The organism is Serratia sp. NGAS9, assembly GCF_009905295.1.
GTDB classification, from domain to species: Bacteria; Pseudomonadota; Gammaproteobacteria; order Enterobacterales; family Enterobacteriaceae; genus Serratia; species Serratia bockelmannii.
This window is the reverse complement of record NZ_CP047605.1, coordinates 4110796-4569323: the sequence shown is the minus strand read 5'-3', so window position 1 is coordinate 4569323 and position 458528 is coordinate 4110796. Positions and strand designations below refer to the sequence as shown.

The window sequence follows — 458528 nt, the reverse complement described above, 5'->3', positions numbered from 1 at the left end:
GGATTCTGTTGGCGATTGTCATCGCCGTGGTCATCGCCGTCTTCAGCGCGCTGCGCGGCAACGAGCACCGTGCGATCGACGGCAATCCGGCGAGGGTGCCGGCACCGGCGGGCCAGCAGCAGAGCATCGACCGGCTCACGCAGCAGCAAACGGTGGTGAGCTACCTGCAGCAGCATCAGCGGCTGCCGGACTATTACGTCACCAAGAAGCAGGCGCGCGAGCAGGGCTGGGATCCGCGTTCAGGCAACCTCTGTGCAGTATTGCCGGGCAAGGCGATTGGCGGCGATCGATTCTCTAACCGTGAAGGGCAACTGCCGAGCGCCGGCGGCCGGGTCTGGCGCGAAGCGGACATCAATTACCAGTGTGGCCGGCGCGGCGCCGATCGCCTGTTGTATTCGAGCGACGGTCTGATCTTCGTCACGCGCGACCATTACAAAAACTTCATTCGTGTGGAGTGAGTTTGATGGCAAAAGTAGAGTTTGATTTTGAGCAGATCCAGGACGTGCCAACCTTCTACCGCGATTTCGCGCACAAGTTTGCGCTGGACGAGGGGTTTGGCGCCAACCTCGACGCGCTGTGGGACGTGGTGACCGGCGATATCGGTCTGCCGGTGGAAATCGAGTTCACCCACCTCAATGCCCGCAGCAAGCGTCGTTTCGGCGCAATCATTCTGCTGTTTGAAGAAGCGGAAGAAGAGCTGGAAGGCAGCCTGCGCTTCAATATCCGCGAAAGCAGCGGCGAACCGGCGCATCACCGGGGATGAAACGGGTTCATCCCGGGACGGCGGCGGCGCTTAGTCAGCCGCTTCGGCCAGCTCGCGCAGGTATTGGAAGATCTGGCGGTAAGCCTTAGGCGGCTTGTTGGCGGCCTTCTCTTTCTGCGCGTTGCGCACCAGTGAACGCAGCTGTTGACGATCGGCTGCTGGATACAGATCAAGGATCGACGGAATGACGTCATCGCCTTCTTCCACCAGGCGGTCGCGCAGCGCTTCCAGCTTATGGAACAGCGAAACCTGCTGGTTGTGGCGGTTTTTCAGCTTGTCGAGCGCGGTCTGAATCGGCTCGATATCGCGGGCGCGCAGCATCTTGCCGATCAGCTGCAGCTGACGGCGACGGCCCTCTTTCTTGATCTTCTGCGCCAGCTCGATGGCGGCGCGCAAATCTTCATCCAACGGAATGCGATCCAGCGCGTTTTTGCCCAGATCGACCATTTCGGCCCCCAGGTCTTTCAGCGCTTCGGCATCACGTTTAATTTCACTTTTACTGACCCAGATAATCTCGTCATCGTCCTCGTTTTCATTCTCCGGGACATCGTCGAGCCAGTCTTCAGGCTGTTTGTTCATGGTAGGCTCCGTTAAAAAGAGGCTAATCCTAACAGGTTGCCGGCTTTATGCGAAATTCAACGCGGTTCCTGTTAGACTCAACGGCAGAAATCTCAGGATTTTTGCGCGCCGCTCCGCGTGCACAACTACGCCGCTCCGGCACTTTTCTCAACGATTTTCTGATTAATTATGGCAGATTGATGAAAGTAGTCACTCAAGTTGCAGAACAGCGCAAGGCGCTGGAACAGGCCGTTTCTCAGGCGCTGGAGCTGGCCCGCGCCGGTTCCGACGCGGCGGAAGTGGCGGTCACTAAATCGACCGGCATCAGCGTCAGCACTCGCTTCGGCGAGGTGGAAAACGTCGAGTTCAACAGCGATGGCGCGCTGGGCATCACCGTGTATCACCGCCAACGCAAAGGCAGCGCCTCTTCCACCGATCTCAGCCCGGATGCCATCGCCCGCACCGTACAGGCGGCGCTGGACATCGCGCGCTACACCTCTGAAGATCCCTGCGCCGGCCCGGCGGAGAAAGATCTGCTGGCGTTCGAGGCGCCGGATCTCGATCTGTTCCACCCGACCGAGCTGGACGCCGAGCGCGGCATCGAGCTGGCGGCGCGCGCCGAGCAGGCTTCGCTGGCGGCGGACAAACGCATTACCAATACCGAAGGCGGCAGCTTCAACAGCCACTACGGCATCAAGGTGTTCGGCAACAGCCACGGCATGCTGCAAAGCTACTGTTCCAGCCGCCACTCGCTGTCCAGCTGCGTCATTGCGGAGCAGGACGGCGATATGGAGCGGGATTACGCTTACACCATCGGCCGTGCGATGGGCGATCTGCACAGCCCCGAGTGGGTGGGGCAGGAGTGCGCCCGCCGCACGCTGGCACGTCTTGCGCCGCGCAAACTGTCGACCATGAAGGCGCCGGTGCTGTTCGCCTCCGAAGTGGCCACCGGGCTTTTCGGCCATCTGGTGGGCGCCATCAGTGGCAGCAGCGTCTACCGTAAATCCACTTTCCTGCTGGACTCGCTCGGCAAACAGATCCTGCCGGAATGGTTGACCGTCGAGGAGCATCCGCACCTGCTGAAAGGGCTGGCGTCAACGCCGTTCGACAGCGAGGGCGTACGCACCCAGCGGCGCGATATCATCAAGGACGGCGTGCTGCAGACCTGGTTGATGACCAGCTACTCGGCGCGCAAGCTGGGCCTGCACAGCACCGGCCATGCCGGCGGCATCCATAACTGGCGCATTGCCGGGCAGGGCGCGGACTTCGCCGGCATGTTGAAACAGCTTGGCACCGGCCTGGTGGTCACCGAGTTGATGGGCCAGGGCGTCAGCGGCGTCACCGGCGATTACTCGCGCGGCGCCGCCGGTTTCTGGGTGGAAAATGGCGAGATCCAGTACCCGGTCAGCGAGATCACCATTGCCGGCAACCTGAAAGACATGCTGCGCAACATCGTCAGCGTCGGCAGCGATATTGAAACCCGCAGCAATATCCAGTGCGGTTCGGTGCTGCTGCCGGAAATGAAGATCGCCGGTCAGTGATCCTCTGCGCGGCCGGCGCCCGCCGGTCGCGCGTTATCCCGTCTCAACCTTGCTTACAAATCTCCGGTTTCGGTTTTGCCCGGCCTTGCCTATGGTAACGGTGGGTTAATTAAAACAATAACTGGAAGGTGAGCAAACATGCAGAATACCCTGAAAGCGCTGGCGGCGTTGACGCTGCTGGCAGCCAGTTCGCTGGCGGTCGCTGCCGATCTGGGCGACGATATGGACACCCTGGCGGAAAACTATAAAACGGTGCTGAATACCGATTCCGCCGCTACCCTCACACAGAGCCTGCAAAACATGCGCGCCGCCGCGCAGGATGCCAAACAGGGCACTCCGCCGAAGCTGGAAGACAAAGCCGCCGACAGCCCGGAGATGAAAGATTTCCGCAGCGGGTTGGATACCCTGATCGGCCAGATCGATCAGGCGCTGGCCCTGGCCAATCAGGGCAAAGTCGCCGAAGCGAAGCAGCTGGCGCAGGGCTTCAAGCAAACCCGCGACGCCAACCACAAGAAATTCCGCTAATCCGTCAACCGTCGCGCCCGTCTTCCGTCAAATAGGAGGAGGGCGCCTGCCCGAGCACGCGGCGAAACATGGTTGAAAACGCCGCGCTGCTGTCATATCCCATTTCCATCGCCACCTGCGTTACGCTGCGCCCTTCGGCCAGCAGCGCCAACGCCAGTACCACGCAGGCGCGCTGGCGCCATTGCGAAAACGGCAGGCCGGTCTGCGCGCGAAAGAAGCGGCTGAAGGTGCGAATGCTCATGTACAGACGAGGCGCCCACCGCTGCGCGGAGTCGTGGGCGTCGGGGTGCTGCAAAAAGGCGCGGCACAGCTCGCCTAACCGAGGATCGGCGGGCAGCGGGATGTGCAACGGCAAGGGCTGCAGCCTGGCCAGCTCATGCAGCAGCAGTGTTGCCAGCGCTCCGTCGCGCCCCTCTTGTTCATACTCCAGCGGCATATCCACCGCCGCCATCAACAGCTGGCGCATCAGCGGAGTGACGCTGACCACCTGGCATACCTGCGGCCGTTCGGCGGGCAACGCGCCGGGTTCGAGGTATAGGCTGCGGGTGGTGACGCCGACCATCCTCACCGCGTGCGGCATCTGCGGCGGTAGCCATACCGCGTGCTGCGGCGGGACGACCCAATTGCCTTGCTGCGTGAAAACGTGCATGACGCCGGTGGCGCCGTACAGCAACTGCGCGCGCCGGTGGCTGTGCATCGGCAGCAGGTGTCCCGGCGGATAATCGGTGCCGATGGCGATCACCGCGCGCGTTACGTGGTCGATGTCATCAATGCGGACGTTGCGCATGTGTTTCCTTTGGCGGGCAGATTGGCCGAAACGCAATGATAGTTGGCCTTTCATATAAAGCAAGCCAGCGGCCGCCGCCCTACTATCGGGGCAGAAAAATAATGCTTGTTCGCGGTGCCGTTATTTTATCGGCCATAAAGCCCGTGCAAGTTTTCACACCGGGGTGGGACGAAGGTTTTCGTTCTCGCAATACAAGAAGTTAATAAGGAATAAAGCGTCATTTTATTCCAACACCTGAAGCAATAGTTCTTAGCGCTGTTCAATGACTATAAGGTGATATTTCATGTATAAGTTCGGTGTGGTTGGCGGCGGAGCCGCCGGGATCGCTTTTGCGTATAACTTTATAAAAAATAAGTCGGTTAATCATTGCAAAAGGCCGCTTTCCCTGACGGTGTTCGACAAGCAGGGCTTCAAGGGCGGAATGGCATACAGCAGCGATTTTGACAGCCATATATTAAATATGACGCCGGAAAATATGTCGGCGGATATTTTCGACGACACGCACTTCGTTGATTGGATCGCCATGCATTTCCCGCAGTTTTGCCAGGATCGTTATCCGCCGCGCTGGCTGTATCGGGAATATCTCGATTTTATTCGCGACATGACGATTTATATGGCGGCGGACAGTAACGTCGCGCTGAATTTCGTGACCGCCGAAGTAAATGCCATCGCGCCGCTCGAAGCCGGCTACCGGCTGACCACCACCTGTGGCAGCGCCGAACAGATGAATGCGCTGGTGCTGTGTTCGGGGCACAACCCGCCGGAATGTCTCTATCCGGTGGATGGCGTGATCGCTTATCAGGCCCACCAGGATCTGCCGCCGATCAACCCTTATTCGAGCATCGGCGTGATCGGCTGCAGCCTGACGGCGATTGACGCCATCGTTGAGCTGATGGAGCGCCTGGGGGCGACCGACATCTGTGCCCTGTCGCGCTCGGGCCTGTTCCCCAGCGTGCAGCCGGCGCTGATGCGTCCGCCGCCGGAAGCGTTTGTTGAGGCGCTGCGGCGCTTTGTCGCCGGCCGCGATTTTATTGACGCGCATCAGCTGGTACATGCGATCAATGCCGCGCTGGCGCGCCACTATCCGGGGCCGGAGCGGCTGACGGTGCTCTCGGCGCTGGGGGAAAGGCGCGATTGCTATCGCGATCTGGCAGACAGTCTCGATCGCGCGCGTTTTGCCCGGGAGCATATCTGCAGCTATCTGGCGGCGATCCACCCGGCGGTGTGCGCCGCCTGGGTCAAGATGGATGCCAACAACCGGCAGGTCTTCATGCGCTTTTACAACTCCTCCTGGATGCGCAATCGACATGCCATGCCGCTAAAGAACGCCAGCAAGATCGTGGCGGCGCTGGAGAGCCAACGCTTGCGTGCCTGCGGCGGCCTGGTGGATATCAGTAAGGGGGCGGACGGGTTTATCCTTCGTTGTCATGAGACGCGGGTGCATGCGCAGTATCTGTTCAACTGCACCACGCCTTCTTATCAACTGCCGCCCAACCGCCTGAGCCATCAGCTGCTGCAAGACGGGCTGGTGCAAGAGAACCTGTTCGGCGGCGTGAAGTGCAACCCGCACACGCTGAAAATCGCCGACCGACGCGGCCGTGAGCAGCATCTCTACTCGCTTGGCGCGCCCGCCAAGGGCGATCTGTTTTACACCTCGGCGATGGAATCCATCACGCGGGATATCAGCAAGATCGTGTTCAACAACCCTATTTTCAATGCAAAGAAGGCTGAAGTATGAAAAACGTAGCGCTCTTTGTCGGCAACGACATTTTCTCCTGGCTGGTGTGTCAGGATTTGATCGCCGCCCTGAGGGACGAGTGTACTTTTACGGTGTATTTTCCCCTGGCGAAAAGCGCCGGGCGCACGCAGGAGCCGGCGGTTCGCCGCCTGGGGCTGTATGAGCGCGAGGTGCTGAATGATTTCGTGTTCCCGTTCGTTGGCCGCAACGCCGCCGCCTGTGAGGGCGCCTATCAGCCGCCGGCTCTGTTCCTGGCCGCCGCCGGGGTCAAAGCGCATCGCGTTCTCGACATCAATGACGCCGCGTTTATCAGCAGCCTGGGCCATATGGACGGGGTGATCTCTTTACGCTGTTATCAGAAATTTTCCGCCGACTATGTGCGCGCCTTCAGCCGACGCGGCAAGCTGCTGTGGAACCTGCATCCGGGAGATTTGCCACGCTATCGCGGGGTGATGACGCTGTTCCGCGCGATGATGAACGGTGACAGGGACTGTGCGGTAACGCTGCATGAAATGGATGAGCACTGGGACGCCGGCCCGGTGATCGCCCGTCTGCCCGCCGAGCTGCGCCACGATCTGTCGTTCCTGGAAAACATGATGTTGCTGGGCGTACAAAGCGGCACCTTTTTGGCGCGCCAGCTGATGCGGGCGGAGCACAGCGAAGCGATAACGGCGGAAAAGCAGGGCGATTCGCGCTACTGGGGTTTCCCGGATGCGCAGACGCTGGCGCAGGCGGAACAGGCGGGCATTGAGCTGGTGGACCATGACGCCGTGCGTGAGCAGTATCTGGGGCTGTTCGTCGGCGATCGCTTCCACCCGCTGGCGGGGCAGTTCTGCGCCGGGTTCGACGACTTCGTGCGGGCGCACGGCCATGATTGAAACGTTGATTGTACTGGGGGCCGGTTTTCTGACCGGCATCACCACCATTCTGTTCGGCTTCGGCGGCGGCTTTGTAGTGGTGCCTTTCGTCTATCACTTGATCTCTGTGTCGGGCGAGCAGCCCGGCCAGGCGATGCATATCGCGGTGGCAACCTCGACGGCGGTGATGATCCTCAACGCGAGTTACGCGACGCTGACCAACTGGCGCAGCGGCAACCTGCTGCGCGAAACCATCGTGCCGCTGATCTTTTTCATCGGCATCGGCGCTGCGCTGGGCGCGTTCGCCTCCTCACTGCTGGCGGACGGCGTGATCCGCGGGCTGTTTGTGATCTATATGGCGGTGACCATCGCCGACTGTCTGTTCCGCCGGGGTTTTCTGGTCAAACCGGCGCGCGCCGACCTGTCCCCCGCCACGTTGTGGGGCGGCGGCCCGCTGATAGGCGGTATCGCCACGCTGCTGGGGGTGGGCGGCAGCGTTATGACGGTGCCACTGCTGCGCCGCCACGGCTACGACATGAAATATTGCGTCAGCGCCGCCAATCCATTGTCGATCCCGGTGGCGGTGATCGGGGCGCTGATGTATATCGTGTTGGGGTGGCACGAGATGAGCGGGCCGCAGTATCTGGGCTACGTCAATCTGAACATTCTGGGGTTGTTGGTGGTGGCGGGGATTGCGGGGATCGTGTTTGCCAGGCGCTGTTTGCCGAAGGTGAGCGATGCGCTGCATGCCAAAATCTACGTGCTGCTGCTGATCGCCGTGTTGATCGCTATCTGCGTCTGAGACAGAAAGGGCGGCCGGATGCCGCCCTGAAAACCGCTTAACGGTGGTATTCGCCCGCCGCTTCCGGCTGGTACAACAACTCCAGCACTTCAATCCGCGCTTCTTCACCGTTCGGCAATTGCCAGGAGATCTGCTTGCCGACGTGCATGCCAAGCAGCGCTGCGCCCAGCGGCGCCATCACCGACAGCTGATCGTGGCTGTCTTTCAGCGATGCCGGGTAAACCAGCGTGCGCACGTGCTCTTCATCGGTGTGCAGATCGCGAAAACGCACGCGGCTGTTCATGGTCACCACGTTGGCCGGCATTTTCTCCGGCGGCAGGATTTCCGCGCGATCCAATTCGTCGTTCAGCGCGGCGGCGACGTCGGTATTGGCAAAGGCCGGTTGTTCCAATAGCGCATCCAGGCGTTCCGCATCCAGCTCATTAATAGTAATGATGGGTTTGGTCATTCCACTCTCCAGTCAAATCAAAGGGCGCCAGTCTGTGCGCCCATAAATTCGGAAAAACAACACAAAGCAACACCCCCGCGCCAGAGGAGCGGGGGTGTGGGTAATGTCGATTTGTCCTAGTGATAGTAGGCGGTTGGGGCAAGAAAAGAAAGAGATCCCGATCACGAAGGCTTTTATCGTCAATCGAGGCAAAAAAAACCGTTAGCCGGGTTATGTAATTGTTATCTCATTCACTTTTTCGCCGCAGCGCCGTTTTGCGAAATGGATCTCCGCGCGTCATTCGATTTCCACTTCGAACTGGAAAAAACCGGTCTACACAGAAAATCCTACCGGGAGTAGGGTAAAGACATCACAGAAAGCGGGTTATTCAGGTGATGCGCTTTACGGCTTACTGATTAATGTGGGATCTAGGGGTACTGAAAAGTGAATGATGGATCTGCTTCGATAAAAGAAATTGAACAATCCGATGTCAGCGAAGCCGAGGCGATCACCGCTCGGGTGTTGGCGGATATTACCGCGATGCTGAATGCTGAAAATATTTATACCAATGCGGTGCAGCAACAGATGCTGGAATCGCATATTCGTGCCATGGTGCTGCGTTCAATAACCGGCGAGCCGTTGCCGGAGGTAGATAAATCATTGTTCGACGAAATCTCCGCCGAATCCATGCAAATGGCGGAGCGCGTGATGGATCAGTTTGACACATTGCCTATCGAAGAAGCCTATTTATTGTCAGTGCACTTCGAAGTGGCGAAAGATAATAACGCATAGCGGTTAATGCATCGATTTAAATCAGGAGAATATAACATGGGTCAAATTACCGTAGTGATCGGCGATCGTTTGGGCAAAGGGCAAAAAGTCGGCCAGGGTGTTGAAAACGCAGGCGGAAAAGCGGTGGTTATCCCCGGCGTGGCGGCGGACATGAAGCTGGGCGACGTCATGAAAGCGGAAAACGCGCAGCTGGGCATCTCTTTTTGCGGTAGCGGTGGCGCCGGCGCGATTACCGCGCAAACCAAATACGGCTACAAAGCCAAATACGGCATGCGTTCGGTGGAAGAGGGCGTGACGGCAATTAATGAAGGCTGCAACGTGCTGGGTTTCGGCTTTATGGATAAAGAAGAGCTGGGCCAGAAACTGGTGGAAGCCTACATCAAAAAACATGGCAACCCATAATGAAAGAGCAATATACCACATCGGTAAAGGTGGAGGGTAAAGGCGACAGCAAAGCGAAAGCTTTTGCTTCCGCCTTGGCTAATGTGCAGGGCGCGGTATTAAAGTCCACCAACAATATTCTGCTGCGCATCGAGCCGCAGGACGTCAGCGTAGTGAAAGCGGAAGAGAAAATAACTAAAGAGAAATTTCTTTTCTTCTTTTTGCCACGTGAAAGAAAGAGCTATGCCGTTTCTCTGGAAATAACCGTGAACGTAACCATTATCAATACCGAGAAGGTTGTCTTCGTCACGAAATAAAAACGTTAGCATAAATGAAAGGGTATACTGATGTTTTTAATCATCTTATTTAAATCGATTATTATCGGTGGGCTGGTGGGGGTCGGCGTAGGGGCCGGCGCCGCACGCATGTTCCACGCGCCGACAACACAGGGCATGGGGGCGTTTCGCACCCTGGGCGAGCTGAACTCCTGCGAGGGCGATCCGGCTTCCCACTTCTCATTCGGTCTGGGCTTCTTCTTCAACGCCTGGGCGTCTTCCGTGGCGGCGGGCTCCTTCACGCAGGACGTCGATCACCGCATCATCCCGCACTGGGGCGCGGCGGCCCTGATGGTCAAGAACCGCAATCTGGCGCAAACGCTGCACGATCCGAAAAAAATGGCCATCGCCTGCGGCATCATCGGCATGCTGGTGGTGGCCTTCCTCAATACCACCGCTTCCGCCGTGCCTGCCGCGCTGCAGGTTACCGCCATCAAGGTGCTGGTGCCGGCGGCCAACCTGCTGGTGAACACCGTGATGCCGGTGATCTTCTGGCTGGCGGCGATCGACGCCGGGCGCCGTTCCGGCTTCTGGGGCACCATTTTCGGCGGCCTGGCGCAGCTGATCATGGGCAACGCCGTACCGGGCCTGGTGCTGGGCATTCTGATCGGCAAAGGCGTGGAAGAGAGCGGCTGGAACAAAATCACCAAGATCATGATGGCGGTGATCGTGCTGCTGTTCGTGCTGAGCGGCTTCTTCCGCGGCTTCGACATGAAAGTTCTCGAGTCCTTCAGCCTCGGCGTGCCGGGCTGGCTGGACGCCATTCACAATACCCTGAGCGGTAAATAAGGAGCGGGATGATGGAAGAACAAACCCAAAAAGGCTTCTGGTACGCCGACTGGTCATTCCCGATTTTTGTTGGCCTGCTGTCCTCCGGCGTGTTCGCCGGGACGCACATGTACTACCTGTACGGCATCGGCGCCTTTAACGAAGTGGCGTTCGTTTCCATGCTGCGGGCGGGGATGGATACCGGCGTGTATGGCGCGGTGGCGGCGTTCGGCGCCAGCTTCCTGTTCGCGCGCATCATCGAAGGCTCGCTGGTGGGCATCCTGGACATCGGCGGCGCGATCCAGACCGGCGTCGGGCTGGGCGTACCGGCGCTGCTTTTGGGGGCCGGCATCGTGTTCCCGGTCGCCAACTTCGCCGCTTCGCTGGCCACCGGCCTGATCATCGGCCTGGCGATCGGTTACGTGATCATTCTGGCGCGTAAATTCACCATCAATCAGAGCAACTCCACCTACGGGGCGGACGTGATGATGGGGGCGGGCAACTCCTCGGGCCGCTTCCTCGGGCCGTTGATCATCCTGTCGGCGATGACCGCCTCGATCCCGATCGGCATCGGTTCGCTGCTCGGCGCGCTGCTGTTCTATATCTGGGGTAAACCGATCACCGGCGGAGCGATCCTCGGCGCGATGATCCTGGGGGCGATCTTCCCGGTAGCCATTTCTTAAGAGGCCTGCGCCAGGCGCCGCCCGATGCTGCGGCGGCGCCCGGGCTAACAGGAGCAATGCGGTATGTATGACTTAGTAATCAGAGGCGCCAGACTGGCGGACGATACGCTGATCGATCTGGCGGTGAAAGACGGCAAAATAGCCTCGGTGGGGCGGTTGGCGGCGGACGTCAGCGCCGTTCGCCAACTGGATCTGGCGGGCAACTGCCGCCTGAGCGCCGGTTGGATCGATGCGCACGTGCACTGCTATCCCGACTCGCCGATTTACCATGACGAGCCGGATCGGGTCGGCGTCGCCAGCGGCGTCACCAGCGTGGTCGATGCCGGCAGCACCGGCGCCGACGATATCGACGCCTTTTATCAGCTGACGCGCAGCGCCAAAACCAACGTTTTCGCCTTCCTCAACATCTCGCGCATCGGCCTGCTGCGGCAGAACGAGCTGGCGGAGTTGACGGACATCGATAAGCGCGAGGCCGGCCAGGCCATCGCCAACCATCCCGGCTTTATTATCGGCATCAAGGCGCGCATGAGCAGCAGCGTGGTGGGCAAGAACGGCACCCGGCCGCTGGTGTTGGCCAAAGAGATCCAGCAGGAAAATCGCCAACTGCCGCTGATGGTGCATATCGGCAACAACCCGCCGAATCTGGACGAGATCGCCGATCTGCTGACCCGTGGCGACATCATCACCCACTGCTACAACGGTAAACCGAACCGCATTCTGACGCCGGCGGGCACGCTGCGCGAGTCTATCCAGCGCGCGCTGCGGCGTGGCGTGTTGCTCGACGTGGGGCACGGCACCGCCAGCTTCAGCTTCGAGGTGGCGCGCCAGGCGATCACGCTGGGTATTTTGCCGCACACCATCAGCTCCGATATTTACTGCCGCAACCGCATGAACGGGCCGGTGCATAGCCTGGCGACGGTGATGTCCAAATTCTTCAGCGTCGGCCTGACGCTGCCGCAGGTGATCGCCTGCGTGACGGAGAACGCCGCGTCGGCGCTGCAGCTGAGCGGCAAAGGGCGGCTGGAGCCGGGCTATGACGCCGATTTCACGCTGTTTGAGCTGCGCCGCGAACCGCAGGTCTTCGCTGACGCCGAAGGGCAAACCTCCGAGGGCGAACGGCTGCTGGTGCCGCTGGCTGCGGTGGTGGCCGGGGAAATCCTATTAACCGAACAAGGGGAGGCAAGCCATGTCTTCGATTTATGAAAAATACGGTTTGAAGCAGGTGATCAACACCTCCGGCCGCATGACCATTCTCGGCGTTTCTACGCCGCGCCAGGACGTGATCGACGCCGTTGATTACGGCCTGAACCACTATTTCGAAATCAAGGATCTGGTCAACAAGACCGGCGCCTACATCGCCGATCTGCTCAACGTGGAAGATGCGGTGATCGTCTCCTGCGCCTCGGCGGGCATCGCTCAGTCGGTGGCGGCGGTGATCGTTAAAGATAACGCCAATCTGCTGGTGAACCTGCACTCGATGCCGGTGACCGTGCCGCGCGAGATCGTGCTGCCGCGCGGCCACAACGTCAACTTCGGCGCGCCGGTGGACACCATGGTGGCGCTGGGCGGCGGCAAGGTGGTGGAGGCGGGGTACGCCAACGAATGTTCGCCGGAGCAGATTGAAGCCTGCATCACGCCGCAGACTGCGGCGATCCTGTACGTCAAATCGCACCACTGCGTGCAGAAAAGCATTTTGTCCGTCGAACAGGCGGCGGTGGTGGCACGCAAGCATAATCTGCCGCTGATCGTCGACGCCGCGGCGGAAGAAGATCTGATGTGTTACTACCAGATGGGGGCCGATCTGGTGATCTACAGCGGCGCCAAAGCCATCGAGGGGCCGACCAGCGGTCTGGTTGTCGGCAAGAAACAGTACGTCGAGTGGGTGAAGTTGCAATCCGGCGGCATAGGCCGGGCGATGAAGGTCGGTAAAGAGGGCATCCTCGGCCTGACGCAGGCGATTGAAAGCTATCTGACGCTTGAGAAAACCACCGGGCAACAGATGGTGGAGCGGATGACGCCATTCCTCAACAGCCTCAACACCCTGCCCGGCGTCAGCGCCAAGACCGTCTGGGACAGCGCCGGCCGCGATATCGCCCGCGCCGAGATCGCCTTTGACGAAGCGGTGTTGGGACGGTCGACCTATGACATCGTCCAGGCGCTGAAAACCGGCGACATCGCCATCTACTTCCGCGGCTATAAGGCCAACGAGGGTAAGATTGAGGTCGACGTGCGCAGCGTCGACGAGCAACAGCTGATGACCGTCTTTAGCTGTATCAAAAACCTGTTTACGGAGAAACAAGCATGAAGCTGCAGCCTAACTACTATCGCGACCGCGTCTGCCTGAACGTGCTGGCCGGCTCCAAAGCCAACGCGCAGGATATCTACGCCGCGGCGGAAGGCCATGTGCTGGTGGGCGTGCTCTCCAAGAACTACCCGGACGTCGACAGCGCGGTGACCGACATGCTGCGCTATGCTCGCCTGATCGAAAACGCGCTGTCGGTCGGCCTGGGCGCTGGCGATCCGAAGCAGTCGGCGATGGTCAGCCTGATCGCTCAGCAGGTGCAGCCGCAGCACGTTAACCAGGTGTTTACCGGCGTCGGCGCTAGCCGCGCGCTGCTGGGCCAGAACGACAGCGTGGTCAACGGCCTGGTGTCGCCGACCGGCCGCGTCGGTTGGGTGAAGATCTCTACCGGCCCATTGAGCGCCGCGGCGCCGGACGGCATCGTGCCGGTGGAAACCGCCATCGCCTTGCTGAAGGACATGGGCGGCAGCTCCATCAAGTATTTCCCGATGGGCGGCCTGAAGTGCAAGGACGAATACCAGTACGTCGCCAAGGCCTGCGCCGAGCATGACTTTATGCTGGAGCCGACCGGCGGCATCGATCTGGAGAACTTTGAGCCGATCGTCGAGATCGCGCTGGCGGCCGGCGTGAAACGCGTGATCCCGCATATCTACAGCTCGATCATCGACGCCGCCAGCGGCGACACGCGTCCGCAGGACGTGAAAACCCTGCTGGCGATGACCAAAAAGCTGGTGGGCTGAACGCACAATGGGATGAGGTAAACGCTGGGAGGCGAAGGTTTTCCCGTGACGCGGCATGCCGCGCCGTTACCTATACAGAGGACTACTATGCGAAACTGGCAGGCTCCAACCCGACGCACCGCGTTGTTCCTGGCGCTGCTGGCCGTGACCGGCCCGGCGCTGCATGCTGAGGATGCAATGAACTCCACGTCATCTCATTTTGCCTATATCGGCACCTACAATCCCAACGGCGAAGGCGTTTACCGAGTGCGGGTCGATCCGGCCAGCGGCGCGCTGAGCCAGGTTACGCTGGTCAGCAACGTGCCGAATCCGGCGCAGCTGACGTTGGGCGCTGATGGCAAGACGCTGTATGTCGCCAGCGAAGTGGCCGATTTCAACGGCGGTAAGCACGGCGGCATCACCGCCTACCGGATCAATCCGGCCGACGGCGGCCTGACGCAGCTCAACCAGGTGGATTCGCAGGGGGCAGGGCCGGTGTATCTTACCTCGACGCCGGACGGCCGCCATCTGCTGGTGGCGAACTACGTCAGCGGCAGCGTGGCGGCTTTCCCGATCGAAGCGGACGGCCGCCTGGGCACCGCCAGCTCGGTGCAGCAACAACAGGGCCCGGCGGGTGCTGCCAAACCGGCGGCGGCGGTGAACGGCAGCTTCGCCATCAGCGATCACAACGGCCCGCATGCCCATATGATCGCCAGCGATCCAAGCGGCAAGTTTGTGTTCTCTACCGATCTGGGATTGGATCGCATCTACCAATGGCGCTTTGACGCCGCGAGCGGCCGGCTGACGCCGAACGATCCACCGTGGATCGCTGCCTCGTCCGCCGGCGCCGGCCCGCGTCACTTTGTGTTTCATCCGGATGGCGACACCGTGCTGCTGGTGAACGAAGAGGCTTCGACGTTGACCAGCTACCGTTTTGATCGCCAAAAAGGTACTCTGAAACAACTGCATGCAGTTTCCGCGCTGCCCGCCGACTATCAGGGTACCAGCTTCGCTTCGGGGCTGGCGCTCAGCAAGAACGGCGACACGTTGTACGTCGCCAACCGGCTGCATAACAGCATTGCCCAGTTCAGCGTGGGCGCCGGCGGCGAGTTGAAACCGGTGGCGGAAACCTGGACCCGCGGCGATTACCCGCGTTCGCTGGCGCTGAGCTTGGATGGCCGCTATCTGTATGCGTTGAACCAGCGCAGCGATAACGTCACTCGCTTCAGCGTCAACCCGACGGACGGCAAGCTCAGCTTTGTGGGCGGCTATCTGCCGATCGGCAGCCCCTCGCAAATGGCGTTTCTGCCGCCGGCGAAGTAACCCGTGGCCCGCCCGGTTCGCCGGGTGGGCCGCCTGATTGACGGATACAGAATGGTGCGATTTCCTTACCCGCGTTTGGCTTACTTGTTCGATGCTTTGCAAACCGAGACTTTGCCGCAGGATGAGCTGGCGAAGCGTTTCGCCGTGTCCACCCGCACGGTGCGGGCGGATATCACCGCGCTGAACGAGATCCTGGACAAGTACGGCGCGCGTTTCGTGCATAGCCGTGGGGCCGGCTATCGCCTGCAGGTCGATAACGCCGCGCTGTTCAGCGCCCTGCAGCATCAGGAGCGCCGCAAGCATGCTACCCCGCGCAGCGCGCAAGAGCGGGTGCATTATCTGCTGGTGCGTTTTTTGACCTCAGCCTTCTCCCTTAAACTGGAAGATCTGGCCGACGAATGGTTCGTCAGCCGCGGTACGTTGCAAAACGACATGGCTGAGGTGAGGGAACGTCTGGCGCACTATCAATTGACGATCGAAACCAAACCGCGCTACGGCATGAAGCTGTTCGGCGCCGAGATGGCGATCCGCGCCTGCCTCACCGATCTGCTGTTCCAGCTGCAGCTGGCCGATGCCGAGAACCCGCTGCTCAACAACGAGATCCTGCTGCAGCCGCAGGTAGCGGCGTTCGCCGGATTGCTGCATCCGCTGTTGTCGCAATATGCCATTCGCCTGACCGATGAGGGCGAACAGTACCTGATTTTCTACTGCGCGGTGGCGCTGCGGCGCATCAACGACGGCTATCCGCTGCCGGACTTCGAGGTGGAGGACGGCGACGACGCGGTGCGCCAGGTGTCGACCCGCCTGGCGGCGGAGCTGCGTGCGGCCTCCGGCAAAGAGATCTCGATGGCCGAAGAGGCCTATCTGCGGGTCAACATCGCCGCGCGCCGCGTGCAGGACGTGCAACCGACCGAGATCAATGCCGACGATGAAGAAGCGTTGGTGGACTACATCCTGTCCTACATCAACGCACACTATAACTACAACCTGCAGGGCGACGAGCAGCTGCGGGCCGACCTGCTCACCCATATCAAGACCATGATTACGCGGGTGAAATACCAGATCAATATCCCCAATCCGCTGTTGGCCAATATCAAGCAGCACTATCCGATGGCTTACGACGTGACGCTGGCGGCGGTCTCCAGCTGGGGCAAATACACCCCCTATACCCTGAGTGAGAACGAGATAGGCTATCTGGTGTTACATATTGGCGTGGGGCTGGAGCGGCATTACAACATCGGTTATGAACGCCACCCGCAGGTGATGCTGGTGTGCGATACCGGCAACTCAACGGTGCGGATGATCCAGGCGCAGATTGCGCGCAAGTACCCGCAGCTGGTGATGACGCGCATCGTCTCGCTGCGCGATTACGAGATGCTTGCGCACATCGACGAAGACTTCGTGATTTCCAACGCCCGCATCGGCGAAAAGAACAAGCCGGTGGTGGTAATGTCGCCGTTCCCGACCGATTATCAGCTGGAGCAACTGGGCAAGCTGGTGCTGGTGGATCGCACCAAACCGTACATGCTGGAGAAGTTTTTCGACGCCGAGCATTTCATGGTGCTCAACGAGCCGCTGACGCAGGCGGAGCTGTTCAGCCGGGTGTGCGGCCAGCTGGAGCAGGAAGGGTACGTCGGCGCGGACTTTTATCCGTCGCTGGTCGAACGTGAGGCGATCGTCTCCACGCTGCTGGGTGAAGGCATCGCGCTGCCGCACTCGCTGGGGCTGCTGGCGAAAAAGACCGTGGTAGTGACGCTGCTGGCGCCGCAGGGGGTCGCCTGGGGGGAAGGTGAGATCGCGCACGTGATTTTCCTGCTGGCGATCAGCAAGAGCGACTATGAAGAGGCGATGGCGATCTACGAGCTGTTCGTCACCTTCGTGCGTGAACGCTCAATGAGCCGCCTGCTGGGCAGCGACAGCTTCGACAGCTTCAAAGCGGTGGCGCTGGACTGCCTGAGCCGGAGTTGAGGGGCTAATCCGCTTCCGGCAGGAACAGGGCCGGGGGCAGATTGAAACGCTTGGCCAGCGCCATAATGTGCGGAATGGTCAGCGATCTTTTGCCGTTCAGGATTTGGTTAACCAACGACTTTTTACCGATCTCATGTTCAAAATCACTTTGGCTGAGTTGGTGCTGTTCCATCAATACGCGAAGCGCGGCCACCCCCTGCGGGAGTTGGGCGATACGCTGGTTGAATGCAGTAAATTCGGCACTGTTGTCTTCATATTCGGCGATTTTTTTTGCCAACATGTCAATCAGCGGATGGTGTTCATCGTTTTCCAGCAGATATTCCACCAATTCGAGCGCTTCTCGGTAGTCTTGCTGAGCGTGGCTGCCCTGCAATAAGGGTACGGCGCGCAGTAGCGCATCGGCCGCCTTAATGGCATCTGTAATCATGACGAACTCCTTCGATAGTGCTGCATCAGCTTGTCGTATTCGGCGTGGCTAACGATATGCTTTATGAAGACTTTCTGTGTCTCGAAGCTGGCAAAGAACAAGATCCGTAGGTGGTTGCCGCCGACGTCAATGACCCACCATTTCTCTTTGTATTTCATACGATCGAGCGAAGGAAAAAGCGCTTTTAACTCGTCCGGCGTGCGGAACTCGCCCCGTCGCAACGCTTTATAAATGGCCTCGAGAGCAGTGGCTTCATTGGGATATTGCTTCGTTGCGTTATTGAACGGTTCCCTGGAAATGATATGCATCGTTCCTTCGATTCCTACCCGGTGAACATTATAGCGACTGTCGGTGAAGTTCACAAATTGTAAACTTTTCGTTGTCCCGCCAGCAAAGCGTGGGGAAACTCCCGCCAGTTGTCTGTTTTTGCGTTACACACTATTGCGATTACCGCGGTGGGGGTAAATCCATGACGTGAATTTACAGGCGGTTACGGCTGATTCTGGAAGCGGATTCGCAAAGTGAGAAACGGGAGGGCTACGTTATGGGTGGGGCGGAGGCAACACATGCGCCGAGGCGACGCATGGGGAGAGTCTCAGCGACTAATCTTCATCAAACCCGGAGTTGAACAGCTCGACCACCGCCGTCAGCGCGTTGACTTCGTCGGGGCCGGTCGCTTCGACTTCGATATGCCGGCCCTGGGCGGAGTCCAGCATCAGCAGCGCGATGACGCTGCTGGCTTCAGCCTCGGTGCCGCTTTCGTTGCGCAGCATCACTTCGGCGTCGAAGCTTTGCACCAACTCGAACAGTTTCATCGCCGGGCGTGCGTGCATGCCCAGCTTGTTTTTGATTTCAACCGTCTGTTTGACCGTCATTGTTTACGCTTTTCCAGCGTGCGGTGGCGCGACTGCACGTTCTTGCCGCGCGAGCGGAAGTAATCGGCCAGCTGTTCCGCCACGTACACCGAGCGGTGTTTACCGCCGGTACAGCCGATGGCGACCGTCAGGTAGCTGCGGTTGTTGGTTTCCAGCATCGGCAGCCATTGTTCCAGGTAGCTGCGGGTCTGGTAGATGAAGTTGTGCACTTCGGTATGGCGATCGAGGAACGACGCCACCGGCTTGTCCAGACCGGTCATCGGCCGCAGCTTCGGATCCCAGTGCGGGTTCGGCAGGAAGCGCACGTCGAACACGTAGTCGGCGTCGATCGGAATACCGTGCTTGAAGCCGAAGGATTCGAACACCATCGTCAGTTCGCGCTCGCGCTTGCCGAGCAGGCGGGTGCGCAGCATTTCGGCCAGTTCGTGCACCGACATTTCCGAGGTGTCGATAATCAGGTCGGCCCGGGAGCGCAGCGGTTCGAGGAGATCGCTCTCTTCGTCAATGGCGCTTTCTAGCGACAGGTTTTTGCTGGAGAGCGGGTGCAGGCGGCGGGTGTCGCTGTAACGGCGGATCAGCGTGTTGCGATCGGCGTCGAGGAACAGCAGCTGCGGCGAGAAGCTGTCCGGCAGTTGAGTCATCGCGTATTCGAACACTTCCGGCGATTCCGGCATGTTGCGCACGTCGATGCTGACCGCCGCGGAGATATTGCGTTCCGCCAGCGTATTGGCGAGCTGCGGCAGCAGAACCACCGGCAGGTTGTCAACGCAGTAAAAACCCATGTCTTCCAGCGCCCGCAAGGCGACGGATTTTCCGGAACCGGAACGGCCGCTGACAATCATCAGCACCATGTGGCAACTCCCCTGGCATCGCGGCGGCGTTCATCGCCACCGGTGTAAACTTTGTTATTCCGGCCGAGGCCGGATCCATCATCGTGAAACAGTAACGTTATCCGGGCTGGAAGTCACGCCGACCGGGTATCACTCGGTGATGATTTGGTAAAGTTCTTCGTCGCTTTGCGCGGCGCGCAGGCGGCGGCATACGGTTTTGTCGGCCAGGCGTTTGGCGACCAGCGACAGGGTATGCAAATGGGTTTTGCACTGATCGGCAGGCACCAGCAGCGCGAACAGCAGGTCGACCGGCTGGTTGTCGATAGCGTCGAAAGCGATGGGTTGGTCGAGACGGATAAACACGCCAACGGCCCGCAGTGTGTCCTCTTCCAGTTTGCCGTGGGGAATGGCGATACCGTTGCCGATACCGGTGCTGCCCATGCGTTCCCGGGTGAGAACCGCGTCAAACACCACCTGCGAAGGCAGATTGAGCTGTTTGGCGGCCAGTTCGCTGATAATTTCCAAAGCCCGCTTCTTGCTGGTGCAGTGTACCGAGCTTTTGGTGCACTCGATGTTTAACACCGAGCTTAATTGCATATATTCGTTGTTCATCTCATCTTCACTTAAAACCGCGCCGCCGGGCGCACCCGGCAAGGCGGTTTTTCGTCGGTTTTAACCCTGATTACCGTTCGGCGCGTCACCCATGCGGGTCACGCGCCGAAGGGCGAGGCTGCGACGGAGGCAACCTCACGGAATGGGTTAGGGTGTCAGTGTTGCTTCAATTTGTCTTTATGTTTGTTCAATTGACGTGCCAATTTATCGATCAGCGTATCAATTGCGGCATACATATTCTCGTCTTCCGAGGTGGCGTGCAACTCGCCTCCATTCACGTGCACCGTTGCTTCCGCAATTTGCTGCACTTTTTCCACACTTAATACAACATACACCTGATTGATGCGATCAAAATACTGTTCGAGTTTGGCGAACTTGTTGTTCACGAACTCGCGCAACGGATCGGTGATTTCGATGTGGTGTCCGGTAATGTTGAGCTGCATAGTGTCTTCCTTCTCAATAGAGGTCAAACCAACTGTTTACGCTGGTTCGACGGCGGGATGGACAAAGACTCTCGGTACTTGGCGACGGTGCGCCGGGCCACGATGATCCCCTGATCGGCGAGCAGGGTGGCCAGCTTGCTGTCGCTGAGTGGTTTGGCGGGGTTTTCCGCCGCAATCAATTTCTTCACCAACGCGCGGATCGCCGTCGAGGAGGCTTCACCGCCGCTGTCGGTATTCACGTGGCTGGAGAAGAAATATTTCAATTCGAAAATGCCGCGCGGGCTGTGCAGAAACTTCTGCGTGGTAACGCGCGAGATCGTCGATTCATGCATCTCCACAGCCTGGGCGATATCCGCCAGCACCATGGGTTTCATAAACTCTTCGCCTTGCTCGAAGAACGCCTGCTGCTGGCTGACGATGCAGCGGGTGACCTTCAGCAGCGTTTCGTTGCGGCTCTCCAGGCTTTTAATCAACCACTTGGCTTCCTGCAGGTTGCTGCGGATAAACTGGCCGTCGGCTTCGCTGCGGGCGCTGTTGCCCAGCGCGGCGTACTGCTGATTGATCTTCAAACGCGGCACGCTGTCGCCGTTGAGCTCGACCGTCCATTTGTTCTGCGTCTTGCGCACCAGCACGTCCGGGATCACGTATTCCGATTCGCCGGTATTGATCGACTGCCCCGGGCGCGGGTCGAGCGACTGAATCAGCAGCATCGCTTCTTTCAGTGTATCTTCTTTTAGCCGGGTTGATCGCATCAGGCTGCGAAAGTCGTGGTTGGCCAACAGATCCAGATGCTCGCTGATGATCAGCCGCGCTTCGGCCAGATAAGGCGTATCTTTGGCGTATTGGGAGAGCTGCACCAGCAGGCAATCGCGCAGATCGCGCGCGGCGACGCCGATCGGATCAAAACGCTGCACGCGCTTCAGCACCGCCTCGACTTCCTCGAGGGTCACGTTCTCGTCGCCCAGGCTTTCCAGAATGTCTTCCAGCGGGACGGTGAGATAGCCGGTGTCATCCACCGCGTCGACGATGGAAGTGGCGATGGCGGCGTCGGTATCGGAGAACGGCGTCAGATCCACCTGCCACATCAGATAATCCTGCAGCGTTTGGGTGGTTTCGCCCTGATAGACCGGCAGCTCGTCGTCGCTGTAGTCGGTGCCGGTGCCGGACGGTGTGCCGGCGGTGTAGATCTCATCCCAGGTGGCGTCCAGCGGCAGCTCTTCCGGCATGTCTTTCTGTTCCAGCGCCTCGCGGGTATCGAGCCCCTCGGTCTCCTGGGTTTCTTTGGCGTCGATTTCGTCGTGCAGATCGGTCTGTTCAAGCAGCGGATTGCTCTCCAGCGCCAGCTGGATCTCTTGCTGAAGCTCAAGCGTGGACAACTGCAGCAGGCGGATCGCCTGCTGGAGCTGAGGTGTCATGGCCAGCTGTTGGCTGAGCCTGAGTTGCAAACCTTGCTTCATAGTTTTCTGTCTACTTCCGTTAACGGTGTCGCCCCACAGGGCGCGCCGGCGCTTAGAGGCGGAACTCTTCGCCCAGATAAACGCGTTTAACCTGCTCGTCGGCCAGAATAGCATCCGGCGTGCCGTGGGCAATCAGTTTGCCCTGGCTGACGATGTAGGCGCGTTCACACACGTCCAGCGTCTCGCGCACGTTGTGGTCGGTGATCAGCACGCCCAGGCCGCTGTCACGCAGGTGCTCGATGATTTTCTTGATATCGATAACGGAAATCGGATCCACCCCGGCAAAGGGTTCGTCCAGCAGAATGAATTTCGGGTTGGCCGCCAGCGCGCGGGCGATTTCGACGCGGCGGCGTTCGCCGCCGGACAGCGCCTGGCCGAGGCTGTCGCGCAGATGGGAGATATGGAACTCTTCCATCAGCTCTTTGGCGCGGTCTTCGCGCTGTTCGCTGGTGAGATCGGGACGGATCTCCAGCACCGCCATCAGGTTGTCGTACACGCTCAGGCGGCGGAAGATCGACGCTTCCTGCGGCAGATAGCCGATGCCGCGGCGCGCGCGGGCGTGCAGCGGCAGCAGGCTGATGTCTTCTTCGTCGATCACGATGCGCCCGGCGTCGCGCGGCACGATGCCGACCACCATGTAGAAGGTGGTGGTTTTACCGGCGCCGTTCGGCCCGAGCAGGCCGACGATCTCGCCGGATTTCACTTTCAGGCTGACGTCTTCGACAACTTTACGGCCCTTGTAGGCTTTCGCCAGGTTTTCTGCGATGAGTGTTGCCATAAGTGATTAGTTACTCTTTTTTTGCCCGTTTTTGTCTTGCAACTGCGACGGTACCAGAACCGTTGTCACGCGTTTGCCCTTGTCGCTAAACGCCTGCATTTGCTGCTGTTGCACCAGATAGGTGATGCGATCGCCTTTCACGTTGCTGTCGAGCTGCTCCAGATAGGCGTTGCCCGTCAGGGTCACCAGCTGGGTCGCCACGTCGTAGCGCACTTTTTGCGCGTGGCCTTTGACCGGCTTGCCGCTGTCCTGCATCTGGTAGAAGGTTACCGGGTTGCCGAACGCTTCAATATAGGTCTTATTCTGATCTCCGCCCGGGCGGGTGACGACCACCTTGTCGGCGCGAATATCGATGGTGCCCTGTTTGATCACCACGTTGTCAGTGAAGGTGCTGACGTTGCTTTGCATGTCCAACGACTGCTTGAGCGAGTCGATGCTGACCGGCTGGCTGGAGTCGGATTTCAGCGCCAGAGCGGGGGCGCTGGCGGCCAAAACTAAGCTGCCGAGCAACAGGTTACGGAGTTGGTTTTTGGTTCTGAATTTCATAGTTGGTCTTAACCTTATCAATCAGCTCAGCGGTTTTGGTCCGCAGGTTCCCACGCATTTTCATGCCGTTAGAGGTAAAATTGGTCCCGTAAAGCGTGACTTCGTCATCGGAGGTGACGTCCTGGGTGACCAGGTTTACCTGAGCGTTGTCCGTCTTAATTTTTTCCAGCTGCGAGGTGGTGGTCAGGCTGTTAACCTCGACGTGACCATACAGATACAGCATCCGGTCTTTAGTCAGTTTGGCGCGATCGGCGCGAACTGACCAGGTGGCCACCGCATTCTCATCGAACAGCGTCATCACCGGCTGGGTGAACCAGCTCAGCTCGCCGGCGGTGTAATACTTCGCGTCTTCCGCCACCAGTTTATAATTCAGCTTGCCGGCTGGGTTGTACACCACGGTGACCGTGTGCTGGCTCTGGTAAGTCGGATCCTGATCGTTGACCGGGCCCGGGGCCGTGTCGTCGCTGAAGTCCGTCATGTTCCAGCCGATCAGCGCCAGAACGATCACCGTCAACAGGATGGTGATCCACAGTTTGGTTTTACTCATATCGACAGCCCTTTGGCGTCCTCCAGCTTATTTTGAGCCAAAAGAATGATGTCGCACAGTTCGCGTACCGCACCGCGGCCGCCGGCAATGCGGGTGACGTAGTGGGCGCGCGGCGTCAGCAGCGGGTGGGCGTCCGCCACCGCGACCGCCAGGCCGACCTGCGCCATCACCGGCCAGTCGATCAGGTCATCGCCGATATAGGCGACCTGATCCGCCGTTAACGACAGTTTATCCAACAGTTCACGGAAGGCCAAAAGCTTATCGGATTGCCCCTGATACAGATGGGTGATACCGAGCGTTTGCGCACGGTCTTCCAGCAGCTTGGCGGAGCGTCCGGTAATGATCGCCACCTCGATGTCCGAGGTTTTCAAGCAGCGGATGCCGTAGCCGTCGCGCACGTTGAACGCCTTCAGTTCTTCACCGTTGTTGCCCATGAAGATCAGGCCGTCCGACAGCACGCCGTCAACGTCGCAAATCAACAGGCGGATGTTACCGGCACGCGCCATAACCTCTTGTTCTACCGGCCCGTAGCAGGTTTCTACCATACCCATTCCGTTCTATTCCTTAATTAAACGACGCCGGCGCGCAGCATGTCATGCATATGTACCACACCCAGCAGTTGGTCGCCATCGGCAACCAGCAGCGCGGTGATGTGGCGTTGTTGCATCAGGTTCAATGCATCGACCGCCAGGATGTTGGGGCGCACCCGCACGCCGCCCGGCGTCATGACATCGGCGATCTTCGCCTCGTGCAGGTTGATGCCCATGTCGAACACCCGGCGCAGGTCGCCGTCGGTGAAGATGCCGGCGATTTTCATCAGATCGTCGCAGACAACCGTCAGGCCCAGATTTTTGCGGGTGATTTCCAGCAGCGCGTCGCGCAATGAAGCGTCGGCGCTGACGTGGGGCATTTCGTCGCCGCTGTGCATGATATCGCTAACCCGCAGCAGCAGTTTGCGGCCGAGTGCGCCGCCCGGATGCGACAGCGCGAAATCTTCCGGCGTGAAACCGCGGGCCTTCAGCAGCGCGACGGCCAGCGCATCGCCCATCACCAGCGTGGCGGTGGTGCTGGTGGTCGGCGCCAGCCCCAGCGGGCAGGCCTCCTGCGGCACCTTGATGCACAGGTGGATATCCGCCGCCTTGCCCATCGAGCTTTCCGGATTGTTGGTCATACAGATGAGGGTGATCTGTTGGCGTTTCAACACCGGGATCAGCGCCAGGATCTCGCTGGACTCGCCGGAGTTGGAGATGGCGAGCACGATGTCCTGCGGGGTGACCATGCCCAAATCGCCATGGCTGGCTTCCGCCGGGTGAACGAAGAATGAGGGGGTGCCGGTGCTGGCGAAGGTCGCGGCGATCTTGCAGCCGATATGGCCGGATTTGCCCATGCCCATCACCACCACTTTGCCGCCGCAGGCGGCGATCGTTTCGCAGGCGCGAGTGAAGTCTGCGTTGATGTAGCTGTCGAGCTGAGCCAGCCCTTCACGCTCTATCTGAAGCACTTCTTTGCCGGCCTGTTGAAAATCGAAGCCCGGTTGCAACTCAATGTTCGACATACTCATTCCCGTCGGTTTAGCCGAAAGTACTGAAAGGGTTAAAGAACAGCACCGCAAGATACGCAATAAAGCCGCATAATAACAGCGCGCCCGCCAGGTGGCCGATGCGATGTTTGCGGCCGATGCACAGCACGCTCAGCAGCACGCTGGCCGCCAGCATCACCCAGTAATCGCGCTGGAAGGCGGCGGCATCCACGCTGCCCGGCGACAGCAGGGCGGGTACGCCCAGCACGATCACCGTGTTGAAAATATTGGAGCCGATGATATTCCCAATCGCCATATCATCCTCGCCCTTCAGCGCCCCGGCGATGGAGGTGGCCAGTTCGGGCAGGCTGGTGCCGATGGCGATAATGGTCAAACCAACCACCAGTTCGCTTAGGCCGAAATAGTGTGCAATCACCGTCGCATTATCGACCACCATTCTGGAAGAGAGCGGCAGAATGATAAACGCCAGCACCAGCCACAGCACCGCCACGGTATTGCTGCTGTCCTGCGGCAGTTCGGCGATCTGCTCCATAGTCAGGCTGTCGCTTCCCTCGCGCTGCGCCAGCCGCGCGATTTTCAGCATCAACAAGATGAAGCCGGCGGCGGCGGTCAGCAGCAGCACGCCGTCCAGCCTGCTCAGGGTACCGTCCATCAACACGAAACCGCACAATACTGTGACCGCTAACATCAGCGGCAGTTCGCGCCGCAGTATCTCGGAGCGCGCGGCCAGCGGGTGAATCAGCGCCGCCACCCCCAGGATCAATAAGATGTTGGTGATGTTGGACCCTAATACGTTGCCAACGGCCATATCTATCTGTCCGTTCAACGCGGCGGTGGTGGACACGATCAGCTCCGGCAGCGACGTGCCGATGCCGACGATAGTCATGCCGATGATCAACGGCGGTACGCCGAGCGAGCGGGAAATCACGGCAGCACCATAAACTAAGCGGTCTGCACCATACACCAGTAGAAATAAACCAACGATTAATAATGCTATCGCGAGAAACATGCAGGGTCCTTTGTCGGGTATTATCCCGGTTCGTTGGTTAAAGCCGTCAATGCGGCGGTATTGCTTGCCCTCCGTTGCGCGCGTTTGAGCCGCAGCAACGGTTTTTCCCGGCTAATTGTTGAACAGTTTCGTTTTTTTTCGTTATGGCGCCAATTTTGACCGGGTGGCGCGGAAAAGTAAAACCAATGGCACCATTGGTTGCGAAATGGCAGTAAGTTTTTGTAAAGATGAGACGGATTGCGCCCATTGCTTTAACATCACGGGTAGATTCAGCAAAAGATGAGTCGTAAAGGGTCCATTAACATGCTCCAAAAGGCAGATAATTTGGTCGAAGTGCGCGACATGAGCTTCTCGCGCGGCGACCGACGGATATTTGAAGACATCAACCTGACGGTGCCTCGCGGTAAGGTCACGGCGATCATGGGGCCATCGGGCATCGGCAAAACCACGCTGCTGCGCCTGATAGGCGGCCAGCTGGCGCCGGACAGCGGGGAGATTTGGTTCGACGGCGACAACATTCCCGCGTTGTCCCGCCGTCAGTTATACGACGCGCGCAAAAAGATGAGCATGCTGTTCCAGTCGGGCGCGCTGTTTACCGATTTGACCGTATTCGAAAACGTGGCTTACCCGCTGCGCGAGCACAGTAACCTGCCGGAGCCTTTGTTGCGCAGCACGGTGCTGATGAAGCTGGAGGCCGTGGGGCTGCGCGGCGCGGCTCAGCTGATGCCCAATGAGCTTTCCGGCGGTATGGCGCGCCGGGCGGCGTTGGCGCGAGCGATCGCGCTGGACCCGGAAATGATCATGTTCGACGAACCTTTCGTTGGCCAGGATCCGATCACCATGGGGGTGCTGGTCAAGCTGATCGACGAGCTGAACCATGCGCTGGGCATTACCTGCATCGTGGTGTCGCACGACGTACCGGAGGTGCTGAGCATCGCTGACTACGCTTACATCGTGGCCGATCACCGGGTGATCGCTGAAGGCACCACGCAGCAATTGCAGAACAATCCTGATGCGCGCGTGCGCCAGTTCCTGGATGGTATAGCGGATGGGCCGGTGCCGTTCCGCTATCCGGCCGGGGATTATCAGGCCGAACTGCTAGGCTTAGGGAGTAAATAAGCTCATGTTATTAAGAGCGTTAGCGTCGTTGGGGCGCAGTGGCATCAACACCAGCGCCAGCTTCGGCCGCGCCGGGTTGATGCTGTTCAACGCGTTGATTGGCCGGCCGGAACCCGGCAAGCAGTGGCCGCTGTTGTTGAAACAGCTCTACAGCGTCGGCGTGCAGTCGCTGCTGATCATCATGGTTTCCGGGCTGTTTATCGGCATGGTGCTGGGCCTGCAGGGCTATATCGTGCTCACCACCTACAGCGCCGAGGCCAGCCTCGGCATGATGGTGGCGCTGTCGCTGCTGCGCGAACTGGGGCCGGTGGTCACGGCGCTGCTGTTCGCCGGCCGCGCCGGTTCCGCGCTCACGGCGGAAATCGGCCTGATGAAGGCGACGGAGCAGATCTCCAGCCTGGAAATGATGGCGGTCGATCCGCTGCGGCGCATCGTGGCGCCGCGCTTCTGGGCGGGGCTGATCAGCATGCCGCTGTTGACCCTCATTTTCGTGGCGATCGGCATTTGGGGCGGCTCGGTGGTCGGCGTGGACTGGAAAGGCATCGACAGCGGCTTCTTCTGGTCGGCGATGCAGGGCGCCGTAGAGTGGAAAAAAGATCTGCTCAACTGCCTGATCAAGAGTGTGGTATTCGCCATTACCGTAACCTGGATTGCCATTTTCAACGGGTACGACGCCGTGCCTACCTCTGAAGGGATTAGCCGGGCGACGACGCGTACCGTGGTGCATTCGTCACTGGCGGTGTTGGGATTGGATTTCGTGCTGACAGCACTGATGTTTGGGAATTGATTCGATGCAAACGAAGAAGAGTGAAATCTGGGTTGGGGCATTTATGCTGATCGCGCTGTGCGCCATCGTGTTTATCTGCCTGCAGGTGGCGAACCTTAAATCGATCGGCAGCGAGCCGACCTACCGCATTTACGCAACGTTCGACAACATCGGCGGCCTGAAACCGCGTTCGCCGGTGAAGATTGGCGGCGTGGTGATCGGCCGCGTGGCTGACATCGAACTCGATTCGAAAACCTACACGCCGCGCGTGGCGCTGGATATCCAGAAAAAGTACGACCAAATCCCAGATACCAGCTCGCTGGCGATCCGCACCTCCGGCCTGCTGGGCGAGCAATACCTGGCGCTTAACGTGGGCTTTGAAGATCCTGATATGGGCACCACCATCCTGAAAGACGGGGGTACCATTCAGGACACCAAATCAGCCATGGTTCTGGAAGACCTGATCGGCCAGTTCCTGTATAAAAGCGGCGGTCAGGACAGCGCCAAATCGGGAGACGCGGCCGCTGAGCCGGCTGCCGGCGCCGCACCGCAACCCGCTGTTCCAAATCATTAAGAGAGGATACCTGCATGTTTAAACGTTTACTGATGGTGGCTCTGCTGGTGGTTGCACCGCTGGCGAGCGCAGCCGACCAAACCAATCCTTACAGCATGATGCAAGACGCGGCGCAGAAGACTTTCAGCCGTTTGAAGAACGAACAGCCGAAGATCAAGCAGGACCCGAACTACCTGCGTGCCATCGTGCATCAGGAACTGATGCCGTTCGTGCAGGTGAAATACGCCGGCGCGCTGGTGCTGGGGCGTTACTACAAAGAGGCAACGCCTGCGCAGCGCGAAGCTTACTTCACCGCCTTCCAGGCTTACCTGGAGCAGGCTTACGGCCAGGCGCTGGCGATGTATCACGGCCAGACTTACCAGATCGCGCCTGAACAACCGCTGGGCAATGCCGACATCGTGGCTATTCGCGTCACCATCATCGACAACGGCGGCCGTCCGCCGGTGCGTCTGGATTTCCAATGGCGCAAGAACAGCAAAACCGGCTACTGGCAGGCGTATGACATGATCGCCGAAGGCGTCAGCATGATCACCACCAAGCAGAACGAGTGGGCGTCTACGCTGCGTACTCAGGGCATCGACGGCCTGACCAAACAGCTGCAGGCCGCCGCCGCGCAGCCTATCACGCTGGACAAGAAAAACTGATGTCGGCAGCGCTCAGCTTCGAATCAGAGCAGCAGACGCTGATCCTGCGCGGTGAACTGGATCGGGAAACGCTGCAGCCGCTGTGGCGGCAGCGCGACGCGCTGATGGCGGATAAAACCGCGATCGACGTGGCGCAACTGCAGCGCGTGGACTCCGCCGGGCTGGCGCTGTTGCTGCATCTGCAGGAAGAGCAGCGCCAACGCGGCGTAGCGCTGAAAATTTTCGGCGCCACCGAGCGCCTGAAAACGCTGATCGCGCTCTACAACCTGCAGGCGATAATGCCTGTCGATACCGTCGGTTAGCGGCGTTTTACGCCGCCATTGCGTGGTAAAACGATACAAAGCCCCTGTTATGCAGGGGCTTTTTCTTTAGTTTAAGAAAACATCGTATTCCACTAAGATACTAGGCTGTTTATGATCCTTTAGCGGCAGAACTGGATACTATGGAAACCAACGAGATTAAAGACGTGCTGATGCAGGCATTGGCACTGGATGAAGCACATGTGACGGGCGACGGCAGCCATTTTCAAGCGATCGTGGTCGGTGAACTGTTCGCCGGCATGAGCCGCGTCAAAAAACAGCAGACGGTTTACGCACCGCTGATGGAATACATTGCTGACAACCGCATTCATGCCTTGTCTATCAAGGCGTACACCCCTGAAGAGTGGCAGCGAGACCGCAAACTCAACGGATTTTAAGGCTGTTTGCCCTGCTGGGCGGGCAGCTTCAGATTAGATAACAGAGAGTAGTCAGATGGATAAATTTCGTGTGCAGGGTCGGACCCGCCTGAGCGGTGAAGTGTCTATTTCCGGGGCCAAAAACGCCGCCCTGCCGATCCTGTTCGCCGCCCTGTTGGCGGAAGAGCCGGTCGAGCTGCAGAATGTCCCGAAGCTGAAGGACATCGACACCACCATTAAACTACTCAACCAGTTGGGTACCAAGATTGAGCGTAACGGTTCGGTCTTCGTGGACGCCAGCGGTGTGAACGAGTTCTGCGCCCCTTACGATCTGGTGAAAACCATGCGCGCTTCCATCTGGGCGCTGGGGCCGCTGGTGGCGCGCTTCGGCCGCGGTCAGGTTTCCCTGCCGGGGGGCTGCGCGATCGGCGCGCGTCCGGTCGATCTGCACATCACCGGCCTGGAGCAACTGGGTGCCGAGATCAAGCTGGAAGAAGGCTACGTTAAGGCGTCCGTCGAGGGCCGTCTGAAGGGCGCGCACATCGTCATGGATAAGGTGAGCGTGGGCGCGACCGTAACCATCATGAGCGCCGCGACTCTGGCGACCGGCACCACCGTTATCGAGAACGCCGCACGTGAGCCGGAAATTGTCGATACCGCCAACTTCCTCAATACGCTGGGCGCGAAGATCAGCGGCGCCGGTAGCGACAAGATCACCATCGAAGGCGTCGAGCGTCTGGGCGGCGGCGTGTATCGCGTGCTGCCTGACCGCATCGAGACCGGGACCTTCCTGATCGCCGCCGCGGTTTCCGGTGGCAAAGTGATGTGCCGCAACACCCGCCCGGATACGCTGGATGCGGTGCTGGCCAAGCTGCGCGAAGCCGGTGCCGATATCGAAGTGGGTGAAGACTGGATCAGCCTGGACATGCACGGTAAACGCCCGAAAGCGGTCACCGTGCGCACCGCGCCGCACCCGGGCTTCCCGACCGACATGCAGGCCCAGTTCAGCCTGTTGAACCTGGTGGCGGAAGGCACCGGCGTTATCACCGAGACCATCTTCGAAAACCGCTTCATGCACGTGCCGGAATTGATCCGCATGGGCGCACACGCGGAAATCGAGAGCAATACCGTGATCTGCCATGGCGTTGAGCAGCTGTCCGGTGCTCAGGTGATGGCGACCGATCTGCGCGCTTCCGCTAGCCTGGTGATCGCCGGCTGTATCGCCGACGGCGTGACCGTCGTCGATCGCATCTATCACATCGATCGCGGCTATGAGCGTATTGAAGACAAGCTGCGCGCGCTGGGTGCGAACATCGAGCGTGTGAAAGGCGAGTAAGGCATTAGCGCCGGCGCGGCTGCGTCGGCAGGATGAAAATCAAAGGGCCGGCTATCAATGCCGGCCCTTTTTTAATTGCTGTCTTCCGGGAATTCACCCACCGTCATTTTCAGCGTAATGCGTTTGCCGTCGCGCAGCACGATGACCGGTATCTCGGTGCCCGGTCTGATCTCCGCTACCTGATCCATGGTTTCCAGCACGGACACCGCCGGTTTGTTATCCACGTTGATGATGATGTCGTTGATCTGGAAACCGGCGCTGCTCGCCGGGCCGTTCGGCGTAATTTCGGTCACGATGATGCCCTGCAGGCGATCGATGCCGGAATTGGAGGAGCGCAGCGGAATGATCTCTTTGCCCTGAATGCCGAAATAGCCACGGATCACGCGGCCGTCGCGGATCAGCTTGTCCATGATTTTGGTGGCCAGCTCGATCGGAATGGCAAAACCGAGACCCTCCGGCGTTTCGCCGTCGGTGATTTTGTCATAGGTCAGGGTATTGATGCCGATCAGCTCACCCAGCGAGTTGACCAGCGCGCCGCCGGAGTTGCCGCGGTTGATTGAGGCGTCGGTCTGCAGGAACGTCTGGCGGCCGGTGGTGCTCATACTGATGCGCCCGGTAGCGCTGAGAATGCCCTGAGTCACGGTTTGCCCCAGGTTATACGGGTTGCCGATTGCCAGCACCACGTCGCCGACGTGGGCAACGCGATTTTTATTGGTCGGGATCACCGGTAAATTGCCGGGATCGATCTTCAGCACCGCCAAATCGGTCAGGCCGTCGGAGCCGACCAACAGTGCTTCGTAGCGGCGGCCATCCTGCAACACCACGGTGATCTGCTGAGCGTCTTTGATCACGTGGCGGTTGGTGATGATATAGCCGCGTTCGTTCATGATCACGCCGGAACCGAGCGACAGCACATTGGCGGCGCCGTTCAGGTTGCGGTTGTAGATGTTCACCACGGCGGGGGCGGCGCGGCGCACCGCCTTGTTGTAGCTCACCGGCGTTTCGTCGCTGGTATTCTCGGTTTTCTCTGCAAACAGGCCGTTGGAAGAGCGCAGCATGGGCAGAGCGACCAACAGCAGGCCGGCAACGATGAGACCGATAACGACAGAACGCAAGAGCTTAGCAAACATGGAGTTTTCGTGGTGTGGTGAACGATGTTCGGAGGATAGCATGAGTTAACCGGGCGCAGTATGTCACCGAGCCCGGTTTTTGCACAAATTAACGCAGTAGCAGATAAATGGTTTCGTTACCGCGCACGATATTGAGCGCCATCACCGGTGGCTTGGCCTCCAGCACTTTGCGCAGCGTAGTGATGTTGTCCACGCGCTGACGGTTGACGCCGATGATCACGTCGCCTTTCTGCAGGCCGATCTGCGCCGCCGTTGACCCTTTATCCACGTTCTCCACCTTCACACCCTTGTCACCGCTCGGCAACGCGCCGTTACTGAGGGAGACGCCCTGCAGCGCCGGCGACAGCGTTTCGGCATTGGTCGAGGCGCTCTCGCTGTTGTCCAGCGTGACCGAGACTTCCTGCGGTTTGCCATCGCGCAGCAGGCCCACCTTGAGGGTTTTGCCCGGCGCGGTGGTGCCCACCTTGGCGCGCAGTTCGGCGAAGCTGCTCACCGGTTTACCGTCGACGGAGACCAGGATATCCCCAGCCTTGATGCCCGCCTTGGCGGCGGCGGATTTCGGCAGCACTTCGCTGACGAAGGCGCCGCGCTGCGCGTCGGTGTTAAAGGCTTTGGCCATATCCGGGGTCATTTCGCTGCCCTTGATGCCCAGCAGGCCGCGTTTCACTTCGCCGAATTCAATCAGCTGCTGGCTCAGGTTCTGCGCCATATTGCTCGGAATGGCGAAGCCGATGCCGACGTTGCCGCCGCTCGGCGCCAAAATGGCGGTATTGATGCCGATCAGCTCGCCATTCAGATTAACCAGCGCGCCGCCGGAGTTACCGCGGTTGATGGAGGCGTCGGTCTGAATGAAGTTTTCCAGCCCTTCCAGATTCAGGCCGGAACGCCCCAGCGCCGAGATAATGCCGGAGGTGGCGGTTTGGCCCAGGCCGAACGGGTTGCCGACCGCGACGGCAAAGTCGCCGACGCGCAGCTGATCGGAGTCGGCCATCTTGATGGCGGTCAGATTCTTGGTGTCACTGAGCTGCAGCAGGGCGATGTCGGATTGCTCATCTCGGCCAACCAGCTTGGCGTCCAGCTCGCGCCCGTCGTTCAACTGCACGCGAATTTTATCGGCGTTGTTGATGACGTGGTTGTTGGTCAGCACGTAGCCTTTGGCGGCGTCGATGATCACGCCGGAACCCAGCCCCTCAAACGGGCGGGAGCTCTGCTGTTGGCCGGGGAAGTTAGGGCCGAAGAAGCGTCTGAACTCTTCCGGCAGCTGTTGACGCTGCACCTGAGTGCCGGCGACATGCACGCTCACTACGGCCGGCAAGACTTTTTCCAGCATCGGCGCCAGGCTCGGCAGCGGCTGCCCCTGAACGGCGACGGGCAGGGCCGCGTTGGCCACCGGTACGGAGCTGAGCGTCAGGCCGAGGCTCATTGCCAATGCACTAAGAATTAACGACTTTTTCTTCATTGATTATAACTCTCTCAATACCTGCCGATGAAAATTTGATGATAAGGCAATCACCTTGTCATAGTGAAGGGTAAGACCGTGAATTTGCGTGCAAAGTTCAGTAAAGGTAATGCGAGGGAAGGTCAAGACGGTAAACGCGAGGAAGCCCGCGGGTGGCCCCGCGGGCGAAGGGGATCAGTCGCGGCGCGCGCTTTGCCCGCGCAGCAGGCCGGAGGCACCTTCCGAATAGTCGCGCGGCATTTCCACCGGCGCTTGATCGTTGTCTGCTTCCGCTTCGGTCAGGCGATAGCGGAACGGATTTTCCTGCATCGGCAGATCCGGCAGCAGGTTGTTCGAGCTTTTCGCCATGTGCTGGTACAGCTGACGATAATCGCGCGCCATGTTGTCCAGCAGCTCGGCGCTGCGGGCAAAGTGGCCGACCAGCTCCTGACGGTACTCTTCCAGCTCGGTTTTGCTCTTGTCCAGCTCGTTCTGCAGGACTTGTTGTTGACGTAATTTACGGTTGCCAAAACGCATCGCCACCGCACCAATCACGATACCGACGACCAAACCAATCAGCGCATACTCCCAGGTCATGATGACTCCTATTTTGACTTCGTTGTTCCGCAGGGATTTTTCACTTAATAATATCCACTATAACCGTTAACCTTGTCCGAGTGGAATCCTGATGCGCTTCCACCTAATTTTTACAGGGTTTTCAGCGGTGCCCGCAGCGGGCATTTGTGGCGATAACGGTGCGAATCGGCATCAACTTGCCGCCAACGTTGGCTAAATAATTTCTAAGCGTTCTTAGGGAACATCGAACAGATGCAGGCACTATCACCGTTATCTCGCTACCAGCAGGCGCTGGATGCGGGTGAATATCAGGCCGATGAGGTTCAACGCCGGGCCGTGACTCAACTGGATCGCATTTATCAGGCTCTGCTGCAAAAGCCGGCGGCGAGCGCGCCTGCCGGCGGGCTGCGCGGCAAGCTCAGCCGCTTGCTGGGCAAGGGCGGCGACACGGCGCCACAGCGCCCGGTGCAGGGGCTGTATATGTGGGGCGGCGTCGGGCGCGGCAAAACCTGGTTGATGGATATGTTCTTCCACAGTTTGCCGGGCGATCGCAAAATGCGTCTGCACTTTCACCGCTTCATGCTGCGGGTGCATGAAGAGCTGACCGAGTTGCAGGGGCGGGAAAACCCGCTGGAAATCGTCGCCGACGGCTTTAAGGCCGAGACCGACGTGCTGTGCTTCGACGAATTCTTCGTGTCCGACATCACCGACGCCATGCTGCTGGCCACGCTGCTGCAGGCGCTGTTCGCGCGCGGCATCACGCTGGTGGCCACGTCGAACATCCCGCCGGACGATCTGTACCGCAACGGTCTGCAGCGGGCGCGTTTCCTACCGGCCATCGATCTGATCAACGAGTACTGCGACGTGATGAACGTCGACGCCGGCATCGACTATCGTCTGCGTACCCTGACCCAGGCGCACCTCTACCTGACGCCGCTGAGCGACCAGACGCGCGAGACGCTGGATCGGATGTTCGTCAAGCTGGCGGGCAAGGCGGGGGAGGACGCGCCGGTGCTGCAGATCAACCATCGGCCGCTGCAGGCGATCCGTTCGGTGGACGGCGTGCTGGCGGTGGATTTCCACACGTTGTGCGAAGAGGCGCGCAGCCAACTAGACTACATCGCGCTGTCGCGGCTGTATCACAGCGTGATCCTGTATAATGTGCAGGTGATGGGGCCGCTGAAAGAGAATACCGCGCGCCGTTTCCTGGCGTTGGTGGACGAATTCTACGAACGGCACATCAAGCTGGTGATCGGCGCCGAAGCGTCGATGTTCGAGATCTATCAGGGGGTGCAGCTGAAATTTGAATTCCAGCGCTGCCTGTCGCGCCTGCAGGAAATGCAGAGCGAAGAGTACCTCAAACTGCCGCATCTGCCCTGAGTCTGCCGGGCTTGCCGCCGCCATATCGCCGGTTGTCCGCCGCCGGCGATAAATTTATTTTCCATTCAAAAACCGTTCGATCTTTGTGAGCGACTTCTCTATAATCTTGCGACCCCACGTTACAACAAAGTTTTTTTTCCCAAAAACTTTATAGTGCCGGCAATGGCTATTCGAAGGGGTAGGTTTGCTGGACTTGTATGGTCGTGTGAGCCTCAACTGTTTTCGAGCGTTTGGGTGTTCACCAACGTGTAACTAATTATTGGGTAAGCTTTCTAATGAAAACTTTTACAGCTAAACCAGAAACCGTAAAACGCGACTGGTACGTTGTTGATGCAGATGGTAAAACTTTAGGCCGTCTCGCTACTGAACTGGCTCGTCGCCTGCGCGGCAAGCATAAAGCGGAATACACCCCGCACGTGGATACCGGTGATTACATCATCGTTCTGAACGCTGACAAAGTTGCTGTAACCGGCAACAAGCGTACAGACAAAGTGTACTACCACCACACCGGCCACATCGGTGGTATCAAGCAAGCGACCTTTGAAGAGATGATTGCCCGCCGTCCTGAGCGCGTGATTGAAATCGCGGTTAAAGGCATGCTGCCAAAGGGCCCGCTGGGTCGTGCTATGTTCCGTAAACTGAAAGTTTACGCGGGCACCGAGCACAATCACGCGGCACAGCAACCGCAAGTTCTGGACATTTAATCGGGATTAATGGCAATGGCTGAAAATCAATACTACGGCACTGGTCGCCGCAAAAGCTCCGCCGCTCGCGTCTTCATCAAGCCGGGCAACGGTAACATCGTTATCAACCAGCGCAGCCTGGAACAGTACTTCGGTCGCGAAACTGCCCGCATGGTAGTTCGTCAGCCGCTGGAACTGGTCGACATGGTTGGCAAACTGGATCTGTACATCACCGTTAAAGGTGGTGGTATCTCCGGTCAAGCTGGCGCTATCCGTCACGGTATCACCCGTGCACTGATGGAGTACGATGAGACTCTGCGTTCTGAACTGCGTAAAGCTGGCTTCGTCACCCGTGACGCTCGTCAGGTTGAACGTAAGAAAGTCGGTCTGCGTAAAGCACGTCGTCGTCCGCAGTTCTCCAAGCGTTAATTTTCGCTGCTTCGGCAGTGCGATTTACGCAAAAAACCCGGTGCTTCACCGGGTTTTTTTATGCCTGAAATCCGCCGTCCCCGACTAAAATCTGTGGCATATCAGACAATTCAACATGAATTCGCCGCACTGCCCCCACAAAACAAGCAAAATCTGGTAAACTATCACCCACTTTTGCGCCTGTTCGCCGTGCAGTTGACCTCCTGGGCCGGTTTTTTATGGGTTCGGGTCGCGCTGCGTGCTGCCGGCCTGCGGCAAGATTATTCAGGATAGCAGCCTGTCAGTTGGCTATTCGCAGTATTTTCTAGATAACTTGGAGGTTTTCATGGCTGTCGCTGCCAACAAACGTTCGGTAATGACGCTGTTCTCTGGCCCGACCGACATTTTTAGCCATCAAGTACGTATCGTACTGGCGGAGAAAGGTGTCAGCGTCGAGATCGAGCAGGTCGAAATGGATAACCTGCCGCAAGATCTGATTGACCTCAACCCTTACCAGACGGTGCCTACGCTGGTCGATCGCGAACTGACCCTGTATGAATCCCGCATCATCATGGAATATCTGGATGAGCGCTTCCCGCACCCGCCGCTGATGCCGGTTTACCCGGTTGCCCGTGGTGAGAGCCGTCTGATGATGCTGCGCATCGAGAAGAACTGGTACTCGCTGATGGACAAGATCGAGAAGAGCAGCGGTCAGGAAGCGGAATCCGCCCGTCGTCAGCTGCGTGAAGAGCTGTTGGCGATCGCGCCTATCTTCGGCCAGACGCCGTATTTCATGAGCGAAGAGTTCAGCCTGGTGGATTGCTACCTGGCACCGCTGTTGTGGCGTCTGCCGCAGCTGGGCATCGAATTGAGCGGCGCCGGCTCTAAAGAGCTGAAAGGCTACATGACCCGCGTCTTCGAACGCGATGCTTTCCTGGCTTCCCTGACCGAAGCCGAGCGTGAAATGCGCCTGCAAACCCGGGGCTAAGCGCGATGGACATGTCTCAGATGACGCCGCGTCGCCCGTATCTGCTGCGGGCGTTCTACGACTGGCTGCTGGATAACCAGCTGACGCCGCACCTGGTGGTCGACGTGACTCGCCCGGATGTTCAGGTGCCGATGGAGTTCGCGCGTGATGGCCAGATCGTGTTGAATATCGCGCCGCGCGCGGTAGGCAACCTGGCGTTGGGCAACGAAGACGTGCAGTTTAACGCACGTTTCGGCGGCGTGCCGCGTCAGGTTTCGGTGCCGATGGCAGCCGTACTGGCGATTTATGCGCGTGAAAACGGCGCCGGCACGATGTTCGAACCGGAAGCCGCCTACGACGAGAGCGAAGGCGTGTTCGAAGGTCTGGACAATGAGACGATCCCGTCGGAAACCCTGATGTCAGTGATCGACGGCGATCGCCCGGATACCGCGGAAGATGACGGCCCGGACGACGAACCGCCGCAGCCGCCGCGCGGTGGCCGCCCGGCGCTGCGTGTGGTGAAATAAGCCCGCGTGAACAAACGAAAAAGCACCCCGTGGGGTGCTTTTTTTTGCCCGGACGAAGCGGATCAGCCTTTCAAGGCGGCAATGCAGGCATCGCGCGGCGCGCTGAGATCGCCTACGCGCACGGTGGACAGCGCGTGGGCTGCACGCTCACGGAAGCTGGTGATGGCGGTGTCGCCTTGCACTTCCGGTGGCGCGGTGCAGATGTCATTGAGCGGCAGATCGTTGCCTTTGTTGAGCGCCTGCAATACCGCTGCCGGGTTGTAGATCAGGGCCGCGGAGAGGGCAGATTTAATGCCGGCGGTAAATCCGGCATTGCCGCCGCCGGCCAGCTTGGGCGCCAGAGCAATCCAGTTGTCGTCCCCCAACCGGATGCTGTTTTCCACGGCGCTGAACTGCCCGGCCTTGCCCAACTGCGCCACGACCGGCCGCGCGCCGCGCGCTTCGATATTGTAACCGACCTCCTGCGAATCCAGCGCCAGGGCTGAGGCGCTGAAACTGACGGCCAGCAGCGCGCCGGCCAACAGGGAAATGGAGCATTTCATGTTCGCTATCCTTATCTCGGTGTCAGGCGCAGCCGCGCCCTGCAATGGTGCTAACTCAATACTATAGCGCGTTGAGGCAGTGAGGAGAGGGGCGGTTGTTACAAAGCGTGGCCGGTTAAAACAAAGGCCCGGCAACGTGCCGGGCCTTTGGCGGTACGGAAGGTTTACACTTCCAGGTAGTTCATGATGCCATCAGCCGCTTTGCGGCCTTCGGCGATCGCCGTCACCACCAGGTCGGAGCCGCGGACCGCGTCGCCACCGGCGAAGATTTTCGGGTTGCTGGTCTGGAATGCGTTGTCGCTGCCTTCCGGCGCCACGATGCGGCCCTGTTTATCGAGCTGCACGTCGTGCGCCGCCAGCCAGTCCATACGGTGTGGGCGGAAGCCGAACGCCATCACCACCGCGTCGGCGTCGATAACGTGTTCGGAACCCGGTACCTGCTCCGCCGCCTGACGGCCGTTGGCATCCGGTGCGCCCAGCTGAGTGCGCACCATTTTCACCCCGGCCACGCGGCCGGCGCTGTTCAGTTCGATGCTCAGCGGCTGCAGGTTGAACTGGAAGTCCACCCCTTCTTCCCGCGCGTTCTTCACTTCGCGCTTGGAGCCCGGCATGTTGGCCTCGTCGCGGCGGTAGGCGCAGACGACCTGCGTCGCGCCCTGACGCACCGAGGTACGCACACAGTCCATGGCGGTATCGCCGCCGCCCAGCACCACTACCCGCTTGCCTTCCATGCTGACGTAAGGCTCGTGCTGCTCGGTTTCATAGCCCATCAGTTGCTTGGTGTTGGCGATCAGGAACGGCAGCGCGTCGTACACGCCCTGCGCTTCCTCATTCTCCAGGCTGCCGCGCATCGACTGATAGGTACCGACGCCGAGGAACACCGCATCGTACTCGCTCAGCAAGGTCTCCATGCTGATGTCTTTGCCCACTTCGGTGTTCAGCTGGAACTCGATGCCCATCTCGCTGAAGATGCCGCGGCGTTTGACCATCACTTCCTTTTCCAGCTTGAAGGCCGGGATACCGAAGGTCAGCAGGCCGCCGATCTCAGGATGACGGTCATACACCACCGCTTTGACGCCGTTGCGGGTCAGCACGTCGGCGCAGGCCAGCCCGGCAGGGCCGGCACCGACGATCGCCACGCGCTTGCCGGTCGGCTGCACGTGCGACATGTCCGGCTTCCAGCCCATTTCGATGGCCTTATCGCTGATGTAGCGCTCGATATTGCCGATGGTGACCGCGCCGAACTCGTCGTTCAGGGTGCAGGAGCCTTCGCACAGGCGATCCTGCGGGCATACGCGGCCGCACACTTCCGGCAGGCTGTTGGTCTGATGCGCCAGGTCCGCCGCTTCCATGATGCGGCCTTCGTTGGCCAGTTTCAGCCAGTTCGGGATGTAGTTGTGCACCGGGCACTTCCACTCGCAATACGGGTTGCCGCAGGACAGACAGCGGTCCGCCTGGGCCTTGGCCTGGGTTTCCGAAAACGGTTCGTAGATCTCGACGAACTCGATTTTGCGGATCTTCAGCGGTTTCTTTGGCGGATCAACACGCTGCAGGTCGATAAATTGATAAACGTTCTGGCTCATTAATGACCTACCTCTTACTGCGCCTGCACCCGCAGCTCGGCTGCGGAGCGGCTACGGTGACCCAACAGCGCTTTGACATCGCTAGACTTCGGTTTGACCAGGGCGAACTTTGGCGCCCACTCCGGCCAGTTGGCCAGGATCTCTTCCGCGCGCGAAGAGCCGGTCGCCTGCACGTGTTCGGTGATCAGGCCGCGCAGGTGCTCCTCATGGATCGCCAGCTGATCGACATCCAGCACTTCCACCAGCTCCGGGTTTACGCGCTTGCGGAACTCGCCGTCTTCGTCTAGCACGTAGGCGAAGCCGCCGGTCATGCCGGCACCGAAGTTGATGCCGGTTTTACCCAGCACGCAGACGATGCCGCCGGTCATGTATTCGCAGCCGTTGTCACCGATGCCTTCCACCACGGTGATGGCGCCGGAGTTGCGCACCGCGAAGCGTTCGCCCGCGCGGCCGGCAGCGAACAGCTTGCCGCCGGTGGCGCCGTACAGGCAGGTGTTGCCGACGATACTGGCTTCATGGCTGCGGAAGGCGGAGCCGATCGGCGGACGCACTGCGATGCTGCCGCCGGCCATGCCTTTGCCGACATAGTCGTTGGCATCGCCGGTCAGGGTCAGCTCGACGCCGCCGGCGTTCCAAACGCCGAAGCTCTGCCCGGCGGTGCCGGAGAAGTGCGCCTTAATAGGATCGGCCGCCATGCCCTGATCGCCGTGCACGTCGGCGATCGCGCCGGACAGCATGGCGCCCACGGAGCGGTCGGTGTTGCGAATGTCGAAGTAGAAGGTTTTACCCTGCTTCGCTTCGATGTACGGCTGCGCCTGCGCCAGCAGCTCTTTGTTCAGCAGGCCCTTGTCGAACGCCGGGTTGCTGCTTTCGGTGCAGTACACCGCTTTGCCCGGATGCGGCGTGGCGGTTTTCAGCAGCGGCGACAGATCCAGCTTGTTCTGCTTGGCGGAGATGCCGTCCAGCTCGGTCAGGAACTCGGTGCGGCCGATCAGATCCACCAGTTGGCTCACGCCCAGTTGGGCCATGATCTCGCGGGTTTCACGCGCGATAAACTGGAAGTAATTCGTCACGCGTTCTGGCAGGCCGTGGTAGTGATCGCGGCGCAGCTTGTCGTCCTGAGTCGCGACGCCGGTCGCGCAGTTGTTGAGGTGGCAGATGCGCAGGTATTTGCAGCCCAGCGCCACCATCGGCCCGGTGCCGAAGCCGAAGCTTTCCGCGCCCAGGATCGCCGCTTTGACGATGTCCACGCCGGTTTTCAGGCCGCCGTCCACCTGCAGGCGGATCTTGTGGCGCAGGCCGTTGGCCACCAGCGCCTGCTGGGTTTCCACCAGGCCCAGTTCCCACGGACAGCCGGCATATTTCACCGAGGACAGCGGGCTGGCGCCGGTGCCGCCGTCGTAACCGGCGATGGTGATGAGATCGGCATAGGCTTTCGCCACGCCGGTGGCGATGGTGCCCACGCCCGGCTCGGACACCAGTTTCACCGAGATCACCGCCTTCGGGTTGACCTGCTTCAGGTCGAAGATCAGCTGCGCCAGATCTTCGATCGAGTAGATGTCGTGGTGCGGCGGCGGGGAGATCAGCGTCACGCCCGGCACTGAATAGCGCAATCTGGCGATGTACGGAGTGACTTTGTCGCCCGGTAGCTGGCCGCCTTCGCCCGGCTTGGCGCCTTGCGCGACCTTAATTTGGATCACGTCGGCGTTCACCAGGTAGGCCGGCGTCACGCCGAAGCGGCCGGAGGCCACCTGTTTGATGCGCGACACCTTGTTGGTGCGGTAGCGCGCCGGATCTTCGCCGCCTTCGCCAGAGTTGGAGAAGCCGCCGAGACCGTTCATGGCGATCGCCAGCGACTCGTGCGCTTCCGGGCTCAGTGCGCCGATCGACATCGCCGCGGTGTCGAAGCGTTTGAACAGCGACTCCGCCGGTTCGACCTGATCGACCGGGATCGGTTCACCTTTCGGCGTGATGGCCAGCAGATCGCGCAGCATGGCGATCGGTCGCTCGTTCACCAGCTTGGCGTAGGCCTGGTAGTCGCTGTACTCGCCGCTGTGCACCGCTTTTTGCAGTGAGTTCACCACGTCCGGGTTGTAGGCGTGGTATTCGCCGCCGTGTACGAACTTCAGCAGGCCGCCTTGCTCCAGCGGTTTGCGTTTCAGCCAGGCGCGCTTGGAGAGGTTCTGCAGATCCTGCTGGAAGTCGCTGAAGCTGGCACCGCCGATGCGGCTGACCACGCCCTGGAAGCACAGATCCGCCAGATCGCGGTGCAGGCCGACCGCTTCGAACAGCTTGGAGCAGCGGTAAGAGGCGATGGTCGAGATGCCCATCTTGGACATGATCTTGTACAGGCCTTTGTTGATGCCGTTGCGGTAGTTCAGCATCACGTCGCGGTATTTCTTGTCGATCGCCTGGCTGTCCACCAGCTTGGCCAGGGTTTCATAGGCCAGGTACGGGTAGATGGCGGTCGCGCCGAAGCCGAGCAGCACGGCGAAGTGGTGCGGATCGCGGGCGCTGGCGGTTTCAACGATCAGGTTGGCGTCGCAGCGCAGGCTCTTCTCCACCAGGCGGGTTTGCACGGCGCCCACGGCCATCGGAGCCGGTACCGGCAGGCGGCCGGGCGCGATGGCGCGGTCGGACAGCACCAACAGCACTGCGCCTTCGCGCACCTTGCGTTCCGCTTCGTCGCACAGGGCGCGAATGGTCTGCTCCAGATCCTGCTGCTGCGGATCGAAGGTCAGATCGAGCGTCTCGGCGCGATAGTATTCGCCTTCCAGCGTGGTGAGCTGTTTGAAATCGGAGTACAGCAGGATCGGCGATTTGAAGCTCAGGCGGTGCGCCTGGCCTTCGGCTTCGCAGAACACGTTCATTTCACGGCCGATGCTGGTGGCCAGCGACATGACGTGCGCTTCGCGCAGCGGATCGATCGGCGGGTTGGTGACCTGCGCGAACTGCTGGCGGAAGTAGTCGTAAACGATGCGCGGCCGGCTGGAGAGCACGGCGAACGGGGTATCGTCGCCCATCGAACCGGTGGCTTCCTGGCCAATCTCGCCCAGCACGCGGATCACCTGATCCAGCTCTTCGCTGCTGTAGCCGAACTGTTTCTGGTAGGTTTCGAGCTGCGCGTCGTCGAGCTCGCGGCTGCCGACCTGATCGTCCGGCAGATCTTCGAACGGCACCAGGCGTTTGACGTTTTTCTCCATCCACTCTTTATACGGGTGGCGGCTTTTCAGATCGTTGTCGGTTTCCGCTGAGTGCAGGATACGGCCGCTGCGGGTGTCGATCACCATCAGCTCGCCGGGGCCGACGCGGCCTTTTTCCACCACTTCATCCGGCTGGTAATCCCAGATGCCGACTTCGGAGGCGCAGGTGATCAGCTTGTCTTTGGTGATCACGTAGCGCGCCGGGCGCAGGCCGTTGCGATCGAGGTTACAGGCGGCGTAGCGGCCGTCGGACATCACGATGCCGGCCGGGCCGTCCCACGGCTCCATGTGCATCGAGTTGAAGTCGAAGAAGGCGCGCAGATCGCCGTCCATGTCCGGGTTGTTTTGCCAGGCCGGCGGCACCAGCAGGCGCATGGCGCGGATGAGATCCATCCCGCCCGCCAGCAGCAGCTCCAGCATGTTGTCCAGCGAACTGGAGTCGGAGCCGGTTTCGTTGACGAACGGCGCGGCGGCCTGCAGATCCGGGATCAGTGGCGTTTGGAATTTGTAGGTACGGGCACGCGCCCATTGGCGGTTGCCGGTGATGGTATTGATTTCGCCGTTGTGCGCCAGGTAGCGGAACGGCTGCGCCAGCGGCCAGCGCGGCACGGTGTTGGTGGAGAAGCGCTGGTGGAACAGGCAAATGGCCGACTCCAGGCGCAGGTCCGCCAGATCGAGATAGAAGCGCGGCAGATCCGCAGGCATGCACAAGCCTTTATAGATCGTCACCAGGTTGGAGAAGCTGCAGACGTAGAAGCTGTTGTCCTGCACGCGTTTCTCGATGCGGCGACGCGCCACGAACAGGCGGCGCTCCATATCGCGCGGGCGCCAGCCGGCCGGGGCATTAACGAAGATTTGCTCGATGCGCGGCAGGGAGGAGAGGGCGATTTCACCCAGCACGTCCGGGTTAGTCGGCACTTCACGCCAGCCGACGATCGACAGCGTTTCGTTTTGCAGCTCTTCTTCCACGATGCGGCGGCTGAGGCGCGCTTCCTCTTCATTCTGGCTGAGGAACATCATGCCGACGGCGTAGTTCTTGGCCAAACGCCAGCCGCGCTCTTCCGCCACCATGCGGAAGAAGCGATCGGGTTTTTGCAGCAACAGGCCGCAGCCGTCGCCGGTCTTGCCGTCGGCCAGGATCGCGCCGCGGTGCTGCATGCGGGCCAGCGCGTGAATGGCGGTGCGCACCACCTTGTGGCTAGGTTCGCCTTCTATGTGGGCGATCAGGCCGAAACCACAGTTGTCCCTCTCTTGGGATTTATCGTACAACATATCGTGAACCTCCCCAGGCTCTGCGTGACTCTCACAACCTACTGCGAGGGGGCTTCCCAATTTCAGGCAGAAGTCCAATCAGCAAGTTAACCCCGCCAATCTGCTTTTCCGCCCTCCATCAATGGCCTCTCGTGACGGTCTCACAAGTGGTATAGGACTTGTTTTAAGAGGGAGTCTTCAATTACTGCATAAATATGACGAGACGTTTGCCCGTCCAGAAAGCTTCCAGCGGACTTCCAACTTAGCGAGAAAGAATTCGCAGGTCAAATGTGGGCTTAAGATAGATTCTTATCGAATTAATGATGTTTATTTATTTGATAAATAAGTAATTTAATGCATTTTTGCACTGTCGTGGGGCAACACCGATCCCCGCAGAAGTGTGAGCTGTCTCACTATAGTGCAACCCCTTAATCTCTGCACCATGCTAGTGCGGGGGTTAATGCCAGAATTTTATTCTATAAGATATTGCTTGGCTGATGTTTATGACTATTTTTCACCGTGTTGTCATATTGCCGTTAACGGTTGCGTGACGATTAGAATAATTCATCAGAATTATAGTGAATTGATTTGCGTTTATGATGAATAGTTATGCCTGGTGGCGCCTTGCGGGGAAAGCGTTGATCTCTGTCATCGCGGGAAAAGCCGTTTCTTATTAGCATCGCGGCTTTGAACACAGAGAATCACCAAGATTATGCAGTTGCCGCAATTAGTCAATATGTTTGGCGCAGATCTCCAGCACCGCTATGGCGAAAAGATCCATAAACTCACGCTGCACGGCGGATTCAGCTGCCCTAACCGCGACGGCACGTTGGGGCGCGGCGGCTGTACGTTCTGCAATGTCGCCTCGTTCGCCGATGAAGCGATGCAGCGCCAGAGCATCGACGAACAGCTGGCGCAGCAGGCCGCGCGGGTCGATCGGGCGCGGCGCTATCTGGCCTATTTCCAGGCCTATACCAGCACCTATGCGCAGATCGAACGGCTGGCGTCGATGTATCGGCAGGCGTTGGCGCAGAGCGCCATGGTCGGCCTGTGCGTCGGCACCCGGCCGGACTGCGTGCCGCCCGCCGCGCTGGATCTGCTGGCGGGATACCGCGAGCAAGGCTATGAAGTGTGGCTGGAGCTGGGGCTGCAGACGGCGCACGATAAAACGCTGAAGCGCATCAATCGCGGCCATGATTTTCGCTGTTATCAGCAGACGGCGCGGCTGGCCCGGCAGCGCGGGCTGAAGGTGTGCTGCCATCTGATCGTCGGGCTGCCGGGAGAAACTCAGCGCGATCATCTGCTCACGCTGCAGCGGGTGGTGGAGACTGGCGTGGATGGCATCAAACTGCATCCGCTGCACGTCGTGACCGGCAGTACCCTGGCACGAGCGTGGCGCGCCGGGCGCTTGTCCGAACTGGCGTTGGAGGACTACGCCGTCAGCGCCGGGGAGATGATCCGCCACACGCCGGGCGAGGTGGTGTATCACCGTCTTTCCGCCAGCGCCCGTCGGCCGACGCTGCTGGCGCCGCTGTGGTGCGAAAACCGCTGGAGTGGCATGCAGGCGGTCGGTGCTTATCTGCAACAGCGCGGTGGGCAGGGCAGCGCGCTGGATGAAAAGTGGCGCTACCGCCCTGGAATGCCGTTCTGAAGTGCAATCTTTGCCACACTTCGGCGTTTGCCGCCTTATCTCACCGCGGTTTTACGGTATGATTCAAAAGATTGTGTCTGATGGGAGCCGCTATGAAGCAAATCCGGGTGTTGGCCCAGTACTACGTTGATTTAATGGTGAAACTGGGGTTGGTACGCTTCTCGCTGCTGCTGGCCTCGGCGCTGGTGGTGTTGGCGATGGTGGTGCAGATGGCGGTGACCATGCTGCTGCGCGGCGAAGTGGAAAGCATCGACGTGGTGCGTTCGATCTTCTTCGGCCTGTTGATCACCCCGTGGGCGGTCTATTTTCTCTCGGTGGTGGTGGAACAGTTGGAAGAGTCGCGCCAACGGCTGGCGCGGCTGGTGGACAAGCTCGAAGAGATGCGCCACCGCGATCTGGAGCTCAATCAGCAGCTCAAAGACAATATCAGCCAGCTGAATCAGGAGATTGCCGACCGTATCAAGGCGGAAGAAGAGCGCCTGCAGGTGATGGAAAAGCTGACCGAAGAGATGGAACAGCGCGAGCTGGCGCAGATTGAGCTGGGCCAGCAATCGGCGCTGTTGCGTTCCTTCCTCGATGCCTCGCCGGATCTGGTCTACTACCGCAACGAAGACAAAGAGTTCTCCGGCTGCAACCGCGCGATGGAGCTGCTGACCGGCAAAAGCGAGAAGCAGCTGATCGGCCTGACGCCGTTCGACGTCTACGGCCAGGAAATCGCCGAAAAGGTCATTGAGACCGACGAGAAGGTGTTCCGCCACAACGTCTCGCTGACCTACGAACAGTGGCTGGTGTATCCCGACGGCCGCAAAGCCTGTTTCGAGCTGCGCAAGGTCCCGTTTTACGACCGGGTGGGCAAACGCCACGGGCTGATGGGCTTCGGCCGCGATATTACCGAGCGTAAGCGCTACCAGGACGCGCTGGAGAACGCCAGCAGGGAGAAGACCACCTTTATCTCCACCATCAGCCACGAGCTGCGTACGCCGCTTAACGGCATCGTCGGCCTGAGCCGCATCCTGCTCGATACCGAGCTGAATGACGAGCAACTGAAATACCTGAAGACCATCCACGTCAGCGCCATCACCCTCGGCAATATCTTCAACGACATTATCGAAATGGATAAGCTCGAGCGGCGCAAGGTGCAGCTCGACAACCAGCCGGTGGACTTCACCGGTTTCCTGGCAGATCTGGAGAACCTCTCCGGCCTGCTGGCGCAGCCGAAAGGGCTGCAGTTCATCATGGATCCGCAGACGCCGCTGCCGCAGCAGATCGTGACCGACGGCACGCGCCTGCGGCAGATCTTGTGGAACCTGATCGGCAACGCGGTGAAATTTACCCAACAGGGGAAAATCGTGGTGCGCGTGCGGCGCGAGGCGCAGGAGAAGTTGGTGTTCGAGGTGGAAGATTCGGGCATGGGCATCCCGCAGGACGAGCAGGACAAGATCTTCGCCATGTATTACCAGGTGAAAGATCAGCGCGGCGGCCGTCCGGCCACCGGCACCGGTATCGGGCTGGCGGTCTCCAAGCGGTTGGCGCAGAGCATGGGGGGTGACATCACCGTGCGCAGCGAACAGGGGCACGGTTCTTGCTTCACTCTGACCATCCAGGCGCCGGCGGTGCAGGAAGCCGTCAGCGAGGTATCGGAGGAAGAGGAGCTGCCGTTGCCGGCGCTGCACATCCTGCTGGTGGAGGATATCGAACTGAACGTGATCGTGGCGCGATCGGTGCTGGAGAAATTGGGCAACAGCGTCGATGTGGCGATGAACGGCCACGATGCGCTGGCGATGTTCGACCCGGACGAGTTCGATCTGGTACTGCTGGACATCCAACTGCCGGACATGACCGGGCTGGATATCGCCCGGGCGCTGCGCGAACGCTATGCCGGGCAGGCGCTGCCGCCGCTGGTGGCTTTGACCGCCAACGTGCTGAAAGACAAAAAAGAGTATCTCGAGGCGGGCATGGACGATGTGCTGAGCAAGCCGTTGTCGGTGCCGGCGCTGACCCAGGTCATCAAACACTATTGGGATCATCAACCTTCTCACACTTCAAAGAAAACGGAGCACAAGGCGATGCAGATTAATGAGTCGTTACTCGATACCGCGATGCTGGAACAGTACATGGATCTGGTTGGCCCGCAGCTGATCCACCAAAGCCTGGAGATGTTCGAACAGATGATGCCGGGCTACCTGGCGGTGCTGGACTCCAACATGACGGCGCGCGATCAGAAAGGCATCACCGAGGAAGGGCACAAGATCAAGGGCGCCGCCGGTTCGGTCGGTCTGCGCCATCTGCAGCAGCTGGCGCAGCAGATTCAAACGCCGACGCTGCCGGCCTGGTGGGATAACGTGCAGGATTGGGTGGATGAGTTGAAGCAAGAGTGGCGCAACGATGTGCAGGTACTGCGGGCTTGGGTTGAGAACGCTGAAAAAAAATGACCCCGACCTAAGCCGGGGTGCGCGAATATTGCGCCAACACCAGGGAAATTGTGAACCTGCGTATTGGTTTCAGTGTTCTGGTCGAGCAGGTTGTTGCGAATTCCTAAACATCATACAGCCAACAACATAGCAAATGTAAGCGCTCTTGTTAGAAGATTCATTAAAATGTGTGATGTAGATTAGTGTTTGTCAACTCAGAGCACGAACCAGTTGACAGCAGCGACAGGAGTAAGAGTGATGAAAAAGGTGGGTGTAGTCCTCAGCGGCAGCGGCGTTTATGACGGTACGGAGATCCATGAAGCGGTGCTGACGCTGCTGGCGTTGGACCGTGCCGGCGCCCAGGCGGTGTGCTTTGCGCCTGATAAACCACAATGCCATGTTATTAATCACTTATCGGGTGAGGAGATGACGGAGTCGCGCAATGTCCTGATTGAATCGGCGCGCATTGCCCGCGGGGCAGTGCAGCCGCTGGCGCTGGCGGAAGCCGCCCAGTTGGATGCGCTGATCGTGCCCGGTGGCTTTGGCGCCGCTAAGAATCTCAGCAATTTCGCCGAAGCCGGCGCGGAATGTTGGGTCGATGAAGATTTGGCGCGTCTGACGCGCGAGATGCATAAGGCCAACAAACCAATTGGCCTGATGTGCATCGCGCCGGCGCTGTTGCCGAAACTGCTGGATCAACAAGCGCGGCTCACCATTGGCAACGATCCGGACCTGGGGGACGTGATTGACGCCATGGGCGGCGAGCCGGTGATTTGTCCGGTGGACGACATCGTGGTGGACAGCGAGCACAAGATCGTGACTACGCCAGCCTATATGCTGGCGCCGTCGATCGCGCAGGCGGCCCTCGGCATCGATAAGCTGGTGGCGCGGGTGCTGGAACTGGCTGAATGAGAAAATCGCTCGGCGGATGGCGGCGGCTGCGCCCGTGGTATTGGCTGAAGCGCGGCGTCATCGCGATTATCGGCCTGTGGGTGTTGGGCATTGTGCTCTTTGCCTTCCTGCCGGTGCCGTTTTCCGCCGTGATGGTGGAGAGGCAAGTCAGCGCCTGGCTGAGCGGCGACTTCGGCTACGTCGCCCATTCGGACTGGGTGTCGATGGACGATATCTCGCCGCAAATGGCGCTGGCGGTGATGGCGGCGGAGGATCAGAAGTTTCCAGACCATTGGGGCTTCGATGTGGCGGCCATTGAAAAGGCGCTCAGCCACAACGAGAAGCGCCCGACGCGCATCCGCGGCGCGTCCACGCTGTCGCAGCAGACCGCTAAAAACCTGTTTCTGTGGGATGGCCGCAGCTGGCTGCGCAAAGGGCTGGAGGCCGGGTTGACGTCGGGCATCGAGCTGGTGTGGACCAAGCGACGTATTCTGACGGTGTATCTGAACATCGTCGAGTTCGGCGACGGGGTGTTCGGCGTGGAAGAGGCTTCACAGCGCTTTTTCCATAAGCCGGCCAAACGTCTGAGCGCGGCCGAAGCGGCGCTGCTGGCGGCGGTATTGCCGAATCCGCATCGCTTCAGGGCCGATGCGCCGTCCGGCTATGTGGTGCAGCGTCAACAATGGATTATGCGCCAAATGCGGCAACTGGGCGGGGAAGCGTTTTTACGCGAGAACAAGCTGGATTAAACGGGCGGGAGCGGCACGGTGCCGCTCCCGCCAAGCGGTTTATTTCACATAGGTAAAGGCGGTCGTGACGTGCTTCACGCCGCTGACCTGGCTGGCAATCTGCGCCGCTGACTGCCCTTCCTGCTGCGTGACCAGGCCCAGCAAGAACACTTCGCCGTTTTCGGTAGTAACCTTCACGTTGGACGATTTCACCGTATCGCTGGTGAGCAGCTGCGAACGCACCTTGGTGGTGATCCAGGTGTCGGAGGACGCGGTGCTCAGGCTGACCGGCGTGCCCTGACGGATCTCGTTATACACTTCGGTCGTGCCTTCCACGCCCATGGCGATCTGCTTGGCGCGCGCGGTGAGATCGGCGTTAGGCGACTGGCCGGTCAACAGCACCTTGCCCTGATAGGCGGTGGCGACCACCCGGGCATCTTTCTTCAACTGCTGGTCTTTGCTCAGGGCGCTTTCGACCCTGGCTTCCAGCGTGCCGTCATCCACCTGGGTCCCGACGCTGCGCGGGTCGGTGGCGGTTTTGGTCGCGACGGCCGCACTGCCGACGACGACGCCGGCGATACAGCCTTGCAACAGCAGGGCGCTGGACAGCACTGCAAATGTGGCTTTTAGCTTCATCTCAGTTCCTTAATCGTCCTGGTGGGGGAATAACGTATTGTCTATCAGGTCGCACAGGCAGTTTACGGTCAGCATATGCATTTCCTGAATGCGCGAGCTGCGGTGCGACGGGATGCGGATCTCGACATCCTGCTGGCCGAGCAACCCTGCCAGTTCGCCACCGTCGTAGCCGGTGAGCGCGACGATGGTCATATCGCGCGTCACGGCCGCCTCGACCGCTTTCACAATATCACGGCTGTTGCCGCGGGTGGAAATCGCCAGCAGCACGTCACCGGTGTGCCCAAGTGCGCGCACCTGCTTGGCGTACACTTCGTCGTGCAACCGATCGTTGCTGATCGCCGTCAGCACCACGTTGTCGGCGTTGAGGGCGATGGCTGGCAGGCTGGGGCGCTCGGTTTCAAAACGGTTGATCATGCTGGCGGCGAAGTGCTGCGCGTTGGCCGCCGAGGTGCCGTTGCCGCAGCACAGGATTTTGTTGCCGTTGAGTAAGGATTGAACCAGCGTCATCGCAGCGCGGGAAATGGCGTCCGGCAGTGCTTCCGCCGCCGCGATCTGGGTTTGGATGCTTTCGGTAAAACAGACTTTAATTCTATCCAGCACGTTGTATTAATCCACTAAGTCAAAGGGCCGGTCTGCGCCGCAAAACCCCAATTAATCCGCATTGAAGGCGTTGGGTATCCATTCTAACTGGCTACCGGTAATGGCCAAAACATCAAAACGGCAAGATGATGTGTCAAAACTGGCTCCGCGCCCCGCCAGCCAGACGGCGGCGGCGTGCAGCAACCGCTGTTGTTTGCGAAAGGTGACGCTGGCGGCCGCGCCGCCGAAGGCGTCGTTGCGGCGGTAGCGCACTTCGACGAATACCCAGGTAGTGCCGTCGCGCATGATGAGGTCGAGCTCACCGCCGCGCACCGCGACGTTGGCGGCGCAGAAGGTGAGCCCGGCGTGTTCCAGGTGACGGCGGGCCAGTAACTCGTAGCCTGCCCCGGAGGCGCGTGGGTTCAAGAGACCGGAACGACCGTACCCTGACGGTATTGCAGCCAAGGCAGCTTGCGGTTGATCACGCAGTTCGGCGATGCGCTCAGCGTACCGGTGGTGCCGGAAACCTGGAAACCCGGCAGCTGGCGCATTTCAGCAAAGTGGTTGGCCAATGTCCAGGCATCCATCCCCATTGCATACAGGCGCACCAGCGAGTAATCGTTGCGGAAGCGCGCGCTGGCCTGCTGCAGCAGCTGAGGGTTTGAGCCGGCCAGCAGCGGGATATCGCTGAACTGCAGGCCTTCCATTTCCAGACGGAAGTCCGGGCCGGCGCCGGCCTGGTAGCTGCGCGAGCTGGCGTACATCGCCGGTTTGCCGCGCGAGCTGGTGGCCATGTCGATCATCGGTTTGATCAGCGTAAGTTGGGACTGGGTAGCGACGATATACACCGCGTCGACGCTGCCGCCGGTGGCGGCGGGCACGTCGCTCGGCGGCGCAGGAATGGTCAGCCCGGCGATGGTGACGCTCTGCGGCGCCGGGGCGCTCGACATCGGCGTGCCGGTCATGCGGATGCCGCCGCTGTTCACCATCTGGCGCAGCTCGCCGGCAGAGCCGATGTCCTGACGCAGCACGGTTTGCCCGCCTTGCTTCTGCCATTCCTGGTTAAAGGCCTTGGCGACGCGATCGCCGAAGGCGCCGCGCGGCACCAGCAGCAGCGGTTGACGCTTCTGCTGTTCCCAGATGTGGCGGGCGGCGTCGCGCGCTTCATCTTCCGGCGACAGGGCGAAGTAACAGATGTTCAGGTTGTCCTTCGGCGTTTCCGGCTGGTTGAGCGCCAGCACGTTCAGCGTGGTGGTGCTGGCGGACAGCTGATCGACGTTCTCTTTGAGCAGCGGCCCGACCACCAGAGTAGCGCCATCCTGCTGCGCCTGGCTCAGCAAGGCGGCCAGCGGCTGGCTGGTGGTGTCGTACACTTTGACCTGCGCATTAGCGGCCTGCAGCGGCGTTATCGGCGCGCTGGACGGTGCAGCGGGTTGCGCGGCGGTCACGGCCGGCTGGCTCTCTTGCGCCGAAGGGCTGACGGCGCCGTTGGCGTTGATGTCACCCGCTGCGGCCTGATCGGCCGGCGCCGTTTGGGCCGGTGCGCTGGCAGGTTGCGCGGCTTGAGGTTGCGGCGCCGGCATGGAACCGCCGTTTTTCGCCGCTTCGAAGCCTTGCTGGATGGCGTCGGCGAACACTTTCGCCTGGCCGTTCAACGGCAGCAGCAGGGCGATTTTCGAGGTGGAGGCCTGGGTGAAGTTCAGCACCTGGTTCAGGCGAGCCGGCAGCGTTTTGGCTGCCGGGTTCTTCGGATAACGGTTCTGCCAATCTTTGATGCCGGCCTTCAGCAGATCGGGATCCTGCTTGTTGTCCTGATAGACGCGCAGCAGATCCAGCCAGCCTTGCAGCACGTTCTCGTCGGCGTTGATCACCAGGCTGTTCATCTCCTGCGGCGTCAGCTGCAGCAGGGCCTGCCAGGTTTGATCCAGATTGTCCTGGTGCGGTTTGCCGGTCAGCAACGGCTCCTGAGCGATATAGGCGCGGATCAATGGCAGCGACGCTTTGCCTTGATTGGCGGCGATCTGCGCCTGGTAGTAGCGCACCTTCTGATTCGGCGACAGCGCACCGCTGTCCAGGTGGCCCAGCGTGCTGCGGGCGCTGACGTAGCTCTTGTTGGCGATCTGCAGTTCGGCGGTCAGCAACTGGCGCTCAGTCTGCTGTGCGCCGCTGAGGTTTTTCGGCAGCTGATTCAACTGGTCGCCGGCCTGCGGCAGTTTTCCTTCGCGCAGCAAGGCGCGAATAGCAAGTAATTGCCAGTCAGCCTTGTTATCATCGCTGCTTTGCTGCAACTGCTGCAGGTAGTAATCGGAGCTGGCGCTCGCTTCGTCCTGTATATTGGCGGGCGGCGTTTGCGGGGCCCGACTTGGACAGCCTGCCAGGAAAAGGGCGGCCGCGATGACTGCGGTAAGTCGGACAGGCTTGGAACGCCCTGCTTTGGTACGAACGAATGTTGAGGAAAGCATACTGTATCCAGTGATGTTTTTTTCAAGATGCTCAATATTAAATCGGCAACCCGGATGAAACAATGAATCAACACCAACAATCAGTCATTTCTGCATCAACGCTGTATGTGGTGCCTACCCCCATCGGCAATCTGGGCGATATCACTCACCGTGCGTTAGAGGTACTGAAAAGCGTTGATCTGATCGCGGCGGAAGACACGCGCCATACCGGATTGCTGCTGCAACACTTTGCGATCAACGCGCGTCTGTTCGCGCTGCATGACCACAACGAACAGCAAAAGGCCGATCAGCTGCTGGCGAAACTGCAGGAAGGCCAGAGCATCGCGCTGGTGTCCGACGCCGGCACGCCGCTGATCAACGATCCCGGTTATCACCTGGTGCGCCGCTGCCGCGAGGCCGGCATTCGCGTGGTGCCGCTGCCGGGCGCCTGCGCCGCCACCACCGCGCTGTGCGCTGCGGGTGTCGCTTCCGACCGCTTCTGCTACGAAGGCTTCCTGCCGGCGAAAACCAAGGGGCGCAAGGATACGCTGATGGCGCTGGCGGAGGAACCGCGCACGCTGATTTTCTACGAATCCACTCACCGTCTGCTGGAAAGTCTGCAGGACATGGTCACCGTTTGGGGCCCGCAGCGTTATGTCGTGCTGGCGCGCGAGCTGACCAAAACCTGGGAATCTATCCACGGCGCGCCGGTGGGCGAGCTGCTGGCGTGGGTGCAGGAAGATGAAGTGCGCCGCCGCGGTGAGATGGTGCTGATCGTCGAAGGCCACAAAGCGCAGGAGGATGCGTTGCCGCTCGAGGCGCTGCGCACGCTGGCGCTGCTGCAAAAAGAGCTGCCGTTGAAAAAGGCGGCGGCGCTGGCGGCGGAAATCCACGGCGTGAAGAAAAATGCGTTGTATAAGCACGCGCTGGAGCAACAACAGCCGTAAAGCGGTTGACCTGCCGCCGCCGCAACGCTACTATCCGCGCCGGAGTTGACCAGACAGTCGCCGCTTCATTGCCGTCCTCTTCGGGGAGACAGATGGAGGGGAGGAAAGTCCGGGCTCCATAGGGCAGGGTGCCAGGTAACGCCTGGGAGGCGCAAGCCTACGACTAGTGCAACAGAGAGCAAACCGCCGATGGCCCGCGCAAGCGGGATCAGGTAAGGGTGAAAGGGTGCGGTAAGAGCGCACCGCGCGGCTGGCAACAGTTCGTGGCACGGTAAACTCCACCCGGAGCAAGGCCAAATAGGGGTTCACATGGTACGGCCCGTACTGAACCCGGGTAGGCTGCTTGAGCCAGTGAGCGATTGCTGGCCTAGAGGAATGACTGTCCACGACAGAACCCGGCTTACCGGTCAACTCCCTCGACAAAAGAAAACCCCGCGCAACTGGCGTTGCGCGGGGTTTTTCGTTTTCCGGCCGGCCTTACACCGGCAGGTCAATCAACAGCGCGCGCAGCGGCGTCTCGGCGCGGATCGTCAGGCGGTTCTCCTCGCGCACGAAGGCACCGTCGCCGCAGGTCAGGCGCTGTTCCTCGTGGCGCTCGCCGGTGGCGGCGATGGTACCGTGTATCGACTGCAGATAAGCGCGCGGCCCATTAATCGTCAGCGTGTGTTCTTCGCCCGGCTGCAGATCGAGATGATGGATCCAGACCTGCTGGCGCAGCTGCAGGCTGCCCTGCGCGCCGTCAGGCGAGGCCAGCAGCAGGTTGCCTGCCGCCGGCAGCGTCAGACGCTGCACCCGCTCGTTGTTGCGTTCCGGGCAGGCATCCAGCCACAGCTGCAGACGAGTCAGTGGCGTATCGCTGCTGACGTTCTGTTCGCTGTAGCTCAGGCTTGGCTGGGTGGCCAACAGCAGCGCTTCGCCGGCTTTGGCGCGTGCGGTGTTGCCGTCGCTGTCGCGGTATTCCGCCTCGCCTTGCAGGATCAGGTTCAGGATATCGACGCTGGGATAGGTGCGCGGCTGGAACGACGCGCCCGGCGCCAGCACCTCCTGATTCAGCACGCGCAGCGACGCGTAGCCCATAAGTTTGGGATCGAAGTAATGACCAAAGGAAAAGGTGTAGCGAGCCTGCAGCCAACCAAAGTCAGCTTGCCCGCATTGTTGTGCTGTTCTGCATGTAATCATGGCAATCGGCTCTCTAAATTCATTATCCAAATGGTAAGCATCTGGACGTCGGATTGTTAGCCAGTTAATCTGGTCGGCATATTCAAATTTCCTGACAGAGGGATGCGATGGCCAGAGATCGGGCGCTCACGCTTGAGGCACTAAGGGTGATGGATGCAATCGACCGGCGCGGCAGTTTCGCCGCGGCCGCCGACGAATTGGGCCGGGTGCCGTCGGCACTCAGCTACACCATGCAAAAATTGGAAGAAGAATTGGACGTGGTGCTGTTCGACCGTTCGGGCCACCGCACCAAGTTCACCAACGTGGGGCGCATGTTGCTGGAACGCGGGCGGGTGCTGCTGGAAGCGGCCGACAAGCTGACCACCGACGCCGAGGCGCTGGCGCGCGGTTGGGAAACTCACCTGACCATCGTCAGCGAAGCGCTGTCGCCGCCGAGCCTGCTGTTCCCGCTGGTGGACAAGCTGGCGCTGAAGGCCAACACCCAGGTGTCGATTTTCACCGAGGTGCTGGCGGGCGCCTGGGAGCGGCTGGAGCAGGGGCGCGCCGACATCGTGATCGCGCCGGACATGCATTTTCGCGCGTCGTCCGAGATCAACACCCGCAAACTGTATAAGGTGATGAGCGTTTATGTCGCCGCGCCGGATCATCCTATCCACCTGGAGCCGGAGCCGCTTTCCGAAGTGACCCGCGTGAAATACCGCGGCATCGCGGTGGCGGATACCGCTCGTGAGCGCCCGGTGTTGACCGTACAGCTGCTGGATAAGCAGCAGCGTCTGACGGTGAGCACCATTGAAGATAAACGTCTGGCGCTGCTGGCCGGGTTGGGGGTGGCGACCATGCCGTATCCGATGGTGGAGAAAGATATCGAGGCCGGGCGGCTGCGCGTGGTGGGGCCGGAATACAGCCGCGAAGCCGATATCATCATGGCCTGGCGGCGCGACAGCATGGGGGAGGCGAAAGCCTGGTTCCTGCGCGAAATTCCGCGCCTGTTCGCGCAGCGTTAAGTCGGTTGGATGACATCCCCTTGCCGGGCGGCAAGGGGATTTTTTTCGCCTTAACCGAAGCGCTGGTCGCGGCCGTGCGGCTCGTCCAGATCCTGCGCCGGCCCGATGGAAATGATGCCGTGCGGGTTGATGGTGGCGTGGCTGCGGTAGTAGTGGTTGCGAATGTGCGGCAGGCTGACCGTCTCGTCGATGCCCGGCATCTGGTAGATGTCGCGCAGGAAGCCGTACAGGTTGAGGTAGTCGCTGATGCGGTGTTTATCGCACTTGAAGTGGGTGACGTACACCGGATCGAAACGCACCAGCGTGGTCCACAGACGCAGGTCGGCTTCGGTCAGCCGATCGCCGGTCAGGTAGCGATGCTGCCCCAGGATCTGCTCCAGGCGCTCCAGCGCGTTGAATACCCCGTTGACCGCTTCGTCATAGGCTTCCTGGCTGGTGGCAAAACCGGCTTTGTACACGCCGTTGTTCACTTGATCGTAAATCCAACCGTTCAGCTCATCGATCTTGCCGCGCAGCGCGGTCGGGTAGTAGTCGCCTGCCCGAGCGCCGACGCCGTCAAATGCGCTGTTGAACATGCGGATGATGTCGGCGGATTCGTTGCTGACGATGGTTTGCTGCTGTTTATCCCACAGCACCGGCACGGTCACGCGTCCGCTGTAGTGCGGATCGGCCCGCAGGTAGATCTGGTACAGGAAGTCGGCGTGATACAGCGGATCGCCGGTGGTTTCCGGAAAATCCTGGCCGAAGGTCCAGCCGTTTTCCAGCATCAGCGGGTGCACCACCGAGACCGGAATGATCTGCTCCAGCCCTTTCAGTTTGCGCATCAGCAGCGTGCGATGCGCCCAAGGGCAGGCGAGAGAAACATAAAGGTGATAACGGCCCGCTTCGGCCTGGAAGCCGCCCACGCCGTGTTCGCCCGGCTGACCGTCGGCGGTCACCCAATTGCGAAACTGAGCGGTTGAACGTTTGAAACGGCCGCCGGTAGATTTGGTGTCATACCAGATGTCTTGCCAAACGCCATCGACGAGTTGTCCCATGGGAATCTCCTTGGTGTCCGAGTTAAAAAACGACAGAGCCCGGCATGCCGGGCCCTGAATGACAGTTTAGATTACCATTTCTTGTTCAGAAGACGGTCGATGCTGAAGCCGCCCGGGCCTGCGACCGCCAACACGATGAAGCCGCCGGCAATGGTCAGGTTTTTCATGAACATCAGCTGGTTTACGCCTTCCGCAAAGTCAGTGTGGAACAGCAGCGCGGTCAGGATGGTGAAACCGGCAGTGAACAGCGCCACGGTGCGGGTCAGGAAACCGAACAGGATCGCCAGACCGCCGCCAAATTCCAGCAGGATGGTCAGCGGCAGCAAGAAGCCAGGCACGCCCATCGATTGCATGTACTGTTGGGTACCGGCATATGCGTCACCCATTTTGCCGTAGCCTGCCACGATAAACAGGATTGGCATCAGAATACGAGCAACCAACAAACCTGTATCTTCTAATTTTTTCATCATCTACTCCAAAGTGTTTTTGTGCGCCTGTTCGGCGGTAGTCATATCAACGGGCGGCGTAGCGGGTCTCTGACCCTGTCCGCTCCGTATCGTATTGATGGAGTGAATGTTAAGCGGGAAGTGCTCAGGTTGTTAGCAAGTAAAACTGTCGTAATTTTTCAAAAAATCTGAATCTTTAGCGTGCTAATAAAATGCCGCCGATCAGCAGGTTGCCCGGCCCCGGGGTTGGACGCGTTGTATCAAGGGAGAAAATGCGGGCAGAGCAACAGGAGGTTTGAAGGAAAGACTAAGCGACTTACTTGGCGGAAAACGTCTTTTTAAACAGACGGATAGCGCTCCATGCGCCGAAAGCGCGACGCGACCAGCGGATCATCTTGCTGGGATGGCGGATGCCGTACAGCGCCATGACGCTGGAACCGAGCACCAGATAGCGGCGCAGGCCAAACACCGTTTGCCAGCCGCGGTCGATGCGTTCGGTCTTTTCCAGCCACAGAGACTTGTGTTCGGCCAGATCCAGACGCTGTTGCTGGATCTGCCGAATCAGCCTCTCTTTTTTCCATTCCAGATAGCGGCGGCGGCTCATGGCTCGCGCTCCAGTTCGGCGCGGTCGAGTTCCAGCTGTTTGCGCGTGGCACCGAGCAGCGTGGTGCGACGGGCCTTGACCAGCGTCCAGATGGTGCCGACCACGGCGAGGAACAGCAGCACGCCGGTTGTCGCGCCCAGCGCCACCAGCCGGTAGACCGGATCGATGGCCCAGAAGATCAGGATCAGCAGGCTCATCAAACCGAAGGCGGTGAACAGCAGCGTCATGCCGGCCATGATCAGCAGCTGAATGAGGTTGGCTTTCTCCTCTTCCAGCTCGACCACTGCCAGCCGGACGCGGGTTTCCACCATGCCGACCAGGATCGTGATGATGCGCTGACCGATATCCAGGACCCCTTTAGCGGGGCCCTGCGCGCGCACTTGCGGTTGTTCAGCCATGATTAACGACGCGCGAGCAGCACGCCCAACACGACGCCGACCGCCGCGCCGATACCGATGCCGGTCCACGGGTTGTCGCGCACGTAGTCGTCGGCCTGGCCGGCGATCTGCTTGGTTTGCGAAGCCAGCTTGTCACCGGCGTCGCTCAGGCGAGCGCGGGTCTCTTTCAGCGCGCCTTCCGCTTTCGAGCGCAGCTTCTCCAGCTCGGCTTTCGGCTTGTCGGTGGAGGAGTTCAGCACTTCCTCCAGCGTATCGGCTAAGGACTTCAGTTCAGCGCGTAAGTTTTCTGCATTTGAATCATGTGCCATGTGATTATTCCTTAACGTTTATTTCGACAGACTTTTAACATAGCGGATTTTTTCGCCGGAGCAAAGGGGTGATGGCCAGCAGATAACACCAGACATCAATTTCATATGCTTAAGAAATCCCGTGTGATGGGGCTCTCATCGATAAATCCGCTGGTGTGAAAAAATTATTCCGCCTGGGCGTGTTTCAACTCAGCTTGCGCTTCCGCCAGCTTTTGCTGCTTCTTGGCGACCTTGTCCAGCTTGCCGGTTTGCTGCGTTTCTTTCAGTTCCTGCCGGCGCTCGTCGACCTTGCGCTGTTTCTCTGCGATGTTTTTTTGGCGTTCGGCTTGCAGGCCGGCTTCGGTGCAGTGAGTCTGCACTTCGCTCAGCGCTTTTTTTAGCCCGTCCACGCGGTGGGTGTTACCGTGCTGGGTGGCGTAGTCGATTTGCTGTTGGATGTTTTGCGCTTTGGCGGCACAACCGCCCTCAGCGGCCGCAGCGAGGGCCGGCAGCGTGCAGAGAGGCAACAGCAGTAACAGGGAGTGGCGTAATTTCATCTTTCAGTTCCTTTTCATGGGGTACCTGAACAGGCACCCGCTTTCCTGGCTGCCGAAGGCGGCAGCGCGAGAGGAGGGCGTTCATCGCCGGCTGAAGTTATCCTTCAGCATAGTCATGAAACCGGCGTGCCCCCAAAGAATCAGCCGTGACTCAGTGCTGACTGATTAATTCTTGAGCTAATCGGTGCGAATGAAAATGAAGATAATGGCAGTGAAAGGAAACCCCTTCATCTGAAGGGGGATTATCCCAGATTGAGTGGGGAACGCGCAAATTCGCGCACCCAATGCGATGGCACGGGGGATTCGCTCAACGCGATGTGGTAACCGGGCGGCAGGATGGTTTGCAGCGCTTCGCGCGCCAGCAACTGCTGCTCCGGCGAATCCAGACGGATGACCAGGCCATCACCTTCCGGCGTGATGCTTTTGATGCGGATGCCGCGCTCATCCAGGCGCTGGTAGACGTAAAAGCCGTCGGGCAGCGACAGCCCTTGCTGGTTGGCGCGAATGCGCAGCTCGCTCTCGGTGCGCACCATACAGGGCACCAGCAGCGTCGCCAACGCCAGTAGGGCGAGCGCGATCATCAAGACGTATTGCCAGCGCGGGCGCTTTGCTGTCACGCCCCTTTCCCCGGGTTCTGGCCGCTGGCGCGTTTCTTGCGCCACAGCACGATCAGTGAGCCGACCAGCCCAACCACCAGCAATACCAGCGGCAACATCATCAGGCAGAACATCAGCTGATCTTCATACTTGCGGAACACCGGGGTTTTCCCGAGGGCGAAGCCCAGCGTCGTCAGGATCAAGACCCACAGCAGGCCGCTCATCCAGTTGAAGAACTGGAAGCGCGCGTTGTTCAGGCCGGACAGACCGGCGATGGTGGGCAGCAGGGTGCGCACGAAGGCCAGGAAGCGGCCGACCAGCAGGGCGGAAAGGCCGTGGCGGTGGAACAGGTTGTGGGCGCGCTGATGGTAGTGAGCCGGCAGATGCGAAAGCCAGCCTTGCACCGTTCGCGTATTGCCGAGCCACCGGCCCTGTATATAGCTGACCCAGCAGCCCAGGCTGGCGGCGACGGTCAGGATAACGATGGTCAATGGGAAGCCCATGGTGCCTTTGGCGATCAGCACGCCGACCAGGATCAGCAGGCTGTCGCCCGGCAGGAAAGCGGCCGGTAGCAGCCCGTTTTCCAAAAACAGGATCATGAACAGCAGGATGTAGAGGGTCCACACCAGCGAAGGGTTCGCCAGCGTCTCAAAATCCTGCTGCCATAAGGCATGTATCAGTTCTTTAATGATATCCATCCGGTGTTCCTAAAACGTCATTGTTTATTTTTATCTCAGCGGTGGAACGGGCGTGGGCTGAAAACGCGCGGCGATCCTGAATGCTGATAACGATGAAACGGCGTTGCTTTAAGGTTTCTAAGCGGTGCGACACCGGTCATAGGTGGTAAGTCAGCGTGCCACGGTACTGCATGTTACTTTCTTTCCAGCCGGCCTGCCGACTCTGTTGCCTGGAGGCATCCAGCATCCCGTCGACCTGGGCAAGCCGGTTGGGAGCCGGCGTGTCCTGGCGGGGGAAGCGAATTCGGTAGCCTGGCTCTGCGGCCAGGGTATAGACCGGCACCGGCAGGGAGGAGGCGAGCAGCGAGCCGGAGAAAGAGTGCGCTCTGGGCAGCAGCAGCGGCAACTTGCCGGGGGCTTTGCGGCGCGCTTCGGCCGGCGCCCGATACACCTGATCATAGGGGGAAAGCGCCGGCTCCGCCAACAGCGGCAGGCTGCTCAGCGCGCTGGGGGTGGGCTTGGGTGACGCCACGCATAGCTGTGGGCCGGAGACCGAACCGGTCCAGCAGAAAACAGCAATCAGCATGGCAAACAACCAGCGCATTTATTCGCGTCCCGCCCCCGCAGCAATGGGTAAAAAAGTGGGCTAACTCTACCAAAATAGCACGATTGGCAACAGGGAAATCTACGTTGCCGACGGTGAAATAGTACACGGCAAACGGCGGTTCCGGCATCGATTCAGCGGATTTTACATTACCTGACATAAGCCGACGGTTTTTGACCGCCGTGGCTATTTCGGCTCGTGGCCCACGCCATCCAGATGCACCACCGGATTCTCGGCGAACAGGTAGCGATCGGCGTTGTATTCGAAGTCGTCGCTGGTGGCGTTGAACAGCATCTGCTTGGTGTTTTCCAGGTGCTGCCACATCGCCAGTTTGGCGGCGTAAGGATCTTTGCGCATCAGCGCCTTGAGGATCTGATCGTGATCGTCGCACCAGCTGGCGATCGAACGTTCGTCGATATGCTCGTGCAGTTTCTTCCAGTAAGGGTTGTTGACCCGCTGCACCCACATTTTTTCCACGATGGTGGCCATGGCGGTGTTCTGGGTGGCCAGCGCCACCTGCACGTGGAACTTCAGATCCCACTGCGAGTCGCGGAAACGATCCTCTTTGCGGGCATGCTCCTGGATCTCCATCAGTTGCACGATATCCTGCTTGGTCACCTGGGTGGCGGCAAATTCGGCGATGTTGCTTTCTATCAGTTGGCGCGCCTGCAGCAGTTCAAACGGGCCGGCGGTGGCGAACTCGATGCTGTCGCCCGGCACCACCAGGTGTTTTTGCTGGTTGGACACCACGTGGATCCCGGATCCCTTGCGCACGTCCACATAGCCTTCGACTTCCAGCATGATGATCGCCTCGCGCACCACGGTGCGGCTGACATTCATCTCTTCGGCGATGTATCGCTCGGCCGGCAGCTTGTCGCCTACCAGATAACGGCCGCTTTCGATGCGTTGCTTCAGCTCGGCGGCCAGTTGCTGATACAGGCGTCTGGTTTCAGTGAATTCCATAGTGAATGCTCTATACGGTGCGGTGGGAAGGGGCGCGTGGCCATCGGATTTGTTATACCACTTATTCGGCACCGCTGCCAGAGGAGCAAGGGGCCCGGCGCAGCGGCCGGGCGGGGGATCAGCTGCGCGCCGGGGTGGGCTGCAGCGCGGCGGGTTGCGGTTCGGCGGCCGGGCGGTTTTGCAACACCGTCCAGATGACGATGGCGCCGAGAATGTCGAAGACCGACAGCGCGGCGAACAGTGGGCTGAAGCCGAGGGTGTCCGCCAGGGCGCCGACCACCAGGGCGAACAGCGTGCTGGCGGTCCAGGCCGCCATGCCGGTCAGCCCGTTGGCGGTCGCCACCTCATTGCGGCCGAACACGTCGGAAGAGAGGGTGATCAACGCGCCGGACAGTGCCTGATGGGCGAAGCCCCCGACGCACAGCAGCGCGATAGCCGCGTAAGGGCTGGTGAACAGGCCGATCATGCCGGGGCCGATCATCAACACCGCCCCCATCGTCACCACCAGCTTGCGTGAGACGATCAGGTTGACCTTGAAATACTTCTGGAACAGCGGTGGCAGATAACCGCCGACGATGCAGCCGAGATCGGCAAACAGCATCGGCATCCAGGCGAACATGGCGATCTCTTTCAGGTTAAAGCCGTAGGCCTTGAACATGAACAGCGGGATCCAGGCGTTGAAGGTGCCCCACGCCGGCTCCGCGAGAAAGCGCGGCAACGCGATGCCCCAGAACTGGCGATTGCGCACGATCTGCCAGGCGGACATCTTTTTGGCGTTAGAGGTCTGGTGCTGCGCTTCCTGGCCTTCGAGGATGTAACGGCGTTCTTCCTGGCTCAGTTTCTTCTGATCTTTCGGGTGTTTGTAGAACAGCAGCCAGCAGATGGCCCAGATCAGGCTCAGCACGCCGGTGATAATGAACGCCATCTCCCAGCTGTGCGCGACGATGGCCCATACCACCAGCGGCGGGGCGATCATTCCGCCGATCGACGAGCCCACGTTGAAATAGCCGACGGCGATCGAACGCTCTTTGGCCGGAAACCATTCGCTGCTGGCCTTCAGCCCGGCGGGGATCATTGCCGCTTCCGCCATGCCGACCGCGCCGCGCGCCAACGCCAGCCCGCCCCAACTGTTGGCCAGTGCGGTACCCATGCAGAACAGCGCCCACAGAATGGCGAACATGGCGTAGCCGACCTTGGTGCCCAGCACGTCCAGCACGTAGCCCGCCACCGGTTGCATCACGGTGTAGCACGCGGAGTAGGCGGCGACGATATAGGAATACTGTTGGGTGGTGATGTGCAGCGTATCTTCCAGCGTCGGCGCCGCCACGGCAATGGCGTTGCGGGTCAGGTAACCCAGCACGGTGCCGATGGTCACCAGTCCGATCATGTACCAGCGTAACCCTTTAATTTTACGCATCCGAAGTGTCTCCCCGTTTGAAGGTGTGGCCGTCGATGCGGCTGGCGAGACAATAACCTGTCATACAGGTTTAAAAGTTGAGTGATATCACAAAAGGAATTATTCGCCTGAGCAATACTGTGGTCGGTGAAATAGGGCATTTTTGCCGGTAAATTGAGCGAAAAAGGGCGTAGAGAGAGGATGAACGGCAGACCTCGGGAAAAATCTGCTGGACGCTAGTGAAAATTGGTGTGATAACTTTTGTGATTCGAACCCCGTGCCGCACGGCAAGTAAGGAGCCCGAGATGGCGACGTTTTTGAGCGAAGATTTCCTGCTGGACAGCGAATTTGCCCGGCGCTTGTATCACGATTACGCGGCGCAGCAGCCGATTTTTGATTATCACTGTCATTTGCCGCCGCAGCAGATCGCGGAGAATACCCGCTTCAGCAACCTGTACGATATCTGGCTGCGGGGCGATCACTACAAATGGCGGGCGATGCGCACCAACGGCGTGGCGGAGCGGTTGTGCACCGGCGATGCGGGCGATCGCGAGAAATTCGACGCCTGGGCCGCCACGGTGCCGCACACCATCGGCAACCCTCTCTATCACTGGACGCATCTGGAGCTGCGCCGGCCGTTCGGCATCACGGATACGCTGTTGTCGCCGGCCACGGCGGATGAAATCTGGCAGCGCGGCAATGCGCTGCTGGCGCAGGATGAGTTTCGCGCACGTGGCATCATGCAGCAAATGAACGTGAAAATGGTCGGCACCACCGACGATCCGATCGACGATCTGCGCCATCATCGGGCGATCGCCGAGGATCATAGCTTCGATATCAAGGTGCTGCCGAGCTGGCGGCCGGACAAAGCTTTCACTATCGATGCGCCCGGCTTCAACGACTATCTGCGGCAGCTGGAGGCGGCGGCGGACACCGCCATCGGCCGCTTCAGCGCGCTGTGCGACGCCCTGTACAAGCGCATGGATCACTTCGCCGCTCACGGTTGCAAAGTGGCCGATCATGCGCTGGACGTGGTGGTGTTCGGCGAGGCCGATGAAGCGGCGCTGGATGCGATCCTGCTGCGTCGCCTGAACGGCGAGCTGCCGACGCCGGAACAGAGCGCCCAGTTCAAAAGCGCGGTGCTGCTGTTTTTGGCCGGCGAATACCGGCGCCGAGGCTGGGTGCAGCAGTATCACATCGGCGCGCTGCGCAATAACAACAGCCGCATGTTGGCCGCCGTCGGGCCGGATATCGGCTTCGACTCGATCAACGACCGGCCGCTGGCGGAACCGCTGTCGCGGCTGCTGGATGCTCAGGCGCGGCAGGGCGGTCTGCCAAAAACCATTCTCTATTGCCTCAATCCGCGCGATAACGAAGTGATCGGCACCATGATCGGCAATTTTCAGGGGGAAGGCACGCCGGGCAAGATGCAGTTCGGCTCCGGTTGGTGGTTCAACGATCAGAAGGACGGCATGCAGCGCCAAATGACGCAGCTGGCCCAGCTCGGGTTGCTGAGCCGCTTCGTCGGCATGCTGACCGACAGTCGCAGCTTCCTGTCGTATACGCGGCATGAATACTTCCGCCGCATCCTTTGCCAGATGATCGGCCGCTGGGTGGCGGACGGCGAAGCGCCGGCGGATATCGCGCTGCTGGGCGAGATGGTGAAAAACATCTGCTTCGACAACGCCAAAAACTATTTCGCCATCGAACTGGCGTAGCCGTTATCCGGGACTGGTTTATGCAAAGTACGATAAAGATTCACGAGCAGGATAACGTGGCGGTGGCGCTGCGCGATCTGGCCGCCGGAGAAATGCTTGAGTTGGGCGGGGAGCGTATTCAGCTGGCGCAGCCGGTGGCGCGCGGGCACAAGTTTGCGCTCGGCCCGATCGCCGAGGGCGAAGACATCATCAAATACGGCCAGCCGATCGGCCATGCGCTCGCGGCCATTGCGCCTGGGGAGCACATTCATTCGCAAAACGCCAAAACCAACCTGAGCGATCTGGACAGCTACCGTTACCAGCCGCAGTTCCCAACATTGCCGCCGCAGGCGGCGGATCGCGAGGTGCAGCTGTACCGCCGGGCCGGCGGCGACGTGGGGATCCGCAACGAGCTGTGGATCGTGCCGACCGTCGGCTGCGTCAACGGCATCGCCCGTCAGATCCAACAGCGCTTTTTGCAGCAAACGCAGGCGGAGGGGATCGACGGCGTGCACCTGTTCAGCCATCCGTTCGGCTGCTCGCAGCTGGGGCAGGATCATGCCAACACCCGCATCATGCTGCAAAATCTGGCGCGCCATCCCAATGCCGGCGCGGTGCTGGTGATCGGGTTGGGCTGCGAGAACAATCAGGTGGATGCCTTTCGCGCCACGTTGGGGATAGAGGACGAGCGGCGGCTGCGCTTTATGGTGTGCCAACAACAGGACGACGAGGTGGAATCCGGGCTGGCGCTGTTGCACGAGCTGTACCGGGAGATGCGCTACGATCGCCGCGAGCCGGGCCGCCTGAGCGAGTTGAAGTTCGGTCTGGAGTGCGGCGGTTCGGACGGATTGTCGGGTATCACCGCCAACCCGCTGCTGGGGCGGTTCTCCGACTATGTGATAGCCAACGGCGGCACCACGGTGCTGACCGAAGTGCCGGAGATGTTCGGTGCCGAGCGCATTCTGATGAGCCGCTGCCGCGATGGGGAGACCTTCGAAAAAACCGTCGATATGATCAACGATTTCAAACGCTATTTCATCGCCCATCAGCAGCCTATTTATGAGAATCCGTCGCCGGGCAACAAGGCCGGTGGCATCACCACGCTGGAGGAGAAGTCGCTTGGCTGCACCCAAAAGGCGGGGTTAAGCCAGGTGGTAGACGTGCTGAAATACGGCGAGCGGCTGCGTGTGCCGGGGCTGAATCTGCTCAGCGCACCGGGCAACGATGCGGTGGCGACCAGCGCGCTGGCCGGTGCCGGCTGCCATATGGTGCTGTTCAGCACCGGGCGCGGCACGCCGTACGGCGGCTTTGTGCCGACGGTGAAGCTGGCCACCAACAGCGAGCTGGCGGCGAAGAAACCGCATTGGATCGATTTCGACGCCGGCGGCCTGATCCACGGCGTGGCGATGGAGACCTTGCTCGGCTGCTTCGTCGATCTGATCGTCGAGATCGCCAACGGCCGCCCGGCGCGCAATGAAGCCAACGATTTCCGCGAGCTGGCGATCTTTAAGAGCGGGGTGACGCTGTAAAGCTGACAAAAAAGGCGCTCGAGGGAGCGCCTTTTTATGAAGCAACGCGCGATTAACGCACCTTCAGCGGGTCCTCGTTCGCCAGCCGTTGATCTTCCGCCTGGCAGGCCGCGGCGGTGAACAGCACGTCGGTGGAGGAGTTGAGGGCGGTTTCCGCCGAATCCTGCAGCACGCCGATAATAAAGCCGACCGCCACCACCTGCATCGCCACGTCGTTCGGAATGCCGAACATGTTGCACGCCAGCGGGATCAGCAACAGCGAGCCGCCGGCCACGCCGGAGGCGCCACAGGCGCACAGGGCGGCCACCACGCTCAGCAGCAGAGCGGTCGGGACGTCCACCGCGATGCCCAGCGTGTTCACCGCCGCCAGCGTCAGCACGGTGATGGTGATCGCCGCGCCAGCCATGTTGATGGTGGCGCCCAGCGGGATGGAAACCGAGTAGGTGTCCTCATTCAGGTTCAGCTTCTTGCACAGCTCCATGTTCACCGGAATGTTGGCGGCTGAGCTGCGGGTGAAGAAGGCGGTCACGCCGCTCTCGCGCAGGCAGGCGAACACCAGCGGATACGGATTGCGGCGGATCTTCCAGTAAACGATCAGCGGGTTGAGCACCAGTGCCACCAGCAGCATACAGCCGAGCAGCACCATCAGCAACTGGGCGTAGCCCCACAGCACACCGAAGCCGGTTTCCGCCAGCGTGGAAGCCACCAGGCCGAAGATGCCAAGCGGCGCACAGCGGATCACTGCGCGCACCACCAGCGTGACCGCATGGGACATGTCGTTGATCAGCCCCTTAGTGGTTTCGGAAGCGTGGCGCAGCGCCAGCCCCAGCCCGACGGCCCACGCCAGAATACCGATGTAGTTGGCGTTAATCAGCGCATGGAACGGGTTGGCCACCACACTCATCAACAGACCCTTCATCACCTCCACAATGCCGCCCGGCGGGGTAATGTCCGTCGCGCCGGTGGTCAGCGCCAGCGTAGAAGGGAAGATAAAGCTGACGACGACCGCCACCAGCGCGGCGGCAAAGGTGCCCAGCAGGTAGAGGAACAGGATCGGGCGAATGTTGGTCTTCTGCCCCTGTTTATGGTTGGCGATCGAGGCCATCACCAGTATCAGCACCAGCAGTGGCGCCACCGCTTTCAGCGCGCCGACGAACAGGGAACCGAGCAGGCCGACGGCCGCAGCGGCCGCCGGCGAAACCAGCGCCACCAGAATGCCGGCCACCAGGCCGACCATGATTTGTTTGACCAGGCTACCCTGCGTGATCCTTTGTAATAGTTTTTGCATAGTGCTTTCTTCCTGATGTTATCTGGCCGCCACGGCGGGAACGACGTCGGGCAGCTTTATATGATTCTGTAACTAAGTGTGTTTGCCGAATTAGTATTCAGCAATCGAATGAGGTTGGAAAGAGGCGAGGGTGAAATTCTGAGCGCGGATCAACACTTGATAACATACTGGTTACATTTGTGTGATCGCAATAACGTTTGGCGTTTTGGGGGAATTGCCAAACAATCGCGGGGCGACTAGCGCCCCGGATAACAGATTATGGTTATTTCTTCGCCAGGCGATCGTTGCGGTGATTGACCCAGGCGTTGATCAGCAAAGTGAGCGTCAGGATGCCCGCCACCACGCCGAGCGAGATGCCGATCGGGATGTGGAAGAAGTCGATAATCAGCATCTTGATACCGATAAACACCAGGATCACCGACAGGCCGTATTTCAGCATCGAGAAACGTTCCGCCACGTTGGCCAGCAGGAAGTACATGGCGCGCAGGCCCATGATGGCGAACAGGTTAGAGGTCAGCACGATGAATGGGTCAGTGGTCACGGCGAAGATCGCCGGAATGCTGTCCACCGCGAAAATCACGTCGCTCAGTTCCACCAGGATCAGCACCAGCACCAGCGGGGTGGCGAACAGGATGCCGTTGCGGCGCACGAAGAAACGCTCGCCTTCCAGGCTGTCGGTCATGCGCAGGCGGCTGCGCAGCCATTTCACCAGCGGCTTGTCGCCGATCGCCGAATCATCTTCCTTCGCCAGCGCCATCTTGATACCGGTGAACAGCAGGAAAGCGCCGAACAGATACAGCAGCCACTGGAACTGGCTGACCAGCCAGCTGCCGGCGAAGATCATGATGGTGCGTAGCACGATCGCGCCCAGCACGCCGTAGATCAGCACCCGCCGTTGCAGGTTGGCCGGCACGGCGAAGTAGCTGAACAGCATCAGCCAGACGAACACGTTATCCACCGCCAGCGCTTTTTCGATCAGGTAGCCGGTCAGGAAGGCCAGCGCCTGGGTATCGGCGACGGCGCGCCCGGCGGTTTCATTCAGGTAGTACCAGAAACCGAAGTTGAACAGCAGGGAGAGGCTGACCCACACCAGCGACCAGCTGGCGGCCTGCTTCAGGGTCATGGTGTGCGCGCCTTTACGGCCCTGCAACAGGAGATCGATTGCGAGCATCACGACTATGACGGCGGCGAAGCTGCCCCATAACCACGGTGTGCCAACGGAATTCATCATCAGAGGTATCCTTCAAAAACAAAAACGGCCAACGTCGGAAGACGCCAGCCGCTCTATGAACGCTGCAAGCAAACCTCGCCTTCCGGCAAGGTCTCACTTACAACGTTGATGAAGGTGATTACACCTTTGACATCAGGTTGCCCGGTAACCGGATGCTTGCGCATCGTAATGACGATTGACCGGCAATGAAGTTACTCCCCTTTGCAGAGCAGAAAGTAATGCAAAATGTGTCGGCGGTCAACGTGAATCGCGTTAGCCGGCCATCGCTTTTTGCGCGCCGAGGCTGACGACGAATCCCTGCAGCAGCAGGCGGCTGAACGGCGTGTCGCTAACCTGTTGTTGTTGCTGGTGGTAGCGCGCTTGCTGCTCGGGATGCAGCTCGCCGAGCCACTGCAGATACTGGCTCATCACCGCGCCGTTGAATTCCGGGTGGAACTGGGTGGTCAGGGCATGATCGCCATAGCGCAGGATCTGGTGCGCATCCTGCTGCGAACGCGCCAGCGTCTGCGCGCCGGCGGGCGGCGTCAGCACGCTCTGCGAGTGGATCAGGTTGGCTTTGAAGCGCGGCGGCAGCAGGGCGAGCCGCCGGTCTTCGGCCGCGGCGGGCAGCAGTTCGATCTCCAGCGTGCCGACCTCCATGCCCTGCGGGTGGTAGCCCACTTCGCCGCCGAGCGCGTAGGCCAACAGCTGGTGGCCGTAGCAGACGCCGAACAGCGGCAGTTTGATCGCCATCGCCTGGCGCAGCCACTCGGCCGCCGCCTCGCTCCACGGCAGCCGTTCGGTCACCATCGCCGGCGAGCCGGTGATGACCACGCCGCAATAGGCGGCCGGCGGCAACGGCCGCTCGCCGGCGGGCAGATGCACGATGTGCGCGCGTTCGGCGTCGATGTTGCCCTGTTGCAGAAACATGCCTTCAAAGTTGGCCAATTCCTGACGAATGGCCTGCGGCGCGTCGCCGGTTTGCATCACGAGCAGCGGTTTCATCTCATTCTCCGTCGGCGGGGAAGACGATGCCGGTCTGGCGGCGGATGTCGGTCAGCAGGCGGGCGACGATCAGCGAATTCTCCAGCCCTGGATGTTCCACCTGACGCTTCTCAACCAACTCGGCGAAGGCCAGCGCCTCATACAGCATGGTGTTGATGTGCTGCGGCTGGCTCAGATCCTGGCGGTTGCCACCGCGCGGCGTCAGCGCCACGCCCTGGCACTCGGAAATCTTGTCGATAATCAGCGTGCCTTCCTCCCCCTGGATCTCGCTGGGGATCGCCGAGTCGCTGACCTTGGAATGGGAAAGCGTGACGTCGAAATCGCCGTAGTTCAGGCAGACGGTGCCGTGGGCGTCCACGCCGGTATCGAGCAGCGTGGCGCTGGCGAGCACCGACTGCGGCGCGCCGAACAGCGCCACCGCGCTGGCCAGGCAGTAGTAGCCGATGTCCATGATGGAGCCGTTGGAGAACTGTGGATTAAACGTGTTGGGGTTCTCGCCGGCCAGGTAGCGCGGGTAGCGCGAAGAGTATTGGCAGTAGTTGATGAAGGCTTTGCGCAGCCGGCCGATTTTCGGCAATGCCTGTTGCAGCGCCAGAAAATTCGGCAGATAGGCGCTTTTGAACGCCTCGAACAGCACCACCTGATTTTCCCGCGCGCAGGCTACCAGCTGTTCCGCTTCGCGCTGGTTGGAGGCCAGCGGTTTTTCGCAGATCACGTGCTTTTTATGGCGCAGGAACAGCAGCGATTGCGGGCAGTGCAGGGAATTGGGGCTGGCGATATACACCGCGTCTATGGCGTCGGACTGGGCCATCGCCTCGAGAGAGTCGAAAAACTGCGTGACCTGATAGTTGGCGCCAAACGCCTGCGCCTGTTCCAGCGAGCGTGAATACACGGCGCTCAACTTGAGTTTGCCGCTTTCATGGGCGGCATCGATAAAACGTTCCGTAATCCAGTTGGTGCCGACGACGGCAAAGCGAATCATGGCGAGCTCCGGTCCAGGCTTAAAACCGCAGATTATCACGCCCTCACTCGCTATGCATACAGCTCGCCGAACAGCGAAAGGTGCGTCAGATACAGCCGGGTATCGAATTCCAACTGGTGGTAATCCGGCTCCATATGGCAACACAGGCTGTAGAACGCCTTGTTGTGATCTTTCTCTTTCAGGTGCGCCAGCTCATGCACCACGATCATGCGCAGGAACGGTTCGGGCGCGACCTTGAATACCGTCGCCACGCGGATTTCCGCCTTGGCCTTCAGCTTGCCGCCCTGCACGCGCGAGATAGCGGTATGCAGGCCGAGCGCGTGCTTCATGACGTGGATCTTGCTGTCGTAGGCCACCTTGCTCAGCGGCTGGGCGTTGCGCAGATACTGGTTTTTCAGATCGACGGTAAACTGATACAGCGATTTGTCGGTCGTGCAGTCGTGCACCTGCGGATAGCGCTGCAGCAGCACGTCCCCCAGCCGATTCTGATGGATCAGTTGTTGCACCTGGCTTTGCAGATGCGTTGGGTAGCCTTGCAGGTAGGTCAATTCAGACATTCTTGTTCCGTATCAACGGCCATTCAGCCGGTCATTCTATGCTGTTTTTTCGCTCAAATCCTGACATACGCAATTTATCCGAAAAAACATTTTACTGACGGGCGTTTTTAGGGGATAAACAGCCCAAATTTTATCAGTCAGGAGGGGCAATGAGCCAACTCGATCTGGGAACACAGCAACTTGAGCTGGAGCGTTATCCCCAACAGGAAGAATCCACCCAGCTGCAGGCGTGGGAAGCGGCGGACGAATATCTGCTGCAACAGCTTGAAAACGTAGATATCGGTGGCCGCCCGGTGCTGATTTTCAACGATAACTTCGGCACCCTGGCCTGTGCGCTGCACGCGCATCGTCCTTACAGCGTCAGCGACTCGTACATGAGCCAGCTGGCGACGCGTCACAACCTCAAGCTCAACGGTCTGGATCCTGAGCAGGTCACGCTGTTGGACAGCCTCGCCGAGCTGCCGGCGGCGCCGGCGGTGGTGCTGATTCGCGTGCCGAAAGCGCTGGCGCTGCTGGAACAGCAGCTGCGCGCGCTGCGCCACGTCGTGACCGAAGACACGCTGATCGTTGCCGGTGCCAAAGCGCGCGACGTGCACACCTCGACGATGCAGCTGTTTGAAAAAGTGCTGGGTCCAACGCGCACCAGCCTGGCGTGGAAGAAGGCGCGCCTGATCTTCTGCCAGGCGGCGGACATCGTCCCGCCGGCGGCGGCGGAAACCACCAACTGGACGCTGGACGGCACCGATTGGCTGATCCACAACCACGCCAACGTCTTCTCGCGCGGCAGCCTGGATATCGGCGCGCGCCTGTTCCTGGAGCATCTGCCGCGCGGCCTGAACGGCCATATCGTCGATCTGGGCTGCGGCAACGGCGTGATTGGCCTGACGGCGCTGGCGCAAAACCCGGAAGCGCAGGTGACCTTCGTCGATGAATCTTACATGGCGGTGGCCTCCAGCGAGCTAAATGTGGAGCACAATCTGCCACAAGAGCTGGATCGCTGTCAGTTTGAGGTGAACAACGCGCTGGCGGGCATCGAGCGTGAAAGCGTGCAGGCGGTGCTGTGCAACCCACCGTTCCACCAGCAACACGCCATTACCGATCACACCGCCTGGCAGATGTTCTGCGACGCCAAGCGCTGCCTGCAGGTGGGTGGCGAATTGCGCATCGTCGGCAACCGTCACCTCGACTACCATCAGAAACTCAAGCGCCTGTTCGGCAACTGCACGCTGGTGGCCTCGAACAAGAAGTTCGTGATCCTGAAAGCGGTGAAATCCGGTGCGCGTCGCTGAGCGTGAATAACCAGGGGCGTCGGGCGCCCCTCAGTCTGTAGACAAAGGGGAAAAAGCGTGGTTTTTCCCCTTTTGTGGTTATCAGCCGAAAATCAATAAATTGATTTTCCTTGTTTTCTTTTCGCTGGTCTCTGCCAACCCGGCATGGGGATGAGGTTTGTCATCAATATCAGGGGCGCCGGGCGCCCCTTTTTTACAGTGACATCGCCAGCCGCGTGCCCTGATCGATCGCACGGCGGGCGTCCAGCTCGGCAGCCACGTCGGCGCCGCCGATCAGGTGCACGATTTTCCCCATCGCCAGCAGCGGCTGCTGCAGCTCGCGGCGCGGTTCCTGCCCGGCGCAGACGATCACCGTGTCCACCGGCAGGCAACTTTCCTGCTCGGCGCGGGTGATGTGCAGCCCTTCATCGTCGATCAGCCGATAGCTGACGCTATTGAGCATCTTCACGCCGCGCATCGCCAGGCTGGCGCGGTGGATCCAACCGGTGGTTTTCCCCAGGCCTTCGCCTACCTTGCTGGTTTTACGTTGCAACAGGTAGATCTGCCGCGCGGCGCGTGGCGCCTGAGGGCCTTGCGCTGCAAGCCCGCCGCGTTGCTCAAGGCGACCATCGATGCCCCATTCGCGGTTGAATTCCGTCTGATCCAGGCTGCTGGACATGCCGTGCTGGCTAAGGTACTCGGCGGTGTCGAAGCCGATGCCGCCGGCGCCGATGATCGCCACCCGCTGGCCGACCGGTTTTTTATCGCGCAGCACGTCCAGATAGCTCAGAACCTTGGCGTGCCCGATGCCGGGGATGTCCGGGGTGCGCGGCACGATGCCGCAGGCGAGGATCACTTCGTCGAATTCGCTTAAATCCGCCGCCTCGACCTTGACGCCCAACCTGACCGTCACTTCGCGCAGCGCCAACTGGCGGCGGAAGTAACGCAGGGTTTCATGGAATTCTTCCTTGCCGGGGATTTGTTTGGCGATGTTGAACTGGCCGCCGATCTGCTCGGCGGCGTCGAACAGCGTCACCTGATGGCCACGGCTGGCGGCGGTGGTGGCAAACGCCAGCCCGGCGGGGCCGGCGCCGATCACCGCCAGCTTTTTCGGTTTCTCCGCCATCGTCAGCGGCATTTCGGTTTCGCGGCAGGCGCGCGGGTTGACCAGGCAGGAGGTCAGCTTGCCTTCAAATATCTGGTCGAGGCAGGCCTGGTTGCAGCCGATGCAGGTATTGATCTCGTCGGCGCGCCCCTCGGCGGCTTTCTGCACAAAGGCGGCGTCGGCAAGGAACGGGCGCGCCATCGACACCATGTCGGCACAGCCGTCCGCCAGCACCTGCTCGGCCACCGCCGGATCGTTGATGCGGTTGGTGGTGATCAGCGGGATGCTGACCTTGCCCATCAGCTTGCGGGTTACCCAGCTGAATCCGGCGCGCGGCACCATGGTGGCGATGGTCGGGATGCGCGCTTCGTGCCAGCCGATGCCGGTATTGATGATCGTGGCGCCCGCCTGTTCGACCGCCAGCGCCAGCTGTTCGATCTCCTGCCAGCTGGAGCCGTCCTCCACCAGATCGAGCATCGACAGCCGGTAGATCAGAATGAATGCCGGGCCCACGGCCTGGCGCACCGCCCTGACGGTCTCGACGGCGAACCGCATGCGGTTGGTGAAGCTGCCGCCCCATTGGTCGTCGCGCTGATTGGTGCGAGTCGTCAAGAATTGGTTGATCAGGTAGCCTTCGGATCCCATCACCTCAACGCCGTCATAGCCGGCCTGCTGCGCCAGCGCCGCGCAGCGGGCGAAGTCGGCGATAGTCTGTTCAATGTCTGCCGTGCTGAGCGCGCTCGGCGTAAACGGGTTGATTGGCGCCTGCAGCGCGGAAGGGGCCACCAGCTTGGGTTGATAGCTGTAGCGGCCGGTGTGCAGGATCTGCAGCGCAATTTTGCCGCCCGCCCGGTGGACGGCCTCGGTTACCGGGCGGTGGTGAGGCAATTGCGCCTCGCTGTTGAGGATCGAACCGCCGCGAAACACCACGCCCTGTTCGTTCGGGGCAATGCCGCCGGTGACGATCAGCGCCACGCCGGCGGCGGCGCGCTCGGCATAGAACGCGGCCAGGCGCTGCGGGCCGTCGGGCAGCTCTTCCAGGCCGGTATGCATCGATCCCATCAGCACCCGGTTTTTCAGGGTGGTGAAGCCGAGATCCAGCGGCGCCAGCAGGTGAGGGTAATTGCTCATTGCACTCTCCATCGGGTGAAATCGGGGCCCGTTGTTATAATTATGTGAACACAAGTGGTCGGATGAGATAAATCTAGCCGTTGTCATGCCGCTTGGGAATCTGCGTTGCGCCGAATGTGATAGACGTCATGAATCTCAGACTCTGTTTGCATAACGAACAAAAGATCGGTTAACCTTTGCGCGTTGTAAATTCCTTCTCTCTGCGGAGCCATAACCGAAAATGAACACCCACACCTGTTGATATCTGGTCCCACGCTGTGCGCTCTTGCGCCCTGTGGGGATGTTTTGATCTCATTCAGGAGTGCTTATGGCTCATTTTGCGCAGTCCCCTTATTTCGTTTTACATCAACTGACCTGCCAATTTGCTGACGGCGAAACGCTGTTCGGCCCGCTGGATCTTGCTTTCGACCGGCAGCGCTGCGGCCTGGTGGGGCGCAACGGCGTCGGCAAAACCCAGCTGCTGCGCCTGATCGCCGGGCTGGATCAACCGGGCAACGGGCACATCGAATCTCATGCCGCAGTAGCTTACGTTGCACAGCAACCGGAGATCGCGCCGCACACCACGCTGGCCCAGCTGTTGGGCTATGGTGAGGTGTTCGCCGCGCTGGCGCGTCTCGAGCAGGGGCGGCCGCTGGCGGACGATATCGATCGTCTGGAAGGGCGCTGGGATCTCCACGATCGCCTGCAAAACGCCTTTGCCGCTGCCGGGCTGCCGGCCTTCGATCCGTTGCGATCCGCCAGTTCGCTGAGCGGCGGCGAGCGGATGCGCGCGGCCCTGTGCGGCGCCTTGCTGGGCGAGGCGGATTTTCTGCTGCTGGATGAACCGACCAACCACCTCGACAGCGCCGGGCGCGCCTGGCTGTATCAACAGCTGGATCAGTGGCGGGGCGGGTTGCTGATCGCCAGCCATGACCGGCAGCTGCTGGCGCGCATGGAGCGCATCGTCGAACTGACGCCCGGCGCGCTGCGCAGCTACGGCGGCAACTATGATGACTACCGGCGCCAGCGCGATACGGAGCAGCAGGCGGCGCGCGCCGATCTGGAGCATGCGCGCGAGGAGCGCCGCCGCACCCGCGCCCGCCAACAGAAAGAGCACGACATGAGCCAGCGGCGCTCGGCGCAAACGCTGCGCGTCGTCGATACGCTGAATATCGCCTCTTTCGAACGGGTGGCCTACAAGTCGGCGGCGAAGGAGAGCCTCGGCACGCTGCGCAAACAGCATCAGGATCGGCGCGACAGCCTCGATGCGGCAGTGCGCGAAGCCTATCAGCGGGTAGAAGAGGAACAGCCGGTGTTGCTGGCGCTGCCCGGCAGTGAAGTGAACGCAAACAAGCAGGTGCTGGTGCTCGAGCGGCTGCAGCTGCCGTTCGTCAGCGCGCCGCCGCTGGATTTGCGGATCGACGGTCCGATGCGCGTGGCGTTGACCGGCCCCAATGGCTGCGGCAAATCCACCTTGCTGAAGACCGTTCTCGGTCAGTTGGTGGCGCTTTCCGGCCATTGTCATTGCCCGCTGTCGACGGCCTACCTCGATCAAACCCTGTCGCAGCTCGATCCGGGCCTGTCAGTAATGGAACATCTGGGGCTGCAGGATTCGCCGTTGGCGGAAGGGGCGTTGCGCACCCGGCTGGCGCAGCTGCAGCTTGGCGCGGATCGCATCGCGTTGCCGCTGGGCTCGCTGAGCGGCGGAGAACGGCTGAAGGCGGCGCTGGCCTGTGCGCTCTGGCGGCGACAACCGGCGCAGCTGCTGTTGCTCGACGAGCCGACCAACCACCTGGATCTGGCGTCGTCGCTGGCGATCGAAACCGCGCTGGCGGATTTCCCCGGCGCGATGCTGGTGGTGTCGCACGACGAAGACTTCCTGCAGGCGCTGCGACCGACGCACCGCCTGTACCGACAGGCGGACGGCTGGCGGTTTCAGGCCTGGTGAGGCAGGCGGGCGGCGCGCTGACTTAGTGCGGGTCGTTGATGCACGCCAGCAGTTGGGTGAAGGCGGCGGCCATTTGCTCTTCCGGCACGCAGGCAAAGCCCATCAGCAGGCCGCGCCGGCGGTTGGGCAGCATGTAGTAGCGCGACAGCGGCCTCACCAGCACCCCTTGCGCGCCGGCGGCGGCGGCGATCGCCACGTCGTCGGCCTCGTCCGGCAGGTTGAGGATCAGGTGCAATCCGGCGTTGCTGTTGAACTCGCTGAGCGCCTGTTTGCCGAGGTGCTGTTCGATCAATCCGGTCAGGAAGGCGCGCCGCCGGGCGTACAGCAGCCGCATGCGACGGATATGCGCCGTGTAGTGCCCCGCCTGAATAAACTCCGCCAGCGCGCTCTGGATCAGCAGGTGCCCGCCGCGGTACAGCTCGGCGTGGGCGGTTTTCAGCGCCTGCACCAGCGGCGGCGGCAACACCACATAGCCGAGACGCAGCGCCGGGTAGAGCGTTTTGCTGAAGGTGCCGATGTAGATCACCGGCGCATCGGCTTCCAGCCCCTGCAGCGCCGGGATCGGTTGGCCGGAAAAGCGGAATTCGCTGTCGTAATCGTCCTCGACGATCCAGCCGCCGGCGTTCCGCGCCAGCGCCAGCAGCCGTTGGCGGCGCGCCAGGCTCATCACCGAGCCGAGCGGATATTGGTGCGACGGGGTGACGAAAATCAGGCGGGGCGGCGTCGTTGGCTGCTCCGGCGGCACCAGCCCGGCCTCGTCCACCGCCAGCGGGCAGATGTTCAGCGCATTGATGCGCAGGATATTGCGGATCCCCCAATAGCCCGGCTCTTCGATCCAGGCGTCATCCCCCGGATTGCACAACATGCGCGTCACCAGATCGATCGCCTGATGGATGCCTTCAGTGATCAGGATCTGTTCCGGCGAGCAGCGCACCGAGCGCGCCACCCGTAAATACTCCACCAACGCATGCTGCAGCTCCGGGCTGCCGCCCTGATTGCTGTAGGTCAGCCGCTGCGGTGTCGGGCGGCGGCTGAGGCGCGCCTGGATCTTGCTGAACAGCTGATGAGGAAAGGCGTTGACGTCGGGGACGCCGGGAATGAACGCCCCCCACTGTTTGGGGCTGGCGCTGGCGTGGTGCAGCAGCGTGGCGCCGCGCTCCGACAGTTCGACGCGCCGCGGTTGCCCGCTGCCGTCCGCCGGAGCGCCGCCGGTGGACAGGCAGCTGTCCGGCACCGTGTCGGCGACGAAGGTGCCGCTGCCGGCGCGCGCCGACACGTAGCCCTCCGCCAGCAGTTGTTCATAAACGGTTAACACGGTGTTGCGTGACAGGCTGAGCTCCTGCGCCAGATCGCGCGAGGCGGGCAGGCGGCTGGAGGGCGGCAGGCTGCCATCGAGAATGCTGGTGCGGATCGCGTTGTAAAGCCGCTTGTGCAGCTTGTCATCGGGCTGTTCGCCGAGGCGCTGCAGCAACAGATCACCACTCAATGAGCGCAATTGGATCCCTCAATTATTCGTAACTGGCACTCGATTATAGGGCCACATCCTGTGTAAATAAACGGCATTGTTTCACGAATGTGAACGAAACGTGTAACTGGCACCGACCGGAGAGAACAGCATGAAAAACGCAGAATTGAACCAACGCCGTCAGGACGCCACCCCGCGCGGAGTGGGCGTGATGTGTGGTTTTTACGCCGAGCGCGCAGAGAACGCCACGCTGTGGGATGTGGAAGGCAAAGAAGTGATCGACTTTGCTTCGGGGATCGCCGTGCTGAACACCGGGCATCGCCACCCGAAAGTGATCGCCGCAATTGAAAAGCAGCTGCAGGCCTTCACCCACACCGCCTATCAGATCGTCCCTTACGAAAGCTATGTCTCGTTGGCGGAGCGCATCAACCAACGCGCGCCGATCGCCGGTCCGTGTAAAACCGCTTTCTTCACCACCGGCGCGGAAGCGGTGGAAAACGCGGTGAAGATTGCCCGCGCTTACACCGGCCGTCCGGGCTTGATCACCTTCGGCGGCGGCTTCCACGGCCGCACCTATATGACCATGGCGCTGACCGGCAAAGTGGCGCCTTACAAACTGGGCTTTGGCCCATTCCCCGGCTCGGTGTTCCACGGCCAGTACCCGAACGCGCTGTACGGCGTGACCACCGAAGACGCGATGAACAGCCTGGATCGCCTGTTTAAAGCGGATATCGATCCCAAGCAGGTGGCGGCCATTGTGCTGGAGCCGGTGCAGGGCGAGGGCGGTTTCAACGTGGCGCCGGCCGATTTCATGCAGGCGCTGCGCGCGCTGTGCGACCAGCACGGCATCCTGCTGATCGCCGACGAAGTGCAGACCGGCTTCGCCCGTACCGGCAAGCTGTTCGCCATGGAGCACTACAGCGTTAAGCCCGATTTGATCACCATGGCGAAAAGCCTGGCGGGCGGCATGCCGCTGTCGGCGGTGGCGGGCCGCGCCGAGGTGATGGACGCGCCGGCGCCGGGCGGGCTGGGCGGCACCTATGCCGGTAACCCGCTGGCGGTGGCCGCCGCGCACGCGGTGCTGGACGTGATCGAAGAAGAGCAGCTGTGCCAGCGCGCTCAGCGCTTGGGGCAGCACCTGGTGGAAGTGTTGCAGCAGGCGCGCAAAACCAGCCCGGCGATCGCCGATGTGCGCGCGCAGGGATCGATGGTGGCGGTGGAGTTCAACGATCCGGCTACCGGCAAGCCTTCGGCGGAGATCACCCGTCAGGTGCAGCAGAAGGCGATGGAGGAAGGGCTGCTGCTGCTGAGCTGCGGTGTGAACGGCAACGTGATCCGCTTCCTCTACCCGCTGACCATTCCGGACGATCAGTTCACCAAGGCGATGGGCATCCTGTCCCGCGCGCTGGCCCACTAAGGAGCGAACGGCATGAAATTGAACAATCCCGAGCTGTTGCGCAGCCAGTGTCTGATCAACGGCGAATGGTGCGATGCCCTGAGCGGCAAGCGCGAAGCGGTGATCAACCCGGCCACCGGCGCCGAGCTGGCCAGCATTCCGCTGGTCAGCGAAGAGGAAACCCAGCAGGCGATCGCGGCGGCGCAGCGGGCGCAAAACGAGTGGAAACAGCTGACCGCCAAGCAGCGTTCCGCGCTGCTGTTGGCCTGGGCCGACAAGGTGTTGGCCGCGCAGGAAGATCTGGCGCAGCTGATGACCGCCGAGCAGGGCAAATCGCTGGCGGAAGCGCGCGGCGAAGTGGCGTACGCCGCGTCGTTCATCACCTGGTTCGCCGAAGAGGCCAAGCGGGTGGACGGCGCGGTATTGCAGGCGCCGCAGGCTTCGCAGCGCCTGGTGGTGGTGAAGCAGCCGATCGGCGTGTGCGCGGCCATCACCCCGTGGAATTTCCCGGCGGCGATGATCACCCGCAAGGTGGCGCCGGCGCTGGCGGCGGGCTGCGCCATCATCGTCAAACCGGCCGAGCAAACGCCGCTGACCGCGCTGGCGCTGGCCAAGCTGGCACAGGACGCCGGCATTCCCGCCGGCGTGTTGCAGGTGGTGACCGGCGAAGCGGCGCAGGTGGGCAAGGTGCTGTGCGACAGCCCGGTGGTGCGCAAGCTGAGCTTTACCGGCTCGACCGAGGTCGGCCGCATCCTGATGGCGCAGTGCGCGCCGAGCATCAAGAAACTGTCGCTGGAGCTGGGCGGCAATGCGCCGGTCATCGTGTTTGACGACGCCAATCTGGACGCGGCGGTGGCGGGCATCATGGCCTCCAAATTCCGCAACAGCGGCCAGACCTGCGTGTGCGCCAACCGTATCTACGTGCAGGACGGCATCTACGAGCGGCTGGCGGAGAAGCTGGTGGCGGCAGTCGAGCAGCTGAAAGTGGGAGACGGCAGCCAGGAAGGCACCACCCAGGGGCCGCTGATCGACAGCGATGCGGTAGCGAAGGTGCAGAGCCATATCGACGACGCGCTGATCAAAGGGGCACAGATCGCCACCGGCGGCCAGCCGCACGCGCTCGGCGGCACCTTCTTCCAGCCGACGGTGGTGACCGGCGTGACGCAGAAGATGCGCTTCGCCAAAGAAGAAACCTTCGGGCCGGTGGCGCCGCTGTTCCGCTTCCATGACGAGGCGGAAGCCATCGCCATGGCCAACGACACCGAATTCGGCCTGGCCGCCTACCTGTTCACGCAGAACGCCGCGCGCCAGTGGCGCGTGCCGGAAGCGCTGGAGTACGGCATGGTCGGCATCAACACCGGGCTGATTTCCAACGAAGTGGCGCCGTTCGGCGGCGTGAAACAGTCAGGGCTCGGGCGTGAAGGATCGCGCTACGGGATAGAAGAATATCTGGAGCTGAAATACCTGTGTATCGATGTGAGCTGTTGAGCGTCAGGACGTTAACCCATCCCGGCGGCCAGCGTCGCCGGGCGATAAAGGATGATGCATGTCTGATAATATCTCTGTTTCTCCGGCGCTTGCCGCCGGGGTGCGAGCACCTGCACCCGCCAAATCGTTAAGTTTCCTCGAAGGGGTGGCGATGATCGTCGGCACCAACATCGGCGCCGGGGTGCTCTCCATCGCCTACGCCTCCAGCAAGGCCGGCTTTCTGCCGCTGCTGTTCTGGCTGGTGCTGGTGGGGAGCCTGACCACCATCACCATGCTGTACGTTGCCGAATCTACGTTGCGCACCCGCGCGCATCTGCAGCTGAGCGGACTGGCGAAGCGCTACGTCGGCGGCCTGGGCGCCTGGCTGATGTTCGCTTCGGTGTGCGTCAACAGCGTTGGGGCGCTCACCGCCTATATGACCGGCAGCGGCAAGCTGCTGCAATCGCTGTTCGGTATCTCGCCGGCGCTGGGCAGCCTGCTGTTCTTCGTGCCCGCCGCCGGCGTGCTGTACCTCGGTTTGAAAGCGATCGGCCGCGGCGAGAAGTTCATCAGCATCGGCATGGTGGTGATGTTGACCGCGCTGGTGGCGGCAACGCTGCTGAAAGACACCACGCAGATGCGCAACCTGCTGGACGGTGACTGGCGCTATATGGTGCCGGTGTTCAACGTGGTGGTGTTCTGCTTCTCGGCGCAGTACATCGTGCCGGAAATGGCGCGCGGCTTCGCCGACAAGCCGGAGCAGTTGCCGAAGGCGATCATCGTCGGCATGGTGGTGACCTTCATTTTGCTGGCGGCGGTGCCGATGTCGGTGATCGCGCTCAGCGGGCTGGATGACATCTCCGACGTGGCCACCATTTCCTGGGGCCAGGCGCTGGGGCAGTGGGCGTTCTTCTCCGCCAACATCTTCGCGCTGTGCGCGATGCTGACCTCGTACTGGGGATTGGGCGGCAGCTTCCTGACCAATATTTTCGACAAGTTCCGGCTGGGCAACGACGAGCTGCCGCTGCGCCGCTTCGGCGTGCTGCTGGTGGTGGTGGTGCCGCCGTTCGTGCTGGCCTACAGCGGGCTGGTGTCGTTCGTCAACGCGCTCTACTTCGCCGGGGTGTTCAGCGGGGTGATCCTGTCGATCATGCCGATGTTGATCCTGCGCGGCGCGCGCAAACATGGCGACCAGACCCCGCGCTGGCAGTGCAACTGGATCACGCACCCGCTGCTGCAGGTCAGCATTGTGTTGCTGTATCTGGCCAGTGCGGTGTACGCCATCGCTTCATTGTTAGGCTATCTGCCCTCTGGATGGTGATTTGCCTTCCCTCAAGCAGTGATGTTGTTTCTCGGCATTGAGAACGGCGGCGTCGTGGCCGCCGATTTTTTTCTCAGGCGCGCCGTTTTTCCGACAACGCCAGCCAGGCCTGCACCGACGGGCGCTGCCACTGCTTGTGCGCATAGTGGCGCACGCGCTCCGGCACCGGATCGCCGTGCATCACCAGCCGGTTGAGCATCAGCGCCAGATCGGTGTCGGCGATGCACCACTCCCTGAACAGATTATCCTGCCCGTGGCTCAGCAGCTTTTCCACGGCGGCGATCAGCTTGCGCGCGGCCTCTTGCGCGGCTTCGGACAGCGGCGGGAACTTGCCGTTGTTGAACACCACCTCGGTCGAACGCTCGGCGCGGATCGGCAGCAGATCGCTGCGCAGCCAGGCCTGGATCTCGCGCGCTTTGGCACGCAGCTTCACGTCGCGCGGGTACACGGCGTGGGCCGGGTGGATGTCTTCCAGGTATTCGGCAATCGCCGAAGACTCCGAGAGCTGGAACTCGCCGATCGCCAGCGTCGGCACCCGGCGGGTGAGCGACAGCGCCGCGTAGGCCGCCTCTTTGTTCTCTTCCTTCGCCAGATCCACCGGCTTCACGGTGAACGGAATGCCTTTTTCCGTCAGCACGACAAAGGCGGACATGGCGTACGGGCTGAAAAATTCACTGTCGGTATAAAGCTCGGTGATCGGTTGAGACATCGGCGGTTCCTCGGGGTTAAAGGGGGAACATTCATCATTGTCGAGGGGAGGCTAAAAATCAATCTGTTAGCTAAAAGTTCTTGGGCGGCGCGGTTTACGGCGCCGTGAGTTCCTTCAGGATGATGTGATATATTTGTTGCCAACAAGTGAATTGAGCCGTATCGGGTAACATGAAGACGCAGTGGATTGAACGGGTAAAAGTGGGAGTTGCGCGCCTGTGGCCGCACCCGCTGGCGGTGGGCAAGCGAGAGATGCTGATTTCCAGCGTCGGCGCCGGTTTGGGGCTGATGCTCGCCGGTTGGATCAGCCACTTTATTTTGGGCGAGGTGAACCTGTGGTTTATCGCGCCGATGGGCGCTTCGGCGGTTCTGCTGTTCGGCGTGCCCAACAGCCCGCTGGCGCAGCCCTGGTCGATCGTCGGCGGCAATGCGCTGGCGGCAACGGTGGGTGTCAGCGCTGGTCTGCTGATCCCCGATCCGGGCCTGGCTTGCGGCGCGGCGGCGGCGGTGGCCATCGGCCTGATGTTCAAGCTGCGTTGCCTGCATCCACCCGGCGGCGCGGTGGCGCTGACCGCCATCCTCGGCGGCCCCGGCATTCACCAGATGGGCTATGACTTCGTACTGTATCCGGTGCTGCTGAACTCGGTGCTGCTGGCGGCGCTGGCCATTCTGTTCAATAACCTGGCCGGGCGACGCTACCCGCATGCGCTGGCGCCGGCGGAGGCCAAACCGGCCAATCTGCCGATCGATGCCGTTTCCATCACCCGCGCCGATCTGCACGAGGCGCTGATGGAGGGGGATCTGTTCGATATCGACGAGGACGATCTGCAGGAGATCCTGCTGCGCGCCGAGCAGTTGGCGCATCAGCGGCAAAGCAAGATCGCCTGATCAGCCCAGCGTTTTATCGGATGGCGGAAGGCGCGTAACCAAAACGCTTTTGAAAGCGTTCGCTAAAACGCGCTCTGGATTTGTAACCGCAGGCCTCTGCAATGCGGGTAATATCCCATCGGGTGGTTTGAAGCAACATCATGGCGTGATGCATACGGACGTCTATCAGCAAGTCTTCGAAGCGCGTCTGTTCGGCGGCAAGGCGCCGCCGCAACGTTGCCGGGCTCATCGCTAACGTTTTTCCCGCTGTTTCTGCCGTCCAGTTTTGTTCCGGAGCCTCAAAAATCAAGGTGCGCAGGCGCTGTGATGGGCTATCCAATGGCAAATGCGTAAAAACATGTCCCCGTTCGGCCAGCGCGGTCAAAAAGTCCAGAAGGCGGTATTGCAGGCGAATATCACTGATTTCCTGTTTTTCCACGCTTTCAATCACGTGATAAAACGTCGCCGACAGGTCTTCGTCCAGAGGCAGCGTTTTCCACGCGTCATCTTTCGGGGGAATAGGGGGTGAAGCCTGCCGGGTTCGGTGAAAGACATCCAGCAGTTCTGCCGACAGCGTCAGGAGTATCGAGCGAAAAGGCCGATCGATATCGCCCGGCGTTTTGACTAAATCTGCGCGGGTGTTGGGGGGGACCAGGAGCAGTTCGCCGGGGGTCTCCAGAGACAAATGTTGTGAAGCCGATGTGATACCGAGTTGGCCCGCCACGATCAGCAAGACCGTCGCTTCATGGAAGACGAACTGCGGCGTGTGTAGCTGACGTTTCAATGTCGGCTGGCACACCCCGCACAAGCGGCGCCTCAACACCGGAGCCCCCGACGGAGAGTGCCAGTGCAAAAGTTTCGCGCCCGGCTCGCGTCTGGTTCGCACTGATCCGAAGGAACCGGTCCGGCTCATATTCGACTCCTTTATGCGATTATTTCGCCGTTGATGCTACGTTAGGGTTCAGGCTGTAAAGGCCTGTCAGGCTCGCCTGGGCTAACACCGGCGCTTCCGCCAGGGCAGCATTCACATTAGCCCCTGTCCAAGGCCCTTGTACATCCAAACCGGGGGTAGCAAGCGCATAAACCGTGAAAATATAATGATGAACTAACGTATCGTTCCACGGTGGGCATGGGCCATCGTAACCGTAGTATTCCCCCTTCATCTGCTCGTCGGCGGCAAACCAACCGGTATAGTCATTGATGCCGTGGCGATAGGCCGAAGGGGCGTTTGGCCCGGCTTTGCCACGCGGCGTTACGCCGTCCGATTGAGAGCCCGCCGCAATTTCCACGGTACTGGCCGGAATATCCAGCAGCAGCCAGTGAAAGAAATCAACGCGCGGCAACGATGCGGGCACAACCCGACCCTCTTGATTCACATCATCACCACGGCTTGGCACGTCGGGATCATGGCAGACGATCACGAAAGACTGCGTGCCTGCAGGCACTTCACTCCAGGCCAGATGGGGGTTGCGATTTCTCGATAAAGCGACATGGTTAGCGGCATCGGGGATAGCGAAGGCGAACTCACCGGGAATGAACTCTCCTTCTTTAAAGCTTTGGCTGGTCAGTTTCATAAATGCCAATCTCCTGTTCTATTGAGCGGTATCTGCGGGTATGTGATGTCCCCATTATAAGTTTTTCAAAATAAAGTAAGGCGACAAATCCAATCAAAATAGAACCAATTACGCTCATTGTGATTGTATTTGATGGCCTTATGTCGATGGGCGACCGATACGATTGCTGTGCCGATGAGAGTGCCACGGCGAAAACGCTGGATGAGGAAGGGGGTTGGTTAATATTGGTGGGGAAGAGACTGCTGCGCGCCGAGCCGTTGACGCATCAGCGGCAACGCAAGGTGCCTGATCAGCCCAGCGTTTTGCGGTAAAACACCACCCGCTCCGTTTCGGCAAAGCCCAGCGCCGCATGCAGGCGTTGGGAATCAAGATTAGCGATGTCGGTATCCGACGCCAGCTCGCTGCACCCCTGTTGCTTCGCCCACTCCTGCACCTGCGCGATCAGGCGCGCGGCCCAGCCCTGGCGGCGGGCGCGTTCGGCGGTATAAATCCCTTCCAAAAACGCCACCGGCGACGATTCGCAGCCGTTGACGTAATCGTAGCGCAGCGCGATCTCGGCAAAGCCAACGAAAGCGCCGTCCAGCCCCCGCGCCATAAACGCGGTGTGGTGCGGCGAAGCCAATATCTCGCGCATTTCCGCGCGGTGCTCTTCCAACGGGCAGGTGGGCCACAGCGCCGAGCGCAGAGCCAGCCAGGCATCAAGGTTGTCGTGGTCGCAGTTGACGATCATGCAGGGGCCTTATCTGATGACAGAGAAGTGATGGGGAATAATATCACGTTGCATCGTCAGTGAGCGGCCGGATATGCCGGCACGTGTGATTGGCGTATCCTGGATTTATTGCCACAGAGGGCGACCACACCGTCAACGTCATCGAAAGACGGGGATCGTGCCTGATGCCGTCCGTCGCTCGCCGGCCTCTTTAAGTCTGCGCCCCAGTTCGGCGATGCGGCGTTCACCGGCTTCCAACGCGGATGCTGAGGTATGTACCGAATAGGCGCCGAGGTGCAGCGGATGCGGGTGAGGCACGGCTGAGCCGAGAACGAATACGGCATCTTCATTGCCGGATGCTTCAAGTGCAATGGGCATTTCCCCCGGTTCGAAGACCACCATTTCGCCCGCGTCGACAGGAACGCCGGTGCTGAGACGGCCTTTGGCCAGCGCGAGCCAGCCGACAGAATGATGCGCTGGCGGCCGGTAAGTCCAGCGTTCGCCTGGTTTGAGGGTGACGAGCAAGTAATTGATGCCTTTCGGCGCGGGCACCGGGCTTTGCACGCCTTCATGGTTGCCAATGATGACATGCGCCGGCCCGATTTGGCGCATGTTCTGGGCTTCGATATAACGGCTTTCCTGTTCACCGTTCTCCAGTTCGGCGGGCAAGGCCAACCAGAGCTGGAATCCCTGGATGTGCGGCGCATCCGTGGCGGACAATTCCTTGCCGTGCCACATGCCGCCGCCCGCACGCGCCCATTCCACCGCGCCATAGCCGAGCGTACCGACAGCGCCGCCGGCAGGATCTTCGTAGTGAAAAGCGCCTTCGAGCGGTACGGTCACGGTGGCTATGCCTGAATGCGGATGCAGCGGCATGTTGGCCAGCATTGCCATGGTGCGCTGATCCGCCTCGAACAGATCGAGGAATACGAAAGGTTTAATCACCTGGCCCAGGTCGGAAGGGCTCATCAGCCGGGTTATCGGGCCGTGGCCTTGGCCTCGGGTGCGTTGTGTAATACGCCGCGGGTTGGGCGCGGGTGGTGAGGTCAACGTGGTGTTCATGATTGAATCTCCAGTTTATACATCCGGCGCAAACGAATTTCGGGGTACGCGGCACAGGCATACGATTGAGCGGTATTGCATCGCCGGTGGCCAGCCCAAAAACGGGACTGGCCGCGAGCCTGTTATCGCTGTTCCGAACAGGCCCCGATTAAGCGGTCAGGCCGTCAATCTGAGCTGCAGCAGCATCGATGGCGACAGTGCGGTTTTCCGGGCTGAGTGCCAGTCCCTCTGCTCGAATGAAGGTGATGTCCGTAATGCCAAGGAAGCCGAAGAAACTGCGCAGATAGGTTTCCTGATGGTCCAGGAAGGCCAGTGGCGTGCCTTCGCCGTACAGGCCACCGCGGGTGGAAGCGACGATAACGCGTTTCCCCTTGGCGAGGCCTTCAGCGCCGTTTTCCGTATAGCGGAAAGTTCTGCCTGGTACTGCAAGTCGGTCAAGCCAGGCGCGCAGCTGAGTCGGCAACGTAAAGTTATACATAGGTGCACCGACGATAATGCCATCGGCGGCAAGGAAGTCGTCGACGAGTTTGGCGTTGCGGGCAACGGCCTGTTTGACGTGCTCGTCTTGCGGCTCCACGCCCTGGAGAGCCAAAAATTCGGCGCTCGAAAGGTGGTTAATCGGGTCGGCGGCGAGATCGGTGTGGATGATCCTGGCATCCGGCTCAGCAGCAGAAAGGTGTTTGACGATCGCCGCCGTGAGCTGGCGGCTTACCGACTGTTCGTTGAGAATGCTGGAATCGATATGAAGCAGTGTCATGGTGAAATCCTTAGGTATAAAATGGTAACCAGGGATAACAATATAACCATGCCCTAAAATGGCAGACAATAAGGCACATTAGGAGAACCCGGTATCATGAATGTGACTGATCAACCTCGAGATTTAAGACATGCCGACTGCCAAAAGATCAGTCAGGTATTGGCGCGCGTTGGTGAGAAGTGGAGTGTCCTGATCATTATGTTCTTGGCGAACGGGCCACGCCGATTCACTGAAATAAAGCGTACAATCAATGGAATATCTCAGCGGATGCTGACGTTGTGCCTGCGCAATATGGAACGAGATGGGTTGGTCAAGCGGACAGTTATTGCCGTCATGCCGCCGCATGTCGAATATGAATTGACGCCGCTCGGGTGCTCATTAACGGTGCCGGTCATCGCGCTGGGAACCTGGGCGAATGAACATATTGCCGATATTGATGCGGCCAGAACAGCATTCGATGCACAAAATAGCGAGGCCGGTCATGATGCTAATTCACGGTAGAGGCGGCAGAGGGGCATGAGATTTTTGCCCTGTTTCTGAAGTTATGGGGGCTTTAGTTTTATGGCAGTGATTATACAACGCAGTGCCGCAGAAAACGCCAAGGGGCTACGCTGTTGACGTAACCCCTTGAAAATTTGGTGGCCCCTGTTGGGTTTGAACCAACGACCAAGCGATTATGAGTCGCCTGCTCTAACCACTGAGCTAAGGGGCCAAGCCGCGAGATTATAGGGAATCATTAAGCGGCGGTCTACTGTTACCCGCCCGTATGTTGCTTTTCTGCACAGTTCTAGCCTGTTGTAATTGCTGGCGGATTTTGCGATAACCGCAGTAAATCCCTGCAATGGACTCACGACACTCATGGAACTTCTGGCGCCCAATCTGCGGGTGGTGTTTTGTGGCATCAACCCCGGCCTTTCTTCCGCCCATCAGGGCTACCCTTTCGCCAACGGCAGCAACCGCTTCTGGAAGGTGATCCATCAGGCCGGCTTTACCGAGAGCCAGCTGGCGCCGGAGCAGTGGCAGCAGTTGAAGGATAACGGCTGCGGCATTACCGCGCTGGTGGCGCGCCCGACGGTGGCGGCCAGCGAGCTGTCGCGCGACGAGTTGCGCAGCGGCGGCGAGGCGCTGCAAGAGAAGATCCTGCGCTACCAGCCGCGCGCGTTGGCGATTTTGGGCAAGCAGGCGTTCACCACCGCCTTCGGGGTGAAAAACGCGCCCTGGGGCAAGCAGACGATGGTGCTGGGGCAAACCGAGGTGTGGGTATTGCCCAACCCCAGCGGATTGAACCGCGCCACGCTGGAGCAGCTGACCGCCAGCTATCGCGAGCTGTTCCTGGCGCTGCAATGACATATGGGAGTTGCGATGACATCGATGATGAAAGGTTGTGTGATGGCGCTGTTATTGGTGACCGGCACTGCACAGGCGGGGCATTCGCCACAGGAGGCGCGCAACAAGCAGAACGTGCTGGAGTTTTATCGGCAGGGGCTGAACAACAAGGATTTTGCGGCGGCGCGGCCGTTTTTGGGCGAGCAGTACAAGCAGCATAACCCCAACGCTAAAGACGGCGTGGCGGGCTTTCGTCAATTTGTCGAGCTGCTGAAAACGCGTTACCCCAATTCGCACAGTGAGGTGAAACAGGCGTTTGTCGACGGCGACTTCGTGATTTTGCATGTGGAAGTCAGCGGGCGCGAGGCCGGCAAGACCGCGGCGATCGTCGATATCTTCCGTCTCGACAGCGCCGGGAAGATCGTCGAGCATTGGGATGTAACGCAGCCGGTGCCGGAGAAGACCGCCAGCGGCAACAGCATGTTCTGAGGCATAAAAAAACCCCGGCAAGCCGGGGTTTTTGCTTTTGGTGCGGCAGCCGGACTTAATCGTCCAGGAAGCTGCGCAGCACTTCGGAACGGCTCGGGTGACGCAGCTTGCGCAGCGCCTTGGCTTCGATCTGACGAATACGCTCACGGGTAACGTCAAACTGCTTGCCTACCTCTTCCAGCGTGTGGTCGGTGTTCATGTCGATACCGAAACGCATGCGCAGCACTTTCGCTTCGCGCGCGGTCAGGCCGGCCAGCACATCGTGGGTAGCGGAACGCAGGCTCTCTGAGGTCGCGGAATCCAGCGGCAGCTCGAGGGTGGTATCCTCGATGAAGTCGCCCAGATGCGAATCTTCGTCGTCGCCGATCGGCGTTTCCATCGAGATTGGCTCTTTGGCGATCTTCAGCACCTTGCGGATCTTGTCTTCCGGCATCAGCATGCGCTCGGCCAGCTCTTCCGGCGTCGGCTCGCGGCCCATCTCTTGCAGCATCTGGCGCGAAATACGGTTGAGCTTGTTGATGGTCTCAATCATATGCACCGGAATACGGATGGTGCGCGCCTGATCGGCGATGGAGCGGGTGATAGCCTGACGGATCCACCAGGTGGCGTACGTCGAGAACTTGTAGCCGCGGCGATATTCGAACTTGTCTACCGCTTTCATCAGGCCGATGTTGCCTTCCTGGATCAGATCCAGGAACTGCAGGCCGCGGTTGGTGTATTTCTTGGCGATGGAAATAACCAGACGCAGGTTGGCCTCAACCATCTCTTTCTTCGCGCGGCGGGCTTTCGCTTCACCGATCGACATGCGACGGTTGATGTCTTTGACCTGCTCGATGGTCAGGCCGGTTTCTTCTTCGATCTGACGCAGTTTCTGCAGGCTGCGCTGCACGTCTTCGGCAACGTCTTTCAGCTTTTCCGACCATGGCTTGGCCATCGCCACTGCGGCTTCGAACCAGGAATCGCTGGTTTCGTTGCCGGCGAACAGGGTGACGAAGTTTTTCTTCGGCATTTTGCACTGTTCAACGCACAGCTTCATGATGATGCGTTCCTGGGTGCGAACGCGGTCCATCATAGTGCGCATGCTGTTGACCAGGAAGTCGAACTGTTTCGGCACCAGGCGGAACTGCTTGAACACTTCAGACAGCTTCAGGATCTCGTCCGCTGCGCTGGCGTGGCTGCGGCCGTTCTTTTTGATCACCAGACGCGTCGCTTCATACTGATCGCGCAGCTCGGCGAACTTCTGACGCGCCAGCTCAGGATCGATGCTGTTGTCGTCTTCGGTGTCGTCGTCTTCGGCGTCCTCATCTTCTTCGTCGTCGTCTTGCTCTTCGCTCGACAGTTCAGAACCGATGTGGGTCGCGGTAGGGGCGATGTCCTCTTCCGCGTTAGGATCGACGAAGCCGGTGATCAGATCGGACAGGCGCGCTTCGCCCGCTTCGACGCGATCGTACTGCTCAAGCAGGTAGGTGATGGCTTCCGGGTATTCGGCAACCGAGCACTGCACCTGGTTGATGCCGTCTTCGATGCGCTTGGCGATGTCGATTTCGCCTTCGCGCGTCAGCAGTTCGACGGTACCCATTTCGCGCATGTACATGCGCACCGGGTCGGTGGTGCGGCCGATTTCGGATTCCACGCTGGACAGAACCTGTGCGGCGGCTTCTTCCGCATCTTCGTCCGTGCTGTTCGAGTTTTCGGCGAGCAGCAGGTCATCGGCGTCCGGTGCTTCTTCCATCACCTGGATGCCCATGTCGTTAATCATCTGGATGATGTCTTCGATCTGATCGGAGTCGACGATATCTTCCGGCAGATGGTCATTGACCTCAGCATAGGTCAGATAGCCTTGCTCCTTACCACGGGTGACAAGTAGCTTCAGCTGTGACTGCGGGTTTTGCTCCATAAGACGGTATCCACACTTCAGAGTATTTAGGTTGGTGTCGGTCGGCGAAACCGCCAACAATAGCATTTGGGGCGTTTTCGTTATCGCCGCGGCCCACTATGGCGGCACTGTGCAGGGCTCTGCCCTCGCAATTATCGGCACTTAAGCCGTTTGGTATTCAGTTTTTCTTCGCTAAAACCTGGTTGAGAGAACGGACTTCCTCACGTTCCTCCGGGCTCAGGCCGCGCGTTCTGGCCTGGGCGATCAGCGTTTCCAGCCGTTGCTCGAGCACCGAGTCGTACAGGCTGGCCAACGTATCCAAAAAGGTCTGTTCGACCATGTCCTCAACGATCATATGGTTCCATGTCGCCAAGGTTTCAAGCTGCTGGCTGAATTTGTTGTCGCGATACAGCTCCAGCAATTGCCCGGTCGTCAGGCCCGGCTGCGCCAAACAGGTCTGCACCAGTTCGACGAACAGCGGCAATCCCGCCTGTTTGGTCTGCTCCAACCCTTCCAGCGAAGGGATAAGTGTAGCCAACTGCGGATTTTGCACCAGTAACCCTATCAGTATACGCATGGTTGTGCGTTTTAGCTGGGGCGCCTGATAAGGATTCGCATTTTCCGCCTGCTTGGGCATCAGCTTGTCGAGCTGGCTGTCGTCCAGCAGCCCCAGCTTGTTGCCGAGCTCCTGACGCAGGTACAAGCGCAACGTTTCGCCCGGCACCTGAGTAATCAGCGGCAGCGCCAGCGTGCTCAGCTTGGCGCGCCCGTCCGGGCTGCTCAAATCCACCTGCGGCAGCAGGCTTTCGAACAGGAAAGTGGACAGCGGCTGCGCCTGCTCCATTCGCTGTTCGAAGGCTTCTTTGCCTTCTTTGCGCACCAGGGTGTCCGGGTCTTCACCGTCGGGCAAAAACATGAACCGCAGCTGGCGCCCATCGTTCAGGTACGGCAGCGCGGTTTCCAGCGCCCGCCAAGCCGCTTCGCGGCCGGCGCGGTCGCCGTCGTAGCAGCAAACGACGTTGTCGGTAGCGCGGAACAGCAGCTGAATGTGTTCAGCCGTCGTCGAGGTCCCGAGCGAGGCGACGGCATAATCGATGCCGAATTGCGCCAACGCCACCACGTCCATATACCCTTCCACCACCAGCAGCCGCTGGAGGGTAGGGTGGTTCTGCTGTGCTTCATACAGGCCGTACAGCTGGCGGCCCTTATGGAAAACTTCGGTTTCCGGCGAGTTCAGGTACTTCGGCATACCGTCGCCCAGCACGCGGCCGCCGAAGGCGATCACGCGCCCGCGCTTGTCGCGGATGGGGAACATCACCCGTTCGCGGAAGCGGTCGTACGAACGCCCCTGATCGTTAGTCACCAGCATGCCGGCATCGTTCAATGCGCGGCGCGAGTCGGCATCGCGGCCGAAACGCTTCAGGGCGTTGTCCCATCCCGCCGGCGCGAAGCCGATGGCGAAATGGCGAATAACGTCGTCACTTAATCCGCGCTGCTGCAAATAGCTGCGCGCCGGTGCCCCGGAGGACTGCTGCAGTGACTGTTGATAGAACGCGCTGAGCTGCTCCATCAGTTGGTACAGGCTCTGGCGCTGATGGCGTTCGATCTGGGTCGGCCCGGTGCCCGCTTCGTAAGGCACTTCCAGCCCGTGCATGGTCGCCAGCTCTTCGATGGTTTCGACAAACTCGAGTCGGTCGTAATTCATCAAAAAGTCGACGGCGTTGCCGTGCGCACCACACCCAAAACAGTGATAAAACTGCTTTTCGCCATTAACGGTAAAGGAAGGCGTCTTTTCGTGGTGGAACGGACAGCACGCGTGGTAGTTCTTGCCTTGCTTCTTGAGCTTCACGCGGGCGTCGATCAAATCGACGATGTCGGTGCGAGCCAGCAAGTCATTGATAAATACGCGCGGAATTCGTCCAGCCATAAGCCCTTACTTCATTAGCCTATAAACGAGAACAAGCCGCGCATTCCTTTCGGAAAGCACGGCCTTCGTATGCAACTACTCGGTCTGCGCGATTTTGAAAATCAGAAATTCACGCGGTGGGGTTGCCCCCGAAGAATTAATACAGACGAGTGCGGCGTGCGTTTTCGCGAGCCAGTTTCTTCGCGTGACGTTTCACAGCAGAAGCTTTAGCGCGTTTACGTTCGGTAGTTGGTTTTTCATAAAACTCACGACGACGAACTTCAGCTAAAACACCCGCTTTTTCGCAAGAGCGTTTGAAACGACGCAGAGCAACGTCAAATGGCTCGTTTTCACGTACTTTAATTACCGGCATGTGCCTCTCACCTCAATAAAATTCGGTTTGCTGCTGGCCAAGCGCCAGCCTTTTCAAAATGGTGCGGAATTTTACTCCAATGGATGCTGCTTTGTAAAGCATCACAGCAAATTGAAACCCGCGTCGCTCTGCCGCAACGTGCGCAATTTTGCACCGGGCGCTGATTATAGACTAATCAGAAAAAAATGCTCGTATTTAATCGCTCGGGCATTTTCTGGATGAATCATCGACATAGGCGCAAGCCGGTGACAAGATGCGCCGCATCGGCGGTAAATGCGGCGGAATGTGGTAGACTGGCGGCCGCACGTGAATGATGGGAAATGTAATGCGAGTACTGGGTATAGAAACGTCCTGCGATGAAACCGGAATTGCAGTGTATGACGATCAAACCGGTTTGTTGGCCAACCAATTATACAGCCAGGTGAAGCTGCACGCCGACTACGGCGGCGTGGTGCCGGAACTGGCCTCCCGCGATCACGTGCGCAAAACCGTGCCGCTGATTCAGGCGGCGCTGAAAGAGGCCAACCTGACTCCGGCCGATATCGACGGCGTGGCTTATACCGCCGGGCCGGGCCTGGTAGGCGCGCTGCTGGTCGGCGCTACCGTCGGGCGTGCGCTGGCGTTCGCCTGGAACGTGCCGGCGGTGCCGGTACACCACATGGAAGGCCACTTGCTGGCGCCGATGCTGGAAGATAACCCGCCGGCGTTCCCGTTCGTCGCGCTGCTGGTCTCCGGTGGCCACACTCAGCTGATCAGCGTCACCGGCATCGGTGAGTATGCACTGCTGGGCGAGTCGATCGACGATGCCGCCGGCGAAGCGTTCGACAAAACCGCCAAGCTGCTCGGCCTGGATTATCCCGGCGGGCCGATGCTGTCGAAGATGGCGCAGCAGGGCACGGCGGGGCGTTTCACCTTCCCGCGGCCGATGACCGATCGTCCGGGGCTGGACTTCAGCTTCTCCGGGCTGAAAACCTTCGCCGCCAACACCATTCGCTCCAACGGCAACGACGATCAGACGCGTGCCGACATCGCCCGCGCCTTCGAGGATGCGGTGGTGGACACGCTGGCAATCAAGTGCAAACGCGCGCTGGAGCAGACCGGTTTCAAACGCCTGGTGATGGCCGGCGGCGTGAGCGCCAACCGCACATTGCGCGCCAAGCTGGCGGAGATGATGCATAAACGCGGCGGTGAGGTGTTCTATGCCCGCCCGGAGTTTTGCACCGACAACGGCGCGATGATCGCCTATGCCGGCATGGTGCGGCTGAAGAGCGGCGCCAACCCGGAGCTGAGCGTTTCGGTGCGGCCGCGCTGGCCGCTGGCGGAACTGCCTGCGGTATAAAGCAAAGGGCCGGATAATCCGGCCCTTCTGTTATTCGTCTTTCGGCTGGTCGCCGTTATCCTCATCCGCCTGGTTTTTCTTCTTGCGGAACTTGCCCCAAATCTTGCCTTCCTGGCCGCGCCACAGGCGCTGGATATTGTCGTGATGCCGCATCAGGATCAGGCAGGAGAGCATCGCTACCGGGAAGGTGAACTGCGGTTTGAACCACCAGACGTAGAACGGGGCGATCAGCGCGCTGACGATGGCGCCGAGCGAAGAGTAGCCGCTGAGCAGCACCGTCAACAGCCAGGTGCCGGTCATCAGGCCGGTCAGATCCCAGCCAATAGGCGCGATGGCGCCAAACGCCGTCGCCACGCCTTTACCGCCGCGGAAGTGGAAGAACACCGGGTAGATGTGCCCCAGACAGGCGGCGATCGCCGTCAGGCCCAGGTACAGCGGCGGCACATCGAGTTTGTAGGCCAGCCAGACCGGCAACATCCCTTTCAGAATATCGAACACCAGCACCGCCGCCGCCGCCAGCCGGCCGCCGATGCGCAGGACGTTGGTCGCCCCGGGATTTCCTGAGCCATGCTCACGCGGGTCCGGCAGCCTGGCGATCCGGCAAACCAGGATCGCGCTCGAAATCGAGCCGCACAGATACGCGAAGATAATCATGCCAAGCGCGGTAGCACTCATAACGCGGTTCCGTTTAATAATGGTCGTTTTACTCGCAACATCTATGGATAATACGCACATTCCGCTGGAAGTGGTATCCGGCAAGGCCAAAAACAGAGAATGACGTGATGGATATCGTATTTATTGAAGAGCTTACCGTAATTACCACCATTGGCGTTTATGAGTGGGAACAGGGCATTCGTCAGAAGCTGGTGTTCGATATCGAAATGGGCTGGGATAACCGGCCGGCCGCCGCCAGCGACGACGTAACTGACTGTCTGAGCTATGCCGACGTCAGCGATGCCGTGATCCAACACGTGGAGTCGAACCGCTTCGCCCTGGTGGAACGCGTGGCGGAGGAAATATCTGAAATTTTGCTTCAGCGCTTCAATTCCCCGTGGGTCCGTATTAAGGTCAGCAAACCGGGCGCTGTAGCACATGCCAATCGGGTCGGCGTGATCATTGAGCGCGGCACTCGTCCCGCATGATTTTATGTCATCTGCTTGCAACGAAAGACCGTTAAGCTGGTCTTAATCCTGAGAATTGTTTTAGCGGCATTGTCTTTAAGCACTGCCGCTTTTTTATGTGATAGCCGTTATTTTATAGGGTGAGCGAAGCACATGGCTGACATGCATTCACTGTTTATTGCGTTTGTTCTTGGGGTTGTCGAGGGGTTAACCGAATTTCTGCCGGTGTCTTCCACCGGGCATATGATTATCGTTGGCGAGTGGCTGGGCTTTACCGGCGACAAAGCCAAAACCTTTGAAGTCATCATCCAGCTGGGGTCGATCCTGGCCGTCGTCGTGATGTTCTGGCGCCGGCTGTTCGGCCTGATCGGCATCCATTTCGGCGGAAAGCCGGTGGAGCACGAGGGCAAAACCAGCGGTCAGCTGAAGTTGGGGCACATCCTGCTGGCGATGATCCCGGCGGTGGTGCTGGGCCTGGCCTTCCATGATTTCATCAAGTCGCTGTTCGCGCCGAAAAACGTGATGTACGCGTTGGTGGTCGGCGGCCTGCTGTTGCTGGCGGCGGAATGGCTGAAGCCGAAGAAACCGAGCGCGGAAGGGCTGGATGACATCACCTACCGCCAGGCGTTCATGATCGGCTGCTTCCAGTGCCTGGCGCTGTGGCCAGGCTTCTCCCGTTCGGGTTCCACCATCGCCGGCGGCATGCTGGTGGGCGTGAACCGCTATGCGGCGTCCGAGTTTTCCTTCATTTTGGCGGTGCCGATGATGATTGGCGCCAGCGGCCTGGATCTGTACAAGAGCCTGCACTTCCTGACCTGGGGCGATCTGCCGATGTTCGCCGTCGGTTTCGTTACTGCCTTCGTGGTGGCGCTGATTGCGATCAAGACCTTCCTGTCGCTGATCAAACGCATCTCGTTCGTGCCGTTCGCCATCTACCGCTTTATCGTGGCGGCCGTGGTTTACATGGTGTTCCTGTAAACCCGATACCAAGAAAAAACCCCGCTCTGCGGGGTTTTTTTATGCCTGATCGTTGAGGATAGTTTGGGTGAGCTTCCACTCGGCCAGCGCCTGCTGGCGGCGGCGTTTGAGCTCGTCGCGGATCGCGGTGCCCTGCAGCCCGCTGGCTACCACCTCTTTAATCGATACCGCGTTCGCCACCTGATACGCCTGGCGCAGATAGTCGCCCTGCGGATAGGGATTCTTCTCAACGCCGGTGCGTCCGCGCGCGTCCGCTTCGCTGGTCAGGATCATCTGCTCCAGCCTCTGGGGCTTGCGCCAGACGTCGATGGCGTCGAACAGCTTCAATAGGGTCTCCGGCCGCAGCTTGTTCACGGTGTGGATCAGATCATGGTACTCGGCCACCAGCTTGCTCAGATCGCGCACCGGGTTAGGCACCCGCAGCCGCTGGCACAGCGCCTCGACCAGCTGTACGCCCGCCGGGCCGTGGCCGTGGTGATGCGGCCAGAACTCTTTTGGCGTCAACCCTTTGCCGAGGTCATGGCACAGGGTGGCGAAGCGCACGTCCACCTCCGGCGTGAGGCGGGCGGCAATCGCCAGCGCCATCAGCGTGTGCACGCCGGTGTCGATCTCCGGGTGCCACTTGGCGGGGGCCGGCACGCCGAACAGCGCGTCGATTTCCGGGAACAGCACCGCCAGCGCATCGCAATCGCGCAGCACCTGAAAATAGACCTGCGGGCTCTGGCTTTGCAGCGCCTTTTCGGTTTCCTTCCAGACGCGTTCGGCGGTCAGCGCAGCCAGTTCACCGCCGTGCGCCATTTGGCGCATCAGGGCCAGCGTTTCGTCGGCGATGCGAAAACCCAGGTGGGCGAAGCGGGCATTGAAACGCGCCACGCGCAGTACTCGCAGCGGATCTTCGCCGAACGCGTCGGAAACGTGGCGCAGCACGCGCGCCTGCAGATCGGCCACGCCGCCGTAAGGGTCAATCAGCTCCCCTTCGGCGGAACGGGCGATGGCGTTGATGGTCAGATCGCGCCGCAGCAGATCTTCCTCCAGCGTGACGTCCGGCGCGGCATAGCAGGTAAAACCGGTGTACCCTTGGCCGGATTTGCGCTCGGTGCGCGCCAGCGCGTATTCCTCATGAGAATCGGGGTTGAGGAACACCGGGAAATCTTTGCCGACCTGTTGGTAACCCAATGCCAGCAGCTCTGCCGGCGTGGCGCCCACTACCACCCAATCATGATCGACCACCGGAATATTGAGCAGGCTGTCGCGAACGGCGCCGCCGACCAGATAAATCTGCACTGTTGACTCCTGAATATCGTGTAAGGCTCTGTCTATCAGATTACATGAATTGACCGCGGGATGTCGGCACCAATGAAAAGGGCGCCCGCAGGCGCCCATACTCAAACTGAACGATACTGAGATCAGTTCATCCAGCGATTGTTGTTCTTGCGGCGCGGGATCAGGTGCGGCAACAGCAGACCCAACAGCAAACCGACGCCGGCAACGCCGCCGCCGTACATGAACCACTGCAGAATAATGGTGCGCTGTTTATCGTCGAGCTGCAGGTTAACGGCGTTGACCTTCTTCTGCGCCACCACCAGCTGGTTTTTCAGATCCTGGTTTTCCTTCTGCAGGCTGCTGATGGTGCTGTCGCTGCCCGCGACTTTTTCCTGCATTTCCGAGGTGCGCTGGTTCCAGGTGTTATCGATGTTGGCCAGTTTGTCGGTCAGGGTTTTCACCTGCTGTTCCAGCTCGGGCACGCGGGTGCGCAGGCTTGGCGTCTGGCTGAGCTGATCGAGCGGGATCCAGGTGGTGCGGCCTTTGGGATCGCGGATCTGGCCGTAATTGGTGCTGTCGTTGACGCTCAGCAGGGTCACTTCTTCACCGGCGTTCAGAGTGCCGACAATACGGTACTGATTACCTGGGCCGCTATGGACATAAGTGCTTAACTCATCGGAGATATAGCGTTTATCTTCGGCATGTGCGGCCCAAGTGATGCTGAAGCTCAGCGCGGCAAGGAAAATCAGGCGTAATTTCTGCATTAGTTCATCGTTTCTGGGTGAATTTATGGAACGATAGTAGAGGGTTCAGTCTGACGACGCAACGCCAAAACCGGAATGAGAACTATCTTACTGTGGCTGATTCTGTGAGTTGCGCAGCGTTTTATAACGTAACAGGTTTTTTCTACAGTTAGCAGGGTTAAGGCGCCGGGAATCGCGGTAAGATAACGGCAACTGTGCGTCAGTGGGCAGCATACGGCGGGCCGAGCGCGCCGAGCTGAAACCGACGTGAATGCGTAACTTATTGGTGTTAAAGAATTATGACCGTTGAAATTGAACTGAAATTCATCGCCGCGCCGCAAGCGGTGGCCGCACTGCCACACTGGCTCGCCGCCTGGCCGCATCAGCATTCCGCGCCGCAAAAACTGACCAACATTTACTTCGAAACGGCCGACAATTTCCTGCGCCGTCACGACATGGGGCTGCGCATTCGCGGTTTCGACGATCGCTATGAGATGACCATCAAAACCGCAGGTAAAGTGGTGGCCGGCCTGCACCAGCGCCCGGAATACAATGTCGCCATCGCCGAACCGCAGCTGGCGCTGGCGCAGTTTCCTGCCGACATCTGGCCGCAGGATTGCGATATCGCGGCGCTGCAGCAGGCGTTGCAACCGCTGTTCCGTACCGATTTTGTGCGTGAGAAGTGGGTGGTTACTTACGGCCAAAGTGAGATAGAGATTGGCCTGGATCAGGGTGAGGTGCGCGCCGGTGATCTCAGCGAAGCCCTGAGCGAGATAGAACTGGAGTTGCTGAAAGGCAACACCGCCGATCTGCTGGCATTGGCCGGTGAGCTGGCGGCGCACGATGGGCTGCGTCAGGGCAGCCTGAGCAAGGCGGCGCGCGGTTACCACCTGGCGCAGGGCAATCCGCCGCGCGAGGTGCGCTCGCTGCAGGTGCTGAAGCCGGCGGCGAAGGCGACCGTGGAGCAGGGGATGATCGCCGCCTTCGAACTGGCGCTGAACCACTGGCAGTACCATGAAGAGCTGTGGCTGCGCGGCGACGCGCAGGCGCGCGGGGCGGTCATCGAAGCGGTCGGCACGATCCGCCAGGCGCTGGTGATCTTCGGCGGCCTGGTGCCGCGCAAGGCCAGCGCCGATCTGCGCGCCCGTCTGACCGAACTCGAACCATTGTTGGCGGATAAAGCCGCGCAACCAGAGACCCTGTGCTACAGCACAGCTTACCTGCAATGTAAGTTGGCGCTCACATCTTGGCTGGTGAGCGGCGCCTGGAGGCCGTTTATCGATGCCAAAGGGCAGACCAAGCTGGACGGTTCTTTCAAACGCTTTAGCGACATCATGCTGGGGCGCAGCGGCGCGGAGCTGAAAGAAGCCTTCAGCCGTACGCTGAACGAAGATGAATATCAGGAACAATTGCCGCGCCTGACGCGTCAGATTTCGGCGCTGATCCTGCTGTCGGGCGCTTACCCCGACGAGCAGACCGGGCCTTATATCGACGCCTGGCGCGAGTTGCAGGCGGCGCTGAGCGAGCGCCGCCAGGGCTGGTATGAAGCCAGCCGCAAACAGGCCTTATCGCATGCGCCATTCTGGTTAAACGGCGCGCTTCGTTAATCCAGTCGGCCCGCCAGCCGTGGGCCGCAGAACGGGTCATACACTATGTCGCCACTTTCAGCCGCGTTACAGGCTCAGGCACAGCAGGTTGTGCAGCGTTTTCAGGAAGTTCACGGCGCGGACAGCGCCTTTAGCGAGCAGGAGCAGTGGGTGCTGGCGTCGAGCGACTTCGTCAGCGACGCGCTGCTCGCCCAGCCGGCCTGGCTCGCGACGCTGCGCGAGCAGCCGCCGGCGCCCGGCGAGTGGCAACACTATGCCGCCTGGCTGCAGGACGAGCTGGAAGAGGTGCGTGACGAAGCGCAGTTGATGCGCACGCTGCGCCTGTTTCGCCGCGAGACGCTGGTGCGTATCGCCTGGGCGCAGGCGCAGGGGCTGTGTTCGACCGAAGAAACGCTGCTGCAGCTGAGCGGGCTGGCGGAGACGCTGATCGTCAGCGCCCGCGACTGGCTGTACCAAACCTGCTGCCGCGAGTGGGGCACGCCGTGCAACGCCGCCGGCGAACCGCAGCCGCTGCTGATCCTCGGCATGGGCAAGCTGGGCGGCGGCGAGCTGAATTTCTCGTCGGACATCGATCTGATCTTCGCCTACCCGGAAAACGGCCAGACCCAGGGCGGAAGGCGCGAGTTGGACAATGCCCAGTTCTTCACCCGCCTCGGCCAGCGGCTGATCAAGGCGCTGGATCAACAGACCATCGACGGCTTCGTCTATCGCGTCGACATGCGGCTGCGACCGTTCGGCGACAGCGGCCCGTTGGTGATGAGCTTCGCGGCGCTGGAAGATTATTATCAGGAGCAGGGGCGCGACTGGGAGCGCTATGCGATGGTGAAGGCGCGCCTGATGGGCGGGGCGGAAGACGCCTACAGCCAGGAGCTGCGCAAAACCTTGCGGCCGTTCGTGTTCCGCCGCTATATCGATTTCAGCGTCATCCAGTCGCTGCGCAACATGAAGGGCATGATCGCCCGTGAAGTACGGCGGCGCGGTCTGAAGGACAACATCAAGCTGGGCGCCGGCGGCATTCGCGAAATCGAATTCATCACCCAGGTATTCCAGCTGATCCGCGGCGGCCGCGAGCCGGCGCTGCAGGGGCGTTCGCTGCTGCCGACGCTGCAGGCGGTGGGTGAGCTGGGGCTGCTGGAGGCCGAGCAGGTGCGGGCGCTGAGCGCCGCCTACCTGTTCCTGCGGCGGTTGGAGAACTTGCTGCAGGCGATCGGCGATCAGCAAACCCAGACGCTGCCGCAGGAGGCACTCGATCAGGCGCGGTTGGCCTACGGCATGGGATTGGCGGATTGGCCGGCGCTGATGGCGGCGCTGGACGCGCACATGCAGGCGGTGCGCGCGGTGTTCGACGACCTGATCGGCGACGATAGCCCGGATGTCGGCGAAGATCCCGATTACCAGCACTACCACAGCCTGTGGCAGGACGCGCTGGAGGAGAACGAGCTGGCGCCGCTGACGCCGCACCTCGATGAAGAGGGGCGCCGACAGATGCTGCGCACCATCGCCGATTTTCGTCACGACGTCGACAAGCGCACCATCGGCCCGCGCGGCCGCGACGTGCTCGATCAGCTGATGCCGCGCCTGCTGGCGGAGGTGTGCCCGCGCCAGGACGCGCCGACCGCGCTGGTGCGGCTGGCGCAGCTGCTGCTGAGCATCGTCACCCGCACCACCTACCTCGAGCTGCTGGTGGAGTATCACGCGGCGCTTAGCCATCTGATCCGCCTGTGCGCCGCGTCGCCGATGGTCGCCAACCAGCTGTCGCGTTACCCGCTGTTGCTGGACGAGCTGCTGGATCCGGCCACGCTGTATCAGCCGGTAGCGCTGGACGCCTACCGCAGCGAGCTGCGCCAGTATCTGCTGCGGGTGCCGGAAGACGACGAAGAGCAAAAGCTGGAGGCGCTGCGTCAGTTCAAACAGGCGCAGCAGCTGCGCATCGCCGCGGCGGATATCGCCGGCGCGCTGCCGGTGATGAAAGTCAGCGATCACCTGACTTATCTGGCGGAGGCGATCATCGACGCGGTGGTGCAACAGGCCTGGAGCGACATGGTGGCGCGCTACGGCCAGCCGACCCATCTGCAGGAACGCGAAGGGCGCGGCTTTGCGGTGATCGGCTACGGCAAGCTGGGCGGCTGGGAGCTGGGGTACAGTTCCGACCTCGATCTGGTGTTCTTGTTGGATTGCCCGCCGGAAGTGATGACCGACGGCGATCGCTGCATCGACGGCCGTCAGTTCTACCTGCGGCTGGCGCAGCGGGTGATGCATCTGTTCAGCACCCGCACCTCCTCCGGCATTCTGTATGAAGTTGACGCGCGTCTGCGGCCTTCCGGTGCGGCGGGGATGCTGGTCAGCACCGTCGAAGCGTTCGCCGACTACCAGCAAAACGAAGCCTGGACCTGGGAGCATCAGGCCCTGGTGCGTGCGCGCATCGTGCATGGCGATCCGGCGCTGCATCAGCAGTTTGACGCAATCCGGCGCGAGATCCTGTGCAAAACGCGCGATGCGCAGACCCTGAAGCGCGAAGTGCGCGAGATGCGCGAAAAGATGCGCAACCATCTCGGCAGCAAGCAGCGCGATCTGTTTGATATCAAAACCGATGAGGGCGGCATAACCGACATCGAATTTATCGCCCAATATCTGGTCTTACGCTATGCGCCGGGTGAACCGCGCCTGACGCGTTGGTCGGACAACGTGCGCATCTTCGAGCTGATGGCCAATTACGACATCATGCCGGAAGAGGAAGCGCGCGCGCTGACCCAGGCCTATGTCACCATGCGCGACGAGATCCACCACCTGGCGCTGCAGGAACATTCCGGCAAGGTCGGCAGCGGGCTGTTTGCCGCCGAGCGCGAACAGGTACGCGCCAGCTGGGCCAAATGGCTGGATTAATACCTTTTTGCGGGTATTCCGGCGGTCTGTGGTAATATCTGCGCCACTAAAATTTTGTTCTTTTTTGGAGTTATCGGATGAAAGTTACGCTGCCTGATTTTCGCCGCGCCGGTGTGCTGGTGGTCGGTGACGTCATGTTGGATCGCTATTGGTATGGGCCGACCAGCCGCATTTCACCGGAAGCCCCGGTGCCGGTGGTCAAGGTCGATACCATCGAAGAGCGTCCCGGCGGCGCGGCTAACGTGGCGATGAACATCGCTTCGCTGGGCGCCACTTCCCGTCTGGTGGGCCTGACCGGCATCGACGATGCGGCGCGGGCGCTGAGCGCCAAGCTGAATGAAGTCAACGTGCGCTGCGACTTCGTCTCGGTGCCGACCCATCCGACCATCACCAAGCTACGCGTGCTGTCCCGCAACCAGCAACTGATCCGTCTCGACTTCGAAGAAGGCTTCTCCAACGTTGATCCACAGCCGATGCTGGAGCGTATTCAGCAGGCGCTGCCGCAGATCGGCGCGCTGGTGCTGTCCGATTACGCCAAGGGCGCGCTCAGCCAGGTGCAGGGCATGATCCAACTGGCGCGCGCCGCCAAGGTGCCGGTGCTGATCGATCCGAAAGGATCTGATTTCGAGCGCTATCGCGGCGCGACGCTGCTGACGCCGAACCTGTCCGAGTTCGAAGCGGTGGTGGGCCACTGCAAGGATGAAGCGGAACTGGTGGAACGCGGTATGAAGCTGGTGGCGGATTTCGAGCTGTCGGCGCTGCTGGTTACCCGTTCAGAACACGGCATGACGCTGTTGCAGCCGGGCGTTGAACCGCTGCACTTGCCGACCCAGGCACAGGAAGTGTTTGATGTGACCGGCGCCGGCGACACCGTGATCGGCGTGCTGGCCGCCTCGCTGGCCGCCGGTAACTCGCTGGAAGAGTCCTGTTTCCTGGCCAACGCCGCCGCCGGCGTGGTGGTGGGCAAGCTCGGTACCTCCACCGTGTCGCCGATCGAGCTGGAAAACGCGGTGCGCGGCCGCGCCGAGACCGGTTTTGGCGTGATGACCGAAGCGCAGTTGAAGCATGCCGTCGCGCAGGCGCGTCAGCGCGGCGAAAAAGTGGTGATGACCAACGGCATCTTCGACATTTTGCATGCCGGCCACGTCTCTTATCTGGCCAACGCCCGCAAGCTGGGCGATCGCCTGATCGTGGCGGTGAACAGCGATGCGTCGACCAAGCGCCTGAAAGGGGAAACACGCCCGGTCAACGCGCTGGAGAACCGCATGATTGTACTGGGCGCGCTGGAAGCGGTGGATTGGGTAGTGCCGTTCGAAGAGGACACGCCGCAGCGCTTGATCGCCGACATTCTGCCGGATCTGCTGGTGAAAGGCGGCGATTACAAACCGGAAGAGATTGCCGGCAGTGCGGAAGTGTGGGCCAACGGCGGCGATGTCAAAGTGTTGAACTTTGAAGACGGCCTGTCGACCACCAACATCATCAAAGCGATTAAAGACGGGCGCGGCTAACGCCGGGTAATCTAAAGAACAAGGGCGCGCGGTTCATACAGGTGCGCGCCCTTCGCGGGAATTATTCGTCTTCCTGCTTGGCTGCCGGCGCCGCGCTCAGTTTGCTTTCCAGCTCGGCCATGCGCTGTTCCAACAGCGCCAGCTTCTCGCGGGTGCGCAACAGCACCTGAGTCTGCACGTCGAACTCTTCGCGGTTAACCAAATCCAGGCGGGTCAACTGCGATTGCAGGACCTGACGGATTTTTTTCTCAACGTCTTCCCCGAATTCACGAACGCCTTTAGGCATGGACTCATGAACCTGGCGTGCGATTTGTTCGATTTTTTTCGGGTCAATCATGGCGTATCCCTTTCAGAGTTTAATAGCTGCCGCTTAGTGTAATGCGAGTTGCCCGCCGGATAAACACCATTAAGCGCATTCGCCGCGCGTGGCCGAATTGTGCTTTTGCCAATTGCCCTGTCTATCCATTAGCGTTATAGTCATCTTGCTTATTCTCAGGGCGGGGTGAAAGTCCCCACCGGCGGTAAATCACCTTCTACGGTGAAAGCCCGCGAGCGCTCAGCCAGCCTGTAAAGGCCGGTTAGAGGTCAGCAGATCCGGTGTAATTCCGGGGCCGACGGTTATAGTCCGGATGGGAGAGAGTAACGGTATCTGCCGGGCATGCGCCCGCTTGCGTTATTTTTTTAGCTATTGTTAGCTACTCCTCAAGATCGCCCTGGTTCTGGTAATCCATAATTTTTAATGAGGTTTTTTACCATGAATCAGACGCTACTTTCAGACTTCGGCACGCCGACAGAACGCGTTGAACGCGCGATTGACGCACTGCGCAACGGGCGCGGCGTAATGGTGCTCGATGATGAAAATCGTGAAAACGAAGGTGACATGATCTTCGCCGCGGAAACCATGACCGTTGAGCAGATGGCGCTGACCATCCGCCACGGCAGCGGTATCGTGTGCCTGTGCATCACCGAAGAACGCCGTCAGCAGCTTGAGCTGCCGATGATGGTGACCAACAACTCCAGCCAGTTCCAGACCGCCTTCACCGTGACCATCGAAGCGGCGCAGGGCGTGACCACCGGGGTTTCCGCTTCCGATCGCCTGACCACCATCCGCGCGGCGGTGGCAGACAGCGCCAAGCCGAGCGACCTGAACCGTCCGGGCCACGTGTTCCCGCTGCGTGCGCAGCCGGGCGGCGTGCTGAGCCGTCGCGGCCACACCGAAGCAACCATCGATCTGGTCTCCATGGCCGGTTTCAAACCTGCCGGCGTACTGTGTGAACTGACCAATGACGACGGCAGCATGGCGCATGCGCCGGAAGTGATTACCTTCGCCAAACAGCACGACATGGTAGTGCTGACCATCGAAGATCTGGTGGCCTACCGCCAGGCGCACGAGAAAAAAGCCAGCTGATAGCCGGCCGCTTTCAACGATAAAAAAGCCGCGTAACGCGGCTTTTTTTGTGGCTACCGCTTTGACAGGCGTTCGCCGATGCGGCTGGCGTAATTCATCACGTGGAAGGTGTAGTTCTCCTCAACCGTACCCTGGAACAGATGCGCCCAGGGGCCGATGGCGTAGATGCCGAGATCTTCCCCGCCGTGCGTCTCGCTTTTCAGCGGCACCAGTGCCGGCTGAATAAAGTCGGGCGCGGTGGTTTGCTCCATGGTCAATGCCGGGCGCTCGGTCAGCGGGATCGCGCCGCCGGGGCCGTTGGCGAAACCGAGGGTGGTGTAGGGCTTGCCGTCGCTGCCCAGCCGAGGTTTATCGTCGACGCCGACGGAAATGCCGAGGATAGGATTGCCGCGCTTGGCATAGCCGGCGATGGTCAGCGTGTGGCTGTGATCGCCGGTCACGATCACCAGCGTTTCGTCCAGGTTGACCTTGCCGACGATGGTTTTCACCGCCTCGTTCAGGGCGACCGCGTCGCTCAGCGTGCGGTAGGCGTTGCCGTTATGGCTGCCGTGATCGACGCGCCCGCCTTCTACCAGCAACAGATAGCCTTCGGGATTCCTGGCCAGAATATCGATGGCCTTGCCGGTCATCTCTGCCAGTGAAGGTTCTCCCGCCGCGTCTTGCCGTCGATCGTGCTCGAAGTTCATGTGTGATGGCTCGAACAGGGCCAACAGGTGGTCGACCTTACCCGACTCGATTTTATCGAACTGTGCCTGATTCCATACGTATTGCCCACGCTCGCCGTAGCGCTGCAGCCAGGCCTGCGTCAGGTCGCGGCCATCCTTTCTGGCGCCTGTTTTGCTGGGATATTCCGGATCGCTCACGCTGTCGGGCAGGAAGTTGGCGCGCCCACCGCCCATCGCTACGTTCAGGCCATTGCCGTATTTCATTTCCACCAGCTGGCGCGCGATGTCGCGGCAGCCTGCGGCCAGGGCGTCCGCCGGCATTTTGGCGTCAGACTCCCAGTCGCGGTTGGCGATATGGGCATAGGTGGCGCCCGGCGTGGCGTGGGTAATGGTCGCGGTTGTCACGGCGCCGGTGGCCATGCCGAGCGTTGCGGCCATCTCCCAGAGCGTGGTGACGGCCTTGGTTTGCTGATCCTCGCAATTGTTGAGGGTGGCCGTATGGTTGAGGCCCATCAGATCGTTGATGGTTTTGACGCCGGTGGTCATTGCCACCGCGCTGGGCGCGGAGTCGGTGATTTGGGCGTCGGCGGAATAGGTTTTGGCCGCCGCCAAATAGGGGAAGGCTTCCCAGGCCAGCACGTTGGACTCGCCATCCACGCCGCGCTGCTGCCCTTCAAAAATGCGGGCGGCGGTCACGGTGGAAAATCCCATGCCGTCACCGACCACCAGAATGACGTTTTTGGCGCGGTTGGTGTTTGGCGTCTGCTTCAGCCGCTGTTGCAGCTGGGCTTGCGCCTGAAGGAAGTAAGGGTCTTCGCGCTGCGTCAGCGGCGCGTTGTCCACCGCGCCGGTGGCGACTGCCCCCGTGGCGAACAAGGTCATGGAAAGCGCCAGGCGGGTTGCCAGTGTGAGTCTGAACATGAATTCCTCCTTGGTGAGACGTGATTCCCGTAGCGCCGACGGGCTGCCAACACCCTGTCGACTGAAGGAGGAGTGTATAGATCGCGTTAACAAAGAGTACATAAATTGTTCACAAATTAGATCTGTGTGGCAGTAATGCCATGGTATTCACGTTGATTATTAATTATTTGAAAAATATGCATTTTTTAACTTTTTGTTTGCCAGTCTATTTTTCCGGCTTTTATTTCAAATTTATTGAATATCTTCATCACGGTTATCCGGCTGTGTTGCTGCGTCAAAGCGCGTAATGTAGCGGCATAGCACAATTTGAACTGAGGATCCCCCTATGAACACCTCTCGTATGCCGGCACTGTTTCTTGGCCACGGTAGCCCTATGAACGTGCTGGAAGACAACCGTTACACCCGGGCATGGCGTGCGTTGGGTGAGTCATTGCCGCGGCCGAAGGCGATCGTGGCGGTTTCTGCGCATTGGTATACCCGTGGCACTGCGGTCACTGCGATGGAAAAACCCAAAACCATTCACGACTTCGGCGGGTTCCCGCAGGCGCTGTTTGATACCCGTTATCCTGCGCCGGGCTCTCCCGCGCTGGCCACGCAGCTGCAGCACATTCTGGCGCCGGTGCCGGTAACGGCGGATCTCGGCGAGTGGGGGTTGGATCACGGCACCTGGGGCGTATTGATCAAGATGTATCCCAATGCCGATATCCCGGTGGTGCAGCTCAGCGTCGACGGCACGCAGCCGGCGGCTTACCACTATGAGCTGGGCCGCAAACTCGCGGCGCTGCGGGATGAGGGCGTGATGATCGTCGCCAGCGGCAACGTGGTGCACAACCTGCGCATGGTGAAATGGCAGGGCGATACCAGCGCCTACCCGTGGGCGGAATCGTTCAATAACTTTGTCCGGGATAACCTGCGCTATCGGGGCGACAACCACCCGCTGGTGGATTTCATGCGCCATGAGGGCGCGGCGTTGTCAAACCCGACGCCGGAACACTATCTGCCGTTGCTGTACGTGCTCGGCGGCTGGGATGGAAAAGAAGCCATCAGCGTGCCGATCGACGGTATCGAAATGGGGGCGCTGAGCATGCTGTCGGTGCAGGTGGGGTAAATAAAAAACGCCAGTCAGAGACTGGCGTTTTGTCTTCAGCGGGGTGATCAGCCGAGGATGGTGTGCGGATAGAAGCGCGACAGATCCTGCGTGATCAGCTCGCGATCTTCGCGCAGGCCGATGCCGCAGGGTTGATCGTTCACCAGCCAGCTGCCGATCAGCGTGTAGCTGTCTTCGAACTTTGGCAGCGGATGGAACTGCTGCACGATCATGCCCTCTTCGCCGTATGGCCCATCGACGCGCGCCACTTCCTGACCGTTTTCGACGATCTGGATATTGGCGCCTTCGCGTGAGAACAGCGGTTTGGTGACGTAATGATCCATCGGCGGATGATCGTCTTGCGCGAAATAAGCCGGCAACAGGTTAGGGTGGTTAGGGAACATTTCCCACAGCAGCGGCAGCAGCGCCTTGTTGGAGATGATGCTCTTCCAGGCCGGCTCCAGCCAACGCACGCCGGCGTCTTCCAGCTTGGTGGAGAACATCTCGCGCAGCATGAATTCCCACGGGTAGAGCTTGAACAGGTTGCCGATCACCTGATCCTGCAGATCGGTAAACTGGCCTTTCTCGCCAAGACCAATCTCTTCCATGAACAGGAACTCGGTCGGCAGACCGGCTTCCTGCGCGCAGTCCTGCAGATATTGCACCGTGCCGCGATCTTCTTCGCTGTCCTGGCAGCAGGCCAGGTGCAACAGGCCGAAGCCGTGATGCGCTTTCAGCTCGGCGAAACGCTCGATCAGCTTCTCCTGCAGGCTGTTGTACTGATCCGATTCCGGATCCAGCTTGCCGGCGTTGATCTGGTCTTCCAGCCACAGCCACTGGAAGAAGGCCGCCTCATACAGCGAGGTTGGCGTATCGGCGTTGTTCTCCAGCAGCTTCGGCGGGTTGACGCCGTCGTAGGCCAGATCGAGACGCGAATACAGCGACGGCTGGTTGGTGCGCCAGGAACTGCGCACGAACTCCCAGGTGTGTTTCGGAATGCAGAACTTGGCCATCAGCTCATCGCTGCCGACCACCTTTTCCACCACCTGCAGGCACATCTGGTGCAGCTCGGCGGTGGCGTTTTCGATCTCTTCAATCTGCGCCAGCGTGAACTGGTAATAGGCGTCTTCACACCAGTACGGCTCGCCGTACATGGTGTGGAAACGGAAACCGAACTCGGTCGCTTTTTCACGCCAGTCCGGGCGCTCGGTAATAGCAATACGTTTCATGCATCAACCGCCCATGCTGCGAGAGCCGGAGTTGGAAGTGGCGCTGCTGCGCTGCATGCTGGTCTGCTTGGCCACGGTCTCGCCGAAACCGCCGCGGGTCACGGTGTTGGTGACCGCAGGCTTCGGCGCCATGGCGGTTTTCGGCACCGTCATGGTGCGGCCGCCGGCGGTGGCCGGGCCGTAGCTCTTGCCGCTGGCGTCGACAAACTTGCCGTTCGCCGGGCTGGCGGCGTTCTTGGAGGTGAACAGCGGCTGTTGCGCGAAGCCGGAACCGCCCATCAGGCGGCCCATCATGTAGCCCGCCATCAGCGGCATCCAGAAGCTGCCGCTGCTTTGCGATTCCGCCGCCATGCCGGCCTGTGCCGGCGCCTGGGTGCACTGCGCTTCGCCGAACTCGGCGACGCAGTCTTCGCGGGTGGCGTATTTCGGCGCGGTTTTCGCCGCTTCTTGCAGGGCGTTGTTGTAGGAGGTGGTGCACTGCTCGCTCATCGAAGGATTGGCGCGCGAACAGTCATCGGCATTCTGATACAGGGAGACCGTTTCATCGCTCTTCTCGCAGCCGGCCAGCATAAAGACGGCGCTGATCGCCAAGGCCACGGGCGCGACACGGTAGCTGCGCCAGGATTTGCGGAACGTCTCTTGGTTGATGTTTTTTGTCCGTTTCATCGTTATCAATCCCATCATGCGGGCTGTTTTCGCCCTTTCCCAGTAGTGGCGCTAAGGATAGGGGAAACATGGTCAAAATTAAAGCTGAAACGCCCGTAGAATCCACTCTTTACGCAGTTATACGTTGGGGTGTGCGCCAGTTCGCTTTCGCGGCGAAAAAACGCGCGTTGGCGTTTCATCATGAAACGTTATCGCTATGATGATGTTCCATAATGGAACAAAAATCGCGAAGCTCGCCAGGCGGGTGGCAGGCGCTCATAGTCGAAGCACAACAACAAGCCGGCGGCGAAGTCGGCGCGTCATCACCTGATATCTGAACGTTACCATCGCCAACTCCCTACAAGGATCCGGTTATGTTGAGAATCATCCAGTCACCAGGTAAATACATTCAGGGCGCCAATGCGCTAGCCGTCGTCGGCGAATACGCCAAATCCCTCGCCGATCATTACCTGGTGATCGCCGACGACTTCGTGATGCAGCTGGCGGGCGACACCCTAATGGGCAGCCTGCAGCAGCACGGCGTGAAACATCACGCGGCCCGCTTCAACGGCGAGTGCTGCCGCAAAGAGATAGACCGGCTCGGCCGCGAGCTGCAGGCCCACGGTTGCCGCGGAGTGATCGGCGTCGGCGGTGGTAAGACGCTCGACACCGCCAAGGCCGTCGCCCACTACCAACAGCTGCCGGTGGTGCTCATTCCCACCATTGCTTCCACCGATGCGCCGACCAGCGCGCTGTCGGTTCTCTACACCGAACAGGGCGAATTCGCCGAATACCTGATCTACCCGCGCAACCCAGATATGGTGGTGATGGACAGTTCCATCATCGCCAACGCGCCGGTGCGCCTGCTGGTGGCCGGCATGGGCGACGCGCTTTCCACCTATTTCGAGGCGCAGGCCTGCTTCGACGCTCAGGCCACCAGCATGGCCGGCGGCAAATCGACGCTGGCGGCGCTCAGTCTGGCGCGGCTGTGCTATGACACGCTGCTGGCCGAAGGGGTGAAGGCCAAGCTGGCGGTCGAGGCCGGCGTGGTAACGGAAGCGGTGGAGCGCATTATTGAGGCCAATACGTATTTGAGCGGCATCGGCTTCGAGAGTAGCGGGCTGGCGGCGGCGCACGCCATTCACAACGGTTTCACCGTGCTGGAAGAGTGCCACCACCTGTATCACGGCGAAAAAGTGGCGTTCGGCACCTTGGCGCAGCTGGTATTGCAGAACAGCCCGATGGCGCAGATTGAAACCGTGTTGGCGTTTTGCCATGACATCGGCCTGCCGATCACGCTGGCGCAGATGGGCGTCACCGGCGACGCGACGGCGAAGATGATGGCGGTGGCCGAGGCCAGTTGCGCCGCCGGCGAAACCATTCACAACATGCCGTTCAAGGTCACCCCTGCGGGCGTGCAGGCGGCGATCCTGACGGCGGACAGGCTGGGCACCGCCTGGCTGCAGCGTCATTGATACCGTTGGGGCGCGGTGCGCCGCGCCCCTGGGCTTACAGAGGAAATCATCGTGAAAAAACTGATTAATCAGGTCGAGTCGGTGTTGGAAGAGCAGTTGCAGGGGCTGGCGGAGGCCCATCCCGAGTTGCTGGTGCACGCGGATCCGGTGTTCGTGACCCGCGCCGACGCGCCGGTGGCGGGCAAGGTGGCGATCCTGTCCGGCGGCGGTAGCGGCCACGAGCCGATGCACTGCGGTTTCGTCGGCGAAGGGATGCTCGACGGCGCCTGTCCGGGCGAGATTTTCACCTCGCCGACGCCGGATAAAATGTACGAGTGCGGTCAGGCGATCGACGGCGGCGCCGGCGTGTTGCTGCTGATTAAGAACTACACCGGAGACGTGCTCAACTTCGAAACTGCCACCGAACTGCTGCACGACAGCGGCGTCGCGGTGGCGACGGTGCTGGTGGATGACGACGTGGCGGTCAAAGACAGCCTGTTCACTGCTGGGCGACGCGGGGTGGCCAACACCGTGCTGATGGAGAAACTGCTGGGCGCCGCCGCAGCGCGCGGCGACGATCTGGACAGCGTGGTGACGCTGGGGCATCGCATCAACAACCACGGGCATTCGATTGGCATTGCGCTGGGTGCCTGTACCGTCCCCGCCGCCGGCAAACCGTCGTTCACCCTGGCGGAGAACGAGATGGAGTTCGGCGTCGGCATTCACGGCGAGCCGGGCATTGCGCGCCGCCCGTTCACCACGCTCAACGCGGCGGTGGACGACATGTTCCATACGTTGATCGACCACGGCCACTATCAGCGCACGATCCGCGTCTGGGATCGTCAGCAGGGCGAGTGGCGCGACGAGATGCAGACCAAGCAGCCGCTGACGCGCGGCGATCGGGTGATCGCGCTGGTCAATAACCTGGGTGCCACGCCGCTGTCCGAGCTGTATGGCGTCTACCATCGATTGGCGGAGCGTTGCGCCGAGGCGGGCATCATTATCGAACGCAACCTGGTGGGTTCTTATTGCACCTCGCTTGATATGCAGGGCGTGTCCATCACGTTGTTGAACGTGGACGACGAGCTGTTGTCCTTGTGGGATGCGCCGGTGAAAACGCCTGCGCTGCGTTGGGGTTGCTGAGGAGGAATTATGGCGTTGACCAAACAACAGGTCGTCGATTGGCTGATGCGTTGCGGCGAAGTATTCAACCGGGAGCGCGATTTTCTCACCCAACTGGACACCGAGATCGGCGATGCCGACCACGGTCTGAACATGAATCGCGGTTTCAATAAGGTGGTAGAAAAGCTGCCGTCGGTGGCGGACAAGGATATCGGCTTTATCCTGAAAAACACCGGTATGACGCTGCTGTCGAGCGTGGGCGGCGCCAGCGGTCCGCTGTTCGGCACCTTCTTCATCCGCGCGGCGCAGGCAGCGAACGCCAAGCAAAGCCTGGATCTGGTGGAGCTGCATCAGGTGATGCAGGAAGGGGTGGAAGGCGTGGTGATGCGCGGTAAGGCGGAGCCGGGCGACAAGACCATGTGCGACGTCTGGTGGCCGGTGGTGGAAAGCCTCGGCCAGTCCGCGCAGCAGAACCTGAGCGTGGCGGAGGCGCTGCAGCGTGCCGCCGACAGCGCCGAGCGGGCGGTGGAGAGCACCATTACCATGCAGGCGCGTAAAGGGCGGGCCAGTTACCTGGGCGAGCGTAGCATCGGCCACCAGGATCCCGGCGCCACTTCGGTGATGTTGATGATGAAAACGCTGGCCGAGGTCGCCGGCAGTTAGCAGGAGGCGAGATGATTAATATCGTGGTGGTTTCGCACAGCGCGTTGCTGGCGCGCGGCGTTGAGCAGTTGGCGCGGCAGATGATGCGCGGTGACGGCTGCAAACTGGCGCTGGCGGCGGGCGTGGATGACGAGCAGCACCCGATCGGTACCGACGCGGTCAAAGTGATGGAGGCGATCGAAGCGGTCGCCGGCGGCGACGGCGTTCTGGTGCTGATGGATCTGGGCAGCGCGCTGCTCAGTGCCGAAACCGCGCTCGATCTGCTGGACCCGGACCTGGCCGCCAAAGTGCGGCTGTGCGCGGCGCCGCTGGTTGAAGGCACCTTGGCGGCGGTGGTGGCCGCCAACTCCGGTGCTTCGCTGGAACAGGTGGTGGCGGAGGCGCAGGGGGCGCTGCAGGCCAAGCAGGCACAGCTGGGTGAGGCTTCACCGACGGCGAAAAGCGTGGCCTTGCCGCTGGCGCAGGGCAAAAGCGTAACCTGGACGGTGCAGAACCCGCACGGGCTGCATGCGCGCCCGGCGGCGCGGCTGGTCGAGACGCTGGCGCCGTTCAAGGCCGAGCTGGTGCTGGAGAAGCAGGGGCAGTGCGTCGATCCGCGCAGCCTCAATCAGCTGGCGCTGCTGCAGGTTCGTCACGGCGACACCGTTCGCCTGATTGCCGACGGTGCGCAGGCGGACGAGGCGCTGGCGGCGTTCAAAGCGCTGGCGGAACAACATTTCGGCGAGACGGTCTCCGAGCGGCAGCAGCCTTCGCTGCACGGTATCCCGGTGGCGGAAAGCGTCACCAGCGGACCCGTGTTCCAGGCCCACAGCTTCTGGCCGCCAACCGTCGATCGACGGATTGGTGCGGACGAGGTGTTGGGCGAACAGCAACGCCTGCGGGAGGCGCTACAGCACACGCTGAGCGATCTGAACCGGCTGGCGGAGCGTACCGGCACGCTGATCGGCAAGCCGCAGGCGGCGATCTTCGGCGCCCACAGCATGCTGCTGGACGATCCGGATCTGCAGCAGGCGGCTTACACCCGCATCGCGCAGCAGCTGTGCTGCGCCGAGCAGGCCTGGCGGCAGGTGCTGGGGGCGATCGCCGAAGAGTACCGTGAGCTGGATGACGACTACATGCGGGCGCGCGAATTGGACGTGCGCGACATGCTGCGCCGCACGCTGTGCCATCTGCAGGGGCTGCCGCTGCCGGCCATGGCGCTCGCAGAACCGTCAATCTTGGTGATGGACGAGCTGATGCCCTCGGAGGTGGTGATGCTCGACAGGCGGCTGGTGCTCGGCATCTGCCTGAGCGGCGGCAATGCCCTGTCGCACAGCGCCATTCTGGCGAAGGCAATGGGCATTCCGATGGTGGTCGGCATGCAGGATTGCCTGAGCAAAACCCGCAGCGGGCAGAAGGCGATGCTGGACGCCGCGCGCGGGGTATTGCAGCTCAGCCACTAGGCACGCAGCTTGAACTGGCGGATGTCGATCCCGTGCTGTTTGATCTTCCGCCACAGCGTGGTGCGGCCGATGCCCAGCAGCTGCGCCATCTCCGTCACCTGGCCACGGCTGACGGTCGCCGCGCGCAGGATCGCCTGGCGTTCCATGTCCGTCAGCGTCAACAGCGGTGCGCCGGGCTGCGGATCGCTTTCCAGCAGCGACGGCTGGCCGAGCAGGTGCGCCGGCAGATCCGCCAACTGGATGTGGTGGCCGTGGCAAATCATTGCCGCGCGCTCCACCACCCCTTTCAGTTCCAAATCGTTGCCCGGCCACAGATAAAGCGCCAACTGGGCCATCACCTCGTCATCGACCCGGAAGCGACACTGAAAATGCAGCTCCAGCGTGCGCAGATGGTGTTTGACCAGCAGCGGGATATCGCTCAGCCGCTGGCGCAGCGGCGGGATCAGGATTTCGAACGCCTGCAGGCTGTAAAACAGCTGGCGGCGGAAGCGGTTTTGCTGCACCAGCAGCGGCAGATCGGCGGCGCTGCCGGCGATCACACGCACATCGACCGGGATCACCCGGCTGGAATTGAGGCGGATCACCACGCCGGTTTTCAACACCTGCAGTAGCGCCGACTGCATCTCCGCCGGCAGGTATTCGATCTGTTCGAGGTACAGCGTGCCGCCGTTGGCCAATTCGAATTTACTGAGCTGGCCCGCCTCTTCTTCGCTGGCGTCGCTGCCCAGCAGCTCTCGCAGCCCCTGCGCCTGCGTCAGCAGTTGGCAGTTAAGGGCGATATACGGCCCGGCGGCGCGTTCGCCGGCGTTGTGGATAGCCTGGCTGAGCAGCTCTTTGCCGACGCCTTCTTCCCCTCGCAACAGGATCGGATGCTGGCCTTTGGCCGCCTGCTGCCCGTAACGGATCAGTCGCCGCATTTCCAGCGAGGCGGAAGGCATCTGTTCGAAGCTGTGGCTGACGCGCCCCAGCTGGCTGCTGACATACTGGCGCAGCCGTTCGAGCGGGTGCAGCAGGGCGATGAAACTGCAGCGATCGCCGTCGAAAATCGGCTTGAGCGTCAGCAATGCGGCGATAAATTGTCGCTGACTTTCGAAGGTGACTTCGACGTGTTGCAGCGGTTGGCGATCGGCGATGGCGCGCTTGAGCAGCGCGGGCAGCGTCAACAGTTGCGTCAGCGGCTTGCCCTGGCTCTGCTGTTCGTCCAGCTTCAGCAGGCCGGCGGCGCGCTGGTTGATGTATTGCAGGTAGCCGCGGTGATCCCAGGCCATGACGCCGTCGTCCACGCCGTCCAGCAGGCCGTAAAGCTGATTCAGATGGCGGTTGGATTCCGCCAGCAGGCCGTCGGCGTTCAGCGAGTTACCGATTTCGCGGGCGATGGCCAGCGTCAGCGACAGATCGCCGGCGGCGCAATCGGGCAGCAGGCAACCCAGGGCGATCGAGCCGCGTTGGCGGCCGCTGTTGTCGTAGACCGGCGTGGCGCAGAACGACCAGCCGTGCAGCGCCTGGCGCACATGCTCTTCACCGCTCACCCGTACCGGGTGGCCTTCCGCCGCCGCCAGCGCCGGTGCATTGGTGCCGATCTGTCCCTCGGCCCAGTAAGCGCCGGGGGCGAATCCCAGTTGCTGCAAATGCTCCCAGGTTTGGGCGTCGCCGCAATGCCACAGCGTGCAGCCGCTCTCGTCGAGGATCAGCAACAGACAACGTCGCGGCTCCATGTATTCGCAGGCGTCTTCCAGCGCCGCCTGGCCAAGCGTCAGCAGATCGTTCTTGCGGCGGCAAATCGATTCGAAGGTGGCGCCCTGAGCGCGGTGCGGTGCCTGCCAAACGTCTGGCTGCATCAGGCTGCGGCAGCGTAGCCAGGAGGCGTAAACGGCTTGTGTCGGGCGCAGCGGCGGCGGCAGTTCACCGTCGTTAATCAGCCGCTGCCAGCGTGAATCGTTGTCCATCGAACCTCATCCAGACTGCGAAAACGAGAGTGAAGATGATACCACCTGGTGTAGCGGCGGCTGTGAGGCGGTGGGCAGAAGCGGGGACATCGGGGCAAAAAAAACGGGGCGCGGCGCAGGCCGGACCCCGTGTTTATCAACGTGCGCGCATCAGTTACGGAATGGGTTGCCGCTGTGGCGAGCCGGTTGGCTGGTGGTAACGGCCGGCGCGGATACGCGAGTGGCCGCCGGTGCCGGCGCCGCGGTTTGTTGCATCGGCGCATTGTCCTGATAACCGTCCGCATAGGCGTCCTGCGCGCGGTTTTGCGGTGCGACGGCGTCAGGCGCGGTCGACACCGGTTTGCCCAACGCGCCATTCAGCAGCAGCAGATCGTTCTGGTTCAGCGTGCCGAGCGCCGACTTGATGTTCAGCTGGTTGATCAGATAGGTATAACGCGCGTCGGACAGTTGACGTTTGGCGTTATACAGGGTGGTGGTGGCGTCCAGCACATCGACGATGGTGCGGGTACCGACCTGATAACCGGCTTCCATCGCGTCCAGGGAGCTCTGCGCGGAGATCACCGCCTGTTTGTAGGCGTTGATGCTGCTGATCGAGGCGTTAACGTTGTTGAACGACGAACGCACGGTCTGCACCACGCTGCGGTGGGAGCTTTCCAACTGCTCACTGGCGCCGACGAAGCCGTACTGCGCTTGTTTGACCTGCGAGTTGGTCGCGCCGCCGCTGTATAGCGGCAGGTTGAAGCTGATGCCGACCTTATTTTGGCCCGCATCGGAGTCGCTGTAGCGTGCGGCATTCGCGCCGCCGGTGTTGGAGCCGTTGTATTTGGTATTGCTGATGCCGGTCGACGCGCTGACGTCAATCGTCGGCATATAGCCAGTTTGGGCTGCGCGGATTTGCTCACGCGCCAGATCCTGGCTCAGACGGGCGGACAGCAGGCTCAGGTTGCGCGCTTCCGCTTCTTTCAGCAGGTTGTTCACCGCTTCCGGGCGCTGGGTACTGAAGCGATCGGTATTCAACGAGGCCAGCTCCGGGTAGAAGGCCCCGGTCACCTGGCGCAGCGTTTCCAGCGCGTTATCCAGATCGTTGCGGGCGGAGACTTCGGCCGCCAGCACGGTGTCATAGTTCGAACGGGCGTTCTGCACGTCGGTGATCGCCACCAGGCCCACGTTGAAGCGTTGGGTGGTTTGATCCAGCGTGCGGTAGACCGCGTCTTTCTGCGCCTGGGTATAGGACAGCGTGTCGATCGCTTTCAGCACGTTGAAGTAAGCGGTGGCGGTGTTGAGAATCAGCGACTGCTCTGCGGTCTGGAAGGTGACGTCGGAGATGCCGGCGGTCTTTTCCTGCAGCGTCAGCTGGCGCCATTTCGACATGTCGAAGAGGGTTTGCGTCAATGCCAGCGAACCGCTGGTCACGTTGCTGTTAACGCCATTGCTGTCACGATAACCGTTGGTGTAATCGTAACCTGCGGTTAAACCGAGCTGCGGCAACAGCGGGCTGCGCGCTTCATTGATCTTTTCGAATGCGGCGTCGCGGTCAGCAGCACTTTTGCGCAGATCCGGGTTACTTTCCCTGGCCTGTTTGTAGACCTGCAGCAGGTTCTCTGCCTGGCTCATTGCACTGAAGCCGCCCAGGCTCAGTCCGATAAGAAGGGGGAGCAGTTTCTTCATTTGCATTCCTTGTTGTGCAGCAATATTGCTATGTTAGCGCTGACGATAGACGAAATAGTTGCCGATTCTAGCAGAGTCTGCGGTACGCATCAGGTGGCTGAATGTGCCATCTCACGTAACTTTTACCTTTCAGACCGCCCATTTACCTTGGCGTACTGCCCCGGTCGACTGCAGCTGATATTATGGCTGACAATCCGGATTGTTTCCCGCTATTACCTGCGAGCGCACAAACGTGCCGCATCCGGCGGCGAGAAACAGCCTAACATAAAGCCGCGGCGGAGAGTCCCGCTGTTTCTGTCATCAAAACCGTTTATTTTATCGGCATACTCAAGCAGGAGAATTCGCGCATGAACCGTTCGCAGCCGTCGCCCGTTACTTTCGATAAAAAAGATGTAGAAATTATTGCACGCGAGACGCTGTACCGTGGTTTTTTTTCACTCAATTTATACCGGTTTCGCCATCGGTTGTTCAATGGCGAAATGAGCCCTGAAATCACGCGTGAAATTTTCGAGCGCGGCCATGCGGCGGTGCTGCTGCCCTATGATCCGGTGCGCGATGAAGTGGTGCTGATTGAACAACTGCGCATCGCCGCGGTCGATACCCGTAATTCGCCCTGGCTGCTGGAAATGGTGGCGGGTATGATCGAAACCGGCGAAAGCGTCGAAGACGTGTGCCGCCGCGAAGCGCAGGAAGAGGCCGGCGTGGTGGTCGGGCGCTGTAAGCCGGTGCTGAGCTACCTGGCCAGCCCCGGCGGTACCAGCGAACGTTTGTCGATCATGGTCGGCGAAGTGGACGCCCGCACCGCCGAGGGCATCCACGGTCTGGCGGAAGAGCATGAAGATATCCGCGTCCACGTGGTCAGCCGCGAGCAGGCTTACCGCTGGGTAGAGGAGGGCGCGATCGATAACGCCGCATCAGTGATTGCATTGCAATGGCTGGCGTTGCACCATGAATCGTTGAGAAAAGAGTGGGCCAACTAATGAAACAGCGCTATACCCCTGATTTCCCCGAAATGATGAGATTGTGCGAAACCAACTTCGCGCAATTGCGCCGCTTGCTGCCGCGCAACGATGAAGCGGGCGAAACGGTGACTTATCAGGTGAACGGCGCCGGCTATCGTTTGACCATCGTTGAGTCCACGCGTTACACGTCGCTGGTGGAGATCGAGCAGATCTTTCCGGCGGTCAGCTACTGGAGCCTGCCCGCGATGACGGTGCGGTTGTACCATGACGCCATGGTTGCGGAAGTGTGTTCCAGTCAGCAGATCTACCGCTTTAAAGCGCGTTATGATTATCCTAATAAAAAGTTGCATCAACGCGACGAAAAGCATCAAATTAACCAGTTTCTTGCTGATTGGCTGCGCTACTGTTTGGCGCATGGAGCGATGGCGGTTCCGGTTTGTTAGACAGACTGAAATAACAAAGGACACCATTTGGAAAGCCTGTTTAAACTGCCCGTGGCGAGTGGGGCCGCGGTCAGGATTCTACAAATAACAGATACCCACCTTTTTGCCGGCGAACACGAGACGTTGCTCGGCATCAATACCTATCGCAGCTATCACGCGGTGCTGGACGCCATCCAGGCGCAGCGCCGCGACGTTGATTTGATCGTCGCCACGGGAGATTTGGCGCAGGATCATTCGCAAGAGGCGTACCGCCACTTCGCCGCCGGCATCGCGCAATTGCCGGCCCCCTGCGTGTGGCTGCCGGGTAACCACGATTTCCAACCGGCGATGGTCGACGCGTTGGCCGCCGCCGGCATTGCCCCTTCCAAACAGGTGTTGCTGGGCGACGACTGGCAGGTGCTGATGCTGGACAGCCAGGTGTTCGGCGTGCCGCACGGCGAATTGAGCGAGTATCAGCTCGAGTGGATGGAGCGCTGCCTGCAGGCTCACCCCGAGCGCTATACGCTGTTGCTGCTGCACCATCATCCGCTGCCGTCCGGTTGCACCTGGCTCGATCAGCACAGCCTGCGCAACCCGCATATGCTGGGCGCGATCCTGCTGCGTTATCCGAAAGTGAATACCGTAGTGTGCGGGCACATTCATCAGGATCTGGATCTGGAATGGCAGGGCCGGCGCCTGTTGGCGACGCCGTCCACCTGCGTGCAATTCAAGCCGCACTGCACTAACTTTACCATCGACGACGTCTCGCCCGGCTGGCGTTACCTCGATCTGCTGCCGGACGGCCGCGTCGAGACGCAGGTGTTCCGCCTGGAAAACGACGATTTCCGCCCCGATATGGACTCGGATGGATACTGATGCCTTCGACGCTGCTCTACCTGCACGGTTTCAATAGTTCGCCGCAGTCGGCCAAGGCGGTGGCCTTCAAGGCCTGGCTGGCCGAGCACCATCCCGACATCGAGATGCTGGTGCCGCAGCTGCCGGCCTTTCCGGCGGAGGCCGCCGAGATGCTGGAAAATATGGTGCTGGAACGCGCCGGGCAAACGCTCGGGCTGGTCGGCTCATCGCTGGGCGGCTATTATGCCACCTGGCTGTCGCAGTGTTTTTCCCTGCCGGCGGTGGTGGTCAACCCGGCGGTCAAGCCGTTTGAGCTGCTGGTGGACTATCTCGGCGCCAACGAGAACCCCTACACCGGCCAGCAATATGTGTTAGAGTCTCGGCACGTTTACGATCTGAAAGTGATGCAGATCGATCCCTTGGAGTCGCCGGATTTAATCTGGCTGCTGCAGCAAACGGGCGATGAAATTCTCGATTACGGCCAGGCAGTGGCGTATTACACCGCGTGTCGGCAAACGGTGGAGTCGGGTGGAAACCACGCCTTCGTCGGTTTCGAGCACTACTTCCCCCAGATTGTGGATTTTTTAGGGCTAAACGCGGTCTGACGGACCGTTCCGGCACCTCCCTTTAACCACGAAAAAATAATCAACGATGACTCAATCCAGCTATAACGCTGATGCCATTGAAGTACTCAGCGGTCTAGAACCAGTGCGCCGTCGTCCCGGCATGTATACCGACACGACGCGCCCAAACCACCTCGGCCAAGAGGTGATCGATAACAGCGTCGACGAAGCGTTGGCCGGTCACGCCAAGCGTATCGACGTGATCCTGCACGCCGATCAGTCGCTGGAAGTGATCGACGACGGCCGTGGCATGCCGGTGGACATCCACCCGGAAGAGGGCGTGCCGGCGGTTGAGTTGATCCTGTGCCGGCTGCACGCCGGCGGTAAATTCTCGAATAAAAACTACCAGTTCTCCGGCGGCCTGCACGGCGTTGGGATCTCGGTGGTCAACGCCCTGTCGAAGCGAGTAGAAGTCAACGTGCGCCGCGACGGCAACGTTTACGGTATCGCCTTCGAAAACGGCGACAAAGTGCAAGATCTGACGGTGACTGGCACCTGCGGCAAACGCAACACCGGCACCAGCGTGCACTTCTGGCCGGACGAACAGTTTTTCGACAGCCCGCGTTTCTCGGTATCGCGCCTGACTCACCTGCTGAAAGCCAAAGCGGTGCTGTGCCCCGGCGTCGAGATCTATTTCATCGACAAGGTGAACAACACCGAGCAGCGCTGGTGCTACCAGGACGGCCTGACCGATTACCTGATGGAAGCGGTTAACGGCCTGATCACCCTGCCGGAAGCGCCGTTCGTTGGCAATTTCGCCGGTGATACCGAAGCGGTGGACTGGGCGCTGCTGTGGCTGCCGGAAGGCGGCGAGCTGCTGACCGAAAGCTACGTCAACCTGATCCCGACCATGCAGGGCGGCACCCACGTCAACGGCCTGCGTCAGGGGTTGCTGGACGCGATGCGCGAGTTCTGCGAATTCCGCAACATCCTGCCGCGCGGCGTGAAGCTGTCGGCGGAGGATATCTGGGATCGCTGTGCCTACGTGTTGTCGGTGAAGATGCAGGATCCGCAGTTCGCCGGGCAGACCAAAGAACGTCTCTCTTCGCGTCAGTGCGCGGCCTTCGTTTCCGGCGTGGTGAAAGACGCCTTCAGCCTGTGGCTGAACCAGAACGTTCAGGCGGCGGAACAGCTGGCCGAGCTGGCGATTTCCAGCGCCCAGCGCCGCCTGCGCGCGGCCAAGAAAGTGGTGCGCAAGAAGCTGACCAGCGGGCCGGCGCTGCCGGGCAAGCTGGCGGACTGCACCTCGCAGGATCTGGCCATGACCGAACTGTTCCTGGTGGAAGGGGACTCGGCGGGCGGATCGGCCAAGCAGGCGCGCGATCGCGAATATCAGGCGATCATGCCGCTGAAGGGCAAGATCCTGAATACCTGGGAAGTGTCCTCGGACGAAGTGCTGGCCTCGCAGGAAGTGCACGACATTTCCGTGGCGATCGGCATCGATCCGGACAGCGAAGATCTCAGCCAACTGCGCTACGGCAAAATCTGCATCCTGGCGGATGCGGACTCCGACGGCCTGCACATCGCCACGCTGCTGTGCGCGCTGTTCGTGCGCCACTTCCGTTCGCTGGTGAAAGGCGGCCACGTTTATGTCGCCATGCCGCCGCTGTACCGCATCGATCTCGGTAAAGAAGTGTTCTACGCGCTGGATGAAGAAGAGAAGGCCGGCGTGCTGGAACAGCTGAAGCGCAAGAAGGGCAAGCCGAACGTCCAGCGCTTTAAAGGGCTGGGTGAGATGAACCCGCTGCAGCTGCGCGAAACCACCCTCGATCCGAATACCCGCCGGCTGGTGCAACTGACGGTAGCGGAAGATGATGTCGATCAGACGCTGGCGGTGATGGACATGCTGTTGGCCAAGAAGCGTTCGGAAGATCGCCGTAACTGGCTGCAAGACAAGGGCGACATGGCCGAATTGGCGGTCTGAGCCTGACCCTGGCCCGGTGAACGCCGGGCCTGCTTTCCCGCAGGGCGTTCATGCGGCGCCCGATAACCTGGGCCGAAATGCATGAAGATCACGCTCGAAGAATTGCTGGCGTTCACCTCGGTGGTCGACAGCGGTTCCATCACCTCCGCTGCCGATCGGCTCGGCCAGACGACATCCGGCATCAGCCGCGCGCTCAGCCGCCTGGAGAACAAGCTCGATACCACCCTGATGCGCCGCACTACGCGTCGCCTGGAGCTGACCGAAGAGGGGGAAAGCTTCCTGAGCCATGCGCGTACGATCATCAACTCGGTGGAAAATGCCGAAGAACAAATGGCGGTGCGTCGGCAGATGCCGGCCGGGCGGTTGCGGATAAATGCGGCTGCGCCTTTTATGGAGCACGTCATCGTGCCGCTGGTAGCGGGGTTCAGGGAACGTTATCCGCAAATTTCGCTCGAGCTGAACACCGACAACCTGGTTATCGATCTGCTGGAAAAACGCACGGATATTGCCATTCGCATCGGTGCGTTGCGCGATTCGACCATTCATGCGCGCGCGCTGGGCGCCAGCCGGTTGCGCATCCTCGCCAGCCCGGCTTATCTGCAGCAGCACGGCACGCCGCAGAGCGTGGAGGCGTTGCATCGGCATTGTCTGCTCGGTTTTACCCAGCCGGAATCACTGAACCAGTGGCCGTTGCGCTATCGCCAGGCGCCGCATTTCACCATCACGCCAACGATCTCGGCGTCCAGCGGTGAAACGCTGCGGCAATTGGCGCTGCGGGGCGAGGGGATCGTACAGCTGGCAGACTTTATGACCCGTCGCGATCGGGAAGCCGGCAAGTTGGTGACGTTGCTGGAGCAGGAGACGCTGGACGTGCGCCAGCCGATTAATGCGGTGTATTACCGCAATACGCAATTGGCGGCGCGCATCACCTGTTTTCTTGACTACGTCAGCGCGCACATCGACGCGCAGACGTTATAAGGCGGGGCTTACAGGGCGTTTTCCAGGATGTAGATCTCGGTGTCCAGCACGCTGTCTTTGAGGGTGTCGCGGTGTTTGAGCATGTGTTCAATGGCCAGATGTTTTTCCAGATGCGCCATGCTTTCCCATTTCTCCAGCATGAACACCGAATCCGGCGACCGCTTCTGCCACGGCGCCTGGGTATTGCTGTCGACCATCGGCGTGTATTCGCCGCAGCCGTCTTCCGCCAGCACCAGCGGCACTAGTTTTTCAATGGCTTGCAGTACGGTGGCGCGGTGGCCGGGTTTCACTTTGATTTCTGCGATTACGGTGATCATGCTTACCTCGTTGATGAGAATGTTCTGCGTCAGTTAAGCAAAAATTTTCGCCAGATGCTCGCGATAACGCGTGATGTCGTCCGCGATATTCGGCTCTTTGATCACATTGTTGCAGATGAAGGTCGGCAGCGCTTCCATCCCCAGGAACTGGTTGGCCTTGTGGAAGTGCAGGTAAACGCCGTCGACGCCGACGCCGTGGAAGAACTGATCGGGATCGGTGAAGGCCTCCAGCGGGGCGTTCCAGGTCAGGCTCAGCAGGTATTTCTTGCCCTGGATCAGGCCGCCGGAGCCATATTTTTTGCTTTCGTCAGAACGAGAGCGGCCGTCGTTGGCATACAGGCTACCGTGGCCGGCGGTGAACACTTCATCGATGTATTTTTTCAGGATCCAGGGTTCGCCCATCCACCAGCCCGGCATCTGATAGATGACCGCGTCGGCCCACAGGTATTTCTGTACTTCGGCTTCGATGTCATAGCCGTCGTCGACCACGGTGACCTGCACATCGTGCTGCAGATCGCGCAGGAAGCTTTCCGCCACGTCGCTCAGGGTTTGGTTGAGTTCGCCGTTGGAATGGCCGAATTGTTTTTTAGCGTTGATAATCAGGATATTGCTCATCTTTCGCGGCTCCCGTCAGAGTTAAGATATGGCATGCCTCCCGCCGAAAAGGCGGAAACCATCTCGCTGGTGACGAGTGTAATCGTTAGTCAGGCAAGTAAAAATGCGATCCGGCGCACAACAGTGTTGACTGCCAGTCAATAAAGAAGCCGCCAGGTAGCGAAATTTTGCATAAACCGCATCGAGGAATTGGCCGTCGCCGGCGATCCTTGCGCCAACTGTGACAGCTACCCCGCAGATGGGTTACTATCGCGGGCAGAATCGACAAGCGATGCCTTTTGTCGTCCAAGGGATTGCCAAGCCACGGTCTGAGGATAATTGAGTAATGAGTGATCTGACTCATGACGGTGTAGAGCGTTTACCGCTGCACACATTCACTGAAAACGCCTATCTGAACTATTCCATGTACGTCATCATGGATCGGGCGTTGCCGTACATTGGCGACGGTTTGAAGCCGGTACAACGCCGTATCATCTACGCCATGTCTGAGCTGGGGCTGAACAACAGCGCCAAATTCAAGAAATCCGCCCGTACCGTGGGCGACGTGCTGGGTAAATACCACCCGCACGGCGACAGCGCGTGTTATGAAGCCATGGTGCTGATGGCGCAGCCGTTCTCGTATCGCTATCCGCTGGTGGACGGCCAGGGGAACTGGGGCGCGCCGGACGATCCCAAGTCGTTCGCGGCGATGCGCTATACCGAATCGCGCCTGTCCAAATACGCCGAAGTCTTGCTGGCCGAACTGGGCCAGGGCACGGTCGACTGGATCCCGAACTTTGACGGCACGCTGCAAGAGCCGAAGATGCTGCCGGCGCGTCTGCCAAACATCCTGCTGAACGGCACCACCGGCATCGCGGTCGGCATGGCGACCGACATTCCGCCGCACAACGTGCGTGAAGTCGCCGCGGCGGCGGTGGCGCTGCTCGACAAACCGGGCGCCTCGCTCGATGATCTGCTCGAGTTCGTGCAGGGGCCGGACTTCCCGACCGAAGCCGAGATCATCACTCCGCGCGATGAGATCCGCAAAATTTACCAGAGTGGCCGCGGCTCGGTGCGCATGCGCGCCGTGTGGAAGAAAGAGGATGGCAGCGCGGTGATCACCGCCTTGCCGCATCAGGTTTCCGGCGCCAAGGTGCTGGAGCAGATCGCCAGCCAGATGCGCGCCAAGAAGCTGCCGATGGTCGAGGATCTGCGCGATGAATCCGACCACGAAAACCCGACGCGTCTGGTGATCGTGCCGCGTTCCAACCGCATCGATCTGGAGCAGGTGATGAATCACCTGTTCGCTACCACCGATCTGGAACGCAGCTACCGCATCAACATGAACATGATCGGTCTGGACAACCGCCCGCAGGTGAAAGGGCTGGTGGAGATCCTCACCGAATGGCTGGCCTACCGTCGCGATACGGTGCGCCGCCGCCTGAACTACCGCCTCGAGAAAGTGCTCAAGCGTCTGCATATCCTCGAAGGTTTGCTGGTGGCGTTCCTCAACATCGACGAGGTGATCCACATCATCCGCAGCGAGGATGAGCCGAAGCCGGTGCTGATGCAGCGTTTCGGCATCTCCGATACCCAGGCGGAAGCGATCCTCGAGCTGAAACTGCGTCACCTGGCCAAACTGGAAGAGGTCAAGATCCGCGGTGAGCAGGATGAGTTGGCGAAAGAGCGCGATCAGCTGCAGGCGCTGCTGGCGTCCGAGCGCAAGCTGAATACGCTGATCAAGAAAGAGATCCAGGCCGATGCGCAAACCTATGGCGACGATCGCCGTTCACCGCTGACCGAGCGTGCGGAAGCCAAGGCGATGAGCGAGCATGACTTCGTGCCGTCCGAGCCGGTGACCATTGTGCTGTCGGAAATGGGCTGGGTGCGCAGCGCCAAGGGCCACGATATCGATCCTGCCGGGTTGAGCTACAAGGCCGGCGACAGTTTCCGTGGTGCGGCACGCGGCAAGAGCAACCAGCCGGTGGTGTTCATCGATTCTACCGGGCGCAGCTATGCGCTCGATCCGATGACGCTGCCGTCGGCACGCGGGCAGGGCGAGCCGTTGACCGGCAAGCTGACACCGCCGCCGGGCGCCACCATTGAGCAGGTGCTGATGGCGGCCGACGATCAGAAGCTGCTGATGGCGTCCGACGCCGGTTACGGCTTCGTCTGTACTTTCAACGATCTGGTGGCGCGCAACCGCGCCGGCAAGGTGATGATCACGCTGCCGGACAACGCCAGAGCGCTGCCGCCGATGGAAATTCACGGCGCAGACGATATGCTGCTGTCGATCACCGCCGCCGGGCGCATGCTGATGTTCCCGGTCGCCGATCTGCCGCAGCTGTCGAAGGGCAAGGGCAACAAGATCGTCTCCATTCCGGCGGCGCAGGCCGCAGCCGGTGAAGACAAGCTGGCCTGGCTGTTCGTGCTGCCGCCGCAGGCGTCCGTCACGTTGCACGTTGGCAAACGCAAGCTGACGCTGCGCCCGGAAGATCTGCAGAAGTTCCGCGCGGAGCGCGGCCGCAAGGGGACCCAGCTGCCGCGCGGCCTGCAGCGCATCGATCGCGTCGAAGTGGATGCGCCGGTGCGGGCGTCGGGCGGCGACAGCGAAGAGTAAGCGTTGGCGCTAGCGTTAACGGGCGGTCGCAGCGTGCTGTGGCCGCCTTATTTATTTTTGCTGGCGTTTATTTTCCAAATAGTTAACATTTCTGCGCATAAAATTATTGTGCGTACTGCCGCCTGGCAGGAAAATAGCGAGAAATGCGGGCGACATGGGCGTGCTTATCGCCCGGCCGGCAAATAATGAGTAAAGGAATCTGCGCAGCGAAGTAAACTGCGTTGGCAGTGTGCTAATGAGGTTGTTATGTTATTGATTTTGCGTGCCGTTCTCGCCACTCTCTTCTGTATTCTGGTGTGTATTTTCGGTTCTATTTATTGCTTGTTCAGCCCGCGCAACCCCCGCCATGTGGCGACCTTCGGCCATCTTTTCGGCCGCCTGTCGACGCTGTTCGGCATCAAGGTTGAAACCCGCGTGCCGGCCGATGCGGCCAACAACGGCAAGTGCATCTATATCGCCAACCACCAAAATAACTACGACATGGTGACGGCTTCTAATATTGTGCAGCCGCGCACCGTGACCGTCGGTAAAAAAAGTCTGGTATGGATCCCGTTTTTCGGCCCGCTGTATTGGCTGACCGGTAATCTGCTGATAGATCGTGATAATCGCGCCAAGGCGCACGGCACCATCGCCCAGGTGGCGGAGCAGTTCAAAAAGAAAGACATTTCTATCTGGATGTTCCCGGAAGGAACCCGCAGCCGTGGCCGTGGGCTGATGCCGTTTAAAACCGGCGCGTTCCACGCGGCCATCGCCGCCGGCGTGCCGATTGTACCGATCTGTGTATCCACCACCAGCGGTAATATAAATCTTAATCGCTGGAATAACGGGCATGTGATCGTCGAGATGTTGGCGCCGGTGGATACCAGCAAATACGGCAAAGAAAACGTGCGCGAGCTGGCGGCCCATTGCCGCGAGCTGATGGAGGCGAAAATCGCCGAATTGGACGCTGAAGTCGCCCAGCGCAACGCCGCCAAAAAATAAGAGTCTACCGGCTTCAAAGAATAAGGTTTTAATTGGCGTTCAGCGCCGTTAACGCCTGAACGCCTGCTAATCTTGATTGGCGGGCGTTTGGGTTTTGCACACGGTTTAGTTATTGCTTTTCATGGAGAAGATATGTCACTCAGTCGACGTCAGTTTTTACAGGCATCGGGCCTGGCGCTGTGCGCGGGCGCCGTGCCGCTGAGGGCTGAAGCGAGCGGAACGCAGACCCCGTTACCCATTCCCCCGCTGCTGGAGTCTCGCCGCGGTCAGCCGCTGTTCCTGACCTTGCAGCGCGCCCACTGGGCGTTTATGGATAACCGCAAAGCGGCGGTGTGGGGCATCAACGGCATGTACCTGGGGCCGACGGTGCGGGTTTACAGCGGTGACGACGTCAAACTGATTTACAGCAACCGTCTGCAGGAGCCGGTGGCGATGACCATCAGCGGTCTGCAGGTGCCGGGCACCCTGATGGGCGGCGCGCCGCGCATGATGTCACCCAACGTTGACTGGTCGCCGGTGCTGCCCATCCGTCAGGCGGCGGCTACCTGCTGGTACCACGCCAACACCCCAAACCGTATGGCGCCGCACGTTTACAACGGGTTGGCCGGGCTGTGGCTGGTGGAGGATGCCGTCAGCAAAGCGCTGCCGCTGCCCAACCACTATGGCGTCGACGATTTCCCGTTGATCATTCAAGACAAACGCTTCGATAACTTCGGCACGCCACAATACGACGCGCCGTCGCAGGGCGGCTTCGTCGGCGATACGCTGTTGGTTAACGGCGTGCAAAACCCGTATGTCGACGTATCGCGCGGCTGGGTGCGTTTGCGCCTTCTAAATGCCTCCAACGCGCGGCGTTATACCCTGCAGCTCAGCGACGGGCGGCCGTTCAACGTGATCGCCAGCGATCAGGGCTTCTTGCCTGCGCCGGTCGCGGTGCAACAGCTTTCGCTGGCGCCGGGCGAACGCCGGGAAGTGCTGATCGACATGTCGAAGGGCGAGGAGGTGACCATCACCGCCGGTGAAGCGGCGGGCATCATGGATCGCCTGCGCGGCCTGTTCGAGCCGTCGAGCATTCTGGTGTCCACCCAGGTGCTGACGCTGCGCCCGACCGGCCTGCTGCCGCTGGTGACCGACAACCTGCCGATGCGCCTGCTGGCGGATCAGCTGTTGGACGGCAGCGCCAGTCGCACCCGCGATTTCCGCCTGGGCGACGGCGGCGCCGGCATCAACGGCGCGATTTGGGACATGAACCGCATCGACGTACAGGCACAGCAAGGCACCTGGGAACGTTGGAACATTCACGCGGATACGCCGCAGTCGTTCCATATTCAGGGCGTGCAGTTCCTGATCAAACGCGTCAACGGCGCGCAGCCGATGGCGGAAGATCGCGGCTGGAAGGACACCGTCTGGGTCGATGGCGACGTCGAGCTGTTGGTGTATTTCAACCAACCTACCTCCGAACACTTCCCGTTCCTGTATTACAGCCAGACGCTGGAGATGGCCGATCGCGGCACCGCCGGCCAGCTGATGGTACAGCCGACAATGTAACCCGCTCTGCGGGCCGCTTAGGGCGCCCGCAGCATCTCCAGGAAGGCCTGCACCACCGGCGTGACGCTGTCTGCGCGGTAAACCGCGTACAGATCCGCCGGCGGCGCCTGTTGCAGCGAGCAAAAGCGTACGCCGGGCCACGGAATGCGGCCGTAGCTGTCCGGCAGCAGCGTAATGCCGCAGCCTTCCGCCACCAGCGCCAGCAGGGTTTGCGGCTCGTTAACCTGATAAGCGACGTCCGGCAAAAATCCCTGCTGCAGGCACAGATTGTGCAGATACAGCCCCAGGCTGGCCTCATGCGGCGGCAGCACGATGAAGCTATCGTTCTGCAGCGCCGCCAGCGGAATGTTTTCCTGCTGCGTCAGCGGATGATCAAGCGGCAGCACGACGGCGATGCTTTCGCTTGCCAACCGTTGGCAGGTCAACCCCGGCAGCGTCTGTTGCTGTGCCTCTCGCCAGACCCCGATGTCGATATGCCGCTTTTGCAGCGCGATGATTTGCTGGCTGGGCGTCAGCTCGTTCAACGACCAGGTGACGCCGGCGCTCCGCTCGCTGAATCGCCGCAGCGCCGCGATCAGGCCGCCCCAGGCCGAGGTGCCGACCATACCGACCACCATATGGCCGCCTTCGCCACGCCCCATCTGTTGCACCTGATGCAGCGCGCTGTCGGCCTGATCCAGCAGTCGCTCGACGTTGCGCAGCAGCGTGCGGCCAGCCGGCGTCAGCGTCATGGAGCGGGTGGTGCGTTTGAACAGCACCACCCCGAGTTGGCTTTCCAGATCCTTGATGTGCTTGCTGAGCGGCGGCTGTGACATATTCAGCCGTCGCGCCGCTTGGGTGAAGTTCATCTCTTCCGCCACCACGCGGAAATAGTGCAGCAGGCGGAAGTTAATCCGGCCGGGATCGGGCAGGGCTTGGGGCGGGTTCATCCGGGGTAAGGCCTCCTGTGACGCAGCTCAACTTATAGGTAAATGGAATAAATCGGCCGCCAAGAATGTATTGGTCTCGGCCGCGCCTCGCTCTCTACTATGGGGATTATTATCCCCCGCTGAAAGAGAGAATACGATGTTTAATCAAGAAGATGCTTTTACCTGCGCCGATGTCGTCCGCACCCGTTTGCCGGGCTTCCAGCCGAAAGCGGCCTTGATTCTCGGCTCCGGGCTCGGCGCTTTGGCGGAGGTGATGACCGAAACCGTCACCCTCGACTACGCGGAGCTGCCGGGTTTCCCGGTGAGCGGCGTCGCCGGCCACGCTGGGCAACTGGTCGCCGGCAAGCTGGAGGGCGTGCCGGTCCTGTGCATGAAAGGGCGTGGTCATTTCTATGAAGGACGCGGCATGCAGGTGATGACCACCGCAGTGCGCACCTTCAAACTGCTGGGCTGCGAATTCCTGCTGGCGACCAACGCCGCCGGTTCGCTGCGCCGCTCGGTGGCGCCGGGCAGCCTGGTGGCCATTACCGATCACATCAACTTCATGCCGGAATCGCCGCTGGTCGGCGCCAACGACGAGCGCTTCGGGCCGCGCTTCTTCAGCCTGGCGAACGCCTACGATCGCGATCTGCGCGCCCAACTGGCGGCGGTGGCCGAAAGCGCGGGCATCCCGCTGGCGGAAGGGGTATTCGCCGCCTACACCGGGCCGAATTTCGAAACGCCGGCGGAGATCCGCATGATGCAGACCCTGGGCTGCGACGTGGTGGGCATGTCGATCGTGCCGGAAGTCCTGACGGCGCGCCACTGCGGTCTCAAGGTGTTGGTGGTGTCCGCGATGACCAACTACGCCGAAGGGTTGTCGGACACGCCGCTCTCCCATGAACAAACGCTCAGCTGCGCGGCGCTGGCGGCGGACGATTTCATGCGCCTTATCCGCGAGCTGTTCAAAACGCTGTAAGACCGCAAGCAAACCGGCGGCGGGCTGCAGGGGGCCTGCTGCACCAATCATCGTTGAAAGCATAATAACAAGGTGATGGCGATGGCGATAAAAACACGATTAAAAGTCATGATTTTCCTGCAGTTCTTTATTTGGGGCGCCTGGCTGGTGACGCTGGGCTCCTACATGATCAACACGCTGCATTTCAGCGGTATGCAGGTGGGAATGGTTTACAGCGCCAAGGGTATCGCCGCGCTGATCATGCCGGGGCTAGCGGGCATCATCGCCGATCGATGGATGAAGGCCAACTACCTGTATGCGCTTTGCCACCTGTTCGGGGCGCTGGCGCTGTACTGCGCCGCGCAGGTCGAGCAACCGATGCTGATGTTCTGGGTGATGCTGTTCAACGCCATGGTTTATATGCCGACCATCGCGCTCTCCAACGCCATTTCCTATTTTTGCCTGGAGAAGCACGGCTTTGACACGGTGAAGGACTTTCCGCCGGTGCGGGTGTACGGCACGGTGGGATTCATTCTGGCAATGTGGCTGGTCGGTTTCAGCCAAATCTAGCTCAGCAATCTGCAGCTGTATCTGGCTTCTGCGGCGTCGCTGCTGCTGTCCGCCTATTCGCTGACGCTGCCGCGCTGCCCGACCAACCGCGCGGCCGAGTCGAAGAGCTGGGTGAGCGTGCTGGGGCTAGATGCGCTGGTGTTGTTCCGCCAGCGGCGCATGGCGCTGTTTTTCCTGTTCGCCATGTTGCTTGGCGCGGCGCTGCAGATAACCAATACTTTCGGTAACCCGTTTCTGCACGATCTGTCGCTCAATCCGCTGTATCAGGACAGCCTCAGCGTCAGGTATCCAGCAGTGCTGCTGTCGCTGTCGCAGATCTCCGAAGTGTTCTTTATCCTTACCATTCCCTTCTTCCTGCGCCGTTACGGCATCAAGCAGGTGATGCTGATCAGCATGGCGGCCTGGACGCTGCGTTTCCTGTTTCTGGCTTACGGCACGCCGGTCGGCTTTGGTTTCGTGCTGCTGCTGTTGTCGATGATCGTCTACGGCTGCGCCTTCGACTTCTTTAATATCTCCGGCGCCATCTTCGTCGAGAAGGAGGCCGACCACCGCATCCGCGCCAGTGCGCAGGGGCTGTTCATGACCATGGTCAATGGTCTGGGCGCCTATGTGGGTGCGCTCGCCAGCGGCGAAGTGGTGGATTTCTTCAGCCATGACGGCGTGAAAGACTGGCAGAGCATCTGGCTGGTGTTTGCGTTGTATACGCTGGTGTTGGGGATTGTGTTCGCGTTGAGCTTCAACTACCGCCACTCGCCGCAGGAGAGTGCGGCGGCGGCGCAGCAAGGCTGAGGGCGCCGAGTGACGGCGCCTTGAAACGTCAGGCCTGCGAGAAGCGCTGTTGCAGTTGGTGCCGGTCCGGCGGATTGGCGGCGCCGAGGCTGGCCACCACGCAGGCGGCGACCCGGTTGGCCAGATCGACCGCCCGCGGCAGCGGCCAGCCGGCGGACAGCCCCGCCAGCAAACCGGCGCAGTGGGCATCGCCCGCGCCGATGGTATCGACCACGTCCACCGGATAGGCGAGAACGTGCAGCGGCGGCGTGCGGCCGTCGCAGATCCAGGCGCCGTCGCGATCTAGGCGGCAGATCAGCGTCAGGTTACGGGCGGCGGCATAGCGCTGCGCGGCATCCACGGCGTCGCCCGCGCCGCACAGCGCGGCCACTTCGTCGCGGTTGAGCGTCAGCAGGGTGTGGCTGTCGCTGAGCATGGCGAAGAAATCTTCGCTGAGTTGGGCGATGCGCGGGCCGGGATCGATCAGACGCGGTTGGTCGAACGGCATGCGCGTCAGCCACTCGCGCAGCGCTTCGCCGTTTTCGCCCGCCAGCTCATAGCCGCTGGCGTAGATCAGGGTGTGTTCCGTCAGCGGCAGCGTGGCCAGCTGCGCTTTATTCCATTGGCTTTCGCAACCGGAAACCGTGATGAAGGTGCGTTCGCCGTTCGGCTCCACCAGCGCCAGGCACCAGCCGTTGTCCATCTGGCCGTGGCGCAACAGCACCTCCAGCCCCAGTTCGCCCATGGCGGCTTCGACAGCCGCGCCCCATTCGCCGTTGCCAACCGGCATGCCGTTGATCACCGGCACTTCAAGGCGCGTCAGCGCGCGCGCCACGTTGAACGCGCAACCGCCGATTTGCCGCGCCTGCGGCTGGGCTTCGATATCTTCGCCGCTGGTCGGCAGGCGGGGCAGCGTCATCACCAGATCGCCGACCGCGCCCCCAATCACCAGGACAGGTGTTACAGCTTCCCACTCACTCATTGATGTTCTCTGCGTTGGGTCAGGTACAGACCGTAAGCGATCAGACTCACCGCAAACGACACAAACAGCCCCAGGCTGGAATCGGCAAACAAGCCTTTGGCCAGCGGGCCGTCGATAAAACCAGTTTTAGTGACCAGCAGGCCGCACAGGGCGCCGAGGAACCAGCAAAACAGCGGGGCTTTGCGCACGCCGCGGTTCTGGCCATGCAGGCCGTACAAAGCGTTGCCATCATACCCGTGGCGACGGCGCAGGCACAGGTAATCGAGCAGGAAAATCGCCTCCCAGGCCGCCAGGAACACCCCGCAGAACACCAGGAAGGAGATGAACGGCCCCATAAAGTCGCCGGAGATGAACAGCACATACAGGGCGATGCCCAGCACCACGACCGCGTCGATCGATACCGCCAACCACTGTTTGACCTGCACGCCGATGGTCAGCAGGTTAAGGCTGGCTGAATACAGGCTGAGCACCGCGATGGTGACGATGCCGGCGGTGGCGGCCAGCAGATAAGGGATCGCCATCCAGGCGGGCAGCACCGAGCCAATCAGCGCGATGGGGTTGGCGGCGCTGGCCAGATCGGGCAGCTGCACGGAAAGCAGAATACCGGCCAGCATCAGCAGCATTAGCGGCAAACAGGCGCCGCCCATTACCGCGGCGAAAATGCTTTTGCTCGACGAGCTCGGGCTTTGATAGCGGCTGTAATCGGCGCCGGCGATTGCCCAGCTGATGCCAGTGCCGGCGGCGATCACCGATACCGCCGGCAGGAAGCCGGTCAACCAACTGCCGGAAGGCAGCGCCAACACCTGGCTCCACTCGGTGTTGAACAGGATATAGAGCACTACGATCAGCGTCATGGTGCCGAAGATGCGGCTGAACCAGCTTTGCATCCAGACCACGGTATTTTGCCCCAGCAGGCTGACGACGACAGTGAGCCCGCCGAACAGCAGCAGGCTGAGCGCGGTCAGCAGGTGACTGCTCCCCAGTCCGAAGGCCTCGAACAGCGCCGCCAGCGTCAGGGTGCCGGTGATCACGTTGACCGCTTCCCAGCCCATCAGATTGATCCAACTGAACAGGGTGGGCGCCACGTTGCCCTTCAGCCCGAAAATCACTCGCGACAGCGTCAGCGTAGAGGTGCGCCCGCGCTTGCCGGCGAAGCTGGTGAGGCCGACCAGCACGAAGCTGGCGACGCCGACCAGCGCGGCGAGCACCGATTGCAGAAAAGATAAGCCGAAGCCGACGATGATGGCGCCGTACACTACGCCGAGGATGCCGATATTGGCCGCCGACCAGATCCAAAACAGCTCGATGGGCTTGCCGGTCTGCTCCGCGTCCGGCACCCGGTCGATACCGGTGCTTTCTACCTTCCATGCTTCATTGCGATTGATATCGGTCATAGCAAATGATCCCTGTTGCGCAGGGCCGCGAGGGCCGCCGCAGTTGACTGAAAATCGATTCCGTTGGCGCGGTTGAGGCCGGCTATCCCGTGGTCGGGGGACGACGCCGATTCCGCGCAGTGTGTAGCGGCTGAGACCGCCAGGTCTGTCAAAATGAGGGCGGTATCCGCCTTATCGGGTGAGGCACGTCGGCCGCACGGCGCCAATGAGTGTAGCCAAAGAGTGGGTCTGCAGCGGGGGTTGGCGAAGCGGGTACGTTTCTATTTGCCGACATCAGTCCGGTTCGCTCACGCGATAGGATCCTGTGACGCGGCTATGAGCCGTGAGCAAGCTATCCATTAGCTCCGTTGCTTATTATCGGCCGTTTGTGCTGGCAGTATATGCCCGCTGCCGGCCATCAAGGGTATCCTTTAGGGCTGGCAGCGGGTTTTTTATTGTTTTTAAAGTGGGTCCCTGGTGTTGGTGCTATTGATGTATCAACATCAATAAGCACAGATTACGCGCGATCTAGATCCAATGAAAGTCCATTAGGCAAAAATTGTGATGCCACTCTGAAAACATTAGCGATATTTTAGTTAAGGTGAGGGGCTTATCGCCGGACAGGCGATAGGATAAAAATGAAATTCAGACAAATGGCATAAGCAGGAGGGCGGGCGAATGACGGATTTTATGGCCTGGCTGCGTGGCCATCTGGCGCAGGGGGCGGTAGCGCCGCGTTATATTCAGCTGGCGACGGCGATAGAAACTGCAATCAGGCAGCAGGTGTTGGCGGCGGAGGCGTTTTTGCCGCCGGAACGGCAGATGGCGGAAGGCCTGGCGCTGTCGCGCGTCACCGTCAGCAAGGCGATGAAGCTGCTGGAGGAGAAGGGGCTGATTTCGCGGCTGCAGGGCGTTGGTACCCGCGTGGCGATGCACATTGGTTATTCCCTCGATAAGGACAGCGGTTTCACCGCTCAGGCGCTGCGCCACGGCAGCCGCGTCAGCAATCGATGGCTGCTGCGCACCCGGGTCGGCGCGCCGGCCAAGGCCGCGGCGGCGCTGGGGCTGGCGGAGGGAGACGAGGTGATTAAACTGCGGCGGTTGCGCTTGCTGAACGGCAGCCCGGTCTCGCTGGAAACTACCTATATACCGCCGCGCTTCCTGCCAGAACCGGGGCAGCTGGAACATTCGCTGTATGCGCTATGGCAATCGCGCGGCATCGTGCCTGAAGATAAACACTTTCTGTTGAAGGCGGTATCCTGCAGCGACGAGGTCGCCGAACTGCTCAACGTACCGTGCGGTGCGCCGTTGTTGCACATCATCCAGACCAGCCGCAACGCCCGGGGCGAGGCATTGGAGTACAGTGATATCTTGTGCCGCAGCGATGTTTATGAATTCGAGGTGAATGGTTAGCGAAATAACCATGCTCTTTTTGTCACTAGTGCGTATAATCGCCGCCCGGCGATTAATTAACCTGTAAAAAGAGCGGCAGAATGAGCACCACCAGCCTGATCCAACCCGATCGTGAACTGTTTTCCTATAAGCCTTATTGGGCGGAATGTTATGGCACCGCGCCGTTTTTACCGATGTCGCGAGCCGAGATGGATCAACTGGGCTGGGACAGCTGCGACGTGATCATCATCAGCGGCGACGCCTATGTCGACCACCCGAGCTTCGGCATGGCGATCATCGGCCGTATGCTGGAAGCGCAGGGCTTCCGCGTCGGCATCATCGCGCAGCCGGACTGGAGCAACAAAGAAGACTTCATGCGGTTGGGGAAACCGAACCTGTTCTTCGGCATCACCGCCGGCAACATGGACTCGATGATCAACCGCTATACCGCCGATCGCAAACTGCGCCACGACGACGCTTACACCGCCGGCAACGTCGGCGGCAAACGCCCCGATCGCGCCACCCTGGTCTACAGCCAGCGCTGCAAAGAAGCCTATAAAGACGTGCCGATCGTGTTGGGCGGCATCGAAGCCAGCCTGCGCCGCATCGCCCACTACGATTATTGGTCGGATACCGTGCGCCGTTCGGTGCTGGTGGACTCCAAAGCCGACATGCTGATCTACGGCAACGGCGAACGTCCGCTGGTTGAAGTGGCGCACCGTCTGGCCGCCGGCGAGAAAATCGGCGATATCCACGATATTCGCAATACCGCGGTGATGCGCAAAGAAGCGCTGCCGGGCTGGAGCGGCGTGGATTCCACCCGCCTCGATAAGCCGGGCCGCATCGAACCTATCCCGAACCCGTACGGCGAGGATCTGCCGTGCGCCGACGGCGCCAAACCGAAAGAGCCGGAAGCCAAGCCTGTCACGGTGCGCGCCGCCAAGCCGAAGCCGTGGGAGAAGACCTACGTGCTGCTGCCGTCCTTTGAGAAAGTGAAGGGCGACAAGGTGCTGTATGCGCACACCTCGCGCATTTTGCACCATGAAACCAACCCAGGCTGCGCCCGCGCGCTGATGCAGAAACACGGTGACCGCTACGTGTGGATCAACCCGCCGGCGATCCCGCTGACCACGCCGGAGATGGACAGCGTCTTTGCCCTGCCTTATCAGCGTGTGCCGCACCCGTCTTACGGCCAGGATCGCATTCCGGCCTATGACATGATCCGTTTCTCGGTGAACATCATGCGCGGTTGCTACGGCGGCTGTTCGTTCTGTTCGATCACCGAGCATGAAGGGCGCATCATCCAGAGCCGTTCGGAAGATTCGATCGTTCGCGAAATCGAAGAGATCCGCGACAAGGTGCCGGGCTTTACCGGCGTGATCTCCGATCTGGGCGGCCCGACCGCCAACATGTACATGCTGCGCTGCACTAACCCACGCGCCGAGCAGACCTGCCGCCGCGCCTCGTGCGTGTATCCGGAGATCTGCACTTATATGGACACTAACCACGAGCCGACCATCAAGCTTTACCGCCGCGCGCGTTCGCTGGAGGGCATCAAGAAGATCCTGATCGCCTCCGGGGTACGTTACGATCTGGCGGTGGAAGATCCGCGCTATATCAAGGAACTGGCGACCCACCACGTCGGCGGCTACCTGAAGATCGCGCCGGAGCACACCGAAGAAGGCCCGCTGTCGAAAATGATGAAACCGGGCATGGGCAGCTACGATCGCTTCAAACAGCTGTTTGATCACTATTCGAAGCAGGCGGGCAAAGAGCAGTACCTGATCCCGTACTTCATCTCGTCGCACCCGGGCACCCGCGATGAAGACATGGTGAACCTGGCGCTGTGGCTGAAGAAGAACCGTTTCCGCCTCGACCAGGTGCAGAACTTCTATCCTTCGCCGATGGCCAACTCCACCACCATGTATTACAGCGGCAAAAACCCGCTGAGCAAGGTGGGGTACAAGAGCGAAGACGTGGTGGTGCCGCGCGGCGAGCGCCAGCGTCGCCTGCATAAGGCGCTGCTGCGTTACCACGATCCGGCCAACTGGGCGCTGATCCGCACCGCGCTGGAAGAGATGGGGCTGAAGCACCTGATCGGCAGCCGCCGCGAGTGTCTGGTGCCGGCGCCGAGCATCGACGAGCAGCGCGAGGCGAAACGGCTGCAGCGCCACACCCGGCCGGCGCTGACCAAACATACCGATATTAATCGGCAGCGCACGCCGTCCAACCGGCCGCCGCGCAAGCCGATTCGCAAGGCCAAGCCGTAACGACCACGCCGCGTGCGCAAACAAAAAGGAGAACCCCCGGGTTCTCCTTTTTACTTTAGCTAATTACAACCGTTCGTAAGCGGCTTCCACTTTCATCAAATGGCGCGGCGCCTGCGGTGCGGGATGGTATTTGCGCACGTGCCAGTTAAAGGCTTCTGGCGACAGGTTGTTGATCATCGCGATCGCCTGCTGGCGATTACTGGAGAAGGTGCGCAGCAGCGCGCCGGTGCCGTTGACGTAGGCGATGATGGTGGCGTAGCGCAGCGTGACGGGATTGGCGATCCCTTTAAGCTGTTGTTTTTGCAAGGTGGCCAGATAGGCGGCGCCGAGATCGATATTGGTGTCGGGATCCCGCAGGTCATCGTCGTCCGGGCAGCCGCGTTTGCCTTTGTAGCGGTAGGCATCGCAGCCGGCGGTATCGGCTTTCAGCTGCATCAGGCCGATCGCATTGGATCTGCTCACTGCGGAAGGGTTGAAGCCGGACTCCACCTGGATCATGGCGGTGATCAGCTTGGCGTCCACGCCGTATTCGCTGGCGGCGTCTTTGATGGCGCTATCGAAGGCGTGGCGATCGTAGCTGACGCGCTGTTTCTTGCCGGCGCAACCCGCCAGCACCAGCATGATGCAAAGCATGCCCAGCCGTGACCCGTGTGAGAAAGAGAATTTCATGGTGCTCCGTGCTTGTCTGTTTTTTAACGGCGTTAACCGGTGGCCGGAGCCTCCGGCGTCGTCATCATAACGTCAGGCGGCGCAAAGGAGCAATGTGTGGGAAGGAAAAGCCCCCTCCGGCGGGAGAGGGCTTGAGCGTGGGTTTACAGGGTATCCGGATCCGGCCCCAGGCGGTTGCCGACGTCCAGCTTGGCGATCTCGCCCAGTTCGTCCTTATCGAGTTTGAAATCAAATACCTCGAAGTTTTCGCGAATGCGCGACGGCGTGACGGATTTCGGGATCACGATAAGACCGCTGTCCAGGTGCCAGCGCACCACGATTTGCGCCGGGGTTTTCTCGTATTTCTCGGCCAGGGCCTTGATCAGCGGCTGGTCGAATACCCCTTCACCGCCCTGCGCCAGCGGGCTCCAGGATTCGGTGGCGATATGGTGCGTAGCGTTCCAGGCGCGCAGTTGGCGCTGTTGCAGCAGCGGGTGCAGCTCGATCTGGTTGACGACCGGCGCCACGTTGGTTTCATCCAACAGACGCTGCAGGTGCGGCGTATGGAAGTTGCATACGCCGATGCTTTTCACCAGGCCTTGTTCGCGCAGTTTGATCAGCTCGCGCCAGGCGGAGACGTATTGATCCTGCTGTGGGCGCGGCCAGTGGATCAGATACAGATCCACATAGTCCAGCTTGAGCTTTTCCAGACTGGTTTCCAGCGCCGCCAGCGGATCGCCCTGATCGTCGTTCCACAGCTTGGTGGTGATGAACAGGTCGCTGCGCGGCAGCGCGCTGGACTGCAGCGCGGCGCCGACGCCTTCCTCGTTCTTGTAGATCGCGGCGGTGTCGATGGAGCGGTAACCGATCTCCAGCGCTTTGCTGACCGCGCGGGTGGTCTCTTCAATACTCGCCTGCCAAACGCCGAGACCCAACTGCGGCATCAGATTACCATCGTGGAGTTTGATGATGGGTTGTTGCGTTGTCATGCGCATCTCCTTGTGTACGGATTGCGGCGCCTGCGGCACCGAAACGGCTATAGATAAATTCTAGTTGGCAAAATGGGCGGTTGCCGGGTTTGCCAGCCTAATTTCAGCGGTGGCGGGAGGGCGATTCTCTCCCCGCTCTCCCTGCGAATGAGCGGTAAGACGAATGGTGCGAAACGATCGGCGGCGCGCTGAGGCGCCCGACGGCGCCCGGCGATCGGCCGGGCGCCGGATGCGGCGAAAAATGGCTGACGGAGACTAAAGCCTAGCAAAAAATCGCCGTTTTGCGATTAACGCGCCGCTTCATAAATGCGGCGGCTGACGTCCAGGGTGATGTCCTGATGCTCGCCCAGGGCGGTCATGCCGTGCTGATGCAGCTTGTCGAGCAGCGCCGGAATGCTGCTGCCGTCGAGCTGATAATCCGCCATGCGGGTCGGTACACCCATCTGTTCGAAGAAGGCGCGGGTGGCGGCGATGGCGCCGTCGATGCGGCTGTCTTCGCTGCCTTCGCGCAGGTCCCAGATGCGGTCAGCGTACTGCAGCAGTTTTTCGCGCTTCTGCGCTTTCTTCTCGTGCAGCAGCGCCGGCAGCACGATGGCCAGCGTTTGTGCGTGGTCGAGATCGTGCATGGCGGTCAGTTCATGGCCCAGCATGTGGGTCGCCCAGTCCTGCGGCACCCCGGCGCCGATCAGGCCGTTCAGCGCCATGGTAGCGCTCCACATCACGTTGGCGCGCACCGCATAGTTTTCCGGCTCGGCCAGCGCGCGCGGGCCGTCTTCCAGCAGGGTCAGCAGCAGGCCTTCGGCGAAGCGATCCTGCACCTTGGCGTCGACCGGGTAGGTCAGATACTGCTCCAGGGTGTGTACGAAGGCGTCGACCACGCCGTTGGCTACCTGGCGCGGCGGCAGCGAGTAGGTCACGACCGGATCCAGCACGGCAAAGCGCGGCTGCACCAGCGGCGAGAAGAAGTGCTGTTTGTCGCCGCTGCTCTTCCGGGTGATCACCGCGCCGCTGTTGGACTCGGAACCGGTGGCCGGCAGCGTCAGCACGCAGCCCATCGGCACCGCGTCAGTGATGTGGCTGCCGACGGTCTGCAGAATATGCCAGGCATCGCTGTCGGCCGTATAACGGGCCGCGGCGGCGATGAACTTGGTGCCGTCAACCACCGAACCGCCGCCGACCGCCAGCAGGAAATCGATGTTTTCCGCTTTCACCACCTCGACCGCTTTCATCAGGGTTTCGTAGGTCGGGTTCGGCTCGATGCCGGAGAACTCACGCACGTCACGGCCGGCCAGCGCGCTGTACACCTGATCCAGCACGCCGTTTTTCTTCACGCTGCCGCCACCGTAGGTGATCAGGATGCGTGCGTCCGCTGGGATCTGGCCGGCCACGTCGGCAATTTGGTCCTTGCCGAACAGGATTTTGGTTGGGGTATGCAGAATGAAGTTTTGCATGGTTGATTTCTCTCTTTCTGTCAGGCGGGCGCCAACGCGGCGCAAAGGTGTCTGGCCCGTATTGTCAGGAACCTGGCGGCAACGCACAATGCACATTCCTGTTTGGTTCTTGCCTATTTCTACAACTGCCTGTAGAAATGGAGAGCTTTAAATTATGATTTATGCCGAATCGTTCTGACTGTAAGAGGGTGTTTCCGTGACTGAAATCGATGCGCTGCGCAGCCGCATGGCACGCCAGGCGATGGCTATCGCCACCGGCAACGGCTATACGCCGTCACCGGTGCCGCGGGTGAAGATCCTGTATGTCGATCGCCACTGCCCGCGTCAACCGGTAATGTACGAACCGGGGATCGTCATCATCTTTCAGGGGCACAAGGTCGGCTATTGCGGCAACAAGGTGTTCCAATACGATCCGCGCAACTACCTGCTGATGACGGTGCCGCTGCCGTTCGAGTGCGAAACCTTCGCCAGCCCGGAGTTGCCGCTGGTGGGGTTGGCGGTCAATATCGATACCCAAATGCTGCAGGATTTGCTGATCGACATCGGCGACGACGACTACCTGATGCAGCCGCGGGCGGAGAGCAACGGGGTAAATCTGGCCGAGCTGACGGAAGCGCTGCTGTGTGCCACTGAACGCCTGCTGGACGTGATGGCCAAGCCGCTCGACGCCCGGGTGCTGGGGCCGCAGATCGTGCGCGAGATCCTCTACTATGTGCTGCGCGGCACCTGCGGTGCGTCGCTGCAGGAGCTGGTTAATCGACATACCCACTTCAGCCAGATCGCCAAGGCGCTGCGGCGCATAGAAAATCAGTATGCCGACAATCTCAACGTCGAGCAGTTGGCCAGCGAGGTCAACATGAGCGTGTCGGCGTTTCACCATAACTTCAAGGCGGTGACCAACACCTCTCCGCTGCAGTACGTGAAATCGTACCGGCTGCATAAGGCGCGCCTGTTGATGGTGCATGACGGTCTGAAGGCCAGCACGGCGGCGATCCGCGTCGGTTACGAGAGCGCGTCGCAGTTCAGTCGTGAATTCAAACGGCTGTTCGGCATGACGCCGAGCGATGAAGTCGCCCGGCTGCGCGATGCCAATCCGCTGCTGCTGGAGGGCTGAGCCGCGTTTACGGGGTCAGAACGATCTTGCCGAACGGCCCGCGATCGAGATGATCCAACGCCTGCGGCAGCTGGTCGAAGCGGTATACCTGATCGATCACCGGCTGCAGGTTGACGGCGTCCACGGCGCGCACCAGATCTTCCAGCGCGCGGCGATGGCCGACGCCGATGCCCTGGATCTGCGCCGATTTCAGCAGCAGCAGGCCGGCGGGCGCGGAAATCTCGGCGCCCGCCAGCACGCCGATCACCGAGATGCGGCCGCCCACCGCCACGGCGCGTACGGAGTTGCCGAGATTCGGGCCGCCGACGGTGTCGATCACATGGTCGATGCCGCGATCCTGCGTCAGCGCATAAACCGCCTCCACCCAATCGCCGTTCAGCCGGTTGATGCCGTGACTGGCGCCCAGTGCCCGGGCGCGCGCCAGCTTTTCATCGCTGCCGGAGGTCACGTACACCTCGGCGCCGTGCGCTTTGGCGATCTGCAGCGCGAACAGCGCCACGCCACCGGTGCCTTGCACCAGCACCGTCTCGCCGGCATGCAGTTTGCCTTGCTCTACCAGCGCGAACCAGGCGGTCAGCCCGGCGCACGGCAGGGTGCTGGCCTGCGCGTCGTCCAGCGACGTCGGCGCCGCCACCAGCCAGTCTTCATGCAAAATCACGTATTCCGCCAGTACGCCCTGATAGAAGCCGCCAAGGGTGTGGTAAGGCACCTGGCGCGCATCGCCGTACGGTTTTTGCCGGCCGTCGAGCCAGCCGGGGCTGAAGGTAGAGATGACCCGGGCGCCGGGTTGGAACCGGCTGACGCCGGGCCCGACGGCGTTGACCTCGCCGGCCATGTCAGAGGCGGGGGTGAACGACTGCGGCAGCGTCAGCCCCATGCCGCTTTCAATCATCATTTTGTCGCGGTAGTTGAGCGCTACCGCCTTCACTTTCACTCTGATTTCGTGTGGCCCCGGCTGCGGGATCGCGTCGGTGGTCAGCTGCAGGTGTTCACGCCCCAGGGCGTCCATCGTCCAGCGTTGCATCGTGTCGGTCATGATGTTCTCCAAAGTCAGCGATTAACGACCTGTCGATAATATCGTTGATAGAGGTTCGCCAGTGGCGATAAGATTTCCGCAGATTGTTTCTTTCAGAGCGACAAATCATGAGCGATCGATTGAGCGGCATTTCGGTATTCGTCACCGCCGTGGAGGCGGGCAGTTTTGCGTTGGCGGCCAGTCGGTTGCACCTGTCGCGTTCGGCGGTAGGGAAAACCATCGCCCGGCTGGAACAGCGGCTGGGCGTGCGGCTGTTTCATCGCACCACCCGCAGCCAGAGCCTGACCGACGACGGTGCGTTGTTCTATGAGCGCTGCCTGCGGGCGCTGGAGGAGATCCGCAGCGCGGAAACGTTGCTGGAGTCGGGCAAGCGGCAGGTCAGCGGCCGGCTGCGGGTGTCGATGCCGGTGCTGTTTGGCCGCATGTGTATTGCGCCGTTGCTGACCGATCTGACGCGTGAGCACCCTGGCCTGGAGCTGGAGCTGTCGTTCAGCGATCGGGTGGTGGATCTGATTGAGGACGGTTTCGATATGGCGATCCGTAACGGCACGCTGGCCAACAGCAGCGGGCTGGTGGCGCGTCGTATCGGCGATCACCGCATGACGCTGTGCGCCTCGCCGGCGTATCTGCAGCGATGCGGCGAACCGCACAGCATTGAGCAACTGGCCCAGCATGAGGCGGTGACCTATATGCGCGCCGGCGCGCGGCGCAGCTGGCGGGTGCTGGACGAGAACGGCAAACCGCAGGACGTGATGCCGAATAACCGGTTGCAGATGGACGATTTGCAGGCGATTGCGGATGCAGCGACGGCGGGTTTCGGCATCGCCTGGCTGCCGTGCTGGCTGGTGCGTGAGCAGCTGTTGAGCGGGGCGCTGGTGCGCTTACTGCGCGATCGGCCCGGCGCCGCCTTTGATGCGCATGCGGTATGGCCACACACGCCCCACCTGCCGCTGAAGGTGCGGCTGGCGGTGGATACGCTGGTGAGCAAGTTGCCCGCCAGTCTGGCGTTGGTCGAGAAGGCGCTGTAGTGCGCCTGGATCAGGAGGAGGAGGCGCGCTTTTTACGCCAGATCACCAGCATGGCGCCCAGCAGGCCGACGAACAGCAGCAACAGCGGCAGCAGCATCAGGCCGGTCATCACCTGGCTTTCGTAGCGTTTCACCAGAGGGATTTGGCTGAACGCGTAGCCGAGGCCGACCAGCGCGCAGACCCAGATCGCCGCACTCAGCCAGTTGAACACCTGGAAGCGCGAACTGTTGAGCCCGGAAATGCCGGCCATGGTCGGCAGCAGCGTGCGCACGAAGCCGAGGAAACGGCCGATCAGCAGCGCCGTCAGCCCGTGGCGATTGAACAGGTTATGAGCGCGCTGGTGATATTGCGCCGGCAATTGCAGCAGCCAGCCTTTCACCAGGCCGGTGTGGCCCAGCCAGCGGCCCTGGATATAGCTCAGCCAACAGCCGAGGCCGGCGGCGGCGGTCAGAATCAACAGGGTGGGGGCAAAGCCCATCACGCCTTTGGCGATCAGCGCACCCGACAGCAGCAGCAGGCTGTCGCCGGGGAGGAAGGAGGCGGGCAGCAGTCCGTTTTCCAAAAACAGGGTGGTGAAAAGCACGGCATAAACCACCCAAATCACGCTAGGATCGGCGAGGGCGATAAAGTCCTGCTGCCAAAGCGCATGAATAATCTCTCGTAATACATCCATTTTATGTCCTGTTGCATGCCGGTTGCGCCCGGGGTCACGTTCTCCAGGATGCGGCGGTTACCGTATCTGACAGTTATCCGGTTAGTGTACCGCTAATAGCTTAAGCCGACATTAAACGAGACGAAGAAAATTACCGGAATCCGCCTTAGCGCACGCCGTTGAGGCGATCGAAACCGGCCGCTAGATCGGCGATCAGGTCTTCGACGTTCTCCAGGCCGATGTGTATGCGCACCAGCGTGCCGGAGAAATCGACGCCGCCCGCCGGCCGGATGGCTTCCAGCTCTTCCGGCTGGTTGGCCAGGATCAGCGACTCGAAGCCGCCCCAGGAGTAGGCCATGCTGAAGTGGCTGAAGTTGTCCAGGTAAGCGGCCAGCTGGGTATCATCCAGCCGCTCTTTCAGCACGAAAGAGAACAGCCCGTTGCAGCCGCTGAAGTCGCGGCGGTAGAACTCGTGGCCCTTGCAGCTGGGCAGGGCTGGGTGATTGACCGTCGCCACCTCCGGCCGTTCGGCCAGCCAGTTGGCGACCTCAATGCTGCTGCGCTCGTGCTGCTTCAGGCGCACGCTCAGGGTACGCAGGCCGCGGCTCGCCATGTAGGCGGTGTCGGCATCCACCATCTGCCCCATCAGATAGGAGTACTCGCGCAGTTGCTCCCAACAGCGCGCGTTGGCGACGGCGGTGCCGAGCATGTAATCGGAATGGCCGATCAGGTATTTGGTGCCGGCCTGAATGGAGATATCGATGTCGAAATCCAGCGCCTTGAACAGCACGCCCGCCGCCCAGGTGTTGTCGATCATGATCACCACCTCCGGCGCCACGGCACGAATGGCCTGCACCATGGCCGGGATATCCTGCACTTCCAGAGTGATGGAGCCGGGGGATTCCAGGAACACCACGCGGGTATTGGGTTGGATCAACGTGGCGATATCGGCGCCGATCAACGGATCGAAATAGGTGGTGCTGACGTTCATGCGACCGAGGATGTGAGTGCAGAAATCCTGGGTCGGTTCGTACGCCGAACCGGTGACCAGCAGGTGATCGCCGGCGCCGACGAACGACAGGATCGCATTGGCCACCGCCGCCGCGCCGCAGGGGTACAGCACGCAGCCGGCGCCGCCCTCCAGCTCGACCATCGCATCCTGCAGGGCGAAGTGGGTCAGCGTGCCGCGTCGGCCGTAAAACAGCTCGCCGTGGGCGCGTTGCGCGGTGGCGTGCTTTTTGGCGGCGACGGAGTCGAAGACCAAGGAAGAGGCGCGTTGCGTAACGGGATTGACGGAGCCCTGGGTGTAGCGTTTGCCGCGGCCGGCGCCGATCAGCGTGGTTTCGATGTGTTTTGACGTCATGGTACCTGGCTCACCTCTGGTTGCTCTGCACGTGCCCGTTTACGATAGCCCTTACGTTAGCATGAGTTGATATAGCCATCCAGACGTTTTAACTTCTGGATATAGAAACGGCTATAATTGGCTGTCAGCGGCGCATTTCTCGCCTCATCCTTCTGCCGAGCGGCGAGAGAGAAGCCCATTCATCGGTCGAGACGTCGTTCGGCAGGGTGGTCTTGTTGCACCGTTGTGGGAGAAAAGTAACGAAATAACCCCATAAAAGGAGCGTTTGGCGGTGAACGGGCGCGGATTGGCGCTTTGCCGCGGGGCTGGCTAAAATTTTCGCGTTTATTTGGTAAATAATAATGAGAACTACTATCAATCCCCGGTTGGTTTGATATGATCGCACGCTGAATTATTCCTTAATTTTGATCGGTAATGGGTGGAGGCACAGCGTGAAAACGGCTGGCAAGAATTTAAATCAAGGATCGTTCGGCCAGGGCCGGGCGCAGTGGGGCAAGGCCTTTGGCCGCAGCCTGATGGCTTCTATGGTGCTGGTTGTGGGGCTGGCCGGCAGCGCGCAGGCAGCGCCGGCGGCCAATCCGGCCGTTACCGAAAGCGTTGCGCCGACCACCGCGCCTGCACCTGCAGCCGCTGCGCCGGAAAGCATCACGCCGGTGAACCCGGCACCGACGATCCAGCCACCGGAAACCCGCGGCATGGACCTGTCCATTTGGGGCATGTACCAGCACGCCGACGCGGTGGTGAAAGCGGTGATGATCGGCCTGGTGCTGGCGTCTATCGTGACCTGGACCATTTTGTTCGCTAAAGGCAGTGAACTGCTGCGCGCCAAGCGCCGTCTGCGTCGCGAGCAGTTGGCACTGGCCGAAGCGCGCTCGCTGGATGAAGCTTCCGAGCTGGCGCAAAACTTCTCCCCGGAGAGCGTCAGTGCGGTACTGCTGAACGATGCGCAAAATGAGCTGGAGCTGTCTGCGGAATCCAACGACAACAACGGCATCAAAGAACGCACCGGTTTCCGTCTCGAGCGCCGCGTGGCGGCCTACAGCCGTAACATGGGCCGCGGCAACGGCTTCCTCGCCACCATTGGTGCCATCTCGCCGTTCGTCGGCCTGTTCGGTACCGTCTGGGGCATCATGAACAGCTTTATCGGCATCGCCCATTCGCAGACCACCAACCTGGCGGTCGTGGCGCCGGGCATCGCAGAGGCGCTGCTGGCGACTGCGATGGGCCTGGTAGCGGCGATCCCTGCGGTCGTTATCTACAACATCTTCGCCCGCGTCATCAGCGGCCATCGCGCCCAGGTAGGCGACGTGGCGGCGCAGGTCTTGCTGCTGCAGGGCCGCGATCTGGATCTGGCCGCAACGGCGGAAGCCAAGCGCTCACAGCACGCACACCAACTGCGGGCGGGGTGAGTCATGGCGATGCGCTTAAATGAAGATCTGGACGACAGCGGCGAACTGCATGAAATCAACGTGACGCCGTTTATCGACGTCATGTTGGTGCTGTTGATCATCTTTATGGTGGCCGCGCCGCTGGCAACGGTAGATATCCGCGTCGATCTGCCGGCCTCCTCCGCCAAACCGCAGCCGCGGCCGGAGAAACCGGTGTTCCTGTCGGTGAAGGCCGACAAGCAGCTCTACGTTGGCGATCAGCCGGTGAATGCCGATCAGCTGACTTCGGTGCTGGATCAACGCACTCAGGCGAACAAAGAAACCACCATCTTCTTCCAGGCGGACAAGAGCGTGGACTATGAAACGCTGATGAGCGTGATGGACACCCTGCGTAAAGCCGGTTACCTGAAAGTGGGGCTGGTGGGCATGGAAGGTGCCGCCAAGTAGCGGCAGCACAACGATAAAGGGCGCTCAGGCGCCCTTTTTTATTGATACTGAGATATCACTCCCCGGCTAACAACGCCCGGGAACCGGCATGGCGCCAGTGGATACGGCCCGGCAGATAAAGCGCATGCTGTTCCAGCGGCCGCTCGTCGATGAGCGCGGTCACCTGGTCGAAGCTATGCTGCGCCAGCGCCCGGCAGTCTTGCGCGACCGTATCTATCTTCAGCGTCATGCAATCGAACAGGTAGTGATCGTCGAAGCTGCACAGGTGGATATCGCTCTCCATCAGCTGATGCTGCGTCAGATAACGCAACACCCCTTCCAGCAGGCCACAGGCGGCGGTGAACAGCGCTTTGGGCGGACGCCCCAGCTGTGCGCACAGCTGAGCGAACATCTCGTAACCCGAACTGGGGTGGTAGCTGCCGTTGATGATCCATTCCGGTTTGCACGTGATGCCGGCGCGCTCCAGGCCAAGCTGGAAGCCGGCGAGGCGATCGCGGGTCGGCGAAATGCGCGGCTGCCCGCCGAGAAAATAGATCTCATCCGGATGTTGGCGCGCGACCTTTTCCACCAGGTCGGCGGTCGCATTAACCGAGTCGGTGATCACCAGCGGCAGTTCGGAGCCGGCGATCAGGCGGTCCATCTGCACCACCGGTAGCCCGGCGTTGATCTTCTGGTATTCGGCATCGTTCAACTGGCTGGAGGCGACGATCAAGCCGTCCACCTGCCGCTGTACCAGACTGTTCACCGCCATCATCTCCTGCGCCGGGTTTTCATCGGTGCAGGCGATCAGCAGCTGCAGACCGGCTTCGCGGCACAGCGTTTCCAGCTCGCGCGAAATCACCGCAAAGCCGTAGTTGGTCATCTCCGGCACCACCAGCCCCAGCGTGTGGCTGCGGTTGGAGCGCAAAGAGCGGGCGTGGATGCTGGGCTGATAATGGTGTTCGTGCGCCAGCGCCAGAACGCGGTCGCGGGTGTCGTCGGACACCCGATATTCCTTGCTGCGGCCGTTCAGCACCAGGCTGGCGGTCGATTTCGACACCCCGGCCAGCGTGGCGATGTCACTGATGGTAATGCGTTTATTTTTTTTCACTGACGCCATCTGAAGTCATCGGAGGATGCGTCATTCTAGCATGCATGGCGTCAGCGGCCAGTATTCCAACGCCAGCGGCGCGCTTCCGGACAGCCGCAGTTGCGGCTCGCTGGCCGGGAAGTAGCGCGCGCTCATCACCGCCTCGCCGCGGTTGATGAAGATCTCCACGCTGGAACGATCGAACAGCAACTGCAGATGCGTGACCGGGCCGCGCCAGTAACGGTGCTCCGGCTGGCCGTCGGCCAGGGAAGCGCGCGTCAGCTGCAGCCTTTCGCCGTCCCAGTTCAGCGTCATTGCCTCGCCAAACGCGGCGCTGAACGCGCCCTGCGGCGTTAGCTGCAGCTCCGCAGTCCCCAGCGCATAGGCGGGGGCATCATCGGCACGGCCTTGCCAGCCTGCTCGCTCGCCGCGCAGCTGTTGCAGCTCGCGCGCCGGGCGCTGGTGGAGGCGGCCATGCCGCAGCGACAGCTCGCGCGGGCAGGTCATGGTGTGGATCCAGCCGTAACGGCGCGTCGGATGGGCTTCTTCATCTTGCTCGGGCACGCCCATCCAGCCGAACAGCAGGCGGCGGCCATCTTCCGCCAGCGTCGTCTGCGGTGCATAGAACTCGAAGCCGGCGTCCAGCTCGCGAAATTCGCCGTGGCTGAAGGCCGGCTGCAGGTAATCCAGCTTGCCGAGCAGATAGCCGGCCTGATAACGGTTGAGATAGCGTTCCGGCTGCGGCGCCAGCCCCTGCGGGCAGCAGATCAACACGTCGGCGTCGTCCAGCGAGAACAGGTCTGGGCACTCCCACATGTAGCCGAATTCACCCAGGTCGTGCAGGCCGGAACCGGCGATCTCGCCCAGCGGTTGCCAGGCGCGCAGATCGCTGGAACGAAGCAGCAGCACCTTGCCGCGATCCTGCAAGTCACGCGCGCCGAGCACCATGTACCACGCATTCTGATGACGCCACACTTTGGGATCGCGTACGTGCCCGCTGTAGCCGTCCGGCAGCGGCAGCACCGGCCCGAGCTTGCGGTATTCGCCCCGATCGCTTTCCTGAGCCAGGCATTGATAGGCAGTGCGTGAGCCGTCGGGGAATTTCACATTGCCGGTGTAGATCAGCGTGATTTTATCTTCCGCCACCACCGCCGAGCCGGAATAACAGCCGTGGCTGTCGTAACAGGCACCTGGTGCCAGGGCGAGCGGCTGATGCGCCCAACGCAGCAAGTCGGTCGACTGCCAGTGTCCCCAGCACTTGTTGCGATGATCGCAGCCCAGCGGATTCCACTGATAGAACAGGTGATAAACGCCGTTGTGCTGGATGAAGCCGTTGGGATCGTTCAGCAGGCCAACGCTGGGCGCCAGATGCCAGGCCGGGCGGTGCGGATCGCGCAGCGCGCGTGGCTGGCCGTTCATGACCGCCTGCATCGCCTGTTTGATTAAGCTGAGTTCTTCCATCATTGCGCGTCCGTTTTATATTTCAACAGGAGGGAGAGTATGAAGGCGGTGCCAAACGCGATCGCCAGGCCGATGATATAGCTGACCAGCGAACTGGCCTGCACAATCGCCATGCCAGGGATCGCCGTCAGCCCGACCGCGTTCATACCGACGTGATTGGCCACCACCCAGGCGCCGCCGAGCGCGCCGCCCGCCAGCGCTGCCAGGAAGGGTTTCACGAAGCGCAGGTTGATACCAAACAGCGCCGCCTCGGTGATGCCGAGCATGGCGGAAAAGGCGGAAGGCACCGCGATGGCTTTGATTTTGGCGTCGCGGGTTTTGAAATACACCGCCAGGCAGGCGCCGCCCTGAGCGATGTTGGCCATCGACCAGATCGGCAGCAGGAAGTTGACGCCGATAGTGGGGTTGCCGAGCAGCCCGGCCTCTACCGCGTGGAAACTGTGGTGAATACCGGTGATGACGATAGCGGAATAGAGGCCGCCGAACAGCAGCCCGGCGAACCACCCCGCATGGGCAATCAGCGTGCTGAGCACGAAGGAGATGCCGTCACCCAGCGCGCGGCCGGCGGGGCCGATAAACAGCAGGGCGACAAAGCCTGAGATGACCACCGTCAGGAACGGCGTCAGGATCAGATCGAGCGCGTTGGGGATCACTTTACGCAGCCGTTTCTCCAGCAGGCTCATGAACCACACCGTCAGCAGCACCGGGAATACGGTGCCCTGATAGCCGATCATGGCGATGTCCAGCCCGAAGAAGTTCATGGTGTGGAACCCTCCGGCGACGCCCCAGGCGTTGGTCAGCGCCGGATGCGTCAAAATGCCGCCGAGTGTGGCGCCCAGGTAGGGATTGCCGCCGAATTCGCGTGCGGCGGTGAAGCCGATCAGAATCGGCAGGATAATGAACGCCGCCGAGCTGAACATATCCAGCATGATGAACAGCGCGCTGTTGGCATCGGCCCAGCCGTAGGTTTTCACCATGCCGAGCAACCCCATCAACAGGCCGGAAGCGACGATCGCCGGGATGATTGGCACGAAGATGTTCGACAGCAGGCGGGCGATGCGCTGCAGCGGGTTGAGCTTTTTCGCCGCGATATCGGCGGCTTCGGCCTTGCTGGATTCGCTGACGCCCGCTGCCTTGATGAATTCCGCATGCACCTTGTTGACCAGCCCGGTGCCGAAGATTACCTGGATTTGACCGGCGTTGCTGAAGCAGCCTTTGACGCCGTCCAGTTTGCCGATGGCCTCTTTGTCCACCTTGCTGTCGTCCACCAGCACCAGACGCAGGCGCGTGGCGCAGTGGGCGGCGCTGGCGATGTTCTCTTTACCGCCGAGCAGCGGCAACAGCGCGTTGGCGGTTGCGGTAATGTCCATGTTGTCCCCTTGCTAAATAAAAATGCCGCCGCGCAGTTTGCGACGCAGCGTCGTGAATCGATGTCAGAAGAAATACTTGAATCTGGCGCGCATGCCGTAACGTTGATCGTTGTCGCCGTTGGCGATCTTGTTGTCGGCGTTGGCTTCCAGCAGCGACACATAGGCGCCTAAATACAGATTGAAATTCTTCATATTCATAATGTTAGGTATCTGATACGACGCGTGAACGGTATGGATGTCGTAGTTGCCCGGTTCGCTGAGCGGGTTGTGGATATCGGCGGCGATCCCGGCGGTATTGAACTCTTTGATATTGTTATGGGCATAGATATAACCCAGTTCGAAGCGCCGCCACAGCACGTTCACGCCGGCGGTGAAGTCTTGCTCGCCTGAGGCATCCAGATAGGCGGTGCTCAGGTTGGCCACCACGCCGTTATCCGGGTTGGCGGCGCTGTTGTTCCAGCTCATCGTCATGCCGTAACCGTTGCGCTTGGACTGATCGACGAAGCGGCCCTGGCTGTCCTGATACCCGTAGGCGTTATTTACCACGTTGCTTTCCATTGCCGCCGCGATGCTGAAGGCGTCTTTTTTCCAGGCGATCACCGGGCGCAAATAGGCGACGTTTTTCTTATTGTCCAGGGCGTTGCCGTGATAGCGGCTGTCCTGGAACAGCGAAGTGCCGTCCTCCACCAGCGTGTTCAGCTCGAAATAGACATCACCGGCGTATTTGCTCAACATCAGGTTGCCGCCGCTGCTGCTGCGGCCGCGGCCTTCTTTCATCATGTAGATATAGCCGAAGCCGTCGGCGTACAGATCGTTGGCGGTATTGCCGGAGTATTGAATGAAAGTGTCCTGATTCAGCGGGAACATGTCGTAGGCTTCGAAGCGGCCGATTTTGGTTTGCCAGTTCTTTTCATTGCCGAAGAAGAAGGCGGCGTCATCCAGGTTCATTTTGCCGCTCATGTCTGCCAGCGGTTGCACGCTGAAGCCGGAGAAGTTGCCGTCCGGATTGCGGCGGTAGCCGTCCAGCCCGACCAGAATGCGGCCGTTGATATCCCAGCGTTCTTTGTTGCCAGGCTTCCAGTCTTTGTGGTCGCTGCCTTTCAGCGACGTCAGCTGGCCGCTGCGGCTGGCGCCGTCCAGATTGAACTCCACGTCGCCGTACAGTTTCAGATCATTGAATCCATTCAGTTTCAGTGCGCTGATCGGGGCAATTGGCGTTTGCGGCGCGGCGGTATGCTGCGCAATCTGCGCGGTTTGCCGTTCCGTGTTGGCGGTGCGCTGCTCCAGCTGTTGCGCCCGGCGTTCCGCCGCCGTCGCGCGGGTTTCAGCCTGTGCGGCGCGCCGTTCCGCCTGCGCCAGGCGCTGTTCCAGCGCGTTGAGGCGCGCCTCGATGCTGCCGCTGCCCGAGGCCGCTGCATTGGAAGCAGAGAGGAAAAGCCCTGTTGTTATCGCCAAATAGCTGAGTTTTTTCATCATCGTCTATCATCCGGGTAAGGGTTGTTATTATTTTTTGCTAAATTGCTAAACCGGTTTTTCATGGCGAAAGATAACGATCAAGAAGCGGGCTGGCAATCAAGTTTGCTAACCCGATTCAGCTATTGTGATCGAGTGCGCAAATCGTGGGGAGTAAAAGACCACGGCGCCCAGGGGATCGCCGTGGATGCAGGGGATCAGCGCAGAAAAGCGGTGAGCTCTTCGGCGCGGGGCAGGGCGGTCATGGCGCCTTTGGCGGTGGTGGCCAGTGCGCCGCAGGCCTGAGCCTGGGCGATAACCGCCGGCCACTGCGTTTCCTGCGGCAATTCGTGAAGGCGTGCCAGCGCCGCTAACAGACCGGCGACAAACGCGTCGCCGGCGCCGGTGGTATCGACCGGCACGATCGACGGCGCGCGGAAATGGCGCAGGCGATGCCCATCGTGTACGCAGACGCCGTCGCCGCCCAGCGTCACCAGCAGCAGGCGTGTCGGGTAGGTTTGCATCATCCAGCGGATGCCGTTCTCTACATCGTCAAGGTGGCTGATGAAAGCCAGCTCTTCGCGCGACAGTTTCACCACGTCCGCCAGCAACAGCGCCTTTTGCAGGCAGGGGCGCAGCGCTTCCGGCTGGCGCCAGACCTCTTCGCGGATGTTGGGATCGAAACTGACCCGGCCACCGGCCGCCCGAATGCGTTCCATCGCCGCAAAGGCCGCGCTGCGGCTGGGTTCTTGCGAAAGCGCGATGGAGCAGAGGTGCAGCCATTCGCCCCGTTGGAAAGCCGGCAGATCGTCGGGCTGCAAAAACAGATCGGCGCTGGGCTGCACCATAAACGTGAATGAGCGCTCACCCTGCAGATCGAGATCCACCACCACCGTGGAAGTGTGGTGGTCGGGATCCGGTCGCATATGACCGATATCCACCCCTTCATCGCTCAGTACCTGCTGCAGAAAGGCGCCGAAGCCGTCTTGCCCCACACGCCCGATAAAAGCGCTGTCGCCACCGAGCCGGGCGATACCCACCGCCACGTTCGCCGGCGCGCCGCCGGGGCATTTGAGATAACCGTTGGCATTTTCCGGCACCAGGTCGATCACGGCGTCGCCCAGTACCCATACGCGATTCATCATGCTTAATCCCTATTTTTGTCGTTGTCAGATGGTTAGCTAAAATAGAAGAACCGATTTAGCAAGGCAATGAAATAATCCTCAGAGCCGCTTGGGCAGTGAGGAAGATCAATCTTTCTGCTGGGCTTGGGGGGAGGGAATCTGCCCCGCGAACCAGCGCGGGGCGAGATAGCAGGGCATTTAGCCCAGCTTCGGATAGACGCCGGGACCGATTGGCAAGCCTAGCGCATACCAGACCAGCAGCAGCAAAATCCACACGCTGAAGAACACCAAAGGATAGGGCAGGATCAGCACGTAATAGGTGCCGAGCTGCGCGTCTTTGCGGTAGCGCTGCAGGAAGCCGAGGAACAGCGGCAGGAACGGCGACATCGGCGCCAGAGGCAGCACCGCAGAGTCGGCGATGCGAAAGATCATCTGGGCGAACGCCGGGTGGAAACCGAGCAGCATAAACATCGGCACGAAGATCGGCGCTAAAATTGACCAGATCGCCGAGCCGCTGGCGATGAACATGCACAGGAAGGCGGAGAGGAACATCAGGCCGAGAAATGCGGGTGCGCCACTCATGCCGGCGGCTTCCAGCATATCGGTCAGGCCGACGGCCATAAACTTGCCCATGTTGCTCCAGTTAAAGAACGCCACGAACTGCGACAGCGGAAATACCATCACGATAAAACCCGCCATGCTTTTCATCGGATCGAGCAAGTGATGGGGAATATCGTCCGGCCGACGGATCTGTTTGGTGACTACGCCATAGGTAATGGCGACGGTGAAGAAAAACAGGATGATGATCGGCACGATACCCTTGATGAACGGGGAAGGGATCACCGAACCGGTGTTTGGGTCACGCAGCGGCGCGGCCTCCGGCACCACCAGAGCAGCGATGATGGCGATAAACACCAGCGCGGCGATACCGCTCATCATCAGCCCCCGGTTTTGCAGCGGGGTCAGCGCTGCGATTTTATCTTCGGCGCTGCCTTGCCACTTCGGCAGCCGGGGCTCGATAAATTTGTCGGTGAGCAGCGCGCCTGCGATGGTCAGCACGACCACTGAGGTGGCCATAAAGTACCAGTTGTCGATCACGCTGACGTGAACCGCGGCATCCACCGCTTTGGTGGCTTCGGTGCTGATGCCGGAAAGCAATACGTCGGTGGTGACGATCAACAGGTTGGCGGTAAAGCCGGAGGCGACGCCGGCGATCGCCGCCAGCAGTCCGGCTATCGGGTGGCGGCCCACCGCCACGAACATCAGTGCGCCAAGGGGCGGCATCACCACCAGCGCGGCGTCCGACGATATATGACTGAAGAAGGCGATAAACAGCACCATATAACTGGCGTAGCGGGCGCTGACGCGCGAGGCCATTTTGTACATCAGCGCCTGCAGCAGGCCGACCTTTTCCGCCAGGCCGGCGCCTATCACCAGCGCCAAAATAGCCCCCAGCGGCGCAAAGCTGCTGAAGTTATGGATGATGTTGGGAAATATCCACTGCATGCCCGCCACGCTCATCAGATTATTCACCTTGATGAGCTCGCCGGTGGCCGGATTTTTCACCGCCACGTCGAGCCAGGAAAATAGCGCGGTGGCCAGCATAAGCACCAGGATCAAATAGACGAACAGTAAAAACGGATTAGGGATCTTATTGCCGATGCGTTCCACCCAGTAAAAAACGCGTCCGGGGCTTTTATTGATTGGCGTTGTGGCCTCACTCATGATTTTACCCTCTGTGTTTGCTCTGTTGTGTGATTGTTATTATTTGATTTATTTATAATTATTCTTAGTGATCCGGTGAACCGGGCCCTGTCTGTTCATGCTATTTCAATGGGGAGGGTTTTACCCCCTGTGGGATAGGGCATCGATACGGCTGTTCGGCGCGTTGGTGCTCAAACTCGCTGCGGCAGCTCGCCAGCAGGGCGCTGTCGCTCAGCAGATCGATGGCGGTCGCCGCCATCACCTTGCCGGCCAGGCACATGCCCTTATGGGCGATAGCGGTGCGGCCCTGCGCCACCAGTTGCCAGGTGTGCAGAGGAGTGCCGAGTGCGAAACAGGGGCTAAAGCATTGGGCGGTTGGCGCCACCCAGCTCACGTCGCCAACGTCGGTAGAACCGTACAGCAGGTCGTCGGACTCCACATAAGGAGCGACCTCGTCCATCAGCACCTTATCTCCCAGCAGTTGTACCCACTCGCGCCCGGCTGCGCCACCGGTGCGGGCTATGTTGAGTTTGGCGTTGCGCAGATCGTCGCGGCTCAGCGTCTGGCGGATTTCCTCGGCGAAGCGGCGTTCGGCGTCGCTGTACTCGGGCAGACCGAAATCACACAGGTTTTGATACATCGCGCGTTCAAGACTGCGGTTCGGCACATAGTTGGAGCAGGCCTTGTCGAAGCGCACGTCCATCTGAGTGTCAGTCATCAGCGCTGCGCCCTTGGCGATGTTAATCACCCGTTGGTAAATGTCCTGCGCCTGGTCGAGCTGCGGCGCGCGGATCAGGTACAACACCTCGGCGTCGGCCTGCACCACGTTGGGGGAGCTGCCGCCGGTGTGGGTGACCGCGTAGTGCAGCCGCGCTTCCTGCACGATATGTTCGCGCAGGAAGTTGGCGCCGGTATTCATCAGCGTCACCGCGTCCAGCGCGCTGCGCCCCAGGTGTGGCGAGTTGGCGGCATGGGCGGCGACGCCCTTAAAGTGAAACGCCGCCTGAATGTTGGCCAGCGTGCTGGTGTTGAACATGCCGCTGAAGCCTTCCGGGTGCCAGGTGAGGGCGGCGTCGACGTCGTCGAACAGGCCTTCGCGGACCATAAAGGTTTTGCCGGAGCCGCCTTCTTCGCCTGGGCAACCGTAGAAGCGCAGGGTGCCGGTCAGCCGGTTCTGCTGCATCCACGCCTTGGCAGCGAAGGCGCCCGCCAGCGCGGCGGTGCCCAGCAGGTTGTGGCCGCAGCCATGGCCGTTGCCGTTTTCCACCAGCGGCTGCGGCGTGGCGCAACCGGACCGTTGGCTCAGCCCGGCCAGCGCGTCGTACTCGCCCAGCAGCGCAATGACCGGGTGGCCGCTGCCGTAGCTGGCGATAAACGCCGTCTCGATGTCGCCCACGCCGCGTTCGACCGAGAAGCCTTCCTGTTCCAGCGCATCGGCCAGCAACGTGGCGGAATAGGTCTCGTTGAAGCGCGTTTCCGGGTGATCCCAAATCGCGTCGCTCAGCGTGCTGAAGCGGGGTTGACGTTGGTCAATGTAGTCGTCGATAAATGCCTGCAGTTCTGAGTTGCTCATGCTCCGCTCCCGAATGTCGGCAGGTTCAGCGCCAGCGACGCCAGCGTTTTCACCGCCACCGCCATCACCTGTTCGTTGAAGTCGAATTTCTCGTTATGGTGCCCGGCGCTCAGCTCGGTACCGAAAATGACGTATGAGGCCTGGCCGCCGCGGGATTTCACCCGTTCCATCATGTAGGTGGCGTCTTCTGAACCTGCCGCCTGTTCGCGGCGATCGACCACCGAGGTCAGCTCGGTTATCTGCTGCGCCTGGCGGCGGATGTAATCCACCCACGGTTGGGTCGGTTTGCTGCTCTGCGCCGCGCCCATCAGCGCGATGTCGCAGGCGACGCCGTGCATTTTGGCGGCGCCTTCGATGGCGTTCAGGGCCTGCTGATAGACGAACGTGTTGATCTCATTGGTGGCGCCGCGCGTCTCCACCTTCATAAACGCCCGATCGGCGATCACGTTGCGGCCGGTGCCGGCCTGCAGCACGCCGACATTGATGCGTGAGCTGCCTTCGCTGTGGCGCGGGATGGCGTAAAGCCCTAGCGCAGCCTGCGCCGCTGCCAGCAGTGCGTTGCGACCGTCTTCCGGCTTGGCGCCGGCGTGGGAGGCGACGCCGCGGAAGGTAACGTCCAGCTTGCTGGTGGCCATAAAGCTGTCGCTGCCACATACCAGCTCACCGGCCGGCACGCCGGTGCCGATATGCACCGCGGTGAAGAAATCGACGTCGTCCACCACGCCGGCCTCCACCATCGATTTTGCGCCGCGTGTGCCTTCCTCCGCCGGCTGGAAGATCAATTTGACGGTGCCGCTAAGTTGGGACTCCAGGCTTTTGAACACGTGCGCCAGCCCCAGGCCGATGGTGGTATGGCCGTCATGACCGCATGCATGCATCATGCCGCTGTTGCAAGAGGCGAAGCCTTCACGGAACGGCAGGTGTTCGGGTTCCAGCAATTCGTTGAGATCGAGGGCGTCCATATCCACGCGGTAGGCGATAGTCGGGCCGGGGCGGCCGGTATCGAGCGTTGCGACGATGCCGGCGAAGCCGCCGGAAAAATGCGGCAACCATTTTTCCAACGCGCCCTGATTGCGGGCGCGCAGTTCCTGCGCCTCCAGCTCATCGGACGAGGGCAGTCCCATGCGCGCCTCGGCCTTGATGACCTCGCGGCCTAGCTGCAGGCGGTAACCCAGCCGATCGAGTTCTTCCGCCACCAGGGTGGCGGTGCGGAACTCAAACCAGCCGGATTCGGCATAGCGGTGGAAGTCGCGGCGCCAGGCCTGCAATTGCGGGTACAGATCGGCCACCAACATCGAAAGCGAATTAGTCATAGTGATATCTCATAAGTTATCGCGCGCTGGATCGCTCCAGGCAGCAGTTATGCTCTGAACTGAAATCAGACGGTGATGCTCTTGCAAATAAAAAGGTGTATTTGGTTACTAACTGCCGTGAATGGCGCTTATTGGCGCAGAAAATGCGCTTAATTAAGCGAAATAAGAATTTGGTTATTTATTATGTTTTTTCCGAATGTACACAATGGAATCTGGCTAAATAAGATGCCAATATCTTGCTATTGATAAATAACGGTTATCGCCTTTCGCCTATGCCAGCCTCGATAAAATTGCACCAATTACGTGCATTTGTGGACGTTAGCCGCCAGGGCAGCATCCGCGCCGCTAGCCGTACCTCACGCCTTTCCCAGCCTGCACTGACCAAAGCCATTCAGGAGCTGGAAGAGGTGCTGGGCGCCAAGTTGTTTATTCGCCGTAGCCAGGGTGTGGTATTGACCGACTGTGGCGATAACTTTTTCCAGCATGCCAGCCTGATCCTTGAGGAGCTGCGGGTGGCGCAGGAAGATATCCAGCAGCGGCTGGGGTTGGCGGGCGGCACGGTGAATATCGGCGTTGGTGGCAGCATTGCGCGTACTGTGATGCCGCAGGTGGTCACTCAGTTTCATCGTGAGTATCCCAACGTGAAGGTGCGCATCGTCGAGGGGCAGCTGGTGTCGATGATCCCTGAACTGCGTCAGGGCGAGCTGGATTTTACCGTCAATACCTATTACCCCAGCAGCCTCGACAACGAGTTGCAGTACGAACGGCTGATGGAAAAAGAGTATCGGGTGGTGGTGCGCAAAGGGCATCCGATGGAGGGGGCAACCTCGCTGAAACAGCTGCAGCACTGCGACTGGACCATGCCGACGCCGAAAGGCAGTTATTACCGGCTATTGCACGATCTGTTCGGGGACTTGGGCATGGCGCCGTCGATCAGCGTAACCTGTGAGACCTTTATGGCCTGTACCAGCCTGGTGGCGCAGAGCGATTTTGTTAGCATTCTGTCGGTGGACGTGATTTCGGATCCGATTCTGGGCAAGCATTTGGTGCCGCTTGAGCTGGAAGAGAGTCTGCCGAAAGCGACGTTTTATCTTATCCAACGCAAGGACACCACCCTGACGCCGATGGGCGCGCACTTGGCGCGCCTGTTTCGTCTTTACTGTCGGTGATACCGAAGCCCCATCGGGGGCCCGGGTATCAGAAGGCGATCGACCCCTGCACGAAGAAGGTGCGCGGTTCACCGACGTACTTGCCGAAGTTATTGTCGTTGGAGCGGGTAAAGTAGCGCTGATCGAACAGGTTTTTCACCCCGGCGCCCAGCGTCAGGTTCGACAGCTGCGGCCCGAAGTTATATTCCCCGCGCATATTCCACACCATGTAACCGGCGATGTTGCCGAACTGGCCATCGGCGCTTTCCTGCGTGATGTACTCCGGCCCGGTGCCCGGCGAATGCTGTTTCGACTGCGCATAACCGTCCAGATTCCATACCCAGCTGCCGGTGGCGTAACGCGTGCCGACGGTATAGACCTGGCGCGAGTAGAACGGCAGATCTTTACCGGCGAAGTCGCCCTTGTCGGTGCTGGCTTTGGTGTAGGTATAGCTGGTGTAGACGCTGGCGCCGTCGAGCGCCCGATTCAGCTCGCTGAGATCGTAGCTGAGCGCCAGCTCGATGCCTTTGTGCTTGGTGGCGCCCATGTTGGTCCAGCCCACGTCGTTGCTGATGTACTGCAGCTGGTTATCGAAGTCGATGTAGAACAGCGTGGCCTCGGCCTTGACCACGGTGTCGTCGTAGCGGGTGCCGAACTCATAGGTGCGCGCTTTTTCCGCCGTCAGCCCCGGCGCCGGCTGGTTGCCGTTGCCGCCTTTGGTCAGTTGGAAATACTGCATGCTGCCGAACGAGGTGTTGGCGTTGGCGAACAGTTTCCAGGCGTCGGACAGGTGGTACATCACGTTCAATGACGGCAGCGGCTCGCTGTAGCTTTTCTCGCGGCTGATGTTGTTGAATGAATCGTCCACGTGGGTGCGAATGCTTTCATAACGCAGGCCCGGCGTGACCGTCCAGTTGCCGACGTTAATGGTGTCGTCGATATAGAACGCGTTGGCTGCGGTACCGCCGGAGGTATGCTGGTAATAGTCCGGGGTATCCGGCGTCGAGCCGATATTGGCCGGATTATACCAGGCGGAACGCGATGCTTTTTCGTCCATGGTTTCATTCAGATAGCGGTAACCGAGGGTGATCTCGTGGGCCATATTCCAGACGCGAAACAGCTGCGAATAGCTTGGTTCGATCGCCCAGGTTGAATAGTGGCGCGGATAGGAGACCATGCGCCGCTGGCCCGCGTTTTTGCCGGTGCCTTCCGATTCGATGTTGCTGCCGCGGTAGCTGTCGGTGAAGTAGGTCAACACTTCGAACTGCTTGTCGTCTTCCTGATGTTTGTATTTGAACGACATATCCTTGCGGCGGCCTTCGAACTGATCCCACGGCCGCGTGGACTGGAACGGGTTCTGCGCGTATTGCGCGCTGCTCAGCCCGCCCGGCATGCCGGCTTTGGCGTCGTAGTAGTGGAAATTGGCCAGCAGTTCGTCGCGATCGGTGAACGCATAACGCGTTTTCAGCATGAAATCGTCGATGTCGGTGTTGTCGTTGTTGTCGCGGTAGCCCTGGCCGTGCAGGCCGGAATAGAGCAGCTCGGCGCCGAGGCCGTTCTCTGCGGTGCCGCCCACGGAGGCGCTGGTCAGGGTCTTCAAGCCGCCGTGGCTGGCGCCCTGGGTTTGTACGCTGGCGGTGCCGCCAAACGTTTTGGGAATGTCGCGGGTAACGAAGTTGATCACGCCGCCGACGTTTTGCGGCCCGTAGCGCACCGCACCGCCGCCGCGCACCACGTCCACCGATTGCAGGTTACCGATCGATAGCGGCGCCATCGACAGCTGCGGCTGGCCGTAAGGCGCAACCGCCAGCGGGACGCCATCCATCAGAATGGTGGAGCGCGGAGAAAGACGCGATGTCAGGCCGCGCACGCCGACGTTGAGCGAAATATCGCTGCCGCCGGTGCCGTTGCTGTCGCGCACCTGCACGCCGGGTATGCCGCGCAGGCTATCGGCGATGGTTTGGTCGCCTTGTTCGTGCATCTGCTGCTGGGTGACGATGGAACGCGCGCCCGGATGGTTGAGCAGCACCGAACTGGTATCAGGGTTGTCCAGCCAGTTGCCGACGACGGTCACGGTGTCGGTATCGTTCTGAGATGAGTTATCAGTAGCAAGGACAGGGAATGCGACGGCGATGGAAGTCGTCAGCAGGGAAAGCCGAAAAAGAGGTGACATAATAATGCCTTAAGAGTTTCAGACCCGGATGTGTTTTTTTAGAAAAGACAATCTTAATGATAATTATTGGCAAGTAAATAGAATTGTTACGGGATAGTTAAGTGGGTAACTAAATAATGAATGCGGGAAACAGGACCCGACTGGCGGGCCCTGCGGGAGGTTATTGTGGCGTAAGCCAGAAGACGCCGCTGTAATCCAGCGCGGTGAATTTCTGGTGCACCATTTCGATATCCGCTTGCGGATCAATATCTTTAAACAGCGCCGGGTGCAGGAATTTGGCGATCGCTTCAACCGCGATAAAGTTGAGCGGTGTGTCGTAAAATTGATGATAAATCGCCATCACGCGTTTTTCTTTCACCGCTTTCAGCACGTTAATACCGGTACGATCCAGCAGATGCGCCAGTTTCTTTTGGCTGGTGGCCATATCGGTGGTGTAACCCAGCGGTACCGCCAGCGTGCCGCGATGGCCACGGCTCCAGTCGGCGCCGGTCAGCAGATAGAAATCCGGGTTGCTGCTGATCACCTGCTCGACGTTCACTTCTCCGCCCATGTCTGAAAACAGCTTGCTGCCGATATTGTTGCCGCCGGCGGTATCGATGAACTGGCCGAAGCTGCCTTTGCCGAAGGTGTTGCAGCACTGTTCGCCTTTGATGCCGGCGCTGCGCTCGATGAAGACGCTGGGGCGCTGCTCCGGTTTCAGCGTGGCGACCCGCTGGCGCACCAGTTCGAGGCGTTGCTGATAGAGGCGGATAAAAGCATCGGCGTTGGGCTGCTCGTCAAACACTTTTCCCAACAGCGCCATGCTGGCGACGGTGTTGGTCAGCGGCTGCTGGCGAAAATCGATGATCAGCACTGGGATGCCGACTTTTTCCAGCTGGGTCAGCACGCCGCTGTCTTTCAATTTGCTCAGCAGGCCGATGTCGAAAATGATCAGATCCGGTTGGCGCACTACCGCGCTTTCCACGCTGAAATCACTGGTGTAGGGGTTGTCGAAGGTGGGGATCTGCATGACCTGCGGGAATTTTTTCGCGTAGGCCTCCACCAGATCCGGCGCTTTGACCTTCAGCGAGTTGTCCCAGGCGATGATGTTTTTCAGCGGCTCCTGCGGATGCAGAATATTCAGCGCCAGCAGCGCGCGGGCATCGGCCAGGATAACGCGTTTGGCCGGTTGCGGCAGGGTGACCTGGCGGCCGGCAACATCGGTGACGACGATCGGCGCGGCTTGAGCGGCGCCGGCCAACAGCAACACACAGGCGGCCAACCAGCGGCCGGCTTTGGCGATAAGAACAGCGGGCATGAAGATCCTTGGGTAATCGGCGAAGAACGAGAACGCAATGATAAGCGATATCCTTTCGCTTTTTGAACTCCCTTGATGCCGATAGATCATCCCAGGCCCATCAGCGGGTCGCTGACGCTGTGCTCACCGTCCTCCAGCCGCCCCGCCAGACGGCGCAGCCAGCCCTCGGCGCTTTGCAGCGTAATATCGTACCAACCGCCGCTGGCGCGGGCGTCAAACGTTTGCTGGTGGCTGCCGCCCGCAGGCAGCGTGATGGGCCACGGGCCTTGCTGCGTGTAAGGGCAGCGTTCGAGGGTGACCGTTATCGCTTCGGGGGCCGGGTTATTCAACTGCAGCTGCAGGCTGCGGCCCGTTGGGCGCAAACGCACTTCCGGCTGCGGCCGGCTCAGGGCGCCGCGCAGCTCGCGATGAAAGCCGTTGGGGCCGAGCAGCCATAGATGGTACTCATTGTCCGCCTGCCAGTCGTCGCTGACCGCCTTGCCGGCCTCGACGGTATAGCGGCGCGGGATTTGCGTCAGGTCTCGCCGGTCGTAGACGTGAAATACCGCTCCCTGCTCGCCGGTATTGAACAGGTTCAACGTCACGCGGCGCTGCTCGGTCGCGACGGTGGCCTCGACGTGCAGCTGGTAGGGCAGTGCGCGGGAAGGGCGCGCCAGGCGGCGTTGGTGCGGCAAACGCTGGTGGGCGGGCGATGGCAGCGGCACCTGCGGCAGCTGTTCCTGGCGCTGGCGCAGGCCATCGGCGGCGTGGCGGCTGGTGGCGGGCAGGCTTGGCAGCGCTTCGCCGTTAGGGTCGACAAAATTGAACGCTGAGGTGAGATCGCCACACACCGCGCGGCGCCAGGCGCTGATGTTGGGTTCATGCACCTGAAAGCGCTTTTCCAGGAATTGCAGCACCGAGGTGTGATCGAAGACCTGCGAATTGACCCAGCCGCCGCGGCTCCAGGGCGATAGCACCAGCATCGGCACCCGCGGGCCGGGGCCGTAGATGCGGCCGTCCGGCGGCGGCTGATCCTGCGAGCCGGGCGGCGCCACGTGCTGGAAGATCTCGGTATCGAACGGCACCGTCGATTTACCGGCGAAGCTGCCGTCTTCGCGCAGCGACGGCGCGGAAGGCGAAGGCATATGATCGAAAAAGCCGTCGTTTTCGTCGTAGTTGACCAGCAGGACGGTTTTGCTCCACACCTTCGGGTTATCGGTCAGCGCGTTGAGGATCTCTTGCGTGAACCAGCTGCCCTGCACCGGGCTGGAGGGATCGGGATGTTCCGAATAGGCCGCCGGCGCGATGATCCAACTGACCTGCGGCAGTTTGCCCTGCTGCACGTCGGCACGGAATCCGGCCAGCATGGCGTCCAGATCGTTGCCGTCGGCGGCCGGCAGGGTGTTGCCGTTGCCCTTGTACAGCGGCGCGGTCGCGTTGAGCTCGTCGCGATAAGGTACGAAGGCGTTGAAGCCTTTCGGCGGCCGCGCCGGGTTGCCCACCTGAATGCTGGCGGCGCGGTATTGGCGGAAGCCCGCCAGCGGGTTGTCGGTAAAGTTGTCCGGCAGGAATTGGTACACCTTCCAGCTGACGCCGCTCGCCTCCAGCCGTTCCGGATAGGTTGTCCACTGGTAGCCGATCTCCGCCGGGCCGGGGCTGTCCCACTCGTTGACCACCACCGCCACGTCGGCGGCGGACGGGCCGTTGGTGCCGGTCCAGTGGAACAGCCGGTTGGTGTTGGTGCCGGCGTGGATAGCGCAGTGATAGGCGTCGCACAGGGTAAAGGCGTTGGCCAGTGCGAACTGGAACGGCAGCTCCTGCTGGCGGTAGTAGCCCATCGAGGCCGGCGTTTTGTAGGTGGGCCAGGCGCTCATGCGGCCGTGATCCCAGGCGGCTTGCTCATCCACCCACGAGTGCGGCGTGCCAGTGACGCGCTGTGCGTTGCCGCGTTTGCTGTCCAGATGGTAGGGCAGCACCAGCCGCTCGGCGCCCTGCTGCTGCCAGACGAGGCGATCGCCGGGCAATGGGATGGTAAAGCGATCGCTGAAGCCGCGTACACCCGGCAGGGTGCCGAAGTAGTGGTCGAAAGAGCGATTCTCCTGCATCAGGATCACCACGTGTTCGACGTCGCGCAGGGTGCCGGTGCGGTTATTGGCGGGAATGGCCAGCGCTTTGCGAATCGAGGCGGGCAACAGCGTGAAAGCCGATCCAATGGCGGCGGCCCGCAGTAGGTCTCTGCGAGAAAGGTCAGGCATGCGTCGTTAATCTCCGTCAGTGTGCTTTGAAGATAGCCGCTGATGACGATAATGGCGAAAAATAACAGGGAGATGAAAGCGAGGAAACAATGCTCCCTGGCGGGAGCATTGGGGGGTAACGCTTACTGCCTGATCAGGCGGCCGAGCGCTGGCGCTGTTTCGAAATCGCTGCGGAAGGGGTTGATGTCCAGGCCGCCACGGCGGGTGTAGCGCGCGAACACGCTGAGTTTTTCCGGGCGGCAGCTCTGCTTGATGTCGTTGAAAATGCGCTCGACGCACTGCTCGTGGAATTCGTTGTGCTGGCGGAAGGAGATCAGGTAGCGCAGCAGGCTTTCGCGATCGATTTTGCGGCCTTCATAGCGGATCACCACGCTGCCCCAGTCCGGCTGGTTGGTGACCAGGCAGTTGGATTTCAGCAGATTGGAAGACAGCGTCTCCGACACCGGTTCCCCTTGATCGGCCGCGCCGCTCAGGTATTCCGGTTTGAAGGCGAAGTCGTCGACCGCGATATCCAGATCGTCGATGTTGATGCCCGGCAGGCGATCGATCTGCGCCGGATAACCTTCCAAACCCGGATAGAGCTTGACGGTGACCTGGCCATTGGCCGCCTGCGACAGATCCTTCTGCATGGCGGCGCTCACCTGTTCCACGCTGTCGAAGCGCGTTTGGTTGAAGCTGTTGAGATACAGCTTGAACGATTTGGATTCGATCAGGTTGGAAGAAGAGTGCGGGAAGGTAAATTCGCCGATGCCCACCACCGGTTTGCCCTTGCCGTTGAGCCACGACAACTCGAAGGCGGTCCACAGATCGAAGCCGCTGAATGGCAGCTGCTGCTCGTCCACGCCGATCAGATCGCGGCCGCGCGCGCGCGGCAGGGCTTCGAGCAATGCGGGAGCATATTGATCCGGATAATCGGAGTTCGCGCCAAGATGGGTGATCTTATCTTGCTTTTGGATATGCATATTCATTGCCCTTTGCTTGTTCGGTATTGATGTAGCGGTTAAACAGACTGCGGGTGGCGTAGATCGGCCCGACGCCCAGCAGGGCGTAAACCACCTTGATCAGGAACTGCGACAGGATCATGGTTTTGATGATGTCCCAGCTCAGCACGTTGTAGAACGCCAGCGTACAGAACACCACGCTGTCGATGGCCGACGCCACTACGGTACTGGTGATCACGCGCACAAACAGGTAGCGGGAGTTGGTCAACTCTTTGATTTTGCAGAGCAGGTAGGAGTTGACGTTCTCGGAGATCAGATAGGCCGCCGACGAGGCCACCAGCACCGCCATGATGCTGTGCACGATACCGTTGTAGGTCTCGCTGTACTCCCACTGCGGAATACTCGGCACCAGCGTTGTTACCCAGACCCCCAGGACGAAGGTCAGGTTGGCGATAAACGAGATGATGATGGTGCGCCGAGCCAGCCGCAACCCATAGAATTCGTTAAGTATGTCCACCAGAATGAACGTGAGCGGGTAGATGAAGATCGCCGGCGGCGTGATGAGATTCAGCACCGGGATTTGGATCGGCTTGACGCCGCACAGCGTTGAGAAAATATAAATCACGCTGAGCGCCACGGTAATAATCAGGTAGGCGTACCAGGAGCGTTCGTGGCGATCGCTGAGCTCGTAGGCGGTTTTTTGTTGGTTATCGCCATAGAGTTTGCGGTATAGCGCCTGCAGCTCGTGCCGGCTCAGATCTTCTGATATTTCGCTGTCGGCCAGCTCATTCAGCCCCATGGTAATGGTTTTGCCGGTGGCCAATACCATGACATTGGCCGCGATGGTGCCATGCCGGGTGAAGCCCAACAGCTTGAACTTCTGATTCGGTTCCATTTATAACCTTTCTCCAACGATGTAACCCAGGAATTGCACGGTGTCCTGAGGGCGTTTGTCCATGCTTTCGCTGTCTTTGTCGTCAACCACAAAGAAGCCGCGTTTTCCCGAGTGATACAGCAAAGGTGAATCGCAAATCAGTACCGGCGGCCTTTTGATGATGATGACCTCGCCGGGAATAAATGACCCTTTAATTTCGGTCTCTATTTTCATTGCCAACATGTTCGACTCATCGCCGAAGAAATAAGTCAGAGGAAACTCGGTGACCAGCTGCCCGATCTTGCGCTGCGAGACGGCCAGATAGCGCGACTGGGGGATCACCGGAATGGCGGAAGGGTTCTTGTTGCCTTCGGTGGACAGCGTTTCGTTGAGCAGCTCCAGTTTTTCCAGATCGTAGTCTTCGATCTCTTCACAGGAGACACCGAAGAAGTCGGAGATCCGATTCACGGTGGATTGCTGAACGTTGTTCACTCTTCCGTCAAGAATTTTGTAGAGGGTAGTGCGCGTCAGGCCGCTGCGATTGGAAAAGGAAGCCTTGGTTTCACCGCGGGTACGCATCAGATATTCAATATTTTTAATGATGTTGATTTTGCGCTGTGCGTTGGTGGTTTTCATTGGCTGTCCTTACAAACATTACGCAGGCTTCACTATATCTTACGCATTGGCGTTGTCCAGATAAAAAGGCGCAGACGAGCGGGTAACGAACTGATTATTAGCGGTAATTATTGTTTACCGTCAGCCGTTTAGCGCAGTGATGTCAGCGGGGGTAGCCTGCTTCCTCTGCGAGAAAGATAAAGCCGTGCAAATCAATTGATTAGGTTTTACTTATAGAAAAGTGAACACAAAAGCCGGTTTTATGTTTACTTTTATGTTGACCAAAGCCGATTTCATGGGCTACTGTTCATGCAAGCTGAAATTTTTCTTTACGATCAAAATACGGAAGCCGACAGTTTTTATAATAAAAAGCTCAGAGGGGGCATTGCCACACTCTGAGCATAAATGGATAGCTTGCTACCGACACCAGGGACCCTAAACACCACGGCCGTTTGTCTGCGCGATCGGCTCCATCTTTTGCATTGAATCCCCTTTTCGAGCGTCAAACACTCCCCCGATACCGGAGGAGTGCATTACCGCGTGCGCGAAAATCAGAGAGACTTCTGCGAGGCCAGCGGTTTTTGCGCCCGACTGAAGGCCAGTTTAAGCACCCAATACAGCAGGCTGGCCGCTACCAGGGAATTGATGGTCGGTACGCCCCATTCGGTCGCCAGGCCAACGGCGCCGCCGGCGATGCTGGCGACGATCGCCGCCCAGCCGATGGTTGGCGTTTCGTTCGGCAACTGGCCCATGCGGCGGCTCTCGTCCAGGATCTTGCGGTGGCTGCGCAGCAGGTAATAGTCCACCAACATGATGCCGATAATCGGCGGGAAGACCACGCCAAGCACCGTCAGGAAGTCGACGAAGCGGTCGAGAATGCCCAGCACCGACAGCGTAGTGCCCAGAATCCCGATCACCAACGTGGTGTAGGTGTACTTCAGCTTTTTGCCGGTGATGCCTTCCACCGCGTTGACGATGCCCAGCGAAGAGGAATACAGGTTGAGATCGTTGACGCGCAGGGTGGAGAACACCACTACCAGCAAACCGGCGCCGCCGGCCGCTTGTGACATGATGGTGACTACATCCGCGGTGCCCAGGGTTTTGGCGATCAGGATCGCCAGGCCGTTTACCACGAACTCGCCGGCGATGATGGTGAAGAGCGTGACGCCGAGCACGTGCTTGCCGTTTTTGGAGTAACGGGTCAGATCGGGGGTCATCAGGCTGGCCACGATGGCGCCGCCGACGACGATGGTGATGCCGGCGCTGATGGTCAGCGGTTCACCCGGCGGCGCCAGCTGGATGATCTCCTGCAGGTTATGCCCGGAAAGCGCGGTCACTGAAATAAAGGCCACCAGCATGATGAACATCGGCACCGCGATACGTGCGGCGATGCGCAGCGCCTTGAAACCGAATGCCACCAGGATAGTCAACAGCGTGCCCGAGAGCCCGGCGGCCAAGCCAAAGCCCAGCTTATTGCCGAGCGCGAAGTCGAGCGACTTGGCGAAAATGGCGTTCTGAATGCCGAACCATCCCAGCAGGCTGACGGCCACCACCACGCCGATCAGCACCGAGCCCAGACGGCCGAAGCCGCACCAGCGCGCCAGCAGGCTGCCGGAAATGCCTTCACGCATGCCCGCCAGCCCCAGGCCGTAGGTCACCACGCCGAAGATCAGGCTGCCGACGAAAATGGCGGTGAAAGCGTCAATCAGCGTCATGGAGTTGCCGAGTACGGCGCCGAGCATGAACTGGTCCAGCGCGGTCAACATGCCCATATGCACGATGGCCACGCTTAAAAACGAGACTCTTTTATCCTGCGGCACCCGGGTGAGCGGATAATCTTCGATCTTTATCACGGTGAGATCTTCCTTGCGGTTCAAATAAACTGAATGCCTTTGGTTATCAGGCGATCGGGAATGTAGTTATCCAGATTGGCGTATTTGCAGTATTCCTCAAATTGTTGCTGAGTATGCACGTTGGCCTTCTGGTAAATGTTATAAATGCGGTTTTCGATGGTCTTATTGCTGACGTTATAGATTTTTGCGATCTCTTTTACCGTAAATCGTTGCAGCATAAGAAAAATGACATCGAGTTCGGCACGGGTGAACAGCTCGTTATTGACTTCGGTGGTCAACACGCTGGGTTTTTGCTGATTGATGTATTTCAGCGGTGACAGGCTGTTCATCGGCTTGGCGTTCCAGATCACGCCAATCACCTGTTTGTCATCGTTGTACACCGGTAGCTTTTCGCTGATAAACGGCGTCAGGCTGTCTTTGCCGTACCAGTAGTGGGTTTCTATGACCGTGACCCGATCGCGCGCTGCTTCGGTCATCTTGTCATGCTCGATAAAGTCGGCGGCGGAGTCGGCCCAGTCGGCGGGGAATTCGTGGTCATATTTGCCGGCGACGTCGAAATTCAGCGGCGTATTGGTATAGAGATAAGCGGCACGGTTCATATAGAGGTGGCGGGACAGCTGGTCTTTGATGCCCCAGGGCTCGCTCAGGTGCTCCATCATGGTGATGAGGCCCTTAAAATAAGATTCATTATTTTTATGCGATGAATCCATACCTACCTCTGCGCCGCTCAGGCCGCGTTACAGGCTTTTAGCCAGGTAATGGCGGGTGTGGCGATGCGCGTAGTCGCCCAGCTCGCCGTAGACCCGGTAGCCCAGTTTTTCGTAGAAGCCTCGGGCCTGGAAATCGAAAGTATCGACATAGGCCATATGGCAACCGCGCTTGCGGGCTTCTTCTTCGGCCAGTTGCATCAGCTGGCGGCCGTAACCGCTTTTGCGACATTGATCGCCGACCCACAGATACTGCACTTCCAGGCCGCCCCACCAGGTGCGTGCGACCAGGCCACCGACGATCTGCTGGTTGTCGTCAGTGACGGTCAGGAACAGTGGGTGAATGTCTACGGGCTGGGTTTTATGGTTGTGAGCCCAGAGGCTGTCGATAACGAACTCTTCATCCTGCGGGTTGGGTTTGTCGGTGATATTAATATTCATTTTTAATATAATTCCCTGATTTAATTATTCAAAACTGAACTAGGCGCTTTCGCCCTAACCGCTTCTAATATCACTTTCATTAATGTATTTCAAGGGTGGTTTTCACCCTTTTCCGCCAGGTGAGAGGCCGCTTATAGTAGGTGCCACAGGGAGAAGAAAATAGTGAAACAGGCGGTATTAAAACGCTGAAATGCCCTGCTAACACCATCTTTTCCTACTTGCGCCTCACCAGGGCCCCACCGGGAAAACTGCAGTACTGTATGGCTCCACCGGATAGAGCAAGCTCACTTGCCGACGGGGGAGCCACTTTGTTTTTTGACGCCCCCACCCGCGCCCGTCATTCGCTGTCTCAGATAGTAAACACTCTTCTTATCAGAAGATATGCGCCGCAGATGAAAATATGGCCGATAGCTTCTGATCCGCTGATTTAGTCCTCTGCAATGACGCTGCCCAGCGCCGGCTCGATGGCCGCGCCCAGCATGGCGCCGTGTCCCAGGGCAGGCCATTCGCGATAGCCGACGGTGAGACCGTCGAGCTGTGCCAGGTGTTCGGCCAATAAACGCGTTGCGTCCGCCGGCAGAGCGGGGCTCTTCACGCCGGGCGGGGCAGCGCGATCGCGTTCTGCCAGGCCAACCCACAGTTGCAACCTGGCCGCCGGCGCCGCGCGCCGTTCTGTCATCTGCTGTGCTTCTTGCAGGATCATGCCGTCGCCCCACCACAGCGAGGGTTCCACGGCGATGTAGCGCTGAAAGGCGGTGGGATGGGTGAACAACGTATGCAGAACGAAGAGCCCGCCGTAGGAGTGCCCCCACAGCGTTTGCCGCTGAGGATCGACCGCCAGTTTGGCGGCGATCGCCGGTTTGATCTGGGTCTCAATCAATTGCAGGAACGCATCCGCGCCCCCGACGGCCCGCGGCGGTTTCTTCATGCCTGCCGGCAGAGGGAGCGTATAGTCGTAGGTGCGGCCGGCGGCATCGATGCGCAGATCGTTGTCATAGCCGATCATCACCAGCACCGGTGGCCGCTTCGTTGCTGCCAATTTGGCCAGTAAGGCGGCGTTCAACTCCATCAGCACCGCATTGCCGTCGAGGAAATAAACCGTTGGATAGCCGTCTGGCACAGGCGCCTGACGCGGTTGGGCGATGCGAACACGATAATGCCGTTGGCCATCGGCGGAGGTGAATCGCAGATCGCTGAAGCGGTAATCCGCAGTATCGCTATCGGCTACGGTAGTGCCGATCTTGCGTTCCAAATCGGGCCTGGCCATCACGGAGCCCGGCAGCCAAAGGCCGATGGCGAGCGCCAGAAGCGCGGAGATAAAATGCCGGTTGGACAATAACATGCGGATCAACATCCTCGAAAAAGGCCGATAGTAGCATCCGTTCGCGCCCGGTAAAAACCTACCTTTAGGGCGGGCATTCCGGTCGCGAAGCGCTGCCAGCCGTTGCTTTGCCAGGTTAATAGCAACTCATTGTTATTATTGGTAAGTCAGGAATAAGAGGGATTACAATTAATTAGAAATGGTTATGGTTTTTATGGAGGGGGAAATGGTGAAGGTAGGTAAAAACACACGGTTATCAACGATTTTTAGCGAAAAAAGCCCTATAAAATAGGGCAAAGACACACAACAACACCAGGGAAACTTTCCTGTATCTTATATTATAGCTTCCTATACATATAGAACATTTTATTATAAATATGTAAGTGATTCTTATTAATCATTTAATACCATTGTTTTTCAAATGGTTATGTGATCTGACTGGCGTATTGCACTTGGGTCGGGTGTGGGCTGCCAGGGATAGGCAGCAGAGATTTTGCTGTAACGGTGGCATGAACAGGCGAGGTCATCGGCCCGATATCCCTCAGGGCAATACCGGCCCGCGGGCTGCAAAAAGGCCGGCCGGTATTTATCCTCAGGCGCAGCCGATCTTCACTGTGGGATGTGGGACCAGGTGAAAATCAGTGCTGTTGCAACGTCAACATCTCGCCAAGCAAAACATCGGTTGGCGGCAGAATATCCGTATCCAGCCCGGCGGATGGGGTAAAGGTCAATTCGCCGAAAATGATCTGGCCTTTGGAGATGTAGAAATCAACGCGAACAAACTCGAAGGGCGCGGACAAGCGTGAGGCGTACTCAAACAGCTCATCGTAGCCTTCTGGCTTCACGAAGGCGTCTATTTCTTCCTGGCTCAAGGCCAGGCAGTCATCGCTGTAGCACAGAAACTTGAAATCTTTGTCAAAGAAGTAATACTTCGGCGACCCGGTTTCTCTGCCGACACACAGCAACGTGCAGTAAGGTACACCGCGGAAACAATAGATTTTATAGTCTTCAGGTCCGTGACCATTGGCCGATTCGATATATTTCTCCCCAATGATCTTTTTTTGTATCCCTTTGTAGTTGAGCTCTACATAAGTTTTCCAATAATCGTCTTTCATCCAAGCGTCGATCAATTTTTTTGCGCTCTTGATATTCAGCAATTTTTTATTCTGGCAAATCAGGTTATACCCGGAACCGTGATTCCCTTTGATCACAAACTTATCCGGCAATGCGTCCCACGGAATATCGTTTACTGAATCACAGGCAAAGTACAATTCATTAAGGATCTCTTCGCACCCTTGATCTTTGATGTACTGTCTTACCGCATATTTATCTGCACACTGCTTCACCAACGCATTGTGACTATAGCCATTCAATTTCAGGTGATTGATCTTTTCATTCCAGGTGGACGGCGCCTGCAAGTTTAACGGTTTGCCAAATGCTTTTTTGTAGAGCAATCTGGCCTTGAATTCGGGGGCCAATACGGCCAGCTGCTTCGTAATAAATTTAATGACTTGTCTTTTCATATACGTAATTCCATCAAAGCGTAGTGACAATGATTAAGTCGTTCTTGTATTTAAAACGCGGGTGGTGCGCTTTCACTGCGCCATTGAATGGCTGTCGGCGTTGTTCCCAGATCAAATGGCTTGTGGTCTAACGCCCGATTAAGAATGCGAGCCGACCGCCACGCCATCAGGCTCAACTGCGGATCGGCAATGCCGTGATTGTGCATACTGGCGTTCATGGCGAATAAGCAGTTCTCCGCCGGGCCTTCCCACTCAAAGGTAAAGTCTGGGGCGATGCGGTATTCGCCCTCCGCAGTGGTTAGTAAGCGGTGGGCCAAAGGTTCAAGGAACTCTGGCGTGGCCGATTGATAACCGGTGGCAAAGATCACCACGTCCGCCTTGAAGGTTTCTTCGCCGTGATCGAGATGATGACGCGTTTCGAGTTGGTAGGCGTTATCCAGCGTGTGTTTCACGGCCGTCAGCGAACGGCTGGGCAGCAGGCGCACCCATAATTTCTCGCGCAGGACGTCGAAGCGGTGGTACATGGCGCGATAAATCGCTAGCAGCGACTCACTGGTGATGCCGTCTGAGGTCATTTTCTGTTCGGCCAGCATATGCCGTTTGGCCGCGCTATCCAGTGAGTAAAAGCTCTCGACGTAATCGGGCGTGAAGTATTCGTTGGCAAAGGCCGCTTCATCGAGCGCATTATAGTTGTTGCGGCGCGATATCCAGTCGAGCTGCTCCGGTTGCCCCCATTCCCCTTTAAAAATATTGAGGAACAGGTCTGCGCCGCTCTGGCCGCCACCGACGATCGCCACGCGTTTGCCGGTCAGATCGGGGTTGCGCAGCATCATTTCGCTGGCGTGGAAACAGCGATCGCTTTGCGTTGTCACGCAATCAGGCAGCTTTATTTTCTTGCCAATACCGATACTTACGTGCCTGGCGTGGAAGACCTTATTCGAGGTTGTCACCACGAACTGGCGCTGCCGATCGTCAAATTCGACCCGCTGAACGTCTTGATTGAATGCCAATGATCCCATCCCGGCGGCGGCCCAGGTGAGGTAATCGGCGAACTCTTCGCGCGATGCGGTGCGCTGCTCCGTCGTCAGGAAACGATAAAATTTTCTGTTTTTTACCAGATAGTTGAGAAAGCTGTAGCGATTGGTTGGGGCAACCGCGCTCACTAAATCTTTTAAAAAGTTGGTCTGCATACTGCAGTCCGCCAGGATCATCCCTGGGTGCCAGGAGAAATGAGGTTTGCGTTCAAGGAATTGTCCCGTAAATCCCTCTATTTCACTTCCTAAGGCTGCCAGGCTAAGATTCGACGGGCCAAGGCCAATACCGATGATATCCAAATGCTGATTCATTAATAAGCTCCAGTATAATGAGAATAATACCCAGAAATACGGCCGCAGATAGGGTGGCTTATAGCAACCAGGCTGCCTTTTTCTTATAAGTAAGCTTCACGAATTAAATGTAATTAAACGGTGTGCTGGCCAAAAATACCGCACTTTTAAATGCCCGTTTAGAATTCGGTAGCGCATTAGGTAAAGGCTACGGGTGTATTTCTTTCCATGAAAATTCCTATGAAGGTTTTGCGCGTGTATTTAATGAATATTCCTAAGTAAAAATCCGATCTCTCCCTGATTCATCAAGCCATGAAAACGGCCACCAGGGAGGATGCCCACCGTATGAGTTCTTATCTGCTTTTCTGGTGTCTATGCCATTGCATTGCCGGGATCGGTGTATTCGTTGCTTAGAATAGCCTTAAAATAGGCACGGGGAAGGTGAAATAACGTGATATTAGAGGCAGGATGCTTTTTGCAAAGATGAAATCGGAAGTGAAATTATGAAATCTGCGCGTTGTGATTTAGTTTTTATCATTAAATTCAATGTGTTATTTTGTTTTTTGCGGCAGGGTATCACACTCTTTCACTAAGGTGATACGCACACTTCTGTACCTTTATCTCTTCTTGTTGCCCCCCGAACGGCAATATTTTACCCCGAGTTGCATCACCCTATGGGCGCGGATGGTTCGCGTTAACTACCGGTGTTAGGGTTCGTTTAATTAATGCCGGGCAAAGGCTGGCCGGAGAGGACGCTTGCTCGAGGCGAGTGTGAAAAACCTGGCCACGCTGGCGCAACGGTTGAATCCGATCCGGCAATCTGCCTTGTCATCATCATTGACCATTCTTACCGACAATAAAAATCTTTTGGTCAGCTCGAGGCATTTTTGCCCCCTGGACTGAATGGCTACCGTTGCGCCACAAGCGTGAAGACCTGCCAGGTTGATCAATCACGGGAGCTTCAAATTGCTGAGATAGTCATACTGGGCTTTCGAAATGTCCAGTTCCCCATCGCTGAAAAAAACTTTTATAAACATATCGCCCTGGCCGACGATATCTACACGCTCGTAGGTTCCCGTTACAAAACGGCGCACGATGGCCTGAATGGTCTCGGCATAGTTAGCAGGAACTGCATTATTATCCGTGACTTTTTGTTCAAATGTAATAGGGTACTCTGCTTGAGGATCGGGGCTGTATTGTGCGCGTTTGGCTGCGCTTTCAAACTTGAAATCATTAAAGGCATTGTGGGTAGAGTTAAACATATCGGCAAGGTTTTTGATATGCGCCGCCATCTGATTCACGACCATGGTTTTATTGGTCACGAAGCGTTTACCCAAATAAGTACCTGTCACTACAGCGAGCTGGGCGGCATTTCGGCCTAAAATGCTGCCAACGCCAGAACCGGCTCCCGTCCATAATCCCGCGATCAAAACCAGACCGGCCCCGCCTACGGTACTCGATGCGATATTCTCAAAATGCTGAACACGGGCTCCCATTTGCCATGAGGTTCCGGGAAAAGAGACATTAATTCGGTTATCCAGGTGATTAATTCTTCCGCCTGGTCGTTGTCCTGACTCAATAGTATTGGCTGTCAACCGGCGGTTGTTTTCATCTTTGAGTTCACCCAGCGTAAACGCGATCTGGCCGGTCTCCGTTTTTGTTAATCGAAAGACTTCTTCTGGTGACAGAGACCTGACGAGGATCAGCGCCTCATTTAAAATCTCGCGGGTCAAAAAGTTGGCCGACACCCGATTATTCGATTCGTGTTGCGATGTCAGAGCTAAAATTTCATGTGACTTAGGAAATGCCATAATGCCCCCGTCATTACGATATGCACCGTAATGTGATTAGCTTTCTTTATTTTGCTTAATATCCCAGCCCATCTGCACCGAAGCCCCTTTATTACCTTGCTTCGCTTGCTCCCAGTATTCCATCGACACTTTACCGGCCTGAAAAGAGTACTCAATGCCTAGCGTGGAACCGTGCTCGACACCGATGAAGTCGGTATGAGTCACCAATACATCTTCCAGGGTAATGCGGGTATATTCCACTTCCTGCCCACCGGCTTTGCAAAGAGACAACTGCACCTTGGCGAGATGTTTACCGGCCGAGCAGTATTTCAATAAGGCAGGTGTTGCTTTATCTATCAGAGCCTGTACGGTCAGATCGCGAAAGTTCACTTTACCCGCACCGCCGCCGCCGCCAACGGCCATATTGCCAGGCTGTCGCGCGCCCCAGTTAAAGGAAAAGACATCGATCCATTGCTTGTGATTCGCATTTTTCGATTCACCATTAATGCCTTCAACTTTTAAAAACATATCCATTGCCATGATTTTATCACCCGATCATTAACGTATTGTTAGGTGCCAGAATGCGCTTAGCTCTCTTTATTCTGCTTGATATCCCAACCAGATTTGCTTTCCGCGCCTTTAGTGCCGCTGCTGCCTTGTTCCCAGTAACTCATGGTGACTTTTGACGCCTGGAAGGCGTAATCAACCACGATCGCATCATTTTGGCCTACACCGTTAAAATCAGTTTGCGTCACCAGAACGTCTTCGAGAACGATTTTGGAATACTCCACCTGGTTGCCGCCCGCTTTGCATACGGAAAGCTCGATTTTCGCGACATGTTTTCCACTGGAACAATATTTGAGAATAGCGGGCGTAGATTTGTCGATAAGGGCTTGAATACGGAGGTCTTGATAATTCACTTTTCCGGAGCCACCCCCGCCGCCAACAGCCATATTTCCTGGCTGTGAAGCGCCCCAGTTAAACGAAAGTACGTCGGTCCATCCTTTATGATTGCTGTCTTGGGACTCGCCCGTCATTCCTTCAACTTTCATATACATATCAATGGCCATTGTCGCCGGATCCTCCATTATTTCGTGTTGGCAGCGGAATAGGTTAAAAATGCCTTATCAATGGGTAAAATTCAGCATAGCCCCATATGAATGAATTGACAGTAATGTCGTTTTTATTCGGAATGTTCCTAGTTTTTGTGCAATATATTATTATTTAACAATGGGATGCGGTTATATGTTCGTAACTGTCTCCCATCACCGTTCGACAATAAAACACTCAATAAACACGGAATATGAGCGCGTTCGTTTGACGTTCGGGTAGTTGGGGATTAGGGGCGCTCTTTCGAGAGAGTCCACCTGTAATGCGAAGTTACACCCCATCGGATGAAGCGATGGGGAATCCGTACCCCAGAAAGCGAAAAACCCGCCATAGGCGGGTTCTTCTGAATAGGGCGACCGGACTCGGACAACCGGCGCTGGCGCCGTGTTGAACAACGCTTTAGCGCTGGCCCGCAGGGTGAGGTCTCAGACCGAATAATCGAACGCAGTTCGATGGAGAGTCCGTACTCCAGAAAGCGAAAAACCCGCCATAGGCGGGTTCTTCTGAATAGGGCGACCGGACTCGGACAACCGGCGCTGGCGCCGTGTTGAACAGCGCTTTAGCGCTGGCCCGCAGGGTGAGGTCTCAGACCGAATAATCGAACGCAGTTCGATGGAGAGTCCGTACTCCAGAAAGCGAAAAACCCGCCATAGGCGGGTTCTTCTGAATAGGGCGACCGGACTCGGACAACCGGCGCTGGCGCCGTGTTGAACAGCGCTTCAGCGCTGGCCCGCAGGGTGAGGTCTTCAGACCGAATAATCGAACGCAGTTCGATGGAGAGTCCGTACTCCAGAAAGCGAAAAACCCGCCATAGGCGGGTTCTTCTGAATATGGTGCCCGGACTCGGAATCGAACCAAGGACACGGGGATTTTCAATCCCCTGCTCTACCGACTGAGCTATCCGGGCAACGGGGCGCATTAAACCGTATTGGCCGGATGGCGTCAATCGCTTTCTGTCACAAAGCCGATCGGTTGCTCTATTTTCAGGCAGATAACCAAAAAGGGAGTGGCGCAGGGAGCCAACGCTACTCAATAAATATGCATATAAAACGTGTATTTATACCACTTTAAAATGCGTGATTTCTTGTTTTTAAATTAAATAACAATTAGTTATGCTTGGTTCAATAGGCGTTCAATCAAGACGATTCTTGCTTGAACCCCGCAACGAATCATGCAATCATTGCGCAAATTTTAGCACTCTCCGTTCCCTGACGGTGTTCCCGCTTCTTATAAGCCAGAGGGTTATTGGCATGACTGGTTTTGTTGCTCAAGCGCTGCTGCGCACCAGACATCTGACGCCGTCACCGTTCCGTCGTTGTTTCCTCCGCACGTCCTCCGCCCGAATACGCCTGCCGGCCATGCGGTAAGGCCGCCTGATGCTCGCTGTTAGGCATGCGTAAAGCCAGCGCTTCTGCCCTGATTTTACTGATGCCTGTCGGATGCTGCCAAGACCAGTTCCCCCGATAGCCGCCTGATGATCCCCCGATCATGAGCCGGTCACGCACGCCGCTTATGCTGCCGTGCCCGGGTATCGCTTTTACCGGGATAACCGCGTTATCTCATTACCGTGCCGGTGGCACACCCTCATCCTTCACCGTTTGAGAGTCAGCATGATGAAAGAATTGAAAATCGCGACCAGCGCCAGCCTGGTCGCCACCATTGAGACGCTGCGCCAGATCGTGCGCGTAGAGCAGACGGACTACACTGACGTGGCGGCGGTGGTGGTGTCGGTCGCCGACGTGGACGCCGGCATTCTGGCGCGCTTGCAGGCGACGGGGTTCGATATTCCGACCTTCGTGGCGGTGGAAGGGGACGAGCATCTTTCCCCGGATTATCTGCCGTTTGTCAGCGGGGTCTTCGCGCTGCTGGCCGGCGCCAGCAAGCCATTCTACATGGCGCAGCTGGAGGCCGCCGCCGACGCCTACGAGCAGGCGCTGCTGCCGCCGTTCTTCAAAACGCTGAAGACCTACGTCGAGATGGAAAACTCGACCTTTGCGTGCCCGGGGCATCAGGGCGGAGAGTTCTTCCGCAAACACCCGGCCGGTCGGCAGTTCTTCGATTTCTACGGTGAAACCCTGTTCCGTTCCGATATGTGCAACGCCGACGTCAAGCTGGGCGATCTGCTGATCCACGAAGGATCGGCCAAGGATGCGCAAAAGCACGCGGCGCGGGTGTTCAACGCCGATAAAACCTACTTCGTGCTCAACGGCACCTCGGCGGCCAACAAGGTGGTGACCAACGCGCTGCTGACCCGTGGCGATCTGGTGCTGTTCGATCGCAACAACCACAAATCCAACCACCACGGGGCGCTGATCCAGGCTGGGGCCACGCCGGTCTATCTGGAAACCGCCCGCAACCCGTTCGGCTTTATCGGCGGTATCGATGCGCACTGCTTCGATGAACGCTACCTGCGCGAGCAGATCCGCGAAGTGGCGCCGGAGAAAGCCGCAGCGGCACGGCCGTTCCGGCTGGCGATCATTCAGCTCGGTACCTACGACGGCACGATTTACAACGCTCGCCAGGTGATCGACACCATCGGCCACCTGTGCGATTACATCCTGTTCGACTCCGCCTGGGTGGGCTACGAAGGCTTTATTCCGATGCTGAAAGAGTGCTCGCCGCTGCTGCTGGAGCTGGACGAGCACGATCCGGGCATTTTTGTCACCCAGTCGGTGCATAAACAGCAGGCGGGGTTCTCGCAGACCTCGCAGATCCACAAGAAAGACGACCATATCAAAGGGCAGAAGCGCCACTGCAACCATAAGCATCTGAACAATGCGTTCATGCTGCATGCGTCGACCAGCCCGTTCTATCCGCTGTTCGCCGCGCTGGACGTCAACGCCAAGATGCATGCCGGCGCCGCCGGACGTCGCATGTGGATGGACTGCGTCAAGCTGGGCATCGAGACGCGTAAACAGCTGCTCACGCGCTGCTCGCAGCTGAAGCCGTTTATTCCGCTGCAGGTGGCGGGCAAGGACTGGCAGGATTACGATACCGATCTGATTGCCAACGACGCGCGTTTCTTCACCTTCGTACCGGGGGAAACGTGGCACGGCTTCGAAGGCTATGCCCAGGATCAGTATCTGGTGGATCCGTGCAAGTTGCTGCTGACCACGCCGGGGATTGACGCCGCGACTGGCCAATACACCGAGTTCGGCGTGCCGGCCACCATTCTGGCCAACTTCCTGCGCGAGAACGGCATCGTGCCGGAGAAGTGCGATCTCAACTCGATCCTGTTCCTGCTGACTCCGGCGGAAAACCCGGCCAAGATGGAACAGCTGGTGGAGATGCTGGCGCAGTTCGAGCGCTATGTTGCAGAAGACGCGCCGCTGAGCGTGGTGCTGCCAACGGTGTACCGCAAGAACGAGCAGCGCTATCGTGGCTACAGCATTCGCCGGCTGTGCCAGGAGATGCACGATCTGTACGTCAGCTTCGACGTCAAGCAGCTGCAAAAAGAGATGTTCCGCCAGGATCATTTCCCGCCGGTGGTGATGAACCCGCAGGACGCCAACGTGGAGTTTATCCGCGACAACGTCGAGCTGGTGCCGATCGGCCAGGCGGAAGGGCGCATCGCGGCGGAGGGGGCCTTGCCGTACCCGCCGGGCGTGCTGTGCGTGGTGCCGGGCGAAGTGTGGGGCGGCGCGGTGCAGCGCTATTTCCTGGCGTTGGAAGAGGGCATCAACCGCCTGCCGGGCTTCTCGCCGGAGCTGCAGGGAGTCTACATCGAGAAAAAAGATCACGGCTGGAAGCGCATCTTCGGCTATATGATCAAGCCATAGAAAAAGGGCCGGTTCGCACCGGCCCTTCTCATTTATCCACGCGGGAAGCGTTACTTTCTGCGGTAGCTCTTCTGCGCGGTATTTACTTTCACCAGATAGCGGCGCGACTCGGCGGCCGGGTGCTTGGTGGTCAGCGTTTGGTACACGTCGCCCGGCTGCATGCCGTTGATGATGCCCACCGCACGCGTTCTGTCGCTGGAGAACACCCGCAGCACGCTGCCTGCGCCGCCGTTGTAAGCGGTGATCACCGCATAGCGGCGCGAGGTCGGGTTCTGAATGCCGCCCAGGTAGTTGTTCTGCAGGATCGCCAGATAGGCGGTGCCGGTGTCGATGTTGTTCTCCGGATCGAACAGGTAGCTGCGGCTCGGGGTGCCCCATTTGCCGCGCATCTGGAACACATCCTTACCGGCGGTGTGCTGCACCACCTGCATCAGGCCCAGCGCGTCCGAACCGCTCACCGCATACGGGTTGAAGCTCGATTCGGTCTGCATGATAGCCAGGATCAGCGACTCGTCCACGCCGTATTTTTCCGACGCCTTGCGCACCATCGGCAGGTATTTATGCGCACGTTTGTCCAGGTGGTTCGGCACCAGTTGGATGGTGACCGAGTAGATCACGTGCAGGCCGGAGGTGCGTTTTTGCAGCTTGGTCTGCAGCAGGTAATCGGCGAAGTGCGCCGCGCGCCATTCCCAGCGGATCGGCGCGCCCTTGTTATCCAGCACCTGGCCGTACAGGAACGGCTCTTTGCTGATCTGGATATCGTTGGCGTCGGAATAGAGGTCGATCGAACCCGGATCGTCACCCATCAGCAGCGTGCTGATGATCGCCTGGCGCAGGTGCGCAGCCGGATCGGTGGTGGCGATGGTCTCGATGGTAATGGCGCCGGTGTCGAAGTTGATGTGGCTGCGGGTTTGGTATTGGTCGGTATATTTAACGTAGTCTTTCGGCCCGGCGATCAGAACTTCATTCAGACCCCAGATGTTCTCGATGTTGTGGGCAAATTGGCCCATCAGAATGTCGAAGCCGTTGGTATCTTTGATCCAGGCTTCGTTGATTTCTTCACTTTTTTTGCCGGAACAGGAGATCAGCAAAGGCGCTATTACGAGCAAAGCTAAAATTTTCTTCATCTTAAAGCCGTTTGGAAGAAGTATAAGAGGATTGAAGCGGGCCAGCGCCTGGCCCCAACAGCATTATTCGCTCGGCGGCGTATAGCCTTCGATGTGTACGTCGTGCCCTTCGAACAGGAACTTGATCATTTCCTCTTCCAGCAGCTTGCGGTCATCCACGTTCATCATGTTCAGCTTCTTCTCGTTGATCAGCATGGTCTGCTTCTTCATCCACTCGCCCCAGGCTTCCTTGGAGATCTCGTTGTAGATGCGCTTGCCGACGTCGCCGGGATAAAGCTGGAAGTCCTGGCCTTCGGCGTCGCGCTGCAGGAAAGTACAAAAAATGGTGCGGCTCATGCTAATTCCTCATCGATGGCGCTATCGCCATATAAGTTTTGTTGGATCGGGGGCTGCTTCGCCAGCTGTTGCAACAGGCGATCTACCGGCGCTGCCAGCCCGACCGACGGCGGCTGCGCTAAGTTATACCAGAGACCCGCGCCCTCATCCATGCCGCTGCCCGCCGCGTCGAGCGACAGCCACATCGGCACAATATCGAGATGGAAATGGCTGAACGTGTGGCGAAACGCGGTCAGCTGTTCCAGGCGCTTGCCTTTCAGACCGCGCTGCTGCAGCCAGAGTTCCAAATCCACGCGCGCGCTGAACTGCGGGAAGCAGAACAGGCCGCCCCACAGGCCCACCGCCGGGCGCTGTTCCAGCCACACTCGGTTGCCGTGCTGCAGCAATAAGAAGTAGGCGGTTTTTTCCGGCAGGGTCTGCTTGGGTTTCTTGCCGGGGTAGTTGGCCCAGCTGTGATTGGCGTAAGACAGGCAGCCGACGTTGAGCGGGCAGAGTTCACACTTGGGCTTGGAGCGGGTGCAGACCATGGCGCCCAGATCCATCATCGCCTGGTTGAACTGGCCGACGCCCTGGGCCGGGGTGACTTCTTCGCTGATTTTCCACAGCCGGTTTTCGACCTCTTTCTTGCCCGGCCAGCCTTCCACCGCGTAGCAGCGGGCCAGCACGCGCTTCACGTTGCCGTCGAGGATCGGATAGTGTTGGCCCAGCGCCAACGACAGCACCGCGCCGGCGGTAGAGCGGCCAACGCCCGGCAAATCGGCGATTTCTGCGAAGGTTGTCGGGAACTCGCCGCCGTGCTGTGAGACAATGGTCTGCGCCGCCTTGTGCAGGTTACGGGCGCGGGCGTAATAGCCGAGACCGGTCCACAGATGCAGCACTTCGTCCAGCGGGGCCTCCGCCAGCGCGCGCACGTTAGGAAAACGGGCCATAAAGCGCTGAAAATAAGGAATGACGGTGGCAACCTGGGTCTGTTGCAACATCACCTCGGAGAGCCATACTTGATAGGCGGTTTTCTCCAGCTGCCATGGCAGGGTCTTGCGGCCGTAGCGCTGGTACCAGTCAAGCACCACCTGTGCGAATTGTTGTGCTTGCATCATGAGCAGCGTCGTTATCCGGCAGAAAATGAAGCGAGATTGCAGCATAGAGTCATGGTGCTGTAAACCGGAACTTTCCGACGCCGTACGGCGGGTACAGAAGATGAACACTTGCTAAACCAATGTATCTTTGCATAATGCGCGTTTCCCTAATTGGCAGCCAAACAGACAGAAAGCACTATGATTAATGACGTCATCTCCCCGGAATTTGATGAGAACGGCCGCGCGATGCGCCGTATCCGCAGTTTTGTCCGCCGCCAGGGGCGGCTGACCAAAGGCCAGCAGCACGCGCTGGAGAACTATTGGCCGGTGATGGGCGTGGAGTATCAGACTGACGCTGTCGATCTCGCTGCGCTGTTTGGCCGCGAAGCGCCGACGGTGCTGGAGATCGGTTTTGGCATGGGTGCCTCGCTGGTGACCATGGCGGGCAACAACCCGCAGCAGAACTTTTTAGGGATCGAAGTGCACTCGCCGGGCGTGGGTGCCTGCCTGGCCGACGCCCACGAGGCGAAGTTGAGCAACCTGCGCGTGATGTGCCACGATGCGGTTGAAGTGCTGGAAAACATGATCCCGGACGGCTCGCTGGACATGGTGCAGCTGTTCTTCCCCGATCCGTGGCACAAGGCGCGCCACAACAAGCGCCGCATCGTGCAAACGCCGTTTGTCGAACTGGTGCTGCGCAAGCTGAAGACCGGCGGGGTCTTCCACATGGCCACCGATTGGCAACCTTATGCGGAACATATGTTAGAGGTTATGAACGGGGTCGCAGGCTACCGTAATCTTTCCAGCGATAATGATTATGTGCCGCGTCCGGATTCGCGCCCACTGACGAAATTTGAATTACGCGGCCAGCGCCTGGGACATGGCGTTTGGGACTTGATGTTTGAGAGGAAAGAATAATGGCTAAGAACCGCAGTCGTCGTTTACGTAAAAAGTTGCACATTGAAGAATTTCAGGAGCTGGGTTTCTCCGTAGCCTGGCGCTTCGCCGAAGGCACGTCGGTGGAAGATATCGACAGCACGCTCGATACCTTCATCGATGAAGTGATCGAGCCGAACGGTCTGGCGTTTGACGGCAGCGGCTACCTGCAGTGGGAAGGTCTGATCTGCCTGCAGAAGATCGGCCACTGCACCGACGAGCATCGCGAACTGGTGAAAAACTGGCTGGAAGCGCGCAAACTGACCGACGTGAAGGTCAGCGATCTGTTCGATATCTGGTGGGATTGATCGCGTTTGCCCGATGAGCGCGGCTTCGCGCCGCTTATTTCCCCCTAAATAATTGGATTTGCATCACGGCGGCAAGAGTGTGAGTCCCCAGGAGCTTACTTCAGTAAGTGACTGGGGTGAGCGCTCGCAGCCAACACAGATGCGGATTCAAGTATGACGGGGATGGATTTAAGGTGCCTTAACGGCGCCTTTGTTTTGCCCGGAGTGTGACCGAGGTGGTAACAACATTGGATAACGCGTTGCTGGAGGAGATCCTGCAACAGGTGCGCCCGTTGATTGGCCAGGGGAAAGTGGCCGACTACATCCCGGCGTTGGCGGAAGTGCCCGCCGATCGGCTGGCGATCGCCGTCTGCACGGTGGACGGCGAACTGTTCCAGGCCGGCGACGCCGCGGAGCGCTTCTCCATCCAGTCGATTTCCAAAGTACTGAGCCTGACGCTGGCGCTGACGCGCTATCAGGAGCCTGAGATCTGGCGGCGCGTCGGCAAAGAGCCTTCTGGCCTGCCGTTCAACTCGCTGCTGCAGCTGGAGATGGAGCAGGGCAAACCGCGCAATCCGTTTATCAACCCCGGCGCGCTGGTGGTGTGCGACATGCTGCAAACCCGGCTCAGCGCCCCCAAACAGCGCATGCTGGAGGTGGTGCGTCAGTTGGCCGGTGAAGACGACCTGGCCTATGACCTGCGGGTGGCGCGCTCCGAGTTCGAACACTCCGATCGCAATGCGGCCATCGCCTATCTGATGAAGTCGTTCGGCAACTTCGAGAACGATGTGATTACCGTGCTGCAAACCTATTTCCACTACTGCGCGCTGCGCATGAGCTGCGTGGAACTGGCGCGCAGCTTCGTCTATCTGGCCAATCACGGCCGCGATCTCAGCGGCGAGGCGGTGATCAGCCCGCTGCAGGCCCGGCAGATCAACGCCCTGATGATGACCAGCGGCATGTACGACGGCGCCGGCGAATTCGCCTATCGGGTGGGGATGCCGGGCAAGTCCGGCGTGGGCGGCGGCATCGTGGCCATCGTGCCGGACGAACTGTCGATCGTCGTTTGGTCGCCGGAACTGGATGCTTCCGGCAACTCGCTGGCGGGAACTGCGGCGCTGGAACTGTTGTCTCAACGTATCGGTCGTTCGATTTTTTAATCCCAATCTGGATGGGAGTCAGGAGAAGCTATGTTGAAGAAAACCGGGTTAGCCTTACTGCTGCTGGCGGCGACTGCCGCACAGGCCCACGCCGAGTACCAATGCAGCGTTAAACCCCAGGATGATGTGATCATCAGCCCGCAGAGCGTGCAGGTGAAAGGCGCCAGCGGCGACCTGCAAATTTCGCCGGATGGCGACGTGATCCGCAACGGCCAGGCGCTGAGCCTGAGCGACAGCCAGCGGCAGAAAGCCTTCAGTTACCAGAGCGCCTTGCGCAAGCAGCTGCCGTGGATCGACGACGGCGCGCAGAAGCACCTGGAGAAAGCCCGCTCGGCGCTGGATAAGGTGATCGTCAAAGAGCTGGGCAGCAACAGCAACGTGCGCAACCGGCTGACCACCCTGAACGGCCAGCTGAAACAGCAGATGAACCGCATCATCGAACACCGCAGCGACGGCCTGACCTTCCACCACCAGGCGATTGACCAGGTGGAGCAGGACGGCCGCAACATCGTGCAGCAGAGCATGGGCGGGGTGCTGCAGGACAGCCTGAACGAAATGGGCGTCAAACAGGCCGCCAACAGCGGCGGCAACCCGCTGCAGGCGATCATGGGCAACCTGGGCGGCTTGCAGAAGGCGATCCAGAACGAATGGAACAACCAGGAGCAGGACTTCCAGAACTTCGGTCATGACGTGTGCAACCGCGTCACCGCACTGGAAACCCAGCGCAAGGATTTGCTGAAGGCGTTGAAGTAACGGATAGGCATAGCCGCCGTGCGTTCTTTGACCTCACGACGGCTATCTGAGAAACTGGCTAAACTATAATCAATCGGCAAAAGGATTTTGCATTGATGCCAGTGATATTCCGTTATAAAGGCTATAGGTTCTTTTTTTATTCAAATGAGGGTGACCCGCTTGAGCCGCCGCATGTTCATATCAGAGACGCTGAGGCTGAAGCGAAATTTTGGTTGGTTCCTGGCGTGCAGTTGGCGCGTAATGATGGCTTTAACGCCAGAACGCTAAAAGAGTTGGCTGGTCTGGTTGATACCTATCAGGCATTGTTTTTGGAGGCTTGGCATGAGTATTTCGGCTAAACGCGTCAGCTTTGACGATACGACGATGTGGGTCGAACTAAGTGACGCCAGAATTATTGGCGTGCCGCTGGCCTGGTTTCCCCGTTTGTTGAACGCGACGGAAGAACAGCGGGCGGGGTATGAGCTCAGCGCTCGCGGCATCCATTGGGACGCGTTGGACGAGGATGTTTCCGTTGAGGGATTGCTGAAGGGGCGTGGCGACGTGACGCACCGCCCTCATAATGCCGCCTGAACATGAAAAAAAGCGCTGATCATTCAGCGCTTTTTTTTTATTCGTCGTCCGCCAGGAACAGTTCCAGCAGCGAGTTGAGGAACAGTTTGCCCTTCTCGGTAATTTGCCAATGCTCCGCGGTTTCTTCCAGATAGCCTTTGGCCAGCGCTTCGTCCAGCTGCGGGCGAATGACGCTTTCCGCCAGCCCGGTGTAGTTGACGAAGTCGGCGCGCGGCGCGGCTTCCAGCAGGCGGAAGCGGTTCATGAAGAACTCGAACGGCCGATCCGCCGCCGCCACCTCATGCTGCTTGTCCATGTAGTCGCCGCGCATAAAGCCGCGCGGGTGCTTGGTCTTGGCGGTGCGCAGGATGCGCCCGTCGCTGAAGGTCACCTTGCCGTGCGCGCCGCAGCCGATCCCCAGGTAGTCGCCGAAGCGCCAGTAGTTGAGGTTGTGCTGGCATTGGAAGCCCGGCTTGGCGTAGGCCGAGGTTTCATACTGTTGATAGCCGGCGGCGCTCAGCAGCTGGTGGCCGCGTTCGAAGATGTCCCACAGCGCGTCGTCGTCCGGCAAAACCGGCGGGCGCGAGCTGAACAGGGTGTTCGGCTCGATGGTCAGCTGATACCACGACAGGTGCGGCGGATTGAGGGCGATAGCCTGGCGCAAATCGTCCAGCGCCTCTTCCAGCGACTGATCCGGCAGGCCGTGCATCAGATCGAGGTTGAAGCTGCGCAGGCCGAGGCCGGTCGCCAGCGTCGCCGCGCGTCTGGCCTCTTCCGGGCCGTGGATGCGCCCCAGGCGGTTCAGCTTCTCGGCGCTGAAGCTTTGCACCCCGATGGAGATGCGGTTGACGCCGGCGCGCTGGTAGCCGCTGAAGCGATCGGCCTCCACGGTGCCGGGGTTAGCCTCCATGGTGATTTCGGCGTCGTCGGCGACGCGAATGCGCACCCGCACGCCGTCCAGCAAGGCCTGCATCGCCTCGGCGCTCAGCAGGCTAGGGGTGCCGCCGCCGATAAAGATAGTGCTGATTTCCCGGCCGCCGGCCAGCGGCAGGTCGGCATCCAGATCCGCCAACAGATGATCGACGTACTCCTGATGCGGTACGTCACCCTTCAGCGCATGGGAGTTGAAGTCGCAGTACGGGCATTTCTGCACGCACCACGGGATGTGGATGTAGAGACTCAGCGGGGGCAGTTTAAGCATTGCGCATGGCTTCCAACATCAACTTCAGCGCCTTGCCGCGGTGCGAAATCGCCCGTTTCTCGTCGCGGCCCAGCTCGGCGGCGGTGCGGCTCAGTTCCGGCACGTAGAAGACCGGATCGTAACCGAAGCCGCCTTCGCCGGCGGCCTGTTCGGTGATTTCGCCGGCCCAACTGCCGTGGAACACCAGCGGCGTCGGATCTTGCGCATGGCGCAGATAGACCAGCACGCAGTGGAATTGCGCGCCGCGCCGGCCCGGCGCCACGTCTTTCATCGCCGCCAGCAGCTTGTCGAGGTTCTGCCGATCGTCGGCGTCTTCACCGGCGTAGCGTGCGGAGTAGATGCCCGGCGCGCCGCCCAGCGCGTCGACCGCCAGACCGGAGTCGTCGGCGATCGCCGGCAGGCCGGTGACCTGTGCCGCATGGCGCGCTTTCAGAATGGCGTTTTCGATAAACGTCAGGCCGGTCTCTTCGGCGGATTCCACGCCCAGATCGGTTTGCGCGACCACGTCCAGGCCGAAATCGGCCAACAGGTCGGCAAGTTCGCGCACTTTGCCCGGGTTACCGGTGGCAAGAACGACTTTTTGCATAATGACTACCTTGAAAATTATTCGATGAGCGCCGCGACCACGGCGGGGATCTGTTGCGGATTCACGATGCGTAACTGTTTATGCCGCCCCAGTTCGCCTTTCTCGATGGTGACGTTGCTTTTCGCCACTTTGAACTGCTTGGCGATAAACTTGATCAAATGGGCGTTGGCTTGGCCGTCGACCGGCGGGGCGGTGATGGCGACTTTTAGTTCGTCGCCATGCAAGCCGATAATTTGGTCGCGGCTGGCTTTCGGCTGAATATATAGCCTGATCGCCAGCCCGTCCAGCACCGGAGTGATGGCACTCACAGCAGGAACCAGATCTCGCCGAACAGATCCATGCCCAGGTAGTTGATCAGATAGAGGATCAGGATCACCACCATGGCGGAAAAGTCGATACCGCCCATCGCCGGAATGATGCGACGGATCGGCGCCATCAACGGTTCGGTCAGCTGGTACATCACGTAGTCGATCGGGCTGCGGCCCTGGCTTACCCAGCTCATCAGCGCACGAATGATCATCACCCAGAAGATCAGGTAGCCGGCGGACTTGACCAGCGAGATCAGGCCGAACAGCAGGTTATACGGGCTGAGCGATATCGCGCCGCCCTGGATCAGTAGCAGCAGCGGGTACTTGATGGTCATCAACAGGAACGCCAGCAGCAGAGAAGCGCTGTCGATAGGCCCCAGCGATGGGATGATGCGGCGCAGCGGGCCGACCACCGGTTGGGTGATCTTCACCACAAACTGCGAGAACGGGTTATAAAAATCGGTGCGCGTCCATTGCATCCAAATGCGCAGCAACAGCACCATCACGTACAGATCAATAACGGTCTTGACCAGGAAAGTCAGCGTTAGCATGAAGTGGTCCTTCTCCTTAACTCATGGTTATTTAAAATAATTTTTCCATTTCTTGCGCACGAGAAACGGCGGCCTGCATCGCTTGCGCCACGGTTTCCGGCAGTTGGCGTTCGTTGAACACCCGCAGCGCTTCGGCGGTGGTGCCGCCTTTGGAAGTCACCTGCTCGCGCAGCGTGCCCAGCGGCGTATCCGGGTTGGCTTCCACCAAGGCGGCAGCACCGGAAGCGGCCTGCTGCACCAGATCGCGCGCGGTCTGGCTGTCGAAGCCCATGCGTTCGGCCTCTTTTTGCATCGCTTCCATAAACAGGAAGAAATAAGCCGGGGCGCTGCCCGCGGCGGCGATCACGCCGTTGATGCCATTTTCGTCATCTACCCAGCAAACTTTACCGACCGACGCCATTAAATCGCCGGTGTAGTCGCGATCCTGTTGGCTGACCTGCGCCGGCGCGTACAGCCCGCTCATGCCCTTGCCGACCAGCGACGGGGTGTTGGGCATGATGCGCACGATGTCCAGTTGGTCGCCGAGCAGCTGATAGAAACGGCTGACCTGAATACCGGCGGCGATCGACAGCACCAGTTTGCCGCCGAAATCGACCTGTTCGCGCAGCGGCTGACACACGTCGGCCATCATCTGCGGTTTGACCGCCAGCACCACCACCTCGGCTTCACGCGCGCAGGCGACGTTGTCGCCGCTGCTGACGATGCCGTAGTCCGCCGCCAGCGCGTCACGGTTTTTCGCCGAAGGGGCGCAGACGCTGATGGATTTGGCCGGATAGCCGCCCGCCACCAGGCCGGCGATGATTGCACGCGCCATGTTGCCGGCGCCGATAAAGGTAATCTTGCGATGTTGCATCAAATCCCTCGTCTGTTTGTCAGGCCTGCGAGTAGTCGCGGGCGCCAAAAATTGCGGTGCCGATGCGCACCAGGGTGCTGCCTGCGGCAATCGCTGCCGCCATATCGTCCGTCATGCCCATCGACAGCGTATCGGCCTGCGGATAACGCTGGCGCAGGGCGAGAAAGGCGTCGTTCATCTGGTTGAATACCGCCAACTGCCGCTGGTAATCCGCTTCCGGCGCCGGGATGGCCATCAGGCCGCGCAGCGTCAGGTTCGGCAGCGCAGCGATCGCCTCGGCCAGCGCCGGCAGTTCGCTTAATGCAATGCCGGATTTGCTCTGTTCATCGCTGATGTTGATTTGAATCAGCACGTTGAGCGGCGGCATGTCGGCCGGGCGCTGATCGCTCAGGCGCTGGGCGATGCGCAGCCGATCCACGGTATGACACCAGGCGAAATGTTCTGCCACCAGCCGACTCTTATTGGATTGCAGCGGGCCGATAAAGTGCCACACCAACTCACCGCCCTGAGGCGACTCGGCGAAATGCCGGATCTTGTCTACCCCTTCCTGCACGTAGTTCTCGCCGAAGGCGCGCTGGCCGGCGGCGATGGCTTCTTCGATCGCCGCCACAGGTTTGGTTTTGCTGACTGCAAGCAGAGCAACTTCTTCTGGCGCCCGCGCGCAGTTTTGCGCGGCGGCCGCGATGCGGTTTCTGACATCCTGCAGGTTCTGTTGGATAGTGCTCATTATTGACCCGGGAGAGTGATATGGATATCGATGAATTCGTGGCCCTTAGTGTAAAGCATAATGCTTCCGATCTGCACCTTTGTGCCGGTCATCCGCCGATGTTGCGCATCGACGGTGAACTGCAGCCGCTGGCGGCGGCGCCAACGCTGACGGCGCAAGGCGCGCAGGCCCTCTGCGATGGATTGCTGAATGCGCAGCAGCGCGAGAGCCTGCGGCGGCTGGGGCAGGTCGATCTGGCGCTGCACAGGCCGAGTGGAGAGCGGCTGCGTGCCAACGTTTTTCAGCAAAGCGCGGGGATGTCTCTCGCGTTGCGGCGCATCGCCGGGCAGTCGCCCTCGCTTGCCGAGCTGGCAGCGCCGGCCATCGTGCCGGCGCTGCTGCGGCGCGACGATGGGCTTCTCCTGGTCACCGGCGCCACCGGCAGCGGCAAGTCCACCACGCTGGCGGCGATGATCGACGAGATCAACCGGCACCAGCAGCGGCACATTTTGACGCTGGAGGATCCGATTGAATTCCTGCACCGCAGCCGGCGATCGCTGATCCAGCAGCGGGAGATCGGCCGCGACAGCCACAGCTTTGATGCGGCGTTGCGCGCCGCGCTGCGCGAAGATCCTGATGTGATCCTGCTGGGCGAGCTGCGCGATACCACCACCATCCGGCTGGCGCTCACCGCGGCGGAGACCGGCCACCTGGTGCTGGCGACGCTGCACACCCGCAGCGCGTCGCAGGCAGTGGAACGGTTAGTGGACGTGTTTCCGGCGGAAGAAAAACCCTATGTGCGCGCCCAGCTGGCCGGCAGTCTGCAGGCGGTGATCGCGCAAAAGCTGATGAGGCGGCCCGGCGGCGGACGCGTGGCGATCTTCGAAGTGCTGACGGCGACGGCGGCGGTCAGCAACCTGATCCGCGAAGGGAAAACGCATCAGTTGGCGAGCGTGTTGCAAACCGGCGCACAGTCCGGCATGCAAACCTTTGAGCAAGGTTTGCAGCAGCGGATTGACGCCGGTGTGTTGGGGGACTGTGCGGGGGAGGGAACGGGTGTTTAGCCCAGCTGCCGTTCGAACCAGCTCTCGAGGATCACTACCGCGGAGGCGGAATCCACGCTGCCTTTATCAAGGGCGCGGAAGCCGCCGCGGTCGAACAGGTTGGCGCGCGCTTCCACGGTGCTCAGGCGCTCGTCATGCAGATCGATCTGGATGCCGAAGCGGCCGTGCAGGCGGTTGGCGAACTTGCGCGCCTGGGCGGTAACGGGCTGTTCGGTGCCGTCCATGTTCAGCGGCAGGCCGACCACCACCAAATCCGGCTGCCACTCCTTCAGCAGTTTTTCAATTTTCAGCCAGTCCGGCGAGCCGTCCTGCGCTTTGAAGGCCGGCAGGGCGCGGGCGCTGCCGGTCAACTCCTGGCCGATGGCCGCGCCAATGCTTTTGGTGCCGAAGTCGAAGGCGATAATGGTGCGGTTGCTCATCAGGCGTGTCCTGCGTGGTTGGCGATGCTGCGAATGTCGATACCCAATAGGTTCCCCGCCTCGCGCCAGCGGCTGGCGATCGGCGTGCGGAACAAAATGTCGGTGTTGGCTTCGATGGTCAGCCAGGCGTTTTCCAATACTTCCTGCTCCAACTGGCCCTTTTCCCAGCCCGCATAACCCAGCGCCACCAGCACGTCGTCCGGTTGCTCTGGCGTGCCGAGCGTTTCCAGCACGTCTTTCGAGGTGGTGATCATGGTGTTGGGCGAAATTTGAATGCTGGCGCCGAAGCCGTGGCGCGGCGTATGCAGGATAAACCCGCGATCGTCCGCCAGGGGGCCGCCGGCGAACACCGGCTTGTCCAGGCTGATGGCCGGATCGCGCGCAGGCGGCATGATCTTCAGCTTGCTCAGCACCGTGGCTACCGTGAACTGCTCCACCGGTTTATTGATCACCAAACCCATGGCGCCTTCTTCATTGTGCTCGCAAATGTAAATCACCGAGCGCTTGAAGCGAGGATCCTGCAGCGTTGGCATGGCGATCAGAAAATGGTGCTGTAAATTCATGGCGTTAGTATAAGGTAATCAATGGGTGAGAAAATAAACAGCCGCCAGTATGCGGCTATACCCGCCGCCTTTCAAGCCGCTGCCGGAAAGGCGGGCTTTGGCGGGCGCGATACAGGATAGCGGGCGGCATGCCGCCCGCATGACGCATTACTTCGCCGCCAGGCGCTTTTCAATCGCGTCCATCAGCATGCCGGTAATCGAAATCGGGAATGCCGCCTCGATCTCGCGCGCGCAGGTTGGGCTGGTCACGTTGATTTCGGTCAGGCGATCGCCGATCACGTCCAGGCCGACGAAGATCAGCCCTTTCTCTTTCAGCGTCGGGGCGACGGTACGGGCGATTTTCCAGTCGCTCTCGCTCAGTGGACGCGCTTCGCCGCGGCCGCCGGCCGCCAGGTTGCCGCGGGTCTCGCCCTGCGCCGGAATGCGCGCCAGGCAGTAAGGCACCGGCTCGCCGTCCACCACCAGGATGCGCTTGTCGCCGTCCTTGATCGCCGGCAGGAAGTTCTGCGCCATGCAGAAACGGCTGCCGTGTTCGGTCAGGGTTTCGATGATCACCGACAGGTTAGGATCGTCCTGCTTCACGCGGAAGATAGACGCGCCGCCCATGCCGTCCAGCGGTTTCAGGATGATGTCGCCGTGCTGTTGGTGGAATTTGCGGATGTGTGCGGCGCTGCGGCTGACCAGCGTATCCGGCGTCAGCTCAGGGAACCAGGCGGTGAACAGCTTCTCATTGCAGTCGCGCAGGCTTTGCGGCTTGTTGACCACCAGCGTGCCTTTGACTTCGGCGCGTTCCAGAATGTAGGTCGCGTAGATGTATTCGGTATCGAACGGCGGATCCTTGCGCATCAGGATCACGTCCAGATCGTGCAGCGCCAGATCCTGCTCGGCGCCGAAGCTGAACCAGCTCTCCTTGTCTTCCTTCACGCTCAGCAGGCGGGTACGGGCGCGCCCGTCGCCGGCGTGCAGATAGAGATCGTTCATCTCCATGTAGTGCAATTCGTAACCGCGGCGCTGCGCTTCGAGCAGCATGGCGAAGCTGGTGTCTTTCTTGATGTTGATGGAATCGATAGGATCCATCACGATGCCGAGCTTAATCATCTTTTCTCCTTTAACCCAGGTCGCCGAAGCGGACCTGCAGAGCGGTAATGGCGGTGAGCGCTGTGGTTTCGGTACGCAGAACGCGTGGTCCCAGCAGAATATCAGTAAATCCGTGGTCGGTGGTCATGGCGATTTCGTCGGCGGACAAACCGCCTTCCGGGCCGATCAGCAGGCGGACGCGGTCTACCGGCTGCGGCAGCGTGTTGATGCTGTGGCTGGCGCGCGGATGCAGGTTGAGCTTCAGGCTGCCGTCCTGCTCGGCGCACCAGGCCTCCAGCGACATCGCCTCGCGGATTTCGGGAATGCGGTTGCGGCCGCACTGCTCGCAGGCGGCGATGGCGATCTTTTGCCATTGTTGGATTTTCTTCGCCAGACGCTCGCCGTCCAACTTGACGCCGCAGCGCTCGGAAAACAGCGGGGTGATGACGTTGACGCCCAGCTCGATGGATTTCTGGATGGTGAACTCCATCTTCTCGCCGCGCGAGATCACCTGGCCCAGATGCAGGTTGAGCGGCGATTCGATGTCCTCCACGCGGCCGTCGCCGAGGCGCACCAGCACGCTCTTTTTGTCCACCCGGACTATCTCGGCGTCGAACACCTGGTTACTGCCGTCGAACAGCTGCAGCGCCTGGCCGGCGCTCATGCGCAGCACGCGCCCGACGTGGTTGGCGGCGTCCTCGCTGAGGGCGATCTCCGCCCGATCGGTTAACGGCTGCGGATGGTAAATGCGGGGTATGCGCATGGGTAGTCTGATCCTGACGAAACGGCGCCGCGGGTTGGCGGCGCCATGAAAGATAAAGGCTATAGTAGGTTAGCTTTTCCGCTGCTGACAAGCCTGTTGAATATAGGGGTTGTGGTTGCCCTGCACCTTGGCGATACGTGCTTCACGCTGACATTCCCATTGGCTCACCGGATATTGCCGGTTCCACACCTCGAACAACTGGGTTTGCTGGCGTGACAGCCGCAGCTGGTAGCGATCGCGCATGTAGAAGTAGGTGCGGGCAATGGCGCCGCGGGCGCGGGCGGGCGGCTCCGCCTGTTTATTCTTGAAGTCCACCTTCATTGGGCATTGCCCGTACTGGCCTGCGCCGCCGTTCCATTGGCTGTACATGAAGTTGTTGCGGTCGCCGTTCACTTCGCCGATCGCCGGCTGCAGGTTGTGCAGATCGGTTTCTATCTGGCGATAGGTGGCGTCCTTGTTGCAATTTTTGCGCCCGCCGTCCTGCCAGCACTGCAGCTGGTGACCGAACTGCCAGGCCGGCACTACGTGTTCCCATTCGATGCGCTGTGCGCGCTGGACGTTTTTACGCACCTGATAGCCGCAGCCGGCGAGATCCGGGATACCCTTCTTGCCTTGCCAGTCGATGCGGCAGCCGCAGTAAAAGCTGCCCGGCGCATCCTGATTAATCTTGGCCGCCGCCGCTTTGGCCTGAGAGAAGTTATTGATGCCGTGCGCCTGTACGGCGCCTGCGGCGAAAACCGCCATAAACAAAATTCTGCGAAGCATATTCCAAAACAGCTCAAAATTGGAAAAGCAGGCAGGGTAACGGAACTTGCCGGCAGTGGCAAATGGCGATATTTGCTTGTTTTAACGTATAAATCGTTTAACTAAAGGTTCTCGCTAGCAAGAAATTTCAGTTTTTCGCCGCACCGGCGGCAGCGGTATTCGCTTTCGCCGCGCAGCACGCGGTTATGGCGGCGAATGGTGAGCTGGTGCTGCCCGCAGCCGCAGCGGTAGGGGAAGGTTTTGCTTTGCACCGAGGCGGTTTCGAAACGGTGAGTGCGGCTGGCGGGGGTCAGTAGCACGCTTTCCATCATCCAGCGCCATTCGCGGCCGTGCGGCGCCACACGGCCGAATTGGCGAAACACCAGCAGGTGCGCCAACTCATGCGGCACCACCTCATCGATAAACGGCTGTTGGTTTTCCAGCAGCAGCACCGGGTTCAGACGGATTTCCCAGCTTTGCAGCCAGGCGGTGCCCGCGCTGGTGCCGCGTTGCTGATAGACGATGCTGGGTTCGGGGAACTCGACGGCAAAATGCTGGCGTGCCAACTGCAGCTTTTCTCGCAGGCAGCGCATCACCGCTTGTTGCAGCGCGATGGGGATTCTTGGTTTGTTCATTGCGGCTAGCTTAAGCAATGGCACGGCGGCTGACAATATGCTCCGACGCAAATCCGCATCCGCGTTTTTTCGCCACATTGATAAAGCGATCGCCGTCGATGGATTGTAATCAATGTGTTAACTGCGGGATAATAAAGCGTGCATGATGAGCCTGTACCCGCAGTTCTCACCGAGCAAGGTTGAAACGCCGCCTGTGGTAATCCCTTACGCAAAGAGCGGTTATTTTGCGATTTGGCGCAATAACTGACTGATTAAAAATACGTAAGGTGGAGGCAGTTTTTTGACAAGGCGCCGCCTCGCGCGCCACAAGTGTGAATTTAACGCAGCTGATGTTGCAAGTGAGAGATCAATGTCGAATAAACCGTTCCACTATCAAGATCCGTTCCCGCTGAAGAAAGACGATACCGAATATTATCTGCTGAGCCGCGACCACGTTTCCGTGAGCGAGTTTGAAGGCCAGGAAATACTGAAAGTTGCCCCTGAAGCGTTAACCCTGCTTGCCCAGCATGCGTTCCACGACGCCTCGTTCATGCTGCGCCCGGCGCATCAACAGCAGGTGGCCGATATCCTCGACGATCCGGACGCCAGCGAAAACGACAAGTACGTTGCGCTGCAATTTCTGCGTAACTCAGAAATCGCCGCCAAGGGTATTTTACCGACCTGCCAGGATACCGGCACGGCGATCATCGTCGGCAAAAAGGGCCAGCGCGTCTGGACCGGCGGCGGCGATGAAGAAGCGCTGTCGCGCGGGGTGTACAACACCTACATCGAAGAGAACCTGCGCTATTCGCAGAACGCCGCGCTGGATATGTACAAAGAGGTCAATACCGGCAGCAACCTGCCGGCGCAGATAGATCTCTACAGCGTGGACGGCGAAGAATACAAATTCCTGTGCATCGCCAAGGGCGGTGGTTCTGCCAACAAAACCTATCTGTATCAGGAAACCAAGGCGCTGCTGTCGCCGGGCAAGCTGAAAAACTACCTGGTCGACAAGATGCGCACGCTGGGCACTGCGGCCTGCCCGCCGTACCACGTGGCGTTCGTCATCGGCGGCACCTCGGCGGAAGCGACGCTGAAAACCGTCAAACTGGCCTCGACCAAGTATTACGATGGCCTGCCGACCGAAGGCAACGAGCATGGTCAGGCGTTCCGCGATCTGGAACTCGAAGCGGAACTGCTGCAAGAAGCGCAGAACCTGGGGCTGGGCGCGCAGTTCGGCGGCAAATACTTCGCGCACGATATCCGCGTGGTGCGCCTGCCGCGCCACGGCGCGTCCTGCCCGGTCGGCATGGGCGTTTCCTGCTCGGCAGACCGCAACATCAAAGGCAAGATTAACCGCGACGGCATCTGGCTGGAAAAACTGGAGCACAATCCGGGTAAATTCATTCCTCAGGAGCTGCGCCAGGCCGGGGAAGGCGAGGCGATCAAAGTCGATCTCAACCGTCCAATGGCCGAGATCCTCAAACAGCTGTCGCAGTACCCGGTTTCCACCCGCCTGTCGCTGAGCGGCACCATCATCGTCGGCCGCGATATCGCGCACGCCAAGCTGAAAGAGCGCCTGGATCGCGGTGAAGGCTTGCCGCAGTACGTCAAGGATCACCCGATCTACTACGCCGGCCCGGCCAAAACGCCGGAAGGCTACGCGTCCGGTTCCTTGGGGCCAACCACCGCTGGGCGTATGGACTCCTACGTCGATCTGCTGCAATCCCACGGCGGCAGCATGATCATGCTGGCGAAAGGCAACCGCAGCCAGCAGGTGACGGATGCCTGCCACAAGCACGGCGGCTTTTACCTCGGCAGCATCGGCGGCCCGGCGGCGGTGCTGGCGCAGCAGAGCATCAAGAGCCTGGAGTGCGTGGAGTACCCTGAGCTGGGCATGGAAGCGATCTGGAAAATCGAAGTGGAAGATTTCCCGGCGTTTATCCTGGTGGATGACAAAGGCAATGACTTCTTCCAGAAGATTCAGGCCGGTCAGTGCTCCAGCTGCCTGAAATAATCGCTGCCCCCTTCGCCGCCCGCGGGCGGTGAAGGGGAGTGTGTAAAGTCCTGTAGCTTGCTGGACGTCGAGTTTTAACCTGTATACCCTACGCGGGTAGCACTAAAATTCGACTAATGGAATATCGGCAACAGAAGGTTCGGCAAGCACATGGGAACGCAGGAAAGTCACATCAAGGAATTGCTGGTCTGGATTGAAGATAACCTGACCAATCCGCTATCGTTGGATATCGTTTCTGCCAAGTCAGGCTACACGAAATGGTACCTGCAGCGCATGTTCAAAAAGCAGACCGGATTATCGTTAGCCTCGTATATCCGCGCTCGCCGCCTCTACCTCGCCGCCTTCGCCTTGCGTTTCACGCAGAAGAGCATCCTCGATATTTCGGTTGAATATCAATTCGATAATCAGCAGACATTCTCGCGCTGTTTCAAAAAGCACTTCGCCGAATCGCCCAGCGTGTATCGCCATGCCCGCAAGCAGGACTTCAGCAATCTGGTGCGTTCGCTGGCGGCCAGCCAGCCCGGCGATATTCAGGTCGAACGCGTCAGCATCGCCAGAGGGCAATATGCCTTTCACGGCAAACATTACGCGTACCATCTGGATATCGAGAAGCTGGACAAGTCGCACCTGCCGCAGCGCAGCGCGCTGCGAGGGCAGTTCTATACTTTGCTGGGTGAGCGCCCGGCACAAACCTATTCGTTTACCCAGCTGGTGCCGGACGGCGAGCGGGTCAGGGTCGATTATACCCTGGGCGTGACGACGGACTACCCGCTGCGCGAAGGCGTGGCGCTGGAGCCGCTGCCGGAGATCCACGGCGAGTTTTGCCGTTTTCGCTATTCCGGCAAGCCGGTGGCGCTCAACGACCACATCATTAAAATTTACACGCAGGTGCTACCCGAAATGGGGCTGGCCCGCGGTGACGGGCCGGACATGACGGTGTTCAGCTATTCGCTGAGCGGGAAAGAGGAGCTGTACCTGGAGCTGCAGCATCTGGTGCCGGTGGTGCCGTTGCACTGATCCCGTCGGCGGCCGGCCGCCGGTTTTTCTGCTGCACGATCGCCGCCATCACTGCCAGGGCGATCTCCGCCGGCGTTTTGCTGCCCAGCGGCAGGCCGATCGGCGCATGAATGCGTTCCAACTCCTGCGGCGTGAATTCGGCAATCTGCTGCAACCGCTGGCGCCGCCGCGCGCTGTTTCTGAGCGAGCCCATGGCGCCGATGTAAAACGCCGGAGTGTGGATCGCTTCCATCAGCGTCAGGTCATCCATACGCGGATCGTGGGTCAGCGCCACGACGGCGGTATTGGCGTGGCAACCGCCGTCCTCAATGAACTTGGCCGGAAACTGGCGCAGCAGCGTCACGCCCGGTTTCAGCTCGGCGGCGAAGTTATCCAGCGCCTCCGGGCGGCTCTCGCACACCAGCACCTCAAACCCCAGCGCCACGGCGAAGTCGGCGCAGTACAGCGCCACGCTGGACAACCCGGCGATCAGCAGGCGTGGCGCGGCCGCGATGTGCAGGGTGATCTGCTCGAGCCGGCGTTCGACCTGGGTGGCGCTGGTGAAGTGGCTCTGCTCAAGGCTGTGGCAGGCGTGGGGCAGCGTCAGGCGTTTGATCAACGCGTGATGCCCTTCCAGCGCGTCGGCGATGCGTTGCAGATAAGCGACGCTGGCTTCTCCCGCCGGCAGATACTCGATCAGCACGTCCAGCACGCCGCCGCAGGGCAGCGCCACGTTGGGCGTCATGCCGCCTTCGCCATAACGGATCACCTGGCTGGCCGCCTGATACTCCCCGGCGGCTACGCGCCGTAGAAAGTCCTCCTCCACGCACCCGCCTGACAATGAACCGCTGTAGCGGCCGTCTCGGGTCGCGGCCATCAACGCGCCCGGCGACCGCGGCGAAGAGCCGTAGGTACTGAGCACGGTGCATAACCAGACCGGCTGTTGCTGCAGCCAGCTTATCGCCTGGCTGACCACGGTGACATCAAGATGTTGCATAGGTGAATTTACTCGCTGGCCGGGAGTTGCGATGGAAGATCAATATCCTGCACGACGCCGGGGTGCTCAAGCGGCAGCAGGTGCACTGCCGCGCCTTGCAGCAGTTCACGCGCGCCATTATCGCCGCGCAGTTGGCAAAGCGGTTTGCGCAATCGGGCGGAAAAGCCGACCGGGTGACCGGGCTGTTGCGCATAGCAGGGGCGCACGATCGCGTGTTGCCGTAAGGCATCCGCCACCTGTCGGAAAACGTCGGCGCCGACGAACGGCATATCGGCCAGGTGGATCAGCCAGCCCTGCCAGTGCGGCGTGGCCGCAACGCCCGCGGCGATCGAGTCGCCGAGGCCCCCGCTGGCGAGCAGGGTGACCGGCACTTGCTTGGCGGCGCAGGCTGCCAGCACCGGCAGATTATCCGGCCGGGTTACCACCTGTACCGGCAGGCCGGAAGCCAGCGCCTGGCGCAGAGTGTGTTCGAACAGCGATCGCTGCTCGCCCGCTGCATCGGCGAATCCGGCGTTCAATTTGTTGCCCTGGCCGCCGGCCTGGATAAAGCGCTCCCCGCGTCCGGCGGCGGTAATGACAATGCCCGTGGTCATGCTTGAAGTCCGCGTTTGCGCAAATTATTTATTAGCCTACAAACTACCTGTGTTTTGCAAATGTTTTTTTGTTGAAAACAGCCTGTTAATCATCACATAATTTTAGTTATAAGCATATGCTTATGACGTCTACGGCAAGGTCGTCAGCGTTTGCGCAACAACACCGCGAACAAAAACCAATTACAAGAAAGACGTGAAGGACTTATTTATGAGCAATTTCAACCCGTCGCGGCGCCGCTTTATCAAAAGCGCCGTGATTGCGGGGGTGTCTGTGTATCTCGCACCCCTGTACAGCCACGCCTACGCCGCGCTGTTCGAGCAAAAAATCCTCCAGTCGCCCAACTGGGATCCGCAGACCAAACGCGTCCGTTTCCGCATCGATGGCCGCGCCAAGGTCATGGGGCAGAAGGTGTTCGCGCGCGATATCCGCGCGGTGGACATGCCGCACTGGCCGCAGAAACAGGCGCACGCCTTCATTCTGCGCGTCACCAAAGCCGACCGGCTGTTCGAAGGGGTCGATCTGTCGCTGTTGGGGGACGACCTGCAGCCGGATCGCCTGGTGACGGCGGAAGATCTGGCGCGCGATGGCCTGGCTTTCCCGGCGTTCTACGGTGACGACATGCTGCTGCCGAGCGGCAAAACCCCGGCCTACCTCGGCCAGGCGGTGGCGATCCTGATCTATCACGACTTCGCCCGATTCCGCTTTGCCAAGGACAAGCTGAAATTCCGTGAAGAGACCATCAAATTCGGCGCGGTCACCGGCCCGCTGGAGCGCGATCCCTGGGGCAGCTTCCGCTATGTGCGGGTGGGGGGCGATCAACCGTTCGACGACGATCGCTTCTCCAGCCTGAAGGACACGCCAATCTTCCCGGTATCGATGAAAAAGCACCTGCCGGTGTGGCCGGAAGGGCGCGAGGGCGGCAAGCTGGATCAGGAAGGCATGCGCTATGCGGGCCAGATCGCCGACGAGATGGCCAACCCGCCGGCCGACTGGCTGGTGATGTCACGCCGCTACACCACGCAGTCGATCGATACCTCGGCGCTGGAGCCGGACAACGCCAACGGCTGGTTCGACGCGCAGACGCAAACCCTGCATCTGGTGGTGCCGACCCAGTCGCCGCAGGAAGTGGCCGACGAGATGCCGCGCATGCTGGCCAAGCGCAACCCGCCGGTGAAACAGCTGATCCTGCACCCGTGCTACACCGTGGGCTACGGCTCGAAAGATCACTACAACTTCCCCTATTACGGCGCAGTGGCGGCGATGTACGGCGACGGCCACCCGGTGCGCCTGGCCAATGACCGCTTCGAGCAGTTCCAGACGGCGCTGAAGCGCCACGCGTTCGACATGAACTATCGCATCGCGGTGAATCGCCAGACCGGCGTTATGCAGTCGTTCCTCGGTGACATGACGGCGGACGGCGGCGGCCGCAGCAACTTTACCCCTTCGGTGGTGATGGTTGGCGCGACCGCCGCCCAGTCGATTTACTACTTCCCGAAAAGCGATCTGTCGTCGGTCGGGCTGGCCTCACGCGCCATCGACGCCGGTTCGGCGCGCGGTTACGGCACGCTGCAGAGCATGGCCGCCACCGAGATGATGGTGGATGAGCTGGCCGCCGAGCTGAAGATCGACCCGATCGAGTTCCGCCTGCGCAACGTGCTGAAATCCGGCATGAAAAACACCCAAGGGGCGATCCCGGCCGGTGCGATCCGCGCCGATGAAGTGCTGGTGAAGGCGGCGAAGCATGAGATGTGGCTCAAGCGCGCCGAACGCAAGGCCGAGTTTGAGAGCCGCTATCCCGGCAAGCGCTATGGCGTTGGCTTCGGCTGCGTGCAGAAAGACTTCGGCACCGGGGCGGAAACCTCGTTCGCCCGGGTGGAGCTGAGCGAAGACGGGCGCATCACCCTGCATCACAGCGGCGCGGAGATGGGCACCGGCATGTCGACCTCGCAGTCGGTACTGTGCGCGCAGTGGCTGGGCAAACCGGCCGACGAAGCGCACTTCTCGGTCACCGACTGGTCGGTACTGCCGATGGTCACCAGCGGCGATCCTTACCTGATGTCGCAAGAAGAGCAGGACAAGCTGCAAACCAACCCCAACTGGACGCCGAGCTACTGTTCGCCGTCGAGCGCCAGCAATTCGGCCTATTACTTCTCGCACAGCACCCGCGAAGCGGCGCGCCTGATCTTCGATCACGGCCTGTGGCCGGCGGCGATGGCCCTGTGGCAGGCCGGTATCGGCGGCGGCCAGGCGGCGCCGCTGGTGGTGCGGCGCGAAGATGCGCGTTGGGTCGAAGGCGGCCTGACGGCGGCGGGCATGTCGGTGCTGAGCCTCGAGCTGCTGGCCAAGACGGCTTATCAGATGGGCGGCGTCACCGGCGCTGCGGTGCACGTGTTCAACCGCTGGCAGTGGGCGGAGGCCGATTTCACGTTGAACGGCAAAAGCGAGCGCCTGCCGGTCGACGGTATGGCGCTGCGCAACGCCGGCGGCGAATTCAAACCGCTGGCGCGCGGGCAGGTCTATTATCCGCCGACCCAGCGCAACAATGCGGCGGTGACCTACTACAGCGCCGTTGGCACGCTGGCGGAAGTGGCGGTGGATATCGCCACCGGCCAGGTGGAATTGCTGAATCACCACTCGATCATGGAGTGTGGCAACCTGATCGTGCCGGAACTGGTTTCCGGCCAACTGCAGGGCGGGCTGGCGATGGGCATCGGCCATGCGCTGCACGAATATTTACCGCTGTACGAAGACGGCCCGGGCAACGGTACCTGGAACTTCAACCGTTACCACCTGCCGCGCGCCAGTGATGTGGCGGTGTGGAAGCAGAGCGGCGACATCCTGCCGGCGCTGTCGGAAACCGATCCGCCGAAAGGCATGGCGGAGGTGGTGATGATCCCGATCGTGGCCGCGCTGGTCAACGCCATCGCCGACGCCACCGGCCACCGTTTCCGTGATTTGCCCGTTCGTGCAGAAAATATTCGTGAGGTATTACAATGAGCATTAAAACCCAGCCGATTTCCCTGACCATCAACGAGAAACAGTACGGCCCGATCGAGGTGCCGGAAGGCTTGATGATGATCGATTTCCTGCACGAGTATCTCGATTTGACCGGTTCGCGCCTCGGCTGCGGGCAGGGCATTTGCCATGCCTGCGTGGCGATCGTCGATCATCCGAGCGGCACCAGCGAAGAGGTGCGCACCTGCATCACCGGCGCGCATTTCTTCAACGGCAAGAAAGTGCGTACCGTCGAAGGCCATGCCAAGGTGGACGAACAGGGCGAGGTGGTTGAGCTGTCGCCGATCCAGCAGGCGTTTCTGGAGCACTACAGCTTCCAGTGCGGCTACTGCACGCCGGGCTTCGTCAACGCCGCCACCATTTTCGTGGAAAAGCTCAAGCGTGAGCCGATCGCCCGCGAACAGCTGGAAAACGCCATCGAGCAGGCGCTGGACAGCCACATCTGCCGCTGCACCGGCTACGTACGCTACTACGAAGCGGTGCGCGACGTGGTGCTGAAAACGCCGGGCCTGCTGAAGGAGACGGCGCAATGAAAAAACGTCTCGCAGTGTTGATTGTGCTGGTGGCGATCGTAGTGATTGCGCTGCTGTGGTGGCGGGAAAACCGCCGTTACGACGGCCCGGTGCAGCAGGTGACCGCCAGCGCCGAACAGATCGCGCGCGGCCGCTATCTGGCGCAGGCCGCCGACTGCGCCGCCTGCCATACCGCCAGCGGCGGGGCGCCGTTGGCCGGCGGCTATCCGCTGGACACGCCGTTCGGCACGATTTACGGCAGCAACCTGACGCCATCGGGCGACCACGGCATCGGGCGCTGGAGCAAGGACGACTTCTTCCTGGCGTTGACGCAGGGCGTGGCGCCGGGCGGACGGCACCTGTACCCGGCGATGCCTTACACCTCGTACAAGGGCATGTCGCGTCAGGACGCCGATGACATCTACGCTTACCTGATGACGCGCCCGGCGGTGGACGTGGCCATTCCGGCCAACGAGATGCCGTTCCCGTTCAACCAGCGCATGGCGCTGATCGGCTGGAACCTGCTGTTCCGCAGCCAGGATCCGCTGCCGGCCAGCTCGCAGGGCAGCTCGTCGCAATGGCAGCGCGGCCGCTATCTGGCCGACGTGCTGGGCCACTGTGGCGAATGCCACACGCCGCGCGGCGCGCTGGGGCAGATGGATCTCGGCAAGCCGATGCAGGGCGGCGATCTCGGCCGCTTCATGGCGCCGGACATTACGCCGCACGGCCTGGCGCAGCGCGGCTGGACACCGCAGGACGTCAGCCGCTTCCTTGGCACCGGCCTCGCGCCGCAGGGTTCGGCCTTCAGTGAGATGCATATGGTGGTGGATCTCAGCACCCGTCATTTGACGCCAGAAGACCATCAGGCGCTGGCGCTGTATCTGATGGGCGAGCAGCCGCCAGCGGCGGTGCCGGTGAAAATGGGGCAGGGCAGCGATGCCGGGCGCATGACCTATTTGGATCAGTGCGCCGGCTGTCATGCGCGCGAAGGCGAAGGCAAACCGCACGTCGCACCGGCGATGCGCGATAACGCCACGCTGCGCCAGGCGGACGGCAAGAACCTGATCGTGTCGGTGCTGGACGGCCTGCCGGCCCAGCAGTTCCCGAACGGTGAAAGCATGCAGAGCATGCCGGGCTTCGGCGAGCGTCTGAGCGATGCCGACGTGGCGGAACTGGTAAATTACCTGCGGGTGACCTGGGGCGGTTTGCCGGCGGACGTCACCGCCGAGCAGGTGAAAGCGCTGCGCAAGTAAGCGGCGTTCAGACGAAAAAAATGGCCCGCATCTGCGGGCCATTTTATTGTATGCAAAAACCCCCAGCTAGGCTGGGGGTTCCGTAAAGCTTTCAGCTTTGAGCCAGTTATAAAGACCCCTTTTGATTTGTTAAAACAGTTTGCGGTCTGGCAACTGCGAACGTTCAACAAGAAATCAAAAGGGGGTCCCTATGAGGGACGAAAAGAGCTTAGCGCACACGCGCTGGAACTGTAAATATCACATAGTATTTGCGCCGAAGTACCGAAGACAGGTGTTCTACGGGGAAAAGCGCAGAGCAATTGGCAGTATCTTAAGAAAGCTTTGTGAATGGAAAAGCGTGAATATTCTGGAGGCGGAATGTTGTGTGGATCACATCCATATGCTTCTGGAAATTCCCCCCAAGATGAGTGTATCGGGGTTTATGGGGTATCTGAAGGGCAAGAGCAGCCTGATGCTTTATGAGCAGTTTGGGGATTTGAAGTTCAAATACCGTAACAGGGAGTTTTGGTGTCGAGGGTATTACGTTGATACGGTGGGTAAAAATACAGCCAAGATACAAGAATACATAAAGCACCAACTGGAAGAGGATAAGATGGGTGAGCAGTTGTCGATCCCCTATCCAGGTAGCCCGTTTACGGGTCGTAAGTAACCGATAGAAGCAAATGTCAGATCGCGATGCGCCTGTTAGGGCGCAGCTGGCAAGAGAGCCTTATAGGCGCATATGAAAAACCTCCGGCTATGCCGGAGGATATTTATTGCGCGGTCACGGGATTCAACGGCTGGTGACGCCGTCGACGCGTTGGCTGCGCTGTTTGATGGCGTAACCGACGGCCAGGATCGCCACCCATACCGGGATCAGCAGCACCGAGATTTGAATGCCTGGCGTCAGGTACATGATCACCAGGATGCCGGCCATGAACAGCAGGCACAGGTAGTTGCTGAACGGGTACCAGAACGCTTTGAACTTCGGCACCACGCCTTCGCGGTTTTTGGCGGCGCGGAACTTCAGGTGCGCCAGGCTGATCATCGCCCAGTTGATCACCAGCGCCGACACCACCAACGCCATCAGCAGTTCGAAGGCACGGCCCGGGATCAGGTAGTTAATCAGCACGCACAGCGCGGTGGCGAGGGCGGAGATGCCGATGGCCACCACCGGCACGCCGCGGCCGTCGACCTTCAGCAGGCTTTTCGGGCCGTTGCCCTGCTGCGCCAAGCCGTACAGCATGCGGCTGTTGCAGTAGACGCAGCTGTTGTACACCGACAGCGCGGCGGTGAGCACCACGACGTTCAGCACGGTCGCCACCAGGTTGCTGTTCAGCGCGTGGAAGATCAGCACGAACGGGCTGCCGCCTTCGACCACTTTGCCCCACGGGTACAGCGACAGCAGAATGGCCAGCGAACCGATATAGAAGATCAGGATGCGGTAGATCACCTGATTGGTGGCTTTCGGAATGCTCTTTTGCGGGTTGTCGGCTTCGGCGGCGGTGATGCCAACCAGTTCGAGGCCGCCGAAGGAGAACATGATCACCGCCATCGCCATCACCAGGCCCATGACGCCGTTCGGGAAGAACCCGCCCTGCGCCCACAGGTTGGTGACGGTGGCTTCCGGGCCGCCCATGCCGCTGAACAGCAGGTAGGCGCCGAACACGATCATGCCGATAATCGCCACCACCTTGATGATGGCGAACCAGAACTCCATCTCGCCGTAAACTTTAACGTTGGCGAGGTTGATGGCGTTGATCGCCAGGAAGAATACCGCGGCGGAGACCCAGGTCGGGATCTCCGGCCACCAGTACTGCACGTAGATGCCGACCGCGGTCAGCTCCGCCATCGCCACCAGGACATACAGCACCCAGTAGTTCCAGCCGGAGGCGAAGCCGGCGAAGTTGCCCCAGTATTTGTAGGCGAAGTGGCTGAAGGAACCGGCGACCGGCTCTTCCACCACCATTTCCCCCAGCTGGCGCATGATCAGAAACGCGATGAAGCCGCCGATGGCGTAGCCGAGAAGCACTGACGGGCCGGCCATTTTTATTGTTTGAGCGATACCGAGAAATAACCCGGTACCGATTGCGCCACCTAAGGCGATGAGCTGAATATGGCGGTTTTTCAGGCCGCGTTTCAGCTGGTCACCCTGCTGTTGACCATCCATCAATCTAACCCTCTGTCGTTGTGAATGCCCACCTGCCTGTAAAGCAGTGGTTACGATGTGTGTTTTGTTTTATTTACGGCGTTATAGCTATTAATTCCACGGCGCCGCTACCGTTTGGCAGAGAATAATGTTATGCGCGTCGGTTTGCACCTGCTTTGTCGTGTGAGTGATTAAGATTGCAGCAGTTTAGGAAACAAAATGCGGGTTGTGTGACGGCGGGGGGGATTCAGTGCATGAAATAAGCAACAAATCACATAATGCGCAAAAATAACGTAGAACTGAACGGTGGGGTGCGTTCAAATAATGAACGAACCGCCGTTGCGCTGCTCGCCAAATAGCCATTCATTAAAGCGTCATAACCATGCAATAAAACTCGGGCAAAAAGTTTGCACTCTGCCTTGCGTAAGGTTTGGTAAAAGTTAAATCCCAAACCCATCGCGTAAATGGTAATACCATCACGGCGTTACCGGTTTGCAGCGGGGTTTTCAGCGGGGTGTTAAAATGTGCGGGTAACCTGATTTCGATCAAGGCCCGTATGGACAGGAGGTGAATACTTTGTTACTTTACCGTCACGTTTTTGAAATTGGTATTACCAATTGACTCCGCGCCATTCGCAGAGAAGAATTCACTCATGGCCTACAGCAAAATCCGCCAACCCAAGTTGTCAGATGTTATCGAGCAACAGCTCGAATACCTGATCCTCGAGGGGACACTGCGCCCAGGCGAAAAACTGCCTCCGGAGCGCGAGCTGGCGAAACAATTTGATGTCTCCCGTCCTTCTCTGAGAGAGGCCATTCAGCGCCTTGAAGCGAAAGGGCTGCTCCTGCGCCGTCAGGGCGGCGGCACCTTCGTGCAAACTAATCTGTGGCAGAGCTTCAGCGATCCGCTGGCCGAGCTGCTGGCCGACCATCCCGAATCACAGTTCGATCTGCTGGAAACCCGTCACGCGCTGGAAGGCATTGCCGCCTATTACGCGGCGCTGCGCGGCACCGATGAAGATCTGGCGCGCATCCGCGATTGCCACATCGTGATTCAACAGGCTCAAGACAGCGGCGATCTCGACGCCGAGGCCGATGCGGTCATGCAGTATCAAATCGCCGTGACTGAAGCCGCTCACAACGTTGTGTTACTTCACCTGCTACGCTGCATGGGGCCGATGCTGGAACAGAACGTGCGTCAGAACTTTGAATTGCTCTACTCGCGCCGTGAGATGTTGGCAAAAGTGAGCAGCCACCGCGCCGGAATTTTTGAGGCGATTGTGGCACGCGAGCCGGAAAAGGCCCGTGAAGCCTCGCATCGCCACTTGGCGTTTATCGAGGAAATCTTGCTGGATCTCAGCCGGGAGCATACTCGGCGCGAGAGATCGCTACGGCGTCTCCAGCAACGCAAGGATTAAGAGCTGTCCTCTTCAGGGTACACCAGCCTGCGGGGGTTAAGTTCGAGGTACTTAGTTAAGTACTTAAGCGGCAACTAAACTGATGGGCCTGTCTTCGTGTGTTTTTGCACAGAGCACAGGAAGACAGGCTCCAAACAAACCATTAGACAGATAAGGAATACCACCATGTCAGAACGTTTAAACAATGACGTGGATCCGATCGAAACCCGCGACTGGCTGCAGGCGATCGAATCGGTCATCCGTGAAGAGGGTGTTGAGCGAGCTCAGTTTCTGATTGATCAGGTATTGGGAGAAGCCCGCAAAGGCGGCGTTAACGTTGCGGCCGGTGCTGCAGCGCACAACTACGTCAACACCATCGCGGTAGAAGACGAACCGGCCTACCCAGGCAACCTGGATCTGGAACGCCGCATTCGCTCTGCGATCCGTTGGAACGCGATCATGACCGTTCTGCGCGCATCCAAAAAAGACCTGGAGCTGGGCGGCCACATGGCTTCCTTCCAGTCTTCCGCGACCTTCTATGAAGTCTGCTTTAACCACTTCTTCCGCGCACGCAACGAGAAAGACGGCGGCGACCTGGTGTACTTCCAGGGCCACATCTCTCCGGGCGTTTACGCGCGTGCCTTCCTTGAAGGCCGCCTGACCGAAGAACAGATGAACAACTTCCGTCAGGAAGTGCACGGCAACGGCCTGTCCTCTTACCCGCATCCTAAGCTGATGCCGGAATTCTGGCAGTTCCCGACCGTTTCCATGGGCCTGGGCCCAATCAGCGCCATCTATCAGGCGAAGTTCCTGAAATACCTGGAACACCGTGGCCTGAAAGACACCTCTGAGCAGACCGTTTACGCCTTCCTGGGCGACGGTGAAATGGATGAGCCGGAATCCAAAGGCGCCATCACCATCGCGACTCGCGAGAAGCTGGACAACCTGGTGTTCGTCATCAACTGCAACCTGCAGCGCCTGGACGGCCCGGTCACCGGTAACGGCAAGATCATCAACGAACTGGAAGGCATCTTCTCCGGCGCAGGCTGGCAGGTGCTGAAAGTGATCTGGGGCGGCCGTTGGGACGAGCTGCTGCGCAAAGACACCAGCGGTAAACTGGTTCAGCTGATGAACGAGACCCTGGACGGCGACTACCAGACCTTCAAATCCAAAGACGGCGCTTACGTGCGCGAGCACTTCTTCGGCCGTTACCCGGAAACCGCGGCGCTGGTCAAAGACATGACCGACGACGAAATCTGGGCGCTGAACCGTGGTGGTCACGATCCGAAGAAAATCTTCGCTGCACTGAAAAAAGCGCAGGACACCAAAGGCAAACCGACCGTTATCCTGGCCCACACCATCAAAGGTTACGGCATGGGTGAAACCGCGGAAGGTAAAAACATCGCTCACCAGGTGAAGAAAATGAACATGGAAGGGGTTCACCACTTCCGCGATCGTTTCAATGTGCCGGTTGCCGATGCTGACATCGAAAAACTGCCGTACATCACCTTCGAGAAAGAGTCCGAAGAGTACAAATACCTGCACGAACGTCGCCAGGCGCTGAAAGGCTACGTGCCAACCCGTCTGCCGGAGTTCACCCAGAAGCTGGAAATGCCGGCGCTGGAAGATTTCAGCTCGCTGCTGGAAGAGCAGAACAAAGAGATCTCCACCACTATCGCCTTCGTGCGTGCCCTGAACGTGATGCTGAAGAACAAGTCGATCAAAGATCGCCTGGTGCCAATCATCGCCGACGAAGCGCGTACTTTCGGTATGGAAGGTCTGTTCCGTCAGATCGGTATCTACAGCCCGAACGGCCAGCAGTACACCCCGCAGGACCGTGAGCAGGTTGCTTACTACAAAGAAGACGAGAAAGGTCAAATCCTGCAGGAAGGCATCAACGAACTGGGCGCAGCCTCTTCCTGGCTGGCCGCAGCGACTTCCTACAGCACCAACGATCTGCCGATGATTCCGTTCTACATCTACTACTCGATGTTCGGTTTCCAACGTATCGGCGACCTGTGCTGGGCAGCGGGCGACCAACAGGCGCGTGGCTTCCTGATCGGCGGGACCTCGGGCCGTACTACCCTGAACGGCGAAGGTCTGCAGCACGAAGATGGCCACAGCCACATTCAGTCTCTGACCATCCCTAACTGCATCTCTTACGATCCGGCTTACGCGTACGAAGTGGCGGTGATCATGCACGACGGTCTGGTGCGCATGTATGGCGACAACCCAGAAAACGTGTACTACTACCTGACCACGCTGAACGAAAACTACCACATGCCTGCGATGCCGCAGGGTGCGGAAGAAGGTATCCGCAAGGGTATCTACAAGCTGGAAACGCTGGAAGGCAGCAAAGGCAAGGTACAGCTGCTGGGCTCCGGCGCTATCCTGCGCCACGTGCGCGAAGCTGCGCAGATCCTGGCGAAGGACTACGGCGTGGGTTCCGACACCTACAGCGTGACCTCGTTCACCGAACTGGCGCGCGATGGCCAGGATTGCGAGCGTTGGAACATGCTGCACCCAACCGAAACGCCACGCGTGCCTTACATCGCTCAGGTGATGAGCGACGCGCCAGCGGTAGCGTCTACCGACTACATGAAACTGTTCGCTGAACAGGTTCGTACTTATGTGCCGGCCAGCGATTATCGCGTACTGGGCACCGACGGCTTCGGTCGTTCGGACAGCCGCGAAAACCTGCGTCACCACTTCGAAGTCGATGCATCTTACGTGGTGGTTGCTGCTCTGGGTGAACTGGCTAAACGCGGTGAGATTGAAGCTTCTGTGGTTGCTGATGCAATCAAGAAATTCGATATCAACCCGGAAAAAGTTAACCCGCGTCTGGCCTAAGAGGTACTGAATAATGTCTATCGAAATCAACGTACCGGACATCGGTGCAGATGAAGTCGAAATCACCGAGATTCTGGTGAAGGTCGGCGATAAAGTTGAAGCGGAACAATCGCTGATCACCGTGGAAGGCGACAAGGCTTCCATGGAAGTGCCATCCCCTCAGGCGGGCGTGGTGAAAGAGATTAAAGTGGCGGTCGGCGATAAAACCGAAACCGGCAAACTGATCATGATCTTCGAAGCGGCAGGCGCAGCGGAAGCTGCACCGGCGGCGAAAGCGGAAGAAAAACCGGCAGCAGCAGCTGCCCCGGCTGCCGCTGCGGCCAAAGACGTTGCTGTGCCGGACATCGGCGCCGACGAAGTCGAAGTGACCGAGATCCTGGTGAAAGTGGGCGACAAGGTGGAAGCCGAGCAGTCCCTGATCACTGTGGAAGGCGACAAGGCTTCCATGGAAGTCCCTGCGCCGTTCGCGGGCACCGTGAAAGAGATCAAGATCGCGACCGGCGACAAAGTGAAAACCGGTTCCCTGATCATGGTGTTCGAAGTGGCTGGCGCCGCTTCCGCTGCCGCCCCGGCTGCGGCTGAAGCACCGGCTGCCGCTGCAGCGCCTGCGGCCTCTGCGGCCAAAGACGTCGCCGTGCCGGATATCGGCGGTGACGAAGTCGAAGTGACCGAGGTGATGGTCAAGGTGGGCGACAAGGTTGCCGCCGAGCAGTCTCTGATCACCGTGGAAGGCGACAAGGCCTCCATGGAAGTGCCTGCACCGTTCGCGGGTACCGTGAAAGAGATCAAGATCGCGACCGGCGACAAAGTGAAAACCGGCTCCCTGATCATGGTGTTCGAAGTGGAAGGCGCAGCGCCTGCCGCTGCCGCCGCTCCAGCCGCTAAAGCGGACGCTGCGCCGGCGCCGGCCGCCGCTAAAGCCGCCGCGCCGGCTGCGAAAGCTGACGACAAAGGCGAGTTCGCCGAGAACGCGGCCTACGTGCACGCGACCCCGGTCATTCGTCGTCTGGCGCGTGAATTCGGCGTTAACCTGGCGAAAGTGAAAGGCACCGGTCGTAAAGGCCGCATCCTGCGCGAAGACGTTCAGGCTTACGTGAAAGACGCGGTGAAACGCGCTGAAGCGGCCCCGGCTGCTGCCGGCGGCGGTCTGCCAGGCATGCTGCCATGGCCGAAAGTGGACTTCAGCAAGTTCGGCGAGATCGAAGAAGTCGAAATGGGCCGCATCCAGAAGATCTCTGGCGCGAACCTGAGCCGCAACTGGGTGATGATCCCGCACGTGACTCACTTCGACAAAACCGACATCACCGATCTGGAAGCGTTCCGCAAGCAGCAGAACGAAGAAGCGGCCAAGCGCAAGCTGGACGTGAAGTTCACGCCTGTCGTGTTCATCATGAAAGCCGTTGCTGCCGCTCTGGAGCAGATGCCGCGCTTCAACAGCTCGCTGTCCGAAGATGGCCAGAAGCTGACGCTGAAGAAATACATCAACATCGGCGTGGCGGTAGATACCCCGAACGGCCTGGTGGTTCCGGTGTTCAAGGACGTGAACAAGAAGAGCATCACCGAGCTGTCTCGCGAACTGATGGCCATCTCCAAGAAAGCGCGCGACGGCAAGCTGACCGCGGGCGAGATGCAGGGCGGCTGCTTCACCATCTCCAGCCTGGGCGGCATCGGGACGACTCACTTCGCGCCGATCGTCAACGCGCCGGAAGTGGCTATCCTGGGCGTCTCCAAGTCTGCGATGGAGCCGGTCTGGAACGGTAAAGAGTTCATGCCGCGCCTGATGATGCCGATGTCGCTGTCCTTCGACCACCGCGTTATCGACGGTGCCGATGGTGCGCGCTTCATCACCATCATCAACAACATGTTGTCCGACATTCGCCGTCTGGTGATGTAATGCAAAAGGGGCGCAGCATGCTGCGCCCCTGATGATTCTGTAGCAGTTTTGTCGGATTTTGCACAACTCGACAAAATTGTTGAGACACGGGTCACTCGAACACGCTTTGCAGATTATTAACAATTCTGTAAACTGCTCGCGGTGTAAGCGTCCCGGTGGATGAAGGGCGTTATGAGATCGATTAGCAATAAAAATGACGTCTGACCCGCCGGACAATCAATTAAGAGGTCATGATGAGTACTGAAATTAAAACTCAGGTCGTGGTACTTGGGGCGGGCCCGGCAGGTTACTCTGCAGCCTTTCGTTGCGCTGACTTAGGTCTTGAAACCGTTCTGGTTGAACGTTATTCCACTCTGGGCGGGGTTTGCCTGAACGTGGGATGTATCCCTTCCAAAGCACTGCTGCACGTTGCCAAAGTGATCGAAGAAGCCAAAGCGCTGGCCGAACACGGCATCGTTTTCGGCGAGCCGAAAACCGACATCGACAAAGTGCGCGTCTGGAAAGAAAAAGTCATCACTCAGCTGACCGGCGGTCTGGCTGGCATGGCGAAAGGCCGTAAAGTGAAAGTGGTCAACGGCCTGGGCAAGTTCACCGGCGCTAACACCCTGGTTGTGGAAGGCGAAAACGGCCCAACCACCATCAACTTCGACAACGCCATCATCGCTGCAGGTTCTCGTCCGATCCAATTGCCATTCATTCCTCATGAAGATCCACGCGTGTGGGATTCCACCGATGCGCTGGAGCTGAAAACCGTCCCAGAGCGTCTGCTGGTTATGGGCGGCGGCATCATCGGCCTGGAAATGGGCACCGTATACCATGCACTGGGTTCACAGATCGACGTCGTTGAAATGTTCGATCAGGTTATCCCGGCGGCAGATAAAGACGTGGTGAAAGTCTTCACCAAGCGTATCAGCAAGCAGTTCAACCTGATGCTGGAAACCAAAGTGACCGCGGTAGAAGCCAAAGAAGACGGCATCTACGTCACGATGGAAGGTAAAAAAGCGCCAGCAGAACCACAGCGTTACGACGCGGTGCTGGTGGCGATCGGCCGCGTGCCGAACGGCAAACTGCTGGATGCTGGCAAAGCCGGTGTTGAAGTTGACGAGCGTGGCTTCATCAACGTCGACAAACAGCTGCGTACCAACGTGCCGCACATCTTCGCTATCGGCGACATCGTCGGTCAGCCGATGCTGGCGCACAAAGGCGTGCACGAAGGCCACGTTGCCGCAGAAGTTATCGCCGGCATGAAGCACTACTTCGATCCGAAAGTGATCCCATCCATCGCTTACACCGAGCCGGAAGTGGCATGGGTGGGTCTGACCGAGAAAGAAGCGAAAGAGAAAGGCATCAGCTACGAAACCTCCACCTTCCCGTGGGCGGCTTCCGGCCGTGCGATCGCTTCCGACTGTGCAGACGGCATGACCAAACTGATCTTCGACAAAGAAACTCACCGCATCATCGGTGGCGCGATTGTCGGCACCAACGGCGGTGAACTGCTGGGTGAAATCGGTCTGGCTATCGAGATGGGCTGCGACGCGGAAGACATCGCGCTGACCATCCACGCTCACCCGACCCTGCACGAATCCGTGGGCCTGGCGGCGGAAATCTACGAAGGCAGCATCACCGACCTGCCTAACCCGAAAGCCAAGAAGAAGTAATTCTGCTGGTTTGACCGGTAAACAAGCGGCTCCTGAGAAGGGGCCGTTTTTTTTTTGCTCAGATGCACCAAGCGGTATTTTTGTGGCCGCTGCGCCAAATTCCGATCCTTATGCTTATATCCATTTTAATTATGTGGATATAATGCTCTGCTAGTCCGGCAGCCGATTACGCTGCGCTCAACGATTCAGCAAAGATTTAATGTTGCTTTTATGTGAACGAATTAACAACCGTTTCAAATCCTGATATGCTGGCTGAGCGGAACCGGGCACTGTACCTTACAGTCCAGGACATCGACAGCAGTGCCCCGTCAGGATAGATGGCATCAATATCGCCGTGCGCTCTACCCATCAGTCTTTCATGCTGTAACGCTGTTTGACCGTGCTTGTTTGCCCCAATCACCGTTTCGGGGCCTCTACGGGCCGATCGCCTAGCCACAGAGTGAAACCCCAAGGGTATAAACCCGGTTTGCATATACGCCAGGCACAATAAATGACAATGAGAGCGAGGAGAACGTCGTGCTAGAAGAATACCGTAAGCACGTAGCCGAGCGTGCTGCTGAGGGCATCGCCCCTAAGCCGCTAGACGCCACCCAAATGGCCGCGCTGGTCGAACTACTGAAGAATCCGCCAAAAGGCGAAGAAGAATTCCTGTTAGACCTGCTGATTAACCGTGTTCCACCGGGCGTCGACGAAGCCGCCTACGTTAAAGCAGGTTTCCTGGCGGCCATCGCCAAAGGCGAAGCGACATCCCCCCTGGTTACCCCCGAGAAAGCCATTGAACTGTTAGGCACCATGCAGGGCGGTTATAACATTCATCCGCTGATCGATGCCCTGGACAACGAAAAGCTGGCGCCTATCGCCGCCAAAGCGCTGTCCCACACGCTGCTGATGTTCGACAACTTCTACGACGTGGAAGATAAGGCCAAGGCCGGTAACCCGCACGCCAAGCAGATCATGCAGTCCTGGGCCGATGCCGAATGGTACCTGTCGCGCCCTGAGCTGGCGGAAAAGATCACCGTCACCGTGTTCAAAGTGACCGGCGAAACCAATACCGATGACCTGTCCCCGGCGCCGGACGCCTGGTCGCGCCCGGACATCCCGCTGCACGCGCTGGCGATGCTGAAAAACGAACGTGAAGGTATCGTGCCGGATCAGCCGGGCAGCGTCGGCCCGATCAAACAGATCGAGCTGCTGAACAAGAAAGGCTTCCCGCTGGCCTACGTCGGCGACGTGGTCGGCACCGGTTCCTCCCGTAAATCCGCCACCAACTCGGTGCTGTGGTTCATGGGCGACGACATCCCGCATGTGCCGAACAAACGCGGCGGCGGCGTGGTGCTGGGCGGCAAGATTGCGCCTATCTTCTTCAACACCATGGAAGATGCCGGCGCCTTGCCGATCGAAGTGGACGTGTCCGAGCTGAACATGGGCGACGTGATCGACGTTTACCCGTACAAAGGTGAAATGCGCAACCACGAAACCGGCGCGCTGATCGCCAACTTCGAGCTGAAAACCGACGTGCTGCTGGATGAAGTGCGCGCCGGCGGCCGTATCCCGCTGATCATCGGCCGCGGCCTGACCACCAAGGCGCGCGAAGCGCTCGGCCTGCCGCACAGCGACGTGTTCCGCATCGCCAAACCGGTTGCCGCGAGCAGCAAAGGCTTCTCGCTGGCGCAGAAAATGGTCGGCCGCGCCTGCGGCGTCGCCGGTATTCGCCCTGGCGAATACTGCGAACCGAAGATGACCTCCGTCGGTTCTCAGGACACCACCGGCCCGATGACCCGTGATGAGCTGAAAGACCTGGCCTGCCTCGGCTTCTCCGCCGACCTGGTCATGCAGTCGTTCTGCCACACCGCTGCGTACCCGAAACCGGTCGACGTGACCACGCACCACACGCTGCCTGACTTCATCATGAACCGCGGCGGCGTCTCGCTGCGTCCGGGCGACGGCGTGATCCACTCCTGGCTGAACCGCATGCTGCTGCCTGACACCGTCGGCACCGGCGGCGATTCCCACACCCGCTTCCCGATCGGCATCTCCTTCCCGGCCGGTTCCGGCCTGGTGGCGTTTGCCGCTGCGACCGGCGTGATGCCGCTGGATATGCCTGAATCGGTGCTGGTGCGCTTCAAAGGCAAAATGCAGCCGGGCATCACCCTGCGCGATCTGGTGCACGCCATCCCTTACTACGCGATCCAGCAGGGTCTGCTGACCGTCGAGAAGAAGGGCAAGAAAAACATCTTCTCCGGCCGCATTCTGGAGATCGAAGGCCTGCCGGATCTGAAGGTCGAGCAGGCGTTTGAGCTAACCGATGCGTCCGCCGAACGCTCCGCCGCCGGTTGTACCATCAAGCTGGACAAGGCGCCGATTGAAGAGTACCTGAACTCCAACATCGTGCTGCTGAAGTGGATGATCTCCGAAGGCTACGGCGATCGCCGTACGCTGGAGCGCCGTATTCAGGGCATGGAAAAATGGCTGGCGGATCCGCAACTGCTGGAAGGCGATGCGGATGCGGAATACGCAGCGGTGATCGACATCGATCTGAACGAGATCAAAGAGCCGATCCTGTGCGCGCCGAACGATCCTGACGATGCACGCCTGCTGTCCGACGTGGCCAACAGCAAAATCGATGAAGTGTTCATCGGTTCTTGCATGACCAACATCGGCCACTTCCGCGCGGCCGGCAAGCTGCTGGATCAGCACAAGGGCCAGCTGCCGACCCGTCTGTGGGTGGCGCCGCCAACCAAGATGGATGCGGCTCAGCTGACCGAAGAAGGCTACTACAGCGTCTTCGGCAAGAGCGGTGCGCGTATCGAGATCCCGGGCTGCTCGCTGTGCATGGGCAACCAGGCGCGCGTGGCGGACGGCGCGACGGTGGTCTCCACCTCGACCCGTAACTTCCCGAACCGTCTGGGCACCGGTGCCAACGTCTATCTGGCGTCTGCCGAACTGGCCGCGGTAGCGTCCCTGTTGGGCCGCCTGCCGACGCCGGACGAGTACCAGACCTATATGGCGCAGGTCGACAAGACGGCGGCGGATACCTACCGCTACCTGAACTTTGACCAGCTGGGGCAGTACACCGAAAAAGCCGACGGCGTGATCTTCCAAACCGCCGTGTAAGCCGCTATATTGCGCAACTGTTTAACGGGAGGCCTTGGCCTCCCGTTTTATTTTGCTCAGTTGCCAACTTTGCGAGCGCTCACTGAGTTAGTCCGCCATTTATGTTTACACTAAGAAAAAGGGCTCAGGAGGGCATGCTATGGATTACGAATTTCTGCGTGACGTCACCGGTCAGGTGATCGTCAGATTTTCGATGGGGCATGAAGCGATTGGCCACTGGATCAACGAAGAAGTTAAAGGCGATTTCAACCTGCTGGACCGGATTGAAGCCGGTGCGGCCGAGGTCAAAGGCAGCGAGCGTCAATGGCAGCTGGAAGGCCATGAATATACGCTGCTGATGGATGGTGAAGAAGTGATGATCCGTGCCAATCAGCTGGAGTTCGAGGGCGATGAAATGGAAGAGGGGATGAACTACTACGACGAAGAAAGCCTCTCATTCTGCGGCGTTGAGGACTTCCTGCTGGTGTTGAAGGCCTATCGTTCTTTCATGCTGAAGTACTAAGCATCAGGGCGCGGCGTACCGCGCCCTTTCCATCACAGATGCGGAATATTGCGGCCGTAATAGATTTCCTGCATCTCTTTCCATAACAGATCGGTGATCTGCTTGCGTTCGGCTGCGCTCAACGCCTCCGGCTCCGCGTTAAACAGGTAGTGCTTCAGATCGAAATCTTTCAGCAACATCTTGGTATGGAAGATATTTTCCTGGTAAACGTTCACGTCCATCATGTGGTACAGCGCCTTGATGTCTTCCGACATAAAGTTCTGGATCGAATTAATCTCATGATCGATGTAATGTTTCACGCCGTTCACGTCGCGGGTAAAACCGCGCACGCGATAGTCCATGGTGACGATGTCGGATTCCAGCTGGTGAATTAAGTAGTTCAGTGCCTTGAGGGGCGAAATGACGCCGCAGGTCGAGACCTCGATATCGGCGCGGAAGGTGCATAGCCCGCCTTCCGGATGGCTTTCCGGGTAGGTATGTACGCAGATATGGCTTTTGTCCAGATGCGCGACGACCGTATTCGGCAACGGGCCTGGGTGTTCCGACGTATCGACGTCTTTCGGATCGATGGGCTCTTCGCTGACCAGGATGGTGACGCTGGCGCCCTGCGGCTCGTAGTCCTGACGCGCGATGTTCAGAATATTGGCGCCGATGATCGAGCAGGTCTCGCTTAGGATCTCGGTCAGCCGGTTGGCGTTATATTGTTCGTCTATGTAGGCGATATAGCCGTCGCGATCGTCCGCGGTTTTGGCATAACAAATATCGTAAATACAAAAACTCAGGCTCTTGGTCAGGTTGTTGAAGCCGTGCAGTTTTAGCTTATGCAATTTAGGCCACCTCCTTTATCTTCTCGCTTAACGTGTTACGTTCAGGGCATTGAGCAAATATTGCGGCAGGGCAAAGCTGCCGACGTGAATTGCCGGGTTGTAATAACGGCAGTGTAGGCCGCTTTGGTTAAAGCGCTGTTGCAGGGTAGGCAGATCGCGCTGGCGCAGTGCCGGGTTCTGGCTCGCCCAGGCAAAGGTCATGATGCCGCCGTAATAGGTCGGGATCGCCGCCTGATAGAAGCTGACGTCGGTAAAGTAGCGGCTCAGTTTGGCGTGGCTGTTGATTGCCTCGTCCTGTTGCAGGAAGCAGACGCCGTTCTGCGCAACGAAAATGCCGCCCTCATTCAGGCAGCGGGCGCAGCCTTCATAAAACGCTGAGGTGAACAGGCTTTCGCCGGGGCCGATCGGATCGGTGCAGTCGGAGATGATCACATCGAACGTTTCGTCGGTTTGATTCACGAAGTTGACGCCGTCGTCGATCACCAACTTGAAGCGCGGATCGTCATAGGCGCCGGCGCTGTGGTTGGGCAGGTATTGGCGGCAGAACTCGACGACACCGGCGTCGATCTCGACCATGGTGATCTGCTCCACGCCAGGATGCCGGCTGACTTCGCGCAGCATGCCGCCGTCGCCGCCGCCGATGATCAGCACTTTCTTCGCCTGGCCATGCGCCAGCAGCGGCACGTGGGTCAGCATTTCGTGATAGATGAACTCGTCACGCTCGGTGGTTTGCACCACGCCGTCGAGCGCCATCACGCGCCCCAGGACCGGGTTCTCGAAGATCACCAGATCCTGATGATCGGTCTTCTCGCGGTACAGCACCTTCTCTACCGAGAAATACTGGCCGAAGCCCGTATGCAGCGTTTCGTACCAAATTTCTTTCTGGGTCATGTGCGGGAAACTCCGTAATAACAGCCATGAAAAATCGGCGCAACATCATAGCTAACTCTGTCTGGCGATGCACGGTTGAATTTCAGACAGAGAGAGCGAAAGGCGGGTGGGGGAGAGGGGCGGAATTAGTTGGCGTAGGCCAGCAGGCTCAAAGAGTCGCGCGCCAGCGATTTGCACTTCTTAGGCGTTGGAATGGCGATGCCGCTGAGATCGCGATAGCTGTCTTCGCCCAGCGCCTTCATGTTAAAGCTGTTGTAGTTGCTCAAATCCCAGCGGTTTTGTTGCGCGAAATAGACAATGGCGCGTTTGATTTGCGCATTTGGCAAATCGTTGTAGCCGCAATCATTTTTCAAATAAATAAATACCGCCGTCAGATCGGCCAGATCTTCCGCCTCGGATTCATTCAGCGCCAGACTGGCGTTGGAGAAGCCCAGCATCGCCAGCAACAGCATCGATAACGTTGTTTTTTTCATCATGAAATAGGCCTGTTTGTCGTCTGCTGACGTTACCACACTTGCCTGTAAAGGCACCAAATTTTATTGCTGCCGGGCCGGCGTCGCGCGTGCCGGTCATACTCTCTTGATTGTGAGGCATAGCTTAAAATACCGCCAGGAAAGGCTTGACCTTCCGCCTGGGGGAAGGTTTAGGCTGACGGCATTGAGTTATGTCACTGAGAAAAGGGAGTCAGCGATGTTACGCCGTGATTTTATTAAATTAACCGCTGCGCTGGGCGCGGCGAGCGCATTGCCGTTATGGAGCCGGGCCGCCTGGGCGGCCGATCGGCCGGCCTTGCCGGTACCGCCGCTGTTGATGCCGGACGCGCAGGGAAAGATTGCGCTGGCGCTGCAGGCGGGTGAAACCCGCTGGTTGCCCGGTGCCGCCACCAAAACCTGGGGATTCAACGGCGCGCTGCTCGGGCCGGCGGTGAAGCTGCAGCGTGGCCAGCCGGTGACGGTCGATATCAAAAACAGCCTGGCGGAGGCCAGTACCGTCCACTGGCACGGGCTGGAAATTCCCGGCGACGTCGATGGCGGCCCGCAGGCGCTGATCCACCCCGGCGCGACGCGCACGGTGAATTTCACCGTCGAACAACCGGCCGCTACCTGCTGGTTCCACCCGCACACGCACGGTAAAACCGGCAGCCAGGTGATGATGGGGCTGGCGGGGTTGGTGCTGCTGGAAGACGATGAAAGCGCCAAACTGCCGCTGCCGAAAACCTGGGGGCAGGATGATATTCCGGTGATCCTGCAGGATAAGCGGCTGGGCAAAGACGCGCAGATCGAATACCGCCTGGACGTGATGAGCGCGGCGGTGGGCTGGTTTGGCGATCGCATGTTCACCAACGGCGCGCAGTATCCGCAACATCTGGCGCCGCGCGGCTGGCTGCGTCTGCGTTTTCTCAACGGTTGCAACGCCCGCTCGTTGAATCTGGCGGCCAGTGACAACCGTCCGCTGTATGTTATCGCCAGCGACGGCGGTTTCCTGGCTGAGCCGGTGAAGCTGACCGAGCTGCCGATGCTGATGGGCGAACGCTTTGAAGTGCTGGTGGATGCCTCCGACGGGAAAGCGTTCGATATCGTGACGCTGCCGGTGAAACAGATGGGCATGACGCTGGCTCCGTTCGATCAGCCGCTGCCGGTGTTGCGCATTCAGCCGTCGTTGGCACAGGGTATCAAAACCATGCCGGACAGCCTGGTGAAGCTGCCGACATTGCCTGCCACCACTGGTATCCAGGAGCGTTGGCTGCAGCTGATGATGGATCCGCAGCTGGATATGCTCGGCATGCAGGCGCTGATGGATCGTTATGGTCACCAGGCGATGGCTGGCATGAGCATGAATCATGGCGCGACGGGCGCTGGAGACATGAAAGGCATGGAGAAGGGCGGCATGCAGGGCATGGACCACGGCAACATGAAGGGCATGGATCATGGCAAGATGGCCGGGATGGATCACGGCGGCGCGCAGAGCAAAGCCAAACCGTTCGATTTCAGCCACGGCAACATGATCAACGGCAAGGTCTTCGACATGAACAAACCGATGTTTGCCGCCAAACGGGGCCAGTATGAAAAATGGACCATTTCCGGTGAGGGCGACATGATGCTGCACCCGTTCCACATTCACGGCACCCAGTTCCGTATCCTGTCGGAAAACGGCAAACCGCCGGCGGCGCATCGCAGCGGCTGGAAGGACACGGTGCGCGTCGAAGGTTGGCGCAGCGAAGTGCTGGTGCGTTTCGATCATCCGGCAAGCAGCGAACATGCGTATATGGCCCACTGCCACCTGTTGGAGCATGAAGATACCGGCATGATGATGGGCTTTACCGTCGACGACTGAGCGCGGTTCATCGCTCAGGTGGCGGTGCGCTCGCGTCGCCACCGGCGAAAGGCTATGCTAAACTCTGCGCCTTTCTTCCGGCAACTGACCTGAATACTATGAAACACACTGTAGACGTAATGATTTCCGAGCAGGAAGTTAAGACCCGTATCGCCGAACTTGGCCACCAGATCACCGAACATTACCGCGACAGCGGCAGCGACATGGTACTGGTCGGGCTGCTGCGCGGCTCCTTCATGTTCATGGCCGATCTCTGCCGCGCGATCGACGTGCCGCACGAAGTCGACTTTATGACCGCCTCCAGCTACGGCAGCGGTATGTCCACCACCCGCGACGTGAAGATCCTCAAGGATCTGGACGAAGACATTCGCGGCAAAGACGTGCTGATCGTGGAAGACATCATCGATTCCGGCAACACGCTGAACAAAGTGCGCGAGATTTTGGCGCTGCGCGGGCCGAAATCGCTGGCGATTTGTACCTTGCTGGACAAACCTGAGCGCCGTGAAGTGCAGGTGCCGGTCGAATATGTCGGCTTCTCGATCCCGGATGAGTTCGTGGTGGGGTATGGCATCGACTACGCTCAGCGCTACCGTCACCTGCCGTACGTCGGCAAAGTGGTGCTGCTGGACGAGTAATTGGATGTGGGGCGCGGCAAGCCGCGCCCGCGGCGGGGTTATACGCCTTTATCCTGCTTCAGTTTGGCTATCGCTTTGCGGTAGCCCATCTCCAGGCTCTCGCGGCTGGTCGCCAGCACTTCCATATCGCGCAGACGGCCGTCCTGAATGCCGTACACCCAACCGTGGATCATCACCTTCTGGCCGCGCTTCCAGGCGGACTGCATGATGGTGGAGTGGCCCAGGTTGTACACTTGCTCAATGACGTTGATCTCGCACAGCATGTCGAAACGCTGTTCCGGCGGCAGCTCGCCCAGCAACGAGCTGTGCTTGTACCACAGATCGCGAATGTGCAGCAGCCAGTTGTCGATCAATCCCAGTTCCGGGTTTTCCACCGCCGCCTGCACGCCGCCGCAGCCCAGGTGGCCGCAGATGATGATGTGTTCGACTTCCAGCACATCTACCGCATACTGCACCACCGACAGGCAGTTAAGATCGGTGTGGATCACGAGGTTCGCCACGTTGCGATGGACGAACAGTTCACCCGGCTCGAGGCCGGTCAGGCGTTCTGCGGGAACGCGGCTGTCAGAGCAACCAATCCATAAGAAGCGGGGCTTTTGCGCCTGGGCTAAACGTTCAAAAAATTCCGGGTCTTCCTGACTGATATTGGCCGACCAGGCCTGGTTGTTGGCGATAAGCTCTTCGATTTCTTTCATGAAGGTGATTGACCCGTAACGAACAGATTGCGTTGGAGTAATATAGGGTAAGCGTCACAATTTGGAAATCGGAACAGTGGTGCAACCTCATTTACCGCACGGATTCGACGCAGTGAAAACGCCGTCGATGCTAGGATTATTGTTAGTGTTTCAAGCCTCGCAAACAGGGGCGCGGCGGCATACTCATCGTCATAAGGTACTATTTTAAATATGAATTATGCACTGGAATTAGCGCAGCTGACCAAGACTTACGCCGGTGGCGTCAAGGCGCTGCGCGGCATCGACCTGAGCGTCGAGGCGGGGGATTTTTATGCTCTACTGGGGCCAAACGGCGCCGGAAAGTCCACCACCATCGGCATCATCAGCTCGCTGGTGAACAAAACCGCCGGCAGCGTGCGGGTGTTCGGTTATGACATCGATAAAGACATCGTCAACGCCAAGCGCCAGCTCGGCCTGGTGCCGCAGGAGTTCAACTTCAACCCGTTCGAGACCGTGTTGCAGATCGTGGTGAACCAGGCGGGTTACTACGGCGTCACGCGGCGTGAAGCGATGGCGCGCGCCGAGAAATACCTCAATCAGCTGGATCTGTGGGGCAAGCGCAACGAGCGCGCCCGTATGCTGTCCGGCGGCATGAAGCGCCGCCTGATGATCGCCCGCGCGTTGATGCACCAACCGAAGCTGCTGATCCTCGATGAGCCGACCGCCGGGGTGGATATCGAACTGCGTCGCTCGATGTGGGGCTTCCTGAAAGAGCTGAACGCCCAAGGCACCACCATCATCCTCACCACCCACTATCTGGAAGAGGCGGAAATGCTGTGCCGCAACATCGGCATCATCCAGAACGGGGAACTGGTGGAAAACACCTCGATGAAAGGGCTGCTGGCCAAGCTGAAGTCGGAAACTTTCATCCTCGATCTGGCGGCGAAGAGCCCGCTGCCTAAGCTGGACGGTTACCACAGCCGCCTGACGGATACCTCGACGCTGGAAGTGGAGGTGATGCGCGAGCAGGGGCTGAACGGCCTGTTCGCCCAGTTGAGCGCGCAGGGCGTGCAGGTGCTGAGCATGCGCAACAAGGCGAACCGCCTGGAAGAGCTGTTTGTCACCCTGGTTAACGGCAATGGAGAAAAAGCATGACGCGTTTGTATTGGGTGGCCTTACAAAGCATCTGGGCCAAAGAGGTGAACCGCTTCGCGCGCATCTGGATCCAGACCCTGGTGCCGCCGGTGATCACCATGACGCTGTACTTCATCATATTCGGTAACCTGATCGGTTCGCGCATCGGTGATATGCACGGCTTCAGCTACATGCAGTTCATCGTGCCCGGCCTTATCATGATGGCAGTGATCACCAACTCCTACGCCAACGTCGCCTCGTCGTTCTTCAGCGCCAAGTTTCAGCGCAACATTGAGGAACTGCTGGTGGCGCCGGTGCCGACCCACGTGGTGATCGCCGGCTATGTCGGCGGCGGCGTGGCGCGCGGTATCTGCGTCGGCGTGCTGGTGACCATCATCTCGCTGTTCTTCGTGCCGCTGCAGGTGCACGCCTGGTGGGTGATTGCGCTGACGCTGTTGCTGACGGCGATCCTGTTCTCGCTGGCGGGGCTGATCAACGCGGTGTTTGCCACCACTTTCGATGATATCAGCCTGATCCCGACCTTCGTGCTGACGCCGCTGACTTACCTGGGCGGGGTGTTCTACTCGCTGTCGCTGCTGCCGCCATTCTGGCAGGCGGTGTCCAAGCTGAACCCCATCGTTTATATGATCAGCGGCTTCCGCTACGGTTTCCTCGGCATCAACGATGTGCCGCTGGCGTTCACCATGGCGGTGCTGGTGGCGTTTATCGCGGTGTTTTACCTGCTGTCCTGGTACCTGATCGAGCGCGGCCGCGGCCTGCGCAGCTGATCGTATCGCGCCCTCGCTTTCCCGGCGGGGGCGCTTTTCTTGATTTGGCGCAGGCGGCGCGTAAATCAATAGAATTGCTCAAATAACCGCTAGTTCCCCGCTGTTCAAATCGTGCTATGCTGGCGCTCCACATTTCCTCCACTTTTGTCATTACGCACTCGTAAGCAGAACATCATCATGCGGTCTCAATACACGTTAACGGCTGGGTTGCTCGGCATTCTGATGTCGTTGGTTTCCCCTGTGAGCCTGGCTAGTTTGCTGTCGGAAGACAGCGCGGTTAAATCTGAATACATGGAAGCGCAGCGCGATAGCGAAGTCTATGCGTTGGTGGGCGAGCATGTGATCCCGGTAGGGGAAGTGAAGCGCGGGCAGCTGATCCAAGTCTTCCCGGCGGATGCGGAATACTACGAATTCAAATTCGGGCACGGTACCGGCTTTATCGATAAAGACGACGTGCGTGAATTGAAGAAGTCGCGCAAGGTGCAAGACGATTTGGGCGAGCTGAACAAACCGCTGATCAACCAGAATCTGATCACACAAAAAACGATAGACGTATACACCGCAGCGGACAAGGACAGCGAGGTCTTGGGCACGCTGGAAGGCAACCTGCGCTATCCTATCATCGGCAAGCTGAAGGATCGCCTGAACAACACCTGGTACGAGGTCAACATCGGCGAGCGGCTGGGGTTCATTAATGAGTTGGACTGCGAGATCGATAACGGCATACCGGTGCTGACTTACCACCACCTGCTGAAAAACGAAGAGAACAAACGCTTCCGCCACACCTCGACCACCACCTCAGACGTGGCGTTCAGCAACCAAATGACCTATCTGAAGCAGGCGGGCTACGACACCATTTCGCTGTATCAGCTGGAAGCCTACCTGAAAAATCAGATCAACCTGCCGGGCAAGGCGATCGTGCTGACCTTCGACGACGGGCTGAAGTCGGTTTATCGCTACGCTTACCCGGTGCTGAAGGATTACGGTTTCCGCGCCACGGCGTTCATCATCTCTTCGCGCATCAAACGCCACCCGCAGAAATGGAACCCGGACTCGCTGCAGTTTATGAGTGTTTCGGAGCTCAAGCAGATTCAGGACGTGTTCGACGTGCAGTCGCATACCCATTTTCTGCACCGCACCGACGGCAACCGCCAGCCGATTTTGCTGAGCCGTTCGTTGCACAATATCGAGTTCGATTTTGAGCGCTCGCGCCGCGCGCTGTCGCAGTTCAACCCGCACGTGCTGTATGTGTCCTACCCGTTCGGCGGCTATAACCAACGGGCGATTCAGGCGGCGCAGGACGCCGGGTTCCATCTGGCGGTGACCACGGTGCAGGGCAAGGTGAAGCCGGGGGATAACCCCTATACGCTGAAGCGGCTGTATATTCTGCGCACCGACTCGATCCAGACCATGGCGGATCGGATAGCCAACAAGCCGGGTACGGTGGTGGTGCAGTAGGGAAGAACGGGCGCGTAAGGCGCCCGTTTTATTGTCAGGCGACCTGAACCGGCACGGCTTTCGCCTTGCGCTGCAGGTTGTTGTCACCTTCGAAATAGGCGACTTTCGGGTGGTGCTGGCGGGCGTCGGCGTCGGTCATTTGCACATAGGAGCAGATGATCAGTTTGTCGCCCACGCAGGCGCAGCGCGCAGCGGCGCCGTTGACCGAAATGATGCGCGAACCGCGCTCGGCGGCAATGGCGTAGGTGGAGAAGCGCTGGCCGTTATCCACGTTGTAAATATCGATCGCTTCATATTCCAGAATGCCGGCGGCTTCCAGAAAATCCTGGTCGATGGCGCAGGATCCTTCATAGTGCAAGTCAGCCTGAGTGACTTTGACGCGATGCAGCTTGCCTTGCAGCATAGTACGTATCATAGCTTTACCTAACTGAATATCGGCCTTCACAGGCGCTGGGGTTGAACATCTCTCCTGCATCCCTGCAATCTCTATCGTCACCGATCACTCCCTCCATTGTCTACCAATGCTAAGGGCTTAAGGGTGACGACAGTATAAAAAACGGCTTACAGCGTCAGGTCAACCTGCTGGTTGTCGATAAGACGCGCCTTGCCCAGCCAGGCGGCCATCAGCACCACCGCCCGCTGGCTATCTACCGTCAGCGGCTGCAGGCTGTCGGCATCGCGAATAAACAGCTCATCCGGCGTAAAGCCGGCGGCGCGCAGCTGCTCGGCGGTCTGCTCCAACAGCGTTTCAACATGGCGTTCGCCATTGGCCAACTGCTGCGCCAGCGCGTTCATGATCTTGCTCAGCTGCGGCGCGATCTTGCGCTCTTCGGCGGTCAGGTAACCGTTACGCGAGCTGAGGGCCAGGCCGTCTTTGGCGCGCACGGTCGGCACGCCGACGATATCGATGTCGTAACCCATGTCCGCCACCATTTTGCGGATCAGCGCCAGCTGTTGGTAATCCTTCTCGCCGAAGCAGGCCAAATCAGGCTGCACCAGGTTGAACAGCTTGCTGACGATGGTGGAAACGCCGCGGAAGTGGCCCGGCCGGCTTGCGCCTTCCAGGATGGTGGAGATGCCGGGCACGTCGACGTAGGTCTGCTGCTCCAGCCCCTGCGGATAGACCGCAGCCGGGGCCGGCGCGAACACCAGATCGACGCCGCGGCGGGTCAGCTTCTCGCTGTCTTCCTGCAGCGTGCGCGGGTAGCGCGCCAGATCGTCCGGCCGATCGAACTGCATCGGGTTGACGAAGATGCTCACCACCACCACGTCGGCGCGGGCACGCGCTTCATCGACCAGCGTCATGTGGCCGTCGTGCAGGTTGCCCATGGTCGGCACCAGCGCGATGCGTTTGCCTTCCTGGCGCCAGCGGCGGATCTGCTGACGCAGCATCGGCAGGGTTTCGATAATAATCATTGGGTGACTCCTGGAACCATCGCTTAGTTAAAAGAGTGTTCAACCGCCGGGTAGAGGCCTTGCTCCACTTCCTGAATGTAGTGCTGCACCGCCGTGCGGATATCGCCGCTCTGCGCCAGGAAGTTCTTGGCGAACTTCGGCGTGTGGCCGCCGGTAATGCCGAAGGCGTCGTGCATCACCAGGATCTGGCCGTCGGTGCCGCTGCCGGCGCCGATGCCGATGACCGGAATGGACAACGCTTCGGTGATCTGGCGCGCCAGCTCGGTCGGCACGCATTCCAGCACCAGCAGCTGAATGCCGGCCAGTTCCAGATTCTGCGCGTCCTGCAGCAGCTGTTTGGCGGCCAGTTCGTCGCGCCCTTGCACCTTATAGCCACCGAACACGTTGACCGACTGCGGCGTCAGGCCCAAGTGGCCGCACACCGGCACGGCGCGCTCGGCGAGCATTTTCACCGTGTCGCACAGCCAGCTGCCACCTTCCAGTTTCACCATGTTGGCGCCGGCGCGCATCAGCTCGGCGGCGTTGGCGAAGGTCTGTTCCGGGGTGGCGTAACTCATGAACGGCAGATCGGCCAGCAGCAGGCAGGCCGGCGCGCCGCGGCGCACGGCGCGCGTGTGGTAGGCCACGTCGGCGACGGTGACCGGCAGCGTGGAGTCGTGGCCCTGCAGCGTCATGCCCAGCGAATCGCCCACCAACAGGACTTTGATGCCTTGCTCTTCAAACAGTTTGGCAAAGCTGGCATCGTAGGCGGTAAGGGTAGCAAACTTGCGCTGCTCCTGTTTCCACTGGCGCAAATGGGTCACGGTGGTGGGTTTCATCACAACGTCTCCTGAAACGGGCCGTGCGGCTTACGCAGGCCCAGGCTGCAAAAAAGTGCTGCCATTCTACTGTAACCCGATCGGGGTGGGTAGCGCGGATCGCCATGCTTAAGCGGTTCTTAAGAACCTTGTGGTGCAATGGCGCCAAGACTCAAAAGGGATACTCATGCGAATTCTGTTGATCGAAGATGACAAACTGATCGGTGACGGCATCAAGGCCGGGCTGACCAAACTCGGCTTCAATCTGGACTGGTTCACCGACGGCGCCGTCGGCAAAAATACGCTGGACAGTGCGCCGTACGACGCGGTGATCCTCGATCTCAGCCTGCCGGGCCTCGACGGCCTGGATCTGCTGCGCCAGTGGCGCCAGGCGGGGCAGGACGTGCCGGTCCTGATCCTCACCGCCCGCGATGCGCTGGAGCAGCGGGTTAGCGGGCTGCAAAGCGGTGCCGACGATTACCTGTGCAAGCCGTTCGCGCTGGCCGAAGTGGCGGCGCGCCTGCAGGCGCTGATCCGCCGTCGCCACGGCCAACTGATGCCACAGCTGACGCACGGCAACGTGGTGTTCGACAGCGCCACCCGCAGCGTGAGCTGCAACGGCGAGCCGGTGACGCTGACGCCGCGCGAATTGGCGGTACTGGAGCTGTTTCTGCACAACAAGGGGCGGGTGCTGGCGCGGCCGTTGATCCAGGAGAAGCTGTACAACTGGGATGACGAGGTGAGCAGCAACGCGGTGGAGGTACATATTCACCACCTGCGGCGCAAGCTGGGCAACGGCTTCATCCGTACCATCCACGGCGTGGGTTACACGCTGGGGGATGCGCCGTGAAGCGTCTCAGCCTGCGGCTGCGCCTGATCCTGATCTTCAGCCTGCTGGCGCTGCTGACCTGGAGCACCGCCAGCGTGGTGGCCTGGGTGATGTCGCGCAACACCATCAACGAAGTGTTCGATACCCAACAGATGCTGTTCGCCAAGCGGCTGGCGACCGCCAACCTCGGCGATCTGCTGGCCGATGAAAGCGCGCGCAGCCTGCCGAAAACCAAGAAGCTGGTGCACCACGGCAAGCGCGGCGAGCAGGACGACGACGCGCTGGCGTTCGCCATCTTCGATCGCCAAGGCAAGATGCTGCTCAACGACGGCGAGAACGGCGCTGATTTCCTGTTTGATGGGGAGCGTGAAGGTTTTACCGACGGTGAGCGCAAAGGCGATGACGACAGCTGGCGCCTGGTATGGTTGACCAGCCCGGACGGGCGCTACCGCATTGTCGTGGGGCAGGAGTGGGATTACCGGCGCGATATGGCGCTGGGCATGGTGACGGGCCAATTGGTGCCCTGGCTGGCGACGCTGCCGGTGCTGATGCTGCTGATCGCGCTGATGGTGGGGCGCGAGCTGCGGCCGCTGCGTGCGGTGGCCGCCGGTTTGCGTCGGCGTGCACCCGATGACGCCACGCCGCTGGATGCGCGCCAGGTGCCGACCGAGGTGCGCCCGCTGGTGGATGCGCTCAATGCGCTGTTCGCTCGCATCAACGCTTTGCTGGTGCGGGAGCGACGCTTCACCTCCGATGCCGCGCACGAATTGCGCAGCCCATTGGCGGCATTGCGGGTGCAGACCGAAGTGGTGCAGTTGGCGGGGGATGATGCGCCGATGCGCGAGCACGCGCTGGACAATCTGACGGTCGGCATCGATCGCGCGACCCGGCTGGTGGATCAGCTGCTGACGCTGTCGCGGCTGGATTCGCTGTCGGATCTGGCCGAGCTGGCGCCTATCGACTGGAACGATCTGGTGACGATGACCCTGGCGGAACAGGATCGGCAAGCCCATGCGGCGGGCGTGACGCTGCGCTATGAACATCGGGGAACGCCACCGCCGCGTCAGGGGGAAACCTTGCTGTTGTCGCTGCTATTGCGCAACTTGCTGGACAACGCAGTGCGCTATACCCCGCAGGGCGGCGTCGTCACCGTGACGCTGAGCGAACGTTCGCTGACGGTAGAGGACGACGGTCCGGGGGTGACCGCGGAGCATCTGGCGCGGCTCGGAGAACGTTTCTATCGCCCGCCGGGACAGGAACAAACCGGCAGCGGGCTGGGGTTATCGATCGTGCAGCGTATTGCCGGCTTGCATGGTTTACAGATCAGTTTCGCCAATCGCTCGGCGGGGGGATTCGTTGCGCGGTTGGCACTGTAGGTGAGTCAGGATTTCGGTTTTGGCTGATGCCATAGCGCCATGCCGTTTTCCGGCACGCGCTTGAGGCAGCTGGCGAGCGGTTCGCCATCGGGGAAAATCAGATCGGGGGCGATTTCCGCCAGCGGGTAGAGCATGAACTCGCGCTCTTTCAGGCCGTAATGCGGTACGGTCAGGCGATCGGTATGGATCACCTTGTCGCCGTAAAGCATGATGTCTAAATCGAGCGTGCGCGGCCCCCAGCGTTCATCCTTGCGCACGCGCCCCTGATTGCGTTCTATCGCCTGGGTATGGTCGAGCAGCTGTTCGGGCGGCAACAGGGTATCCAGCGCCACCACCGCGTTGAGAAAGTCCGGCTGGTTTTGCGGCCCCAGCGGCTTGGTGCGGTAAAACGAAGAACAGGTGACCAGCCTGGTGCGCGGGAGATGCTCCAGCGCCTCCAGCGCGGCGTTAACCTGTTGCAGCGGCTGCGCCAGGTTGCTGCCCAGCGCGATATAAACGCGGATCATTATGCCCCTTCTTTACGCGGTGCCCGGCGACGAGGACGGCGTTGACGCGCGCGGCGCGGCGCCGGATCGTCACCCAGGGTGCTCAGCATGGCTTTCTGCCGCGCCGGCGTGGCGTCTTGGAACTCACCCCACCACTCGGCCAGACGCAGCATATCCTGATTGTCTTCCACTTCCGCACGCAGCGCCAGCAAATCATAGGCGGCGCGGAATTTCGGATGTTCCATCAGTTTGTGCGCGCGTTTGCCCTGACGGCGGGACAGGCGCAGCTGCAGCTGCCAGATATCGCGCACCAGCGTGGTGATGCGTTTCGGGATCGCCAGCGAGCGGCACTGCTCGTCGAGTACGTCGTTCATCGCCAGCGCGAAGGCGTCGTAGTACGCCAGGCCGCTTTCCTGCGCCAGCTTCTGCGCGTGCTCCAGCAGCGGGTACCACAGCATGGCGGCAAACAGGAAGGCTGGGTTGACGCGCATGTCGTTCTGCAGACGGTGATCGGTGTTCTTCAGCACCTGCGCCAGAATGCGCTCCATCGGCGTATCGTGGTTCGGCGTGAAGTTGCGGGCGATCAGCGGGAACAGCGGTTGGAACAGCTGGTATTCGCACAGCTTCAGGTAGGTCTGGAAACCGTAACCCGCCTGCAGCAGCTTGAGGGATTCTTCGAACAGGCGCGCCGGCGGGATCTCGTGCAGCAGCGAGGCCAGGCGCGGGATCGGCTCGGCGGTCTCTTCGCTGATGCGCATATCCAGCTTGGCGGCGAAGCGCACCGCGCGCAGCATGCGCACCGGATCTTCGCGGTAGCGGGTTTCTGGATCGCCAATCAGGCGGATCACGCCTTGCTTCAGATCGTTCAGGCCGCCGACGTAATCGCGCAGGGTGAAATCCGCCACGCCGTAGTACAGGCTGTTGATGGTGAAATCACGGCGCTGGGCGTCCTCCTCGATCGAACCGAAGATGTTGTCGCGCAGCAGCATGCCGTTTTGCGCCTGCTGAGACGAGTTCTTGTCGGATTCCTGATTCTGTTCGTGGTGACCGCGGAAGGTGGCCACTTCGATGATCTCCGGCCCGAACATCACGTGCGCCAAGCGGAAACGGCGGCCGACCAGGCGGCAGTTGCGGAACAGCTTGCGCACTTGCTCCGGCGTGGCGTTGGTGGTGATGTCGAAGTCTTTCGGCTTTTTGCCGAGCAACAGATCGCGCACCCCGCCGCCGACCAGATAGGCCTCGTAGCCGGACTTGTTCAGGCGATAAAGCACTTTCAGCGCATTTTCGCTGATGTCTTTACGGGAGATCGAGTGCTGTTCGCGCGGGATCACGGTCATCGAGTCGTTGCTCTCGGCGATAGGAAAAGGCGGACGCTTGCGCGGCGTTGAGCGGCGGGCAGGGGCGTTGCTGCCGTTATCGGCGGCGCGCGGCTGCGGCGCAGGGCGGCTTGGCGCCGCGGCACGCTCTTCGCGGACTACGTTTTTATCGCCGGCCGCCGCGTCGTCGCGGGGCAGCTTGTCATCGCGGGTCAGTACCTTACGACAGAAGTTGGCTACTCGGGTAAAAATGGTACACCTCGATAGTGACTGATAAAAATGGAGCTAACAAAAAATAGCGGCTAATCATAGCTCACCATGGCTCCTTTGAGAATGCCGGCGTGTTTTCATCCAGAGGGATAGCCTCCTGACGCGGCACGTTTTCCAACCGCCAGTGTTCGATCGCCCAGCTCAATAATAATGGCAGGTCAAGATCTTGCCAGCTTTCCGGCAGCGGTTGGCGCAGAAATTTCAGCGCGGCGATCAGCACCGGCCGCGGATCGCCAGCGGGCAATGCCGGCGCATGGTTTTGCTTCGACAGCTTGATGCCGTTGGCACCCAGCGCCAGCGGCAGATGCACATAAGTGGGCACCGGCGCCTGCAGCTGGCGGTAAAGGGCAATTTGACGCACCGTCGGTTCGATCAGATCGGCGCCGCGGACAATCTCGGTCACGCCCTGAAAATGGTCGTCGATCACCACCGCCAGATTGTAAGCGAACAGCCCGTCGCGGCGGCGAATGATAAAGTCTTCCCCCGCCAGCGCCGGATCGGCGTGCAATTCTCCCTGCAGGCGATCGTGGAACCGGTAAACGGGGGCGGTCTGACGCAAGCGGATGGCGGCACCCTGCGGGCCGAGCTGCAAATCGCGGCAGTGGCCGTCGTACAATCCGCCGATGTGCTGGATGCGGCTGCGGGTGCAGGTGCAGTAATAGCTGAGCCCCTGGCGCTGCAACAGATCCAGCGCGGCGCGATAGGCGTCGTGACGTTGGGATTGATAGATAACCTGGCCGTCCCAGTGGAGACCATTATGTTCCAGCGCGGACAGGATGCGAGCGGCGGCGCCGGGGACTTCGCGCGGCGGGTCGATATCTTCGATGCGAACCAGCCACTGCCCGCGTTGGGCGCGAGCCTGAAGGTAGCTTCCCAGAGCGGCAATCAGCGAACCGAAATGCAGATCCCCGGAAGGCGATGGGGCAAAGCGCCCCACATAATGACTTTCTTGCATATCAGAGGGGAGAGGTTCCCTTTTCTCTGTGCGGCGCACGCAGGTGCGCACGCCGCAGCGGTAACAACGGTATTAGCCGGCCATCTGCTTTTCGCGGATCTCAGCCAGTGTCTTGCAGTCGATGCACAGATCGGCGGTCGGACGCGCTTCGAGGCGACGAATGCCGATCTCCACGCCACAAGATTCGCAGTAGCCGAAATCATCGTCTTCCACTTTCTTCAGCGTTTTCTCGATCTTTTTGATCAGTTTGCGTTCACGGTCACGGTTACGCAGTTCAAGGCTGAACTCTTCTTCCTGGGTAGCGCGGTCGGCCGGATCAGGGAAGTTGGCTGCCTCTTCTTGCATATGCGATACAGTACGGTCCACTTCGTCCCTGAGCTGGTTGCGCCACGCTTCAAGAATGCGCTTGAAATGCGACAACTGGGCGTCGTTCATGTACTCTTCGCCCGGCTTCTCTTGGTACGGCTCCACCCCAGCGATGGCGAGAATGCTCAAGGACGAGGTTTTACGGTTTTGCCCTTCTTGCATGTTGCTTCTCCTACATACACACGCACTATCGAATCCCCAATGCGGGGGAAAAACAGGCCGCTATAAATAACAGAAGGAAGGTAGGTTGGCAATTATTCCTGTCGCCCGCTTGACAATCGTGTGAAGGAGGGCGTATTTGGCGATCGTGCTGGCCGGTTGTCTATTTATAGGGACCCGACTGCGCTAATCGATAAAAAACGGCAGCTTATCGCAGAGATAAATACCGTCAGGTGATAATTTTGCCCCATAGCAAACCACTTCCACTCCCAACTGCCGGACCTGTGCTAACAGCGCCGCATAGCGCTCATCTATATGATGTGCCGGTGCGACCTGCTCAATACCGCTGTGTAACACGGCAAAGAACAACACCGCCCGTTGCCCGCTTTCAACCACGCTGAGCAACTCACGCAGGTGCTTTTGCCCTCTGAGCGTTACCGCATCAGGAAAGTAACCACGTTGTTGTTGCAGTAATGTGACTGACTTAACTTCAATATAGCAGTTAACCCGATTTTCTGCCTGTAATAACAAATCGATACGGCTGTTTTCACCGCCGTATTTCACTTCGCCACTAATTTTACTGTAACCGGATAATTCATTGATTAAATTGTGTTCAATCGCCTCGCGCACCAGCGCGTTGGCGCGCAGGGTGTTGACGCAGATCCAGTGTCCCTGTTGGGTATGGGTCAGCTCCCAGCTGTGGGCGTATTTACGTTTGGGGTTGTCCGAGGTGGAGTACCAAACGGTATCGCCGGGCGTGGCGCAGCCGGTCATGGCGCCGGTATTGGCGCAGTGCAGCGTAAAGGTTTCCCCTTCCGGGGTGATCACGTCCGCCAGAAAGCGCTTGTAACGTTTGATCAGCGTGGCGGAACGCAGCGGTGGAGAGAAAATCATGCGGATGCCTGCTTGGCCAGCGGCCACTGTTCGAGGTGTTGATAGCGGGTGCGGCCGTTTTCGAACACCGACTCATATAAGGAAAAGGCGTCGGCGCTGAACGCCCAGCCCGGCGTCGCCGGCGGGATGGCCACCGGCTGGGTGGCGGCGCGCAACAGCGTGATGTGCGGATGGAACGGCAGCGCGCTTTGGTGGCAGCCGCTGCGGGCGGCCTGCGAACGCAGCAGCTCGGCCAGCTGCAGCAGCCCGCGCGGTGCGCGGCGGGTGCCGAGCCAGACCACGCCGGGGCGCGGCCAATGGCCGAGATCGTCGAGCCGCATGCTGAAGCCGGGTTGAACGATGCGGCCGGCCAGTTTGCGCAGCGCCAGCTCTTTCTGCGCGGTGACCTCGCCAAGAAACGCCAGCGTCAGGTGCAAATTGGCCGCCGCCACCGGTCGGCCGGCCTCCGGCGCAAACGCCTCGGCGCGCCAGCGGATCACCTGCTGTTGCAGGGCATCAGGCAAAGACAGGGCGAAAAACAGGCGGCGCGAATTGGACATGGGGGCTCGGTAAATAATGACAAATCCGTCAGGAACAGACTTGAATGCGGTTTGCAACGGTCTCGCGCGAAGCGGGGCGCATGGATGAGCTCCGTACTATAGCTAACGACGCCGCAGTTTGAAAGGCTAAGGGGGCAAAGCTAATGCTACACTGTACGCCGTTTAACGTTAACCACCACGGAGAGTTCAGTGTCTTCATTGCCCGTCAGCGCGGTGCTTGATGAGTTGCTGGCTGCGCTGCAGTCCGCTCCTCAGGTGCTGTTGCACGCCCCGACCGGCGCCGGTAAATCCACCTGGTTGCCGCTGCAGATCCTGGCTAAGGCCGGATTGCCGGGGCGCATTATCATGCTGGAGCCGCGGCGGCTGGCAGCGAAAAATGTCGCTTACCGCCTGGCACAGCAACTTGGGGAGGAGCCCGGCCAGACCGTGGGCTACCGCATGCGCGCCGAAAGTAAAAGCGGGCCGCAGACCCGGCTGGAAGTGGTGACGGAAGGCATTCTCACCCGCATGCTGCAGCAGGATGCCGAGCTGCAGGGCGTGTCGCTGGTGATCCTCGATGAATTTCACGAACGCAGTCTGCAGGCCGATTTGGCGCTGGCGCTGCTGCTCGACGTGCAGCAAGGGCTACGCGACGATCTGAAACTGCTGATCATGTCGGCCACGCTGGATAACGTCCGTATGACGCAGCTGTTGCCGCAGGCACCGGTGGTGGTGTCAGAGGGACGCAGCTTTCCGGTTGAACGTTTATATCAGCCGTTGGCCAGCCATCAGCGGCTGGAGGATGGCGTAGCGGCGGCGGTGAAGCGTCTGCTGGCCGAACAGCCGGGGTCTTTGCTGTTGTTCCTGCCGGGCGTAGCGGAGATCAATCGGGTGCTGGAGCGATTGACCGGCGAGGTGGCGAGCGATACCGATCTTTGCCCGCTGTATGGTGCCCTGCCTTTGGCGCAACAGCAAAAAGCGATTCAGCCGGCGGCGCCTGGCCGCCGCAAGGTGGTGCTGGCGACCAACATCGCCGAAACCAGCCTGACGATCGAGGGTATCCGGCTGGTGGTGGACAGCGGCCTGGAGCGCGTGGCGCGTTACGACGTACGCAACGGTTTGACGCGGCTGGCGACGCAGCGCATCAGTCAGGCCTCGATGGTGCAGCGTGCCGGGCGCGCCGGGCGCCTGGAGCCGGGCCTTTGCTGGCATCTGTTCGCCAAAGAACAGGCGGAGCGCGCGGCGGAACATGCCGAACCGGAAATTTTACAGAGCGATCTCACCGGCTTCTGGCTCGAATTGCTGCAATGGGGGTGCCATGATCCGGCGCAGCTGACCTGGCTTGATGCGCCTCCGACGACGGCATTGGCAGCGGCCAGGGCACTGTTGCACCGGCTGGGAGCCACGGATGACGGCGGCAAACTTACCGCGCCGGGGCGCCAGATGGCCGCGTTGGGGTGCGAGCCGCGGCTGGCGGCGATGCTGGTCGCCGGGGCGGCACTGAGCGCCGACGGCCTGGCGACGGCGGCGTTGCTGGCGGCATTGCTGGAAGAACCGCCGCGCGGCGGGCAGATGGATATCGGCTACTGGCTGAGCCGCCTGCAACCGAACTGGCGGCAGCGCGCCGCGCAGTTGACCAAACGCCTGCCGCAACGTGCGGGGCAAGTCGACGTCGATCTGGCGCCGCGCCTGTTGGCGCAGGCGTTTACCGATCGCATCGCCCAGCGCCGTGGCCAGGACGGCCGCTACCTGCTGGCCAACGGCCTGGGCGCGGCGATGAACCAGGACGAGACGCTGTCGCGCGCCCCCTGGCTTATCGTTCCCAGCCTGTTGCAGGGCCACAACAGCCCCGATGCGCGTATCCTGCTGGCGCTGCCGGTGGACATCGAAGCCCTGGCGGCGCAGCTGCCGGCGATCGTCACGCAGCGCACGGCGGTGGAATGGGATGAAGAGAAGGGCACGCTGCGCGCCTGGAAGCGCCAGCAGATCGGTCGTCTGACGCTGCGCGCTCAGCCGCTGGCCAAACCGGCGGACGAAGAGCTGCAGCAGGCGCTGCTCGACTGGGTGCGCGCACAGGGGTTGGCGGTGCTCAACTGGGAGGGGGCCGCTGAACAATTGCGGGTGCGCCTGCAGTGCGCGCAAGCCTGGCTGCCGGAGGCGGAGTGGCCGGCAATGGATGAAGAGCCGCTGCTGGCGGCGCTGGAGCAGTGGCTGTTGCCGTCGCTGAACGGCGTGCGCGATCTGCGCGGATTGAAGCAGGTCAACATCGCCGAGGCGCTGTCCCGTCTGCTGGACTGGCAGCAAAAGCAGCGGCTGGATAATGCGCTACCCACTCATTACACTGTGCCGACCGGCAGCCGCTTACCGATCCGTTATGAGGCGGGTAAACCGCCGGCGCTGGCGGTGCGTTTGCAGGAGGTGTTCGGCGAGCAGCGCAGCCCGATGTTGGCGGAGGGTCGCATCCCGGTGGTGCTTGAGTTACTCTCACCGGCGCACCGGCCGTTGCAAATCACCGGCGATCTGGCTGCCTTCTGGCAAGGCGCCTATCGCGAGGTGCAAAAAGAGATGAAGGGCCGCTACCCTAAACACGTTTGGCCGGACGATCCGGCCACGGCGGTACCGACGCGCCGAACGAAGAAATATCAGTAGGTCGCGATCATTTAAGGTTTGGAATTCAGATGTTTCTTCTGGTCAGCGCTGCGGCGTAGGCACAGATTAAGCGACTAATCATGGCCGGCAGTGTCGGCAAGCTCGGAGAACAACAGCCATGGCTGGGGATGACCGCGAGCCCATCGGGCGCAAAGGAAAACAACCAAAAAGCACCGCGTCGCGCAAGCCGCCGCGCCGTCGCCGAGACGACGATTATGACGATTACGAAGAAGACGAGTATGACGATGATGAGTATGAAGAGGAGGAGGAACGCATGCCGCGTAAGGTAAAAGCGACTCCACCGCGTAAAAAACGCCGTTGGCTCGGCCTGTTTATCAAACTGATCCTGGTGATCGCCGTTCTGTTGGCAATCTATGGCGTCTACCTGGACTCGCAGATCCGCAGCCGCATCGACGGTAAAGTCTGGCAGCTGCCGGCGGCGGTGTACGGCCGCATGGTCAACCTGGAACCGGGTATGCCGTACAGCAAGAAGGAGATGGTCAACCTGCTGGAAGGCATGCAGTATCGCCAGGTCAGCCGCATGACGCGCCCGGGCGAGTTTACCGTGCAGGCCAACAGCATCGAAATGCTGCGCCGCCCGTTCGACTTCCCGGATGGTAAAGAAGGGCAGATCCGCGCCCGTCTCGACTTCCAGAACAACCGCCTGGCGAAGATCGAAAATCTGGACAGCGGCCGCAGCTTCGGCTTCTTCCGCCTCGATCCGCGTCTTATCACCATGCTGCAGTCGCCTAACGGTGAACAGCGCCTGTTCGTGCCGCGTTCCGGTTTCCCGGATCTGTTGGTAGACACGCTGATCGCCACGGAAGACCGCCATTTCTATGAGCATGACGGCATCAGCCCGTACTCCATCGGCCGCGCGGTGCTGGCCAACCTGACCGCCGGTCGTGCGGTGCAGGGCGGCAGTACCCTGACGCAGCAGCTGGTGAAGAACCTGTTCCTGACCAACGAACGTTCGCTGTGGCGTAAGGCCAACGAAGCCTATATGGCGCTGTTGGTGGATTACCGTTACAGCAAAGACCGCATCCTGGAGCTGTATCTGAACGAGGTGTACCTCGGCCAGAGCGGCAGCGACCAGATCCGCGGTTTCCCGTTGGCCAGCCTGTATTACTTCGGCCGTCCGGTGGACGAGCTGAGCCTCGATCAGCAGGCGTTGCTGGTCGGCATGGTCAAGGGCGCGTCGCTGTATAACCCGTGGCGCAACCCGAAACTGGCGCTGGAACGCCGCAACCTGGTGCTCAAACTGCTGCAGAACCAGGGCGTGATCGACGGCGAGCTGTATGACATGCTGAGCGCGCGTCCGCTGGGCGTGCAGCCGAAAGGCGGCGTCATTACGCCACAGCCGGCGTTTATGCAGATGGTGCGTCAGGAACTGCAAACCAAGCTGGGCGATAAGGTCAATGACCTATCCGGCGTGAAGATCTTCACCACGCTGGATCCGGTGTCGCAAGACGCGGCGGAAAAAGCGGTCGAAGACGGCATCCCGGCGCTGCGCGCTGCGCGTCACCTGCAGGATCTGGAAGCGGCGATGGTGATCGTCGATCGCTTCAGCGGTGAAGTACGCGCCATGGTCGGCGGCGCCAACCCGCAGTTCGCCGGCTTCAACCGCGCCATGCAGGCGCGCCGTCTGGTAGGCTCGCTGGCCAAGCCGCCGACGTACCTGACCGCGCTGTCCGAACCGGATAAATACCGCCTCAACACCTGGCTGGCGGATGCGCCGCTGTCGCTGAAACAGCCGAACGGCGCCGTCTGGCAGCCGAACAACTATGACCGTAAATTCCGCGGTCAGGTGATGCTGGTGGATGCGTTGGCCAACTCGCTGAACGTGCCGACGGTGAACCTCGGCCTGTCGGTCGGGCTGGATCAGATCAGCGCCACGCTGCAACGCCTGGGGATCCCGAAAGCGGAGATCAATCCGGTGCCTTCGATGCTGCTGGGGGCGATCGGCCTGACGCCGATGGAAGTCGCGCAGGAGTACCAGACCATCGCCAGCGGCGGTAACCGTGCGCCGCTGTCGGCGGTGCGTTCGGTGATCGCCGAAGACGGCACGGTGCTGTACCAGAGCTTCCCGCAGGCGGAACGCATGGTGCCGGCGCAGGCCGCTTACCTGACGCTGTACGCGATGCAGCAGGGCGTGGCGCGCGGGACCTCCCGCTCGCTGTCGGTGAAGTTCCCGAACTACAACCTGGCGGCGAAAACCGGTACCACCAACGATCTGCGCGACAGCTGGTTCGCTGGCATCGACGGCAAGGAAGTGGCGATCGCCTGGGTGGGGCGCGACAACAACGGCCCGGCCAAGCTGACCGGCGCCAACGGCGCGTTGACCCTCTATCGCCGCTATCTGGAAAACCAGACGCCGCTGCCGCTGATGCTGCAGCCGCCGGAAGGCATAAACCAGATGAGCATCGACTCTGCCGGCAACTTTATCTGCGGCGGCGGCAGCTGGCGCACCATCCCGGTCTGGACCGACAATCCGCAGGGATTGTGCCAGGCCAGCCAGGCGGCGGTGCAGCAACAGCAGCAACCGGCGGCGGGTGAGCAAAAAGATGGCGATGGCGTCGCCGGCTGGATCAAGGATATGTTCGGTCAGTAATCGCTACCGGGGCGTCGGCCCCGGTGAAAATTTTTCTTTGTTATTAGGCCCGTAACCTTGGTTGCGGGCTTTTTTGTTTTTCCGCTCGTTTTATTTCCCTGTTAACTACATGGCTAAGCGCCTAATCCTTAACCTATTTACCCTATGAATTCGGCTTGCAGTTTAATTTGGCTTCTGCATAAAATGCGACGCTTATAATAATTATTATCGTTTACATTCGTCATTTAATAATTCATCAGAGAAATAAATCATGCCGACCAAGCGTCTTTCATCATCCGCGGCCAAGCAGGGCCGTCTCCCCGTCAGCGCGTTAGCGATCACCGTCGCTGCGGCGTTAGGCACGCTGGCGATGCCGGCTTTTTCCGCCGACGCCAAGCCGGCCGCCAAGGAAGACACGATTACCGTTGTGGGCGGCAGCAATTCCGCCCAGCAGGAAAGCGCCTGGGGGCCGGTCGGCACCTATGTCGCCAAACGTAGCGCCACCGGCACCAAAACCGATACGCCGATCGAAAAGAACCCGCAGTCCGTTTCCGTGGTGACGCGTGAAGAGATGGACATGCGCCAGCCGGATACGGTGAAAAGTGCTCTGGCCTATGCGCCGGGCGTATTCGCCAGCCGCGGCAGCTCCACGACCTATGACGCGGTGGCAATCCGCGGCTTCCCGGCTACCAACACCACCCAGTATCTGGATGGCCTGCGGTTGCTGGGCGACAACTACAGCGAAGCGTCCATCGATCCTTATTTCCTCGAACGCGCCGAGCTGCTGCGCGGCCCGGTCTCGGTGCTGTACGGTAAAAGCAACCCGGGCGGTTTGGTCTCGATGGTCAGCAAGCGGCCAACCACCGAGCCGCTGCGCGAAATCCAGTTCAAAATGGGTACCGATAACCTGTTCCAGACCGGTTTCGATTTCAGCGACGCGCTGGACGATCAGGGCATCTATTCCTATCGCCTGACCGGCCTGGCGAAAGACAGCGATACGCAGCAGAACATGAGCAAAGAGAAGCGCTATGCGATCGCGCCGTCCTTTAGCTGGCGCCCGGATGACAAAACCAACTTCACGCTGCTGGCCAACATTCAAAACGATCCCTATACCGGTTATTACGGCTGGTTGCCGAAGCAGGGCACGCTGATCCCATTGCCGGACGGCAGCAAACTGCCGACCGATTTCAACGAAGGCGAAGCCAGCAACTATATGGCGCGCAAGCAGCGGATGATCGGGTACAGTTTCGAACACGCCTTCAACGATACCTGGGCGGTGCGCCAGAACCTGCGTTATATGCAGGTGGACACCGATATGAAGAGCATCTACGGATTCGGCTTATCATCACCGACGACGATCAATCGCGCTTACGTTCAGTCGAAAGAGCACCTGAACAATTTTGCGGTTGATACTCAGGCGCAGGCGAAGGTGAAAACCGGCGATATCGACCATACGCTGTTGTTTGGCGTAGATTATTCGCGTATGCGCAACGATATCAATTCCGACTATGGTTCCACAGACGGCCTGAGCATGACCCAGCCGCAGTATGGCAATGATGTGGTCAATATCAACTTCCCATACAAGTACTTGAACCGTCAGGAGCAAACCGGCCTGTATCTGCAGGAGCAAGGGGAGTGGAACCAGTGGCTGTTGACGCTGGGCGGGCGCTATGACTGGGCGAAAACGTCGGCCAATAACCGCGTTCTCGGGTACACCAACGAACGCTCCGATGGGCAATTTACTTGGCGCGGCGGATTGAATTACCTGTTCGACAACGGCGTGACGCCGTATTTCAGCTACAGCGAGTCGTTTGAACCGACCCTGGATACGTCAATCAATGGCCAGACCTTTAAGCCCTCGATCGGCAAGCAGTATGAAGCCGGCGTGAAATACGTGCCGAAGGATCGCCCAATCGTGCTGACCGGCGCGCTGTATCAGCTGACCAAGAACAACAACCTGACGCCGGATCCGGATAACGCGCAGTTCAGCGTGCAGAGCGGCGAGATCCGCTCACGCGGCGTGGAGCTGGAAGCCAAGGCGGCGTTGAATGCCAACGTCAACCTGATCGCCTCCTATACCTACACCGATGCGAAATACACCAAGGACAACACCTATCAGGGCAAACCGACCGTCGAAGTGCCGAAACACATGGCGTCGCTGTGGGCGGATTATACCTTCCACGAAACGGCGGTGAGCGGTTTGACGCTGGGTTCCGGTGTGCGTTACGTCGGCTCCAGCTCGAGCTTCAACAGCGATAACACCACCTTCAAGGTGCCGGACTACACGCTGGTGGACGCCACCATTAAATACGATCTGGCGCGCTTTGGCCTGCCGGGCTCGTCCGTGGGCGTCAACATCAACAACCTGTTCGACAAGACCTACGTGTCGAGCTGCTACCGCGACTACGCCTGCTACTGGGGCGCAGAACGCCAGGTGGTCGCCACCGCAACCTTCCGTTTCTAACCGGATAGCCGGGGCGGCGCCGCGTCGCCCCGGACAAAGCAGGATCTATGCAGGACAAACTTCTTAATCCCGGCGCGGCCTTCGCGCTGGATAACGCCAGCTTCGCCGTCCCCGGCCGGGTGCTGCTGCAACCGCTGTCGCTCAGTTTTCCCCAGGGCAAAGTCTGCGGCCTGATCGGCCATAACGGTTCCGGTAAATCCACCCTGTTGAAACTGCTCGGGCGGCACCATGCGCCCAGCGGCGGCCAGGTCTTGCTCAATCGGCAGCCGTTGGCGCAGTGGGACAGCAAATCCTTCGCCCGCCAGGTGGCCTACCTGCCGCAGCAGTTGCCGGCGGCGGAAGGCATGACGGTGCGCGAGCTGGTGGCCGTCGGCCGTTATCCGTGGCATGGCGCGCTGGGGCGTTTTGGCGCCAACGATCGCCAGTTGGTTGAAGAGGCCATTTCACTGGTGGGGCTGAAGCCGTTCGCCAACCGGCTGGTGGACAGCCTGTCCGGCGGCGAGCGCCAACGCGCCTGGCTGGCGATGATGGTGGCGCAAGACAGCCGCTGCCTGTTGCTCGACGAACCGACGTCGGCGCTGGATATCGCGCATCAGGTTGAGGTGCTGGCGCTGATCCAGCGCCTGAGCCGCGAACGCGATCTCACGGTGATCGCCGTATTGCACGACATCAACATGGCGGCGCGCTACTGCGACCATTTGGTGGCGCTGCGCGGCGGTGAAATGATTGCCCAGGGCGGCCCGCTGGAACTGATGCAGGGGCCGGTGCTGGAGCAAATTTACGGTATTCCTATGGGCACGTTGCCGCACCCGAGCGGCGGCGCGCCGGTGAGTTTTGTCTACTGATGTCCTCTGCATTCACTTCTTCTCACGATCCGCTGCGCCGCCGCCTGTTGATGGCGCTGGCGCTGTCGCCGCTGTTGGGATCGTTGCCCGGGCGAGCGGCGGAGGCGCCGCCGGATATCGCGCGCGTTGCGGCGCTGGAATGGCTGCCGATCGAGCTGCTGTTGGCATTGGGCGTGACGCCGCTGGCGGTGGCCGATGTCCATAACTACAACCTGTGGGTGGCGGAGCCGAAGCTGCCGGCGACGGTGGTCGACGTCGGCCAGCGCACCGAACCGAATCTCGAACTGCTGCAGCAGCTCCAGCCTTCGCTGGTGTTGCTGTCGCAGGGCTATGGCCCGACGCCGCGAAAAATCCAACCCATCGCGCCAACCATGAGCTTCGGCTTCAACGATGGCAGCGGCAAACCGCTGACCGTCGCCCGCCAGTCGCTGCTGGCGCTGGGGCAACGATTAGGCATAGAAAGCCGGGCGATAAACCACCTGGCGCAGTTCGACCGCTTTATGCAGGACGCCCGTCAGCGCCTGCAAAGCTACACCCGCCAACCGTTGCTGCTGTTTTCCCTGATAGACACGCGCCATGCGTTGATCATCGGCCAGAAAAGCCTGTTCCAGGAAGCGATGGACCAACTGGGCATCCGCAATGCCTGGCAGGAGCCAACCGACTTTTGGGGCACGGCGGTGGTGGGGATTGAACGGTTGGCCACGGTGCGTAACGCCCGAGTCATCTATCTCGATCACGGCAATCAGGCGATGATGGACAAGGTCAGCGCGACGCCGCTGTGGCAGTCATTGCCCTTCGTGCGGCAAAACCAGCTGCGGCAGGTGCCGGCGGTGTGGTTCTACGGTGCTACGCTGTCGACGATGCGGTTTTGCCGCCTGTTGGCACAGGCTCAGGAGAGTGCGGCATGAATGCTGGCATCCGGAAATTACCGCTGACGCTGATCCTGCTGTTGCTGGCGGCGGCAGGTGGCCTGACGATATACAACCTGACGCAGCAGCTGCCGCCGGCGCAATGGGCACGGGCGATCAGCGCGCCGGACATCGACGACGTGCGGCAAATGCTGTTCCATTACAGCCTGCTGCCTCGGTTGACGGTGTCGCTGTTGGCCGGCGCCGGCCTGGGGTTGGTCGGCGTGCTGTTCCAGCAGGTGTTGCGCAATCCGTTGGCGGAACCGTCGACGCTCGGCGTGGCCGCCGGTGCGCAGCTCGGCCTGACCATCGCCACGCTGTGGGTGCTGCCGGGGGGCGAATTTACCCGCCAGCTGGCCGCTATGGTGGGTGCGATTGTGGTGGGCGGGCTGGTGTTCGGCGTCGCCTGGGGCAAGCGGATGTCGCCGGTGACGCTGATTCTGGCCGGGCTGGTGTTGGGACTGTACTGCGGCGCGGTCAACAGCTTGTTGGCGCTGTTTCATTACGATCAGCTGCAGGGCATGTTCCTGTGGGGCACCGGCGCGCTGAACCAACAGGATTGGAGCGCCGTACAGTTCCTCCTGCCGCGTTTGCTGGTGGCAGGCCTGCTGGCGGCGCTGTTGCTGCGCCCGCTGACGCTGCTGGGGCTGGACGACGGCGTGGCGCGCAACCTGGGGTTGGGGCTATCGATGGCGCGCTTCTGCGCCTTGGGGCTGGCCATCATTTTCAGCGCCATGTTGGTGAGCGCGGTGGGCGTTATCGGCTTTATCGGCCTGTTTGCGCCGCTGATGGCGAAGATGCTGGGCGCTCGCCGCCTGGCGCATCGCATGATGTTGGCGCCGTTGCTGGGGGCGTTGCTGCTGTGGCTGACCGATCAGGTGATGCTCGGGGTGACGCAGGTGTGGCGTGAGATCCCGACCGGCGCGGCCACTGCGCTGTTTGGCGCACCGCTGCTGCTGTGGCTGTTGCCGCGTTTGCGCAGCGCCACCACGCCGCCGCCGATGAACCTTGGCGACAAGGTGCCTGCCGAGCGCGGGAATCTGCCCGGCTGGATCCTGCTGGGTGGCCTCGTATTGCTGATCGGTCTGACGCTGGCGCTGATGCTGGGCAAAAATGCCGGCGGTTGGCACTGGAGCCTGGGTGCGGAGCTGGATTCCCTGCTGCCGTGGCGCTGGCCGCGGGTGCTGTCGGCGCTGGCGGCGGGCATGATGCTGGCGGTCGCCGGCACGTTGATCCAGAAATTGACCGGCAACCCGATGGCCAGCCCGGAAGTGTTGGGGATCAGCTCCGGCGCCGCTTTTGGCGTCGTGATGATGCTGTTTATGGTGCCGGGCGACGCCTTCGTTTGGCTGCTGCCCGCCGGCAGTTTGGGAGCGGCCGCTACGCTGCTGATCATCATGATCGCCGCAGGCCGCGGCGGTTTCTCGACGGAACGCATGCTGCTCGCCGGTATCGCGCTCAGCACCGCCTTTACTACCGTCATCTTCCTGCTGTTGGCCAGCGGCGATCCGCGTATGGGGGGCTTGCTGACCTGGCTCTCCGGTTCGACCTATTCGGTGGAGCCGGCGCAGGCGCTGCGTACCGCTCTGGTGGCCGCCGGCCTGATGGTATTGGCGCCGCTGTGCCGCCGTTGGTTGACCATCCTGCCGCTCGGCGGCGCCACCGCCCGCTCGGTGGGCATTGCGCTGACGCCGGCGCGGTTGACCATTTTGTTGCTGGCTGCCACCCTGACCGCCATGGCGACCCTGACCGTCGGGCCGCTGAGCTTTGTCGGGCTGATGGCGCCGCATATGGCGCGTATGCTGGGCTTCCGCCGCGCGCTGCCGCAGATGGTGATCGCCGCGCTGCTGGGCGGCTTGCTGATGGTGTTTGCCGACTGGTGCGGGCGTATGCTGCTGTTCCCGTATCAGATCCCCGCCGGGTTATTGGCGACCTTTATCGGTGCGCCGTACTTCGTTTATCTGTTGCGTAAGCAGACGTCGTAAGCTTCAGCCCTACTTTGCTTTCTCCGCCATCAAAGGCCCAGCGTTGCTGGGCCTTTTTTCAACGCCTTGCAAGGCGTTGCGTGCCGCTGCGCAAGAAAGACATTTAACGTGAAAAGGAACGCGGGAAGAGAGGGGGAGGTGAATATACTGCGGGCGGGTGCTCTGGATCTTTGTCTCTGGAGCCTGCGTGAAAGATACAAAGAGAAAAGCCCCGAGTCGATATCCATCAACCCGAGGCCTACTCTAACGCACGACAACGTTAAGTTAGCCTCTTACCCGCCGCGAGGCAAGGAGAAGAAGGCATGATGCCGAACAAACGGAGCCTGTTAAAATTGGTGGTTATTTGTGCCACGGTAATATCACTGGCATGGATAACCCGCAGCACGCTGTGTGAGCTGCGTATCCGATCGGGCACTACGGAGGTTGCGGCCATTTTGGCTTACGAATCCGAACGGTAAGGCAACCCGGCGGCGGGGGCTTTGCCTCCGCTGGCCGGCAGTCGATGCGTTGATCCAGGAGCACCCATCTGCTCAAAAAAAACGGCGAGCCCAGGCTCGCCGTTTTCATGTTGATGTCGGGGCTTATTTCAGGCCGGCGGCATCGCGCAGCAGTGCGGCTTTGTCGGTCGCTTCCCACGGGAAGTGCTCGCGGCCGAAGTGGCCGTAGGCGGCAGTTTCGCGGTAGATCGGCTGCAGCAGATCCATCATCTGGATCAGGCCGTATGGGCGCAGATCGAAGAATTCGCGCACCAGCAGCGTCAGCTGTTCGGTTGGCACTTTCTCGGTACCGAAGGTTTCCACCATGATGGAGGTCGGTTCCGCTACGCCGATAGCGTAAGACACCTGAATCTCGCAGCGATCGGCCAGGCCGGCGGCAACGATGTTTTTCGCCACGTAGCGCGCCGCGTAAGCCGCGGAACGGTCAACCTTGGACGGATCCTTACCGGAGAAGGCGCCGCCGCCGTGGCGAGCCATGCCGCCGTAGGTGTCGACGATGATCTTACGGCCGGTCAGGCCGCAGTCGCCCATCGGGCCGCCGATAACGAAACGGCCGGTCGGGTTGATGTGGTATTTGGTGCCCGCCGTCAGCCATTCCGCCGGCAGTACCGGCTTGATGATCTCTTCCATCACCGCTTCTTGCAGATCTTTCAGCGAGATGTCTTCTGAGTGCTGGGTGGACAGCACCACGGCGTCGATGCCGACGATTTTGCCGTCGTCGTACTGGAAGGTCACCTGGCTCTTCGCATCCGGGCGCAGCCACGGCAGGGTGCCGTTTTTGCGCACTTCGGACTGGCGCTGCACCAGACGGTGCGCGTAGGTGACCGGTGCAGGCATCAGCACGTCGGTTTCGTTGGTGGCGTAGCCAAACATCAAGCCCTGATCGCCAGCGCCCTGCTCGAGAGGATCGGTGCGGTCAACGCCCTGATTGATGTCCGGGGATTGTTTGCCGATGGCGCTCAAGACTGCACAGGAATTGGCGTCAAAGCCCATGTCCGAATGAACGTAGCCGATCTCGCGCACGGTCTTGCGGGTAATCTCTTCGATATCGACCCAGGCACTGGTGGTGATTTCACCGCCGACCAGCACCATACCGGTTTTCACGTAAGTTTCGCAGGCGACGCGCGCTTTCGGATCTTGTTCCAGGATGGCGTCGAGGACGGCATCGGAGATCTGGTCGGCGATTTTATCTGGATGTCCTTCGGAGACGGATTCGGACGTGAAGAGGTGTTTAGCCATTGTGTTCTTTACCTTGCATAAGACGGGTTAGAAATTACTGCACAGCGCTGGAGATCCGGCATCGAAGCGAAGGGTCTTCCGCTGATGGCGCGAGATGCATCCTGCAACGCCCCTCAGGCAAAGCCGTTAAGCAGTTTATCAGTTAACCAGTATAGATGGATTAACATCTGGACGTCTATTTTAGGTCAGGGTTTAGCCAGATTGCCAGTAATTTTTTGCGCTTTCGCTCTTTTGCGCAAACGGGTTGGCGCCATTTTCATCGCTTGAAACAGTTTTCGGCGAATTTTCATTTTGCTTTTTCACCTGCTTACCGGTATAAACTGCGCGCGCGGTTCATTTGCTGCACAGTACGGCGGTCTGGCGTGGGGGAAGGTGCGATAAACTTCCGCTTTGCATTCGCCAGCGTTGCGCTATTATCCGTCGCGGGCGTTCGCCGCTTCATCGAACGGTCACGTTCTTACACTATATTTAGAGGCTGGGTCGTTCACTCCGAACGGCGCGCGTGGAGGTGGTTGGATTAATGATCCGTTGTCTACCGGTTGTTGGTTCTCAACAGCAGTGCCGTTCTGGCGCACATTCTTCTGCTATTTCCCGTCTTGTCTCTCTGTCACTTACCAGGTGCGATAAACACTTGGCCGCTACTCAGGATTCTCGGGCCGGCTAACGGTCGTCTGAAGAACTGAACAAGGGTAGCCTGCAGCCTTCCTGTGGGATGTTTCTTGGCCCGATTCACGAGGTTTGAACAGGGTGTCTTACAATTATATGAGTGATAAACCGATCGCTGACCGCGAACGGCAGTTCTCTTCGCTGCCGCCGGCGCGGCTTGTTGGGTTGTTCTCGCGGGTTGTAGCTGCGATAGTGGCTGACGGTTTCGTCAGTAGGGAATGTGAGGCGAACCATGTCTGATGATCTGTTGATTCACCGTCCGCCGGTTGCGGGCGAGTCTTTATCTTTGCGCTCCATGCAGGAGGTTGCCATGAATGATCGGAATGCCAGCAAGATGCTGCGTACTTATAACGTCGCCTACTGGGGCAACAATTACTATGACGTCAACGAGCTGGGCCATATCAGCGTGTGCCCGGATCCGGATGTCCCGCAGGCGCGCGTCGATCTGGCAGAACTGGTGAAAACGCGCCAGCAAGACGGCCAACGTCTGCCGGCGCTGTTCTGCTTCCCGCAGATCCTTCAGCATCGCCTGCGCTCTATCAACGCCGCGTTCAAACGCGCGCGTGAATCCTTCGGCTACCAGGGCGGTTATTTCCTGGTGTATCCGATCAAGGTGAACCAACACCGCCGCGTGATTGAATCGCTGGTGAACTCCGGCGAACCGCTGGGGCTGGAAGCCGGCTCCAAGGCCGAACTGATGGCGGTGCTGGCGCATGCCGGCATGACCCGCTCGGTGATCGTCTGTAATGGTTATAAAGATCGTGAATATATTCGTCTGGCGCTGATCGGGGAAAAGCTGGGGCACAAGGTGTACCTGGTGATCGAGAAGATGTCCGAGATCAACCTGGTGCTGGAAGAGGCCGAGCGGCTGAACGTCATACCGCGCCTGGGCGTGCGTGCGCGTCTGGCATCGCAAGGCTCCGGCAAATGGCAGTCGAGCGGCGGCGAAAAATCCAAGTTTGGTCTGGCGGCGGTGCAGGTGCTGAAGCTGGTGGAGACCCTGCGTGAAGCGGGCCGCCTCGACAGCCTGCAGCTGCTGCACTTCCATTTGGGTTCGCAGCTGGCCAATATTCGCGACATCGCCACCGGCGTGCGCGAATCGGCGCGCTTCTACGTTGAGCTGCACAAGTTGGGCGTCAACATTCAGTGCTTCGACGTGGGCGGCGGCTTGGGCGTCGACTACGAAGGCACCCGTTCGCAGTCCGATTGCTCGGTCAACTACGGCCTGAACGAATATGCCAACAACGTGATTTGGGGCATCGGCGACGCCTGTAACGAACACGGCCTGCCGCACCCGACGGTGATCACCGAGTCCGGTCGCGCCGTGACCGCGCACCACACGGTGCTGGTCTCCAACGTGATTGGCGTCGAGCGCAACGAGTTCAGCGAACCGCAGCCGCCGGAAGCCGACGCGCCGCGCGCGCTGGAAAGCATGTGGGAAACCTGGCTGGAAATGAACGAGCCGGAGAACCGCCGCTCGCTGCGCGAATGGCTGCACGACAGCCAGATGGATCTGCACGACGTGCATACCCAATACGCGCACGGCATGCTGGACCTGACCAAGCGCGCCTGGGCCGAGCAGCTGTATCTGAACATCTGCAACAAGATCCAGCAGCAGCTCGATCCGAGCAACCGCGCGCACCGTCCTATCATCGACGAACTGCAAGAGCGCATGGCGGACAAGTTCTACGTCAACTTCTCGCTGTTCCAGTCGATGCCGGATGCCTGGGGCATCGACCAGCTGTTCCCGGTGCTGCCGCTGGAAGGGCTGGATAAGCCGCCGGAAGGCCGTGCGGTGCTGCTCGACATCACCTGCGACTCCGACGGCACCATCGATCATTACGTCGACGGCGACGGCGTGGCGACCACCATGCCGATGCCGCCATACGATCCGGAGAACCCGCCGGCGTTGGGCTTCTTCATGGTCGGCGCGTACCAGGAGATCCTTGGCAACATGCACAACCTGTTCGGCGACACCGCCTCGGTTGACGTGTACGTGTTCCCGGACGGCAGCGTCGAGACCGAGCTGTCCGACGAGGGCGATACCGTGGCGGACATGCTGGAGTATGTGCAGCTCGATCCGAGCGCGCTGCTGTCCAAGTTCCGCGATCAGGTCAAAGAAACCGATCTGGACAGCGAGCTGCAGGCGCAGTTCCTGGAAGAGTTTGAGGCCGGTCTGTACGGTTATACGTATCTGGAAGACGAGTAACCGCCCTCTTCAGGGGGGCGCTGTTGACCCCCTTGAAGCATGAACAAAATGCGGCCATAATCTGCCGTATCGGTAGCACCGAAACAAACATCGAACAAATCCCTTTCTCGTCGGGCTAACGACGCGGGAGGGATTTTTTTTTGTCACGGCCCGGCGTCTGCGCCCGGCAACTTGTTGAACTACGAGGGTTTACTATGAGCACCTTAGGCCATCAGTCCGATAATTCATTAGTGTCCAACGCCTTTGGTTTCCTGCGCTTTCCGCTGAACTTCATGCCTTACGACAGCGATGCAGAGTGGGTCATCACCGGCATTCCGTTTGACATGGCGACCTCCGGTCGCGCCGGCGGCCGCCATGGCCCGGCGGCCATCCGTCAGGTGTCCACCAACCTGGCCTGGGAAGGCAACCGTTGGCCGTGGAGCTTCGATCTGCGCGATCGCCTGAACGTGGTTGACTGCGGCGACATCGTGTTCAACTTCGGCGATGCGCAGGACATGAGCGACAAGCTGCAGGCGCACGCGGAGAAACTGCTGAAAGCCGGTAAGCGCATGCTCTCGTTCGGCGGCGACCACTTTGTCACCCTGCCGCTGCTGCGCGCGCACGCCAAGCATTTCGGCAAGCTGGCGCTGGTGCACTTCGACGCCCATACCGATACCTACGCCAACGGCAGCAAGTTCGACCACGGCACCATGTTCTACCATGCGCCGAATGAAGGCCTGATCGATCCGCACCACTCGGTGCAGATCGGTATTCGCACCGAGTTCGATCACGACAACGGCTTTACCGTGCTGGACGCCGCGCAGGTGAACGATCGCAGCGTGGACGACCTGCTGACCCAGATCAAGGGCATCGTCGGCGATATGCCGGTGTATCTGACCTTCGACATCGACTGCCTGGATCCGGCGTTTGCACCGGGCACCGGCACACCGGTGATCGGCGGCCTGACCTCCGATCGCGCGCTGAAACTGGTGCGCGGCATGCAGTCGCTAAACATCGTCGGCATGGACGTGGTGGAAGTGGCGCCGGCTTATGACCAGTCCGAGATCACTGCGCTGGCCGCGGCGACCCTGGGTCTGGAGATGCTGTACCTGCAGGCGGCCAAGAAACACGCCTGACGCTTGGCCACGCCTCGCTGAAAAAGCGGCTCCCATCGTATGGGGCCGCTTTTTTTATTTCATTTGTCTGTCGCCATCCGCACTGCGATTTTCAGCCTGTTGCAACGCCTTTGCGCAATCCTGCGCAGAAATGAAACTGAGTCAGTAAAAAGGAACCGGGATAACGGGGAGGATGAATATACTGCGCGCGGGTGCTCTGGATCTTTGTATCTAGAGCCTGCGTGAAAGGTACAAAGAGAAAAGCCCCGAGTCGATATTCATCAACCCGAGGCCTACTCTAACGCCAGCAACGTTAAGTTAGCCTCTTACCCGCCGCGAGGCAAGGAGAAGAAGGCATGATGCCGAACAAACGGAGCCTGTTAAAACTGGTGGTTATTTGTGCCACGGTAATATCACTGGTATGGATAACCCGCAGCACGCTGTGCGAGCTGCGGATCCGATCGGGCAACACGGAGGTTGCGGCCATTTTGGCTTACGAATCCGAACGGTAAGGCAACCCGGCGACGGGGGGTGTCCCCCGTCTGCTGGTTGTTGGCGTCCAGATCCATGAGCACCCTCTCAAGGCCATTGGCTTTCTCTGCCGCAACGGTGCGGGAACAGGCTATGCCCGTTTCACCTGGCGCGCCAGCAACATGCGGCTAAACAGCGCGCCGCCCGCCAGCAGCGTCAGCAGCTGTGAGGCAATCAGTACCGCAAAGCCCGAGGACACCTTGCCCTGGCTGGCCATCACCATGCCCATCGCCATCGGCACAAACGCCGAGAACAGATTGCCGATGCCGTTGATCAGCCCATAGGCGCTGCCTCCGGCCGCGCATAATGCTGCAGCAGAGTGGGGATTGCCGCGCCCTGTGCGCCCCAACAGGCGTTGGCCGCCAGCAGGAAGAAGGCGATCCAGCCAAGTTGATGGCTGTTCATTACGCCATAGATGCACAGTGCGGTCGCCGCGCCGCCAAAGACGAAGATCAGTGGCGCCTGATAGGGGCGGATACGATCGAGCAGCACGCCGCCGAGGTATTTTGAGGCGATGCTGACGATGAAAGGCAGTGCGGCCATCCATCCCATCTGCTTGATGGAGAATCCTTTTTCATCAGTCAGGTAAGCCGGCAGCCAGGCGCTGGATCCCCACAGGTAGCTGAGCGTGGCGATCTCGATCAGCAGGATCCAACCGAGCATCGGTGTGCGCCAGGCCAGCGCGAAGGTGTGCCAGACGCGGCTCAACACCGGCTGAGGATCGGCGGGGCGTGAAGATGAGGGTAAGGCGAGCGGATGAACGAACAGCCGCACCAGCGCCAGGCCCAACAGCAGGTTGAGCAGTGCCAGCAGGTGAAACGACATCGCCCACCCGAAGTGCGCCATCAGAAAACTCACCAGCGGAAAGCCGATCACCAGCCCCAACGAGACGCCCAGCGCGCTGACCGCGTTGGGTTTGCCACGCTCGTCGGCGGCGAAATGATCGCTGATGTACATGGTCTTGAGCGAGAACAGCGGCCCTTCGCTGACGCCAAGCAGCGCGCGCACCGCGCACAGCAACAGCAGCGATCCCGCCAGCGGCGACGCGGCGGTGAGCAGCGCCCACATCACGACGCTCAGCGTCAGCGCGCGGCGGTAACCCATCAGCGTTTCCAGAAACGGCGTCAGCAACATGGCGGACAGGCCGTAACCGAGTAAAAACACCGTCATCAGCGTGCCCTGATGGGCGCGGTCACCGCCGAGTTGAAAGTGTTGCAGGAAGTCGGGATTGACCAACATCACGGCGATATTAACCCGATCCGCATAGGCGATAACGATCAGAAACAGCAGGGCGATCACCCCAAACCAGCGTTGACGTTGTTGCACGGCGCGTTCCTCAGTGCGAGCGGTTGACGAATTCAGGCAGCAGTAAACTCGCCCGCGGAGGCCATTACGCGCAAACGCGGGGGACGAGGCTGATTAATGTAAATTAATTGTTATTAAATTGAGTGTAAAAGACAGTGAGAAAACACTTTTACGCGCAATGCGCCGCCGGGATCAACGCATTTTTTGCCATAAATTAGCGGAAGAGCGCACAACTGACATAGGTTTTTCATATCGGTGCATGATTTCGTGATCCCTCCCGCATTTGTCATTTTTAAACAACCTTTCATTAACATTTGCCGTTCCGCTCGCTTGACGAAAGTTTCGCCAGACTTATAGTGGCTGTATTAAATAAGAAACTGAGTTTCATATATGAAACAATCAGATAGAGGATAAAAGCAATGAGCTGGAAGAATGTGTGCGAAGTGTCTCAGGTGAAAGAAGATTTTCCTTTCTCCGGCAAAGTGGAAGGAAAAGAGATCGGGGTGTACCTGCTCGACGGTAACTACTACGCGCTGGAAGACGTCTGCCCGCATGCTTATGCCTTGCTCAGCCAGGGGTTTGTAGACGACGGCAAGGTTGAGTGCCCGCTGCACGAAGCGCTGTTTGACGTGCGCACCGGCCAGTGCCTGCGCGAGCCAGGCGGCCGCGATCTGCAAACCTATCCCACCCGGGTGGTCGACAACCAAATCCAGATCACCTTTATCGCGGAGGAGTAATCATGCAGCACATCACCGATTTCAATCCCTGGCTGCCGGACACCCAACAGGTGACGCCGGCCCGCGAAGGCGGCAACGGCCAAATCCATCAGCCGGGCCAGTTCCGCAATGTCATCTGGCAAAACCGCGCCCGGGTGCCGGACGGTTTCGAAACCGCGCTGGTGGCGGCGCTGGAAACGATCTTCGATCAGGGGGCGGAAGAGCTGGAGCAGATCGTCAGCGCGTTGAATCAGCGCCGCCTGTTCGATCGCAGCGGCCAACCGTGGAATGAGGCGACGTTCCGCGAATTCCTTCACGTTAACGGTTTCTGAGCCACATCCGGGAGAAGACAATGACAGCAAACACAACATCCTCCGAACAGAGCCTGCAGGACTATCTTGACCAGGGATTGCGCGGCATGTGGTATCCGGTGCTGGCCAGTTGGGAAGTGGGCAACAACCCGGTCGGCATCACCCGTCTCGAGCAGCAAATCGTGGTGTGGCGCGACGGTGAAGGCCAGATCCACGCGTTGGAAGATCGCTGCCCGCACCGCGGCGCGCGGCTTTCCATGGGGTGGAACCTCGGCGATCGTATCGCCTGCTGGTATCACGGGGTGGAAGTCGGCGGAGACGGGACGGTGAAAGACGTGCCGGCGGTGGATCGCTGCCCGCTGGTGGGGCAAAAATGCCTGCGGTCTTACCCGGCCAAAGAAGCCTACGGCGCAGTGTTTCTCTATTTCGGCGTGACGGCGGATGAAGCGCCGGCGGAGCTGACTTTCCCGCAAGAGCTGGCGGACGAAGCGTCGTACAGTAATTTTCTGTGTACCGCCAGCTGGGACTGCAACTACCAGTACGCATTGGAAAACGTGATGGATCCGATGCACGGCACCTACCTGCACTCTTCCTCACACTCGATGGCGGAAGGCGATCGCAAGGCGGATATGGGGCTGGAGCCGACCGACAGCGGGTTTATCTTCAAAAAGAACGGACAGATCGGGGTTAACTTCGACTGGGTGGAATTCGGCAGCAGCGGCGCGTATTGGATGCGCCTGTCGATCCCGTACAAGAAGCGCTTTGGGCCGGGTGGTCACTTCTGGATCATCGGCATGGTGGTGCCGGAAGATAAGGATCACTGCCGGGTGTTCTTCTGGCGCATCCGTAAGGTCAAAGACTGGCAGCGCGACATGTGGCGCTTCATGTACCGTAATCGCCTGGAATCGTTGCATTGGGACGTGCTCGAGCAGGATCGCATCGTGCTCGAGAACATGGCGCCTAACGCCCGCGGCCGCGAATACCTGTACCAGCACGACGTCGGTCTTTCTCGCCTGCGCCGCCTGATGCAGAAAGAGGCGCAGAAACAGCTGGCGACGCTGCGCGAGCGGGAGGCGGCGCAGTGAACGGCTTGCTGGACGGCAAGCGCATCGTGGTCACCGGTGCGGCGCGCGGCCTGGGCTACAGCTTTGCCGCCGCCATCGCCGCAGCAGGCGCGCAGGTGGTGATGTGCGACATCTTGGCGGATGAGCTGGCGGCGAGCGGCGCCGCGCTGCGCGAGCAGGGCGCTCGGGTGGAAACGCAGACGATCGATCTGGCCTCACCGGATTCGATCCGCTTGGCGTTCGAGAAGATCGCCGCTGGCGGCGGGATCGACGGTCTGGTGAACAACGCGGCGCTGGCGACCGGCGTCGGCGGTAAAACCATGATGGAATACGATATCGATCTGTGGGATCGCGTGATGCAAGTCAACGTGCGCGGCACCTGGCTGGTGAGCCAGGCGGCGGTGCCGCTGCTGGCGCGCAATCCGCACGCCAAGATCGTCAACGTGGCGTCGGACACCGCGCTGTGGGGCGCGCCGCGCCTGATGGCCTATGTCGCCAGTAAAGGCGCGGTGATCGCGATGACCCGATCGATGGCGCGCGAGCTGGGCCCGCAGGGTATCTGCGTCAACGCCATCGCGCCGGGCCTGACGCGAGTGGAAGCCACTGAGTATGTGCCCGCCGAGCGCCATCAGCTGTACGAGCAGGGGCGCGCGCTGGCCGGGGCGCAGCACCCGGACGATGTGAACGGTACGGTACTTTATCTGCTGTCGTCGCTGGCGGATTTCGTCACCGGCCAACTGCTGCCGGTCAACGGCGGCTTCGTATTCAACTGACGGCCCGCAGGGCAGGCGCACAGCGCAGGAGCGAGAGATGGCGGACGAGCAAGCATGTAAGTATCTGATCCCGGGACTGGATCGCGGGTTGCAGTTGCTGCTGGCGTTTGGCGAGCAGCATAAGGAAATGACTTTTGCCGAGTTGCATCGCCTGGTCGATATGCCGAAGGCCACCGCCTACCGCGTGGTGCAGACGCTCGAGCACCTGGGCTTTCTGGAGCGCAATCCGCGCACCAATACCTTCGCACTGGGCATCAAGGTGCTGCGTCTCGGTTTTGAATACATCGCGTCGCTGGACGTCGCGCAGGCCGGCCAGCCGGTGATCGAGCAGTTGCGCGATCGCAGCCAGTGCAGCAGCCATCTGGCGATCCGCGACGGGCGCGACGTGATCTATATCGCCCGCGTCAGCGCCGCCGGTTCACAGATCAATCAGGTCAGCGTCGGCACCCGCTTGCCGGTGCACCAAACCTCGCTCGGCCGCATGTTGTTGACCAGCGCCACCCGCAGCGAGTTCGAACAACTCTATCCGGACGCGCAGCTGCCGGGCAACGCGCCGGGCACCCCGGCGGATCGCGAAACGCTGTGGCAGATGGTGCAGCAAGACAAGGCGCGCGGCTATGTGATCGGCGAATCGTTCTTCCGCCACGGCATCTCCTCGATCGTCTACCCGATCTTCAACCGCGAGCAGCGGGTCGAGGCGGTGGTCAGCATCATGGTGCCGTCCGATGAGATCCCGAAAGCGGATCGCGAGCGGCTGCGCATGGAAGTGCGCGACGCGGCGGAGAAAATTTCTGGCTTCCTCGGCGCGCCGCCGCAGGCCAACGTCGGCTAACCGACAGGACCGACTCTTTCACTCAGGCAGGGATAAGGCCCACAGTAAACAGGGGCCGGGGTTCACTCATGCCTGAAAACCGTATGCAGCGAGAACGTGAGGCTGAACAATGAGCGTAATCGGAATCGAAAAACTGGAATTTGGCGTCGAAAATCTGCCAACCTGCGAAAAATTCATGCAAGACTTCGGCCTGCAGCCCGCCACGCAACATTGGGGCGAACCGCAGCGCGAATTCACCACCCTGAGCGGGGCGCAGGTTGTCCTGTACCCGTTGCAAAGCGCGGCGCTGCCTGCGGCGTTTGAAGGCGGTTCTACCCTGCGCCGCATGACCTGGGGCGTGGGCTCACCCGCCGATCTGGCGCGCCTGCAGCCGCGTTTGGCGTTGATGCCCGGCTTCCGTCAGGTGGGAGAAGAGCTGGAATGCCTCGATCCCAACGGCATGACGCTGCGCTTCGTCGTCAGCCGCCAGCAGGCGGTTGAGGTGCCGGTCACGCCGATCAACCAATGGGGCGACGTGCGCCGCATCGATCAACCCAGCCCGGTCTATTCGCAGGCGCAACCGATCAATATTGGCCACGTAGTGTTCTTCGTTGAAGATCTGGCGGCGACCGAGCGTTTCTATCGCGAGCTGTTGGATTTCCAGGTTTCCGATCGCTATATCGATCGCGCCGTCTTCCTGCGCACCCAGGCGCGCGGCGGCCACCATAATCTGTTCCTGCTGAAGCTGCCTAACCGCCCACGCGGCCTGAACCATGTGGCGTTCACCGTGCGCGATATCCACGAAGTGATTGGCGGCGGCATCGCCATGAACAAAGAGCAGTGGAGCACCTTTATCGGCCCCGGCCGCCACCCGATCTCCTCGGCCTATTTCTGGTACGTCAACAGCCCGACCGGCGGCGCGTTCGAGTATTACACCAACGACGATTATCTGACGGAAAACTGGCAGCCGCGCGAGCTGGAGCATTCGCTGGTCTCCTTCACCGAATGGGCGGTAGAGGGCGGCATCGATCACGATACGCGCCGCCAGCATAAAAAGGCGCAAGCGTTATGAACCGGCCAGAACAGACGGGCATCGTCATCGTCGGCGGCGGCCAGGCCGGCGGCTGGGCGGCCAAGACGCTGCGCGACCGCGGTTACAGCGGCCGGCTGACGGTGGTCAGCGACGAGCCCTACGATTTTTACGAGCGGCCGCCGCTGTCGAAAGCGGCGCTGCTGGATGCCGCGGCTCCCCTCAGTCGGCTGTTCAGCGAACAGGCGGTGGCGGAGCTGAATATCGACTGGCGTCGCCCGCTGCGCGCCGAGTCCATCGACGCTGAACAGCAAATCGTCACGCTCAGCGACGGGCAACGGCTGCAGTTCGAGCAGCTGCTGATCGCTACCGGCGGGCGGCCGCGTGTGCCGGGCGCCGCCTGGGCGCAGCATCCGCGCGTGATGACGCTGCGTTCCTGGGACGATGCGGCCCGGTTGCGGCAGGGCCTGCAAGGTTGCCGCCGTCTGGCGATCGTCGGCGGCGGTTGGATCGGGCTGGAGATCGCCGCTTCTGCGCGCCGTCTCGGCGCCGAGGTGACGGTGTTTGAACGCCAGCCCGCGCTATGCATGCGCAGCGTCGGCGCCGATGTCTCGCAGGCGTTGCTCGAACTGCATCGCCGGCAGGGCGTTACGGTGTTGTGTGGCTGCGGCGAGATCTCGCTGGAAGATCGCGACGGCGCCGCCTGGATCGGCAGCGAAGTCAGCGATCCGCAGGCCTTCGATCTGGTGGTGGTGGGGATCGGCGTCGAGCTGAATCTCGAACTGGCGCGCAGCGCCGGGCTGGCGATCGAGTCCGGCATCGTGGTCGACGGCCAAGGGCGTACCAGCCATCCGGCGATCTTCGCCGCCGGCGACGTGGCGCGCCACCCGACGCTTGGCCTGTGCCTGCAGTCCTGGGCCTACGCGCAAAATCAGGCCATCAGCACCGCCTGCGCGATGCTCGACGCCTTTGCCGCTCCGTATGACGACGTGGCCTGGCTGTGGTCGGATCAATATGACGTCAATATCCAGATCCTCGGCGTGCCGAGCGGCGGCGTGCACCATGTGGTGCGCCGCACGCCGCAGTCGCATGTGTTCTTCACGCTGAACGCCGATCGGCAGCTGGTGCAGATGGTGGCGTTCAACGACGCGCGCACCATCAAGCTCGGCAAGCGCTGGTTGGCGAGCGGCCGGGTGCTGGATCCGCAGCAGCTGGCGGATGCGGAGTTTTCTTTGATGGCGTTGAAATAACGCCCGAACCTCGGGAGCGTTTTATGACTACGCAAGACATTGACGCCCGCGCTGGACGGGCGGGGGAAGCCGTTGCCGAAAATCCGCAGCAACGGGTGCGCTGGTCGGTGCCGATCGCGCTGTTCGCCTGCGTGCTGCTGGCGTTTTTCGACAAGATCAGCATCGCGGCGCTGTTTTCCGACGCCGAGTTTCAGCAGGCGTTAGGGATCGGCTTTGACCCGGCGCGGCTGGGCTTGCTGATGAGCGCGTTTCTGTTCTCCTACGGCATCTCCTCGATGCTGCTCAGCGGCATCGGCGATCGGCTTAACCCGGTAAAAGTATTGATTGGCATGATGGTGGTGTGGGGCGTGCTGATGGTATTGATGGGGCTGGTGCGTTCCTATCACGCCATGATGACGCTGCGCATTCTGCTCGGCATCGCCGAAGGGCCGCTGCTGCCGATGGCCTACGCCATTATTCGTCAGGCCTTTCCGCCGCAGCTGCAGGCGCGCGCCACCATGCTGTGGCTGCTCGGCACGCCGCTCGGGGCCGCGCTCGGCTTCCCGGTCACCCTGTACATCCTCAATACCTTCGACTGGCAGACCACCTTCTTCTTTATGGCGTTTCTGACGCTGCCGGTGATGTTGCTGGTGCTGTTCGGCATGCGCCACCTGAACGTCTCGCGCCCGGCGGCGGCGGCCAAGCCGGCGGTGTCCGAACGCAAACAGCACCGCCGCGAGCTGCTGCGCAGCCCGCATTTCTGGATGATTTGCCTGTTCAATATCGCCTTCCTGACCTACCTGTGGGGCATGAACGGCTGGTTGCCGAGCTACCTGATCAAGGGCAAAGGCATTCATCTGGAGCATGCCGGTTACCTCTCTTCGCTGCCGTTCATCGCCATGCTGCTCGGCGAAGTGCTGGGCGCCTGGCTGTCGGACAAGCTGGATCGGCGCGCGCTGGCCTGCTTCCTGTCGCTGTGCGGCGCGGGCCTCGGCCTGGCGGTGGTGCTGCACCTGCAGGGCACCTACAGCGTGATTGCGGCCATGGCCTTCAGCACCTTTATGTGGGGCGCCGGCGCGCCGAATATTTTCGCGCTGTTGGCGAAGGCGACCAGCAGCAAGGTCAGCGCCACCGCCGGCGGCATTTTCAACGGACTGGGCAATTTTGCCGGCGCGCTGGCGCCGGTGCTGATGGGGGCGTTGATCGCCGCCACCGGCAATATGGATAACGGCCTGCTGTTCCTGGTGGTGATGGCGTTCGTCGGCTGCCTCATTCTGCTGCCGTTGCTGAGAAAGTACTGAATTAACAATTGCTAAGCCCAATGGATTTCATGCTGTGGCTAGGCGGCAAGTTCGTGAGTCTCCAGGAGCTTACTGCGGTAAGTGACTGGTGTGAACGAATGCAGCCAACAACGCCACAGCGTGAAAGACGAAGGGGATAACCATTTGATTCAACAGAGGAGTGACAACATGTCTCAGGTTGAGAACAAAGCCGGCGTCAAGCCGCAGGATCTGTCGATGGAAAACTGGGTAGAGTCGCGCATCGCCCGTTTCGAGGGCCGCAAATACGACTGGAACGCGCTGAAATTCCAGGCCGACTTTGACCCGAAATACCGCCGCGCGCAGATGCGCTATATCGGCACCGGCGCCACCGGCGTGGCCAGCGACGCCAACACCATTCCGGCGGGCAACTTCACCTTCTCCACCATGGTGCTGCCGTCGAAGTGCGAGGGCCCACTGCACCTGCACGACGACGTGGAAGAAGTGTTCTTCATGCTGAAAGGCAGCATCACGCTGATGATTCAGGATGGCGAAGAGTATTACGAAACCAGGCTGAAAGAGCGCGATCTGATCTCGGTGCCGGCGGGCGTGTACCGCGGCCTGTTCAACCACGGCGAGGAAGAGGCGCTGATGTGCGTGATGCTCGGCACCGCCAAGCCGGAGATCCCGACCTATCCGGCGGATCACCCGCTGTCCAAAGTGAAGCGCAACTGATGAACGGCCTGGCGCAACGCCAACGGGCGCGCTGCGGGGCGTACACCCTGAGCTGGCGCGAGGCCGGGCAGGGGCGGCCGGTGGTGTTGCTGCACGGCATCAGCTCCGGATCCGCCTCGTGGATAAAGCAGTTTAACGACAGCGGCCTGACGGACGGTCATCGTCTGTTGGCGTGGGACGCGCCGGGCTACGGCGGCAGCCTGCCGTTGGCGGATCCGCAGGCTGACGCCGCCGGTTATGCGGCGGCGTTGGCGGCGCTGATTGATGAACTGCAGCTGGCGCAGCCGCTGATCGTTGGCCATTCGCTGGGAGCGCTGATCGGCAGCGCCTACGCCGCCGGCTATCCGGACGGACTATGTGGGCTGGTGTTGGCGGATCCGGCGCAGGGCTATGCCACGGCGCCGGAGGAAAAACGCCGGCAGGTGTACGGCCAGCGCCAACAGATGATAGAGACGCTGGGGCCGGTGGGCTACGGCGAGCAGCGGGCGGCGGCCTTGCTGCATGAAGAGGCGGATCCGCAGGACATCGCCTGGGTGCGCAACGGCATGCAGCAGCTCGATCCCGACGGTTTTCTGAGTGCCGCCTGGATGCTGGCTAACGACGACATCGGCCGCTATCTGGCGCGCTATCGCGGCCCGCTGGAAGTGTGGTGCGGTGAACAGGATCGCATTACGCCGCCGGAGAAGGCGGCCGAGCTGGCGCGTGAGCAAGACGCGACGCTGCGTCTGATTGCCGCCGCCGGTCACGCCAGCTACCTCGATGCGCCGGCGTGTTTCAACCGCTATCTGCGGGATTTTACGGGAGCAATCCAACGATGAATTTTCAGCTTGAGGATCGGGTGGCGGTGGTGACCGGCGGCTCGTCGGGCATCGGTTTCGAAACTCTGAAGCTGCTGCTGGCCGAAGGGGCGAAGGTGGCGTTCTGCGGCCGCGATCCAGACAAACTGGCCGGCGCGGAGGCCAGCCTGCGCGCGGACTTCCCGCAGGCGGAGATCCTGGCGCTGCGCTGCGACGTGCTGGATGCGCAGCAGGTGGCGCAGTTCGCCGCTCAGGTGACGGCGCGTTTCGGCGGCGTGGATCTGCTGATCAACAACGCCGGTCAGGGCTTCGTCGCCCATTTTGACCAGACGCCGCGCGAGGCCTGGCTGCATGAGGCCGAGCTGAAGCTGTTCGGCGTGATCAATCCGGTGCAGGCGTTCTTACCGGCGCTGGAACGATCGGCGATCGCGTCTATCACCTGTGTGAACTCGCTGCTGGCGCTGCAGCCGGAAGAACACATGATCGCCACCTCGGCGGCGCGTGCCGCGCTGCTCAACATGACGCTGACGCTATCGAAAGAGCTGGTGGACAAAGGTATTCGCGTTAACTCGATCTTGCTGGGGATGGTGGAGTCGGGTCAGTGGCGCCGCCGTTTCGAAGAGCGCAGCGATAAAGATCAAAGTTGGGAGCAGTGGACGGCGGCGATCGCCGAACGGCGCGGCATCCCGATGAAGCGCCTGGGCAAGCCGCAGGAGCCGGCGCAGGCGCTGCTGTTCCTCGCTTCGCCGCTGGCTTCTTTTACCACCGGCGCGGCGCTGGACGTTTCCGGCGGCTTTAACCGCCATGTGTAGCAGGGGCCGAAAAAGATGAAGAAGATCATGATGATTGGCTACGGCGCGATGGCGAAGGAAGTGATCGCCCGTTTGCCGGAAGGCGTGGAGGTCGGTTGGATCCTGGCGCGCGCAGCTCATCATGCGGCGATCGCCGAGGCTTTTGGCGGGCGGGTGCAGGCGCTGGCCCATCCTGGGCAGTGTTCGCAGCAGCCGGATCTGGTGCTGGAGTGCGCCAGCCAGCAGGCGGTGGCGGAGTTTGGCGAAGCGGTGCTGCAGCGCGGCTGGCCGCTGGCGCTGATCTCGACCGGCGCGCTGGCGGACGCCGCATTGCAACAGCGGCTGCAGCAGGTTTGCCGCCGCCATCACGGGCAGCTGATCGTGCTGTCCGGCGCGGTGGCGGGGATGGACGGGCTGGCGTCGGCGCGCGAAGGCGGGCTGGAGAGCGTGACCTATCAGGCCAGTAAAAGCCCGGCCAGCTGGCGCGGCAGCCCGGCGGAACAGTTGATCGATCTCGATGCGGTGAGTGAAGCGCAGGTGTTTTTTGAAGGTTCGGCGCGTGAAGCGGCGCGTTTGTTCCCGGCTAATGCCAACGTGGCGGCCACCATTGCGCTCAACGGCCTGGGGATGGACGCCACCCGGGTACGCCTGCAGGTCGATCCCGCCACCCGACGCAATACCCATCGCCTGCAGGTGTGCGGCGATTTTGGCGAGTTTCACATCGAGCTGAGCGGCACCCCGCTGGCGAGCAATCCCAAAACATCAACCCTGGCGGCGCTGAGCGCGGTACAAGCCTGCCGCCGTCTGGTGGACGGCGGTTTTATTGCCTGAACGGCAGGAGCGGAGCATGGAACGATTGAATATTTTTGTCGCCGGACGCTGGCGCGAAGGGCGTGGCGAAGAGATGGCTTCGGTATTCCCGGCCGACGGCAGCGTCAACGCGCGGCTGCGTGCCGCTAACGTCGAGGACGTGAATGAGGCAGTGGAGGCAGCGGAACGCGCCTGGCGCGCGCCGGAGTGGCGTGGGTTGGTGCCGCACCAACGCGCCTCGATCCTCTACCGCGTCAGCAACCTGATCCTGGCGCAGCAGGAACAGCTGGCCGAGCTGCAGACCCGCGACAACGGCAAGCCGCTGGCGGAGACCCGCGGGCTGGTGGCCAGCGCAGCGGCGACCGCGCGCTACTTCGCCGCCGCCTGCGAAGTGTTGGAAGGCGAATTGCCGACCCCGCGCAGCGCCGAGGTGATGACGCTCAGCCAGTATCAGCCGATGGGGGTGATCGCCGCCATCACACCGTGGAACTCACCGATCGCCAGTGAAATGCAGAAGGTGGCGCCGGCGCTGGCGGCGGGCAACGCGGTGGTGCTCAAACCGGCCGAAGCCACGCCGCTGATGGCGCTGAAGCTGGCCGAGCTGTTCGAACAGGCGGGCCTGCCTGCCGGGCTGCTCAGCGTGCTGCCGGGCAAAGGTTCGGTGATCGGCGAGGCGTTGGCGCGCCATCCGCGGGTGAAAAAGATCTCCTTTACCGGTGGGACCAGCACCGGGCGCCATTTGGCGCATATCGCCGCCGACAAGCTGATCCCCACCTCGTTGGAACTGGGGGGCAAATCACCGACCATCGTGCTGGAGGACGCCGATCTGGAACAGGCGGCGCGCGGCATCTGCTACGGCATTTTCAGCTCCGCCGGCCAGGCGTGCATCGCCGGATCGCGGCTGTTCGTGCATCGTTCGCTGTATCAGCCGCTGCTGGCGCGCTTGACCGAACTGACGGCGGGGCTGCGCATCGGCAACCCGCTGGTGCCGGGCGTGCACCTCGGCCCGCTGATCAGCGCCAAACATCGGCAAAGCGTGGCGGACTACGTGGCGCTGGCGCGGCAGGAGGGTGGCCGGGTGATCATCGGCGGCGAAGCGCCGGCCGATCCGCAACTGGCGAGCGGTAGCTATTACCTGCCGACCATTATTGAAGGCTTGAACAACGACGCCCGCGTGTGCCAGGAGGAGATCTTCGGCCCGGTGCTGGTGGCGCTGCCGTTCGACGACGAGCAACAGCTGATCGAACAGGCCAACGACTCGGTGTACGGCCTGGCGGCCGGCATCTGGAGCCGCGATTTCCCGCGGGCGATGGCGCTGGCGGAGCGGCTGGAAACCGGCACCGTCTGGATCAACACCTACAAAACGTTCTCGATTTCTACACCGTTCGGCGGTTTCAAGGAAAGCGGGCTGGGCCGCGAAAAGGGCCTGAACGGCATCAAGGCCTACATGCAGCAGAAAAGCGTGTATCTGGCGCTGAGCCATCAGGTGAACCGCTGGAGCGACTAGGCCGACACCTCTACGGATAACCCTAATAACGACTACCCTAAGAAGGCAGATGATGAGCGATAAAATCACGGTTGGCGAGGCGATAGCCCGGACTCTGGAACAGTACGCGGTGTCGGCGATGTACGGCATCATTTCGATTCATAATCTGCCGATCGCCGATGCGGTGGGGCAGCGCGATAAAATTCGCTTCGTGCCGGCGCGCGGCGAAGCGGGCGCGGTCACCATGGCCGACGCGCACGGGCGCTTCTCCGGCCTGGGCGTGGCGTTGACCAGCACCGGCGCCGGCGCGGGCAACGCGGTGGGGGCGATGATTGAGGCGCTCAACGCCAACACGCCGCTGCTGCATATCACCGGCCAGGTGGAAAAAGCCTATCTGGACGCCGACGCCGGTTTTATTCATGAAACCCGCGATCAGCTCGGCTTCCTGCGCGCCTGCTCCAAGCGCGCTTACCGGGTCAATTCGCCGGAGCAGGCGGTGGCGGTGATCCAGCGGGCGATCCTGGATGCGCAAACCGTGCCCTGTGGCCCGGTGGCGGTCGAGATCCCGATCGATATTCAAAGTAGCCTGGTGTCCCGTTCGGTGTTGACCGAAGCGTTGGCGCCGGCGCCGCTGCCGAAGGCGGACGATGCGGCGGTGGAGCGGCTGCATCAGCGGCTGAAACAGGCCAAGCGTCCGCTGCTGTGGTTAGGCGGTGGCGCCTTGGCCTGCGGCGACGCGGTGCGCAAGCTGGCGGACGCCGGCGTGGCGGTGATCTCCAGCACCCACGGGCGCGGCATTCTACCGGACAGCCATCCGCGCAGCCTGCGGGCGTTCCACAACTCGCCGAGCATCGAAGCGATCCTGACGCAGTGCGATCTGACGCTGGTGGCTGGTTCGCGCCTGCGCAGCAATGAAACCCGCACCTGGACGCTGCCGCTGCCGCGCCCGCTGGTGCAGATTGACATCGATCCGGCGGCGGCCAACCGCAACTATCTGGCCGATGAGCAGATCAACGGCGACTGTGCGGCGCTGCTGACGGCGCTGGCGGCGCGACTGGCCCCCGGCGAGAAGGTTAACGCCGAGTGGGATGCCGAGATCGCGGGGGCGGTGCAGCAGGCGGAGAGCGCGTTGCGTCAACAGTCCGGCGAATACGCCAAACTCAACGACGCCATCGACGCCGCGTTGCCGCAGGACGGATTGCTGGTGCGCGATATCACCGTTTCCGGCAGCGTCTGGGGCAGCCGTTTGTTCCGCGCGATCTCGCCGCTGTGCAACATTCACTCGCTGGCCGGTGCTATCGGCATGGGGCTGCCGATGGCGATCGGCACCGCGATCGCCAACCCGCAGCGCAAGGTGGTGGGGCTGGTGGGCGATGGCGGTTTGGCGCTGGGCCTGGGGGAACTGGCGACCATGGCGCAGGAACAGGTGAACATCACCCTGCTGATCATGAACGACGGCGGTTATGGCGTGATGCGCGGCATTCAGGACAAGTATTTCGCCGGGCGCCAGTATTACAACGAGCTGCATACGCCGGCCTTTACCCAGATCGCTGAAGCGATGGGGTTGAAAGCCTGGAAGGTGGACGCGGCGGCGCAGTTCAACGGCGTGCTGGCCGAGGCGATCAACTACCCGGGGCCGTCGGTGGTCGAGGTGGACATGAAACAGGTCGGGCCGCTGACTTTCGCCGGACCGCCGCAGAAGACGCTGTATTGAGACGATAAAAAACGCCCGGCGGTTGCCGGGCGTTCTCGTGGTTACTTCTCTGCCGCGATGCGATCGCGAATGTGCTGCGCGCGCGCTTGGGAAGACGGGTGATCGTCGAACATGCTGCTCTGACGGCCGGCTTCCATTTGGGCCAGTTTTTCGAAGCTGGTGGCCAGGCCGTTCGGATCGATGCCGCGCTTTTTCAGCAGATCGAACGAGTAATCATCCGCTTCGCTTTCCTGTTTCTGCGAGAACTGGGCGCTGACCAGCTTCTCGCCGATGTCCGCCAACTGCGACTGCGACAGCGAGCCGATGACGCCGCCGGCGGAGGACGCCGCGGTGCGCAGCGCCACGGTGCCGTAAGCCACCTGCATCGCTTTACGGGTGTGGCCCAGCGCCACGTGGCCCATTTCGTGGCCCAGCACGCCTTCCACTTCGTTGTCGTTCATCATGTCCATCAGGCCGCTGTAGACGCGGATACAGCCGTTGGCCATCGCCCAGGCGTTGACGTCTTTGGTCACGTAAACCTTATAGTTGGCCGGGGTGCCGTTGATGTTGTCGCCCAGCGCCGCAGCGATTTTGTTGAGACGCTTGGCGTAGGTGCTGCCGGCCGGCGCGATTTGTGCCTTGCTGTCCATCTCGGCGCAGGATTTATCACTCAGGGCCTTAACGTCGTCGTTGCTCAGGGTCGCCGCCTGGAACGCCTGCGCGCCGGACTGCATCAAGGTTTCGGTATTCAGGTTTTGACAGCCGGTTGCCAAGGTGGCAATGCCCAACGCAATCAAAGAGGTACGGATCTTCATAACGCTATCTTCCTGTGAAGGTAACAAGGTAAAAGAGTCATTTTGCTTTGAGGAAATCTTGTCGCAAGAGCCTAGTGTACGCCAGCTAAGGCGAGAATAGTGTTATTCCGAAAAAGCGTCCAATCGTGCTAATAAGTGGTGAACTCGCTCTCATTTGGCATTAGGGATTGCCGTTGTGATGTGGAGTCTGAGAAAATAGGGAACTTGACTGCTTTTTTTATCCGACCTGGAGTAAAACATGTCCTCTCGTAAAGAGCTTGCCAACGCCATCCGCGCACTCAGCATGGACGCCGTACAAAAAGCAAATTCCGGCCACCCGGGGGCCCCTATGGGCATGGCGGACATCGCCGAAGTCCTGTGGCGTGACTACCTCAACCACAACCCGACTAACCCGCACTGGGCTGACCGCGACCGTTTCGTGCTCTCCAACGGCCACGGCTCCATGTTGATTTACAGCCTCCTGCACCTCACCGGCTACGACCTGCCGATGCGCGAGCTGGAGAACTTCCGTCAGCTGCATTCCAAAACCCCGGGGCACCCGGAGTACGGCTACACCCCAGGCGTTGAGACCACCACCGGTCCGCTGGGCCAGGGTATCGCCAACGCCGTCGGCTTCGCCATCGCCGAACGCACCCTGGCGGCGCAGTTCAACCGCCCTGGCCACGACATCGTCGACCACCACACCTACGCCTTCATGGGCGACGGCTGCATGATGGAAGGTATCTCGCACGAAGTCTGCTCCCTGGCCGGCACCCTCAAGCTCGGCAAGCTGACTGCCTTCTACGATGACAATGGCATCTCCATCGACGGCCACGTCGACGGCTGGTTCACCGACGACACCGCCCTGCGTTTCGAAGCCTACGGCTGGCACGTGGTGCGCAACGTTGACGGCCACAACCCGGACGCCATCAAGGCCGCGATTGAAGAAGCCCGCAAGGTGACCGACAAGCCGTCGCTGCTGATGTGCAAGACCGTTATCGGCTTCGGTTCGCCGAACAAGGCCGGCACCCATGACGTGCACGGTGCCGCGCTGGGCGCCGCCGAAGTGGCCGCCACCCGCGAAGCACTGGGCTGGAAATACGCCGCCTTTGAAATCCCGCAGGACATCTACGCCCAGTGGGACGCCAAAGAAGCCGGTCAGGCCAAAGAAGCGGCCTGGAACGACAAGTTCGCCGCCTACGCCAAGGCCTTCCCGGAACTGGCTGCCGAGTTCAAGCGCCGCATGAACGGCGAGCTGCCGGCCGACTGGAAAGCCGACGCCAAAGCGTTCGTGGAAAAACTGCAGGCCAACCCGGCCAACATCGCCAGCCGCAAGGCGTCGCAGAACGCGCTGGAAGCGTTCGGCAAGGTGCTGCCGGAGTTCCTGGGCGGCTCTGCCGACCTGGCGCCGAGCAACCTGACCATGTGGTCCGGCTCGAAAGCGCTGAACGTTGACCCGGCGGGCAACTACATTCATTACGGCGTGCGCGAGTTCGGCATGACCGCCATCACCAACGGCATCGCGCTGCACGGCGGCTTCCTGCCGTACTCGGCGACCTTCCTGATGTTCGTGGAATACGCCCGCAACGCGGTGCGCATGGCGGCGCTGATGAAGCTGCGCAACGTGTTCGTCTACACCCACGACTCCATCGGTCTGGGCGAAGACGGCCCGACCCACCAGCCGGTGGAGCAGCTGGCGAGCCTGCGCGTGACCCCGAACATGAGCACCTGGCGCCCGTGTGACCAGGTGGAATCGGCGGTGGCGTGGCAGTACGGTATCGAGCGCAACGACGGCCCGACCACCCTGGTGTTCTCGCGCCAGAACCTGACCCAGCAGCCGCGCAGCGCAGAGCAGCTGGCGAACGTGTACCGCGGCGGCTACGTGCTGAAAGACTGCGCGGGCACGCCGGACGTCATCCTGATTGCCACCGGCTCCGAAGTGGGTATCACGGTGGAAGCGGCGGACACGCTGACCGCAGCGGGCCGCAAAGTGCGCGTGGTGTCGATGCCGTCGACCGACGCGTTCGACAAGCAGGATGCGGCGTACCGCGAGTCGGTGCTGCCGGCGGCGGTGACGGCGCGCGTGGCGGTGGAAGCGGGTATCGCGGACTACTGGTACAAGTACGTGGGCCTGAACGGCGCCATCGTGGGCATGACCACCTTCGGTGAGTCGGCGCCGGCGGAGCAGCTGTTCGCCGAGTTCGGCTTCACCGTGGACAACGTGGTGGCCAAGGCGCAAGCGCTGCTGAAGTAAGCCGCCGGGCGCAAGCCGATACAAAAGCCGGTCATCATGACCGGCTTTTTTTATGGGCGGAAACCGCGCTTACGACGCGGTCTTGATGCTTTCGGCGCTGCGCAACCGGTCGTAAGCCGCCGCCAGCAACAGCACCAGCAGCGTAGGCTGCAGCCAGACCAGACCCTGTTCGGCCAGCGGCAACTTATCGAACCAGGTCGGCAGCAGGCCGCTGAAGCTGGAGGCTTTCAGGCCGTCGGCGAGGCCAAACACCAGGCTGGTAGCGATCACCGGCGCGAAGACGCGCTTGGCGCTGCGCCAGCGGTTCTGGCTGAAGCTGAGCAATACCAGCGCGATGCAGGGCGGGTAGATCGCCGTCAGCACCGGCAGCGAGACGCGGATCAGATTGGCCAGCCCCATGTTGGAAACCAGCATGGCGAAGAGGGCGAGGATAACCACCAGCGTGCGGTAAGAGAGCGGCAGGTAGCGGGAGAAGAAGTCCGCGCAGGCACAGGTCATGCCGACCGCCGTCACCAGGCAAGCGATGAACATCAGCACCGCCATAAAGACGCTGCCCAGATCGCCGAAGGTGTGCTGCACATAGGCGTGCAGGATTGCCGCGCCATCCTGAGCATCGTTCCCGACCAGGCTGCCGCTGCCGGCGCCGAGCTTGAACATGCAGATATAGACCAGAGTCAGGCCGACGCCGGCGATCAGGCTGGCCCAGAGGGTGTAGCGCAGCAGCAGGCCGCTGTCGCTGACGCCGCGCGAGCGGGCGGCGGTGACGATAATCGAGCCGAACATCAACGCCGACAGCGTGTCCATGGTTTGATAACCCTGAACGAAGCCGGTGGAAAACGCCGCGGCCTGATAGCTGCCGACGGCGGAGACCGGCGCACCGGCGGGCCAGACCAGGGCGGCGATGCCGAGCGCGGCCAGCGCCAGAATTTTCAGCGGCGCCAGAATATGGCCGACGTTGTCGAGCAAGCGGCCGGGATACAGCGACACGACCATCGCCAGGGTAAAGAACAGCAGGCTGTAGATGAACTGCGGCAGGGCGCCGTCGCCGGTGAAGGGCGCGATGCCGAGGGCGAAAGAAACATTGGCGGTTCGCGGGGTGGCGAACAGCGGGCCCAGCGCCAGATAGCAGACGGTCGCCAACAGCAGGCCGGCTGTGCGGCCGATGGGGCCAGTCAGCAGGCTGATGCTGCCGCCGACGCGCGCCAGCGCGATCACGGCAATCACCGGCAGGGCGACGGCGGTCACCATAAAACCGAGGGCGGCCGGCCACAGATGCTCACCGGACTGCAGCCCCACTAGCGGGGGGAAAATGATGTTGCCGGCGCCGACAAACAGGGCGAAGGTCATAAAGCCCAGGGCGATAATGTCTTTCGGGGATAAACTCTTGGTCATAACGGTATGGCACTGCCTGTATTCATGAAATAAACGGCCTGGCTGCGGAATGAAGCACTGCAGGAGGAGGCGCGTGGGGCAGCGTAAGCCCGCAAAAATTTTCGTCCGGCAGGATATAATAATTCGGCGACAAAAACCTGATTAATCCAGCGCTGTTTACCCCGGCGTGAACCGGCCGCACAGAGGGATCCTGGCGGCCGGCCCGGCAGCGCGTTAGCTCGCGCGCGCCACCATGTCTATCGACAGCGGGATTTCGATATGCGGTTTAAAAGAGTCATACGCGAAGGAGACGTGGCCGTCTTCGACCGGTTTACGGGTGAAAAAGATCAGCATATCACGGGTCGAATGCCGGCGTTTGTCCTGCGCTTCCACCGGTGAGAGGCTGTGTTTGCGCTCATGGTCGACAATCAGCAGGGTATCGAGGAAATGCCGATGCTGTATTTCGCCCAAAATCCATTCCGGCCGGGCGCGATCGAATTTGATCCCGCTGGTTTCGCGCATATCGTGAATAAAGGTCTTGGCGCTGTCGTCGGTCATGTTGTCGCAGCCGAGGAAGGTCGTCATGGTGTGGTCGACGCCGTCGCTGTGTACGCCTTCCAGCGCCGGTTCGCCCAACATCTGCGGCGTGGTGACGGTGCGCAGGTTGAACACCGTGCAGACGAATTTGTTGATCTCCTGATTAAGCCGGGGGCGCGGCGTCACGCTCACGCCATCGATCACGTAGGCTTTGAATTTCATCAGTGCCTGAAATGCCGTATTCAACTGCAGATCGTCGTTGATGCCGCGGAAATGGCGCACCTTTCCCGAATCGTAGCGGATGAAGTCTTCCTCGACCGAGAGCACGAAAGGCTGGAACTCCAGCCGCTCAATCTGGGCGCGATCGAAGTCGAAGCAGAAGCGGCCGTTTCTGGACTTGCGGAAAGGCAGTGTGGGATCGTCCGCCAGATTGGCGCTGACCTGCTGCAGCCTGGCGAAATCTTCCGGCCGCGCGCCCAGCGCCAGCAGGATCGCTTGCATGGTGGCGCCGGGGATAAAGGCTGAACGGTGTTCCTGGTACGCCTTCTTAACTTCATCAAGCAGGGATAACTGTCGCATTTCTCGGTGGCCTCACGAATGATGTGGCGATTATAAAATCTTGCTGCCGATCTCCACGTCGACATCGGGTTTCAGCAAGACAGTGCCTTGATCCCGGGTGACCGCGGCAAGTACCAGCACTTCAGATTTAAATCCGGCAACCCGCCTGGCGGGGAAATTAACGACGGAGATGACTTTTTTTCCAAGCAGATCATCTTCCTGATAGTTTTCGCATAATTGCGCCGAGCTGTTTTTAATGCCAATTTCTTCGCCGAAATCAATGCGCAGCTTATAGGCGGGTTTTAATGCCTTGTCGTTATATTCCACGGAAATAATTTCGCCAATACGCATATCCAGTTTCATAAAATCAGTGATTTCGGCCATGAGTCAGTCCAGTTAATTAAGTGGCTTCAGGAAGGCTAGCAAAGGGGAATTATTCCGACAATGCCGCCAGGAGGGGAATAGTTATACCGGATGTAGCAATTAATTTACATTATCGTAACGTGGTGGAATTAATTATAAGCTTGGTGAATTATATAAAATTGAAACTTCATTATTTCCCGCAATTATGTTCACCACGCCTGCTTGGTGCCAGCGTCGATACTGTTAAGCCCGTGTTAAATTGGTTAGTATGCTCTGCATTAATTCATCAACGGCATTTTTTAGGTAGTGATATGGAAATAACCCAGCGCGAAAAACGCGATCGGCGAAAGGCATTTATTGCGCCGTTTTTCCTGATATTAATTTGGTCGACCGGTTTTATTGCCGCGCGGGCGGTGGCGGATCATGCCGATCCCAACCTTTTCCTGACCTTTCGCTTTTTGATCGCCGCGGTAGTATTCGCTCTGCTGGCGCTGCATTGCGCCTGGCCCAAGGGGCGACAGTTCGTAATGCACCTGCTGACCGGCATGTTGATGAACGGTGTTTACCTTGCCGCAAGCTGGTGGGCGGTGGCGAACGGCCTGGCGGCCGGAGTGATGTCGCTGATCGGCGGATTGCAGCCGCTGTTTACCGCGCTGATTTTCGCGCTGGTGCTGCGTAAGCCGATCGGGTTACGTTCCTGGGCCGGGCTGGCGGTCGGTTTTATCGGCGTTGCGCTGGTGCTCTCCCCGCGGCTGACCGGCATCGACGTCGGCAATATGGCGCTGCTGCCGATCCTGATGGGGTTTGGCAGCATCGTTGCGCTGACGATAGGCATCATGGTGCAGAAGTCTTCGCTGGCAGCGGCCGATCTGCGGGCGGCAGGCGCCATTCAGCACCTCGGCGCGGCGATCGTGACCGGCGTACTGGCGGCTGTAATGGGCTCAGGCGCCTGGGACAATTCGCCAACGCTGTGGTTCTCGCTGCTGTGGTCGGCCGGCGTGTTGTCGCTGGGCGGCACCGCGCTGTTCATTTGGATGGTGCGCCACGGCGATTTGACTCGCATTACCGCGCTGATGCTGCTGGTGCCGCCGGCGGCGGCGCTGCAGGCTTACGCGCTGTTTGGTGAGGCGTTGTCGCTGGTGCAGCTGGCGGGATTTGTTCTGACGCTGCTGGGGGTTGCCATCGTACAGCGAATTCGCCTGCGGCGGCGCTCTCACCTGGCCGAATAGTCTGCGATAGGAAGTGCTGTAAAGCCCGCGCTGCCGGGCTTTTTATTGGCTGAAAAACGTCCAACCTCACAAAACCGAAAGATAACAAGCAACACCGTTGCCTCGTCATAAATATTAACTGTATGTTAATTTTTGGTTTATTAAATGTGATCAGGGGATGGATGATGATGAAAAAAATCAGCGCGACCGTAGCTGCTATCACCTTACTGGGCTCCGTTTCCGCCTATGCGGCCTTCCCGGCGGGCTACCCCGCCGACTATCAGAAACTGGTCGACGGCGCGAAGAAAGAAGGCAAGGTGGTGATTTATTCAACCACCGACACCAAGGCGGCGGCGCCGCTGATCCAGGGGTTCGAGGCGTTGTATCCGGGCATCAAGGTCGAATACAACGACATGAACAGCACCGAACTGTATAACCGCTTTATCAGCGAGCAGGCGGCCGGCGGCACCAGCGGCGACCTGGTGTGGAGTTCGTCGATGGACACCATTTTGAAACTGGCGGGCGATTACGCGCAGGAGTATGCCTCTCCGGAGCGGGCTCAGCTGCCAAAATGGGCGGTATGGCAAGATAAAGTGTATGGCACCACCTATGAGCCGGTGGTGTTTATCTATAACAAACGGCTGATCCCGCAGGGCGATGTGCCGGATTCACACGCGGCGCTGGCTAAACTGATCGCCGGCCAGACGGACAAATTCAAGAAGAAAGTCACCACCTACGACATCGAAAAATCCGGCGTCGGCTTCATGCTGTCGGTGCAGGACTTCAAGGCCGATCCTAACTACTTCAAAACGCTGGCCGACGTGGCCAAGGGCGGGCTGGCGGTGCAATCTTCCACCGGCACCATGATGGAACGCGTTTCCTCCGGTGAAAACCTGATCGGTTTCAATATCCTCGGTTCATACGCCGAGGCCCGCGCCAAGAGCGATCCGTCGCTCGGCATCGTCTATCCGAAAGACTATACCCTGGTGCTGTCGCGCGTGAGCTTCATCAGCAAAGAGGCCGGCAACCCTAACGCCGCCAAGCTGTGGTTCGACTACGTGCTGTCGGAGAAAGGACAAAATATTCTCGCCAATCAGGCGGATATCCCCTCGATCCGCAACGACATCGAAGGCAAGAACGACATCGATGGCATGACCAAGCTGCTGGGCAACGCGCTCAAGCCGATCCCGGTCGATGACAGCCTGCTGGAATATCTGCAGCCGGCCAAGCGTCTCGACTACATCAAACAATGGCGCGCCGCCGCGGCGAAATAACAGGGACTGCATTCGGACGCGCGCCTGTCGCACGGGCGCGCGCCCTTTGGTCGTCGTTTACAACCATAGGGAGCATTTATGCAAGCATGGCGCAGAAAGTGGCAGAGCCTGCCGCGCGGCCTGGTGGTGTTGATAACCGCGCTGGTTATCTATGTCCCCCTGTCGTTTATCATCATTCAAAGCTTCCTCTCGGCTCCGTTTTTCTCTCCCTCCAAGGTCTTCAGCCTGGAGGCCTTCGAGTTCATCTTTACCGATCCGGATTTCTACAAGGCGCTGAAAAGCGGCTTTATTCTGGCATTCGGCCTGGTGATTATCGCCATCCCGCTCGGCGGCATTTTGGCCTTTCTGATGGTGCGCACCGATCTGCCGGGGCGGCGGATCATCGAACCGCTGATTTTGGTGCCGATCTTCGTGTCGCCGATGGTGCTGGGTTTCGGTTACGTGGTGGCGGCGGGGCCGGTCGGCTTCTTCTCGCTGTGGGCGGAAGCGTTGCTGGGCTTCGTGCCGTGGAACATCTATTCGATGGCCAGCATCGTGGTTATCGCCGGGTTGACGCACGTGCCCCACGCGTATCTGTATATATCCTCGGCGCTGCGCAGCGTGGGCTCCGACGTTGAAGAAGCGGCGCGCACCGCCGGCGCTACGCCGTTGCAGGTGATGACCGCCGTCAGCCTGCCGATGGTGCGGCCGTCTATCTTGTACGCCGGGGTGCTGCTGTTCTTCCTCGGGCTGGAGGTGTTCGGCCTGATGCTGGTGCTGGGGGATCCGGAAGGCAACCTGGTGCTGGCGACCTACCTGTATCAGTTGACCAATAAGCTGGGCACGCCGTCTTACCACCTGATGGCGGCGGTGGCGGTGGTGTTGATCTGCATCACCATTCCGCTGGTGATGCTGCAGCGCCGGCTGATGCGCACCGCCAACCGCTTCGTCACCGTCAAGGGCAAAGCCTCGCAGGCGCGCGCGCTGCCGCTCGGCAAATGGCGCTGGGTGGCCGGCGCGGTGGTGATGTTCTGGCTGACCGTGACCATCGGCGTGCCGCTGATCGGCGTGGTGCTGCGCGCCTTTATCTCCAACTGGGGCGTGGGCGTGTCTGTCTGGGACGAACTGTCGATCAACACCTTCCGCACCATCTGGGCGCAGCCTAACCTGCTGCGCGCCATCGTCAACTCGATGGCGATCGGGGTGATCGGCGGGGCGCTGGCGGTGGCGTGCTATTTGTTTATCGGCATTGCCATGCACCGCAAGCCGGATGGCGCCACGCGCTTCCTCGACTACAGCGTGCTGGTGCCGCGCGCGGTGCCGGGGCTGTTGGCCGGCCTGGCGTTCCTGTGGGTGTTTCTGTTCCTGCCGATGTGGCTGGACAAATCGCTTAAGGAAGGCTGGCTGTCAGTGCTGCCGATGGCCGAATGGCTGCACGAGAACGTGATCGTCTGGCTGCGTTCGCTGCGCAGCACCATCTTCAGCGTCTGGCTGGCCTACACCGTGGTGTGGATGGCCTATGGCCTGCGGCTGATCTCTTCCACGCTGCTGCAGGTGGGGCCGGAACTGGAGGAAGCCGCGCGCAGCGCCGGCGCCAGCCGCGGCCAGATCACCCGCCACGTTACCATTCCGCTGTCGCGCTACGGCCTGATCGGCTCCTGGCTGCTGATGTTCCTGATCTTTGAACGCGAATATTCCACCGGGGTTTATCTGCTGTCTCCGGGCACGGAAACCATCGGCTCGATGCTGGTTTCCCTGTGGGCCGCGGGCGCCATCGATATCGTCGCCGCGCTGTCGTTCATCAATATCCTGCTGGTGGTGCTGGGGCTGGGGATCGCCTTGCGCTTTGGAGTGAAATTACATGATTGAACTTTCGGTAGAGAACCTGCATTTGACCTATGGCGACAACCCGGTGCTGAAAGGGGTGTCGATGGATCTGAAACGGGGCGAAGTGGTCTCGCTGCTGGGCCCGTCGGGCAGCGGCAAAACCACGCTGCTGCGGGCGGTAGCCGGGCTGGAGAAACCGAGCCAGGGGCGGATCGTCATCGGCAACAGCGCGGTGTACAACGGCAGCGCACGCAGTGAAATTCCCGCCGAAGAGCGCAATCTGGGGCTGGTGTTTCAGTCCTACGCCCTGTGGCCGCATAAAACGGTGTTTGAGAACGTCGCTTACCCGCTGAAACTGCGTAAGACTGCCTCGGCGGAAATCGCCCAGCGGGTGCAGGCGGTGCTGGATCAGCTCGGGCTGGGGCATTTGGCCAAACGCCATCCGCACCAACTCTCCGGCGGCCAACAGCAGCGCGTGGCGATCGGGCGCGCGCTGGTCTACAACCCGCCGGTGATCCTGCTGGATGAGCCGCTGTCCAACCTTGACGCCAAGCTGCGCGAAGAGGCGCGAGTATTCCTGCGCGAGTTGATCATCAAGCTGGGTCTGTCGGCGCTGATGGTGACCCACGATCAGAACGAGGCGATGGCCATTTCCGATCGCATCCTGCTGCTCAATAACGGCAAAATCGAACAGCAGGGCACGCCGCAGGAGATGTACGGTTCGCCCACCACGCTGTTCACCGCCGAGTTCATGGGCAGCAACAACCGGTTGCCGGGCAAGGTCGTCGCGCTGGAAGGCGATCGGGCGCGCATCGAAGGTAAGGATTGGGCGCTGTGGGGCAAAGCGGGCGAAGGCGTGCAGGTCGGGCAGGAGGGCACGGCGGTGATCCGCGTCGAGCGCGTGCGGTTGGGCGAAGATCCGCAGGGCAACCAGCTTGAGCTGCCGTTGCTGACCAGCATGTATCTCGGCGATCGCTGGGAATACCTGTTCCGCACCGTGGCCGAAGATTTCGTGGTGCGTGCCTATGGCCACGAGGCGCGCGATCAAACGCTGTGCCGGCTCTCCCTGCCGGCCGAGCATTTGTGGATATTCCCGAAAGCCTAATAAGGACGCCCGCCGATGCGGGCGTTCCTTTTACAGAGTTAAACCGCTAGCAGCGATCTTTTCTGGGCGGTGTACGTTTCCCGGCTGGCAACGTCGGCGAAAGTGCGGGTGACGGTCGAATTTTTGCGCGACTATTTTCGTGAGCACTACGGCGAAACGGGGCCGGCGAGCGAAAATTCGTCGCGGTCTTGAGGCCAAAAATGTGCGCCAGATCATCTTATGCTCGTAAAACTCCCGTCCGTTACCTGAGGAACTGTCGCACCTGTTCCTTTTGCCAAAACTTTGGTTTATGCTCAGCTGAAGCGTTTCAGTTGAAGCACTCTTCAACAGAAATGCCGATGTGACGGCGGTGAAAAACCGCTGAAGCGCGGGAATAATGCAAACTCGGCGATTCACAGCGGGCGGTACGATCCACTACTCTATGCGGGTTAGTGAGACAACCAGTCAGCGCCGGGCGGCGCCGGTGAGTCACCCGGCGTGGACGGCCCTTTTTCAGGAGCAGCATGACCATCCGCATAGCGATAAACGGCTTTGGCCGCATCGGCCGCAGCGTATTGCGCGCACTGTACGAATCGGGACGACGGGCGGAAATCTCCGTGGTGGCGATCAACGAGCTGGCGAACGCCGAAGGCATGGCCCATCTGCTGAAGTACGATTCCAGCCACGGCCGCTTTGCGTGGGATGTGCGGCAAGAGTGCGACACGCTGAGCGTCGGAGACGACGCGATTCGCCTGTTGCATCAGCCGGCGGTGGAGCAGTTGCCCTGGGGCGAACTGGGCGTCGACGTGGTGCTGGACTGCAGCGGCGTGTACGGCAGCCGGGCGGATGGCGAAGCCCATCTGGCGGCGGGGGCGAAGAAAGTGCTGTTCGCCCATCCGGGCGGCAACGATCTGGACGCCACCATCGTGTTTGGCGTCAACCATCAGACGCTGCTGGCGGAACACCGCATCGTGTCCAACGCCTCGTGCACCACCAACTGCATTATTCCGGTGATCAAGCTGCTGGACGACGCCTACAGCATCGAGTCCGGCACCGTGACCACCATTCACTCGGCGATGAACGATCAGCCGGTGATCGACGCGTATCACGCGGATTTGCGGCGCACCCGCGCGGCGAGCCAGTCGATCATTCCGGTCGATACCAAGCTGGCCGCGGGCATCACTCGCATCTTCCCGCAGTTTTGCGATCGCTTCGAGGCTATCTCGGTGCGCGTGCCGACCATCAACGTGACGGCTATCGATCTTAGCGTCAGCGTGAGCGCCGCGGTGAAGGTGGCGGAGGTCAACCAGCTGTTGCAAAAGGCCGCACGGGAATCATTTCGTGGTATAGTTGACTACACGGAATTACCATTGGTCTCGATTGATTTTAACCATGACCCGCACAGCGCTATCGTCGACGGTACGCAGACCCGGGTCAGCGGGCAGCACCTGATAAAGACCTTGGTCTGGTGCGACAATGAATGGGGCTTTGCCAATCGGATGTTGGATACAACACGGGCAATGGCCGCCAGCGGTTTCTAGTACGGCGGCGCCGGCGTGATGGGCGCGCTGCTCAGGCAATTTTATAGAGATTCAATAAAGAGGGTTCACCATGTCTGTAATTAAGATGACCGATCTGGATCTGGCGGGTAAACGCGTACTGATCCGCTCCGATCTGAACGTGCCGGTAAAAGACGGTAAAGTGACTTCCGACGCGCGTATCCGCGCTTCCCTGCCGACTATCGAAGCTGCGCTGAAGCAAGGCGCCCGCGTGATGGTAACCTCCCACCTGGGTCGTCCTACCGAAGGCGAGTACAACGAAGAATTCTCCCTGCTGCCTGTGGTCAACTACCTGAAAGATCATCTGAAATCCCCAGTGCGTCTGGCGAAGGATTATCTGGATGGCGTCGACGTCGCCGAAGGCGAACTGGTGGTGCTGGAAAACGTCCGCTTCAACAAGGGCGAGAAGAAAGACGACGAAACCCTGTCCAAGAAATACGCGGCGCTGTGCGACGTGTACGTGATGGACGCGTTCGGCACCGCGCACCGCGCGCAGGCCTCCACCCACGGCGTGGGCAAGTTCGCGCCTGTCGCCTGTGCCGGCCCGCTGCTGTCCGCCGAGCTGGAAGCGCTGGGCAAGGCCTTGGGCAACCCGGCCCGTCCGATGGTCGCCATCGTGGGCGGCTCTAAAGTCTCCACCAAACTGACCGTGCTGGATTCCCTGTCCAAAATCGCCGATCAGCTGATCGTCGGCGGCGGCATCGCCAACACCTTCGTGGCGGCGCAGGGCAACAACGTGGGCCAGTCCCTGTACGAACCGGATCTGATCCCGAACGCGCAGAAACTGCTGGAAACCTGCGACATCCCGGTTCCGACCGACGTGCGCGTGGCGACCGAGTTCTCCGAAACCGCGACCGCGACCGTGAAGCAGGCCAACGAGATCCAGGACAACGAGCAAATTCTGGATATGGGCGACGTCTCTGCCGAGCGTCTGGCCGTTATCCTGAAGAACGCCAAGACCATTCTGTGGAATGGCCCGGTTGGCGTATTCGAGTTCCCTAACTTCCGTAAGGGCACCGAAATTGTCGCCCGCGCGATCGCCGATAGCGACGCTTTCTCTATCGCTGGCGGCGGCGACACTCTGGCAGCCATCGATCTGTTCGGTATCGCTGACAAAATTTCCTACATCTCCACCGGCGGTGGCGCATTCCTGGAATTCGTTGAAGGGAAACCGCTGCCTGCAGTCGTGATGCTGGAAGAGCGCGCTAAGCAGTAATTCAGACAACGGGAGGCGAAAGCCGCCCGTTTGTTTTATACCGCGCGGCTCACGCTGCGCGGCGTGAAAACATCGATTTACATCCATCTACGGCCGACGAAACAGGACAAAGTAACATGTCTAAAATTTTTGATTTCGTAAAACCGGGTGTCATCACGGGTGATGACGTTCAGAAAGTCTTCGCAGTTGCTAAAGAGAACAACTTTGCGCTGCCAGCGGTAAACTGCGTGGGTACCGACTCCATCAACGCAGTGCTGGAAGCCGCGGCTAAAGTGCGCGCGCCGGTTATCGTTCAGTTCTCCAACGGCGGCGCCGCGTTCATCGCCGGCAAAGGCGTGAAGACCGATGTGCCTCAGGGTGCAGCGATTCTGGGCGCTATCTCTGGCGCACACCACGTTCACCAGATGGCTGAACACTACGGCGTGCCGGTGATCCTGCACACCGACCACTGCGCGAAGAAACTGCTGCCATGGCTGGACGGCCTGCTGGACGCCGGCGAGAAGCACTTCGCCGCTACCGGCAAACCGCTGTTCTCTTCCCACATGATCGATCTGTCTGAAGAATCTCTGGAAGAAAACATCGAGATCTGCAGCGCCTACCTGAAGCGCATGGCCAAAATCGGCATGACGTTGGAAATCGAACTGGGCTGCACCGGCGGTGAAGAAGATGGCGTGGACAACAGCCATATGGACGCTTCCGCACTGTACACCCAGCCGGAAGACGTGGCTTACGCGTACGAAAAACTGAACGCCATCAGCCCGCGCTTCACCATCGCAGCCTCCTTCGGTAACGTGCACGGCGTGTACAAGCCAGGCAACGTTAAGCTGACTCCGACCATCCTGCGTGATTCTCAGGACTACGTGTCCAAGAAATTCAACCTGCCGCACAACAGCCTGAACTTCGTGTTCCACGGCGGTTCCGGTTCTACCGACGCAGAGATCAAAGAGTCTGTGGGTTACGGCGTGATCAAAATGAACATCGACACCGACACCCAATGGGCGACCTGGGATGGCATCCTGCAGTACTACAAAGCGAACGAAGCTTACCTGCAGGGCCAGCTGGGCAACCCGAAAGGCGCCGATCAGCCGAACAAGAAATACTATGATCCACGCGTATGGCTGCGCGCAGCGCAGACCAGCATGGTGACGCGTCTGGAGCAGGCTTTCAAAGATCTGAACGCGGTAGACGTTCTGTAATCTTCGGCACCTGTTGCACGTGCATAAGGCTCCCTGCGGGGAGCCTTTTTCGTTTTCAGCCCAGCAGGCCGGCACCGACGTTGATCGACAGGCCCAGGATCAGCATGTTGAACACGAACGAAATAACCGACTGCACGAGCGCGATTTTACGCACCTCCGCGGCGCCGACCGCCACGTCGGCCGTTTGCGACGCGACCGCGATGGTGAAGGAGAAGTAGGCAAAGTCCAGATAGGTCGGCTCGGTGAGATTGCCGGGAAACAGCAGCGGCAAGGGATCCTGCTGTGCGCCCTGACGGTAAAACTGATGGGCATAGTGCATGGTGAAGGCGGTCGGCAGCAGCAGCCAGGAGACTGCCAGCGTTGCGCCGGTTAACGCCAGATGTAACGTTTTCAGCGAGTCGCTGGCCTGTTTGGCGCTGCTCAATTCGAACAGGATCGCCAGAATGCTCACCAGACAACCGAAACTGACCAGCGCCAACACCGTGCTGGCGCTTTCATCCTGTCGCCGAGCGATCTGGCGAATGTGCTGCGGTGTGCTGACCAGCATCAGCCGCCAGAGAAACAGCAGATAGAGCCAGGCCAGCGTATTCCAGCCGATCATCAGGCGCTGCAGCAACGAGAGCTGGGCGGGCAGCAGCAGAAAGCACAACAGCCCGGCACCGACGGAAAACAGCAGCCTGGGCCGCACTTGCCAATAGTGTTTGAGCGAAGAGCGAATGTGCATGAAGAACGGATCCCTAGTCGTGAAATAGCCAACGCGCTGTTTTCAGCATAGAAGACGCGGCGGGCGGTTTCGGCTATTTTTAACGCTGACGGTTGGCATGAGCCTTTAATGTTGGTTACCCTTAGGCGGTGGTTTCCTACTGGCTGCCGAGGCCAGTGTATTTTTGCGAGTTTCTCCCGTTAGGGACTGAGTTAGGACGACACGAATGAAAGATTTGAATGTAGTAGACGGCATCAACGGTGCCGGCAACTGGTTGGTGAAGAACCAGGATCTGTTGATCCAGTACGCGGTGAATATCGTCGCCGCCATCGTTATCCTGATCATCGGTTCGATCGTGGCCCGCGTGGTCGGCAATGCGCTGAACCGCGTGATGAAGCTGCGCGGCATCGACGCCACGGTGGCAGACTTCCTGTCGGCGATCGTGCGCTACGGCGTGCTGGCGTTCACCTTCATCGCCGTGCTGGGGCGTGTCGGCGTGCAGACCACCTCGGTGATCGCCGTGCTGGGTGCCGCCGGTTTGGCTGTCGGTCTGGCGCTGCAAGGCTCGCTGTCTAACTTCGCCGCCGGCGTGCTGCTGGTGATCTTCCGCCCGCTGCGCGTGGGTGAATATGTCGATCTGGGCGGCGTGGCCGGTACCGTCGATCAGGTGCAGATTTTCTCCACCACCCTGCGCACCGCAGACAACAAAACCATCGTGGTGCCGAACGGTAAAATCATCGCCGGCAACATCATCAACTACTCCCGCGAGCCGAACCGCCGTGTGGATATCGTGGTGGGCGTGGCCTACAACGCCGATATCGACGTGGTGAAGAAGGTGCTGGGCGATGTGATCGCCGCCGACAAACGCATCATGCACGCTAAAGGCGTGACTGTGCGTCTGAACGAGATGGCGCCATCTTCCCTGAACTTTGTGACCCGTTCCTGGACCACCAATGCGGAATACTGGAACGTGTACTTCGATCTGATGGAAAACTTCAAGCGCGCGCTGGATGCCCACAACATCGGCATTCCGTTCCCGCAAATGGACGTGCACCTGTATCGCACCGAAGACGCTTCCGCCAAGGCGGAATAACACAGAAGGGGGCCTTGGCCCCCTTTTTTTACTGCAGGCCGAGACGCTACCGATGGCGTCTCGGCCTTTTCTTTTAGGGCGGTCAGATGTCCGCTGCCGGCTCCGTGAGCGGCACGCGGCGGCGCAGGCTGAGGCGATAAAGCAGGAAGATGGCGGCGGCGCCCAACAGCGCCGGCAGCGCCAGCCAGAGGAAGAGCACCTCCGTCGAGCCGGCGGCGGTCATCATCCAGGCGCCGAGCATCGAGCCGACGATCGAACCAAAGCGGCCATTGGCCATGGCCCAACTGACGCCGGTCACGCGGGCTGCGGTCGGGTAAAGGGTGGCGGAAACCAGGTTCAGGCCGTTCTGCGCGCCGGCCACGCCGAAGCCGATAAGGAACACGACGGCGGCCAGCGTGTAGACGTCGCCCATCAGATACCCGGTGGCGCCAATCACCAGCGCGGCACCCAGGTAGGAGACGGCCAGCACGCGGTAGGGCCCGACCCGATCCATCAGCAGCGCCATCAGAATGGCGCCCAGGGTGCCGCCGAGCGGCACCATCGCGCCGATGCGCGAGGCGTGGGCGATATCGAAACCGGCGTCTTTGAGGATCGTCGGCAGCCAACTGGTGAGCAGGTAAAACACGAACAGCGAACAGAAGAACGCCGCCCACAGCAGCAGGGTGCGCACGGCGCGCCCTTCGATAAACAGATGCGAGATCGGTGATTTGATCTGCGCCGGACGCTCGTCATCGACAATCGTCACACCGGCCCAACGCTGGCCGGTGATACGCTCGACCACCCGGCGCAGCCGATCGGCATGTTTGGCGCTGGCGGCCATAAAGCGTACTGATTCGGGCATCTGCCAGGCCAACAGCGGCAGCAGCGCCAACGGCGCGATGCCACCGACCAGCAGCAGGCCGCGCCAGCCGAACGCCGGGATGATCTGCCCGGCCAGCAGGCCGCCCAGGGCTAACCCAGCGGTAAAGCCGCTCCAGCTCAAGGTGACCATCAGCATGCGGCGGCGCGCCGGTGAGTACTCCGAGCTGAGGGTGATGCAAGTTGGTATTGCGCCCCCGAGGCCAATGCCGGTGATGAAGCGCAGCAGGGTCAGGGATTCGATCGAATGCGTGTAGGCCGAAGCCAGGGTGCAGCCGCCAAACACCAGCACCGCGACGAGCAGCACGCGTTTGCGGCCGAAGGCGTCGGCGATCGGCCCGAACAGCAGGCTGCCGATCAGCAGGCCGAACAGCCCCGCACCGAAGGCGGGAGAGAGCTGAGCGGGCAGCAGATCCCACTCTTCGCGCAGCGCCGGGGCGATATAGCCGATGATGGCGGTATCGAAACCGTCCAGCAGGGCAATGAGGAAACACAGGGTGAGGATCAGGATTTGGTAGGGGGAGATCCTGGCGCGATCGATGATTTCGCTGATGCGAGCGGTATTTGGGCTCATGGTTATTCCACTGTTATTCGGCTGGTGTGGGCTGGCTGAGGGCTGTTCAGGCCAGGCCTGAACCAAAACCGCTGTGGCTGGCATCGCGTAGAAATCCGAGTATACACCAGAGCGGGGACGTTGCGGGGAGGGGGAATTGATGATAATCGCCCGCCACAGGAGGTGCCTGTGGCGGGCGCTGGCAAGGTTATTTGGCTAACAGCTCTCGGCGCACGATCTCGGCACCTGCGCTTAACGCATTCAGCTTGCCGCGGGCGACCTGACGGGGCAGGGGGGCCATGCCGCAGTTGGTCGACGGATAGAGCTTGTCGGCATCGACAAACTGCAGCGCTTTGCGCAGCGTAGCGGCCACTTCCTCTGGCGTCTCAATGGCATGATTCGCTACGTCGATGGCGCCGACCATCACCTTTTTGCCGCGGATCAGTTCAAGCAGGTCCATCGGCACGTGCGAGTTATGGCACTCCAGGGAGATGATATCGATGTTGGACGTTTGCAGTTTCGGAAACGCCTCTTCATATTGCCGCCATTCCGAGCCCAGCGTCTTTTTCCAGTCGGTATTGGCTTTAATCCCATATCCATAGCAGATATGTACGGCGGTTTCACACTTAAGCCCTTCAATGGCTCTTTCCAGAGCGGCAATGCCCCAGTCATTCACCTCGTCAAAGAACACGTTAAATGCGGGCTCATCAAACTGAATAATGTCGACGCCGGCGGCCTCGAGCTCTTTAGCTTCCTGATTGAGGATCTTGGCGAACTCCCAGGCCAATTTCTCGCGGCTTTTATAGTGGTTGTCATAAAGCGTGTCGATCATGGTCATCGGCCCCGGCAGGGCCCATTTAATCGGCTGCTTGGTCAGCTGGCGTAAAAATTTGGCGTCTTCAACGAAAACGGGTTTTTGGCGCGAGACCGCCCCCACAACGGTTGGCACGCTCGCCTCGTAGCGATTGCGGATTTTAACCACTTCGCGTTTCTCGAAATCGACGCCGCTGAGGTGTTCGATAAACGTCGTGACGAAGTGCTGGCGCGTTTGCTCGCCATCGCTGACGATATCGATGCCGGCCTGTTGTTGCTCTGCCAGCGACAAACGCAAGGCGTCCTGTTTCCCTTCGATTAATTCTTCATTCTGCAATTTCCAAGGCGACCACAGGGTTTCCGGTTGGGCCAGCCAGACAGGTTTGGGCAAGCTGCCGGCGGTCGACGTAGGGAGCAATATTTTCATAATAGATGACCTGTATTTGAGTGAATCAAAGCGCGTAGTGAGCAGACCATTGCTCAAGAAGAGGTTTGTAGGGTTTGATAAATTGCTCTTCCGTAAATTTCCCCTGCTCAATCGCTAACTGGCTACGCTCTTCGCGATCGTAAACAATCTTGGTTAATGAATGATCCTGGTTATTCAGGCTTGGCTGATAGCATTGCCCCGCCGCCGAGTTGGCATTGTAAATTTCAGGCCGATAAATTTTCTGGAAGGTCTCCATCGTGCTGATGGTGCCGATCAGTTCCAGATCGGTGTAATCGCTCAGCAAATCCCCGGGGAAATAAAACGCCAGGGGCGCGACGCTATTTTTCGGCATGAAGTAGCGCACCTGCAGGCCCATTTTTTTAAAATACCGGTCGGTCAGCGAAGCGCCGTCTTGCCGATACTCGTCGCCCAACACCGGGTGTTGATTGCCCGTCCGATGGTAGGTGTCTTTGCTGGACACGCTGAGGCAGATCACCGGCGGTTTGCTGAAATTTTCATGGTATTCGTTTGAATTGACGAAGTGCTTAAAGATATTGCCGTGCAAATCGCCGAAATCATCCGGAATGGTAAATTCCGCCGTGTTTTTATTGTGCGCCGGCAGCAAGACGCTAAAGTCGTAGTCGCGCACGTAAGAGGAGAAATTGTTCCCAACGATGCCCTCGATACGCTTTTGCGTTTTTTTATCAATGATGTTGGTTTTCAGGATTTCGATCACCGGGAAGCTGGCACCCTGATCTTCAACGCGCATCTCAACCGAGATGATTTCAAGCTCGACCGAATAGCGATCGGCCTTGGGGTTATCCCAATGCGCCAACGTATTGAAGCGGTTGTTAATCATCACCAGCGTATTGCGCAGGTTCTCCCGGCGGTTTTCCCCTCTGGCCAAATTGGCGAAGTTGGTGGTGATACGCGTACTTTCAGAAGGGTTATAATCTTCATTGAAAGAACTGCTCTTAATCGTAAAGGTAAAGTCTCTATTCATCGTCTTATAGCATCCTGTTATATGATATGAAGGCTGGATTTATCCATTTCTTTCAATGGGTTGTTTTTCTCTTTTTTTCATTCAGCCGATTTCATATTGTCTGTCTTTAATGAGGTCTATTTTTGCCAGAGTCCCGCAGGGAGTGAAAGAGACTTAATTTCATTACCACATGAGCGCTATTCATGATCTGGCGTTCGGGGCGGTTTATCGCCGTTGCTCTGCAGCGCAAACCGCCAACGTACCGGGCCGGCAACCTGGTGCAGCCTGAAAAATTACGGGTATAATCCCCCCATGATCCCACGGCTTCAGACACGAACATGACAAAACTCACCTTACAAGAGCAGATGCTCAAAGCGGGCTTGGTAACCAGCAAGAAAATGGCCAAAGTCCAAAGAACGGCTAAAAAATCACGCGTTCAGGCCCGTGAGGCCAGAGAGGCGGTGGAAGAGAATAAAAAGGCGCAGCTTGAGCGCGATAAAGCGCTGAACGAGCAGCAAAAGCAAGCCGCGCTGTCCAAAGAATACAAGGCGCAGGTGAAGCAACTGATCGAGATGAACCGCATCGTTCTGGCGAAAGGTGATATCGGTTTCAACTTCACCGACGGCAACCTGATCAAGAAAATCCTGGTGGATAAGGCGACGCAGACTCAGCTGATCAATGGCCGCCTCGCCATTGCCCGCTTGGTGGTCGAGAACCGGGAAGAGTGTGAATACGCGATTATCCCCGCGAGCGTCGCCGATAAAATCGCGCAGCGCGATGCGGCCAGCATTGTGCTGCACAGTGCGCTGAGTCAGGAAGAGCAGGATGAAGACGATCCGTACGCCGACTTTAAAGTGCCCGACGATTTGATGTGGTAAGCCGCGTTCAGAACGGCGCGGCGTGACGAGCGGCGATCCGCTCTCCGCTGATGGGGTGCACAAAGTCCAGCTCGCTGGCGTGCAGCATCAGCCGCGGCGTCTGTTCGGTACCCGGCAGCAGGCGCCCGCCGTACAGATCGCAGCCTAAAATAGGGTGGCCCAACTGCCGGCTGTGAATACGCAGCTGGTGGGTGCGCCCGGTCTCCGGGGTGAGCTGCACCCGCGTCAGCGGCAGCGGGATCCCGCCTTCCGTTTCACGATAAAAACGCTCGACGACCCGATAGCGGGAGCGGGCGGGCTTGCCGTGGAGGGCGCAAATCGACATCAGCGGGAACAGCGCCGGATCTTTGGCGATCGCCGCGTCTATGACCCCTTCGTTATTCGCCAGATGGCCGCAAAGCAGCGCGCTGTACACTTTGCTGACGGTGCGCTCGCTGAACTGCCGGCAGAGCGCGGCGTTGGCGGCCTTGTTGCGGGCCACCACCATCAACCCGGACGTGCCGAAATCCAGGCGGTGCACCAGGGCGCAGCCGGGGAAGATCTGTACCAGCCGGTGGTGTACCGAATCGAGATTCTGCGGATTCTTGCCCGAGAGGCTGAGCAGCCCGGCCGGTTTATTGATCAGCGCCAGATGATCGTCCTGATAGAGGATCTCTATTGGGTCATGGCATGGCGGGGCAATAAAGGTATCGGTGATCGTAGACATCGGGCGGCCGGCTGGTGGGTGGGGGCGGATGATAGCGAATTTCGCGTCGATGAGCGAATGCGGTTTTCGTTACACTGCGGCTCATGCCCGTTGGCACCCGATGCGGCAAAGCATCGGGTGCCACGGTTAAGTCCCCGGCGCTCTACTGCCCGTAGTAGGCGTTTTGGCCGTGTTTGCGCAGGTAGTGTTTGTCCAACAGCTCGCGTTGCATGCTGTGAATGCCCGGCGTCAGCTGGCGCGAGAAAATGCCCATGTAGGCGATCTCTTCTAGCACCACCGCATTATGCACCGCGTTGTGGGCGTCTTTGCCCCAGGCGAAGGGGCCGTGGGCATTGACCAGTACCGCCGGGATCGCGTTGGGATTGATATCGCGCCGGCGGAAGGTTTCGATAATCACGTTGCCGGTTTCCAGTTCGTAATCGTGCTCAATTTCATCCTGGGTCATCAGGCGAGTGCAGGGGATAGCGCCATAAAAATAGTCGGCGTGGGTGGTTCCCCAGGCGGGGATGTCCAGCCCGGCCTGCGCCCAGATGGTGGCGTGGCGCGAATGGGTGTGGACGATGCCGCCGATATCGGCAAATTCGCGGTACAGCGCCAGATGGGTGGCGGTGTCCGACGACGGTTTTTTTGCCCCCTCGACGGTGCGGCCGCTGGCCAGATCGACCACCACCATATCCTCCGCCGTCATATGCTCGTATTCAACGCCGGAAGGCTTGATCACCACCAGACCGCGTTCGCGATCCACCGCGCTGACGTTGCCCCAGGTAAAGGTCACCAGCTTATGGCGCGGCAGATCGAGATTGGCCTCCAGCACCTGTTGTTTTAACTGAGTCAGCATGTCATGCCCCCTTGTTGCATTTTCTGTTCGATCCAGCGGCGGGCCTGAACGATCTCGGCCACCGGCTCCTCGGCTTTTTCGGTCCACATCTCAATCAGGAATGCGCCGCGGTAATTGAGGCGCTGCAGCGTGCGAAACACCTCGACGAAGTCGACGCAGCCTTCGCCAAACGGCACGTCGCGGAATTGCCCCGGCGAAGTGGCGGTGACCGGGTAGGTGTCTTTCAGGTGAATGGCGGCGATGCGATCGATGCCCAGCTCCAGCTCGCGCGGCACGTCATTGCCCCAGGCGCTGAGGTTGCCGACGTCTGGATACACCGAGAACCACGGCGAGGCCAGCAGGGCGTCCCAGGCTTTCCATTTAGCGATCGAGTTCATAAAGGCGGTGTCCATAATTTCCACCGCCAGCATCACCTGGGCGGCGGCGGCACGGTCTACCGCCCACTGCATGCCTTCGCTAAAGCGCGCCAGCGTCCCCTCGTCCTGCTCTTCGTAATACACGTCGTAGCCGGCCAGCTGGATCGTCCGGATACCGACATCTTTGGCCAGCTGAATGGCCTGTTCCATCACGTCGAAGGCGCGCTGTCGCAGCGCCGGATCGTGGCTGCCAAACGGAAAGCGCCGGTGGCCGGAGAGGCACATCGACGGAATGCGGATGCCGGTTTCCAGCATGGCGTCCACCAGCGCCAGGCGCTGCGCCTTGCTCCAGCTCAGGCGCGCCAGACGTTCATCGCTTTCGTCCACCGACATTTCGACGAAGTCGAAGCCGCAGGCCTTGGCCAGAGCCAGGCGTTCGGGCCAGCTCAGGTGTTTCGGCAGCGCTTTCTCGTAAATTCCCAACGGGTGCTGACGCATATCATGATCTCCAGATGTCATCGATGGCGGTGCGGAACTGCCTGGCGGCGGCCGGCGGATCGCCGGCCTCGGCCAGCGCGCGGCCGGCGATAAAGGCGGTGACGGCGATTTCTTTAAACAGCGGCAGGTCGGCGGGCGTGATGCCGCCGGTCACCGACAGCTCGATGCCCAGATCGGACAGCGCCTTCATCCGATCCAGATCCTGCCGGCCCCAGGTTTGCCCGCTGGCCTGCGCGTCGCGGCCGCGGTGATAGATCGCCTGACGAATGCCGAGGCCGCGCCATTGCCGCGCGTCCTCCAATGTCCAGCGGCCGAACAGTTCGATCTGGATTTCACCGCCGTGACGCTCGGCGACCTCCCGCGCGCTGGCCATGGTGGCCAACGGCGCGGCGCAGATCACCGTCATCCAGTCCGCGCCCTGGCCGAAGGCCTGATCGGCCAGCGTCGCACCGGCGTCGGCCACCTTGAGATCGGCCACCAGCGTGTGCTGCGGACAGCGTTCACGCAGCGCGCTAACCGCCTGAATACCGGCGCTGATGCACAAAATGGTACCGGCCTCGATGATGTCCACATGGGGGCTGAGGGTCTCGGCGGTGCGCAGCGCCGTATCCAAACGGGTTTGATCGAGCGCCAGCTGCAGGCGCGGTTTCGTGCTCATGGGGCCTCCTTGTTGGCGGGCTGCAGATTTTGCAATGCAGCAATCAGCGCCTGATAACGTTGGTGTTTGTGGTCGTAAGCTTCGGCGGCGGCCGCATCAGGCAGCAGCCGCTCGATACGCGGCGCCAGCCGGTGCTGGGCGGCGGTGAAATCGTTGAAGACGCCGCTGCCGACCATGGCCGCCATCGCCGCGCCCAGACAGCCGGTTTCTTCCACCTGCGGCAGCTCAACCGGCAGGCCGCTGACGTCGGCGAACATTTGCATCCAGGGGCGGGATTTGGCGGGGCCGCCGGTCACGCGCAGCGCCTGCGCCTCAGGGAAACGCCGGCGCATACGGTTAAGGTGCGTCATGTGGCAGAACACCACGCCTTCGTAGATCGCCTGCACCAGGTGCTCGCGCTGGTGGAAGGCCTGCAGGCCGTAGAAGCTGGCGCTCAGCCCCAGGCCGGCGTTGGAGCCATACAGGAAAGGGGCGAACAGCAGATCGCCGGCGGCTTTCGGCAGGGCGGCGACCCAGCGGTTAAGCTGGTCGTAGTCCTGCAGCCCCCATTGGTGACAGAACCATTCCAGGTTGGCGGCGGAAGTGGGGCTGGCTTCGTGCACGATGTATTGGCCGTTTTCGGCGTGGCGGCCATAGACAAAGGGATGATCGAAACCCTCGATGATGGCGTCGGTGATGCCGCTGGTGACCGACCAGGTCCCCATCACCGCGTTGAGCCGGGTTTCGTCCTGCAGGCCGGCGCACAACGCGGTGGACACCACGTCGAACAACCCGCCGACCACCGGAGTGCCGGTTTGCAGGCCGGTGATGGCCGCGGCGTTTGCCTCGACGCGCCCGGCGATCTCGGCCGAACCGACGATCGTCGGCAGGGCGGGCATGATGTCGCCGATACCCAGCAGCTGCGCCAGCGCCGGGTCATAGCGTCCGCTGCGCATCTGATACAGGTTGGATTCGGAGATATTGGTTTCTTCGCAGGCCAGCTCGCCGGTCAGGCAATAGCGCAGGTAGTCGTGCGCCATCAGCACGCTGCCGATGCGGGCGTAACGTTCCGGCTGATGCCGCTTCAGCCAGCGCAGCAGCGAAACCGGGTGCCCGGTCCACAGCGTTTGGCGCGTTTGCGGATACAGCGCCTGCGGCACGCCCTGTCGTTGCCATTCCTGCACCAGCGCCAGCGCGCGCTGATCGGAAGAGAGCATGGCGTTGCCCAGCGGCTGCCCCTGCTTATCCAGCAGAAACGCCCCCTTACCCTGCGCCGAGATGCCGATGGCCTGGATGGCGCCGGCGGCGACGCCGCTGGCGGACAACACTTCACGGATCACGTCGGCGGCGGTGCGCCACAGCGATGCCATATCGCGCTCGGCCCAGCCGGGCTGCGGCGCGACGATCGCCAGATTGCGCCGCGCAACGCCGTGTTCATGGCCGCTGCGGTCGTATAATCCCGCCTTGATGAAGGTGCCGCCGCAGTCGAGCCCCAGCCAATATTCCATCATTCGCTCCTCGCGCTGTGGTCGCATTTATTGGGCAGCATCAACGCCAGCACGGAGGCGATCGCCAACGAGGCCGCCAGGCTGTAGACGCCGACATCCTTGTTGAACAGGCTGATCAGGACGCCGACCATATACGGGCCGCAAAAGCCGCCGAGGTTGCCCAGCGCATTGATCACGCCACGTGCGCCGCCGGCCACTTCGGCGTTGAACAATTTGGGCGGGATGGTCCAGAACACCCCGGCCGCCGCCTGAATAAATACGCCGCAGCCGACCAGCGCAGCGTAAGACCACCAGATGTGATCCTTCAGCAGCACCGACAGCGCCATGCAGGCGGCAAAGCAGGCCAGCGGCAGGGCGACGAAGACTTTGCGCTTACCGGTGCGATCGGAGAGGGTGGAGATGATCAGCATGCCGAAGATGGCGCCGATATAGGGCAAGATAGCCAGCAGACCCACTTGCTCCATATCGCCGTGGGTCAGCCCTTTCAAAATGGTCGGCAGCCACAGGGTGTAACCGTAGATACCGGTCTGGTAGAAGAAATTCACCAGGATCAGCTGCCACATGATCCGGTCGCCCAGCACTCGGCGCAGCGAGGCGTTGCGCACCGTTTTTCCTTTGATCAGCAGCTGTTCGTCGTGCAGGGTCTTCACCAGATACTCTTTCTCCGCCTGCGAGATCCATTTGGCTTCCTGCGGCCGGTTGCTGATGGTGAAGTACCACAGCGCCATGACTACCAGCGACAGAGCCCCCTCCACCAGAAACAGCATGCGCCAGTCCCAGGCGGTGATGATCCAACCCGACAGCGGGGCGGTGAGAATCCCGGCGATCGGCACGAACATGATGACGATGGCGTTGGCGCGGCCGCGCTCCTTATCCGGGAACCAGTTGCTGATCATGGTCAGCACCACCGGCAGCATGCCGCCTTCGGAAACGCCGAGGGCGAAGCGCAGGAACAGCAGCTGGTACTGGTTGGTGACCAGCCCGGTCAGCACCGAGATCACCGCCCAGGCCAACAGTGACCAGCCGATGAATTTCTTGCCGTTGCCGTATACCGCCAGCTTGCCGCCGGGCACCTGCAGAAACAGGTAACCGATAAAGAAGATGCCGCCGGCCAGCCCGGCCATCGAGGCGGTGATGCCGAGTTCGTCATCCATGCCGCCGGGCATGGCGAAGGCGATGTTGACCCGATCCATGTAAGAAATGATGCAGGTGATGAGGATCGGCGGCACGATCCTCAGCCAGCGGAGCTTGGGAATAGCCTGGCTTTGGCTGACGGAAACGGAGGCTGTATTCATAAGGACCTCTTTCGATGTTCACTTTTTTGTAGGGTCGGGCGTTATTGTTTTGCTTAATTTGGGCGCAAGGGCGCCCGCACAGGCCTCATGGACCGGTGTTGTTATCGTTACGGGTGCTGCGTCTATCGGGCGCTAAACGACGCCAGCGGTATCTTCACCACCACCTTGCGTATCGCGCAGGGGCGTTGGTTAATGCAGGCCGGGCGATGCACGTCCTGCGGAAAAAATACCGCGAAATTGCCGGGGCGCATCGTGAGCCAGGATTCGTCGGCCACGTCCTGATAAAACAGGATGTCGCGCTGCGCCAGCAGCTCCTGATGAATGACGTTGTCGCCGTTGTCCGCCGCTACGCCGATAAGCTCGGTACCGCTGACCAGAAACTGCACGTCGACGTTTTGCCGGTGGACTTCCGGGCGTAGCGCATCCGGTGGTTGGGTATGCAGATCCAGCACTTGCACCACGTAGCCGGTGGCGGGATCTTCATAGCGCCCTGCGGGCAAGACGCTGAAATCGGTGCGCTGCAAATAGGCGACGGCGTTGGCGACCGGCGTCGGGTACTGCTCGGGCGCGGTGTTGGCGATGTGGCCGAATATCATGATGATCCTCCCGTTACAGCGCCTGAATGCGCGCCCAGACTCGTTCGTCAACCGGAATGCCGTCGCGCAGGTTTTCTTCCAGAATGCGCGGGAACTTGTGGCCCGGCAGGCGAATGGCGACGTCGGGGTTGTCCCGTTCGGCGCTGGTGACGTAATCCATGATGCGCTGCAGTTTTTGATCGCGGCTGTCGCCGTCGATCAACCGGTCTATCTCAATTGCGATGAACACCTGCGAGACGCCGTATTCGTCGCGGTGATCTTCCGTCACTTCCGCCACCGAGGCGCCGCCGGACAGCAGGGTGGCGATCATGTCCAGCACGATCGACAGCGCCGATCCTTTCCAATACCCCATTGGCAAAATGCGCCGGTTCTCTTCGATGGTGGCCGGATCGCGGGTCAGGCGGCCGTCGTTGTCGAAGCCGCCGTCCACCGGCAGGGTTTTGCCCGCCAGCCGGTTCAGCTCCAGCGCGCCGTAGGAAAACATCGACATCGACATGTCCACCATGGTGATCGGGTTGCCGGGCACGGCGACGATCAGCGGGTTGGTGCCGATACGGCACGTTTTGGCGCCCCACGGCGGCATCACGGCGATCGAGTTGGTCCAGCAAATGCCGATATAGCCTTTCTCCGCCGCCTGCCAGCCGTAGCCGCCGCCGCGCATCCAGTGGTTGGCGTTGCGCAGCGCCACCAGGCCGATGCCATGATCGTCGGCTAGCTGCATGGCGCGATCCATCATGCGGCGGGCGGTAAGGTTGCCGATTCCCTGGTGCGCATCCCATTGCTCGATCGCCCCCAGCGACAACAGTTTGCTGGGTTCGGCGTCCGGCACGATATCGCCGGCGTCCAACTGCTGAATAAAGCGTGGAAAGCGGTTAACGCCGTGGGAATAAACGCCGCTGGCGGTGGTGTCGGCGAACATGCCGGCGCAGTCGTCGGCGAGATGTTCCGCCACGCCGCGCGCCAGCAGCACGCGTTTGAATTGCTGTTTTAACTCGCTGTAACTCACTCTCATGCCGGTTCTCCGCCTGTGCGAATCGTCTGTTTTTGGTTCGCTAAATTTCAATATGCGAAATTGCATTTCAAATAAATGCTATCCCGGTGATTCAGGGAAGTCAAAGCAAGGGGGAGTAAAATTATTCATGAAAAACATGATGTTAAAATTGAGTGGTGATTTTGTGATCGTCGCCACGTTTTGGTGGAGATGGCGTGCTTCAGACGTGACAAAGCAGGGCGGATCGAAACCCACCCTGCGTCTTGCGAGACCCCGGCTAACCGCGGGTGTTCAGCACCATGCGGTAGAGCGAGGTGGTGGCGGTGATATAGAGCTCATCGCCGTTCGGGCCGCCGAAGGTACAATTGGAGACGCGTTCCGGCACGCTGATTTTGTCGATCTGTCGCCCCTCTGGATCAAAGACCAGCACGCCGTCGGCGCAGCTGCAAAACAGATTGCCGGCCCGATCGACGCAGAAGCCGTCCGGGAACCCGGGTTCCACGGTTGCAAAACGGCGGCCGGCTTCCAGCTCGCGACCGTTGACCGCATAGACGCGCAGCTCGCGGCGGCCCAGCGTCGGAAAATCCACGATCGACATGTCTGCAACGTACAGCCATTTTTCATCCGGTGAAAACGCCAGGCCGTTCGGGCGCTGCAGGTCGCAGGCGGCGATGGTCAGCGAACCGTCGCGCGGATCGAAGCTGTAGAGATAGCAGCCGATTACCTGGCTTTCTGATTTGTAACCCTCTTCGTCGCCGATGATGCCGTAGGGCGGATCGGTGAACCACAGGGTGCCGTCGGAACACACCGCCACGTCGTTCGGCGAGTTAAAGCGCTTGCCGTCGACGCGGTCGATCAACAGGCGCACTTCGCCATCGCTTTCGGTGCGGCTGATGCCGCGCCGCCCGTGTTCACAGCTGACCACACGCCCCTCGCCGTCGCGCGCATTGCCGTTGGCGTAGTGCGACGGCGAGCGGTATAGGCTTAGCTCACCCCGGCGCGACCAGCGGAACATGCGATTGCCTTTCACGTCGCTGAACACCACCGCATCCTCTTGCGGCAGCCAGACCGGCCCTTCGGCCCAAATCGCCGGTGAGCACAAGCGCTCGAGCTGAGCGTGCGTGCGCAATGAATGCCGAATGCCGCCGTTCACTTCACGCCCCAGATCGCTTTGTAATGGCCCTGGTAATCGTTTTGCGGGTCATACAGGTTATTGGCGCCGCCGTCGGCGGCGATATTGTCGCGGGTGACCAGATGCGCCGGGGTCACGTAGCCGGAAGGCGGCTGCTTGGCGAAGGCGCGGTTGAATTCGTCCAGCAGCTGCCAACCGTGCAGTTTCAAGGGCTCCGGCACCGTCGCCGACTGGCTGTCGCCCGAGCGGATACGCTGGTAAGCGGAGATTGAACCGTCGCCGGCCGACACGTTGTAAGGCGCGTTCTTGCCGCCTTTGCCGGCGGTTTTCAGCGCCGGCGCCATAAAGTCGAAATACAGATCGTTGATTGCCAGCGCATATTGGAATTTGTCGCCGTACTTCTGCAGCAGGCTGAAGGTCATCGCCGGCATGCGGTTGGCGGTATCTGCCAGCGGCGTGTCGATGAATTCCAGCAGCGTACAGCCGCTGCATTTGGCGATCTCTTCTTTCATGACGTTGGCCTTGTCCAAGGCGATTTGGTACAGCGAGTCGGTGAAGATCAACACGCTCGCCTTGCCGCCGGACTGCACCACCGCGTATTGCGCGGCGATGCGCGCCACTTCGTTGGAATCCGACGTGACGTTATAGAACACATTGTATTTGGCGATGGGGCCCGGTTCCGGCACCGCATGCCAGGCGGTCAGCACGATGCCCTGCTGTACGGCCTTTTTCAGCGGGATCTTGGCGACGTTAGGGTTCCAGCCGCCGATCACGATGCCGTCTGGTTTCTGGGCGATGGCCTGATTGAGCGATGCCAGCTGATCTTTCACCGAGCCGCCGCCGTCGAGCGTTTCCAGCTTCCAGCCGGCGGCTTTCGCCGCTTCGCTCAACCCCTGTTGCACCCCTTGCACGCCGCCGTTCTTCATGTCGGAGGCGATAAAAATGATCTTCTTGTTGGCCTGCAGCTGCGGGCCGCTGGTGGGGCCGTCCCACTGGGTGGCGCTGGCGGTAGCCTTCGCCACGGCGGCGGTGGCCTGATCGAGATAGGCGTCGGCCCAGACCGGCGATGCGGCGAGCAAGAATGTGGTGAACCCCGGTAACAGCCAAATGCGTTTCATGGTGTGCTCCTGGTTTAAGGGTGGGTCGCTGTCTGATTGTTGTTGTCAGCCGGCGTCGCCTGGCTGCGTTGTACCGCTTTCTGATTGAGCAGCCGACGGCGTTGGGCATAGCCGGCCAGAGTGATCGACAGCAACAGCGTCGCGCCGTTGAACAGCGGCTCGACCCAGAATTCGCCGCCGAACTGCTGGATGCCGGCGATGCCGATAGCCAGAATGGCGATGCCGACCACGGTGCCCCAGACGTTGACGCGCCCTGGGCGAATGGTGGTGCTGCCGAGGAAGGCGCCGACCAGCGCTGGCAGCAGATAGTCCATGCCGACGCTGGCCTGGCCGACGCCCTGTTCGGCGGCGATCAACACACCGCTGAAACCGGTGAGCACGCTGGAGGCGATGAAGGCGCCGATGGTAAAGCGGTTGACCGAAATGCCGTTCAGGCGCGCGGCCGCCGGGTTGCCGCCCACCGCATACATGCAGCGGCCGAGCGGGGTGTGTTCGGTGATGAGCCACAGCACCACCGCGACGATCAGCACGTAAAATGCCACGATCGGAATGCCGGCGATCTCGGTGTGGTGCAGCGCGATGAAGGCATCCGGCAAGTCGCCGACGATCTGCCGCCCGCCGGAGTGCCACAGGGCAATGGCGTACAGTACGGTGCCGGAGCCGAGGGTGGCGACGAAGCTGTCGATATCGGCCAGCGCCACCAGAATGCCGTTCAGCAACCCGTACAGCGCCGAGATCGCCAGCACCGTCAGCACCGCCATCTGCCAGGAGAAGCCGTATTCCACCTGCAGCGTGATCGCCAGAATGTGCCACAGCACAATGCCGAAACCGACGTTAAGATCGATCTTGCCCACGATCATCGGGATGGTCGCCGCCAGCGCCAACAGGGCGATTTTGGCCTTGCTCGACAAGATAGCCTGAAGCGTCAGCATTGATGCGAAGGAGGGGGTGAGCAGTGAGAACAGCACGACCAGCGCGATGCACAGCAGCAGCAGGCCATAGCGGGTGAGAACCTGCATCAGCCACGGGCCGGCGCCGTCCTGCGCCAGGCTGACGCGCTGCTCCAGTGCGGTTGATTTAACGGATGTTTTAGACATGGCCTACCTCGGATTCTGACGTGATTGCGACGTTTTCCCCGGTGCTGGCAGAGGCCAGCTCCAATAAATTGGCGAATGACACCTGCTGATTTTTCAGCTCGCCGACCACTTTCCCGCGGTTGAATACCAGTGCGCGGTTGCAAATATGGGCGATCTCCTCGAAATCGTTGGAGATAACCAGCACTGCCACGCCTTCCGCCAGGGATTTATTCAGCAGATGGTAGATTTCCGCGCGCGCGCCGACGTCCACGCCGGCGGTGGGATCTTCCAGGATCAGCAGCGGCGCCCCCAGATGCATCCAGCGCGCCATCACCACCTTTTGCTGGTTGCCGCCGGATAGCGCGCTGATATCGATATTGACGTCCTTGGGGCGTACGTCGAACAGCTGCACCTTCCACCAACTGGCGCCGATCTCCGCTCGCCGCCCGTAGCGGGAGAGCAGCCGGTGGCCGCTGGCGCAGGGGTTGATAAACAGATTTTCACGCACGCTCATCGACATCACCAGGCTTTCGCCGGTGCGATCGCCCGCCACCAGCGAAACGCCGCAGGCCATCGCCTGCTGCGGGGTGCTCGCCTGATAGGGCCGATCGCGAAATCGAATCGCGCCGCCGTCGGCCTGGCGCAACCCGAACAGCAGCCGGCCAATCTCTTCTTGCCCGGCCCCGCGCAGGCCGGCCAGCGCCAGCATCTCGCCCGGCTGCAAGTCGAAGCTCACCGGGCCGATGTCGCCCACCGTGACGCTATCGAGCTGCAGCACCGGCGGACGATGTTCCGGCAGCGGTTCGCGCTGATCGTCCGCCATCGCTTCGCCGACGATGGTTTGCACCAGATCGCGCAGCGAGTAGTCGGCGGTGCGACCGCCGGCGACATAGCGCCCGTCGCGCATCACGCAGATCCGATCGGCGATTTCGATCACTTCGTCCAGACGGTGGGTGACATAAATCATGCCGACCTTTTTGGCGCGCAGCCGGTTGATCACGGCGAACAGATGACGCACGTCGTTGGCGGGCAGGGAGGCGGTCGGTTCATCCAGCACCAGCAGCTCGGCGTTGACCGCCACCGCGCGAGCGATCGCCAGCAGCGATTTTTCGGTGCGCGACAGTTCGAAGACGCGCGCATCGGGATCGAGCGCGATGCCGACGTCTTGCAGCGCCTGCGCCGCCCGGCGGCGAATGGCGCGCCAGTCGATCAGCCCAAAGCGGCGGGGAAACCCCATCACCAGCGCCATGTTCTCCGCCACCGTCATCCATTCGATCAGGCCGAGATCCTGATGAATAAAGGCGATCGGCTGGCGGCTGGTGCTTTTTATCGCGGCGGCGGAGGCGATGCTTGCGCCCTGAAAGCGAATATCGCCGCCGTCGCGCGGGTAGACGCCCGCCAGCACTTTGATCAGCGTCGATTTGCCGGCGCCATTTTCGCCCAGCAACGCCAGAACTTCGCCCGGCATCACCTGCAGGCTGACGTCGTTGACCGCCACGTTGCCGCCAAATCGTTTGACGATGTGGCTGAGGGTAAGGATGGGTTGTGCCGCATTATCCATAGTCATGTGATGCGCCCCTGGTGTCGTGCCCGTGCGAAGATGTCGGGCAAATTAGCCAAACTGCTGGTGAGTATCTGGTCTTTAAATTTCAATATGCGAAATTCAATTTCAAAAATAATATGACGTTCGTTGCGCTAAATCAAAGGCGGTGAGGTTTTAATTATTGTTATTAAACAATGAGTTATTTTTTACTTTGCGGAAGTGTGACCGATGGCTCACTTCAACACGGGGGAAATATTGCGGATTTTTATCCCGCTGCGGACAATGAAACGGCGTTCCGTCTTCACCTGATGCGGGCCTTGGGGTAACATGCCCGGCAAAGAGCCTGCTGACTTTGCCGCAGCGCCGGTTGGCGGTTCGACACTGGAGAGATTTTCGCTATGAGCCTGAAAGCCGTCGACGAGAAAGATGACAAGAAAGACAAACCGCTGGGCAGCCAAAGCCTGTTCCGCGGTTTGCAGTTGATTGAGATCCTGAGTAATTTCCCCAACGGATGTCCGCTGGCGCATTTGTCCGAGCTGGCCGGCATGAACAAGAGCACGGTGCACCGCCTGCTGCAGGGGTTGCACACCAGCGGCTATGTGACCCAGGCGCCGTCGCCGGGCAGCTACCGCCTGACCACCAAGTTCATTTCCATCGGCCAGAAGGCGCTGTCGTCACTCAACATCATTCACGTGGCCGCGCCGCATTTGGAACAGCTGAATCTGGAAGTGGGCGAGACGGTCAACTTCTCCAGCCGCGAAGACGACCACGTCATCCTGATCTACAAGCTGGAGCCGACCACCGGCATGATGCGCACCCGCGCCTATATCGGCCAGCATATGCCGCTGTACTGTTCGGCGATGGGTAAAATCTTCATGGCTTACGGCAATGATGATTACCCGGCTCACTACTGGCAGACTCACCAGCAAGAGATTCAGACGCTGACGCGCAATACCATTACCGAGCTGCCGAAGATGTATGAGGAACTGGCCGATATTCGCCAGCGCGGCATGGCGATGGATCGCGAGGAAAACGAGCTGGGGGTCTCCTGCGTGGCGGCACCGGTGTTCGATATTCAACAGCGCGTGCCTTATGCGGTGTCGGTTTCTCTGCCGACCGCCAAGCTGCAGCAGATCGGCGTCAAAAGCTTGATTAAACCGGTGCTGGCCACCGCGCAACGCATCTCTCAGGAGCTGGGGTTCGTCACGCCGATTTAAGTATTAGCATCTCTGATACTGGATTAGAAACATCAATTTCACCTAATGATCGCTTCCTCGTATGATGCGCGTGTTGACCGACACGCGCCCTCGTCCGGCGCCTTTTATCATTCGAGGAATCCCCATGTTAGCCGTCTTCCTGCAGGGCTTTGCCCTGAGCGCCGCCATGATCCTGCCGCTGGGCCCGCAGAACGTATTCGTGATGAACCAGGGCATTCGCCGCCAGTATCATTTGATGATTGCCTCGTTGTGCGCGTTGAGCGATATCGTGCTGATCTGCGCCGGGATTTTCGGCGGCAGCGCATTGCTGACCCGCTCGCCGTTGCTGCTGGCGCTGGTCACCTGGGGCGGGGTGGCGTTTCTGCTGTGGTACGGCTGGGGCGCGTTCCGTTCCGCCTTCAGCCCGCAACCTGCGCAGGCCGCGGCGCAGGAGCTGGCGCAGAGCCGCTGGCGCCTCGTGGTCACCATGCTGGCGGTCACCTGGCTGAACCCCCACGTCTATCTGGATACCTTTGTGGTGCTCGGCAGCCTGGGCGGGCAGCTGACGGCGGACGTGCGTTCCTGGTTCGCGCTTGGCGCGGTCAGCGCGTCGGCGGTGTGGTTCTTCGGGTTGGCGCTGCTGGCCTCCTGGCTGGCGCCGTGGCTGAACACGCAGCGGGCGCAGCGCATCATCAACGCGCTGGTCGGGCTGGTGATGTGGGGCATCGCGCTGCAGCTGGCCTGGCAGGGGGCAAATTTATAAGAATTTGTCACTAATCCGAATTCAAAACGCCGCGCGATATGCTACGTTTGATGCCAGGAAACCGGCGGTTCTCACAGGGAAAAGCCGGCGATCAGAGACAGCCTGTCATTAAGGAGACACTGTGAAGCTAAAAGCATTGGCTATGGCCGCAATGGTCGGATTAGGGACGTTACCGATGGCGCTGCAGGCGGCTGAAGTGCCTGAAGGGCCGCACGTCGTCACCTCCGGCACCGCCAGCGTGGACGCCACGCCGGATATCGCCACCCTGGCGATCGAAGTGAGCGTCTCCTCCAAAGACGCCGCCCAGGCGAAGAAGCAGGTAGACGAGCGCGTGGCGCAGTACTTTGATTTCCTGCAGAAAAACAACATCGAGAAGAAAGACATCAGCGCCGCCAACCTGCGCACCCAGCCGGAATACGATTACCTGAAAACCGGCGAGTCGGTGTTGAAGGGCTACCGGGCGGTGCGCCAGGTGCAGGTGACTCTGCGTCAGCTGGACAAGCTGAACGAGCTGCTGGACGGCGCGCTGAAATCCGGCCTGAACGAGATCCGCGCGGTGGAGCTGGGCGTCGCCAAGCCGGACGTGTATCGCGAGCAGGCGCGGCAAAAAGCGATCGAGAACGCGACTCAGCAGGCCGAATCCCTGGCCAAAGGCTTCCACGCCAAGCTGGGACCGGTGTACAGCATTCGCTACCGGGTCGCCAACTACCAGCCGATGCCGGTGGCGCGGATGTATAAGGCGGCCGGTGCGGCGGCGGAAAGCGACGCGGCGCAAACCTATGAACAGCAAAGCATTCACTTCGACGATCAGGTGGACGTGGTGTTCGAGCTGCAGCGTAACGCCGCGCAGTAAGGTTATCGTATTGAAGAAAAGGTTCGCTGCGGCGAACCTTTTTTCGTTTTAATCCTGACGCAGCACCAGATGACCGTGTTCCAGCAGCGCGTCGGTCACTTTGCGCATCATGCGGCTTTCCGGCGCGAAACGGTGCCAGTACAGCATGCGGCGCTGGTATAGCCCGGGCGTCAGATCGATCAGTTCACTGGATGCCAGCTCCTTTTCGATCTGCAGATGCGGGATCATACAGCAGGTGGTGCCCTGACGCGCCAGCTGCACGAAGGCTTCCGATGAGTTCACGATGTGGCAGGGCACGCTGCCCGGCGACAGATCGAAGTTCTGCTGCAGGAATGCCTGATGCATGTCGTCGAGATGATCGAAGGCCACCGCCGGCGCTTTCAGCAGCGCGGAGCGGGTGACGCCGTTCGGGAAATAGCGCTCGGCGAAGCCGCGGGAGGCCACGAACAGGTAGTCCAGCGCCCCCAGCCGATCCACCAGGCAGCTCGGCAGCGGCTGCGGCTGAATACTCACCGCGCCCACCACCTCACCGCGGCGCAGCCGCTCCTGGGTGCGGGTTTCATCTTCCACCTGCAGATTCAGGCGAATGGGGGAGTCCGCCAGCACCGGCTTCAGCGCCGGCAGCAGCCAGGTTGCCAGACTGTCGGCGTTGACCGCCAGCGACAGCAGCAGCGGCGTATCGACGCCGGTGTCATTGCCGAGCCACTCTTCTTCCAGCAGCTCCACCTGATGCAGCAGCGCCAGCAGCTTTTGCCCTTGTTCGGTTGGGCGCGGCGGCACGGTACGAACCAGCAGCGGTTGGCCGAACAGGTTTTCCAGCTGTTTGATGCGTTGGGATACCGCCGATTGCGTGATACAGAGTTTTTGCGCGGCGCGCTCGAAGCCGCGCTCACGGATCACCGCGTCCAGCGCTTGCAGCGTACGATAGTCTGGGCGTTTCATCGGAAAGATATCCCTTAAATTAGAATGATACCGGCACTATGCCACATTTTGCGTGCGGCGCAGGTGGAAAAATCACGCCCCCAGCTCGCCGCCAAGCGGGTAAAAATGCGGGCTGCGGTAAATAAGTGTGATCCTGCCGGCGTGAAAAATAGCGTTTTACCCTATAATACGCACACGTTTTCGTACAGAGGCAAGGGACATATTATGACGCAGGATGAACTGAAAAAAGCGGTGGGCTGGGCGGCGCTGGAATACGTGACGCCGGGCACCATCGTCGGGGTCGGCACCGGTTCTACCGCCGCCCACTTTATTGACGCGCTGGGCTCCATCAAGCACCAGATCGAAGGCGCGGTGTCCAGCTCAGACGCCTCCACCGCCAAGTTGAAAAGCCTCGGCATCCACGTGTTCGACAGCAACGAAGTGGACTCGCTCGATATCTACGTGGACGGCGCGGACGAAATCAACGGCCATATGCAGATGATCAAGGGCGGCGGCGCTGCGCTGACGCGCGAGAAGATCATCGCCGCCATCGCCAAGAAATTTATCTGCATTGTCGACGCCAGCAAGCAGGTGGACGTGCTGGGCAAGTTCCCGCTGCCGGTGGAAGTGATCCCGATGGCTCGCTCTTACGTGGCGCGCGAGCTGGTGAAACTCGGCGGCCTGCCGGAGTATCGCCAGAACGTGGTGACCGACAACGGCAACGTGATCCTCGATGTGCATAACCTGAGCATCACCGACGCCATCGCGCTGGAGAACAAGATCAACGGCATCGCCGGCGTGGTGACCGTGGGGCTGTTCGCCAACCGCGGCGCGGACGTGGCGCTGGTCGGCACCCCGGAAGGCGTGAAAGTAGTCAAATAAGCCTCTGCCGTCTGTGGCCCGGTAGTGCCGGGCCGCATAATTCTTCGGTTAAAATATCTTTTCTGAAAAACGGCAAATTTGGTGACTTATGTCACATTGTGAAAGCTGACTCCCCAAAGCTTCTGCTGAAAACTTTCCCTATGGCATTTTCTGCCGTAAACCGCCATCAACGCTGCGCCTTGTCCTGCCGGGCAGGCAATCGTTTGTATTGCCGCCCGCGTTATTTTTGTTATGTTGGATGGGAGCTGTGTCGTCACAGCCGCTTCTGAAGTCTGAACATAGGGTCGGGTAAATGGCAAAAGTATCATTGGAGAAAGACAGGATTAAATTCCTGTTGGTGGAAGGGGTTCATCAGAGCACGGTCGATAATTTACGTGCCGCCGGTTATACCAACATCGAATACCACAAGGGTGCGTTAGACACCGAATCGCTGAAGGCATCCATCCGCGATGCACACTTCGTCGGCATCCGATCGCGTACGCATCTGACCGAAGAGGTGTTCGCCGCCGCAGAAAAACTGGTGGCGGTGGGCTGCTTCTGCATCGGCACCAACCAGGTTGATCTGAAAGCGGCGACCAAACGCGGTATTCCGGTCTTCAACGCCCCCTTCTCCAATACCCGATCCGTGGCCGAAATGGTGCTGGGCGAGCTGCTGTTGATGCTGCGCGGCATTCCGGCCGCCAACGCCAAGGCGCACCGCGGCGTGTGGCACAAATTGGCCGTGGGCTCTTATGAGGCGCGCGGCAAAAAGCTGGGCATCATCGGCTACGGCCATATCGGCACCCAGCTGGGCATTCTGGCCGAAGGGCTGGGCATGAAGGTGTTCTTCTACGATATCGAGAACAAACTGCCGTTAGGCAACGCGCAGCAGGTGCGTCATCTGTCCGATCTGCTCAATATGAGCGACGTGGTGACGCTGCACGTGCCGGAAACGCTGGCCACCAAGAACATGATGGGGGCGGAAGAGCTGGCGCTGATGAAGCCGGGCGCGATTCTGATCAACGCCTCGCGCGGCACCGTGGTGGATATTCCCGCGCTGTGCGACGCGCTGGCCAGCAATCACCTGGCAGGCGCGGCGATCGACGTCTTCCCGGAAGAGCCGGCGACCAACAGCGATCCGTTCAACTCGCCGCTGTGCGAGTTCGATAACGTGCTGCTGACGCCGCACATCGGCGGTTCCACGCAGGAAGCGCAGGAGAACATCGGCGACGAAGTGGCCGGCAAGCTGGCGAAATACTCCGACAACGGTTCGACTCTGTCCGCCGTCAACTTCCCGGAAGTGTCGCTGCCGGCGCATGGTCCGAACGCCAGCCGCCTGCTGCACATCCACGAAAACCGTCCGGGCGTGCTGACGCAGATTAACCAGATCTTCGCCGAAGAGGGGGTTAACATCGCCGCGCAGTATCTGCAAACCGGGCCGGAAATCGGCTACGTGGTGATCGACATCGAAGCGGAAACCGCGCGCGCCGACGCCGCGCTGCAGCGTATGAAGGCCATCGACGGCACCATTCGCGCCCGTCTGCTGTTCTGATTCGGCGGCTCGCCGCAACGAAAAAGGCCGGAGCGATCCGGCCTTCTCTATTTGGGCTCGTGCCACGCCCAGCTGCAGAGCGGGGTGAGGATTTCCGGCAACGGGATATCCCAGTGCTCGGTCGGCAGGTGCTCCACCTGCTGGCAATCATGGGCCAGGCCGATGGGATAGGGGCCGCCGCTGCGCCAGTTTTGCAGGGTGCGATCGTAAAAACCGCCGCCCATGCCCAGACGCTGTCCGGTATGATCGAATGCCACCAGCGGTGTCAGCACCACCTCCAGTTCGCCCAGCGGTAACACCTGGCGCACATCGAGCCGCGGCTCGAGAATATTGAAGCGGTTGCGCACCAGCGGTGTTTCCGGCGCATAGCGCAGAAACAGCAGGTGTCCTGAACTGAACGGATGCAGCACCGGCAGGTAAACCTGTTTGCCGAGCGTCCACAGTTGCTCGATCAGCGGCCCGGTGTCGAGTTCGCCGTCAAACGACAAAAATACCGCGATGTTGTGCGCGGCCTGAATACGTGTGTGCGCGGCGAGGCGTTCGGTTATCTTGTCTGCGGCAAAGCGTTGCTGGCCCGGCGTAAGCTCACGCCGACGTTGGCGAATGAGTTGACGAATGGCTTGGCGCTGCTGCGCGAATTGGGGTTGAAAAGACATCGTATCAGGCTTGCTCAGTGTGGCGTTCAGCACACATAAACCGCTGAGAAGGGGAATCTCCGAGATGCCGTCGCAGGCTGTAACCCTTGAACCCATGGTTCAAGGTGAACGTGCCGTCGCAATCTTAAGGCTTCTCGGCGCACCGAGCGTGCTCACCGATCGCGGAGCAACACATTCTGTTTGTACTAAATATCGGCTCAGGGGACTGGCCCGCTGGCGAACATCTCAGAGAAATTTTGTACTCGTTGCTGAAACTTTGATTTCAACAACTTAAGTTATTCGAATTGTGCATCCTGACGTTCAGAGATGCGACCTTGTTCAAGCAGCGCTTGTTCAATGGTCTGCTGCAGCATCCGTATGCGTTGTTCCATATTGGACGCATAGTCACGGGTTTTCAACCGTTCTTGAGCAAGTTCGTGACAGACGTTCAATGCCGCGATGAAAACCAGTTGCTCAGTATTGGAGACTCTAGTGCGAACTTTAAGATCTTGCAACCGTTGGTTAAGATCGTCCGCCGCCATATTCAACGCATCTTGTTGTTCTGGCGGGCAATTGACTCTTAACGAGCGGCCAAAAATTTGAATATCTACCGGTTGTGCAGACATGCCACCTTCCTGCCTAAATTTCGCGCCAGCCTTGTCCGCCCTGGCCGGGCCGTCAAAGCGGGCGCCACTATATATACCTCGGTACCAAGATACAACCCCTTTTTCAGTACCTGGTTGTAATCTACTGTGGCGCACATTGCCAGTCAAAAAAGGGTTTCAAAATGCGTATTTACCGCACTTTCGTCACCCGCCGGCGCAGTGTGAAACCTGCCACATCGCGATTATAACTAGCCACTGAGGTGTCGCGCTTATCTGGTATAGCGACGGACCTTGGTGGTAGCATAACACGAACTTATCCTGCCAACGATGACGAATGCGCATGTCTATACAGAATACATTTCCAAGTTACCAATCTTTGACCGTGGCCCTCAACCAGCAGTCGGTGGCGCTGACCGCGGCAGAAATGCACGGCCTGATCAGCGGCCTGCTGTGCGGCGGCAGCCGTGACGCCGGCTGGCAGGCGCTGGTGCACGATCTGACCAACGAAGGCGTCGCCTTCCCGCAGGCGCTTAGCCAACCGCTGCAGCAGCTGTATGAAGTGACGCGTGACACGCTGGAAGATGACGAATTCCTGTTCCAACTGATGCTGCCTGAAGGGGAGATCGTTAGCGTGTTCGATCGCGCCGACGCGCTGGGCGGTTGGGTCAACCACTTCCTGCTCGGGCTGGGCATGATGCAGCCGAAGCTGGCTCAGGTGAAAGACGAGGTCGGTGAAGCGATCGACGATCTGCGCAACATCGCGCAGCTGGGCTACGACGAAGACGAAGATCAGGAAGAATTGGAACAGTCGTTGGAAGAAGTGGCGGAGTATGTGCGGGTTGCCGCCATCATGTGCCACGGCGAATTCACCCGTCACAAGCCCACGGCGCCGGAAAACATCAAACCGACGTTGCACTAAACGTTCTATCGCCCCTCCGCCGGCGGTGCGGATGGCATGATTTCAGGAGAAGGTAATGACTCAGCAGGAATTCAACAACCGCCGCCAGGCGCTGTTGGCGAAAATGGCGCCGGCCAGCGCGGCGGTTATTTTCTCTGCGCCGGAAACGACGCGCAGTGCAGATTCAGACTATCCCTATCGGCAGAACAGCGACTTTTGGTACCTGACCGGCTTCAATGAGCCGGAAGCGGTGCTGGTGCTGATTAAAAGCGACGAAACGCACAACCACAGCGTGTTGTTCAACCGGGTGCGCGATCTGACGGCGGAAATCTGGTTTGGCCGCCGCCTGGGGCAAGACGCCGCGCCGGCGAAGCTGGGCGTGGATCGCGCGCTGCCGTTCGATGAAATCAATGACCAGCTGCACCTGCTGCTCAACGGCCTGGACGTGGTCTACCACGCGCAGGGCGAATACGCCTATGCCGATCAGATCCTGTTCGGCGCGCTGGACAAGCTGCGCAAGGGGTTCCGCCAGAGCCTGCAGGCGCCGGCCACCGTTACCGACTGGCGGCCGTGGCTGCATGACATGCGGCTGTTCAAGTCGCCGGAAGAGCTGGCGGTGATGCGCCGCGCCGGTGAGATCAGCGCGTTGGCGCATACCCGCGCGATGGAAAAATGCCGCCCGGGCATGTTCGAATACCAGCTGGAAGCGGAAATTCATCATGAATTCACCCGCCTCGGCGCCCGTTACCCGTCTTACAACACCATCGTCGGCAGCGGCGAAAACGGCTGTATCCTGCACTACACCGAGAACGAGAGCCAGATGCGCGACGGCGATCTGGTGCTGATCGACGCCGGCTGCGAGTACCAGGGGTACGCCGGCGACATCACCCGCACCTTCCCGGTCAACGGCAAGTTCAGCCGGCCGCAGCGCGCGGTGTACGACATTGTGCTGGCGTCGCTGCAGCGCGCTTTGGAACTGTTCAAACCCGGCACCAGCATTCGCGAAGTCAATGACGAAGTGGTGCGCATCATGGTGGTCGGGCTGGTGGAGCTGGGCGTATTGAAAGGTGAAGTCGACTCGCTGATCGCCGAGCAGGCGCACCGTCAGTTCTTCATGCACGGGCTGAGCCACTGGCTGGGTCTCGATGTGCACGACGTTGGCCACTACGGCACGCCGAGCCGCGATCGGCTGCTGGAGCCGGGCATGGTGCTGACCGTGGAGCCGGGGCTGTACATCGCGCCGGATGCGGACGTGCCGGCGGAGTACCGCGGCATCGGCATCCGCATCGAGGACGATATCGTGATCACCGCCGACGGCAATGAAAACCTGACCGCCACCGTGGTGAAAGACGCCGATGCCATCGAGGCCTTGATGGCGGCGGCAAGGTCGTAGCATGAGCGTTATTATCGTTGGCGGCGGTATGGCGGGCGCGACGTTGGCGCTGGCCATTTCGTCGCTCACTCAGGGAAGAATGGCGGTGGATCTGGTCGAGGCGACCCGGCCGGATGACCGCAGCCACCCAGGTTTTGACGCCCGCGCCATCGCATTGGCGCAGGGTACCTGCCAACAGCTGGCGCGCATCGGCGTTTGGCCGGCGCTGCGCGATTGCGCTACGCCGATCACTCAGGTGCACGTCAGCGATCGCGGGCACGCCGGCTTCGTGAATCTGCAGGCGCAAGATTATCAGGTCGATGCGCTCGGCCAGGTGATCGAACTGCACGACGCCGGGCAGCGGCTGTTCGCGCTGCTGGCCAAGGCGCCGGGTGTCACGCTGCACTGCCCGGCGCGGGTGGTGGACGTGATCCGCACCGCAGAGCGGGCGGAAGTGCTGCTGGACAACGGCCAGCGTCTGCGCGGGCAGCTGCTGGTGGCGGCCGACGGTTCGCGCTCTGCGCTGGCGCAGGCCTGCAACGTGCAGTGGCGGCAGGAGGACTATCCGCAGTTCGCCACCATCGCCAACGTCACCACGGCGGAAGATCCGCAGGGGCGCGCCTTTGAGCGCTTTACCCGCTATGGGCCGCTGGCGTTGTTGCCGATGTCGCAGGGGCGCAGTTCACTGGTGTGGTGCCATGCGCGTGAAGATCGCGCCCAGGTGGATGCCTGGGACGACGAGCGCTTTATCGCCGAGCTGCAACAGGCTTTCGGCTGGCGGCTGGGGCGTATCCTCAAGGCCGGTAAACGGCACAGTTATCCACTCGGGCTGCTGACCGCCGATCGCCATGTCAGCCACCGGCTGGCGCTGGTGGGCAACGCGGCGCAAACGCTGCATCCTATCGCCGGGCAGGGGTTCAACCTTGGCCTGCGCGACGTGATGTCGCTGGCGGAAACGCTGGCGGAAGCGGCAGACAGCGGCGAAGACGCCGGCGGTTACGCACTGCTGAGCCGTTATCAGCAGCGGCGGCAAAACGATCAACAGGCGACGATCGGCGTGACCGACGGGTTGATTCATCTGTTCGCCAACCGTTATGGCCCGCTGGTGATTGGCCGCAATCTGGGGCTGATGGCGATGGAACGTTTGCCGGCGATACGCGATGCCTTCGCCAAGCGTACGCTGGGCTGGGTGGAACGTTAGAGACATGGTCGGGCGCTTTAACGCGCCCAAAGCGCGGCGCGGCAAGGCGTCGCGCGTTATTTAAGGAAATCGAGCAGCATGCAATCATTTGACGTGATTATCGCCGGTGGCGGTATGGTGGGGCTGGCGTTGGCCTGCGGCCTGCAGGGCAGCGGGCTGCGCGTGGCGGTGCTGGAGCAGCGCCAGCCGGAGATGGCGCCGCCGTCGGAACAGCCGGCCCTGCGCGTCTCCGCCATCAATGCCGCCAGCGAGCGTTTGCTGCAGCACATCGGCGTGTGGGACGACATTCTCCAGCTGCGCGCCAGCGCCTACAATGCGATGGAAGTGTGGGATCGCGACAGCTTCGGCAAGATTGCTTTCCGCGGCGACGAGTGCGGCTTCAGCCATCTCGGCCACATCATCGAAAATTCGGTGATCCAGCAGGCGCTGTGGAAACGCGCCGAAAGCCTGTCGGACATCACGCTGATTACCCCGGCCGCGCTCAAGCAGGTAGCATGGGGCGAAAATGACGCCTTCGTCACGCTGGAGGACGGGCGCATGCTGACCGCCCGGTTGGTGATCGGCGCCGACGGCGCCCAGTCGTGGCTGCGCCAGCATGCCGATATCCCGCTCACCTTCTGGGATTACCGTCACCACGCGCTGGTGGCCACCGTTCGCACCGAAGAACCGCATCAGGCGACGGCGCGGCAAATTTTCCACGGCGACGGCATTCTGGCGTTCCTGCCGTTCAGCGATCCGCATTTGAGCTCTATCGTCTGGTCGGTGACGCCGGAAGAAGCCGAACGGCTCAAACGGCTGGAACCGGAGCAATTCAACCGCGAACTGGCGATGACCTTCGACATGCGCCTGGGGGCTTGCAGCCTGGAAAGCGAACGGCTGGCGTTCCCGTTGACCGGCCGCTATGCGCGCAGCTTCGCCGCGCACCGCCTGGCGCTGGTGGGCGATGCGGCGCATACCGTGCACCCGCTTGCCGGGCAGGGCGTGAACCTGGGCTTTATGGATGCCGCCGAGCTGATTTCCGAACTGCGCCGCCTGCAGCGGCAGGGCAAGGATATCGGCCAGCACCTCTATCTGCGCCGCTATGAGCGCCGCCGCAAACATGGCGCGGCGGTGATGCTGGCCAGCATGCAGGGTTTCCGCGAACTGTTTGACGGCAACCACCCGGCCAAAAAGCTGCTGCGCGACGTGGGCCTGCGGCTGGCGGACAGCCTGCCGGGCGTCAAGCCTAAGCTGGTGCGTCAGGCGATGGGCCTGAACGATCTGCCCGAGTGGCTTGCCTGATCCCTTCCTTCTGCGGGCCCGCACCGGGCTCGCGCTTCTCGCCTTATTCCATCGCTTTTCCTTATATAACCCTTCATTTGAAATAATCTAATTTCAGCCGCTTTTTATCATTACTTTTTCTAATTCCATGTTCGGTTATCAAAAGTCGGGATCCCATGCGCGGCCATCTGTTTGTTATATAACTTCGGCGTTTTACCGCTTTAATTGTTAATTTTGTGCCTTAAGGCGCATTTTTCCAGTGAAAAACTCTGCACACTACCCCGGCATTTTACCGCACGGGAACGGCGATGAGCCTATTTTAACTTATGGTTAATGTGGTCGTTCGGTGATAAGTTCGAGGGAAAGGTATCGTTTGCGTCACGGCGGTTACACGCAGTTTCCGCCCGTCCCGGCGCAGCATTTGTGTTGAGCAGTCAGTGCGCCATGGCGATCGGGCCGCGAGCCAGGCTCCGCCGCATTGCGTGGCAGCACCCTAACTTCTAGCGACGAGTGGAAAGAGGGAAAAGATGGCAAAGCAAACCCCACTGTACGACCAGCACGTGGCGTGCGGTGCGCGCATGGTAGACTTTCACGGCTGGATGATGCCGCTGCACTACGGCTCGCAGCTCGATGAGCACCACGCGGTGCGTCAGGATGCCGGCATGTTCGACGTGTCTCACATGACCATTGTAGATCTGCACGGCGCCCGCACCCGCGAGTTCCTGCGCTACCTGCTGGCGAACGACGTCGCCAAACTGACCCAACCCGGCAAAGCGCTGTACACCGGCATGCTGAATGCCTCCGGCGGCGTGATCGACGACCTGATCGTTTATTTCCTCACTGAAGACTATTTCCGCCTGGTGGTGAACTCCGCCACCCGCGACAAAGACCTGGCCTGGATCGAAGAGCACGCCGCGCCGTATGGCGTCGCGCTGACGGTGCGCGACGATCTGGCGCTGATCGCAGTGCAGGGCCCGCAGGCCAAAGAGCGTGCCGGCACCCTGTTCACCCCGGAACAAAAAAGCGCGGTCGAAGGCATGAAGCCATTCTTCGGCGTGCAGGCCGGCGAGCTGTTCATCGCCACCACCGGTTACACCGGCGAGGCCGGCTATGAGATCGCGCTGCCGAAAGAGCAGGCGGCGGATTTCTGGCAAAAATTGCTGGCCGCGGGCGTCAAGCCGGCCGGTCTGGGCGCGCGCGACACGCTGCGTCTGGAAGCGGGCATGAACCTCTACGGGCAAGAGATGGATGAAGGCGTTTCGCCGCTGGCCGCCAACATGGGCTGGACCATCGCCTGGCAGCCGGAAGATCGCCGTTTCATCGGCCGCGAAGCGCTGGAGCAACAGCGCGAGCAGGGCACCGAGCAACTGGTCGGCTTGATCATGACGGAAAAAGGCGTATTACGTAATGAGCTGCCGGTGCGTTTCACCGACGCGGCGGGGCAAACCCACGAAGGCGTGATCACCAGCGGCTCGTTCTCTCCGACGCTGGGCTTCAGCATCGCGCTGGCGCGCGTGCCGGCAGGCATCGGCGAGCAGGCTATCGTGCAGATCCGCAACCGTGAAATGCCGGTCAAAGTGACCAAGCCCGGTTTCGTTCGCGCCGGCAAGCCGCTGACAAATTGATTTTTTATTGATTGATTCTTTTAATTCTTCGAAGGAGTAACCGGCGATGAGCAATGTGCCAACAGAATTGAAATACGCATCCTCCCACGAGTGGGTTCGTGCAGAAGGTAACGGCGTTTACACCGTAGGCATCACCGAACACGCGCAGGAACTGCTGGGCGATATGGTGTTTGTCGATCTGCCGGAAGTGGGCCGCAGCGTCGCCGCCGGTGAAGATTGCGCCGTGGCGGAATCCGTCAAGGCGGCGTCGGACATTTACGCGCCAATCAGCGGCGAAATCGTGGCGGTGAACGGCGAGCTGGAAAGTTCCCCGGAGCTGGTCAACAGCGAACCTTACGGTGACGGCTTCCTGTTCCAGATTAAAGCCTCCGACGAAGGCGAGCTGGCGAACCTGCTGGACGCCGCGGCTTATCAGGCCTCGATCGACGAGTAATCGTGACCACGCCCCAGGCCTCTCGGCCGGGGCGTTTTAGTTACCGTTCAAGCTATATCCCGTATCACGCAAGCATTCAGGAATTTGTAGCAATGACTCAGACACTCAGCCAACTCGAACACAGCGAAGCGTTCATTGAACGCCACATCGGCTCTTCTGCGGAACAACGCCAGGAGTTGCTGGCAGCGGTGGGCGCTCGCTCGCTCAGCGCGCTGATCCAACAGATCGTGCCGGCGGACATTCAGCTGCCGGGGCCGCCGCCGGTCGGCGACGCGGCGACCGAACACCAGGCGCTGGCTGAGCTGAAGGCGATCGCCTCGCAAAATCAGCGCTACAAATCCTATATCGGCATGGGCTACAGCGCCGTGCTGACGCCGCCGGTGATCCTGCGCAACATGCTGGAAAACCCGGGCTGGTACACCGCTTATACCCCTTATCAGCCGGAAGTGTCGCAGGGCCGCCTGGAAGCGCTGCTGAACTTCCAGACCGTGACCCTCGATCTGACCGGCCTGGATCTGGCCTCCGCGTCGCTGTTGGATGAAGCGACCGCCGCAGCCGAAGCGATGGCGTTGGCCAAACGCGCCAGCAAACTGAAAGACGCCAACCGCTTCTTCGTGGCTGACGACGTGCATCCGCAGACGCTGGACGTAGTGCGCACCCGCGCCGAAACCTTCGGCTTCGATGTCATCGTCGATAAAGCGGAAAAAGTGCTGGAGCTGGACGGCGTGTTCGGCGTGTTGCTGCAGCAGGTGGGCACCACCGGCGAGCTGCACGACTACAGCGCGCTGCTGGCCGAACTGAAATCGCGCAAAATCATCACCAGCGTGGCCGCCGACATCATGGCCCTGGTGCTGCTGACCGCGCCGGGCAAGCAGGGCGCCGACGTGGTGTTCGGCTCCGCGCAGCGCTTCGGCGTGCCGATGGGCTACGGCGGCCCGCACGCCGCCTTCTTCGCCTGCCGCGACGAGTTCAAGCGTTCGATGCCGGGCCGCATCATCGGCGTTTCCCGCGATGCCGCCGGCAACACCGCGCTGCGCATGGCGATGCAGACCCGCGAGCAGCATATCCGCCGCGAGAAGGCCAACTCGAATATCTGTACCTCGCAGGTGCTGTTGGCCAACATCGCCAGCCTGTACGCGGTGTACCATGGCCCGCAAGGGCTGCAGCGCATCGCCGGGCGTATCCACCGCCTGACCGACATTCTGGCCGCCGGGCTGCAGAAGGCCGGCCTGACGCTGCGTCATAACACCTGGTTCGACACCCTGACCGTTGAAGTGAAAGACAAGGCTGCCGTGCTGGAACGTGCGCTGAGCTTCGGCATCAACCTGCGTACCGACATTCACGGCGCCGTGGGCATCACGCTGGATGAAGCCACCTCGCGTGAAGACGTGCAAACGCTGTTTGCACTGCTGGCCGGCGACAACCACGGCCAGGACATCGACGCGCTGGACGCGGCGGTGAGCAAGAACAGCGCATCGATCCCGGCCGCCATGTTGCGCCAGGACCCGATCCTGACCCACCCGGTATTCAACCGCTATCACAGCGAAACCGAGATGATGCGTTACATGCATCGTCTGGAGCGTAAGGATCTGGCGCTGAACCAGGCAATGATCCCGCTGGGCTCTTGCACCATGAAATTGAACGCTGCGGCGGAAATGATCCCGATCACCTGGCCTGAATTCTCCGAACTGCACCCGTTCTGCCCGCCGGAGCAGGCTGCCGGTTACCAACAGATGATCGGCCAACTGTCTCAGTGGCTGGTGCAGCTGACCGGCTATGACGCGGTGTGCATGCAGCCGAACTCCGGCGCGCAGGGCGAATACGCCGGCCTGCTGGCGATCCGTCGCTACCACGAAAGCCGCAACGAAGCGGGCCGCCACGTCTGCCTGATCCCGAGCTCGGCGCACGGCACCAACCCGGCCTCTGCCCAAATGGCGGGCATGAGCGTGGTGGTGGTCGCCTGTGACAAGAACGGCAACATCGATCTGCACGATCTGCGCGTCAAGGCGGAGCAGGCAGGTGAAGAACTCTCTTGCATCATGGTGACCTACCCGTCGACCCACGGCGTGTATGAAGAAACCATCCGTGAAGTGTGCCAGATAGTGCATCAGTTCGGCGGTCAGGTATATCTGGACGGCGCCAACATGAACGCCCAGGTGGGCATCACCACGCCGGGCTACATCGGTGCGGACGTTTCGCACCTCAACCTGCATAAAACCTTCTGCATCCCGCACGGCGGCGGCGGCCCGGGCATGGGCCCTATCGGCGTGAAAGCGCACCTGGCGCCGTTCGTACCGGGCCACAGTGTCGTGCAGATCGACGGCGTAACCACCCAGCAGGGCGCGGTCTCCGCGGCGCCGTTCGGCAGCGCCTCCATCCTGCCGATCAGCTGGATGTACATCCGCATGATGGGCGCGGAAGGCCTGAAGCAGGCCAGCCAGATGGCAATCCTGAATGCCAACTACATCGCAACTCGTCTGAAAGACGCGTATCCGATCCTGTATACCGGCCGCGATCACCGCGTGGCGCACGAATGTATCCTCGATATTCGTCCGCTGAAGGAAGAGACCGGTATCAGCGAAATGGACATCGCCAAACGCCTGATCGACTTCGGCTTCCACGCGCCGACCATGTCGTTCCCGGTAGCGGGCACGCTGATGGTCGAGCCGACCGAGTCGGAAAGCAAAGTGGAGCTGGATCGCTTTATCGATGCGATGCTGGCGATCCGCAGCGAGATCGACCGCGTCGCCAAAGGCGAATGGCCGCTGGAAGACAACCCGCTGGTGAATGCGCCGCACGTGCAGGCGGAGCTGGTCAACGACTGGCAGCACCCGTACAGCCGCGAGCTGGCGGTGTTCCCGGTGGCCGGCGTGCGCGAGAACAAGTACTGGCCGAGCGTTAAGCGTCTGGACGACGTGTACGGCGACCGTAACCTGTTCTGCTCTTGCGTGCCGATGAGCGATTACGAATAACACGTTCGGCAAAGTTTGTGTTTGGGGGACACCGCATCATGCGGTGTCCCTTTTTATTTTATAGCGGCCTATTCTTTCCTGTACGTTCCCACGATTTAAGGAGTCACCATGCAAGCGGCAATCGTAACAGCGCTGGGGCAAGCCCCGGTTTTCGGCACTTTTGAGGAGCCCCAGGCGCAGGCGAATGAAGTGCCGATCGACGTTCTGGCGGCCGGCATCAAACAGCTGGATCGCGCCACCGTCGCCGGCACCCACTATTCCAGCCCGAAGCAATTGCCAATTGTGCCCGGTACCGACGGCGTGGGCCGTACGGCGGACGGAAAACGGGTGTACTTTGCCTCCTTCCGCCGTCCTTACGGTGCGATGGCTGAGCGCAGCGTCGCGTCATGGACGGTGCCGGTACCGGAGGCGGTGGATGACGCCACGGCGGCAGCGCTGATCAATCCGGCCTTCGCCGCCTGGCTGCCGTTGCGCTGGCGAGCGGATCTGCAGCCCGGTGAAACGGTGCTGATCATCGGCGCCACCGGCACCTCAGGCAAACTGGCGGTTGCCGCGGCGCGTCAGGCAGGGGCTGGGCGTATCGTTGCCGCCGGCCGTCGGCTGAGCGTGCTGGAGGCATTGGGCGTGGATGCCACGGTGGATCTGAGCCTGCAGGGCGAGGCGCTGACGCAGGCCTTCGCGGCAGCGGCGGGGCCGGGCGGTTATCAGGTGATCGTCGATTACATCTGGGGGCCGGCGACCGAAGCGCTGCTCGCGACGCTCAATAATCACGATCTCTCGTCTTACGCCGGCGGACGCGGCATTCGCCTGGTCAACGTCGGTTCGATGGCCGCGCCGGACATCCGGCTGCCGGCGGCGGTGCTGCGCAGCAACCAGCTGCAGATCCTCGGCAGCGGCACCGGCAACTTCCCGCCGATCCCGGAGATGCAGCGCTACGCGGCCGAGATTTTGGCGCTGGCGGCGACCGGAGCGCTCACTATCGAGACGCAGGAGCACGCGTTGGCGGAGATCGCCGAGGTGTGGGATCTGAACAAGAAAAGCGACGTGCGTTCGGTGATGCGCATCGCCCGTTAACCCCGGCCGCTAGCGGCACGGGCAGACCAGATGAATGTCTTCCGGCTCACGGGCGAACAATTCGGTATCCGGTTGTTCGATGAGCCGGCAACCCTGCGCCAGATAGAAGTCTACGGTGCTTTTGTTGGGAATGGAGGAGACATACAGCCCGGTGGCGCCGTCTTGCGCCGCCTGACGCAGGCAGAGCTGGAACAGCTGCCTGCCTAACCCCTGGCCGCGTTTGTGCGCGCTGACGTAAAAGAACAGCAGCTGGCGCAGATCCCGCTGTGGGCCGCGCGGTTCGGTGTCCAGCGCCGCCGCCGCCACGATCTCCTCGCCTTCGAACAGCGCGAAGAATGTCCCGCCGCGATCGAAGCAGGCTTCGTGGATCGGCGTATAGGTTTCCCGATCGTGCGGATCCCAGCCGCGCACGTCGTAGTAGTCCGGGTAGGCTTGCAGCTTGCCGTCCTGCAGGCGATACAGAGTGTCGATAATTTCGCTGCGGTCGATATCCCATAGCCGGTCGAGTTGCTGCCGTTGCAGCAGAACAGGGGCGATCATGGTCGTTGTTCCCTCTCAGTCTGCGGCCGATAACTTTCCGGCAAATCGATGATGAAGCCGATGCCGCGATCGTCAAGGCCTTCGGTGACGCGCAGCTGCGCGCCGATTTTGTCGGCCAGGTTTCGGGCGATGGCCAAGCCGAGCCCGCTGCCGGTTTGCTGCGTGCCGGGCACGCGGTAAAAGCGCTCAAACAGGCGGGAACGGTGTTCTTCGCTCACCCCCGGGCCGTTGTCGCGCAACGTAATATAGCAGCCGAGCGGCGCCAGCGAGCGGATATTGGCTTCGATACGGCTGCCGGGGGGCGCGTACTTGAGCGCATTGTCCAGCAGGTTGGTGAAGATGGCGATCAGCGCATGGCGATCGGTACTCACCACCACGTCCTCGCTGCCGTCGAGCGAGAGTTCCACATCCTTTTCCAGCGCATAGGGGACGTGCTGCGCGATGCATTTGCCGATCTCTGCGTAGATGTCCACCGCCTCAATTTTCAGTGGAAAATCTTCCGCCTCCAGCTTGGCCAGGTTGATCAGCTGGCGCGACAGCGATGCCGCGCGATCTAGCCCTTGCTGCATGTCGCCGATGATCTCCCGGCGCTCCTGCTGCTCGCCGACCTGGGTCAGCAGGTGCAGCTGTGCCAGCACGGCGGCGATCGGCGTGCGCAGCTCGTGCGCCGCATCGGCCATAAAGCGCTTCTCGCGCTGATTGGCGGCGTCGATGCGCGCCATCAGCTTGTTGACCTCCACCACCACCGGCCGGATTTCCTGATACTGCTCGCTGACGTTGATCGGCGACAGGTTGCCAGGCTGGCGATCGGAGATGGTGCGGGCGATCTGGCGCAGCGGCCGCAGGCTGAAATAGGCGGTGAACAGCAAGGTAACGATGATGGCTGCCAGAATGCCCAGCAGCGGTACGGCGGTGCTCTCCGCCGGGTTGCCGAACAGCGTGGTGCGATCGTTGAACGATTCGCCGACGATCACCCGGTACTGGTGCTTTTCGCTCCAGCTGCCGGCGAGATGCCAGTTGGCACCGGCGTAATTGACGGAGCCGGACAGCACCGAAGGCGGCAGGCGCAGCGGTTCTCCCTGCGTTTGCGAACTGTAAAGCACCCGGCTGTCCCGATCGTAAACCACAAACAGCGGGTGATAGTCGATTTCATCCTGCATGCCGTTATTGATGGAATCAATGTACATGCCTTCAATGGTCTTGATGATGCCGCGGTAATCGATATTGTCAGTGCCGGTTTCGTCGAGAATATTGGCGATGCCTGCAGCGACGATGCGTTGCTGGTTATCGAAATATTTCTCCATGTCGGGGTAATACCAATATTTCACCCAGGCGACGAGGATCCCCCACAATAATAAAATGGCCAGCACCTGAAAAATAATGGTACGCATAAAGAAGGATTTGAAACCGATCATTCCGCTACTCTTTCTTCAGCAAATAGCCAATGCCGCGTACGGTAATCACTCTTTCTTTACCGATTTTGCGCCGTAAATTATGCATGTGCACTTCCAGCGAGTTACTTTCCACGCTGTCGCCGTGGCCGAACAGCCGCTGTTCCAACACCGCTTTGCGCACCACGGTGCCGGCGCAGCGCATCAGTTCGTGCAGCAGGTGATACTCTTTTTTCGACAGCATCAGCAGTTCGTTATCCAGCATGACCTGATGGTTGACCGGATCGAGATACAGCGCGCCGAGGCTCCAGGTTTGAGAAGCGAAGCCCGCCATGCGCCGGTTAACCGCTTTGACGCGCGAGATGAGTTCGGGCAGCGCAAAGGGTTTGGCCAGAAAGTCGTCCGCGCCGGAGTCGAGGCTGTTCACCAAGCTTTCGATGCGGTCGCGAGCGGTCAGGATGATGATCGGAATATTTTGCCCGGCGGCGCGCCAGGCGATCAGCTTCTGCAAACCGTCGCCGTCCGGCAGCGTGAGATCCAACAGCATCAAATCGAACCCGCCGGGTGAAAGTTTATTTTCCGCGTCGGTGAGCAGGCGCACCCAGCACAAATTAAAGCCGGCCAGCTCCAATGCGCGGCACAGCGCCTTGCCTAATTGCAGGTCGTCTTCCACCAACAGTATGTTCACGTTATTTCCGCTGAGAGCCTTGAGTCGCGCTTATCTAACTATAACGCTGACGGGAAGACAACGGGGAAAACCGCTTTGCCTGCGCGTTCTTAAGCAAACCTTAATCTGGCTTTAATCTCGCGTTAAGGGAGCGGGGGGGAATTTCAGTTATTTTGCTGCCATTCGAAATCATGGCTGGGGGAGCGAAACATGCAGACTGAAGGTTTCCCGAACGCGGGCGCCCCGCGGCGGCTGATGTATGTAGGCGTGGCGACGTTGCTCGTTTTGTTGCTGTTGTCTTTTCGCGGCGATGCGCAGAGCCATAGCCACGGCGGCCATCATGCTTCCGCTTTGCAGCGGGTGCATCAGGCGGCGGCGACGGATGCTTACGGCTGCGCCAAGTCGCGCATTAAAAAGCAGCTGCGCCGCCTGGCTCAGCTTTGAAGCGGTTTTTAGGGAGCCGCTCTATACTCTGACGGGCATACGGGGCGCCTGCGCGCAGGCCGCTGTGTTGATATCGCTAACCAGAGAAAAAACAGTATGACGAAAGTGGCATTGGTGACCGGCGCAAGCCGGGGGATTGGCCGCGCGACCGCCTTGCTGCTGGCCCGGCAGGGCTATGCGGTGGGTGTGAATTACCGGCGTGACGAAAATGCGGCGCGCCAGGTGGTGGCGGAGATCGAGGCGCAGGGCGGTAAGGCGCTGGCGCTGCAGGCCGATGTGGCCGATGAAGCGCAGGTGATGGCGATGTTCAGGGCGCTGGATGCCGGGCTGGGCACGCTCAGCGCGCTGGTCAACAACGCCGGCATTCTGTTCCAGCAGGCGAACATTGAACAGTTGACCGCCGAGCGCATCAATCAGGTGCTCGGCACCAACGTCACCGGTTACTTCCTGTGTTGCCGCGAGGCGGTGAAACGCATGGCGCAGCGCCATGGCGGGCAGGGCGGTGCTATCGTCAACGTTTCCTCCGCGGCGTCCCGGTTGGGGGCCGCGGGGGAATACGTCGATTACGCCGCCTCGAAAGGCGCCGTCGATACCCTGACCATCGGGTTATCGCGCGAGGTGGCGGCGCAGGGCATCCGCGTCAACGGCGTACGGCCCGGATTCATCTATACCGAGATGCACGCCAGCGGCGGCGAGCCCGGCCGGGTGGATCGCGTGAAGGACAGTTTACCGATGCAGCGCGGCGGGCAGCCGCAGGAAGTGGCGGAGGCGATCGCTTGGCTGCTGTCTGACGCTGCGTCTTACGTGACCGGTACTTTTATCGAGGCAGCAGGCGGGCGTTGAATGCATGAGGGGGTTTTGACATCCCGTCGTGCGGAGTGTATTTTGATTAAATAACAATCAAAATGTAGTTACAAAAATGTATGTTTATTTTGAATGGAATCAGGATAAAAATCACAGCAAACAGCGTAAACACCGTGTCAGTTTTGAGATAGCGCAACGGGTTTTTCTGGATCCCAACCATTTGGCTGTGCTGGAAAGGATCGAGGATGGAGAAGAACGTTGGCAAACGATCGGTATGGTCGGATCCTGTTTGCTGTTGCTGGTGGCACATACGACGATCGAAACGGATGTCGAAGGCGATACCGTCGAGATCGTGCGTATCATTTCAGCACGCAAGGCCGATGCCAAAGAGAGGGGAAGATATGAAGCGCAAAAATTCCGCCAAAAATCTGGCCCATAGCGTACTCCCGCCGTTGACGGAGGAGCAGAAAGCGCAAATTGCTTCACTGAATGCGTTGCCGGACGAGGACATCGATTATGCCGATGCGCCGGCGCTGGGGGAAGAAACGTGGCAGACTGCGGTTCAGGGGCGTTTTTATAAGCCGATGAAAGTATCAAAAACCATCCGAATCGATGCGGATGTGTTGGCTTGGCTTCAGCGGCCAGGCAAAGGCTATCAGAAACGCCTGAACGCCGTGTTGCGTGAGGCGATGTTGAAAGAGCATGAGCACGAAGAATAATGTGTGTCAGGCGGCTAACGATCCGGTGAGATTCTCACCGGATTTTTTTGCTGTTTTTTAAGGCAACGCCTACCAACGTCGGCCACCTCTCGATGGAGCTCGATCAAAACTATAAAAACGGTCATTCCGCGGAGCGTGAAATGTGACCGTTTACCGTTTATCTCCTGCTCATCGGCAGAACAGGGTCATCATAACTATTCCCGGTAATATCCTGCGCCGCGGGGTTACCCGTCGTGCAGCAGCGCAGTGCGGAATGACAGGATATGCGCCTGCGCGGCCTCGGCGGCGGCGGCGCTGTCTTGTGCGGCCAGCGCGGCGATAATTGCCCGGTGTTCGTCGATCACTTCGCGCATATGCCCTTCCCGCGACAGGGTGCTGGCCCAAAAACGCTGCGCCCTGGCGTGCAGTACACTCAGGATATCCGCCAGCATGTTATTGCCGGCGATCTGCGCCAGTTCCTGGTGAAATTCATGATCGAGTGTCATCATGCGCACCCTATCTCGCTCCTGGCTCGCGGCTTCGATTTGCCGATTGAGTTCGGTCAGCGTTGCTATCTGCCTCTCGGTAATCTTCTGGCTTGCCAGCCGCATACACAGCATCTCGTTAGCCAGCCTTACTTCGATCAATTCCAACGCATCGTCCATCGACAACGGTGAAACCATCACGCCCTTGCGCGGGATGACCTGCAATAACCCCTCGTTGGCCAAGCGGTGGATTGCCTGATTGATCGGCGTTCTCCCCATATCCAGGTCGTTCATCACCTGCGCGGTATTGAGATATTCGCCCGGCTTGTAGCTGAGTGTGACCAGCGCCTGTTTGAAACGCCGGTAGGCCAGCTCGTTCAGTGACACGCCGGCTTCTTCCGTCATCGGGCGCTGCGGGCTTTCTGCGTCAACAGTCTTCACGTTTTGCTCCTGCAAGAAGAAAGTTTTTAGACATAGTACACAAAAACATGGCATGGAAATCGCTTATTTGGTAACTAAAGATATAGTGAAATTTCACAGTATTTTAACAAAAGGGGCGAAACTGCCATGAGACTGACCTTCACTTTACCTGAATCCTGCGGCGCGGCGACGTTGAATGTTGAGATTGATCATCTGGTGATCGCCGGTTGGACCGGACGCGATCGCGAGGCGATCTTGCACCATATTCGTGAATTGGCCGAGCTGGGCGTGCCCCAGCCCAGTGCAATCCCCCTGTTTTACCGCGTTGCCGCCAATCAGTTGAGCCAGCAAGAGACCATTGAAGTCATTGGCAACGCGACGTCCGGCGAAGTGGAACCGCTGATTTTTGCCCACCGCGGCGAACTGTTCGTGTCATTGGCGTCCGATCACACCGATCGTCAACTCGAAGCGCACAGCGTGGCGCTGTCGAAACAGATTTGCGTTAAACCGGTGGCGCGAGCCGCCTGGCCGCTCCAGGAGGTGTTGGAACATTGGGACAGTTTGATCTTGCGTTCGTGGATCAGGGAAGAGGGCGAATGGCGATTGTATCAACAGGGCTGCCTTGCCGCGTTGCGTACGCCCGGTGATTTGCTGGAACGTTACTTCACCGGTATGCAGCCGCCGGAGTGCGGGCTGGCGCAGCCGCAAACGCCCGACGGGTTGGCGATGACTTGCGGCACGGTGGCGGCGATCGGCGGCATTCGACCGGCTGGCGAGTTTCGCATGGAACTGGTGGACGACGTGCTCGGGCGAACCATCAGTCATCGCTACCGCAGCATCGAACTGCCGGTGGTGGCGTAATGAAAAAGCTGACTTTGATGCAGGCCACCGCCGGGCTGGCTAGCGGTGAGTTCACCGCAGTGCAACTCACCACCGCCGCTTTGGCGCAGATCGTCGATGAGCGGGGAGAGGGGGGGCGCGCGTTTACGCGAACATACACCGAGTGGGCGCAACGGCAAGCGCAGGCCTCCGATCGGCGACGCGCCGCCGGCTCGCCTCTGTCAGCGCTGGATGGCGTGCCGATCTCGGTCAAGGATCTGTTTGACGTGGCCGGTGAGGTGACCACGGCCGGTTCGCGCGTATTAGCGGACGCGCCAGCCGCTGAAAAACACGCTGCGGTAGTGGAACGGCTGTTGCAAGCCGGCGCGGTGGTGGTTGGCAAAACGACGATGACGGAGTTCGCCTATTCCGGTCTGGGCATCAATCCGCATTACGGGACGCCGGCCAATCCTTGGGAGCGCCAGGCGGCGCGCATTCCCGGCGGCTCCTCTTCCGGTGCGGCGGTGGCGGTGGCCGACGGCATGTGCCAGGGCGCGATTGGCAGCGATACCGGCGGGTCGGTACGCATTCCCGCCGCGCTGTGCGGGTTGACCGGTTATAAACCCACTGCACGGCGCATCAATGACGCTGGCTTACTGCCGCTGTCGCCTTCGCTGGATTCGATCGGCGTGATCGCTCATGACGTCGCCAGCTGTATTGCGCTGGATGCACTGATTGCCGACTGTCCGCTGCGGGTGCCGCAAAAAACGTTGGCGCAGGCGCATTTTGCCGTGCCGCAAGCGGTGGTGCTGGATGAACTGCAGCCGGAAGTTGCCGGGGCGTTCCAGCGCAGCCTGCAATGCCTGAGTCAGGCAGGCGCACGTATTGAATTGATCCCCGCCACGGCGTTCGCCGAGCTGGCGGCGATCAATGCCGATGGCGGTTTCACCGCGCTGGAGTCCTGGCGCTGGCATCAAGCGTTGATCGCTGAACGGGCCGATGGCTATGACCCAAGGGTGCTGTCGCGCATTCGCCGCGGTGCATCCTTGGGCGATGCTGAGCTGCAGCTGTTGCAGCGACAACGTGCCGACTGGCAGCGGCGAGTTACGGCGGCGCTGCAGAGTTTTGACGCTTTGCTGATGCCGACCGTGCCGCTGATTGCGCCAACTATCGGCGAGCTGGCGGCGGATGATGCCTACTTCCGTTGCAACGGACTGATGCTGCGCAATCCCGCGATCATCAATTTCCTCGACGGTTGCGCGTTGTCCTTGCCTTGCCAACAGCCTGGAGAGGCGCCGGTCGGACTGATGCTGGCTGGGTTGCCGATGCGTGATGAGGTGTTGTTGGGGTGGGCGCTGGCGATCGAGCGCTGCCTCGCCGACGCGTGATTTTCCGGTGGGCGCAGGCCTGCCTTTTGAGATGACCAGGAGAATATTCATGAACGATTCCCAGAACGGAATGCTGTTTGTCGCGACGGATGTCGCCACGCAGGATGATGCGGATTTTAATCGCTGGTATGACCGCGAACATGTGGAGGAGCGAGTGCGGGTGCCCGGCTTTTTATCCGGCACACGCTATCGGGCATTGCAGGGGGGGCGTCAATATTTGGGGTTGTATAAAACCGAATCGTTGGCCAGTTTTACCTCTGAAGCCTATCGCGCCGCGTTTCAACACCAAACGCCATGGTCGGTGGCGAGCCTGGAGAAAATGCGAGATCCAATGCGCAGAGTGTGTGCGGTGGAGGCGGTCACTGGCCAAGGGTGCGGCAGTCATCTCTGTATCTTCGTGCTGCCGTCGGCGGCATCGGAAGCGCTGCATGCCCGCATCTTGCAACTGGGCGCGCAGCTGGCTGAACAGCCTGGATTCGTGCGCAGCAGCCTGTTGACGCCGGATGCCGAACTCAGTTCCCCGCTGCCGAAAGAATCGCGAGAAAACCGCCGAATGTTGCCGATGCTATTGATCGAAAGCAGCGACGCCGAAGCCGGCCTGCGTTTAAGCGAGCAGGCCGCTGAAGCGCTGAACATGCCCGCCGCCGATGCCTGGCATTATGCCCTTGGCTGGCAACTGACTGCACAGGAGCTGACATCATGAATGCATACACCACTGAAACGGCACAGGTTGCCGCACCGGCCGCAGAAAGTGCCGCCGCAACGCCCAATACCGGCACTTGCGGCGGCCAGCTCGATCGGTACGGCGCTGGAATGGTACGATTTCACCGTCTACAACATCATGGCCGCGTTGATTTTCAACCATGTATTCTTCCCATCGTTCGATCCACTGGTGGGCACGATTCTGGCTTTCTCCACTTACGCGGTGGGCTATGTTTCCCGGCCGATCGGTGGCATCTTATTCGGCCACCTTGGCGATGTGTTGGGACGGCGCTTTGTACTGGTCACCACGCTGGTGATCATGGGCGTGACCACGGCGTTGATGGGGTTGCTGCCCGGCTACGCCAGCTGGGGGATTTGGAGCCCACTGCTGCTGGTGACGCTGCGCTTTATTCAGGGCATTGCGCTGGGCGGAGAATGGGCGGGTGCGGTACTGTTGTCGATGGAACACGGTAAGCCGCATCAGCGCGGGCGCAACGCGTCCTTTGCTCAGGTAGGGCCGTCCTGCGGTTCGTTGATCGGCACAGGCCTCATTACGCTGGTGACGTTGGCGATGTCGGCGGACGATTTTCAGCAATGGGGCTGGCGGATTCCGTTCCTGCTGAGTCTGGTGCTGGTCATCTTCGGTTTGTGGCTGCGTCGGGGTGTGGGTGAGACGCCGGCATTTTTGCAACTGGAGGCGTCGAAAGATGTTACGCAGTCGCCGGTGCGCGAAGTCTTCACGCAGCACATGCGTCCGCTGCTGATCGCCGGCGGATCGCGTATCGGCTCTGACGTGCTCTATGCGTTGGTGGTCGTGTTCACGTTGACCTACGTCACCACCGTGCTGAATCTGCCGCGCCCGCTGGCGCTGGGTGCCACCATGCTGGGGGCGATAGGCAACGCCGTCGCAGTACCGCTGTTTGGCGCGTTGTCGGATCGCTTCGGCCGTCGTCCGGTGTATATCGGCGGTGCATTGGCGGCGATAGTGTGGGCGTTTGCGTTCTTCGTCCTGCTCGACAGCAGTCAACCGGTGTTGATCTGCATGGCTGTGGTGATTGGGCTGTTGATCCATGCGGCGATGTATGGGCCACAGGCGGCATTCATCACGGAACAGTTCCCGACACGGGTGCGTTATGCCGGCTCTTCGTTAGCCTATACCTTGGCGGGGATTATCGGTGGCGGCTTTGCCCCGCTGATCATCACTTCTCTGTTTAAATCTTACGACAGCACGCTGGCGATTTCCGCCTATGTTGCGTTGGCTCTGCTTATCACACTTTGGGCGGTATGGGCGGCGCGGGAAACGGCGCATAAGCCGCTGTAAATAGAACGCCGGGCTACTTTGGGGCCGGCGCTCGGTCAAAACCACACAAACGGTCATTAACGGTCATGCTGCGGAACGTGGAATTGTGACCGTTTACCGTTTCTCTCCTGTCTGCCTCAGGCGCTCGCGCATCATAACTGTCTGTTACTCCACACTTTCGTAATTATTCATTTCATTTCCTTCCCGATTTTTTTGACAACTATCACAGCGCGATCGTTGACCGACCGCGGGGCGATGCGCTTTGCGTCTGCGCGCAAAACGCGGCGCGGCAAATCGATATCGTAATCATCGTCGTGGAGGAGAAAAGAAACATGCTGCCTGTAGAACGTCATCGCTTTATTACCGAAGTCTTGAGCCAGCGCGGCCGCGTGATGGTGCAGGAGGTGGCGCAGCTGTGCCAGATCTCTATCGAGACGGCGCGGCGTGATCTGGCCCTGCTGGAACGGCGCGGCCTGCTGCTGCGCAGCCACGGCGGCGCGGTGTTCGTCGAGCCGCCGGCGGTGGAAAAAACCTATGTGCCTGCCGAGATAGATCAGGGGGAGTCCTTCCGCCAGCGCAGCAATGAGTCGCCGGAGCAGAAGACGCGCATCGCCAAACGCGCGCTGGAGTTTATCGCGCCCGGGGATTGCCTGCTGCTGGACAGCAGCTCCACCAGCTGGTTTTTGGCGCGCCAGCTGCCGGATATCTCGCTGGTGGTGCTGACCAACTCGCTGCACATCATCCAGACGCTGGCCTGCAAGGCCAACGTGCGCACCATCGGGCTGGGGGGCGAGTATTCCGCCAAGTACGAGGATTTTATCGGCGTGCTGGCGGAGCAGATGCTGAAAGAGTTCGTGATCAACAAGCTGTTTTTCTCCTGCCACGGCATTTGCCAGGACGGCGGCATCCGCGAGAGCAATGAGCACCATGCGCGGCTGAAGCAACAGATGCTGCTGGCCTCGGAGCGCAAGTTCCTGCTGGTGGACAGCAACAAGTTCGGCCGCCGCTCGTTCGCTCGCATTTGCCATTACCGGGAAATAGATACGCTGATCACCGACAGGCTTGGCGACGACGAGTTTCGTCAGGAATTGGCCTGGAATAACGTCGACGTGATTGAAGTTTCAGCCGCCGCGAAAAGGGCGGCGCGATAACAACAACGAAAACCTTTTATTACAGCCAACACTTGTGGAGAGAGAACAATGAAAAAATCCGTACTGGTCGGTCTGTTTGCCTCGCTGCTGCTGTCGGTCTCCGCGCAGGCGGCGGACAAGCTGAAAATGGGCGTGGTGGTGAAGATCGGCGGCATTCCCTGGTTCAACGCCATGGAGGCCGGTATCAAAAGCGAGAGCGCCAAACGCGGCATCGACGCCTGGATGGTCGGGCCGACGGCGGCGGATCCGGCGCTGCAGGTGCGCGCCATCGAGGATCTGATCGCGCAGAAGGTGGACATTATCGGCGTGGTGCCGAACGACGCCCGGGTGCTGGAGCCGGTGCTCAAGCGCGCGCAGGAAGCGGGCATCAAGGTGATCGTGCACGAATCCCCCGGCCAGAAGTACGCCGACTGGGATTTTGAGCTGGTGGACGCCTCGCAGCACGGGGTCAACCACATGAAAGCGCTGGCCGCCTGCATGAAAGAGCAGGGCAAGTATGCGGTGTATGTCGGCAGCCTGACGGTGCCGCTGCACATCACCTGGTCGGACTCGGCCATCAACTACCAGAAGCAGCACTACCCGAACATGCAGCTGGTGGGCGACAAGTTCGGCGTGGGGGAATCGCTGGATGACAGTGTGCGCACCACCAACGATCTGATGGCCAAATATCCCGATCTGAAAGGCGTGCTGGCGTTCGGTTCGCAGGGGCCGATCGGCGCCGGGCGCGCGGTGCTCAACCGCGGCAAAAGCAACGATATCTGCGTCATTGGGCCGTTCAGCCCAGGCCAGGGCGCTTCGCTGGTCAATCGCGGCGCCATCAAGGGCGGTTATATCTGGAATCCGATGGTGGCCGGCGAAGTGTTCGTGCGCATCGCCGACATGATGCACAAAGGAGAAAAAATCACCGATGGCATGACCATCGAGGGCATGGGCAAGGTGCAGGTGGATGCGCAGCAGCACACTATTCTCGGCAACGCCACCGAAAGCCTGGATAAGCAAAACCTGCCGAAGCTGGTGAAAATGGGGCTGTAATCATGGCGATTTCCGGCAATACGGCAACGCAGGGTGCACCGCTGATCGCGTTGCAACAGCTGTCGATGACCTTCGGCGGGCAGCGAGCGCTGAACGATATCTCACTGGCGCTGATGCCGGGGGAGGTGCACTGCCTGGCCGGTACCAACGGCTGCGGCAAGAGCACGCTGATCAAGGCGATCGCCGGCGTGTATCAACCGGATGACGGCAGCCGCATTACCCTCGATGGGCAAACCTTCGGCCGGCTGTCGCCGGATCAGGCGCGCGCCTTCGGCATTCAGGTGATCTATCAGGATCTGTCGCTGTTTCCCAACCTGACGGTGGCGGAAAACATCGCCTTCGAGCACAACCTGCGCGGGCTGTTGGGGTGGCACCGGCCGGCGCGGCTGCGGCGCACCGCCGAGCGCCTGCTGCAGGAGCTGAGTTTTAATCTCGATCTCGACAAACGGGTGGCGGAGCTGCCGATTGCCCAGCGCCAGCAGGTGGCAATCTGCCGCGCGCTGGTGGCGGAAGCGCGGCTGGTGATCATGGATGAACCGACCGCCTCACTGACCCGCACCGAGGTCAATCAGCTGCTGCGCACGGTGGATTACCTGAAAGCGAAAGGCATCTGCGTGGTGTTCGTCAGCCACCGGCTGGACGAGGTGCTGGAGATCTCGGATCGCGTCACGGTGATCCGCGATGGCAACAAGATCGGCACTTGGCCGGCGGCGGAGATCACCGGCGATCGCCTGACCGAGTTGATGACCGGCTTGAAGCTGGATTATCGCCTGAAGTCACCGAGCATGAATAAGGATCGGGTGATGCTGGAGGCGGATCGTCTCAGCCGCGCCGGGCAGTATCAGGACGTGAGCCTCCGCCTGCATCAGGGCGAGGTGCTCGGGCTGTGCGGACTGCTCGGCTCCGGGCGTACCGAGCTGGCGCTGAGCCTGTTCGGCATGACCCGCCCGGACAGCGGCAAGCTTTATCTCGACAGCAAACCGGTACGCTTTCGCGGCCATGAGGACGCCATCAAGGCCGGCATCGGTTACGTCTCGGAGGATCGCCTGACGCTGGGGCTGGTGCAGCAACAGTCGGTGGCGGATAACGCGGTGCTGACCATTCTCGATAAGCTGCGCGGGCGTTTTCGCCTGATCGACGATTACCGCAAGAATCGCATCGTCGCAGAATGGATTGCCAAACTCGGCGTGCGGGTGGCGGATCCGGATCAGGCGGTTTCGACGCTGTCCGGCGGTAATCAGCAAAAGATCGTGCTGGCCAAGTGGGTGCTGACCCAGCCGCGGATCCTGATCCTCGATTCGCCGACCGTTGGCGTCGACGTTGGCGCCAAGGCCAGCATCTACCAACTGATCCATCTGTTGGCGCAGGAAGGGATCGCCATTCTGCTGATCTCCGATGAAGTGCCGGAGGTGTATTACAACTGCGATCGGGTGCTGCACTTCAGCGGCGGCAGCGTGATCGGCGAATACCTGCCGGGGCAGGTGAGCCAGCAGCAGCTGGCGGAGGCGGTCAATGCGTAGATTCAGTCTGAAACCGCGCGGCAACGAAGGCTATCTGGCCTGGGTACTGCTGCTGACGGTCATCGTCTTTTCGCTGCTCAGCGATCGGTTTTTGACGGTGCAGAACCTGCTCGATCTTAGTGAAAGCTACGCGGTGAGCGGCATTTTCGCCCTCGGCCTGTTCGTGGTGCTGGTGACCGGCGGCATCGATATCTCCTTCGCCGCAGTCGCCTCGGTGGTGCAGTACCTGATCGCCACGCTGGCGACGCATTACGGCCTGGCCAGCCCGGCGGGCAGCATTTTGCTGGCGTTGGCGATCGGCGCCGCGCTGGGCATGGTCAACGCGCTGCTGATCTACTGCCTTCGCATCGTCTCGATCATTGTCACCATCAGCATGCAGGCGTTCTTGTTCGGCATGCTGATGTGGCTGACCAACGGCCGCAGTGTGTACGCATTGCCGGACTGGTGGACGTTGCCCCGCAGCGTGCTGCCGTTCCAACTGGGTGAGCAGAGCTATCAGCTCGGTTTGCCGACGCTGGTGATGCTGGCGGTGGCGCTGTTGACCTGGCTGCTGCTGAACAAAACGCACCTCGGGCGCCAGCTGTTTGCCGTCGGTGGCGATGCGGAATCGGCGCGGCGCATCGGCATCCGCGTCGGCCTGCTGCATCTGTTCGCCTATGGCTATCTGGGCGCGATGGCGGCGATCGGCGGCCTGGTGCAGGTGTACCGCATGGGGGAGGTGGTGCCCAACGCGCTGGTGGGCGGCGAGCTTGACGTGCTGGCGGCGGCGGTGCTGGGCGGCGCCAGCCTGAACGGCGGCAAGGGCAGCGTGGTCGGCACGCTGATGGGCGTGTTCCTGATCGGCGTGCTGAAAAACGGCCTCAACCTGATCGGCGTGTCCAGCTACTTCATGAACGTGGTGATCGGTCTGGTGATCGTCGCGGCGATCACCGTCACTCACTACAAGAAACGCAAAGAAACCGACGTTGGTTTCGCCTGAGGAGCGCTTGATGGGCAACAACCTGAAATTTCGTCCGGACGGGGCCGCCGTCGGTTTGCTGGCCTTGCTGCTGGCGGTGGTGCTCGCCTTCAGCCTGCTGATGCCGGGGCGCTTCTTCAGCGGCGCCACCTTCACCAGCGTGGCCTTCCAGCTGCCGGAGCTGGGCCTGCTGACGCTGGCGATGTTCATTCCGATCCTCAGCGGCGGCCTGAACCTGTGCATTATCGCCAGCGCCAACCTGACCAGCCTGCTGATGGCCTGGCTGTTCATCAGCTACCTGCCGGCGGACGCCGGGCTGGGCTTGCAGGCGCTGTGGCTGGCCTTGGCGCTGGTGGCGGCGATGCTGCTGGCCGGGCTTATCGGCGCGGCGACCGGCGCACTGGTGGCCTACGTCGGCGCGCACCCGATTCTGGTGACGCTGGCCACCATGACCACGGTCAACGGCATCGGCATCTACCTGACGCGCGGCGCAGCCCTGAGCGGCATGCCGGAGATCGTGCGGTTTATCGGCGCCGAGAGCGTGCTGGGCGTGCCGGTGCCACTGTGGATCTTCCTGGCGGTCGCCGCCTTGCTGGCGCTGTTCCTGCAGAAAACCCGGCTCGGCAAATGCATCTACATGAGCGGCAGCAACATCAACGCCACCCACTTCAGCGGCGTGAATACCCATCGGGTGCTGATCGCCATTTACACCCTCTCCAGCCTGCTGTGCGTCATTGCCGGGCTGGTGATGATGGCGCGCTTCAACTCGGCGCGCATGGGCTACGGCGACTCTTACCTGCTGCTGACGGTGCTGGCGATCATTCTGGGCGGCACCGATCCGTTCGGCGGTTTTGGCCGGGTCAGCGGCGTGGTGCTGGCGCTAATCGTGCTGCAGGTGATCGCGACCGGTTTGAATCTGATGAACGTCAGCCCGCATTTCAGTCTGGCGATGTGGGGCGCCGTGCTGATCGCGGTGCTGGCGCTGAAGTTTTTCCGGCATCGCTATCGGCAGCGGCGGGCGATGCGCCGCAGCGCGGCCCAGGCCAGAACCGCGGCGGGCCACTGATCCTTTTCCCTTTTGCGCAGGATAACGCTAATGAAATACCAGATTTCGCCTTCACTGATGTGCATGAACCTGATGGATATCCGCCAACAGTTGGCGGTGCTGAACCGCCGCGCCGATATGCTGCATATCGACATCATGGACGGACATTACGTTAAAAACATCACGCTGTCGCCGTTCTTTATCGAACAGATCCGCCCGCACACTTCGTTGTTGCTGGATGTGCATCTGATGGTGGAGAACCCGACCGACTTTATCGAGCCAATCGCCCGCGCCGGCGCGGACTTTATCTGCCCGCACGCTGAAACCATCAACCGCGACGCGTTTCGGGTGATCAATCAAATCCGCGCGCTGGGCAAAAAAGTGGGGGTGGTGCTGAACCCGGCCACGCCGGTGGAGTTTATTCGCCACTACCTTCACCTGCTGGACAAGGTCACCGTGATGACCGTCGATCCGGGCTATGCCGGGCAGCCGTTCATTCCCGAAATGCTGGAAAAGATCCGCCAATTGCGCGATCTGAAACGCCAGCAAAATCTGCGCTATCTGATCGAGATCGACGGATCCTGCAACCAGCGCACTTACCGCGATCTGATGGGCGCCGGTGCAGAAGTGTTGATCGTCGGCAGCTCCGGGCTGTTCAATCTCGATCCGGATCTGGAGACGGCATGGGAAAAAATGCTGGATCAGATGCGGCAGGCGGCCTGAGGCGGGGGACATGATGCGGTATTTTCTTGGCGTTGACGTCGGCGGCACCAATACCCGCCTGCTGTTGATGGATGATGAAGGTGAATTCAGCGGTTACCGCAAGTTAGCGACCGCCGACTGGGCGCGGCAGGCCGATCCGCTGGCGGCGTTGGGCCAGCTGATCGCCGGGCATTGCCAAGATCGTCAGGTGGCGCAGGTGATGCTGGGGCTGCCGGGGATCCTCAGTCGCGATCGCTCGCGGGTGCTGTCGCTGCCGTTTATCCCGGCGCTGGACGCCCAGCCGGTGGCGGCGCTGTTGGCCGATTTGTTGGCGTTGCCGGTGCGAATGGACAAGGACGTCAACCATCTGCTGTGGTGGGATTTGCAGCAGCTGCCGGCGCTGCCGCAGGTGGCGGTGGGGCTGTATCTGGGCACCGGCATGGGCAACAGCCTGTGGCTGAACGGCGATTTTTACCACGGGGCGCATGGCGCCGCCGGCGAGCTGGGGCACATTCCCTGGCCCGGCCATCAGGGCGAGTGCCCGTGCGGTAAACGGGGCTGCGTCGAGAGCCTGACTTCCGGCCATTGGCTGACCGGCTGGGCGCGCGCCAACGCGGCACAAACGCCGTTCGACCGGCTGTTTGAGCGCCACGGCGATCATCCGGATCTGCGGCGCTTCGTCGAACGATTGGCGCAGACCATCGCCATCGAAATGAACGTGCTCGATCCCCAGCGGCTGATCCTGGGCGGCGGCGTGATCGCCATGAGCGGTTTCCCGTTGGCGCACCTTGAGCAAGAGATTCGCCGTCATCTGCGCGGGCCGCAGCCGGCGCAGGGGCTGGCGATCTCCGTCAGCCGCCTGACCGATGAAACCGGCTGCAAAGGCGCCTGCCTGGCCGCCCGGCGCCACCTCCAATTGAGCAGGGAGTACCCGCAATGAAAGGCAAAGTCTGCGTGTTCGGTTCGTTCAACCTAGATATCGTCGCCGGCATGGCGCGCTTTCCGCAGCCCGGTGAATCGCTGATCGCCCGCAACAGCATGATGGGCGCGGGCGGTAAGGGCGCCAACCAGGCCACCGCCGCGCTGCGCGCTGGGGCGCGGGTGCATTATATCGGCAAGGTGGGGCGCGACGACTTCGGCACCTTCGCCCGGCGCCACCTCGCCGCCGCCGGTTTCGATGCGGTGACGCTGTTTTCGACCGGCGATTGCCCGACCGGCAATGCGCTTATCTATGTTGCCGGCGAGGAGGCGGAGAATATGATCGCCGTTGATCCCGGCGCCAACCTGACGGTCAGCGAAGACGAGGTGCGCCAGTGCCGCCCGGCGATCGCCGCGGCGGATATTCTGTTGACCCAGTTGGAGAACAACCTGCCGGCGATTGAGCAGGTGATCGCCATCGCCCGCGAAGCGCAAACGTTCATCATACTCAACCCGGCGCCGTTTCAGCCGGTGCCGGACAGCCTGTTGGCGCAGGTCGATCTGCTGACGCCCAACGCCACCGAGTGCACGTTGCTGACCGGCGTGCCGGTGCGCGATGTGGCTTCGGCACGCCAGGCGGCGCAGGTGTTGCACGCTAAGGGCATTCGTTTGCTGATCGTGACGTTGGGCACGCAGGGGGCGTTGTTCTCGGACGGGGAAAACAGCGAGCTGATCCCGGCGTTTCCGGCGCAGCCGAAAGACACCACCGGCGCGGGCGATGCGTTTAACGGCGCCCTGGCGGCGCAGCTGGCAAATCAGGTGCCGTTAGCCGATGCGGTGCGCTTTGCCGCCGCCTACGCATCGGTCTGCGTGGAACGGGCCGGGGCGGCGGGATCGATGCCGAGCTATGAGGAGGCGTTGGAACGCCAGCAGGCGTTCGCTTGACGAAGACGGGCTGCGGCCAAGAAGCGGCAGCCCGGTCCTTTACTTCAACCAGCCTTTGCGCTGCGCATCCCGCAGGTGTTGCTCCATATGGTGCCACAGCTCGGGGTGTACGTCGGCGATCGATGCATTGCGCGCCAGCACCTGCTCCAGGCTGATGCCGTTTTCCACCCAGCTCTGGCCTTCATTGTGCAGGTTCATCAGCATCGGCATGGTGCGATCCAGCAGCAGAGCGAAGCGTGCATCGGCGCTTTCGCCATCTTCATACTCCTGCCATAAAGCGGTGAAATACTCGCGCTGAGCCTCCGGCAACATGCCGAACAGACGACGTGCCGCCGCCACTTCCTGATCGTGGATCGCTGCGCGGGCCGCCAGATCGTAGACCAGCACGTCGCCGGCGTCGATTTCTACGATGTCATGCAGCAGCGCCATCTGGATCACGCGCTGAATGTCTACGTCATCACCGGCGTAGGGCGCCAGGCTCATGGCGGCGATGGCGAAGTGCCAACTGTGTTCGGCGGAGTTTTCCTGGCGCTGGGTGCCCAGCACTTTGGTGCGGCGTTGAACACCTTTCAACTTATCGATTTCCATCAGGAATTGGATGACTTGGGTCATTGAGCCGAAATCTAACGCGGGTACAGCGGATGACATGGTGTAAACCTCAAGGTGGGTGGGTTGAAGCCTGACGATTGTAGACCACCGGGCGGGGGATTTCGATGGTTACACGCGTTCACATTTTTATTTTAGCGTACACGTGTACACTGGAATTATTCTCAGTTAAGCTGCTTTGCGTTAATTTCGAACAAAGCAGGGCATTTTGAGGGGTTGCGCGTTATGGGGAAAACGGACGTAGTGAAAGCCGGGAGCAATAAGATTGTCGCCGCGGCTTATCCGTGGGCGGAAGAGATCGCCAACAGCATCAGCCACGGCATCGGGCTGGTGTTCGGCATCGTCGGCCTGGTATTGCTGTTGGTGCAGGCGGTGAATACCGGCGCCGATGCGACGGCCATCACCAGTTACAGCCTGTACGGCGGCAGCATGATCCTGCTGTTTCTCGCTTCCACGCTCTACCATGCGATCCCGCATCAGAAGGCCAAGCATTGGCTGAAAAAATTTGACCACTGTGCCATTTATCTCCTGATTGCCGGCACTTATACCCCGTTTTTACTCGTGGGGCTGGATTCGCCGCTGGCGAAGGGCCTGATGGCGGTAATCTGGGGATTGGCGCTGCTCGGCGTGCTGTTCAAGCTGGCCTTCGCCCACCGTTTTGAAGCCCTGTCGCTGGTGACCTACCTGACGATGGGCTGGCTGTCGCTGATCGTAATTTATCAGTTGGTTACGCGGCTGGAGGCCGGCGGCGTCACGCTGCTGGCGATCGGCGGGGTGGTCTATACCCTGGGCGTGATTTTCTACGCCTCCAAGCGCATTCGCTTTGGCCACGCCATCTGGCACGCCTTCGTGCTCGGCGGCAGCGCCTGCCATTTCATGGCGATCTACCTCTACGTCTAAGCGTTGCCGCTACGTCTGAATGCGTATTGAACTGGCACCTCTTTTGTTTTAAAAAAGAGGCGCTTGCTTCTTTCGGGTATCCAGCAAGCCCGTTCCTTCATTTCTGAGCCCGCATACCGTTTCTTTAACCTCTGTTCAGGACTCACCAAGATGATCGTTCGCTTATCCAAAGCGCTGCTGGTCTGCGCTATCGCCTTGTTCGCTTCGCTGGTCGCCTTCGGCAACATCACCGACTACGGTTCCAACTTCGCCTTCGTGCGCCACGTCTTTATGATGGACACGATTTTCCCCGACGCCACCATCGGATACCGCTCGATACAGACGCCGTGGCTGCATCACGCCGGTTATATTTTCATCATCGCGCTGGAAAGCCTGACCGCGCTGCTGTGCTGGATTGGCGGCCTGCGTTTGTTGGGCGGCCTGAAACTGCCTGCGCACGCCTTTAACGGTCGGAAAAAGCTGGCGGTAGTGGGGCTGACGCTGGGTTTTCTCACCTGGCAGGTCGGCTTTATGTCGATTGGGGGCGAGTGGTTTGGCATGTGGATGTCGAAGCAGTGGAACGGCGTGCCGGATGCGTTTCGCTTCTTCGTCACCATCATTCTGGTGCTGATTTATCTGGTGCAGCGCGACGGGGAATTAGACGAGTAATGAAGATGGCCGCAGGCAGGGCGCCTGCGGCCGACGGATTATTTCTCTTCGGCCAGCGAGTAGGGCAACGGTTTGATCGCCAGTTGGCTGGCGGCATCGTCGCGCACCCGCAGCTGGCTATCGGCATCCAAATCGTTGTTCATCACCACCTGTACCCACAGCGTGCCGTCGGCCAGTTGGCTCGACGCCAATACGGTGCCGGTGCGGCGCCAGTTTTCACCCAGTTGGAGCTCCAGATCTTCCGCCGCCTGCGGGGTGCGGGCCGCTTTACCTTCCAGCCAGTAGAGCGCCCGCTTGTTGGCACCGCGGAATTTGGCGCGCGCCACCATCTCCTGACCGGTATAGCAGCCCTTGCTGAAGCTGATGCCTTCCAGCGCCTGCAGGTTGGTAGCCTGCGGGATCAGCTGTGCGCTGTTGGCAGCGTCGATAACCGGATAACCGGCTTCGATCTCCAGCGCCAGCCATTGGCTGCTGTCATTCAGCTCTGCCTGGTCATGCAGCTTGCCGATCAGTTGTTCGGCCACGGCGGGGCGGGTCACCAGCAGAAAACGTTCCGCCGGCGTAGCGAAGTGCAGAATCGTGGTCTCGCCGTCCTGCACCACCGGGTGCTCAGCGTCCGGCAACGTGGCGAACAGGCCCGTCAGCGCGGCGCGCGCCTGGAAACCGGCGACGCCCAGCAACACCGCGTCATTATCGGCGGCGATAGTGACTTTGGAGAACACCGCGTATTTTTTGATTTCAGCCAGCTGGCTGTCCAGCACGCTGCGGCGTTCCAGATAGGCGAAGCCTTCGCCACGGTGGAACAGACGCAGGTTGCTCCACATTTTGCCCTTGGCGTCACAGTGGGCGCACAGCACGTGCTGATCGGCCGCCAGCGCGTCGATGTCCGCCGTCACCTGGCCCTGAAGATATTTCACTGTGTCCGGCCCGTTCAACGTCACCAGCGCCCAATCTTCCAGCGAGATCAGCGTCAGGGGGAGATGGGTGGAAGCGGAGGGCTGACGGGGTGGGAATGGAATGTTATGCGCCATAGTAAATTCCTGCTCAACGTTTAGCTTACCTGAAGGGTATTGAACCCATGGTAAAAGAGGCGGCGGGCTTTGCAAACTGTTATTCGCGCCGTGGGACCGGGGGGCGCTTTTTTTGGCATTTTGCGCTTTATTACGTTTTCCGCAGCAAAGCGCCTTCCCGGCGTGTATGTCAAATTGTTACTCTATAGGCTTGCGGCCTGGGCACCCTTGCAGACAGATCCCCGGCTGATGGAATTATATTGCGACGGCGTTGCCATACAGTGTGTCATTTGAACCCTGCGCTGGCGCTGCCGCGCTGAAAAGAGGTGAGTCATAACAACATGGATATTAACAACAAAGCACGTATTCACTGGGCTTGCCGTCGTGGCATGCGCGAGCTGGACATCTCCATCATGCCGTTCTTCGAATACGAATACGACAGCCTGAATGACGCGGACAAGGCGCTGTTTATCCGCCTGCTGGAGTGTGACGATCCCGATCTGTTCAACTGGCTGATGAATCATGGCGCGCCGCAGGACGGCGAGCTGCAGAGAATGGTGACCCTGATCCAAACGCGAAATAAAGACCGTGGCCCAGTGGCGATGTGATATCCGCATTTCCTGGCGCACCCAGCTTTTTTCCCTGTTGACTCATGGCGTTCTGATCTTGCTGATCCTGATTTCGCCCTGGCCGGAAGGTTATGGCCCGCTTTGGCTGGTGCTGCTGACGCTGGTGGTGTTTCAGTGCATTCGTAGCCAGAAGCGCATCGCCGCAGTGCAGGGCGAGCTGCGGCTGCTGGCGGACCGGCGTTTCAGCTGGCACGGCCGAGAATGGCGGCTGGCGAAAAAGCCCTGGATGCCGGGCTACGGCCTGCTGCTGACGCTGCAGCCGATGGAAGGCAAAAAGCGCCGCCGGCTGTGGCTGGCTTCCGACTGCATGAGCAAAGAGGAGTGGCGCCACCTGCGGCAGCTGTTGCTGTATCCGCCGGCGGGTAACGGCGAGGAACCCTGATGAAACCCGTGCTCTGGTTGGTGGAGGATGAACCCAGCATTGCCGATACGCTGGTTTACACGCTGGAGAGCGAAGGCTTCGAAGTACGCTGGTTCGAACGTGCGGAACCGGCGTTGCAGGCGCTGGCGCAAGGCGCGCCCGCGCTTGCTATCCTCGATGTCGGTTTGCCGGATATCAACGGTTTTGAATTGTGTCGCCGCCTGCTGGCTCAGGCGGCTGACCTGCCGATTCTGTTTCTTACCGCCCGCAGTGATGAAGTGGATCGCCTGATCGGGCTGGAGATCGGCGCCGACGACTATGTCGCCAAGCCGTTCTCCCCTCGCGAGGTCAGCGCCCGGGTGCGCACCATTTTGCGCCGCCTGCATAAGCAGCAGTGCCTGCAACAGAGCGCGCGCTACCATTTCGGCGCTTTCACGCTCGACGAAGACGCGGCCACCATCTCCTACCATCAGCGGCCGCTGCCGCTGACCCGTTACGAATACTTGCTGCTGAAGACGCTGTTGTTGGCGCCTGGACGGGTGTTCTCGCGGCAGCAACTGATGGAAAGCGTTTGGGCGCAGGCGGAAGAAAGCCTGGATCGCACCGTCGATACCCACATCAAGACGCTGCGCGCCAAGCTGCGTGCGGTTGAGCCCGGTGAGCCGCCCATCCACACCCACCGCGGATTGGGCTACAGCGTGAGCCGCCAGCCATGAAAATTGGCCTGCGCCTGCTGCTGGGATATTTTCTGATCGTGGCGGTGGCCGGGTACTTCGTGCTGAGCATTTTCGTCCAGGAAGTGAAGCCCGGCGTGCGGCGCGCTACCGAAGGCACGCTGGTGGACACCGCCAACCTGTTGGCGCAAATCGCCCGTCAGGACATGCAGCGCGGCGATGCGGCGCATGGCCAACTGGCGCAGGCGTTCACGCAGCTGAACCAGCGGCCGATCGGCGCCAATATCTCCGGCATCCGCAAGGATCGCAGTGAATACCACGTCTATCTGACCGATGCCCAGGGCCGGGTCATTTTCGATTCTGCCGGCCGCGCGCAGGGGCAAGACTACTCGCGCTGGAATGACGTTTATCGGACGCTGCGCGGCCAGTACGGCGCCCGCAGCACCCGTAGCGATCCAGAAGATGAAAACAGTTCGGTGATGTATGTGGCCGCGCCGGTGATAGAACAAGGGCGTATTATCGGCGTGCTCACCGTGGGCAAACCCAACAGCACCATGGCGCCGGTGATCAAACGCAGCGAACGGCGCATTCTATGGGCCGGCGCGTTGCTGCTGGGGATTGCGTTGCTGATCGGCGCGGTATTCGTCTGGTGGATCAACCGTTCGATAGGCCGGCTGGTGCGTTATGCCGACGGGGTGGCGCAAGGGGAAAGCGCGCCGCTGCCCAAAGTGGGCGGGCGGGAATTGACGCAGCTGGCGCAGGCGTTGGAGAGCATGCGACTGAAGCTGGAAGGTAAAGCTTATATCGAACAGTATGCACATACCCTGACGCATGAGCTGAAAAGCCCACTGGCGGCGATCAGGGGCGCGGCGGAGCTGTTGCAGGAGCTGCCACCGCCGGAGACCGCCCGGCGTTTTCTCACCAACATCGAGCAGCAAAGCGCACGCATCCAGCAGCTGGTGGACAAACTGCTGGTGCAGGCGCGGCTGGAGAGCCGGCCAGACATGGAGACCGCGCCCATCGCGATCGCGGCGCTGGTCAGCCAGACGATGGCGGGCAAAGAGGCGCAGGCGATGCAGCGCGGCGTCAGATTGCAACTGGAGGCGTTGGCGGAGGTGACGCTGAACGGCGATGCGTTGCTGATCAGCCAGGCGTTGACCAACCTGCTGGACAACGCGATCGACTTTACCCCGTCGGGCGGGTGCGTCAGCGTGCGAGGCGAACGGCGGGAACAGCATTACTGCATCAGCGTCTGTGACGACGGCAGCGGCATTCCTGACTACGCCCTCGATAAAGTGTTCGAACGTTTTTATTCGCTGCCGCGCGCCGAACGGCCGAAAAGCAGCGGGCTGGGCCTGAACTTCGTGCAGGAAGTCGCCCGTCTGCATCATGGCGGCATTCACCTGCGCAACCGCCGGCCGCACGGGGTGGAAGCGACTTTCATGTTATCGCTGTGACTTCACCTTCCCTTCACATAACCACATTCTGATTTCACCTGCGGGTTTTATCGTGGCCTTATTACCTACGAGGAGCGAGCATGATGAAATCGGTACTTTTCTGGAAAATAACCACGCTGCTGGGATTGATGGTGGTGATGTTGATCCCCATCGCCCAGCTGATGAGCGTGATCGACGAACGCAGCGGCTATCGGCAAAGCGTGGTCGGGCAGGTGAGCGAAAGCACCAGCGGGGCGCAGCGCGTGCTCGGTCCGTTGATTGTCATTCCCTATGTCGAACGCGAAGAGAAGAAAGACGAGAAAGGACAAACGGTAGTGCAGCGGGTGCAGCATTACCGCTATTTGCTGCCGGAGTCGCTTCAGGTACAGGGCGCGCCGAATGTGGAGGTGCGCAAGTTGGGCATTTATCAGACGCAGGTTTACCAGGGGCCGCTGAACTTCAAGGTGCGTTTCGGCCAGCCGGAGCTGACGGATTTGCAACGCGCCAACGTGACCGTCGGCCAGCCGTTCCTGCTGGTGGCGCTGAGCGACTCTCGCGGCATCAAGCGCATTTCCCCGCTGGCAATGCCGCAGCCGGTGGCGTTTGAACCGGGCACCGGCGTGGGATCGTTGCGCCAGGGGATCCACGCCCCGCTGACGCTGGCGATGCTGCAACAAAAAGAGGGGCTGAACGCCGACTTCACCCTGACGTTGGCGGGCACCAGTAGCCTGTCGCTGGTGCCGCTGGGGCGCAGCAGCGAGCTGCAACTGCAAAGCAACTGGCCGCATCCGAATTTCCTCGGCAACTTCCTGCCGGACGAACGCAAGGTAACGGAGCAGGGGTTTAGCGCTCGCTGGCGCAGCACCTGGTTTGCCAACAACATCAACAGTGCGTTCTATTACGACGATGCCATTATCGACGAGGACAAGCTGCCGGCCTTCAGCGCCAGCCTGGTCGAACCGGTCGATCACTATCAGCTGACCGAGCGCGCGGTCAAATACGCGCTGCTGTTTATCGGGCTGACGTTTATGGCGTTTTTCCTGTTCGAAACCCTGACCGGGCTGCGGGTGCACCCGATTCAGTACCTGCTGGTCGGCGCGGCGCTGGTGTTGTTCTACCTGATTCTGCTGGCCTTCTCCGAACACCTGGGATTCGCTTTCGCTTACCTGGCGGCCAGCATCGCCTGCAGCGGACTGATCGGCTTCTATCTGAGCGCCGTACTGCGCGGCAAGCTGCGCGGTGCGCTGTTCGCCGCGAGCCTATTGTTGTTGTACGGCGTGCTCTATTTGCTGTTGCAGTCGGAGGACAATGCGTTGGTGCTGGGAGCCGGGCTGCTGTTCGCCATTCTGGCGGGCATTATGCTGTTGACGCGCAAACTGGACTGGTATCAGGTGGCCGATCCGACGCGTTTGACCAAGGAAACGCCGGCCGGGGAAGATGAGCCACGCTTCCGGCTGTGGAAATAAGCGAGGGGAATCGGGCGCGCTCAGCGCCCGATAGCGGCTACAGCAGCGGCTCCATCTCCAGCAGGATCTGTTCGCACCATTGCTGCAGGCGCTCTTCGCTCAGATCGTATTGGTTGACCTCATCGAGCGCCAGGCCGACGAAGTGTTTGCCGTCGGCGCTCAGCGGTTTGGGGCTGGTGAACTCGAAGCCCTCAGTTGGCCAGAAGCCGATGAACTGCACGCCCAGCGGCGCGATGTGATCGTGCAACATGCCCAGCGCGTCAAGGAACCACTCACCGTAACCGAGCTGATCGCCCATGCCGTACATGGCGACGATCTTGCCTTTCAGATCCAGCTCTGGCAACTGCGGCCAGATCGCTTCCCAGTCTTCCTGCAGTTCGCCGAAATCCCAGGTCGGGATGCCGAGGATCAGAATGGAATAGTCCTCCATCAGCTTGGGCGAGACGTCTTTCAGGTTGTGCAGGTCGACCAGGTCTTCACCCAGAATCTCACGGATTTTTTCTGCCGCCATCTCGGTGTAGCAGGTGCTGGAGCCGTAAAACAGACCAATCTTCATGTGTAAACCGTTACGTTGCTGTTTAGAGAATTGCAGCGAGTATACCTGATTTGCGTCGGCTTAAGGCATAATGGCGCGGGTGGAAATGCAACAAAGAGAGGACCGCGTGCAACAGCAAGACAATGCGCTGATTGAACAATTCCTGGATGCGCTGTGGCTTGAGCGCAATCTGGCGGAAAATACGCTGGCCTCCTACCGGCTGGATTTGCAGGCCCTGGGCGCCTGGCTTGGCCAGCAAAATACCACCTTGCTGCAGGCGCAGGCGTTGGATTTGCAGGCGTTTCTCGCCGAGCGGGTGGACGGCGGCTACAAGGCCACCAGCTCCGCGCGTTTGTTGAGCGCCATGAGGCGCCTGTTTCAATATCTGTACCGCGAGAAGCTGCGCGCCGACGATCCCACCGCGCAACTGGCGTCTCCCAAGTTGCCGCAGCGTTTGCCGAAGGATCTGAGCGAGGCGCAGATCGATGCGCTGTTGCAGGCGCCCTGCGTCGATCAACCGCTGGAGCTGCGCGACAAGGCGATGCTCGAAGTGTTGTACGCCACCGGGCTGCGGGTTTCCGAGCTGGTGGGGTTGAGCATCAGCGACGTCAGCCTGCGCCAGGGCGTGGTGCGGGTGATCGGCAAGGGCAACAAGGAGCGGCTGGTGCCGCTGGGCGAAGAGGCGGTCTACTGGATCGAAAATTACCTGGAGCACGGCCGCCCATGGCTGGTCAATGGCCAGACGCTGGATGTGCTGTTCCCCAGCACCCGCTGCCAGCAAATGACCCGACAGACGTTCTGGCATCGCATCAAACACTATGCCATCCTTGCGGGCATCGACAGCGAGCGTCTGTCGCCGCACGTGTTGCGGCACGCGTTCGCCACCCATTTGCTGAACCATGGGGCCGATCTCCGTGTCGTACAGATGTTGTTAGGGCACAGCGATCTCTCGACCACGCAAATTTATACACATGTAGCGACCGAACGACTGAAACAGCTACATCAACAGCATCACCCGCGCGCCTGAGCGGCGGGTTCGAAAGGATTGGAACAATGAAAAAAGGTTTAATGCTGCTCTCTCTGCTGGTGGCTTCGGTGGCCGGCGCCGCCCATGCCGATGACGCGGCGATCAAAAAAGCGCTCGCCAGCCTGGGTATCCAGCAGGCGGACGTGCAGCCTTCACCGGTCAACGGCCTGAAAACCGTGCTGACCGACAGCGGCGTGCTGTACGCCTCCGAAGACGGCAAGCACATCCTGCAGGGCCCGCTGTTTGACGTCAGCGGCAAAGAGCCGGTCAACGTGACCAACCAACTGCTGGGCACCAAGATGGACGCGCTGAAAGATCAGATGATCGTTTACAAAGCGCCGAAAGAGAAACACGTGATCACCGTGTTCACCGATATCACCTGCGGTTACTGCCACAAACTGCATCAGCAGATGAAAGAGTACAACGATCTGGGCATTACCGTGCGTTACCTGGCATTCCCGCGCCAGGGGCTGGCTTCCCAGGCTGAAAAAGACATGCAGTCGATCTGGTGCACCGCCGACAAGGCCAAGGCGTTCGACGCCGCCATGAAGGGCGATGCCGTTTCTCCGGCGACCTGCAAAACCGACATCAGCAAGCATTACGAGCTGGGCGTGCAGTTCGGCATTCAGGGCACGCCGGCCATCATTCTGGAAAACGGCATGATGATCCCGGGCTATCAGGGGCCGAAAGAGATGGCCGCCATGCTGGATGCGCACCAGGCCGCCACCAAAGCCGGTGGTTAATCGCCGGTGAGTATTAAAACGCAACTACGCCGCCGCCCGGCGGCGGACGACACGCATCTGCCCGCCAGTTTGCCGCCGCTGCTGCGTCGGCTTTACGCCCTGCGCGGCGTGCAGGCTGAGCAAGAGCTGGAACGCGGCGTCAAGGGCATGTTGCCCTGGCAACAGCTGGACGGCATCGACGACGCCGTCAGCCTGCTGCAACAGGCGCTGGCCGACGGCAGCCGCATCATGGTGGTGGGCGATTTCGACGCCGACGGCGCCACCAGCACCGCGCTGACGGTGCTGGCGCTGCGCAGCATGGGCGGCGCAGCCGTCGATTATCTGGTGCCTAACCGTTTCGAAGACGGTTATGGCCTGAGCCCCGAAGTGGTGGAGCAGGCGGCGGCGCGCGGCGCAGAACTCATTGTCACCGTCGATAACGGCATCTCCTCCCACGCCGGCGTCGACGTGGCGCACGCCAAGGGCATGCAGGTGTTGGTGACCGATCACCACCTGCCGGGCGAGACCCTGCCGGCGGCCGAAGCGATCGTTAACCCCAACCTGCGCGGCTGCGCCTTCCCGTCCAAATCGCTGGCGGGGGTTGGTGTCGCGTTCTACCTGATGCTGGCGCTGCGCGCCCGCCTGCGGGACAGCGGCTGGTTCGAGCAGCGCGCGCTGGCGATGCCCAATCTGGCGGAGCTGCTGGACCTGGTGGCGCTCGGCACCGTGGCCGACGTGGTGCCGCTGGATGCCAACAACCGTATTCTGGTGTATCAGGGGTTAAACCGCATCCGCGCCGGCAAATGCCGACCGGGCATCCGCGCGCTGCTTGAAGTGGCTAATCGCGATGCCCGCCAACTGGCGGCCAACGATCTCGGTTTCGCTCTCGGTCCGCGCCTCAATGCCGCCGGCCGGCTGGACGACATGTCTATCGGCGTGGCGCTGCTGCTGAGCGACGACATTGCGCAGGCGCGTATGCTGGCCAACGATCTCGATGCGCTGAACCAGACGCGACGCGAGATAGAGCAAGGCATGCAGGTGGAAGCCCTGCAGCTGTGCGATCAGCTGGAGCGCACCAGCACCGAGCTGCCTTACGGGCTGGCGATGTATCACCCGGAATGGCACCAGGGCGTGGTGGGCATCCTCGCTTCGCGCATCAAAGAGCGTTTCCACCGCCCGGTGATCGCGTTCGCACCGGCGGGCGACGGCATACTGAAAGGCTCCGGCCGTTCGGTGCCCGGCCTGCACATGCGCGATGCGCTGGAGCGGCTGGATATGCTGAACCCCGGGCTGATGATGAAGTTCGGCGGCCACGCGATGGCGGCCGGATTGTCGCTGGAAGAGGCCAAATTCGACGAGTTCCGCCAGCGTTTCGGCGAGTTGGTGGGTGAATGGCTCGATCCGGCGATGTTGGAAGGGGTGATCTGGTCCGACGGCGAACTGGCGATGCAGGAGCTGTCGCTGACAACGGCGGAGCTGCTGCGCGAGGGCGGCCCGTGGGGCCAGGCGTTCCCGGAACCGACCTTCGACGGCAAGTTCCGCATCCTGCAGCAGCGGCTGGTGGGCGAGAAACACCTGAAGCTGATGGTGGAGCCGCTCGGCGGCGGCCCGTTGCTCGACGGCATCGCGTTCAACGTGGACACCACGCTGTGGCCTGACAGCAGCGTGCGCGAGGTGGAACTGGCCTACAAGCTCGACGTCAACGAGTTTCGCGGCAACCGCAACGTGCAGCTGCTGATCCAGCATCTTTGGCCGCGCTGAGGCGAAATTGACGTTCGTGCATCGGTCAGTGACTGGTGCACGAACGCTCATCAGTTTCGTGGTGAGATGATCAGGCTAGCGACCCCTTTCTGTTCGATAATTTCCAGCATTCTGAGCGCGGCTCCCTGGGGTTTTACCGCGTTACGTTCCCATTTTTGTACGCTGGTGGTCGACATGTTGACCACGGCCGCTAAATCGGCCTGGCTCAGGCCGAGCCGTCTGCGCAGCATTTTGATGCGTGCGCCGTCCATTTGATCATGCTGCTCACGCTGGGCATGTTGTTCCTGCGCCTGTACTCGTGTGGCGATGTTGCGTACGGTATCGTCTGACACCGCACCGATCTCATTAAAACGCTGTGCCATTTTTTGCAGTCTGAGCAGGCGATTATCAGTCATCGCATTTCACCTCTCGCAAGTAGCCGCTATCGATGGCTCGTTTGATAATTTCCGGCGGCATGGCAAGAAAATCTCTGGCGAGCTCGCGATAGGTTGCCAATTCATCATCGTTGATTTCTTTTGCACCGTTCTGTTTTACGGTGTTTTTCAGCCATCCATCAATAAAATACTGATGACGACCGCGTTTAAACGCCACGATGGATCGAGCACCACCCCGTTTACCCCGATTGAGCGAAATACGTTTCTTCTAGACGCCGCCGCCCAGATCGCCGTCATGGTTACCGTGTGCGAGTTCGTGAGCCGCGGTGCAAATCTTTTGATCGACGATGCGATTTTTCTTCATAAATTTGTCGAAATCATCCGTGACGAAAATGTCCATTTTGGCACCGCCTGTCCCTGTGAGTCATCATAGCGACTATAGTCTCAATGACCACATTGCTCAATACTTGAACAGCTTAGCGGCGTGAGGGGCACCGGTAATAAAACGCTGGTGAAATTCCTGCTCTTCCTGCCACCCGCTTTGTCGCCCGATCGCCACAAAAACTGACCAACTCGCTATAAACTGCCGCCCGGATCCGTTAGAATTGGCGGTTCCAATGGCATTCCGCCATCGACGACATCAACGTAAAAGAACGAAACCATGTTTGAAATTAACCCGGTAAAAAACCGAATTCAGGACCTGTCCGAGCGGACTGCGGTTCTTAGGGGGTATCTTTGACTATGATGCCAAGAAGGAACGCCTAGAAGAAGTCAACGCCGAGCTGGAGCAGCCGGACGTTTGGAACGAGCCGGAGCGCGCACAGGCGCTCGGTAAAGAGCGCGCCGCGCTGGAAGCCATCGTTGAAACCATCGATCAGCTGGAGCAGGGCGGCGAAGACGTCGGCGGGCTGCTGGAACTGGCGGTGGAAGCCGACGATGAAGAGACCTTCAACGAAGCGGTCGCCGAGCTGGATCAACTGATGAGCAAGTTGGATCAGTTGGAATTCCGCCGCATGTTCTCCGGCGAATACGACAGCGCCGACTGCTACCTGGATATCCAGGCCGGTTCCGGCGGCACCGAAGCGCAAGACTGGGCCAGCATGCTGCTGCGCATGTACCTGCGCTGGGCCGAAGCCAAGGGCTTCAAGACCGAAGTGATCGAAGAATCCGACGGCGACGTCGCGGGCCTGAAGTCTGCCACCATCAAGATCATTGGCGACTACGCGTTTGGCTGGTTGCGCACTGAAACCGGCGTGCATCGCCTGGTGCGCAAGAGCCCGTTCGACTCCGGCGGCCGTCGCCACACCTCGTTCAGCTCGGTGTTCATCTACCCGGAAGTGGACGACGATATCGATATCGAAATCAACCCGGCGGATCTGCGTATCGACGTGTACCGCGCCTCGGGTGCAGGCGGTCAGCACGTCAACAAAACCGAATCCGCCGTACGTATTACTCACCTGCCAACCAACATCGTGGTGCAGTGCCAGAACGATCGTTCTCAGCATAAGAACAAGGATCAAGCGTTTAAACAGCTGCGAGCCAAGCTGTACGAGTTTGAGATGCAAAAGAAAAATGCTGATAAGCAGACGATGGAAGACAACAAGTCCGACATCGGCTGGGGCAGCCAAATCCGTTCTTACGTGCTGGATGACTCCCGCATCAAGGATTTGCGTACCAACGTCGAAACGCGTAACACGCAGGCCGTACTGGATGGCGACCTGGATAAATTCATTGAGGCAAGTTTGAAAGCCGGGTTATGAGGAATAGAAATGTCTGAACAACAAGTACAGGGCGCCGATCAGGCGCTGGATCTCAATAACGAACTGCAGTCCCGCCGCGAGAAACTGGCCGGCCTGCGTGAGAATGGCATTGCGTTCCCGAATGACTTCCGTCGCGATTCCACCTCCGACAAACTGCACGCTGCGTACGGCGATAAAGACAACGAAGAGCTGGAAGCGCTGGGCGTAGAAGTGACCGTCGCCGGCCGCATGATGACTCGCCGCATTATGGGCAAGGCGTCCTTCGTTACGCTGCAGGACGTGGGCGGCCGCATTCAGCTGTACGTCGCGCGCGACGATCTGGCTGAAGGCGTGTACAACGAGCAGTTCAAGAAGTGGGACCTGGGCGATATCCTCGGCGCGCGCGGCAAGCTGTTCAAAACCAAGACCGGCGAACTGTCGATCCACTGCACCGAGCTGCGTCTGCTGACCAAAGCGCTGCGCCCGCTGCCGGACAAATTCCATGGCCTGGCAGATCAGGAAACCCGTTACCGCCAGCGTTACCTGGATCTGATCGCCAACGAAGAGTCGCGCAACACTTTCAAAGTGCGTTCGCAGGTGATGTCGGCTATCCGTAACTTCATGGTGGAACGCGGCTTCATGGAAGTCGAAACCCCGATGATGCAGGTGATCCCGGGCGGCGCGTCCGCGCGTCCGTTCATCACTCACCACAATGCGTTGGATATCGACATGTACCTGCGCATCGCGCCGGAACTGTATCTGAAGCGTCTGGTGGTCGGCGGCTTTGAGCGCGTGTTCGAAATCAACCGTAACTTCCGCAACGAAGGCGTTTCTCCGCGTCACAACCCAGAGTTCACCATGATGGAACTCTACATGGCTTACGCGGATTACAAAGACCTGATCGAGCTGACCGAGACGCTGTTCCGCACCCTGACCGAGAAAGTGCTGGGCACCTCTCAGGTGCAGTACGGCGACGAAGTGTTCGACTTCGGCAAGCCGTTCGAGAAGCTGACCATGACCGAGGCGATCAAGAAATACCGTCCGGAAACCGATCTGGCTGATCTGGCCGACATGGGTAAAGCGGTGGCCATCGCCGAATCCATCGGCATCAAGGTTGAGAAGAGCTGGGGGCTGGGCCGCGTCGTGACCGAGATCTTCGAAGAAGTGGCGGAAAGCCATCTGATTCAGCCGACCTTCATCACCGAGTACCCGGCTGAAGTGTCGCCGCTGGCGCGCCGCAACGACGTGAACCCGGAAATCACCGACCGCTTCGAGTTCTTCATCGGCGGCCGTGAAATCGGCAACGGTTTCTCCGAGCTGAACGACGCCGAAGACCAGGCGCAGCGCTTCGCCGATCAGGTGAACGCCAAAGACGCCGGCGACGACGAAGCGATGTTCTACGACGAAGATTACGTCACCGCGCTGGAGCACGGCCTGCCGCCGACCGCCGGTCTGGGCATCGGTATCGACCGTATGGTCATGCTGTTCACCAACAGCCACACCATCCGCGATGTGATTCTGTTCCCGGCGATGCGCCCACAGAAATAATCGCGTTTAGCGTGTAACAACCGGTGCAGGCAACTGCGCCGGTTTTTTTTCGTCTACGGGACTTAACCGCTTAAAACATCGACAGTTACGCGCCATCTCCGCTTGCCCGCCGCCGATAACCGGTTATAATGCCTGTCGCACACCGATGCGGGTGTAGTTCAATGGTAGAACGGCAGCTTCCCAAGCTGCATACGAGGGTTCGATTCCCTTCACCCGCTCCAAAACCTCCGTAAACATCACCCCATTGAGCTATAACCGTTTTCAGAAAAGCTGATTCTCAACGATTGCATCACCGTTTGGTGTGGGTTGACGTGTGAGACGAGCAAGCCGCTGGCCTGGCATCTTACCGCGATAACACAACGCGCCATCCAGTCCTGATGCGGGTGTGAGCCACCGTTGCTGCCCACACCGCGCCATTGCCGCTTAGCTCCATTTCTGTTTAGCCCCGGAGGGCAGGCGGTTATCCGTTTCTTCGCAGGAGCGATCGCATTCTTTCGGCAGCAGGAAGGTGATACTTCCCGCCAGCAGCAGCGATGCCGCCAGCGCGCAAACCGCGACGTTCTGTCCGTACACATAAATCATGACGCCTACCAGATAGGGGCCGCAGAACCCACCGAGGTTGCCCAGCCCGTTGATCACCCCGCGTGCGCTGCCCGCCACTTCTGCCGTCGCAATGCGTCCGGGAATTGACCAGAAGGGGCTGGTCGCCGCTTTAAGGAAGAAGCCGCACACCACCAACGCGATATAGGCGGCCACCACGTGCTCATGCAGGATCACCGAGGCTATCAGCGCCGCCGCAAAACAGTACAGGGAGATCCTGACCCACAAACGGCGTTTACCGCTGCGATCGCTGAACATCGAAATCACATAAATCCCCGCCAGAGTGGCAACAAACGGCAGGATCGCCAATACCCCAACATTGGCCATGCTGCCACCGGTCAGGTTTTTCAAGATGGTGGGCAGCCACAACGTATATCCATAGTCTCCGGTCTGGTAAAAGAAATTCAGCACGACCAGGCGCATCAATCCCTTGTTGCGAAACACCGCTTTTAACGGTGCTTTTGCCGCCGGCACCATCCCTTCTCGCGCTTTGCGCTCCCGGGCCAGCTCGGTTAATAAATAGTCGCGTTCCTTCGCCGGCAGCCAACGCGCCTCTTCCGGGCGGTCACTGATCACCAGCCACCAAATGGCCAGCACCACGACCGACAACAAGCCTTCGATAATGAACAGCCAGCGCCAGTCGAGAGTGGCAATAATCGCGCCGGAAACTGGGGCGGTCAGCATCCCCCCTAGTGGGGCAAACATCATGACAAAGGCATTGGCCCGGCCCAGTTCTTTTTCCGGGAACCAATTGCTGACCATGGTCAGCACGACGGGCAACATTCCTCCTTCGGAGATCCCGAGAATAAAACGCAGCACGAGCAGCTGATACTGATGGGTGACAAAGCCGGTGGCGATAGAGACAATCGCCCAGGCCACGAGCGACCAGGCGATAAAACGTTTCCCGCTACCGTAAACCGCAAGTCGTCCGCCAGGGATTTGCAGAAATAAATAACCAATAAAAAATATCCCACTGGCCACGCCAGCCATTTGGCTGGTAATACCTAAATCCTGTTCCATGCCGCCCGGCAGAGCAAAGCTGATATTAACGCGATCCATAAATGAAATAATGCAGGTGACAAGGATCGGCGCGATAACCCGCAGCCAGCGAGTTCCTGGTATTTTATCGGTCATAGTAATGCCTCGATGATATCCGCCACGATAAGCGGATATTTTGTTAGGCTGAATAAAAATGATGGTGCGCCATTCAGGCGATCATTTTTATTGAATTAAGCCAGGAATATCCTGATGGGAAAAATAACCTGCGAGATTATCCAAAACGGATTGGCTCATTCCCTGGCGGGTTTCTACGGTAGCGCTGGCCACGTGGGGCTGAAGCAAAACATTCTCGAGCGCAAAGAACGCTGTCGGGACATGGGGCTCGTTTTCAAACACATCCAGAGCGGCCCCGGCGATAACATGATTTTGTAACGCCTTTATCAGCGCCGCCTCATCGACCAGGCTGCCGCGGGCGATATTGATAAGCCAGGCACGATCGGGCATGGCGTTAAATACGCTGGCATCAATAATCCCGCGGTTTTCCGCACTGCCAGATGCCGCGATCACCAGGAAATCACTCTGCGCTGCGAGCGTGTGCAGATCGGCGCACCACGGGTAATCCAGGTCGTCTTTGCGCCGGCGGTCAGTATACAGTATGGTCATATCGAAGCCTTTCGCCCGGCGGGCGATGGCTTGGCCAATATTCCCCATGCCAAAAATACCGATGCGCTTACCGCTCACTTTGGTCGCCAGCGGTGGCGGCGTCGTTTCCCAGCGGCCTTCGCGTACAAAACGGTCTCCTTGGCAGAGGCGGCGGCTGGCGGACAGCATTAGCCCCATCGCCAGATCGGCCACATCATCGGTCAGCACGCCGGCGGTGATCCCGACGCTGATATGGCGTTCCCGGGTGTAGTTGAGGTCGATAGCGTCAGTTCCCACGCCAAAAACAGCAATCATGCCCGCCTGCGGCAGCTGCTCCAGCGTCTCCCGGGTTACCCCCACGTCACCACGGGTGACCACCGCCTGAACGTCTGCGCCATGGCGAGCCAGGAAGGCTGGAATATCTGATTGTTCATAGAGACGGAATACCCGGTAACTGGTGTCCAACGCGGCCTGTAAAGCATCCATCACCGGCGCGATAAGTAAAATGGTAGGTTGAGTGTCAGTGTGCATCGTTGCGATCCTGTCTGAAAACAATAGGGGATATCCTGTATCAGACGTTTTTTTACCGCTTATTATTGCGATCTACATCACGCCAAAGAGTGTTAAAAAAGCATGTTACTGCTGGCGTGATCTCGTGTGCAATTTCGTGGCTTCTGTCGATTATTATCGGGGGCGATAGCCCGTTATGCCCGTAGGCGGAGAGTGTGAAATCGGTCGATTCTGATGAAAAGGGTGAATAGCCAGTGATTTTCTGCCGTGGATCACAGGATAAGTAACGCTGTTTCGTAACACTTAATTAAGTGACTTTTGTCACAGTTTTAAACGGCTAAAAACCGTGAGATAGGCCATGACTTATTTCACCATGCCGAATGGCCTTTCAGGTGGAGTTTACTCACAGTGGTGATAGGTTGTAAATATTAGAAACAAAGCGGTTTGCTTTGTTGTTTATTCATAGTGGCGCCCGTAGAACGATCTAATAGTGATTCTGCCGTAATTACGCCGAGATTGCGTGTTGCCATAACACTATCCAACCATTGTTTTTGTCGGTGAAATACCGAGCCGATATTGACCAGAGAAAATATTATGATTATTGATGCTTTAACCACTGCCGTAAATAATAGGTTCTATCCGGCGGCCATCCGTAAAATGCTGGCCAGTATTATTGAAAATGAGCCGTACAATTTACCTGTCGGGCACTATCAGGTGCAGGGTAAACAGATGTTCTTTAACGTCGTTGAAGGGGAAACCAAACTATTGGCCGACCAGAAGCCAGAGTTTCATCGCCAGTATCTGGATATCCATCTTGTCCTGGAAGGGAAAGAAGTGATTGGCGCCGGGGTTCTGGGGCTACCTCTGCCCCTGAGTGAGCCGTTTAACGAGGCGCACGATCTTGGGTTTAGCCCGGCGATCCCCGGTGAGACTCTCATCCACCTGCAACCCGGTGAACTGGCTGTTATCTTCCCGGGTGAGTTGCACCGCCCGATGAGTACCTGCACGGCACCGGCAGCTCTGCGTAAAATTGTGGCGAAAATCGACTGCGCCCTGCTGACGTAGCAAGACGTTCAGCGGCGGCTGGTATCGTGACTTCAGGCTGCCCGGCGGAGAGCCTCGCTCATCCGCTGTCTGCAGCGATTCCGAAGAATACGCCTTTCCCATCAAAGCCATAGCCCCTAATTTTTAAAGATTGAGTTGGGTTGAATAAATTTACGGCAGAGATTACGCCGTATTATTTACAGGGATATTTTCTTCAGGTTCACATTACATCCTTAAAGGCCGTGAGTTTACCTCTGTAGTCGATGTAGCCAATCTCATAACGCCTTGATCTTTTAATGCGGTTCCTCCCCATTGGCACAATTTTTTATTTTGGTTTGCCTGCGTTCTGATAGATATTAAAAAAACTATATAAAAATAAATTATTTCGGAGCTAACAATGTCGTTGCAAATCGTGCTTACCCGCAGGGAGGCGCTGGGAAAAATGGTGGGCGTCATCGTCGCCGCCAGCCTGTTGCCTTATTCAAATATAACCTATGCCGAACGGGCACAAATTGCCGCCTCGCCCGTTGAATACGCGCAATTTTTGCAAATTTCGAGAAAAATTACCGAGTTTGACGATTTGGACGTCACCCTCTCCGCCCGCTATTTTTCCGCACTGCGCGAACATTTTCCGCAGTTGAACTCGCAACTCAACGCCCTGTTCACCCTGAGCCAGCAAGCTACCGATGCGGAAACCTTGAACCGACATGCGATTGAACAGGGGCAGAGGGAGCTTATTCAGGCCATCGTGACCGCGTGGTATACCGGAACCGTAGATCCTTCAAGCGCCGAGCAGGGTCAGTTGATTACCTATAAAGAGGCACTGATGTATCGCACGGTTCAGGATGCCCTGATCGTGCCGACCTGGTGCAATTTTGGCCCGCTGTGGTGGACCGGCCTGCCGCCGGGCGTTACCCGCCAACCTTCCATTCCCGCAACAGATTTGCCTGCCGTAGCCGATAAAAAATATGAGGACCGCGTGTGAAAAGCCCAATAATTAATGCTTCCGGCGATGCAGAGGCCGATGTCGTCATTGTCGGTTCCGGTATTGTGGGCGGTCTGATGGCGGATGCTTTGGTGAGCCAGGGCTACTCGGTGCTGGTACTTGAGGCAGGCCCGCGCATTGAGCGCGCACAGGCTGTGGAAAACTGGCGCAATATGCCACTGCACAATCGTGCGGGGTCGGATTTTCAGGGGCTTTACCCGCAATCGGAGTACGCCACCGCGCCGCTCTATTTCCCGGAGAACGACTATATCAAACTGACCGGCCCCAATGGCTCTGGCTTTAAACAGGGCTATTTGCGTGTGGTGGGGGGAACCACCTGGCACTGGGCCGCTTCTTGCTGGCGCAACCATCCCAATGATTTTCGCATGAAATCTCTCTATGGCGTGGGGAGAGACTGGCCTATTTCTTACGAAGATATCGAACCGTGGTACGCGAAAGCCGAAGAGGAAATAGGCGTTGCCGGCCCGAATAATCCGGAGTGGCAGTCCCCTGCGGAACGCAGCGGGCCTTACCCGATGGACATGGTGCCCTGGGCCTACGGCGACAGACGCATTGCTGAGATTGTTAATCCTCACGGTTTTAAATCGGTGCCCATTCCGCAAGGCCGCAGCACCCGGCCCTGGAACGGACGGCCCACCTGCTGCGGCAATAACAATTGCCAGCCGATTTGCCCGATCGGGGCGATGTACAACGGTATTCACCACGTTGAACGGGCCGAACACAAGGGGGCGAAGGTGATCCCTGAAGCGGTGGTGTACAAAATTGACACCGACGACAATAACCGCGTCACCGCCGTTCACTGGTATGACACGGCGCACAACTCCCATCGGGCGATCGGTAAAACGTTCGTTCTGGCCTGCAATGGGATTGAGAACCCGCGCTTGCTGCTGCTGGCGGCCAACGAAAAGAACCCGAACGGCATCGCGAACAGCTCGGATCAGGTGGGACGCAACATGATGGATCACTCGGGCCTGCACTGCTCCTTCCTGGCGCGAGAGGCCCTGTGGGTTGGCCGCGGCCCGGCGCAGAGCAGCTGCATGGTGGGGTATCGTGACGGCGTGTTCCGCAGCGACCACTCCGCCAACAAGATCATCATCAACAACATCAACCGGGTGATCCCCTCCGCCCTTGAAGTCCTGAAAACGGGCAAGGTCGGCAAGGCGCTGCAGGATGAAGTGCGCGATCGCGCCAGCCGCTCGGTGGATCTCTCCATCAGCCTGGAACCGCTGCCGGACCCGAACAACCGTCTGACCCTGAGCCCCACTCGCAAAGACAAGCATGGCCTGGCCTGCCCGGACATCCACTACGACGTCGGCGATTACGTGCGCAAAGGGCTGGAAGTGGTCAAAACCCAGCTACGGCAGATTGGCGACTTGTTCGATGCGCAAGAGTTTGTGATTAACGACAAGCTGAATGCCAACAACCACATTATGGGCGGCACGATCATGGGCAGCGACCCCACGAACTCGGTGGTGAACGGTAATTGCCGCGCTCACGATCACGACAACCTTTGGATCCCGGGTGGAGGCGCCATGGTTTCAGCCAGCGTTGTCAACACCACGTTGACGATGGCGGCGCTTGGACTCAAGGCGGCCAATGACGTACTTCGAGCCCTGGAGAGCAAATGAATAAAATCACCCACGCGCTGGCAGCGACGCTGCTGCTGGGAAGCGGTTTTGCGGCGCATGCCCAGGACGGCGATCTGATCGCTAAAGGGCAAGCGCTGGCTATCGCCTCGGACTGCATGGCCTGCCATACGAATACGCAGCAGCAGGGTAAACCTTTTGCCGGGGGGTACGGCATCGCTTCCCCCATGGGCACTATCTACGCCACCAATATTACTCCATCGGTAAAATACGGTATCGGCGGCTATTCCGAAGCGGCGTTTGCCGACGTGCTGCGCGCCGGGATCCGGAAAGATGGGGCGTATCTCTATCCGGCCATGCCCTACACCGCCTACACCCGTCTGAGTGATGACGAGATCCACGCTCTGTATACCTATTTCATGCATGGCGTTGCCCCGGTCGATGAGCCGGCCAAGCACCAAACCGATCTGCCGTTTCCGTTCAACATCCGCCTCTCCATGGCGGTGTGGAACAGGCTTTATTTGGACAATCGGCGCTTCACCCCGGATCTGACGAAAGGTGAGGCGTGGAACGAAGGGGCCGCGCTGGTGCAGGGCCCGGCTCACTGCGGAACCTGTCATACGCCGCGTAATGTGCTGATGGCGGAAGACAATTCGCGCTTCCTGATGGGGGCATCGTTGGGCTCTTGGTACGCGCCGAATATCACCGCAGATCGCCAAGAAGGGATCGGTGGCTGGAGCGAGCAGGAGTTAGTGGCCTACCTGAAAACCGGTCGGGCGGAAGGGCGCGCGCAAGCGGCGGGGCCAATGGCTGAAGCCGTTGAGCACAGCTTCCAATACCTGACCGACCGGCAGCTGCAGGCGATAGCGACTTACCTGAAGACCGTGCCGTCACAGGGCGATGAGCGCCAGGGCAATAGCTTTAGTCAAGCGCATTACAACGTTGAGCACCATCTCCGCGGCATCAATTCGCCCAACGCCAACCACACGCTCAATAGCGGCGAGGCGCTCTACAGCGGCTACTGCGCCAGTTGCCATCAGCCGGATGGCAGCGGCAGTTTGAACCAGGCCTACCCTTCGCTGTTCAACAACTCCACCACGGCCGCGAGCAATCCGTCAAACCTGATTGCCGCCATTTTGCAGGGGGTTGATCGCCGGGTTGACGGTAAGCACGTCCTGATGCCGAGCTTTGGCGCCGGTTCCTATGTCGGAGAACTGACGGATAAGCAGGTTGCCGATATCGCTAACTTCGTGCTGCAGAAATACGGCAACAGCACGCTGAGCGTGACTGCGGCCGACGTGAGTGAGGTGCGCGCCGGGGGCCCGAAACCGCTGTTGGCGCGCGCACAGCCGATGATTCTGCCTGGCATGGCCGTCGCGGCGGTCGTCATTATTCTGCTGGTCCTATTCTGGCTCCGCCGCCGCAAGGCACGTTAAGGGGGCGTTCGGTCAGGTGGGTGGCGCCATCTGGCCGAATTTCTGGCCGGGATAACGAGAGATGGTCTTCTGGCGAAGCGGGCAGTGATGGCCAATGATAAAGTCACTGGCAGGGGCAAGCTATATTGTCTCCCCCATTGACAGGCGGAAGTGGAGATCGACACGTTCAATGGTCGGCAGCCCTTTAATTTTTTTTATTATGATTTCTGTCGCCACTTTCCCCATCTCATACCGTGGCGTCAGTACGCTGGCTAACCGAGGAGTAATGATCTGCCCGATCTCAAGACCGTGAAATCCGGCAATGGCCATTTGCGCTGGCACGCTGATACCGTTTGCCAGACATTCCTGTAACACGCCCACGGCCAGATCGTCGTTGGTACAGAGAATCCCATCCATATCCGGATACATCTGGCTCGCAAGCGTCATCATGCCTGTTCCAATCGAAATGGAAGAGATCTTATTGGGGGAGATACGACCGGTAGGTAAATCATGGTTAGCCATTGCCTGACAGTATCCCGTATAACGCTGTTCATCGCGGATATCAGACATTGAACCAAAATAGATAATGCGTTTTTTACCGCTGGCCAGCAGCATGGTGGTCATATCGTAGCCGGCTTTCACATTATCAAAACCCACGTTAATTCGATCTGTATTGCCTGACAGCCCCATGATTTCAGCAACGGGTATTTTTGCCGTCTTCAGGAATTTTTCCGCCCGCAGACTATGGACCGACTCGGTCAGCAGCAGCCCTTTTATCTTAAAAGCCAGGATCGCGGCAATTTGCTCCTCTTCGCGTTTGCTGTTGTAGTCATAATTGACGACCAGCGTCTGATAACCCTGTATAGACGTCACGGATTCAATGCCGGCGAGGACATCAGCAAATATCAGATTGTTAAAAGAAGGAACCAGAACGCCGATGAGGGGAGGGCTATTGGAATAGAGGGCGGGATTGTCGGGATCGGCCTGATAGCCGACTTCCTCGATAACGGCGGCAATGCGCGCAGCTGTTTCCGGTTTAACCCTGTCCGGCGTGCGCAGATAGCGACTGACCGTCATTTTGGTTACACCCGCCAGTACAGCAATGTCATTTAACGTAATTCGCTGCGACTTCACCATTCATACTCATCTGACCCAGACCGTGTTTGTCATTATGCCCACTGCTGAGTCAAAAGAGAATGCGTGCAATGCGCTACCTCCGGCGTATTCGGTGACAACCGCACGATGCGCCGATCCCGGCTTCTTTTGCCGTTCCAGCATGAGTATGTTCATTATCCCCGCATTTCGTAACGGAGTGAAAGAAAGGCACGCATCAGCGTGCCGTGGACTCTCATGGAAGAAAAGGCGGGCAGTTTGATTCCTTTTCGTCCGCTCAACCCGCTCAATAAGGTGAGCGGGCGATGTGGCCGGGTTAACTGAGAATATCTTCGGCGATCACGTTGAACAGCGTATCGATCTCGCCTTGAGTGTTGTAGTGCATCATGCCGATGCGCAGCACGCCGCCGTCCTGCAACCCTAGCTGTTGCACCAAGCCCAACGCATAGAAATGCCCGCTGCCGGCGCAGATGTTGTGCTGCCCGAGGCGGCGGGCGATTGCGTCAGGCGTATGGCCGCTGAAGGTCAGGGCGAAGGTCGGTGTGCGGCGCGCGCTGTCCGCCTGGGGATTGCCATAAAGCCGCACCCCGTCGAGCTGCTGCAGCCGTTGCAGGAAGTGGCGGCACAGCGCCTCTTCATGCTGGTGGTAGGCGGCGAAACTCTCCTGCAAACGCTGCCTTAACGGCGCGCCGGGCGAGCCCCACTGCGCCAGATACTCGATAGCGGCCGCGACGCCGGCCAGCGCTTCGAAGCTCTGAGTACCGGTCTCGAAACGGCCGGGGCCGACGTCGGTGGCCGGCTCGACTTTGTACGGACGCAGGCGCTGCAGCCACTGCGGCGCGATGTAGGCCATGCCGATGTGCGGGCCAAAGAACTTGTAGGCGGAGCACACCAGGAAATCACAGCCCAGCGCCTGTACGTCGATCAGGTTATGCGGGGCGTAATGAACGGCGTCGACATACACCTGCGCACCGACCCGATGCGCGGCTTCGACGATGGTTTTGATATCGACAATGCTGCCGGTGACGTTGGAGGCGTAGCTGACCGCCACCAGGCGGGTGTTGGCATTGATGCGCTCACACACTTTCGCGGCATCCAATGCGCAGTCGGCGCTCTCGAGCGGTATCTGATGCACCACGGCCCCTCTGTCGGCAGCGGCCTGCTGCCAGCTGGAGACGTTGGCGTAGTGATCCAGCGCGGTGACGATGACCTCATCGCCGGCCTGCCAGTCGCGGCTGATGATGCGGCTGAGATGAAAAGTCAGCGTGGTCATGTTCATGCCGAAGACGATGGTGTCGGCCGACGGGGCATTTAACAAGGCGCGCACCGATTCCCGCGCCTGGCCCATCACCTCGCCGGTGACTCGGCTGGAGAAGTAGTGGCCGCCCAGGTTGGCGTTGTATGCCCCCAGGTAATCCGTCATTTTTTCCAGCACGCCCCGTGAAACCTGCGCACCGCCGGGGCCGTCGAAAAAGATCGCCGGTTTGCCGTCGATTAGCTGGGACAGGGCGCTGAACTGGCGGCGGGCGAGCTCGGGAGTAAAGGTCATGCTTTCTCTCCCCGCGCGGTGAGGACGAAGAGGTCCAAATGGCCTTCTTCTGTTGGGCTCACGGCGTTGATCGGCGTGGCGTTGTGCCACAGTTTGCTGTCCGCCAGCAGCACGGCTTCGCCGTCCGCCAGCGCTTTTTTAAAGAAGGGATCGTGGTGACTGTCGTCATACAGCATGATTTCACCGCCGACGATGTTGTGCCGGTGAATGGCGATCATCGCGATGTGGTCGAAACCGTCCTGGTGAATGCCTTCCGGCGCCACCTGGGTGTCTTTCTCGATGGCGACCACGCGCATCTGGTGGATCTCTATCTCGGCGCCTTCCGGCAGTTCGTTGCTTTCTGCAAACAGGTTGCACATCTCTGCCATGCCGGCGCTCTGCAACACGGCGCTGTCGATAGGTTCGAAGCGGCGCACCACGTTGCCCTGAAAGTGGTTGATCTGATCCGACTGCATGAAAGTGCGCGGCCCCACTTCGGCGACGTTGGGGTTGAGGTATTTGACGACCGAGTAACGGCGCAGGCGATATTTTCCGTCGGCGTGTTGCGTGTGGGGCAAGGAGGAGAACGATGGCATCAGCTGTTGGGTGGCTTGCGGGCTTAGTACAGTCATACTTATTACGTTTTCGTGTTTCTGTAACATAATCACCTCTAATAATAATAATTTCTGATGTTGTAGGGGGTAATTCGATTGAATTGTAGACGACTCTATAACCAACGCAATTTGGCGGTGGCGAGGTGTGACGGCGGTCGTAAAGTGGGGTGAACAGTAGAGAGGGGCGGTTGCATCAACGCGTTTTTCGGTGGTAATGAGAGGCAAACGTCATTTTTACAAGAGCATCCCAATCAAGCCTGGTTTACACCTGGCTAAGGAGTGGAGGCATGATAGAACACTACCTGTCAGATGAGGGGGTAGGGATAAGAGGACATATTATCGAATGCTGTGCACAATACTATCATATCTATTGGCGATTTTCCGTCAGGGCAGAGGTCTGCTTTATTATATTGAATGTTTTAACTTTAGTGAAAAGGAGCGGTGGTCAAAGATATTCTATCCAAGATTTTTATGCATAGGTAAACCATTGTTAAGAACAAAATATCAGACGATCGTTGATTTCTTAGATTTAAATTTCAAACTAAAAGTCTATAACTAGAAAAGTGGAGGAAAAAAAGTACTGAGCTATTTTTATAAATAAGTGTCTGTGTTGTGAGCTTAGAATATGAATAATCTATTAGCTTCATTATCATTAGCGTGGATGCTTTCTGGCTGTACTAGTCCTTATCCGATCCCGGTAGAAACACCTCGGCCCGCACCGTGGCCGGTCGAGGCAGAAAAAAAACCTAAGATTGATAACATTAAAAAAATCGCTTTGGTTTATCGGAATTTATGGCGAGAAAAATACATAAGTCTTTATCAGCAAACTTATGGATATAATGAAGTGGGTTTTTTTGGTACTCTCGTTGCTGTGATTTCGGCCGCAAGTGGTTCAGTGACCACTGCGATGTACAGTGGCGGAATTGCAGCTGGCGCTAATATCTTTCCCGGTCATTATAATTATGCAACGCAAATCTATAATTACAAGACGGCTGCGGCATCGGCTAATTGCATGTATGAAGCCGTTAACCTTTTAGATCAGGATATTGCGTTAATTATTAATGCTAACAAGGCATACTATACTGATATTGGAAATTATCTCTACCAGAATCTGGAGGATTTGGCCTATGAATTGGAGATCAGGCAGGCGGGTGTTGAATTAATCACGCCTAATCTTGATGCGTTGGCGGAAGCCATTAAAAAAGAACAACAAAATAAAGAAAGATTGCTGAGTGTCACAATGAGTCAAGGGAGTAAATTTTACAGTAAAGAAGACAAAGAGTTGGTGGTCGCATCTGTTAAATCGAAGATAAAACTCTGCCGAATTAATATGGCCGACAAGCCGTCATAATGTATCACGTATATCTTTTTGCTTGTCGGTAATATATATCGGTTGGTGCCATCCTTTCACCGAGGGTAACATTATGTCAAATATCATCTCCCACCCATGGAAAAATAACCGGACTTCCCCAGATGAGCCGGTCATGCCAGATCCTGTAGTTATGATTAAAGATGATGGCCATATTTTAATTATTGCCGATGCGGATACGGATGCCGATGGCAGTCCTGATGCCGAGGAAATCGATCCGACAGGGCAAAAGGAAACCAGCTTAAGAAGAGGGAATGGTTGGCGAGGTGAGGGAGATTATGTTAATGCACGTATTATTCCATATTTTGTTATTCCAGGTAATTGGAAGAAGATCACCGGGGTCGCTGTGAATATGGGAGATATGGCTAAAATAAATTATAAAAATAATCATATCTATGCAATCTGTGCAGACGTCGGTGGAAAAGATTCTATCGGAGAGGCCTCCATTGCCGCAGTCGAAGCGCTTGGCGTTAACCCATGGAGTAAAAATAAGAAAAAAATAATCAGGGGGATCGGATATGGCGTGACCTATGAGGTCATTGCAGGTTCTGCAAGCTTGGGGGCAACGGTGAGTTTTGAAACGATCCAGGCATATGGTAGAGAGTTATTCAAGGAAAACTTGCCTTTTAGTTTGCCGATGAAAATCGAAGATATCTCCGGTGTTATGTTAGGTAGTAATGGAAAGGGAACTCCGACGGTAGTTATCTCGTCGAAATCGGGAGAAAGTCATGTTAAAGAATATAGTGATACTCAGGAGCTCGCTCTGATACTGCAACTACTGCCCAAAACAAAGGTCACGATAGATGCACCGTTTGTTGTGCAACTGGCTGATGCCATGGTGTGGAATGATCAATTTCCCAGTAATGCTGAACGGTTTGTCGGGATGTTTAAAGAAGATTACCGTTCAATCAGGGAAGCAGTAGAAGACTGGTTTGTGCCGGAATACAGCCCTACCGCGACAAGTAATGCCTGTGTTGCACACCAGGTCAGTTGCCTTAAACTTTGTGACCTACCTTATCCGCAACTTGGCAGCATGCAGTCTATCAATGTTGATTATTTCGTTGAATGGGCTCTGGAGCAGGGATGGCAGAAGATAACCCACCGTGCGAGTTTGGCGCCGGGAGATATTTGTGTCTCTGGGCCGATTGGCCACCTCAAGGAATTTGACCATGTTTATTGCTTTGTCTCGTTTTCTGCCGAGCAGGTCGGCTATGCGGCTATTTTTGATAATCAATATTTTGGTATCCACCTACGTTCTCTCGATGGTATAGGTTCAACGATTGGGGAATGGCGTTACGCAATAAGAATGCCCTAGGGAATTTTTATTGGCGTGTTATTCAAAGCCGCCGCTCAAGGGAGTGGCGGCTACCGAGTTAGCTTTTTCTAAACAGATTCGCCGCCTGGAACAGCGCAAAGGAACTGACCAGCATCTCGATGCCGACGATCGCCGTCACCAGCGTGACCGACGCCGCCGGGCCTGAACCGATCAGCATCCAGGAGATGATCAAATCGAGCACGCCGATAACGAACTGCAGCCAGTTGCCCGGCAATCCGCGGCGCATATAGCCAGCCGCCAGGCGGGCGATGCCGCCGAGCGCGAACAGCACGGCGAGGTACACTGCCAGCGCCAGAATGCCCGCCAGCGGGCTGGTGATGAACACATAGCCGATAATCAGGTAGGCCACACCCAGCAGAATGCCGCCGATCATCGGCCAAGTATTCTGCGCTCGGTTGGCGATCATGGCGATAATCAGCCCGGCGCCGCTCAACAGCAGCAGGACGCCGACCACGATGCTCAGCGCCGCGCCGGAGGCGAAAGGATTAACCAGGCACACTATACCGCCCGCCAGCAGCAGGAAGGCGATGATCAGCAGGGTGGTGCGTTGCTTTTTGAGCAGTTCTTCGCTCAGGAGGGGCAGATTATTGCGATCAAGGTTTAGCATGTTACAGCTCCATTCTCTTTGTTGCGATCCTCGGGGGCACTCTATTTTTCCGAGCGCTCTATTATAGTAGTCACTTTTTAATCACTGCGGTAAATCCGGCGTGGCGTTTATGCTTGGTAGCGGCGTGTTATTCGGCCAGTTCATCAACGATGAAATCAATCAGCGCCCTTACCGAAGGGGGGAGTCCTTGTCTGGAAGGGTAAAACGCGACAATCTTGTGTTGTTCCAATGTCCAGTCGTCGAGCAGCGTTTTCAGGCTGCCGTCGAGCAGTTCCTGGCGGGCTAATTTCAGCGGCAGGCAGCCAACACCGACGCCTTTTACGATCGATTCCTTGATCAGGCGAATGTCATCGCACACCATGCGCGACTCGTTGTTTATTTTGACTTCGCGATCGGCTTGTTGAAACGTCCAGGCGGCCTGAAGATGGGTCGATAACCACCCGACCGTTGGCAAACTGGAGAGATCTTCGGGCGTATTGATACTTTGGTACTGAATAGTTGCAGAGGGGGCGACCATAAATGCGGTGGGCACAGCGCAAATTCGACGCATCACCAAGTTGCTGTTTTTGGGCTCATCGGCGATGAGTTTTAATGAGAGGTCATACCCTTCAGAAATAATATCCACGTTGCGATTAAATATTTTTACATGCAAACTGACCTTAGGGTATTGCAGCATGAATTTCGCCAGGACTTCCGTTAGGCCAAGATCCAGGAGAATGTTTGAGCAGGTTAGTTTTATTTTTCCAGTGGGTTTTTCGCTTTTGTTAATAATGAGGCATTCCGCTTTCTCTGCGGTGCTAATCATCTGCAGGCAGTACTGATAATATTCTTTTCCTATATCGGTGACCATGAGGTTTCGCGTTGAACGCTGAATAAGTCTGACATTGAGCCTTTTTTCCAAATTGGATATTCGTCTTGATAGCGTCGATTTGGGTATACCAAACTTCTTACTGGCGGAAAGAAATCCACCGCATTCAACTACTCTGGCAAACATAACCATCTCATTGAAATCTATCATATAAAGTTGACCTTCCCAGTGGTGAGATACTCATTCCCAATAATCGTTCTATTTACCCGGCTGGTTCATTGCTAGCCTGATGTCGGAGCGTTTGAAAGCATGCTACATGCTTGGAATGCATGGGGCGATCGGAATTTGATGATTTTGATGATAAAGGAGAAGGGAATGACTTTTAAATATAACCGATTAGATAAGGCACAGGCCGCCGTGTTATTAGTCGATCATCAGACGGGGCTACTGTCCCTGGTTAGAGATCAGGATCCGGATAAATTCAAAAATAATGTTTTGGCGCTGGCCGATCTGGCTAAATACTTCAATTTACCGACGATACTGACCACGAGTTTTGAAAACGGACCGAACGGCCCTTTGGTGCCAGAGCTAAAGCAAACTTTCCCTGACGCCCCCTATATTGCTCGTCCCGGCAATATCAATGCCTGGGATAATGAAGATTTCGTCAAGGCGGTAAAGGCCACGGGCAAGAAACAACTGATCATCGCCGGCGTGGTGACCGAGGTTTGCGTGGCGTTTCCTGCGCTCTCTGCGTTGGAAGAGGGGTATGAGGTTTTCGTCATCACCGACGCATCCGGCACGTTCAATGCGATTACGCGCGATGCGGCTTGGGATCGCATGTCCCAGGCCGGCGCGCAGCTGATGAGTTGGTTTGGCGCGGCGTGCGAATTGCACCGCGATTGGCGAAATGATATCGAAGGGTTGGGGAACCTGTTCTCTCAACATATCCCTGACTATCGCAATCTGATGACCAGCTTCAGTTTGCTGACCTCAGGTAAACAGTAACCCCGGCATCGCTGCATGATTTGGCGCCTTATGGCGCCATTTTTCCTCCCGCCGATCGTGCCGCAGCGGCCTCCGTGCCAGTTGTTTTCCGATAGTTGCCTCTTTCCCGCTTTTTGACTGACCCGGCGCAAATGTTACACTGTGCGGCTGACGCGTATCAGAACCGAAAAGACGATTGGGGACAGGATTTGAGCACAGGAAGCAAGCTGGCGAGGTGGCGCCGCATCGCGGTGTGTCTGACATTGGGGCTATTGTTGGCCGGGTGTTCGGGTAAAAATACCTACAACCGTGACTACGACAAACTGCCGAAGGGCAGCTACACCGGCAAGTCTTACACCGTCAAACGGGGCGATACGCTGTACTACATCGCCTGGATCACCGACAGCGAAGTCAGCGATCTGGCTAGAATCAACAAGATACGCCCGCCTTATAGCCTGGAAGTGGGGCAAAAGCTGCGGCTGAGCGGCAGCACGCCGACCAAAACCGCCGCCACGCGCCGTAAAACGTCTTCCTCCGCGATCGCCAAGCAAACGCCACCGCCGGGCGCCGCACGTTGCTGGCGCTGGCCGACCAGCGGCCGGATCGTGCAGGCGTACTCCAATGCCGATGGCGGCAACAAGGGCATCGACATTGCCGGTAAGCGCGGCCAGCCGATCTATGCTTCCGCCAAGGGCAAAGTGGTGTACGTCGGCAACCAACTGCGCGGCTACGGCAACCTGATCATGATTAAGCACGGCGAAGACTTTATTACCGCCTACGCGCACAACGACACCACGCTGGTGCGCAACGGCCAGGATGTGAAAGCGGGGCAGAAGATTGGCACCATGGGCAGCACCGGCACCGATTCGGTGTTCCTGCATTTCCAGATCCGCTACCGCGCCACCGCGCTCGATCCACAGCGCTATCTGCCGCCGCAGGGATCGTCGCCGTCCTGTTAACATTAATCCGGCTCCTTACGGGGCCGGATGTCAGCTATTTCAGTGGCAGATAAAGATCGGTCACCAGTTCATATTCCGCCACCTCGTGCACGAAGTTGTGGTAGTGGAAATAGAGCGGAAAGTCACGCAGCTCCTCGCCGCTGGCCGGCAACCACTCGCGGTACAGATAGTGGGCACTTTCCGAGAGCCCATCCAGCGAGCCGTGATGGCGCAGCACCGCGCAGCGTCCGGCCGGCAGCGTGCCGTTCACCACGCCAGAGGCGTTGTCCTCCGGGATCGGTGCAGTGACCTCGCCGCAAATGAAGAAGTGGAAGTCTTGCGCGTCGGTGGTGGCCGGATCGTGCGGTGCAATGCCGTAAGTGCGGCTGCTTCTGACCGGCGACAGGCCGCTGGTTTTGCGCCACTCGATAAAGCGTGCGGCGGTTTCGTTGACCAGCGCGGGCGGGCCGCTATGTTCGATCATCGCCACTGGCGTGGCCGGGAAATCGACAATGTCTACCTTCATGGGTTGTTTCCTTTTGTGTTTCGGCTCGGGAAAGCGCTGCTGCCAATCGATCCAGGCCGGCTGTTTGCGAAACTGGCTCGGCGTTTGGCTGAACGCCTGTTTGAAGGCGCGGCTGAAGGACTCCGGGTTTTGAAAACCGGCGTCCAGCGCGATGTCAATCACCGGCTCCAGCGGGTTATACGCCAGGCGGTAAGAGGCGCGTTTAAGCCTCATCCACTGGATATAACGCCACACCGAGATGCCGCAATACGCGCTAAACTGGCGTTGAAAGTGAAAGCGCGAAAAATGGGCCACTTCGCTCAGCGTGTCGACGGTAAGCGCTTCGTCCAGGTGGCGGTCGATATAGTCAAAGACCTGCGCAAAGCGCTTTGCATACGTCTGGGTCATGTGATTGTCTCCTCCATGCCTGAACTTTGCCCGAGTCGCTGCTGCTTCTCCTGACGGATGATGCTGAGTTGCCACCGCAGGAAAACGGAATGGCTGCGGCGTTCGCCGCCGGCCAGGCCAAACTCATAACCCCCGCGCGGCCATGCGCCGCGAGCCCGACCGAGAAGATGAATATTACATGATGGACCGTTCCCGTTTGCTGAAATTCCTACTGCCCTACCTGTGGCCGAAAGACAACCCGCGGCTGCGGGGGTATCTGGTGGTGGCCTTCGTGTTTATGGTGGCGGCCAAGGTCAGCACCACGCTGGTGCCGCTGGCCTACAAAGCGATGGTCGATGCGCTGAGCGGCGAGACGGCGAAAATGCTGGCGGTGCCGCTGGGGCTGATTATCGCCTACGGCGTGGCGCGGGTGGGCGGTGCGCTGTTTGAGGAGCTGCGCAACGTGATGTTTATCCACGTCAGCCAGAACGCCACGCGCCTGTTGGGCGTGCGGGTGTTTCGCCAGCTGCATGCGCTGAGCCTGCGCTTTCATCTGGAGCGCCAGACCGGCGGGCTGTCGCTGTCTATCGAGCGCGGCACCCAGGCGGTGTCCACGGTGCTGTCGCGGCTGCTGTTCTCCATCGTGCCGATCCTGTTCGAACTCTCGCTGGTCACGGCAATCATGTGGCATATGCTGAACGGCTGGTTTGCGCTGGCGATCCTGACCACGGTCGGCTGCTACATTCTGTTCACCGTGCTGGCGGTGAGCTGGCGCACCCGCTTTCGCCGCGAGCTCAACAAGGCCAACGCCGACGCTAACAGCAAATCCATCGACAGCCTGCTGAACTATGAGACCGTGAAGTACTTCGGCAATGAAGCGTTCGAGGCCGAGCGTTTCGATCTGTCGCGGCGGCTGTACGAATACGCCGCCATCAAGAACCAATTCAGTTTTACCGCGATCAACCTGGGGCAAACCGCCATTATCTCGATCGGGCTGATCGTGATGATGGCCATGGCGGCGCAGGGCATTACCCAGGGGACGATGACGGTCGGCGACTTCGTGCTGGTCAACGCCTACCTGCTGCAGCTGTATCAGCCGCTGAACTTCTTCGGCTTTATTTATTCCGAGGTGCGCCAGGCGCTGATCGACATGGAGAATATGTTCGATCTGCTGCAGGAAAAGCGTGAGATCGTCGATAGCCCGGATGCGCAGCCGCTGCGCCTCGATCGCGGCGAAGTGCGGTTCGACGCGGTCAGCTTCGGTTACGACACGCGCCGGCCGATCCTCAAGCAGGTGAGTTTTACCATTCCGGCAGGCCACACGGTGGCGGTGGTCGGCGCCTCCGGAGCGGGCAAGTCCACGCTGTCGCGCCTGCTGTTCCGCTTCTACGACGTGCAGGGCGGCGCCATTACCCTCGACGGCCAGGACATTCGCCAACTGACGCAGGCCAGCCTGCGGCAGGCGATCGGCATCGTGCCGCAGGATACGGTGTTGTTCAACGATACGCTGCGCTATAACATCGGTTACGGCAAAACCGGCTCCAGCGATGAAGACATCGAGCGGGCGGCGCGGCTGGCGCATATCCATGATTTTATCGTCGGTCTGCCAGACGGTTACGACACCCGGGTGGGCGAGCGCGGGCTGAAGCTGTCGGGCGGTGAAAAGCAGCGGGTGGCGATCGCGCGCACCATCCTGAAAAATCCGGCCATCCTGGTGTTCGACGAGGCGACCAGCGCGCTGGATACCCAGACCGAGCGCGAAATCCAGGGGCATCTGCGCGAGGTGAGCCGCAACCACACCACGCTGGTGATCGCCCACCGGCTCTCCACCGTGGTGGATGCCGATGAGATCATCGTGCTGGAGGCGGGGGAGATCGTCGAGCGCGGGGGGCATGAGGCGCTGTTGGCGGCGAACGGCCGCTACGCTGCCATGTGGCAAACCCAATACAGCGAAGAGCAGGAACCGCGCTGACGCTGCCGTTCACTCCGCTGATGGCGCGGCCCTGAGCCGTTGTATCACGTAGTCGCAGGCGATGCGGTAATCCTGCTGCAGATCGGTGTCATCCCCGGCCAGGCTACCGCGCAGCCAAAGCCCATCGATCATCGCCGCCAGCCCGCGCGCCGCGTCGCGCGCCTGCTGCAGCGGCAGCTCGCGGCGGAACTGGCTGCAAATATTGGAATAGAGCCGCCGATCGTTGGCGCGCTGTAGGCGGCGCAGCACCGGCTGGTGCATGCTGGCGGCCCAGAAGTCGAGCCAGGCGCGCATGGAAATAGCGTTGGTTTGGCTGGGGTGGAAGTTGCCCTGAATGATGGCGCACAGCTGCGACTGGCTGTCGCTTGCCGCCTGAGCGCGGCACTCGGCCACCGCGTCGCGCAGATCGCGCAGGATCTTGCGCATGGTCGCGCTCAACAATCCTTCTTTATCGCCAAAATAGTGGCTGACGATGCCGGTCGACAGCCCGGCCTCTTTCGCCACCTGAGAGAGGGTGACGCCGGCCAGCCCCACCACGCTGATGGTTTCGAAGGCGGCATTAATCAGCTGCTCCTTGCGCTGCTCAGGAATGTCTCTGCGGTACATATTTTCCCCAACTGATAGGCAAATCACACTTTGAATTTGATTGATTGAACGGTCAATCAATACTCTATATGCTGCGAAAATGTCAAATAAATGACGATAAGATGTTAACTGAAGGTTGCATTTAAATCGTCTGTCTTTCGCATCATGGAAGCCTGCCAATGACAATGAAAACTCCCCCATCGCTTGACGAAGAACCTGTCAGATTAAATGTCCCGGTATTTTTCGGTTCAGCGGCAGTGATCCTGCTGCTGGGATCGCTGATTGTGCTGTTTCCCGCCGCCAGCAAACAGTGGTTGAATGTCGCGCAAAGCTGGGTGGCCGATGTGTTCGGCTGGTATTACATGCTGCTGATGGTCGCCTGCATGGCGTTCGTGTTCTGGCTGGCGCTGTCGCGCTTTGGCCATATTCGCCTGAGCCAGGATGACGAGCCGCCGCAGTTCAGCTACCCCTCCTGGGTGGCGATGCTGTTCTCGTCGGGCATCGGTATTGCGCTGGTGTATTACGGCGCCTATGAGCCGCTGGATCACTTCCTGTCGCCACCGGAAGGCAGCGGCGGCAGCGTACAGGCGGCGCGGCAGGCGATGGCGCTGACCTTTTTACACTGGGGGCTGCACGGTTGGGCGCTGTATGCGTTGATCGCCACCGCGCTCGCCTATTTCGCCTATTGTCGCGGTTTGCCGCTGGCGCTGCGTTCGGCGCTGTACCCGATCTTCGGCGAGCGTATCCACGGTGGCGTCGGCCATCTGGTGGACAGCTTCGGCATTCTGGTGACGGTTATCTCGATGGTGACCAACCTGGGGATCGGCGCGCTGCTGGTGAACTCGGGGCTGTTTTACCTGTTCGACATCCCGCAAAGCACCGGCGTACTGCTGGCGCTGATCGTGGTGATGATGGTGGTGGCCACGCTGGCGGCGGTCACCGGCGTCGAGAAGGGCATTGCCATGCTGTCGAACATCAACGTCGGCTTCTTGTGCCTGCTGCTGCTGTTCGTGTTTCTGGCCGGGCCGACGCTGAACCTGCTCAACGGCATGTTGCAGAACCTCGGGGATTATCTGACCTCGCTCGTCAGCCGCAGCTTTGATATGTATCTGTACGGCAAGGCGCGCCAATGGCAGGGTGCCTGGACGCTGTTTTATTGGGCCTGGTGGGTGGCGTGGGCGCCGTTCGTCGGGCTGTTTATCGCACGCATTTCCAAAGGCCGCACCATCCGTGAACTGATCTTCGGCGTGTTGCTGATCCCGCTCGGGTTCACGCTGGCGTGGCTGTCGATCTTCGGCAATACCGCCATCAGCCTGGTGCTGGAAGGCGGGCAGGCGATCCTGGGGCAGGTAGCGCAAAGCGATCCGCCGATGGCGGTGTTCAAGCTGTTCGAATACCTGCCCTATACCCAGCTGACCGCCGGTTTCGTGGTGGTGATAAGCTTTGTGCTGTTCCTGACGCCGGTCGACTCCGGCACGCTGATGATAGCTAACCTCTCCTGCCAGGGCGGTTCCGCGCACGATGACGCGCCGGCCTGGCTGCGAGTGTTCTGGGCGGCGGTCACCACGCTGGTGTGCGCCGGGTTGCTGTACGCCGGCAGTTTCAGCGCGATGCAGACCGCAGTGGTGCTGTGCGGCCTGCCGTTCTCGGCGGTGATCGTGCTGTACATGGTCAGCCTGCGCAAGGATCTGCGCGGTTACGCCATGACGCCGGCGATCCCCTGAGGCGGTTTATTCGTCCGCGCGCGGCCGATGATGCACGTACTCGACAATCGTGCCGTCCGGCAGGCGCGCATTGAAACAGGCGCCGGTGGGCACTTCCACCGGGCCGAAGAAGATCTCGGCTCCGGACGCCAGCAGCCGCTGGTGGTAAGGGTAAATGTCATCGACCAGCAGCGTGCCGACGGTGCTGCGAAAAGGGCGCAGGTTTTCTTCCGCGCCTTCCAGGATCAGAAACGGTCCTACCGCTGCCAGCACCAACCGATGCTCGGGAAAGTCAAAACGCATATCCGCTTCCACGCCGTGCAGCTGCTCGTAAAACGCGATGGCGTGGTCAATCTGGCCTTCGTCGACGTAGACCCGGATCAGCACGCGCGGCTCGCGCAGCGATGAAGAGTCGGCGGTTTTGCGCCAAAAGCCCGCTTCTGTCAGTTTTGCCGTCATTGCTCATTCCTCATGGTGGCTCGTTTCCCCGTCATCATGCCGCCGTTTGGCCGCAGGGATTAGACTGAGTTGTTATGAACTAGCAGCGGCGGAAATAAAAAAGCCCCGGTAACGGGGCAAAGACCAGCTCAGGTCGGAATAGCGGGCTAAAGCGGGCGTCAGGCGCGATGGAATTCCGGTAACACCAGTTGGCCGATCTCCTGCATCGTCTCTTCCAGCGGCCGCTGGTTGCGGCGGAAATGCAGGCCGATGTGGTTGACCCCGGCGTCACGCATGGCGCTCAGTTCCTGAATCAACCCATTGCGGCCGCTCTTGATGCCGAAGCGATGGCGCTGAATCGGCGCGTCGGCGTTATCTGTGAGGTCGAGATGAATAAAGCTGACGTAGGGTTTGTCACCGGCCACGTTACGCCAGAGTTTGACCCGCGAAACGTGGTCCGCAGGCGTGCCGGGATACGACAGCCAGCCATCCATATTTTTTCCCACCCACTCAGGCGTTTGTTGCGCCAGCCCGGCGACCAGCAGCGGCGGCGGCGGCGTGGCCGGCAGCAGGCGCAATCCAGGCTGGAGCGCGCTGTCGGCTTCCCCTTTGAGAATGCCGACGCTGGTGCGAAAGCGTTCACCGCGCGCGGCGTAATCGGCGCCGAACAGCGGGTATTCCACAGGGCGATCGCCGCTGGCGACGCCGAGCAGCAGACGATCGCCGCTCAGCGTTTGCAGCGTGGAAGCCGCTTTGCGTACCAGCCACGGCTGGCGCAGCGGCAGCACCACGGCCGCGGTGCCCAGCAGAATATTGCGCGTCAGGCTGGACAGGTAGCCGAGGTAGGTAAAGGTCTCAAACACCTGCGCGGCGTCGCCGAAGTCCGGATCGTACAGCGGCACGTCGCGAACCCAGGCGGCGCGAAAGCCGAGCTCATCGGCCAGCTTGATGCGCGCAGCGTGTTCGCTCATGTCCGGCACGCCGAACGGTCGCCCATCCTGCTGGCGTTTCAGCTGCCCGCTGGTGGACCAATCGTTGTCCAGCGGCAACTCGATGCCGATGGAAAGCGGCTCCCGGGTTAGTTTTTCGATGCTCATGTGTCACTCCGTCTCTGGCCTTGCGGCGCGGTGTCGAACGATGGCACGAAGTGTTGCATGGCGCTTAATTGAGATAAACAGCCCTAATCGCAATAGATAATTGCTGTTGCGAGCATAATTACTTTGCAGGATACGGCATGATTGCCGTGATTTACGTCACGCTCTGCGCTTTTGTTATTGTCCAGATTAAATGATGTAACCCTGCCAATAGCCTTTCCCTCGTAAGAGTTATTTTGTTGTGCGGTCATGAAATAAAACGAAATGATTCAATAGATAAAAACGAATCCGAATGCTGCCTATCGTTAACTGAAAGGGGATAACAAATTAATAAACCTGAAGAGTTAATGGTGAGATTATTCACAGATGGCGTGAAAATAGGCATTTTTAACCGCGGGAAAATACCCGTTATTATTTTATTGTCTGTAAAAACAAAGTGATAAAATATCTGATTGTGATAATTCTATTTTAAAATAGTACCGGATAAAAACTTCATTCGTCTCTAAGAAAGCGCCGGTTGACAGACCGCCGGCTTGCGATAATTTTATGTCATTAATATGTTAATGAGTTGTTGTCGTGACGGAGGGCCAATGTCTCTCTTGGCCGAGCGCTTAATACACTTATGCCATGGCGGGTCGCCATTCATAAGTTAACTTATGGACAAATGACGCTATGAATACATCGCCAGGGCCTCGCCGCGCATTAAGTGAAGAGAACCGGTTGCTGATTATTTTATTTTTCGTCTTCGGCTGCGTGTTCGTCGATCGTCTGACCATCTCGTTTCTGTTTCCGATGATTGCCGCCGACCTCAAGCTCAGCAACGTGCATCTCGGCACGCTGTCGGCGGTGCTGGCATTGACTTGGGCGCTGTCTGGCGCGGGGCTGGGGGCGATAGCCGATCGCTTTAATATCCGCAAACCGATGCTGATCCTGTCGATCCTGGTGTTTTCGCTGTTCTCCGCGTTGTCGGGATTGGTCAGCGGGTTTGCCATGCTATTGATCTTCCGGGCGCTCATGGGGATCGCCGAAGGGCCGGTTTTGCCGATCGCGCAATCGTTGATGGTGGAAAAATCGCAGCCGCAGCGCCGCGGTTTCAACATGGGATTGATCCAGGGCGCGGCGCCGGGGCTGCTGGGCGGCATTATCGCGCCGCCGCTGATCATCTATCTGGCGCAGAAGTGGGGCTGGAGCATGGCGTTTCACCTGACCGCCGTGCCGGGCATCATTCTGGCGTGGTTGATCTATCGCCATGTGAACGGCAAAAAAGATCCCGCCTTTATCGCCGCGCCGGCGACCGGTAAGGCGGCGGGCAAAGCCGCTTACGGCGAGCTGTTCAAAATCAAGAACGTGGCGCTGTGCATTCTGATTTCCTGCGTGTTCGTCACCTGGTTCATGATCATCATTACCTTCACCCCTAACTTTTTGGTGACCGACCGTGGCTTCGGTGAAGGCACGATGGGCGGCATCATGAGCGCCATCGGCGCCGCCTGGGTCTTCTGGGGCGTGGCGGTACCGGCGATCTCCGATCGCCTTGGGCGCAAACCGACGCTGATTTTCTTTTCGCTGCTGGCGGTGTGCTGCCCGCTGTTCCTGAGCTACGTCGACAACCCGTGGCTGCTGGGCGTGCTGGTGTTCCTGTCTTATACCGGCCTCGGCTGCTTCACGCTGTTTATGGCCACCATCCCGTCTGAAACGGTATCGCCAGCCCGTATTGCCACCGCATTAGGGCTGGTGATGGGGATCGGCGAGGTGATTGGCGGCTGCCTGGCGCCGTTTATCGCCGGGCTGATCGCCGATCGCTATGGCCTGGTCAGCGTGATGTGGCTGGCGGCTGCCGGCGCGGTCTGCGCCGGCGTACTGAGCTGTTTTCTCGATGAAACTGCACCCGCGGTGGTGAGCCGCAGAACGGTGAAACCGGCGAGCGTCGCCGACGTGTAAGACGGTTTTATCCCATTCAATCAAGGAGAGCGAAGATGTCAGCAGAACAATCCGTACTGAATCAAAATGCCGAACCGGACTGGAAGAATTACGACGATTTCGCACGCGGCATCGACACCAACCGGCTGCCGGGCACCCAGGACTGGCGCGGCAAAACGTTGCAGATCGCCTTTGAAGACGGCGGGGACTTCACGCTGCGTTTCAGCGCCGATCGGCAACGGGTGCTCTGGGCCTGGGGCGGGGAGAGCGGCGAGGACGCTTACGAAGAGGTGCAAACCTCCGCCGCACGCTATTTCTTCAATATTCCGCTGCAGTCGCCGGGCAACGAATGCCTGACGCTGGTGCTCAACCGCGACAGCGGCCGGGCGCTGCTGGTGCGCAGCACGCTACTGCCTGAACATGCGGTAGAAAAGGGGTCTCGCCTCAAGCAAAGCTTCCACGTTGGGCTGATTGCAGGCGTCACGCCGGGCGGCATCGCACCGCATTTGACCCGCGAGCTGATCGGCTATCGCACGCTGAACGTCTACAGCCCCAACCATTACTACGAGCACTTCTACGTCAACACCGAGCGCTACGCCTGGCAAAACCTGCGCGGCGAACAGTTCGGCCACGGCGACATGGACTACGCCACTTACTACAAGTTTGAGGATGAGATGTTCCTGTTCACCTTCCGGGAAAAGATTATCCCGGTGTGCTCGGTGTTCTTCTTCGACTTTATCTCCGGGCGCTGCACCGGCACCTTCCTCGGGCTGGACGCCGCCGGCCGGGTGCTGGTGTCACCGGCCGGGGCATTCATCAGCAAGATGAGCTACAACGCGTACCCGGAGGGCGTGCAGCCGCTGTGAGTCAGGCGTTTCTGACCAGCGATCCGGCGTTGATCTCCGTGATGGATTTCGCGCCGGTGAGCGTCATGGCGACGCGCATTTCCTTGTCGATCAGATCCAGCAAGTTGGCCACCCCGGCTTCGCCCGCCGCCGCCAGCGCATAGACGAAGGCGCGCCCCAGCAGCACGCTGTCGGCGCCCAGCGCGATCATGCGCACCACGTCCAGGCCGCTGCGGATGCCGGAGTCGGCCAACAGGGTAATGTCGCCTTTCACTGCGTCGGCGATCGCCGGCATGGCGCGCGCGGTCGACAGCACGCCGTCCAGCTGGCGGCCGCCGTGGTTGGAGACGATGATGCCGTCGGCGCCGAAGCGCACCGCGTCTTTGGCGTCTTCCGGATCCAGAATGCCTTTGATGATCATCGGGCCGTCCCAGAATTCGCGGATCCACTCCAGATCTTTCCAGGAAATCGACGGATCGAAGTTGGCGCCCAGCCAGCCGATGTAGTCTTCCAGGCTGGTCGGTTTGCCGCGGTAGGCCGAGACGTTGCCCAGATCGTGCGGCTTGCCGAACAGGCCGACATCCCAGGCCCACTGCGGATGGGTAAACGCCTGCAGCACGCGGCGCAGGGCGGCGTTAGGGCCGCTCATCCCCGAGTGGGCGTCGCGGTAACGGGCGCCGGGCACCGGCATGTCGACGGTAAACACCAGCGTTTTCACGCCGGCGGCCTTGGCGCGCTCCAGTGCGTTGCGCATAAAGCCGCGATCTTTCAGCACGTAGAGCTGGAACCACATCGGCCGATCGATCGCCGGCGCTACCTCTTCGATCGGGCAGACCGACACGGTGGATAGCGTGAACGGAATGCCTTTTTTGGCCGCGGCACGCGCGGCCTGCACTTCGCCGCGGCGGGCGTACATGCCGGTCAGCCCCACCGGCCCCAGCGCTACCGGCATCGCCAGCTGCTCGCCGAACAGCGTGGTCTCCAGGCTGAGTTCGGACATATTGCGCAGCACGCGCTGGCGCAGGGCAATATCGGCCAGATCTGCGGTATTGCGCTTCAGCGTATGCTCCGCGTAGGCCCCGCCGTCGATGTAGTGAAACAGAAACGGCGGCAGTTTGGCCTGGGCGGCGGCCCGGTAGTCGGTTGACGCGGAGATGATCATAGTGTTTACCTTCTTGTCTTGCTTGCGATAACGAGTGTTCAGTCAGAGCGTGAGGATCGCTGCCATACCGGCCGCAATCCCGCCGTACGCCAGCATCGGCAGCACGGTCTTTCTGATGATTTTGCCTTCGGCGTTACCGATCCCGAGGATCGAACAGACCGCGATAATGTTGTTCAGGCACACCATGTTGCCCATGGCGCCGCCGACGGACTGCAGAGCCAGCGTCAGATTGACGTCAAGGCCGCTGCTCTGGGCGATCGATTGCTGAATACCGCCGAACGTCAGGTTCGAAACGGTATTGGAACCGGAGAAGAACGAGCCCAGCGCACCGAGGAACGAAGAGAACAGCAGCCAGCTCTCGCCGGTCAGCGCCGCCAACGCTTTCCCGATCAGGATCACCGGCGCGTTGTCGCCGCCCTGCATCATCAGGTTGACCATCACCAGCGCGCCGAAAAGCGCGATAAAGGGCCGCGCGATGCGCCCGCCGGTTTCGCTGAACATTTGCCGCACCTGGCCGCCATTCAGACGGAACAGCGGAATACACAGCACCACCACCAACAGGAACGGGATCAGCGCCGGGACATACAGCGTTTTGTAGCCGGCGGCGGCGGAGGTGCCCAGTACCTGCTGCAGTTCGACGATCAGCGCCTGGCTAATGCGCAGCTCCCCGAGCCAGCCGAGGTTTTCCTGCCACAGCAGCGTGGTGTTGTTGAGCAGCGCCTTCAGGCCCAACTGATGCACGCGCGTCACTATCAGAATAGCAATCAGTAGCAGGGTCGGGGTCATGGCCTTGACCACCTGCAAGAACGGCACCGCCTGCCCGGCGTTCTGCAGTTTGTCGCTGCGGGCGAGACCGATGCCGCCGCGTGCCAGCAGCACCGAGAGTGCCAGGCCGATGGCGCCGCCGACCAGCGCCGGGAACTCATAGTTCACCTGGGCCAGCAGCAGATAGGGCAGGGTGCAGCTCAGCACGCTGAGCAGGATAAACGGCAGGTTACGGCGGATATCCTGCCAGGAAACGATAAAGCGCAGCGCCAGCAGAGGAATAACGAAGCCGGCGATGAAGTGGATCAGCGCGGTTTGCCGGCCGATCTCCAGCAGGCTGGCGTCCGACAGGCCGAGATTGGCAAAGCCGAACCAGGTGGGGGTGCCCACGGCGCCGAAGGAGACCGGTACCGAGTTCATTACCAGCGTCAGCAGGGCGACGCGCAGCGGGTTGAAGCCCAGCCCGACCAGAATCGGCGCGGCGATGGCGGCCGGGGTGCCGAAGCCGCTGGCACCCTCGATCATAAAGGCGAATGCCCAGCCGATAATCATCAGCTGAGCCACGGGATTGGGGCTGATGGTTTCCAGCCAGCGCCGCACCACGTTTTCCGCGCCGCTTACCTGCATCAGTTTGTTGAGCAGGATGGCGCCGGCGATGATGGTGATCGGCGTCAGCGTCGACACCAGCGCGGTGATGATATTCGCATGCAGCAGCCGCAGCGAGGCATCGAACCACAGGAGCTGTACGGCATACACCGCGGCGGCCGTCAGCGGCAGGGCGAGATAAGAGGGCACGCCATTCCTTTTGGTCATCATCCAAATCAGCAGGACGATGGGCGCAATACTAAAAAGCAGGGGCATAAGATCCTCAGGGTTATTATTTTTATGGGCAGAGATATGTAGCTGAAAGGTTAATTACCGCAACATTTTCATTCTAATCACAACGTTGGTGACGATGCCATGCGGTAATTTTTTAACATCGGCGAACGGCGTCGGCGGTGGGAAAATCGCCGGTAGAAGGGGTTAAATTAATTGATTTAAAATCAGTATGATAGGTGGCTTTGCTGTGTGATGAGTGCGCGAGCTCACATTAATTAGGCGCTAATGTTCAATAGATTATGTCCAAAAATGCCGTAATCCCCGCGGTCTTTTGCGGCAGCGGGGAAATAATCAGAGAGGACCATTCAGAAGTAGTGGCTGATATTTTGGTAGGAACCGATGATATGTTCGATCAGCAGGCGAGTTTTTAACGGCAGATTGCGGGTGTAAGGATAGACGGCGTAAATGCCCAATACCTTGCCGCAGTGGCCGGCCAGGATCTCCGTCAGTTTGCCGTCCTGCAAATCCTCATACACCATGCAGCGCGGCACCATGGCGATGCCGTGGCCGCCGATCACCGCTTTGCGGATCGCCCGCGCATTGTTGGCCGACAGGTTGCCGTTAACCTGCAGCTCGTAGATTTCGTTGCGCCCCGGCCGTTTCATCAGCCAGTTGGCGGTGCCGCTCTCCTGGTAGGTGTAGGTCAGGCAATTGTGGCCGAGCAGGTCTTCGGCGCTGCGCGGTTCCGGGTGGCTTTTCAAATAGCCCGGCGAGCAGACGATCACCCAGCGGGAATCGAAGATCGGCCGGGCAATCAGGCTCGAATCTGGCATAGTGCCGGTACGGATCGCCAGATCGATGCCTTCTTCCACCAGATCGACGAAGCGGTTTTCCAGCCGCATTTCGACCTTTAGACTGGGATGCAGTGCGCAAAACTCCGCCACGCTCTCGCTCAGCAGCAGCTCGCCCGAAATGGTCGGCACCGACATGCGGATGGTACCGGTTAATTCTTCGCTTTTTTCGCTGACGGCGTACAGTGCCTCCTGCACTTTGGCGCCGATCTCTTTGGCCTGTTGGTAGAGCGCCTGGCCGCTTTCGGTCAGCGTCAGGCTGCGCGTGGTGCGGTACAGCAGCCGGGCGCCCAGGGATTTCTCCAGCCGCCCGATGCGTTTACTGACCACCGAACTGGTGATGCCGGCGCTCTCCGCGGCCTTGCTGAACGAGCCGTAGTCGACAATCAGGGCGAACAGAATCAGGTCGTTGGCGTATTCGTGAGTGGCGAGCATAATCGGCTGTTCCCTTCAGCGGATAGAGGCGTCAGTGTAAGTCTCTCGTTTCAATAAGCAATCATCAAAATGCCCTTGGCGTCGAAATCAGAGGCTGCGCGAGCAATGAGAATTCGTCTTGATCTCATTCTCGTGCCGCTTACAATGCCTGCCAGATCGCGACTTCAGAGGTTTTTTCATGGAACTGCTACGGGTGGTTTATCACCAGTATCGTTGGCCATTTCTGGCGGTTATGGCATTGACCATGACCAGCGCCGGCTTAGGCATCGGTATTATTGCGTTTATCAATCAATACCTGATGGACGCCGGCGGCGATGCGTTGGCCGTACTGCCAATGTTTCTCGCCCTGCTGGCATTGCTGATGGCGGTCACGCTGGGATCGCAATTGGCGCTGACGACATTGGGCCATTACTTCGTCTACCGCCTGCGCGGGCAGTTAGTGAAGCGCATCCTGGATACCGATATTGAACGCCTTGAACAGTTAGGCAGCGCCTCATTGTTGGCGAGCCTGTCCAGCGATGTCCGCAATATCACCGTCGCCTTCGTGCGCTTGCCCGAACTGGTGCAAGGGGTGATTTTAACCTTGGGGTCGGCGGCCTATCTGGGGGGGTTATCGCCGAAAATGTTGGCGGTGACGGCGGTGTGGGTCGCCGTCACCGTGGTGGGCAGCGGCTGCCTGGTCTCGCGGGTTTATCGCCATATGGCCAGTTTGCGCGAGTCGGAAGAGCGTCTCTATCATCATTACGAATCGGTGATTGACGGTCGCAAGGAACTGACGTTAAACCGCAAGCGAGCGCAGGCGCTGTACGAACAGACCTATCAACCCGATGCGCAAACTTACCGCCACCATATCATTCGCGCCGATACCTTCCATTTGAGTGCGCTCAACTGGTCAAATATCATGATGTTAGGCGCGATTGGGCTGGTGTTCTTTATGGCTAACAGCCTGGGATGGGCGGACTCGGCGGTGGCTGCCACCTATTCCCTGACGCTGCTGTTCTTGCGCACGCCATTACTGCAGGCGGTGGGGGCGTTTCCGACGCTGGTCAGCGCCGAAGTCGCCTTCAACAAGCTGAAGACGCTGCACTTGGCCGAGTACCAACCGGCGTTTCCTGTCGCCGCCTGCCGTTCCTGGCAGACGCTGGAGCTGCGTGACGTGGTTTTTCACTATGCAGATAAGGAACAGCAGCCCGGTTTTGCCGTCGGGCCGCTTAATCTGACGCTGCGGCGTGGCGAGCTGGTCTTTTTGATCGGCGGCAACGGCAGCGGCAAGTCAACGCTGGCGATGCTGTTGACCGGATTGTACCGACCGGTGAGCGGCCACATCGTGCTGGATGGCGTCGCCCAGACCGCGGCGGATATGCCGGACTACCGCCGGCTATTTTCGGCGATTTTCACCGATTTTCATCAGTTCGATCGTTTACAAGGGCCGGAAGGCGGTGAACCCGATGCGAAGCTGGTCGCCGCCTGGCTCGAGCGGTTGAATATGAAAAGCAAACTGCAGTTCGACGGCACCAGGGTGACCAACCCGCAACTGTCGCAGGGGCAGCGCAAGCGTCTGGCTTTGCTGCTGGCGGTGGCGGAACAGCGCGATATCTTGCTGTTGGATGAATGGGCCGCGGATCAGGATCCGCAATTCCGGCGCATTTTCTATCGTGAACTATTGCCAGAACTGCGTGCGCTGGGCAAAACGGTGTTTGCCATCAGCCATGACGATCACTATTTCGAATACGCCGATCGGTTGCTTGAGATGCGCTCGGGTCATTTACGTGAGCTGACCGGCAGCGAGCGTGAACATGCCAGCCGGGATTCCGTCAGCAGAATCGGTTAACTCACGCCGGCCCGGGCGAGACCAAAGCGGGCCGGTGCTTCTCTTCGTATGATCCCAGTATGTCGTTTCATTTTATCCTCCGCCTTTAGCGCTGTCTGTTGTCGATTTGGCTTACGGCCAGTCAAATAATTGATAGTTAAATTATTTACCAGTGGTTTAATTTTGACCTTTCAAGGTATGACACACTGCACGTTCGTTCGCCTATCAATTCAAGTTATCGCCTGCCGATAACAGTGATATCCACGGTGCCGTTCTTACCAGGGCGGTAATGCAGATCTATGGCTAGCAGCTGTTTTTTAAATTTCCATAGGAAAAAACGACTTTATTGATCGTTAAAACAGATCGATAATTAATGTTTGAATGGTTTAATCTATTGGTTGAGGGCGCTGTGGTGAGCAAGGATGGATCTGATATCAAACGTAGAGCATGGCTGTGTGTGTTTATCGGTAGCGGGCTATTCTGGCTGTTAACCGCCGCCGTGATTTACTGGTTACTGAGTTAGCAGGTTAAGCAGGAAGGCGATTCGTGAACAAAAAGCAGGCTAAAAACCGTGAGGGCGCTGAGCGTCGCGCACCGTCCAAAATTCCGCCGTCATGGGTGCTGAGCGATGAGCAGCGCGCCTTTATTGAAGATTTATGGCAGGACACCGACTCTGAGGCGGCGCGGCCCCCATCGCGCCGCAGCGTTAGCTGATCACGCGGCTGCGGCCGGCCAACGCGCCGAACAGCATTTGCAAGACGGTCAGGCACAGCAGGGCGATCAACGGCCAGCGCCAGCCTTCCGTCAGATCGTGCAGTAAGCCAAATAGGGTGGGCCCCAGCGCCGCTAACAGATAACCGACGGATTGCGCCATACCCGACAGCAGCGTCGCCTGATGATGATGCTGACTGCGCAATCCAAAGAACGACAGCGCCAGCACCAGCGAACTCCCCGCCCCCAACCCGGCAAACGTCAGCCACACCAGTGAACTGGCGGGTTGCACCAATAATCCCCCGACGCCGATGAAGATCAGCAGCGAGCTGCCCAACGCTATTGCCCGCTGATCGCGCGCACGCGGCAAAATCACCACCATGACAAAGTTGGCGACGATTGCCACCACCTGGTAAACGAACAGTTCGAAACCCGCCTGCTGAGCGGAGGTGCCGTGGCTGGCGGCAAAGGCGCTGAACCAGCCGATGATGGTGTAGAAGGCGATCGATTGCAGCCCCATGAACATCGCTACTTGCCAACCCAGTGCGCTGCCCCAGGGAGAGCGATAGCGTTGCAGCTCTGTTGGCTGCGGCTCTTTGGCGACGGGGGTGGCGGAGCGCCGCAGCTGCGGCAGCCACACCAACAGCGCCAGCAGCGCGGGCAAACCCCAACACAGCAAAGAGAACCGCCAGCCGAGGTTGGCCAGGGAGGCCAGTGGCACGGCCAGGCCGGAAGCGATGGCGGCAACCAGTGACATCACCGCCGCATAGGCAGCGATCATCGCGGCGGCGCGATGTGGGAAATCTCTTTTCACCAGCGTTGGCAGCACCACGTTGGCGAAGGCGATGGCGGCGCCGATCAGGACGCTGCCCGGCCAGAGCATGGCGTCTTGCGGCAGGGAACGTAGCACGATACCGCAGACCAGCAGCGCGAGGGCCAGGCCCAGGGTGCGCTCGATGCCGATGCGTTTCGCCAGCGCTGGGGTCAGCGGCGAGAGAATGGCGAACAGGATCAGCGGCAGTGAGTTGATCAGGCCGGCGGCGGTGGCGGACAACGCCAGCTGTTGCTGGATCTGCTCCAGCAGCGGGCCGACGCTGGTCAGGGCGGCGCGCAGGTTGGCCGCGATCAGCATAATGCCGACGATCAGCAAAATAGGGCAGTGTAACCGGCGACGCGGGGTCGCGGTGGACGCTGGGGATGAAGCGGGTTGCGGCATGGGTTCCTCGCACCAGGGCATGCAGTCAATCAGCGCTGCATGGCGTGATGCGTTGATTGACGTTAACGCTTACGTACCGACAAGGGGCCGATATCTGATCGCAAGTGTAGGGAAGATGGCTCGTACTGACAAGGGGATGGCCCGGCGGGATGGTGGCGGTTAATGCCCGCCGGCCGCAGGATAATTATCATTATGTGATCCTGGTCACTGAGTGAACTAAAAGTCATGGCGTGGGGCGCACCATGCGCCGCTTTCGCTTTCCGTGCAGCCCACGTCTCAGCGCTCCGGGGGTTAGCGCTCGTCATGGCATTTCATTTTTCTCCCATTCCACTTTTTGCTTTTCGATTCGTTTCGATTCGAAAGGTTTTTTGGCGGTTTTTTTGCTAAAACGGGGCTGTAAGCCCGATCACAATTTCATTGCTTTCGCTTTGCTGTAATGCCAGCGCAGTAGAGCGAAAGCCATCTTCTCCCCGGCGTTGCCGGAAACCTGAGGACCGCAGCTCATGCCAGTGAATACCGCAAAGCGACGTGAACACATCATCGATCTGTTATGCGAGCACGGCAGCGTGCGCGTGGAGCAGCTCAGTAAGCAGTTTGCGGTATCCACGGTGACGATCCGCAACGATCTGCGCTTTCTGGAACGAAAAGGGTGTGCGCTGCGCGCTTACGGCGGCGCAATGCTCAATCAGCAATTCGCTTTCGATCGGCCGTTACGGGACAAAGGGCGGTTGAATCGCGACGTCAAAACGCTGATCGCCAACGCGGCGGCCGGCTATGTGCGCGATGGCGATGCGTTGATCCTCGATTCCGGTTCCACCACCGCGCAGATCGTGCCGTTCCTGAAGGGGCGGCGCGATCTGGTGGTGATGACCAATGCGCTGAACATTGCCTACGAGCTTTCGGGAAACGACGGGGTGGAAGTCATGGTGCTGGGGGGCAGCGTGCGCCGCAACTCTTACTCGCTCTACGGTCCGGCTGCCGAGCAGCAATTGCGTCAGTACCGCTTCGACAAACTGTTTTTGGGCGTCGACGGGTTCGATCTGAGCGCCGGCATCACCACGCCTCACCCCGGTGAGGCGCACCTCAATCGCGTGATGTGCGAGGTGGCACGCGAGATTATCGCGGTGGCGGATGCCAGCAAATTCGGTCGCAAGAGCTTTTGCATGATTCGCGAAGCCGGACAAATCCATCGGCTGATCACCGACAGCCGTCTTCCGGACGATTACGAGCGGGCGTTAACCGAACTGGGCGTGGAGGTCATCATCGCCGATCGGTAGCAGGGCGCCTGCATGGGGGCTTCATGCAGCAGTTGTTACAGCTTGTCGAGCAGCACAAGGCCGGTATGCCGGTCGGGATCTTTTCCGTCTGTTCCGCCCATCCCTGGGTTCTGAAGGCCGCGCTGCGGCAGGCCAAAGCGCGCGGCACGCCGGTATTGGTGGAGGCGACGTCCAACCAGGTTAATCAATTCGGCGGCTATACCGGCCAAACGGCGGCCCAGTTCCGCGATGCGCTGTGGCGCCTGGCGGATGAAGTGGGCCTGGCGCGCGAGCGCGTGTGGCTGGGTGGCGATCACCTGGGGCCCAACGCTTGGCAAGATCGCCCGGCTCAGGAGGCGATGGCGCTGGCGGAAACCTTGATCGACGATTACGTTCGCGCCGGATTTCGCAAAATTCACCTCGATTGTTCCATGTCGTGCGCCGGCGATCCCTCGCCCCTGGGGGATGCCACGGTCGCCGAGCGTGCGGCGCGCCTGTGCGCGGTGGCGGAGCGGGCCTGGGCGCAGAGCGGCGGCGAAGCGCCGGTCTATGTAATCGGCACCGAAGTGCCGGTCCCGGGCGGCGCGCAGGAGGCGCTGGCGGGTCTGCAGGTCACCACGCCGCAGGCGGTGGCGCAAACGCTGGAAACGCACCGCATCGCCTGGCAAAAAGCCGAGCTGAACGATGCCTGGCAGCGAACTATCGCGCTGGTGGTACAGCCGGGCGTCGAGTTCGATCACCACAGCGTTGAGCATTACCAACCGCAGCGCGCCGACGCATTGAGCCACTTCATCGAAAGGCAGCCGGGCATGATCTATGAAGCGCACTCTACGGACTACCAACCACCGCAGGCCTACCGCCAACTGGTGCGCGATCACTTCGCCATCCTGAAGGTGGGGCCGGCGCTGACCTTCGCGCTGCGCGAAGCGCTGTTCGCCCTCGATCGCATCGAGCGTGAATGGCTGGGGGAACGCCAGTCGGCGCAGCTGTGCGCCACGCTGGAGCAGGTGATGCGCGAGCAGCCGCAGCAGTGGAGCCGCTATTACCACGGCACGCCGCACCAGCAGTATCTCGATCGCCACTACAGCCTGAGCGATCGGGTGCGTTACTACTGGCCGCAGCCGCAGGTGCAGCAGGCCGTCGACGGGTTGCTGGACAACCTGCGCCGCAGCCCGGCACCGCTGGCGCTGCTCAGCCAGTACCTGCCGGATCAGGCGCGGGCGCTGAACGCCGGCGAATTAAGCGCCGATCCGCAGGAGTGGGTGCTGCATAAAGTGACGCAGGTGCTCGACGATTACCATGCCGCCTGTTACCCGGAGGGCCGCTGACATGCCGAACATTTTAATGACCCGCATCGACAATCGCCTGGTGCACGGCCAGGTGGGTGTGACCTGGACCAATACCCTCGGCGCCAACCTGGTGGTGGTGGCCAACGACGAGGCCGCCGCCGATCCGGTGCAGCAGAACCTGATGGACATGGTGGTGGCGGAAGGGGTGCAGACCCGCTACTTCACGCTGCAGAAAACCATCGACGTGATCCACAAGGCGGCGGACAGGCAGAAGATTTTTCTGGTGTGCAAAACACCGCAGGACGTGTTGACGCTGGTGCGCGGCGGGGTGCCGATCCGTTTCGTCAACGTCGGCAATATGCACTTCGCCGAGGGGAAGCGGCAGGTGCACAAAACGGTGTCGCTGGACGACGGCGACGTGGCCGCGTTCCGCGCGCTGGCGGCGCTGGGCGTGGAGTGCGAAGTGCGCCGGGTGCCGGATGAGGCGGGTGAGGCGATCGGCAAATTGCTCTTTTGAGCCTGGGGGGAAGCATGTTGACGGATGCGTTATTGATTGCGCTGTTGGCCGGATTGGCGGGGGTTGACCTGTTCGACGGTCTAACCCACTTCCACCGGCCGGTGGTGATGGGGCCGCTGGTGGGGCTGATTTTGGGTGACGTCTACACCGGCTTGCTGGTGGGCGGGACGCTGGAGCTGGTGTGGATGGGGATGGTGCCGCTGGCGGGCGCCCAACCGCCGAACGTGGTGATCGGCGGGGTGATCGGCACCGCGTTCGCCATTCTGACCAAGGCCGATCCTAAAGTGGCGATCGGCGTGGCAGTGCCGTTCTCGATTGCGGTGCAGGGCTGCATCACGCTGCTGTTTACGCTGTTCTCACCGATGATGCACCGCTGCGATCGCATGGTGAAAGAGCTGAACTGGCGCGGCATCGAACGGGTGAACTATCTCGGCATCAGCATCCTGTTCATCTTCTATTTCGTGGTGGCGTTCCTACCGATTTACTTCGGCGCCGACGCGGCCAGCGCCATGGTGCAGAAAGCGCCGGGCTGGCTGCTGGACGGGCTGGCGGTGGCGGGCGGCATGATGCCGGCGATCGGTTTCTCGCTGCTGATGAAGGTGATGATGAAAAAAACCTACGTGGCCTATTTTATCCTCGGTTTCATCTCGGTCACGTTCCTCAAGCTGCCGATCCTGGCAGTGGCGCTGGGCGCCCTGGCGATCGCTTTGATTGATTTCTTCAACACGCAACGCGGCGCGGCAGAGGCGACCGCCCGGCCCGCTCCGCAGGAGGACGCCGAAGATGGCATTTAACGATTCCGACGATCTGCTGGCGCAAAAGGCCGAGCAGCGCATGGCGCAGGCGCTGGCCACCAGCCAGGTGGAGCAGGACGACTATCTGGACAGCCAGCCCGCCGAGGCGCTGACGCGCGGCGACATCAACCGCATGGCCTGGCGTTCGCTGCTGCTGCAGGCGTCGTTCAACTATGAACGCATGCAGGCGGGCGGCTGGCTGTATCAGCTGATCCCTGGGCTGCGCAAGATCCACCGCAACCCGCAGGATCTGGCCAACTCGATGAAGATGCACATGGAATTTATCAACGTGCACCCGTTCGACGTCACCTTCCTGTCCGGCCTGGTGCTGGCGATGGAGCAGAACAAGGAGAAAATCTCCACCATTCGCGCGGTGAAAGTGGCGCTGATGGGGCCGCTCGGCGGTATCGGCGACGCGCTATTTTGGCTGACGCTGCTGCCGATCTGTGCCGGGATAGGCGCTTCGCTGGCGTTGGAAGGGAGCTTGTTCGGGCCTATCGTCTTCCTGCTGCTGTTCAACCTGTTTCATTTCGGCCTGCGTTTTGGGCTGGCGCACTACGGCTATCAGGCCGGCACCAGCGCGCTGGCGCTGCTGAAGACCCACACCCGGCGCATTTCTCACGCCGCGTCGATCGTTGGCATGACGGTGATCGGCGCGCTGGTGGCGTCGTATGTGCACCTGTCCACGCCGCTGGTAATGCATGCCGGCAAGGCCAGTGTGGCCTTGCAGACCGACGTGCTGGACAAGTTGATGCCCAATTTATTGCCGCTGTGTTTCACGCTGCTTATTTTCTTCCTGATGAAGCGCGGATTCTCACCGGTGAAGCTGATAGGCGTCACCGTAGCGATTGGCGTAGTGGGCAAATTTATCGGCATTTTGTGAGGAGCGAGCGATGCCAGGCATTGTGATTACCGGCCACGGCGGTTTTGCCACCGGGCTGTTGCAGGCGGTGGAACAGGTGGTGGGGCCGCAGCGGCACTGCGCGGCGGTTGATTTCCCCGAACAGATGAGTACCGCGCAGCTCAGGGACGCCCTACGCTCGGCGCTGGCTGCGGTGATGCAGCCGGACGGTGTGGTGTTCCTGACCGATATGCTCGGCGGTTCGCCGTTTCGCAGTGCCTGCGAACTGGCGGATGAGCAGGGCGATTGCGAAGTGCTCACCGGCGTCAATATGCAGCTGGCGGCGGAAATGATGCTGGAGCGCGACGGGTTGAGCCTGGATGAGTTTCGCGAGGTGGCGCTGGCGTGCGGCAAACGGGGCCTGACCAGCCTGTGGCATGAGCGCCGCCGAGTGAAGTGCGAAGACGTGCAGACCGACGGCATCTGAACGAACGCCGGGCGCGGTAGCGCCCGGCTCTGCGGGTTATACCGGCAGCGGGCTCAGCGCCAGGCGCGCCGGTTGATCTTCGCTGCGGCTGAAGCGCCAGCAGGTCTGGTGGTACTTCGCCACGCTGTTGCGGTGCGCCACGCTGATCAGCGTCACGTCCGGCAGTTCATCCACCAGCAGGCAGTACATCAGTTGCTCGGTTTCGTCGTCCAGCGCGCTGGTGGCTTCGTCGAGGAACAGGATGCTCGGGCGAATCAGCAGGGCGCGGGCGAACGCCAGCCGCTGTTGCTCGCCCGGCGACAGGCGGTGGCTCCAGTTGGCGGCGGTATCCAGCCAGCGCTGCAGGTGCTTCAGGCGGCAGTTTTCCAGCACCCGCATCAGCTGCTCGTCGCTGTATTGTGTCGCCTGGCTCGGGTAGCTCAGCGCCTCGCGCAGCGTGCCGATCGGAATGTAGCTGCGCTGCGGCAGGAACAGGGTATTGGCGTTGGCCGGCAGCCCGATGGCGCCCGCGCCGTAAGGCCAAATGCCGGCGATGGCCCGCAGCAGCGTCGATTTGCCGCAGCCGGAAGGGCCGACGATCAGCAGGCGATCGCCGCGTTGCAGCGTCATCTTGGCGCCGGCCAGCAGCGGCTGGCCGTCGGGTAAGTTCAGGCTGAGATTATCCAGCGTTAACGGATGGGCGGCCTCTTCCCGCAGCTGAATGCCGCGCGGCTGATGGTGAACCTGAACGACGGCGGCGTTGAAGCCGGCCAAACGGTTAACGCAGGCTTTCCAGGTCGCCAAGTCGTTAAACGCGTCGATAAACCACGACAGCGCCCCCTGTACCTGACCGAAGGCCGAGGCGATCTGCATCAGGCCGCCCATCTGAATGGCGCCGGAGAAATAGCGCGGCGCGGCCACCAGCAGGGGAAACACGATGGCGAACTGGCTGTAGAAGTTGGTGGCAATGTTCAGCCGCCGGGTGATGCGCATAATTGCCCACCAGTTGCTGCGAATGGTGTCAAAACGATCGCCTAGCTGCTGTGCCTCGCGCGGTTCGCCGTGGTACAGCGCGATGGCGTCGTTGTTTTCGCGGATGCGGATCAGGCCGAAACGGAAGTTCGCCTCGTACCGTTCCTGGTTGAAGCCCAGCATGACCAGCGGTTTGCCGACCCACCAGATCAGCAGCGATCCCAGCACCGCATACAGCAGCGCGAACCACACCATATAGCCGGACAGCGTGATGGCGTGCTGACCGAGCGCGAAGGTCATCGGCCCGCTGACGTGCCATAAAATGTCGATAAAGGAAAACAGCGTCACCAGGCTGGAGAGCAGCCCGAGTGACAGCGACAGGGTATATTGGGTCAATACGTTGAGATCTTCCGCGATACGCTGATCGGGGTTATCGACGATCTGTTGCTGCTCGGTGTGATAATACGCCTGGTGCGCCAACCACTTCCCCATGAACTTTTCCGTCATCCAGCGCCGCCAGCGCATCTGTAGCCCCTGGGTGAGGTAGATCTTGTAGACCGCCAACACGATAAAAATCAGCGCCAGATAGGTAAAGCGCCACAGCTGCGCCTTGAACACCGGGTAGTTTTTGTTCTGCAACGCATCGTAGAACACCTGGTTCCACTGGTTGATCAGCACGCTGATATAGACCAGGCCGAGTGACAGGATGACGATGGCGATCAGCATCATCCAGGCGCGCCATCGTTCCTCCGACACCCAAAAGGGTTTGATCAGCTGCCACACGGCGTGTTTCTGCAAGGGGGTTGCGTTCATAACGGCTCGATAATTGCGGTATTTCGTTCAGCATGGGCTGCGGGCCGGTAACAAACAAACCGTGACTGTAAGCAGTTTTAACTCCGCTAACCGTTTGAAATAAAGCGGCTGAATCGCCGGCAGCGTGCAGCTGGGCGCAATTGCGGCATACACTCCGGCGCCGGGCGGTTATACTGGCGCCGAATTTTTGCAGAAAGGATAAACGATGAAGGCTTGGTTTCCTCTGTTGCTGACCTGCGGCGTCTTCGCCAGCGTCCGGGCCTGGGCGCACATTGACGAGCCGGACATCGCCGCCGACTGCCAAAAGGTGGCGAGCTACGCCGAACTGGGAAAAAAGGCCTATCAGCGGCAGGATTACGCTAAAGCCGCCGACATCTTTCGCGATCAGGCGGCTTGGAGCGAGTTTTGCGGCCTGAGCGAGCAGGCTGTCGCCACGGCTTACAACAACGTGGCGTTGTCGCTGATGCACGCCGGCGAATTGCTCAAGGCGCAGGCCTATCTGGCGCTGGCGCCGCACGATGACAAATCGCAGCACAACATGAGCCTGTTGCGCCAACGCCTGGCGCAGTGGCCACAGCCGCAGGGGCCGGCCGGCGTGTATTGGCAATACGCCGGGCGCGGCGTGTGGAGCGAAGTGACAGTGAAGCCGCAGGGCGAGCGCTGGTTGATCGCGTTTTCCGGCTACGCCATGCCGCAGATGGGGCTGTATTACGGGCCGAACATGGGCGACTTCACCGCCGAGCTGCCGATCGAACACGGCAAGGCTGTCTACCACCAGCATGAAGCGGAAAGCGCGCAGGTCTGCGACGTGACAATGGCGTTTGGCAAACAAGCGCTGGAGATGCACACGCGGGGGGATTGCGGGTTCGGTCACAACGTGCGGGCGGAAGGGCGGTTCGTGCGGGTCGAATGACCCGCCCCGGCGATCGGGGCGAGAAGGGTTACGCCAGCGCGGCGGCACCCAGCAGGTTTTTCCAGGCTTCCACGTTACCCAGATAGTTGCCGGCCGGCAGCAGATGCAGGCGGCCTTCGCTGTCCTGCAGCGCAAAGGTCGGGAAGCCCTGGCCTTGCACTTTGGCCAGCAGCGCCCGGCTTTCCGCGATGTGTTGCGCGGTCGGCGCGCCGCTGCTAAAGCGCATTTCGGCGATAAACGCCGCCGAAGGCAACCCCAGCTCTTTCGCCAACGCTTCCAGCACCGGCGTGTCGGCGATGCGCCGGCCTTCCTGGTAGTGCGCCCGCTGAATGCGGTGCAGCATGTCCAGCCCGCGTCCCGCCAGTTTCTCCGCCGCCAGGATAGCGGTGATCGGCGGCTCGGAATCCATCACTGCCGTGGTGTCGCGCAGCAGGCCGTTGAAATAGGCTTCGCCAAAAGGCTGGCCCGTCATCTCGGCGATACGTTTGTCGTGCGGAATGACGTAGTTGCGCCATTCGTCGGTGATTTGACGACGGTTGTTGCCGGTCATCATGCCGCCGGCGTGCGGCACGACCTTCAGCCCGGGGAGGCTCTGAGCCGCTTTCACCAGCGGCGTGGCGCCGTAGCACCAGCCGCACAGCGGATCGAAAATATAATGCAGAGTGGTTTCGGTCATTTTTACTCCTCGCTTGGCGCGCGGCAGTTCACCGCGGCGCCAGGGCTGGTTCAATCACGCAGGGGCGCTTATTGCGGCCACTTCATCTCGCCTTTCAGCACTTTTGCGCTCAGTTCCAGGCTCGATTCGTCTTTCAGCGTCGGGTAATGCTTTTTCATCGCTTCAATCAGCGCGGCGGAATCCTTGGCCTTCGGCAGTTCGGCTTCCAGCGTGGTCAGGTATTTTTGGGTAAAGTGCACCGATGCCAGCGTTTGCGCGGCGCCCGGCAGGAAGTGGCCCGGCACGACGACCTGCGGCTTCAGCGCTTCGATATTTTTCAGCGTCTGCTGCCAGTGCTGGCGCGATTCCACGGTCTGGTTGTCGGCGATCCACGGATGGATATTGTCACCGGCGACCGCGACGCCGCCCACGACCGCTTTCAGCGCCGGGATCCACACGAAGGTGCGATCGGGGGTCGGGCCGTTCAAGCCTTTCACTTCCACTTTCTGGCCGTCGATGGTGAAGCTATCGCCTTGCAGCGGCTGCGGCACGATCACGGTTTTTGGCGCGTTGTCTTTCAAGATCGGGCCCCAGTAGGCAACTTTACCGTCTTTGGTCGCATTGATGTCTTTGATGGTGCCAGGCGAAGCGATGATTTTCGCCTCCGGGAAGGCCGCCTTGATCACGTCCAGACCGAAATAGAAATCCGGGTCTGAGTGGCTGATATAAACGGTGGTCAGCTTCTTGCCGGTCGCCTTGATCTTTTTCACCAGCTCTTCAGCATCATTACGTTGGAACTGAGCGTCGATCAGCGCCACTTCGTGTTTGCCGCTGACGATTTCGGAAGACACCGGGAACACGCTTTTTTCGCCCGGGTTATACACTTCCATGGTCAGGGTATCGGCAGCGGTGGCATAAGTGCTCAGGGTGGCGACGCCGGTGAAGGCCAGAGTTAACAGTGATTTCTTAAACATGGGCAGAGGTCCTTAGGTATCGGTTAATGTTGTAATGATGTTAGGTTGCATAAAGCGATAGAAAAACCGGATAATAAGCAATTATTCGTTGCATAAATCGGACTAATCATGGATCGCATTACCGCCGCTGAGGTTTTTGTCACCATCGTCGATCGCGGCAGCATGATCGCCGCCGCGGAAACGCTGGAGATGTCGCGCGCGATGGTCACGCGCTATCTGGCGCAGATGGAGCAATGGGCCGGGGCGCGTTTACTGCATCGCACTACCCGTAAGCTTAGTCTGACCGACGCCGGGGAGCGTACTTTGGAGCGCTGCCGACAAATGTTGGCGCTGGCGGGGGAAATCGATCTGGTGGAGGAAGGGCAGAGCGACGAACTGCGCGGCCTGCTGCGCATCACCTGTTCGCAATCGCTCGGGCAAACGGCGCTGGTGGGGGCCGTCGCTCAGTATCTGAAGCGCCACCCGCAGGTGGCGGTCGATCTGCAGATGAACAACCGGGCGGTGAACCTGGTGGAGGAGCGCATCGATCTGGCGCTGCGCATCACCAACGAGCTGGATCCCAACCTGATCGCCCGGCCGCTGTCCACCTGTGCGTCGGTGGTGTGCGCCGCGCCCGCTTATCTGGCGGCGCACGGTACCCCGCGCCAACCGCAAGATTTGGCGTTGCACAACTGCCTGACTTATTCCTATTTCGGCAAAAGCCTGTGGCATTTCGACGCACAGGGTGTGAAATCGGCGGTGGCGGTCAGCGGCAACCTGAGCGCCAACGAGTCGGTGGTGCTGATGGCCGGCACGGTGCAGGGCGCGGGCATTTCCATGCAGCCCTACTATTCGGCGGCGCCGCTGCTGGCCAGCGGCGAATTGGTGGAGCTGCTGCCGGGTTACCGGCCGCAGTCGATGGGCATCTACGGCATCTATACCTCGCGCCGCCAGATGCCTGCCACCTTGCGTACCATGCTGGACTTTCTGGTGGAGTGGTTCGCCAGCGATCCGCAGTGGCAGGCGACGCTGCGCTGAGGCTTCGGCAACATTCCCACGCCGTTTTCACCGCTTGACGGCAGCGGCCAGGCGAGCGGTGAACAGTGCGGCCTGTTGATGCAAATGGTCGATAAAGGCCGTCACCAGCGCCGACGAAGGGCGGTGTAGCGGCCGGATCAGGCTGACGGTGAACGGTACGTCGATGCTGAAGGATCGCACGTGCACGCCGTTGCCGGCATAGTCGAGCGCCGTCAGCGGGTTAACGATTGACACCCCCACGCCGGCCCTCACCATGGCGCACACCGACGCCGCGCTGTGCGTTTCCATCACCATGCGGCGCTCGACGCCCTGCTCGGCGAACAGCGCATCGAGCAAGTGGCGATAGCTGTCGGTGCTCGACAGGCTGATAAAGTTCTGCCCGGCGAAATCCTGCGGCGTCAGTGGGTCTTTCGCCAGCAAAGGATGGCCCGCCGGCAGCACGCAGACTTCATTCAACGTCATCAGCGTTACCCGCTCGGTGCCCGCCGGCGTCAGGGTGGTTTCCGTCAGCCCGAGATCGTGGCGCTGGGCCGACAACCACTCTTCCAGCAGCGGCGACTCTTGCGGGATCACGCTGAAGCTGACTTCCGGGTAACGTTCGATAAAGGGCCGGCACACCGCCGGCAGCAGCGATTGGGAAAATACCGGCAGGCACACGATCGACAGCTGCGCCTGCTGAAACTGGCGGATGCCGGCGGCGGCGTTGACGATGCGATCGAGGCCGTAATAGGAGCGTTGCACCTCTTCGAACAGCCGTAGGCCCTGTACCGTGGGGGACAAGCGCCCGCGCACCCGGTCGAACAGCTGCAGCCGGATCAGCTTCTCAAAGCGCGCCAGCTCGCGGCTGACGGTCGGTTGCGAGGTTTGCAGCAGGGCCGCCGCCTCGGTCAGGTTGCCGGTGGTCATCACCGCCCGAAAGATTTCTATCTGCCGCAAAGAGATGCTGTGCATGGCAAGGCCGCTCGACTGTAGAGAAAGCCATATCATAAATGAATAGACTGCGGCTAAATAGATATTTTCCACCCAATTCAGCGTGCGGCACTATGGCTCTATCTGCCGTCATTTTCGAATTGGGAATATCGCCATGCCTCGCTCGTTGCACGACACCTCCACCGCGTTGAATGCCGCTAACCTGCTGGCCTTGCCGCAGCGTTTCGGTTGCCCGGTCTGGGCCTATGATGCGGACATCATCAGCCAGCGCATCGCTCAACTGCGCCACTTCGACACCATTCGTTTCGCACAGAAGGCCTGTTCGAACATTCATATTTTGCGTTTGATGCGCGAGCAGGGCGTGAAGGTGGATTCGGTGTCGCTGGGTGAGATCGAACGGGCGCTGCAGGCCGGTTTTCAGCCGGGCGGCGAACCGAGTGAGATCGTGTTTACCGCGGACGTGTTGGATCATGCCACGCTGGCGCGCGTCAGCGAATTAAAGATCCCGGTCAACGCCGGTTCCATCGATATGTTGGATCAGCTCGGCCAGGTTTCCGCAGGGCATCCGGTGTGGCTGCGCATTAACCCGGGGTTTGGCCACGGCCACAGCCAGAAAACCAACACCGGCGGCGAAAACAGCAAGCACGGCATCTGGTATGCCGATCTGCCGCAGGCGGTGGAGAAAATCCGCCGCTACGGCCTGCAACTGATCGGCGTGCATATGCACATCGGTTCCGGCGTCGATTACCAGCATCTGGAGCGCGTCTGCGATGCGATGGTGCAGCAGGTGATCGATCTCGGTCATGACATCAGCGCCATTTCCGCCGGCGGCGGCCTGTCTATCCCGTATCAGTACGGCGAAGAGGCGATCGATACCGAACACTATTTCGGTTTGTGGAACCGGGCGCGTGAACGCATCGCCGCGCATCTGGGGCATCCGGTGCAGCTGGAGATTGAACCCGGGCGTTTCCTGATGGCGGAAGCGGGCGTCTTGGTGGCCGAGGTGCGGGCGGTGAAAGACATGGGCAGCCGCCACTTCGTGCTGGTGGACGCCGGTTTTAACGATCTGATGCGCCCGGCAATGTACGGCAGCTATCACCATATTTCACTGTTGCCGGCCGATGGGCGCGCTACCTCGGGGCAACCGCTGCGCGACACGGTGATCGCCGGGCCGCTGTGCGAATCCGGCGACGTCTTCACCCAGCAGGCGGGCGGCGGCGTGGAAACTCGCGAGCTGCCGCCGGTGCAGATCGGTGATTATCTGGTGTTCCACGATACCGGCGCCTACGGCGCGTCGATGTCCTCCAACTACAACAGCCGTCCGCTGTTGCCTGAAGTGCTGTTCGAAAACGGCGAGCCGCGTTTGATCCGCCGCCGCCAAACCATCGAAGAACTGATCGCGCTGGAGCTTATCTGATCAGCGGGCGGGCGCCTTGCGCCCGCTTTACAGCGTCATGCGGCGGTGCTGGCCATTGGGCAATTGCACATCCAGCGACAGCGTGCCGCCCATCGCCTCGATATAGCGTTTGAGCGACGATAGCTTTATTTCGCTGCCGCGCTTTTCCAAATTGGCGACGGAGGGTTGGCTGATGCCGAGCCGCTTCGCCAATTCAACCTGAGAGACCGCCAGCTCTTCCCTCAGCATTGCCAGCCGCAGCTCGAAAATTTCCTTGTCCGCTTTTTGCCTGGCTGCGGCAACGACGGCGGGATCGAGTTTATCGATCAGTTGGGATAACGGTTTGGCCATCTGCACTACCTCCGGGTTGCCAGATAATGTGAAAACTCCATGGCGGCGATGGGCAACATGCGCTGGTAAAAGCGTTTGTCGCCAGTTTTATCGCCGCCGCACAGCAATACCGCTTGCCGCTGTGGGTCAAAAGCGAAAAACACTCTGAAAGGGCGCCCGCGATGTTGAACGCGCAGCTCCTTCAACTGCCGGGCCGCGTCGGAAAAATGCAGCGTATCGGCGTGCGGCCGCGCCAACTGCGGGCCGAATGTCTGTAATTTGAAGATCGCCGCCAGGATGCTGGTTTGCTGGGCGTTGTTCAGCGCTAAAAACCAGTCGTCGAACCGTTCGACGGTCACCACTTGCCACATGACGTGCTCAGAATATAGCGTTTATGCTATATAGCGTAAAGGTTATTGTTCGATCAATATGCACGAACGCAGGGAGCGGAAAAAATCCAAAAGCGGGAAATGCGGCGGGCTACGCAATATGAACGCATGGGTGACTGCTCACCCATGCAGCGATGTCATTACGGCTGTTCGTGCGCGTTGTTGAGGGTGGCGACCGAGTGGCGGCGCACCAGCGTCGGGCTGAACATGTTGGTGATTTCCGGCAGCGGTTGCCGGTTGGCCAGCGCCAGGGCCAGCTCTGCCGCCTGGGTGGCCATCGCGACGATAGGGTAGCGAATGGTGGTCAGGCGTGGGCGCAGGTAGCGCGAAATCAACACGTCGTCGAAACCGATCAGCGAAATTTCCCCCGGTACGTCGACGCTGTTATCGCTCAGCACCGACAGCGCGCCGGCGGCCATCGGATCGTTATAGCAGGTAATGGCGGAGAACGAACGGCCGCGGCCGAGCAACTCGGTCATCGCCTGTTCGCCGCCGATCTCGTCCGGTTCGCCATAGGCGATCAGCTTTTCATCCACCGCGATACCGTGTTCCCGCAGCGCGTCGAGATAGCCCTGCAGCCGGTCGGTAGCGTCGGAAATCTGGTGAGTGGAGCAGATGATGGCAATGCGCTGATGCCCTTGCTGGATCAGATGACGGGTCGCCAGCCAGGCGCCGTAGCGATCGTCGAGCGCCACGCAGCGTGTTTCGAAGCCCGGCAGCGTGCGGTTGATCAGCACCATGCCCGGGATCTGTTGCATCCAGCCGCAAAGTTCCTGATCGCTCAGCCTTTTGGCGTGCACCACCAGCGCTTCGCAGCGGTGCCGCACCAGCTGTTCAATCGCCTGGCGCTCTTTTTCGGCGTCGTGGTAACCGTTGCCAATCAGCAGAAAATTATGGGTGGCGTAGGCCACCTGCTCGACCGCTTTGACCATTGCGCCGAAGAAGGGATCGGAAACGTCGGAGACGATCAGGCCCAGCGTCTCGGTGGATTGCTGCGCCAGCGCTCGTGCGTTGGCGTTAGGGTGATACTGCAGTTGTTCCATGGCGGCCAGCACCGCGGTGCGCGACCCTTCGCTGGCCTTGGGGGAATTGTTTATCACGCGGGATACCGTGGCCACGGAAACACCCGCCAGCCTGGCAACATCCTTTATCGTAGCCATATCAGTCAACACATCCTGGGTAATCGCTTACATCCCCCAGTTTTGCGGAAAAAAACCGGGGCTGCAAGCGGTCTCGTGCGCAACTTGTGGCGGCCGTTGCAGAATCTCTTCGAGTCTGTACGCATAACCATCGACGACCGAACGATAGCGCAATTTGTACGTTGGCACTGGCGCCGGGCTGAGGTAACGTCTGTGCATTCCGATTTGCGCCGAGAATGCCATGTCCATTAAACGCTATCCGCAGCTCGCCCATTGGGGCGCTTATACCGCCGTGGTTGAAGACGGTCGGCTTATCCGTTGTGAACCCTTCGTCGACGATCCCGACCCTTCGCCGCTGCTCGATTCCATCGTCCCGATGGTCTACTCCGACAAACGCATTCGCAAACCGGCGGTGCGCCGCTCGTGGCTGCAAAAGCGCGAGGGCAGCGACCGTACGCTGCGCGGCAGGGAAGATTTCGTCGAGGTGGACTGGGAGTTAGCGCTCGATTTGGTGGCGGAAGAGAATCGCCGGGTGCGCGATCGCTACGGCGCCTCCGGGCTGTTCACCGGTTCTTATGGCTGGTCGTCGGCCGGGCGGCTGCACCATGCACGCTCGCTGGTGCGGCGGTTCTACTTCGGCGGCGGCGGCGGGGTCGATCAGCAGGGCAACTACAGCTGGGGCGCGGCGCAGTTCTTTCTGCCGTATGTGATCGGCACTTTCTCGCCCTTGACCGGGCGCGTCACCAGTTGGCCGAGCGTGGTGGAGCATTGCGAGTTGTTTGTGGCGTTTGGCGGGCTGGCGCTGAAAAACGCTCAGGTTTCTTCCGGCGGCGCGGCGGAACATGCGCTCAAACCCTGGCTGCAAAAGCTGGCGCATAAGGGCACGCCGGTGATCAACATTAGCCCGATGCGCGACGACTGCCCCGCGTTCGTCAACGCGGAATGGATCCCGATCCGGCCGAATACCGACGTGGCGCTGATGCTGGCGCTGGCTTATGAAATCCAGCGGCTGGGCGCGCAGGATGAAGCCTTCTTGCACAGCCACTGCGTGGGCTATCAACAGCTGGCGGATTACCTGAACGGCGCCGGTGACGGCGTGGCGAAAACCCCCGACTGGGCCAGCGACATTACCGGCATTCCGGCGGCGCGTATTGCGCTGCTGGCGCGGCAACTGATCGGCGTGCGCAGTTTCATCACCTGCTCCTACTCCGTGCAACGCGCACATCGGGGGGAACAACCGTACTGGATGATGATCGCGCTGTCGGCGATGCTGGGCCAGGTGGGGCTGCCAGGCGGCGGCTTCTCGTTCGGCCACGGCTCGATGAACGGCGTCGGCAACCCGCGCGTGGATACCCCCGCGCCGACCATGCCGGTAGGCGAAAACCCGGCCGGGCTGGCGATCCCGGTGGCGCGCATCTGCGACATGCTGTTGCACCCCGGCGAAGCCTATCAATTTTGCGGCGAGACGCGGCATTATCCGGATATCCATTTGGTGCACTGGGCCGGCGGCAACCCGTTCCATCATCATCAGCAGTTGAATCGGCTGGTGGAGGGGTGGCAGAAGCCGGACACGGTGATCGTTCAAGATATCTGGTGGACGGCGGCGGCCAAAATGGCGGACATCGTGCTGCCGGTCACCAGTTCGCTGGAGCGTAACGACATAGGCGGCTCGTCGCGCGATCGCTACGTGTTGGCGATGCATCAGGCCATTGCGCCGCAGCATCAGGCGCGCAACGATTTCGATATTTTCGCCGATCTGGCGGAGCGTCTCGGCTATCGTGAGCGCTTTACCGAGAATCGCGACGAGCGGGCTTGGATCGAAGCTATCTACCGGCAATGCGGCGCAGCGCAGCAGCGCGCCGGCGTCGCCTGGCCCGAGTTTGAGGATTTCTGGCGCCGGGGCTATGTCGAACTGCCCGCGCCGGCCAAAGAGTTCGTCTTTTTTGAGGCGTTCCGCGCCGATCCGCAGGCTAACCCGCTGCAAACGTCCAGCGGCAAGATAGAGCTGTTCAGCGAGCGGATCGCCGGCTATCGCTACGAAGATTTCGCGCCGCATCCGCAGTGGCGGCCGCCGGTGGAGTGGCTGGGCGCGCCGCAGGCCAAAAACTGGCCGCTGCACCTGATCTCCATTCAACCGAGCGATCGCCTGCATAGCCAGATGGATCCGGCGCCGCTGGCGCAGGGCAACAAGACTGCCGGGCGCGAAACCTTGTACATGCATCCGGACGATGCGGCGCCGCGCGGCGTGGCGGACGGCGCCGAAGTGCTGGTTAGCAACGCACGCGGCAGCTGTCTGGCGGGGGTATCGCTCACCGATGGCGTGACGCGCGGCGTGGTGCTGATGGCGACCGGCGCCTGGTTCGAGCCGGGTTACGACGCGCAGCGCCGGCCGGTCGAGCAGGCGGGCAACCCGAACGTGCTGACGCTCGATATCGGCACCTCGCCGCTGACGCAGGGGCCGAACGCCATGAGCTGTCTGGTGGAGGTCAGCGCATTCACCGAACGTCGGGATCAAGATAGTTAGCACTGACCAGCAATTGGGTCGACAGCGGGATGTTATCGCGTTGCTGCTGACGCAGTTGTGTCGCGGCCGCGGCGAAACTGGAGACTGTTAATGACAGTGTGAAGTGTTGCCCAACCTCGTTATCCGGTACAAGGATGTGTAATGCTTCCCGATCGACGGATAAACGATAGTTGGGTAGATGTCTTTGGCGTGGTTGCCCGGGGGCGAGTGAAAAGGAAAGGGGCTCACCATCATCGTTGCGTAATTCATCAACCGTGAGGCTGAGATAGCTAGAAGCATCGGTTGCGCCGCCTCCTTCTGCCAGGTTTCTATTCTCCCGCAGAGTGAACCCCTGCAACTGCACGGGCTCATCGCAAGTCAACCGATACTGCAATGGGGCGCTGTGCAGCAGAGTGGATTGCTGAGACAGTGTCCCAATATTGTGCTCCCCCAGATAAATGCTGTTTTGTGTGGTCGTTAGCGTGCAGTTAGCGTTAGCCCCAAAACTGATGGCTATGGCTGCCAACCCATAATAAATCACTTTCATGTGTTCTCCTGATATCGATGAACGTTTAGCGACACACGGCTTCGGAGTGGCTGATGCCGGCACGATTGCGGGAAGAGGTGTCTGCAGCAATTGCGAAATAACATGCCTGTCCCGACGAGTTTTTCATGCTGAAGCGTTGTGAGGACGCATCGTTCTTCGCGTGGTGCGCTTTCTGATGTTCAATGAAGGCTGCGCCCTGATCATTGGTAAAAGCGACCACTCGTTGTTGTTCATCCAAAATCATGCTGCCGATAGCGGGTTTTGTGCCGTCTGCATAGCTAATCTGGACAATGGCCCGCAATGTATTAATGGCACCGATATTGATACGTTTAACGCTGCCACGTGCCAGATTGATCTTGCGCACGCCGTTATCGATATCGGCGCCGGGGGGTAAGGTGCTGGTGTCTACGTTAATCAGACTTGGTTGATACTCACGCAGCCTTGGGATGACCGCCTTACCTTGCTTGCCATAGGTTTTCACCTTTCCGCCTGGCGTAGACACGCTGATTCCGGCGAGGCCCGGTATCGTCAAGACGCCGAAGGTATCGCCGATTTTCTGTGGTGAGAGCGTTAGCCCGCTGCTGTCTGCCACCAGGGAGCCAGAGGCACTGTAGTAAAATGCCTGCTGATTTTCTGACAGATGGCTATAGCTGCCGGAAAGCGTTGTGAACGGACTCAAATAGTTCACATTGCCTGAGTAGGTGCCGTTGTTGGATTGGGTGCCCTGTGTTGCATTGAGTCCATAAGCCAGATCGCCATTCAACGCTTGGCCGGAAAGCGAGTTGCTGATGCTACGATGTCTTCCGTTGCTTATCATATTGGCGCTATAACGTCGGTTTTTTCCCAGAGGCAATGAAAGGGTGGCGAACACCCTGGTATCGTTATCGCGAACCTCGCGGCTGCGCTCTTTTTCCAGGCTAACGCCAACGGTGGCTGCGCCAAATTGACGGTTCCAGAAGGCGTAGACTCGTTGATTTTGTTGCTTATCTCCCCCTTCAGCGCGTGTAACGCCTAAAGATAGATTTCCAATGTATTTATGGTGCCAGCCTAGGCCCAGGCTGTAGCTTTGACGTTGGTGTGAAGATGATGCGCCGTGCGATACAGGCCAATAAGTTCCTTCGCCGTCATCTTTACGTGGAGAACGAAGCTGTGTGGGCGAACGGTATCGCTCTGACTGGATGCTGTAACCGGCGTTCAGCTTAAGGTTTTTTATCAGGGGCAATGCACTATTCAGCTGCAGCTTGGTGCCCTTTCCACTTGGCGACTGCGCCACGTGGCTCAAGGCTGTAAAACGATAATCGCTATTGGCAACGCTATAACCGGCGGCGATGCCGCGATAATCGCGGCTGAGGAAACTTCCCCCTCTCACCTGGTGGTGGTTGAGCCATGGCAAAGAGAATGAGCCAGTGATGAAAGGCATTTCTGTACTTTTTTCCAGGCTGTGAGTGCGCCCGAGAGCAAGGGAGTAACTGCCCTGGCGGGGAGTAGAGCGTCCTGAGGTCGTCAGATAAGGGACGATGAATTGTTTGCGGCTACCGTTACTTTCCGTGACGGTGACGGACAAATCGACTGCGTCGAACTGCGCAGGGATATCGGTCAGGCGGAAAGTGCCCGGCTGCACCTGCGTAGCGTAAACTAATCTGCCATTCTGAAAAATCTCAACCTTGGCTTGGCTCTCGGCGATACCTTCGACTACCGGCACATCACTGCGTTGACTCAATGACAACGACGAGTCAGGCAGCCATTGCAGGCCATCTAAGGTAATGCCGCTGTAAAGCGAATCTGATAACGTCGCTCGTCCCAAACGCATCATGGCGTCGTGATCCGTCAATGTCCGCTGCAGATAACTATTATAAGGCGTGTACCCCTGATGTCGTTCTGACTTGTTATAGGTGCCATTATGGCGAAACAGCCAATTATTGCTGTTAAAGCCGGTTTCCAACGCCGCGTAATCACTGCTGTGATTTTGGCTGTCGAATCGGCTCGCGGTATAATTCAGCATCAGGGCATGGCCGCCAAATTCATAGTCCGCCGGTTGTCGACGGATATAGCGCTCGGGCAACAGCAAAATCAATTGATTATTACCGGTTTCATTGTCGATGCGGCTGCCTTGATAACATTGGCTCATCAGCATATCTGCCTGAGTGTTGAGCTTGCAGGGGTATAACCCTAGGCTTTCTACGAGTTCAGCGTCGTATTGCCATTCGCCTTGTTTGTCTATGTTGACTTCATGTCGTCCATGATTTTGTCCGTTGACGTTGATGAATAGCGCTTGTTTTCCTGAGGGGAATTTCGCTCCAGAGGAAAAGTAATCAGCAATCTCACTGGGTAATCCAAGTGCGCGCATCATTTCAATATCGTAGTCAGCCAGGCTGGTCGAGGCATAGCCTATAGGCAGACAAAACGCCAGCAGACGTAGCGGTATATGCAATTTCAAAGGCTGCCTCACTGGATTGGGGCAAGGTTGACCGTGATATCGGGTATGGCGCGCCCCGTGTTACTGATTGGCGTGAAGTGCAAACGGGAGGGGGGGCTGGTAAGCCTATCGCTCTTACGTGTACCGATCGTTTGCCCAGGCAGCAAATAAGGTTGTTCTAAAACAAACTGCTGGTTACTGGGTTGTACGGTGATGGAAGGGGCTAACCTGATAACGTAAGGGCTGAGATTTTTGACTTGTATAGAATGCCCATTTTGTTGCCAATGCAAGGTTTGCCAGGGAGATTTGTTTTCCACCAGCGCGGAGGGTGTGGCGATAGCGACGACCCGATGCCGAGTATTCACCTTAAGCTGGTTGCTTTTTTCTCCCATATCGGGAATTTCCTGGAAATAGATATGGCGCATTTGCTGACGGGTTTTATCAAGTCCCGGGGGATCGGCAAGCATGACGCGTACCAGCTGAGATTTACCCGGATCAATACGCGCGGCTGGCGGAGAAAGAATGAATAAGGGATCTTCTCCTTGCTTGCTTAATGCATTTTTAACAACGGATGAGAATAGCAATACAGGATAATTACCGATATTATCGACTCTTACCGTTGTCTCTCCTTTCTCTTGATTGACCAAGAGGCTTATTTTTTCCAGTTTAATGGTTGCTTGGCCATAAAATGGAGTAAGCAATATAAATATTGCGGTGAGATAATGGATGAGACCTTTCATTTTATTTCCTGAATAGCGGAGAATAACGAACTCTAGTCAAAGGACGTTAAGGTATTTTGCCAAACAAAGAGGCTGAAATAAGTGGGGGCAGCGAAGTGTCCCCACCTGGTGATTACAGGTAGTGAACCGAAAGATTCACAGAAGCTTGCAATGCAATGCTATCTTGCATTTGGATGCTTTTATCATCAATGTAGCTAAGCGGGGTAAGGAATGAACGGTAGTTGAATGTGCCGCTCAGATTCTGGCCGATCGCCATGTTGTCGTAATTAGCATCTGATGTGACCGCAAAGCGATTACCTGAGGCAACAGAGAACATAGCCTGTTCGTGATCTGCACCGTCAGTTACATTGGTTAAATCGAAAATATCATCGCCTTCAGGAATCAGCGCCGCACGCACGGTTTCACCATCCATAGCGATATCTGACAGTGCAAGGCCCAGCACGGCGATATCTTTATTGCTGGCGTCTTTTGCCAGCGATGCGGTGAAGCTTCTGTCCATATATTGATAATCGGCATCGCCGCTGGCGCTGGTAACTTCAATGCCCATGCTGGTCGGTGCCGTGCAGTTTACGCTGAACGGGATGCTGCCCATGCCGTTGCCTTCCAACTGGACAGGATTTACTTTATCAAAAGCTTCGCTGGAATGGCGGCCAAGATCAATGCTATTGGTGTTGGCAGCAATACTGCAGCTGGTGTTATTGTAAATTTCTCCGGAGAAATCTACAGACGTACTGGCTGTTTTTGCGGCCAGTACGCTCGTGCACGACAGAGGTAGCAGGGCTAAAAATAAATATTTCTTCATTCAGGTTTCCTTCTGAGAATATGCCACTAAATAAATACAAGTCGTATTGCTTGAAAATATAAAGCAAGGATGTCGCAATTTTTTACTAGCGATTCAATGCAGGGTTATTTTATTTTTCAATCTCAATTCTTGCAATATTCTGCTAAAAATTTACATCAAAATAGATTTATATTCTGATTTATTGGTTTTTATTATTCAATTTTAATTATTAATTCTGTTTGGTTGTTAGTGCATAGGTTTTATTGCTTGCGGTTTTTTTAATTATTAATAATTAATTATCCTCGGCGCGCACTTTTGCCGTGAGATCACGATAACAGCAAGGTCTGGAGGTGGCTCTGTTGTTAGCTAGCGCTTTTTGACTTTGTCTTTTTATTGTTACCGTGCTTGAAAAGCAAGAAAACGCATTGCATACGTTGATCAAAATGACACGTTGGATATCACGTCTAACTTGGCTCTTGCGTTTGAAAATAGTTTTCGTAATTGATTTCTTTAGCGTGGATGATACAAGAGGGATTAAAGGATCTGCTTCAGTCTCGATTAGGCCGAACCCTCATGTGCTGCACTTACCTGCATATGCGCATGGTCTTTTTGCTCCCCTCACTCGCTTCCTGCGGATGACGCATCATTATTGATCTTTCCGTCGTGAGGATTATTTAAGTTTCATTGAGTTATTACAACAGAACGCGGGAAATTTACAGCTGGTTGCATTTGGAGCAGAACTCTTGCGATTCGGCGGTAGTTTCCTGCACGACATCTCTCTAGAGTAGGTGATCCCAGAGGTATTGATTGGTGAGAAATCAGCATACTCTGTATGTTGAAGCCATTTTCAATTGCACCAACCTACGCGGATGCGTAGGTTTTTTTTTGCCTGCCATATAGTATTCTTTTCCCTACAACGATTTACGCCTCCATGGCCAAGGGAGAAGGGCATGATCTTTTCACTGCTGCGCGCGCTGTTTCGCCTGTTGTTTCGGGTTCGGGTCGAAGGGGACGTCCAGCACTTCGAACGGCAAAAATTACTGATTACGCCGAACCACGTCTCTTTCCTCGACGGCGTGCTGTTGGCGCTATTCCTGCCGATAAAACCGGTGTTTGCGGTTTACGCCAGCATCGGCGAGAGCTGGTTTATGCGCTGGCTGCGGCCTTACATCGATTTTGTCTCGCTCGATCCTACCAAGCCGATGGCCATCAAGCAGCTGGTGCGGATGGTCGAACAGGGACGGCCGATCGTGGTGTTCCCTGAAGGGCGCATCACCGTGACCGGCGCGCTGATGAAAATCTACGACGGCGCGGCGTTTATCGCCGCCAAATCGGGCGCCACCGTGGTGCCGGTGCGGATCGACGGCCCCGAATTCAGCCCGTTCGGCCGTATGGCTGGGGTGTTCAAGATCCGCTGGTTCCCGCAAATCAACATTCGCATCTTGCCGCCGACCACGCTGCCGATGCCGGAGGCGCCGCGTGCGCGCGATCGCCGGGCGTTGGCGGGCGATCGGCTGATGCAGATTATGATGCGGGCGCGGATGGACACGCGCGAACCGCAGACGCTGTTCCATGCCTTGCTGGCGGCGCAGCACCGCTATGGGCGCCGAAAACCATGTATCGAAGACATCGCTTTCAAAGAAGACAGCTACCAGACGCTGATCAAAAAATCGCTGGGTGTCAGCCGCATTCTGCAACGCTTTACCGCCGAAGGGGAACACGTCGGGCTGCTGTTGCCGAACGCCACTATCACCGCGGCGGCGATCTTCGGCGCTTCGCTGCGCAATCGCATTCCGGCGATGCTCAACTACACCGCCGGCGCCAAGGGCCTGAACAGCGCGATGACGGCCGCCGGTATCAAGACCATCGTCACCTCGCGCCAGTTTCTGGAGAAGGGCAAGCTGACCCACCTGCCGGAACAGGTGCCGCAGGCTAACTGGGTGTATCTGGAAGATCTGAAAGACACTGTCACGCTGGCGGATAAGCTGTGGATCCTGCGTCACTTGCTGCAGCCGCAGCGCGCGGCGTTGCCGCAACGTCCGGAGGACGCGGCGCTGATCCTGTTCACGTCTGGATCTGAAGGCCACCCCAAGGGCGTGGTGCATTCGCACGCCAGCTTGCTGGCCAACGTAGAACAAATTCGCACCATCGCCGATTTCACGCCGCGCGACCGCTTCATGTCGTCGCTGCCGCTGTTCCATTCGTTCGGCCTGACGGTGGGGCTGCTTACGCCGCTGCTCACCGGCAGCCGCATTTTCCTCTACCCCAGCCCGCTGCACTATCGCGTGGTGCCGGAGCTGGTGTATGACCGTAACTGCACGGTGCTGTTCGGCACGGCGACCTTCCTTAACAACTATGCGCGCTTCGCGCATCCGTATGATTTTGCCCGCCTGCGCTATGTCGTGGCCGGCGCGGAGAAACTGGCGGACAGCACCAAACAGATCTATCAGGACAAATACGGCATCCGCATTCTGGAAGGCTATGGCGTGACCGAGTGCGCGCCGGTGGTCTCGATCAACGTGCCGCTGGCGACCAAGGTGGGCACCGTCGGCCGCATCATGCCGCAGATGGAGGCACGTCTGATCGCGGTGCCGGGCATCGATAACGGCGGCCGTCTGCAGCTGAAGGGGCCGAATATCATGAAAGGTTATCTGCGGGTTGAACGCCCCGGTGAGCTGGAACCGCCGGCGGCGGAAGATGCGAACGGCGTGTTGCAGCCGGGCTGGTATGACACCGGTGATATCGTCAGCCTGGATGAGCAGGGTTACTGCACCATTCGCGGCCGCGTGAAACGCTTCGCCAAGCTGGCGGGTGAGATGGTGTCGCTCGAGAGCGTCGAACTGCTGGCGCAACGGCTGTCGCCGGAAAAGCTGCATGCCGCCACGGTCAAAAGCGACAGCAGCAAGGGGGAGGCGTTGGTGCTGTTCACCACCGATCCCGCCATTACCCGCGAGGCATTGCTGCGGGTGGCGCGCGAGCTGGGCAGCCCGGAGCTGGCGGTGCCGCGCGATATTCGCCTGTTGAAAACGCTGCCGGTGCTCGGCAGCGGCAAACCCGATTTCGTCACCCTGCGTCATATGGCCGAACAGCCGGAGAGTGCCTGATGAATCCTTCGACCGAATCCCCTTTGTTGTCACGCGGCATGATCGCGGTGATCAGCGCGCAGTTCCTCTCGGCGTTCGGCGACAATGCATTGCTGTTCGCCACGCTGGCGTTGATCAAGCAGCAGCTGTATCCAGACTGGAGCCAGCCGATCCTGCAGATGGCCTTTGTCGCCACCTATATCATTCTGGCTCCATTCGTCGGGCAGATCGCCGACAGCTTTGCCAAAGGGCGGGTGATGATGTTCGCCAACGCCCTAAAATTGGCGGGAGCGTTGGTGATCTGTTTTGGGGGGAACCCGTTCCTGGGTTACAGCCTGGTCGGCGTGGGGGCCGCCGCATATTCACCGGCCAAATACGGCATTCTGGGCGAGATCACCAGCGGCGAGAAACTGGTCAAGGCTAACGGCCTGATCGAGGCCTCGACCATCGCGGCCATTCTGACCGGTTCGGTGGCCGGCGGTATTCTGGCGGACTGGCATGTGGTCGCGGCGCTGGCGGCCTGCGCCTTGGTTTACGCGGGGGCAGTGGTCGCCAACCTGTATATTCCGCGTCTGGCGGCGGCGCGCCCGGGGGCTTCATGGCGGCCGCGGGCCATGACGAACAGTTTCTTTACCGCCTGCGTTACGCTGTGGCGCGATGGGCAGACGCGTTTCTCCTTGATTGGCACCAGCCTGTTTTGGGGGGCCGGCGTGACGCTGCGTTTTCTGCTGGTGCTATGGGTGCCGGTGGCGCTGGGTATCGCCGATAACGCCACGCCGACGCTGCTGAACGCCATGGTGGCCGTCGGCATCGTGGTGGGCGCGGGTGCCGCCGCGCGCTTCGTCACGCTGAAGACGGTGAAACGCTGTATGCCGGCCGGGATCCTGATCGGCGTCGCGGTCGCGGTATTTGCGCTGCAAACGACCATGCTCAATGCCTACGTCTTGCTGGCGATCATCGGCATGCTGGGAGGCTTCTTCGTCGTACCGCTCAATGCGTTGCTGCAGGAGCGGGGCAAACATTCGGTCGGCGCCGGCAATGCGATCGCGGTGCAAAACCTGGGTGAAAACGCCGCCATGTTGCTGATGCTGGGCCTGTATTCTTTGGTCGTGAAGCTGGGCGTGCCGGTAGTGGGCGTCGGCGTAGGATTTGGCGTGGTGTTTGCGCTGGCGATTTGCGCGTTGTGGTGGTCGCAGCGGCGGTGAAACGGGGCGCAGCCTGGCTGCGCCCTCAGGGTATTAAGGTGCCGGAATGGTAAACCGGGTGTGGATTTCTTCGAGCGCCTGCAGCACGTCCTCATCCAGAATCACGTCGAGGCTGTCGAGGTTGATTTTCAACTGCTCCACCGAGGTGGCGCCCAACAGGGTGCTGGCGACGAACGGCTGCTGACGCACGAAGGCCAGCGCCATCTGCGAAGGGTCCAGCCCGTGTTTTTTGGCCAGCGCCACGTATTCGGCGATCGCCAGCTGGGTTTGCTGCCCTGAATAACGATTGAAGCGGGTGAACAGCGTATTGCGCGCACCGGCCGGTTTAGCGCCGTTGAGGTATTTACCGCTCAGCGTACCGAACGCCAGGCTGGAATAGGCCAGCAGTTCTACCCCTTCGTGCTGGCTGATTTCGGCCAGGCCAATCTCAAAGCTGCGGTTCAGCAGGCTGTACGGGTTTTGGATCGACACGATGCGCGGCAGTTCGTGTTTCTCCGCCAGCTGCAGATAGCGCATCACGCCCCAGGGTGTTTCGTTGGAAACCCCGATATAGCGAATTTTACCGGTGCGCACCTGCTCGGTCAGCGCCTCCAGCGTTTCCAACAGCGTGACCGTAGCTTTGTCGTCAGTGTATTGATAGTTGAGTTTGCCAAAGCAGTTGGTGGCGCGCTGCGGCCAGTGCAATTGGTAAAGATCGAGATAATCGGTATTCAGCCGCTTGAGGCTGGCGTCCAGCGCGGCGCGGATGTTTTTGCGATCGAGCGCCTGCTGCGGGCGGATACTGCTGTCGGTGCCGCGCACCGGGCCCGAGACTTTGCTGGCCAGGACGATTTTTTCGCGATTGCCGCGCGCTTTGATCCAACTGCCGATATAGCTTTCGGTCAGGCCCTGGGTTTCCGGGCGGGGCGGTACCGGGTACAGTTCGGCGGTGTCTATCAGGTTCACGCCTGCGGCCAATGCATAGTCCAGTTGCGCATGGGCGTCGGCTTCGCTGTTCTGTTCGCCAAAGGTCATGGTGCCCAGTCCCAGCACGCTCACTTCTAAAGAACTGTGGGGAATACGGTGGTATTGCATTAACGGCCTTCCTTTCTTGTTAGCGCTGACGGGCCGTGCGGCCCGGTGAAACAGGAGCCCAATTCAGAAGACGGCGCAAAGTCCGTCGGGCGGCGATGTCGCCTTTCCTGACTATAACCAAGCGGTGAAGATGGGGGAAGCGGATTCCGTGCGGACACGAATGAGGGCTACCGCGCTCGAGCGGGCGATAGCCGGCGAGCGGTGATTAGCGTTCGATAACCTGGGAAACCTGGTCGCCGTTGATCTGGCGGTGGTTGCCTTTCTCATCTTTATAACTGATGAGTCCGGTGTCTGTGTCGATCTCTGGTTTGCCTTGCGTCAGGATCATGTTGCCGTCTTTGGTCGCCATGACGTAGTCGCTGGAACATCCCGCCAAACCGGCGGCCATCACCAGCGCAGACACTGCCATTACCCACTTTTTCATCCTGCGGATCCTCGATTATGCAGAAAACAATGTTCTTTCAAGATTAGCAAACTCTTGGCCGGGGGCGTTTCAGATAAGTCTTTATCTGATAAGAAAAAGTGAAATGAGGGGGCAACGAAACGGCGGAAGCCGCCTATGGCGGCCTCCGCGTAGGGTTATTCCGGCGAACGGTTTTTCTTGCTGCGCATCAGATTGAGCGCCTCTACCGACATGGAGAAGAACATGGCGAAGTAGATGTAGCCTTTCGGCACGTGCACCTGGAAGCTTTCCAGCATCAGCGTGAAGCCCACCAGGATCAGGAACGCCAGCGCCAGCATTTTTACCGATGGATGACGGCTGACGAACTCGCCGATCGGCCGGGCGGCGAACATCATCACGCCGACGGCGATCACCACCGCCGCCATCATGATGAACAGATGGTCGGAGAGGCCCACGGCGGTAATCACCGAGTCCAGACTGAAGATGATATCCAACAGCATGATTTGCACGATCGCGCCGAAGAAGCTGTGCACCTTGGTGTGGTGCTCTTCTTCCGACCCCTCGATGGTTTCGTGGATCTCTTTGCTGGCTTTCCAGATCAGGAACAATCCCCCCAGCAGCAGGATCAAATCGCGGGCGGAAATAGAGTGATCCAGCACGGTGAACAGCGGGTGCGTCAAGCGGATCACCCAGGCGATAGAGGCCAGCAGCGCCAGACGCATAATCATGGCGGCGGCCAGCCCGAGCCGGCGAGCTTTGTTCTGTTGCGCTTTGGGCAGCTTGGCTACCACCAGCGACAGAAAAATGATGTTATCAATACCCAGTACGATCTCAAGAATGGTTAGCGTACCTAACGCTAACCAGGCATTGGGATCCATAATCCATTCGAACATTGCCCGACACACCTTAATACTAAATAAATGCAAAGTGTGAATTATACGCGTTTATCGCGGCGCTGACAGGGTTAGCTAAACCAGAGTTAAACGAAATCGCCTAGATTGAGAAATGTCTTGCCAGCAGCGCGCCGGTAAAACCCTTTTTCAGATAGAAACCGCGCGGCAGCGTCATGATAGGTTGCCCCTGTTCGCCGATGGCTTCGGTGAGCGCCTTGTTGTTGGCCGCTTTGGGGCGCAGTTGCAGCACTTCGCCGTGGCGCGCGGTGATGCGTTCTACGTGACCGAGCACGATCAGATCCATCAGTTCTTCCCAATCGCGGCGCAACCTCTCTTCTTCTGCCGCGCTCGGGCTCCACAGCAGCGGCGAACCGACGCGGCGCTGGGCTAGCGGGATCTGCCGTTCGCCTTCTACCGGTATCCATAACACGCGCGCCAGCTTGTGGCGAACGTGGCTGCTGGCCCAGGTGACGCCGCTGTTGCCGGTGAGCGGGGCGACGCAGACAAACGTGGTTTCCAGCGGTTTGCCGGCGGCGTCGACAGGAATGGTTTTCAGCTCAATGCCCAGCTCGGGAAAATCCTGTTCCGGTTTGCTGCCGGCCATGGCGCCGAGATACAGCTCCAGCAGCATGCCCACCCAACCCTTATCGCGTTTCAGATCCTTGGGGATCGGCAATTGCGCACGGGCGGCCAGTTCACCAAAGCTGAAGCCGGCCAGCGCCTGAGCGCGCTCGAACAGCTGCCGTTCATTTTCCGGCGGGGGCGGCAAAGGGGATAAAAATGCCATAAATTAAGCCTGTCGAATTTGGTTGAAAAATGTACTGCAATTATACACGGCGAGCGATAACCGCTGTCGCCTGGGGAAAAGAATAATAGTAGCATGATTTTACATGACTTTTTTTCTTTCCTTACGTGGTCGACAATACACTCACGGGGCTTGTTCACCTGAAGCCACCGACAATAAACAGGATCTTACACCTATTTATCCACAGATTTATGGGATAACCCAAATTTTTGCCGATCACTGGTTCAATTTACAGCCTTGACTCAGGCGGTTTTTTACGAATTTGTCCGTTTTGTGCGTAACTTGCCCGCATAATCTGTGGATAAAAACGGCGTTGGTGGATCTTTCGCCAGGGTAAGATCCTTACCGTGCATAGATCACATTTTTGACCTGTTCATCATTGCGCGTTGTTGGTTAATTGTATGTTTTTAAAGTAAATGTGTGTTTTTCGGTATGAGGGGATATTTGAGGGTGTGAGAGTTTTACCGGCTTATCCCTCGAGTTCTGCACACACCTATCCACAGAAAAAGTGAATAAAACCGGCTTAAAAGGCTGGGGTATGTTTATAACTTTGCCTATATCTGTGAGTTATCCCAATGTTATCCGGCCCGCAGCGCCGTAAAGCAGTGGTTTACCGCCTGTAGCTTGTGTGAAACAATCAGGACATCTATGCGAATTTAAGCTTATCGAGGTAGTCCGGTGATCGATGATGATGGCTACCGCCCGAATGTTGGTATCGTAATCTGTAATCGTCAGGGGCAGGTCTTATGGGCCCGCCGTTACGGTCAGCACTCCTGGCAGTTTCCCCAAGGTGGGATTAACCCTGGCGAAACTGCGGAGCAGGCGATGTACCGTGAGCTGTTCGAAGAAGTGGGGCTGAGTAAAAAGGATGTGCGCATCCTGGCTTCGACCCGCAACTGGTTGCGCTATAAATTGCCGAAACGTTTGGTGCGTTGGGACACAAAGCCGGTTTGTATCGGCCAAAAGCAAAAATGGTTTTTGTTGCAGCTACTGTGCAATGACGCTGATATCAATATGCAGCGCAGCAGCACGCCGGAGTTCGACGGTTGGCGCTGGGTGAGCTTCTGGTATCCGGTGCGCCAGGTGGTGTCGTTTAAACGCGACGTCTACCGCCGGGTGATGAAAGAATTCGCCGTGACCGTGATGCCGATGCAAGAGCAGGCGGCACCTCGGCAGGCCCCCGCTTATCGCCGAAAGAGAGGTTAAGTTAAGCCGACTATGCTCACGCGCTTGCGAGAAATTGTAGAGAAGGTGGCCGCGGCGGCCAGTCTGACGGATGCGCTGGATCTGCTGGTCAATGAAACCTGTCTGGCGATGGATACCGAAGTGTGTTCCATCTACCTGGCGGACAACGATCGCCGCTGTTATTACCTGATGGCCACGCGCGGGCTGAAAAAGCCGCGCGGGCGCACTATCGCATTGGCGTTTGACGAAGGCGTCGTCGGGTTGGTCGGCCGCCGGGCCGAGCCTATCAACCTGGCCGATGCCCAAAGCCACCCCAGTTTCAAATACGTTCCGCAGGTGAAAGAGGATCGTTTTCGATCCTTCCTCGGGGTGCCGATCATTCACCGGCGCCAGCTGCTGGGCGTGCTGGTGGTGCAGCAGCGCGAGCTGCGCCAGTTCGACGAAAGCGAAGAGTCTTTCATGGTCACTCTGGCCACGCAGATGGCCGGGATCCTGTCACAGTCACAGCTCAACGCCATTTTCGGCCAGTACCGCCAAACGCGCGTGCGCGCGCTGGCGGCCTCGCCCGGCGTGGCGGTGGCGGAAGGGTGGCAGGACAGCAGCCAGCCTTCGCTCGATCAGGTTTACCGCGCGTCGACGCTGGACACCGCCAGCGAGCGCGAACGCCTGACGTTGGCCTTGGAAGAGGCCGGCGCTGAATTTCGCCGCTTCAGCAAGCGTTTTGCCGCCAGTTCGCAAAAAGAGAGCGCGGCGATCTTCGATCTTTATTCTCACCTGTTAAACGATGCCCGCCTCAAGCGCGAACTGTTCGCCGAAATCGACAACGGTTCGGTGGCGGAATGGGCGGTGAAACAGGTGATAGAAGCTTTTGCCGAGCAGTTTGCCAAACTGCAGGACACCTACATGCGCGAGCGCGGCAGCGACCTGCGCGCGCTGGGCCAGCGCCTGCTGTTCCACCTTGACGACACCACTCAGGGCGCCACCCAGTGGCCGGCGCGTTTTGTGCTGGTGGCGGATGAACTGACCGCGACATTGCTGGCCGAAGTGCCGCAGGATCGCCTGGTCGGCGTGGTGGTGCGCGACGGCGCCGCCAACTCGCATGCGGCGATTTTGGTGCGGGCGATGGGCGTGCCGACGGTGATGGGCGCCGACATCCAGCCTTCTCTGCTCAGCCAGCGGCTGCTGATCGTTGATGGGTATCGCGGCGAACTGCTGGTCGATCCTGAGCCGGTGCTGGTGCAGGAATACCAACGGCTGATCAGCGAAGAACAGGAACTGAGCAAGCTGGCGGAAGACGACGTCGAACAGCCGGCGCAGTTGAAAAGCGGCGAACGCGTTCAGGTGATGTTGAACGCCGGCCTCAGCCCGGAACATGAACAGCTGTTGGGCGGCCGGGTGGACGGCGTGGGATTGTACCGCACTGAAATTCCGTTCATGTTGCAAAGCGGTTTCCCTTCCGAAGAAGAACAGGTCGCGCAGTATCAAGGTATGTTGCAGCTTTACCCCAACAAACCGGTCACGTTGCGCACGCTAGACATCGGCGCCGACAAGCAACTGCCCTACATGCCGATCAGCGAAGAAAATCCCTGCCTGGGCTGGCGCGGCATTCGCATCACTCTGGACCAGCCGGAGATCTTTTTGATACAGGTGCGCGCCATGCTGCGCGCCAATGCCGGCACCGGCAACCTGGGCATTTTGCTGCCGATGGTCACCAGCCTGGAAGAGGTCGATGAGGCCAAGCGCCTGATTGACCGCGCCGGGCGCGAGGTGGAAGAGGTGCTTGGCTACGCGATCCCGAAACCGAAAATCGGCGTGATGCTGGAAGTGCCGTCGATGATTTTCCTGATCCCGCATTTGGCCGGGCGCGTCGACTTCATCTCGGTAGGCACCAACGATTTGACCCAGTACCTGCTGGCGGTGGATCGCAACAACACGCGGGTAGCCTCGCTGTACGACAGCCTGCATCCCGCGATGCTGCAGGTGCTGAAGCTGATCGCCGAACAGGGGAAAGCGGCCGGGCTGCAGCTTAGCCTGTGCGGTGAACTGGCCGGCGATCCGATGGGCGCGCTGTTGCTGGTGGGCATGGGCTATCGCAATCTGAGCATGAACGGCCGCAGCGTGGCGCGCATCAAATACCTGCTGCGACATATCGACCTTGCCGACGCGGAAGTGTTGGCGCTCCGGGTGTTGAACACCCAAATGACCACGGAAGTGCGCCATTTGGTGGCGGCGTTTATGGAGCGACGCGGCATGGGCGGGTTGATTCGCGGCGGCAGATAATCGCCGCGCGATGTGATTTTTTTACAGAACTTTTCCCGCGCTGCCGGCCCGGACCGCGCTAAGCCTATGTTATGATGCGCAACCTCAGCGCGACGCATGTTCGTCGTCTTGCAAACCGCAGCGGCCAATGCTGCCGTTTGCAAGGCGCGAGGTAATGTCCGTCGCCGTTTGGCACCTGCCGCCCCCGCATGGGGAAAAATAACAGACATGTTGTGGTGATAGATGAGCAATAGCTATCTGGCGTTTCCTAAATTTGATCCGGTCATTTTCTCCATTGGCCCGGTTTCTTTGCATTGGTACGGCCTGATGTATCTGGTCGGCTTCGTTTTTGCCATGTGGCTGGCGGTGCGCCGCGCCAACAAGCCGGGCAGCGGCTGGACCAAAGACGAAGTGGAAAACCTGCTCTATGCCGGTTTCCTGGGCGTATTCGTCGGCGGCCGCGTGGGCTATGTGCTGTTCTACAACCTGCCGTTGTTCCTGGATAACCCGCTCTATCTGTTCAAGGTCTGGGATGGCGGCATGTCGTTCCACGGCGGTTTGATGGGGGTGATTCTGGTGATGTTCTGGTTCGCTCGTCGCACCAAACGCACCTTCTTCCAGGTTTCCGATTTTATCGCGCCATTGATCCCGTTCGGTTTGGGCGCCGGCCGCCTCGGCAACTTCATCAACGGTGAACTGTGGGGCCGCGTGACTACCGACACCCCTTGGGCGATGCTGTTCCCAAGCTCGCGCAGCGAAGACGTGGCGCTCGCCGCCGCCGATCCTTCTCTGCTGCCGCTGCTGAACCAGTACGGCGTGCTGCCGCGTCACCCGTCCCAGCTGTATGAACTGCTGCTGGAAGGCGTGGTGCTGTTTATCATTCTGAACCTGTTCATCCGCAAGCCGCGGCCGATGGGTGCCGTATCGGGCCTGTTCCTGATCGGTTATGGCGCATTCCGCATCATCGTCGAAGCGTTCCGCCAGCCGGATGCCCAGCTTGGCCTGTTCGACGGCGTGATCAGCATGGGGCAGATCCTGTCCATCCCGATGGTGGTGGCCGGTATTATTATGATGATTTGGGCGTACCGTCGTCGCCCGCAGCAACAACTGTCGTGAGGGACAAATGAAACAGTATCTGGATTTGATGAACAAGGTGCTCGCCGAGGGCACTCCTAAAGCCGACCGTACCGGCACTGGCACGTTGTCGATTTTCGGCCACCAGATGCGTTTCAATTTGCAGGAAGGCTTCCCGTTGGTGACCACCAAAAAATGTCATCTGCGTTCGATCATTCATGAGCTGTTGTGGTTCCTGAACGGCGATACCAACACCGCCTACCTGCGTGACAACAAGGTCACCATTTGGGACGAGTGGGCCGATGAAAACGGCGATCTCGGCCCGGTGTACGGCAAGCAGTGGCGCGCCTGGGGGGCGGCGGATGGTCGTCAGATCGATCAACTGAGCAACGTGCTCCAACAGCTGAAGCAGGATCCGGATTCGCGCCGCATCATCGTTTCCGCCTGGAACGTCGGTGAGCTGGACCAGATGGCGCTGGCGCCGTGCCACGCGTTCTTCCAGTTCTACGTGGCGGACGGCAAGCTCTCTTGCCAGCTGTACCAGCGTTCCTGCGACGTGTTCCTGGGCCTGCCGTTCAACATCGCCAGCTATGCGCTGTTGGTGCACATGATGGCGCAGCAGTGCGATCTGGAAGTGGGTGATTTCGTCTGGACCGGTGGTGATACCCACCTGTACAGCAACCACATGGAACAGACGCGGCTGCAGCTGACGCGTGAACCACGTCCGTTGCCGAAACTGGTGATCAAACGCAAGCCGGCTTCGCTGTTCGATTACCGTTTCGAAGACTTCGAGATCGAAGGTTACGATCCGCATCCGGCCATCAAGGCGCCGGTCGCGATCTGACCTTAACCGCATCACACCAGGGGCGCAGCGATTGCGCCCCTTTTTTGTATGCAAAAACCCCCAGCTAGGCTGGGGGTTCCGTAAAGCTTTCAGCTTTGAGCCAGTTATAAAGACCCCTTTTGATTTGTTAAAACAGTTTGCGGTCTGGCAACTGCGAACGTTCAACAAGAAATCAAAAGGGGGTCCCTATGAGGGACGAAAAGAGCTTAGCGCACACGCGCTGGAACTGTAAATATCACATAGTATTTGCGCCGAAGTACCGAAGACAGGTGTTCTACGGGGAAAAGCGCAGAGCAATTGGCAGTATCTTAAGAAAGCTTTGTGAATGGAAAAGCGTGAATATTCTGGAGGCGGAATGTTGTGTGGATCACATCCATATGCTTCTGGAAATTCCCCCCAAGATGAGTGTATCGGGGTTTATGGGGTATCTGAAGGGCAAGAGCAGCCTGATGCTTTATGAGCAGTTTGGGGATTTGAAGTTCAAATACCGTAACAGGGAGTTTTGGTGTCGAGGGTATTACGTTGATACGGTGGGTAAAAATACAGCCAAGATACAAGAATACATAAAGCACCAACTGGAAGAGGATAAGATGGGTGAGCAGTTGTCGATCCCCTATCCAGGTAGCCCGTTTACGGGTCGTAAGTAACCGATAGAAGCAAATGTCAGATCGCGATGCGCCTGTTAGGGCGCAGCTGGCAAGAGAGCCTTATAGGCGCATATGAAAAACCTCCGGCTATGCCGGAGGATATTTATTTATCCGCATTGCGCGCCGCGCCGCATTTTATTGTCGCCACTTGTCACTATAAGGAAAACATTGCGCAGCTTGCCGCAAGGCTTGCGCATGCGGCTTTACCACTTTGTTACGGCCCTTACACTGGCCGCATGAATGAAAATACGCTATCGAACATCGATGACCGCCAGCGTGGTATGACGCTGATTGAGCTGTTGGCGGCGCTCCTGATCGCCGGCATGCTCACCGGCTGGGGCGTCGGGCAATGGCGCTATCATCAGCAAGCGCTGCGGCTGGAACACACGGCCCAACAGCTGCTGGCGTTTTTGCTGCGACTGCAGGCGGACGCCAACTGGCGCAACCGCCCGGCGCTGCTGTGGTTCAAGAACGGCACGCCCTGGTGTCTGGGCGGTGGCGTGCCGCCGCCGGATTGTGGTTCAGCCGAAGGCCCCGTTTTTTCACCGTTTTATCGCGACGTTGCGCTGAGCGGTTATACCGACAAAGAAATCGGGTTTTACGGTTTGCGCAATACTGCGCAGGCGGGGCATATCCAGCTCAGCAATGAGGCAGGCGGCCTGCGGCTAGTGCTGTCTGCCCGAGGGCGGCTGCGTTTATGCAGCGAAGGGCTCCGGATAAGGGGGATCGCGCCATGCTGACTGTCGAACGCGGTTTTACTCTGCCGGAGGTCATGTTGGCGCTGGTGTTCGGCAGCGTGATCGCGCTTGGCGCGGCAAAAACTTACCCGCTGTTACGCCAGCAGAACGTGGCCGTTGGTCAGCACTTTCGGCTGGAGTCAACGCTGCGACAGCTGGCGTTCGGCATTGAGAAAGATCTGCGCCGCGCCGGTTTTTGCGCCGGGCAGTGCGCAGGCCGTCCGTTGCTGATCGGCCAGGCATCGGGAGAAGCGGCGGGCAGCTGCGTTATCGTCGCTTACGACATCACCCGCAGCGGGCAATGGCCCACCTCGGGCGGGGATGCAGGCTATTTCGGTTATCGGCTGCGCAATGGCGGCTTGGAAGGGCAGCGCGGCGTAAGCCAATGCGATGGCGGCGGCTGGGAGCGGCTGCTCGATCATGACGAAGTGCGCATTGAGCGGTTTCATGTGGCGATAGAGCGGGGCGATCACGGCGCAGCGTTGGCTCGTCTGACGCTGACGGGGCGCTCCACCAGCGATACGCGTATCAGGCGCAGTCTGAGCGGGAGCGTCGAAATGGCGGCGCTGCCATGAAGCGGCGCACCCAGCGAGGCGGTAGCACCCTGGCGGCGGTGATGCTGCTGCTGGCGCTGGGGCTGATGTTGCTCAATGCTCAGCATCGGCAATTGGATAACGCGCTGTTACTGGCCGCCGATCAGCAGCGTTACCTTCAGGCTTACAATCAGGCCGCTTCGGCGCTGAGTTGGGGGATGAGCCAGCGCTGGCCGCGCGCCGAGCTGAGTGCAGCGGCCTGGCTATGCAGGCAGCGCGTGGAATTGACGGCCTGCGCCCGGCTGTCTACCAGAGCGGGGGTGGTGACGGTACGCGGCCTTGGTGAGATGCACGGGGGGGAGCCGCTTTGGCTGTATCAATGGGGCGTGTTTGACGATGCAGAGGCTGCTGGCAAGGTGCAAGCGCAGCCAGGGGGGCGGCTGGATTTTTGCCCCGAGAAAAGGCTGGCTGACTGCGATGGCTAACGCTCGCGCAGGGCGGCTATCCCGCAACGGCTTCAGCCTACCGGAGGTATTGGTGGCAGCCTTGCTGTTCTCGGTGTCGCTGCTTGGCTTGTTACAGTATCATCAGGTGCTGTTGCAGTCGTTTCAGCGCCAGTGGCACTACCGGCAAGCCTGGGCGCTGGCGCACCAGCAGTTGGAAGCGTTCGCCGTCACCGGGCGGCTCGATGCCAAACCACCGCCGGAAGGCTGGCGACGTGAGGCGGCGCTTGACGATGCGGAGAGTGATTGCCGTCGATTGACGGTCAGGGTTCAAACGCCGCAGCGGCAGTGGGCAACGCTGAGCCGTTGGTATTGCACCCGTTTTTGAGCCGGTATGTTTTTTGTTTTAAAGGAGCGTTCATGTTCACGGTTTATCATTCCAATCAGCTGGATTTATTGAAGACGCTGACCAGCGCGCTGATAGCCAGAGATCCGTTGGCCGATCCTTTTCAACAGGAAGTGGTACTGGTGCAGAGCCCCGGGATGGCGCAATGGCTGCAGATGCAGCTGGCGGAACAATTCGGCATCGCCGCCAATGTCGCGTTTCCGCTGCCAGCGACCTTTATTTGGGACATGTTCACCCGGGTGCTGCCGGATATCCCGAAAGAGAGCGCCTTCAGCAAGGACGCCATGACCTGGAAGCTGATGTGGTTGCTGCCAGAGATGCTGACCCAACCGGCGTTTGCGCCGCTGCAGCACTATCTGACCGATGACGGCGACAAGCGCAAAATTCATCAGCTGGCCGGCCGGGTCGCCGACCTGTTCGACCAATATTTGGTTTATCGCCCGCAGTGGCTGGAGAGTTGGCAGCGCGGTGAGCGCATCGACGGTCTGGCGGAGGCTCAGCAATGGCAGGCGCCGCTCTGGGCGCGGTTGGTAGAGTACACGCGCGAACTGGGGCAGCCGGAATGGCACCGCGCTAATCTGTACAGCCGCTTTATCCACGCGCTGGAGCAGGCAAAAACGTGCCCGCCCGGTTTGCCGCCGCGGGTGTTTATCTGCGGCATCTCGGCGTTGCCGCCGATCTATTTGGAGGCGCTGCAGGCGCTGGGGCGGCATATCGATATCCACCTGATGTTCACCAACCCCTGTCGTTATTACTGGGGCGACATTCAGGATTACGCTTTCCTGGCCCGCTTGCAGAGCCGCAAGCGTCGTCATTACCATCAGGCGCGTGAGCAAGGGCTGTTTCGCGAGCCGGCCGACGCGGCGCGCCTGTTTGACGCCGAAGGTCAGCAGCAGCTCAGCAACCCGCTGCTGGCCTCCTGGGGCAAGCTGGGGCGCGATCACCTCTATCTGCTGTCGCAGATGGAAGGGGCGCAAGAGGTCGACGCCTTTGTCGATATCCCGGCGGATACCATGCTGCACGCCGTTCAGCGCGACATGCTGGAGTTGGAAGATCATGCGGTGATCGGTATTACCGCGGAAACGCTGGAAAGCAGCGTCAGCAAACGCCCGCTTGATGAGAATGACCGCTCCCTCAGCCTGCACGCCTGCCACAGCCCACAGCGGGAAGTGGAGGTGCTGCATGATCAACTGCTGACCATGCTGGCGCAGGATCCGTCGTTGACACCGCGCGACATCATCGTGATGGTAGCGGATATCGACAGCTACACGCCTTATATTCAGGCTGTGTTCGGCAACGCCCCCGCCGAGCGCTACCTGCCGTTCGCCATTTCTGACCGTAAAGCGCGGCAGGCGCATCCGGCGCTGCAGGCGTTCATTTCACTGCTCGATTTGCCGCAAAGCCGCTTTACCTCGGAACAGGTGCTGGCGCTGCTGGAGGTGCCTGCCCTGGCTACCCGTTTCGCCATCGGCGAAGAGGGGCTGCGCCTGCTGCGTCACTGGGTTGGTGAATCCGGCGTTCGCTGGGGCCTGGACGACGATAACGTGCGCGAACTGGATCTGCCCGCCACTGGCCAGCATACCTGGCGCTTCGGCATTACGCGCATGCTGCTCGGCTACGCGATGGACAGCAATGCCGGCGATTGGCAGGGCATTTTACCTTACGACGAATCGAGCGGGTTGGCCGCCGAGTTGGCGGGGCAGTTGGCAGACCTGCTGGCGCAGCTCAGCCACTGGCGGCAAGTCTTGAGCGAAGCGCGCCCGCTCGAGGCGTGGCTGCCGTTGTGCCGGCAACTGCTGGATGCCTTCTTCGCCGCGGACAGCGACACTGAAGTCGTGCTGGCGCTGATCGAACAGCAGTGGCAGCAGGCCATCAATTTTGGCCTGGCGGCGCGCTATCCCGACGAGGTGCCGTTGACCATTCTGCGTGACGATCTGGCGGCGCGCCTCGATCAGGAACGCATCAGTCAGCGCTTCCTCGCCGGGCAAATCAACTTCTGTACGCTGATGCCGATGCGTTCCATTCCGTTCAAGGTGGTGTGCCTGCTGGGAATGAACGACGGCGTGTATCCGCGCACGCTGCCGCCGCTGGGGTTCGATCTGATGGCGCAGCAGGTCAAACGTGGCGACCGTAGCCGTCGCGATGACGACCGCTATCTGTTCCTGGAAGCGATTTTGTCCGCTCAGCAGCGGCTGTATATCAGCTTCATCGGCCGTTCCATTCAGGACAACAGCCCGCGCTATCCTTCGGTGCTGGTCACCGAGCTGCTGGAGTACCTGGAGCAAAGCTATTGTCTGCCGGGAGACGAGGAACTTAGTGCAGACGACAGCGCCCGCCGAGTGGGCGAGCACTTGCTGAAGTGGCATGCGCGCATGCCGTTCGCCGCCGAGAATTTCTTGCCGGGCTCGGAGGCGCAAAGCTATGCCGCCGAGTGGCTGCCCGCCGCCGATGGTCGCGGTGCGGCGCATCCGGCGTTCAACCAGCCGCTGCCCGCCGAAGCGCTGCAGCAAATAGCGTTGGATGAGCTGCTGCGGTTTTATCGCCATCCGATTCGTGCCTTCTTCCAGCTGCGCTTGGGCGTCAGTTTTATCCTGGAAGAGACCGAGTTGCCGGACGAAGAACCCTTCACGCTGGATAACCTCAGCCGTTACCAGTTCAACAGTCAACTGCTGAATACGCTTATCGACGGCGACGATCCCGAGCGGCTATTCCAGCGGGTGCGCGCCGCCGGTGGGTTGCCCTATGGCGCCTTCGGCGAAATTTATTGGCAAAAGCAGCAGGAAGAAATGAGCGAACTGGCCGAGCAGGTGCGTGCGGAACGGGCGCAGAGCCATAGCCTGGAGCTGGATATCGATATCGCCGGCGTGCGCCTCAGTGGCTGGCTGCACCAGGTGCAGGATGACGGCCTGTTGCGCTGGCGGCCCGCTACGCTGTCGGCGGTGGACGGCATATTGTTGTGGCTGGAGCACCTGGTGTATTGCTGTGCCGGCGGCACCGGCGAGAGCCGCATGTATGGCCGCAAGAACTCCGCCTGGCGCTTTGCCGCGCTGGCGCCAGAAGAGGCGCAGGCACAGTTGGCGGAGCTGCTGGCGGGCTATCAACGCGGTCTGTGTGAGCCGCTGCTGTTGCTGAACAAGAGCGGCTGGGCGTGGCTGAGCCAGTGCTATCTGCCGGAAACGCAGCAAATCGACTGGGAGGAAGACGCGCAAATTAAGGCCCGCGCCAAATTGCTGCAGGCCTGGCAGGGCGATCAGCGCATTCCCGGAGAAGGGGAAGATCCCTACGTGCAGCGAGTATTCCGCCAATTGGATAATGAATACTTGGCGCAAATTCTGGCCGAAACAGAGCGTTATCTGCTGCCGGTGGCGCGGCATAACCTGGGGTAACAATCCCCCGGTGGTGCTGTGCAGCGGGAGGTGGTAAAAATAACGAAGGTTATATTCAACCATTGGGGTAATTCCCGGTCTGACATAACGTACAGGCATATACCCGCCGTGTTCGGACCGCCACATTGGCGAAGAACCCGGCGAGTACCGATTTGGTTATGTGGTTTTGATGCACGTCGCCAACGTCAGGGAGTGGGCGTAGCGACGTCAGAATAGGGGTTTATTTTGGATATGCGCAGACAGTTGGCCCGTATCGCCGGGCTGGTATTATTGGCTATGTGTTGGGCACCGTTGAGTTGGGCCGCGCAAGGATGGCAACCGCTGGCGGAGAAGATCAACAAGAGCGAACACGATCCGCGTCAGTACGAGGCGATCAAGTTGGCTAACGGCATGACGGTGTTGCTGGTGTCCGATGCCCAGGCGCCGAAATCGCTGGCGGCGCTGGCATTGCCGGTCGGGTCGCTCGAAGATCCGAACAGCCAACTGGGCTTGGCGCACTATCTGGAACATATGGTGCTGATGGGCTCCAAACGCTATCCAGAGCCGGAAAACCTGTCCGAATTCCTGAAAAAGCACGGCGGCAGCCATAACGCCAGCACGGCCTCTTATCGCACCGCCTTCTATCTGGAAGTGGAGAATGACGCGCTGGAGCCGGCGGTCGATCGCATGGCCGACGCCATTGCCGAGCCGCTGCTGGATCCGGGCAATGCCGATCGTGAGCGCAACGCGGTAAACGCCGAATTGACGATGGCGCGTTCGCGCGACGGCATGCGCATGGCGCAGGTCGGCGCGGAAACCCTTAACCCGGCGCACCCGAGCGCGCGCTTCTCCGGCGGCAATCTCGATACGCTGAAAGACAAGCCGGACAGCAAGTTGCATGATGAACTGACCGGCTTCTATAAACGCTACTACTCCGCCAACCTGATGATGGGCGTTTTGTACGGTAATCAGCCGCTGCCGCAGTTGGCGGATATTGCGGCGAAAACCTTTGGCCGCGTGCCGAATCACGACGCCAGCGTGCCGCCGATCACCGTGCCGGCCGTGACGCCGGAACAGCAGGGAATCATCATTCACTATGTGCCGGCGCAGCCGCGCAAGCAGCTGAAGGTCGAGTTCCGCATCGATAACAACAGCGCCGCGTTTCGCAGCAAAACCGATACCTACATCAGCTACCTGATCGGCAACCGCAGCAAAAACACCCTGTCTGACTGGTTGCAGAAGCAGGGGCTGGCGGATGCCATCAATGCCGGCGCGGATCCGATGGTCGATCGCAACGGCGGCGTCTTCGCCATCAGCGTTTCACTGACCGACAAAGGTCTGGCCAAACGCGACGAGGTCGTCGCCGCCATTTTCAACTACCTGAAAATGCTGCGCAGCGAAGGCATCAAGCAGAGTTATTTCGACGAAATCTCGCACGTTCTGAATCTGGACTTCCGTTATCCGTCGATCACGCGCGACATGGACTACATCGAATGGCTGGTGGACACGATGCTGCGTGTGCCGGTTGAGCATGCGCTGGACGCACCCTACCTGGCCGATCGTTATGATCCCAAGGCGATCGCTGAACGTCTGGATGCCATGACGCCGCAAAATGCGCGCATCTGGTTCGTCAGCCCCGATGAGCCGCACAACAAGACGGCCTATTTCGTCAACGCGCCTTACCAGGTCGACAAAATCACGCCACAGCGCTTTACGCAGTGGCAGCAGCTGGGCAGCGGCATTTCTCTGTCGTTGCCAGCGCTCAACCCGTACATTCCGGATGATTTCACCCTGACCAAACCGTCGCACGAGTTCAAAAAGCCGGAAATGGTGGTGGATAAACCCGGCCTGCGCGTGCTGTATATGCCGAGCCGTTATTTCGCCGACGAGCCGAAGGCCGACGTCACCGTCGCTTTCCGCAACGCCAAGACCATGGATTCCGCGCGCAACCAGGTGCTGTTCTCGCTGACGGATTATCTGGCCGGCCTCGCGCTGGATCAACTGAGCTATCAGGCGTCGGTCGGCGGGTTGAGTTTCTCGACGTCGCCGAACAACGGCCTGATGTTTAACGCCAACGGCTTTACCCAGCGTTTGCCGCAGTTGTTGACGGCGCTGATCGAGGGCTATTCCAGCTTCACGCCGACGGAAGATCAGCTGGCGCAGGCCAAATCCTGGTACCTGGAGCAGTTGGACGCCGCCGAGAAGGGCAAAGCGTTTGAGCTGGCCATTCAGCCGGTGCAGATGGTTTCCCGCGTGCCGTATTCCGAACGCAGTGAGCGCCGCGAAGTGCTGAAGACGCTGACGCTGAAAGACGTGCTGGCCTATCGCGACAGCCTGCTGGCCGAGGCCACGCCGGAGCTGTTGGTGGTGGGCAACATGAGCAAGCAGCAGGTCGACACGTTGGCGTCGACGTTGAAACATCGTCTGGGCTGTACCGGCATCGAATGGTGGCACGGCGAAGACGTGGTGGTGGACAAGAATCAGCTAGCCAACCTGCAACAGGTGGGCAGCAGCACCGACTCGGCGCTGGCGGCGGTCTATGTGCCGACCGGCTACGACGAAGTGACCGGCATGGCCTACAGCTCGCTGCTGGGGCAGATCATTCAGCCGTGGTTCTACAGCCAGCTGCGCACTCAGGAGCAATTGGGGTATGCGGTCTTCGCCTTCCCGATGTCGGTGGGCCGCCAGTGGGGCGTGGGCTTCCTGCTGCAGAGCAACAGCAAACAGCCGGCCTACCTGTACCAGCGCTATCAGGATTTCTACCCGAAAACCGAGAAGCGCTTGCGCGACATGAGCGAGGCCGATTTTGAGCAGTACAAACAGGCGCTCATCAATGAGCTGAAGCAGCGGCCGCAAACCCTCAGCGAAGAAGCCAGCCGGTTCGCCAACGATTTCGATCGCGGCAATTTCGCCTTCGATACCCGTCAGAAGCTGATTGCGCAGGTGCAACAGCTGACGCCGGCCAAGCTGGCGGATTATTTCCACCAGGCGGTGATCCAGCCGCAGGGGCTGGCGGTGCTGTCGCAGGTGAGCGGCAGCGGGCAAGACAAGGCGGATTACGCGGCGCCTAAGGATTGGGTTACCTATCCGAACGCGTCGACATTGCAGCAGATCCTGCCGCGCAAAGTGGCGACGCCATGACGGAAGTTGCCCCGCAGAGGCTGGAGCCGCTGACGTTACCGCTGTTCGGCGAACGCCTGATCGAGGCGTCGGCGGGCACCGGCAAAACCTTTACCATCGGCGCGCTGTACCTGCGTTTGCTGCTGGGGTTGGGCGGTGAAGCAGCGTTTCCCCGGCCGCTGACGGTCGAAGAAATCCTGGTGGTGACCTTTACTGAGGCCGCCACCGAGGAGCTGCGCGGGCGCATCCGCGAAAATATCCACGGGCTGCGCATCGCCTGCGTGCGCGGTATCAGCGCCAACCCGCTGTTTACGGCGCTGATGGCTGAAATTGACGATTTGACCGACGCCGCCTCGCAGCTGCTGGCGGCGGAGCGGCAGATGGACGAAGCGGCGATCTACACCATTCACGGCTTTTGCCAACGAATGTTGACGCACAACGCCTTTGAGTCCGGCATGCTGTTTGAACAAACGCTGGTGCAGGACGAGCTGCCGCTGCGGCGGCAGGCCTGTGCCGATTTCTGGCGTCGCCACTGCTATCCGTTGCCGCTGGGCGTGGCGCGAGCGGTCAGCCAGGAGTGGAGCGGCCCGGAAGCGTTGCTGGCCGACCTTTCCGGTTATCTGCACGGTGAAGCGCCGGCGCTGCGTCGGCCGCCGAAGGACGAAGAAACCGTCCTGATGCGCCACGAGCAGATCGTCGCGCGCATCGACGCCATCAAGGCGCAATGGCGGGCGGCGGCGGGCGATCTGGAGGCGTTAATCGCCCAGTCCGGCGTCGATAAGCGCAGCTACAGCAGCAAACACCTGCCGAACTGGCTGAACAAGGTCGGCGAATGGAGCGGGCAGGAGACCCAGGACTACCAGTTGCCGAAGGAACTGGATAAATTTCGCCAGTCGGTGCTTCTGGAGAAGACCAAGAAAGGCGAACCGCCACGGCATGCGCTGTTCACGGCAATAGATGCGCTGTTCGATGAGCCCTTGACGCTGCGCGACCTGATCATGGCGCGCGCGCTCAGCGAGATCCGCACTTCCATTCAGCAAGAAAAGCGCCAGCGCGCCGAGCTGGGGTTTGACGACCTGCTCAGCCGGCTGGACGGCGCCTTGCAAAGCGGTGGCGGCGAACAGCTGGCACAGGCGATCCGCCAGCGTTACCCGGTGGCGATGATCGATGAATTCCAGGATACCGATCCGCAGCAATACCGCATTTTCCAAAAACTTTACGTCGGCCGGCCCGATTGCGGCCTGCTGCTGATCGGCGATCCCAAGCAGGCGATTTACGCCTTTCGCGGTGCCGACATCTTTACCTACATGCGGGCGCGCTCAGAGGTGAGCGCCCACTATACGCTGGAGACCAACTGGCGCTCGTCGCCGTCGATGGTCGCCAGCGTTAATCACCTGTTTTCTCAGGTAGAAAAGCCTTTCCTGTTCGGCCAAATCCCCTTTATCGAGGTCAGCGCGGCGGAAAAGAACCAAGGGCTGGCGTTTGAATTGCACGGCAAGCCGCAACCGGCGATGCAGTTCTGGCTGCAGCAGGGGGAAGGCGCCGGTGTAAGTGATTACCAACAGCTGATGGCGCGCCTGTGCGCCACGCAAATTCGCGACTGGCTCAGCGCCGGGCAGCAGGGCCAGGCGTGGCTGCAGGGCGGCAAGATGCCAAGGCCGGTACAAGCCTCCGATATCACGGTGCTGGTGCGCAGCCGCAATGAGGCGGCGTTGGTGCGCGATGCGCTGAGTGCGCTTTCTATTCCTTCGGTGTATCTGTCCAACCGCGATAGCGTGTTCGACACCCCGGAGGCCAAAGACCTGCTGTGGTTGTTGCAGGCGGTGTTGGCGCCGGAACAAGAGCGCACGCTGCGCAGCGCCATGGCCACCGGGCTGATGGGGCTGGACGCGCCGACGTTGGACGGCCTGAGCCGCGATGAGCGCGCCTGGGACTCGCTGGTTAATGAATTCGACAGTTACCGTACGCTCTGGCTGCGCCGCGGCGTGTTGCCGATGCTGAGCGAGGTGATGAAAGCGCGCCAGCTGGCGGAGAACCTGCTGGCCAGCGCCGGCGGCGAGCGTCGCTTGACCGACGTGCTGCATCTGGGGGAGCTGTTGCAAGAGGCGGCGGCGCAGCTCGACAGCGAGCATGCGCTGGTGCGCTGGCTGGCGCAGCAGATCGCCCAGCCTAATCGTCAGTCCGATAATCAGCAGTTGCGGCTGGAGAGCGACCGGCATCTGGTGCAGGTGATCACGATTCACAAGTCTAAGGGGTTGGAGTTCGATCTGGTGTGGCTGCCGTTCGTCGGCAACTTCCGCCAGCAGCAACAGGCGCTGTATCACGATCGCCACAGTTTCCAGGCGTTGCTGGATCTCGACGCCAATGAAGAGAGCCAGGCCTGGGCGGAGGAGGAGCGATTAGCGGAAGACCTGCGTCTGCTGTATGTGGCGCTGACCCGCTCGGTGTACCACTGCAGCATCGGCATCGCACCGTTGTTCCAGGGCACGCGCAAGAAACAGGGCGATACCGATCTGCACCGCAGCGCATTGGGTTATCTGGTGCAGGGCGGGCAAGCCGGTGACGCCGTGTATCTGCAGGAGCGGCTGCAGCAATTAGCGGGCGGCGGTATCGCGCTGTCGCTGGTTGAACCGCCGGATGAAGAACCCTGGCACCCCCAGGCTTCGCTAACCGAGGCGTTGGAGGCGAAAAGCTTTACCCGGCGGATCCAGGATTTTTGGCGGGTGACCAGCTATACCGGTTTGCAACAGCACGGCGCGAGCCTGATGCAGGATCTGCTGCCGCGTCTGGATGTCGACGCGGCCGGTGAGCGCGGGGAAGAAAGTGAGCCAGCGCTTACACCGCATACCTTCCCGCGCGGCGCAACGCCCGGCACCTTCCTGCACAGCCTGTTTGAAACGCTGGACTTCACCCAGCCGCTCGACGAACAGTGGCTGCTGGAACAGCTACAGCAGCAAGGGTTCGCCGAACACTGGCAACCGATTCTGCTGGCGTGGATGCAGGTGCTGCTCAATACGTCGCTCGATGACAGCGGCGTGACGCTGGCGGCGCTGACGCCGCAGCATAAGCAGGCAGAGCTGCAGTTCTATTTACCGATTAATCGGCTGTTGCAGGCGAAGGAGCTCGATTCCCTGGTGAAGCGTTACGATCCGCTTTCCGCCCGCTGTCCGGCGCTGGATTTTCACCAGGTGCAGGGCATGCTGAAAGGCTTTATCGACCTGGTGTTCTGCTGGCAGGGCAAATACTACCTGCTGGACTACAAGTCCAACTGGCTAGGAGAGGACAGCAGCGCCTATACCCGGCCGGCGATGGAGCAGGCGATGGCGGAGCATCGTTACGATCTGCAATACCAGCTGTACACGCTGGCGTTGCATCGTTATCTGCGCCATCGGTTGCCGGATTATGATTACCGACGCCATTTTGGCGGGGTGATTTATCTGTTCCTGCGCGGCGTGGATGCGGCGCACCCGGGCAATGGCATTTTCACCTGTCTCCCCGAGTTTGAGTTGGTGGAGGGGATGGATCGCTTGTTCAGTGGCGAGGCTGCGGCGGCGGAGGAAGGATCATGATCGCACTGCTGGAGCAGGCGGTGGCGCTTGGCGCGCTGCGCCCGCTAGACGTGCAGTTCGCCCGCGTGGTGGCGAACGAAGACGAGCCTGATATTTTGCTGGCCGCCGCCTGCCTGAGCGCAGAGGCGGGGGCGGGTCATGTCTGCCTGATGCTGGAGCAGCTGCAGGCGGACACGCTGTTTGAAGGGCGCCAACCGGCGCTGGCGTTGGCGCTGTGGGAGGCCGTCGGGCGACCGGATAGCGCGCGTTGGCAGCAGCGTTTGGCGGCCAGTGCGGCGGTCGGGGATGGCAGCGGCGCAACGCCGCTGGTACTGCACGGGCCGCGTTTATACCTGCAGCGCATGTGGCAAAACGAAGGTGAAGTAGCGGCGTTTATCGGCGGCGAAGGTGAATCGCTGGCGGTGCCGGAGGAGGCGTTGCGCGCCATTCTCGACCGCTTGTTCGGCACGGCGAGTGACGAACCCGACTGGCAGAAGATCGCCGCCGCGGTGGCGGCTACGCGGCGTATCGCGGTAATTTCCGGCGGACCGGGTACCGGTAAAACCACCACCGTCGCCAAGCTGTTGGCGGCGCTGGTGCAGCTGGATGAAGGCGAACGCTTGCGCATCCAGCTGGCGGCGCCGACCGGCAAGGCAGCGGCGCGCCTGACGGAGTCGCTTGGCAGCGCCAGCCGTCAACTGGCATTGACCCCGGCGCAGCAGGCGTTGTTCCCGACGGAGGCGGCGACGTTGCACCGTCTGTTGGGAGCGCAACCGAACAGTCAGCGCATGCGCTATCACCGTGGCAACCGGCTGCATTTGGATGTGCTGGTGGTGGATGAGGCTTCGATGGTCGATCTGCCGATGATGGCGCGCCTGATTGCCGCGCTGCCCGATCGGGCGCGGGTGATTTTCCTTGGCGACCGCGATCAGCTGGCTTCGGTAGAGGCCGGCGCGGTGCTGGGGGATATTTGCCGTTTTGCCGAGCAGGGATACAGCGATGCGCGTGCCGCAGAGCTGAGCCGCCTGACCGGCTGTTCGATCGAAGGGCGGCAGGCCGACGCGGAAGCGGCGGTGCGCGATAGCCTGTGTCTGCTGCGCAAGAGCTATCGCTTCGATGCACGTTCCGGCATCGGCCAGCTGGCGTTGGCGGTCAACGCCGGCGCGGGGGATCGCGCACTGGCGGCACTAAACGGCAGTTTCGGCGATGTCGCGGGCTATGCGCTGGCGACGAGCGAAGAGTATCAGGCGCTGTTGGATGCCTGCGTGGCGGGCTACCGCGACTATCTGCGGCTGACCGCCGAAGGGGCGGACGCGGCGACGGTGCTGGCGGCTTTTGGCCGTTTCCAGGTGCTGTGTGCGCTGCGTGAAGGGCCGTTCGGCGTCGCCGGCCTGAACGAGCGCATTGAGCTCGGGCTGCAGCGTGCGGGCCTGATCGACCGCAAACCGGGCGTGCTTGGCCGCTGGTACCGGGGGCGGCCGGTGATGATCGGCCGCAACGACAGCGCACTGGGGCTGTTCAATGGGGATATCGGCATTACATTGCCGGATGAGCACGGCGATCTGCGCGTGCATTTCCAACTGCCCGACGGCAGTATCAAGTCGGTACAGCCAAGCCGTTTGCCGGCGCATGAAACCGCTTATGCCATGACGGTGCACAAATCACAGGGATCGGAGTTTGACCATACGGTTCTGGTGTTGCCGAACCATTTCCTGCCGGTGCTGACGCGTGAGCTGGTCTATACCGCGATCACTCGTGCGCGTAAGCAGCTCTCACTGTACGCTACGGAGACGGTACTGCTGCGGGCTATTCGCACGCCGACCCAGCGCCGCAGCGGATTGGCTGAACGGTTGCAGGCAACGGAATAAGCGATGAACGGGCGCGGCAACGGCCGCACCCACTGTGATTACAGATCCGCCAGCAGAATTTTGGAGCGGCGCTGGTAGTTGTACAACGCCTGTTTCTGCATCGGCAGCACGTCGACCTCCGCCGGGGTAAAGCCACGTTCCTGGAACCAGTGGATGCTACGGGTGGTCAGCACGAACAGCTTCTTCAGCCCCATCTGGCGCGCCTGATTTTCCACCCGCTGCAGCAGCATCTCGCCGCGCGAAGAACTGCGGTAATCGGGATGTACCGCGACACAGGCCATCTCACCGATTTTTTCCTCCAGGAACGGGTACAGCGCCGCGCAGGCGATGGTCAGGTTGTCGCGTTCGATAATGGTGAACTTGTCGATCTCCATCTCCAGCTGTTCACGCGAACGGCGCACCAGAATACCCTGCTGTTCGAGCGGCCGGATCAGTTCCAGGATGCCGCCGATGTCGTTGATCGTCGCCCGACGCACCTGCTCGGCGCTTTCCATCACGATTTGGGTGCCGATGCCGTCGCGCGAGAACAGCTCCTGCACCAGCGCACCGTCCTCCTGGTAGCTGATCAGGTGGCTGCGGCGCACGCCGCTGCGGCAGCCTTTCACCGCGCCGCGCAGGAAGCGCACGGTGCCGGAATGGTAGTCGCCGCCTTCCTCCAGCTCTTCAAGGCGCTTTTGCGCGTCGTTGGGGAACAGCTCGGAAAGGATGTTGCCTTCCGCGTCGGTCACGCCTTGTGAGGAGCAGAAACCGATCATTTTTTCCGCTTTCAGTTTGATCGCCAGCTGGGTAGCCACTTCTTCCGAAGTCAGGTTGAAGCTCTCGCCGGTGACCGAAACTGCGACCGGGCCGATCAGCACGATGGCGTTGCTGTCGAGCTGGCGGTGGATCGCTTCTTCATCGATACGGCGAATACGGCCGCTGTGGCAGTAGTCGATGCCGTCATCGATGCCCAGCGGCTGTGCGATGATGAAGTTGCCGCTGACCACGTTAATGTGCGCGCCTTGCAGCGGCGTGTTGTTGAGGCTCATCGACAGCCGGGCGGTGATGTCGAGCTGCAATAAACCGGCGGCCTGCTTGACCAGTTCGAGCGTATGGGCGTCGGTCACGCGGATGTGCTTGTGGTAGATCGGCTCAGAGTTATGCTGCGCTAGGTTGGCGTCGATCTGCGGCCGTGCGCCGTAAACCACTACCAGGCGGATGCCCAGACTATGCAACAGCCCGATATCGTTGACGATGTTGGAGAAATTCTCGTGTTCGATGGCTTCCCCGCCGAGCATGATGACAAACGTCTTGCCACGGTGGGCATTGATATAAGGGACTGAGTGACGGAATCCTTGCACCAGCTCTGTACTACGTTCCTTCACGGGCAAACCTCTTGTGAATATTTATACGATATTTTTGTATTTTTATTCTTTTATGGCGCTAATGGCAAGTGGGAAATCGTCATGAAGAGCGAGCTAAGGGCGCTAAATCGTTAATAAATTGAAAAACCATAAAAAGATTTTCTGATGACAGGGCTGGCATGATTGGTTAAAGTTTTTCGGCACCCTCATTTTATTGGTGTTTTTTTCATCTGTTGTAAACAGTTATTACTGCCGGAGCCGCATGCCAAACGCTAATCACAATCTGGGCCGCCGTCGTTTATTACAGGGCGTTGCCGCCAGCTGGTTGCTGAGTGTGAGTCGCACGGGCTTCGCCGCGTCATCGCACGTGATTGCCGTGCGCGTCTGGCCGTCCTCCACTTATACCCGCGTCACGCTGGAATCCAACGTCGAACTGAAATACAAGCAGTTTGCCCTGACCAATCCCGATCGCGTGGTGGTGGATATCGAAGGCGTCCACCTCAACAGCGTGCTGAAAGGTATTGCCGGGCAGGTGCGCGCCGACGATCCGTATCTCAAGCAGGCGCGCGTCGGCCAGTTTGATCAGAATACCGTGCGGCTGGTGCTGGAGCTCAAGCAGAGCGTCAGCCCGCATATTTTCACGCTGGCGCCGGTACCGGAGTATCGCAACCGTTTGGTGATGGATCTCTACCCGACCAAGGGCGGCAGCGGCGGTGAGGAGTATGATCCGCTACTGGCGTTACTGGAAGATTACAACAAGGGCGATCTGGAGCGCACGCTGCCGCCGGAAGCGCCGCAGGCCGGCAAGGCGGGGCGCGATCGGCCGATCGTCATCATGCTGGATCCTGGCCACGGCGGCGAAGATCCCGGCGCTATCGGCAAGTACAAGACGCGCGAGAAAGATATCGTGCTGCAGATTGCCCGCAAGCTGAGCGCCATGATCAAGCGCGAGCCGAACATGAAAGTGTTCATGACGCGCAACGAAGATGTGTTTATCCCGCTCAAGGTGCGTGTCGCCAAGGCGCGCAAGCAGCGCGCCGATCTGTTCGTTTCGATTCACGCTGACGCCTTTACCAGCCGCGCCGCGCGCGGTTCATCGGTGTTCGCGTTGTCCACCAAGGGCGCCACCAGCTCGGCGGCCAAGTTCCTGGCGCAGACGCAGAACGCGTCGGACCAAATCGGCGGCGTCAGCAAGAGCGGCGACCGCTATCTCGACCATACCATGTTCGATCTGATCCAGACCGCGACCATCAACGACAGCCTGAAGTTCGGCAAGGAAGTATTGAATCGGATGGGGAAAATCAACCGGTTGCACAAGAATCGCGTCGATCAGGCCGGTTTTGCGGTGTTGAAGGCGCCGGATATCCCGTCGATCCTGGTAGAGACGGCATTTATCAGCAACATCGAAGAGGAGCGCAAGCTGCGCACCAGCCATTTCCAGCAGCAGGTGGCGGAGTCGATTCTGGCGGGGATCAAGGCTTATTTCGCCAACGGCGGCGCGCTGGCGAGCCGATAAAAGCAGGGCCGGGCGCGAGTCCGGCTATTTTTGCGGATTGCAGATACAAAAAAACACCCGGAAGGGTGCTTATCTGTTGTCATCAAGAGTTGGTTGCGGAGGCCGGATTTGAACCGACGACCTTCGGGTTATGAGCCCGACGAGCTACCAGGCTGCTCCACCCCGCGTCCGTCTTGATGCTGTATTACTACGAAACCACCGTTCATGTTATGCCGCTGGTACGACATTCGGTTGGTTGCGGGGGCCGGATTTGAACCGACGACCTTCGGGTTATGAGCCCGACGAGCTACCAGGCTGCTCCACCCCGCGTCCGTATAATACTTTGTTATCGAAGCCAAACGCAAATACCGCCAATGCGGCATCGGTTGGTTGCGGGGGCCGGATTTGAACCGACGACCTTCGGGTTATGAGCCCGACGAGCTACCAGGCTGCTCCACCCCGCGTCCGATGGATGCGCACTATACTCTCCGTGCGTTTTGTTGCAAACCCTTTTTGCATTTTATTGGCCTAAACCCGTTTTTCTGCTGGATTTGCCCGCAATTTGCCTTCTTTTTCATCACCATCCTCCGTGCGGCTTTTTTTATTTGCAGCGATTCCTTTATCAATGAGCGTTTGTTATCGTTCAGCCGGTAGATCATATCAGTTTGAGAGTGTGCGCGATGAAAGGACGTTGGGGCAAATACCTGCTGGGCGGGTTGTTGGTGGCGGTGTTGGCGGGCTGTTCGTCCAAGCCGACCGATCGGGGTCAGCAATATAAAGACGGCCGTCTGGATCAATCGCTGGAGCTGGTCAATCAGCCCAACGCCAAAGGTTCGCCGGTCAACGCCAAGGATTATTCGGATCAGCTGATGGAGATCAAGTACGCGTCGCCTTCGCTGTTTAACCGCAACAACAGCACCTATCAGGCGGTGCAAAGCTGGATGGCGTCCGGCGCCGACACGCGCATGCTGAGCCAGTACGGCCTCAGCGCTTACCAGATGGAAGGTGTCGACAATTACGGCAACGTGCAGTTTACCGGCTACTATACGCCGGTGGTGCAGGCGCGCTATACCCAACAGGGCGAGTTCCGCTATCCGCTGTACCGCATGCCGCCGAAGGGCAGAGGCCGCTTGCCGGATCGCGCGGGCATCTATTCTGGCGCGCTTGACGATCGCTATATCATCGCTTACACCAACTCGCTGATGGACAACTTCATGATGGAAGTCCAGGGCAGTGGCTATGTCGACTACGGCAACGGCCAGCCGCTGGTGTTCTTCGGCTACGGCGGTAAGAACGGCCACGCCTATCGCAGCATCGGCAAGGTGCTGATCGATCGCGGTGAAGTGGCCAAGGCGGACATGTCGATGCAGGCGATCCGTCAGTGGGCGGATACCCACAGCGCCGCAGAGGTGCGTGAGCTGCTGGAGCAGAACCCGTCGTTCGTGTTTTTCCGTCCGGAAGCTTTTGCGCCGGTGAAGGGCGCCAGTGCGGTGCCGCTGATCGCCAAAGCCTCGGTGGCCTCCGACCGTTCGCTGATCCCGGCGGGCACTACGCTGCTGGCCGAAGTGCCGCTGCTGGACAACAAGGGTAAATTCACGGGAAAATACGAGATGCGTCTGATGGTCGCACTCGACGTGGGCGGGGCCATCAAGGGCCAGCATTTTGACATGTATCAGGGCATCGGGCCGGATGCCGGCCACTCGGCGGGATACTACAACCACTATGGCCGCGTCTGGGTGCTGAAGAACAACGGTGGCGGTCAGTTGTTCAGCGCCAATCAGTCAAACGGCGGCGGTTCGTTGCTGGCCACTCGGTAAACGCATACGACGTGAAAAGATTGACCCGCAAGGGCCGGATTTTCCGGCCCTTATCATTTGCATTACGAAGGTAATTAAAGCGTTATGAGCACAGCTTATTCGGAAGCCTATCTGCAGCGTTTCGGCGGCACGGCGCGATTGTACGGCCAGCAGGCGCTGGCGGTGTTCGCGCAGGCGCACGTCTGCGTGATCGGTATCGGCGGCGTGGGTTCCTGGGCGGCTGAGGCGCTGGCGCGCACCGGCATCGGCGCCATCACCCTGATCGACATGGATGATGTCTGCGTTACCAATACCAACCGCCAGATCCACGCGTTGCGCCAGCATGTCGGGCAATCGAAAACCGAGGTGATGGCGGAGCGTATCCTGGCGATCAACCCGGAATGCCGGGTGACCTGCATCGACGATTTCATCACCCCGGACAACGTCGCCGAGCTGCTGGACCATAACTTCAGCTACGTCATCGACGCGATCGACAGCGTGCGGCCGAAGGCGGCGTTGCTGTCATACTGCCGCCGCTTCAAGATCCCGGTGGTGACCACCGGCGGCGCCGGCGGTCAGGTCGATCCGACCAAAATCGAAGTGGCCGATCTGGCCAAAACCATCCAGGATCCGCTGGCCGCCAAGCTGCGCGAGCGGTTGAAGCACGATTTCAACGTGGTGAAAAACGGTAAGGGTAAGCTGGGCATCGACTGCGTCTTCTCCAGCGAACCGCTGGTTTACCCGCAGCCGGACGGTTCGGTGTGCGCTTCGCGCAGCACGGCGGAAGGGCCAAAAAGAATGGATTGCAGCGCGGGGTTCGGTGCGGCGACCATGGTTACCGCCACCTTCGGTTTCGTCGCCGTATCGCACGCGCTGAAAAAGATGGTGGCGAAGGCGGCGCGTCAGGCGTAACGGGCGGCGATCGCCTTGACGGCGGAGCCCAAGGCCGCCAGGCCGCTGGCGCGGGTGGCGCTCAGCTGCGCGCGCAATGCCAGACGGTCGAACAGCGCCAGCGGATCCAATGCGGCGATCTGCTGCGGCGTTTTTCCTTCCACTTCGGTCAGCAGCACCGCCAGCAGGCCGCGCACGATGCGGCCCTCGCTGTCGCCATAGAAGTGTAGCGTGCCGTCTTCCAGCAATTGGTGCCCTAACCAGACACGGTTTTCACACCCGCTCAACGCCATTTCTTCACTGCGCAAGGCCTCCGGCAGCGGCGGTAGCCGTTTTGCGAGCATGATCAGCTGGCGGTAGCGGTCTTCCCACTGTTTCAGCGCGCTGAAGGTGGCAATCAAGGCTTCGGCGGTGATCTCTCGGCCAAAAGGATGGGGGGCGAGCATAGTGTCTCCGGAAATCACGTCAGTCGGCCAGCAGATCGAGGGCGTGAGTCAACGCGCTGACCAGCGTATCGACATCCTGTTGTGTATTGTAGGGGGCGAACGACGCGCGCAGCGTGCCGCTGACGCCTAATGCCGCCATCAGCGGCTGCGCGCAGTGCTGGCCGGCGCGCAGCGCAATGCCTTGCTCCGCCAGCAGCGTGACGATGTCGCTGTGGTGTACGCCGGCGATATCGAACGCCAGCAGGCTGGAACCGGAACTGCGGAAGCTGCGAAAGCCCGGCAGCTGCGCCAACTGCTGTTCCGCCCGGTCAGCCAGCTCGCGGCTGTAGCGTTCCGCCGCCGCCATGTCCTGTTCACTCAGCCAGGTAAGCGCGGTGGCCAACCCCAGCACGCCGGCGATGTTTGGCGTGCCGGCTTCGAAACAGTGCGGTGGCTTTTGTGGGGTAAAACCGTCGAACGACGCCTGGGTCAGCATCTTGCCGCCGCCTTGCCAGGGGGCCATCTGCGCCAGCAGCTCGGCTTTGCCGTACAGCGCGCCGATGCCGGTCGGGCCATACAGCTTGTGGCCGGAGAAGGCGTAAAAATCGATGTCGAGCCGCTGTACGTCGGCCGGGCCGTGAACCACGCCCTGAGCGCCGTCAATCATCACGTGCGCGCCGGCGGCATGCGCCATGGCGATTGCCGGTGCCAGATCCGGGCAGCCGCCGGTGACGTTGGACATTTGCCCCAGCGCCAAAAGGCGGGTTTTGTCGTTGAGCAGGGCGGGCAGCTGCGTCAAATCCGGCAACCGATCGGCGCCGATGGGCAGTTTCACCACCCGCGCGCCGGTTTGTTCCGCCACCATCAGCCAGGGGATCAGGTTAGCGTGGTGTTCCGCTTCGCTCACCAGGATTTCATCGCCCGGCAGCAGACGCGGGCGCAGGTAGCTCTGCGCCACCAGGTTGATCGCCTCGGTGGTGCCGCGCGTCCAGACGATGTCGTCGGCCGACGGCGCATTGATCAATTTCGCCACCTGGCCGCGTGCTTGCTCGAAGCGGGCAGTCAGATCCTGCGCCGCCCGATGCTGGCTGCGGTGCACGGTGGCGGCGTCATCGCGATAAAATTGCTGCGTGGCGTCGATGACCGCCTGCGGTTTCAACGCGGTGGCGGCGCTGTCCAGATAGATACCATCCTGCGCGAGCGCGGGAAACTGTTGGCGAAAAAGGCTGGGGTTAAAAGGCGTCATACCCTGATTGTCACTGGCTTGAGTCGATGGGTGATCCTGTCCTATTTTGCCGCCGGAGACAAGCGATCCTGCCTATTAGGACTTATCGCCTGGCAAAATTGGGAAAGTTTGTTATGCTATTAAATGTGCGCTTATTAATCGCATCTATACACATAAAAGGTATTTATCAGCATTTAAAACTAAAAAGGAGTCCTCAATGAAGAAAACAGCCGCAGTTCTCTCTGCCCTGATGCTGACGTTCACCCTGGCCGCCTGTTCCAGCAACTACGTGATGCATACCAATGACGGACGCACCATTGTCGCTGACGGCAAGCCAAAAGTGGACAACGATACCGGCATGATCAGCTATAAAGACGCTAACGGCGTCGAGCAGCAGATCAACCGCGCCGATGTGAAAGAGATGGTTGAAAGCAACCAGTAACCGTCAGGCAAAAAAAAGCACCGCAAGTTTTGCGGTGCTGCATAAAATCACTATGGACAGACAGGGTAAATGTACAGGAAGTGAAAAAACAGTAGCCTAGCTACCATGTCCGGAATCGCCGGACAATTTGCAAACACAACATCACAACCACAAGCCAAAAGTTCATCGGCGTCCTCGACACCCACTCCCTTTTCGTTCCGGCCCGGGAAGTGCCGCCACTATAGGTATTTGCTGGCGCATCCTCAACGGACAAATTATAATGGCTCGGATTAAAAAAACTAATGGCAATACGCCGTTAGCGTTTACCGATGGCTTGCCACACAAAGCCGCCCGATTTTCGGCGCCGAATCATTCGGATTAATGTTACACAAAAGTAGCTAATTTAATGTCTAAACGCTTACCTCCCCTCAATGCGCTGCGCGTGTTCGATGCGGCCGCTCGCCACCTGAGTTTCACCAAGGCGGCGGAAGAGTTGTTCGTGACCCAGGCCGCGGTGAGCCACCAGATCAAGTCGCTGGAGGACTTTCTCGGACTGAAGCTGTTTCGCCGGCGCAATCGCTCGCTGCTGCTGACCGAAGAGGGCCAAAGTTACTACCTCGATATCAAGGAGATTTTCTCTTCGATCAACGAGGCGACGCGCAAGCTGCAGGCGCGTAGCGCCAAGGGGGCATTGACCGTCAGTCTGCCGCCGAGCTTCGCCATTCAGTGGCTGGTGCCACGGCTGTCCGGCTTTAACTCAGCTTATCCGGGCATCGACGTGCGCATCCAGGCGGTGGACCGCGAAGAGGACAAGCTGGCGGACGACGTCGACGTGGCGATTTTCTACGGCCGCGGCAACTGGCCGGGACTGCGCGCCGAGCGCCTGTATGCGGAATATTTGCTGCCGGTGTGTTCGCCGAGCCTGCTGACCGGCGATCATCCGCTGAAAACCGCAGAGGATCTGGCTTATCATACGTTGCTGCATGACGTTTCACGCCGCGACTGGCTGGCCTATACGCGCCAGCTGGGGTTGCAGCACATCAACGTGCAGCAGGGGCCGATCTTCAGCCACAGCGCCATGGTGGTGCAGGCGGCGGTGCACGGTCAGGGCGTGGCGCTGGTGAACAACGTGATGGCGCAAACCGAGATTGAAGCCGGTCGCCTGGTGTGCCCGTTCAACGATGTGCTGGTCAGTAAAAACGCTTTTTATCTGGTATGTCATGACAGCCAGGCAGAACTGGGTAAAATAGCCGCCTTCCGGCAGTGGATCCTGGCGCGTGCCGCCAGCGAACAAGAGAAGTTCCGCTTCCGCTACGAACAATAAGGCCGGCCGCCGCCTTGCCGCGGCCGGTGATTTTTAATGGGATAGATCACGATGAGCAGCCGTTCCATGCTGGTTTTCGCCGCTATCAGCGGCTTTGTGTTTGTCGCGTTGGGCGCATTCGGCGCGCATGTGTTAAGCGGTACGCTCGGCGCCAATGAAATGGCCTGGATCCGTACCGGGCTGGAGTATCAGGGGTTCCACACCCTGGCCATCCTGGCGCTGGCGGTCGCGATGCAGCGCCGCGTGAGCCTGTGGTTTTACTGGAGCGGAGCGCTGTTGGCGTTCGGCACCGTGTTGTTCAGCGGCAGCCTCTATTGCCTGGCGCTGTCGCACCTGAAGGTCTGGGTATATATCACGCCGGTTGGCGGCGTGTGCTTCCTGATCGGCTGGATATTGATGTTGATTGGCGCTTTGCGTCTGAGGAAAAAGGCCGAGCGCCATGAATAAGATTGCGTTGTACTGCCGCCCAGGCTTTGAAAAAGAGTGTGCGGCAGAGATCACCGACAAAGCCGCCCAGCTGGAGATTTACGGTTTTGCACGAGTAAAAGAGCACAGCGGTTACGTGCTGTTCGAATGCTATCAGCCGGACGATGCCGATCGCCTGGCGCGGGAGATTCCGTTCCGCGAACTGATTTTCGCCCGCCAGATGATCGTGGTAGGTGAGCTGCTTCGCGATCTGCCACCGGAAGATCGGGTATCGCCGATTGTCGGCATGCTGATCGGCGTGGTTGACCGCGGCGGCGAGCTGCGGGTGGAAGTGCCGGACACCAACGAAAGCAAAGAGCTGATGAAATTCTGCCGCAAATTGACGGTGCCGCTGCGCGCCGCGATGCGCGAGCAGAAGGTGCTGATGGCGCGCGAGAACCCGACTCGCCCGGTGGTGCACGTGTTCTTTATCGCGCCGGGCTGCTGCTACGTCGGTTACTCCTACAGCAACAACAACTCGCCGTTCTACATGGGCATTCCGCGTCTGCGCTTCCCAGCCGATGCGCCGAGCCGTTCGACGCTGAAGCTGGAAGAAGCGTTCCACGTGTTCATCCCCGCCGACGAGTGGGACGAACGCCTGGCCAGCGGCATGCACGCGGTCGATCTGGGCGCCTGCCCGGGCGGCTGGACCTATCAACTGGTGAAACGCAGCATGATGGTGCATTCGGTGGATAACGGCCCGATGGCGCCGAGCCTGATGGAAACCGGCCAGGTGACGCACCACCGCGCCGACGGCTTCAAGTTCGAGCCGAACAGCAGCAAGATCTACTGGCTGGTGTGCGACATGGTGGAAAAACCGGCGAAGGTGACCAGCCTGATGATTCAGTGGCTGGTGAAAGGCTGGTGCCGCGAAGCGATCTTTAACCTCAAACTGCCGATGAAAAAGCGCTATGAGGAAGTGTCGCAAAACCTGATGAGCATCCGCGAAGCGCTGGGCGCTGCTGGCATCAGCGTCGAAGTGCACGCCAAACAGCTGTATCACGACCGCGAAGAGATCACCGTACACGTGCGCCGCATGTGGTCGGCGGTGCCGGGTCGGCGCGACGAGCGCGATTAATCGCGTTAAACCTGATGAAGGGCGCTGCTTGCAGCGCCCTTATTGTATCGGCAGTCGCAGCTGCTGCAGGTTGCCGTCCAGCGACAGATCGGTGCGCAGCGTGGCGACTTGTTTGCTGACGTAGGCCAGCTCGCGGTGCTGCTCCAGCTTGCCGCGCCATTTCTCCGGCACCTGCTCCAGGTGCTGATAGATCCCGTCCAGACTGCCCGACTGCTGCAACAGCAGCACGGCGGTTTTCGGCCCGATGCCGGCCACGCCGGGGATCTTGCTGCTGCCGATCCCCGCTAACCCCCAGTAGTCCGGCAGTTGCTGCGGCTGCACGCCGAATTCCTGCTGCACGAAAGGCATATCCAACCAGCGTTTCTGGAAGTAATCGCGGATCTGTACGTTCGGCGCTAGCAGCTGGCAATAGCCTTTGTCGGTGGAGACGATGGTCACCTGGTGGCCGCCGCCGGCGACCTTCGCCGCCAGCGTGGCCGCCAGATCGTCTGCCTCGTTGCCGGGTGAATGCCAGCTGGCGACGCCCAGTTCGGCGAAGGCCTCACGCAACTGCGGCATCTCCTGCTGCAGGTTTTCCGGCATCGGCGAACGCCCGGCCTTGTAGTCCGGCAGAATTTGGTGGCGCCAGCTATCGCTGCGATCGTCCTCGTCGAATACCGCTACCGCGTGGGTCGGGCGGCTGTGCTGGAGAAGCTGCTGCAGCGCGTGGCGGCAGGCGTTGACGCAAGGAGAGCCCTGTACGGCGTGAATGCGGCGGATGAGGTTCAGGGCGTCGACAATCAGTAGGTGTATCATCATGGGCGGCAAGGTCAGAAAAAACAGGGCGGCCGTTACGCCGCCCAGGATTGAGGATCAGGCGACGATTTCGTAGCAGGGCACATAGGCGCTGCCCGGCAGCTTCATGCGGTGCTGGGCGACAAAGCCCTGCAGCAGGCTGTCCATCTGCTTCATCATCTGCGGTTCGCCGTGCAGCTTGTACGGGCCGAACTGTTCAATGGCGTGGATGCCGTTTTCCTTCACGTTACCGGCCACGATGCCGGAGAAGGCGCGGCGCAGCGCGGCGGCCAATTGCTCCGGCGGCTGGTTCGGATACAGATTGAGGTTCGCCATGTTCTCGTGGGTCGGCTCGAACGGCAGCTGCAGATCCGGCGCGATGCGGATCGACCAGTTAAAGCTGTAGGCGTCGCCGGTGTTGCGGCGGTTTTCCTTCACCAGCGGCATGGCTTTCTTCATCTGCCGCGCCACTTCCGCCGGATCGTCGATGATAATGGTGTAGTGACGGCGCGCCGCGTCGCCCAGCGTGTTCATGATGAACTCGTCCAGCACGCGGAAGTAGTCGGCGCTCTCTTTCGGCCCGGTCAGGATCAGCGGCAGCACCTGTTCGCTGTTCTCCGGATTCATCAGGATACCCAGCAGGTACAGCAGCTCTTCGGCGGTGCCGACGCCGCCAGGGAAGATGATGATGCCGTGCGCGATGCGCACGAAGGCTTCCAGGCGTTTTTCGATGTCCGGCATGATCACCAGCTCGTTCACCAGCGGGTTAGGCGGCTCGGCGGCGATGATCGACGGTTCGGTCATGCCGATGAAGCGGCTGTTGTGGTAACGCTGCTGTGCGTGACCGACCGCTGCGCCTTTCATCGGCGCTTCCATGGCGCCCGGCCCGCAGCCGGTGCAGATGTTCAACTCGCGCAGGCCCAGCTGGCTGCCGACCTTGCGCGCGTACAGGTATTCGTTCTCGTTGATTGAGTGGCCGCCCCAGCACACCACCATGTTGGGATCTTCATCCAGATGCAGCGTGCGTGCATTGCGCAGGATCGAGAACACCAGGTTGGTGATGTGGGCCGAGTTTTCCAGGTTCAGATGCTGGAAACGGCCGGCGCTGGCGATTTGGCCGTGCACGAACAGGATGTCGCGCAACACGGCGAACAGGTTGGCCTGCAATGAACGGATGATGCGGCCGTCGACGAACGCCTCTTCCGGCGGGTTGACCAGCTCCAGTTTCACGCCACGCTCGCGGCGCAGCACGTTGATATCGAAGGTTTCATAGCGCGACAGCAGCTGTTTGCTGTTGTCGGTTTGGCTGCCGGAGTTCAACACGGCCAGCGAACAGTTGCGGAACAGGCGGTACAGGTCGCTGCTGGCAGTGCGTTTCAGCATGTCTACTTCCAGCTGCGACAATAAATCCATAGAGCCAAGCGGGCTGATGTGTGTAATCAAGGTAACTCCTTTGCACCCGGTGCGGGGCGGTAGTAATCCATACGCAGCAAAACAGCATCTCGTTATGGTTGGTGTACTGCGGTGCAACGGGCGTTCTGCCCGGCTGCAGCCTCGTTTTAACCTTACCGCCGTCCCTGCGCTTTTACCAACACAAACCGCTCGTTAGCTCAGTTGTTGAGCAATGTTTCGCACTTATTGGCGCGCCAGGCGGCCGTGCTCGGGAGTGAACGCGACGTTGCTGCGCCACGGGTTGATGTCCAGCCCGCCGCGACGGGTGTAGCGGGCGTAAACCGTCAGGCTCTGCGGCCGGCAGTAGCGCATCAAATCATTGAAGATGCGCTCGACGCACTGTTCGTGGAATTCGTTGTGGTGGCGGAAGGAGACCAGGTAGCGCAGGAGCGCTTCGCGATCGATCTTGCCGCCGCGATAGCTTATCTGCACCGAGCCCCAGTCCGGTTGATGGGTGATCAGGCAGTTGGACTTCAGCAGGTGGCTGACCAATTGCTCTTCCACTGCCTCTTCACCGACGGCGTTTA

Annotated in this window: 418 protein-coding genes, 6 tRNA genes, 2 other RNA genes, 5 pseudogenes and 1 riboswitch (2 of these 432 only partly in view); of the genes and pseudogenes, 227 read left to right on the top strand and 204 right to left on the bottom strand. The window is 60.0% G+C overall.

Annotated elements, in window-relative coordinates; translation table 11 throughout:
• Window positions 1–458 carry the 3' portion of a ribonuclease gene (locus tag GUC32_RS21750; protein WP_025304391.1) on the top strand. The gene continues 10 nt to the left of window position 1, outside the view, so the window shows 458 of its 468 coding nt (coding positions 11–468); its start codon lies beyond the left edge, outside the window; the stop codon is at window positions 456–458.
• Between the two features lie 5 nt (window positions 459–463).
• A complete protein-coding gene (locus GUC32_RS21745) occupies window positions 464–763 on the top strand; it encodes a barstar family protein (protein ID WP_004936963.1) in 300 nt (99 codons plus the stop codon).
• Window positions 764–793: 30 nt separating this feature from the next.
• Here GUC32_RS21745 and yjgA read toward each other — a convergent pair whose 3' ends face one another.
• Complete coding sequence (gene yjgA / locus GUC32_RS21740) at window positions 794–1342, bottom strand: ribosome biogenesis factor YjgA (protein ID WP_004936968.1); 549 nt, start codon at window positions 1340–1342, stop codon at window positions 794–796.
• Window positions 1343–1521: 179 nt separating this feature from the next.
• Between yjgA and pmbA the strand changes: the two genes are divergently transcribed.
• The gene (pmbA, locus tag GUC32_RS21735; RefSeq protein ID WP_025304390.1) at window positions 1522–2862 is read left to right on the top strand and encodes a metalloprotease PmbA; all 1341 of its coding nucleotides are present in this window, start codon (window positions 1522–1524) and stop codon (window positions 2860–2862) included.
• 138 nt (window positions 2863–3000) lie between these two features.
• Window positions 3001–3387: a cytochrome b562 gene (gene cybC / locus GUC32_RS21730; protein WP_016930224.1), complete on the top strand. Its 387-nt coding sequence runs from the start codon at window positions 3001–3003 to the stop codon at window positions 3385–3387.
• Between the two features lie 4 nt (window positions 3388–3391).
• Here the strand turns inward: cybC and GUC32_RS21725 are convergent, their stop codons facing one another.
• Entirely contained in the window at window positions 3392–4174 is a 783-nt protein-coding gene (locus tag GUC32_RS21725) for a helix-turn-helix domain-containing protein (protein WP_025304388.1), read from the bottom strand.
• A 283-nt stretch (window positions 4175–4457) separates the two neighbouring features.
• On the opposite strand from GUC32_RS21725, the gene GUC32_RS21720 reads away from it, so the two are divergent.
• The 3 genes from GUC32_RS21720 to GUC32_RS21710 are packed head-to-tail and all read left to right on the top strand — an operon-like array spanning window position 4458 to window position 7571.
• Window positions 4458–5912 carry an FAD/NAD(P)-binding protein gene (locus GUC32_RS21720; protein WP_025304387.1) on the top strand — a complete coding sequence of 485 codons (1455 nt, stop codon included), beginning with the start codon at window positions 4458–4460 and terminating at the stop codon, window positions 5910–5912.
• Entirely contained in the window at window positions 5909–6790 is an 882-nt protein-coding gene (locus tag GUC32_RS21715) for a formyltransferase family protein (protein WP_043141942.1), read from the top strand. The genes GUC32_RS21720 and GUC32_RS21715 overlap by 4 nt, the downstream gene beginning before the upstream one ends.
• Window positions 6783–7571, top strand: coding sequence for a sulfite exporter TauE/SafE family protein (locus tag GUC32_RS21710; RefSeq protein WP_369435430.1), 789 nt, complete (start codon window positions 6783–6785; stop codon window positions 7569–7571). The genes GUC32_RS21715 and GUC32_RS21710 overlap by 8 nt, the downstream gene beginning before the upstream one ends.
• A gap of 37 nt (window positions 7572–7608) precedes the next feature.
• Here GUC32_RS21710 and rnk read toward each other — a convergent pair whose 3' ends face one another.
• Window positions 7609–8019 carry a nucleoside diphosphate kinase regulator gene (gene rnk / locus GUC32_RS21705; RefSeq protein ID WP_004936993.1) on the bottom strand — a complete coding sequence of 137 codons (411 nt, stop codon included), beginning with the start codon at window positions 8017–8019 and terminating at the stop codon, window positions 7609–7611.
• A gap of 423 nt (window positions 8020–8442) precedes the next feature.
• Here rnk and GUC32_RS21700 point away from each other — a divergent pair, with 423 nt between their 5' ends.
• The 10 genes from GUC32_RS21700 (at window position 8443) to GUC32_RS21655 (ending at window position 17269) form a co-directional block, all read left to right on the top strand.
• Window positions 8443–8790, top strand: coding sequence for a glycine dehydrogenase (locus GUC32_RS21700; protein WP_369435429.1), 348 nt, complete (start codon window positions 8443–8445; stop codon window positions 8788–8790).
• A gap of 36 nt (window positions 8791–8826) precedes the next feature.
• On the top strand, window positions 8827–9192 hold the full coding sequence (locus GUC32_RS21695) for a glycine-rich SFCGS family protein (RefSeq protein ID WP_369435428.1): 366 nt from the start codon (window positions 8827–8829) through the stop codon (window positions 9190–9192).
• Complete coding sequence (locus GUC32_RS21690) at window positions 9192–9488, top strand: DUF4312 family protein (protein WP_004937003.1); 297 nt, start codon at window positions 9192–9194, stop codon at window positions 9486–9488. The genes GUC32_RS21695 and GUC32_RS21690 overlap by 1 nt, the downstream gene beginning before the upstream one ends.
• A 30-nt stretch (window positions 9489–9518) precedes the next feature.
• Entirely contained in the window at window positions 9519–10295 is a 777-nt protein-coding gene (locus GUC32_RS21685) for a DUF4311 domain-containing protein (protein ID WP_004937006.1), read from the top strand.
• Window positions 10296–10306: 11 nt separating this feature from the next.
• Window positions 10307–10957 carry a DUF4310 family protein gene (locus GUC32_RS21680; protein ID WP_004937013.1) on the top strand — a complete coding sequence of 217 codons (651 nt, stop codon included), beginning with the start codon at window positions 10307–10309 and terminating at the stop codon, window positions 10955–10957.
• Window positions 10958–11020: 63 nt separating this feature from the next.
• Window positions 11021–12160, top strand: a complete 1140-nt coding sequence (locus GUC32_RS21675) for an amidohydrolase/deacetylase family metallohydrolase (RefSeq protein ID WP_369435427.1) — start codon at window positions 11021–11023, stop codon at window positions 12158–12160.
• Complete coding sequence (locus tag GUC32_RS21670; protein ID WP_369435426.1) at window positions 12144–13262, top strand: DgaE family pyridoxal phosphate-dependent ammonia lyase; 1119 nt, start codon at window positions 12144–12146, stop codon at window positions 13260–13262. The genes GUC32_RS21675 and GUC32_RS21670 overlap by 17 nt, the downstream gene beginning before the upstream one ends.
• Window positions 13259–13999: a KDGP aldolase family protein gene (locus GUC32_RS21665; RefSeq protein ID WP_025304381.1), complete on the top strand. Its 741-nt coding sequence runs from the start codon at window positions 13259–13261 to the stop codon at window positions 13997–13999. The genes GUC32_RS21670 and GUC32_RS21665 overlap by 4 nt, the downstream gene beginning before the upstream one ends.
• A gap of 87 nt (window positions 14000–14086) precedes the next feature.
• Window positions 14087–15301 carry a lactonase family protein gene (locus tag GUC32_RS21660; protein WP_197759141.1) on the top strand — a complete coding sequence of 405 codons (1215 nt, stop codon included), beginning with the start codon at window positions 14087–14089 and terminating at the stop codon, window positions 15299–15301.
• 51 nt (window positions 15302–15352) lie between these two features.
• On the top strand, window positions 15353–17269 hold the full coding sequence (locus GUC32_RS21655) for a transcription antiterminator (RefSeq protein ID WP_049208316.1): 1917 nt from the start codon (window positions 15353–15355) through the stop codon (window positions 17267–17269).
• Between the two features lie 4 nt (window positions 17270–17273).
• Here the strand turns inward: GUC32_RS21655 and GUC32_RS21650 are convergent, their stop codons facing one another.
• The 13 genes from GUC32_RS21650 to GUC32_RS21590 form a co-directional block, all read right to left on the bottom strand.
• Window positions 17274–17696, bottom strand: coding sequence for a type II toxin-antitoxin system HigA family antitoxin (locus GUC32_RS21650; protein WP_049208318.1), 423 nt, complete (start codon window positions 17694–17696; stop codon window positions 17274–17276).
• On the bottom strand, window positions 17693–18004 hold the full coding sequence (locus GUC32_RS21645; protein ID WP_004937033.1) for a type II toxin-antitoxin system HigB family toxin: 312 nt from the start codon (window positions 18002–18004) through the stop codon (window positions 17693–17695). Before GUC32_RS21645 ends, GUC32_RS21650 begins: the two co-directional genes overlap by 4 nt.
• 294 nt (window positions 18005–18298) lie before the next feature.
• Entirely contained in the window at window positions 18299–18571 is a 273-nt protein-coding gene (gene npr, locus GUC32_RS21640) for a PTS phosphocarrier protein NPr (RefSeq protein ID WP_043141958.1), read from the bottom strand.
• Window positions 18568–19422, bottom strand: coding sequence for an RNase adapter RapZ (rapZ, locus tag GUC32_RS21635; RefSeq protein WP_015379177.1), 855 nt, complete (start codon window positions 19420–19422; stop codon window positions 18568–18570). The genes npr and rapZ overlap by 4 nt, the downstream gene beginning before the upstream one ends.
• A gap of 129 nt (window positions 19423–19551) precedes the next feature.
• A complete protein-coding gene (gene ptsN, locus GUC32_RS21630; protein ID WP_016930212.1) occupies window positions 19552–20013 on the bottom strand; it encodes a PTS IIA-like nitrogen regulatory protein PtsN in 462 nt (153 codons plus the stop codon).
• A 155-nt stretch (window positions 20014–20168) separates the two neighbouring features.
• Window positions 20169–20456, bottom strand: coding sequence for a ribosome hibernation promoting factor (hpf, locus tag GUC32_RS21625; protein ID WP_004937038.1), 288 nt, complete (start codon window positions 20454–20456; stop codon window positions 20169–20171).
• Between the two features lie 23 nt (window positions 20457–20479).
• Window positions 20480–21913, bottom strand: a complete 1434-nt coding sequence (rpoN, locus tag GUC32_RS21620; RefSeq protein ID WP_043141961.1) for an RNA polymerase factor sigma-54 — start codon at window positions 21911–21913, stop codon at window positions 20480–20482.
• A 52-nt stretch (window positions 21914–21965) separates the two neighbouring features.
• The gene (gene lptB / locus GUC32_RS21615; protein WP_004937040.1) at window positions 21966–22691 is read right to left on the bottom strand and encodes an LPS export ABC transporter ATP-binding protein; all 726 of its coding nucleotides are present in this window, start codon (window positions 22689–22691) and stop codon (window positions 21966–21968) included.
• A 6-nt stretch (window positions 22692–22697) separates the two neighbouring features.
• Window positions 22698–23237 (bottom strand): lipopolysaccharide ABC transporter substrate-binding protein LptA, encoded by a 540-nt coding sequence (gene lptA / locus GUC32_RS21610; protein ID WP_025304377.1) that lies wholly within the window; start codon window positions 23235–23237, stop codon window positions 22698–22700.
• Entirely contained in the window at window positions 23206–23784 is a 579-nt protein-coding gene (gene lptC, locus GUC32_RS21605) for an LPS export ABC transporter periplasmic protein LptC (protein WP_004937047.1), read from the bottom strand. The genes lptA and lptC overlap by 32 nt, the downstream gene beginning before the upstream one ends.
• Window positions 23781–24335, bottom strand: a complete 555-nt coding sequence (kdsC, locus tag GUC32_RS21600; RefSeq protein ID WP_021505108.1) for a 3-deoxy-manno-octulosonate-8-phosphatase KdsC — start codon at window positions 24333–24335, stop codon at window positions 23781–23783. Before kdsC ends, lptC begins: the two co-directional genes overlap by 4 nt.
• Window positions 24336–24352: 17 nt before the next feature.
• Window positions 24353–25339 carry an arabinose-5-phosphate isomerase KdsD gene (kdsD, locus tag GUC32_RS21595; RefSeq protein WP_025304376.1) on the bottom strand — a complete coding sequence of 329 codons (987 nt, stop codon included), beginning with the start codon at window positions 25337–25339 and terminating at the stop codon, window positions 24353–24355.
• A gap of 16 nt (window positions 25340–25355) precedes the next feature.
• The gene (locus GUC32_RS21590) at window positions 25356–26333 is read right to left on the bottom strand and encodes a calcium/sodium antiporter (RefSeq protein ID WP_033644493.1); all 978 of its coding nucleotides are present in this window, start codon (window positions 26331–26333) and stop codon (window positions 25356–25358) included.
• Between the two features lie 303 nt (window positions 26334–26636).
• On the opposite strand from GUC32_RS21590, the gene mlaF reads away from it, so the two are divergent.
• The 7 genes from mlaF to murA all read left to right on the top strand — a co-directional run bounded on the left by mlaF (window position 26637) and on the right by murA (window position 31448).
• Window positions 26637–27452: a phospholipid ABC transporter ATP-binding protein MlaF gene (gene mlaF / locus GUC32_RS21585; protein WP_043141965.1), complete on the top strand. Its 816-nt coding sequence runs from the start codon at window positions 26637–26639 to the stop codon at window positions 27450–27452.
• 4 nt (window positions 27453–27456) lie between these two features.
• Complete coding sequence (gene mlaE, locus GUC32_RS21580; protein WP_369435425.1) at window positions 27457–28239, top strand: lipid asymmetry maintenance ABC transporter permease subunit MlaE; 783 nt, start codon at window positions 27457–27459, stop codon at window positions 28237–28239.
• A 4-nt stretch (window positions 28240–28243) separates the two neighbouring features.
• Window positions 28244–28792, top strand: coding sequence for an outer membrane lipid asymmetry maintenance protein MlaD (gene mlaD, locus GUC32_RS21575; RefSeq protein WP_004937061.1), 549 nt, complete (start codon window positions 28244–28246; stop codon window positions 28790–28792).
• A 14-nt stretch (window positions 28793–28806) separates the two neighbouring features.
• The gene (gene mlaC, locus GUC32_RS21570) at window positions 28807–29436 is read left to right on the top strand and encodes a phospholipid-binding protein MlaC (RefSeq protein ID WP_025304372.1); all 630 of its coding nucleotides are present in this window, start codon (window positions 28807–28809) and stop codon (window positions 29434–29436) included.
• Window positions 29436–29738: a lipid asymmetry maintenance protein MlaB gene (gene mlaB / locus GUC32_RS21565; RefSeq protein ID WP_025304371.1), complete on the top strand. Its 303-nt coding sequence runs from the start codon at window positions 29436–29438 to the stop codon at window positions 29736–29738. Before mlaC ends, mlaB begins: the two co-directional genes overlap by 1 nt.
• 140 nt (window positions 29739–29878) lie before the next feature.
• The gene (gene ibaG / locus GUC32_RS21560; protein WP_025304370.1) at window positions 29879–30133 is read left to right on the top strand and encodes a BolA family iron metabolism protein IbaG; all 255 of its coding nucleotides are present in this window, start codon (window positions 29879–29881) and stop codon (window positions 30131–30133) included.
• A gap of 55 nt (window positions 30134–30188) precedes the next feature.
• On the top strand, window positions 30189–31448 hold the full coding sequence (gene murA, locus GUC32_RS21555) for a UDP-N-acetylglucosamine 1-carboxyvinyltransferase (RefSeq protein WP_004937068.1): 1260 nt from the start codon (window positions 30189–30191) through the stop codon (window positions 31446–31448).
• Between the two features lie 71 nt (window positions 31449–31519).
• On the opposite strand, the gene degS is transcribed toward murA, so the two are convergent.
• The 3 genes from degS to zapG form a co-directional block, all read right to left on the bottom strand.
• Entirely contained in the window at window positions 31520–32578 is a 1059-nt protein-coding gene (gene degS, locus GUC32_RS21550; RefSeq protein ID WP_025304369.1) for an outer membrane-stress sensor serine endopeptidase DegS, read from the bottom strand.
• A gap of 88 nt (window positions 32579–32666) precedes the next feature.
• A complete protein-coding gene (gene degQ / locus GUC32_RS21545; RefSeq protein WP_025304368.1) occupies window positions 32667–34037 on the bottom strand; it encodes a serine endoprotease DegQ in 1371 nt (456 codons plus the stop codon).
• Window positions 34038–34211: 174 nt separating this feature from the next.
• Window positions 34212–34613 (bottom strand): Z-ring associated protein ZapG, encoded by a 402-nt coding sequence (gene zapG, locus GUC32_RS21540; protein ID WP_004937074.1) that lies wholly within the window; start codon window positions 34611–34613, stop codon window positions 34212–34214.
• Between the two features lie 231 nt (window positions 34614–34844).
• Between zapG and zapE the strand changes: the two genes are divergently transcribed.
• The 5 genes from zapE (at window position 34845) to sspB (ending at window position 38557) form a co-directional block, all read left to right on the top strand.
• The gene (zapE, locus tag GUC32_RS21535; protein WP_047729785.1) at window positions 34845–35972 is read left to right on the top strand and encodes a cell division protein ZapE; all 1128 of its coding nucleotides are present in this window, start codon (window positions 34845–34847) and stop codon (window positions 35970–35972) included.
• 275 nt (window positions 35973–36247) lie between these two features.
• Window positions 36248–36676, top strand: coding sequence for a 50S ribosomal protein L13 (gene rplM / locus GUC32_RS21530; RefSeq protein ID WP_004937079.1), 429 nt, complete (start codon window positions 36248–36250; stop codon window positions 36674–36676).
• Window positions 36677–36691: 15 nt separating this feature from the next.
• Entirely contained in the window at window positions 36692–37084 is a 393-nt protein-coding gene (rpsI, locus tag GUC32_RS21525) for a 30S ribosomal protein S9 (protein WP_004937080.1), read from the top strand.
• A 325-nt stretch (window positions 37085–37409) separates the two neighbouring features.
• Window positions 37410–38051, top strand: a complete 642-nt coding sequence (gene sspA / locus GUC32_RS21520) for a stringent starvation protein SspA (RefSeq protein ID WP_025304366.1) — start codon at window positions 37410–37412, stop codon at window positions 38049–38051.
• Between the two features lie 5 nt (window positions 38052–38056).
• Entirely contained in the window at window positions 38057–38557 is a 501-nt protein-coding gene (sspB, locus tag GUC32_RS21515; protein WP_025304365.1) for a ClpXP protease specificity-enhancing factor, read from the top strand.
• A 62-nt stretch (window positions 38558–38619) separates the two neighbouring features.
• On the opposite strand, the gene GUC32_RS21510 is transcribed toward sspB, so the two are convergent.
• The 3 genes from GUC32_RS21510 to gltB form a co-directional block, all read right to left on the bottom strand.
• The gene (locus GUC32_RS21510; protein ID WP_025304364.1) at window positions 38620–39099 is read right to left on the bottom strand and encodes a hypothetical protein; all 480 of its coding nucleotides are present in this window, start codon (window positions 39097–39099) and stop codon (window positions 38620–38622) included.
• A 164-nt stretch (window positions 39100–39263) separates the two neighbouring features.
• A complete protein-coding gene (locus GUC32_RS21505) occupies window positions 39264–40682 on the bottom strand; it encodes a glutamate synthase small subunit (protein WP_369435424.1) in 1419 nt (472 codons plus the stop codon).
• 14 nt (window positions 40683–40696) lie between these two features.
• On the bottom strand, window positions 40697–45157 hold the full coding sequence (gene gltB / locus GUC32_RS21500; RefSeq protein WP_049208322.1) for a glutamate synthase large subunit: 4461 nt from the start codon (window positions 45155–45157) through the stop codon (window positions 40697–40699).
• A gap of 691 nt (window positions 45158–45848) precedes the next feature.
• Here gltB and GUC32_RS21495 point away from each other — a divergent pair.
• From GUC32_RS21495 to mtgA, 4 genes are all read left to right on the top strand, one after another.
• On the top strand, window positions 45849–46787 hold the full coding sequence (locus tag GUC32_RS21495; RefSeq protein WP_089196283.1) for a TIGR01212 family radical SAM protein: 939 nt from the start codon (window positions 45849–45851) through the stop codon (window positions 46785–46787).
• Window positions 46788–46879: 92 nt separating this feature from the next.
• Window positions 46880–49219: an aerobic respiration two-component sensor histidine kinase ArcB gene (gene arcB, locus GUC32_RS21490; protein WP_025304360.1), complete on the top strand. Its 2340-nt coding sequence runs from the start codon at window positions 46880–46882 to the stop codon at window positions 49217–49219.
• 237 nt (window positions 49220–49456) lie between these two features.
• A complete protein-coding gene (gene elbB, locus GUC32_RS21485; RefSeq protein ID WP_369435423.1) occupies window positions 49457–50110 on the top strand; it encodes an isoprenoid biosynthesis glyoxalase ElbB in 654 nt (217 codons plus the stop codon).
• The gene (gene mtgA, locus GUC32_RS21480; RefSeq protein WP_025304358.1) at window positions 50107–50838 is read left to right on the top strand and encodes a monofunctional biosynthetic peptidoglycan transglycosylase; all 732 of its coding nucleotides are present in this window, start codon (window positions 50107–50109) and stop codon (window positions 50836–50838) included. The genes elbB and mtgA overlap by 4 nt, the downstream gene beginning before the upstream one ends.
• A gap of 39 nt (window positions 50839–50877) precedes the next feature.
• Here mtgA and dolP read toward each other — a convergent pair whose 3' ends face one another.
• From dolP to GUC32_RS21460, 4 genes are read right to left on the bottom strand one after another with little or no spacing between them, the layout of a single operon-like run.
• A complete protein-coding gene (dolP, locus tag GUC32_RS21475) occupies window positions 50878–51453 on the bottom strand; it encodes a division/outer membrane stress-associated lipid-binding lipoprotein (protein ID WP_004937101.1) in 576 nt (191 codons plus the stop codon).
• Between the two features lie 9 nt (window positions 51454–51462).
• Window positions 51463–52053, bottom strand: a complete 591-nt coding sequence (diaA, locus tag GUC32_RS21470) for a DnaA initiator-associating protein DiaA (RefSeq protein WP_004937103.1) — start codon at window positions 52051–52053, stop codon at window positions 51463–51465.
• A gap of 51 nt (window positions 52054–52104) precedes the next feature.
• Entirely contained in the window at window positions 52105–52458 is a 354-nt protein-coding gene (locus GUC32_RS21465) for a YraN family protein (protein WP_015379164.1), read from the bottom strand.
• Window positions 52455–54494, bottom strand: a complete 2040-nt coding sequence (locus GUC32_RS21460; protein WP_043141990.1) for a penicillin-binding protein activator — start codon at window positions 54492–54494, stop codon at window positions 52455–52457. The genes GUC32_RS21465 and GUC32_RS21460 overlap by 4 nt, the downstream gene beginning before the upstream one ends.
• A gap of 62 nt (window positions 54495–54556) precedes the next feature.
• Between GUC32_RS21460 and rsmI the strand changes: the two genes are divergently transcribed.
• A complete protein-coding gene (gene rsmI / locus GUC32_RS21455; protein WP_004937108.1) occupies window positions 54557–55420 on the top strand; it encodes a 16S rRNA (cytidine(1402)-2'-O)-methyltransferase in 864 nt (287 codons plus the stop codon).
• Window positions 55421–55461: 41 nt separating this feature from the next.
• Window positions 55462–55839: RNase P RNA component class A (gene rnpB / locus GUC32_RS21450), an RNA gene on the top strand.
• Window positions 55840–55897: 58 nt separating this feature from the next.
• Here rnpB and GUC32_RS21445 read toward each other — a convergent pair.
• Entirely contained in the window at window positions 55898–56599 is a 702-nt protein-coding gene (locus GUC32_RS21445; RefSeq protein WP_049204376.1) for a pirin family protein, read from the bottom strand.
• A 107-nt stretch (window positions 56600–56706) separates the two neighbouring features.
• Here GUC32_RS21445 and GUC32_RS21440 point away from each other — a divergent pair, with 107 nt between their 5' ends.
• Entirely contained in the window at window positions 56707–57603 is an 897-nt protein-coding gene (locus tag GUC32_RS21440; RefSeq protein ID WP_025304355.1) for a LysR family transcriptional regulator, read from the top strand.
• 50 nt (window positions 57604–57653) lie between these two features.
• Here the strand turns inward: GUC32_RS21440 and GUC32_RS21435 are convergent, their stop codons facing one another.
• The 11 genes from GUC32_RS21435 to GUC32_RS21385 all read right to left on the bottom strand — a co-directional run bounded on the left by GUC32_RS21435 (window position 57654) and on the right by GUC32_RS21385 (window position 65189).
• Window positions 57654–58640 carry a glutathione S-transferase family protein gene (locus tag GUC32_RS21435; RefSeq protein ID WP_142591197.1) on the bottom strand — a complete coding sequence of 329 codons (987 nt, stop codon included), beginning with the start codon at window positions 58638–58640 and terminating at the stop codon, window positions 57654–57656.
• Window positions 58641–58711: 71 nt separating this feature from the next.
• Complete coding sequence (locus tag GUC32_RS21430) at window positions 58712–59107, bottom strand: DoxX family protein (RefSeq protein WP_004937119.1); 396 nt, start codon at window positions 59105–59107, stop codon at window positions 58712–58714.
• A 295-nt stretch (window positions 59108–59402) separates the two neighbouring features.
• On the bottom strand, window positions 59403–59690 hold the full coding sequence (locus GUC32_RS21425; protein WP_004937121.1) for a YqjK-like family protein: 288 nt from the start codon (window positions 59688–59690) through the stop codon (window positions 59403–59405).
• A complete protein-coding gene (locus GUC32_RS21420; RefSeq protein WP_015379160.1) occupies window positions 59687–60088 on the bottom strand; it encodes a phage holin family protein in 402 nt (133 codons plus the stop codon). The genes GUC32_RS21425 and GUC32_RS21420 overlap by 4 nt, the downstream gene beginning before the upstream one ends.
• A gap of 2 nt (window positions 60089–60090) precedes the next feature.
• Window positions 60091–60396, bottom strand: coding sequence for a YqjD family protein (locus GUC32_RS21415; RefSeq protein ID WP_004937125.1), 306 nt, complete (start codon window positions 60394–60396; stop codon window positions 60091–60093).
• 164 nt (window positions 60397–60560) lie between these two features.
• Window positions 60561–60932 carry a DUF1090 domain-containing protein gene (locus tag GUC32_RS21410; protein WP_142591195.1) on the bottom strand — a complete coding sequence of 124 codons (372 nt, stop codon included), beginning with the start codon at window positions 60930–60932 and terminating at the stop codon, window positions 60561–60563.
• Window positions 60933–61174: 242 nt separating this feature from the next.
• Window positions 61175–61513, bottom strand: coding sequence for an EnvZ/OmpR regulon moderator MzrA (gene mzrA / locus GUC32_RS21405; RefSeq protein ID WP_242439690.1), 339 nt, complete (start codon window positions 61511–61513; stop codon window positions 61175–61177).
• Between the two features lie 32 nt (window positions 61514–61545).
• A complete protein-coding gene (locus GUC32_RS21400; protein WP_025304352.1) occupies window positions 61546–62226 on the bottom strand; it encodes a DedA family protein in 681 nt (226 codons plus the stop codon).
• Between the two features lie 136 nt (window positions 62227–62362).
• Entirely contained in the window at window positions 62363–62809 is a 447-nt protein-coding gene (locus GUC32_RS21395; protein ID WP_025304351.1) for a hypothetical protein, read from the bottom strand.
• Window positions 62810–62995: 186 nt separating this feature from the next.
• Window positions 62996–63772, bottom strand: coding sequence for a transcriptional regulator ExuR (gene exuR / locus GUC32_RS21390; RefSeq protein ID WP_060434630.1), 777 nt, complete (start codon window positions 63770–63772; stop codon window positions 62996–62998).
• A gap of 118 nt (window positions 63773–63890) precedes the next feature.
• Window positions 63891–65189, bottom strand: a complete 1299-nt coding sequence (locus tag GUC32_RS21385) for an MFS transporter (RefSeq protein WP_025304349.1) — start codon at window positions 65187–65189, stop codon at window positions 63891–63893.
• Window positions 65190–65473: 284 nt separating this feature from the next.
• On the opposite strand from GUC32_RS21385, the gene uxaC reads away from it, so the two are divergent.
• Together uxaC and GUC32_RS21375 are read left to right on the top strand one after the other, a co-directional pair.
• Complete coding sequence (gene uxaC, locus GUC32_RS21380; RefSeq protein WP_197826651.1) at window positions 65474–66886, top strand: glucuronate isomerase; 1413 nt, start codon at window positions 65474–65476, stop codon at window positions 66884–66886.
• A gap of 20 nt (window positions 66887–66906) precedes the next feature.
• A complete protein-coding gene (locus tag GUC32_RS21375) occupies window positions 66907–68394 on the top strand; it encodes a UxaA family hydrolase (protein ID WP_369435422.1) in 1488 nt (495 codons plus the stop codon).
• A gap of 52 nt (window positions 68395–68446) precedes the next feature.
• Here the strand turns inward: GUC32_RS21375 and sstT are convergent, their stop codons facing one another.
• The 5 genes from sstT to GUC32_RS21350 form a co-directional block, all read right to left on the bottom strand.
• Entirely contained in the window at window positions 68447–69682 is a 1236-nt protein-coding gene (sstT, locus tag GUC32_RS21370; protein ID WP_197791218.1) for a serine/threonine transporter SstT, read from the bottom strand.
• A 262-nt stretch (window positions 69683–69944) separates the two neighbouring features.
• Window positions 69945–70913, bottom strand: a complete 969-nt coding sequence (locus tag GUC32_RS21365) for a TerC family protein (protein WP_043142026.1) — start codon at window positions 70911–70913, stop codon at window positions 69945–69947.
• A gap of 252 nt (window positions 70914–71165) precedes the next feature.
• On the bottom strand, window positions 71166–71897 hold the full coding sequence (locus tag GUC32_RS21360) for a glutamine amidotransferase (protein WP_193402407.1): 732 nt from the start codon (window positions 71895–71897) through the stop codon (window positions 71166–71168).
• A 1-nt stretch (window position 71898) separates the two neighbouring features.
• The gene (locus GUC32_RS21355) at window positions 71899–72879 is read right to left on the bottom strand and encodes a Gfo/Idh/MocA family protein (protein WP_193402408.1); all 981 of its coding nucleotides are present in this window, start codon (window positions 72877–72879) and stop codon (window positions 71899–71901) included.
• A gap of 50 nt (window positions 72880–72929) precedes the next feature.
• Window positions 72930–73436, bottom strand: coding sequence for a M48 family metallopeptidase (locus GUC32_RS21350; protein WP_004937154.1), 507 nt, complete (start codon window positions 73434–73436; stop codon window positions 72930–72932).
• Between the two features lie 149 nt (window positions 73437–73585).
• On the opposite strand from GUC32_RS21350, the gene rlmG reads away from it, so the two are divergent.
• The gene (gene rlmG, locus GUC32_RS21345) at window positions 73586–74725 is read left to right on the top strand and encodes a 23S rRNA (guanine(1835)-N(2))-methyltransferase RlmG (protein ID WP_193402409.1); all 1140 of its coding nucleotides are present in this window, start codon (window positions 73586–73588) and stop codon (window positions 74723–74725) included.
• A gap of 193 nt (window positions 74726–74918) precedes the next feature.
• Here the strand turns inward: rlmG and GUC32_RS21340 are convergent, their stop codons facing one another.
• Window positions 74919–76940 carry an FAD-dependent oxidoreductase gene (locus tag GUC32_RS21340; RefSeq protein ID WP_060448040.1) on the bottom strand — a complete coding sequence of 674 codons (2022 nt, stop codon included), beginning with the start codon at window positions 76938–76940 and terminating at the stop codon, window positions 74919–74921.
• A 307-nt stretch (window positions 76941–77247) separates the two neighbouring features.
• Here GUC32_RS21340 and GUC32_RS21335 point away from each other — a divergent pair, with 307 nt between their 5' ends.
• Window positions 77248–78867 (top strand): ABC-F family ATP-binding cassette domain-containing protein, encoded by a 1620-nt coding sequence (locus tag GUC32_RS21335; RefSeq protein ID WP_369435421.1) that lies wholly within the window; start codon window positions 77248–77250, stop codon window positions 78865–78867.
• 22 nt (window positions 78868–78889) lie between these two features.
• Here GUC32_RS21335 and GUC32_RS21330 read toward each other — a convergent pair whose 3' ends face one another.
• Window positions 78890–80362 carry a PLP-dependent aminotransferase family protein gene (locus GUC32_RS21330; protein WP_369435420.1) on the bottom strand — a complete coding sequence of 491 codons (1473 nt, stop codon included), beginning with the start codon at window positions 80360–80362 and terminating at the stop codon, window positions 78890–78892.
• Between the two features lie 121 nt (window positions 80363–80483).
• Between GUC32_RS21330 and GUC32_RS21325 the strand changes: the two genes are divergently transcribed.
• From GUC32_RS21325 to GUC32_RS21315, 3 genes are read left to right on the top strand one after another with little or no spacing between them, the layout of a single operon-like run.
• The gene (locus GUC32_RS21325; protein ID WP_016930169.1) at window positions 80484–81749 is read left to right on the top strand and encodes a 4-aminobutyrate--2-oxoglutarate transaminase; all 1266 of its coding nucleotides are present in this window, start codon (window positions 80484–80486) and stop codon (window positions 81747–81749) included.
• 12 nt (window positions 81750–81761) lie between these two features.
• On the top strand, window positions 81762–83216 hold the full coding sequence (locus GUC32_RS21320) for an NAD-dependent succinate-semialdehyde dehydrogenase (RefSeq protein ID WP_038879538.1): 1455 nt from the start codon (window positions 81762–81764) through the stop codon (window positions 83214–83216).
• Window positions 83217–83274: 58 nt separating this feature from the next.
• Window positions 83275–84516 (top strand): amino acid permease, encoded by a 1242-nt coding sequence (locus tag GUC32_RS21315; protein ID WP_060448044.1) that lies wholly within the window; start codon window positions 83275–83277, stop codon window positions 84514–84516.
• Window positions 84517–84589: 73 nt separating this feature from the next.
• Here GUC32_RS21315 and yfcF read toward each other — a convergent pair whose 3' ends face one another.
• Window positions 84590–85225, bottom strand: a complete 636-nt coding sequence (yfcF, locus tag GUC32_RS21310) for a glutathione transferase (protein ID WP_004937171.1) — start codon at window positions 85223–85225, stop codon at window positions 84590–84592.
• Between the two features lie 170 nt (window positions 85226–85395).
• Here yfcF and GUC32_RS21305 point away from each other — a divergent pair, with 170 nt between their 5' ends.
• On the top strand, window positions 85396–86112 hold the full coding sequence (locus tag GUC32_RS21305) for an HPP family protein (RefSeq protein ID WP_025304335.1): 717 nt from the start codon (window positions 85396–85398) through the stop codon (window positions 86110–86112).
• A gap of 13 nt (window positions 86113–86125) precedes the next feature.
• Here GUC32_RS21305 and GUC32_RS21300 read toward each other — a convergent pair whose 3' ends face one another.
• The 5 genes from GUC32_RS21300 to GUC32_RS21280 form a co-directional block, all read right to left on the bottom strand.
• Complete coding sequence (locus GUC32_RS21300; RefSeq protein WP_261456611.1) at window positions 86126–86875, bottom strand: helix-turn-helix transcriptional regulator; 750 nt, start codon at window positions 86873–86875, stop codon at window positions 86126–86128.
• Window positions 86876–87023: 148 nt separating this feature from the next.
• Window positions 87024–87665, bottom strand: a complete 642-nt coding sequence (locus GUC32_RS21295) for a YbhB/YbcL family Raf kinase inhibitor-like protein (RefSeq protein WP_025304333.1) — start codon at window positions 87663–87665, stop codon at window positions 87024–87026.
• Window positions 87666–87954: 289 nt separating this feature from the next.
• A complete protein-coding gene (aac(6'), locus tag GUC32_RS21290; protein WP_060448046.1) occupies window positions 87955–88395 on the bottom strand; it encodes an aminoglycoside 6'-N-acetyltransferase in 441 nt (146 codons plus the stop codon).
• Between the two features lie 138 nt (window positions 88396–88533).
• Window positions 88534–89436, bottom strand: a complete 903-nt coding sequence (locus GUC32_RS21285) for a pirin family protein (protein ID WP_369435419.1) — start codon at window positions 89434–89436, stop codon at window positions 88534–88536.
• Between the two features lie 148 nt (window positions 89437–89584).
• Window positions 89585–90193: an FMN-dependent NADH-azoreductase gene (locus GUC32_RS21280; RefSeq protein ID WP_049204404.1), complete on the bottom strand. Its 609-nt coding sequence runs from the start codon at window positions 90191–90193 to the stop codon at window positions 89585–89587.
• A 96-nt stretch (window positions 90194–90289) separates the two neighbouring features.
• On the opposite strand from GUC32_RS21280, the gene GUC32_RS21275 reads away from it, so the two are divergent.
• Window positions 90290–90694: a helix-turn-helix domain-containing protein gene (locus GUC32_RS21275; protein ID WP_025304329.1), complete on the top strand. Its 405-nt coding sequence runs from the start codon at window positions 90290–90292 to the stop codon at window positions 90692–90694.
• A 135-nt stretch (window positions 90695–90829) separates the two neighbouring features.
• Here the strand turns inward: GUC32_RS21275 and GUC32_RS21270 are convergent.
• A tRNA-Ile gene (locus tag GUC32_RS21270) sits at window positions 90830–90905 on the bottom strand.
• A 146-nt stretch (window positions 90906–91051) separates the two neighbouring features.
• Between GUC32_RS21270 and mug the strand changes: the two genes are divergently transcribed.
• Complete coding sequence (gene mug / locus GUC32_RS21265) at window positions 91052–91540, top strand: G/U mismatch-specific DNA glycosylase (RefSeq protein WP_049208359.1); 489 nt, start codon at window positions 91052–91054, stop codon at window positions 91538–91540.
• A 24-nt stretch (window positions 91541–91564) separates the two neighbouring features.
• Complete coding sequence (locus GUC32_RS21260; RefSeq protein WP_049204445.1) at window positions 91565–92008, top strand: nuclear transport factor 2 family protein; 444 nt, start codon at window positions 91565–91567, stop codon at window positions 92006–92008.
• A 55-nt stretch (window positions 92009–92063) separates the two neighbouring features.
• On the opposite strand, the gene rpoD is transcribed toward GUC32_RS21260, so the two are convergent.
• The 3 genes from rpoD to rpsU all read right to left on the bottom strand — a co-directional run bounded on the left by rpoD (window position 92064) and on the right by rpsU (window position 96163).
• Window positions 92064–93905, bottom strand: a complete 1842-nt coding sequence (gene rpoD, locus GUC32_RS21255) for an RNA polymerase sigma factor RpoD (protein ID WP_043142056.1) — start codon at window positions 93903–93905, stop codon at window positions 92064–92066.
• 157 nt (window positions 93906–94062) lie between these two features.
• The gene (gene dnaG, locus GUC32_RS21250; RefSeq protein WP_025304325.1) at window positions 94063–95811 is read right to left on the bottom strand and encodes a DNA primase; all 1749 of its coding nucleotides are present in this window, start codon (window positions 95809–95811) and stop codon (window positions 94063–94065) included.
• A gap of 136 nt (window positions 95812–95947) precedes the next feature.
• Window positions 95948–96163 carry a 30S ribosomal protein S21 gene (gene rpsU, locus GUC32_RS21245; protein ID WP_001144069.1) on the bottom strand — a complete coding sequence of 72 codons (216 nt, stop codon included), beginning with the start codon at window positions 96161–96163 and terminating at the stop codon, window positions 95948–95950.
• Window positions 96164–96488: 325 nt separating this feature from the next.
• Between rpsU and tsaD the strand changes: the two genes are divergently transcribed.
• The gene (tsaD, locus tag GUC32_RS21240; RefSeq protein ID WP_060434597.1) at window positions 96489–97502 is read left to right on the top strand and encodes a tRNA (adenosine(37)-N6)-threonylcarbamoyltransferase complex transferase subunit TsaD; all 1014 of its coding nucleotides are present in this window, start codon (window positions 96489–96491) and stop codon (window positions 97500–97502) included.
• A 30-nt stretch (window positions 97503–97532) separates the two neighbouring features.
• Here tsaD and plsY read toward each other — a convergent pair whose 3' ends face one another.
• Window positions 97533–98177: a glycerol-3-phosphate 1-O-acyltransferase PlsY gene (gene plsY / locus GUC32_RS21235; protein ID WP_049296263.1), complete on the bottom strand. Its 645-nt coding sequence runs from the start codon at window positions 98175–98177 to the stop codon at window positions 97533–97535.
• Between the two features lie 107 nt (window positions 98178–98284).
• On the opposite strand from plsY, the gene folB reads away from it, so the two are divergent.
• Both folB and bacA read left to right on the top strand, forming a co-directional pair.
• Complete coding sequence (gene folB, locus GUC32_RS21230) at window positions 98285–98644, top strand: bifunctional dihydroneopterin aldolase/7,8-dihydroneopterin epimerase (RefSeq protein WP_004937203.1); 360 nt, start codon at window positions 98285–98287, stop codon at window positions 98642–98644.
• 132 nt (window positions 98645–98776) lie between these two features.
• Complete coding sequence (gene bacA, locus GUC32_RS21225) at window positions 98777–99601, top strand: undecaprenyl-diphosphate phosphatase (protein ID WP_004937204.1); 825 nt, start codon at window positions 98777–98779, stop codon at window positions 99599–99601.
• A gap of 39 nt (window positions 99602–99640) precedes the next feature.
• On the opposite strand, the gene GUC32_RS21220 is transcribed toward bacA, so the two are convergent.
• Window positions 99641–100885, bottom strand: a complete 1245-nt coding sequence (locus tag GUC32_RS21220; protein WP_369435418.1) for a multifunctional CCA addition/repair protein — start codon at window positions 100883–100885, stop codon at window positions 99641–99643.
• A 122-nt stretch (window positions 100886–101007) separates the two neighbouring features.
• Entirely contained in the window at window positions 101008–101628 is a 621-nt protein-coding gene (locus GUC32_RS21215) for a TIGR04211 family SH3 domain-containing protein (protein WP_016930153.1), read from the bottom strand.
• Between the two features lie 278 nt (window positions 101629–101906).
• Here GUC32_RS21215 and GUC32_RS21210 point away from each other — a divergent pair, with 278 nt between their 5' ends.
• From GUC32_RS21210 to hldE, 3 genes are all read left to right on the top strand, one after another.
• Complete coding sequence (locus tag GUC32_RS21210) at window positions 101907–103214, top strand: inorganic triphosphatase (protein WP_025304321.1); 1308 nt, start codon at window positions 101907–101909, stop codon at window positions 103212–103214.
• 45 nt (window positions 103215–103259) lie between these two features.
• A complete protein-coding gene (gene glnE, locus GUC32_RS21205; RefSeq protein WP_049208361.1) occupies window positions 103260–106097 on the top strand; it encodes a bifunctional [glutamate--ammonia ligase]-adenylyl-L-tyrosine phosphorylase/[glutamate--ammonia-ligase] adenylyltransferase in 2838 nt (945 codons plus the stop codon).
• 77 nt (window positions 106098–106174) lie between these two features.
• Window positions 106175–107605 (top strand): bifunctional D-glycero-beta-D-manno-heptose-7-phosphate kinase/D-glycero-beta-D-manno-heptose 1-phosphate adenylyltransferase HldE, encoded by a 1431-nt coding sequence (hldE, locus tag GUC32_RS21200; protein ID WP_019453075.1) that lies wholly within the window; start codon window positions 106175–106177, stop codon window positions 107603–107605.
• A gap of 61 nt (window positions 107606–107666) precedes the next feature.
• On the opposite strand, the gene GUC32_RS21195 is transcribed toward hldE, so the two are convergent.
• A complete protein-coding gene (locus tag GUC32_RS21195; protein ID WP_004937216.1) occupies window positions 107667–107942 on the bottom strand; it encodes an accessory factor UbiK family protein in 276 nt (91 codons plus the stop codon).
• Window positions 107943–108089: 147 nt separating this feature from the next.
• Window positions 108090–108250: riboswitch (FMN riboswitch) on the top strand.
• A gap of 109 nt (window positions 108251–108359) precedes the next feature.
• Here GUC32_RS21195 and ribB point away from each other — a divergent pair.
• Window positions 108360–109013 carry a 3,4-dihydroxy-2-butanone-4-phosphate synthase gene (gene ribB, locus GUC32_RS21190; RefSeq protein WP_004937218.1) on the top strand — a complete coding sequence of 218 codons (654 nt, stop codon included), beginning with the start codon at window positions 108360–108362 and terminating at the stop codon, window positions 109011–109013.
• 53 nt (window positions 109014–109066) lie between these two features.
• Here ribB and GUC32_RS21185 read toward each other — a convergent pair whose 3' ends face one another.
• Window positions 109067–110599 carry an alkaline phosphatase gene (locus GUC32_RS21185; protein WP_369435417.1) on the bottom strand — a complete coding sequence of 511 codons (1533 nt, stop codon included), beginning with the start codon at window positions 110597–110599 and terminating at the stop codon, window positions 109067–109069.
• Window positions 110600–110924: 325 nt separating this feature from the next.
• Between GUC32_RS21185 and ygiD the strand changes: the two genes are divergently transcribed.
• Entirely contained in the window at window positions 110925–111707 is a 783-nt protein-coding gene (gene ygiD, locus GUC32_RS21180) for a 4,5-DOPA dioxygenase extradiol (protein ID WP_025304317.1), read from the top strand.
• Between the two features lie 47 nt (window positions 111708–111754).
• On the opposite strand, the gene GUC32_RS21175 is transcribed toward ygiD, so the two are convergent.
• Window positions 111755–112915, bottom strand: coding sequence for a glutathionylspermidine synthase family protein (locus GUC32_RS21175; RefSeq protein ID WP_025304316.1), 1161 nt, complete (start codon window positions 112913–112915; stop codon window positions 111755–111757).
• 3 nt (window positions 112916–112918) lie between these two features.
• Entirely contained in the window at window positions 112919–113581 is a 663-nt protein-coding gene (locus GUC32_RS21170) for a DUF1190 family protein (RefSeq protein ID WP_025304315.1), read from the bottom strand.
• 353 nt (window positions 113582–113934) lie between these two features.
• On the opposite strand from GUC32_RS21170, the gene GUC32_RS21165 reads away from it, so the two are divergent.
• Genes GUC32_RS21165 through dhaM form a run of 4 tightly spaced genes read left to right on the top strand, consistent with a single transcriptional unit; the run spans window position 113935 to window position 118241 of the window.
• Complete coding sequence (locus GUC32_RS21165) at window positions 113935–115035, top strand: glycerol dehydrogenase (RefSeq protein ID WP_043142071.1); 1101 nt, start codon at window positions 113935–113937, stop codon at window positions 115033–115035.
• Window positions 115036–115086: 51 nt separating this feature from the next.
• Window positions 115087–116157 carry a dihydroxyacetone kinase subunit DhaK gene (gene dhaK, locus GUC32_RS21160; protein ID WP_043142075.1) on the top strand — a complete coding sequence of 357 codons (1071 nt, stop codon included), beginning with the start codon at window positions 115087–115089 and terminating at the stop codon, window positions 116155–116157.
• Window positions 116158–116166: 9 nt separating this feature from the next.
• Window positions 116167–116799, top strand: a complete 633-nt coding sequence (gene dhaL, locus GUC32_RS21155; RefSeq protein ID WP_043142078.1) for a dihydroxyacetone kinase subunit DhaL — start codon at window positions 116167–116169, stop codon at window positions 116797–116799.
• Between the two features lie 11 nt (window positions 116800–116810).
• Entirely contained in the window at window positions 116811–118241 is a 1431-nt protein-coding gene (dhaM, locus tag GUC32_RS21150) for a dihydroxyacetone kinase phosphoryl donor subunit DhaM (RefSeq protein WP_025304311.1), read from the top strand.
• On the opposite strand, the gene dhaR is transcribed toward dhaM, so the two are convergent.
• On the bottom strand, window positions 118238–120187 hold the full coding sequence (gene dhaR / locus GUC32_RS21145) for a dihydroxyacetone kinase operon transcriptional regulator DhaR (RefSeq protein WP_346411951.1): 1950 nt from the start codon (window positions 120185–120187) through the stop codon (window positions 118238–118240). The genes dhaM and dhaR overlap by 4 nt on opposite strands.
• A gap of 150 nt (window positions 120188–120337) precedes the next feature.
• Window positions 120338–121855 (bottom strand): multidrug efflux transporter outer membrane subunit HasF, encoded by a 1518-nt coding sequence (gene hasF / locus GUC32_RS21140; RefSeq protein WP_164063356.1) that lies wholly within the window; start codon window positions 121853–121855, stop codon window positions 120338–120340.
• A 347-nt stretch (window positions 121856–122202) separates the two neighbouring features.
• Between hasF and nudF the strand changes: the two genes are divergently transcribed.
• The 6 genes from nudF (at window position 122203) to GUC32_RS21110 (ending at window position 127619) form a co-directional block, all read left to right on the top strand.
• Complete coding sequence (gene nudF, locus GUC32_RS21135; protein WP_043142088.1) at window positions 122203–122835, top strand: ADP-ribose diphosphatase; 633 nt, start codon at window positions 122203–122205, stop codon at window positions 122833–122835.
• On the top strand, window positions 122835–123260 hold the full coding sequence (locus tag GUC32_RS21130) for a DUF1249 family protein (RefSeq protein WP_004937244.1): 426 nt from the start codon (window positions 122835–122837) through the stop codon (window positions 123258–123260). The genes nudF and GUC32_RS21130 overlap by 1 nt, the downstream gene beginning before the upstream one ends.
• Before the next feature lie 27 nt (window positions 123261–123287).
• On the top strand, window positions 123288–124115 hold the full coding sequence (gene cpdA, locus GUC32_RS21125; protein ID WP_060434581.1) for a 3',5'-cyclic-AMP phosphodiesterase: 828 nt from the start codon (window positions 123288–123290) through the stop codon (window positions 124113–124115).
• Complete coding sequence (gene yqiA, locus GUC32_RS21120; RefSeq protein WP_025304306.1) at window positions 124115–124699, top strand: esterase YqiA; 585 nt, start codon at window positions 124115–124117, stop codon at window positions 124697–124699. The genes cpdA and yqiA overlap by 1 nt, the downstream gene beginning before the upstream one ends.
• Before the next feature lie 46 nt (window positions 124700–124745).
• On the top strand, window positions 124746–126641 hold the full coding sequence (gene parE / locus GUC32_RS21115; protein ID WP_025304305.1) for a DNA topoisomerase IV subunit B: 1896 nt from the start codon (window positions 124746–124748) through the stop codon (window positions 126639–126641).
• Window positions 126642–126722: 81 nt separating this feature from the next.
• Window positions 126723–127619, top strand: a complete 897-nt coding sequence (locus tag GUC32_RS21110) for a LysR substrate-binding domain-containing protein (protein ID WP_025304304.1) — start codon at window positions 126723–126725, stop codon at window positions 127617–127619.
• Between the two features lie 8 nt (window positions 127620–127627).
• Here the strand turns inward: GUC32_RS21110 and GUC32_RS21105 are convergent, their stop codons facing one another.
• Window positions 127628–127936, bottom strand: a complete 309-nt coding sequence (locus tag GUC32_RS21105; RefSeq protein WP_025304303.1) for a putative quinol monooxygenase — start codon at window positions 127934–127936, stop codon at window positions 127628–127630.
• A 33-nt stretch (window positions 127937–127969) separates the two neighbouring features.
• Window positions 127970–128551 (bottom strand): NAD(P)H-dependent oxidoreductase, encoded by a 582-nt coding sequence (locus GUC32_RS21100; RefSeq protein ID WP_049204421.1) that lies wholly within the window; start codon window positions 128549–128551, stop codon window positions 127970–127972.
• Window positions 128552–128876: 325 nt separating this feature from the next.
• Between GUC32_RS21100 and parC the strand changes: the two genes are divergently transcribed.
• From parC to ftsP, 3 genes are all read left to right on the top strand, one after another.
• Window positions 128877–131150, top strand: coding sequence for a DNA topoisomerase IV subunit A (parC, locus tag GUC32_RS21095; RefSeq protein ID WP_025304301.1), 2274 nt, complete (start codon window positions 128877–128879; stop codon window positions 131148–131150).
• 246 nt (window positions 131151–131396) lie between these two features.
• Window positions 131397–132131 carry a 1-acylglycerol-3-phosphate O-acyltransferase gene (locus GUC32_RS21090; RefSeq protein ID WP_025304300.1) on the top strand — a complete coding sequence of 245 codons (735 nt, stop codon included), beginning with the start codon at window positions 131397–131399 and terminating at the stop codon, window positions 132129–132131.
• 132 nt (window positions 132132–132263) lie between these two features.
• On the top strand, window positions 132264–133679 hold the full coding sequence (gene ftsP / locus GUC32_RS21085; RefSeq protein ID WP_025304299.1) for a cell division protein FtsP: 1416 nt from the start codon (window positions 132264–132266) through the stop codon (window positions 133677–133679).
• Between the two features lie 17 nt (window positions 133680–133696).
• Here the strand turns inward: ftsP and GUC32_RS21080 are convergent, their stop codons facing one another.
• Window positions 133697–134608 (bottom strand): LysR family transcriptional regulator, encoded by a 912-nt coding sequence (locus GUC32_RS21080; RefSeq protein WP_369435416.1) that lies wholly within the window; start codon window positions 134606–134608, stop codon window positions 133697–133699.
• A gap of 136 nt (window positions 134609–134744) precedes the next feature.
• On the opposite strand from GUC32_RS21080, the gene xapA reads away from it, so the two are divergent.
• Entirely contained in the window at window positions 134745–135566 is an 822-nt protein-coding gene (xapA, locus tag GUC32_RS21075) for a xanthosine phosphorylase (protein WP_142591165.1), read from the top strand.
• Between the two features lie 81 nt (window positions 135567–135647).
• Window positions 135648–136904 (top strand): annotated as a pseudogene (locus GUC32_RS21070) (nucleoside permease).
• 28 nt (window positions 136905–136932) lie between these two features.
• On the opposite strand, the gene GUC32_RS21065 reads toward GUC32_RS21070, so the two are convergent.
• Together GUC32_RS21065 and GUC32_RS21060 are read right to left on the bottom strand one after the other, a co-directional pair.
• On the bottom strand, window positions 136933–137865 hold the full coding sequence (locus tag GUC32_RS21065; protein WP_197836029.1) for a PfkB family carbohydrate kinase: 933 nt from the start codon (window positions 137863–137865) through the stop codon (window positions 136933–136935).
• Complete coding sequence (locus GUC32_RS21060; RefSeq protein ID WP_025304294.1) at window positions 137862–139259, bottom strand: cytosine permease; 1398 nt, start codon at window positions 139257–139259, stop codon at window positions 137862–137864. The genes GUC32_RS21065 and GUC32_RS21060 overlap by 4 nt, the downstream gene beginning before the upstream one ends.
• A 657-nt stretch (window positions 139260–139916) precedes the next feature.
• On the opposite strand from GUC32_RS21060, the gene GUC32_RS21055 reads away from it, so the two are divergent.
• Together GUC32_RS21055 and GUC32_RS21050 are read left to right on the top strand one after the other, a co-directional pair.
• A complete protein-coding gene (locus GUC32_RS21055; protein ID WP_025304293.1) occupies window positions 139917–140651 on the top strand; it encodes a GntR family transcriptional regulator in 735 nt (244 codons plus the stop codon).
• Between the two features lie 80 nt (window positions 140652–140731).
• Entirely contained in the window at window positions 140732–142900 is a 2169-nt protein-coding gene (locus GUC32_RS21050) for a YgiQ family radical SAM protein (protein ID WP_025304292.1), read from the top strand.
• A 63-nt stretch (window positions 142901–142963) separates the two neighbouring features.
• Here GUC32_RS21050 and GUC32_RS21045 read toward each other — a convergent pair whose 3' ends face one another.
• The 3 genes from GUC32_RS21045 to yqhD form a co-directional block, all read right to left on the bottom strand.
• Entirely contained in the window at window positions 142964–143569 is a 606-nt protein-coding gene (locus GUC32_RS21045) for a transglycosylase SLT domain-containing protein (RefSeq protein WP_025304291.1), read from the bottom strand.
• A 143-nt stretch (window positions 143570–143712) separates the two neighbouring features.
• Window positions 143713–144537: a 2,5-didehydrogluconate reductase DkgA gene (gene dkgA, locus GUC32_RS21040; RefSeq protein WP_016930128.1), complete on the bottom strand. Its 825-nt coding sequence runs from the start codon at window positions 144535–144537 to the stop codon at window positions 143713–143715.
• 287 nt (window positions 144538–144824) lie between these two features.
• Complete coding sequence (gene yqhD / locus GUC32_RS21035; protein ID WP_089181352.1) at window positions 144825–145988, bottom strand: alcohol dehydrogenase; 1164 nt, start codon at window positions 145986–145988, stop codon at window positions 144825–144827.
• 196 nt (window positions 145989–146184) lie between these two features.
• Here yqhD and GUC32_RS21030 point away from each other — a divergent pair, with 196 nt between their 5' ends.
• Window positions 146185–147102, top strand: coding sequence for an AraC family transcriptional regulator (locus tag GUC32_RS21030; RefSeq protein WP_049208378.1), 918 nt, complete (start codon window positions 146185–146187; stop codon window positions 147100–147102).
• Between the two features lie 7 nt (window positions 147103–147109).
• On the opposite strand, the gene GUC32_RS21025 is transcribed toward GUC32_RS21030, so the two are convergent.
• Window positions 147110–148138: an NAD(P)-dependent alcohol dehydrogenase gene (locus GUC32_RS21025; RefSeq protein ID WP_167324609.1), complete on the bottom strand. Its 1029-nt coding sequence runs from the start codon at window positions 148136–148138 to the stop codon at window positions 147110–147112.
• Between the two features lie 107 nt (window positions 148139–148245).
• On the opposite strand from GUC32_RS21025, the gene GUC32_RS21020 reads away from it, so the two are divergent.
• Window positions 148246–149166, top strand: coding sequence for a LysR family transcriptional regulator (locus GUC32_RS21020; RefSeq protein ID WP_025304286.1), 921 nt, complete (start codon window positions 148246–148248; stop codon window positions 149164–149166).
• 10 nt (window positions 149167–149176) lie between these two features.
• Here GUC32_RS21020 and GUC32_RS21015 read toward each other — a convergent pair whose 3' ends face one another.
• Both GUC32_RS21015 and metC read right to left on the bottom strand, forming a co-directional pair.
• A complete protein-coding gene (locus GUC32_RS21015; protein ID WP_025304285.1) occupies window positions 149177–149839 on the bottom strand; it encodes a DedA family protein in 663 nt (220 codons plus the stop codon).
• 145 nt (window positions 149840–149984) lie between these two features.
• Window positions 149985–151181 carry a cystathionine beta-lyase gene (metC, locus tag GUC32_RS21010; protein ID WP_049208380.1) on the bottom strand — a complete coding sequence of 399 codons (1197 nt, stop codon included), beginning with the start codon at window positions 151179–151181 and terminating at the stop codon, window positions 149985–149987.
• 431 nt (window positions 151182–151612) lie between these two features.
• Between metC and exbB the strand changes: the two genes are divergently transcribed.
• Both exbB and exbD read left to right on the top strand, forming a co-directional pair.
• A complete protein-coding gene (gene exbB / locus GUC32_RS21005; RefSeq protein WP_072269874.1) occupies window positions 151613–152590 on the top strand; it encodes a tol-pal system-associated acyl-CoA thioesterase in 978 nt (325 codons plus the stop codon).
• A 3-nt stretch (window positions 152591–152593) separates the two neighbouring features.
• Complete coding sequence (gene exbD, locus GUC32_RS21000; protein ID WP_004937307.1) at window positions 152594–153016, top strand: TonB system transport protein ExbD; 423 nt, start codon at window positions 152594–152596, stop codon at window positions 153014–153016.
• A gap of 55 nt (window positions 153017–153071) precedes the next feature.
• Here the strand turns inward: exbD and GUC32_RS20995 are convergent, their stop codons facing one another.
• From GUC32_RS20995 to GUC32_RS20960, 8 genes are all read right to left on the bottom strand, one after another.
• A complete protein-coding gene (locus GUC32_RS20995; protein ID WP_025304281.1) occupies window positions 153072–154115 on the bottom strand; it encodes a LacI family DNA-binding transcriptional regulator in 1044 nt (347 codons plus the stop codon).
• A 21-nt stretch (window positions 154116–154136) separates the two neighbouring features.
• Window positions 154137–155546: a sucrose-6-phosphate hydrolase gene (locus GUC32_RS20990; protein ID WP_127146379.1), complete on the bottom strand. Its 1410-nt coding sequence runs from the start codon at window positions 155544–155546 to the stop codon at window positions 154137–154139.
• Window positions 155546–156916: a sucrose-specific PTS transporter subunit IIBC gene (locus GUC32_RS20985; RefSeq protein WP_043142125.1), complete on the bottom strand. Its 1371-nt coding sequence runs from the start codon at window positions 156914–156916 to the stop codon at window positions 155546–155548. Before GUC32_RS20985 ends, GUC32_RS20990 begins: the two co-directional genes overlap by 1 nt.
• Window positions 156917–156979: 63 nt before the next feature.
• The gene (locus GUC32_RS20980; RefSeq protein ID WP_025304278.1) at window positions 156980–158389 is read right to left on the bottom strand and encodes a carbohydrate porin; all 1410 of its coding nucleotides are present in this window, start codon (window positions 158387–158389) and stop codon (window positions 156980–156982) included.
• A gap of 197 nt (window positions 158390–158586) precedes the next feature.
• The gene (locus GUC32_RS20975; protein WP_025304277.1) at window positions 158587–159513 is read right to left on the bottom strand and encodes an aminoimidazole riboside kinase; all 927 of its coding nucleotides are present in this window, start codon (window positions 159511–159513) and stop codon (window positions 158587–158589) included.
• Between the two features lie 177 nt (window positions 159514–159690).
• The gene (gene abgT / locus GUC32_RS20970; protein ID WP_369435415.1) at window positions 159691–161217 is read right to left on the bottom strand and encodes a p-aminobenzoyl-glutamate transporter; all 1527 of its coding nucleotides are present in this window, start codon (window positions 161215–161217) and stop codon (window positions 159691–159693) included.
• Between the two features lie 100 nt (window positions 161218–161317).
• On the bottom strand, window positions 161318–162769 hold the full coding sequence (locus GUC32_RS20965; RefSeq protein WP_025304275.1) for a M20 family metallopeptidase: 1452 nt from the start codon (window positions 162767–162769) through the stop codon (window positions 161318–161320).
• Window positions 162766–164082, bottom strand: coding sequence for a M20 family metallo-hydrolase (locus GUC32_RS20960; protein WP_025304274.1), 1317 nt, complete (start codon window positions 164080–164082; stop codon window positions 162766–162768). The genes GUC32_RS20965 and GUC32_RS20960 overlap by 4 nt, the downstream gene beginning before the upstream one ends.
• Window positions 164083–164354: 272 nt before the next feature.
• On the opposite strand from GUC32_RS20960, the gene GUC32_RS20955 reads away from it, so the two are divergent.
• Window positions 164355–165251 carry a LysR family transcriptional regulator gene (locus tag GUC32_RS20955; protein ID WP_025304273.1) on the top strand — a complete coding sequence of 299 codons (897 nt, stop codon included), beginning with the start codon at window positions 164355–164357 and terminating at the stop codon, window positions 165249–165251.
• 28 nt (window positions 165252–165279) lie between these two features.
• On the opposite strand, the gene GUC32_RS20950 is transcribed toward GUC32_RS20955, so the two are convergent.
• The 16 genes from GUC32_RS20950 to GUC32_RS20875 form a co-directional block, all read right to left on the bottom strand.
• The gene (locus GUC32_RS20950; RefSeq protein WP_281041864.1) at window positions 165280–167403 is read right to left on the bottom strand and encodes a TonB-dependent siderophore receptor; all 2124 of its coding nucleotides are present in this window, start codon (window positions 167401–167403) and stop codon (window positions 165280–165282) included.
• Window positions 167404–167563: 160 nt separating this feature from the next.
• Entirely contained in the window at window positions 167564–168700 is a 1137-nt protein-coding gene (locus GUC32_RS20945) for an ABC transporter substrate-binding protein (RefSeq protein WP_149570312.1), read from the bottom strand.
• 86 nt (window positions 168701–168786) lie between these two features.
• Window positions 168787–170934: a phosphocholine-specific phospholipase C gene (locus GUC32_RS20940; RefSeq protein WP_127146337.1), complete on the bottom strand. Its 2148-nt coding sequence runs from the start codon at window positions 170932–170934 to the stop codon at window positions 168787–168789.
• Window positions 170935–171056: 122 nt separating this feature from the next.
• Window positions 171057–171896 (bottom strand): NADPH-dependent 7-cyano-7-deazaguanine reductase QueF, encoded by an 840-nt coding sequence (queF, locus tag GUC32_RS20935; RefSeq protein WP_025304269.1) that lies wholly within the window; start codon window positions 171894–171896, stop codon window positions 171057–171059.
• Window positions 171874–172770 carry a queuosine precursor transporter gene (locus tag GUC32_RS20930; RefSeq protein ID WP_004937338.1) on the bottom strand — a complete coding sequence of 299 codons (897 nt, stop codon included), beginning with the start codon at window positions 172768–172770 and terminating at the stop codon, window positions 171874–171876. Before GUC32_RS20930 ends, queF (GUC32_RS20935) begins: the two co-directional genes overlap by 23 nt.
• Window positions 172771–173385, bottom strand: coding sequence for a helix-turn-helix transcriptional regulator (locus GUC32_RS20925; RefSeq protein ID WP_025304268.1), 615 nt, complete (start codon window positions 173383–173385; stop codon window positions 172771–172773).
• A 530-nt stretch (window positions 173386–173915) separates the two neighbouring features.
• Entirely contained in the window at window positions 173916–175217 is a 1302-nt protein-coding gene (locus tag GUC32_RS20920; protein ID WP_060434746.1) for a cytosine permease, read from the bottom strand.
• Window positions 175218–175237: 20 nt separating this feature from the next.
• The gene (locus GUC32_RS20915; RefSeq protein WP_025304266.1) at window positions 175238–175927 is read right to left on the bottom strand and encodes a PAS and helix-turn-helix domain-containing protein; all 690 of its coding nucleotides are present in this window, start codon (window positions 175925–175927) and stop codon (window positions 175238–175240) included.
• A 27-nt stretch (window positions 175928–175954) separates the two neighbouring features.
• Window positions 175955–176365, bottom strand: coding sequence for a GNAT family N-acetyltransferase (locus tag GUC32_RS20910; protein ID WP_019453029.1), 411 nt, complete (start codon window positions 176363–176365; stop codon window positions 175955–175957).
• Window positions 176366–176792: 427 nt separating this feature from the next.
• The gene (locus GUC32_RS20905; RefSeq protein WP_025304265.1) at window positions 176793–177707 is read right to left on the bottom strand and encodes an alpha/beta hydrolase; all 915 of its coding nucleotides are present in this window, start codon (window positions 177705–177707) and stop codon (window positions 176793–176795) included.
• A gap of 617 nt (window positions 177708–178324) precedes the next feature.
• Window positions 178325–179209, bottom strand: coding sequence for an ATP-grasp fold amidoligase family protein (locus GUC32_RS20900; RefSeq protein ID WP_025304264.1), 885 nt, complete (start codon window positions 179207–179209; stop codon window positions 178325–178327).
• Between the two features lie 50 nt (window positions 179210–179259).
• Window positions 179260–180555: a lysine N(6)-hydroxylase/L-ornithine N(5)-oxygenase family protein gene (locus GUC32_RS20895; RefSeq protein ID WP_089196267.1), complete on the bottom strand. Its 1296-nt coding sequence runs from the start codon at window positions 180553–180555 to the stop codon at window positions 179260–179262.
• A 929-nt stretch (window positions 180556–181484) separates the two neighbouring features.
• The gene (locus GUC32_RS20890) at window positions 181485–182345 is read right to left on the bottom strand and encodes a hypothetical protein (protein ID WP_225735547.1); all 861 of its coding nucleotides are present in this window, start codon (window positions 182343–182345) and stop codon (window positions 181485–181487) included.
• Window positions 182346–182381: 36 nt separating this feature from the next.
• Window positions 182382–182864 (bottom strand): type VI secretion system tube protein Hcp, encoded by a 483-nt coding sequence (locus tag GUC32_RS20885; RefSeq protein ID WP_025304261.1) that lies wholly within the window; start codon window positions 182862–182864, stop codon window positions 182382–182384.
• 47 nt (window positions 182865–182911) lie between these two features.
• A complete protein-coding gene (locus tag GUC32_RS20880) occupies window positions 182912–183394 on the bottom strand; it encodes a type VI secretion system tube protein Hcp (protein WP_025304260.1) in 483 nt (160 codons plus the stop codon).
• Between the two features lie 871 nt (window positions 183395–184265).
• Window positions 184266–184341, bottom strand: a tRNA-Phe gene (locus GUC32_RS20875).
• Between the two features lie 706 nt (window positions 184342–185047).
• Here GUC32_RS20875 and speF point away from each other — a divergent pair.
• Window positions 185048–187213 (top strand): ornithine decarboxylase SpeF, encoded by a 2166-nt coding sequence (gene speF / locus GUC32_RS20870; RefSeq protein ID WP_049208424.1) that lies wholly within the window; start codon window positions 185048–185050, stop codon window positions 187211–187213.
• 50 nt (window positions 187214–187263) lie between these two features.
• Here the strand turns inward: speF and mltC are convergent, their stop codons facing one another.
• The 3 genes from mltC to mutY form a co-directional block, all read right to left on the bottom strand.
• Entirely contained in the window at window positions 187264–188340 is a 1077-nt protein-coding gene (mltC, locus tag GUC32_RS20865) for a membrane-bound lytic murein transglycosylase MltC (RefSeq protein WP_004937402.1), read from the bottom strand.
• Between the two features lie 63 nt (window positions 188341–188403).
• Window positions 188404–188676 carry an oxidative damage protection protein gene (locus GUC32_RS20860; RefSeq protein WP_004937404.1) on the bottom strand — a complete coding sequence of 91 codons (273 nt, stop codon included), beginning with the start codon at window positions 188674–188676 and terminating at the stop codon, window positions 188404–188406.
• Entirely contained in the window at window positions 188673–189773 is a 1101-nt protein-coding gene (gene mutY / locus GUC32_RS20855) for an A/G-specific adenine glycosylase (RefSeq protein WP_170311447.1), read from the bottom strand. The genes GUC32_RS20860 and mutY overlap by 4 nt, the downstream gene beginning before the upstream one ends.
• 177 nt (window positions 189774–189950) lie before the next feature.
• On the opposite strand from mutY, the gene trmB reads away from it, so the two are divergent.
• The 6 genes from trmB to GUC32_RS20825 all read left to right on the top strand — a co-directional run bounded on the left by trmB (window position 189951) and on the right by GUC32_RS20825 (window position 193458).
• A complete protein-coding gene (gene trmB, locus GUC32_RS20850; protein ID WP_049204213.1) occupies window positions 189951–190670 on the top strand; it encodes a tRNA (guanosine(46)-N7)-methyltransferase TrmB in 720 nt (239 codons plus the stop codon).
• Window positions 190670–190996: a YggL family protein gene (locus GUC32_RS20845; protein WP_004937412.1), complete on the top strand. Its 327-nt coding sequence runs from the start codon at window positions 190670–190672 to the stop codon at window positions 190994–190996. The genes trmB and GUC32_RS20845 overlap by 1 nt, the downstream gene beginning before the upstream one ends.
• 215 nt (window positions 190997–191211) lie before the next feature.
• Window positions 191212–192135 (top strand): glutaminase B, encoded by a 924-nt coding sequence (gene glsB, locus GUC32_RS20840; RefSeq protein ID WP_004937414.1) that lies wholly within the window; start codon window positions 191212–191214, stop codon window positions 192133–192135.
• A gap of 30 nt (window positions 192136–192165) precedes the next feature.
• Window positions 192166–192888, top strand: a complete 723-nt coding sequence (locus tag GUC32_RS20835) for a DUF2884 domain-containing protein (protein WP_025304254.1) — start codon at window positions 192166–192168, stop codon at window positions 192886–192888.
• Window positions 192889–192983: 95 nt separating this feature from the next.
• On the top strand, window positions 192984–193226 hold the full coding sequence (locus GUC32_RS20830; RefSeq protein ID WP_004937418.1) for a DUF4160 domain-containing protein: 243 nt from the start codon (window positions 192984–192986) through the stop codon (window positions 193224–193226).
• A complete protein-coding gene (locus tag GUC32_RS20825; protein WP_025304253.1) occupies window positions 193210–193458 on the top strand; it encodes a DUF2442 domain-containing protein in 249 nt (82 codons plus the stop codon). Before GUC32_RS20830 ends, GUC32_RS20825 begins: the two co-directional genes overlap by 17 nt.
• A 37-nt stretch (window positions 193459–193495) precedes the next feature.
• Here GUC32_RS20825 and hemW read toward each other — a convergent pair whose 3' ends face one another.
• The 6 genes from hemW to GUC32_RS20795 are packed head-to-tail and all read right to left on the bottom strand — an operon-like array spanning window position 193496 to window position 197663.
• Window positions 193496–194638: a radical SAM family heme chaperone HemW gene (gene hemW / locus GUC32_RS20820; RefSeq protein ID WP_169541176.1), complete on the bottom strand. Its 1143-nt coding sequence runs from the start codon at window positions 194636–194638 to the stop codon at window positions 193496–193498.
• Complete coding sequence (locus GUC32_RS20815; RefSeq protein WP_049208389.1) at window positions 194631–195224, bottom strand: XTP/dITP diphosphatase; 594 nt, start codon at window positions 195222–195224, stop codon at window positions 194631–194633. The genes hemW and GUC32_RS20815 overlap by 8 nt, the downstream gene beginning before the upstream one ends.
• A gap of 17 nt (window positions 195225–195241) precedes the next feature.
• Window positions 195242–195532: a DUF167 family protein YggU gene (gene yggU, locus GUC32_RS20810; protein WP_049208390.1), complete on the bottom strand. Its 291-nt coding sequence runs from the start codon at window positions 195530–195532 to the stop codon at window positions 195242–195244.
• A complete protein-coding gene (locus GUC32_RS20805; RefSeq protein WP_025304250.1) occupies window positions 195529–196083 on the bottom strand; it encodes a YggT family protein in 555 nt (184 codons plus the stop codon). Before GUC32_RS20805 ends, yggU begins: the two co-directional genes overlap by 4 nt.
• A 31-nt stretch (window positions 196084–196114) precedes the next feature.
• Window positions 196115–196936 carry a pyrroline-5-carboxylate reductase gene (gene proC, locus GUC32_RS20800; protein ID WP_025304249.1) on the bottom strand — a complete coding sequence of 274 codons (822 nt, stop codon included), beginning with the start codon at window positions 196934–196936 and terminating at the stop codon, window positions 196115–196117.
• A gap of 19 nt (window positions 196937–196955) precedes the next feature.
• Window positions 196956–197663, bottom strand: a complete 708-nt coding sequence (locus tag GUC32_RS20795) for a YggS family pyridoxal phosphate-dependent enzyme (protein ID WP_192974193.1) — start codon at window positions 197661–197663, stop codon at window positions 196956–196958.
• Window positions 197664–197683: 20 nt separating this feature from the next.
• Between GUC32_RS20795 and GUC32_RS20790 the strand changes: the two genes are divergently transcribed.
• Window positions 197684–198706, top strand: a complete 1023-nt coding sequence (locus GUC32_RS20790; protein WP_049208392.1) for a type IV pilus twitching motility protein PilT — start codon at window positions 197684–197686, stop codon at window positions 198704–198706.
• Here the strand turns inward: GUC32_RS20790 and ruvX are convergent.
• The 6 genes from ruvX to GUC32_RS20760 form a co-directional block, all read right to left on the bottom strand.
• On the bottom strand, window positions 198703–199125 hold the full coding sequence (gene ruvX / locus GUC32_RS20785) for a Holliday junction resolvase RuvX (protein ID WP_025304246.1): 423 nt from the start codon (window positions 199123–199125) through the stop codon (window positions 198703–198705). The genes GUC32_RS20790 and ruvX overlap by 4 nt on opposite strands.
• On the bottom strand, window positions 199125–199688 hold the full coding sequence (locus GUC32_RS20780; protein ID WP_004937452.1) for a YqgE/AlgH family protein: 564 nt from the start codon (window positions 199686–199688) through the stop codon (window positions 199125–199127). The genes ruvX and GUC32_RS20780 overlap by 1 nt, the downstream gene beginning before the upstream one ends.
• A gap of 147 nt (window positions 199689–199835) precedes the next feature.
• The gene (gene gshB, locus GUC32_RS20775) at window positions 199836–200786 is read right to left on the bottom strand and encodes a glutathione synthase (RefSeq protein WP_025304245.1); all 951 of its coding nucleotides are present in this window, start codon (window positions 200784–200786) and stop codon (window positions 199836–199838) included.
• A 10-nt stretch (window positions 200787–200796) separates the two neighbouring features.
• Window positions 200797–201528 (bottom strand): 16S rRNA (uracil(1498)-N(3))-methyltransferase, encoded by a 732-nt coding sequence (gene rsmE / locus GUC32_RS20770; protein WP_025304244.1) that lies wholly within the window; start codon window positions 201526–201528, stop codon window positions 200797–200799.
• Window positions 201529–201597: 69 nt separating this feature from the next.
• Entirely contained in the window at window positions 201598–202293 is a 696-nt protein-coding gene (endA, locus tag GUC32_RS20765) for a deoxyribonuclease I (protein ID WP_089196263.1), read from the bottom strand.
• 101 nt (window positions 202294–202394) lie between these two features.
• Window positions 202395–202907 carry a SprT family zinc-dependent metalloprotease gene (locus tag GUC32_RS20760; protein ID WP_004937462.1) on the bottom strand — a complete coding sequence of 171 codons (513 nt, stop codon included), beginning with the start codon at window positions 202905–202907 and terminating at the stop codon, window positions 202395–202397.
• A 349-nt stretch (window positions 202908–203256) separates the two neighbouring features.
• Here GUC32_RS20760 and fumA point away from each other — a divergent pair, with 349 nt between their 5' ends.
• Both fumA and GUC32_RS20750 read left to right on the top strand, forming a co-directional pair.
• A complete protein-coding gene (gene fumA / locus GUC32_RS20755) occupies window positions 203257–204903 on the top strand; it encodes a class I fumarate hydratase FumA (RefSeq protein WP_025304241.1) in 1647 nt (548 codons plus the stop codon).
• A 150-nt stretch (window positions 204904–205053) separates the two neighbouring features.
• Window positions 205054–205920 carry a helix-turn-helix domain-containing protein gene (locus GUC32_RS20750; protein WP_089181284.1) on the top strand — a complete coding sequence of 289 codons (867 nt, stop codon included), beginning with the start codon at window positions 205054–205056 and terminating at the stop codon, window positions 205918–205920.
• On the opposite strand, the gene GUC32_RS20745 is transcribed toward GUC32_RS20750, so the two are convergent.
• Both GUC32_RS20745 and GUC32_RS20740 read right to left on the bottom strand, forming a co-directional pair.
• Window positions 205844–206896 (bottom strand): XdhC family protein, encoded by a 1053-nt coding sequence (locus tag GUC32_RS20745; RefSeq protein WP_369435414.1) that lies wholly within the window; start codon window positions 206894–206896, stop codon window positions 205844–205846. The two genes, GUC32_RS20750 and GUC32_RS20745, sit on opposite strands and share 77 nt — an antisense overlap.
• 8 nt (window positions 206897–206904) lie before the next feature.
• Window positions 206905–207489, bottom strand: a complete 585-nt coding sequence (locus GUC32_RS20740) for an NTP transferase domain-containing protein (RefSeq protein ID WP_025304238.1) — start codon at window positions 207487–207489, stop codon at window positions 206905–206907.
• A gap of 208 nt (window positions 207490–207697) precedes the next feature.
• On the opposite strand from GUC32_RS20740, the gene GUC32_RS20735 reads away from it, so the two are divergent.
• The 4 genes from GUC32_RS20735 (at window position 207698) to tnpA (GUC32_RS20720) (ending at window position 212919) form a co-directional block, all read left to right on the top strand.
• A complete protein-coding gene (locus tag GUC32_RS20735) occupies window positions 207698–210487 on the top strand; it encodes a xanthine dehydrogenase family protein molybdopterin-binding subunit (RefSeq protein ID WP_369435413.1) in 2790 nt (929 codons plus the stop codon).
• Window positions 210484–211038: a (2Fe-2S)-binding protein gene (locus tag GUC32_RS20730; RefSeq protein WP_025304236.1), complete on the top strand. Its 555-nt coding sequence runs from the start codon at window positions 210484–210486 to the stop codon at window positions 211036–211038. Before GUC32_RS20735 ends, GUC32_RS20730 begins: the two co-directional genes overlap by 4 nt.
• Window positions 211035–212270, top strand: coding sequence for a c-type cytochrome (locus GUC32_RS20725; RefSeq protein WP_089181283.1), 1236 nt, complete (start codon window positions 211035–211037; stop codon window positions 212268–212270). Before GUC32_RS20730 ends, GUC32_RS20725 begins: the two co-directional genes overlap by 4 nt.
• Before the next feature lie 190 nt (window positions 212271–212460).
• Window positions 212461–212919, top strand: a complete 459-nt coding sequence (gene tnpA / locus GUC32_RS20720) for an IS200/IS605-like element IS1541B family transposase (RefSeq protein WP_141997679.1) — start codon at window positions 212461–212463, stop codon at window positions 212917–212919.
• A 123-nt stretch (window positions 212920–213042) separates the two neighbouring features.
• Here tnpA (GUC32_RS20720) and GUC32_RS20715 read toward each other — a convergent pair whose 3' ends face one another.
• Window positions 213043–214419 (bottom strand): amino acid permease, encoded by a 1377-nt coding sequence (locus GUC32_RS20715; RefSeq protein WP_025304234.1) that lies wholly within the window; start codon window positions 214417–214419, stop codon window positions 213043–213045.
• A 631-nt stretch (window positions 214420–215050) separates the two neighbouring features.
• Between GUC32_RS20715 and pdhR the strand changes: the two genes are divergently transcribed.
• The 6 genes from pdhR to yacL all read left to right on the top strand — a co-directional run bounded on the left by pdhR (window position 215051) and on the right by yacL (window position 225812).
• A complete protein-coding gene (gene pdhR / locus GUC32_RS20710; protein WP_004937490.1) occupies window positions 215051–215815 on the top strand; it encodes a pyruvate dehydrogenase complex transcriptional repressor PdhR in 765 nt (254 codons plus the stop codon).
• Between the two features lie 165 nt (window positions 215816–215980).
• Entirely contained in the window at window positions 215981–218644 is a 2664-nt protein-coding gene (aceE, locus tag GUC32_RS20705) for a pyruvate dehydrogenase (acetyl-transferring), homodimeric type (protein ID WP_025304233.1), read from the top strand.
• A 13-nt stretch (window positions 218645–218657) separates the two neighbouring features.
• Window positions 218658–220538: a pyruvate dehydrogenase complex dihydrolipoyllysine-residue acetyltransferase gene (gene aceF / locus GUC32_RS20700; protein ID WP_334670932.1), complete on the top strand. Its 1881-nt coding sequence runs from the start codon at window positions 218658–218660 to the stop codon at window positions 220536–220538.
• A 233-nt stretch (window positions 220539–220771) separates the two neighbouring features.
• On the top strand, window positions 220772–222196 hold the full coding sequence (lpdA, locus tag GUC32_RS20695; RefSeq protein WP_004937500.1) for a dihydrolipoyl dehydrogenase: 1425 nt from the start codon (window positions 220772–220774) through the stop codon (window positions 222194–222196).
• A gap of 516 nt (window positions 222197–222712) precedes the next feature.
• Window positions 222713–225310 carry a bifunctional aconitate hydratase 2/2-methylisocitrate dehydratase gene (acnB, locus tag GUC32_RS20690; RefSeq protein ID WP_273830318.1) on the top strand — a complete coding sequence of 866 codons (2598 nt, stop codon included), beginning with the start codon at window positions 222713–222715 and terminating at the stop codon, window positions 225308–225310.
• Between the two features lie 139 nt (window positions 225311–225449).
• Window positions 225450–225812, top strand: a complete 363-nt coding sequence (gene yacL / locus GUC32_RS20685) for a protein YacL (protein ID WP_004937507.1) — start codon at window positions 225450–225452, stop codon at window positions 225810–225812.
• Window positions 225813–225844: 32 nt separating this feature from the next.
• On the opposite strand, the gene speD is transcribed toward yacL, so the two are convergent.
• The 3 genes from speD to GUC32_RS20670 all read right to left on the bottom strand — a co-directional run bounded on the left by speD (window position 225845) and on the right by GUC32_RS20670 (window position 228003).
• Window positions 225845–226639, bottom strand: a complete 795-nt coding sequence (speD, locus tag GUC32_RS20680; protein WP_004937510.1) for an adenosylmethionine decarboxylase — start codon at window positions 226637–226639, stop codon at window positions 225845–225847.
• A 27-nt stretch (window positions 226640–226666) separates the two neighbouring features.
• Entirely contained in the window at window positions 226667–227530 is an 864-nt protein-coding gene (gene speE, locus GUC32_RS20675; RefSeq protein ID WP_369435412.1) for a polyamine aminopropyltransferase, read from the bottom strand.
• A 125-nt stretch (window positions 227531–227655) separates the two neighbouring features.
• Window positions 227656–228003: a YacC family pilotin-like protein gene (locus GUC32_RS20670; RefSeq protein ID WP_004937515.1), complete on the bottom strand. Its 348-nt coding sequence runs from the start codon at window positions 228001–228003 to the stop codon at window positions 227656–227658.
• 217 nt (window positions 228004–228220) lie between these two features.
• Here GUC32_RS20670 and cueO point away from each other — a divergent pair, with 217 nt between their 5' ends.
• Both cueO and hpt read left to right on the top strand, forming a co-directional pair.
• Window positions 228221–229864 (top strand): multicopper oxidase CueO, encoded by a 1644-nt coding sequence (gene cueO / locus GUC32_RS20665; RefSeq protein ID WP_369435411.1) that lies wholly within the window; start codon window positions 228221–228223, stop codon window positions 229862–229864.
• A gap of 98 nt (window positions 229865–229962) precedes the next feature.
• Window positions 229963–230499 carry a hypoxanthine phosphoribosyltransferase gene (hpt, locus tag GUC32_RS20660; RefSeq protein WP_072269872.1) on the top strand — a complete coding sequence of 179 codons (537 nt, stop codon included), beginning with the start codon at window positions 229963–229965 and terminating at the stop codon, window positions 230497–230499.
• 38 nt (window positions 230500–230537) lie between these two features.
• Here hpt and can read toward each other — a convergent pair whose 3' ends face one another.
• A complete protein-coding gene (can, locus tag GUC32_RS20655; protein ID WP_016930066.1) occupies window positions 230538–231194 on the bottom strand; it encodes a carbonate dehydratase in 657 nt (218 codons plus the stop codon).
• A 210-nt stretch (window positions 231195–231404) separates the two neighbouring features.
• On the opposite strand from can, the gene GUC32_RS20650 reads away from it, so the two are divergent.
• The 3 genes from GUC32_RS20650 (at window position 231405) to GUC32_RS20640 (ending at window position 234553) form a co-directional block, all read left to right on the top strand.
• On the top strand, window positions 231405–232328 hold the full coding sequence (locus GUC32_RS20650; RefSeq protein ID WP_015379030.1) for an ABC transporter ATP-binding protein: 924 nt from the start codon (window positions 231405–231407) through the stop codon (window positions 232326–232328).
• Window positions 232325–233095 (top strand): ABC transporter permease, encoded by a 771-nt coding sequence (locus tag GUC32_RS20645; protein ID WP_004937535.1) that lies wholly within the window; start codon window positions 232325–232327, stop codon window positions 233093–233095. The genes GUC32_RS20650 and GUC32_RS20645 overlap by 4 nt, the downstream gene beginning before the upstream one ends.
• Window positions 233096–233272: 177 nt before the next feature.
• Window positions 233273–234553, top strand: a complete 1281-nt coding sequence (locus tag GUC32_RS20640; RefSeq protein ID WP_369435410.1) for a polysaccharide deacetylase family protein — start codon at window positions 233273–233275, stop codon at window positions 234551–234553.
• 34 nt (window positions 234554–234587) lie between these two features.
• On the opposite strand, the gene panD is transcribed toward GUC32_RS20640, so the two are convergent.
• The 3 genes from panD to panB form a co-directional block, all read right to left on the bottom strand.
• On the bottom strand, window positions 234588–234968 hold the full coding sequence (panD, locus tag GUC32_RS20635) for an aspartate 1-decarboxylase (RefSeq protein WP_004937544.1): 381 nt from the start codon (window positions 234966–234968) through the stop codon (window positions 234588–234590).
• 146 nt (window positions 234969–235114) lie between these two features.
• A complete protein-coding gene (gene panC / locus GUC32_RS20630; RefSeq protein ID WP_369435409.1) occupies window positions 235115–235969 on the bottom strand; it encodes a pantoate--beta-alanine ligase in 855 nt (284 codons plus the stop codon).
• A 23-nt stretch (window positions 235970–235992) separates the two neighbouring features.
• A complete protein-coding gene (gene panB / locus GUC32_RS20625) occupies window positions 235993–236787 on the bottom strand; it encodes a 3-methyl-2-oxobutanoate hydroxymethyltransferase (RefSeq protein ID WP_197769496.1) in 795 nt (264 codons plus the stop codon).
• 166 nt (window positions 236788–236953) lie between these two features.
• On the opposite strand from panB, the gene qseB reads away from it, so the two are divergent.
• Together qseB and qseC are read left to right on the top strand one after the other, a co-directional pair.
• Window positions 236954–237616: a quorum sensing response regulator transcription factor QseB gene (gene qseB / locus GUC32_RS20620; protein ID WP_369435408.1), complete on the top strand. Its 663-nt coding sequence runs from the start codon at window positions 236954–236956 to the stop codon at window positions 237614–237616.
• Window positions 237613–238971 carry a quorum sensing histidine kinase QseC gene (gene qseC / locus GUC32_RS20615; RefSeq protein ID WP_337045771.1) on the top strand — a complete coding sequence of 453 codons (1359 nt, stop codon included), beginning with the start codon at window positions 237613–237615 and terminating at the stop codon, window positions 238969–238971. The genes qseB and qseC overlap by 4 nt, the downstream gene beginning before the upstream one ends.
• A 5-nt stretch (window positions 238972–238976) precedes the next feature.
• Here qseC and folK read toward each other — a convergent pair whose 3' ends face one another.
• The 6 genes from folK to thpR all read right to left on the bottom strand — a co-directional run bounded on the left by folK (window position 238977) and on the right by thpR (window position 243955).
• Window positions 238977–239477, bottom strand: a complete 501-nt coding sequence (folK, locus tag GUC32_RS20610; protein WP_043141296.1) for a 2-amino-4-hydroxy-6-hydroxymethyldihydropteridine diphosphokinase — start codon at window positions 239475–239477, stop codon at window positions 238977–238979.
• On the bottom strand, window positions 239477–240793 hold the full coding sequence (pcnB, locus tag GUC32_RS20605) for a polynucleotide adenylyltransferase PcnB (RefSeq protein ID WP_369435407.1): 1317 nt from the start codon (window positions 240791–240793) through the stop codon (window positions 239477–239479). The genes folK and pcnB overlap by 1 nt, the downstream gene beginning before the upstream one ends.
• Before the next feature lie 292 nt (window positions 240794–241085).
• Window positions 241086–241997 carry a tRNA glutamyl-Q(34) synthetase GluQRS gene (gluQRS, locus tag GUC32_RS20600; RefSeq protein ID WP_369435406.1) on the bottom strand — a complete coding sequence of 304 codons (912 nt, stop codon included), beginning with the start codon at window positions 241995–241997 and terminating at the stop codon, window positions 241086–241088.
• Window positions 241998–242069: 72 nt separating this feature from the next.
• Window positions 242070–242525, bottom strand: coding sequence for an RNA polymerase-binding protein DksA (gene dksA, locus GUC32_RS20595; protein ID WP_004937569.1), 456 nt, complete (start codon window positions 242523–242525; stop codon window positions 242070–242072).
• A gap of 183 nt (window positions 242526–242708) precedes the next feature.
• On the bottom strand, window positions 242709–243416 hold the full coding sequence (gene sfsA / locus GUC32_RS20590) for a DNA/RNA nuclease SfsA (RefSeq protein WP_004937572.1): 708 nt from the start codon (window positions 243414–243416) through the stop codon (window positions 242709–242711).
• Window positions 243413–243955, bottom strand: coding sequence for an RNA 2',3'-cyclic phosphodiesterase (gene thpR / locus GUC32_RS20585; RefSeq protein ID WP_025304220.1), 543 nt, complete (start codon window positions 243953–243955; stop codon window positions 243413–243415). Before thpR ends, sfsA begins: the two co-directional genes overlap by 4 nt.
• Before the next feature lie 189 nt (window positions 243956–244144).
• Between thpR and hrpB the strand changes: the two genes are divergently transcribed.
• From hrpB to GUC32_RS20550, 7 genes are all read left to right on the top strand, one after another.
• The gene (hrpB, locus tag GUC32_RS20580) at window positions 244145–246583 is read left to right on the top strand and encodes an ATP-dependent helicase HrpB (protein ID WP_369435405.1); all 2439 of its coding nucleotides are present in this window, start codon (window positions 244145–244147) and stop codon (window positions 246581–246583) included.
• A 118-nt stretch (window positions 246584–246701) separates the two neighbouring features.
• Window positions 246702–249194 carry a bifunctional glycosyl transferase/transpeptidase gene (mrcB, locus tag GUC32_RS20575; protein WP_025304218.1) on the top strand — a complete coding sequence of 831 codons (2493 nt, stop codon included), beginning with the start codon at window positions 246702–246704 and terminating at the stop codon, window positions 249192–249194.
• A 250-nt stretch (window positions 249195–249444) separates the two neighbouring features.
• On the top strand, window positions 249445–251637 hold the full coding sequence (fhuA, locus tag GUC32_RS20570) for a ferrichrome porin FhuA (RefSeq protein WP_025304217.1): 2193 nt from the start codon (window positions 249445–249447) through the stop codon (window positions 251635–251637).
• Window positions 251638–251684: 47 nt separating this feature from the next.
• Window positions 251685–252482, top strand: a complete 798-nt coding sequence (gene fhuC, locus GUC32_RS20565) for a Fe3+-hydroxamate ABC transporter ATP-binding protein FhuC (protein ID WP_060434503.1) — start codon at window positions 251685–251687, stop codon at window positions 252480–252482.
• Window positions 252482–253390, top strand: a complete 909-nt coding sequence (gene fhuD / locus GUC32_RS20560) for a Fe(3+)-hydroxamate ABC transporter substrate-binding protein FhuD (protein WP_141998950.1) — start codon at window positions 252482–252484, stop codon at window positions 253388–253390. Before fhuC ends, fhuD begins: the two co-directional genes overlap by 1 nt.
• Window positions 253387–255375 (top strand): Fe(3+)-hydroxamate ABC transporter permease FhuB, encoded by a 1989-nt coding sequence (gene fhuB, locus GUC32_RS20555; RefSeq protein ID WP_369435404.1) that lies wholly within the window; start codon window positions 253387–253389, stop codon window positions 255373–255375. The genes fhuD and fhuB overlap by 4 nt, the downstream gene beginning before the upstream one ends.
• A 305-nt stretch (window positions 255376–255680) precedes the next feature.
• Entirely contained in the window at window positions 255681–255833 is a 153-nt protein-coding gene (locus GUC32_RS20550) for a Hok/Gef family protein (RefSeq protein WP_004937610.1), read from the top strand.
• Window positions 255834–255956: 123 nt separating this feature from the next.
• Here GUC32_RS20550 and metK read toward each other — a convergent pair whose 3' ends face one another.
• Entirely contained in the window at window positions 255957–257111 is a 1155-nt protein-coding gene (metK, locus tag GUC32_RS20545) for a methionine adenosyltransferase (RefSeq protein WP_016926681.1), read from the bottom strand.
• Between the two features lie 898 nt (window positions 257112–258009).
• Between metK and speA the strand changes: the two genes are divergently transcribed.
• The 3 genes from speA (at window position 258010) to GUC32_RS20530 (ending at window position 261592) form a co-directional block, all read left to right on the top strand.
• On the top strand, window positions 258010–259986 hold the full coding sequence (gene speA, locus GUC32_RS20540; RefSeq protein WP_004937600.1) for a biosynthetic arginine decarboxylase: 1977 nt from the start codon (window positions 258010–258012) through the stop codon (window positions 259984–259986).
• A gap of 194 nt (window positions 259987–260180) precedes the next feature.
• Window positions 260181–261101, top strand: a complete 921-nt coding sequence (gene speB, locus GUC32_RS20535) for an agmatinase (protein WP_004937606.1) — start codon at window positions 260181–260183, stop codon at window positions 261099–261101.
• Between the two features lie 338 nt (window positions 261102–261439).
• The gene (locus GUC32_RS20530; protein ID WP_049203456.1) at window positions 261440–261592 is read left to right on the top strand and encodes a Hok/Gef family protein; all 153 of its coding nucleotides are present in this window, start codon (window positions 261440–261442) and stop codon (window positions 261590–261592) included.
• Between the two features lie 110 nt (window positions 261593–261702).
• Here GUC32_RS20530 and GUC32_RS20525 read toward each other — a convergent pair.
• Window positions 261703–262937 (bottom strand): annotated as a pseudogene (locus tag GUC32_RS20525) (MFS transporter).
• A gap of 398 nt (window positions 262938–263335) precedes the next feature.
• On the opposite strand from GUC32_RS20525, the gene GUC32_RS20520 reads away from it, so the two are divergent.
• The 14 genes from GUC32_RS20520 to GUC32_RS20455 all read left to right on the top strand — a co-directional run bounded on the left by GUC32_RS20520 (window position 263336) and on the right by GUC32_RS20455 (window position 276442).
• A complete protein-coding gene (locus tag GUC32_RS20520; protein ID WP_004937614.1) occupies window positions 263336–263653 on the top strand; it encodes a non-heme iron oxygenase ferredoxin subunit in 318 nt (105 codons plus the stop codon).
• 2 nt (window positions 263654–263655) lie between these two features.
• Entirely contained in the window at window positions 263656–263964 is a 309-nt protein-coding gene (locus GUC32_RS20515) for a recombinase-like helix-turn-helix domain-containing protein (protein ID WP_004937617.1), read from the top strand.
• Between the two features lie 20 nt (window positions 263965–263984).
• The gene (locus GUC32_RS20510) at window positions 263985–265028 is read left to right on the top strand and encodes an aromatic ring-hydroxylating dioxygenase subunit alpha (protein WP_025304204.1); all 1044 of its coding nucleotides are present in this window, start codon (window positions 263985–263987) and stop codon (window positions 265026–265028) included.
• The gene (locus tag GUC32_RS20505; protein ID WP_025304203.1) at window positions 265025–265780 is read left to right on the top strand and encodes an SDR family oxidoreductase; all 756 of its coding nucleotides are present in this window, start codon (window positions 265025–265027) and stop codon (window positions 265778–265780) included. Before GUC32_RS20510 ends, GUC32_RS20505 begins: the two co-directional genes overlap by 4 nt.
• A 37-nt stretch (window positions 265781–265817) precedes the next feature.
• Window positions 265818–266612, top strand: a complete 795-nt coding sequence (locus tag GUC32_RS20500; RefSeq protein ID WP_004937625.1) for an IclR family transcriptional regulator — start codon at window positions 265818–265820, stop codon at window positions 266610–266612.
• A gap of 109 nt (window positions 266613–266721) precedes the next feature.
• Entirely contained in the window at window positions 266722–267663 is a 942-nt protein-coding gene (locus GUC32_RS20495) for a VOC family protein (RefSeq protein WP_060434495.1), read from the top strand.
• Window positions 267660–268871, top strand: a complete 1212-nt coding sequence (locus GUC32_RS20490; protein WP_369435403.1) for an NAD(P)/FAD-dependent oxidoreductase — start codon at window positions 267660–267662, stop codon at window positions 268869–268871. The genes GUC32_RS20495 and GUC32_RS20490 overlap by 4 nt, the downstream gene beginning before the upstream one ends.
• Window positions 268872–268894: 23 nt before the next feature.
• Window positions 268895–270151: an MFS transporter gene (locus GUC32_RS20485; RefSeq protein WP_049208796.1), complete on the top strand. Its 1257-nt coding sequence runs from the start codon at window positions 268895–268897 to the stop codon at window positions 270149–270151.
• Between the two features lie 168 nt (window positions 270152–270319).
• On the top strand, window positions 270320–270844 hold the full coding sequence (locus tag GUC32_RS20480) for a cupin domain-containing protein (RefSeq protein WP_004937634.1): 525 nt from the start codon (window positions 270320–270322) through the stop codon (window positions 270842–270844).
• Entirely contained in the window at window positions 270844–271662 is an 819-nt protein-coding gene (locus GUC32_RS20475; protein ID WP_141998936.1) for an alpha/beta fold hydrolase, read from the top strand. The genes GUC32_RS20480 and GUC32_RS20475 overlap by 1 nt, the downstream gene beginning before the upstream one ends.
• Window positions 271659–272453: an SDR family oxidoreductase gene (locus GUC32_RS20470; protein WP_043141245.1), complete on the top strand. Its 795-nt coding sequence runs from the start codon at window positions 271659–271661 to the stop codon at window positions 272451–272453. Before GUC32_RS20475 ends, GUC32_RS20470 begins: the two co-directional genes overlap by 4 nt.
• A 15-nt stretch (window positions 272454–272468) precedes the next feature.
• Window positions 272469–273263, top strand: a complete 795-nt coding sequence (locus GUC32_RS20465) for an aspartate dehydrogenase (protein WP_043141242.1) — start codon at window positions 272469–272471, stop codon at window positions 273261–273263.
• A 16-nt stretch (window positions 273264–273279) separates the two neighbouring features.
• Window positions 273280–274749 (top strand): aldehyde dehydrogenase, encoded by a 1470-nt coding sequence (locus GUC32_RS20460; RefSeq protein WP_025304195.1) that lies wholly within the window; start codon window positions 273280–273282, stop codon window positions 274747–274749.
• 52 nt (window positions 274750–274801) lie between these two features.
• Complete coding sequence (locus GUC32_RS20455; protein ID WP_169541204.1) at window positions 274802–276442, top strand: thiamine pyrophosphate-binding protein; 1641 nt, start codon at window positions 274802–274804, stop codon at window positions 276440–276442.
• A 41-nt stretch (window positions 276443–276483) separates the two neighbouring features.
• Here the strand turns inward: GUC32_RS20455 and GUC32_RS20450 are convergent, their stop codons facing one another.
• On the bottom strand, window positions 276484–277236 hold the full coding sequence (locus GUC32_RS20450; RefSeq protein ID WP_016930039.1) for a M48 family metallopeptidase: 753 nt from the start codon (window positions 277234–277236) through the stop codon (window positions 276484–276486).
• 238 nt (window positions 277237–277474) lie between these two features.
• On the opposite strand from GUC32_RS20450, the gene tkt reads away from it, so the two are divergent.
• Window positions 277475–279469, top strand: a complete 1995-nt coding sequence (gene tkt, locus GUC32_RS20445) for a transketolase (RefSeq protein ID WP_089180484.1) — start codon at window positions 277475–277477, stop codon at window positions 279467–279469.
• Between the two features lie 69 nt (window positions 279470–279538).
• Here tkt and brnQ read toward each other — a convergent pair whose 3' ends face one another.
• From brnQ to GUC32_RS20430, 3 genes are all read right to left on the bottom strand, one after another.
• Window positions 279539–280861, bottom strand: coding sequence for a branched-chain amino acid transport system II carrier protein (gene brnQ / locus GUC32_RS20440; protein WP_169540595.1), 1323 nt, complete (start codon window positions 280859–280861; stop codon window positions 279539–279541).
• Between the two features lie 213 nt (window positions 280862–281074).
• Entirely contained in the window at window positions 281075–281956 is an 882-nt protein-coding gene (locus GUC32_RS20435) for a 2OG-Fe dioxygenase family protein (protein WP_025304191.1), read from the bottom strand.
• 30 nt (window positions 281957–281986) lie between these two features.
• On the bottom strand, window positions 281987–282319 hold the full coding sequence (locus GUC32_RS20430; protein WP_025304190.1) for a tRNA-binding protein: 333 nt from the start codon (window positions 282317–282319) through the stop codon (window positions 281987–281989).
• A gap of 290 nt (window positions 282320–282609) precedes the next feature.
• Between GUC32_RS20430 and GUC32_RS20425 the strand changes: the two genes are divergently transcribed.
• The 8 genes and pseudogenes from GUC32_RS20425 to fbaA all read left to right on the top strand — a co-directional run bounded on the left by GUC32_RS20425 (window position 282610) and on the right by fbaA (window position 291641).
• Window positions 282610–283527 carry a DMT family transporter gene (locus GUC32_RS20425; protein ID WP_049296208.1) on the top strand — a complete coding sequence of 306 codons (918 nt, stop codon included), beginning with the start codon at window positions 282610–282612 and terminating at the stop codon, window positions 283525–283527.
• A gap of 164 nt (window positions 283528–283691) precedes the next feature.
• Complete coding sequence (locus GUC32_RS20420) at window positions 283692–284780, top strand: ABC transporter substrate-binding protein (protein WP_043142713.1); 1089 nt, start codon at window positions 283692–283694, stop codon at window positions 284778–284780.
• A 78-nt stretch (window positions 284781–284858) separates the two neighbouring features.
• The gene (locus GUC32_RS20415) at window positions 284859–286628 is read left to right on the top strand and encodes an iron ABC transporter permease (protein WP_342100054.1); all 1770 of its coding nucleotides are present in this window, start codon (window positions 284859–284861) and stop codon (window positions 286626–286628) included.
• Complete coding sequence (locus GUC32_RS20410; protein ID WP_043142690.1) at window positions 286621–287691, top strand: ABC transporter ATP-binding protein; 1071 nt, start codon at window positions 286621–286623, stop codon at window positions 287689–287691. The genes GUC32_RS20415 and GUC32_RS20410 overlap by 8 nt, the downstream gene beginning before the upstream one ends.
• A gap of 63 nt (window positions 287692–287754) precedes the next feature.
• Window positions 287755–287883: pseudogene (locus GUC32_RS20405) on the top strand (LysR family transcriptional regulator); the annotation flags it as partial.
• A gap of 311 nt (window positions 287884–288194) precedes the next feature.
• Complete coding sequence (gene epd, locus GUC32_RS20400; protein WP_004931582.1) at window positions 288195–289211, top strand: erythrose-4-phosphate dehydrogenase; 1017 nt, start codon at window positions 288195–288197, stop codon at window positions 289209–289211.
• 70 nt (window positions 289212–289281) lie between these two features.
• Complete coding sequence (pgk, locus tag GUC32_RS20395; protein WP_025160206.1) at window positions 289282–290445, top strand: phosphoglycerate kinase; 1164 nt, start codon at window positions 289282–289284, stop codon at window positions 290443–290445.
• Between the two features lie 116 nt (window positions 290446–290561).
• Window positions 290562–291641 carry a class II fructose-bisphosphate aldolase gene (fbaA, locus tag GUC32_RS20390; RefSeq protein ID WP_025304179.1) on the top strand — a complete coding sequence of 360 codons (1080 nt, stop codon included), beginning with the start codon at window positions 290562–290564 and terminating at the stop codon, window positions 291639–291641.
• A gap of 55 nt (window positions 291642–291696) precedes the next feature.
• Here the strand turns inward: fbaA and GUC32_RS20385 are convergent, their stop codons facing one another.
• Entirely contained in the window at window positions 291697–292365 is a 669-nt protein-coding gene (locus GUC32_RS20385) for a DUF1345 domain-containing protein (protein WP_025304178.1), read from the bottom strand.
• A 205-nt stretch (window positions 292366–292570) separates the two neighbouring features.
• On the opposite strand from GUC32_RS20385, the gene mscS reads away from it, so the two are divergent.
• Complete coding sequence (mscS, locus tag GUC32_RS20380) at window positions 292571–293437, top strand: small-conductance mechanosensitive channel MscS (protein WP_025304177.1); 867 nt, start codon at window positions 292571–292573, stop codon at window positions 293435–293437.
• Window positions 293438–293519: 82 nt separating this feature from the next.
• Here mscS and GUC32_RS20375 read toward each other — a convergent pair whose 3' ends face one another.
• The 3 genes from GUC32_RS20375 to GUC32_RS20365 all read right to left on the bottom strand — a co-directional run bounded on the left by GUC32_RS20375 (window position 293520) and on the right by GUC32_RS20365 (window position 297091).
• Entirely contained in the window at window positions 293520–294869 is a 1350-nt protein-coding gene (locus tag GUC32_RS20375; RefSeq protein WP_369435402.1) for an MFS transporter, read from the bottom strand.
• A 187-nt stretch (window positions 294870–295056) separates the two neighbouring features.
• On the bottom strand, window positions 295057–296088 hold the full coding sequence (locus GUC32_RS20370; RefSeq protein ID WP_049206152.1) for a methionine synthase: 1032 nt from the start codon (window positions 296086–296088) through the stop codon (window positions 295057–295059).
• A gap of 25 nt (window positions 296089–296113) precedes the next feature.
• A complete protein-coding gene (locus GUC32_RS20365) occupies window positions 296114–297091 on the bottom strand; it encodes a DUF1852 domain-containing protein (protein WP_049296201.1) in 978 nt (325 codons plus the stop codon).
• A gap of 317 nt (window positions 297092–297408) precedes the next feature.
• Here GUC32_RS20365 and GUC32_RS20360 point away from each other — a divergent pair, with 317 nt between their 5' ends.
• On the top strand, window positions 297409–297948 hold the full coding sequence (locus tag GUC32_RS20360; protein ID WP_025304173.1) for a DUF2058 domain-containing protein: 540 nt from the start codon (window positions 297409–297411) through the stop codon (window positions 297946–297948).
• A 7-nt stretch (window positions 297949–297955) separates the two neighbouring features.
• Here the strand turns inward: GUC32_RS20360 and GUC32_RS20355 are convergent, their stop codons facing one another.
• The 12 genes from GUC32_RS20355 to GUC32_RS20300 all read right to left on the bottom strand — a co-directional run bounded on the left by GUC32_RS20355 (window position 297956) and on the right by GUC32_RS20300 (window position 310266).
• Window positions 297956–298654, bottom strand: coding sequence for an RluA family pseudouridine synthase (locus tag GUC32_RS20355; RefSeq protein ID WP_099817439.1), 699 nt, complete (start codon window positions 298652–298654; stop codon window positions 297956–297958).
• Between the two features lie 142 nt (window positions 298655–298796).
• On the bottom strand, window positions 298797–299492 hold the full coding sequence (araD, locus tag GUC32_RS20350) for an L-ribulose-5-phosphate 4-epimerase (protein WP_043142679.1): 696 nt from the start codon (window positions 299490–299492) through the stop codon (window positions 298797–298799).
• Window positions 299486–300346 carry an L-ribulose-5-phosphate 3-epimerase gene (locus GUC32_RS20345; RefSeq protein ID WP_043142677.1) on the bottom strand — a complete coding sequence of 287 codons (861 nt, stop codon included), beginning with the start codon at window positions 300344–300346 and terminating at the stop codon, window positions 299486–299488. Before GUC32_RS20345 ends, araD begins: the two co-directional genes overlap by 7 nt.
• A gap of 1 nt (window position 300347) precedes the next feature.
• Window positions 300348–301004, bottom strand: a complete 657-nt coding sequence (ulaD, locus tag GUC32_RS20340) for a 3-keto-L-gulonate-6-phosphate decarboxylase UlaD (RefSeq protein WP_025304169.1) — start codon at window positions 301002–301004, stop codon at window positions 300348–300350.
• On the bottom strand, window positions 301001–302491 hold the full coding sequence (locus GUC32_RS20335; protein WP_089181259.1) for an FGGY-family carbohydrate kinase: 1491 nt from the start codon (window positions 302489–302491) through the stop codon (window positions 301001–301003). Before GUC32_RS20335 ends, ulaD begins: the two co-directional genes overlap by 4 nt.
• Entirely contained in the window at window positions 302491–303786 is a 1296-nt protein-coding gene (locus GUC32_RS20330; protein ID WP_025304167.1) for an MFS transporter, read from the bottom strand. Before GUC32_RS20330 ends, GUC32_RS20335 begins: the two co-directional genes overlap by 1 nt.
• 122 nt (window positions 303787–303908) lie before the next feature.
• On the bottom strand, window positions 303909–304382 hold the full coding sequence (locus tag GUC32_RS20325) for a YhcH/YjgK/YiaL family protein (RefSeq protein ID WP_025304166.1): 474 nt from the start codon (window positions 304380–304382) through the stop codon (window positions 303909–303911).
• Between the two features lie 13 nt (window positions 304383–304395).
• A complete protein-coding gene (yiaK, locus tag GUC32_RS20320; protein ID WP_141966754.1) occupies window positions 304396–305394 on the bottom strand; it encodes a 3-dehydro-L-gulonate 2-dehydrogenase in 999 nt (332 codons plus the stop codon).
• Between the two features lie 256 nt (window positions 305395–305650).
• Window positions 305651–306526: an SMP-30/gluconolactonase/LRE family protein gene (locus tag GUC32_RS20315; RefSeq protein WP_170311444.1), complete on the bottom strand. Its 876-nt coding sequence runs from the start codon at window positions 306524–306526 to the stop codon at window positions 305651–305653.
• Complete coding sequence (locus GUC32_RS20310) at window positions 306523–307623, bottom strand: substrate-binding domain-containing protein (RefSeq protein ID WP_043142668.1); 1101 nt, start codon at window positions 307621–307623, stop codon at window positions 306523–306525. Before GUC32_RS20310 ends, GUC32_RS20315 begins: the two co-directional genes overlap by 4 nt.
• Window positions 307624–307637: 14 nt before the next feature.
• On the bottom strand, window positions 307638–308720 hold the full coding sequence (locus tag GUC32_RS20305; RefSeq protein ID WP_016930014.1) for an ABC transporter permease: 1083 nt from the start codon (window positions 308718–308720) through the stop codon (window positions 307638–307640).
• On the bottom strand, window positions 308713–310266 hold the full coding sequence (locus GUC32_RS20300; RefSeq protein WP_025304161.1) for a sugar ABC transporter ATP-binding protein: 1554 nt from the start codon (window positions 310264–310266) through the stop codon (window positions 308713–308715). Before GUC32_RS20300 ends, GUC32_RS20305 begins: the two co-directional genes overlap by 8 nt.
• 374 nt (window positions 310267–310640) lie before the next feature.
• Between GUC32_RS20300 and GUC32_RS20295 the strand changes: the two genes are divergently transcribed.
• The 3 genes from GUC32_RS20295 (at window position 310641) to GUC32_RS20285 (ending at window position 313054) form a co-directional block, all read left to right on the top strand.
• Window positions 310641–311459 (top strand): IclR family transcriptional regulator, encoded by an 819-nt coding sequence (locus tag GUC32_RS20295; protein WP_025304160.1) that lies wholly within the window; start codon window positions 310641–310643, stop codon window positions 311457–311459.
• A 124-nt stretch (window positions 311460–311583) separates the two neighbouring features.
• Window positions 311584–312201 carry an arginine exporter ArgO gene (gene argO, locus GUC32_RS20290; protein WP_025304159.1) on the top strand — a complete coding sequence of 206 codons (618 nt, stop codon included), beginning with the start codon at window positions 311584–311586 and terminating at the stop codon, window positions 312199–312201.
• Between the two features lie 121 nt (window positions 312202–312322).
• Entirely contained in the window at window positions 312323–313054 is a 732-nt protein-coding gene (locus GUC32_RS20285) for an oxidative stress defense protein (RefSeq protein WP_025160209.1), read from the top strand.
• A gap of 48 nt (window positions 313055–313102) precedes the next feature.
• Here the strand turns inward: GUC32_RS20285 and GUC32_RS20280 are convergent, their stop codons facing one another.
• Window positions 313103–313996 carry a LysR family transcriptional regulator ArgP gene (locus GUC32_RS20280; protein ID WP_369435401.1) on the bottom strand — a complete coding sequence of 298 codons (894 nt, stop codon included), beginning with the start codon at window positions 313994–313996 and terminating at the stop codon, window positions 313103–313105.
• 204 nt (window positions 313997–314200) lie between these two features.
• On the opposite strand from GUC32_RS20280, the gene rpiA reads away from it, so the two are divergent.
• Both rpiA and serA read left to right on the top strand, forming a co-directional pair.
• Window positions 314201–314857, top strand: a complete 657-nt coding sequence (gene rpiA / locus GUC32_RS20275) for a ribose-5-phosphate isomerase RpiA (protein WP_025304157.1) — start codon at window positions 314201–314203, stop codon at window positions 314855–314857.
• Window positions 314858–315149: 292 nt separating this feature from the next.
• A complete protein-coding gene (gene serA / locus GUC32_RS20270; RefSeq protein ID WP_025304156.1) occupies window positions 315150–316388 on the top strand; it encodes a phosphoglycerate dehydrogenase in 1239 nt (412 codons plus the stop codon).
• A gap of 47 nt (window positions 316389–316435) precedes the next feature.
• Here serA and GUC32_RS20265 read toward each other — a convergent pair whose 3' ends face one another.
• The 3 genes from GUC32_RS20265 to zapA all read right to left on the bottom strand — a co-directional run bounded on the left by GUC32_RS20265 (window position 316436) and on the right by zapA (window position 317649).
• Window positions 316436–317044: a 5-formyltetrahydrofolate cyclo-ligase gene (locus GUC32_RS20265; protein ID WP_089181256.1), complete on the bottom strand. Its 609-nt coding sequence runs from the start codon at window positions 317042–317044 to the stop codon at window positions 316436–316438.
• A gap of 52 nt (window positions 317045–317096) precedes the next feature.
• Window positions 317097–317279, bottom strand: a non-coding RNA gene (ssrS, locus tag GUC32_RS20260) — 6S RNA.
• Between the two features lie 40 nt (window positions 317280–317319).
• A complete protein-coding gene (gene zapA / locus GUC32_RS20255) occupies window positions 317320–317649 on the bottom strand; it encodes a cell division protein ZapA (RefSeq protein ID WP_004931621.1) in 330 nt (109 codons plus the stop codon).
• Between the two features lie 319 nt (window positions 317650–317968).
• Here zapA and GUC32_RS20250 point away from each other — a divergent pair, with 319 nt between their 5' ends.
• From GUC32_RS20250 to GUC32_RS20215, 8 genes are all read left to right on the top strand, one after another.
• Window positions 317969–318547 carry a YecA family protein gene (locus GUC32_RS20250; RefSeq protein ID WP_049296197.1) on the top strand — a complete coding sequence of 193 codons (579 nt, stop codon included), beginning with the start codon at window positions 317969–317971 and terminating at the stop codon, window positions 318545–318547.
• Between the two features lie 55 nt (window positions 318548–318602).
• Complete coding sequence (gene pepP / locus GUC32_RS20245; RefSeq protein WP_025304153.1) at window positions 318603–319919, top strand: Xaa-Pro aminopeptidase; 1317 nt, start codon at window positions 318603–318605, stop codon at window positions 319917–319919.
• A 1-nt stretch (window position 319920) separates the two neighbouring features.
• Window positions 319921–321099 (top strand): 2-octaprenyl-6-methoxyphenyl hydroxylase, encoded by a 1179-nt coding sequence (gene ubiH, locus GUC32_RS20240; protein ID WP_049206143.1) that lies wholly within the window; start codon window positions 319921–319923, stop codon window positions 321097–321099.
• A 78-nt stretch (window positions 321100–321177) separates the two neighbouring features.
• On the top strand, window positions 321178–322380 hold the full coding sequence (gene ubiI / locus GUC32_RS20235; protein ID WP_025304151.1) for an FAD-dependent 2-octaprenylphenol hydroxylase: 1203 nt from the start codon (window positions 321178–321180) through the stop codon (window positions 322378–322380).
• A 506-nt stretch (window positions 322381–322886) separates the two neighbouring features.
• On the top strand, window positions 322887–323984 hold the full coding sequence (gene gcvT / locus GUC32_RS20230) for a glycine cleavage system aminomethyltransferase GcvT (RefSeq protein WP_004931631.1): 1098 nt from the start codon (window positions 322887–322889) through the stop codon (window positions 323982–323984).
• Between the two features lie 46 nt (window positions 323985–324030).
• Window positions 324031–324417 (top strand): glycine cleavage system protein GcvH, encoded by a 387-nt coding sequence (gene gcvH, locus GUC32_RS20225; protein ID WP_025304150.1) that lies wholly within the window; start codon window positions 324031–324033, stop codon window positions 324415–324417.
• A 92-nt stretch (window positions 324418–324509) separates the two neighbouring features.
• Window positions 324510–327389, top strand: a complete 2880-nt coding sequence (gene gcvP, locus GUC32_RS20220; RefSeq protein ID WP_043142647.1) for an aminomethyl-transferring glycine dehydrogenase — start codon at window positions 324510–324512, stop codon at window positions 327387–327389.
• Between the two features lie 108 nt (window positions 327390–327497).
• Entirely contained in the window at window positions 327498–328463 is a 966-nt protein-coding gene (locus GUC32_RS20215) for a zinc-binding alcohol dehydrogenase family protein (RefSeq protein ID WP_049206141.1), read from the top strand.
• Between the two features lie 9 nt (window positions 328464–328472).
• On the opposite strand, the gene GUC32_RS20210 is transcribed toward GUC32_RS20215, so the two are convergent.
• Genes GUC32_RS20210 through GUC32_RS20200 form a run of 3 tightly spaced genes read right to left on the bottom strand, consistent with a single transcriptional unit; the run spans window position 328473 to window position 331082 of the window.
• Window positions 328473–329000, bottom strand: coding sequence for a GNAT family N-acetyltransferase (locus tag GUC32_RS20210; protein WP_369435784.1), 528 nt, complete (start codon window positions 328998–329000; stop codon window positions 328473–328475).
• Window positions 329000–330418, bottom strand: a complete 1419-nt coding sequence (locus GUC32_RS20205) for an ATP-binding protein (protein WP_197791410.1) — start codon at window positions 330416–330418, stop codon at window positions 329000–329002. Before GUC32_RS20205 ends, GUC32_RS20210 begins: the two co-directional genes overlap by 1 nt.
• Window positions 330419–330422: 4 nt before the next feature.
• The gene (locus tag GUC32_RS20200) at window positions 330423–331082 is read right to left on the bottom strand and encodes a response regulator (RefSeq protein WP_025304145.1); all 660 of its coding nucleotides are present in this window, start codon (window positions 331080–331082) and stop codon (window positions 330423–330425) included.
• A 189-nt stretch (window positions 331083–331271) separates the two neighbouring features.
• On the opposite strand from GUC32_RS20200, the gene GUC32_RS20195 reads away from it, so the two are divergent.
• The 4 genes from GUC32_RS20195 to GUC32_RS20180 all read left to right on the top strand — a co-directional run bounded on the left by GUC32_RS20195 (window position 331272) and on the right by GUC32_RS20180 (window position 333028).
• Window positions 331272–331505, top strand: a complete 234-nt coding sequence (locus GUC32_RS20195; protein WP_089196238.1) for a hypothetical protein — start codon at window positions 331272–331274, stop codon at window positions 331503–331505.
• A gap of 96 nt (window positions 331506–331601) precedes the next feature.
• Window positions 331602–332348, top strand: coding sequence for an SDR family oxidoreductase (locus GUC32_RS20190; RefSeq protein WP_127146808.1), 747 nt, complete (start codon window positions 331602–331604; stop codon window positions 332346–332348).
• A gap of 76 nt (window positions 332349–332424) precedes the next feature.
• Entirely contained in the window at window positions 332425–332748 is a 324-nt protein-coding gene (locus GUC32_RS20185; RefSeq protein WP_369435400.1) for a BrnT family toxin, read from the top strand.
• Entirely contained in the window at window positions 332711–333028 is a 318-nt protein-coding gene (locus tag GUC32_RS20180; protein WP_033639455.1) for a BrnA antitoxin family protein, read from the top strand. Before GUC32_RS20185 ends, GUC32_RS20180 begins: the two co-directional genes overlap by 38 nt.
• Before the next feature lie 224 nt (window positions 333029–333252).
• On the opposite strand, the gene GUC32_RS20175 is transcribed toward GUC32_RS20180, so the two are convergent.
• Window positions 333253–333897: a GntR family transcriptional regulator gene (locus tag GUC32_RS20175; RefSeq protein ID WP_169540627.1), complete on the bottom strand. Its 645-nt coding sequence runs from the start codon at window positions 333895–333897 to the stop codon at window positions 333253–333255.
• A gap of 162 nt (window positions 333898–334059) precedes the next feature.
• Between GUC32_RS20175 and GUC32_RS20170 the strand changes: the two genes are divergently transcribed.
• The 12 genes and pseudogenes from GUC32_RS20170 (at window position 334060) to rbsK (ending at window position 346392) form a co-directional block, all read left to right on the top strand.
• Window positions 334060–334773: a DUF2848 domain-containing protein gene (locus GUC32_RS20170; protein ID WP_025304139.1), complete on the top strand. Its 714-nt coding sequence runs from the start codon at window positions 334060–334062 to the stop codon at window positions 334771–334773.
• A complete protein-coding gene (locus GUC32_RS20165) occupies window positions 334773–336119 on the top strand; it encodes an amidase (protein ID WP_369435399.1) in 1347 nt (448 codons plus the stop codon). The genes GUC32_RS20170 and GUC32_RS20165 overlap by 1 nt, the downstream gene beginning before the upstream one ends.
• Window positions 336120–336168: 49 nt before the next feature.
• On the top strand, window positions 336169–336822 hold the full coding sequence (locus tag GUC32_RS20160; RefSeq protein ID WP_043142626.1) for a DUF4286 family protein: 654 nt from the start codon (window positions 336169–336171) through the stop codon (window positions 336820–336822).
• Window positions 336819–338142 (top strand): annotated as a pseudogene (locus GUC32_RS20155) (MFS transporter). The gene GUC32_RS20160 and the pseudogene GUC32_RS20155 overlap by 4 nt, the downstream one beginning before the upstream one ends.
• A 311-nt stretch (window positions 338143–338453) precedes the next feature.
• The gene (locus GUC32_RS20150; protein ID WP_197837482.1) at window positions 338454–339272 is read left to right on the top strand and encodes a DeoR/GlpR family DNA-binding transcription regulator; all 819 of its coding nucleotides are present in this window, start codon (window positions 338454–338456) and stop codon (window positions 339270–339272) included.
• 48 nt (window positions 339273–339320) lie between these two features.
• On the top strand, window positions 339321–340304 hold the full coding sequence (locus GUC32_RS20145; protein ID WP_025304134.1) for a substrate-binding domain-containing protein: 984 nt from the start codon (window positions 339321–339323) through the stop codon (window positions 340302–340304).
• Window positions 340305–340306: 2 nt separating this feature from the next.
• Complete coding sequence (locus GUC32_RS20140) at window positions 340307–341824, top strand: sugar ABC transporter ATP-binding protein (RefSeq protein ID WP_197837481.1); 1518 nt, start codon at window positions 340307–340309, stop codon at window positions 341822–341824.
• On the top strand, window positions 341817–342803 hold the full coding sequence (locus GUC32_RS20135) for an ABC transporter permease (RefSeq protein WP_043142614.1): 987 nt from the start codon (window positions 341817–341819) through the stop codon (window positions 342801–342803). The genes GUC32_RS20140 and GUC32_RS20135 overlap by 8 nt, the downstream gene beginning before the upstream one ends.
• A 10-nt stretch (window positions 342804–342813) precedes the next feature.
• A complete protein-coding gene (locus GUC32_RS20130) occupies window positions 342814–343848 on the top strand; it encodes an ABC transporter permease (protein WP_197837480.1) in 1035 nt (344 codons plus the stop codon).
• A 30-nt stretch (window positions 343849–343878) separates the two neighbouring features.
• Window positions 343879–344550 carry a D-allulose 6-phosphate 3-epimerase gene (gene alsE, locus GUC32_RS20125; protein ID WP_197837479.1) on the top strand — a complete coding sequence of 224 codons (672 nt, stop codon included), beginning with the start codon at window positions 343879–343881 and terminating at the stop codon, window positions 344548–344550.
• A gap of 10 nt (window positions 344551–344560) precedes the next feature.
• Window positions 344561–345469 carry an allose kinase gene (alsK, locus tag GUC32_RS20120; RefSeq protein ID WP_197837478.1) on the top strand — a complete coding sequence of 303 codons (909 nt, stop codon included), beginning with the start codon at window positions 344561–344563 and terminating at the stop codon, window positions 345467–345469.
• Window positions 345466–346392 carry a ribokinase gene (gene rbsK / locus GUC32_RS20115; RefSeq protein ID WP_025304128.1) on the top strand — a complete coding sequence of 309 codons (927 nt, stop codon included), beginning with the start codon at window positions 345466–345468 and terminating at the stop codon, window positions 346390–346392. The genes alsK and rbsK overlap by 4 nt, the downstream gene beginning before the upstream one ends.
• A 39-nt stretch (window positions 346393–346431) precedes the next feature.
• Here the strand turns inward: rbsK and GUC32_RS20110 are convergent, their stop codons facing one another.
• Entirely contained in the window at window positions 346432–347040 is a 609-nt protein-coding gene (locus GUC32_RS20110) for an HD family hydrolase (protein WP_025304127.1), read from the bottom strand.
• Between the two features lie 183 nt (window positions 347041–347223).
• Between GUC32_RS20110 and GUC32_RS20105 the strand changes: the two genes are divergently transcribed.
• Window positions 347224–347898, top strand: coding sequence for a hemolysin III family protein (locus GUC32_RS20105; protein WP_033639467.1), 675 nt, complete (start codon window positions 347224–347226; stop codon window positions 347896–347898).
• Window positions 347899–348048: 150 nt separating this feature from the next.
• Window positions 348049–348546: a DUF2165 family protein gene (locus GUC32_RS20100; RefSeq protein WP_025304125.1), complete on the top strand. Its 498-nt coding sequence runs from the start codon at window positions 348049–348051 to the stop codon at window positions 348544–348546.
• A gap of 38 nt (window positions 348547–348584) precedes the next feature.
• Here the strand turns inward: GUC32_RS20100 and ygfZ are convergent, their stop codons facing one another.
• A complete protein-coding gene (gene ygfZ / locus GUC32_RS20095) occupies window positions 348585–349577 on the bottom strand; it encodes a tRNA-modifying protein YgfZ (RefSeq protein WP_369435398.1) in 993 nt (330 codons plus the stop codon).
• Window positions 349578–349897: 320 nt separating this feature from the next.
• Here ygfZ and sdhE point away from each other — a divergent pair, with 320 nt between their 5' ends.
• The 5 genes from sdhE to creD all read left to right on the top strand — a co-directional run bounded on the left by sdhE (window position 349898) and on the right by creD (window position 354122).
• Entirely contained in the window at window positions 349898–350164 is a 267-nt protein-coding gene (gene sdhE / locus GUC32_RS20090) for an FAD assembly factor SdhE (RefSeq protein WP_004931679.1), read from the top strand.
• Window positions 350145–350567 (top strand): protein YgfX, encoded by a 423-nt coding sequence (locus GUC32_RS20085; RefSeq protein WP_025304123.1) that lies wholly within the window; start codon window positions 350145–350147, stop codon window positions 350565–350567. The genes sdhE and GUC32_RS20085 overlap by 20 nt, the downstream gene beginning before the upstream one ends.
• Complete coding sequence (creB, locus tag GUC32_RS20080; RefSeq protein WP_369435397.1) at window positions 350567–351262, top strand: two-component system response regulator CreB; 696 nt, start codon at window positions 350567–350569, stop codon at window positions 351260–351262. Before GUC32_RS20085 ends, creB begins: the two co-directional genes overlap by 1 nt.
• The gene (gene creC / locus GUC32_RS20075) at window positions 351259–352677 is read left to right on the top strand and encodes a two-component system sensor histidine kinase CreC (protein ID WP_369435396.1); all 1419 of its coding nucleotides are present in this window, start codon (window positions 351259–351261) and stop codon (window positions 352675–352677) included. The genes creB and creC overlap by 4 nt, the downstream gene beginning before the upstream one ends.
• An 80-nt stretch (window positions 352678–352757) precedes the next feature.
• Complete coding sequence (gene creD / locus GUC32_RS20070; protein ID WP_369435395.1) at window positions 352758–354122, top strand: cell envelope integrity protein CreD; 1365 nt, start codon at window positions 352758–352760, stop codon at window positions 354120–354122.
• 37 nt (window positions 354123–354159) lie between these two features.
• Here creD and fldB read toward each other — a convergent pair whose 3' ends face one another.
• Complete coding sequence (gene fldB, locus GUC32_RS20065; protein WP_025304119.1) at window positions 354160–354678, bottom strand: flavodoxin FldB; 519 nt, start codon at window positions 354676–354678, stop codon at window positions 354160–354162.
• 85 nt (window positions 354679–354763) lie between these two features.
• Between fldB and xerD the strand changes: the two genes are divergently transcribed.
• From xerD to recJ, 3 genes are read left to right on the top strand one after another with little or no spacing between them, the layout of a single operon-like run.
• Entirely contained in the window at window positions 354764–355684 is a 921-nt protein-coding gene (gene xerD / locus GUC32_RS20060) for a site-specific tyrosine recombinase XerD (protein ID WP_185958054.1), read from the top strand.
• Window positions 355685–355710: 26 nt separating this feature from the next.
• A complete protein-coding gene (dsbC, locus tag GUC32_RS20055; protein WP_025304118.1) occupies window positions 355711–356427 on the top strand; it encodes a bifunctional protein-disulfide isomerase/oxidoreductase DsbC in 717 nt (238 codons plus the stop codon).
• 6 nt (window positions 356428–356433) lie between these two features.
• Window positions 356434–358167 carry a single-stranded-DNA-specific exonuclease RecJ gene (recJ, locus tag GUC32_RS20050; RefSeq protein ID WP_089196231.1) on the top strand — a complete coding sequence of 578 codons (1734 nt, stop codon included), beginning with the start codon at window positions 356434–356436 and terminating at the stop codon, window positions 358165–358167.
• A gap of 50 nt (window positions 358168–358217) precedes the next feature.
• Here the strand turns inward: recJ and GUC32_RS20045 are convergent, their stop codons facing one another.
• The gene (locus GUC32_RS20045) at window positions 358218–358562 is read right to left on the bottom strand and encodes a DNA-binding transcriptional regulator (protein WP_025304117.1); all 345 of its coding nucleotides are present in this window, start codon (window positions 358560–358562) and stop codon (window positions 358218–358220) included.
• A pseudogene (locus GUC32_RS20040) lies at window positions 358555–358941 on the bottom strand (type II toxin-antitoxin system RelE/ParE family toxin). The gene GUC32_RS20045 and the pseudogene GUC32_RS20040 overlap by 8 nt, the downstream one beginning before the upstream one ends.
• Window positions 358942–359202: 261 nt before the next feature.
• Here GUC32_RS20040 and prfB point away from each other — a divergent pair.
• The 3 genes from prfB (at window position 359203) to GUC32_RS20025 (ending at window position 362049) form a co-directional block, all read left to right on the top strand.
• A protein-coding gene (prfB, locus tag GUC32_RS20035) for a peptide chain release factor 2 (protein WP_096242572.1) occupies window positions 359203–360301 on the top strand; the annotation gives its coding sequence in 2 pieces (ribosomal slippage) (window positions 359203–359277 and window positions 359279–360301; 1098 coding nt in all).
• Between the two features lie 9 nt (window positions 360302–360310).
• Entirely contained in the window at window positions 360311–361828 is a 1518-nt protein-coding gene (gene lysS, locus GUC32_RS20030) for a lysine--tRNA ligase (protein WP_004931697.1), read from the top strand.
• A gap of 147 nt (window positions 361829–361975) precedes the next feature.
• Window positions 361976–362049, top strand: a tRNA-Gly gene (locus tag GUC32_RS20025).
• Between the two features lie 202 nt (window positions 362050–362251).
• On the opposite strand, the gene GUC32_RS20020 is transcribed toward GUC32_RS20025, so the two are convergent.
• Complete coding sequence (locus GUC32_RS20020) at window positions 362252–363562, bottom strand: MFS transporter (RefSeq protein WP_060448423.1); 1311 nt, start codon at window positions 363560–363562, stop codon at window positions 362252–362254.
• Window positions 363563–363649: 87 nt separating this feature from the next.
• Complete coding sequence (locus GUC32_RS20015) at window positions 363650–364600, bottom strand: 2-hydroxyacid dehydrogenase (RefSeq protein ID WP_369435394.1); 951 nt, start codon at window positions 364598–364600, stop codon at window positions 363650–363652.
• Window positions 364601–365173: 573 nt separating this feature from the next.
• Here GUC32_RS20015 and GUC32_RS20010 point away from each other — a divergent pair.
• The 4 genes from GUC32_RS20010 (at window position 365174) to GUC32_RS19995 (ending at window position 369651) form a co-directional block, all read left to right on the top strand.
• A complete protein-coding gene (locus GUC32_RS20010) occupies window positions 365174–365644 on the top strand; it encodes a YhcH/YjgK/YiaL family protein (RefSeq protein WP_025304114.1) in 471 nt (156 codons plus the stop codon).
• 376 nt (window positions 365645–366020) lie between these two features.
• Window positions 366021–366608, top strand: a complete 588-nt coding sequence (locus GUC32_RS20005; RefSeq protein WP_049206132.1) for a sugar dehydrogenase complex small subunit — start codon at window positions 366021–366023, stop codon at window positions 366606–366608.
• Window positions 366605–368257, top strand: a complete 1653-nt coding sequence (locus GUC32_RS20000) for a GMC family oxidoreductase (RefSeq protein ID WP_049208193.1) — start codon at window positions 366605–366607, stop codon at window positions 368255–368257. The genes GUC32_RS20005 and GUC32_RS20000 overlap by 4 nt, the downstream gene beginning before the upstream one ends.
• Window positions 368254–369651, top strand: a complete 1398-nt coding sequence (locus GUC32_RS19995; RefSeq protein WP_261456820.1) for a cytochrome c — start codon at window positions 368254–368256, stop codon at window positions 369649–369651. The genes GUC32_RS20000 and GUC32_RS19995 overlap by 4 nt, the downstream gene beginning before the upstream one ends.
• A 120-nt stretch (window positions 369652–369771) precedes the next feature.
• Here GUC32_RS19995 and GUC32_RS19990 read toward each other — a convergent pair whose 3' ends face one another.
• The 3 genes from GUC32_RS19990 to GUC32_RS19980 form a co-directional block, all read right to left on the bottom strand.
• Window positions 369772–370764: a LacI family DNA-binding transcriptional regulator gene (locus GUC32_RS19990; protein ID WP_025304110.1), complete on the bottom strand. Its 993-nt coding sequence runs from the start codon at window positions 370762–370764 to the stop codon at window positions 369772–369774.
• 295 nt (window positions 370765–371059) lie between these two features.
• Window positions 371060–372292: a cysteine desulfurase-like protein gene (locus GUC32_RS19985; protein ID WP_261456821.1), complete on the bottom strand. Its 1233-nt coding sequence runs from the start codon at window positions 372290–372292 to the stop codon at window positions 371060–371062.
• Window positions 372289–372903 carry a 2OG-Fe dioxygenase family protein gene (locus tag GUC32_RS19980; RefSeq protein ID WP_225735536.1) on the bottom strand — a complete coding sequence of 205 codons (615 nt, stop codon included), beginning with the start codon at window positions 372901–372903 and terminating at the stop codon, window positions 372289–372291. Before GUC32_RS19980 ends, GUC32_RS19985 begins: the two co-directional genes overlap by 4 nt.
• A 607-nt stretch (window positions 372904–373510) precedes the next feature.
• Here GUC32_RS19980 and GUC32_RS19975 point away from each other — a divergent pair.
• Both GUC32_RS19975 and GUC32_RS19970 read left to right on the top strand, forming a co-directional pair.
• On the top strand, window positions 373511–374236 hold the full coding sequence (locus GUC32_RS19975) for a hypothetical protein (protein WP_141998895.1): 726 nt from the start codon (window positions 373511–373513) through the stop codon (window positions 374234–374236).
• A 73-nt stretch (window positions 374237–374309) separates the two neighbouring features.
• Entirely contained in the window at window positions 374310–375569 is a 1260-nt protein-coding gene (locus tag GUC32_RS19970; RefSeq protein ID WP_141998893.1) for a glycoside hydrolase family 75 protein, read from the top strand.
• A gap of 58 nt (window positions 375570–375627) precedes the next feature.
• Here GUC32_RS19970 and GUC32_RS19965 read toward each other — a convergent pair whose 3' ends face one another.
• Window positions 375628–376197, bottom strand: coding sequence for an HdeD family acid-resistance protein (locus tag GUC32_RS19965; protein WP_141998891.1), 570 nt, complete (start codon window positions 376195–376197; stop codon window positions 375628–375630).
• Window positions 376198–376324: 127 nt separating this feature from the next.
• Window positions 376325–377191, bottom strand: a complete 867-nt coding sequence (locus tag GUC32_RS19960; RefSeq protein WP_161781787.1) for a LysR substrate-binding domain-containing protein — start codon at window positions 377189–377191, stop codon at window positions 376325–376327.
• Window positions 377192–377380: 189 nt separating this feature from the next.
• Between GUC32_RS19960 and ycaC the strand changes: the two genes are divergently transcribed.
• Window positions 377381–378010 carry an isochorismate family cysteine hydrolase YcaC gene (ycaC, locus tag GUC32_RS19955; protein WP_025304103.1) on the top strand — a complete coding sequence of 210 codons (630 nt, stop codon included), beginning with the start codon at window positions 377381–377383 and terminating at the stop codon, window positions 378008–378010.
• A 188-nt stretch (window positions 378011–378198) separates the two neighbouring features.
• Window positions 378199–378948 carry an amidase activator ActS gene (actS, locus tag GUC32_RS19950; protein ID WP_043142556.1) on the top strand — a complete coding sequence of 250 codons (750 nt, stop codon included), beginning with the start codon at window positions 378199–378201 and terminating at the stop codon, window positions 378946–378948.
• Between the two features lie 34 nt (window positions 378949–378982).
• Here actS and GUC32_RS19945 read toward each other — a convergent pair whose 3' ends face one another.
• Window positions 378983–379840, bottom strand: a complete 858-nt coding sequence (locus GUC32_RS19945) for a GyrI-like domain-containing protein (RefSeq protein WP_043142553.1) — start codon at window positions 379838–379840, stop codon at window positions 378983–378985.
• Between the two features lie 181 nt (window positions 379841–380021).
• Here GUC32_RS19945 and GUC32_RS19940 point away from each other — a divergent pair, with 181 nt between their 5' ends.
• Window positions 380022–381791, top strand: a complete 1770-nt coding sequence (locus tag GUC32_RS19940) for an ABC transporter ATP-binding protein/permease (protein WP_060448450.1) — start codon at window positions 380022–380024, stop codon at window positions 381789–381791.
• Window positions 381792–381800: 9 nt separating this feature from the next.
• Here the strand turns inward: GUC32_RS19940 and betI are convergent, their stop codons facing one another.
• The gene (gene betI, locus GUC32_RS19935) at window positions 381801–382397 is read right to left on the bottom strand and encodes a transcriptional regulator BetI (protein ID WP_025304099.1); all 597 of its coding nucleotides are present in this window, start codon (window positions 382395–382397) and stop codon (window positions 381801–381803) included.
• A gap of 158 nt (window positions 382398–382555) precedes the next feature.
• On the opposite strand from betI, the gene GUC32_RS19930 reads away from it, so the two are divergent.
• Entirely contained in the window at window positions 382556–384100 is a 1545-nt protein-coding gene (locus GUC32_RS19930; RefSeq protein ID WP_025304098.1) for a BCCT family transporter, read from the top strand.
• A gap of 6 nt (window positions 384101–384106) precedes the next feature.
• On the opposite strand, the gene GUC32_RS19925 is transcribed toward GUC32_RS19930, so the two are convergent.
• Window positions 384107–384538 carry a VOC family protein gene (locus tag GUC32_RS19925; protein ID WP_369435393.1) on the bottom strand — a complete coding sequence of 144 codons (432 nt, stop codon included), beginning with the start codon at window positions 384536–384538 and terminating at the stop codon, window positions 384107–384109.
• 158 nt (window positions 384539–384696) lie between these two features.
• Window positions 384697–385614 (bottom strand): TIGR03571 family LLM class oxidoreductase, encoded by a 918-nt coding sequence (locus GUC32_RS19920; RefSeq protein ID WP_025304096.1) that lies wholly within the window; start codon window positions 385612–385614, stop codon window positions 384697–384699.
• A gap of 717 nt (window positions 385615–386331) precedes the next feature.
• On the opposite strand from GUC32_RS19920, the gene GUC32_RS19915 reads away from it, so the two are divergent.
• Together GUC32_RS19915 and GUC32_RS19910 are read left to right on the top strand one after the other, a co-directional pair.
• Complete coding sequence (locus tag GUC32_RS19915) at window positions 386332–387549, top strand: MFS transporter (RefSeq protein WP_043139766.1); 1218 nt, start codon at window positions 386332–386334, stop codon at window positions 387547–387549.
• A gap of 35 nt (window positions 387550–387584) precedes the next feature.
• Window positions 387585–388394, top strand: coding sequence for a MoaF C-terminal domain-containing protein (locus GUC32_RS19910; RefSeq protein WP_038629879.1), 810 nt, complete (start codon window positions 387585–387587; stop codon window positions 388392–388394).
• 1 nt (window position 388395) lies between these two features.
• Here the strand turns inward: GUC32_RS19910 and lldD are convergent, their stop codons facing one another.
• The 3 genes from lldD to GUC32_RS19895 all read right to left on the bottom strand — a co-directional run bounded on the left by lldD (window position 388396) and on the right by GUC32_RS19895 (window position 392405).
• Complete coding sequence (lldD, locus tag GUC32_RS19905; RefSeq protein ID WP_025304093.1) at window positions 388396–389535, bottom strand: FMN-dependent L-lactate dehydrogenase LldD; 1140 nt, start codon at window positions 389533–389535, stop codon at window positions 388396–388398.
• Between the two features lie 42 nt (window positions 389536–389577).
• A complete protein-coding gene (locus tag GUC32_RS19900) occupies window positions 389578–391161 on the bottom strand; it encodes an L-lactate permease (protein WP_043139775.1) in 1584 nt (527 codons plus the stop codon).
• Window positions 391162–391484: 323 nt separating this feature from the next.
• On the bottom strand, window positions 391485–392405 hold the full coding sequence (locus GUC32_RS19895; protein WP_025304091.1) for a LysR family transcriptional regulator: 921 nt from the start codon (window positions 392403–392405) through the stop codon (window positions 391485–391487).
• Between the two features lie 178 nt (window positions 392406–392583).
• On the opposite strand from GUC32_RS19895, the gene GUC32_RS19890 reads away from it, so the two are divergent.
• Window positions 392584–394236, top strand: a complete 1653-nt coding sequence (locus GUC32_RS19890) for a multidrug ABC transporter permease/ATP-binding protein (protein ID WP_369435392.1) — start codon at window positions 392584–392586, stop codon at window positions 394234–394236.
• 388 nt (window positions 394237–394624) lie between these two features.
• A complete protein-coding gene (locus GUC32_RS19885; RefSeq protein WP_049232362.1) occupies window positions 394625–394738 on the top strand; it encodes a YmiA family putative membrane protein in 114 nt (37 codons plus the stop codon).
• 183 nt (window positions 394739–394921) lie between these two features.
• On the opposite strand, the gene GUC32_RS19880 is transcribed toward GUC32_RS19885, so the two are convergent.
• Window positions 394922–396142 carry an MFS transporter gene (locus GUC32_RS19880; protein WP_342096778.1) on the bottom strand — a complete coding sequence of 407 codons (1221 nt, stop codon included), beginning with the start codon at window positions 396140–396142 and terminating at the stop codon, window positions 394922–394924.
• A 503-nt stretch (window positions 396143–396645) separates the two neighbouring features.
• On the opposite strand from GUC32_RS19880, the gene agaR reads away from it, so the two are divergent.
• The 6 genes from agaR to agaF are packed head-to-tail and all read left to right on the top strand — an operon-like array spanning window position 396646 to window position 401326.
• The gene (gene agaR, locus GUC32_RS19875) at window positions 396646–397419 is read left to right on the top strand and encodes a transcriptional repressor AgaR (RefSeq protein ID WP_004931804.1); all 774 of its coding nucleotides are present in this window, start codon (window positions 396646–396648) and stop codon (window positions 397417–397419) included.
• A gap of 23 nt (window positions 397420–397442) precedes the next feature.
• Window positions 397443–398726: a D-tagatose-bisphosphate aldolase, class II, non-catalytic subunit gene (locus GUC32_RS19870; protein WP_043139785.1), complete on the top strand. Its 1284-nt coding sequence runs from the start codon at window positions 397443–397445 to the stop codon at window positions 398724–398726.
• Between the two features lies 1 nt (window position 398727).
• Window positions 398728–399204, top strand: coding sequence for a PTS N-acetylgalactosamine transporter subunit IIB (gene agaV / locus GUC32_RS19865; protein WP_019455696.1), 477 nt, complete (start codon window positions 398728–398730; stop codon window positions 399202–399204).
• 14 nt (window positions 399205–399218) lie between these two features.
• The gene (agaW, locus tag GUC32_RS19860; RefSeq protein WP_019455697.1) at window positions 399219–399998 is read left to right on the top strand and encodes a PTS N-acetylgalactosamine transporter subunit IIC; all 780 of its coding nucleotides are present in this window, start codon (window positions 399219–399221) and stop codon (window positions 399996–399998) included.
• Entirely contained in the window at window positions 399988–400881 is an 894-nt protein-coding gene (locus tag GUC32_RS19855) for a PTS system mannose/fructose/sorbose family transporter subunit IID (RefSeq protein ID WP_025304087.1), read from the top strand. Before agaW ends, GUC32_RS19855 begins: the two co-directional genes overlap by 11 nt.
• A gap of 10 nt (window positions 400882–400891) precedes the next feature.
• Window positions 400892–401326, top strand: a complete 435-nt coding sequence (gene agaF, locus GUC32_RS19850) for a PTS galactosamine/N-acetylgalactosamine transporter subunit IIA (RefSeq protein ID WP_025304086.1) — start codon at window positions 400892–400894, stop codon at window positions 401324–401326.
• A 36-nt stretch (window positions 401327–401362) separates the two neighbouring features.
• On the opposite strand, the gene GUC32_RS19845 is transcribed toward agaF, so the two are convergent.
• The gene (locus GUC32_RS19845) at window positions 401363–403090 is read right to left on the bottom strand and encodes an ABC transporter ATP-binding protein/permease (RefSeq protein WP_369435391.1); all 1728 of its coding nucleotides are present in this window, start codon (window positions 403088–403090) and stop codon (window positions 401363–401365) included.
• 205 nt (window positions 403091–403295) lie between these two features.
• Here GUC32_RS19845 and GUC32_RS19840 point away from each other — a divergent pair, with 205 nt between their 5' ends.
• Entirely contained in the window at window positions 403296–404003 is a 708-nt protein-coding gene (locus GUC32_RS19840) for a tetratricopeptide repeat protein (RefSeq protein ID WP_169540612.1), read from the top strand.
• A 28-nt stretch (window positions 404004–404031) separates the two neighbouring features.
• On the opposite strand, the gene GUC32_RS19835 is transcribed toward GUC32_RS19840, so the two are convergent.
• Window positions 404032–404679, bottom strand: coding sequence for a DsbA family protein (locus GUC32_RS19835; protein ID WP_043139796.1), 648 nt, complete (start codon window positions 404677–404679; stop codon window positions 404032–404034).
• A gap of 68 nt (window positions 404680–404747) precedes the next feature.
• A complete protein-coding gene (locus tag GUC32_RS19830) occupies window positions 404748–405632 on the bottom strand; it encodes an MBL fold metallo-hydrolase (protein WP_049296175.1) in 885 nt (294 codons plus the stop codon).
• Between the two features lie 108 nt (window positions 405633–405740).
• Between GUC32_RS19830 and GUC32_RS19825 the strand changes: the two genes are divergently transcribed.
• Complete coding sequence (locus GUC32_RS19825) at window positions 405741–406649, top strand: LysR family transcriptional regulator (RefSeq protein ID WP_025304081.1); 909 nt, start codon at window positions 405741–405743, stop codon at window positions 406647–406649.
• 27 nt (window positions 406650–406676) lie between these two features.
• Here GUC32_RS19825 and GUC32_RS19820 read toward each other — a convergent pair whose 3' ends face one another.
• Entirely contained in the window at window positions 406677–407600 is a 924-nt protein-coding gene (locus GUC32_RS19820) for a LysR family transcriptional regulator (RefSeq protein WP_043139803.1), read from the bottom strand.
• A gap of 133 nt (window positions 407601–407733) precedes the next feature.
• Here GUC32_RS19820 and lysA point away from each other — a divergent pair, with 133 nt between their 5' ends.
• Window positions 407734–408996 carry a diaminopimelate decarboxylase gene (gene lysA, locus GUC32_RS19815; protein WP_049206123.1) on the top strand — a complete coding sequence of 421 codons (1263 nt, stop codon included), beginning with the start codon at window positions 407734–407736 and terminating at the stop codon, window positions 408994–408996.
• A 27-nt stretch (window positions 408997–409023) separates the two neighbouring features.
• Here the strand turns inward: lysA and GUC32_RS19810 are convergent, their stop codons facing one another.
• The 3 genes from GUC32_RS19810 to galR all read right to left on the bottom strand — a co-directional run bounded on the left by GUC32_RS19810 (window position 409024) and on the right by galR (window position 410854).
• Complete coding sequence (locus tag GUC32_RS19810; protein WP_025304078.1) at window positions 409024–409326, bottom strand: helix-turn-helix domain-containing protein; 303 nt, start codon at window positions 409324–409326, stop codon at window positions 409024–409026.
• 5 nt (window positions 409327–409331) lie between these two features.
• On the bottom strand, window positions 409332–409676 hold the full coding sequence (locus GUC32_RS19805) for a type II toxin-antitoxin system RelE/ParE family toxin (RefSeq protein ID WP_033652133.1): 345 nt from the start codon (window positions 409674–409676) through the stop codon (window positions 409332–409334).
• A gap of 158 nt (window positions 409677–409834) precedes the next feature.
• On the bottom strand, window positions 409835–410854 hold the full coding sequence (gene galR, locus GUC32_RS19800) for an HTH-type transcriptional regulator GalR (protein WP_028127674.1): 1020 nt from the start codon (window positions 410852–410854) through the stop codon (window positions 409835–409837).
• Window positions 410855–411074: 220 nt separating this feature from the next.
• Here galR and GUC32_RS19795 point away from each other — a divergent pair, with 220 nt between their 5' ends.
• The gene (locus GUC32_RS19795) at window positions 411075–413357 is read left to right on the top strand and encodes a molybdopterin guanine dinucleotide-containing S/N-oxide reductase (RefSeq protein ID WP_273830715.1); all 2283 of its coding nucleotides are present in this window, start codon (window positions 411075–411077) and stop codon (window positions 413355–413357) included.
• Here the strand turns inward: GUC32_RS19795 and GUC32_RS19790 are convergent.
• The 4 genes from GUC32_RS19790 to GUC32_RS19775 form a co-directional block, all read right to left on the bottom strand.
• Window positions 413329–413883, bottom strand: a complete 555-nt coding sequence (locus GUC32_RS19790; RefSeq protein WP_025304075.1) for a hypothetical protein — start codon at window positions 413881–413883, stop codon at window positions 413329–413331. The two genes, GUC32_RS19795 and GUC32_RS19790, sit on opposite strands and share 29 nt — an antisense overlap.
• Window positions 413884–413908: 25 nt before the next feature.
• Window positions 413909–416320: a fimbria/pilus outer membrane usher protein gene (locus GUC32_RS19785; protein ID WP_193402952.1), complete on the bottom strand. Its 2412-nt coding sequence runs from the start codon at window positions 416318–416320 to the stop codon at window positions 413909–413911.
• A gap of 8 nt (window positions 416321–416328) precedes the next feature.
• A complete protein-coding gene (locus GUC32_RS19780; protein ID WP_167324571.1) occupies window positions 416329–417039 on the bottom strand; it encodes a fimbria/pilus periplasmic chaperone in 711 nt (236 codons plus the stop codon).
• Between the two features lie 112 nt (window positions 417040–417151).
• Window positions 417152–417841, bottom strand: a complete 690-nt coding sequence (locus GUC32_RS19775; protein ID WP_142105802.1) for a hypothetical protein — start codon at window positions 417839–417841, stop codon at window positions 417152–417154.
• A 929-nt stretch (window positions 417842–418770) separates the two neighbouring features.
• Between GUC32_RS19775 and aas the strand changes: the two genes are divergently transcribed.
• Together aas and lplT are read left to right on the top strand one after the other, a co-directional pair.
• On the top strand, window positions 418771–420924 hold the full coding sequence (aas, locus tag GUC32_RS19770; protein ID WP_049206118.1) for a bifunctional acyl-ACP--phospholipid O-acyltransferase/long-chain-fatty-acid--ACP ligase: 2154 nt from the start codon (window positions 418771–418773) through the stop codon (window positions 420922–420924).
• Window positions 420924–422108: a lysophospholipid transporter LplT gene (gene lplT / locus GUC32_RS19765; RefSeq protein WP_043139832.1), complete on the top strand. Its 1185-nt coding sequence runs from the start codon at window positions 420924–420926 to the stop codon at window positions 422106–422108. Before aas ends, lplT begins: the two co-directional genes overlap by 1 nt.
• Before the next feature lie 33 nt (window positions 422109–422141).
• Here the strand turns inward: lplT and GUC32_RS19760 are convergent, their stop codons facing one another.
• From GUC32_RS19760 to mutH, 4 genes are all read right to left on the bottom strand, one after another.
• Window positions 422142–423182 (bottom strand): NADP(H)-dependent aldo-keto reductase, encoded by a 1041-nt coding sequence (locus GUC32_RS19760; RefSeq protein ID WP_193402953.1) that lies wholly within the window; start codon window positions 423180–423182, stop codon window positions 422142–422144.
• Window positions 423183–423387: 205 nt separating this feature from the next.
• Window positions 423388–423606, bottom strand: coding sequence for a YgdI/YgdR family lipoprotein (locus GUC32_RS19755; RefSeq protein WP_016929923.1), 219 nt, complete (start codon window positions 423604–423606; stop codon window positions 423388–423390).
• Between the two features lie 155 nt (window positions 423607–423761).
• On the bottom strand, window positions 423762–424478 hold the full coding sequence (locus GUC32_RS19750; RefSeq protein WP_141998872.1) for a TerC family protein: 717 nt from the start codon (window positions 424476–424478) through the stop codon (window positions 423762–423764).
• A gap of 100 nt (window positions 424479–424578) precedes the next feature.
• Window positions 424579–425265 (bottom strand): DNA mismatch repair endonuclease MutH, encoded by a 687-nt coding sequence (mutH, locus tag GUC32_RS19745; RefSeq protein ID WP_025304067.1) that lies wholly within the window; start codon window positions 425263–425265, stop codon window positions 424579–424581.
• A 696-nt stretch (window positions 425266–425961) separates the two neighbouring features.
• Here mutH and rppH point away from each other — a divergent pair.
• The 13 genes from rppH (at window position 425962) to recD (ending at window position 445312) form a co-directional block, all read left to right on the top strand.
• Window positions 425962–426489, top strand: a complete 528-nt coding sequence (gene rppH / locus GUC32_RS19740) for an RNA pyrophosphohydrolase (protein ID WP_004931849.1) — start codon at window positions 425962–425964, stop codon at window positions 426487–426489.
• A gap of 12 nt (window positions 426490–426501) precedes the next feature.
• A complete protein-coding gene (ptsP, locus tag GUC32_RS19735; RefSeq protein ID WP_043139841.1) occupies window positions 426502–428748 on the top strand; it encodes a phosphoenolpyruvate--protein phosphotransferase in 2247 nt (748 codons plus the stop codon).
• Window positions 428749–428970: 222 nt separating this feature from the next.
• Window positions 428971–429843, top strand: coding sequence for a prolipoprotein diacylglyceryl transferase (gene lgt, locus GUC32_RS19730; protein ID WP_016929919.1), 873 nt, complete (start codon window positions 428971–428973; stop codon window positions 429841–429843).
• 7 nt (window positions 429844–429850) lie between these two features.
• Window positions 429851–430645 (top strand): thymidylate synthase, encoded by a 795-nt coding sequence (thyA, locus tag GUC32_RS19725; protein WP_043139847.1) that lies wholly within the window; start codon window positions 429851–429853, stop codon window positions 430643–430645.
• A gap of 188 nt (window positions 430646–430833) precedes the next feature.
• Entirely contained in the window at window positions 430834–431292 is a 459-nt protein-coding gene (gene tnpA / locus GUC32_RS19720; protein WP_141997679.1) for an IS200/IS605-like element IS1541B family transposase, read from the top strand.
• A gap of 236 nt (window positions 431293–431528) precedes the next feature.
• Window positions 431529–432032 (top strand): prepilin peptidase-dependent protein, encoded by a 504-nt coding sequence (locus GUC32_RS19715; RefSeq protein WP_141998870.1) that lies wholly within the window; start codon window positions 431529–431531, stop codon window positions 432030–432032.
• The gene (locus tag GUC32_RS19710; protein ID WP_060448438.1) at window positions 432026–432604 is read left to right on the top strand and encodes a prepilin peptidase-dependent protein; all 579 of its coding nucleotides are present in this window, start codon (window positions 432026–432028) and stop codon (window positions 432602–432604) included. The genes GUC32_RS19715 and GUC32_RS19710 overlap by 7 nt, the downstream gene beginning before the upstream one ends.
• Window positions 432601–433047 carry a YgdB family protein gene (locus GUC32_RS19705; RefSeq protein WP_043139853.1) on the top strand — a complete coding sequence of 149 codons (447 nt, stop codon included), beginning with the start codon at window positions 432601–432603 and terminating at the stop codon, window positions 433045–433047. Before GUC32_RS19710 ends, GUC32_RS19705 begins: the two co-directional genes overlap by 4 nt.
• On the top strand, window positions 433040–433393 hold the full coding sequence (locus GUC32_RS19700; RefSeq protein ID WP_099817551.1) for a prepilin-type N-terminal cleavage/methylation domain-containing protein: 354 nt from the start codon (window positions 433040–433042) through the stop codon (window positions 433391–433393). The genes GUC32_RS19705 and GUC32_RS19700 overlap by 8 nt, the downstream gene beginning before the upstream one ends.
• Before the next feature lie 32 nt (window positions 433394–433425).
• Window positions 433426–436797, top strand: coding sequence for an exodeoxyribonuclease V subunit gamma (recC, locus tag GUC32_RS19695; RefSeq protein ID WP_049208154.1), 3372 nt, complete (start codon window positions 433426–433428; stop codon window positions 436795–436797).
• A gap of 231 nt (window positions 436798–437028) precedes the next feature.
• On the top strand, window positions 437029–439917 hold the full coding sequence (ptrA, locus tag GUC32_RS19690) for a pitrilysin (RefSeq protein WP_369435390.1): 2889 nt from the start codon (window positions 437029–437031) through the stop codon (window positions 439915–439917).
• On the top strand, window positions 439914–443465 hold the full coding sequence (recB, locus tag GUC32_RS19685; RefSeq protein ID WP_369435389.1) for an exodeoxyribonuclease V subunit beta: 3552 nt from the start codon (window positions 439914–439916) through the stop codon (window positions 443463–443465). Before ptrA ends, recB begins: the two co-directional genes overlap by 4 nt.
• On the top strand, window positions 443462–445312 hold the full coding sequence (gene recD / locus GUC32_RS19680; RefSeq protein WP_334274076.1) for an exodeoxyribonuclease V subunit alpha: 1851 nt from the start codon (window positions 443462–443464) through the stop codon (window positions 445310–445312). Before recB ends, recD begins: the two co-directional genes overlap by 4 nt.
• 38 nt (window positions 445313–445350) lie before the next feature.
• Here recD and argA read toward each other — a convergent pair whose 3' ends face one another.
• Window positions 445351–446676, bottom strand: a complete 1326-nt coding sequence (gene argA / locus GUC32_RS19675) for an amino-acid N-acetyltransferase (RefSeq protein ID WP_342122022.1) — start codon at window positions 446674–446676, stop codon at window positions 445351–445353.
• Window positions 446677–446917: 241 nt separating this feature from the next.
• Between argA and amiC the strand changes: the two genes are divergently transcribed.
• Complete coding sequence (gene amiC, locus GUC32_RS19670) at window positions 446918–448171, top strand: N-acetylmuramoyl-L-alanine amidase AmiC (RefSeq protein ID WP_004931882.1); 1254 nt, start codon at window positions 446918–446920, stop codon at window positions 448169–448171.
• A gap of 90 nt (window positions 448172–448261) precedes the next feature.
• Here the strand turns inward: amiC and GUC32_RS19665 are convergent.
• From GUC32_RS19665 to GUC32_RS19655, 3 genes are all read right to left on the bottom strand, one after another.
• A tRNA-Met gene (locus GUC32_RS19665) sits at window positions 448262–448338 on the bottom strand.
• 65 nt (window positions 448339–448403) lie between these two features.
• A tRNA-Met gene (locus GUC32_RS19660) sits at window positions 448404–448480 on the bottom strand.
• A gap of 57 nt (window positions 448481–448537) precedes the next feature.
• Window positions 448538–448614 (bottom strand) — tRNA-Met (locus tag GUC32_RS19655).
• Between the two features lie 216 nt (window positions 448615–448830).
• Between GUC32_RS19655 and mltA the strand changes: the two genes are divergently transcribed.
• Both mltA and tcdA read left to right on the top strand, forming a co-directional pair.
• Window positions 448831–449967: a murein transglycosylase A gene (mltA, locus tag GUC32_RS19650; RefSeq protein WP_025304054.1), complete on the top strand. Its 1137-nt coding sequence runs from the start codon at window positions 448831–448833 to the stop codon at window positions 449965–449967.
• An 84-nt stretch (window positions 449968–450051) separates the two neighbouring features.
• Window positions 450052–450858, top strand: coding sequence for a tRNA cyclic N6-threonylcarbamoyladenosine(37) synthase TcdA (tcdA, locus tag GUC32_RS19645; RefSeq protein ID WP_025304053.1), 807 nt, complete (start codon window positions 450052–450054; stop codon window positions 450856–450858).
• On the opposite strand, the gene csdE is transcribed toward tcdA, so the two are convergent.
• Both csdE and csdA read right to left on the bottom strand, forming a co-directional pair.
• Window positions 450849–451283: a cysteine desulfurase sulfur acceptor subunit CsdE gene (csdE, locus tag GUC32_RS19640; protein WP_049206161.1), complete on the bottom strand. Its 435-nt coding sequence runs from the start codon at window positions 451281–451283 to the stop codon at window positions 450849–450851. The genes tcdA and csdE overlap by 10 nt on opposite strands.
• Before the next feature lie 19 nt (window positions 451284–451302).
• Complete coding sequence (csdA, locus tag GUC32_RS19635) at window positions 451303–452508, bottom strand: cysteine desulfurase CsdA (RefSeq protein WP_197836009.1); 1206 nt, start codon at window positions 452506–452508, stop codon at window positions 451303–451305.
• 196 nt (window positions 452509–452704) lie between these two features.
• Here csdA and GUC32_RS19630 point away from each other — a divergent pair, with 196 nt between their 5' ends.
• The 4 genes from GUC32_RS19630 (at window position 452705) to rlmM (ending at window position 455775) form a co-directional block, all read left to right on the top strand.
• Window positions 452705–452929, top strand: coding sequence for a YgdI/YgdR family lipoprotein (locus GUC32_RS19630; protein ID WP_025304050.1), 225 nt, complete (start codon window positions 452705–452707; stop codon window positions 452927–452929).
• 385 nt (window positions 452930–453314) lie between these two features.
• Window positions 453315–454232, top strand: a complete 918-nt coding sequence (locus tag GUC32_RS19625; protein WP_025304049.1) for a transcriptional regulator GcvA — start codon at window positions 453315–453317, stop codon at window positions 454230–454232.
• Between the two features lie 51 nt (window positions 454233–454283).
• Window positions 454284–454679 (top strand): DUF423 domain-containing protein, encoded by a 396-nt coding sequence (locus GUC32_RS19620; RefSeq protein ID WP_004931896.1) that lies wholly within the window; start codon window positions 454284–454286, stop codon window positions 454677–454679.
• Window positions 454672–455775 carry a 23S rRNA (cytidine(2498)-2'-O)-methyltransferase RlmM gene (rlmM, locus tag GUC32_RS19615; protein ID WP_019455735.1) on the top strand — a complete coding sequence of 368 codons (1104 nt, stop codon included), beginning with the start codon at window positions 454672–454674 and terminating at the stop codon, window positions 455773–455775. The genes GUC32_RS19620 and rlmM overlap by 8 nt, the downstream gene beginning before the upstream one ends.
• Window positions 455776–455814: 39 nt before the next feature.
• Here rlmM and xni read toward each other — a convergent pair whose 3' ends face one another.
• The 3 genes from xni to queF (GUC32_RS19600) form a co-directional block, all read right to left on the bottom strand.
• Window positions 455815–456573, bottom strand: coding sequence for a flap endonuclease Xni (gene xni, locus GUC32_RS19610; RefSeq protein ID WP_015378904.1), 759 nt, complete (start codon window positions 456571–456573; stop codon window positions 455815–455817).
• Window positions 456574–456627: 54 nt separating this feature from the next.
• The gene (ppnN, locus tag GUC32_RS19605) at window positions 456628–457992 is read right to left on the bottom strand and encodes a nucleotide 5'-monophosphate nucleosidase PpnN (RefSeq protein ID WP_049206164.1); all 1365 of its coding nucleotides are present in this window, start codon (window positions 457990–457992) and stop codon (window positions 456628–456630) included.
• Window positions 457993–458184: 192 nt separating this feature from the next.
• Window positions 458185–458528: the 3' portion of an NADPH-dependent 7-cyano-7-deazaguanine reductase QueF gene (gene queF / locus GUC32_RS19600; protein WP_025304046.1), read on the bottom strand. 502 nt of this gene lie beyond the right edge of the window; the window shows 344 of its 846 coding nt (coding positions 503–846); its start codon lies beyond the right edge, outside the window; its stop codon occupies window positions 458185–458187.

Bases quoted from the DNA above. Each gene is read 5' to 3' on its own strand.
- GUC32_RS20500 (WP_004937625.1), top strand. From the start codon at position 265,818: ATGGCGGACGAGCAAGCATGTAAGTATCTGATCCCGGGACTGGATCGC.
- ptsN (WP_016930212.1), bottom strand. From the start codon at position 20,013: ATGAACAACGAATATATGCAATTAAGCTCGGTGTTAAACATCGAGTGC.
- npr (WP_043141958.1), bottom strand. From the start codon at position 18,571: ATGACGGTCAAACAGACGGTTGAAATCAAAAACAAGCTGGGCATGCAC.
- GUC32_RS19755 (WP_016929923.1), bottom strand. From the start codon at position 423,606: ATGAAAAAGTGGGTAATGGCAGTGTCTGCGCTGGTGATGGCCGCCGGT.
- GUC32_RS21710 (WP_369435430.1), top strand. From the start codon at position 6,783: ATGATTGAAACGTTGATTGTACTGGGGGCCGGTTTTCTGACCGGCATC.
- yiaK (WP_141966754.1), bottom strand. From the start codon at position 305,394: ATGAGAGTGAGTTACAGCGAGTTAAAACAGCAATTCAAACGCGTGCTG.
- rbsK (WP_025304128.1), top strand. From the start codon at position 345,466: ATGAAAGGCAAAGTCTGCGTGTTCGGTTCGTTCAACCTAGATATCGTC.
- GUC32_RS20425 (WP_049296208.1), top strand. From the start codon at position 282,610: ATGGAAATAACCCAGCGCGAAAAACGCGATCGGCGAAAGGCATTTATT.
- folB (WP_004937203.1), top strand. From the start codon at position 98,285: ATGGATATCGTATTTATTGAAGAGCTTACCGTAATTACCACCATTGGC.
- murA (WP_004937068.1), top strand. From the start codon at position 30,189: ATGGATAAATTTCGTGTGCAGGGTCGGACCCGCCTGAGCGGTGAAGTG.
- GUC32_RS21645 (WP_004937033.1), bottom strand. From the start codon at position 18,004: ATGCATATCATTTCCAGGGAACCGTTCAATAACGCAACGAAGCAATAT.
- recB (WP_369435389.1), top strand. From the start codon at position 439,914: ATGACGGAAGTTGCCCCGCAGAGGCTGGAGCCGCTGACGTTACCGCTG.
- kdsC (WP_021505108.1), bottom strand. From the start codon at position 24,335: ATGGGTATGGTAGAAACCTGCTACGGGCCGGTAGAACAAGAGGTTATG.
- uxaC (WP_197826651.1), top strand. From the start codon at position 65,474: ATGGCGACGTTTTTGAGCGAAGATTTCCTGCTGGACAGCGAATTTGCC.
- mutY (WP_170311447.1), bottom strand. From the start codon at position 189,773: ATGATGCAAGCACAACAATTCGCACAGGTGGTGCTTGACTGGTACCAG.
- GUC32_RS20450 (WP_016930039.1), bottom strand. From the start codon at position 277,236: ATGAAGATCCGTACCTCTTTGATTGCGTTGGGCATTGCCACCTTGGCA.
- GUC32_RS21335 (WP_369435421.1), top strand. From the start codon at position 77,248: ATGGCTCATTTTGCGCAGTCCCCTTATTTCGTTTTACATCAACTGACC.
- cueO (WP_369435411.1), top strand. From the start codon at position 228,221: ATGTTACGCCGTGATTTTATTAAATTAACCGCTGCGCTGGGCGCGGCG.
- yqiA (WP_025304306.1), top strand. From the start codon at position 124,115: ATGCCTTCGACGCTGCTCTACCTGCACGGTTTCAATAGTTCGCCGCAG.
- ftsP (WP_025304299.1), top strand. From the start codon at position 132,264: ATGTCACTCAGTCGACGTCAGTTTTTACAGGCATCGGGCCTGGCGCTG.
- mlaD (WP_004937061.1), top strand. From the start codon at position 28,244: ATGCAAACGAAGAAGAGTGAAATCTGGGTTGGGGCATTTATGCTGATC.
- aceE (WP_025304233.1), top strand. From the start codon at position 215,981: ATGTCAGAACGTTTAAACAATGACGTGGATCCGATCGAAACCCGCGAC.
- exbD (WP_004937307.1), top strand. From the start codon at position 152,594: ATGGCGATGCGCTTAAATGAAGATCTGGACGACAGCGGCGAACTGCAT.
- metK (WP_016926681.1), bottom strand. From the start codon at position 257,111: ATGGCTAAACACCTCTTCACGTCCGAATCCGTCTCCGAAGGACATCCA.
- GUC32_RS20740 (WP_025304238.1), bottom strand. From the start codon at position 207,489: ATGACCACGGGCATTGTCATTACCGCCGCCGGACGCGGGGAGCGCTTT.
- yjgA (WP_004936968.1), bottom strand. From the start codon at position 1,342: ATGAACAAACAGCCTGAAGACTGGCTCGACGATGTCCCGGAGAATGAA.
- dnaG (WP_025304325.1), bottom strand. From the start codon at position 95,811: ATGGCTGGACGAATTCCGCGCGTATTTATCAATGACTTGCTGGCTCGC.
- GUC32_RS20020 (WP_060448423.1), bottom strand. From the start codon at position 363,562: ATGACCGATAAAATACCAGGAACTCGCTGGCTGCGGGTTATCGCGCCG.
- GUC32_RS20550 (WP_004937610.1), top strand. From the start codon at position 255,681: ATGCCGAACAAACGGAGCCTGTTAAAATTGGTGGTTATTTGTGCCACG.
- GUC32_RS21185 (WP_369435417.1), bottom strand. From the start codon at position 110,599: ATGTTCAGACTCACACTGGCAACCCGCCTGGCGCTTTCCATGACCTTG.
- GUC32_RS20910 (WP_019453029.1), bottom strand. From the start codon at position 176,365: ATGAATATTAATATCACCGACAAACCCAACCCGCAGGATGAAGAGTTC.
- lgt (WP_016929919.1), top strand. From the start codon at position 428,971: ATGAGCAATAGCTATCTGGCGTTTCCTAAATTTGATCCGGTCATTTTC.
- speA (WP_004937600.1), top strand. From the start codon at position 258,010: ATGTCTGATGATCTGTTGATTCACCGTCCGCCGGTTGCGGGCGAGTCT.
- GUC32_RS20825 (WP_025304253.1), top strand. From the start codon at position 193,210: ATGAGTATTTCGGCTAAACGCGTCAGCTTTGACGATACGACGATGTGG.
- mlaB (WP_025304371.1), top strand. From the start codon at position 29,436: ATGTCGGCAGCGCTCAGCTTCGAATCAGAGCAGCAGACGCTGATCCTG.
- GUC32_RS21320 (WP_038879538.1), top strand. From the start codon at position 81,762: ATGAAATTGAACAATCCCGAGCTGTTGCGCAGCCAGTGTCTGATCAAC.
- kdsD (WP_025304376.1), bottom strand. From the start codon at position 25,339: ATGTCGAACATTGAGTTGCAACCGGGCTTCGATTTTCAACAGGCCGGC.
- GUC32_RS20430 (WP_025304190.1), bottom strand. From the start codon at position 282,319: ATGGCCGAAATCACTGATTTTATGAAACTGGATATGCGTATTGGCGAA.
- GUC32_RS21410 (WP_142591195.1), bottom strand. From the start codon at position 60,932: ATGAAATTACGCCACTCCCTGTTACTGCTGTTGCCTCTCTGCACGCTG.
- GUC32_RS20880 (WP_025304260.1), bottom strand. From the start codon at position 183,394: ATGGCCATTGATATGTATATGAAAGTTGAAGGAATGACGGGCGAGTCC.
- dhaM (WP_025304311.1), top strand. From the start codon at position 116,811: ATGATTAATATCGTGGTGGTTTCGCACAGCGCGTTGCTGGCGCGCGGC.
- GUC32_RS19805 (WP_033652133.1), bottom strand. From the start codon at position 409,676: ATGTGGCAAGTGGTGACCGTCGAACGGTTCGACGACTGGTTTTTAGCG.
- can (WP_016930066.1), bottom strand. From the start codon at position 231,194: ATGAAAGAAATCGAAGAGCTTATCGCCAACAACCAGGCCTGGTCGGCC.
- GUC32_RS21110 (WP_025304304.1), top strand. From the start codon at position 126,723: ATGAAGATCACGCTCGAAGAATTGCTGGCGTTCACCTCGGTGGTCGAC.
- rpoN (WP_043141961.1), bottom strand. From the start codon at position 21,913: ATGAAGCAAGGTTTGCAACTCAGGCTCAGCCAACAGCTGGCCATGACA.
- GUC32_RS20645 (WP_004937535.1), top strand. From the start codon at position 232,325: ATGACGCGTTTGTATTGGGTGGCCTTACAAAGCATCTGGGCCAAAGAG.
- GUC32_RS21355 (WP_193402408.1), bottom strand. From the start codon at position 72,879: ATGATTCGCTTTGCCGTCGTCGGCACCAACTGGATTACGGAACGTTTT.
- sspA (WP_025304366.1), top strand. From the start codon at position 37,410: ATGGCTGTCGCTGCCAACAAACGTTCGGTAATGACGCTGTTCTCTGGC.
- GUC32_RS20435 (WP_025304191.1), bottom strand. From the start codon at position 281,956: ATGCGACAGTTATCCCTGCTTGATGAAGTTAAGAAGGCGTACCAGGAA.
- GUC32_RS21305 (WP_025304335.1), top strand. From the start codon at position 85,396: ATGAAGACGCAGTGGATTGAACGGGTAAAAGTGGGAGTTGCGCGCCTG.
- panC (WP_369435409.1), bottom strand. From the start codon at position 235,969: ATGATTATTATCGAAACCCTGCCGATGCTGCGTCAGCAGATCCGCCGC.
- bacA (WP_004937204.1), top strand. From the start codon at position 98,777: ATGGCTGACATGCATTCACTGTTTATTGCGTTTGTTCTTGGGGTTGTC.
- GUC32_RS20730 (WP_025304236.1), top strand. From the start codon at position 210,484: ATGAGCATTAAAACCCAGCCGATTTCCCTGACCATCAACGAGAAACAG.
- GUC32_RS21015 (WP_025304285.1), bottom strand. From the start codon at position 149,839: ATGGATGTATTACGAGAGATTATTCATGCGCTTTGGCAGCAGGACTTT.
- degS (WP_025304369.1), bottom strand. From the start codon at position 32,578: ATGTTTGCTAAGCTCTTGCGTTCTGTCGTTATCGGTCTCATCGTTGCC.
- panB (WP_197769496.1), bottom strand. From the start codon at position 236,787: ATGAAACCCACCACCGTGACCCATTTGCGCCAGTGGAAACAGGAGCAG.
- GUC32_RS20045 (WP_025304117.1), bottom strand. From the start codon at position 358,562: ATGACTGATAATCGCCTGCTCAGACTGCAAAAAATGGCACAGCGTTTT.
- GUC32_RS19780 (WP_167324571.1), bottom strand. From the start codon at position 417,039: ATGAAAGGTCTCATCCATTATCTCACCGCAATATTTATATTGCTTACT.
- sspB (WP_025304365.1), top strand. From the start codon at position 38,057: ATGGACATGTCTCAGATGACGCCGCGTCGCCCGTATCTGCTGCGGGCG.
- GUC32_RS19995 (WP_261456820.1), top strand. From the start codon at position 368,254: ATGAATAAAATCACCCACGCGCTGGCAGCGACGCTGCTGCTGGGAAGC.
- folK (WP_043141296.1), bottom strand. From the start codon at position 239,477: ATGATCCGCGTTTATATCGCGCTGGGCAGCAACCTGGCGCAGCCGCTG.
- alsK (WP_197837478.1), top strand. From the start codon at position 344,561: ATGATGCGGTATTTTCTTGGCGTTGACGTCGGCGGCACCAATACCCGC.
- GUC32_RS19825 (WP_025304081.1), top strand. From the start codon at position 405,741: ATGGATCGCATTACCGCCGCTGAGGTTTTTGTCACCATCGTCGATCGC.
- agaW (WP_019455697.1), top strand. From the start codon at position 399,219: ATGTTGACGGATGCGTTATTGATTGCGCTGTTGGCCGGATTGGCGGGG.
- GUC32_RS21170 (WP_025304315.1), bottom strand. From the start codon at position 113,581: ATGAAACGGACAAAAAACATCAACCAAGAGACGTTCCGCAAATCCTGG.
- GUC32_RS21375 (WP_369435422.1), top strand. From the start codon at position 66,907: ATGCAAAGTACGATAAAGATTCACGAGCAGGATAACGTGGCGGTGGCG.
- rlmG (WP_193402409.1), top strand. From the start codon at position 73,586: ATGAGCCAACTCGATCTGGGAACACAGCAACTTGAGCTGGAGCGTTAT.
- hemW (WP_169541176.1), bottom strand. From the start codon at position 194,638: ATGCTTAAACTGCCCCCGCTGAGTCTCTACATCCACATCCCGTGGTGC.
- GUC32_RS19940 (WP_060448450.1), top strand. From the start codon at position 380,022: ATGGACCGTTCCCGTTTGCTGAAATTCCTACTGCCCTACCTGTGGCCG.
- GUC32_RS21275 (WP_025304329.1), top strand. From the start codon at position 90,290: ATGAATGTGACTGATCAACCTCGAGATTTAAGACATGCCGACTGCCAA.
- GUC32_RS20845 (WP_004937412.1), top strand. From the start codon at position 190,670: ATGGCTAAGAACCGCAGTCGTCGTTTACGTAAAAAGTTGCACATTGAA.
- mltA (WP_025304054.1), top strand. From the start codon at position 448,831: ATGAAAGGACGTTGGGGCAAATACCTGCTGGGCGGGTTGTTGGTGGCG.
- GUC32_RS20005 (WP_049206132.1), top strand. From the start codon at position 366,021: ATGTCGTTGCAAATCGTGCTTACCCGCAGGGAGGCGCTGGGAAAAATG.
- GUC32_RS20530 (WP_049203456.1), top strand. From the start codon at position 261,440: ATGCCGAACAAACGGAGCCTGTTAAAACTGGTGGTTATTTGTGCCACG.
- GUC32_RS19980 (WP_225735536.1), bottom strand. From the start codon at position 372,903: ATGACTGTACTAAGCCCGCAAGCCACCCAACAGCTGATGCCATCGTTC.
- GUC32_RS19975 (WP_141998895.1), top strand. From the start codon at position 373,511: ATGAATAATCTATTAGCTTCATTATCATTAGCGTGGATGCTTTCTGGC.
- GUC32_RS20325 (WP_025304166.1), bottom strand. From the start codon at position 304,382: ATGATATTCGGCCACATCGCCAACACCGCGCCCGAGCAGTACCCGACG.
- xapA (WP_142591165.1), top strand. From the start codon at position 134,745: ATGTTTAATCAAGAAGATGCTTTTACCTGCGCCGATGTCGTCCGCACC.
- GUC32_RS20375 (WP_369435402.1), bottom strand. From the start codon at position 294,869: ATGAGCCCAAATACCGCTCGCATCAGCGAAATCATCGATCGCGCCAGG.
- GUC32_RS19900 (WP_043139775.1), bottom strand. From the start codon at position 391,161: ATGCCCCTGCTTTTTAGTATTGCGCCCATCGTCCTGCTGATTTGGATG.
- GUC32_RS21690 (WP_004937003.1), top strand. From the start codon at position 9,192: ATGAAAGAGCAATATACCACATCGGTAAAGGTGGAGGGTAAAGGCGAC.
- GUC32_RS20370 (WP_049206152.1), bottom strand. From the start codon at position 296,088: ATGAAAATATTGCTCCCTACGTCGACCGCCGGCAGCTTGCCCAAACCT.
- GUC32_RS21050 (WP_025304292.1), top strand. From the start codon at position 140,732: ATGAGCACCACCAGCCTGATCCAACCCGATCGTGAACTGTTTTCCTAT.
- recD (WP_334274076.1), top strand. From the start codon at position 443,462: ATGATCGCACTGCTGGAGCAGGCGGTGGCGCTTGGCGCGCTGCGCCCG.
- agaR (WP_004931804.1), top strand. From the start codon at position 396,646: ATGCCAGTGAATACCGCAAAGCGACGTGAACACATCATCGATCTGTTA.
- GUC32_RS20015 (WP_369435394.1), bottom strand. From the start codon at position 364,600: ATGCACACTGACACTCAACCTACCATTTTACTTATCGCGCCGGTGATG.
- creB (WP_369435397.1), top strand. From the start codon at position 350,567: ATGAAACCCGTGCTCTGGTTGGTGGAGGATGAACCCAGCATTGCCGAT.
- GUC32_RS20265 (WP_089181256.1), bottom strand. From the start codon at position 317,044: ATGTCTTTTCAACCCCAATTCGCGCAGCAGCGCCAAGCCATTCGTCAA.
- fbaA (WP_025304179.1), top strand. From the start codon at position 290,562: ATGTCTAAAATTTTTGATTTCGTAAAACCGGGTGTCATCACGGGTGAT.
- lpdA (WP_004937500.1), top strand. From the start codon at position 220,772: ATGAGTACTGAAATTAAAACTCAGGTCGTGGTACTTGGGGCGGGCCCG.
- GUC32_RS21685 (WP_004937006.1), top strand. From the start codon at position 9,519: ATGTTTTTAATCATCTTATTTAAATCGATTATTATCGGTGGGCTGGTG.
- GUC32_RS20745 (WP_369435414.1), bottom strand. From the start codon at position 206,896: ATGCAACATCTTGATGTCACCGTGGTCAGCCAGGCGATAAGCTGGCTG.
- GUC32_RS20140 (WP_197837481.1), top strand. From the start codon at position 340,307: ATGGCGATTTCCGGCAATACGGCAACGCAGGGTGCACCGCTGATCGCG.
- GUC32_RS20890 (WP_225735547.1), bottom strand. From the start codon at position 182,345: ATGGCATTTCCTAAGTCACATGAAATTTTAGCTCTGACATCGCAACAC.
- hldE (WP_019453075.1), top strand. From the start codon at position 106,175: ATGAAAGTTACGCTGCCTGATTTTCGCCGCGCCGGTGTGCTGGTGGTC.
- dhaL (WP_043142078.1), top strand. From the start codon at position 116,167: ATGGCGTTGACCAAACAACAGGTCGTCGATTGGCTGATGCGTTGCGGC.
- metC (WP_049208380.1), bottom strand. From the start codon at position 151,181: ATGACGTCAAAACACATCGAAACCACGCTGATCGGCGCCGGCCGCGGC.
- GUC32_RS20250 (WP_049296197.1), top strand. From the start codon at position 317,969: ATGTCTATACAGAATACATTTCCAAGTTACCAATCTTTGACCGTGGCC.
- GUC32_RS19910 (WP_038629879.1), top strand. From the start codon at position 387,585: ATGTCAGCAGAACAATCCGTACTGAATCAAAATGCCGAACCGGACTGG.
- GUC32_RS21090 (WP_025304300.1), top strand. From the start codon at position 131,397: ATGTTATTGATTTTGCGTGCCGTTCTCGCCACTCTCTTCTGTATTCTG.
- GUC32_RS21460 (WP_043141990.1), bottom strand. From the start codon at position 54,494: ATGCTTTCCTCAACATTCGTTCGTACCAAAGCAGGGCGTTCCAAGCCT.
- csdA (WP_197836009.1), bottom strand. From the start codon at position 452,508: ATGACGCCTTTTAACCCCAGCCTTTTTCGCCAACAGTTTCCCGCGCTC.
- mug (WP_049208359.1), top strand. From the start codon at position 91,052: ATGGAACTTCTGGCGCCCAATCTGCGGGTGGTGTTTTGTGGCATCAAC.
- thpR (WP_025304220.1), bottom strand. From the start codon at position 243,955: ATGTCCAATTCGCGCCGCCTGTTTTTCGCCCTGTCTTTGCCTGATGCC.
- speF (WP_049208424.1), top strand. From the start codon at position 185,048: ATGAAAGAATTGAAAATCGCGACCAGCGCCAGCCTGGTCGCCACCATT.
- GUC32_RS20930 (WP_004937338.1), bottom strand. From the start codon at position 172,770: ATGGAACCGAATCAGAAGTTCAAGCTGTTGGGCTTCACCCGGCATGGC.
- GUC32_RS20980 (WP_025304278.1), bottom strand. From the start codon at position 158,389: ATGAAAAAACTCAGCTATTTGGCGATAACAACAGGGCTTTTCCTCTCT.
- GUC32_RS19930 (WP_025304098.1), top strand. From the start codon at position 382,556: ATGACAATGAAAACTCCCCCATCGCTTGACGAAGAACCTGTCAGATTA.
- GUC32_RS20835 (WP_025304254.1), top strand. From the start codon at position 192,166: ATGTTGAAGAAAACCGGGTTAGCCTTACTGCTGCTGGCGGCGACTGCC.
- GUC32_RS21675 (WP_369435427.1), top strand. From the start codon at position 11,021: ATGTATGACTTAGTAATCAGAGGCGCCAGACTGGCGGACGATACGCTG.
- GUC32_RS21395 (WP_025304351.1), bottom strand. From the start codon at position 62,809: ATGCGCTGGTTGTTTGCCATGCTGATTGCTGTTTTCTGCTGGACCGGT.
- gltB (WP_049208322.1), bottom strand. From the start codon at position 45,157: ATGTTGTACGATAAATCCCAAGAGAGGGACAACTGTGGTTTCGGCCTG.
- GUC32_RS20410 (WP_043142690.1), top strand. From the start codon at position 286,621: ATGATTGAACTTTCGGTAGAGAACCTGCATTTGACCTATGGCGACAAC.
- GUC32_RS20715 (WP_025304234.1), bottom strand. From the start codon at position 214,419: ATGGATGGTCAACAGCAGGGTGACCAGCTGAAACGCGGCCTGAAAAAC.
- GUC32_RS20965 (WP_025304275.1), bottom strand. From the start codon at position 162,769: ATGAGCAACTCAGAACTGCAGGCATTTATCGACGACTACATTGACCAA.
- GUC32_RS20330 (WP_025304167.1), bottom strand. From the start codon at position 303,786: ATGAATACAGCCTCCGTTTCCGTCAGCCAAAGCCAGGCTATTCCCAAG.
- GUC32_RS21350 (WP_004937154.1), bottom strand. From the start codon at position 73,436: ATGTCTGAATTGACCTACCTGCAAGGCTACCCAACGCATCTGCAAAGC.
- GUC32_RS20915 (WP_025304266.1), bottom strand. From the start codon at position 175,927: ATGGATTCATCGCATAAAAATAATGAATCTTATTTTAAGGGCCTCATC.
- parC (WP_025304301.1), top strand. From the start codon at position 128,877: ATGAGTGATCTGACTCATGACGGTGTAGAGCGTTTACCGCTGCACACA.
- GUC32_RS19890 (WP_369435392.1), top strand. From the start codon at position 392,584: ATGGAACTGCTACGGGTGGTTTATCACCAGTATCGTTGGCCATTTCTG.
- GUC32_RS21720 (WP_025304387.1), top strand. From the start codon at position 4,458: ATGTATAAGTTCGGTGTGGTTGGCGGCGGAGCCGCCGGGATCGCTTTT.
- GUC32_RS20385 (WP_025304178.1), bottom strand. From the start codon at position 292,365: ATGCACATTCGCTCTTCGCTCAAACACTATTGGCAAGTGCGGCCCAGG.
- GUC32_RS20470 (WP_043141245.1), top strand. From the start codon at position 271,659: ATGAATTTTCAGCTTGAGGATCGGGTGGCGGTGGTGACCGGCGGCTCG.
- GUC32_RS19855 (WP_025304087.1), top strand. From the start codon at position 399,988: ATGGCATTTAACGATTCCGACGATCTGCTGGCGCAAAAGGCCGAGCAG.
- fhuB (WP_369435404.1), top strand. From the start codon at position 253,387: ATGAATGCTGGCATCCGGAAATTACCGCTGACGCTGATCCTGCTGTTG.
- GUC32_RS20215 (WP_049206141.1), top strand. From the start codon at position 327,498: ATGCAAGCGGCAATCGTAACAGCGCTGGGGCAAGCCCCGGTTTTCGGC.
- xerD (WP_185958054.1), top strand. From the start codon at position 354,764: ATGCAACAAAGAGAGGACCGCGTGCAACAGCAAGACAATGCGCTGATT.
- GUC32_RS19790 (WP_025304075.1), bottom strand. From the start codon at position 413,883: ATGAAAGTGATTTATTATGGGTTGGCAGCCATAGCCATCAGTTTTGGG.
- GUC32_RS21065 (WP_197836029.1), bottom strand. From the start codon at position 137,865: ATGAGTGAGTGGGAAGCTGTAACACCTGTCCTGGTGATTGGGGGCGCG.
- GUC32_RS20510 (WP_025304204.1), top strand. From the start codon at position 263,985: ATGACAGCAAACACAACATCCTCCGAACAGAGCCTGCAGGACTATCTT.
- GUC32_RS20300 (WP_025304161.1), bottom strand. From the start codon at position 310,266: ATGACTATGGATAATGCGGCACAACCCATCCTTACCCTCAGCCACATC.
- GUC32_RS21445 (WP_049204376.1), bottom strand. From the start codon at position 56,599: ATGATTACATGCAGAACAGCACAACAATGCGGGCAAGCTGACTTTGGT.
- GUC32_RS20830 (WP_004937418.1), top strand. From the start codon at position 192,984: ATGCCAGTGATATTCCGTTATAAAGGCTATAGGTTCTTTTTTTATTCA.
- tcdA (WP_025304053.1), top strand. From the start codon at position 450,052: ATGAGCACAGCTTATTCGGAAGCCTATCTGCAGCGTTTCGGCGGCACG.
- amiC (WP_004931882.1), top strand. From the start codon at position 446,918: ATGCCAAACGCTAATCACAATCTGGGCCGCCGTCGTTTATTACAGGGC.
- rlmM (WP_019455735.1), top strand. From the start codon at position 454,672: ATGAATAAGATTGCGTTGTACTGCCGCCCAGGCTTTGAAAAAGAGTGT.
- GUC32_RS19925 (WP_369435393.1), bottom strand. From the start codon at position 384,538: ATGACGGCAAAACTGACAGAAGCGGGCTTTTGGCGCAAAACCGCCGAC.
- GUC32_RS21340 (WP_060448040.1), bottom strand. From the start codon at position 76,940: ATGAGCAATTACCCTCACCTGCTGGCGCCGCTGGATCTCGGCTTCACC.
- mltC (WP_004937402.1), bottom strand. From the start codon at position 188,340: ATGAAGAAAATTTTAGCTTTGCTCGTAATAGCGCCTTTGCTGATCTCC.
- GUC32_RS20900 (WP_025304264.1), bottom strand. From the start codon at position 179,209: ATGAAAAGACAAGTCATTAAATTTATTACGAAGCAGCTGGCCGTATTG.
- rpiA (WP_025304157.1), top strand. From the start codon at position 314,201: ATGACGCAGGATGAACTGAAAAAAGCGGTGGGCTGGGCGGCGCTGGAA.
- GUC32_RS21280 (WP_049204404.1), bottom strand. From the start codon at position 90,193: ATGACACTGCTTCATATCGATTCCAGCATTCTCAACGAACAGTCGGTA.
- glnE (WP_049208361.1), top strand. From the start codon at position 103,260: ATGTCGCCACTTTCAGCCGCGTTACAGGCTCAGGCACAGCAGGTTGTG.
- argO (WP_025304159.1), top strand. From the start codon at position 311,584: ATGTTAGCCGTCTTCCTGCAGGGCTTTGCCCTGAGCGCCGCCATGATC.
- ycaC (WP_025304103.1), top strand. From the start codon at position 377,381: ATGACTTTTAAATATAACCGATTAGATAAGGCACAGGCCGCCGTGTTA.
- GUC32_RS20815 (WP_049208389.1), bottom strand. From the start codon at position 195,224: ATGCAAAAAGTCGTTCTTGCCACCGGTAACCCGGGCAAAGTGCGCGAA.
- tnpA (WP_141997679.1), top strand. From the start codon at position 430,834: ATGAGGGACGAAAAGAGCTTAGCGCACACGCGCTGGAACTGTAAATAT.
- GUC32_RS21665 (WP_025304381.1), top strand. From the start codon at position 13,259: ATGAAGCTGCAGCCTAACTACTATCGCGACCGCGTCTGCCTGAACGTG.
- dsbC (WP_025304118.1), top strand. From the start codon at position 355,711: ATGAAAAAAGGTTTAATGCTGCTCTCTCTGCTGGTGGCTTCGGTGGCC.
- aceF (WP_334670932.1), top strand. From the start codon at position 218,658: ATGTCTATCGAAATCAACGTACCGGACATCGGTGCAGATGAAGTCGAA.
- GUC32_RS21650 (WP_049208318.1), bottom strand. From the start codon at position 17,696: ATGATTACAGATGCCATTAAGGCGGCCGATGCGCTACTGCGCGCCGTA.
- zapA (WP_004931621.1), bottom strand. From the start codon at position 317,649: ATGTCTGCACAACCGGTAGATATTCAAATTTTTGGCCGCTCGTTAAGA.
- GUC32_RS20305 (WP_016930014.1), bottom strand. From the start codon at position 308,720: ATGTCTAAAACATCCGTTAAATCAACCGCACTGGAGCAGCGCGTCAGC.
- GUC32_RS21165 (WP_043142071.1), top strand. From the start codon at position 113,935: ATGTTGAGAATCATCCAGTCACCAGGTAAATACATTCAGGGCGCCAAT.
- rpsU (WP_001144069.1), bottom strand. From the start codon at position 96,163: ATGCCGGTAATTAAAGTACGTGAAAACGAGCCATTTGACGTTGCTCTG.
- GUC32_RS20520 (WP_004937614.1), top strand. From the start codon at position 263,336: ATGAGCTGGAAGAATGTGTGCGAAGTGTCTCAGGTGAAAGAAGATTTT.
- GUC32_RS19985 (WP_261456821.1), bottom strand. From the start codon at position 372,292: ATGACCTTTACTCCCGAGCTCGCCCGCCGCCAGTTCAGCGCCCTGTCC.
- alsE (WP_197837479.1), top strand. From the start codon at position 343,879: ATGAAATACCAGATTTCGCCTTCACTGATGTGCATGAACCTGATGGAT.
- GUC32_RS20795 (WP_192974193.1), bottom strand. From the start codon at position 197,663: ATGAGCACTATCCAACAGAACCTGCAGGATGTCAGAAACCGCATCGCG.
- xni (WP_015378904.1), bottom strand. From the start codon at position 456,573: ATGATGATACACCTACTGATTGTCGACGCCCTGAACCTCATCCGCCGC.
- tkt (WP_089180484.1), top strand. From the start codon at position 277,475: ATGTCCTCTCGTAAAGAGCTTGCCAACGCCATCCGCGCACTCAGCATG.
- gshB (WP_025304245.1), bottom strand. From the start codon at position 200,786: ATGATTAAGCTCGGCATCGTGATGGATCCTATCGATTCCATCAACATC.
- GUC32_RS20465 (WP_043141242.1), top strand. From the start codon at position 272,469: ATGAAGAAGATCATGATGATTGGCTACGGCGCGATGGCGAAGGAAGTG.
- GUC32_RS21385 (WP_025304349.1), bottom strand. From the start codon at position 65,189: ATGCGTAAAATTAAAGGGTTACGCTGGTACATGATCGGACTGGTGACC.
- GUC32_RS20145 (WP_025304134.1), top strand. From the start codon at position 339,321: ATGAAAAAATCCGTACTGGTCGGTCTGTTTGCCTCGCTGCTGCTGTCG.
- GUC32_RS20940 (WP_127146337.1), bottom strand. From the start codon at position 170,934: ATGCCTGACCTTTCTCGCAGAGACCTACTGCGGGCCGCCGCCATTGGA.
- GUC32_RS20990 (WP_127146379.1), bottom strand. From the start codon at position 155,546: ATGGAAGAACTCAGCTTAATCAAACAGGCGATGCAGGCGGTCATGAAC.
- rpoD (WP_043142056.1), bottom strand. From the start codon at position 93,905: ATGGAGCAAAACCCGCAGTCACAGCTGAAGCTACTTGTCACCCGTGGT.
- dksA (WP_004937569.1), bottom strand. From the start codon at position 242,525: ATGCAAGAAGGGCAAAACCGTAAAACCTCGTCCTTGAGCATTCTCGCC.
- yacL (WP_004937507.1), top strand. From the start codon at position 225,450: ATGGATTACGAATTTCTGCGTGACGTCACCGGTCAGGTGATCGTCAGA.
- tsaD (WP_060434597.1), top strand. From the start codon at position 96,489: ATGCGAGTACTGGGTATAGAAACGTCCTGCGATGAAACCGGAATTGCA.
- sdhE (WP_004931679.1), top strand. From the start codon at position 349,898: ATGGATATTAACAACAAAGCACGTATTCACTGGGCTTGCCGTCGTGGC.
- GUC32_RS21080 (WP_369435416.1), bottom strand. From the start codon at position 134,608: ATGAACCCGCCCCAAGCCCTGCCCGATCCCGGCCGGATTAACTTCCGC.
- GUC32_RS19705 (WP_043139853.1), top strand. From the start codon at position 432,601: ATGAAGCGGCGCACCCAGCGAGGCGGTAGCACCCTGGCGGCGGTGATG.
- GUC32_RS20455 (WP_169541204.1), top strand. From the start codon at position 274,802: ATGAGCGATAAAATCACGGTTGGCGAGGCGATAGCCCGGACTCTGGAA.
- GUC32_RS19835 (WP_043139796.1), bottom strand. From the start codon at position 404,679: ATGACCGAAACCACTCTGCATTATATTTTCGATCCGCTGTGCGGCTGG.
- GUC32_RS20295 (WP_025304160.1), top strand. From the start codon at position 310,641: ATGAGCCTGAAAGCCGTCGACGAGAAAGATGACAAGAAAGACAAACCG.
- GUC32_RS21655 (WP_049208316.1), top strand. From the start codon at position 15,353: ATGGTGCGATTTCCTTACCCGCGTTTGGCTTACTTGTTCGATGCTTTG.
- GUC32_RS21725 (WP_025304388.1), bottom strand. From the start codon at position 4,174: ATGCGCAACGTCCGCATTGATGACATCGACCACGTAACGCGCGCGGTG.
- GUC32_RS20805 (WP_025304250.1), bottom strand. From the start codon at position 196,083: ATGCTAACGCTGACTTTCCTGGTCAAGACCGTTATTGATCTGTACGTG.
- GUC32_RS21365 (WP_043142026.1), bottom strand. From the start codon at position 70,913: ATGATGAATTCCGTTGGCACACCGTGGTTATGGGGCAGCTTCGCCGCC.
- gcvH (WP_025304150.1), top strand. From the start codon at position 324,031: ATGAGCAATGTGCCAACAGAATTGAAATACGCATCCTCCCACGAGTGG.
- GUC32_RS19820 (WP_043139803.1), bottom strand. From the start codon at position 407,600: ATGCACAGCATCTCTTTGCGGCAGATAGAAATCTTTCGGGCGGTGATG.
- recC (WP_049208154.1), top strand. From the start codon at position 433,426: ATGTTCACGGTTTATCATTCCAATCAGCTGGATTTATTGAAGACGCTG.
- GUC32_RS20975 (WP_025304277.1), bottom strand. From the start codon at position 159,513: ATGATGAATCGCGTATGGGTACTGGGCGACGCCGTGATCGACCTGGTG.
- GUC32_RS20100 (WP_025304125.1), top strand. From the start codon at position 348,049: ATGATCGTTCGCTTATCCAAAGCGCTGCTGGTCTGCGCTATCGCCTTG.
- dkgA (WP_016930128.1), bottom strand. From the start codon at position 144,537: ATGACAACGCAACAACCCATCATCAAACTCCACGATGGTAATCTGATG.
- GUC32_RS20135 (WP_043142614.1), top strand. From the start codon at position 341,817: ATGCGTAGATTCAGTCTGAAACCGCGCGGCAACGAAGGCTATCTGGCC.
- GUC32_RS20280 (WP_369435401.1), bottom strand. From the start codon at position 313,996: ATGAAACGCCCAGACTATCGTACGCTGCAAGCGCTGGACGCGGTGATC.
- GUC32_RS19830 (WP_049296175.1), bottom strand. From the start codon at position 405,632: ATGTTTAAGAAATCACTGTTAACTCTGGCCTTCACCGGCGTCGCCACC.
- GUC32_RS19810 (WP_025304078.1), bottom strand. From the start codon at position 409,326: ATGGCCAAACCGTTATCCCAACTGATCGATAAACTCGATCCCGCCGTC.
- GUC32_RS20885 (WP_025304261.1), bottom strand. From the start codon at position 182,864: ATGGCAATGGATATGTTTTTAAAAGTTGAAGGCATTAATGGTGAATCG.
- GUC32_RS19895 (WP_025304091.1), bottom strand. From the start codon at position 392,405: ATGCTCGCCACTCACGAATACGCCAACGACCTGATTCTGTTCGCCCTG.
- ubiI (WP_025304151.1), top strand. From the start codon at position 321,178: ATGCAATCATTTGACGTGATTATCGCCGGTGGCGGTATGGTGGGGCTG.
- brnQ (WP_169540595.1), bottom strand. From the start codon at position 280,861: ATGACCAAGAGTTTATCCCCGAAAGACATTATCGCCCTGGGCTTTATG.
- GUC32_RS21315 (WP_060448044.1), top strand. From the start codon at position 83,275: ATGTCTGATAATATCTCTGTTTCTCCGGCGCTTGCCGCCGGGGTGCGA.
- fhuA (WP_025304217.1), top strand. From the start codon at position 249,445: ATGCCGACCAAGCGTCTTTCATCATCCGCGGCCAAGCAGGGCCGTCTC.
- GUC32_RS21400 (WP_025304352.1), bottom strand. From the start codon at position 62,226: ATGGATATCATTAAAGAACTGATACATGCCTTATGGCAGCAGGATTTT.
- GUC32_RS21495 (WP_089196283.1), top strand. From the start codon at position 45,849: ATGCAGTTGCCGCAATTAGTCAATATGTTTGGCGCAGATCTCCAGCAC.
- ptrA (WP_369435390.1), top strand. From the start codon at position 437,029: ATGCGCAGACAGTTGGCCCGTATCGCCGGGCTGGTATTATTGGCTATG.
- creC (WP_369435396.1), top strand. From the start codon at position 351,259: ATGAAAATTGGCCTGCGCCTGCTGCTGGGATATTTTCTGATCGTGGCG.
- epd (WP_004931582.1), top strand. From the start codon at position 288,195: ATGACCATCCGCATAGCGATAAACGGCTTTGGCCGCATCGGCCGCAGC.
- proC (WP_025304249.1), bottom strand. From the start codon at position 196,936: ATGCAACATCGCAAGATTACCTTTATCGGCGCCGGCAACATGGCGCGT.
- GUC32_RS20650 (WP_015379030.1), top strand. From the start codon at position 231,405: ATGAATTATGCACTGGAATTAGCGCAGCTGACCAAGACTTACGCCGGT.
- parE (WP_025304305.1), top strand. From the start codon at position 124,746: ATGACTCAATCCAGCTATAACGCTGATGCCATTGAAGTACTCAGCGGT.
- sstT (WP_197791218.1), bottom strand. From the start codon at position 69,682: ATGCAAAAACTATTACAAAGGATCACGCAGGGTAGCCTGGTCAAACAA.
- GUC32_RS21195 (WP_004937216.1), bottom strand. From the start codon at position 107,942: ATGATTGACCCGAAAAAAATCGAACAAATCGCACGCCAGGTTCATGAG.
- fhuD (WP_141998950.1), top strand. From the start codon at position 252,482: ATGTCCTCTGCATTCACTTCTTCTCACGATCCGCTGCGCCGCCGCCTG.
- GUC32_RS20190 (WP_127146808.1), top strand. From the start codon at position 331,602: ATGACGAAAGTGGCATTGGTGACCGGCGCAAGCCGGGGGATTGGCCGC.
- cybC (WP_016930224.1), top strand. From the start codon at position 3,001: ATGCAGAATACCCTGAAAGCGCTGGCGGCGTTGACGCTGCTGGCAGCC.
- nudF (WP_043142088.1), top strand. From the start codon at position 122,203: ATGAACCGTTCGCAGCCGTCGCCCGTTACTTTCGATAAAAAAGATGTA.
- agaF (WP_025304086.1), top strand. From the start codon at position 400,892: ATGCCAGGCATTGTGATTACCGGCCACGGCGGTTTTGCCACCGGGCTG.
- GUC32_RS19970 (WP_141998893.1), top strand. From the start codon at position 374,310: ATGTCAAATATCATCTCCCACCCATGGAAAAATAACCGGACTTCCCCA.
- ygiD (WP_025304317.1), top strand. From the start codon at position 110,925: ATGAACACCTCTCGTATGCCGGCACTGTTTCTTGGCCACGGTAGCCCT.
- GUC32_RS20725 (WP_089181283.1), top strand. From the start codon at position 211,035: ATGAAAAAACGTCTCGCAGTGTTGATTGTGCTGGTGGCGATCGTAGTG.
- trmB (WP_049204213.1), top strand. From the start codon at position 189,951: ATGATTAATGACGTCATCTCCCCGGAATTTGATGAGAACGGCCGCGCG.
- GUC32_RS21430 (WP_004937119.1), bottom strand. From the start codon at position 59,107: ATGAAAAAATTAGAAGATACAGGTTTGTTGGTTGCTCGTATTCTGATG.
- GUC32_RS21435 (WP_142591197.1), bottom strand. From the start codon at position 58,640: ATGGGACAACTCGTCGATGGCGTTTGGCAAGACATCTGGTATGACACC.
- ibaG (WP_025304370.1), top strand. From the start codon at position 29,879: ATGGAAACCAACGAGATTAAAGACGTGCTGATGCAGGCATTGGCACTG.
- agaV (WP_019455696.1), top strand. From the start codon at position 398,728: ATGCCGAACATTTTAATGACCCGCATCGACAATCGCCTGGTGCACGGC.
- GUC32_RS20360 (WP_025304173.1), top strand. From the start codon at position 297,409: ATGACAAAACTCACCTTACAAGAGCAGATGCTCAAAGCGGGCTTGGTA.
- ulaD (WP_025304169.1), bottom strand. From the start codon at position 301,004: ATGAGCACGAAACCGCGCCTGCAGCTGGCGCTCGATCAAACCCGTTTG.
- GUC32_RS19620 (WP_004931896.1), top strand. From the start codon at position 454,284: ATGAGCAGCCGTTCCATGCTGGTTTTCGCCGCTATCAGCGGCTTTGTG.
- fhuC (WP_060434503.1), top strand. From the start codon at position 251,685: ATGCAGGACAAACTTCTTAATCCCGGCGCGGCCTTCGCGCTGGATAAC.
- araD (WP_043142679.1), bottom strand. From the start codon at position 299,492: ATGCTGACTCAGTTAAAACAACAGGTGCTGGAGGCCAATCTCGATCTG.
- GUC32_RS21260 (WP_049204445.1), top strand. From the start codon at position 91,565: ATGATGAAAGGTTGTGTGATGGCGCTGTTATTGGTGACCGGCACTGCA.
- GUC32_RS20950 (WP_281041864.1), bottom strand. From the start codon at position 167,403: ATGTCACCTCTTTTTCGGCTTTCCCTGCTGACGACTTCCATCGCCGTC.
- GUC32_RS20170 (WP_025304139.1), top strand. From the start codon at position 334,060: ATGAGACTGACCTTCACTTTACCTGAATCCTGCGGCGCGGCGACGTTG.
- GUC32_RS19845 (WP_369435391.1), bottom strand. From the start codon at position 403,090: ATGAACGCAACCCCCTTGCAGAAACACGCCGTGTGGCAGCTGATCAAA.
- mutH (WP_025304067.1), bottom strand. From the start codon at position 425,265: ATGGCATTTTTATCCCCTTTGCCGCCCCCGCCGGAAAATGAACGGCAG.
- mlaC (WP_025304372.1), top strand. From the start codon at position 28,807: ATGTTTAAACGTTTACTGATGGTGGCTCTGCTGGTGGTTGCACCGCTG.
- zapG (WP_004937074.1), bottom strand. From the start codon at position 34,613: ATGACCTGGGAGTATGCGCTGATTGGTTTGGTCGTCGGTATCGTGATT.
- GUC32_RS20185 (WP_369435400.1), top strand. From the start codon at position 332,425: ATGTATGTTTATTTTGAATGGAATCAGGATAAAAATCACAGCAAACAG.
- lysS (WP_004931697.1), top strand. From the start codon at position 360,311: ATGTCTGAACAACAAGTACAGGGCGCCGATCAGGCGCTGGATCTCAAT.
- GUC32_RS21745 (WP_004936963.1), top strand. From the start codon at position 464: ATGGCAAAAGTAGAGTTTGATTTTGAGCAGATCCAGGACGTGCCAACC.
- hpf (WP_004937038.1), bottom strand. From the start codon at position 20,456: ATGCAGCTCAACATTACCGGACACCACATCGAAATCACCGATCCGTTG.
- serA (WP_025304156.1), top strand. From the start codon at position 315,150: ATGGCAAAAGTATCATTGGAGAAAGACAGGATTAAATTCCTGTTGGTG.
- lptC (WP_004937047.1), bottom strand. From the start codon at position 23,784: ATGAGTAAAACCAAACTGTGGATCACCATCCTGTTGACGGTGATCGTT.
- GUC32_RS19760 (WP_193402953.1), bottom strand. From the start codon at position 423,182: ATGCAATACCACCGTATTCCCCACAGTTCTTTAGAAGTGAGCGTGCTG.
- gcvP (WP_043142647.1), top strand. From the start codon at position 324,510: ATGACTCAGACACTCAGCCAACTCGAACACAGCGAAGCGTTCATTGAA.
- hasF (WP_164063356.1), bottom strand. From the start codon at position 121,855: ATGAAGAAACTGCTCCCCCTTCTTATCGGACTGAGCCTGGGCGGCTTC.
- GUC32_RS20925 (WP_025304268.1), bottom strand. From the start codon at position 173,385: ATGAAAACCACCAACGCACAGCGCAAAATCAACATCATTAAAAATATT.
- GUC32_RS19625 (WP_025304049.1), top strand. From the start codon at position 453,315: ATGTCTAAACGCTTACCTCCCCTCAATGCGCTGCGCGTGTTCGATGCG.
- gluQRS (WP_369435406.1), bottom strand. From the start codon at position 241,997: ATGCAAGAAAGTCATTATGTGGGGCGCTTTGCCCCATCGCCTTCCGGG.
- GUC32_RS20180 (WP_033639455.1), top strand. From the start codon at position 332,711: ATGAAGCGCAAAAATTCCGCCAAAAATCTGGCCCATAGCGTACTCCCG.
- GUC32_RS20310 (WP_043142668.1), bottom strand. From the start codon at position 307,623: ATGAAACGCATTTGGCTGTTACCGGGGTTCACCACATTCTTGCTCGCC.
- mtgA (WP_025304358.1), top strand. From the start codon at position 50,107: ATGAGAAAATCGCTCGGCGGATGGCGGCGGCTGCGCCCGTGGTATTGG.
- ptsP (WP_043139841.1), top strand. From the start codon at position 426,502: ATGCTCACGCGCTTGCGAGAAATTGTAGAGAAGGTGGCCGCGGCGGCC.
- GUC32_RS20160 (WP_043142626.1), top strand. From the start codon at position 336,169: ATGAACGATTCCCAGAACGGAATGCTGTTTGTCGCGACGGATGTCGCC.
- GUC32_RS21295 (WP_025304333.1), bottom strand. From the start codon at position 87,665: ATGAAACTGACCAGCCAAAGCTTTAAAGAAGGAGAGTTCATTCCCGGT.
- rpsI (WP_004937080.1), top strand. From the start codon at position 36,692: ATGGCTGAAAATCAATACTACGGCACTGGTCGCCGCAAAAGCTCCGCC.
- GUC32_RS19715 (WP_141998870.1), top strand. From the start codon at position 431,529: ATGAATGAAAATACGCTATCGAACATCGATGACCGCCAGCGTGGTATG.
- pepP (WP_025304153.1), top strand. From the start codon at position 318,603: ATGACTCAGCAGGAATTCAACAACCGCCGCCAGGCGCTGTTGGCGAAA.
- ygfZ (WP_369435398.1), bottom strand. From the start codon at position 349,577: ATGGCGCATAACATTCCATTCCCACCCCGTCAGCCCTCCGCTTCCACC.
- mlaE (WP_369435425.1), top strand. From the start codon at position 27,457: ATGTTATTAAGAGCGTTAGCGTCGTTGGGGCGCAGTGGCATCAACACC.
- GUC32_RS21055 (WP_025304293.1), top strand. From the start codon at position 139,917: ATGACGGATTTTATGGCCTGGCTGCGTGGCCATCTGGCGCAGGGGGCG.
- GUC32_RS21590 (WP_033644493.1), bottom strand. From the start codon at position 26,333: ATGTTTCTCGCGATAGCATTATTAATCGTTGGTTTATTTCTACTGGTG.
- GUC32_RS20460 (WP_025304195.1), top strand. From the start codon at position 273,280: ATGGAACGATTGAATATTTTTGTCGCCGGACGCTGGCGCGAAGGGCGT.
- fldB (WP_025304119.1), bottom strand. From the start codon at position 354,678: ATGAAGATTGGTCTGTTTTACGGCTCCAGCACCTGCTACACCGAGATG.
- GUC32_RS21420 (WP_015379160.1), bottom strand. From the start codon at position 60,088: ATGGCTGAACAACCGCAAGTGCGCGCGCAGGGCCCCGCTAAAGGGGTC.
- aas (WP_049206118.1), top strand. From the start codon at position 418,771: ATGATCTTTTCACTGCTGCGCGCGCTGTTTCGCCTGTTGTTTCGGGTT.
- mscS (WP_025304177.1), top strand. From the start codon at position 292,571: ATGAAAGATTTGAATGTAGTAGACGGCATCAACGGTGCCGGCAACTGG.
- rnk (WP_004936993.1), bottom strand. From the start codon at position 8,019: ATGACCAAACCCATCATTACTATTAATGAGCTGGATGCGGAACGCCTG.
- GUC32_RS20895 (WP_089196267.1), bottom strand. From the start codon at position 180,555: ATGAATCAGCATTTGGATATCATCGGTATTGGCCTTGGCCCGTCGAAT.
- GUC32_RS20475 (WP_141998936.1), top strand. From the start codon at position 270,844: ATGAACGGCCTGGCGCAACGCCAACGGGCGCGCTGCGGGGCGTACACC.
- GUC32_RS20670 (WP_004937515.1), bottom strand. From the start codon at position 228,003: ATGAAAAAAACAACGTTATCGATGCTGTTGCTGGCGATGCTGGGCTTC.
- GUC32_RS20345 (WP_043142677.1), bottom strand. From the start codon at position 300,346: ATGCGTCAGCACCCGTTGGGAATTTACGAGAAAGCGCTGCCGAAACAC.
- GUC32_RS20105 (WP_033639467.1), top strand. From the start codon at position 347,224: ATGGGGAAAACGGACGTAGTGAAAGCCGGGAGCAATAAGATTGTCGCC.
- GUC32_RS21510 (WP_025304364.1), bottom strand. From the start codon at position 39,099: ATGAAATGCTCCATTTCCCTGTTGGCCGGCGCGCTGCTGGCCGTCAGT.
- endA (WP_089196263.1), bottom strand. From the start codon at position 202,293: ATGCTTCGCAGAATTTTGTTTATGGCGGTTTTCGCCGCAGGCGCCGTA.
- GUC32_RS20355 (WP_099817439.1), bottom strand. From the start codon at position 298,654: ATGTCTACGATCACCGATACCTTTATTGCCCCGCCATGCCATGACCCA.
- lldD (WP_025304093.1), bottom strand. From the start codon at position 389,535: ATGATCATCTCCGCGTCAACCGACTACCGGGCCGCCGCCCAGGCCAAA.
- GUC32_RS21175 (WP_025304316.1), bottom strand. From the start codon at position 112,915: ATGAAACGTATTGCTATTACCGAGCGCCCGGACTGGCGTGAAAAAGCG.
- GUC32_RS19750 (WP_141998872.1), bottom strand. From the start codon at position 424,478: ATGTTCGAATGGATTATGGATCCCAATGCCTGGTTAGCGTTAGGTACG.
- elbB (WP_369435423.1), top strand. From the start codon at position 49,457: ATGAAAAAGGTGGGTGTAGTCCTCAGCGGCAGCGGCGTTTATGACGGT.
- GUC32_RS21660 (WP_197759141.1), top strand. From the start codon at position 14,087: ATGCGAAACTGGCAGGCTCCAACCCGACGCACCGCGTTGTTCCTGGCG.
- GUC32_RS21440 (WP_025304355.1), top strand. From the start codon at position 56,707: ATGGCCAGAGATCGGGCGCTCACGCTTGAGGCACTAAGGGTGATGGAT.
- GUC32_RS20130 (WP_197837480.1), top strand. From the start codon at position 342,814: ATGGGCAACAACCTGAAATTTCGTCCGGACGGGGCCGCCGTCGGTTTG.
- GUC32_RS21425 (WP_004937121.1), bottom strand. From the start codon at position 59,690: ATGAGCCGCCGCCGCTATCTGGAATGGAAAAAAGAGAGGCTGATTCGG.
- GUC32_RS19960 (WP_161781787.1), bottom strand. From the start codon at position 377,191: ATGTTTGCCAGAGTAGTTGAATGCGGTGGATTTCTTTCCGCCAGTAAG.
- creD (WP_369435395.1), top strand. From the start codon at position 352,758: ATGATGAAATCGGTACTTTTCTGGAAAATAACCACGCTGCTGGGATTG.
- yfcF (WP_004937171.1), bottom strand. From the start codon at position 85,225: ATGTCTCAACCGATCACCGAGCTTTATACCGACAGTGAATTTTTCAGC.
- rsmE (WP_025304244.1), bottom strand. From the start codon at position 201,528: ATGCGCATACCCCGCATTTACCATCCGCAGCCGTTAACCGATCGGGCG.
- GUC32_RS20485 (WP_049208796.1), top strand. From the start codon at position 268,895: ATGACTACGCAAGACATTGACGCCCGCGCTGGACGGGCGGGGGAAGCC.
- speE (WP_369435412.1), bottom strand. From the start codon at position 227,530: ATGACCCAGAAAGAAATTTGGTACGAAACGCTGCATACGGGCTTCGGC.
- yqhD (WP_089181352.1), bottom strand. From the start codon at position 145,988: ATGCAAAACTTCATTCTGCATACCCCAACCAAAATCCTGTTCGGCAAG.
- zapE (WP_047729785.1), top strand. From the start codon at position 34,845: ATGCAGGCACTATCACCGTTATCTCGCTACCAGCAGGCGCTGGATGCG.
- GUC32_RS20945 (WP_149570312.1), bottom strand. From the start codon at position 168,700: ATGCCCGCTGTTCTTATCGCCAAAGCCGGCCGCTGGTTGGCCGCCTGT.
- GUC32_RS20175 (WP_169540627.1), bottom strand. From the start codon at position 333,897: ATGACGGAAGAAGCCGGCGTGTCACTGAACGAGCTGGCCTACCGGCGT.
- rsmI (WP_004937108.1), top strand. From the start codon at position 54,557: ATGAATCAACACCAACAATCAGTCATTTCTGCATCAACGCTGTATGTG.
- pmbA (WP_025304390.1), top strand. From the start codon at position 1,522: ATGAAAGTAGTCACTCAAGTTGCAGAACAGCGCAAGGCGCTGGAACAG.
- lysA (WP_049206123.1), top strand. From the start codon at position 407,734: ATGCCTCGCTCGTTGCACGACACCTCCACCGCGTTGAATGCCGCTAAC.
- GUC32_RS21025 (WP_167324609.1), bottom strand. From the start codon at position 148,138: ATGACCGACACGATGCAACGCTGGACGATGGACGCCCTGGGGCGTGAA.
- GUC32_RS21060 (WP_025304294.1), bottom strand. From the start codon at position 139,259: ATGACCGATATCAATCGCAATGAAGCATGGAAGGTAGAAAGCACCGGT.
- mrcB (WP_025304218.1), top strand. From the start codon at position 246,702: ATGGCTGGGGATGACCGCGAGCCCATCGGGCGCAAAGGAAAACAACCA.
- pcnB (WP_369435407.1), bottom strand. From the start codon at position 240,793: ATGACCGTGATCCCGCGCGAACAGCACTCGATCTCCCGTAAAGACATC.
- GUC32_RS20995 (WP_025304281.1), bottom strand. From the start codon at position 154,115: ATGGCGTCAGTGAAAAAAAATAAACGCATTACCATCAGTGACATCGCC.
- GUC32_RS20110 (WP_025304127.1), bottom strand. From the start codon at position 347,040: ATGTCATCCGCTGTACCCGCGTTAGATTTCGGCTCAATGACCCAAGTC.
- rapZ (WP_015379177.1), bottom strand. From the start codon at position 19,422: ATGGTGCTGATGATTGTCAGCGGCCGTTCCGGTTCCGGAAAATCCGTC.
- panD (WP_004937544.1), bottom strand. From the start codon at position 234,968: ATGATACGTACTATGCTGCAAGGCAAGCTGCATCGCGTCAAAGTCACT.
- GUC32_RS21325 (WP_016930169.1), top strand. From the start codon at position 80,484: ATGAAAAACGCAGAATTGAACCAACGCCGTCAGGACGCCACCCCGCGC.
- exuR (WP_060434630.1), bottom strand. From the start codon at position 63,772: ATGGAATTCACTGAAACCAGACGCCTGTATCAGCAACTGGCCGCCGAG.
- GUC32_RS19700 (WP_099817551.1), top strand. From the start codon at position 433,040: ATGGCTAACGCTCGCGCAGGGCGGCTATCCCGCAACGGCTTCAGCCTA.
- GUC32_RS21020 (WP_025304286.1), top strand. From the start codon at position 148,246: ATGAGCGATCGATTGAGCGGCATTTCGGTATTCGTCACCGCCGTGGAG.
- GUC32_RS21215 (WP_016930153.1), bottom strand. From the start codon at position 101,628: ATGCAGAAATTACGCCTGATTTTCCTTGCCGCGCTGAGCTTCAGCATC.
- GUC32_RS21680 (WP_004937013.1), top strand. From the start codon at position 10,307: ATGGAAGAACAAACCCAAAAAGGCTTCTGGTACGCCGACTGGTCATTC.
- GUC32_RS20335 (WP_089181259.1), bottom strand. From the start codon at position 302,491: ATGGAATATTGGCTGGGGCTCGACTGCGGCGGCACCTTCATCAAGGCG.
- GUC32_RS21210 (WP_025304321.1), top strand. From the start codon at position 101,907: ATGACCGTTGAAATTGAACTGAAATTCATCGCCGCGCCGCAAGCGGTG.
- qseB (WP_369435408.1), top strand. From the start codon at position 236,954: ATGCGAATTCTGTTGATCGAAGATGACAAACTGATCGGTGACGGCATC.
- GUC32_RS19775 (WP_142105802.1), bottom strand. From the start codon at position 417,841: ATGAAGAAATATTTATTTTTAGCCCTGCTACCTCTGTCGTGCACGAGC.
- GUC32_RS20480 (WP_004937634.1), top strand. From the start codon at position 270,320: ATGTCTCAGGTTGAGAACAAAGCCGGCGTCAAGCCGCAGGATCTGTCG.
- fumA (WP_025304241.1), top strand. From the start codon at position 203,257: ATGTCGAATAAACCGTTCCACTATCAAGATCCGTTCCCGCTGAAGAAA.
- GUC32_RS19880 (WP_342096778.1), bottom strand. From the start codon at position 396,142: ATGCCGCAACCCGCTTCATCCCCAGCGTCCACCGCGACCCCGCGTCGC.
- GUC32_RS20750 (WP_089181284.1), top strand. From the start codon at position 205,054: ATGGGAACGCAGGAAAGTCACATCAAGGAATTGCTGGTCTGGATTGAA.
- GUC32_RS20905 (WP_025304265.1), bottom strand. From the start codon at position 177,707: ATGTTATTGTCCAACCGGCATTTTATCTCCGCGCTTCTGGCGCTCGCC.
- GUC32_RS21505 (WP_369435424.1), bottom strand. From the start codon at position 40,682: ATGAGCCAGAACGTTTATCAATTTATCGACCTGCAGCGTGTTGATCCG.
- degQ (WP_025304368.1), bottom strand. From the start codon at position 34,037: ATGAAGAAAAAGTCGTTAATTCTTAGTGCATTGGCAATGAGCCTCGGC.
- GUC32_RS20790 (WP_049208392.1), top strand. From the start codon at position 197,684: ATGGATATCGATGAATTCGTGGCCCTTAGTGTAAAGCATAATGCTTCC.
- GUC32_RS19795 (WP_273830715.1), top strand. From the start codon at position 411,075: ATGTCCATTAAACGCTATCCGCAGCTCGCCCATTGGGGCGCTTATACC.
- GUC32_RS19965 (WP_141998891.1), bottom strand. From the start codon at position 376,197: ATGCTAAACCTTGATCGCAATAATCTGCCCCTCCTGAGCGAAGAACTG.
- rplM (WP_004937079.1), top strand. From the start codon at position 36,248: ATGAAAACTTTTACAGCTAAACCAGAAACCGTAAAACGCGACTGGTAC.
- abgT (WP_369435415.1), bottom strand. From the start codon at position 161,217: ATGAGTGAGGCCACAACGCCAATCAATAAAAGCCCCGGACGCGTTTTT.
- GUC32_RS21285 (WP_369435419.1), bottom strand. From the start codon at position 89,436: ATGAACACCACGTTGACCTCACCACCCGCGCCCAACCCGCGGCGTATT.
- thyA (WP_043139847.1), top strand. From the start codon at position 429,851: ATGAAACAGTATCTGGATTTGATGAACAAGGTGCTCGCCGAGGGCACT.
- GUC32_RS20490 (WP_369435403.1), top strand. From the start codon at position 267,660: ATGAACCGGCCAGAACAGACGGGCATCGTCATCGTCGGCGGCGGCCAG.
- speB (WP_004937606.1), top strand. From the start codon at position 260,181: ATGAGCACCTTAGGCCATCAGTCCGATAATTCATTAGTGTCCAACGCC.
- GUC32_RS21670 (WP_369435426.1), top strand. From the start codon at position 12,144: ATGTCTTCGATTTATGAAAAATACGGTTTGAAGCAGGTGATCAACACC.
- csdE (WP_049206161.1), bottom strand. From the start codon at position 451,283: ATGCTCGCCCCCCATCCTTTTGGCCGAGAGATCACCGCCGAAGCCTTG.
- GUC32_RS20985 (WP_043142125.1), bottom strand. From the start codon at position 156,916: ATGGACATTACCGCAACCGCCAACGCGCTGTTGCCGCTGCTCGGCGGT.
- GUC32_RS21360 (WP_193402407.1), bottom strand. From the start codon at position 71,897: ATGAAACCGCTGCTCGTGATGCAAACCGGCGACGCGCCGCAGGCCATT.
- GUC32_RS20955 (WP_025304273.1), top strand. From the start codon at position 164,355: ATGCCAGCCTCGATAAAATTGCACCAATTACGTGCATTTGTGGACGTT.
- lptB (WP_004937040.1), bottom strand. From the start codon at position 22,691: ATGGCAACACTCATCGCAGAAAACCTGGCGAAAGCCTACAAGGGCCGT.
- GUC32_RS20780 (WP_004937452.1), bottom strand. From the start codon at position 199,688: ATGAATTTACAGCACCATTTTCTGATCGCCATGCCAACGCTGCAGGAT.
- GUC32_RS21100 (WP_049204421.1), bottom strand. From the start codon at position 128,551: ATGAGCAATATCCTGATTATCAACGCTAAAAAACAATTCGGCCATTCC.
- dhaR (WP_346411951.1), bottom strand. From the start codon at position 120,187: ATGGACAACGATTCACGCTGGCAGCGGCTGATTAACGACGGTGAACTG.
- GUC32_RS20860 (WP_004937404.1), bottom strand. From the start codon at position 188,676: ATGAGCCGCACCATTTTTTGTACTTTCCTGCAGCGCGACGCCGAAGGC.
- GUC32_RS20165 (WP_369435399.1), top strand. From the start codon at position 334,773: ATGAAAAAGCTGACTTTGATGCAGGCCACCGCCGGGCTGGCTAGCGGT.
- GUC32_RS20365 (WP_049296201.1), bottom strand. From the start codon at position 297,091: ATGAATAGAGACTTTACCTTTACGATTAAGAGCAGTTCTTTCAATGAA.
- hpt (WP_072269872.1), top strand. From the start codon at position 229,963: ATGAAACACACTGTAGACGTAATGATTTCCGAGCAGGAAGTTAAGACC.
- lplT (WP_043139832.1), top strand. From the start codon at position 420,924: ATGAATCCTTCGACCGAATCCCCTTTGTTGTCACGCGGCATGATCGCG.
- tnpA (WP_141997679.1), top strand. From the start codon at position 212,461: ATGAGGGACGAAAAGAGCTTAGCGCACACGCGCTGGAACTGTAAATAT.
- GUC32_RS19920 (WP_025304096.1), bottom strand. From the start codon at position 385,614: ATGAGCATCGAAAAACTAACCCGGGAGCCGCTTTCCATCGGCATCGAG.
- GUC32_RS20760 (WP_004937462.1), bottom strand. From the start codon at position 202,907: ATGAACAAACCAAGAATCCCCATCGCGCTGCAACAAGCGGTGATGCGC.
- gcvT (WP_004931631.1), top strand. From the start codon at position 322,887: ATGGCAAAGCAAACCCCACTGTACGACCAGCACGTGGCGTGCGGTGCG.
- mlaF (WP_043141965.1), top strand. From the start codon at position 26,637: ATGCTCCAAAAGGCAGATAATTTGGTCGAAGTGCGCGACATGAGCTTC.
- dolP (WP_004937101.1), bottom strand. From the start codon at position 51,453: ATGAAGCTAAAAGCCACATTTGCAGTGCTGTCCAGCGCCCTGCTGTTG.
- queF (WP_025304269.1), bottom strand. From the start codon at position 171,896: ATGCATATCCAAAAGCAAGATAAGATCACCCATCTTGGCGCGAACTCC.
- ribB (WP_004937218.1), top strand. From the start codon at position 108,360: ATGAATCAGACGCTACTTTCAGACTTCGGCACGCCGACAGAACGCGTT.
- galR (WP_028127674.1), bottom strand. From the start codon at position 410,854: ATGGCTACGATAAAGGATGTTGCCAGGCTGGCGGGTGTTTCCGTGGCC.
- pdhR (WP_004937490.1), top strand. From the start codon at position 215,051: ATGGCCTACAGCAAAATCCGCCAACCCAAGTTGTCAGATGTTATCGAG.
- GUC32_RS21105 (WP_025304303.1), bottom strand. From the start codon at position 127,936: ATGATCACCGTAATCGCAGAAATCAAAGTGAAACCCGGCCACCGCGCC.
- GUC32_RS20415 (WP_342100054.1), top strand. From the start codon at position 284,859: ATGCAAGCATGGCGCAGAAAGTGGCAGAGCCTGCCGCGCGGCCTGGTG.
- lptA (WP_025304377.1), bottom strand. From the start codon at position 23,237: ATGAAATTCAGAACCAAAAACCAACTCCGTAACCTGTTGCTCGGCAGC.
- GUC32_RS20010 (WP_025304114.1), top strand. From the start codon at position 365,174: ATGATTATTGATGCTTTAACCACTGCCGTAAATAATAGGTTCTATCCG.
- GUC32_RS19945 (WP_043142553.1), bottom strand. From the start codon at position 379,840: ATGACCCAGACGTATGCAAAGCGCTTTGCGCAGGTCTTTGACTATATC.
- GUC32_RS20420 (WP_043142713.1), top strand. From the start codon at position 283,692: ATGATGAAAAAAATCAGCGCGACCGTAGCTGCTATCACCTTACTGGGC.
- GUC32_RS20495 (WP_060434495.1), top strand. From the start codon at position 266,722: ATGAGCGTAATCGGAATCGAAAAACTGGAATTTGGCGTCGAAAATCTG.
- GUC32_RS21045 (WP_025304291.1), bottom strand. From the start codon at position 143,569: ATGAAATTCTCTTTCTCACACGGGTCACGGCTGGGCATGCTTTGCATC.
- GUC32_RS21415 (WP_004937125.1), bottom strand. From the start codon at position 60,396: ATGGCACATGATTCAAATGCAGAAAACTTACGCGCTGAACTGAAGTCC.
- GUC32_RS19630 (WP_025304050.1), top strand. From the start codon at position 452,705: ATGAAGAAAACAGCCGCAGTTCTCTCTGCCCTGATGCTGACGTTCACC.
- pgk (WP_025160206.1), top strand. From the start codon at position 289,282: ATGTCTGTAATTAAGATGACCGATCTGGATCTGGCGGGTAAACGCGTA.
- ruvX (WP_025304246.1), bottom strand. From the start codon at position 199,125: ATGAGCAACCGCACCATTATCGCCTTCGACTTCGGCACCAAAAGCATT.
- GUC32_RS20515 (WP_004937617.1), top strand. From the start codon at position 263,656: ATGCAGCACATCACCGATTTCAATCCCTGGCTGCCGGACACCCAACAG.
- mzrA (WP_242439690.1), bottom strand. From the start codon at position 61,513: ATGATCGCGCTCGCCCTACTGGCGTTGGCGACGCTGCTGGTGCCCTGT.
- betI (WP_025304099.1), bottom strand. From the start codon at position 382,397: ATGTACCGCAGAGACATTCCTGAGCAGCGCAAGGAGCAGCTGATTAAT.
- GUC32_RS20960 (WP_025304274.1), bottom strand. From the start codon at position 164,082: ATGACTAATTCGCTTTCGATGTTGGTGGCCGATCTGTACCCGCAATTG.
- GUC32_RS20205 (WP_197791410.1), bottom strand. From the start codon at position 330,418: ATGATCGGTTTCAAATCCTTCTTTATGCGTACCATTATTTTTCAGGTG.
- GUC32_RS20640 (WP_369435410.1), top strand. From the start codon at position 233,273: ATGCGGTCTCAATACACGTTAACGGCTGGGTTGCTCGGCATTCTGATG.
- GUC32_RS21695 (WP_369435428.1), top strand. From the start codon at position 8,827: ATGGGTCAAATTACCGTAGTGATCGGCGATCGTTTGGGCAAAGGGCAA.
- GUC32_RS19870 (WP_043139785.1), top strand. From the start codon at position 397,443: ATGCAGCAGTTGTTACAGCTTGTCGAGCAGCACAAGGCCGGTATGCCG.
- ubiH (WP_049206143.1), top strand. From the start codon at position 319,921: ATGAGCGTTATTATCGTTGGCGGCGGTATGGCGGGCGCGACGTTGGCG.
- sfsA (WP_004937572.1), bottom strand. From the start codon at position 243,416: ATGATTTTCTCTCCACCGCTGCGTTCCGCCACGCTGATCAAACGTTAC.
- GUC32_RS21130 (WP_004937244.1), top strand. From the start codon at position 122,835: ATGAAACAGCGCTATACCCCTGATTTCCCCGAAATGATGAGATTGTGC.
- GUC32_RS21715 (WP_043141942.1), top strand. From the start codon at position 5,909: ATGAAAAACGTAGCGCTCTTTGTCGGCAACGACATTTTCTCCTGGCTG.
- GUC32_RS20195 (WP_089196238.1), top strand. From the start codon at position 331,272: ATGCAGACTGAAGGTTTCCCGAACGCGGGCGCCCCGCGGCGGCTGATG.
- plsY (WP_049296263.1), bottom strand. From the start codon at position 98,177: ATGAGTGCTACCGCGCTTGGCATGATTATCTTCGCGTATCTGTGCGGC.
- GUC32_RS19710 (WP_060448438.1), top strand. From the start codon at position 432,026: ATGCTGACTGTCGAACGCGGTTTTACTCTGCCGGAGGTCATGTTGGCG.
- arcB (WP_025304360.1), top strand. From the start codon at position 46,880: ATGAAGCAAATCCGGGTGTTGGCCCAGTACTACGTTGATTTAATGGTG.
- GUC32_RS19840 (WP_169540612.1), top strand. From the start codon at position 403,296: ATGAAGGCTTGGTTTCCTCTGTTGCTGACCTGCGGCGTCTTCGCCAGC.
- GUC32_RS20150 (WP_197837482.1), top strand. From the start codon at position 338,454: ATGCTGCCTGTAGAACGTCATCGCTTTATTACCGAAGTCTTGAGCCAG.
- GUC32_RS20735 (WP_369435413.1), top strand. From the start codon at position 207,698: ATGAGCAATTTCAACCCGTCGCGGCGCCGCTTTATCAAAAGCGCCGTG.